The organism is Bacillus cereus group sp. N14, assembly GCF_016483555.1.
Classification (GTDB): Bacteria; Bacillota; Bacilli; order Bacillales; family Bacillaceae_G; genus Bacillus_A; species Bacillus_A wiedmannii.
Genome location: NZ_JAEHBQ010000002.1, coordinates 1 through 461,373, shown reverse-complemented (window position 1 = coordinate 461,373; position 461,373 = coordinate 1). Strand labels below are relative to the sequence as shown.

Below are 461,373 nucleotides of genomic sequence, written 5' to 3'. Positions count from 1 at the left end.
GGTTCTTGCATCTGATCAATTACATACAACCTTTTTTGCGCCGAACTCATTTCATAGTAATTTTTTTCAGGTTGTTTTTTAATCGGTACATGCTGTTCTCGATTTGCATCCCTCTTTACTTCTTCGCTTAGCTTTCGCACTGTACTATTTTCTAAAATTTTTCGTAGAGGAATCCGTGTCCCATACTTTTGTTCAAGCATGTTCACAAGTCTTATCGCTCTTAGAGAATGCCCTCCCAGTTCAAAGAAACTGTCATCAATTCCCACTCGATTTACCCTTAAGATTTCTTGAAATATCCCTGAAATATATCGTTCCGTTTCATCTCTTGGTGCAACATATTTCTCATAAGAAATATGTTTGGGATTTGGTAGGACATTCTTATCCAATTTCCCATTTCTTGTTACCGGCAAACTTTCCATTTGGATAATATATGTTGGAATCATATATTCTGGTAAATTTTTTTCTAATTGAACTTTTACTTTCTTTACATTCATCTTTCTGTCAGCAACTATATAACCACATAAATATTTTTCGCCATCTAGTTCTTTCAGTACAACTGCAGCATTTTGAATACCTTCAATTTCTCTTATTTTTGTTTTTATTTCCCCAAGCTCTATTCGGTATCCCCTTACTTTTACTTGATCATCAATTCTACCTAAGTATTCAATATCTCCACTTTCTAACCAACGACCTAAGTCACCTGTTCTATATACTGTATCTCCAGGTTTAAACGGATTCTCTACAAATTTTTCCGCTGTAAGCTGAGGTTTATTTAAATAACCTCTCGTTACTCCTTCACCACCAATATATATTTCACCAACCATCCCAACACCACAAAGGTGTTCGTTATTCATAATATATATTTGGGTGTTTGCGATAGGCTTTCCTATATGAATTCCTTTTTGTTTCTCATTTATCGGAACCATATGTGAAGTAGCAAATACTGTCGTTTCAGTTGGACCGTATGAATTTACAAGATTTGCGCCAACACAATAGTTTTCATTATATTTATTTGCTAGTTCTATAGGAAGCGCCTCACCTGATAACTGTATTCTTTTTAGTGAAGTCAATTTATTCACATCTGTATAAAAAAGGAATTCCTCTAATACTGATGGTACAAAGGATAATCTCGTAACATTATGCTTCTTGATTTTCTCTGCAATTTTTTGAAAATCTCTCTCATCCTCTTTAGGCAAAAGAAATAATTTTGCACCTCTTATACACCATAAGAACATTTCCCAAATCGATAAATCAAATGCATATGTTGTTTTTTGCATAATCACTTCTGTTTCATTAAAGTCATCTTTAAGCATCCAATAAATTAAATTCATTAAATTCCTGTTTTCGACCATAACCCCTTTAGGATTCCCAGTAGTACCTGATGTATATATGACGTAAGCCAAATGATTTTGTTTTGATATATGTTCTAGATTCGTTGCTATCTCTTCCTTACAACCAATTAAGTCGATAATAGCTACATTGTTAATAATATTATTAATTACATTGTCAGCACCATGCCCTGATAACAAAATATCTGTACCACTATCTTCAAGAATATAATTTATCCTATCAATTGGTTGAGAAGGATCTATAGGTAAATAAGCACCTCCAGCTTTTAAGACTGCAAAAATCCCCAAGATCATTTCAATCGATCTATCTGTTATTATAGCTACAATCTTATCAGGTCCTACCCCCTTCTCTCTCAGTAACTTACCTAAATAGTTAGTTCTAGCGTTGAACTGTTGATAAGTTAGTTCTTGTCCTGCAAATTCTATAGCGATAGCATTAGGGGTTTTATTTACTTGCTCCTCAAACAATTCAATGATCGTTTTATTGTTTGGATATTCAGAATACGTTTCATTATATTTTATTAAAACTTGTTGTTTTTCTAATTCATGTAATATTTCTATATCTTTTAGTAAGATTGCTTGCCTTGACATAACTTGTTTACATATCATTTCTATTCTATTATGTAAAAGCTTTAGCATCATACTACTAATAGAATCTGTATCAAAATTATAAACTATCTTCAGTTTATCCTCTGTTTGCTGCAAACCAATTTCTAATTGAAAGTCCCCTTTGTTGACTGAATTTCTGTTTTTTTCCAACTGGTATAAAACTACACCTGAAAAATCATTATATCCAAAATTCCCAAAATTCAATTCAGTTAATTTTGTAGAAGATTTATCCTTTTTGCTATTAATTAAGTCTATAATTGTTTGCTCCATATTTATCTCATAACTTTTATAATTAAATGAATTCTCAATATCAAAGTTACCTATGGTTACAATATCGTTCCCCATCGACTTACCAGTTTGAAAAGCCCATAATGCAGAAAAAAATTGTAGTAGTTTAACATTATTTTTATCACAAAAATTTACAATTGATTGATACACATGTTCATCAAATAAAAAAGTTTCTATTGCCTTCTCCCTAAAATTACCATCTTTTTGAAATTTGACATCCGCATTATTTTTCAGCATATTCTCCCACCTAAAATTAAATAATATTTGTTTATAAGTACTTAAGTTCCATTAATAACGTATCATTTATTTCTTTTGCCAATTCTTTTATATGAGTATTAATAAAGAAATGATTCCCCTTCATTTTTTTATAATTACAAAATCTTGCAGTATACTTTGCCCATTTAAAAATATTATCATCTACATTATCTTCCTCAGAATAAATAATTGATATGTTAGACAAACATTTTTCTTCTTTTTTAGTGTATTTATATTCTTTATATAGTTTAAAATCAACTTCAAAATTTTTCACACACAAATCTAATAGTTCTTTATCTTCTAACAAAAAATCATAACCATCTAGACTTCTTATATTTTCAACTACTCTATCAGATGACATATTAGATACTTTTAAATTATTATCTTTTTCTTCCGGAGGACCATTTGCTACAAAATAAAGATGAAGTGGCTTTCTCCCTGTACGCTTAAGTATTTCATAGTAAACTTCAAAAGCTACTAAACTTCCCATACTATAACCTAAAATAGAAAACGGATCATCATCCAAATAATCAATTATCTTACTTGCTATATCGTCTACCATATTTTTGAAACTCGCATAATAATTTTCTGAAATACGTTCTCCATGCCCTGAATATTCAATTGGGATTACATCTACTATTTTATGCATATATCCTTTTAGTTGATAATACATAGATGCTGATCCACCTGCATATGGCAGACAAAACAACTTAATTTTTTCCATACTCTCCCCCCTTTTTTCTTTGTTAATTTACAACTCTTATCTCTCCTAAATTTGCTTTTAAATTGAATTGATAAAGTTGCTCTCCTGATAATCTAGCCTTTACTGCACACTTTCTAATCCCACTTTTATTTATTTGTACATTTGCCCTGGGTGGAATCTTAATATAAGCCCCTGCTGCACCAGGTGAACAATTCAAATCCCCACCTACTTCAGCCATCTCTAGTTTAATTTTCCCTGAAATAGACTGTACATTAGTATGTCGAATTTTTCTTAATAATTGAATATCTGCCGGACGACTGCCAACCTTTAAATCTAAAGAATCACATAAGACATCTTTTACATTCAACTTTGCAGCCTTCGTTTTAGCTTCTATTTTTTCACCTCGCAGTCCCTCAAGGGTCAGTTCACCAATATCTTGATTAATAACTAGATAATCGATCATATCCTCTGGAATACCTATGTCTAAATAAACCGATTTAGGAAATCCAACCATAAGAATTGGAGTAAAGCGAACTTTTTGTTTTAAAATTAAACAATTCGATAGTTGATTTATTTCCATTCCCTTACAATGCCGTCCTAACGATCCATTTATAACTAATTTTGTTCCTTTTATTGCATGACAAAAAATAATTCCTCCTTTAATATGAATCTCTATTTTACGTCTCCCATTCAATTCAACTATTTCCTGGTAATTATCCATTAGTTTCCCTCCTCAATTAATCTATTTCCATCCGATTTACTCTCTGCATCAATTCAAGAGCAACTAAGATTCCAATAGCAGCAATTATTACTAATATAATGACACCTAACATAGGCTTATCATAGCCAGATGCCACAGTATTCCCTAAAAGTGCAATTAATCCGAAAGCAGAAATAATTGTAATTGGAACTGATTTTTTAATAAAACCTATTCTCATAGCAATAAGGGCTACCATACTTGTTATAAAAGCAGTAATTACAATCATTAACAATGTAGAAAAAATATCTTGCTGTGAAAGAGTGTCTGGAACAATAGGAGAAATTTTTTCTGTTAAACTAAAAATAATGATAGGTATAGCAGTGCAAATAATCATAGACACCGTAGTAAAACCAAGTACAATAAGTAACTTTGCAAATAAAACTTTCTTTCGATTAATAGGATAAGAAAATAACAATGTCATTTGTTTACCTTTATATTCTTCAATAATAAAGCGAGTATACATTACAGATGATATACATGAAAAAACAATCATCCCCATTAAAGTAGTAAATTTATAGATATTAGTATAGTTCTGAAATTGAACTTCATTCGTTTGTTGTGCAACAAATGCAATAAAATAGATAAAAGCAAGTAAACCAATACTAGAAATAACACTCGCCAAAATAAACGTATTTATTTTATTTTTTCTAATTTCAAGTTGTATTATATTAAACACATACTTTTCCTCCCGACATAATTTTAAAGAAATATTCTTCTAATCCTTTCGGAGATTTTGTCTTTACTTCTTCTAAAAGTGCTTCTTCTACAACCACTCCATTTACAATGACTCCAATTGAATCTACAATATGTTCAAGTTCACTAAGAATATGGCTTGAAATAAGAATGGTCATCCCGTAATTTTTAGATAAATTTTTAAATAACACCCTCATTTCTTGAATTCCAAGTGGATCTAGTCCATTTACTGGCTCATCCAAAATTAAAAGCTTAGGTTTATGAATGAACGAACGTGCTATTGCTAACCTTTGTCGCATTCCTAATGAAAATTTAGAAACTGGTTGGTCGCCCGTTTGAGTAAGGCCTACCATTTCTAAGACTTCAGAAACTCCAAATCCTTCCACATTCATATATGCTAAATGAAATTTTAAATTCTCAGTTGCTGATAAATGCTCATAAAATACTGGGACTTCAATTAAAGTTCCTATATTTTTTAATATCAACTCGCGATTTTTCGTTATATCCATTCCAAAAATTTCAACCTTCCCAGATGTAGGAACCAATAATCCTGATAAAATTTTAAACACTGTTGTTTTCCCTGCACCATTGGCACCTAAGAATCCATATATGGTATTGGCTTTCACCGTCATTGCGCTGCCTTTAATCACCTCTGAACCAGCAAATGTTTTTACCAATTTATCTATTTTTACCGCAAAACTATTCATCTATATCACCATCTTCTACATTCGGATAATTCTCCATAAGTGATTCTATTAATTTGTCACTCACAATATCAACACCTAGTTGCCTCATCATATATTGCATAAAAATCAGCCGCCTAATTGTTTCTGTTTTTTTACGATTAAATAGAACTGGATTCGTCCAAATATTTATCAAAAACATAAAAACTTCTGCACATTCATTAGGATATTCAGTTTCAATTGATCCATCAGCTATCCCTTGTTCTATAATTTCTTTAAAAATTAACGCTTCTTTTGTTACACCTTTTTTTATTCTTTGAATAACAAACTGTGGATTTTTAATTTGGACATTTAGAACACTATCAATCGTATGAATATTCTTGTCTGATATAAGTATCTCTAAGATTTTTATCAGCTTATCCCTACTATTTACTGAATCAACGCTGTTAGCTAATTGCTCCAACATCTCGTAAGTATAATTTAAATGTCGTTCTATAACTGCATCTAATATATCTTCTTTCGACTTAAAATGATGAAAAATAGCACCACGTGACATTCCAATAGAATCAACAATATCTTGTATACTCGTTTTATCAAATCCCTTCTCACTAAACAGCGTTGCTGACACCGTTAATATTTTTTCAATTGTTTGCTTTGAATCTTTAATTTTCATTTACACACCTCTTCTAATCTAAACATACAGGACGTCGGTATGTTTAGATTAGCATTACAATATTTGGATGTCAATAGATTAAGATATGAAACTTTTTAATTTTCCGAAAATATTTTCTTCTTCACTTGAATCAATTTCATAATGATTTCTTTTCCTCAGTTGGATGAGCAGAATGTTAAATGATATCATGGATTCATTGGACCAAAAGTTTAAGGAACTTTACATCAACAATATAGGACTTTATTCAAGTTTATACGATAATACCTACAAGGAACTAATAGGGACAGTTGAATTAGAAGGAATAAACAACTTTGATTGGGTTTTGGGGGATTGGCAGACGCTTTTACAAGCTTATGGGCCTCTTTCGGTTTCCGGTTTTACACAATCCAATCAAGCTTGGTCCTTGAATTCCTTAATTGTAATAGGCATTAACAACGGAGATCCAAATAATCTTAAACAATTCAATTTTTTAACATGTATAAATCCTTCAGACGATTTAATCAAGTATATAAGCAATGCAGCATCGATAAATGTTATTAAGCCACCCGCAGAACCGGTATTGCTATTTAAACCTTGGATTTTCTATTTCCCAAAAAATCATGACAAATTTTTTAAGTATCTTCGGTGTACGTACAGGGCACGAGGAAAACTTAAGTCTTTATAGAATATAATCAAGAATAAGGAATTTTCGAAATGTCACATTAAAGTCCTTCCTTTTTAATATTAGTACACAAAATTTTGTAATTATAAAATAAAAAAGCATGACATAAAATTGTCATGCTTTTTCTTCTCTATCCATATTTCCCCAAACCTTACCTGTTACAAAAGCTTTTATTTGTTGAAATCACTTAATTCTCAAACACAAAATTAATCTTATTTTCTTTCCACTCTAACATCGCATCAAACGTTTTCTCGCCTTTTTTAAAGCCTTTAATTAAATCGGTCTTTTCACCTTTTAAGAGCTTTGTCATATTCTTTTGTGAAATTGTTTTACTTAATATTTTCTTCGAGATGGTAAAATCACATTGCGTTGTGTTGTAGTTAGAACAACCGTAAAACGTTGACTTATCAATCACGTCGCCATCACATTTTTTACAACTACCAACCTTTTTACCAGTTGTAAATTTCGATCCTTTTCGCTCAATCGATTCAACATGTAATCCAGTGAAATCCCACTTCTCCGACATTTCCACTGCATCTTCAATAATTTTCGCTGATAGCTTTTTCGTTTGTTCCATAAATGTAGCTGGTGATGCTGTACCTTCCCCAATTTCCGCAAGGCGCTGCTCCCATTTCGCTGTCATTTCTGGTGAAGCCAGTATTTTATCACCGATTGCGGTAATTAATACTTTCCCTTTATCGGTTGCATACACTTGGTTTTTCTGCACATCTATATATTTACGGTCTTTCAGCATCGTAATAATTCCAGCGCGAGTTGCCTCTGTACCTAAACCTTCTGTTTTCTTTAATACTTTCTCAAGCTCTTCGTTCTCTAAATACTTACCTGCCGTTTTCATTAACGTAATAAGTTGACCTTCTGTATAACGCTTCGGTGGCTGTGTTTTTCCTTCTTTCACTTTCACCTTTACAACTTTTCCTTGTTCACCCTCAGCTACAATTGGAAGAATCGTTTCGTCATCTTTATCGTCTTGGAAAATAACTTTACGCCAACCTTCTTGTATTTGCTGTTTTCCTTTTGAAATGAATTCAGCACGTTCGTCTACAAGAGTTGTAATCGTTGTGTAGTCAAAGATTGCAACTTCATAATGCGCCGCAATCAGTCTTCTTACGATCATATCGTAAATTTTCTTTTCATCACCTGATAGTTTGCTTGGATTTGTAACTTGCTCTGTCGGAATAATGGCATAGTGATCTGTTACTTTCTTTTCATTCACATAACGCTTATTATTCATAATTGATTCAACCGGAGCCGGTAATAAACCTTTATATTCATCAAACTGACTTAACTTCTGTAAAATATCAGGGAACGTCGCTGCCTCTCCTTGTGTAACATAGTTAGAATCCGAACGCGGATAAGAAACTATCCCTTTTTGATATAGTGCTTGTGTTATATCAAGCGTCTTTTTCGGTGAAAATTTAAAAGCTTTATTAGCTGTCGCTTGCAGTGCTGATAAATTAAATAAAAACGGTGGCTGAAACTCTTTACGCTCCGTTTTCATTTCTTTTACTACAGCCGGTTTACCTTGGCAAAATGCTGCAATTTTATTTGCCATATCAGGGTCTTTTAAGCGGGATTCACTATCCTTCTCCCATTTCCCCTCATACTTCTTTCCTTCTATATTAAAGGTTGCGAACACTTCCCAAAACGGCTCCGACTTAAAGTTTTCTATTTCTTTTTCACGCTTTACAATTAATGCGAGTGTCGGTGTTTGTACACGTCCAGCTGAAAATACATCGTTCATTCCTTTTTTCTTTAGCAAAATACTAAAGACACGCGATGCATTCATACCAACGACCCAGTCCGCACATGACCTTGTATACGCCTCATAGTACGTATTGATAGTATCTGATTCATCAAGCAAGTTTTTAAATCCTTGATATATAGCTTGCTTCGTTAAAGATGAAATCCAAAGACGTTTCATCGGCTTTTGTACGTTACAAAGATTAATAATGTTTCGTACAATCAATTCCCCTTCACGCCCGGCATCGCCCGCGTGAATAATTTCTGTTACCTGAGGATTATGTAACAGCTGTTTCACAACGTTAAACTGTTTATACTTCGACTTTGTTACTTCAAATTGAAATCGCTCTGGAATCATCGGTAACGTATTAAGTGACCATTTTTTCCACTCTGCGTGATAATGTTCTGGATTACATAACTGCGTCAAATGACCAATTGCCCATGTACAGTACGCTCCATTTGGAAATAACTCATTCGCTTCCACTTCTAAATATCCATCTTTCCGGCGATATTTAAACTGTGAAACAAGAGCCAAACCTTGATCTGGTTTCTCGGCAATAATTAATTTCATTTTATAACTCCCTATCCGTATTCCAGTGTTACTTTCATTGTCTATCTGTTTAGAGGCGATGATAAAACAACAATCTTATTTATCATTCGCGGGTTACTCCCCATAATGGGATAACTATAATATTATACGCTTATTCTTTATGGCTTCACAATAGAAACTCTTCATTTAACTCTTACATTCACATGCTCATAATTAAAAAGACGTCCAAAAAATCAGGAGCCTTCTTACTCACATTAATTAAATTGTGCAGATAATATGCAGATATAAATAAGCATAAGAACTCTCCATATGAACATATGATGAAATGAATGATAGGACAGGGAGGTATCATAATGTTCGCTTACACAGCAACCACCTTAACACTTTGTTGTATCTCGATTCTTATTACATCTTACATTTCTAAACGTAACGGTACCCTAATGGAGTATATGGTATTTATTATGTCTTTTAGTATGAGTATCGGTTTAAGTATCGGATTTTATTTAGGAATTCTTTTTAAAGGAGAATTACTCTATTCTACTTTGCTTGCTATATTAATTAGTGGTTGTATCGGTTTTTTAGTCGGTCTACGTTTTCACCTATATACTGCTTTAGAAGGGATGTTCTCTGGATTAATGGCAAGTATGATGGGAGCAATGATTACAGAAATGTTAAACGCTCAACAAGCTCATAGTATACTGTTTATTAGCCTTTTACTTACGATAACAATAACTATGTCATGTATAATTCAACTTTTATCAGAAACTTTTTCTGCTTTTATCCAAAGGCGTTTTTTATTATTACTTTCAATTAGTGTGGTAATTATCGTTGCCGTATTCGTGACATTCCCAGATCATACTCCCCCACCTTCCCCCGGGCATGATCAACATATACATTGACTCTTGCACCGAAAATGAATAAGCAGCTATCCATAGGATAACTGCTTCATATTATTCTGGCTTATTAGGAATGTTTGGGTTGGGAACATAGTTAGATTTATAATCTGTATATTTCACTTCTGTTACCATCCCCGCGGAAGCATGGTGTAAATCATGACAGTGGAACATCCAATCACCCGGATTGTCTGCTGCAAAGGCTACTTCATATTCTTCTCCTGGTTTTAAGTTCAATGTATCTTTCACAATTGGAGAGCCTTCTATCGGTTTTCCATCTTTACTCAACACCTGGAAGAAGTGACCGTGTAAATGCATCGGATGATCGTCCATTTTAGAACGATTTACCAATTTCACTTTAACTAAATCGCCCTTTTTCACTGGAATTGGATCAATATCTGGAAATACCTTTCCGTTAATTGTATATACCATTTCATTTCCATTCATTTGCGTATTTAAGTCCATATTATATGTGGCAGTATACTGCTGATTTAACGTGAAACTACCTAGTTTTTTAGCACCATATTTCGTCATATCTAATTTCGATAATTTTTCTTTTTCATCTGCTTTATCTATCATCTCTTTGCTGCCATCATATTCAATAACAGCTTTCATTCCTTTTGCACCTTTATTTGCTGAATGGTCTTCAACATACCATTTCCCAGGATTATTAGCAGTAAATTCAATATCATAACGTTCACCAGGTGCGATTGAAATTACTTGATCCTTTATAACTTTTGGATCGTTTATTGGTTGACCATCTGTTGCAATTACTTTTATCACATGACCGTGAACATGTATATCATGTGATAAATAACCAGCATTAACGAGTCGCAGACGAACTTTATCTCCCTTATTCACTTTCAACGGCGCTACTAAATCACCGCTTTTTCCATTGATTGTGAATAAATCATACATACTCATATCATGACCTTCCATCTTCATATTTCCATGGTCCATTCCTGCCATATTGCCAGGGTCTTTTTTATCACTGTCCATGTTCATACCAGAATGATCCATGCTGTTCTTATCATCATTCTTTTTCGCATTTTCATTATCCTTACTAGATTTATTACCGTCTGCTTTTTCTGTTTTTCCTTTTGTCATTTCTTTTAACTGTTTATTAATCTCTTCTTTATCTGTTATCCATTCATCTAACATTAATGTGTAATCTTTATCATACTTTTCATTTGTATCTTCTACAACGAGAGCACCATATAATCCTCTATCTAATTGATTTACAGAATCTTGATGCGAGTGATACCAGTACGTTCCTGGTACGTTCGCTTCAAATTCATAGGTGAAACTTTTTCCAGGTTCAACCGCATCTTGCGTCACACCTGGAATTCCATCCATGTTATTTGGAACAGGATACCCATGCCAATGAATAGATACCGGTGCAGATAGTTCATTTTTTAATGTCACTTTCACCTTTTCACCTTTTTTCACCCGAATTTCTGGACCAGGAGATGAGCCATTAAATGTCCAGACCGGAACAATAACACCGTTACTTAATTTTTGCTTTTCTTCTTTCGCTATTAAAGTAACTTCTGGTCCCTTAACAATTTCCAATGATTTTGTAGCCGTTTCAGTTCGTTTAGTTTTTTTATCATTCATATTTTTATGATCGTTTGTTGTATTTGTGGCCAAAGAACATGCAGCAATTAAAGATATGACAAAGACTGTAACTGCTGTTAACACAAATCTCTTCATGGAAACCCCTCCTTTTTCTTTTTCAAAATCATTATAAAAAATGATTTTCAAGAAAATATGGAGATATACAATGAGCTAAATAAAAAGACGCCCAAAATTGAGCGCCTCTTCTAATGGTTATTTCGTAACAACTTCATCTTTTTTTACATTTACATTGTTTTCTCTCATAAACGCTTCAATCTCTTCAACTTCTCTAATGATATCTTTTGACAAGTTTTCATGTCCGTCTTTCGTTACAAGAATATCATCTTCAATACGAATGCCGATTGATTCTTCTTCAATATAAAGACCAGGTTCAATTGTTATAACCATGCCTTCTTCTAACACTCTATCTTTGTATGTCCCTACATCATGCGTATCTAAACCAAGGAAATGGCTGACACCATGATAATAATATTTAGACAGTTCCTCATCTTCTTGTATTAAACCAACTGCTTTACACCCTTCTGCAAGTACTTTTTTAGCATGCTCATTTAATGCAGCGAACTTTAAGCCTGGCTTAATAATCTCTGTTGTTTCTTTCAATGCTTTTAATACAATATTATAAATTTGTTTTTGGCGACTAGAGAATGTTCCATTTGCCGGGAATGTATAACTAATATCAGCGTTATAGTAATTTTTTTGAGCGCCTAAATCTAGCAGTACTAAATCGCCATTTTGAATTTGTGCATCATTATCTTCATAATGAAGAACTGTAGCATTTTTCCCACTTGCCAAAATTGTATTGAAAGCATGATGCTTAATGCCAGATGATTTTAGTATGAAATCAAACTGAGCTTCTAATTCATATTCCATCATGTCTGCTTTTGCATGCTTAAGTACGTTGTAAATACCGTCTTTCGTTACAGCAATCGCCTCTTTCATAATTTCAATTTCTTCTTCTTTTTTAAACACTCGTAATTCACAAATATTCGGATATACATTACCAATTGTTACGTGTGGATATTGTTCTCTTACATGTTTAGCAAATGCTAATGTTTTTGTTTTTGTCTCTGTACCATTCCATTCACGACGCTCTAAATCTAAATATAGATGCTTCACATTTTCTGTAAAAAGTATATTTGACATTGTCTTTTCAAAGCTATCTAAATATACAACTTTCTTTATACCCGAAATTTTCTCTGCTTCTTCGTTAGAAACTGTTTTACCGACCCACTTTTCCATTACTGGATCTGACTTTTCAATAAAAAGTGTTTCTTCAACACTATTTCCAACCTTCTTCAACATGAAAATAACATTTGGTTCATCGATTCCTGTTACATAGTAAAAATTCCGATTCGGCACAAATTTATAATGTGCATCCGCTGACATATGAGGTGCTTGTCCCGCAAATAAAATAGTAATAGATTCGTCTGGTAATGTGTTTACTAATCGTTCTCTATTTTGAGCAAAAAATGTTGCTTTCATAATAATCCCCCTAGCGTTCTATGTATGATTAAAAAACTAATTATCTAATCAATTCATTTTATTATTGTTACAATTTTTCGTCAATTAATAGTACTCATAGAAAAAGGAAAATCCCCCTTACTAGTACCCCTCTAATCTACATTATGCATACAACTCCACAATTTCTTGACATTTATTCCATATACTTAAAATCTCATATATAGGAAAGGAGCCACAACTTTGAAACATTATGTAGCAACTGGGTTAGCAATTACTTCCTTATTCATAATTACTGGATGTTCTAGCAATACCGAAACAGCACCCGTGAAGAAAGAAACGGTGCAATCTGAGTCAAAAAATATAGAAACAGCAAATACGAGTCCGCAAGACTTCTATAAAGAAATTACATCTGGAAAAATCGAGCACATTCACGGAATTGGCTATGCAGGAAATATGCCTGGGGTTTCTATCGCCACTCATAGCGGGATAAAAGTTTATCATAATGGAAAATGGCTTGAAACTAAGACTGGATTACATGATTATATGGGATTTCAAGCAACGAAGAACGGATTCTTTGCCAGCGGTCATCCTGAACCAGGAGCAAATTTAAAAAACCCTTTAGGATTAATGAAAAGTTCTGATGGCGGTAATACCCTTGAAAAGCTAGCTTTTTACGGAGAATCTGATTTTCATAACCTTGCTGTCGGATATAATACGGAAGCAATTTATTTATACAATGAGCGTCCAAATTCTAAATTACAACAAGGTTTTTATTTTAGTACGAACAACGGACAAGATTGGAAAAATAGTAAGTTAAAAGGTCTTTCGAGTACGATTCATTCCTTTTCCGTACATCCGGATCAAGCTAGTGTAGTCGCGGTAAGTGCTAAAGACGGTGTTTACTTATCTACAGATTACGGAAATACATTTGAACTATTATCTACATCACTTGAATCGACAGCAGTTACATTAAGTAATGAAGATGTTATTTACGCCCCTATCAATAAACAAATGATAATGAAGAAATCAATTGCTACAAATGAAGAGACAAATATACAAACTCCATCTTTAGATGCTAAAGATGCAATTATGTACATATCACAAAACCCTCAAAATTCAGCTGAAATCGTATTTGCTACACTGAAAGCAAATGTGTTCCTTTCTACAGATGAGGGTAAAACGTGGAAGCAGATTACTAAAGAGGGAGCATTCCAATTTAATTAGAAGGGTGAATATAACTTGTTTTCAACAATTAGTGAATGGAGCTATCAACTCATGTCTCCTTTAATGGATGTCGCGAATGCTACGAAATCAGTACCTCTTTTATTTGCGTTTTTATTAGGCGTAGTAGGTACCCTTGCTCCTTGCCAATTAACAGGAAACATTAGTGCTATTACACTTTATGGCAATCAATCTTTACAAAAGGGACATGCATGGAAACATATACTGTTATTCATTTTAGGAAAAATAATAGCTTTTACGACACTTGGACTATTAGTATGGTTCTTAGGAAAAGAGATTCAGCAAATATTAACTTTGTATTTCCCATGGTTACGAAAAATGATGGGACCCCTATTAATTTTAATGGGGCTACTGTTGTCAGGTATTATAAAAAGAAGATATTTCTTCTCGATTAAATTTATACGAAATCAAAATGAAGTTGGTTCATTTTTACTCGGATTCTTCTTTTCCTTAGCTTTTTGTCCGACTATGTTCGTTCTATTTTTTGGAACGTTAATCCCTTTATCTTTATCATTTAATTACGGGTACTTGTTTCCAACGTTCTTTTCGATAGGAACTGCTCTTCCTATCGTCGTATTAATGTCCTTCATCTCCTATCTGGGATTAAACGGGGCATTACTGAAGAAGAGCAGGAAAATAGGAAATAGCATTCAGCGTATAGCTGGTTTTCTCCTTATTTTAATCGGACTTTATGATACCGCTCTTTATTGGTAATACATACAAAAGATAAGCTCTAGTGAAATGAGCTTATCTTTTGTAATATTATATTCATTTTTTCTTTTGCTGTAGTTGAGCTAATAAATTCTTAACAAACGCGAGAAACAGCGGGTCATTCTCTTTTTTAGGTGACCATTGCATAATAAGTTGTCGTGGAATTGTAATTTCTATCGGCTGTACAATGAAGTCATGAATAATTTGCTTATGTAGTCCTGATAACGGAACGATTGTTATGCCATTAACTTGTATAGTAAGTGCTAATGCTGAACTAATTGATTCTGACTCCATCACTTTATTAACTGTTATTTCATTTTTCATCAAATACGGTTCGAGCACTTCTTTGCAACCAGAAAGCGGCATAATAAAAGGATAATTTTTTATATCATTAATAGTAAGGTTAGGCGGAACTTTTTTTGAAGAAACCATAACATACGGATCTTCACCAATGACATCATAATGAAATCCTTGTATTAAATTTTCTTTTATAGAAATAGAAAAATCTGCACTACCTGATGATAGCCAATCTAACACTTCTTGATAACTTCCTTCTCGAACTGCAAGTACATATTGACTATGATCAATATTCCCTAGTTGAATACACTCCGCCAAACAATATACAGTAACGGAAGGATACGTAGCTAGTACAATTTTATACAAGCTTTTATTCTTCAACTGGAAAGCTGTTTCCTCAAGTTTTTCATACTCCATTAGAAGTCGATTCACACCAACTAAAAATTCTTTGCCATTTTCAGTTAGAATCGTTCCTTGTCTAGAGCGATCAAATAACGTTATAGCATATCGTTTCTCTAATTTGTTTATGATATGAGTTATAGCCGGCTGTGTCATATGTAATTCTTTCGCTGCTAAACTAATGCTGTTCAACCGAGCCACATTTTTAAAAACTTTAAAATCAAAAACGTTCATTCTGTTCTCCTTATATAAAAGATATTTATATCATCTATAAATAACCTTCATTATATTTATCAAACCACTTCCTATACACTAAGTATACACCATCAATATTACGAAAAAATAAGGCATATAAACATTAGAGGAGTGTTGATTAAATGAGTACTTACATTTTAATACATGGAGCATGGCAAGGTGAATGGGCATGGGAATTAGTAAAACCTCAGCTTGAGGCTTTAGGTCACACAGTTATTACACTAGACTTACCTGGAAGCGGGAAAGATATGACTCCCTCCCAAAATATAACGTTGGATTCTTATGTTAATGCAGTAACAGCTACTATAGATCAACAAAATGAAAAAGTTATTCTTGTTGGACATAGTATGGGTGGAATTGTAATCACGCAAACAGCTGAACTTATACCAAATAAAATCGATAAATTAGTATATCTTTGTGCATTCTTACCACAAAACGGAGAAAGTCTTGGTAGTAAATTAGATGGTGAAGCTGGTCCACAATTCTCAATTAATGAGAATGACATGACTGCAGAACTTATACCAGAGTTGACTGAACAAACATTTTTAAATGCTACAGAAAATGAAGCTATTAAAGAATCTTCTTTCAAACAAATGCGTCCTCAACCACTAGGTCCATTCCAGCAAGAGATAAAAATATCTGCAGAGAACTTCGGAACTATAGATCGTATTTATATCGAAACGACTCTAGATAGAGCGATTCCGATTGATTTTCAGCGCCGAATGAATACAGAGACCCCTTGCACGAAAATAATTACTTTGGAAGCTGATCATTCACCATTCTTTTCTAAAGCGGCAGAACTTGTTAATTGTTTAAATGAGTTAAGCTAAACTTCATTTAATGAAAATAGACACCCGCAGGTGTCTATTTTTTATGCTAACTAAGGATTGTATTTCCTTCTCTACATTTGCATACCCTTTTGCTTCATCTCCCACTTTTTATACAGTAGTACTGCACCAAATAAAAATACTCCCGCAACAAATGAAGCTACTGGTAACATCTTTATCATTTCATCTGGAAATACGAGCGGCAATAGTGGAAATGCATACGCTGCTGGAATACGTACTCCAACGATTTTTAATAAAATAAGCATTAATATCATATTTAATAAAGTGACTACAATCCATGAATCAATCGTAAAGTACAATAACGTTCCAACAGTTGCAGATGCAGTTAATACTAATATTTGTTTAAAAGCCATTTTTTCATTGTACATCGGCTTTTGAAGTGATTCATACACAACAACTAATATTGGTGGAATAACTGCTAATTGTTCATAACCAGTTATCCAACATAAACTGATCCATACGAAATTTAGTATTAGAAATACAGTCATATATTTATACTGTATTTGCACTTTTCGCTCAATACCGTTGTTCAATTTAAATATAAGAACACCTATCATTAAAATAAATGTTAAAGCAAATACCGCGATAACAAATGACCATTCCGTCGCATTTGTTACTAATGGTAATAAACCTGTCGCAATTGATGGTGCTAAATTGGATTGAATTACACGTAAAAACAGCATCATGAATACAAGCGTTAAGCTTACTTTCCCTAAATAGGCTATATCCATTTGATTCACCATAAAACCTATCACAGCCGTTATTGACGGTGCAATAAAAATTTTATCAGGTTGTCTTAGCCACCCTGGCTCACGATATGCCCATAAAGCAACTGCCATCGCAGCTATTTCTGGCAAAATGACTTCCGGATCATTTAATAACACACCAGCTGTTACCATAGCTAAAATAAATAAAATAGCAATCGTATATGAGATGATTGTTTCTTTCTTTGAAATTACTGCATTCATTATTACATACTCCTTTTTGCTTATTACTCTCATAAAGTAAAATAATACTTTATATACCCTACTAAGGTATTGTATATTAACATCTTTTCTATTTCAAATATTTGTAGTTTTTTCATTATTTATCACCCCATACACTTACAAAACAAGGAATGTTTATAGGCATTGACACTTATTAAAAGATAGGTTACAATAACTATACATTAGTAAGTAACTAATGTAATTGAATCTAACTAGAGGTGAAACAAATGAAAAACATTTTATTCCGTATTAACGAATTATCAAAAAAAGAAAAAGCATCTGGATTAACAGTTGATGAAAAACAAGAACAACAAATGTTGCGTCAAAACTATACAAAAACATTTCGTGGAAGTTTAGATTCCATTTTATTAAACACAAAAATTGTTGATCAACATGGTCTTAACGTTACACCAGCCGCATTACAAGATGCTCAAATACGTTTAAAATTAAGCAAATGAGTTCCGCGCTAAAGAATTTTAATAAAACATAAAAAGAGCTGGATTTCCTATATAGAAATTCCAGCTCTTTTTATTGTCTTTTCTAATTTAGTATACGAACGATACATCGCAATTCTCCACGATACAATCATCGCAAATGCAAGTAAGAAAAACATTCCGCTTAACTCTGCTAAATCAATTGATTGACTTAAATACGATTTTAACGCTACTCGTACAGCCAATAAGCCTACTAAAATAAAGATGAATGCTTTTGACGGTTTCATATATATATGTTCGTTTCTTATTTCAAACTTAGTTGTTTTAATAAGAAATATAGAGAAAATAAGTCCTATACTAATCGCCTCTACTATTTCTAACGATGTTAATCGAAACTCTGGTAAGAAGTACATCATTGCACCAGTACTCATAAAAATTGGCGGTAATATAATTTTCTTTTTCGTTACCGGTTTTTTCGCTGCTTTAAAGCGAAGAAACATGACCCCAAAAGCCATACAAACTGCTACAATACTTGATAAAAGTGCTATCATACTCTCCCCCACACCTATCTATTTAAAAGACTTTTTGAGCAAAATCATAAACCAAACGAGCCCGATACTTATAATAACATGACCTAATCCAGCCATATGGCTTAAACCATTAAAGTCAGTTCCATTTACTTGTAGAAGCCCTCTCCATAGCATTGTAGCGACAGTAAAAATTACTCCTACATTATAAACAACAAACCACGCATGAAAACTCTTTGTTTCATGGACATGAAATACTTTAAATAGAGCCAAAGCGATTAAAAAGAAGACGAAGCCGAGCACTAATACGTGTGTATGCACTAATTGCAACATTGTGGATCCTTTAATTCCTTGTGCTTTCGAATACTCTCTTGCAAATACTCCTGATAATAAACCGATAATTAAGTAAATGAATGCTGCATTATATAATTTCTTCATTCTGTTCCTCCTGCTGTAAACTTTCTATATTCGCTGCAATCATTTTACGCAAAGTTTATGAACGGAATATGAACAAAATATTACATTCAACTTTTGAAAATAAAAAAGCCATTCCACAATTAATAATTGCGGAATGGCTTTTCAACTTATTTTAAATCTTCTATTGAGAAAGCACCTGGAAGTAATTGCTCAACAGTCACTTCTTTTTCATCGCCTTTTACATTCATTAGTAAAACTGGCATTTTCGGTTCACAGAATTCAGCAATCACTTGTCTACAAGCACCACATGGTGAAATCGGTCCGTCTGTTTCGCCTGTAATAACTAAGTAACTAAAATCGAGCTCACCTTCTGATACTGCTTTAAAGATTGCTGTTCTTTCTGCACAGTTACATAAACCATAAGAAGCATTTTCTATATTACAACCAGTATAGATTTTACCTTCTTTCGTAACTAACGCTGCACCAACAGGAAATTTCGAATACGGAATATATGCTTTTGATAACATCTTATTTGCTTCTTCGATATATTTTTTCTTATCCATATTTTTTCCTCCTCAAAGTAAACGTAATTATGATTAGTCAGTAATAACTGTATGAACTAATTTAGGAGCAACTGCTGTTTCGGCGATAGAAATGTTCTCATAAATTTTAGCTTTTACATCTTCTACATTTTCACGGTTCGCATAGATTGTTACGAATGGCTCGCCTTCTTTTACTGCATCGCCAACTTTTTTACGTAACATTAATCCTACTGCTAAATCAATTTCATCTTCTTTTGTCGCACGGCCAGCACCTAGTAACATAGCTGCGATACCGATTTCATCTGCAACAATGTTAGAAATAACACCTGAAGCTTTTGCTGGTACATCAATTACATACTTCGCCTGTGGCATTTTTTCTGGATTGTCTACAATTGAGCTATCTCCGCCTTGATTGCTTAAGAACTCTTTAAACTTCTCAGTTGCTTTTCCGTTTTTCATAACTTCAATTAGCATTTCACGAGCTTCTTCTAATGTATTTGCTTTTTTCGCAAGTACGACCATTTGGCTACCTAATACAAGTACTAATTCCGTTAAATCTTCTGGACCTTCACCTTTTAACGTATCAATCGCTTCTTTCACTTCTAGAGCGTTACCAATCGCAAAACCAAGCGGTTGTGACATATCTGAAATAACAGCCATAGTTTGACGTCCTACATTATTTCCGATACGTACCATTGCATGTGCTAATTCTTTTGCATCTTCTTCTGTTTTCATAAATGCGCCAGCACCTGTTTTTACATCAAGTACGATTGCGTCAGCACCAGCTGCAATTTTTTTACTCATAATTGAACTCGCGATTAAAGGAATTGAGTTTACTGTTCCTGTTACATCACGTAATGCATAAATCTTTTTATCTGCAGGTGTTAAGTTTCCAGTTTGTCCAATAACAGCTACTTTGTCACGGTTTACAATATCAATGAACTGCTCTTTCGTAATTTCAACGTGGAATCCTTCTACCGCTTCTAATTTATCAATTGTTCCGCCTGTATGTCCTAAACCACGACCAGACATTTTTGCTACTGGTACATCTAAAGCAGCTACTAATGGTCCTAATACTAATGTTGTCGTGTCACCAACACCGCCAGTTGAATGTTTGTCTACTTTAATTCCTTCAATTGCTGATAAATCGATCGTTTCTCCAGACTCAACCATCGCCATCGTTAAATCTGCACGTTCGCGATCTGTCATATCTTTAAAGAAGATTGCCATTGCAAGTGCACTCACTTGATAATCAGGAATACTTCCGTCTGTATATCCATTAATAAAGAATTTGATTTCTTCAGTCGTTAATTCTTTGCCGTCACGTTTTTTCGCAATAATATCTACCATTCTCATTACAATCACCATTCCTTTTTATATGATATGAATCTATTAAAATAATAAGCCTACGATTGTTGCTGATAAGAAACTTACTAATGTTGCACCGAAAAGTAATTTCAAACCAAATCTTGCGACTACATTCCCTTGCTTTTCATTTAAGCTCTTAACTGCCCCTGCAATAATTCCAATTGAAGAGAAGTTTGCAAATGAAACTAAGAATACAGATATAATCGCTGTCGTTCTATCTGAGAAATTAAAGTTTCCTTGTGCTAAATCTGTCATAGCGACAAATTCATTTGATACTAATTTTGTTGCCATAATATTTCCGGCATTAACTGCTTCATGCCAAGGTACACCCATAATAAATGCAAATGGTGCAAATACATAACCAAGAATTTCTTGGAATGAAATACCAATTACACCTTTAAATACTGCATTAATGAATGCGATTAAAGCAACGAAACCGACTAACATAGCTGCTACTGTAATTGCAACTTTAAATCCATCTATAATGTATTCCCCTAATACTTCAAAGAAAGTCTTTTTCTCTTCTTCTTGTACTTCTAACATATCTTCTTCTTCAGTAACTTCATAAGGGTTAATGATAGAAGCGATAATAAAACCACCGAATAAGTTAAGCACTAAAGCGGTTACAACATATTGTGGTTTTAATAACACCATATATGATCCAACGATAGACATTGAAACGGTAGACATTGCAGATGCACATAATGTATACATTCTTTTCTCTGGCAATAATCCTAGTTGTTTCTTAACTGAAATAAACACTTCAGATTGTCCTAAAATCGCAGAAGCAACAGCGTTATATGATTCTAGTTTCCCCATTCCATTTACTTTACTTAATGCTAGACCGATAGATTTCACAATAATAGGTAATACTTTAATGTGTTGCAAAATACCTATTAAAGCTGAAATAAATACGATTGGCATTAATACACTTAAAAAGAACGAAAACTCTTTTTGATTTACTAATCCACCAAATACGAAATTCACACCGTCAGCGGCATATTTTAATAGCTCTCCAAAACCATCTGCTATTCCGCTAATTAATATATTCCCTACACTTGTATTTAATAATAAAAACCCCAAAATGAATTGTAATATAACCATCGTTATGATTGGGCGATATTTGACTTTCTTTCTATCATTACTAGCAAGCCAAGCGATACCTAAAATCAATACGAGGCCTAAAATACCGATTAAATATTTCATAAGCCGTCTCCTCCCATTCGTATCCGCTTACATTTTTTTCAATTGTTAAAACAATAGATACACTTTACTTTGTGTATCTATTGCTTTTGACTTCATTAATGTTTAGTAGTTATCTGTAGCACCTTTTGCATCATTTAATACGATTGCAACACTAGCACTTGCTCCAACGCGAGAAGCTCCAGCAGCTACCATTTTGTCTGCATCTTCACGTGTACGAACGCCACCAGATGCTTTTACACCAACGTTTGGTCCAACTGTTTTGCGCATTAATGCGATGTCTTCAGCAGTTGCTCCGCCAGTTGAGAATCCAGTTGAAGTTTTTACGAAGTCAGCACCAGCTTTTACTGATAATTCACAAGCGCGTACTTTCTCTTCATCTGTTAATAGGCAAGTTTCAATGATTACTTTTACAAGAGCTTTTCCTTTTGCTGCTTGTACTACTTCATAAATATCTTTTTCAACGAACTCGTTATCGCCATCTTTTAAAGCGCCTACGTTGATTACCATGTCAACTTCAGTTGCACCTTTTGCGATAGCATCTTTTGTTTCGAAAGCTTTTGTTTCAGTAGTGCTTGCTCCTAATGGGAAACCGATTACAGTACAAACATCTACATCATGTCCAGCTAATTCTTCAGCAGCTAGCTTCACCCATGTAGGATTAATACAAACAGAAGCGAATTTATATTCCTTTGCTTCTTCGATTACTTTCATAACATCTTCTTTTGTAGTATTAGCTTTTAAAATTGTATGGTCAATTAACTTTGCAATATTCATTATCTTCACTCCTCATATCTTTTAACAACTTCATTCTAACTCTTAGTTGAACAAATGTAAATACACTTTTGAAATTTTGTTCATCCTTTTTCAAAAGTAATTTTCTTGTAGTAAATAAAGCGCATTCTAACTAAGAAACACTTCATATATAAAAACAAAACTTTTATATTAACAATGGTAGTATGTATCTCAATATCCATAATTATTTTTAAAAAGGCAATTTGTATTCAAAAAACACTCCATAATTCATACATAACAAAATAAAAGGCTTTCTCAAAATTAATATCTTGAGAAAGCCTTTTATTTCTAACCTTTTTGATAATGTAACAGTTCTTTAGCTGTATGCTGATCGATAATTAATACATTTGCATACCCGCCACGTAACGCACCATCAATTGCTTTTATTTTTCTATTACCACCTGCAACTAAAATAGAGCGTTTCTTTAATTTCAGTTCCTCTAACTCAATTCCAATTGTACGCTGATTAATCTCTTCGCTACTAATATTTCCGTCTCCATCAAAGAAACGTGAACAAATGTCACCGACCGATTGTTTTTTGAGTAAACTCGTTTCATCCATATCGAAATAACCTAATCGAAATAATAGCGCTTCGTCTCGCACTGTTCCTACAGTGAACACTGCAATATTCGCTTGTTTCCCCATTTCAATAATGTGATGAATATGTCGATCCTGCTCTACTAATTCTTTTGTCACTGCATTATCAAATATAACTGGAAGGGGTAGATTTCTTGGCGTCGTTTGAAAAGCATCTGCAAATAAAGCAATGGTCTCATTCGCATATGTATTTACACTAGAATGACTAATACCACCTTTTAACTGGACAACTTCTACACCTTTTACATGTTGCGGTACGATTTTTCTAGCGATTTCATACATCGTCATTCCCCAGCTTACACCAACGATATCACCAGTTTTAACCGTCTTTTCCATATACTCAGCTGCATATTTACTAATATACTCTGTAATCGTTGCATATTCTGGCACTGGAGAAAATACGACATGTGCCTCTAACAAGTTGTATTTTTCTTTCAGTAAATTTCCAACGTTATCTAAATCAGCAAATGGATCGGCTATGCTAATTTGAACAAATCCTTTTTCTTTCGCGTACTTTAATAATCTAGAGATAGTCGGCCTTGAAATATTTAATTTATTAGCAATTTCCTGCTGACTATAATCTGACTGATAATATAATCTTGCAACTTCAACGCTTAATTGTTGTTTATCTTTATCCATAGTAACTCATTACATATCCTTTCCTGTATTTCCTTTTCGTTACAAGCATTATACAGCTTTATGCAAAAAAATTCGACTACCGAATTTTTATCTAACTGAACTTCTACTACACTTATTATATATAATGAAAACTTATTGTGTAGATTTACAAACTCAATATAGATACGCTTGAAACATGTAAATCAAGTAATATTTAATTCATACTTTTTCTGCAGTAACGATAACAAATCCGTTTAAAATGTACGAATCAAGTTATTTAACATAGAAAAGTTGTATATGAGGCCTAGGATATTAAAGACTGTTTTTTCTCATACCCATGGAATTTCCGTCCGTTTTTCTGTAAGAGATTGAACTGATGAAGCAATAATTTTATTATCTAAAATACAAAAGCTGTACAGAACAAAGAATATAGATTATGTATCCATGGAGATGCAATCCCAATCTTCATTTTTATAATTGATTAACCAAAACAAGCCCCTTCGTCTTTCAATAACAATACTTTCCTGCATACCTGCAGTTGCTTCTCTCTCATTAATTCTATCATGTACACAAGCCCAATGAAGCCGATAAACGAGGTCGGCCTCATCCAAAATCTCTTCTGCACTGCGCAATCTTGTTTGTTGATAAAATTCATTAAAAGAACTACAATCAGAAACAAGTTTAATTGCATAATGACAGTCACAGATTTCTTTCGGAAATTTCAGTGTATTCACGAGACCAATTGACCAAAGTAAAACCCATTGGGCTTCATACTGCCATGCAATCTGTATCGCTTCTTTCACATCAGGTTTCTCTGAATTTAGGAAATTTCTTTCCTGCCTCGTTAATGATTCAATCACATCAAATTTGTTCAGCAGCCCCATGACAAACTCTTTGGAAATTTTCAAATCTCCTTCTTGGGCAACATCACAAGCATATTGTATGACAATCAACAAAGCTACCGCTCTCTTCGTAATCTCTTCTCGATTTCTTAACTGAATACTTGTCAAAGGAGGCAATTGAGGCAATCCTTCGATATATGGAATCCCTTTATCTTGCAGGTAGCTTATCGCTTTCTGTTTTCTTTTCTCCCCATCGGTAGAAGTATTATTCTGTCCCATTATTTTGTTCGTACATGCTTGAGGAGTAAATTCTGAAGGACCAGAGGATCCATCCGGAAATACAATTACTTTTCCATCATTCCCGATGAGAGTTCGATCAGGGATAAAACCAATACCGTTTACCTGATTAAGTAATTTAAGAAACAACTCCACGTATTCATCACTATAATCCTTCTTCGTCTCTATAGCAATTATGGTATTAATTACAGAAATTTGTGCCAAAACCATCCTCTTAAGATGTTCTTCTTGAAATTCAATTTGATCGTACATGTGCATCATTCCAGGAATATTATTGGAAAAATAATCAGGAGTTGATTCTTCAGAATCCACCCGAATAATAATTTTATTTTTGCCAAATAGTCTTTTCGATTGAATGGTATATTCATTTTTATTTCGTTCAACCTTGAATCCATTTTGGAAAACTTGAGTAATGAAACCTTCTACATCACTTGTATCATTCCTTGATGCAAATATCGTAAAAAACCTCAATTTTCTCCCTCCTCTAATTCCTATTTTCTTCTTAGCTATTAAATTTAGAAAAACAAAAGAACATAAACTATTTAATATATTAAACAGCCTTTTATTATGACTTGTTCTTCAACTAAAATCTATTTGATTGTCTTAGTTGTTATTATAAATAATTATACTGTCCAGTTTGGAGTATTGCTAAATGCCCATCAACTTAAAGGAGCTATTTGCTTTTTTTAGTTTGATAGCGATGTGGTGCTACCTCTGTTTTAGTAGGTTGGTAATAGTTATTTTTTAGAATATATGTGAAATCAAAAAGCTTTGAACTGGATTTTTATCATGCATCAAACTTTAGAATTCATAAAATTTTTCTGTAGATAATTTACTTTATAACTCTATACTTAAATCCAGTATAAAACTTTTATATTCTACAGCTACTTAAATTGAGTTCCCTTACTATTACCTCTTTAACTGCATTTTTTGTTGCACTAATTATGGGATAGTCTGTAGATATATCACACTTCCCTACAGTTAGGTTACTTAGATTTTTTTGCTTCTTTGTTTGCTGCATCTATTAACTTAGAAGCTGTCTCTTACCTTGCACTACCTATACCAACTTCCATTTTTTCACCTTTATCTAAACCGCCTTGTATGATTTCCATCCCATCTTTTACATAAATCATCACTTTACCTACATTATATTGTACTGGGAAATCTTTTTGTCCACACTATAACCTACTTATTTTTCCATCAACTCTAAATAAAGTTTAGATAATCCTTTTAACTCTTCTGACTTTTTCTTCATTGACTTACTGAAAATATGATAACATGTATAAAGTTTATAGAAAATGTTTTCCCTCCAGATTCCCCCTTATTTACTCTGTAATATTTAGCGTTTAAGCGATGTTCTACTCCCATAAACGCTCCAATAAAGTAGACCTTGCCGTATTACAAATAAAAAAGGATCTAATATTTATTTCATTTAAAAAATGTTTTAGACTATAGAATAAAGTATTAGACTGTTAAAAAATAGTTGTAGACTGAAAAGTTGTATTTGTGTTTTTAAAATAAATTTACGATATTTTGTCTCTTTCAATTAAAGAATTACTTACACTTCATTTTTTCTTAGTGGACCAACAACACGGATTAATTAAATATCAATAATTAAGATACCAGAACTCTAAAAAAAGGGGTGAGGATTATGATGAATAAAGAAATTCAAAAATTGTTTGATGATCTCAATTTATTTGCCAGACAGATCGCAAAAGTAAGATTATCAAATTTATCATTCGATGTATACGAATTCAAAGATAAACATGTGAAGCAAGTAGACTTAATATTTGCCAGAAAAAATCAATTTGATACTATTCAAGAGGCATTTTCTGCACTATTTAAAAAAGAATTGTTCGATGGAGAGGAATGGGATATTGTTGATGAACCAGACCCTTCAGATAAACAATGGCTAACCGCACTAAAAGATTTCTGGATTAACGCATACTATTCAAGAGTATGTAATAGCTTAGAGTTATTAAACAAAAATGATTTTATAAGTAGATTTAAAAGGGATTTAGCTGATGTGAATGTACCAGAACAAGTTATTAAAGAACTCTTAATTAGATTGAATCATATTGAAACAATACAAGTACAAAAGGGATATGTTTATGATTACATATTCGGACAATCTGATAGCCATTATTTTTTGTTTGAATGGGGAATATATGATTAAAATGATTACAACTATTATAATTATGAAGAAGCGCACTTAAAGTTATGGGGGCGTCAATGAAATAACAGATAACAAAACAATCAAACTTTTTTATAAAATCTTTACACCACTTTTCAAGAAAGAACTCCATTTTAATCATTCCTTTTTCAAAATGGAGTCTTTGTGTTTGTCATAAAATCAAGATACATACAATATTTCGAATCAAAATTAAAATCAAACAGTTAACTTTTTTTCCTCCATAACAGTATCTCTATTCACTATTTTCAAGTAGAAATGCGATACTGTTGTAATGTAGTATGGATAGATCCAAAGAAACGGGATACCAAATGTGAAAAATCCGATGATAACCCCTAAAATAAACCATCCGATAAAACTTAACGATAGTAGGAATAAATCTAATTTATGTCCTTTCATCAGTTCTTGACTCTTTTTAATTGCTTCACTCGCCGTATATTCTGGATGATCTAACAAAATATAGTAAGCCATAGAATAAGAGATAAATTTTATAATACCTGGTACAATTAATAATACACTCCATAAAAGTGTGTATACAGTCATTAAAGTAGTCACCTTTATAGATCTAAACACATTACTTTTTCGAAATCCTTCAAATAACTCACCAATTGTAGTAGATTCTTTTTTCGCTAAACGCAATGTAACTTTAAGATACCCATAATTCATAATGCCTTGTGCACCTATTAAACAAATAAATAGAACAACGAAAACAAGTAAATAAGAAAAAGCACCTGCTGCATTTAACTTTTCGTCTCCTGAAATGGAAAAACTAGAATTCATTATTTCACTTAATAGGATACCAAGAAACAACAGTGGAAATCCTATAATTAGCATACAAACCCTAGAAATAATATGATAAAGAAACGATGACAATACCGCCAATCCCCATTTGTCTGTTAATGAAGATACGGCCGCTTTTTTTAAGCCACTAATCATTTTGATCCTACCTTTCAATTTTTTCCTTTTATATGAATTACTTTTACACAAGGAATAATAGCGTATTTTAACAAAATTTCCATTCTTACATAAACAGTTTTTTAGTTTTTATTCTTGTTCAATATGGTATAGAAAAAGATTAATTATTTACAAGACAAGAAGCTAGGAGATGTTACATATGAAATATTTTGTAATAGAAGATGATGAATTATCAAGCTGTGGTGAAGAGACAATATATGTTTTTGAACATAGCAAAGGAAAAAACAGTTACGACACGATTAAAACCTTGGAAGATTTTGCAGCAACATGCCAATTCATTGAACGAAGAAATACGCATTGGTTTTGGTATAAAGGAAAACACGTTAAAGATATGCCTATTTGGGAATTCGAACAAAAATTTAGAGCTGAACAAGAAGAACTGAAAACAATATCCCAAGAAGAATTCACAGAATTGAGAAACAGATATGCCCCACTTATTAAACCTATCGAGTTCCCTATTAAAGGAATCCGAATTGCTTATGCTTATGAACCAGAATGGAATGATGAATTTTTTGTTATGGAAACGGAAGAAAGTTATTTTTCCGTATATTGGTTTACAACGGCTTAATAATCGTTTTTATAACAAATCAACAGATTTCTTATCCGAAAGGACCTTCAATAAATACTGATTAGGTGTTTAGAAAGTTTCTTCAAAGTCAGGGTGTCTAGGCTTGAGTATTCCTATTACTTGTTCTCCACTGCTAATATGATGAATAAAGCGAAACTGTAATGAGTGGGGGATTCTTCATTCCCCACTCATTATCAGTTGAAACATTCAGACTTTTACGGACAGTTTCTCTCCTACCTATCTTCCTTGCGCTTCTCTAAATCTTGAGGTGGGAATTTTATTGCCCGTTAATACGGGATAAATTAAATTCCTATTCAATCACATCTTTATAAATGTAGCATTTCAGCCTTTACAACTTGAATATATTCCTGCAGCTTGCAAAACGCTTCCGTCAATTTCCCTGTTTCTTCTTTATGAAGAAAGCGGGCCTTGTTTCGTTCTTCCTCTATGACAAATAGCTGCGCGGCTGCATAAGAAAGACCATACTTTTCACATTTTCGTTTTATATCTTGAAAAAAAGAAGGAGGTACCGTCCCTGCTCCTGAGACAAGCATCTCATCTAGAGCTTGTTCCAATTCATCGATTATGCGCACTAACTCTATCATACAATGTTTCCCCTTCATTAAGTGTAATATTTATAATTTCTCCTACTTCTGTATATAAAATAACAGGTGTAACTACGAGCTTTGTTCCTTCCTGATAAGGATGAACTAGCATTCTCTTTACATGTAATGAGTCCAAATATATTTTTACAAGTCGAATCGTCCGCTCATTGTCTCGTTGTTTCATCATTTGCATTTGTAATACTTTCCCCTTTTTATCAATAAGAGGTATAATCCATTTTTGCTCTTGCTTCTGAAACTCCCATTCTTCCATCTCAGCAAATTCGATACAAAAGACTCCTTGTTTACTTGCCTCTAACCTGTTCGCTTTTACTTTTTTTAGTAGTTCTTCCCATGAGGTTATAAAGAGCGATTGCCACTCTGTTACATTTGTTTTTCCGTCTACTTCCCCTACTGTCTGTGAGCTAGATGACAATTGAAAATCGGTGTTAAGCTTTGCATGTTTCAATCCTAGAGATGAACGAGACAGTTCGTATCCCTTCCCTGCAATCCCCCATGGAACTTGCTTTTCATGGAGGTCCTCAGAAGTTGTGTTGCTCCCTTCATAAAACATGGGACGTGACTGTGTGTATGTGATCCACTTTTCCTGTTCTCGATTATAGAAATAATATGTCACACCAACATAACCGGACTTCGTTTGCCAGCCGGATGCGCCAAAGGCATGCAAAGTAAGCGGTGGAACTTCATAATATTCCGAACGAAACGGACTCTCTTGCAGACGGTGACGTTCTAACAACACAATGTATTCATAAATCGCGGACAGCGTTTGCCGATAGGATGCCATTTGAAAAGATGCATGTTTCATTCGGTATAGCCTAATATCAGTCCCTAGCTTACGAAATAAATTTTCTAACTTTGCTAGTTTCAAAGAACGCGCTTTTACAGAAAGTTGTTCTATTTCATAGATTGTTTTTTCTGTAAGACGTGTTAATCCAAAGTGAACAATTTGCTCAATCATCTCTTTGAAAATAGATAGCTTATCCGACTCAATAATAAGAAACTGTACCTGTTTCGTTTCATGCGAAATTCCTCTCTCTTTTTGATACCAATATATTGCTTCCGCCTTATGCCGGCATATTCCCTCTGCTTTACATGTACAAATCGCATCAGCTACCGATTCAGCTGTCAGAAAGCGAACCGTTATATCCTCTTCTGGAAGGGAGGCGATTAAAGCACCCTCTTCTTCCAAAACAAACTTTTGCTGAAATGTTTCGCGGAACATCATTTCAGCCCACATTTTTTCGGAGACAATATTGTGAACGTCCACATTCAAAAGGGCAGAGAAATCAACTTTTATGTTCTCCTCACCTTCGTACATCTTCTTTGCTTCTAATAAAGCCATAATGACATGCTTACAAATCGAGCGTGCTTCACAAGTGCAGGAGTAACTGCGTATATCTCCCGTAAACGTTACAGTAGTTTCATCATCAAGATGTATTTGCGCTGCACCCTCTTCTACGTCCATTTTGATATTTGTTGCAGCAGCCAAATCCTTCATTGCTCTCTTATATGTTCCTTTGTTGGACATGGCAATTAAATATGTTTCATCAATAGAGGAAAGAACATTTAAGAAATGATTGTTGCGATCCACTGTGCCAACCTCCCTGGTGTTAACGCGGCTACATGAGCACCGAGCGCCGCCATTTTTTTAGCTGCCTGTTTATCATAAAAAGGCTGTGCAGTCGGATCAAGAGAAGTAAGCACAATCAGTTTTGCTCCTGATTCTACAATCTTCATCGCTTCTCGGTACATTTCAGCGTAACTGCCACCTTCATATAAATCCGTTACAAGCACGACAATTGTTTTATGAGGCATCTCGATTTTATTCGTTGCGTAGCGCAGCGCCTGAGCAATATATGTTCCTCCACCAAGCTGTACACTCATAAGCGTTTCCACCGGATCATCAATACGATCCGTTAAATCAACAACAGCTGTATCAAAGATGAACAAATCTGTCTTAATCGTCGGTAAGCTTGCGAAAATACCCGCCATAACTGCGCTATGGATAACAGAATCAATCATACTTCCACTCTCGTCTACTGCGAGGATTACACGCCATGTGCTAACATGTTTAGTGGCAGCGTAAAAGTACGGTTTTTCAATATGAATGGCGTTTGTTTCCTTGTCAAAATGCTTTAAGTTCTTTCGAATCGTTTTCTTAAAATCAAAGTTACGCATCGTGCGCACGCGGCTAGAACGATTTCGATCCGGTCTACCGCTTAATGCGTGCTTCACTTCTTGCTCTAAATTACGACGCAACTCCTCAGTGACTTTCGCTACAATACGTTTAGCTGTGTCTAATACATCCGGTTTTACATAATCTTTAAATTGTAAAATGCATTTTAATAAATTCATATTCGGTTCCATTTTTTCAAGCGTTTGCTTATCCTGTAATAGAGCTGTTAATTCATATTTCTCTAACGCATGATTTTCCATAATTTCAATGGTTTCTTTCGGAAATAACTCCCGCACTTTCGAAATCCAAGTCGGCACTGTTAGCTGAGAGGGATCTAAGGATCCACCGCGCTCTTCTCCGCGTTCTCTCTCGTACAAAAAGTCCAGCATCTCGTCCATTTCTCTGTATACAGGTTCTTCTTCCTGAAATGTAATTTGATCATCCGCATGTTTCCCAAGAACAAGACGCCAGCGATTTAAAGAAATGTTATTCTCCATCTTCTAGCCCCCGTCTCATTAAAATCCCCTTCGCTTTCCGATCTAACTGCATTACATACATCAGCATCTCTTCGGAAATTGGTTCTTCTTTTATCGCTTCTTCTGTAGCGCCATATAACTTGGAAATCTGTCTAGCAATCGTATCCACTTCAAGCGGCGTGAATTGACTGAATAAGAGGCGTAAATGTGGCAACACTTGTAGAAATATCTCTTCATCAAGTTCTTCTAGAACATGAGACATTCCGTTAAGCAACGATTCGTTATATAAAAAGATATCTTTGGCGCCAGCAAACAAACCATTCAAAAATATCGGAGCTTGCTTTTGCATATCACCGCTTCCATAAAAATACCCTTCTGCCACTTGCATTACCTCATCGATTTCCCGCTTTCCTAAAGTAGTTAACAGCCCAAATACTGCTCCCTCTACTTGACTTTCTCTTTTTTCCTTTTGCAAATAAAGCTCCAATGCGTCAATAAATTGCTGATCTGTAGGCTTCATTGTATACAAATCGATAAGCTTTTCTGCAATAATTGCTGGTTCGCCCCCATCTAAAACAGAAAATAACGAAAGTGCTTTATTCCTAGCGTAATCCGCTTGCTGATTTGCTTTTTCTATTTGTGATAAATAATAAGCACAATTTGCCATAGAAGCAAAATCTCCATCCTTTTGCACAGCTTCATCTATAAATTGGGTGTACATGGAAAAGTCGGAAAACAAACCACTTAAATAGGCTTCTAGCAATAAAAGGGCCACCTCTCCAGCCCGTCCCTTTGCCTTGTGTAGCTTTGCTCTTAGCATTTCCTGCGCCGCTTCTTTCACCGTTCCGCCATACACAGATATATCTATCAGAGCACTTTCTACTTGTGCTGAAAAACGATATTTCCAAGTTTCACGCATAAGATTAATATTCTGTTTTCTAGCTAAGTTTGGACCGCGTAGCTTCTCGCAAAATGGAACTCCTAAAAAAGCGAGACAATGAAAAAATTGACTTAAGCGCAAGTGCCTTTCTTTCTTGTATATGTCAAGAATCGTCTCCTGCGGTACAGTTGAACGGGCCGGTAGACGAAACGACCGAACGGAAGCACGAAAATCATGCACGAGCGGCGGCACATCTGCTTCTTTTGACAATTCCCCACGCTTTGTCCCTTGCAAACTCTTCTGAAGCAATGCTAAAGGCTTATTGGCCGAGAATATCTCACCTTTCACAAATGTACTGCGCACTGCGTCCATTAATTCATACAATCCGGGTTGCATCTTTCCACGAAGCAGTGCAAGTTCACGTATCATTCGTGCAGCCTCAATCTCATCTGCCATTGATATTCCTTCTACCTTTAGCTGTCTAGCAATTCGTATCATAAATTGCTCAGCTACCGATTCATCGCTGTTCTCCCAAATATGTTGGTAAAAAGCAGGTGCAGGCATTCCGCTCTCATAGCCACGCATCTGATCACTTTCCAAAAAGGAATACGGCATAAGATAGTTTTTAGCATACAATTTAGGTAACGGGCTTTTCGGCAACTTTTTCTTTTTTCCTTCCAATTCAAGAAGCCCTTTCACATGAAAGCCTCCAGTAATAACGAGCACCTTGTCATACACTTTACGCGCTTTTTCAATTTCTTTTGCCATATGTATCTCCCTGGCTTCACAACCGTCTTCTGTCAACATCCCCTGCGTATAGTCCGCGCGTGTATAATAACAATAATGAAATAACTGACGGACAAACTCCTCGCTCGTCATATGAAAGCCTTGCAACTCAAAGTATTTCTCCCAAAACTCATGGAAATTTCGGCACCCGGTTTTTTCCGAAAGCATACGGACATATTGGCTATGCCAGAAATATTGCTCATCATGTTTCCCATTCTCTTCCTCATTTTTTGTTAAAAACACATATTCTTTATAAGGAAGATCAATAAATGAAACAGGAATGTTCTGTGCAGCGCCTTTTCGTAGCGCGACAAGTTCTGGCGAATAGTCGAGAAAGGGATAGTACGCACGGTACTTTCCACTTTCTCCTCTTTCAAGCACATTCGTTTTATCATCATAACTGCAATATATACAAATCGGAGCTTTACTATCTGCACTCACAATATGCGGAATAAGTGGGTTACAGTCTATCGGGCCTTCTATAAGAATTGCATCTGGTTTATAGCATTTAACAATCTTTTGTATATGAAAAGAGCACGCGGGACTATGATGGCGAATTGGCACGTATACGACGTTCCGATCTAAATTGTAAGCTCTTTGAAACAATGCATTTACTTCAGCTGATTGCGAGCTTCGAAAAACGACTTCCATACCTCTCCTCCTATTTGGCCTCGCGCCTTAACGATGCTTGTAAAATAACTGCGTAACTTTTCTAAATCATCCTTGTTTTCTTTCGCAATCGTCCCTGACAAATATCGAACAAGCGCATCCATTTTCACTTCTCCACTTCCATAATAGTACGCATCCATTGCACTTTGATAATATACAGATACCGCTTCTGCAGTACTCATAACAGAAGATGGCTGATCAATTCGTTTTCCTTCAGCAGTTACCCCTTCTCGAAGTTCATGAAAAACAGTCGCTAACAGCTGAACAACCGTTTGATCCACTTTTGGTTTGATGCCTGATGCCCTTAATAACCGCGTTACTTGTGACTCTATTATTTTTGCTTCAAGCTTTACATCTTGAATTGGATGTACCGTTTCAAAATTAAAACGACGTTTCAATGCACTACTCATCTCATTCACACCGCGATCGCGTGTGTTAGCCGTCGCAATAATATTGAAGCCAGGCTTTGCTGTAAGAATTCCTTGTTCTCCAAATTCCGGAATATTGAGCACCTTATCGCTCAGAACGCTGATCAATGAATCTTGCACTTCCTGTGGGCAACGCGTTAACTCTTCAAATCTAGTTAATATCCCTTTTTCCATCCCAACGAAGAGAGGCCCTGGCACAAGCGCCTCCCTTACAGGTCCTTTCGCAAGAAGAAGTGCATAGTTCCACGAATACTTAATTGTATCTTCCATCGTAGCGGCGGTTCCTTGCACAGTGTTACGGCTATTTCTGCATATTGCGGCAGTAAGTAGCTCACTCAGCATCGTCTTTGCAGTCCCAGGCTCCCCAATTAACATAAGTCCGCGATTCCCTGCTAATGTAACAATCGCTCGTTCCACAAGCGCATCATTCCCATAAAACTTACGGCTAATTTCCACTTCTTTTCCTTCCAAAAGAAGCGGTTCTTCTTGTCCGATAATAAACGTACGAACAGCACGCGGTGACAATCGCCAGTTAGGTGGTTTTGGAAACAAATCATTCGCTTCTAACGCATTCAATTCTATTTCATACAATTCTTCCATTAATGGTTTAATAGACTGCATATGTCATTTCCTTTCTTATCGCTTACTGCGCCAGTTTTCATCATGGCCAAGATTCGATTCTGTCGTCCGTTTTATATCATATAAAATTTCGCTAAAAAATCGTTTAGGTACTTGATTTGGCACAATGCGTCTCGCATCATCAACTTCGTCATAGGAGTATGAACCGCGGCTCACTGTGCCTGCTTTATAAAATTGAATTTCAAATAAGCATACATCGTCCTCTTCTTCATATCCAACAGGTGCACCTTCAAATGCAAGCTCCGCCCCTAATCCTGTGCGAGCGTCTTCTTTATAGAAAGAATAATACACACCAGCGTCTTCAACTGATCCGCGATTCCAACCGTACTTCGTTAACTTACCAAACAGCGACCGACCATTGATTTGAATGCCCCCAAACCTTTCCACAGTTACTTTCTCATCTTCCGCCGCCAGAAATACTTCGCGAACAATTTGCGGGAATGGTTGGATAACCTCATAATCTTCTAATTGTTCCTTCCATAATTCCCTTTCCTCTTTGGACAATTCTAGCGGATGGATTAGACCGATAACAGTGTCTGGCGTAAGTTCATGCTCTTCTTCGTCAACCGTATTGAATGTGCCGTCTTCCATATAACGAAAAGTCGCAAGCAACTTTCCTTCCTTATACTCGCCCCAAATAAGTGAGATAGCAAATTGCTGCATAATTGGATTTTCCACAAACAAAGACTTCCATGTATGTTGCGACCAATAACGATTAAGAGAAAGTGCCATTTCAAGACGTTGCGTTTGCATACTAATGATACTTCGAAGCTGTTTCTTTATAGATGATAACTCCATCTTAGCCTCTTCTGCTTTTTCCACATGATCTTTTGCATTTGGTTTCGGAAGCGACTTTATTCGTTTTCCTTCTTCTGTTTTTAACTCGATTTTCAGGTTGGGCGTTAAATAGGCAGTAAACATCCTACTTCCGTAATCAATTGTCTTTTCACCGCGTTTATTAAAACCAAGGTCCGGAACAAGCTGATCCTCTAGTTCTTCTTCTGTTATACCACGTGTTTTAGCAGCGAGACTCAACGCTTCTTTCGCAGCATTACGCACCTGTTTATGTTTATATTTGAATGCTATGGTATTAATCGTCATAAGTGCAAGATGCGACGAAGACAACGCCAACGCCTGAACAGCTGCTGCAGCGATAGCTCCGCGCATGCCAACAGCCCACTCATCAATCTGCTTTTTGAGCAGTAGCGCCATTTCATCATCACTATGAACGCTATACATCGAAAGAATACCGCGCTTTTTCGCCTCCGCTCCTTGAGAAATCCACAGCTGATAGATTGCTTGTATATTTTCTTTCAAATCTTGTTCATTTAAAGCTGCACCTATCACTTCCACCGCTTCCTTTTTCTCAATTACAGACTCCGATACATACTGCTGAAAATAAGCAAGCGGAAGCGTTGCATCCGCAATTACATCGGAATCACGAAGACGAATTTGTGGTTCAAATCCGAGCCACTGCACGAGTGCGTTTCTTTTTTGTGGTGTTAAAATACGTGTACAAAAAGCTTCGATACTTCCTGATACTCCTTCTAGGTCTCCATCGCCAAGCAGCGGAGCAAACTTCTCCATCAAGGAAGCATTTTTCTTTTCTTGCAAAGCTTCTTGCACAAGTTGTGTATATTTTTCAGATTTATAGTTTAAAAGTGTTTGCATTACATTTTCGCGTACGACTTTCTTTCTACTATTCAATTCCTTCGCTACATCATCTGCAGCTTCCACATCTTTTGTAAGAAACTCGACTGCGGCAGTACGTACTTTTTTAGAGGAATCTCCAAGACTTTGAATAAGAAGAGCACGCGTTTTAACCCCATCATACTTTGCTAGCTCATCCAAAATGAAAATCCGTTCATCTACAGGATACTCAGTAAATACTCCTGTCACATATGCCTGTTCTTTTACAAATAAACGAACGAGTGCTTCTTTTGCCTTACTTTCCTCCTCACTGTGCCGAGCAGCTTGTTTAACTGAATAATAAACAAGTTTCTCCTTCGATAAACCGTAGGATAGAAGATCTTCCAACATTCGTTCAAGCGAACCTTCCTTATGAGAATACTGTTGCAGAAGTTCATATAATTTATAATTATAGTCATTTCCAAATTGAAGTTTGAGTGCTGCTTCCCTCTTTACCGCTTCCTCTATATCCCAAAGGAGTGCAATTGCTAAAACAGACATTCCTCGGTAATTATTTTGCTGCTTTGAACTCTCAAGCACTTGCTTCATATCTTCAAATGATAATTTCCCAACTAAATAGTCACGATATGTATCGCGTATGTCAGATGATTCGGACTCAAGGGCAATCGTTAAAAATTCTTCACGTAATCTGTTTCGATTAAATTCGTATCCTTTTTCCGCCAAAAGCATCACCACGAAAAGATAATGACTTTGACTTAAATATTGCAGCGTACGCTGAACAAATTCTGGCTGTTCTTCCACCATACGAAGCAATAATTGATATTCATATACTTTGTCGGAGTTAAAGACGCCTAAATGACGCCATGTAAGACGATATGCGAAAAACCTTTCCTCTGAAACACCGAATTGTTCGCACAAGTTTAGACTGGTTTCATACGCTTGTTTATCAAAACCCCTTGTTCTTACATGATTTCCAAACTGATCAAGAACATGACACACATGATCCGTTGCATAATCCATAAAATTTTTAACAGAACGTTTCGCTAACAAGTCAATATATCGTCTTGCCACATTTGAATGCTGATAAACACGAAATAATAAGTGCCAGGTTACATCAGGTAAAGATGAACCAACAGAAACTTCACTATCAGATTCACCTTGAACGTATCTTTTCGCCAATTCTATCTTCTCTTGTGCCCCATCCAGTTTCAATATAAACTCCGCATGCTCTTGCAGCTCTTCCTCCAATAAAGAACTGTACGTAAGAAATCTCTCATAATCTGCATCTAGCATATGCAGAAGCAAAACCATCTTTGGTCGACCTGTTATAACTTGCAACTTCTCTTCTATGTACTTTGGATTCTCCCTTATTAATTCCCTAAGAAAAACATCCGCTTCATTTACAGAACGGGAAAGATTTGTTAAATACTTACACGCCAATTCTACAAGACTATCAAATGCAAGACCGCTTTTTTCAAAATAAACTTTTATATCTGGAAAACTCATATGTGAAAAGCGTACGAGAAGAACATTCAACAGTTGATCTTCAAGCAAGTAATAAAATAACCGAAAAAAACCTGCGTCTTGCTTATACGTTTCCCTAAAATCACTCATAAACTGCCAAGCAAAATCACTACGTTTATTGTCACGAATTGTCGTTTGTTCTATATGCTTTAAAATTTCTTCATCTCTCGTCTGCAAGTAACGTAACGCTAATTCTTCTTGTTCCCCTGTTATATTAAGATGTTGAAACAACTGATATGTACTGACTGCCATCTTCTCTGCCTCCCTAGTTCTTTTATAAATTCATCGTTATATCATTTATATATGATAATAACCATTCTCTCGTATGTCTGAAATTTCAGATACATAAATACGGAATATATTTACATTATTAGTATATCATATCAACCTAAATAAGAACGTACGTTTCTTTTAAAAACTTCATATTTATTTAAAACAATCATTGAAAATTTGGTTTAGAGATAAACAAAGTAAGTACTGAATGTTTTTATGATATGTATTAGACTTAAGATTTCGGCAAAAAATTCGAGCACTGCATTCAAACGTAATTTAATGAATAAAAAAGACGCCAATTATAGCGTCTTGAACTGTACCCCGGGGATATGCAACGCTATCTTAAATAGATTTTCTGGTTATAATACAGGCCCATAAAGGAGCTGTTTTATCCCACTTTTATTTTTATTTGTAATTCCATGCTATTTCTACTACTTCTTCGGGAGTCAATTCTTCATCATTCCAAAAAATCAAATCACTTGGAGCAGGGTGAGGTACACCAGAGTTATTAAATTGATGAACATAGTTACTGTGTTCATCCTCAGGTAAATCAAGATCATAAATTTTTTTTACAAGCTCAAGCAGTTCTGTTTTCGTCAATTTACATATCAAATTTTTCATCCTTTCATTTAATTTATAACCCTTTGTTCCCGAAATGGTATGCGGGATCTAAAACATTTTGATGTATTTTAGGAGATACAATCATTAGATTATAGACATCTCCATCTTTATCAATAGACAGTTTATGATGCAATATATATTTATTATGGTTACCATAATGTTCCGTTCTTGGTGAGTAAGGAGCCTTACCGTTTTTCATAAGCTTTTTTATATCCATAGGACTAAATTCTCCAGCATAACTTGAATCAGCAAGTGTTTTCCAAAATTCCTCTCTAAAATCATCAAATGATTTAAATTCTTTTCCGACTAATTTGTCTCTAACTTCTTGCGGAATAATACCAATATCACCATCATTATACATTAACTTCTATGATGTATAACCTTCTAATGAATTAAGCTAATTCTCCTGTTTCGGAGGTTTGGGTAAAAATATCCTCCTTGAACATAGGCATTTTTTATTCATGAAGAAATATTACCGCAAAGCTACATTGATAAAACACACGGCAAATTTATTTATCAAATTACAAATCCAACTCTCACAAAAAACAGGATAAAAAAATAAACAGCAGAACTAGTCCACTGTTTACTTCGCCACGCCTTCATGTAATTTTTCTGTATAATCTTTTACATCTTTCCAGCTATCTTTCGCTGTATGTAAATCTTCTTTTATAAACGTAAATTCTTCAGGGCTGATTCCTTTTACGTTTTGCAGTAAATTATTATATTTTGCCCCTACTGTATACCATTGATTTGATATATTTTGCAGTGCTGTAATTGCTGCATCAATTGTTTCAGTCATATTTGTTGTTTTATTTTTTACATCTGTCAATATTGCCACTTCTGCTTGTGCGCCAGAAATTCTATCTTTTAAATTGGAGATTTCTCTTTCTGCATTTGCGATATCTTTTTTCGCAATCGCAATCATCGGTCCGCCAGCAAGACATGTTATTAGTGCTACGCAAAGTACGCCACCAGCAATGACCATATCATTACTCTTTTTGATTGAATCGTTATATGTATTTATTTGTTGCTCTAGAGCTGGAATGCCAGCATTCGTACTTGCTAAAATTGCTGTTAATTGATTTGTATCCTCTTTAAAACTATTTGTGTCTTTCGCCATTCTATCGCGAAAAGCTTTCAAATCCCCTAATAATACATCTACCTCATTTTGATTTTTTACAATATCAGCATACAACTTTTCTAAATCCGCTTTTAATTTTCCACTATCCTTTTGTTCAATCGCTACTAGCATGCTATTATAATACGCTTGAAAAGTATTATTGTAATTAATAATATTTTGATCTGTTTTCATAATTTGAGGCTTCATATAATTTAACCAATACGCTGCGTTAATTTTTGCATCTCTTTGGTGCTGAATCATATTTCCTTTAAACTCACTATTAATGGAACTTATTTTACTCAAATCAGTCTCTTGCTGATTTTGAATTAATTTTGCATATGAATCCATTGCAAATATGCTCGATGTCGTTTGCGCCATAACATCTTGGAATCCAGCTGGCCCTAACGAATAATTTTCCGCACTTTCTTGCAATGTTTTTACGTTTTGTTCTGCTGCAAAAGGATGTAAAGGAAATGCGTTACTTGTTGCCACTCCAGCAATCATTAACGTTAAAAGACATTTTTTATAAAATCGTTTCTGCATACTCTTCACCTATTTTCTTTATAAGGGTATAAAGTGAAACTTTAATCAGTGGGGGTTTTCTTCATCCCCCACTGATTATTAGTTGAACCAATCGGACTTTTATGGGCAGTTGATCCCCCACCTAACTTCTTTGCTTTCGCTGAATTTTGAGGTGGGAGTCTTACTGCCCATTAAAGTGGGATAAAAAGCTCCTGCTCACAACTGAACAGGAGCTTCAAATCACTCATCAATACTTAACGCTCTAACGATTTGTATCCGATTATGCTTTTTTCGTATCTACTACTTTAATATCTTCAGCATAAATCTTTTCTGCATAGTCTTTAATGTTTTTCCAGCTATCTTTCGCAATGTTTAAATCTTCTTTAATGAAAACAAGGTCGTTTGGACTAATTGAATCTACATTTTGAAGTAGAGAATTGTATTTTGATCCCATTGTGTACCATTGATTTGAAATGTTTTGTAACGCTGTAATTGCAGTATCAATTGTATTTGTTAAATACTCCGTTTGTGTTTTGATGTTCGTTAACCCAGCTACTTCTAATTGAGCAGTTGTAACTTGTCCTGTTATTTTTTGAATTTCAGCTTGTGCATTATCAAGCTCTTTCTTCGCTAATACGATTCCAGCTGTACCACCGCCTACAGCTGCTGCACCACCTGCAATTAATGCGACTCCTAACGGCGTTCCTGCACCTGTAGCGATAACTACTGCACCACCGATAATTGCAATTGGGCCTAGTGCTGTCGCAACAGATGAGCCGATAATTATTGCATTATATTTACTAATTGCTTCATTGTACGTTGTAATTTGATTTTGCAGAAGCGGAATTCCAGCATCTTGACTAGCTAAGATAGATGTAATTTGATTTGCATCACCTTTGAAGTTTTGCGTATCGGACGTCATTTTGTTTCGGAATTTCTTCAAGTCTTCTACTAACTGATCTACTTGCGCTTTATTTTCATTAATACTACTTGATAATCTAGTTAAACCTTTCGTAAGAGTCGCTTTATCTTTTGCATCTACCGCAGCAACTAAAGTATCATAATAGTTTTGGAATTTCGTATTGTAATTAATAATATTTTGATTCGTTGAAATAAGCTGTGGTTTTAATACATCTAACCATTGCTTCGCATTTCCTCTAGCTGTATCCTGGTGCTGAATTACTTTCCCTTTTAAAGCCACATCAACAGACGATACATTACCAAAGTTAACATTACCTTGTTTAATAATTGTTAAAGCGTACAGATCCATTACTAAAGCGTTTGAACCTGTTCTTTCCATTGCATCTTTTAGGCCTTCTGGTCCTAATGAGTATTCTTCATAGTCATTATAAGCTTTTGCTACCGCATGAATTGGAGCTTGTTTCACTGTACTTTCAGCTGCATACGTATGAGCTGGCATAATGTTTCCTGCTGCAAATACTGCCATAAGTGCTGATAGAGCCATTACTTTATAAGGTTTTTTTGTCATTTTTCTTCTCTCCCTATATCGTTACTTATTTTTAATGTACTTCAACGTTTGTAACGTAATCTTCAAATTGATTCGTTTGTTTATTCATTTCATCACTTACTTTTTTAATTTGATTGAAATGTTTTTGAAGTAAACTACTATCTGTATACGTGCCTTCTTCAACACTCTTTTGAATTTGGATCATATTATTGTTTAGAACTTTCCAATCCGTTGATAACGTTTCTAAAGTTGAGATTTGACGATCAATTAATTCTGTAAAGCTACTTACTTGATCTTCAACGAATGTAATTTGTGTCGCCTCTGCTTCGGTTTGTGATAACTTTTGAATAAGTGGTAGTAGCTCTTTTTGCTTTTGCTGAATGCGAAGAGCTGCTTCTCTCGTTTGACTATCTGCAGCATTTACAATTTCATTACTTAAAGTACCGATAGAAACGAAATCAATTGTTTTCGTCTGCGCAGTTTGATTCGTAATTGTAAATACTTGTTTACCGATATTAATAGAACCTTTAATAATTTCTTGAGGCCTATTCAAAATAGTCGTTAATTCAGCTTGAATTTCCCCTTGAATTCTTTTAATATCTTCTCTTAATTTCACAATATCTCCACTTGATCCTTGCAGTGTTTTTATTGCTTCATCAGCTTTAATTGATAAGTTGCTACTATCTTTGTCTAATACCGTTTTAAATCGATTTAACTCTAATAAGTCTTGCTCCATACTCTCTTGGATGCTTTGTACTTGCAATTGTAATTTTCCATATGCACTTGTAAAATCTGCTTTTGCTTGTTCATCTTCATTTATGTTTCCTGCTAGTTCATTGAGCTTACTATAATAACTATTAAATCTAGTACTATATCTCATCATCTCTTGATTTAAGTCGATTAGCTTCGGATTATATTCATCAATCCACTCTCGTACATTTGCCTTTGCAAACTTTTGATGATTCGTCAAACTACTCATCGCATTCACCTTAATGTCTGGCTGCTGTAAAATAACTAATCCGTATGCTTGTATAAGTGGTGACTGTGACCCTAACATTCTAATTGAATTGGATAATGTATTTGGAGCAATTACATTTTGTGCATATACTGTTTTCACTTCTGTTTTCCCCTCTTTAGCGTAAGCGCTTACAGGAACAAAACAACTCGTAGATACTGCTGTAACCAATAACCCTGTAATTAAAGTCTTTTTCACTTTAACTCCTCCTATGTATTAGCAACTATTACTATCGCATTTTATTATTCTGTTTTCTTGCATATAGTTTGAGATGGTTAAAATAGAGAACGTTCTCATCGTGACTCACGTATGAACCATCTCTCCCAACTTTTATTGCTACAGTACTTACTTATTGTTATAAAACATTTCATAACTTTTCATATGTGGTTAGTATGAATAAGGTTGTATAATTTTTCTATCTCAACACCATTCCCACATTTGTACAGTGAATATATTACACGGAAATACTATTCATTTTAAAATAATTTTCGTACAGAATTATGAAATTTCGTTTTGTTTTCATGTAAGTTTTGTACTGTAAGGTCATTTAAACACAGCTATTTATCTATCGTAAAGAAGTATTTTCATTCCCTTTATTTTCAAGCTTTCCTGTCCTTATTTCAAAATATAATCCGCTTCACTTTTTCAATTAAAATATCCATATATCACAACAAAAACCTCTACTTATTCATAGACACAAAAATTATATCAATATAATTTTCAGACCCATATGCAATTATGCATAGTGTATACACAAAAAGGATAGCTTCACTTTCGTAAAGCTATCCTTAAAAAACCTTCTTACTTTTTCAAATGATATGGAACTGTCGTAATAACAACATTTCTTTTATAAAGTAAATACGCACGAATGAGTAAACTAGACTGGTTATGAAGAATGTTATGCCAACCTTTTTTCGGTATGAACTGTGGTATAACTACAGTAACTCGGTAATTTGATTCACTCGCTTTATATTGCACTGTATCAATAAACTTTGTTAGTGGCTGAATAATACTTCTATAATGAGAATGTAACGTAACAAGTCTTACTTCAGGTTGCCACTTCTTCCATTTCTCTTCAAATTTCTTTTCCTCTTCTCTGTCAAAAGCAACATATACAGCGATAACTTGATCTGCAGAAAGAGCCTTCGCATAGTTCAATGAATTTTCTACTACATGCGTCATACCAGCTACAGGAACAACAATTACATTTCCCTCAATTGGAACAAGTGGTTCACAAGTTTTTAAACTTAATTGATCCCCCACTGCATCGTAATGCTTCTTAATTCTATGGAACAAGAAGATGATTGCAGGTAAGAAAATAAGGATTGACCAAACTTGTGCGAACTTAGTTAAAAAGAACATACTCATTACAATAAAACTAATGACTGCACCAATTAAATTGACCGTTAATCTCAAAGCCCATCCTTCAGGTTTTTCACGAAGCCATTTTAATACCATACCCGTTTGAGAAAGTGTAAATGGAATAAATACACCTACTGCATATAACGGGATTAAATGTTCTGTTTGCCCTTGGAAAGCTACAATTAAAATAATCGAAGCTATCCCAAGTATAATAATACCGTTTGAGTAACCTAGGCGGTCTCCTCTAATCGTAAACATTCTCGGTATAAATTTGTCTTTTGCAAGGTTAACTGCTAATAGTGGAAATGCAGAATAACCTGTATTAGCAGCAAGAATTAATATTAAAGCAGTTGTACCTTGTATGAAATAGTACATGAAATTACGTCCAAAAGTTTGTTCAGCAATTTGTGAAACAACTGTTACTTCCTTACTTGGATTAATTCCGTAATAATAAGCTAAAAAGACAATTCCTGAAAATAAAACGGCAAGTAATGCACCCATTGCAAGCAATGTTTTCGCTGCATTGTTAGGTGCAGGATCCTTAAAGTTTGGAATTGCGTTAGAGATTGCCTCAACACCTGTTAAAGCCGAACTACCCGATGCAAATGCTCGTAGCAGTAAGAACAAACTAATTCCCGCAACTGGTGTTCCAATCGGTGAATGTAATGTCGGTGAAACTTGACCAGTTATAATATTATAAATACCTACACCAATTAATATAAATAGTGCTAAAACGAATAAATAAACAGGATACGCTAAAACGGAAGCTGATTCCGTTACCCCTCTTAAATTTAAAATAGTAATCAATATAACAAATATAATCGCAATGATTACATTATGTGCATGTAAATTAGGGAAGGCTGATGTAAGCGCATCTGTACCTGCTGATACACTTACTGCAACAGTTAAAATATAATCGACTAATAAAGATCCTCCAGCTATTAACCCTGGATTCATCCCTAAATTTTCTTTTGATACTACGTATGCGCCCCCGCCGTGCGGATAAGCAAAAATAATTTGTCGATAAGATAAAATAAGGGCTGTCAATAATACTAATACCCCAACAGCAATAGGAATAGAATACCAATAAGCTATTGCCCCAAGACCTGCTAATGCAATTAAAATTTGCTCTGGTCCGTATGCAACCGATGACAATGCGTCAGAAGATAAAATGGCTAGCGCCTTCGTTTTATTAAGCTTTTGCTCTCCTAACTCAGTTGATTTTAACGGCCTTCCAATTAAAAACTTTTTGATAGATGAAACCACTGCTGTCCACTCTCCAATAATTTTGTACGAACTTTTCTGCTAGTTACAGCGGATAAACTATTTCTTCAGAAAACAAAAAATGTCTACAAGCCATAACGAAATAGACTTGTAGACATTATATTTTTTGTCGCACAAGCTCCACCTTCCTTCTCAATATAACGCTTACGAGGTTAGCTGTCGGATTCGGGCCTTTGAGTAGCCCTACCTTTTTCAAGGATTCACCCCATTGGATTAAGTATTAATCCACAAAAACGGGTCCCCCGCACCATGCGGTTTCAGCGATTTAGAAAATTGAAACTGTGGATTATATTACTCCTTTATTTTCAAAATGTAAACAAAAATTTTGAAAAAGAAAAAATTTAAAATGATTGCGCATAATCCGCTGGTAAATATACATAATGAATACTAAAAAACGATAAAGGAGACCCATATGTCTAAAGAAAAGAAGCCTATTTTTTCCGATTCCTATTTAGATGCATTAGCAAATGAAATTAATCAATTATACGGTAAACGTGAACAGGAAATAAATTTGACAGATAGAACGAAAAGAAATAAATAAGTTGTCATAAAAAAAGAAAGCAATACACTTATATATTGCTTTCTTTTTTATTTTTTCATACATCCAATTCTATTGCTGATTTGTTAAGGATCATTTCTTCATACACTTTTAAATTTTGATATACCGCACCCAATAATGGTGCTTCCATAGAAAACTGTTCTGCTACATCTAGTAAGTATCCTTGTATGTACTTCCCTTCAATGGACGAACCTTTTTCCATATCACGCTGCATCGATGACTTCATATCATACGAAATTTTATCAATTGTTTTCATATGTTCCTGGTCAATATCTTCCTTAATTGGTGCCCCTATATATCTCATGATTTGCACACATTCTTCAAATAAGTTTTGAATAAAATCACGTCCACCTTCGCTTTCACGAATCGGTCCTATTGGTGCACGCATTAATGTTGTCACACCTGACATTACAGTAATAAATAAATATTTATGCCACATATCTTGCGTAATATTTTCACTTAAAACAAAACTAGATTTCGTACCTGCAAATGCTTTAGCAATATGCTGTATTCTCTCTGAATCTTGAAACTTCATTTCTCCAAACAGAAGTCTGTTGGCAGCGCTAGTTTGTACAATTTCTCCTTGATCGTTTAACGTCGTCTCGATAAAGCATAGACCGCCAATCACTTTCTCTTCACCAAATTCTTTTTGTAATAGTGATACATGAGCAATACCATTTAACAATGGAATGATGACAGTATTTTCACCTACAAACGGCTTCAAATCTTGAATCGCCTCGTTTAAGTGATACGCTTTTGTTGAAAATAAAATGACATCAAATGGAGAAGTTCGATCTTCTTTCGTTATTAATTTCGGTTGGAAGGAAAAATCCCCATTGACACTACGAATAACAAGTCCCCTTTCCTCTAATTGCTGTTTTCTTTTACTACGAACAAGAAACGTAACATCTTCCCCTTTTTCGACTAATCGGCCACCAAAAAATCCTCCGACGCCACCAGCTCCTAATACTAAAATACGCATACAACATCCCCCTTTTCAAAATACAATTTTATAACGTGTAGTATACATAACATTATACATATCCTCTACTAAATAACCTGAATTTTCATTCTTAATCAAGTATAAAACAGTGGTTATTTTCAAATAAATTTGGGCATGTTGTTTTTATAGCATATATGAAAGGAAACAATGTAAATGGAGGCAATACAGACAATCGAGGAAAAAGATGTAGCAACAGCTATATTTCAATTTATATTCCCGTTTTCTTTTAAAACTGGATATGAACAAAATATGTTCCCTTTCTTACAGAAAAATGATTTTCGCCCTTTTCGACTCGATCATCTTGAAAATGAAAATACATACTACGGAAAGTTTCAAGTTTCACATCAAAATATGGAAGCATATTATCTTTCATTTACAAATAAAATTCTATTTCCTCACTCAGAGCATCAAAAAGGATTACAACGCTATTCTAAAGACCTTAACTTAACTGGACATTTAACAACAAATTTGATTTCTGTTCCATTCAAGATTCATTCTATTGATGTAACACTTTGCCCTTATGAGCTTGGCTTCTTAACAATTCGGACAGAAGTAGAAACCGCTCCAAACATGACATTATCAGAAGCAATCGAATTCGCCGCCCGCTTCCGTGTACTTGAAACTAAAAATGATACAAACGAGACTATTTGTATTGAATGTAACGGAAAACAATACTCACAAGTGGAAAAACTTATATTCGGTGATTTATTTCATGGTGTAACAGACTTCTTTGAGAAAAAGAGATTGCGGAGCTCTTACTTTCAAACCTTTCCTTTCTTTGAAGACCAAAGAATGTATGTACAAACTTTATTATCCGTGAATAAAGAGTCAGACCTTCATATAATCGATGTATACCGAACTTCCAGTCTTTCCGGATTAACAGACGATGGCAATCCGTATATTAGCGCAAATAACATCCCTTATATTCAAGATTATTTAACAAAACATTCTTATCAAAGATGGGCTCCTAATCGCTACTTTGTTATGGAAGAACATATTTTTACATGTATAACAAATGAAGGTGAGCAAGCAATCGCTAAACTTGCTAGTCAAATGTACGGGGAGTTTTATTACGCTTTGTTATTAAATCTATTTCATAAAGTTGTTTTATTAAAAATGGCAAACGCTTATGCTGAACTTAACATTGAACAAGATACAAATGAAATAGAGAAATTAATTTATTCAATCAATTCATTTACAGCAAATTACTTCTCTTTAGAGTTAGTATCCCAATCACAGAGTGAAGATATTTTCTTCCGCTTAAGAAATCTATTTAACATTGAAGTACTATACTCGAATGCAAAACAAAATCTTGATAGTTTGTTTAAATATCAAGAAAATGTCGCTTCTAAAAAAGATAGCCTTTTACTATTAGTTTTAACGCTCTACTCTGTAGTAGGCCAAATGTTAGGGTTTACTATGATTGATCTTTTAAGAAACACCGATTCAAACAAAATCTCGTCGCCACTTGAATTTTTCGCGCTTTTAATAGCAATTAGCGGCATAGTCATTTCACTTATTTTAGGCGCGCAAAGTTTATACCAATGGAGTCTACAACATAAACGAAGAAAAGCATGGGTAAAACAAACTGTACTTTCTGCTGTGAAAGAGAAAGATGATAAACATTAAAAAAGATTATTTTCATTTACTGAAATTTTCATCGGTGATTTTTCGAATATATCGACTTACCGACAAAAAACGACAAAAGACAGAACCAGATAATATCAAAAGGGTACTCCAAAATGACGTTTGGAGTACCCTTTTTTATTACACAAGTTCAGCTTACTTCCCTGCTTCGATTTGTTCTAATGCAGCAGCTACTTGTTCTTCAGTTAATTCATGTTGTACTACGTAGCGGTTACGTGGGCTTACACGACATTCATGAGAACATGCACGTAAATATTTCGCTTCGTTTTCTTCAGAACATAAAATTTTCTTATTACATTCTGGATTTGAACAGTTTACATAGCGCTCACAAGGTTCACCTGTAAAGTGATCTTTACCAACAATAACATGTTCTTTTTGGTTTACTGGTACAGCAATACGCTCATCAAACACGTAACATTGTCCATCCCAAAGCTCGCCTTGTACTTCTGGATCTTTTCCGTACGTTACAATTCCGCCGTGAAGCTGACTTACATCTTCATACCCTTCACGAACTAACCAACCAGAAAACTTCTCACAACGAATTCCACCTGTGCAGTACGTTAAAATCTTTTTACCTTCAAGTGTTTCTTTGTTTTCTCTAATCCAATCTGGTAATTCACGGAATGATTCGATATCTGGTTTAATTGCACCTTTGAAGTGTCCTAAATCAAACTCATAATCATTTCGTGCATCAATAATAACTGTATCTTCTTGTTTCATTGCTTCATAAAAATCTTTTGGCTCTAAATACTTTCCAGTTATTTCGTGTGGGTTAATGTCATCTTCTAGACGAAGTGTAACTAACTCTGGACGAGGACGCACGTGCATTTTCTTGAATGCGTGCCCTTCTTCTTCATCTATTTTAAATACGATACCGTCAAAGCGTGGATCGTTGTTCATTGCTTCCATGTATTTTTCTGTTTGTTCTACAGTTCCAGAACAAGTTCCGTTAATCCCTTCTTTAGCTACAAGGATTCTTCCTTTTAATTCAAGTGAATTACAAAATGCTAAATGCTCTGCAGCGAATTCTTCAGGGTTTTCAATTGTTGTGTACATGTAATATAGTAATACTCTGTATGGTTTTGTAGTTGCCAATGTATTTCTACCACCTATCTAATTTTTAAAATCATGTATAAGTTAACGTTCATATCAAAACATATATAATAAGAAAATGTATCCAAAGTTTTATGCATCCCATTTTCTTCTCTTTATACTATTTTCTATAAGTTAACAAAAATAAAAAACAAGATTACACATCAAAACACTATGGTTATGTTGTAATCCCAATATATTATATATCATACAAATCCATTTCCATCAATTAATATACTGTATTATAGGCTTTATGTTCACATAAATTTCAAAAATAGCCCTTTAATTCATTATGTTTCCCCACGTCATCACACCATAAACTCCCAATTTTTCATAACACGACACCATCTATTGCAGCAAGGCATATAATTTGCACTAAGGAAACATTTATGTTCAAATAAAATTATCAACTAATACATTTAAATGTATTGAAATAATGAGCAAGAATAAATACAATAATTTCATCAAGTTAACATTTTAAAGGGGAAAACTACTATGAATAAAGATATATCAAAAGATGAACAAGTCCCTTCTCAAAGTACAACTGTTCAATCAGCGCATTTAGCATTAAGTGGACAAACGAAAGGCTTAAAAAGACTATTACCATTCTTAGGCCCTGCTTTTATCGCTTCAGTCGCTTATATTGATCCTGGCAATTTCGCGACAAATATTGCAGCTGGATCACAATATGGATATTTATTACTCTGGGTAATTCTTGCTTCTAATTTAATGGCGGTATTAATCCAAACTTTATCCGCTAAATTAGGAATTGCTACAGGTAAAAACCTTCCTGAAATCGCTCGGGAAAACTTCCCAAAACCTGTTTCCATCGGTTTATGGATTCAAGGGGAGCTCGTTATTATGGCGACTGATTTAGCTGAATTTATTGGAGCGGCACTCGGATTGTACTTATTGTTCGGGATTCCAATGTTACCAGCCGCTTTAATTACAGCTGCTGGATCATTTATTATTCTTGAATTTCAACGCAGAGGCTTCCGTCCATTAGAAGCTATTATAACAGGAATGATTTTTATCGTTGTTATCGCTTTTGGTGTACAAGTCTTCTACGCAAAACCAGAATTAAGCCCTTTACTTTCAGGACTATTTATTCCAAAATTCCAAGGCGTGGATAGTATCTTATTAGCAGCTGGTATTTTAGGCGCAACAGTTATGCCACATGCAATATATCTACATTCCGCCTTAACGCAGCGCCGCGTAGTCGGAACAAATGATGAACAAAAGAAAAAGATTTTCCGCTTCGAGTTTATTGATATCATTATCGCAATGGTTATCGCTGGAGCAATTAATGCAAGTATGTTAATTGTTGCTGCTGCACTATTCTTTAAAAACGGCTTGCATGTTGAAGATCTTGATGTTGCTTTTAACCAATTTAGTAACTTAGTCGGTCCTGCATCCGCTGCTTTATTTGGAATCGGACTTTTATCAGCAGGTTTATCTAGCTCTTCAGTCGGGACAATGTCTGGTGACATTATTATGCAAGGTTTCATTCGAATGCATATTCCGTTATACTTACGCCGCTTTATTACAATGATTCCACCATTAGTTATTATCGCTTTAGGTGTAAACCCAACTTACGCTCTCGTTATGAGCCAAGTTGTCTTATCATTCGGTATTGCTTTTGCGTTAGTACCGCTTATTATGTTTACAGGCAGTAAAAAAATTATGGGTGCACTCGTTAACCACCGTATAACAACTTTTATCGCTTGGATAATCGCTGCACTCGTTATCATTTTAAATATTTTCTTACTGTATCAAACATTTGTAGGGTAATGAAAAAAGGTATTCCAATAAAAATGGAATACCTTTTTTGGCGAAGTAATTCTCTTCTAATTACCACCTATGTATGTACCTCTTTCTGGCATTATCGCACCTTTTTCAGTTCGAAAGTAAAGTGGTAATCCTTCCGAAAGAAATATACTCACCTTGGATGGATCCTGCCTTTGATGATGAATATGTAAATGGGGCTCACTTGAACTTCCTGAGTTACCGACTTGAGCAAGAACCTCTCCTTCATTTACATGTTGCCCTTCCCTCACATTAATTGATCCTTTCTTTAAATGGGCAAGCATCAAAAATGTCCCTGTTTCATCTAGTCGTAAATAAATATGATTCCCCGCCATTGACTGAAAATCATCCGATCCCGGAACTACATCTTTTTCATCATTATTGATAGATACAACTGTTCCAGAAGCTGGTGCCATTACTTTCGCTCCATATATTCCATAGTCACCTAACTTACTACTTTTCACTTCAGCAGGCGGGATAAGAATATCATATGCCCATCGTTCATTCGGTTTTATAACGTGATAGTTCGTTTCTACCCGATCACCACCCCATCCTACTAGTGCTCGTTCATTTAAGGGAAAACGAACGACTATTTTAGGACTCATAGTCTGTACATCTGCTGGGTAAGCAAGTCCGCCTATGTTAGCAAACCACCCTAAAGGCCAAGCTCCAATTATAGAGAAAAGAACGATGAAGAGTAGTGTTCTATCTATTTGCTTTCTGAAAATAACTTTCCACACAAATAGTAATACTGACCCTATCAAAATAAAGATTGATACTACGCTAAAGGCTTGTATACTCCACCAAACAATGACTGATATAACACCATGGGCTAAATAAACTACACTCCAACTTATAATTAAAAACGCAACTAAAATTACTAATACATATTTCTTCCACATGTTGTATCCCCACCCTCATATCTTTGTTCTACATGATACGAAGTGAACATTACGACATATAAAAGAAATACTTACGACTTTCTTACAATTCTTGATAATGCGGTAAAACGATGGTGAAAACAGTTTCTTTCTCGTTACTGCACACAGTGATATCCCCTTTATGAAGCTCTGCTATACTTCTCGTAATTGCAAGTCCCATTCCTTTTCCACCCGTATGAGAGCTACGTGATTTTTCACCACGATAAAACTTCTCAAAAACGTAAGGAAGGTTCTCATTCGGAATACATTGTCCAAAATTTTTAATTTCTATTTCAACATTCATGTCTCTTTTAGAAATTTGAATCAAAATCTGTTTTCCGTCTTTCCCGTATATAATACTATTACTAATTACATTTTCGAACAGCCTCACCATAAGCGCTACATCCATTTCCACATGTAACTCCTTATCACCATTAATACAAAAGCTCATATCGGCATCATCTAGTTGTGGCACAAAATCAATCATGATTTGTTCAATGAACGCTTTCATATTTACTACACTTTTATGTAATTCAATCCCTCTATAATTTATTTGACAATATTCTAATAAATCATCTACTTGATTTTTTAATTCATAACTTTTTCGCTTTAATATACTTACATACTGTTCACATTCTTCTCTATTTGAATGAAGCTGATTTCCTAACAGGTCCGCGTAACCGATTAGAGATGTTACAGGTGTTCGTAAGTCATGAGAAATATTACTAATCATTTCAGTTTTCATTTCCTGCGATTTTTTTTCATTTTCGATAGACTCTTTTAAACTTTTAGCCATTCTATTAACATTCGCTGCTAATTCACCAATCTCGTCATTTTTCGAAATAGGTATATGTATTTCCAAATTACCATTACTTATTTCTTTCAAGTTCTTATTTATTTCAGATAACCTTTTCATCATTGTTTTTGTCATGAATGCAAAGTATATTGTAGTAAAAATTAAAAAAGCTATTAAATATAAAAGTGAATATTTTTCCTCTAACGCAGTAACATGACTATATATATTTCCAATTACAATTTGAAACGCTATTATACTTACAGTTGCTAACAGAATGCTACATATGAATGCGATAAAAAACTTAGTTCTAATGCCTTGTAATGATTTAATCTTCAATTTTATATCCGACTCCCCAAACATTTTGAATAAACTTCGGCTCTTTTGGATTCTCTTCAATTTTATTTCTTAATCTTGCAATATGAACCATTACTGTATTATTACTTTCATAGGCCCTTTCTTTCCAAACACTCTCATATATTTCTTCAATAGTAAACACACGATTCATTGCAGCTGCCATTAAATACAAAATATCATATTCGGTTCTCGTAAGATTGATTGTTTCTCCATATAACATTACTGTTCTAGACACTTCATCTATTTCTAACCCTCTAATGTTTATTTTCTTTTCTATTTCTTGGACAGCATTTTGATTAAAATATGTATACCTTCTTAATTGAGCTTTCACTCTCGCTATAAATTCAATTGTACTGAAGGGCTTCACAATATAATCATCTGCTCCAGTACTAAATCCTATTACCTTATCTACATCTGATGATTTTGCGCTTAAAAACATAATTGGTAAACTATGTTTCTCTCTAATCCTTCTACACAATTCTATACCATCCATTTGTGGCATCATAATATCCAAAATAGCAAGTTGAATACTGTTATTATTTATTATTTTTAAAGCCTCTTCCCCGTTATGAGCACTAAAAACTTTAAAACCTTCTTGCATTAAATTCACTTGCACAAATCGAACAATATCTTGATCATCATCTACAATTAAAATTGAATTTTTCTCCATATGCAAACCTCTTTTTTGAAATATATTCCACAATCAATTTTATCACAAATCAAAACCATACTTCCCTCTTGAATAATCTTTATTTTCAGATTACATTATATAATAACAACACATTCTAGTTTCAGAAGAAATGGAGTGAAAGCATGTTTCCTATATTAAAAACCGACCGACTCATTTTACGAGAACTTACCGAAGAAGATGCACCGAGTATACTACAATGCTTTTCTAATACTGATGTACTGCGCTATTATGGCCAAAAACCATTACAAAATATTGATCAAGTGAAACAAGTCATTCATAACTTTAAGCTGAGTTACAATGCAAGAAGCGGTATAAAATGGGGTATCGAATTAAAGGACAAGAAAGAGCTCGTTGGAACCATTGGTTTTCACGATTGGTCTTCTGAGCATAAACGAGCCAATATAAGTTATGCCTTTCTCCCTGAACACTGGGGAAATGGATATGCTACTGAGGCAGTTTCTGAAGTTATATCTTACGGCTTCCATACACTTCATTTAAAGCGTATCGGAGCAATTGTCTTCCTTGAAAATGAGGCGTCAAATAAAGTGCTATTAAAATTAGGTTTTGAAAAAGAAGGAGTTCTAAAAAATTATATGTATCAAGATGATATTCCCTATGACACGAATTATTATTCTTTATTAAAATGAGTTTAATAGAAATTATACGTAAAAACTCGTTTCAGCATAATGAATCAAGATAGTGGATTTTTAACGAAAGATAGGAAACCGAGCGTTTTTCATTTCTTAGATCATCATACGACTGATGCGAAGTACAATAAATTATATAATCTAAAAAGGGGCATGAGCATACTCTTACTCATGTCCCTTTTTTTACGTTCTTTTTCTGTTTTCGCAATGCTTTTGGAATGTATAGCTTTCCATGTACTCTCCCGTCATTGCATATGCTTTAGAACGAGATCCTCCACAAACATATCGAAACTCACAAACTAAACTTTTTAAAAGTTTTCAATATCATTACCTCTTTTCTAAAACCATAAAGAACGTACTATCCGGTAGCGCAACCGCATTCCCAGACTCATCTTTAAAATCGATTTTCTCGCTAAGATGTTGTGTATATCCATCCTGTAAATAGTTCATAGCTTGAACGATGTTTACTTTATCTCCAAAGATACCCTTTACGAAATCCTTATAGTCGTTTGGCGTAAAGATTCCAAACTGCTCTTGCACCTCGTGAACGAAGGAATCCTCACCCCATGTATACGTATATAAGAACTCCATCGCATCGTTAACAGGCATTTTGACTGTATTGTCTGCAAGTACCTTATACTGGATTATACGCCCCTTAAATTCACGGACATACTGCTCTAAGAACTTCATTCCGCCTGCATCTTTAAAATGAATCACACGCATTAACATTTTATCTTCAGTCATGATGCCATCACGAATGATAATACGACCTCCTGGCTTTAACACTTCGTAAGCACTCTGTAGTCCCTTTTTAATTACTTCATGATTGAATTTCTTACCTTCATACTCGATATAAGAGAACAGTTCATGAAGGATAGAAGAATATACAATCGTATCAACCGATTCTTTATCAAACGAGCTACCTAAGTTGATTGCATCCCCTTTAATGACGTCCCAAGAACGACCTTCGTCCTGTTTCTTCTTTTTCAACGTATCAATCACGTTTTTGGAAATATCGATACCGTAGATTCGTTTATTTTCGGTCTCTTCTTCAATCATGTCTAGCATAACACCACCACCAGCTCCAACATCTACAACCGTATCTCCCTTTATATAATCAAGAATAATTCGTTTATCATCAGCCGAACTATTCATATGCTCCAGATACACTTCTTCGTTATGGAATCTATCATATGCGTCCTTTCGTAACCCGAAGAAATCAAAGAGCAGTACGTTTGCTCGAGCATGCATCATATCTATCTTTTCTGCCTCTACACAGAAGGTGATTAACGCTTCACCTACAGCAGAAAACTGAAACGACACATATGCAGTCTTCATATCTTCATCGACTTTAGCTTCAAAAGAAACATGCGTTGTATCCGGCTTCTCGTTCTCACGGTACTCCCGTAGATACTTCTCAATAACCCGCTTACGATACACGTTGTCCTTCTTCTCGCCTTTGAAATCATAGTGCAACTGCTGCATCAATTTCTCGAAATGGATATGCTGAACCTTTCTAGTGCCTATCTCGTTCTTTAACATAACAAAAACTGTCCAAATATCCTCGAAGCTAAGAGCATGCATAGACGGTTCTACATACCACAAATCCTTATCAGATAAGAACGTTTGAACGTCACTCTTCTCGCTCCCCATAATTATATCTTTTTCAAATACTGACTCCTTATGTTTTGGCGTGAGTCTATGTATACGAGAAGTAAACGGCTCCACATAACCATCAAATAGCCCATCAATTGTAATCTTCACATCGTTCTTCACTTCACTCCATAAAGCTTTTGATACGCCCTCAATAATACATTGGTTAAGATAGTATAGAATCTCCTTTAACCTAACGTCTCCGTATTCTTCTTTATATGTGTTAATTAAATCAATATGAGAGTCCAAACGAGCCTCCCCGCGGATATACTGCCCGATTAATCCATGTGTTCTAATTAAATCTCGAACAAACAAATACTCAGTAGCGTTTAAGTTTGTCTCTATACGTTCGATAAACTGAATATCACTAAAGATATCAGCAGAACCCTCGTTATGTACCAATAGATTGATCCCGTTTTTCTTCCATTGCTCCCGCTGTTTTAAAGAGCCTACCTTTGCAAGCTCACTATACGTTAGTACCTTTTCAATAATGCGATACGCTTCTTCATCTAACGACAATCCATCTAACACTTGCAGCGTACGGTGCACATAGTACAACACCGCGTCTGTTTTTAATGCACCAAGTACTTGTACATTCTCATAGTTTTGATGTATCTCCTCTGCCTCGATTAGATACTTTAACCACGTAGGGAGAGTATTAGAAAATCCTTCAATGTATGTATTTAGAACCTCAATGTTTTTCAACTTATTTACCCCCATATATAATCAATATCTATAGTAAGGTCTAGGACACCTTCTCCAAAAAGAGCATCACCTTATGTCCCTCCCCCTAAATGCTACTACTTGCTTTTTACCATCTACACCTCTTTCAAATACAAATGCATCAAACCGAGTCTTTTTATTATGTAAAAGAGAGTTATCAATTTCGTTTCTAACATGCCAAGGTTGTAACACATTCTTTTGTTTATCTCTTATTTTATCTTCATTAGGAATTTCGGAGGATCACTTCTCAAATTGATAAACGTATGTTGTAACAGAATCAACTGAAAATTGAAACGGCAAGCGGGTGCACTCCACTTGCCGTTTTTTCATAGCTTAGTATGTACTTGAATTTCTTTTGCTTTCTCTTTTTCACCCTTCACGCGTACAATTAAATCATATGATCCGGATTTTGGCGCTTCAAAAGAAAGCAAGCCTTCTTTTTGAGAAGTGACTTCTTCTTCATAAATAACCTTATCATCTTTTGTAACTTGCAATAAAATCGTACCTTCTTCAACGGCTGCTTCATAAGGGATTTCCACATTTCCTTTTTCAGCTTTTAGCGTTTGTACATCGTAATACCCTTGCAGGGAACCAATTTTCAAAGTCGTTTCGCCATTTTTTTGAACCTTTGTAACTTGTGTTGCTGTATTGCACGCGCTTAACAATACAACAAGAGTGAGGATCATAAATAAACGTAGTGATTTCATAGAAATTCTCCTTTTTTATGTATATGAATTAAAATTCTAACTCTAAATTTTGTACCATCTTATTTCCCACCTCTTAAAATAGCTGTTTTTATAATAAAATAAGTAATAGAAAATAATAAACAAGTACCCATTGTACCAAAAACTGCAACTGAGATGTTACCTGCTAATGTTTCATTTGGATCTAATGCATTAGGTAAAATTGTACCAAAAATTGCAATACAGGCTAATACAAACATAAAATATTTAAATCTTTTTACTTTCTTATTCATACTAATTATCCCCTTTATTCCTTAACATTAACTTCTAAACCAAATCCCTATAAACCTACACCAGGGCCTAATGGTACATGGAATTTGACTCTGCTTTTTCTAGCTTCAAAGGATCCCCCAAGTATTATACATACCAATTCATTCATATAGAAAAAGCCCCGTTCAAATCAAACACTTAAGCCCCCTATTTTTTATAATACTCAAATAATTATACACAAACATCTCTATCAATTCATCTCAATACCTCAATTACCTTTTAAGTATATCAATGACAAAATATATAATCTAATAATATTTTTTTATATAATTAAAAACAAACATAGTTACAACAAGAGAATGTTTGTATGCTGATTTGTACTGTATTCCCTTATTCCATGTACTCTTTAAAAAACCTTACTTTTTAAAAAGTAAGGTTTTTTGTATTTATTCATTAGCGATATAAGCATTCTTATAAGTATAAACACCACCAAATTGATGCTTTTCAATTCCCTTTACGTAATCCTTTTGTACATATGCTGAACCAATATGATACAGCGGTGCTACAGCTGCATCTTCTAATAATACCTGCTCAGCTTCTAGCAATGCTCCCCATCGTTTCTCTGGTTCTAGTACAAAATCAGTTTTCGCTTTCTTTATTAATTCATCGAAACGAGAATTAGAGTAATTCATTTTATTATTCTGATTACCCGTCGTAAATAGCTCTAAGTAACTAATTGGGTCTTTATAGTCAGGTCCCCAATTTGCCATAGTTATATCGTAATCACCTGTTTGTTCTAACTGTAATTTTTGCTTAAATGGCTGTTGTTTAATTTGTATCGTTAATCCATGCAAATTCTTTTCTAAATCACCTTTTATATATTCTGCCATACGTTTTGCATTATCTTGTTCAAACGTTAAAAACTCGAAGTTTATTTGCTCTACTCCAAGCTCTTTTTTCGCTTCTTCCCAAATCTTTTTCGCATTTTGCAAATCATATGAAGAAAGATCTCCGTTTTCTTTTCTAAAATCTTTGCCAGTCTCTTCATTTATATGACCAACTGGTACAAGTCCGCTTGCAGGTTTTGCCCCGTTATTAATAAAGTGAGCAACGAAATCTTCTTTATTTAACGCTAATGAAATAGATTGACGCACTTTCTTATTTGCTAACGCATTATTTTTTTCATTAAAACGTAGCATAGCAATTCCAGGATCGCTCGACATATGTAATTCCTTATTCCCTTTATACTTGTCTACAAATTGAGAATTAATAGGCACCCGGTCCAAATTACCAGCTTCGTATAAATTAACAGCCGTCATTGTATCCTTTACAATTTGAAAGTTTATCTCGTCTAATTTCACTTTCTTTTCATCCCAATATGTAGCATTCTTCTTTAATTGAAACTCTTGTTCATGCTTCCACTTCTCTAATACAAATGGCCCGTTATATATGAGATTACTAGGTTCCAATGCATAATTCTTTCCTTGTTCTTTCAAAAATGATTCATGCTGTGGTAAGTAAATCGGCAATGCTAACAACTGTAAAAAATACGGAATTGGCTGTTCGAGTTCCACTTCTAACTTATAATCATTTATTGCTTTAACTCCAAGGTTATCAAGAGACATTGTTCCTTTATTAATTTCTTTCGCATTTTTCACATGAAAGAGCATGGACGCATATTGAGACGCTGTTTCAGGGGTAATTGCACGTTTCCATGCAAACATAAAATCATTTGCTGTTACATTGTCACCATTTGACCATTTTGCATCTTTACGCAAATCAAATGTATATTTTTTACCATCTTCACTTCTTTTAAACGATTTTGCTACCGCTGGAATAGGCTGATCTTGATCATCTAATACATACAACCCTTCAAATATGTTTTGCATAACGTGCGCTGACGTACCATCCATCGTTTTCGCAGTATCAAGAGAAGGAATTTCTTCTGATACCGTTACATTTAATACTTGTTTTTTTGCCTCTGTTTCGCTTTTATTCGCTTTATTATTACAAGCTGTTAATAATAAAGATGTAACAAGTGCCATTACCATTAAATGGCTCTTCTTTCGCTTCATGAATTGTTCTCCTTAATTATAAAATATTATAAAGCGTTATATATTATAGCAGAAATATGAACAGAAAGATGCGACATTCTTTTGAATATTTATTCGTTCAAGAAAAAAAGCTATCCTTTTAAAAAAGGATAGCTTTTTCAACTACATATAATTATCTATCTTTGCAAACCTCGTTTATATTGACTTGCTTCAAATATAATACGCTCTTCATCTAACGTTTTACATTCGCCATTCCAAACGACACGCTTACCGTTAATAATTACATCGCTTATATCTTTTCCACTAGCAGCATATACAAGGTGTGATAACACTTCATCCGCTGGTTGTAAATGCGGCTTATTAGACGGATCAATCGTAATAAAATCAGCACATTTACCAGCTTCAAGTGTTCCTGTTTGTTTCATCCCAATTACTTCAGCAGCTCCTTTAGTCGCAAGTGAAAGGGCTGTTTCAACCGGTAACGCTGTTGCGTCTTGGTGAATACCTTTTTGTAATAATGTTGCTATGCGCATTTCTTCAAACATATCTAAATTGTTATTAGATGCCACACTATCTGTTGCAATTCCTACTTTCATTCCTGCTTCTAACATCGCTTTTACATTCGCTATACCAGAACCTAGTTTTAAATTACTATTCGGGTTATGAGCTACTCGAACATCGTGTTCTGCTAAAAATGCACGCTCATTTTCATTTAACACTACACCGTGCGCAATGACTGTTGGGCGTTTAAACAGCCCGCAACTTGCTGCATATTCTACTGGGCGTTTTCCATACTGCGCTTCAATATCACGTACTTCACGCTCTGTTTCCGAAAGGTGAATATGAACCATCGTTTGATTTTCTACCGCAATACGAGCACACTCTTCTAACAGTTCTGTGGAACATGTATATGGACTATGCGGTGCAACCATCGTAGTTAACATACCACTTTCGTTATAGTAACGCTTCACATATTTCTCAGCTTCTTCAATTGCTTTCTTTTCATCTTCTTTCGTTCCAAAGCTAAATAAAGTTCTTGAAACAGCAGCTCGCATCCCACTCCTTGATACCGTTTCCATAATTGCATCTTGATCTACTCCAATTGGATTAAACATATCAGAGAATGATGTTGTACCACTTTTCACCATTTCAAGTAATCCTAATTCCGTGCTAGCGACTGCAAGCTCTGGAGTAAACTGACTTTCAAGTGGCCAAATTCTCGTTTCAAGCCATGGTTGTAATAACATATCATCGCCAATACCTCTTAAGAGACTCATTACAACGTGTGTATGTGTATTTACAAGCCCTGGTAAAACCCACTTTCCTTTCATGTCAATTACTTCATCTACTTCAAAATCATTAGCGAATTCTCCGCTCTTCACATCTATAATTTGATCATTTTCTACAATGATATATCCATTTTCTATCACTTCATTTTTTTCATTCATCGTTACGATTGTAGCGTTTACATAAGTTGTTTTCAAAAGTATTTCCCCTTTCAACTCTATGAAGTTCCCTTTAATAAGTTACCACCATTATAGTAACTTATTAAAGATTAAGAGTCAAAAGATAATTTCAATTCTTTCATTTTTCAGCTTCTCCTACTATTAATTGTTTTACACATCATATTGCAAAAGAGGCAGTAAACGATCCTCAAAAACCGTTGATGGTGTCTCTCCTATTAACTTTGCTCCCATCTTCAAGTAAAACCCTTTTGCATTCGGATCACTATCAATTGTAAAACTTTTTATTCCTAGCTCATTTGCTTTTTCTAATACATACTCCCAAAGTATTTTCCCGTACCCTTTTCCTTTGTAACGAGGATGAATGTACAGGAAATCAAGAGCGTTATCATTACGTAAAAATGAGAAAAAACCAATCTTCGTATTATCGTTTTCTAAAACATATACATAATTATTTTTTATGTACTCATCAGTAATTGTTAAATCTTCCTTACAAGCAAGTATGAATGCTTCGCTATAGTTCCACGTTGCTTTTGAATGTAGTGCAAGTTCACTTAATTCATTTGCTTCACTTAATAACGCATTTCTTATCTTCATGATTCTTTCTCCTCACCTTTGATATATAAACTATTAAAATGATTCGAAAAGTAATTAAAAAAACCTCTTATTTCCGTAAATAAGAGATTACTTTTATAATTCCTCATAATAGGTAACAATTTTTCAAAAGAAAAAAACGCCATTCCTGAAAATTGGCGTTCTTTTTCTTTTAACCTTTATGGCATATTATATTAAGAATCATTTTTGCACTTCTAAATAGTTTCTACTACCGCTTCAAGCATTGTTCCATTTTTAGCATAGTTCGTATGCCAAGAAAAAGCTTTTTCTAAAATATGAGGAGTTTGTCCACCTCTTGTTTTTGCTTCCTCGTAATAAGCTCGTAGCTGGTCACGATACATTGGATGTGCGCAGTTCTCAATAATCAGTTCCACTCTTTCTCTTGGCGCCAGTCCTCTTAAATCAGCGTACCCTTGTTCAGTGACAATAACATCTACATCGTGTTCCGTATGGTCTACATGAGAGACGAAAGGAACGATACTTGAAATGTTACCACCTTTCGCAATCGATTTCGTAACAAAGATAGCTAGACGTGCATTTCTCGCAAAATCACCAGAACCACCAATACCATTCATAATTTTTGTACCTAAAACGTGAGTAGAGTTCACATTTCCGTATATATCTAATTCTAAAGCCGTATTAATCGAGATTAATCCGAGGCGGCGAATGATTTCAGGATGATTGGAAATCTCTTGCGGGCGCATCATTAATTTGTCACGATATTTTTCAAAGTTAGAAAATACTTGTTGCATTTTTTCTTCAGAAAGCGTGATGGAGCAGCAGGAAGCAAAATTGACTTTCCCAGCATCCATTAGATCAAAGACCGCATCCTGTAAAACTTCAGAATACACTTCTAAATCTTCAAACTCCGAATCTAGCATGCCGTGCAATACTGCATTAGCAACTGAACCAATTCCAGATTGTAACGGTGCTAAACGATTTGTTAATCGGCCTACTTTAACCTCTTCTCGAAGGAACTCTATTAAATGCTGTGCCATAATAACAGTTTCTTCATCTGGAGGAACAATTGTCGATGGCGAATCCAGTTGATTCGTAAACACAATTCCCTTCACTTTTTCAGCATCAATTGGAATACCGATTGTTCCAATTCGATCATCCGTTTTTACGAGCGGAATAGGGAGTCTTTCCCCTTGTTTACCTGGTTCATATAAATCATGCAGCCCCTCTAATTGCGTAGATTGAGCCAGATTCATTTCAATAATAATGGACTTAGCATTTAAGGAGAATGCTAAGGAATTTCCAATTGAAGTGGTTGGAATAATCATTCCATCTTCAGTAATCGCAACCGCTTCCAAGATAGCGAAATCTATATCCATAACGTCAGCACGAAGTAACTCTGCTGTATGAGATAAGTGCTGATCCACAAATAAAAAGTCTCCGTTATTAATTCCTTTTCGCATAGTTGCATCTGCTTGGAAAGGCAATCTTTTCCCTAAAATTCCTGCCTCAGCAAATAATTTATCTACATCCGAACCTAAGGAAGCCCCTGTATAAACATTTACTTTAAAAGATTTATCATTCTTAACTCGGTTTACAAGTGCAAATGGGACTGCTTTTACATCACCAGCACGTGTAAATCCACTTAATCCTAAAGTCATTCCACTTTCAATCCATGAAGCTGCTTCTTCAGGTGTAACTACGCGATCTTTTAATCGTTGATCCCTAATTCTATCTAAATTATTTTCCATATGTAATCCCTCTCCCAATGAATATTCATAATTATTTTACACATTAACACCATCAAAATAGGGATTTTCTTACACAATGCCGAAAATTCAGATAAAACAGCGAATCTAGGTTCTAAAGTAGAAAATTTTAGAATCCTAGAAGCTTACGAAAATAACTGGCATATGATTGACTTACTGGTACCCTCTCTCCGTTATCCATAGAAAGTAAAAAGGTAGAATGCGTATCAGGATAAATCGCTTTAATATGATTAACATTTACAATAAAGGAACGGTGGCATCTAATAAACGAATCTTTCGGAAGTAAGTATTCGAATTCTTGTAGTGAGTATTTATGTGTTCCTGTTAACTCTTCTGAATTCACATACGTCTTTTTATCTTTAGCCTCTAAATACATGACCTTTGAAAAAGGAACTGGAACCCATCCGTCTGTTGTTTTTAAAGTAACGACTGACTTACCATCCGTTAAAGCGGGATAAATTGCCGTCACACACCCTGCAATCTTGCCATTATTTGAAAATGGTACGGCCATTCCATGATAAGGAATACCGAAAACATCACGGTTAATAAACTCAGAGGCTTTTTGCTTCGTTACCATTGCTTTATGAGCAATCGTTCCTTCCTTAATAGGATCCCCGGCGCTAATCTTTAAATCAATTCGTTTACTTGGCCGATAGTAAATATATTCTTTCGTATTCGAAACGGCGATTGATATTTCATCTGAAAATAATTCCCCAACAACATCTAGTAGTATACCTAATGTTTTATCTTCCATATTATTAACACCTCATTCACTATTATACTACTATTATGATTTGTAAAACCGTTCAACAATTTGAACGGTTTTACAAACAATTTAGTTCACCTTAGCCCCATAACATCTTGCTACTGCAACTGCCTGCGCTATATCTAATTTCACATTTTTCAAATCAAAACTTGTAAAATCAATTCTATCAACTATCGCCCCTTTTAAATTTGCACCGCTAAGTTTCGCCTTACCTAGTTGTACACCTGTTAAATCGGCTTCACGTAAATCTGCTTTTTCTAAATTACATTCATATAGGTCAGCTTCAATTAAACGTATACCCTTTAACATTTGTTTACTTAAGTTCGCGAACCTTAAATTCGTATATGACCAATCGCCCGATATTATAGTTATTCCGTCTAAATTCGCTTCTTCAAAATCAGAGCCAGTCATTTTACATTCTTCAAACTTCGATACGAATAAATTCACACCAATAAACTTACAATTTGCAAATGTAGTTCCTTGATGGATAGAAGCATTAAATAGAGCACCGGTAAAATCACATTCTATAAAATTACAATTTTCAGTAGAAACTTCCGTTGCATCTACCCCTCTAAAACAGCATTTTATGAACGTACAATTTTTCAATTCCTCTTCTTTAATCAAAACATCTTGAAAATCTATTTCTATATACTCTTTATTTACAAATTCACTCATAACTATTCCTCCATTTCCTCAAAGAAACCTCACTTGAAAAAAGTGAGGTTTCTTTTCATACAATATGCCCATCTAACCAAGAAATCAAATCTTGAAATACTTCATCTCTATTTACTTCGTGGAACATTTCATGTCTTCCATTTTCATATAAACGAAGTGTTACATCTTTCACGCCGCATTTTTTATAATTTTCATATACTTCTTTTACACCTTTCCCCATATCCCCAACAGGATCACGATCTCCTGAAAAAATATGTATTGGAAGATTTTTCGGTGTTTTCTTAAACTCTTCTAGTTTATTTACTTCTAATACACCGGAAAACAATTCGCGATAAAAGCTTGTTGTACAAATAAATCCACATAACGGATCCGCAATATATTTATCAACTTGATTATTATCTGAAGATAACCAATCAAATTTCGTACGATTTGGCTTAAAGTGTGAGTTGAAATTTCCGAAAGATAAAAAGTTTAGCATCGGACTTTTCGTTTTTGCCCCGCGTAGTTTCATCTCGATTGTCGCTACTTTATGACCAATGACTCCTAAGAATCCCGGGTTCCCACCAGTTCCTGAAATAAGGAATCCATCATATAATCCACCTTTAAGTTGTACAGCACGTCTTGATAAAAAAGAACCCATACTATGTCCAAGTAAAAACAACGGGCATGTCTGCTCTTTTCTTATCGTTTCTGATACAAAAATAACATCAGACACAGCCTCATTCCAACCTACATTTGGTTCAAAATGACCATAATCTTCTTCTCTTTTCACTGTTTTCCCATGACCTTTATGATCATGCGCATAAACACCATACCCTGCTTCTAATAAAGCAGCAATAAAGTCTGTATAAACACCTGCATGTTCTGTCATACCATGTGCAATTTGAATAATCCCTCGCGGATCTCCTTCTGGTAACCACTTACGCAAATAAATTTCCGATCCATCCAATGCCGTAACGAAACTTTCCTGTACGTTCATTTCGTCAGCCCCCAACTCTATTATGTATATCAAAAAATGAATATCCATTCATTATACTTATTATGTATTATATGCAATTGCCTTCATTATGACAAATGCCCCACTTTTCCAATTAGCTCTTAAACTAATATATTGACGAACAGAAAATAAAATTATATAGTTACTTACATAAAGTAATTATTATATTTTTGGGAGGTTTCTATTATGATGCCATCATTATTTTTAGCACACGGATCACCGATGCTTGCTATTCAAGATACAGACTATACAAGGTTTTTAAAAACACTTGGCGAAACATACAAACCGAAAGCAATTGTTATTTTCACCGCTCACTGGGAAAGCGAAGTATTAACGATTTCTTCATCAGATAACGAATATGAAACAATTTATGATTTTGGAGGTTTTCCTCCTGAGTTATACGAAATCAAATATCGTGCGAAAGGCTCTTCTAACATTGCATCTATGTTAGAAACAAAATTTAAAAACAAAGGTATTCCAGTCCATCATAATATGACGAGAGGTTTAGATCATGGCTCATGGTCACTCTTGCACCGTATGTATCCAGAAGCAACTATTCCTGTCGTCCAAATATCAGTCAATCCATTCCTTCCTGCAAAAGAACAATTTGAAATTGGTGAAGCACTAAAAGGACTTGGACAAGAAGATATTTTAGTAATCGGTAGCGGTGTTACCGTTCATAACTTACGAGCTTTAAAATGGAATCAGACTACACCCGAACAATGGGCAATTGAATTTGATGATTGGATTGTTAAACATATGCAGACTACTGATAAAGATGCATTATTTAATTGGGAGAACAATGCCCCTCATGCACAATTAGCAGTACCAAGAGCAGAGCATTTTGTTCCTTTATTTATCGCTATGGGAAGTGGTGAAAATAACGGTGAAGTCATTCACCGCAGTTACGAGCTTGGTACATTAAGCTATCTTTGTCTCCAATTTTAAAGAAAAGGATGAAGCAATCATTGCTTCATCCTTTTTCTTTTTCATTCACTTAGTTAACTAACTTCCAAATGTCGTTTCTCTGATACTTCTTCGTTCTTATTATGAAAATAAACCCAAATGCACGCAATAAATAATAGTGATGAAGTAGAGAAGAAAACATATTGGAAGCCTGCATGAGCTGCAATTTGTCCACCAAGTACTGGTCCAATCATATTTCCTAAAAACTGAAACGATTGATTATACCCAAATATTCTTCCCGTTACATGGGTTGGTGTATGTTGTTTTAGTAGAGTTTGTACGGAAGGTAATAGTCCTGCTTGTGCGATACCTAATAAAAAGCGAAGAATTAATAGTTGCCAAGCTGAGGTTACAAATGCTTGCGGAATAAAAATAATTCCTGCCGCAAATAATGCCACAACTAACGTTTTTTGAGGTCCAATACGATCTGATAATCTCCCTAACTTAGGAGCTGCCATAATAATAGCTAAACCTGTCGCAGACATGACTGCGCCTGCAATCATTTCAATATGAGCTGTTCCTGGGCCTTCTAAATTCTTTACATACAATGTAATAATAGGTTGAATTGACATGTTCGCAAGTTGAATAATAAATGTTGTTACAAACAAACTAATAATTAAATGCTTTGCTGGAACCATTGTCCATACTTTTTTCGGTTGTACTTTTTTTGCTTGAGCGAAGTGATTCTCTTCATGTAGGAAGAAAAAAACGATGAGAAAAGAAAGGAATAAAAAAGCTCCTGTAACAAGAAAAACATGGCGCATTCCAATTAACTCAGACAAGTATCCTCCAAGTAACGGGCCAAGTAAAGAACCGCTCACGCCCCCAGTTGAAATTGTGGAAATTGCCCAACCTGAATGCTCTTTCGGAGTTTCTGCTGCAATAAATGTCATCGCCGTTGAAAGGAAACCAGATACTGCTCCCATCAAAAATCTTAGTGCGACTAGTTGATACACATCCGTTACAAACCCCATAAGCGTCATAATAATCGCCATACCAAGGCTCGCACGAATAAGCATCAATTTCCGTCCATGTATATCACCAAGCTTTCCCCATATTGGTGATACGATCGCACCCATTAAAAATGTTACACCAAATGCAAGTCCCGACCACTGTGCAATACTAGAAGTGCCAGTCACACCTAATTCCTCAATATAAAAAGATAAAAAAGGAATTACTAAGCTCATACCGGCTGCAGTGGTAAAACAACCTAGCCAACAAATCATCAAATTTCGTTTCCAGCTGGCCATTTTCACACCTTCTTTCTTTAGATACCCATTCTACACCCTTTTATATAAAAAGTTTAGTAATTTGCTTTATTTGTAAGATTTACTACAAAACCCGCTATTTTCTAGTAAAAATCACTACAATCCCACATTTTTTTCATAATAAAACCAACTCCACCTAAATGAAGTTGGTTAATAATCCATTATCGGTATTAAACGCGCATTACAACATCGCTCATAAAACTCAACCGGACCTGCTTGTCCAATAATTGCGTATTCATATCCATCTTGCTTCATACTATGTAAACAGCGATGTAACAATTGCCTCCCTACACCTTTCACACGATTTTGTTTTGCTGTACCCATTGGACCAAACAATCCTTTCTTTCCTCTCACTACATCATAACAAGCAAAACCTACTATCACTTCTTCTCTTTCTGCTATGTAAATAGGTACATTTTCTTTATATGTACGAAATCCATATTCTATTGAACGTAACCAACGTTCACCAAATTCCTCATTAACAAAACTTGCTAATTTTTCAAAATCAGAAAGGTTAGCCTTTCTAATAGTACAAGGTATATCTTCATAAGTAGGAACAAAACATTTTAGATCAACCGCTAAATCTCTTGGCTCAGCTATAATACGTAATATATCTTTTTGTATTTGTGCATTTCCAATAAACGTATCCGCGCGAAATAGTGCATCTATAACATGCCCTTCATTTATTATTACTTGCCGAAAACGCTCCATACGTTTCTTCGCTATTTGTAAAATTTCTAGCACCTTATAAGATACCTTATATTGTCCTATTTTTTCATACTCTTGATCCGTCAAATCATCTTGTTTTCGTAATGAAAGTTTTTCTAAAAAATCCGTACCCACGTTACGAAACAAATACATATGCAACTCGCTACATACTCCCGTACCTTCTTTACACATGCCGATAAACAGATGAGTTGGTTGAATAATGTTACTTTCTGCCTCTTCTGCTGCAATATGCATTATGTTATGAACACGTTTCGTAAATTGAAATTCCTCCATATGTATCTCCACCCCCTATTACTTTACTATTAAACCGTAACCGTAAATAAGTGAAACAATTATACCAACTACCAATATACCTGGCAGTAAATTTGCCACCTTAATTTTAATAATACCAAGTAAATTCAATCCAATAGCGGCTATCATAATACCACCTGTCGCTGTCATTTCCACTATAAATTGATTCATTAATTCTTTCGGGACCAAACTATTAATTTGTGTTGCAAAAACCGCAATACCTCCTTCGTATAAAATAACTGGAATCGCCGAAAATACTACACCAATCCCTAAAGTTGTCGTTAATATAATAGAAATAAACCCATCGATAATCGCCTTTGTAAATAAAATATCATGATTTCCGCGAATACCACTGTCGAGTGCACCAAGTATCCCCATCGCACCAATTGCAAAAATAAGTGTAGCTGTTACAAAACCTTCTGAAATGCTCCCTTTCCCTTTCGATCCAACTTTATTTTCTAGCCAATCTCCTAACAGTTTTAACTTTCCCTCTAGTTGTAGCCACTCCCCAATTACGGTACCAATCACTAAACTTAAAATGACAACAAGAAAATTTTCACTTTTCAATGCCATTTGAAGTCCAAGTACAGTAACTGCTAAACCGATTGCATGCATAATTGTTCCCTTCATACTCTCTGGAATCCTACTAAATAATTTACCTAGTAAAGTACCAAATATAATACAAACCCCATTTACAACTGCTCCTAATATAACCATTTCTTATTCTTCACCCTTCGAATTCTTTATTTCTATATTTTGGTTTATTCATTGATTTACAGGTTACCTATATGTTAACTTAATATTAAGAATATTAACAAATGTTTTCCACTACATAAGCCGCAATTTTTTGTAGCTATACATAAAATGAAACTTTAATTAGCGCGAGTTTTACTGCCCACTAATTGCGGGATAAACTCAAAAGGGAAGGTATTTATGAAAACTTTACTAAAACGATTTCTGTTAATAGCCTTTTGCATTACACCAATTGTTGTATTAATTAACTACTCTTTTACTTCAAAGGCGAAAGACAAACCCGATTTGCAAAATAAATCTAGTAAAACCGCTTCAAAAATTGAAAAGAAAATAGAAGACCCGGAAATTACCCTCACCTTCTCTGGTGATACAATGTTCGATTGGCAATTACGTCCGGTCATTGAAAAAAACGGAGCTGATTATCCATTCCAACATGTAAAAGAAGAAATAACAAAAGCTGATATTTCTTTCGTTAATTTAGAGTCGGCATTTACAACGAGAGAAAAGAAAACTCCTGGACAACTGTTTTGGATTAAAAGTGATCCATCCACGCTTCAAGCCATTAAAAATACTGGATATGACATCGTAAATATCGGGAATAACCATACACTTGATTACGGGCAAGAGGGATTATTAGACACAATCTCTCATGTGGAAAAATTAAAGTTCCCTTACATTGGAGCCGGAAAAAATGCAAAAGATGCATATACCGCACGAGAAATGACCGTAAAAGGGAAAAAGTTCAAATTTCTTTCCTTCGTTCGATTTATGCCTGATACGAATTGGGTAGCTGGTGACAATAAACCTGGTGTTGCGAACGGATATGATTTAAATCTTGTAACAAAAACAATTAAAGAGCAAAAGAAAGATGCAGACTATTTAATCGTCTATATGCATTGGGGCGTTGAAAAATCAAATCGTCCGGTAGAATACCAAAAACAATATGTACCTAAAATGGTTGAAGCAGGAGCTGACGCGATTGTCGGGAGTCACCCGCATTGGTTACAAGGATTTGAGTATTATAATAAAGTTCCTATCGCTTATTCATTAGGTAACTTTTTATTCCCAAGTTATGTGAATGGGAAAAGCGCCGAAACTGGCGTATTAACTTTAACTTTTAAAGGAAAGGATGTCCAAATGTCATTCAACCCTTACATCATTCGCAACAACCAAGTTTCCCCTGTAAATGAGGAAGAAAAGAAAAAAGCTCTACAATATTTACAAACAATTTCAACTGATGTAGAAATTGATGATACAGGGAACATAAAAAACAAACGGAACTAGACAACGCAAGATCTATTTCTCTGTAACATACTTTACAGAATAGGTGATGAACATGCTGAAAGACTTATTAGAAAATGTAAGTTTGTTAGAGAATATTTATAAAATATCTATAGCCGTTCTACTTTTATGTTCATTTTTTTCTGTTAGACTTCTAAAAAAAATAAAACGTGAACGAAAGCTTACTACCTTTGAATTTACTATGTATGTAATCATTCGTATTGCGATACTCTTTTGGTTATCTAGCTTTATCCTTCTTGAATATGGAAAATATATAGTTTAATTATAAAAAGATAGATACAAGCAGCATTTCCGCTGTTTGCATCTATCTTTTTTATTTCTGGTACAACTGTATGTTACCTCTTTCCTTTTATTAAATAAGTAAATCAAACAAAATAGGATTTTTATTAAGCTCCATAAATTGAATATTATTTTCTTTAAAACGAGTAATTAGTTGCTCATAATCCTCTTTATGTTTTAACTCTACTCCGACTAGTGCTGGGCCATTTTCTTTATTATGTTTCTTAATATACTCAAAGCGCGTAATATCATCTTCTGGCCCTAATCCCTTATCAAGAAACTCTCTTAGTGCACCTGAACGCTGCGGGAATTCAATGATAAAATAATGCTTTAACCCTTCGTAAATGAGAGAACGTTCTTTCATCTCTTGCATTCTATCAATATCGTTATTTCCACCACTTAGCGTACATACAACTGTTTTACCTTTTATTTCATCTCTATATAAATCAAGCGCTGCAATAGATAGTGCACCAGCCGGTTCAGCTACAATTGCATTTTTCTTATACAGTTCTAAAATCGTCGTACAAACCTTTCCTTCTGGTACTAAAACAATATCATCAATTACATCTCTACAAGTTTCAAACGTTAACTTCCCTACCTTTTTAACAGCTGCCCCATCCACAAAACTATCAATCTTTTCTAATGCAACATTTTCATTTTGAAGAAAAGCTTCTTTCATAGATGCAGCTCCCATGGGTTCTACACCAATGATCTTTGTAGCAGGACTAACACCTTTAACATATGTACCAACACCTGATGCTAACCCACCACCTCCAATTGCTGTAAAGATATAATCAACTGGTTTCTCCAGATCATGCATAATTTCAACTGCCACTGTTCCTTGACCAGCAATAACATACGGATCATCGAACGGATGAACGAAAGTCATTCTATTTTCCTCACAATAGCGCTGTGCTTCTTGGAACGAGCTATCAAATGTATCACCAACTAATACAATTCCCGCAAAATCACCACCGAAAAATTGTACTTGCGATACTTTTTGTTTAGGTGTCGTTGTTGGCATAAAGATTTTTGACGGAATCTTCAATAAATTACACGTATAAGCAACTCCTTGTGCATGATTACCAGCACTTGCACAAACAACACCGTTTTGTAATTGTTCTTTCGATAAACTTTGAATTAAATTGTACGCACCACGAATTTTGAAAGAGCGAATTAATTGTAAGTCTTCTCGTTTTACATAAACGGCACAATCATATTTCTCAGATAAAACTGTATCACGTTGTAACGGTGTTTTAATAACGATATCTTTCATGCAATTATGTGCCATTAAGATATCTTCAATTTTCACTCTCTCCTTTACCTTTTGCACCATTTCATATCATCCTTATCTCTTTTAAATTGGCTCAATCAAAATCCGGGATTTTTAGAACTGCACCTGTATTCGCCGATGTTACCATCTGCGCATAACGTCCAAGCCAGCCAATTTTCACTTTCGGTTCTGGTCGTTTCCATTCTTTTTTACGCTTATCTAATTCTTCATCACTAACTCTTACTTCTAACAATCTTTCCTCAACATCGATACAAACGATATCCCCTTGCTTGAGAAGTGCAATCGTTCCGCCCGCAGCTGCTTCTGGCGAAATATGCCCTACCGAAATACCACGTGAAGCTCCAGAAAAACGTCCATCCGTTAATAGCGCAACATCTGCACCTAATCCCATACCTGCAATCGCTGAGGTTGGTGCTAACATTTCCGGCATACCAGGGCCACCTCTCGGTCCTTCATAACGAATAACAACTACATCGCCTTTCTTAACTTTCCCAAGCATAATGCCCGCAAGCGCCTCATCTTGTGAATTAAAAATAACGCAAGGTCCTTCAAATCGTTTTACTTCGGTTGCCCCACTTTTAATAACTGCCCCATCTTTCGCAAGATTTCCTTTTAATATACGTAATCCCCCTTCTTCACTATGAGGGTTTTCGAGAGAATGAATAACTTCCTTATCTTTAATCTCTGCATGAGCAATGTTTTCTCTTAATGTTTGCCCAGTAGCAGTAATACGGTCTAAATGAAGCACCCCTTCTTTTCGGCTCATCTCTTTCAAAATTGCACTAATTCCGCCTGCTCGATCAATATCCTCCATATGCCAATTGGAGGCAGGACTTACTTTACATAAATGTGGTACACGTCTTGAAACGGCATCAATGCGGTTCATATCGTAATCTAAACCCGCTTCTTGTGCGAGCGCTAACGTGTGCAACACTGTATTTGTTGAACCGCCCATCGCCATATCAAGCGCGAACGCATCATCAATTGCTTCTTCCGTTACAATGTCTCTTGGTTTAATATCTCTTTCAATTAAAATCTTTAATTTCTCTGCTGCTTGTTTAATTAATTCTTCACGTCTTGGATCAATAGCTAAAATACTTCCGTTACCAGGAAGAGCTAAACCTAATACTTCACATAAACAGTTCATAGAGTTTGCTGTAAACATACCGGAACAAGAACCACAAGATGGACAGCCATGATCTTCAATATCCTTTAATTCTTCTTCTGAAATTTTACCAGATTGATAAGCTCCTACACCTTCGAAAACAGAACTTAAATCGACAACGTCTCCTTTTGACGTTTTTCCAGCCGCCATCGGACCACCTGAAACAAAAACAGTTGGAATGTTAATACGAAGTGCAGCCATCATCATACCAGGTGTAATTTTGTCACAGTTTGGAATACAAATCATGCCATCAAACCAATGTGCATTTACAACTGTTTCCACTGAATCTGCAATGATTTCACGACTCGGAAGCGAATAACGCATACCGATATGCCCCATCGCAATTCCGTCATCTACTCCAATTGTATTAAATTCAAATGGAACCATACCTGCTGCACGCACTGCTTCTTTAACAAGTTTTCCAAACTCATTTAAGTGCTTATGACCTGGAATAATTTCAATAAAAGAATTACAGATAGCTATAAACGGTTTATCAAAATCTTCATCTTTCAAACCAGTTGCTTTTAATAAACTACGGTGCGGCGCTTTATCAAAACCTTTTTTAATCATGTCACTTCTCATCTTGTCAAATCCCCTCTTACGTATTTTTCACTTACAATCTCTTACTCTATTTCTTTACTAATTCTTTCGGTGCATGAACCCAGCTCATCATTTCACGAAGCTCTGCCCCTACTTTTTCTAACTGATGATTTTGCTCTGCTTTTTTCATCGCATTATACGTTGGACGCCCTGCTTGATTTTCTAAAATCCATTTCTTTGCGAATTCACCTTGCTGAATTTCTGTAAGAACACGTTTCATTTCTTTCTTCGTTTCATCTGTAACAATTCTCGATCCTGTTACATAATCTCCGAACTCAGCCGTATCTGAAATAGAATGGCGCATATTTGTTAAACCACCTTCGTACATTAAATCAACAATTAACTTTAATTCATGCAAACATTCAAAGTATGCAATTTCAGGACGATATCCACCTTCTGTTAATGTTTCAAAACCAGCTTTCACAAGTGCAGTTACCCCGCCGCAAAGCACCGCTTGCTCACCAAACAAATCTGTTTCTGTTTCTTCTTGAAATGTCGTTTCAATTACACCTGCACGTGTACAACCGACACCTTTTGCATACGCAAGTGCTGCACTTAATGCTGTGCCTGTTGCATCTTGATGTACTGCGACTAATGCCGGAACACCATTCCCTTCTTGGAATACACGGCGAACGAGATGACCTGGACTTTTTGGCGCAACCATTGCTACATCTACGTAACTTGGCGGATTAATTTGTCCGAAGTGAATATTAAATCCATGTGAGAAAAGTAACATTTGTCCTTCACGGAGATTCTCTTCTACTTCTGCTTTATACACATGTGCTTGCTGTTCATCCGGTAATAGCATTTGTACAACTTGTGCGGTTCGAACCGCTTCTGAAACAGACATTACTTCAAACCCATCTGCTTTTGCTACTTCAAAAGACTTACCAGGTCGAACACCGACTACAACTTCCACACCAGAATCACGTAAATTTTGCGCCTGCGCATGACCTTGAGATCCATAACCAATTACCGCAACTGTTTTCCCTTGTAATAACTCTACATTTGCATCTTTTTCATAATACGTTTTCATATTCCATACACTCCTTATAATTTATTTACTTGCAGTACATCAATTAATTTTTTCAACTGACCAACAAGTAATGTCGCTTCATTTTCAGTACAAACTGCTGTGAGTTTCATTTCAGAAACACCACTAGTATCTCTTTCGTTTAAATGTAAAGAAGAAATATAATAACCACGCCGAGCAAAAATTCCACTTATACGTAATAAGACGCTTGGCTCGTTATGAATAACGAGTGAAAAAGTATGACTCATTCTTCCCACCTCTTCATAATCATTTCGTTATTCCCTTTGTTTGGCGGAACCATCGGAAATACGTTTTCACCTTCTTCTACACAAAAATCAACTACGACAGGACCTTCGTGAGCAAATGCTTCTAACATCACTTGTTTCGCCTCTGTTGAATTTGTTGCCCTTAATCCCTTCACTCCATAAGCTTCTGCCACTTTCACAAAATCTGGCGATCCAATTTTCGACTCTGATAAACGATTTTCATAAAACATCTCTTGCCATTGCCTTACCATCCCTAAAAATTTGTTATTTATAATAAATACTTTTACAGGAATATTATTTTCAGCAATTGTTTGCAGTTCTTGAATGTTCATTTGAAAAGAAGCATCGCCTGCAATACAAATGACGAGTTCTTCTTCTTTTGCAAGCTGAGCACCAACTGCCGCCGGGAAACCAAATCCCATCGTTCCTAGTCCGCCAGATGTGAGAAAAGTCCGTGGATTTTTCGCTTTATAAAAATGCGCAGCCCACATTTGATGCTGTCCTACTTCTGTCGTAACAATTGCTTCACCATTCGTTAATTCACTTACTAGGCTAATAACATGCTGTGGCTTTAGCTCACTTTCTGTTTGATTATAGGAAAGAGGGTATTCTTCTTTCCATTCCTCGATTTTCGTAAGCCATTCTTTCGTTTGTGTATCAATCGGCATATGTAACAACATGTGTAACGCTTTTTTTACATCTCCAACAACCGGATACTCCACAGTTACATTTTTATGAAACTCCGAAGGATCGATATCAATATGTACCTTTTTCGAATGCGGAGAAAAGAGTTCTAATTTTCCAGTTACACGATCATCGAAGCGAACGCCTAACGCAAGTAATAAATCACATTCTGTTACTGCCATATTCGCAGCGTACGTTCCATGCATGCCGAGCATCCCTAAAAATAACGAATCTCCCGGCGGATATGCACCAAGTCCCATTAAAGTGGAAACGACAGGAATACGATTCTCCCTCGCAAACTGAATGAGTTCATCAGATCCACCCGAATGAATGACCCCTCCTCCAATATAAAGAAGTGGGCGTTTAGCTTTTGAAATTTCTTTAGCCACCTCTCTAAGCTTCATACTGTCTGGCATAGGCTCTATTTTGTATCCTGGAATCTCAATTACTTCATTATAAAAACTTGTTACCTTTTCATTTTGAACATCTTTTGGAATATCAATTAATACTGGTCCTGGGCGCCCGCTTTCGGCGATATAAAAAGCTTCTTGTACAATACGTGATAAATGATTCACATCACGAACTTGATAATTATGCTTCGTAACGGGTACTGTAATCCCGACAACATCCGCTTCTTGAAATCCGTCTTTTCCAATGAGAGGTGTTGCAACTTGCCCTGTAATGACAACTAAAGGAATCGAATCCATATAAGCATCTGCTAAACCCGTAACTAAATTTGTCGCCCCTGGTCCAGAGGTAGCAAGGACTACCCCGACCTTTCCAGAAGCTCTCGCATATCCTTCTGCTGCATGAATAGCAGCTTGTTCATGACGAGTTAAAACGTGCTTCAAACCACTTCCGTATAACGCATCGTATACTGGCAAAATTGCTCCGCCTGGATAACCGAAAACAGTCGTTACACCTAATTTTTTCAAGCATTGAATAACGTGTCCGGCACCTGTTACTTCTTCACACTGTAATTTCTCACATGCTGTATACTGCTGCTCCATTTTAATTAACTCCTCTCCCTACCTACAGTAAGCTTTCCGCCAGTCCTGGAACACGTACTCCTCTTTCTCTCGTTAACTTTTGAAATTCCTCTGTCAATTGTTTCGTTATACTTCCTGGCTTCCCATCTCCAATCTCTCTTGAATCAACTTTTACAACTGGAATCAACTCCGCTGCCGTTCCCGTTAAAAACACTTCATCTGCTACATATACGTCATGGCGAGTAAATGGTCTTTCCTCACACCGAATATTAAGTCGCTCACATAGCTCGATAACACTATTTCTCGTAATACCTTCTAGCGCCCCTAAATAAGAAGGAGGTGTTAACACTTTTCCATCTTTCACAATGAAAACATTATCTCCAGATCCTTCACAAACATATCCTTGTTGATTTAACATAAGTGCCTCTAGCACTCCTGCTTGTGCGGCTTCAATTTTTACAAGTACGTTATTTAAGTAGTTCATTGACTTAATACGTGGATCTAATGCATCTGGCGTATTACGTCTCGATGCAACAGATACAACGCTTAGTCCATTATCATAAAATTCCTGTGGGAATAATTTTAATTGTTCTGCAATGATAATAACGCTCGGTTTCACACAACTTCTCGGATCGAGCCCTAAGTCACCTTTTCCTCTTGAAACAATTAATCGAATGTAGGCATCCGCATACTCATTTTTTTGCAACGTTTGTAAAACTGCTTCTTCCATTTCGTCAACTGTAAGCGGGATCGTAAGTAAAATAGATTTTGCCGATTCATATAATCGTTTTACATGTTCTTTTAAACAAAATACATTTCCACCGTAACTACGAATCCCTTCAAATACACCATCTCCGTATAAAAAACCGTGATCATATACTGAAACAACTGCCTTTTCTTTTTCTACAAATTCCCCATTCATATAAATGTACTGGTTTCCCATCTCACATCGCTCCTCTTTTTTCTCTCTATTTTTGCAATCTATTTCTATATCGATTGCTGAGATGAGTAATTTCAACAGAATATTCAGTATATAAACCTTAAAAATATACTCGTCTCAACAATCGATTACATACATACTTGTAGCAATCCATTGCTGAGACGAGGGAATCGTGGTACCACTCAGCTTCCTTATACTTCTCACGAAATATAAGCTCTGCAAGTCCAATTAGACTTTTTGTTTTTCTATCGGAAACAACTCCGCTACTTTTTACTAGTTTTCAAAAGTAGTGCTCCGAGGTGATCTTCAATGATGAAATTGTTACCACCCTCACAGCTTCTGGGCAGCTCTCTGAAACGATTTTCATCATTTACTCTCCTCTTCTACGCATTATCGTATTCTATTTTTAAAATAAAAACTCTCGCCTCAGCAATCAACTACTACAATTTAGTAGCTTTGATTGCTGAGGCGAGAGTTTCGCGGTACCACTCAGCTTCCTTATACTTCTCGCGAAATATAAGCTTTGTAGGTCCAATTAGACCCCCGTCCTTTTACCGGAGACGATGCCGTCGCCCTCTACTCAGTTTCCCTTTCGCAAGCGATGCTCCGAGGTGATCTTCAATGATTCGATTGTTACTACTCTCACAGCCTAGGAGCAGCTCTCTGAAACGATCATAACCATCTACTTTCCTCTTCTTTGCATATGCAACATATAAAGTTAGAAAATTCTTAATTAACTTTTATTTGTTAAACGTATTATAGGACGTTGTTCTTTTCATTGTCAACATGTTTTTCCAAAAAAATAAAATTCAATCAATTCAAGAGAAGTCTATTTATTTTTTCTCAAAACAAAATTGGAATGAACTTCTTACACATACTCATATATTACTTAAGTATGTTCGCATTACTACATAAAGAAAAACAACTTAATAACATATAAAATTTTTTGAGGAGATGAGAAAACTATGTTAAAAGGAAAAGTGGCATTAGTTACAGGAGCAAGCCGAGGAATTGGACGTGCTATTGCAAAACGTTTAGCAAACGACGGTGCATTAGTTGCTATTCATTACGGAAATCGAAAAGAAGATGCTGAAGAAACTGTTTATGAAATTCAATCAAATGGCGGATCTGCTTTTTCTATCGGTGCAAACCTTGAATCTTTACATGGTGTAGAAACCCTTTATAGTTCTTTAGATAGCGAATTACAAAAAAGAACTGGTAGTACTAAATTTGATATTTTAATAAACAACGCTGGAATTGGTCCTGGTGCTTTTATTGAAGAAACGACTGAACAATTTTTTGATAGAATGGTTTCAGTTAATGCAAAAGCACCATTCTTTATCATCCAACAAGCTCTATCTCGTTTACGTGACAATAGCCGAATTATTAATATTTCATCCGCTGCCACTCGTATTTCTTTACCTGATTTCGTTGCATATAGTATGACGAAAGGCGCTATTAATACAATGACTTTCACACTAGCAAAACAGCTCGGAGCACGAGGAATAACAGTGAATGCAATACTTCCTGGATTTATTAAAACAGATATGAATGCGGAACTCTTGAGCGACCCAATGATGAAACAGTACGCTACTACCATTTCCGCTTTTAATCGCTTAGGTGAAGTAGAAGATATTGCCGATACCGCGGCATTTCTCGCTTCTTCAGACAGCCGCTGGGTTACTGGACAATTAATTGATGTTAGCGGAGGATCTTGTTTGTAATTTCTTAATCTACTTACGCAAAAAAAGGCCAGCACTTTTGCTGGCCTTTTTCACTGTGTAAAACGATACCCTACTCCCCAAATTGTCTCGATATATGATTTATCGAATGGATCGAGTTCAATTTTGTGACGAATATTTTTCACATGTACAGCAACCGTTGCTGCATCACCAATTACATCCATCCCCCATACAGTTTCAAAGAGACGATCTTTACTAAATACTTGATTTGGATGTTCTGCCATACAAGTTAATAAATCAAATTCTTTTCCTGTTAACATGACCTCAGTTCCATTTACAAATACACGTCGGGCCGATTTATCAATAAACAATCCTCGAATACGAATTTCATCTTTTATTAGTTCTCGTTTTCCTGTTAAACGATCATAACGAGCTAGATGAGCATTTACACGTGCCACCATTTCACTCGGGCTAAACGGTTTTATAATATAATCATCTGCTCCAAAACCTAACCCTTTAATTTTATCGATTTCCTCTTGTTTTGCGGACACCATAAGTATTGGTATGTCCTTTTCCAATCGAACTTGTTTACAAATTTCATATCCATCTATTCCTGGTAACATTATGTCTAAAATTAACAAGTCATAATCCTCCAGAAGAACTCTTTGTAAACCTTTTTCGCCAGAGTAATCAATATCTACTGTATATCCAGCAACCTCTAAATAATCCTTTTCTAACTCTGCTATAATAGCTTCATCTTCAATAATTAAAATTCTTTTCAAGATGCTCTCCTTTTTCTAATTGATTTTTTGTAATGTAAATGCCAGCGTCGTTCCTTTACCTTTTTTGCTTTCGACCCAAATATCACCACCATGTTGTGTGATAATCTGATGTGCAATTGACAAACCAAGTCCGCTTCCACCTGTTTTAGAATTTCTAGAATGATCTGCACGATAAAACCTTTCAAATATATGAGGCAACGCCTTCTCTTCTATTCCTACCCCATTATCTTTTATGTAAATCGTTACATAATCAATAGATTCAGTCATGCGAATTCCTATATATCCCTTTTCTTTATCCATATACTTCACACTATTCCAAATGATATTTGTAATAACACGACGTAATTTTTCACGATCACCTTTTACCAAAATAGAAGTATCCTTTTGAGCATCCCATCTCACTGCAATTCCCTTATCTTGTAATTCAAGCTGTAGTTCTTCTATGCAATCAGATAAGTATTGATTAATTTCAACCTCTTCAAATTGAAACGGTTCCTCTTTTAAATCAAGTTTTGAAAAGAGAAAAAGCTCGTCAATTAATTGATCCATATCAAACACTTTATGATAAATAATCGTTAAATATTTATCTAATTGTTCTGGAGTTCGAGCGATACCCTCTTTAATTCCTTGTACATAACCTTTAATAGCCGTTATTGGCGTCCGTAAATCATGAGAAATATTTGAAAGCAACTCTTTACGATTTTTTTCATATTGCATTTGCAACTCGACCGATTCCTTCAACCTGCCACGCATCTCTTCAAACGATAAACTTAATTCACCTATTTCATCTTTCGCAAGTGGCTTTACTTGAAAATCTAAATCACCCTTTTGAATTCTTTCCGTTGCCTGCTTTAATGAATGCAATGGTTTAATAATACTCCGTGATATAAAATATGTTAATATTCCATTCGTAATAATTAACCCAAGTATTAAAGAGAATACGAAATACGGGAAAAATTCTCTAATCATTTCTTCTAAAGGATTTACATACTCAAATACAAAAATACTAACCTTATCCTTCTCTTCATCGTAGTAATCAAATTGCTTATAGTAAAAAGAATTACCCTCTATTTTCACATCCATTCCCTTTCTTTGTCCTTCCGTTTCAAATGCGGGTAGGTATTTATCAAACGAAGAGATTTTAAAATATGGGGATGAATATGTAAGCTCATCATTTTTTCGAATTAGTAATCCTGCTTGATTATCGTTTAATTCTTTATCAGTTTCCTTTAAAAAATTTATATCCTCCAATTTATCTGGAGCATACGATGAAAGAATTTTCAACCTACTAAAAATATCATCTTCATCTTCTTTTGTACGAATAGCTCCCTCCTGCTCTTTATCAATGAGAGAATGACTATTTTGATTAAGACCAATAATTGCTTTTGCAATACGAATATCACCAAATAAAGTAACACTAATTAACATAACTGCTATACCGCAAAAAACGATTGGAATAATTACCATCGCAACATACGACAACAGCAATCTAATACGGATTGACATTACAGAACTCCTATGAACATTATAATTTTAGCTTGTTACAGAATTCACCGGAAACGAAACTTGACTCATCCAAATACCAGCTAATAATACGAGTATAGCTAGAACAATTTCTAAGAGCAATAAACGGCGATTAACTGTTCCAATATCGTTACCCCATGTTTTCGTTTGTCTCCATGCTACAATTGTAATTATACATACAGTAAGAATCTTTATATTTAAAAGGTTCGTCCATATTGAATTAAAATTAAAAAGTACCCAATTCCTTGTCTGTAAAAACACAATTAATTCCCCAGAAAGAAATGCTAGAATAAATGAAATACCAGCAATACTACTAAAATGTTTACGGAAACGCTTTTGATCAAATGTAATTTTGTATAACGTTGTCCACGCTATAACAAGAGCTAAATAAATAAGTGCTCCTAGCCACACTGCAATACTCATAACATGGACCATTCTCATTATAACTGCTGCCCAATTTGGATTAGTAATCCATACATGACCTGTGAAAGAAAGACTCGCAACAAGAAATCCCCAAACTAGCGCATACCATTCGTTCCCCATATGCTGTAAAGACATAAGAACTAATAATAGCAGTTGAATCATAATAATAACTGAAAATGGCGAATGAATAAGTAAACTTCCCTTCGGAATAACTGACTTATATACTATTAATTCGGCTATTAATCCTACTACAAGTATAGAGAAGAAAATCTTTTTCATATTCTTCATTCTTTGCAATATGGAAGGTAATCTATATCGTTTTACAAACATATCGAGCCACTTTACTCCTGCTCCAATTAAAATCATTCCCTCTACAATATAGCGTAGTGTTACTATCATAACATCTGAAAATACTGAGCCACTCGCATTTCCCTCTACCACTACATTAGTTTGTAATTCTTCTCCAATTGAAAAGGGATAGCCTCCCTCACTCAGATGTCCGTCTGCAGAAATCATAGACCACCTTACTGTGTAAGTACCATTATTTAAGTTTGGTAATTTCACTTTTATTTTTGTTGGGTTATCTAATATTTCAACCTTTGATACTTGCACTCTCTTTGCACTTGGATCTAGCAGTTCAATATTGACTACATTTCCTGTAACTGGTTCACTAAATTCAAGAATAATCTGTTCCGGTTGTACTGTAAGAACTTCGCCCTCCTTAGGAGTGGCTCCTACAACACTTGTATGAGCAAATACACTACTATGAGAAAATAAAAATATACTTACACTTGTTACAATAAATACTATCATTCTATAAAGCATGAAAACCTCCGTATTATTATTCTGGATGATTACCTGAGTGATCTCCGGTAGAAAATGGAGTGGTTACCCCTTCATAGTTCATCATCGTATGCATTCCTTTTTCCGCATGAACGAGATGATGACAATGAACCATCCATAGTCCACTATTATTTGCCTCTAAAGCAATTTCATATTCTTCTCCCGGAAAAACATTAACTGTATCTAAGTAAATCGGACTTCCCTCCATTGGTTTACCATTTTTAGAAATAACCTGGAATGTATGTCCATGCAAATGCATTGGATGAATTTCTTCTCCCTTATTTTTAAAGCGAATCTTAACTTTATCTCCTTTCTCTACTTTAATGGGTGGAATATCAGGTGATGTCTTTCCATTAATCGTATACACCCATTTTTCTTGTCCATTTACATCTTTCACACCTTCTGCCAAATCCATATCATAGACCTTTGTAAACTTTGAATCTATCGTAAACTTGCCAACTTCTTTTTCTCCATATTTCGTAAAGTCAAACCATGGATAACTCTTTATATCAATAGGTTTTTTCGGCAAAGAACCGTTCCCAATAGTCGCCGTTAACATTCGATTCATTTTCTTAGATGGATCCACATTAATAAGTTTTACACTCGTTGTTTCCGGCATTTTAAAAACAAGGTCATAACGTTGTGCAGCTCCCATCGGAAAAATTGCTTTATCTAGCTCGTCCCCACCTTTTATATCACGACCATCTAATGCGATAATTTGAAATGGCACCCCAACTAATGTCATTAAATGCGTATTATTCCCAGCATTAATTAAGCGAAGGCGTACTGTTTCACCTGGTTTTGCATCCAATCGTAGTCCCTCACTTGTATCATTTAATGTAAATACATCGTAATCATCTCCATCAGATAAATCTTTGAGTTGATCATTACTTGGTATCATAAGCGGTCCTTCTAAAGTTTGTGCCTTTTCATTTCGAATATAATTGCTAGGGTAGCTATCCCAATCTTTATCTTGTTCGCCATTATGCTTACCGGTTTTTATGGCTCCTGTTTTCCATTCATGGATCGCCACTGTATAATCCTTTTCATATTTTACAGCTGGTTTATTCGGTTCAATAACAATTGTTCCAAATAGTCCCCGCTCCGTTTGTTTTGCACTTTTTTGATGTGAATGATACCAATATGTCCCCACCTGATCAGCATTAAATGCGTATGTATATGTTTCACCTGGTTTTATAGCATTTTGCGTAACACCTGGAACACCGTCTACCGCCGCAGGAACATCTAATCCATGCCAATGGATTGTAACAGGTTCTGGCAATTCATTTTTCAAATTTACAACAATACGTTCACCTTGTTTAACTCGAATTTGAGTACCCGGTGATGTTCCATCAAAGGTCCATGCATCTACCTTTTTCCCATCTCCCAAATCTAAACTTGCTACTTTCGCCGTAATATTAAAAGTTTTTGTAACCCTTTTTTTGGCATCTGAATTAGCAATAGATGTAATTGATTCTGAAGTAGATGTTGCATCTGTTAACTTCTTTTTTTCATTTGTACCTGGGTAATTATTTATTAAAAAATATCCAAAAATAACCAAACCTAATAGTAAGCATGCCGCAATCAATATATTTCTTAAATCGCTTTGTATAAATTCCTTTTTCATATTAGTCTCTCTTTCATTTTTTGTTGTAAACTATTAATTTTCATACGTGGATTCATTGCCTATCACCTCACATCTTCACTTCGATTTACATCATAACACTCAGAAAAAAAGAAACTTTGAAGGAATTTTAAAGACTTTATAAAGAAATATATTTCAATTTTTCTTTACTTCTAAATCTTTTTTATTGCGCAATAAAAAAGATTGTATAATACTATATAAAACATATACATTTAGGAGGATTACAACAATGTCCGAAAAAACATACGAACTCGCAACCTTCGCAGGCGGTTGCTTTTGGTGCATGGTAAAGCCATTTGATGAACTTCCTGGTATTCATAAAGTACTTTCTGGCTATGCAGGTGGTCATGTAGAAAACCCAACATATGAACAAGTAAAAGCTGGTACATCTGGTCATTTAGAAGTTGTACAAATTACATTCGATCCTTCTATTTTTCCATATGAAAAATTACTAAATTTATATTGGCCACAAATCGATCCAACTGATGATGGCGGACAATTCTTTGACCGCGGTCCCTCTTATCGCACTGCTATTTTTTATCATAACGAAACGCAAAAAGAGCTTGCTGAAAAATCAAAACAAGCTCTTGCAGAAAGCGGTATGTTTAAAGAGCCAATCGTAACTGAAATTCGCCTGGCTGCACCTTTTTATGAGGCTGAAGAATACCATCAACATTTTTATAAAAAAAATCCGGAGAAATATTCTACTGAGCAAAAAGAATCTGGCCGTGAAGACTTTATAAAAGAAAATTGGCAAAAAAAATAATAAAAGTGCATCGTACCTTTTAAGTACGATGCATTTTTATCTTTGAAAAAAGTACCATGCAATAATGAGAACAACCGCTGTCAATGTCCAAAGTGCGATTTCATTTTTCACTCTACTCTTTTTCTTATTCATTTCCTCTCCTCCTAATAGCAATACAACATATTCAAGATTTCCTCTATTTAATTGTCCACCTTATATACGTAAATACATCCTTACAAATTCTTATAACAAGACCACCAATAATCCCGATTGCAATTGAAATTACTAACGTCTGTCCAAAACTAAAAGTAGTTGTGTATGTTATGTAGAGAACAACGCATACAAGTAAAATATCCGGTAAAGAAAGCAAAAACTTTTTAAGCATTTCTTCAGCTCTCCTATGTCTTATTTATCTCTTCTACTGTAGCTTTGAAATAAAGCTTGTTTAAAAATTCTATTTAGACACTCATTTTACGCAAAAAGAATAAGAACCCCTTTTGAAAAGAGATTCTTATTCATCAAATGCAAATTTGATTATTTTCTACATATCCTTTACTATAATTACTCCTAAAATAGAATAATATTACTAATGATTTGTTGTACATTAACTATTTGCCAGGCAATCGGATGTTGCGCCAACTACCTACATCGCATTGACCGTATGTATTATCACCTACCGCTACCACCGTGCCATCTAATTTAAGACCGACCGTATGCGCACAACCAGCTGCTACCGCTACAATATCGCGCCAATCACTTACATTACATTGACCATACTCATTCCAGCCGACTGCCACCACGGTACCGTCTGATTTAAGTCCGATTGTATGATTCGTACCAGCTGCTATTGCCATAATATCTTTCCAGCTGCCTACATCGCATTGGCCATGTTTATTATTCCCCACTACCATCACTTTGCCATCCGATTTCAAACCAACAGTATGAAGATAACCTGCCGCCAACTCCACAATACCACTCCATTCGCTTACATTGCATTGGCCATATCGATTATTCCCCACTGCCGTCACTGAGCCGTCCAATTTAAGACCGACTGTATGCCAGTCACCCGCCGTGACCGCCACAATATCACGCCAGCTGCTTACATCGCGTTCTCCTTCTTCATTTCGACCCACTGCTATTACTGTGCCATCCGGTTTAAGGCCAATGGTACGACGCCATCCTGCCGCAACCGATACAATATTATGCCAGTCATTCACATCACATTGATCATGCTTATTCCACCCCACCGCTTCCACAGTAGTATCACTTTTCAGAGCGATTGTATGAGCATTACCCGTGTTCGTCGCCATATGAACATTACCCGCTGCGACTGCTTCAATATCACACCAGCTGCTTACATTGCATTCTCCTTCTTTATTTCGCCCCACTGCCACAACTGTGCCATCCGATTTAAGAGCAACTGTATGACCACGACCTGCCGCTATCGTACCTTTAGGCCACCGTTTCACTTTTAATATCTCTTCGTAATTCATGTTTTACCTCCTTGCATATAAGCAACTGTATCCAAATAGATATTTTTATCTAATTTCATTATAAATGACCCGACTTTTTTTATAAATTTACAGCTACAAAAGAAGCCTATTATTACTTCTTCAAAAAATAAAAACCTCCAGTTTCAATACTAGAGGTTTTTTCTTTATTTCTTCAATCGTTCAATAAAATCGTTCAATTTATCAAGTGATTTCATATTCTGATTACAAGCTACACCATCTTTGCAAATATAGTTTCCCTTTTTAACGAAAGTTCCTTGTACATCACCTTTAATTTCAACTAAAAACATCCCTACTTCTTCATGTCCATGACATAATGAACAAATGCTCTTTTTATTTAAACTTTGGAACGTTCCTTGCAGACCAACAAACTTATTTTTATCATTTTTCGCTATAATAAATTTCCTGCTTGACCCTTTATCAATCCAGCTTAAATAAGATAATTCTTTCATGTCCAGTTCTTCCATATCAGGAAGTTTTAACTTTTTCGCTTTAGGAAATAATTTTTTTAATGTTTGCGCTGTAACTTCCTGAAACGGAATGACATACGGATTTATTTTCATTAAAAACGATTCTGCATCTTCTCTATTTTGAACTGTTAATACCGTATCAATTAACTCGTTCTGTTCATCCGTTAAATTCTCAAATACATGTATTATCTTTTCAATCGCTAGTGATTTTAACGCTTGAATTACACCTCTATCATTTGCCGTTGCATGCCCATTTGCTAAAATATAAGCTTGTGACTTTATAAAATTGTATTGATCACTTCTAATAAAAGCTTCCATCTTTATCACTCCATACAAATTGTTGATCTAGTCTTATTGTATACAATGATTCAGCTTTTTGATATGTAAAAGATAACTTAGAAATAAACATTACATACTCTGACTATGTTCTACCTAGGCATTTCCTGACAAAAGAAACCATCATCTGTTTTCCATTCTGCATATAATACATCTTCAAATTTAGTAATCCCTTTTTGCTTTATTTGTTTATAAAGCCATCCTTCATCAAAACCTGCTTCCCTCAAATTATCCTTAACTACTTTCCCATCACTAATTAATGAAATAGGTAAGTAAACAGGCTTATGTTTTAAACTCAAGTCATTTATAGTGGGAGATTCATATTTACTTTTTTTCAATACACTTATGTTTCCGTTAGGTTCCAATATCATATATTCAACTTCTCGAATTGAAAAAATATCTTTTTGTTGCCTAAGCATTTGTTGTAATTGGTTAATATCCAAATGATTCGATTTTAATTGCTCTCTGTCAATATGCCCATTACGAATGATAATAGAAGGGTATCCTTCAAAAAACTTTCTTGTCCTTCTAAATTTTTGTGTTATTACTTCTATTGCGTAAATTAAAAGTACCCATACAAAAACAGCGTATAAAATAGACCATACTCTCACCTCAGGATCATATACAGTGTTTCCAACTAGTTCTCCGATTACAATGGCAGAAATAAAATCAAAAGGTGTTAGCTGCGATATTTGTGTTTTCCCTAATATTTTAGTAGCAATTAATAAAACAAAAAAACCAACAAAAAGTTCTATCGTTATTTGCCCCAGATGATTCATAAACGTTCACCTTTCTGTAATATGTAATATAGCGTTTTTATTTCTATTCACATTTCTATACGATACAATTGTGATTCATTTTTTTCTATTATCATGCCCATTCACACCCTATATATCCAATACATACAAAGCAAAAAGAGTCTAGTTCAAAATAATCTTTGAACTAGACTCTTTTATCTTCATTTAGAGTACACAATCTTTTTAATCGTTTCTCCGGAAAGAAAATGCTCCTCCGCAAGTTGATGAATGGAAATTCCGCTTTTAAACGCTTCTTTAATTGCTTCATTTCTTTCATCTAGTTGTTTTCTTCCTCCAGATCGTGTACCCCATTTATAATGTTTCGTTTCTTGTTTTGGAATGTAAATTGTTTCACCTTGTATATACTTTTGAATTTCAGTAATTAAACTTTCTGGTAAAACCGTCGCAGCTTTAACGTATTTCATTTCTGCTCGCCCCTTATTTTTTATGGTTCATTTCAATAAGGTGCAAAGCCAAATATAAAAAATGATACGAGCTCATTTAGGCGATTGTATATTACTTGTCTACCTCACGCAAAGTATCGCCATTTCCATACTTGGCTTTGCATGAGACGCTGCAGTGTCTGGCAATTGAATTATAATCGCCATATAAACACCTCCTAATATACCTTTTGTATTTTATTATATGATAAATTCCTTCCCCTTGCATCCACATCCTTTTTTAAGCATGAAATTACTTAGTTTGATATAATACTTTTTAGTCCAATCAAAAAGTATAGTGAGGTTGCGTTATGAAGAAAAAAATAATCATTACAATCGTTACATTATTCATTATTACTGTAGCATTATTTGGAACATACAAATTGATGAACGCAAGAAGTTTTCAATTGTTTGGAGATGTAACAAACCGAGTAGAAACAAATGAAAAAGTGATTGCTTTAACTTTTGATGATGGTCCTACTAACAATGTAAAACAAATATTACCACTATTAGATAAGTACAATGCGAAAGCTACTTTCTTTTTAATTGGAAATGAGTTAGAGAAAAATCTATCGTTAGGAGAAGCTATCGTACAATCTGGGCACCAAGTTGGAAACCATACATATTCTCATAATAGAATGGTTTTTAAAACACCTTCTTTTATTAAAGAAGAAATAGAAAAAACGAATTCATTCATCCGCCAAACGGGATTTACAGACACAATTGACTTTAGACCACCTAACGGGAAAAAGCTAATTGGTCTGCCCTATTATTTAAATAAAAACAATATCGAAACAATCACATGGGACCTTGAACCTGATACTTTTTATAAATCTGCTGCTGATAAAATTGAGTATGTTAATAAAAATGTAAAACCAGGTTCTATCATTTTACTGCACTCTATGTACGATGAGTCTAATGAAAATTTACAGACCATTGAAGGTATTTTAGACTCATTATCTAAGAAGGGCTATCAGTTCGTAACAGTAAACGAACTGCAAAAAAGAGCAAAATAAAAAGTAGCGTATCATAGAGCGATACGCTACCTTTCTTTTTAAATAATGCCAAGTACATTTAAGAATACGATAATTATCGCAATTGGTGCGATAAAGCGAAGTAAGAATAACCATAATACGAACAGTTTATAGCCTTTATTTTTACTTACACCAAGTTCTTTCATTAATACATCTTTCTTCATTTTTAAAGGAACAAAGATGGAAACTAATAAAACACCAAGTGGCATTAGTACGTTACTCACTGCATAATCCGCTAAATCAAAGATTGTCTTTCCGAAAATCTTCAGATCACTTAATATACCAAATGATAATGCTGATGGTACTCCAACAACGAAGATTAATAACCCTACGATTAAGGCCGTTTTTTCACGTTTGCCTTTACCTTTTGATGTTAACGACGCAACACTAATTTCTAGCATAGAAATAGCAGATGTAATCGTTGCGAAGAAGAACAGCAATAAGAAAATAACGAAGAACACTTTTCCGAACGCCATTTTACTGAAAATAGCAGGTAATACGATAAATAATAATCCTGGTCCTTGAGATGGTTCTAATCCAAATGCAAATACAACTGGGAAAATTGCAAGTCCGGCAAGTAATGTAATTACTAATGTTAAAGCTACGATAGAAAATGCTGAACGCGGTAAACTTTCTTCCTTCGGTAAGTATGAACTATATGTTACCATTACTGCTACACCGACCGATAATGAGAAGAACGATTGACCCATCGCATATAAAATAACTTCTGATGTTACATGTGAGAAATCAGGTTGTAAGAAGAAACGAACTCCTTCTCCCGCGCCGTCTAATGTAAGAGCACGAACAATTAATACAAAGAATAAAACGAATAGCGCTGGCATGAAATATTTATTTACTTTTTCAACACCGTTTTGTACGCCTTTACTTACGATAAAAATAGTAATAAGAATGAATAATAACTGTGCTCCTACTGCTAAATAAGGATTGGAAATGATTTCACCAAACGTAGCTTCGTATGCGCCATTTCCTTCCCATAGTCTACCTGTAATTGCATTCCATAAGTATAATAAAATCCATCCCCCTACAACACTGTAGAAAGAAAGTAATATGAAACAAGTTACAATCCCTAATTTCCCTAACCATGGCCATAATGTTTTTGGTGCGATTTCTCTATATGCATCAACAGCCTCTTTTTGTGTACTTCTTCCGATAACGAATTCAGCTAATAATAGCGGTAAACCAATTAATAATGTGAAACCGATGAAAATAAGGAAGAACGCCCCGCCTCCTCCGATGCCGGCCATATATGGGAATTTCCAAATCGCCCCAAGGCCAATTGCTGAACCTGCTGCAGCTAATACGAAACCTAATTTCGATGTCCATTGCTGTGAATTCATTTATTATTCTCCTCTCTATCTCTTTTTCTTTGTTACAATTCGATATTTATATTGTTCTATCCATACTCTTTTCTAATACGTTCACTTCCTCCCTACTAATAAAAAACGCCCCTACGTAAATACGTAGGGACGACAAAAATATCGCGGTACCACCCTAGTTATGAAGATACACCAAAGTTAGGACCTAAATAAAAAACGTCCCTACGCAAATACGTAGGGACGATAAATTATCGCGGTACCACCCTAGTTATGAAGCCACACCAAAGTTAGGACCTAAATAAAAAACGTCCCTACGTAAATACGTAGGGACGATAAATATCGCGGTACCACCCTAGTTGTGAAACAATCTTCACCACTTTATTTGATAACGGTATAAACTACCGTCTTTCATTTCCTCATAATGTGAGATTTATGAAAGATGCTCCAGGACGAACTTCATGAATAATCTATATACTGATTCACACCAACCATCAGCTCTCTGAAATAGGGAGATATTCACTACTATACCCTTTCATTGCCCAAATATTATTTTCCGAATTGATTACTATCATTTTTATCATACATTAAAAATAGTGTCAACTTATATTTTGAATTTTTATGTATTACATTCTATTTAAAAATGTAAAATATGACTTTTAAATGAATAATATTAGAATATTTATGTTCCATACTATATTAACTACTCTAACAGGTTTATAGTAGTATACGATGAATGCAAGACAGCACGAGTAGGAGGAAAGAATTTTGTCTACTTCAAAAGTTTTAAAAGGTACTGCTTTATTAAGTGGTGCGACAATGATATCACGTATATTAGGTTTTATATACTTCTTCCCTTTTCAATTATTAGTCGGAACACAAGGGGTCGCTTTATATGGATATGCATACTCTTGGTACGGTATTTTATTAAGCTTCTCAACTGCCGGTATTCCTATTGCCGTTTCTAAATTTGTTGCAAAACATAATGCGCTCGGTGATTATAGTACAAGCAAAAAATTATACAACTCAAGCGTAAAATTAATGCTGTTTATGGGCTTTTTAGGGTTTTTAACTTTATTTATTGGAGCACCGTACATATCACAATTTATTATTCGCTCAAAAACGCCAGATCCACAATTTATCGCTGACGTAACACTTACGATGCGAGCATTAAGTTTCGCACTTATTATCGTACCAGCTATGAGTGTTACACGTGGTTATTTCCAAGGTTTTCAACATATGAAACCAAGTGCCGTTTCTCAAGTCGTAGAACAAATTGCGCGCGTTGTTTTCATTTTAGTTGGTAGTTTTATCGTCTCAAAACTATTAGGAGGTTCAATCGCCTCTTCTGTTGCAGTTGCTACGTTTGGCGCTGTTATCGGGGCACTTGCCAGCGTTTCGATTTTAATGCTGTACTGGAAAAAATATAATAGATTAAAGCCTCCCGAAGGAGAATTAAAGTCAAGAGCATCGAATATCCCATTAAAAAATATTTATATGGAATTACTTCGATATGCAATCCCAATTGTATTTGTCGGCATTGCAATTCCGCTCTATACGTTAGTAGATCAATATACTGTAGCTGATGTCCTTAGAGCTATGGGAGAGCCGTTAGAAACAGCGAATGCAGTGTTCGCTTATATAACGAACTATGCCCAAAAGTTAATTATGATTCCAGCTTCACTTGCAACTGGATTCTCATTAACGATCATTCCAGCAATAACGAAATCTTATACAAGCGGGAAACTAGAAGAATTACAAGAACAAATTTCAAAGATATTTCAAGTCTTATTATTCTTCACTATCCCAGCTGCATTCGGTCTTGCTAGCATCGCTTACGATGCATTCCGCATGGTTTATGTAGACCCTAAAATTGCACTTGATGGATCACAGTATTTAATTTCATTTGCACCTTCTGCTATATTAAGTGCTATTTTCACAGTTTCAGCAGCTATATTACAAGGAATCGATTATCAAAGAAAAACGATGATCGCTTTCTCAGTCGGTATTCTCGTTAAAGTTTTAGTAAATACACCGCTCTTACATTTATTTGGCGGACACGGTGCTGTACTTGGAACAATTCTTGGATACCTCGTTTCCAATGTTATTATGTTGTACTGCATCATTAAGTTTGCGAAATTTAAAATTGGTGAGACAGCAAAAACAGTACTTCTTATTACAATTTACTCCGCTGCAATGTCTGCTGTTGTAATTGCATTAAAAGCGATTTTAAAATGGATGATTCCTGGACAATCCTATATGGAATCACTTCTCATTGTCTTTATATGCGGCGCTGTAGGAGGGATTGTTTATCTTTTATTCGTCCTAACGAGCGGACTTGCTTCACATATTCTCGGTGATAGACTTCACCGATTACCCATACTAGGTAAATTAGTCAAATAAAAAGAAGGGAGGTAACTCATTGTTACATCCCTTCTTTTTTACTTCGCATATTGTATACGTTTTTGTTGTTCAGTAATATGTAATTCTGGAGCATGTTGTTCTACTAAATGTAATAGCTCTTCAATTAACACTTCTAACTCCTGTACACTATACTCCGGTTTCCCTATTAACGTATTTGCCATACGCTCGTATAGATTTTTAGGCTTAATAATCATTCGTTCCACATTATGTGGCATCCATTTAAATGCCGGGTGATGTACATACATTTTATTCAAACCAAATAAGACCCCAAATATATTTCTTTGCACTTCACAAATAACATCATATAACATAAGCCAGTCTTTTCGTTTTAAAAGCGCCTCTCGATTATGCCAGCGATTGCTTAACCAAAGATTTTCTGAAATCATCCGTTTCGCTAGGTCTTCTGGATATGCCACCACTCTATCTTTTAATTCATGTACTTTCTCTTCTCCATACAAACTAACACCATCATGAACGGATGATACGATACATTGTTTTTCATAACTTATATCATATTGATCCACCACATCCGAAATCACTTTCTCTACTGTTTCAGTTAAAAAGTTACTAATCTCTAATTTAATTCCCTCTTTTGTCAAATACGTTTCCGACCATTCTTCTTCCTCGTAAGGATAATATGACAAAATTGTTCCACCAATATGATTAATAGGCTCTTTACGATCCTCGTCCTCTGGTGGCATTGACCATAAAATATGTAATTCTATATCTGAATGTTCATCTTCTAGTTTTCTAGCTACTGAACCCGCTAAAATAATAGTCTCTACTTTCGGATTTCTCCTATAAATCTCCGACATTTCTATTGCTTTCTCTTTTAATCCCACTTCATTTCCCCCTATAATTGCAGTACACAGTTACCTTTTCATTTATCTATTTCGATATTATGCATTGTATTCCCTTTTCAATGTCCCACTAAATCATATTTCTATCCAATAACGCTGAACAATTTCCCCAGTATGAACAGAAACTACTTCATCTTCTAACATACCGCCAACCTTTTGAATCGTTTTAGCCGAAGCGATATTAACTTTATCGCAAGTTATTAACACTTTCTGTAACCCTAACTTTTGTGCTTCATCTAATGCAAGTTGTAGTTGTTTCGTAGCGTAACCTTGACGACGTTTATTTGGATGTACACTATATCCAATATGACCACTTTCCCGCAATAATTCTGAGTTTAGTCGATGTCTAATATTCACAAAACCTATAAGTTCCCCCTTTTCAAAACTTAAAAATTGACTAGACGGTACTCGATTACCTTGTAAGTTTTCTCCTAGTTCCTGTCTACTCACTTTTTCAAACCAATTATCGAGAGAATCAAAATTTTGTAAAGAACTACTACCATGTGGTTTTTCATCCGTATGTAAAAATGCCTCCCGATACTCTATAATTTGTTCGCTATATTCATTTGCTGGTTTTAATAGTTTCATTTTCATTCTCCCCCTCTTTACAACCTAAAACAAACAGCTTAATCGTGACAATTTCACGATTAAGCTGTTTCTATCAATTTCATTCAAATAATCCCATACTCAAATACCGTTCTCCCGTATCAGGTGCAATACATAAAACTTTTTTACCAGCGCCTAATCGTTTTGCTATCATAATCGCTGCGTAAACAGAAGCTCCAGAAGATGGTCCAACTAATAACCCCTCTTGTCTTGCTAAGTTTCTCATTGTCGTTAAAGCCTCTTCGTCTGCAATTTGAATAATTTCGTTATACACTTCTGTATTTAAGTTTTTTGGGATAAATCCTGGACTTGTTCCTACTAGCTTATGAGGACCTGGAACACCGCCTGATAAAACGGGAGATCCTTTCGGTTCTACTACTGCAATATATAAGTTTGGTAGCTTCTCTTTTAACGTTTCCCCAGTCCCTGTAATAGTTCCACCAGTTCCTGCCGTTGCAACAAATGCATCAAGCTCCCCATCCATTTGTTCATAAATTTCAAGTGCAGTCGTATAACGATGAATATTCGGGTTTGCTGGATTTTCAAATTGTTGCGGAATAAAACTATTTGGTATTTGCTTTTGCAGTTCTAACGCCTTCGCAATCGCTCCTGGCATTCTTTGTTCTGCCGGTGTTAAAACTACTTCTGCTCCATATGCTTTCAATAAATTTATACGCTCTTTTGACATATTGTCTGGCATAATTAAAATCGCTTTATACCCTTTCGCAGCTGCATTCATCGCTAAACCTATTCCTGTATTACCACTTGTTGGCTCAATAATTGTATCTCCTGGTTTGATAAGACCATTCTCTTCTGCAACGTGCAGTAAATTATAGGCAGCACGGTCTTTCACACTGCGTGATGGATTAAACATTTCTAGTTTTACATACACATCTGCTGCGTCTTCTGGAATAAATTTAGATAATCGGACGACAGGTGTATCTCCTATTAATTCTGTAACATTTTCACATAATTTCATAGTGCATCCCCTATTCTATCGTTTTCTTATCACTTGGTAATAACCAAGAAGTAAGTCCAATTAATGGTAGACAACTACATAGTAACATAATGAATTGTAGACTATATATGTCAGCCAATTTCCCAAGGACTACAGAACCTAAAGCGCCGAGTCCAAACGCAAGCCCTACAATTAATCCAGATACCATCCCTACTTTTCCAGGAACAAGCTCTTGCGCATAAACAACAATTACACTAAAACTACTTGAACTAATAAAACCAATACATAAAAATAGCGGTACGACCCATACGAGCGAAACGTGAGGTAATAAAAGTGCAAGTGGGGCTGAACCAAGCATTGAAAATACAATAATTGTTTTCTTTCCAAATCGATCTGCTAACGGTCCACCAAAGAAAGTTCCTAATACACCGGCAATCATAAATGCGAATACGAAATACTGGGCATTTTTTATAGATAAACCGTAATGCTCAATTAAGTAAAATTGATAAAAATTCCCAATACCAGCACCGTACCAAGAACGTACAAAAGTAAGAAAAACAAGAAGTATAATAACAAATTTAATATGTGTACTTACTATCGCATTTTCAGCCTCAAGCGCAGCCCTCTTCTTTCTTCTTACAGCACCAGTAGCTAATTCATTCCTATACCAATTTGATACGAAAATTAATAATACAATTCCTACCGCTGCAAAAGCTGTAAAACCTAAAGAGCCAATTTGGCCGAGTGGAACGAAAATTAACGCTGTAAAAATAGGAGCTAGGGAATTCCCTGTATTTCCTCCCACTTGATAAATTGCTTGTGCTAAACCTCGTTTTGCCCCTGCCGCCATATAAGCAACACGAGCACCTTCTGGATGGAAGACTGCGGAACCTAATCCGATAAATAAAACAGAAATAATAACAATAATAAAGTTCGGTGCAAATGCAAGTCCAATCATCCCAAGCATACTCGAAAACATACCGAGCGGTAATAAAAATGGTGACGGCTTCTTATCAGAATACATACCAAAAACCGGCTGCATAATCGATGACGTCATATTTAACGCAAACGCAATCCACCCTACTTGCATATAGGATAAATTCATCGTTTTTTCCAAAATAGGAAACAATGCCGGCACAACTGCTTGCATCGAGTCATTTAAAAAGTGACCGAAACTAATCGCAAATAGTATTCGATATATCGTCGGTGTTTCTATTGTATTTTTTTTCGAAACTGCCTGCATATATGAATCTCTCCTTCCTGTACAAAATATATATTTATTACAGCAGGTGTAATAAAGTAAGACTTTAATCTTGATAAATTCTGACTTTTGAAACATTTCTATTCTATACTGGTTTCATTTCTTTTTCCAGAAATATCACTTCTTAAATAATATATTTTTTCTATACGTTTTATCGGATTTATTTATAGAAATTTTCTATATTTTCTTTTATAATAGGACGGAGATGAATGGAAGGATGACAACTATGAAGAAAAAAACAAAAGGAATCGTTGCACTCTCAATCACATTATCTATGTTTTTAACAGCATGTGGTCAAAAACAAGAGGCAACAACTACCGGAGAAAAGAAAAAAGAATCTTCAAAACAAGTATTAAACATTGTAGAAGCTGGGGAAATTTCTACACTTGATTCATCTATCGCAACTGATGGGTTTTCTTACGCTGCATTAAACAACGTAATGGAGGGATTATATATGCCTGGTCCTGACAATAAACCTGTTCCTGCGGCAGCTGAATCATACAAACTGAGCGAAGACGGAAAAACATATACATTCACATTACACGATTCAAAATGGTCAAATGGTGATCCAGTGACTGCTCATGATTTTGAATACGCATGGAAACGTGCTATAAACCCAGAAACTGCTTCTGAATACGCACATATTATGTTCGATATTAAAAACGCTGAAAAAATAAATAAAAAAGAATTACCAATTGATTCATTTGGTGTAAAGGCGATTGATAATAAAACGCTTGAAGTACAGTTAGAACACCCTGTTCCATACTTTTTAGGGTTAATGGGATTTGCAACATTTTATCCTCAAAACAAAAAAGTTTTAGAAGCGCAAGGGAAAAATTACGGACTTGAAGCTGCAAATGTAGTTTATAACGGGCCGTTTCAATTAAGTGAATGGAAACATGATACAAGTTATAAAATGTCAAAAAACCCGAACTACTGGGATAATAAAAATGTGAAGTTAAGTGAAATTAATGTAAATATCGTAAAAGATACTTCCACAGCCGTTAATTTATTTGAAAGCAAACAAGTAGACCGAATTACGATTAATTCAGAGTTTGTTGATAAATATCAAAAAGATCCGAGCTTAAAGAAAATGGAACGTCCTTCTATGACATTTTTCCGATTTAGCCAAAAGAATCCTTTATTAGCAAACAAGAATGCTCGAAAAGCTATTTCGCTCGCTTTTGATAAACAAGGAATCGCAACAACGATTTTAAATAATGGTTCTATACCTGCGAATGCATTTGTTCCGAAAGGATTCGTAAAAGGACCTGATAATAAAGATTTTCGCAGTACAAGTAATGTAAAAGTAGAAACAAATGTGAAAGAAGCTAAAACACTATGGGAAACTGCAAAAAAAGAAACAAACTTACAAAACGCTTCACTTTCAATCATAACAACTGATGAGTCTAACGATAAAAAAATTAGCGAGTTTTTAAAAGGTGAATTGGAGAAAAACTTACCTGGCTTAAAAATCACATTACAGCCCCTTCCAGTAAAAGCATTTTTAGATCGTGAAGGAAATGGTGACTATGAAATTTCACTTTCTACATGGGGACCAGATTATCCTGATCCTACAACATTCTTAAATATGTTTGTCACTGGCGGACCGTTTAATAAGATGAGCTATTCAAACAAACAATACGACGAATTAATTGAGAAAACGAGCTCTACTTTAGCAACTGATTTACCAACACGTTGGAAAGCGTTCCAAGATGCAGAGAAAATTTTACTGGAAGATGATGCAGCTATCGCTCCAATCTTCCAATCAGGCCTGGTATATTTAGAACGTCCAACAGTAAAAGATGTTGTCATTCGTCCATTTGCAGGAATTTATTCTTATAAGTGGGCCTCTATTACAGAATAAGAAAAAGGCGATCCTAACATATATTAGGATCGCCTTCTTTATTAAATTGCAAAACGCTTATACTTTTCGTAATCACTCGTCTTACATTCTACTTCTAGTTTTGTACCTTCGTTTTCATAACTTGTAGATAAAACGTGCGCATGATTATTGAAATAAGAAACTACCTGCCCTTGATCATACGGAATTAACATTTCACACTTCGTATACTCTTTATAGATGTGTGAGCGAATCATTTCTACAAGTTCTTCAATTCCAACATGTTTCTTCGCTGATAAATAAACGCGGTCTTCTTGCACTTTCGGAATTTCAACATCTACCATATCTGATTTATTATAAGCATAGATTGTTGGAATATTTTCTACTCCAATTTTCTTTAACGTTTCATTTGTAATATCAATTAACTGTTCATAATTTGGATTTGCGTAATCTACAACATGAATAAGTAAGTCTGCTTCCGCTACCTCTTCCAATGTTGAACGGAATGCTTTTACAAGATGATGCGGTAATTTACTTACAAACCCAACAGTATCTGTTAATAAGAATGATTTGTTATCTGGCAAATCAATATTTCGTACAGATGTTTCTAACGTCGCGAATAACATATCTTTTTCAAATACTTGTTTTTCTTCTGTACCATTATAAATTTCAAGCATCGCATTCATCGTCGTTGACTTTCCTGCGTTCGTATAACCTACTAATGCTACAACTGGTACTTCATTTTTCTTACGTTGCTTTCGCTGTGTTTGACGCTGCGCAACAAGTGCTTCTAGATCTTTATTTAAAACTGAAATCTGTTCTTCAATTTTACGACGATCTAACTCTAATTTCTTCTCACCGACACCTTTATTTTTCGTGCCAACTCCGCCGCTCTGTCTCCCTAACGATTCACGAAGACCTATTAAACGAGGCATCATATACTGAAGGTGCGCTACCTCTACTTGCAACTGCGCTTCTTTCGTTTTCGCACGTTGCGCAAAAATATCTAAAATTAATATGGTACGGTCAATTACTTTGCAATCTAAATCCGCTTCTAAATTTCGAATTTGAGAAGGAGATAATTCGTCGTTAAAGATTACCATATTCGCATCTACTTCATTTACATAAGCTGCTACTTCTTCGATTTTTCCTTTTCCAATATAATGGGATGGATTTACTCGTTGTAAATTTTGCGTCACTTGCCCAATTACCTCTACATCACAAGCTTCTGCAAGATTTGTTAGCTCTTCCATTGAATATGCAAAATCATCTTCATTACCTAAATTTACTCCAACTAAAACTGCTCTTTGTAATAATTCTTCCATATATTTATTCCTCCATTTCGATTACGTAAAATAAAAAACACAGGTTACTGCCTGTGTTTTCGTAAACGGATAAGGGTTCACCAAAGAAATAGAAGAAAGTTATACTTTCATCCTATCTCATAGTCAAAAAGTCCCATGATCATATACGCATCCACAATAAGTGTTCACCTATACGATCCCATTCTATTTATAAAGGCAAAACAAAAAGAGGGCGTATTCGTCCCTCCCTCTTTTTCACATATAAGCTTAATAAAGGGTTCCTTTAAAATAGGCAGACCAATCCCGTTCACTCTGCACACAGACAGAGCCTTTGAGCGCTATTCAATTATTTGCACAAAGTATTGAGACGTAATCTGATTAAGATCAAAGGAAGCCCCTCCGTTCATTTTAAGTTACATAAAGTGTAGCATAAGTAATTCGCTTTCACAAGATTAAACCACCTATAGAAACAGAAAGAAAATCCTTATATATTTACTTTAATCGTCATTTTTTGCGCGTTCTTCTTACACTAAAAATCACAAGAGCTACTATTAGTAACAGGCCTATAGAAAGGGTAACAACTTGCCACCAACTGAAACCGCTGACCATCTTCCCTTTTAAATCGACTTTCTTCGTCGGAATAGACTCTTTTGCAATTTGACTTAAAGCCACTTTGTCCGCCCCTGCCTCATCTAATCTCTTCGTTCCACTACAACTATGTGTGTGTAATTGTTTTTCTGATCCTCTTTGAGAATAATATACTAAATACTCTCCTCCTTCTACAAAGTGAAATACACAATCACCACCATTTGTATATACAATAATTTGCGAAAAAGTTGTCCCTTTCCAAATTTTCTTCACTTCAAATAATACTTCAATCCCAACCCCTTCTTTCCTTCCAACCTCAATTACCTTCCCCTCAAATACTACATCGTTTTTTTGAAATGCATCTTCTGCTGATACGTTAATACAATCACAAGCATAAGATTTCCCTGAAAAAATAATAAGAATAAAGCTACAAATAATGACAACAGGCAATATATACAAAATTCTTTTCAAAGAGCCCAACTCTCTTCATTATCAATTTAAAAACTTATCGTATATTATTTTTTACAACACTCACCAAATTCCTTCATAGTAAATTAAGCATTCTAGTTTCAATACAATAAAAGTCTTTATTGACATTTTTATAACCTGATATTAGTATCAAGTTATAAAAATAAGTTAGGAGATGTTCCTATGCATTCTAAATCTCGTATTACTGCAATCGGTACTTATGTTCCAGATCAAATATTGTCTAATAACGATTTAGAAAAAATGATCAATACGAATGATGAATGGATTGTACAAAGAACAGGAATGAAGGAAAGAAGAATCGCTAGCGAAGAAGAATACTCCTCACACTTAGCCATTAAAGCAATCGAAAATTTATGTACAACATTTAAAAAGAACTTAGAAGATATCGACTGTATCATAGTCGCTACAACAACCGCTGACTATGTATTTCCTAGTGTCGCGTGTCAAATACAACAATATTTCAACATACCTCATACAATAGCATTTGATTTAAATGCGACTTGCGCTGGTTTCACATATGGACTACACGTAGCTAATAGCTTAATCACTTCTGGATCACATAAAAAAATACTTGTCGTAGCGTCAGAGACATTATCAAAAGTTACTGATTACACCGATAGAACGACTTGTATTCTGTTCGGTGATGGCGCTGGAGCTATTTTATTAGAAAAAGATGAAAACAAACCAAGCTTTATCGCTTCTCACATGGGAACAAACGGTGACGGCGGCATTCACCTATACAGAACAAACTTATCTACTACTATGAATGACACACCACTGCAAACAAATGAAAAAATCGTGCAAAACGGAAGAGAAGTATATAAATGGGCAACACGCACGGTACCAGCAGGTATAAAAGAACTATTACATACCGCACATATGCAAATAGATGATATAGACTGGTTCGTACCTCACAGTGTTAACTTACGAATGATTGAATCTATTTGTGAGAAAACCGAAATTCCAATTTCAAAAACTTTGATGAGTGTAAAATACATGGGGAATACATCTTCAGCTTCTATTCCACTTGCTCTAGATTTAGCTAGAAAAGAAGGAAAATTAAATAATGGAGACACACTTTTACTGTACGGATTTGGTGGTGGCCTCACACATTTAGGTCTTATTGTGGAGTGGGATTTAAGTTAAAAGTATGAAAAGAGGTTCTAGTCAGTAACTAGAACCTCTCTTTAATTTCTTTCTCCTTTTCGAGACCATATCACAACAGGAATGAGCATAAAAGCTAACACTCCTCCCACTAACGACAATGCCGCATAGCTCGAATTCGCCACTACCATTCCTGACATCGCTCCACCTGAAGCTCCAGCTAGCGCAATAAACACATCGATCTTTCCTTGTGTTTTTGCACGTGTGGAAGGTATAGTTGCATCAACAATTTGAGCAGTACCACTTATTAAACCGAGGTTCCATCCTAATCCAAGTAAAGACAAAGCAACAATTAATAGTATTAAAGAATCACTCGGCGCTATTGCAGCTATAACACCTGCTGCTAGTAAAATTACTCCACCAGCTATACTCATCGTAGTTCTGCCAATTTTATCAATTAACATTCCCGTAACGAGAGATGGAAGATACATTGCACCTACATGAAAACCAATCACAAGTCCTACTGCACTTAATCCATGACCGTGATGCCCCATATGAACTGGAGTCATCGTCATAATTGCAACCATCACGATTTGAGTAAGTATCATTACGATTGCCCCAACTGTAATACCTCGTTTATTTTCTGTCGCTTCTTCTATTACTGCTTGCCCTTTATATGTACGCTCTTGTTTATATGTTTCTATCATATTAGCAATAAGTAACGGATCTGGACGAAGCATAACAAATAGAATAAAACCAGCTAGTATAAATGCTGCTGCCGATAATATGAACGGACCAGCAAGTTCAGGAATTCCAATTGAATGAGCAAACCTTCCCATTACACCTACTAAATTTGGACCTGCGACTGCACCAAAAGTCGTCATTACCATCGTAATACTAATAGCAGTTGCTCTTTGCTTCTTATTCGCTAAATCCGTTCCAGCATAACGCGCTTGTAAATTCGTAGCTGTGCCCGCGCCATATATAAGTAAAGAAACTAGTAAAAGAATAATACTATTTGTTAAAGCTGCCACCACAACTCCAATAGCCCCTAGTCCACCTACAATAAAACCTCCTGCAAGCCCTATGCGGCGACCATGTTTTTGTGATAACTTCCCAACAAAGAAAGCCGCTACCGCAGATCCCATTGTAAACATAGCTGCTGGCAATCCTGCATATGCATCTGTCCCAAGCATTTGCTGCGCAAGAAGTGCACCTACTGTAATGCCAGCAGCTAACCCTGCTCCGCCGAACATTTGTGAGATGCTGACGATTATTAATGTTCGTTTGTATAATTTTTGTTGGTCTTCTGCTGTGTATGTTTGATTACTTATTGAAGCATCTGCTGTATCTATCATTTTCTCACCCTCTCTATAAAACTAATATCTCTTGTTAATGTACTATAGAACAACAATATCCCCAAATTTAAAATGCTGAAATTCATTTATACATGTAAAGAATCCCACGGTTTACATTTTGCCTATTACCGAGGGGTTCCCAAAATAACTATACTAATTTTTTCACAGCTAGCATTCCATCATTTGAATATAACTCACCTTTAGCTTATTTCCCATACACTCCCCCTACAACTCTTTCCCCTCTCTTTTTACTCAAAGCCTTTCCTTCCCAAAATAATAAACTTACTAAAGCAAAAACTAAAATAATTGGCACACTCGCTTTATATAAATCTGTAAAACTCATTGCCATCTGATTTTGAGCATAGTGATTCACATCATTTGAAAATGCAAGTACCTCTTTCTTTATATTTCCCTCTTGTTTTTCAACTTCTTTTGTCACTTGATTCATAACTTCTTCTCTTTTTACATCTCTATATTCTACTGGAACTCCGCTTAATACTTCATCCACCTTTTGGTGAATTAACTCTTCTTTTTTCCCTTTATTTAACCCTAAAAATGTTTCATTTTGTTTCACTTCTGTAATTGTGTCTATACTTTGTTTCTCTATCTTTTCTTTTGTTGCTTGTAATATTTCAGCTTGCTGAGTACGATCCACATGAATATTGCGTACTTTTTCTTCTGCATAACGATATACATTCTCTTTATTTACAGCTAAATTGTACGTTAAATTAGATACAAATATTGCGACCGCTAATACAATTCCAACTTGTCGTAACATCGAGACAACACTTTGAGAAGCGGTTAATAATTCCCCTTCAAACGAAGATGCACTTAAAACTGTAATTGGACCTACTACTAAACCATATCCAACACCTAGTATCATACATGGAATAATTATTTCTATATTTGTTGAATTAACACCAATCATTTGCAACCAATAATAAGATAGACCCATAACAAGAAATCCTGACAAAATAATAGTTACTTTTCCAAGCTTTTGAATTAAAGTTGCTGCAACTGGTGAAACAAAAAATATCATTGCTGAAATAGGTGTCACTAAAAAAGCTGCTTCAATTTCCGTTCGACCCTGTATTTTCGTCAAGAATGTTGGAAGCAATACAGTAACTCCAATTAAAAATAAATTACTCAATATTACAACGATAGATGCCCCGACAAACATTCGATCTTGAAATAACTTTAAATTCACCATTGGATTATGAATCTTTCGTTCTACTAGAACAAATAGAACAAGAGAAATAGCGCTAAGTGCATAACAAAACAAAGCAATATTACTTTGCCATCCCCATGTATTTCCTTTTACTAATATGAGAGTCAAAGAAAAAATTGCTGTGCTACTTAATACTAGTCCTCCCCAATCTATTTTTGAGATAATACGTTCTTCATTTTTTATTTGTAGCATAATGCAGCATAAAATGATTCCAAGAATACAAATTGGAACATTAACAAAGAACACCCATCTCCAACCGAAATTTTGTGTAATAATTCCACCTATTACTGGTCCCATCGCCGCTGACAATCCTTGTGTTACTCCTAAAATTGCAAGTGCAACATGCCTCTTAGCTAATGGCATTGCAGATACACCAATCACCATACTTGTTGGAAATAAAATGGCTGCCCCAATGCTTTGGATAAAACGAGAAAAAATGAGAAAGTCGCCTGTATTAGCAAAAGCGCAAAGTACCGATCCACCACCAAAAACCACCAGGCCAAGAATATACATCTTTGCTTTTCCAAAAATATCAGCTATCCGTCCTAGTGGAATGGCGAGTACTGCAATTGTCATTGTATAAACATTTAATACCCAAGACATCTTCTCTAATGAAGTATTTACACTCCTTTGTATAGCCGGTAAAGCTATATTCATAATTGTCGTATCAATCATACAAAGAAAGATACCTAGACACATTAAAAAGACAATCTTAATACCCTTTGATTGCTCCATTTCCTTCTACCCCTTTATTGTGAACGTGTTTTCATTCTTGCATTTTATTGTGTTCTTTTGCTTCTAATTGCTCTAGTTTTCTTTTCAATGTCTCTACTTGAGCACTATACGATGCGATACCTACATCAAGTGAAATTTCCTCGACAAAAGTCATACCTTCTCTCCACTTTTCATATTTCAAACGAAGATCCGCAATATATGCTTCTTTCCTTTCAATTTCGTCCTCAATCCATTTTTTTATCGCCTTATCATCACTATAATTACCGAAATACATCCTCATTAAAAAATCTGAACGTAAAACATCTTTCTCTACATCTGTTTGCATGTATTGATAAAACTCCTCACGCCCTTCATCTGTAATAAAATACATTTTCTTATTCGGTTTCCCTTCTTGCATAATAACTTCTTTCTTTATTTTCCCCTCTTTTTCCAACTGTCGTAACGTTGGATAAATCATTCCAAAACTCCCATCAAAAAAATGAGTAAATACGTCTTCGAACACAATTTTAATATCATAACCAGATAATTCTTTTTCCATTAGTAAACCTAAAACAACATCTCTTCCCTTCAAAATAAGACCCCCACATAGTATATAATCAATAATCATATTAACATTGTTAATATGATTATTGATTATATACCTTATTCTGTTAATTGTAAAATGTTTCTAAATAAAAAAACACCCTGTAATTTTGTTGTTCAACATTACAGGGTATCTCTACTTTATATTTCATATACAAACCTTATACTATTTTACAACTACATCTTGATTAGCTTCAAAGCCTTCTGTCTTACCTTCTTTCATCTCATAATAATACGAAGGTAATTCTATATTATGTTCTAAGAGATAATCCTCAATTAATGAAATTATCACTTTCAACGTTTTCAATCGAGCGTATAATTTATCATTACTCGCAATAATTTCCCATTTCGCATTTGGCTTATTTGTTTTTTCAAACATGTCTTCCATTGCTTCGACATACTCGTCCCATTTTTCACGGTTACGCCAATCTTCCTCTGTAATTTTCCATCGTTTCAAAGGATTGTTCTCTCTATCTTTAAACCTCTTTAATTGCTCATCTTTACTAATATGATAGAAGAACTTCCCGATTATATAATGATCATCTGTTAGTAGTTTTTCAAAGTCATTAATCTCATCATACGCTCTCGTCCACTCTTCCTCTGTAGCAAAGCCTTCAACACACTCAACTAACACACGGCCGTACCATGAGCGATCAAAAATAGTAATTTGCCCGTACTGAGGTAGTTTCCGCCAGAAACGTTGCAAGTAATGGTACCGTTTTTCATGAGGCGCTGGTGCTCCAATTGGATCTACTTGGAACCCACGCGGATCGAGGTGTTCCGTCACTCGCTTAATCGCTCCCCCTTTTCCAGCCGCATCCCAACCTTCCATAACGAGCATAACTGCAATTTTTTCTTCTTTTACAATTTGCTGCAGTGCTAATAAACGCCTTTGGTATTTTTCAAGTTTCTTATTATACTTAGATTTCGATTCTATTCTTTTCATTAAATCTACTTTAGCAAGATGTCCATTTTCCATAAAACAATTCCCCCTTGTTGTATGACAATATTATCTTAACATACTTTTGGTAATTTTTTCATATTGTAAAAAACTGTGTAGAAAAATCTCTACGCAGCTTTCATAAAGAATATAGCAATTAAAATAATAGTAATAACCGCATCCACAATATAAGTTATATATAGCGAAATATTAAAACCAATTTTTGCATTTAAAATGTAAACTACTGTCATGAGCGTCATAAATATCGCGGGAATTAAGGAAACTACATCCACTTTTCCTTTTATGAATAAATACACTGCTCCAATCCATCACGCAATTGCTACAGTCGATTATTTAGCCCAAGAGAAATCCCTCCATCTTATTCACTAAGAGAGACTATATTTTTTACAATTGAATTATGGTATACCCTCTCATAAAAAGAAGATAATAATAAATAAATCCGTTACAGAATGGGAGTTCTCTAAAGATGAAACGAAAAATATTTTCTCTCTTTGTACTTATCTGTGTAGCACTACCGATGCATGCTAGTGCTTATACATTTCCATCACTACCAATTTCTTCACAGTCTAAACAATGGTATATTGAAATTGATAAATCTCATAACTCAAACAAGCAAGCAATCCAGCCAAAACAAGGTGTATTTGATACGTACAGTTTACTCGTAAAAAACATCGGTCATGATGTATCAAACGTATCTGTAGAAATACTTGATAACAATCCTACCTCTAAAGCTACTGTTAAACCTACGACACCTAATATAAACGTTTCTAAAAGTCAGACAGGCTCTGACTACATGGTATTCCCTTTAGACTTTAACAGCCATAATTTCAAAGTCGTCATTACTTGGGAAGAAAAAAATTTCTCGTATAATGGCCATCCGGTAAATGAGAGTGAAAAAATGAAACAAACATTTGTGTTTAATGAAGAGTAAGCCCTAATTTGATTAGGGCTTACTCTTGCTTTTTAAAACCAGCTTGTATCGCTTCTGTCACTTCTTTTGTGATTTCCATTTTTGTTGCTACCGTACTAATTTTCTTGTCCCAAATATGTACGGTAGGCTTTTCGTTACAAAGATGCTTTATTAATACTAGTTGATTATATGTTAGCTTATTTCCTCTATGGGTAGCGATATAGACTGTGAAATTTTTTGCTTCAAATACCTTTTCTCCTAAAATATATTTACATCCCAACTCATCTACTAGTAAATCATGTAGGTTTTCTATATTCATATACCATATCCCCTTTTAGCTTACATAATCAATCGAACCGACGAATACTTGGTACAGACAATGCTATTCCAATTGTTACAAGTACTAAAATAGCTAGTGCTATAATCGTTATTTCGCCACCTATGACAGTAGCTAACCAGCCTACAACCACATAACCTAGTGGCAATAAAGCAAATGAACCTAACATATCAAGGCTTGCCACTCTTCCAAATGCTTCTTCTGGTACAAGCTCTTGTAAACTTGTTTCCCAAATGAGTCCAAATATCATCATACCGAACCCTTCAATTGCCATTAATCCAATTAAAGATGATGAACATTAAATAACCATGGAATTAATACGACGATAATTCCTGCATAACAAATATTTATGAAAGAAAAGACTAAAATTGTAACCCATAGCCACGGATGACTTTTTAAAACGAAAACACCTTCCATAAACTCTTGTTTGTAATTGACCTTACTCTTTTCAATGGGTCTTACTTTTTTAAACTTTATTTCTCTTAAAAATAATAAACAAAAAAATGATAACAAATACGTTACTGCATCTAGTCCAAATCCTATTCCGGCGGATGCAACTGAAACGATCAATCCTCCAAGAGCCGGTCCAATTAATCGAATACCTTGATTACTCATTTGTGTTAATGCATTAGCTGCGTTTCGAATTTCTGGTACAAATACTTTTGCTCTTACAGCTGAATACGCTGGCTGAAATATGCCTTCCATAAGCCCATATAATGCCACTAGTACGTATAGAAATGGAATTGTTAAAACATCCATAAATATAAGTGTTGCAAGTAATAGCATTAATATACAGCGGATTATATCTGTAAATAACATTAATTTTACTCGGTCAATTCGATCTACAACTAAACCCGCAAACGGTAAAGCAAGAATATTAGGTAGCATGTACATTGCCATTGTCATCCCCATTACAACTGTTGAACCAGTCAATGAATAAACAACGACTGGCAAAATAACCATCGTTATAGAACTCCCTAAAGTCGAAAGTAATTGCCCAATCCACAAAAACTTAAAATGTCGTGACGCTTTAACTGGCAACAATAATTTACCAACATACCCCAAAGCTTTTTCTCTTTGTACTTCCCCTTGCATTTCTCTCTCCTCTTTTCAAATGATTATAGACTTTATAATATTTTACTAAAAATTCCTAATATTCTTTTTCAATTATATAAGAAACCATTATGTTATGGTAAAATTATCAAAATAAATATAAAGGAGAATACATTATTATGCCTCAAAATTCTCATAACATCGAGCACCGCATCTATACAATGTGTATGATCCAGCGAAATAATGAAGTTTTACTTATAAAACGCCCCGATCATCGAGGTTTTCCTGGCTACATCGCTCCTGGCGGAAAAGTAGATTTCCCAGAAAGTATCGTTCAAGCTGCTAAACGAGAAGTAAAAGAAGAAACTGGATTACTTGTTTCAAATTTAACTTTTAAAGGATTAGATGAATACGTAAATCCGAAAGAAAATGTTCGATATATGGTATTTAACTATTGGACAGATTCATTTGAAGGTGAACTCCTTTTGAATCCTCCTGAAGGCGAATTATTATGGGTGCCAATTGATACAGCATTAAATCTTCCTATGCAAGATTGGTTTAAAGAGAGATTCCCATTATTTTTTGAAATAGGTACGTTTGAAATTCAACGTGTTTGGGACCGAGACTTAGATAAACAAGTTGCTATGACAATTACGCATACGTAAAAAAAGCTTGGTATCTCTCCAAGCTTTTTTCACTTTCCTTCTCTTTTCTTAATCTCATAATCAATTTCTAAAAACTTAACTCCAAATATCCACATTCTATGGTTAGCTTCTAATATGTGATTCGTGTTCTCCTTTATAATAAAAGTCTCTGCTAACGGTAAACGAATTGTAAAGAAATGAGTATGTAAATAAATCCCCTCATCTCCTTTACCATTTCTTCTCAGCTTACTAGTAATGATTAAATCATTGCTCTTATTACATAATTTTAAAACCCCCGTCATATTCGAATATGGTAAAGGTAATGCAATATTCATATATGTCTCGCTCTTATATGTGTGCTTTGAGTAAAGAGCTACAAAAATAGATTCTCCTGCTTCATTTTTTCTTAGCCAAGCCCTTACATTCTCCCTTCCATCTTTCTCATCTATTATCCCAACGATAGAGCCATGCATCGTTTCCCACTTACCGCCCATTCCTAAATGTATTTGTCCTACACGCTTACTCATTTTCTCATAGCAAAATGCAACCGGACGAAACCAACGAGCCCACTTAATATGCGATTGTAACTCATACTCTTTTGTATTTTCATAAAAACGAGTAATACTTATAGGAATCTTCGCCATGTCAAATCCCTCACTATGAAAATCGTTCATATTATCAACTAAACCTTTGTATTCCTTGCTATCTATTAAACTTCTGTTATGTAAAAATGCTTCCCCAACTGTCGTATTTCCTCTTAACCTGCTCATTGGTTTCCCGTAATATTTATAATTCGGAGCACTCTTTTCAATCATCCAGCCGACAAATGCGGGTAACGCTACTCCAATTCCATTGGCAACACCGTGAATCCAAACCATTTGAGCAATTGTAATCGTCATTACATGTTTCAAATTCCCATATGAATATATAAGTGAAAACATAATTGTTACCATGAGTGTACTAGACGATATGATTAGAAGAACCTTTGCACTAATAGCATTAAATTTCGTACGCCAAACATAAATCCCATAACTATAAATAGCGCATAAATATAGGAACACTGCAAAAAATTCAAATACTCTTGAGTACGTAATTCCTATTGCAACTGTCATAGGTGAAATGACGATGACAAACATAATAGCATCATATACTTTACTTCTCTTTTCTCTTTTCCTCCCAATTAAACCAGCTGATAACGGCAATAGAAATGCCGAATAATGAAAGTGTGCAGCTGTAAGCAAAACAATGTCGGAACTAAAGTGCATAATGGAAAGCTTTGCTACAGAAGCAAAAAACCAGAAACCACCTAAAAACAAATACATAAACGCACTATCGATAGCTGTCTCCTCTAACGGTTTCCATCCTCTTTCTAGCAATCTACTTATACCAAATAACGCAACAATTCCTGTATATACAAACCAAAGTAACGCAAAGAAATAATGATTTGTTACGAAAGCTAACATTGCACTAATTGCTGCAATTGGATATAACAGCAATACAAATTTATAAAAGAATACATACGATCCATTTCTTGTTTTCTTATCAATGATGCAAAATGACATCGGTATAAATAACAAAATAGATAATAAAATAATTGCTTCCACCGGGTTTATATTTGACCACTCACATATTAGAAAAATATTATAACAAGCAAACCCAACTATTATATTTTTCATATCATTTATTTCCTCTCTACAAATGTTCCCTTATATGAAAATAATGAACCAATTAACGGATTGCTTACTTGTACATGAATTCGAAAGCACTGTAGTGTTTCATCATAACTTTCTACAATATTGGCCTCTCCGTATAAAAACCTAGGTAACGGGACTTTCCTTCCAAACATGTAAAACCATTGTTTCTTTGAACAAATATGCATTGCCCCCACCTCATCAATATGAAAATTCAATGTAGAAACAAGTATTTGCGGTTCACCAAAATAATCTAAAATTTCATTATTCTCTTCATCCATCTGCATAATGGCGTTAAAGTATCTTTTCTTATTATGAAAATAAAAAGTACGATTCCACTGCACAAATTCATTTCCATGTTCATCTCGCTCAGCGGTATTATGTATTGTAAATGGCACTTCCTTCCCCCGCTCAGAGAAAAACATTCTAAACTTCGATGCAATTTTTAATATTAATTTTACGAAAAAAGAACCTCCGTAAATTTCATCCATTTCTCCTTCTCCAGTAAAGCTATTTTCTTCCGTGATCTCATAGCGTTTCTGTAATTTCGGATGAAGTTTTTTATAAGAATCCCCTAATAGTCTTTCATACATATTAGCCATACATTATTCCTTTCTCTTGCAATTTTTTGCGCTCGGTAAATCAGAACCATTTATATAACCGACAATCGATAACCCCATAAGTAGAACGTTTAATGTAATTGGATTAAACGGCTCTGTAAAGCTTACGATATTCGTAAAACCCGCCGCTATCGTTAAGGCTATTAACATAAAAATATGTACGATAAATACTTTTCGTTTTGGAAATGGCAACAGCCATATGACACCAAAAATAATTTCTAATAATCCAATTATTTTAAGTACAAAAATACTATATTCCGTTGAACCAATTATCACAGATAGCATTTTTACTTCTTCTGAATGAGTAAACACTAGTTTCGGCACTATTCCTTGATACATCCATACAAAAGCAAATAAAAAACATACAAGCCAATATGTCATTGTTCTTCTAATTAGTAATCTCGGATGAAGTCCCTTTTCTAACCATAATTTTAAAGCATCAAAACTCCAAGCAGTCGCCCAGCCTAATAACGGACGAAACATATAGAAATCTATTACATTTCCTATACGACCAAACCTCGTATCGTAATCATATTGCGTCTCAAAATGAATGTGTTCTTTACGCGGTGTATACTTCCAATAACCACGCCCTATTTGAATAAGTGATAATTTATTATCTGTCCAAAATTTTAAAGAAGAAATCCGTTCACCCGTTTCTTTTCTTATTTCTCCTATCGATTCCCCTTCACCAGCTATTTCAAGTCCAAATCCAATTTTAGTTTTATATAAAAACTTCTGCGGTTCTCCTTCTTTTTTCTCTAAATACGAAATTTCAGTAAAGCGAGCATCCCATTCTGTATGTATATCTGGTTCCTGTGTATATCCCCATAATTTTTCCATTGTTGTGTTCATTTCTGCCGAAACATAAATAGGCTTTTTCCCCTTCATTCTTCCACCTCCTATGCACTATAAATTTAATGTACATGCTATGAATTTATTTTGCTACAGTTTTCACAAACTCCTTCAAGAAAAGAAAGAATTTTTAAAATTTATACAAAACACTTGATTCCCCGAAAAATTTAAATTATTATAAAACAAATGTTACCAACAACTTCATAAATCAAACACTCTCGCCTAAAACGTGAGATAGAGGTTGCGATACTTATGAGTATTCTAATGGAGACACAGAGATGTCTATGAAATTAGATGAAAGGAAGTATTGCCGAAATCGATACATTTCTCTGCATTTATCGATTGGGGCTGTTTTCGAATAGAAACAGAACTGTCATATGTACAGACGTGTATGTATGAAGAGCTATCTACAAAAAAGAGATATCATTTTTATGGTATTCCTTTTTTGGCGGTTTTTTTATTAGCTCCGTTTTCTGTTTCCCTTTTCCTGTAACAGCACCATCCTCACTTATTTGAGATGGTGTTTTTTGTTTTTCTCTGGTAACTACAGGAATATTGGGATCTATATATGTCCTAATCTATTCTTAAAAATGGATGAAAGAAGGAATTCGTAATGGAAACGATTGTACAAAAATTTGGTGGCACTTCTGTTGGAAGCGTTGAGCGCATTCAACATGTAGCAAATTTAATTATTGAAGAATATGAACGAGGACATAGTATCATCTCTGTCGTTTCAGCAATGGGAAAAAGCACAGATGAACTCGTAGCACTTGCTAACGCGATTTCAGAAAATCCGAGTAAACGCGAAATGGATATGCTTCTATCAACAGGAGAGCAAGTTACTATTTCATTATTAACGATGGCACTACAAGCAAAAGGTTATAACGCGATTTCATTAACAGGATGGCAAGCTGGTATTACGACAGAATCTGTACATAGTAGTGCACGGATTACTGACATTCATACAGATCGAATTCAATCTTATCTTACTGAAGGTACGATTGTTATTGTAGCTGGCTTCCAAGGAGCCAGTGAAGAACATGAAATTACAACGCTTGGACGCGGTGGTTCTGATACAACTGCTGTTGCATTAGCTGCTGCACTGAAAGCAAAAAAATGTGATATTTACACGGATGTGACCGGTGTATATACGACGGACCCACGAGTTGTAAAAGATGCTTATAAATTAGATGAAATTTCTTATGACGAAATGCTAGAACTAGCAAACCTCGGTGCTGGTGTATTACACCCGCGTGCTGTTGAGTTTGCTAAAAATCATAATGTCATGTTAGAAGTTCGCTCAAGTATGGAACAAGAATACGGAACAATTGTAAAAGGAGAATGTAACATGGAACAACAATCAATCGTTAAAGGTATTGCATTTGAAGATAATATTACACGCGTCACAATGAAAGGATTGGAACAAGGTGCACTTTCAACAGTTTTCTCTACATTAGCAACAGCACATATTAATGTAGATATCATCATTCAAAGTATTACAAATGAAGGAACTGTTCACCTCTCCTTCTCAATCCATTCTAATGATTTAAAAGAAACATTAGATGTATTGGAACAAAATCAAGAAACACTTCACTATGAATCTGTAGAATATGAAAATCATTTAGCAAAAGTATCCATTGTAGGATCTGGTATGGTCTCTAATCCAGGAGTTGCTGCGAATATGTTCACTACTTTAAAAGAAGAAAATATTCATATTAAAATGGTAAGTACATCAGAAATTAAAGTGTCTGTCGTTATTGACCGCCTTCATTTAGTAACAGGTGTTGAGGCACTGCATCAATCATTTATGGCGAAAGTTGAGCCTTTGGTGCAGATGAGTTAATTTTATATTTGGATTACAGCTTACAAACTCATATTAATAATCTATTTCCTTCCTATATAAATAGAAAGCTGTTTGCTTTGTATAGAGTGACAAGAAAGTTATTTACAACAATCGAGCCATTTAATAGCGTACAGGATAGGAATATTTTGTGGGAAACTCGAAGTTATTTTATCGAATAGCAACTACATTATTAAATTCTTGAAATGATAGCATTCACGAAATAAAGTTCGCGCATATTTCAATAGTAGAGGGTTTAGGAAGTGTTGTTCGTTAACAAGGTGTTATATACTATACCCGAAAACACTTTGTCACATTTTCCTACACTGTGACAAGGTGTTTTTTGTTTAGAAGAGATTTTAGTATAATTATAAGGATAATTAGATAATAAATTTATACATATAAGGAGATAAAGACTATGACAAACAACAGATTACTACGAATGGACAATGTCAGCATCGTTGTAGAATCCCTTGATAACGCAATCTCTTTCTTCGAGGAGATTGGCTTGAATCTCGAAGGGCGAGCTACTGTTGAAGGTGAATGGGCTGGTCGCGTAACAGGACTCGGTTCCCAGTGCGTAGAGATTGCTATGATGGTTACGCCAGATGGTCACAGCCGAATTGAACTTTCGCGATTTCTCACCCCACCTACTATAGCAGATCACCGGACAGCTCCTGTAAACGCCCTCGGTTATCTGCGTGTCATGTTCACCGTTGAAGACATTGATGAAATGGTATACAGACTTACTAAGCATGGTGCAGAGCTCGTTGGCGAAGTAGTTCAGTATGAGAACTCGTATCGACTCTGCTACATTCGTGGAACCGAAGGAATTTTAATCGGTTTAGCGGAAGAACTCGGTAACAAATAAGTAGGTGATGTTTTATAAAAAACCTTTACTGAAGTGAAAATATTTGAAGAAAATTCTTATTCAATAAAAAGAGCACTATTGTTAAATAAAACTTAGATTTTTAACCCCGTCCTAGCTTTAGAACGGGGTTATGCTTGTTTGCACTTTTAAAATCAAATAACTTTATTATCATTTTACAAATACATTTCGAGACTTTATACAAACAACTTTTCAACACATTATCGATATCTAGAAATATCCATAAAACAATTCAATTATTCATAATACCCTTTCCTAGGAAATATAATGGCCTCTTCTCACTTCTTATCATATACATTTCCTTTAAAAAACGATTTGAACTCAGTCAAAATAACTTTCTTAACATCAGAGTAAAAAACCATCATGAATAGTGCAATTCCTAATAAGATCTCTTGCATTCCTTCATAATCAATGAAAGCACTCAAAATTAGCAAACCACATCCAATATAAAAACCAAATTCATTCCCTTTCTCAAAATCTTCATCAATATGTATTTTCTCTTTAAAGCTTTGATTCTCTTTTATTAACTCATATAGCGTAACGTTATACATTTCACTAAGCAAAATTAAATTATCAATATCCGGACAGCTTTTATCATGTTCCCATTTACCCCGCTTTAACAGGCAGTAAATCTCATCAAAGCTTTTAAGCACAATCAAGGCAGCCAGATGCGATTAACTGCCTATAAAAGCCCGATTGGTTCAACTAATAATCAGTAGGATAAATCGCCCACTGATTAAAGTTTCACTTTATACACCGCTTGCCTTGTCACACCAATTTTCTTAGCAACATCTTCCTGTGAAAACCCTTTTGACTCTCGTAATCTTTTAAGTTGTTGTCCTAAGCTCATAACGTCCCCTCCTTTAACAAATTATTACATAAAAGGATCCAAAAAAGAAAGAAACCATTAGTAAAACCCACTGTAAACCACTCGTTTACACTATAAAAAAGAGAGAATAACTTTTTGAGCTATCCTCTCTCTTCTATTAAAACAGATGAATGTTTTCTTTCTTGCAAGCTTCACGTAAATCGTCAGGCCATACAGAAGATTGAACTTCCCCAATATGTGCTTTTCGTAAGAAGTACATGCACATTCTTGATTGTCCAATACCACCGCCAATTGTTAATGGTAGTACGTCTTCTAAAATACCTTTATGGAAATCATACTCACGTTTGAAGTCTTCACCTGTTTTCGTTAACTGCTCATCAAGTGATTTACTATCAACACGAATTCCCATTGATGATAATTCGAATGAAGATTGTAATACTGGGTGCCAGAATAAAATGTCACCGTTTAATTTCCAATCATCGTAATCAGCTGCGCGTCCGTCATGCTTTTCACCTGAACGAAGTGCATCACCAATCCCTATAATAAAGACTGCACCGTGTTCTTTTGCAATTGCATGTTCACGATCTTTCGGTGTCAATTCTGGATATTTATCTTCTAGTTCTTGGGAAGTGATGAAAACAACTTCTTCTGGTAAATACTTTCCAAGGAACGGATATTTTTCAAACAAGTGATCTTCTAAATCTTTGAATATTCCATAAATTGTTTGTACTGTTTCTTGCAAGTAGTCTACAGTGCGCCATTCTTTTTGAACAATTTTTTCCCAATCCCATTGGTCAACGTAAATGGAATGTGTTGCATCAAGTTCCTCATCACGACGAATTGCGTTCATGTTTGTATATAAACCTTCACCAGCTTCATATCCGTATTCATGTAATGCGAATCTTTTCCACTTCGCTAGTGAATGCACAATTTCTAATTCTTCTCCTGAATGTAACATATCAAATTCAATTGGACGTTCTACACCGTTTAAGTGATCATTTAATCCTGATTTTTTCGTTACGAATAATGGTGCAGATACGCGGAATAGTTCAAGGCGTTTTGCTAATTGATCCTCGAAAAATGTTTTAACTTCCTTAATTGCGATTTGAGTCTCTCTTACTGTCATTAATGATTGATACATGGTGGTTTCCTCCTAAAATGTTTGGATGTTGTGAAAAGAAGCCAACAAAAAAAGCCCTTCTTTCCCAAAAAACTGGGACGAAAGGCTTTGGTTCCGCGGTACCACCCAAATTAGCAACAGAGGTTGCTCACTTATACAGTACGGAGATGAAATATCTCGATACTGTTCTTCTTGTAACGGCGAAGTTCCCGGCTAAGTCTACTTTCCTATAAAGGATTTCGGTTAGCAACTCCAGGAGGTTCTTCATAATAGGCTTCGTATCAGGCTCGCACCACCCCTGACTCGCTTAGACTACATCCTACTACTACTCGTCCTTTCATAGTCGTTTTGTTGTCACATCTCTGAAACATTTTATTAATGATTATTCTATACAAAAAATAAAGAAAGTCAACAAAAAGTTTTAAAATATTTTTCAATTCTTTATTTTACGGCTTTATTGATTGTTTCCAATATACCCTCTTTACTTCTTTTGCCTTGTTAATCCCAAAAATGTTTCACTAACCGAGACTAACATATACACAACAAGTAATGTAATCGTTCGAAATATAGAATCCGCAGTATTTCGTATTATTTTCATTTTCTTTGTAATTCCTTTCAGTTTACTTGCAAATTCATGTTATACTATAGCATTCAAGCAGTTTATTTTTACTTAAAGTAATCATAGTCATTTATAAAGAGTATTTTCTAAATCATTGACTATTATCAAATAAGATTTTTATATAACGGAGTGATCATATGAGTAAAACGAAAGCAAAACCGAAAAAAGGTGTAGGACAAGGTACAGGAAGTAAAGGATGGAATCGTTGGCAATCAAGTGCAAAGAAAAAGGCAGCTGCAAAGCCATACAAAAGTAAAGGTACAAAGAAGTAAAATAAATAGTGTCTTATTTCTTTACTTTGTTCAAAACAAAATATTATTATTACACCAAAAAGCTATGCTCTCATAAATTTGAAAGCATAGCTTTTTCATATTAAATCATTAGAATATCTCGGATTTCTTCCTCCGTAATAGAAGATAATTTCTCTTCTCCCGGCTCAATCACTTCAGCGATTAAATTTTTCTTACTCTCTTGCAGTTCATGCATCTTTTCCTCAATTGTGCCGTGAGCCACTAATTTAATAACTTGTACCGTATTTTTTTGTCCCATTCGATATGCCCTATCTGCTGCTTGTTGTTCAACAGCTGGATTCCACCATAAATCGTATAATATAACCGTATCAGCACCCGTTAAGTTAAGACCAGTACCACCAGCTTTTAAAGAGATGAGAAATAGATCCCCTTCCCCTTCATTAAACCGATCACATAGCTCTACACGTTCTTGCGAAGGGGTATTTCCGTCTAAATAAAAGTATGGAATTGCTTGACGATTTAACTCACGGCCAATAATGGAAAGCATCTTCGTGAATTGAGAAAAGATAAGAATTCTCTTCCCTGTACTTCTACATTCCTCTAAAATCTCTAACAGTTGTTCAAATTTAGCTGAACTGCCCTTATAATCATCAACAAACAAAGCAGGGTGACAACAAATTTGGCGTAATCTTGTTAATCCCGCTAAAACTCTAATTTTATTTTTGCGTAACGTATCTTTGTCTAAATGTTTTAACGTTTCTTCCCTTAATTTCGCTAAATACGCAGCATACAATCTCTTTTGATCTGGTAACAACTCCGATGATTGTAGATGCTCTATTTTATCTGGAAGCTCCTGTAATACGTCCCCTTTTAATCGTCTTAATACGAAAGGTTTTACGCGCTTCGCTATATCTTCGCGCCTTAAATCACCGAATTCTTTTCTTCCTGGTAATAATTCCGGAAATACGACATGGAAGATAGACCATAGCTCTTCTAATGAATTTTCTACAGGCGTTCCCGTTAGCCCGAAACGATATTCAGCTTGAATTGTTTTCACTGCTTTTGCAGTTTGGGTTGTAGGATTTTTAAACGCCTGTGCTTCATCAAGAAACAGTGTATGAAACGGCCTCGCATACGATCTTATATCTCTTCTCAGTAATGGATATGACGTAATTACGACATCAAATTCCACTATGTCTTTTAATATTTTTCGCCGCTCCGTTTGATTTCCATCTGCAATAACCGCTCTAATATGCGGGGCGAATTTTTTCAATTCACTAAACCAATTATAAACAAGAGAGGACGGTGAAACGACTAATATAGGTAGTTTCTTTTCTCGAATTTCAGGCAACACAGAATCTATGTAAGCAATACTTTGCAGCGTTTTTCCAAGTCCCATATCATCTGCTAAAATACCGCCAAAGCGGTAATAGGCGAGTGTTTTCATCCACTCAAATCCGTATACTTGATACTCTCTCATTACAGCATGTAAAGTATTTGGCACTGTAAACTTTAATTTTTTCGGATTTTGAATGCTTTCCACTAAATCTTGAACAGACTCATCTAAACTTAAAACATTACCTTCGTGAAGTCCGTTCATCCATTTTACACTCCGAATAAGCGGAACATTCACTTCTTCCCCGTGTAAAAATTCTTTTCGAATACCTGATTCTTTTACAAACTGATTAATTTCATTAAACTCTTTGCTCTCTAGTGATAATAAAGAACCATTCGCTAATCGGTAATATTTGCGTTTCTCTTCAAGAGCGACTAATACACCTTTAATCTCCGCTTCTGGTATTCCTTTTATATCAAAACGAAATGATAACCAATCAATTCTTTCTTTTCTTCTCACTCTAATAAGTGGTGCTGTATCCCCTTTATGAATACGTAATTTAATTGCTGTCGTCGCATAAATGTCAACCAAGCCTTTTAACGACGGAACGACGTGATATAAAAAGTTATACTCAGCCTCTTCATTATGCATAAAGTAACCACCTTCTGTTTTCGCGAAGGCACTTTCACTCATAATGTCTAAAATCTCTTTTTCCTTTTTCTCATCACGATTAAAAACAGACGGCTGTCCGTCTTCTTCTAACGGATTGATCATGACGTTTCCATAATGAAATTCAAGACCTGCTAACAAACGATTTTTCACTCGATCTAAATACAGCTTTGCTTTTAGCGACGGCGTTTCAACACGATCTGATATTACTTCATCAATGCGTACCGTTCCCAGTTTCATTAATCCTGGCACAACTTTCGCGACGAAATGTTCCATCTTACTTTCAGGAATATAAAACTGATTGCTATTTGAGCGACTCATCATCTTTTGCAATTCAATAAGTCGCATACAATCTTCCATAGGTAAATGATATAATTTCCCATCGTAAAGAGCGTTGTTATACATTTCCATAACTTGAACACGATTTAAGCCGTCTATATGAAGTGTGAATCCACCATTATTTCCTTTCGTAAACTCAAAATGTAATGGCAATAAACCGTTTGAAATTTGTAAGCCATGAAACAGTTGCTCATGTTGTTTCAGCTGTACATACTCAACTTTATAAAGTGAAGAGAGCATATCTTTCCACGAAGCTGGCGGTATGAATATCATACTTTCATCTTGTTTCGCATGTACTTCTAACGCATCTTCATACATTTTTTCATTATGATACATTTTAATAAGCTGCTGAATAACCGCATCTGTTTCCTGCCTGAAGCTATGTACATCTGGTGTGTATGTAAATTCATTAGAACAATGAAAAGTCTCTCTCTTCTCCACTTTAGAAAGAAATTCTCTAATATGCTTTATAAAATATATTTTCGCAAGTTTTAACTGAATTCCAAGAAGGGCCCCACCACTTTTCGTCGCTACTGGTGAACATATAAACGCAACATCTAATATTTCACGTGTATCAAAACGGTGTTGTTTACTTTTTGGCCGCAGTGGTTTGTCTGCAAACAACTGAAACATTCCGCTCGTTAATTGATCATTTCCGCTCATATTTTCGGACATGCCGCCCGTTTGCTGGTTATAATTTATTTGTATTAGTACGGCTGCAACATGTTGACAGTACGTTTGAAAAGACGCTAATGAAGGACAACTACATCTCGCAACTACATCACCTTTTTTAGCTTTTTCTACTGTAACATGAAAATCTTCATTCCCTTTTACCGTCGCCTCACAAATTTCTTTCCTTTCATCATAATGATTCACGATTACTTTATTTGCTTTATAATAAGCTTCGCCTCTTTTATATGAGGTTTCTCCGCACACTTCTTTTATAATCGATTTATTTAATGTAAAACTCATTGTTTTGACACTTCCTTAATGTAAAACCATTTTCTCTTACTTAACATTTTACATGCTCTACGAGAAAATATAAAATATTGATTGAACAAAAAAAGATGCTTATTTATAAGCACCTTCTTCACTCTATCTCCATCAACCGTTTCGCCTCAAAATACAACACTTGAATAAATTTTTTCGTATTAATTCGTATATGGCCAGAAGTTGCTACTTCATCCTTTGTCATTTCTGTCATCCGCTTTCTAACTACAGTGAAATCAAAAAACTTCGGAGCATAACTTTCAAATTTCGGATTTGAAAAGTCTGTTAGTCCAAGGGAAGCTAAATGATTCAAGGATTGATAAATCGCTCTTCTTACACGTTGTTCAGATGCTTTTCTCTCCTTATCTATAGCTGCATCCGAAGTTATATGATCTAATTTTTTTAATGTTATTTGGTGAAAGATATCTTTTAAAGCAGGAAATCCAAATTCAAATGTTTGCACCTTTTCTTGTCCATATAAATATTCCAGTATACTAAGTAAATCTTTACTTCCGTTCTCTCCCGCAATACCGAGTTCTGCTAGTAAGAAGCGTCCTGAATCTGATATCTTTTTTCCTTCTTGCACTGTTTCACTACGCATTTGCGGCTTTTCCCACTGAAACACATTATTTAATGATTTTTGAATGTCATATATAGAACGTTCCAAACGAATACGCTCCATCACTTTTCGTACAACAGATACCACTTCAATTTTGTTTAGTGGTTTCGTAATATAATATTCAACACCAAGTGTATACGCCTCACCAATGAGCTGTTTCGATTCAACTTGGGAAATCATAATAATTTTCCCAGTAAATGAAGATGCTATATGGCGAACTGTTTCAATGCCGTCTCTCATCGGCATTAATAAATCAATAAATAAAATATCTACTTTTTTATAATTTAACTGTTCTGCTTCAATAAACGCTCCATCTTCCGATTCTCCAATTACTTCCCCAAGATCGCCATCCTCAATAATTTGCGAAAGCATCGAACGGAAAACTTCATCATCATCTACGATATAATAAAACAAACCTATTCCCCTTCCCGCTTTAAACTGCACTCCGGTAAACAAACGATAAACTTACACCCTTTTTCAGTTTCATTGTCTTCTAACCTTACTTCTCCGCCAAGCTCTGTTACCATTTCGTGTATGTAAGAAAGTCCAATACCTGTTGACGGTGTTCCTGTTTGATCATACTTGGAAGTAAACCCAGGCTTAAATACTAATTTCTTATACTTTTGTGCAATACCAGGGCCATCGTCAATTACTTCAAAGATTATATGTTGATCTCGTTTATATAACTTAATACGAATGAGACCTCTATCTTCAATTGCTTCCACTGCATTGGTAACTAAGTTATTAAAGATTGATAGCACTGTATACACGTGATATGCAGCGTGTTCACCTTCTATATGTTTTGAAAAACGTATATCTTTCCTTAGCATTTCAGCATATTTCTCATTTATTCTTACAATCATTTCTGTAAGCTCATTTCCTTCTACATACTCAGCCACATTTTTATCTAATAACAGTTTAGATAACCCTGCAAAAATTCTTTGATTATCTTTTTTTATTTCGTGCACTTCTCCTGCTATTTTCAATGCTGTTTTACTACTGGAATCATCATCTGTCTGTAAATTTCGATATAGTTGATATGCTTCTTGTGTAATCAATTCTGCATTTTGTAACGTTTTTTTCAAGTGAACAGATTCTACATATAAATTTGAAAGGTGCATGAACATTTTTTCATTTTCTTTTCGAACTTGTGACTCTTTTAATTTCGTTTCATATAAAATCATCATATTTAAAAAGCCAAGTGCAAAGAAACTACGAAAAATAGCAATAATAATTAATTTATTCACTTCAGAAACTGTTATTGTTGTACCGAGTACTACCATATGATAAATCGCAAGTTCTGACATACTTGCGATAATTTCAATTGTAATTCCAAGGCACCCAATAACGATTGGTTTCTGATGAAACTTATTCACCCTACAAAGTGAAAAAAGACTTCCATAAATAAAATAATAAAAGAACACAGGATAGCGCAAATAAAATGATTCTGTCATATGAAATGAACCTTGCATGATCCAATCAAGGCATACACGGAATAAAACGACACATATACCGACAAGAATACCTGCAGCCGCTGCTGGTATTTTTCTTAAAAATAGTAATAAAAAGAAGAAAAGCGGTGTCCCAAAGCTAACGCGAAACGTATCGTTAAAAGGATGAAAATTAAGTTCTCCAGCAATCGGAACAACAACCATTAATATAATTAAAAGGGATATATCTTTCTTCCATAATTGATTCCAATTCAAAGGTGCCACTTCCTATACTTTTTTCGACAATAAAAGTGAAAGCCCGCTTATTATAATAAACGGGCTTTATTTCTATATTCTAACCTTTTCTACCGCTTTTATTTGGCGATACTCAGGCTCCCAGATTGCTTCTTTCACTGCAATCTTAATATCGTTATCACTTAAATTCTCTCTAGCTACACCTTCTGCAACAGCAACTTTCGCTACTTCAATTGCAACCATTTCCGAGATATTACGTAACTCTTCAACTTCTGGCAAAATAGGTGCTCCTGGCTGACTTGTATCTACCATGCTTGCAACTGCTTCAGCAGCTGCTGCAAACATTCCATCCGTCATGACGCTTGCACGTACGACAATTGTTCCAAGACCAAGACCTGGGAAAATAAGTGCGTTATTTGATTGTCCAATCACATACGTTACACCGTTGTATGTAACTGGTTCAAATGGACTTCCTGTTGCAACTAATGCTCTTCCTTCTGTCCACTTGATTAAATCAGCTGGTTTTGCTTCAGCAAGTGGCGTCGGATTCGACATCGGTAAAATGATTGGTCTTTCTGCGTGAGAAGCCATTTCTTTAATAATCTCTTCTTTAAATGCACCTGCAACAGTTGATGTACCGATTAAAATTGTCGGTTTTACATGTTTCACAACTTCAGCAAGTCCGATCATATCATTTTGCTTCCACTCACTTACTTCCGCTTCTTTTCTTGCATATGAAATTTGGAAATCAAGAAGATCTTCCATATTATCTGTAACTAATCCGTTACGATCAATACACCAGAAACGCTTATATGATTCTTCTTCTGACACACCTACGCGGACCAACGCATCTCTAACTTGATCTGCAATACCGATTCCAGCCGTACCAGCACCAAACACAACAACGCGGTGTTCACTTAGTGGTACACCAGAAGCTTTCACTGCCGATAACACAGCAGCAAGTGAAACTGCACCTGTACCTTGAATATCATCATTAAATGTACAAATATCATGACGATATTTATCTAAAATTTTTCGTGCATTTCGAGAGCTGAAGTCTTCCCAATGTAATAGTGCTTTCGGGAATTGCTTATTTACCGCTTGTACAAACGTATCAATAAACTCATCGTAAACTTCACCAGTTATACGAGGGTGACGATTTCCAATATAAAATGGATTATTTAATAATTCTTCACGATTTGTACCTACATCTAAAATTACCGGTAATACACGGCTAGGATCGATTCCAACTGCGGCCGTATAAACAGCTAATTTCCCAATTGCGATGTTTATACCACCAACACCCCAGTCACCAATTCCAAGTATGCCTTCTCCATCTGTTACAACGACTAAATCAATGTTTTCAGCTGTTGCACCGATATTGGCAAATGCGTCTTCAATACCTGACGGGTCATTAATTGATAAATATACACCTCGTGGTTTACGGTATTCATGACTATACCTTTGAATCGCTACGCCTACTGTTGGTGTATATACGATTGGTAACATTTCACGTAAGTGGTTTGTTAATATACGATAAAATAACACTTCATTTCGATCATGTAACGCTGTTAAGTATACGTTCTTTAATAAATCATCCGGCTGAGAACAAAATTGTTCATATGCTCGGCGTGCTTGTTCTTCTAATGTTAAAACTGCTGGCGGTAAAAGCCCTTTTAAACCTAATTCTTCTCTCTCTTCTTGCGTGAAAGCGACCCCTTTATTTAAAAGTGGTGTTGATAATACTTCTACTCCTCTTAATGTCGTTTCTAATGAACCATTAGAAGCTACTGTAAACTTACTCATAACATCCCTACCTCTATTCATATATAGCATTTCTATATTGTAAACAAAAAAGAGGGGATTGTCCCCCTCTTCTTTTAATTTTTCTTTAAAAGAGTTGCTCCTGCAATCCCTGGGTGTGTCATTTCGAATGGATCTAGAATTAACTCTAAGTCTTCTTGTGACAATACACCATTTTTTACACAAAGTTCTCGAACGGATTGCCCTGTCGCGATTGCTTCTTTCGCAACGCGAGCTGCTGCTTCATAACCGATATGAGGGTTCACGGCTGTAATAATTCCTACACTCTTCTCAACATACTCTTTTAAGCGATCTTCATTCGCTTCAATTCCTTTTAAGCAATTATCTGTAAAGGCACGGAAACCGTTATTCATAATGCTAATAGATTGAAGTAAGTTGAAAACAAGTACTGGCTCCATAACGTTTAGTTCTAATTGTCCTGCTTCTGAAGCAAGGCAAATTGTATGGTCGTTACCAATTACTTGGAACGCAATTTGATTAATTACTTCTGGCATAACAGGGTTTACTTTCCCTGGCATAATAGATGAACCTGGTTGACGAGCAGGTAACATAATTTCCGCTAAGCCAACACGTGGACCTGATGCCATTAAGCGAAGGTCATTCGCAATTTTAGACATATTCATCATACATACTTTAAGTGCTGCAGATACTTCAGTGTATGCATCCGTATTTTGCGTTGCATCTACTAAATCTTCTGCACCAACAAGTGGTAGTTCACTAATTGTAGCTAAATGTTTTACAACTGCTTCAATATATTCTGGATCCGCATTTAAGCCTGTACCAACTGCAGTTGCTCCCATATTTACTTCATATAAGTGTTGACGTGATTGCTGAATTCGTTTCATATCACGTTCAAGTACGCGAGAGTACGCTTTAAATTCTTGTCCAAGACGAATTGGCACAGCGTCTTGTAAATGTGTACGGCCCATTTTAATAACATGATCGAACTGCTCTGCTTTTAATTCAAATACATCGTGCATATAACCCATCGTTTGTAATAAACCTTCTAATGCGTTTAATGTTGCGATATGAATCGCCGTTGGGAATGCATCGTTTGTTGATTGCGCCATGTTTACATGACTATTTGGACTAATATAATGATAGTCTCCCTTTTCCATTCCTAATAATTCAAGAGCACGATTGGCCATGACTTCATTTGCGTTCATATTCATTGAAGTACCTGCTCCGCCTTGAATTGGATCTACGATGAAATGATCATGCCATTTTCCATCAAGAATTTCTTGAGCAGCTTCTGCGATCGCGCCGCCCTTGTTCAATTCCAATCTTCCTACATCTGTATTAGCAAGCGCTGCTGCTTTTTTTACAATTGCAAAAGCTCTAATTAAACCTTCATGGATTTTGTATCCTGTAATCGGGAAGTTTTCAACTGCACGCATTGTTTGTACGCCGTAGTACGCATAGTTTGGTACTTCTTTTTCACCTAAAAAATCTTTTTCAATTCGAACACCATTTTTAACTTCAGTTAATGTTGCCATGATTATTCACTCCTTAACGATTTCTTATGCTGCTTTTGTTTCTTTGACTGTTTCTACATATTGTTTTGCTTTCTCATTATCGAATTCGCCTTCCCACTTCGACATAACAATGGCCGCTAATGCATTTCCTAACACATTGACAGATGAGCGAATCATATCTAAAATGCGGTCAATTCCCGCAATTAACGCGATACCTTCTAGTGGTAACCCCATTGAACCTAACGTTGCTAATACAACAACGAATGATGCACCTGGAACTCCCGCCATACCCTTGGATGTTAACATGAGAACGAATAATAACGTTATTTGCTCTGTCAGTGACATGTGCACACCGTACATTTGTGCAACAAACAATGCCGCTAACGCTTGATAAATAGCCGATCCAGTCAAGTTAAATGTATAACCTGTCGGAATTACGAAAGAGGCAACTGCCTTTGGACAACCGAACTCTTCCATTTTTCTCATTATATTAGGTAAAACAGCTTCTGAACTTGCTGTCGTAAATGAAAGAATAAGTTCTTCTTTTAAAATTTTCATTAATGTAAAAATGTTTACGCCAACCATTCGTGCATTAATACCTAATACAATCACAACGAATAGTATAACAGTTACGTATACAGCTAGCACTAGTTTTCCTAAAGGAAGTAGTGTTGCTACACCAAATTTTGCAACCGTAACTGCAATTAATGCGAATACACCAAATGGTGCAAATTTCATAACTTGATTTGTAACCCAAAACATCGCTTCGAGTACACCTTCAAAGAAGTTAAAAACAGGCTTTCCTTTGTCTCCAATTGCCGCAACTCCTAAACCGAATAATACTGAGAAGAAAATAATCGGTAATAAGTCACCTTGTGCAATCGATTCAAATACGTTTTTCGGTACAATATGAACAATTGTCTCAGCAAAACCTTTCTTCTCTGTAGCATCTGCTGTTTGTTTATAAGAAGAAATATCACTTTGCTGTAAGTTACTCATATCAACGCCAGTACCTGGTTGGAATATATTCGCCGCAAGTAATCCCATTAAAATAGCAATCGTCGTAATAATTTCGAAATAAAGAATTGTCTTACCGCCCAGTTTCCCAAGCTTCTTCATATCTCCTACACCTGCTACCGCAACAATTAATGCTGAAATAACAATTGGTACTACAATCATTTTAATTAAGTGAATAAATATATCCCCAATTGGTGTGATATAAGAAATCGCCGTTTTATTGCCATAAAAGATTGCCCCTACTACAATCCCTAAAACAAGCGCGACAAAAATTTGTGTTGCCAATCCGAATTTTTTCATTTATGTTCATCCCCTTCATGCGAACGCTTTCATTTCGTATTTATAAAAGCTTACTCACACATCTTATAGGCGAACCTACAAAATCATACAAAAACCTACAAGTTCGTCACAAAAAATTCGAAAATTTTTCTTTTCTTTTTCATTGACACCTTTTCATTAAAAAGAAATAAAATATACTTGATAAGTAATCAGATTGTTTCGTATAATCAAAAAGATATACACTTACAACAAATCGAAATGAAAAGGAGTGGATGATATGAAAAATTATGTACAAAAATTCGTCCTATCTTCTTCTTTTCTTTTTCATTTTCTTAAAAAGGAACAAAGGCATTTGCCTTTGTTCCTTTTTTATTGCGATCTATATAGGGGGGAATTGTTATGAGGCCATATAAACGTGTCTTAATTAAATTAAGCGGCGGTGCACTTGCCGATCAAACCGGAAATAGCTTTAACTCCAAAAGATTAGAACATATCGCAAACGAGATTTTATCCATTGTTGATTTAGGTATCGAGGTATCTATTGTCATCGGAGGCGGTAACATTTTCAGAGGCCATTTAGCTGAAGAATGGGGAATTGATCGTGTAGAAGCTGATAATATCGGTACATTAGGTACAATTATCAACAGTCTAATGCTACGCGGCGTTTTAACAAGTAAAACAAATAAAGAAGTACGCGTTATGACTTCCATCCCGTTTAATGCTGTAGCTGAACCATATATCCGCCTACGCGCAGTACATCATTTAGATAATGGTTATATCATTATCTTTGGAGGTGGTAACGGGCAACCATTTGTTACGACAGATTATCCAAGTGTCCAAAGAGCCATTGAAATGAATAGTGATGCTATATTAGTCGCAAAACAAGGAGTAGATGGCGTCTTTACTAGTGATCCAAAACATAATAAATCAGCAAAAATGTACAGAAAACTAAACTATAACGACATTGTTAGGCAAAACATACAAGTAATGGATCAAGCCGCTTTATTACTTGCCCGTGATTATAATTTGCCAGCACACGTCTTTAACTTTGATGAGCCTGGAGTTATGAAAAGAATTTGCTTAGGTGAGCATGTCGGGACATTGATTAATGATGATGCTTCATTGCTTGTGCATGAGAAATAATTATTTCTCATAAAAAAGGGGTGTCTATAAAAGACTCCCTTTTCTTTAAAATTTATAAATAAAAATCCACCAACCCTGCCAATTTCTCCTTACAACGCTCCCAAAAAGATAACTTCTCAAAAAATTCTTTCGTCATTTCTTTTGAATCACGAAAATCCTCTGTTAACACCGTATTAACTTGCCCTACAATAGGGCCACCATGAATATAAAAATTCATTTCATCATTTATATTGAAGCTACGCGAAGTAAAGTTTGTTGTGCCAATAACGGTTAATTCATTATCAATAAGCATTAATTTGCCATGGAACATTCCTTTTTTATACCCATATACAGTAATCCCATTATTAACAGCTTGACGTATGTATGGATACGCCGCTTCTTTTATAAGAGGTAGATCTGGTTTATATGACCAAAGTATTTTTACTGTAACACCACGCTTTTGGGCTGCGATTAAAGCATTCATTGATTCTTTATTTTTCGCTATAAAATACGGCGTTGCAATTACAATTGAGTGCTGAGCTTGTTTTATTAGCTCTATATATTTTTTAGCAACGTAATGTCCATTGTAACTCACCATAGTATGCAATGTATTCCCTTTACTAGCCTTATTCGTACTCCTCTTTATATCTTCTTTCGTATCTCGTTTCCAATCTAAAGCAAATTGTTCCTCTAAATCTTTTGCACCTTCACCTTTTATCCGTACATGATAGTCTCTCCAGTACCCAAAGTGTTTATCTTTCCCTAAATACTCATCCCCTATATTAAAACCACCCGTATAACCAATCTCTCCATCAATCGTTGTAATGCGGCGATGATTACGATGATGAAGGGAATAAAACCCGAATGGTAATTCCTGTTTTCTACTATATGTAAAATGCACACCATTTTCCTGTAATTCTTTTTTCATCTTTCTTTCAAATGATAAATCGTTAAGTAAATCAACAGATAAATATACGTTTACTCCTTCTTTTGCCTTCTCTTTTAATAAGTTTAAAAAAGTATGGCTACTTTTATCATCCGACAAAATAAAAAAATACGTATAAATAGATTGCTTCGCTTCTCTTATATCAGTAAATAACTGTTTATAAAATGACTTCCCTTCAACATATAATTGAAAATCACTATAATGAGGTGCATACTCTGTCGGCATGTTTTTCCCGGCTTCCATTTTCCTTCCTAAAGTAACATCGATATGCATCCAAATTACAATAAAAACAACAATAGCAATAATAATAGAAGTAACTCGCAATATTTTTTTAATCATTTTGATTTCCTTCCGCTCATTTTCTTTCCACTCTTCTATTTTGTCATTCCAATTTACATTTCATGCTTCATACAAAAAAGGATGCGACTTTACGTCACACCCTTTTCATATTAAACAAAGTTCCTCGCATCATTATTTCTTCCAAACTTATAAATAGCAATTAAGAAGAATGCTACCGCAAAGGCAATTAAGATTAAAATATTTAAATACAAATCTGAAATTGGAATTCCTTGTTGTAGTTTTGATACTGTGTCTAATAGCCATCTCTGCGGAAGAAAATCAGCTACTTTTTGCACTGCTTTTGGCATAATGTCATATGGGAAATAACATCCAGCGAGTAAACATGTCGGTACAATGATCATATTTTGCAGTGCATTTGCCGATGCTGAGTTTTTCGAAAATGCGACAAGCACTAACGATATTCCAATCGCTATTAAAGCAAATAGCATGAGTACGCCAAGCATCACTATGAAAGGCATATTGATATTCGTATGAAAAACATTCGTTAGGAATAGGATTGTAATCAAAATTTGTATTGTGAGTATCATCATATTTACCCCGACATTAGATACTATGAATTTCTTCCCATCTATCGGCGTTGATAAGAGTCTAAAATACGTTCTATTTTCTTTTTCTTTTAAAATATAACCTGATAAGTTCGCTGCTGAAAACAGCATAAACATAATAAGATAACCCATCGTTTGGTTTGTCATATCTTTATTTTTTGAAGTATCTTCTAGCGTCTCAGTTTTCATTTTAAATGAACCTTTTTGATATCCTGCGTACATAGTATCAAATGCACTTTGATCTGTTCCTGCTACTTTACTAATAGCTGCTACATTATCAATATAATTGTATAAATATGATTTTATAAATCCTGTTACTTGATCACCTTTAATCGATGAAATTTCAATATGATTTGGTTTCCCTTCTCGAACGCTTTTTGAAAAACCAGAATCTAATGTAATAACTCCATCAAGTTTTTTGGAAGTGAGTTTATCTTCTACTTCAGATTCTTTAATTTTACTTACCTTTACATGATTTAATCCTTCTAAAAATTTCACCGTATCATTTGCTATAGATTGATTTTCTTTATTTATAACCCCGATATTTAACGTCCCTTGCCCCATATTCCCATACATCGAGAAGGAGATTAGTGTTCCGATTATCGGCAAACTAATAATAATGAATAACCCTTTTTTATTTTTCAAAAGTACAGATAACGTTTTTTGTATGAGCCATAAAATATCTTTCATACTATAGCCCCTCCCGTCTACGTAATGCAATAATCGCAATTAATAAAAAGAGTGCTGAGATTCCAAGATTTAAACATATTACCGGTAGTGCTGCTCCTATATCATTTGCATAAATAATTTTCATAACAGCTGTGTTTGCCCACGTTAATGGTGATAAATTCGTAACGAAATTTTCTTCTATTACGAAATATGCACCACCAAAAATAGAGGCTAATTGCACAACTACAAGAATAATTGCTCTCGATGATTCAGCTGTTTTCGTAATATATCCGATCCCTAAACCGAAGCTAATTGCTAGGAAGATTTGTGTTAATAAAATAATAAATATGATTCCAAGATGATCGCCCCAATTCGCTTGAAAGACAAATTTACTAAATAACATGACAAGTAATACGCAAAGGGCATTTGCTACTAGGCTACCAAGTACTTTTCCAATGAATATTTCAGCCTTACTTATAGGTGCAGCAATGAGACGATCTCCTGTTTTACGTATTCTTTCTCCTCGAATTAAAGAACTCGCTCCCATCCCAGCATATAGTGCAATCATCGTCGTCATTACAACCGCATAGTAATCCATAGAACCTGGCTTTTTCGCAGCTTGTAAAGATGTTTCTTTTATATAATCATTATGATTTCCGCTTGAACTAACCGCGCTCACCTTACTAGGATCAACTTTTGCAACTTCGGCCGCTACATTGTACTTATCAATAAATGTTGTAAGCATGCCTTCCACAATACTTCCCTCAATACTACTTTTGTCACTTCCGTAAAATTTCGCACCATCTTTATTTAATTCTACATAAGCAGCATATTTATTTTGCTTCACTTCTTCTTTCCCATCTATACTGCCGGAAGCTTTTTTAAAATGAATACCCGATTTATCGACTTCTTTCGTAAATGCTTCGAACGTTTGAGAAAATGTGCTACTCGCTTCATCTTTGTAGAGCACTTGTATATCTTTAATCGCTTGACTATCGCTATCAAATGCATTCGTTAACGCTGTTCCTAACACAAGCATAAGTACGACCGGAAATGCTAACATAAAAACTAAAGTTCTTACGTCCCTGAAATCTCTTTTAATATGCATAACTGCAATATTGAAGATGTTCAATTGATGAACCTCCCTTTACCTTTTCTTCATTTACCTTTTATTTATCTCGTAAGTTTCTTCCAGTCAACGTAAGGAATACTGTTTCTAAGTTCGGGGCCTGCTCCTCTAACGAACGAATTTCAATGTCATGATTAATGAAATGCTGAATAATTTTATTTAAATTGTTTACTCCTGCATCCGAGTTTACCTTGATTACGTTCTCTTCAACTTGAACAGCTTTCACACCGTTTATCTCTTTTAACTTTTCTACATCTAAATTTTCTACTGACTTCACTTCAACCCAAATGTCTTTCGTATCAGTAATAATCGCTTTTAACTGTTCTTTCGTTCCTTCTGCAATCACTTTACCGTGATCTACAATTGCTATTTTCGAACAAATCTCTTCTACTTCTTCCATGTAGTGACTCGTATAAATAATAGTACTTCCCATTTCATTTAATTTCCGAACAGACTGAAGGATATAGTTTCTTGACTGCGGATCAATTCCAACTGTCGGCTCATCCATAATAATTAACTTCGGTCTATGAGCAATCGCACAAGCAATATTCAGTCTTCGTTTCATCCCGCCAGAAAAGTTTTTCGGGTAACTTTTATGCTTATCACTAAGCCCTACAAATTGAAGTGCTTCCTCTACTCTCGCTTTTAGCTCAGCTCCTCTTAACCCGTACAATCCAGCAAAGAATTTCACATTTTCATAGGCAGTTAACTCTTCATAAATCGCAATATCTTGCGGAACGATACCGATGTTCATTTTGGCAAATCGATTATGTTTCTTTATATTTTTTCCTAGTATGCTAATTTCACCTTCATTACTTCTTAACAATCCAGCAATCATATTTATCGTTGTACTTTTACCAGCACCATTTGATCCTAAAAAGCCAAATATCTCTCCTTCTTTAATAGATAAAGACATATTATCTACCGCGATGAAATCACCAAATTTTTTCGTTAAATTTTTAATTTCTAATGTATTCATCATTTCACCCCTATTTCGGTTTCTCTGCTTTTAGTATAAACAAAAAAAATGAACCTGCTCAGTGCAGAAGTTCATTCTTTTCACATGAGATTATTCACTTTTTTCATATGAGATGATTCCTCCTCATCCCATTCCTTTATATCGGTAACAACATTGTTACTGAAAAACCACTTCTTCCGTCTACAATAATTTTTCCGTTTACTGATGCTGTTCGCTCCTCCATCCCCATAATCCCGAGACCTTTCTTAACGAGAGCTGCACCTTTTCCATTATCCTTCACTTGTACTTTCACCATCTTGTTAAGTACATGAATATCGATTGAAATGACTGTCGCATCAGCATATTTCATCGCATTTGTTAATGCCTCCGTAACATTTTCACCAATAATCTTCCACTGAATCGGCGAAATCATATCTAAATTTCCTTTATATACGAAAGGAATATTTATATCATGTTTACCGGCAAATTCCTCTATGAATAATTTCATACGATGAATACCAATTTGCTCAGTTGGCGGCTTCATATTTTTTAATGTAACCCGAATACTTTCAATCCCATCTTTCGATATATGAATTGCATTTTGTAATAACTCGGCAGATTTTTCTTTATCTATCCCCATTAACCTCTTTGCTGCTTCCATTTGAATTAGCGCCCCTGTCATCGAGTGGCCAATTTTATCATGAATTTCTTGTGACAACCGATTTCTCTCTTCTAACTTAAATGTGTACTCTGATTGCTTTATGTACTCTTTATTTTCATGTAAGCTTTTCGTCAGCCGCTGCATATCTTTGCGCATCTTATCATTTTGTGATTCCAGCTTTAATACACGAGCGATATAACGATCTGCCATAGTTAATACGATAAAAGAAAATGCAACAATTAATCCATATGTCATTCGAATACTTTCTTCTGTAAAGATAATAGGAATCATCATAATGATAAAGAGCTGCCATTTCTTCTCTATATAACGAAATATAATTTCATATAAGTTCAATGGTAAAAACAAAATAAAAAACGGATGAACCTTCCATGCAAATAATATAACTACTCCAATTGACAGAGAAGTTAATATGTTTTTGTGCGTATCTTTTTTAAATATAGAGATTAGCACGTTTACAGAAAGATATAAAAGCAAAGTAAGTATAATCCATGGTAAGTTCACAACATTTAAATAAATGTAACTAAACACAATATATATAAATACAATTAATTTACTTACAATTAACCAAAATTCCATATCTTTAATCTACTTTCCCTGTTAAGTAATAAATCGCAATTTGTGTGCGATGTTCAAGTCCAGTTTTCCCTAAAACTGATGTAATATAATTTGCAATCGTTCCTTCTGATATGAAAAGTTGCTTTGAAATTTCTTTATTCGAGAAACCTTTCGCAATTAATGCGATAATACTAAGTTCTCTTTCTGTAAAAAGACTTGTATCTATTTTGCATTCGTCCTCTTTGCTCTCCATTAAATTACTCTTAATTTTATCAAGCACTACATCTTGCATAACAGTTTGACCGTTATATACTCCTTTTATTGCATCACGAATACGCTCTGGATCATTATTTTTTAATAAATAACCTTTCGCCCCGTTCTTCACTGCGTCCAAAATATATTCATCATCATCGAACGTCGTTAAAATTAGTGGTTTCGTTTCCGTTTCTTCACAAATAAATTTCGTTGCCTCTACCCCGTTCATATTTGGCATGCGAACATCTAAAAGAGCGATATCAACGTCGTTCTTTTTACAATATTCCACTGCTTCTTTCCCATCATTTACTGTATCTACTACTTCGAACTCTTCATATGTATTTAAAATAATTTTCATGCCTTCTCTAATAAAAGAATTATCATCCGCTATTAATATTTTAATTTTCATGTTTGTTAGTATGGACCTTCCCCTACTAACATTCACATCCTTTCTTCACGTAACATTTCCCACTTGCTCATTATATACTTCTTTTTACCATTTTTTCACACCTTTTTTCATATAGCTTCCTTCCTAAAAATATATTATTCTTTTTTTACAACATGTGTAGGGTGACCTATCATTTCTTACGTCTATATAATAGAATGCGTCAAAAAGGAGGGAGAGACCCATTGAGGAAAAACAATTAATTGAAAAAGCACAGCAAGGAAGCGAACATGCTTTTCGTATCCTTGTGCAAACATATCGTCATTATATTTTTCAAGTTATCTTTTCTATTTTAAGACATGAAGAAGATGCGAAAGATGTTACACAAGAAGTATTCTTAAAAATTCACGCCTCTCTCCCAAATTATCAATTTCGCGGATTAAAAACGTGGATGGCACGTATTGCCACTAATCACGCTATTGATTATAAAAGGAAGAAAGCTAGAGAAAATGAAGAACTCTCCTTATGTAAAGACACTGAGGAAAATATAAAATCCTCTCAGAATATTGAGGCTTTATTATTGACGAAAGAGCAAAAATTACTCATTGCTCAAAAACTGAGAGAACTTCCCGAAAATTACCGTGACGTCGTTCTCGCACATTACTTAGAAGAAAAAAGTTATCAAGAAATTTCTTTACAGGAAAACATCGAAGTGAAAACAGTCGAAATGAAACTGTACCGGGCAAGAAAATGGATTAAAAAACATTGGAAGGAGGAAGAGTTTCTATGATGCATTATTCAAAAGAGGATTGGCGCAATTATACTTTAGATTTTATAGAAAGCAATGAACGTGAATCTATGGAAGAACACCTTTATGAATGTGATCATTGTTTAGCACTTTATATGGAAAGTATCGATGAACAACATGAAAACCTTCCAATGATAAATGATGATTCATTTACGAACGAAGTTATGACGCAAATTAATTTTGAAACGCTACAACCTAATGAAAATATAAAAACAAACTCACTAAAGCGCACCATTATTCACTACATAATTGCGACTGCGGCTACAATTATTTTTATGGTAAGTGGTTTATTCCAGTATATTTTCACAGCGACATCAAATTTCGAGAAATCTTCAAAACATAACGAGTCTTCTATCTCACAACAAATTGTAAACAAATCGGTCGACACATCAAAAAAGGACGGAGGTTCAAAACATGAATAAAAATCCCTTTTTAGCACTTGTATTAGGGCTAATTCCCGGGCTTGGACATTTGTATTTAAAGAAATTTGGACGGTTTATTTTATATAGCGGAGGGGCTGTATTTCTATTTATCTTTGCAGCATTTTGTACAATAGCATTAGGTGCGCGTGATATTGCTTTTCTTTCTCTATTTTTACTAGTCGTGTTATGGGCGATCAATTTATTAGACTTGGTTATCACTATTATTAATCAATCGAAAAAACAAGCAACCGGAGAATTTACAGAGTCCTCTAAAGAGAGCGAACGATTTTATATCATTCTTCTATCAATCATCCCTGGACTTGGACATTTTCAATTAGGACTTATGCAACGTGGACTTACATTTTTAGTAGCTTGCACAGGAATCGGAAGTATGATTATTTTCGTTGCACTTTTAACATCGCAAGAAAGTTTCCTTATCTTCCTTATTACATTACCTGTTTTATGGATTTACAATTTCTTCGATGTTGTTCAGCAACTCCAGAAAAAAGAACGTGGCGAGCAACTAGATGATCGTACTATTTTCGAAGAGTTTGAAGAGCATCGTGAACAAGGAAAGAAGAATAAAACATTCGCTTCTATTTTAGCGATGTTCCCCGGAGCAGGACATATGTATTTAGGCTTACAACGCCGCGGCCTTCAGCTTATGGCAGCCTTTTTACTTTCCATATATTTACTCGACTTATTAAGACTTTCAGCGTTTTTATTTTTAGTTCCAATCATTTGGTTCTATAGCTTTTTTGACGCTTTACAGCAAACAGCTAAATACGGAAAAGAACGCGTAACTGACGAACCTATCATTGATTATTTTATCAATCATCAAAGATGGATCGGTATTGGGTTAATTACACTCGGTGGTTATTATTTATTAAATCAAACAGTCCTTCCTATTTTGAATGATTATTTTGTAACTATATTTAATATTCATCTTAGCGAACTATATTATCGCTATTTCCAAACATCTATCGTTGCTCTCCTTTTAATTGGTGGCGGCTTTAAATTGTTACTTGGAAATAAAGAAAACAAAGGTGGGACAAGCGAATGAGGACTTGGCGTGTTGGAACATTCTCAATGGGGCTTTCTATTATATCGTTAGGATGCTTTTTACTATTTTCAGTCATAAAAGGAATTCAAGTATTAGATACACTAACTGCATGGTGGCCAGTTTTACTTATCATACTTGGAGCTGAAGTTTTACTATACCTTCTGTTCTCTAAGAAGGAACAATCATTTATTAAATATGATATTTTTAGTATTTTCTTTATCGGCGTTTTAGGAAGTATTGGAATTGCTTTTTACTGTTTATTATCTACTGGATTACTAGACGAAGTTCGTCATTCTATGAATACAACTAGGCAAACGAGTAATATTCCAGACGGACAACTTGATATACCTGAATCTATCAAAAAAATCGTAGTGGATGCAGGGCATCATCCTCTAACAATAGAGGGTAATGATACAAATCAAATTCACCTTCTTGGAACATATGAAATGACAACGAAAGCTAATGAAAAACTTAATTTAAAACAAGAAGATTTCCTTTCCGTTCAAACAGCTGGGGAAACGATGTATATCACTTTAAAATCATTACCAGTTCAACATACGTTATGGAATTCAGCACCACAGGTCAAACCGACACTTGTTCTTCCGCAAAATAAAAATGTAGAAGTTCGTGCTTCAAATAACGACCTATCCCTTTATCCAGGTCAATTACAAAATAATTGGTTTGTACAAGAAAGTTCAAATGTATCTGTCCATTTAACGAAAGAAAGCGATGTATCTTTAATCGCCGTAACAAACAAAAAAGAAGCACACGGAAACACGCCTTGGGAACAAGTTGAAGATTTAACGAAAAAAGAAGAGAATACTTCAGAAGAAAATAAAGAATTCAACGGCCAAGAACATTGGTATAAAAATTCAATTAAAACAGGCAATGGGACGTACAAGTTAAATATTGAAAAAGCTTATAATATCAATATGAGTATTATTGAAAAATAAAAACCTTCCACAATTGTGGAAGGTTTTTCTCATATAATCGCTTTAATTCCTTCTAACACTAATCCTATCATAAATCCGCAAACAGCCCCGTTTACTCGGATCCACTGTAAATCTTTACCGACGTTATTTTCAATCATTTCGATTAACGTTTTATCATCTAACTTATCAAGATTTTCTTGTACAAGTTTTCCGATTTTCGAATGATTCTTTTCAACAAGTGTAACAACTTGTTTTTGTAACCACTCTTCTATTTTTTGTACAGTCTGTTCATCTTCTTTTATTTTATTCATTTGTGTTTGTAAAAATGGAATAACATACTTATCCGCAAATTCTTCGTTTTTCACAAAAGTAATTGCCCTTTGTTGTACTTGCTCCAGCATTTCTTTAATTTTGTCAGTAGCATCCCAATTGGCAATCCATTTTTCTTTCCAATTTTCTAATTCTTGTAGTAACGCTTCATTTTCTTTTACATTTATAATTTCTTGACGAATTTTCGCTAATATAAGTTGTCTTGTACTATTATCTGCATCTTGTAAGCTGTTAATATTGCTAATAATAAATTTCTGCAAAATACCGCCAATTTTATCTTCATCTACAATATTCATAAACGATTTCAAAGTAAACTGTAAGAATCCATCTACTTTTATATTTTCCATCGCCTTCATACCTAAGCTTCCGAGCTGGTAACGCGCTTCATCTTGCGCTGTCCAATCTTTCACTTTTACTAAAATGTAATCAAGTGTCTTTTCATCATATTCTTGCACAACTAATTGATCAACAAGCACTTGTAAAATGTTACTTGTATTAATTGTATGCAAATATGTTTTTAATTCTTTTTCAATAATAACCGCTAATTTTTCCGTATCTATTGAAACAATCGCTTTCTCCGCGATCGTTACAATCCCCTTTTTCACAGCATAAGACTGCATTTCTCTCTCAGCAATTTGCAGCACCATTTGTGCTAGCTGCATTTCTTTTACTTTATTCGTAATACTTTCTTTCGTTAGCCACTCATTTTCCAACGTATGAATGAGCCCTTTCGTTACTCGTTTACGATTTTTAGGTAATAACGCTGTATGAGGAATTGGAATTCCCATCGGATGACGGAATAAAGCTGTAACTGCGAACCAATCCGCAAGTCCACCAACTAATCCAGCTTCAAATCCCCCTTGAATAATCTCTCCAGCTACCGTTCCTTGAAACGGGATAGAAGCCGCAAAACCTACTCCCATAACCCCAAGCGAAATACCCGCTATATATTTAGTCTGTAATGACATCGTATACACATCCTCTTATTATGTAAAATAAAGCTTTTTTGTTATATGTATTTCATATTCGTTCTTTATATCTATACTATAATGAACTAATGCGAAAATAACAAAGAATTTATAATAATACATATGTCATATAAATAAAAAATGAGGCCACAATTAGCCTCATTTTTCTAATATTGTTAATGACTCACCTGTTTTATAATACCCATTCATCACATCTTCTGGAACCATACTACCACCAGTTCCCCACACAATATGAGTACCTTTCTTCATCTTCTCCATTAATTGTTTCTTTTGTAAATATTCATCTTCTTTACATACTTTCACTGGACCTATCATTCCCGCTAGCGCAGAAGGCTCTAAATAAATATTTTCCGTATCAGCTAGTTCTTTTAACAATCTATATAACTCTTCATCATTTACTGTGTAATTTCCACTCAAAAATGGTTCCATCGTTTTACCGACAAACCCGGATGGTCTTCCTACCGCTAGTCCGTCCGCGTCTGTTACATTATCAATCCCGATATCTTGAACGGCAATTTTATCATGCAGTCCTGTCATTAAACCGAGTAACATACACGGAGAGTGCGTAGGCTCCGCAAAGAAACAGTGTACGTTGTCTTTATACAATAACTTTAAACCAAATGCGACTCCGCCAGGTCCGCCCCCTACTCCGCACGGAAGGTAAACGAATAAAGGGTGCTCTTCATCTACTACAATCTGTAACTCTTTTAATTGCTTTTGTAAACGCGATGCTGCTACTGCGTATCCTAAAAATAAATCATGTGAGTTTTCATCATCTACAAAATAACAGCTAGGATCTGCATCTGCTTGCTGACGCCCCTCTTCTACTGCTTTACTATAATCAGCTTCATATTCAATAACTTCTACACCTTTACTTCTTAATAAATCTTTTTTCCATTCTTTTGCGTCTGCTGACATATGAACAGTTACGTTAAAACCTAGTTTTGCACTCATAATCCCAATGCTTAGTCCTAAATTACCGGTAGAACCTACCGCAATTGAGTATTTTGCAAAAAACTCTCTACATGTATCACTATCTAAAATGGAGTAATCTTCATCCTCTGTTAACATTCCATGCTGCAAAGCTAATTTCTCCGCGTGCTTCAGCACTTCATAAATGCCACCTCTAGCTTTAATGGATCCTGATATCGGAAGCCCGCTATCACATTTTAATAGTAATTCACCTAATATAGGTTTCCCGTAATTTTTCTCTAAAGACTGTTTCATAGTAGGTATCTTCACTAAAGGTGATTCTATAATGCCGCCCGTTTCTTTCGTTTCCGGAAAAACTTTCGCAATGTATGGTGCAAAACGCTTTAACCTCTCTTCCGCATCTTTTACATTCTCTTCATTCAATGGGGAATCTTTTATTGCCGTTTCATACTTTTCCATGTTCGGATTTACCCAAAACACTTCTTCTGTTGCGATTAATTTATTTAATAGTGGATATTCCTCTTTTAATTTCTCTATTCCCTTCATTTCTCTTCCTCCTCATAACCTTGTAGCTTACGATTCAATAAATTATAATTAAATTAATTTTAATATAGTTTAACATAAATTATTCACTTTAGTTAATTTTAATTTAATTTATTTAAATATAATTTAATAATTAGTAAGGAGCCTTTCATTATGGAAAATATAGATATTGGTAAAAAGATTGAAAAGCAAAGAAAAGAAAAAGGTTTAACGAGTAAAGAACTAGCAACGATGGCAGGTATTACACCATCTATGTTAAGTCAAATTGAGCGTGGGTCTGCTAACCCTTCTATTCAAACATTAAAAGTACTCGCTAAAGCTCTTGATGTACCAACATTTAGCTTTTTACTTGAAGATACAAATACAGACGATTTAATTGTGCGTTCTCATAAACGAAAAAAAATGATTATTGATAATTTATCATATGAATTGTTATCACCTGATTTCACAGGAAATTTAGCAACAGCAATTATGACTGTTCCACCGAATACAGCTTCATCAGAAAATGTACTAGAGCATAAAGGTGAAGAGTTAGCATACGTATTAGACGGGAAAATCACATTGTACTTAAACGAAGAAGAATACATATTAGAAGCTGGTGATAGCGTAAAAATACCCGCTTATTTAAAACATAAATGGGTAAATCAATTTGAGAAAAATGCAATTGTTTTATTTTCTGTTACTCCGCCGATTTTTTAATACAAAATAAAAAAATAGCCACGCATGGACACACTCCATATGTGGCTACCTTTTTATTTTTTCGGCATCAACAAAATCCCTAAACTAATAACAAAAAAGCTCATTATTTGCTGTGCTGATAAACCAAATAGAACCGAATTTTGTTCACTAACAAGTGAAATAATGATATGAGCAAACCCCTCAATAATTAGAAAAACACTTATATTCTTTCCATTTCCGAGCCTTTCATTTTTCATCCATAACAAGCCCATTATACAAAGAGTAAGGATGATCTCGTATGCGAAAATAGGGTGATATAAAAATTTAGATTCATATATTTTCACACCCCAAGGCAATGTCGTTTGTACACCTATTTTGTGGTTGAATAGAAAATAAAAAATAATACTCATACATAGTCCAATAGGTAATGCATCAAGTAAAATACGAAGCGAAAATTGTCCCTTTTTACTTTTCCAAACAATGTATATACTCGCAATTACACATCCTGCTATAATATGCTGCATACTTCCCACAGCTAATAGTGCCTGCAATGGCGACCTAAAAGCCCATACTGGATTTATAATTGCCGGTGCAAATTTCCATACAAATACGATGATAAGAAAAGCATTTGTTACTGCATCCATCATTTTTTCATATGGTACACTTTCGTTCTTCATCTTTCGTTTCATCAACATAAACCCAAATAGACTTCCAATTATAATAGATACAGGTTGTAACCTCACGATCCACTCCATCAATACAAAATCCCCTCTTTAACTCTCAATTAATTTCTTAAATTTCTCTTCTAATTGATCTGGAGGTAATACGCCTCGCACTTGCTCTACGATAATTCCATCTTTATTAACAAAAAATGTCGTTGGTAACGAAAATACTTTATAATCTAATCCAGCTACTCCGTCCATATCTAGTAAAACAGGAAACTTAAATCCGTGACGATCTGCAAATGCGCTCGCTTCTTGTACTGGATCTCCGATTGTCGCATTTACCGCAAAAATTTCAACATCCTTTTTATATTTGTCATACATATGAACTAAGTCAGGTGCCTCCATTTCACATGGACCACACCATGATGCCCAAAAATTAATAAGATATGGCTTTCCCTTTGCATCATTTAACGAATACAGCTTCCCGTCTAACCCTTTTAACGTTATGTTTGGCGCTTTAAATCCTACTTGTGGTAATACTTCTGTTTCTTGTAACTCCGCTTGTTTTGCTTTTCTTTCTTTTTCTTCTTTTTTTGTATTATAAAAATTAACTCCGGCCCAAATTAGTGCCCCGGCCAGTATAATCGCAATTAGCTTCTTCACTTTTCTTCCTCCTCATTATTAAAAGCCTGTAAATCCACCGAATAGACGAATAAAGAATGCTGTAATTTTCGTCATTTGATTTGTATACAATAAAATTCCTGTTACAATCATCATTCCGCCACCAATTTTCATCATGACATTGGCATATGTAACAATCCATTTTACCTTCCCAATAAAGAATGCCATCACGAAAAACGGAACCGCAAACCCAAGAGTATACGCTGTAATATAAAGAAGTGCACCTTCAGGATTCGTCGCCCCAAGCATGAGTACAGCTGAAAATATCGGTCCAACACATGGCGTCCAACCCGCTGCATATGTCATACCGACTAAAATTGAGCGAATATATCCAGTCGATTTACTTCTATACTGTACCTTTTTCTCTGCCATAAGCCACTTAGGCTGAAACAAACCTGTCATAAACAGCCCCATCAAAATAATGAAAATCCCACCAATTTGTTGAATCAATTTTTGGTTAGATGAAAATGTTATTCCAATCCAGCTTACCGATAAACCTAACGCATAAAATATTACCGAAAATCCGATCATAAAAAATACGGTATGCATAATCGCTGATTTTTGCATCATTCCACGATTCTCTTTTAAATCTTGAATAGACACACCTGTAATATATGATAAATAAGATGGATATAGCGGTAAAGAACATGGTGATATAAATGACAATACCCCTGCCCCAGCTACAAGCCAAATTGTTAAATCTGCTGCATTCATTTTATTCCCCCTATAGCACTACAATAAGTAGTGTAAATTCTTAAAAAAAGAGGCTATATGCACTCTCCGACAATAAGTACAATCGACATACAGAATAAACCTAATGTTACATATACCGAATTCGTATGTAACGGAATATTGAGCTTAACAACTTTTTCATTTAACAGTTGCTCGATTCGTAAATTTATTGCTGTTTTTGCAAATGAAGCTGTCACACATCGATTTTCCATTGTCTTTATTTTAATTAATTTTAATAACGCACTACCTAATTCGAATGAAGATTTCATCTTTTGCATTGCATATTTATCTGCTGCTAGCTCCTGATACACATGATAGCGCTGCAATAACCCTTTTAATATCGGGATGTACACCATTCCTTCTGCTAATAACGTAAAACAAAATAATTTTAATGGATCTCGATTAGTTTGATGATATTCTTCATGGAAAATAATTGCATCCATTTCTTCATCTGAAAATGTTTGAAGCATGCCTTCTGACATGACAACTTTCGGACGAAATAAACCAATTGTAAATGCCGCAACTTCCATAGTCGGCAATATATATATTTGTTTTCCTTTTCGGATGAAAGGGATAAGTATTTTTTGTAATTTTTTACTATAGAAAAATTGTCGCCAAATTCTTTTGCACACGATTAATACAGTAAGTAATAATAATCCAGCGATTATAATACGAATTAACGATAATTCTTTCATATGTTTTTCTAACTGGAATAAGCAAAAATTTGAAAGAAAGAACATCTTATTTTGAAACAGAAATGGATATGTAACGTAATACACTAACATACTGAAAAAGAGGGTACTAACAATTACTGCTAACAATACGATTTTACGCATTTGCCATTTCATTTCATTAATCCTCTTTTTTTAACTGACTCAATTTGTCTTCTAACTTTTTTATTAAAGTCGGATCAGCTTGCTCTAACTCATCTAGCATATGATTTACAACCAAATCTCCAAATTCCCCCATCAATTCCTGTGTCATTTTCTTCGTTTGATTGGATAAGAATTCTTCCTTTGTTTGTACAGCACGATATATGCCACTTCTTTTTACAGTCTGTTTTTCTAAGTGTAATTTCTCTACTAACCTGTTCATAACTGTCATAACAGTGTTAAAATTCACAGGTGATTCTTCACTTAATTTCTGCTGCACTTCTTTAATCGTAATACCCTCGGTAGACCAGACAATCTCCATAATTTTCGCTTCAAGCGGTCCAAAGAAATGATTTAACCCTTGCTCATTTAACTTATAGTTTTGAGTAAACATAGTATGGCTCCTTTCACACTACGAATTGTAGTATAAATTAAATGAAAGGTCAAACACGAATGATATGCACTAAAATTCACTACCTATAAATCAGTACCCCGTTCTATTCATCGTAAACCTAACTTCTCTCCAAATGTATCAAAGAGATACTGCTCTAATATTTGCACACTAAACTTCTCATTACGCCCAAGTGCAAATAATTCCCGATCTTTCGCTACGATAGTATCTAACGGAATCACAACATTATCCACTATTTTTGTAATTTCAATGATGTTACTTTTTACATTTACCTCTGTTTTAAATTCAACATTTTCTAATACGATATGTGAACGTCTTCCTGATGTAAAAAAAGTAAAATTAGGATTTTTAACAACGCCAATTTCAGCCTCTAACGCATATAAATAGTGAAAAATTATATCTCTATGTCCATCTTTTATTATTTTTTCATCCTTCTCATCATCTAAGTATTCTTTCACCTTCGCTGCAAACTCAAATCGAAAATCCACCTTTTTCACGCTCCCTCTTTGTATTTTTATATTAAATAAATATACTGAAATAATTTTACCATATTGTAATACAAGTTCCTATTAAAAGTAAAAAACGATTTGTGAAATCTCTACTATTTCCGATTCCTTTTTAAAGTATAAACACTAATTCAATTTGAATTAATGCTTCGTTATATCCATTTAAACATATTGTTTCCATATTTTGAAACAATAGTATGAAGTATTATATATCGATAAAGTGAAACTTTAATCAATGGGGTTTTGTTCATCCCCCACTGATTATCAACCCTCACCAATCAGACTTTTACAGGCAGCCCGCAAATAGCGGGGTAAATTGTTTCAAATTCATTTTTCTATATAGTTATCACTACCTTTACTATTCCGATATACTTAAACTATATTTTCTACTTATTCATTACATGAGAGAAGGAATGTAACTCTCTTCTATCGAATTTTTTATATAACAAAAATGATTAGGTGGTGCTTTACTATGAAATTAGCTGTCATTGGTGGCGGTGATTTACAAGATTCAAATCACTTGCCTATTAATGAGCGACTTATAGAATTAACAAATAAACAGTATCCAAAAGTATTATTCATCCCTACAGCTAGTCATGATGATGAAAGCTATATAAAGTTATTTTTAGACACGTTCGAAAAACAATTACACTGTGAAGTACAAATTTTACGTACTATAGCTGATACACCTTCTAAATATGAAATAGACGAAATGATTCAGTCTGCTGATTTAATTTATCTCGGTGGCGGGAACTATATTCACATGCTTACAGAATGGAAAGAACTTAAACTCGATGAAAAATTACTATTGGCTCTTGAGCAAGGAACACTCATTGCAGGCAATAGCGCTGGTGCTATGTGTTGGTTCACATCTAGTATCCGATCAAATTATGAAGGTTCTGGTTATATAGAGTGTAACGGTTGGGGGATTGTTAACAAAAGGTTTTGTCCACATTATAATCAATTAAATAGAATGAACGCCTTCCATTCCTTTTTACAAAATCATCAAGGTAATATAGAAGGAATTGCACTAGAGGATAATTGCGCTTTATATATTACAGAAGAATCTTTTGAAATTATCGGTGAACCTGAAAAAGCGTGGGAGTTTTATATGAGCGATAACAAGCTCATTAGACAACATTTTGATATCACTTTAAAAAGCTATTTGTAAACATACACTTACAAAAAATGTCCCTAAGTATAATAACTTAGGGACATTTGCATGATTTAACTCACTAGTCGTGTAATTCGTTTCTTCTGCCATGAAAGCTTATAATATGCATACTGTAATATTAAGCTAACAATAAATGCTGCTGGGTACCCAATCCATATCCCTTCTATGCCAAGACTTGTATGGTAAGAAAGGTAATACGCTACAGGTACTTCAACAAGCCAAATTGATACAACTCCGATAACAGTTGGCCATAATACTGTACCACTCGCTCGCATTGTCGCACTAATAATTTGCGCATGCCCGAAAATTAAATAACTCCATAACGTAATCATAACTAGGCTATGAGCAATTTCAATTGTAGTTTGACTCGTTAAAAATAGTGATAGAATGTCTCTTGAGAACAAGTAAATAAGAGATATTAGCACACCACCGATGACGTAGTTCATAATAATTCCGGCCTTCACAACTTTTTGCAATCGATCAAATTGATTCGCACCAATTGATTGTGCTGCAAAAATGGAAACTGTAATACCAAGGCTAACTGCTGGCATTTGTACATAACTTGCAACCTGATTCACGACGCCATATGCCGCTGTTGCATCCGAACCGTAACGATTTACAAACGCGATTACCGCAATTTCAGATAATGAAACTAATATCATATTAATACTCGCTGGAATACCGAGTCGTAGCAATAGCTTTAATAACTCCCCATCCATTCGAAGATATTTCCTTACCGTACTATCTAATTGTAGTGGATGATTTTTCTTCTTTAAATACACTAACATGACAATAAACGTAATCACTGTAGATATAACAGAAGCATAGGCTGCTCCATACACATCTAATTTCGGAGCTCCTAACCATCCAAAAATAAGAATTGGTAATAAAATCATATTTAGCGCTGTACTTACAATTAAAAAGTAAAATGGCGTTTTAGAATCTCCTGTACCCCTCATAAATGTTGTGTATGCGAAGTATAAAAATAATACTGGCATCGATATAAATAATATCCGTGCATAATGAACACTTATATCAATAATATTTTCTGGCGTTCCCATAAGGCGCATAATATCCATTGCAAAAATACTGCCTACTATCGCCAACACGACTCCAATAATAAATGTAAATGTCAGCGTCGTACCAACGATAGCTTTTAAACGATCTTCGTTTTTAGCGCCAAACGCCTGACCAATTAAAATAGAACTACCTGAACCAATACCAATTACAAATGAAACGAGTAAGAAAAATAGTGGGAAGAATGCTGATATGGCTGCTAAATCATTCACTCCAAGCCATCTTCCTACTACTACCATACCGAATAATTGTCCAATCGATTGTAATACATTACTTAATAGTAACGGTACTAAAAACATGGACATCGACTTCCAAATCGGTCTACTCTCACTTTCTAACTTATGTGACTCCGCCCCTTCTTTATTATTATCTGTAGGTGGTTTCAAATTTCATTTCTCCTTTTATTAAAAATCTGTTTTTCAACTTCTATCTCTTTGTATAGTTGATATAATAATGTGCCTCTATTCATTTTCTTTTCCATATGATTATAACTTCACCCAATATTGGCTTCCATCAGCTGTTCTATCTAAAAATCCATATTCAATTAAATATCTTCTTAAAGTTACAAAATCCGGATATACACTTTCTATAACAGTATTCACTTCTTTTTCAGTGTACTTTTTATTACTATCAAACTTCGTTACTAAATGGCGTAATATAATTAATTTACGCTTTTGCTTTTTCGGAAATGTAGAAAGCGGTCCATCTAATCCTTCTGTAAAATGTGCTTTTAATACTTCCTCATTTTCTTCTTCCGTAATATTGTAACGATCATCTACCATCGTTGCTGTTCTATGAATGGGTACAAATTTCGTTTGTACTTTTGATTTTTCTTCTGACAGTTCCATTAATGCTAAAAATACTTTCGCTTGCTTCATTTTCTCTCGAAGTGTAAATCGATGATTACGAATGGTTGATGTACTTCCGCCATCCATCTCTTTTACAATCTCTTTATCATTCAGCCCCATATAGAAAAACTGAACCATTTTCTTTTGCAAATCCGTTAAACCAGTATACTTCTTATCAAGGTTTAATAAATAATCAAACATAGACGTATGTTCATTTTGCACATGCAATTGTACAAACTTCTCTGCTTCATACAAAACCTGATTATCTTGATAAATAACCCCCTTAATAAACGCTTCTCCACAAGCTAAACAAATATACTCCTCTGCTTCCGCTTCAAATACATACCCTTTCTTCAATTCTTCTACCGAAGCATCCCAAAACTTCTCTGAAATATCACTCATACTAAACACTCCTTTAAAACGTTTATTTAAAGACCAAACAAATCACATTAACGTTTATCACCACTTCACCATCTTAACATAACATAAATAAACATTTCAACGTTCCGTTTACCCATTTTATAAACTTTTATAAAAAAATCTATTAAAAAACTAAAAAAAGGACTTAAAACAACGAAAAGCGAATGTATTTAATAAATGAATTACGATAGGATGTGAAACAAAACATGACTATTCTGCACGACCCTTGGTTTACTGTTAAACAAATCGCTCAAAATACATATGCAATTAGTGAATATGGACATTGGGAAAAAGTACATTCCTTCTTACTTATAGGCGATACCGCTGCAATTCTTATCGATACAGGACTTGGTATCGATAATATGAAACGTATAACGGACCAACTAACAAACTTACCCATTACAGTTGTCACAACACACGTCCATTGGGATCATATCGGTAGCCACGCACAATATGAAGAAATCTATGTACATGCTTTAGAAGCAGATTGGCTCATTAACGGCATAAAAGGACTTCCTATTACTCAAATTAGGCACGACATCGCTCGTGATATTACTTTACCTACACCTAAAACATTTCAACCTGAAACATTCAAACCCTTTCAAGGAACACCAACAAAATTACTACAAGATGGAGATATGATTGATATCGGAAATAGGAAAATTCAAATTATACATACGCCAGGTCACTCACCGGGGCATATTTGCCTATACGATTATGAAACTGCTTTTTTATTCACAGGAGATTTACTGTATGAAGGCACGATTTTTGCATTTTATCCATCAACAGACCCTGTAGATTTAGTTCAGTCTCTAAATAAAATTACAAGCCTCTTTCCTATTAAACAAATTTTTGGTTCACATCATACCCTCGGCCTTTCACCTGTTATATTGAAAGAAGTGAAATATGCTATTCAATATTTAAATGATAAAGAGCTGATTAAACATGGGACTGGTATTCACATATTCCAAAACTTCAGCCTTCAATTTTAACTACAAAAAAGGTGTTTCCGTATACGAAAACACCTTTTACTCATTATATATTCTATTTACAACCTCTACTAAAGCTTTACTTACCTGTACAAATGTATGCTTTCGGTTTCCATCCTCAATAATTTTATTAGCACAACTACCCATAATTATCATACAAATAATTATGACTAACGCTACCTTTCTATTCTTGTAAGTCACTTCAGGCCACTCCACTATTACAAAACTTCTTTTGAATTTATCCCATCAAGAAATTTTACATGAATAATAAGCCGAAGGAATATGCAATTCTGCATATTTACACGTTTTATCACGATGTTATGATTTAATTTAGTTAAAGAACACGTATACCGGGGTGACTAACTTGAAATTTAAAGCGAAAAAAAATCCATTTCACGTCATTTTTATTTCATTATTTATAATCATTTTTTTCATTTCGTTATTCTTCCAAAATAAAAATTCTATTTTTTTCACTCTCATGATGCTGTTAAATGTCTTAAATCTTTCTTCCTTCTATTTTTCTCATTACCATATAACTGCTTCATCTCTTATTGTAAAACACGGTTTCATATTTCGTACTGAAATTCCATTTGAAGACATTCGTCACGTTACATACGCTGGTAAAAAACTTCATTCAAAAAAATGGACTAGACAGCAATTAGAAATCCATTACAATTTATTTGACTCAGTAACTGTTTTTATCCCCCAAGAAGAAGAAAAGTTCATTTCAGTCTTAAAAGAAAACTGTCCGCATATGAAAGTATTGAATATGTCTGCTAACAAATAATATGTTTTGGCACTTACAGTAATACAAATAGAAAAGATAAATATTAAAAAAGCCAAGATTCTAAACAAAGAATCTCGGCTTTTTTTATTACTCTTTCGGAGCAATCATTTTTTTCGGATCGACAATTTCATTAAATTGTTCTTCTGTTAGTAGTCCAGATTGCAGTGCTGCTTCTTTTAACGTTAACCCTTCTTTATGAGCATGCTTCGCAATTTTCGCTGCATTTTCATATCCGATATGCGGGTTTAATGCTGTAACAAGCATTAATGAACGATTCACATTCTCTTTAATTACTTCTTCATCTGCTTCAATACCAACTGCACAATTATCATTAAATGAAACAATTGCATCCGCTAATAGATGAGCAGATTGTAAGAAGTTATATGCAATAACAGGTTTAAATACATTTAATTCAAAATTACCTTGGCTCGCTGCAAATCCGATTGTTGCGTCATTTCCCATCACTTGCGCTACAACCATCGTTAACGCTTCACTTTGCGTTGGATTTACTTTACCTGGCATAATAGAGCTTCCTGGCTCATTTGCCGGAATAATAATTTCTCCTAGACCACTACGTGGACCACTTGCCAGCCAGCGCACATCGTTAGCAATCTTCATTAAATCAGCTGCTAATGCTTTTAATGCACCATGCGTATATACAACTTCATCATGGCTCGTTAATGCGTGGAACTTATTTGGTGCAGAAATAAATTGCTTACCTGTAAATTGGCTAATTTCCTCTGACACCATCTCACCAAATTTAGGATGAGCATTAATACCTGTTCCAACTGCAGTACCACCAATTGCAAGCTCTTTCATATATGTATTGCTCTCAGCAATCATACGCTCTGTTTTTTCAAGCATACGGTGCCATCCGCTAATTTCTTGTCCTAATGTTAACGGTGTTGCATCTTGTAAGTGTGTACGACCAATTTTTATAATATGTTCAAATGCAGTTACTTTTTCTGCTAGCGTTTCTTTTAATTTCGTAATTGCTGGTAATACGTGATTTTCCACTGCAATTACACATGCTACATGAAGCGCCGTTGGGAATGTATCATTTGAACTTTGAGACATGTTCACATCATCATTCGGATGAATATGTACGTCAGATTCCTTCTCTTTCAAAATTTGATTCCCTCGATTTGCAATTACTTCATTCACATTCATGTTTGACTGTGTACCGCTACCAGTTTGCCATACGACAAGTGGAAAATGTTCATTCCATTTCCCTGCAATCACTTCGTCAGCTGCTGCCACAATTGCTTCTGCTTTTTCTTCTGATAGCTTTCCTAATTTTTGATTACTAAGTGCTGCACTTTTCTTTAAAATGGCAAATGCTTTTACAATTTCAAGCGGCATTTGCTCTGTTCCAATTGGGAAGTTTTCTTTACTACGTTGCGTTTGTGCTGCCCATAATTTATCAGCTGGAACTTTTATTTCTCCTATTGTATCTCTTTCAATTCTGTACTCCATTTTTTCATCCCCTTGAAAATAAAATACCTACATTTCTCATTTTAACAGAATCTCACCCAAATGATAAGAATTCTCACTCGTATATATAAAAAAAATACCTCCTGCCATCGCAGAAGGTATTTTTTTATGATGCTTGCTTTCCTTTTTCAACGTCATCTACATACCAAATGAATTTGCCTGTATATCCGTAAATAACTGCTAAAATTAACGATACGAAGCTTAACCACATAAATGGAACGTATGAGAACGTTGCTACACCTAAAATACCAGCCATAAAAATACCATTATCCGACCACGGAACCATACCAGAAGTTAACGTTCCACCTACTTCTGAGTTACGCGCTAATACACGTCGGTCTATTTTTAATTTATCATAGCTATCTTCCATAATTTTCGGTGTTAAAATTAGTGATACGTACATCGCACAACCAAATATATTAGCTAAGAATGCCACGATTAATGTAGACAATGTTACATTGCCTGCAGAATTTAATTTCTTCTCAAATTTAGATACAATCACTTTTAAAACACCTAGTTTTTCAAGTAATCCACCAAATCCTAAACCGAAAATAATAACGGCCACTGAGCCAAGCATACCGTTAATTCCACCACGGTTTAATAACTTGTCAACAAACTCAACACCAGATTGAATTGAAAATCCGTTATACGCTGTTCCAATCGCCTCTCCAAAGTTCATTCCTTGGAAAAGAGCTGCCCAAATTGCACCAATTAAAGCTCCCATTGCAATTGTCGGCATAGACGGCTTTTTCATCGCTAATAGAACAATAACAATGACCGCCGGAACAAGCATCCATATTTTAATATCAAATTGCTTTAATAAAGCTTCTTTTAAAAACTCTACTCGATTCAAATCTACATTATCGCCGCCATACATCCAACCAGCTATAGTAAACATAATGCTAGTAATAATATAAGCCGGAACATCTAATACGAGCATAGCTCGAACGTGAGCAATAACGTCTACTTTCGCCATAGAAGCTGCAAGAACTGTGCTATCAGAAAGTGGTGATAATTTGTCGCCGAAATAAGCTCCTGAAAGAACTGCACCAGCAACAAGCGGAAGTGGTAAGCCAAGTCCTTCACCAATCGCCATCATAGCAATACCTGCTGTTCCAACTGTTCCCCATGATGTTCCTGTCGCAATAGAAGTTATCGAACAAATAATTAATGTTGCTAATAGGAATATGCTAGGGTGAATAAACTCTAATCCATAATAGATTAATGTTGGTACAACGCCACCAGCAATCCAAGTTCCAATTAAAGCACCTACCGCAACTAAAATCAGTATTGCTTCTAATCCGTTAGAAATCCCTTTCGTAATTGCATCTTGCAATTCTTGATAACGAAATCCTAATCTTAATCCAAGCGCAATTACTAAAAACCATGAAATAAATAGCGCTAATTGAATTGGGAGATCAAAAATCGTTTGGAAGGAAAAGACAACAGCAAGAAATAGTAATAAAAGAACTATGATTTCTAGCATCGATGGTAATCTTACACTTTTCATTTTTTTCTCTCCTTACAAGTCGATAACATGACGTGTGTCGTCTTACATGTATGTAATATACAATTAGCGAAGACAAAACAAAATTTTCATATTATTTCGATTTATTTTTCCAGTATAATATAACACCTTTTCTATTGTAAAAGTAGATGTTACTTTTCGCAATGGAAAATATAAAAAATGTTACATTTTTATATAGAACAATCTAAAAATAACTTTTTTAATATTTGCCACAACAAAACTTTTTACTATTATCCTCCCCTTTTATGGAATACCATTTTTCTCCACAAAAAAGCACACATCATTAAAATGATGCATGCTTCACTTTTATTTATACATATTTTGTATTTCTTCTTTATTTTTAAGTATTTCCACAAACTGATCGCTATAGCCTTTCGGAAATAACACTCCGAGCCCATAGGAATGCTCAAACTGAAAATGAGGGTACTTCGCCTTGACCTCATCCCAAAATTTATACACGCCGAAGTTTCGATTTTTCACCTCAATATCATGAAATAACACAATACCGTTATTCGCAAGTTTCGGTAGCCATGTTTTATAGTCATGAGAAACTGCTTCATACGTATGATAGCCATCAATATGCAACAAATTTATCGTTCCATCTTGAAACTGATCCACGGCCTCATCAAAAGTAGACCGAATTAAATTCCCTATTTGAGGATAACTCGTGCTCACAAATTTACTCACTATTTGAAAAACACCTTCTCCATATGGACCTGTGTGCTCATCTCCTGCCCAAGTATCTACAGCAAAGCATTTTGTAGATAACCCTTCATCTTTTACCCCTTGGCAAAAACTGAAAAAAGAAGCTCCTAAATGTGTACCTAACTCAACTAATATTTCTGGCTTTTCAAATCTTACTAAATCATAAGCGAAGTTTAAATGTCCCACCCAAGCAGAATTCATACGAATATATGGACTGTATTGATCAAATTCAAATGTTGGTTTATGAGTAACCCAGCTCATCACATTTCTCCTTCTACACATATTTTTAACAAACCAAATTACTCTTATCTTTATTTTTTTATCCTCTTGATTATGATTTATTTTTATAATTTTATCTCGCTTTATTTCACCTCCTCACTTGTATCGTAAACATAACTGGAACTACTAAAATTCCCACCTTATAACACAGAAATTTCAGTTTATTTTTTATTCATTTTGTGATATATTGCATATTGTATCCGAAACGAATTTGTAGAAAAGGAGAATAAAAACTATATGGATCCAAATCGTTTAAAAGGAATCATTATGGTTGTAATTGGTGCTTGTTTATGGGGATTGTCCGGAACAGCTGCACAACAACTTTTTCAATATGAAAATGTTTCTACTGAATGGTTAGTTACAATTCGTTTGCTTATATCTGGCATTATCTTGCTCATGATTTCATCATTCGGAACGAGAAAAAAAGAAATATTCGGCATATGGAAACAAAGATCTGATGCTACTAAAATAATATTGTTTGGCCTATTCGGTATGCTTGCTGTACAGTACACGTACTTCGCTTCTATTAAAGAAGGGAATGCTGCCGTCGCAACATTATTGCAATATTTAGCTCCTATATTTATTACTGTATACTTACTTTTCAAATGGAACGTTCGGCCATCAAAAATTGATTTCATTTCCATTACCCTTTCATTAGTAGGCACTTTTCTCTTACTAACAAATGGGTCTGTTCATAACTTGGCTGTTTCTACACCGGCTATTATTTGGGGTATTTTATCTGGGGTATCTCTTGCTTTTTATAGTTTATATTCCAAGGAATTACTAGAAAGCTGGTCTTCCTCTGTTATCGTTGGATGGGGCATGATTATTGGGGGTATTGGCGTTACGATTCTACACTTTATTTCTACAAACGAATTCATTTTATTATCGACTATGAAATATGTAAAACTAAGTACCCTACCGCTCATCACATTTGTCGTCATTTTCGGAACACTGATTGCATTTTATTTATACTTAGACAGCATACGATACCTGACTCCGAAAGAAACGACATTATTCGGTTGTACTGAACCACTCGCAGCTATTATTTCTTCTGTACTTATATTACACGTACCCTTTCAATCTTTTCAGTTATTAGGGGCTTTTTGTGTCATTGTAATGGTGCTCATCTTAAGCCAAAAACCGGATGAAGGGAAACAGGAATTAAAGTTTGTTCATGAGAAAAAAGAAAATATACAATGAAAGGATTGAATTCACTATGCCTATCCCTCAAAATTATAAAAAACAAGGAAGAGTTTCGGCAAAATCACTCGTTTTAAATCAACTACAAGATTGGATTATTGAAGGTGTACTTCAGCCTGATGAAAAAATTAATGATGGGGAGTTGGCTGAAGCACTAGGAGTAAGCAGAACACCTGTAAGAGAAGCACTTCAAATATTGGAGCTTTCTGGATTAGTGGAAATGGTACCTGGGCAAAAAACAAAAATTGCTCCTATTAAGTTAGACGACATTCCTATCATTTATGAAACGATGGCTGGTCTTCACTCTATTATAGGAAAGCAAGCACTTCAAAACATTACAGACGCTGATTTGAAACTACTTTCTGAAATAAATGCTGATTTTCAGCGCTCTATAGAGACGAAAAACGCAAAACAAGCTTTAAAACTAGATATACAATTTCACAATACAATTTCTTCTATTGCTAAAAACCAATATATTGAACCCTTTCTAGAAAATATGCAACTTCACGTTTTACGCCTTGAATATTTGTTTTTCCAAAACTTTGTTCCAGCAAGTCAATCTATTGAAGAACATCACTCTATCATTCAAGCATTGCAAAAGCAGGACGAAAAACAAATGGAACAAATGATGTCTCAAAACTGGCTCCGTCCAATGAAAGAAATATCAAAAATAATGTCTACGAAATAATAATAGAGCTGGTTACACAAAATCGTAACCAGCTCACCTTTTACTAATCTATATAGTTATGCCTGAATATCTGCATATTCTTCCATATCTTCGTACTCTTTTTCCAATTCCTCTAAAGACAGCTCGTATAATTGTCGGTCGCGAATTTTAAACACACCTGCTCCAATTAACTCATCAATTAAATGCCTCTTACGATTTTCAACAGCAAAACGGAGTTGACTACTCATCTTTTAAAAAACTCCTTTCCACGATCATTGAAAATGATAATCTTTATCAATTACCACTTTTGATTATAAAAGATGACTCTTTATAAGTAAAGTAATTTCATGAAATATTTACCTTACAAAGTATTTGTGGCCACATTATATATATGTATGCCGTGCGAAAAATGTTATGACACATTTTCTTATCCTTTTTCTTTCATACTTTGCAAGTTGTCTCACCATGATTAAATTCACCATCTATTTCCACTTGAATGGTGACATGTTCTACATGAAACTTCTCCTTTAATACATCCGTAGCCTCTTTTAATACATTTTGCGTTTCATCACCTTTAATAATCAAATGGCAAGTTAATACTTGAAAATCAGATGTGACAGACCATATGTGCAAATCATGAACTTCTTTTACAACCGTAATATTTAATAATGTACTTTTTACCTCTTCAACATTTATGTGCTGGGGTGCACCTTCCATTAATATATGGACCGTATCACGTGTTACACGCCATCCACTAATAATGACTAAAATAGACACAAGAATACTAGCAATCGCATCTGCAACAGTCCATCCGAAAAATTTAATAAGTAGCGCAGCAATAATCGCTCCAACTGATCCTAATAGATCGCCTAATACGTGTAAGAAAGCACTTCTTAAATTCAAATTCCCCTTCACATCTCCGCCTCTCATTAATATCCAAGCTGATAAAATATTAATAAGCAGACCAAGTACAGCAATAATGAGCATCCCATTACTAGCAATCTCAACTGGCTCTTTAAAACGGCGAATTGCTTCAATAAAAATGTATACTGAAATGATAATAAGAACGACACCGTTACATAATGCCGCTAACATTTCGACTCGCTTATACCCATATGTTTTCGCAGTTGTTGCTGTTTTTTCTCCGAGCTTGAACGCAAGTAAACTTAACGCTAAGGATACTGCATCACTTAACATATGCCCCGCGTCAGATAATAGTGCTAAGCTATTTGTTACAAATCCCCCAATAACTTCAGCAATCATAAAACTTGTCGTTAATACGAAAGCGATTAGTAGCGCTTTTTTATTGTTAGAATGACCATGATCATGTGAATGTCCCATACGAATGCTCCTTTAAGTGCAATATCTGTATGTTAGTATGAAACAAACTCCCCCTCTTTATCCCCCATTAACTGCCCATAAACGTCCGCTTCCTCTACCTACACACTTCGATATTTTTCAAACAAGTCCTTTTTCTCAACAAAAAATAAGACTACTTCTTTTTCAGCTTCATATTGTTTACTAATGAAAGAATTTTTAAGGAGGTTACTAAAATGAAACGTTTATTTCTCTGTATGGAGCGAGAACTTGTTGTAGTGAAAGAACAATATGGTCACTTTGAAACAGCGTGTCACTTACAAAATATGCAACCTACCTGTATCGCTGTTGATCCATTTCAAAAGAATCGTGTATACTGCGGAACATTTGGACGAGGTTTATGGTTAAGCGACGATGGCGGAGATTCGTGGAAACCGATTGGAGATTCATATCGTTACTTTGATTTCCCTAAAGAAGATGGTATTTTACACTCTTCGATAACTTCCATTACGATAAGTCCTAATGAACAAGTTAACGGCTATGGCGTCGTTTATGTCGGCACAGAACCGAGCGCTTTATTCCGTTCTGAAAATGGTGGTGAAACGTGGACTGAACTTAAAAATATGAAATCATTATTATCTTCTTATACGTGGGCTTTCCCGCCTAGACCTTTCACCCATCATGTTCGCTGGATTACAGTTGATCCAAACAATCCAAATACAATCCATGTTTCAATTGAAGCTGGTGCTGTTATTCAAAGTAATGATAGAGGGCATACTTGGATTGATAAAAAATTCGGTGCTCCTATCGATGCGCATCAATTGCTTATGCACCCTGAAGCCCCAAATCGCCTTTATGCATCATGTGGTGATGGTTTTATGGGCGGACCTGATCGCGCATACCTTGAAAGTTATAACAGTGGAAACAGCTGGATCTCATGCAGTGAAGGACTTGAACACCATTATTTATACAGCATGGCTATCGATCCGGCTGATTGTGATACAATTCTCGTTTCTGCCGCACCGAGTGCTGACCTCGCTCATCATCGTATTCCTTATGAATCTTATATTTATCGGAAAACGAAAGATACTCCTTTCCAGCAATTGCAGCAAGGTCTACCATCTGCAATTGGTACAGTCATTTCAATGTTTGCGACAAATCCAGCAGAACCACATACGTTTTACACTTTAAATAACAATGGCGTCTTTCAATCCAATGATAGCGGCGAATCGTGGGAACAACTAAACATTCCGTGGAAAGATGAGTATAAAACGCAGCATCCACATGCATTACTCGTTACTAGTTCTTAACGAAAAAAAGACTGCCTAATGGTTTTAGGCAGTCTCTTTTTTATTTCTTTAAGTCAATTACAATATCATCTAACGCAATACCCTTATTGCCTCCCAATCTTCGAGGCACAAAACGCTCCTTTACTTCTCCTCCAACTATTGTTACCGAGCCATAATTTTCAGGAGTGTGAATTCTTAAATTAACGTAAGGCGTTATTATTAACTTAGTCGCATTCTCATTAAGTTGTTGGAATGTTTCACTCCAATTAAAATTATAAGGATCTTCACCTGAGCCTCCATTTCCTTCTCCATAATACTGATTACCTATATCATCTCTCACTTTTAAATCAACATCCACTCCATCCCATACACCTCTTATTTCTTGAGCTACTTCTTGGTTGTAATATAGAATAAACGACATGGGTGTTATTTCCATTCTCTCCATATTAACTTTTACACCATCTTTTTCTGCACTACCTCTAATCAATTTCTCTTTATTTTCTATTCCTTTTAGATTAATATTAAAATTCCAATCTCCTTTTATCTCTTCTTCTGTTTCTAAAATGTTTATACTTTGTATACTCCATTCAACATTCACTGTAGTTCCTTTATTACTAACTAGATCACTACTTGTTTTTATTAAACCTTTATATTTCCTATCAGCGACCTTAATAATTTCATTGCTTCCTGATTGGGCACCTGCTCCTTTAATAGTTAAAAAATCCAACGTACTTGGATTTTTGCCTAAATTTCTGTTACTTTCTATAGAATAGTTTATTGATACTGTCTTACCATCGAAAATCGCATTATTAATCGTTATCTTAATTCCATTTCTTTCTTTTGTCATATTTAGTACTGTGGCGTATTGTTGATAATTATTATGAAGCCCCGTTTTCTTCTCTGCGTCCGCTTTATAATTTTCATATAACCCTGTTCTACCATTATCTAAAAATCGGAATATATCACCTACAATTGGCAATCCCCCTGCATATGTAGGAAACCCAATACCAAGCGTTGCAACTGATAACCCTACTAAAATAGATGCAACAGCAACACATTTTTTCCAATTTTTCATCTTTTTCTTCGTACGTATCGATTGTTTTACATTACGTTTCACTTTTTCTTTTTCAATTTCAGAAGCCTCAATTTCCTCAAGTTCTTTTTCATCTATATCAATATGATTTAATAGTTCATAAATGTCTTTCATATTGCACTACCTCCAAAACTAATTTTCGCAGCATTTTGTTGTAGTTTCTTTTTCCCCCGGTACACACGATTATCGATCGCTGCCCGAGTTAACCCTAATTTGTCTCCTATTTCTTCTGTCTTCATATCGAGAAGATATTTCATAATGAACACCTTTTGATCTAGCGGTTCTAATTGATTAATAAGCTTCAATAATTCTTCCCTATCTTCCATAACGATTAATTCATCTTCCGCTGACTTTTCCGTACTGATAGGAATCTCATCTGAAATAATTTCTACTTTTCTAGTCGCTTTCCGGTAATAATCAATCGCTTTAAATTTTGCAATTGCCGCTATCCATTTTTTAAAATCACTCGGCTCTCCATGAAATTTATTTGCGTTATTCCAAATGGAAAGAAATATATCGTTTACACATTCCTCTATGAGTCCATCATTTTGAACTGGAAGAAGAACTTTGTGCGTTATTCCTTTTATGAGTGGTAAGTATGTATCGACAACGAATTCTAGCGCATCTTCTTTTTGCCGTTGTAATCTTTTTATAAAATTTTTCTCATTTGATTTCATGTAGCGATTCCCCTTATTTTTTTGTAAAAGCTTTTACACCCTATATAACGTCTTACAAAAAATTTTCTCTCATCTTTTTTTATTTTTTGTATGTTATGGAATACTTTCCCTACGCCATTGTCTCACATAACTATGTATTACAAGAAAATTTTCTCAAGTCTGCAATTTAATTCATGTAGTACACTATTTATATGGTCATCCTTTAACTAGGTGTACATTTTATTTCGTTAATCTACTTTTCAACATTTTAAATTAGGAGATGAGATGTGTATGTGTGGAATTACAGGTTGGGTAGATTGGAAGGAAAACCTTTCAAATCAACATGTTATTTTAAAAAAGATGGCAAATCGTATTCAGCATCGTGGGCCTGACGCTGAAGGGTTTTGGTTTTCACCTCGTGCGGCCTTTGCACACCGGCGTTTAATTGTTATTGATCCAGAAGGCGGGACACAGCCGAAGACATTTCGTGCTGGTGATTATACGTATGCTCTTACTTATAATGGAGAAATTTATAATTTCCGTGAACTGAGAGAGCAACTTCAACAGTGTGGTCATGCATTTGAAACGCATTCAGATACAGAAGTATTACTACATGCATATTTAGAATGGAAAGAAGACTGTGTACAACATTTAAACGGAATTTTCGCTTTCGCCTTATGGGATGATCAGAAGCAACAACTGTTTTTAGCACGTGATCATTTAGGCGTAAAGCCACTCTTTTATACAGAAAGAAATGACAGTATTATTTTCGGATCTGAAATAAAAGCATTATTAGCTCATCCATCTGTTCCTGCTGAAATTGATGCGGATGGCATAAATGAAATATTTGGATTAGGCTTATTTCGAACTCCAGGATGTGGCGTCTTTAAACATATTCAAGAAGTACGTGCTGGACATTCTATAACGTTTACACGTGATAAAAAAGTAGTTAAGAAGTATTGGAATTTAGAAAGTAAGATTCATACAGACTCTACTGAAGATACATCATCACATATTTTATCTATTTTACAAGATACAGTAAAAAGACAATTAATTGCCGATGTTCCTCTCGTCTGTATGTTATCAGGAGGATTAGATTCTAGCGGTATTACTGCACTAGCAGGTAAAGAATTTGCAGCGGAAAATAAAACACTTCATACGTATTCCGTTGACTTTGTAAATAGTGCAAAAGATTTCGAGCTGACATTTGCTCGCACTGGTTTAGACGCTCCTTGGGTAAAACGTGTTTCTGAACATGTAGGGACAGCGCATCATGACATTATTGTGAATGCTGAAGAATTAGCAAATCACTTATTCGTTCCCCTCCGTGCAAAAGATTTACCAAGTGCTGGCGAAATGGAAACTTCACTATATTTACTATTTTGCGAAATGAAAAAAGATGCGACTGTAGCTTTATCTGGAGAATCTGCTGATGAAGTATTTGGTGGGTATCCCTGGTTTCACCAAGAAGAATTACTATATGTCGATAAGTTTCCTTGGCTAACAAATTGGAAAAACACTTCTCCTCTTCTATTAAATGAAGTAAATAACCAATGTAACTTAGAAGACTATATTGATACACGATTCCAAGAAGCAATTCTTGAAGTCCCTACTCTTGAAGGTGAAAGTAAAAAATCCGCAAAACAACGTCAAATGTTTTATTTATTTTTAACGAGATTTCTCCCATTCTTACTTGACCGTAAAGACCGTATGAGTATGGCTGTAGGATTTGAAGTTCGTGTACCGTTTTGCGATTATCGATTAGTTGAATATTTATGGAACGTTCCTTTCGATATAAAAAGCATTGATAATATTGAAAAAGGCATTTTACGTAGAGCACTGCAACCTGCTTTACCTGACGATGTACGCAATAGAAGAAAAAGTGCTTACCCAACTTCACAAGATCCACATTATTTACAAACAATCCGTCATTTATCACTCGACTTGTGCAGTAATAAAAACAATCCTATTTTCTCACTTATTAATCATTCCACATTACTTGCCATTGCCGATGAAAGCAATAAAGAAATTAACAATTTTGAAGCAAGAAGTGCTATGGAATATATGCTACAAGTAAATGAATGGTTGAAAACGTATCATATTCATATTGCTTAACAAAAAGGAGTTCAAGGATAAAAACCTTGAACTCCTTTTATATTAATTAGCACATTGTTTATTTTCAGTGTCAATAGACCACCCAATAATAGTGGCACAATCTCTACCTTTCCACTGCAGTACATTTGTTAATACTGGCTCAATCTGTAAGCAACTTCCGTCGTGCAATATTTCTACTAAAGATTGATCATCATCAAATTTTCGTTTATCACACTCTAAAATACCGTCCGTTGCCATTACAATGTGATTCATTCCTTTTTCTAATCCTCTGACACCTGACGTAAAGCAAGGTGTATTTGCTGCGAAAATATTTTTCCTACCAATATATTCGTAATTCTTCCGTTTATTTAACCGCCCTTTACCATTCTTCGTTTTTTCAGAATGGAATAAATATGCGAAGCAATCACCAACTGATAGCCAATATAAAAATTCGCCTTTTCGCAAACAAATTAAGCATGAAAGTTCCTCATCATCTTGATCACATTTTTCAATAAACAACTCATCTGTAAATAACGCTAATAAGTACATATGTGTATGATGAAAAGCTAAATGTATCGGGTAAGAAAATAACTCTTTTAGTTTCTCTTTTCTTGCTGAAATTGCTTCTATTATATAATCGATATTTTTTGTTTTGTGGTGTGTATCAAAAATCATAACAAATTCAAATTGTAATTTAGGATCCCACCAAGCAAGCACCGCATCTCCTCTTTCATATGCATCACTTTCTTGATTTCCCCCATATACGCCGACTGAAAGAGGACCACATTTTTCAACATGTATTTCATCTACATACATCTGCTCATGACTCATCCATTTAAATGTATTCACAGCTATCATCCTCTCTCTTGCTAAATGTATACCTTTACACATAGATTACCTTATATTTCAATAAAAATAAACTTTTTCAACATTTTTTATCCAAATAAAAGGATTTTATCTCTATACTAACGAATATATCTTATTATACGATATAAAAATAGGGGGATTTATCATTATGAAAGACATCAATCAACATTGGGAAAGTATTTATTATCACTTACGATATGAATATGAAGACAACCTTTCCCACCAAGCCATTCGTATTTTACAAATCGCTTCTCGTGAGAAAGATATAACAATTGGAAAAGTCGCTACTGAGCTTAGTCTCTCTCATAACACAGCGTCTGAACACGTAAAACGCCTTATTCAAAAAGGGTTTATCATGAAAGAAAGAAACAAACAAGATGAAAGAGTTGTGAACCTTACTTTAACGAAAGAAGGCATTGAAGTATTAGAAAAACATACTTTACTCGATAAAGAAAAGATAAAAATATTAGAATCACAGTTATCAAAAGAAGAACAACAATTAATTGAAAAAGCATTTTCGCTATTAGCGAAGGAGGCAAAATATGCATTTCCTCGTTAAAGTAATCGTTTCGGCACTTATTATCGGCGTTATCACTGAAGTCGCTAAACACTACAGTACAATAGGTGGCTTTATTGCTGCCCTTCCTCTCGTGAGTTTACTTGGTCTATTTTGGATTTCATTCGAAGGCGGGAATAAACAAGAATTGAGTCAATTTGCTTTAGGGGTATTATATGGATTCCCCGCATCAGCACTACTATTATTTATTGTCTATATTGGTTTAAAAAATTCATTTACACTTAGTACATCGGTCTTATTCGGTGTAGGTGTTTGGTGTATTGTTTTTGCTTGTCAAAAATTATTTCAAGCTTAGTTAGGAGGGTTTACTATTTATAAATTTGTAGAGGTATTGGAGCAAACTATAGAAGTATATATAAAAGGAAGTAGTAAACAAACGGTAGTTATTCAAACCGGAATGAGTTGCTCATTTTATGATTGGTTTCCTATTATAGAAAAGCTTTCAGAGCACTTTACAGTCGTTTCATACCATCGCCCAGGTTACGGAAAAAGTGATTTAGGCAATCAGCCGCGTACAATAAGGCAAGTTACAAAAGAGCTACATATGTTACTAAACAAACTAGCTATTCAAGAGCCATTTATTCTAATCGGTCATTCCTATGGAGGATTATGTGCACAACATTTTGCGATGTTACATGAAGATAAGCTGCAAGCACTTATTTTAGTTGATTCTACTTCGATGAACTTACACCGTTTAGATGAACTTCATTTACCAATTTCTGATCAAACTGATTCTGATGATGTTTGGTTTCAAAAATATAATATGTATTCAAAAATGGATGTAGACACACTTTATAACGAACTAAAACCTATTCTCACCGATCAATCAAAACAGCAAATTGAATTCTCTACCTCGCCTTCATTATATAAAGTGACCGCTTCTGAACTATCGGCGTGGAAAAACTGTGCTCTCTCAATAAAAGAGCTATGTAAAACATTAGAAATACCATTAATCGTTATTGGTAGAGATCCTCAATATTCTATTACTCAATTGACTAATGGCGGCATGCCAAAAGAGGAAGCGATACAACTTGAAGCAATGTGGCAAGAACTGATTCATGAACAATTACAAATCTCAATAAATAGCCAATATATTCTTGCCGAACATGCTGGTCACGGAATCGAAAATGATCGACCAAATATTATTATTGAAGCAGTTCAATCTCTACGAATAAAAAAAGGAAGCAACTAACGCTGCTTCCTTACTTATCTATTCATAATCTTCTTCATCATCGATTTCTTCATAATACGAATTCCCATTACTTACATATATAGGGCCATTCGCAACGTCAATACGTAATACCCATGCCCATGGCACAGCTAAACGTTTATGTATTGCTCGCCAAAAGCTCATTGATTTTCTTTCGTACTCCTGGAACTCCTGAAGTAACTCTTTGTAGGAGGAACCGTCTAACTGAATATTTGCTTCTAACAAACGAGAATGGGCATAGTACTGCAGCTCTAGTTCAGCAGCAATTTCCATTTCTTCTTCCGTTGCCATACCAATAATTGCTCCATCTGCTGGTACAATTTCAAATACGTTCTGAACTTCAATAAGCCCTTCTTTCTCTTTCTCAAACATGTAAACAGCCTCCTTTAACACATATTTTTTATGTTACAAAGTCATACTTCTACAATAACTTCTCCCTTTCCTCTTTTTTTGATAAACTTTTACAAATTATTTATCTGATAATCTGCAGACTGTATTCTTTCAGCAGAACTGAAACAATTATTATCAAAAGTTAATTTATACACGTCAGGCATATGAAGGGTTTTCCAAAACTGAAAATCATATTTCGAATCAAAATAATTCATTAGTAATACCATAATATTCCCATGAGTACCTATTACAATATTCTTACCTTTATATTTTTTTAATATACTTTGCATACATATTACAGCACGTCTTTGTGCTACATCATTTGATTCTCCACCTTCGTATGCAAAAGTCCAGTCTTCCCATACCTTCTGAAGAGCATCATTAAAATCCTGTACCGGCTCTGTACTTAATAGCCTTTCCCGTAAATCTTCTTCCAGTTGTATTGATAAATTATATGTATTGGCAATTCCTTGCACAGTTTGCATTGCCCTTTTGTACGGACTAGAAATCACAACATCAATATGTTTATCTTTTAATAAGCGTGTTACATGCTGCGTATCTAACAAACCTTTTTCAGATAAAGGCCTTTCCCGTTCTTCTTTTGTATATGTAGAGTGGGCATGGCGAACAAAATATATTGTGGTCATTTTTCAACTTCCCTTCTTATTTTCAATCTATATTCAATGAAGTAAATAAGAAATCCTGTATTATAAAAAGAAAAAGGACGCTTTCTAAAAAGCGCCCTTGTTTACATAATAAAATTATTTCGTTATAAATTCTTTCTAAACTCTTCATCTGTTATAGCCTCTTGAATAAAATAATCTATATTATTTCTCAGCTTTTGGTATGCAACTTGATCTTCTATATCGTTAAACATAATTACAACTTCTACCTTATTCCCCTTCTTATCTGTAGTATACAAACTTTTTGTCAATACGAATGCGGTAGATCCACCTTTTTGACCAGCAAATTCAAACTTGCTATTATCAACTGTTCCTTTGAAAATATTCTCGATTTCTTCTTGCATTGATTTTGGAAAATACTTTCTACTATTTATTTTTTCCATTATACTCATATAATCTTTAGCGTTTGCACCTACTAATCGATCTGACCAAATTCGCTGAAATTCCATATCTACCTTTAATGGGATATCCCGTTTTTTCCATTCTTCTTGATCTTTCATCCATTCATGAATTTGTAACACATGTTTAGTATACTCGCCCTTTGACATGTTACGTATCATTTCTAACGATTGATTTTCTGGCTCGTGAAGCTCTTTTTCTACATACCCTCTCATATATAGTGAAGCAGTATACGAAGAGAACTTGTCATGACTAGTAAGCTCTAATTCTTTTATACTTTCATTCACTCTTTCTATTCCAAGCTTATCTAACAAATATGTTGTATTCGCATTAGAACTATAATGAATCATTCCTTTAGCCACTTCTTCTAAAGCGATCCGTCCATTTTGCACTAACTCTCTCACTTTTGCATCTTCTAACCAGTCAGGATGCGCTCCACCATCAGTGTTTTTAACATAATATTTTTCTAACTCCTGCAATGAAATTTGTTCATTACGGCTTATCTTTCCTTCTGACACTTGCTTAGCAAATTCAACTGCTATGACGATTTTTGCCGTACTCGCTAATGGCAATTTTTCATTTTCATTTATAGATGTTAATACTTCCCCATTTTTTCTAATTAGTACTGAACAAGTTTCATCATCTTTATGTTCTTTTATGTACTTTAATACGTAATCAGGATCTTCTTTTGACAAATAGTACTTCATAATAAAAAAGAAAGCTATAACGGCTACTATAATGACTCCTACAATAATTCCTATAATCTTTAATATGTTCACAATATGCCCCCTCTAGAAATTCCCTTCTATTTAATAATTATAACGAATTGAATTACAAAATTAAACAAAACAGAGCAACTCTTCCTAAAATAGAAAGAATTACTCTATTTCACATGATGTTATGTGTCCATTTAACGTAACGATTATATTTGAATCGTGACTTTCTTTAACGCTATTTAGTCGATTTGAGTTAGGAGGACCAATTACAATTGACTCCTTAATTGGCGAAAGATCCTTTCCTAATTTTTCTGCACTTACACCGTATGCAGCTTGAAATACTTCTGGCGGAGTTAATCTAAGTATGTCTGATCCTTCTGCTGTTTCAAACTGATCGTTATTGAAGAACAAATGTAATTGTACTTCTTCTGTTATCGCTGTAATCCAATGCCACCATCCCATTGGAATAAAGACAGTTTGCCCCGCTTTCACATGATAATTTTGCAATTGATTCGTTTCCGGATTTAAAATGGATGTAACTGCTTCTCCTGATACAACAACATCTAATTCCCACGCATTCGGATGCCAATGTGGTTCCCTCATATGCCCTTTCGTCATAAACAAATCAACAAACGCCCCTCCTATCATCGCTGGTAACTGCGTTGACGTAACTTCATATGCAACGTTTTTCTCATCTCTTTTAAAAAAGACATTTTTTCTTGAATCAAAGAAAAGGTTTGGAGTTCCTGAGCTTTTCTTTAAATTTTTATTATCTGGAACATAACCTGAACTACTCATTTTATCCCTCTTTTCCACTCCGAACATTTCTACTTTCACACTGTATCGTATGGAAAAAATGTATGAATGTGCCTATCATTCACATAACAAAAAAACATGCCTTCATGATGAGAGCATGTTTTGTGATATTTTTCACATTGTTTAGTAAAAAAATAAACGTTTACTTACCATGATGTAACATTAAATCACTAAGTTCTTCTTCAATGTGATTTAATTTCGCAACGCCTTCTTTCCATTTATGAATATAACGCGATACCCCGACAATAAATAAAACAATAATTGTAGAAAGAATAATACCATATACGATTGTTACAGTACTCATAGTTACACTTCCTTATAATTAGTAATGTTGTTATTAGTTATATTTTTATTATAAACCTTTTTCTTTTAAAATACTTCGATTTCAACTTTTTGTAACAAAATTGATTTTTCTAACATTTCGTTCGTGAAAATGGCATATTTTTCACAAATTATACAAAACTTCACCATATGTACTATTACCATATGAGTTATATTATTAAATAGAATAAAGGGGATGATATACTATGACGACTTGGTTTATTGTAATGTTAGTTGTATTTGGGGCATTTAAAATTATCGTTTCTAGCCTTCCTAACACTGTTATTGAATCCATTATTAGCAAGTACGAAACACATCCACAACTTGAAGAAGAGAATTCGACTGTTACAATCAATGGCAATAACGTAGAAGGTGAAAAGAAATCCAAAATTATTCATGATTTTAACGAAGGTTTATTTTTAGATCGCTATTATGCACCACCTCACAATGAGGGCACGCCTTTAATTATCAATGCAAAACGTGGCAAAAAAGATTTTACATTTTATATTTATAGTCATGAAGAGCATGTTGATGTTGTAAAGCAACATAAAAAGAAAGTAGTTGCTTATAGTTTACGCTCTAAAAACCTTCAAAATAATGATATGTTCGTGTCAGCTGATTTAGCTTAATACTCATATATTAGAAAAAGGAATCCATAGAATATGGATTCCTTTTTACTATTCACTGAAAAATAAGCTCTGTCTTCAAACTATCTTTCGGTAACAACCATCCTTTTTGTTCTAAACTCTTCATTAATAATTCTCTTTGTTTTGTTGCAATACTTTCCTCATTTGTTTTAAACGACACTTCTATTACGAAATCATCTTCTATTTTCCCTGTATTACTTAGTGGCCAAACTTCAATATTCGTTTTAATATTTTCAAATTCAGCTGTATACCTTTTCATTAATACAGGGCCATAAATACGAGAATTTTTGAGCATTTCTTCTCCCCAATTCGTATACAACCATTTGTTCATTTTCCCTGGCAACTTTTCTATTAACATGTTTTGAGCAGCTCGTTCTTTTGGTAAATCAAGTACTCCATATCCTTTAGCACTGTAGCTTTTCTTATTTGAAATACTTAACGTTTTCTTCTCAAATCCCCAATCTATTTCTGCCTCATAGTTATCAGTTTTACTATCAAATCCATCCTTTTGAGCCACTTCTAGTGCATCTTGAATTACACCATTTTGAATCGGATATCTTTTTTTATATGTTAGCTCAAAATCTTTACTAAATTCTTTCTTTCGAATTCTCGCAAACCACCCTTCATTACTTAAATTTTTATTTGCCGTATCTAAAAATTGCACTTGTATGCTTTCATAATTTGTACCAGCCTGAAAATATTCTAATATCTCTTGGTTCATTTCTTTGTTGTAACCTAATACTTGTTCTGGCTTTAATAATAACTTCACTTCAAAACTAGGTTTCATTGGACTAGTAGCAAACCCTTCCTGAACGTTATAAAGGAAACAACAAAAGAAAATGCTTACGAATACAAATACTTTTTTCATATACCTATCCCCTTTACATTTTAAATGACTTCTATACGTTCCATAGTTAGTGAATACACATTTTCATATCCTGCTATGCTAAGCTTTTTCTGTAATCGATCCGTATCCTCTTTCAAAGCGTGTACTAACACCGTATGTTCTGGTAATAATGTATTTAACATCTCTTTCACATCTCTTATACTTTGGTGAACTTTATATGGAACTCGCTTCACCCTACATTCTTTACCTACACGTTCTTTCAAAACTTTGTCTGCAAAACTCCCTTTAGCAATATGTCCAGTAAATATAATGGAATTTCGTTCTTCATATCGCAGTTGTTCATAATATAACTGCGCTCGTTTCGTTTGCATATTCGCATCACTCATTACAACTATTCCATAACTATTTTGCGTACCGATGTCATGATCCATAACGATTATGTTTCTTTTTAAACTCTCCAGCACCCGTTCGATTTCTTCATTATTTTTAATCCAATCTTTATATACGAACATCTCCTCAAATCCATCCAAAATTTCTTGATCTACTATAATGGGAAGTTCTTTATATTTTTCATATAAATACAATACGATATCTTGCGCCCTACCAAGCGGTGGCAACGGTAGTAATGCTATTCCTTTATTTTGCGCAACTCGTTCAATTTCTGCACACAGTTCGTTTACTCTTTCATGTTGCGAAACATCCTCAGTATGATAAGCGGCATCTACGATTGCAACTTTTATATCGCCACGCAATTTCTCAGGTAAATTAGCTCGTAGTATGTTAGACTCTGCTGAGTAATCGCCAGAATAAAATACATATGTATGACTCATGTCCACTAAAAACCAAACAGCCCCTAATACATGCCCACTATACCCCCATTGAAAACGCAATGTAGGTGTAATCTGTATCCACTCATTCGGATTACTAATTTCATCAATATATACATAATCTAAATCTTTAACATTTTGGTCGTTATAAGGTACATTCCATCCTTGCGTCAAATTATAGTTTCTCCATTTTTCATAATAAGTGGGAAGTTGCTCCTTCGTATAACGAGTCGTCCAAATTTTTTTCTTATATCCATACTTCGCTAATAAAGGTAAGCCCATCGTGTGATCTTCATGAATATGTGATAAAAATACTGCATCTAAAAACGGTACAACTTCCCTCTCTATTTTTGGATAACTATCCTCATATGATCGATTAATACCACAATCAAATACTATTTTCGTCTCTTTATTTTTTACGAAGTAGCAGGAACGACCGTATTCTCCCGCTCCTCCCCATACTTCTATTCTCATCATGCTACCCCTTTTCGTTTTTGCTCCATATGTTGCAGAAGTAATAAACATATTGTTGTAAGTCCAACTGAAACGACAGCCATTGCCATTCCAATAGATACTTCTCCTTGTTCAAATTGAGCAAAAATAAATGTTGCTGAAGTTTCTACTGATGGAGGCAGTATGAGAAGGGATGCTACTAACTCTCTTATCGAGATTGTAAATGTCATCGCCCATCCAGCAAGAATACCCGGGATAATAAGAGGTAATATTATTTTTCTAAAAATATAAATATAATTTCCAGAAAAAATGGTTCCTGCCTGTACAAGAGAATCATCAATTTGCCCGAGCGATGCTTTTACATACTGCACCGTATAAGGTAAAAAAAGAACAACGTACGTCACGATAACCATGACTGGTGTATTGTAAATTGACATGGGCATATAGGGTGAATTCCAAAATAAAATCAGCCCTACAACCATCACAATTCCTGGTACCATATTCGGTAACATACCGCACATATCAAGCCATTTTTCAGAGGACTTTTTCCCCTTTCGAATCATAAGCGCCAAAAAGACTCCAATCATAACAGCAATAATCGCCGTTATAAGTGAAAATAGAAAACTGTTCCATAAAGCTTCTAATCCTGGAGATCCAATTGTAAATAATGCTTCATAATGGCTTGTTGTAAAGTTGTTTACATGCAAGCCGCCGCCTCTTAATTTTGATAATGAAGCAATCATTATAGAAAAGTATGGGATTCCAATTGATACGATTAATAAACCAATTACATAGCCCCATGCCACAACGCGTGTAAATATAGACAATGTATACCTTTTAGATTTCACACCTTTTCCACTAACCATTGCATATGAATACTTTCGATTTAATACATTTTGCATATACCAAATGAGCATACATGCACTAAGTAATAAAGAAGATAATGCTGTTGCACTACTAAAATCAATCGGCCAACTCGAAATAAATTTATGAATCTCTGATGTTAACACATGAAATCCTATTCTTCGTCCGAATGTAGCTGGTGTTCCAAATTCAGCAATCGTCTTTACGAAAATGAGTAAAGCACCCATTACATAACTTGATACTAATAACGGCAATATTATTTTTCGTAAACGATAGAAAAAGCTTCCGCCATGAACTGCTGCCGCTTCTTCTTTACTACTCCCAATTTGAAGTAACGTGTTTTTCAACATGAAGTATAGGAATGGGAATAAATGCAGACTCATAATTAAAACCATACCTCCTAAACTAAAAAACGAAGATGAAATCGTCTTTAGCATCGGAAAAAACTGTTCAAAATAGCCGTTCGGTTGCATGAACAAAATCCAGCCCATCGATCCAATATATGGCGGTGTCATAAATGGAATCATAAAAATAATATCTAACTTACTATACTTTCCAACATCTGTTTTGCTCATAATAAATGCTAATGGAAATGCAAATATGGTTGCTCCTATTACTACGAGTACACCTAGGAGCATTGAGTTTAGAAAAATCCCAGCTAATCCACCACTCTGCATCACTTCAAAAGGCTTTAAAAAATTCCAACTACTATTTTCATATACACTAGAAAATAAAATGAGAAAAAGCGGAATGACGATTAACATCGCCACAAGTAACAACGCTACCGTCATTCCAACTTGTCTTACTGATACGAATCGATTTACCATGTAATCACCATCTTATTGAAATACTTTCTTAAATTGTTTTCCTATTTCATCTTGTTCTTTCTCAACTGTCTTCCAATCAATATTTAATACGGGAATCTCTTCTACATTCGGTCTATTTTCAGCTTTTATATCTGTTCTGCCTGGTAATAAATACGCTTTAGCAACTTGTTTTTGCACATCATCTGATAATAAATAATCAATAAACTCTTTTGCACCTTCTACATTTTTACTATCCTTCATAATACCTGCTGCACGCGGGCTAATAACTGTTCCGCTTTTTGGATAGACAATATCAACCGGTTCCCCCTTTGCTTTTGCGCTGTACGTCATATAATCAACACCCGCAATTACCATGTCTTTCGCACCTGTTACTACTGGATCTAACGCTTCTTGGTTTGCACCTGCTACTGTAACTTCATTTTTCTTAATCTGTTCAAATAAATTCCATCCATCTTTCCCATTCTTTTTCACATATCCTGTTACAAAGTCTAAAGCTGAACCTGAAAGTGCCGGATCTGGAAGGTTCACTTTCCCTTTCCATTCCCCTTTTGTTATATCACTCCAATCTTCAGGCGCTGTCTTCACATTTTTTGTGTTATACACAATTCCTAACGCTGAAGCACTATAACCGAAATAGTGTCCTTTATCATCCGACCATTCAGAACGAAGCTTATCAGCTTGTTTCGCTTCTTTATAAGCTAACGTTTGCCCATCCTTTTTTAATCCTTCCATCGCTGGTAAAGATGCAAGTACGACAACGTCAACGACTGGATTTTTCTTTTCAGCTTCCATTCTCGCTAAAATCTTACCAGTTGTTCCTTGAAACATTTCTACTTTTATACCCGTTTTCTTTTCAAAGTCCTTTTGAATTTTTTCTGCTAATCCTTTTGGCCCCGCACTATATACAACAATTTTCTTTTCATTCGCATTTTTATTTTTAGCATCTGCACTACCTGTCTTTGAACTACACCCTGTTACTACAGCAGAAAATAATAACGTACATACAAATAAAGACTTAAGCGAACTGAATTTCTTCATACGATTCTCCCCCTATATGATGAATATATTTTTTTGGCACATATAACGATACTGGTTTACCGATGCTTAATTTACTATTGTGATAAGCTGTCCATATTCCAAGTGCACCCATGTTTACTTTCATTTCATACCGTTCTCCTACATATGTAACGTGCTGAATTTCACCTGTATACATTTCACACACTTCATTTTTCGTCCAGCTCACATGCTCTGGACGAATCATTTGTTTACCCTCTACAAGCCAATTTGCCTTACCAACAAATTTTGCAACAAATTCATGAGATGGCTTCACATAAATGTCTTCTGGTGTTCCTTTTTGTAATACTTCTCCTTGTTTCATGACAATAATTTGATCTGACATTGACATTGCTTCTGTTTGATCGTGAGTGACATACAATGCCGTTAAACCGATCGAATGAACGATATCCATAAGCTCTAATCGCATTTCTTCTCTCAAAATTGCATCGAGTGCACTCAGCGGTTCATCAAACAAAATAAAATGCGGTTTTGTTACAATCGCTCTAGCAAATGCGACACGTTGCTGCTGTCCGCCAGAGAGTTCATGTGGATATCTTTTCTCCATCCCTTGCAGGCGAACTCGCTTTATTGCATCTTCTACTTTTTCCCGTAATTGATTCGTTTGCTTTGTAGCCCTTAAACCAAATGCAACATTTTCAAATACATTCATGTGTGGCCATAAAGCGAAATCTTGAAATACCATACCGATATTACGTTCATGAGGAGATGTTTTTATTTTTTTCGCACTAGAATACATGCACGTATCTCCGAAATATATTTCTCCTTTATCTGGTTCTTCAAGTCCTGCAATCATTCTAAGTAAAGTCGTTTTCCCGCATCCCGAAGGTCCTAAAAGTGTGGTAAATTCACCTTGTTTCATGACAATTTGTAACGGCTTTAACGCCTGCGTTTTTCCAAAATTCTTTTCTAATCCACTAATTTTAATGTCCATCGTTTCACCTCTCTCCCCTCACTCTTAACCTGCTTTCATTCTATATGGAAGATTTATACTGAATGTTAATGTACTGTAAAGATTAAATTAAAAAACTTCTAATAAACTATTTATTTCTATAGATTTTTTCTATAGTTAGAAGAAAAAGGGGCAAATTGCCATGAATCTCTTAAAATTAGAAATTGTAGTGCTTATTAAGAAATATAAAAAGCTTACGATTGTTGCAGAAAAACTTGGTATTAAACAACCTACTATTACATTCCATATAAAAAGCTTAGAAGAGGAACTCGGTGTGTCTTTATTTGAATTACGTTCTGGAAGATATTTCTTAACAGAGGCTGGTGAGGCATTGCATCATTATGCTTGTAAAATAGATGCACTTATGAAAGAAGCTAGGCGGGTCACGCAAGAGTTTAAAGATTTTCATAAAGGCGCTATAACAATTGGCGCTAGTTATGTACCAGCGACTTATCTTTTACCAGAAATTATTCACCAATTTCAATGTGAATTTCCAAATATAAAAATAACACTTATGGTAAAAACAGCTCCTGAAATTCGAACAATGCTACAAAATCATGAAATTGATCTCGGGGTAATTTCTGCAGCACCGTTTGATGAATCACTTTTAAAACAGACGATTGTAATGCCTGATACACTTGTTCTTGTTTTCTCCAAAGAACATCCTTTTTCAAAAAAAGAAAATGTATCATTACAAGACATTGAAAAGGAACGTATATTATTGCATCGTAATCCATCTACAACGAGAGATTTACTTACAAAATGGATGTTAGCTCATAACATTACATTCCAATCCGAAATTGAATTAGATTCATTAGAAACGATGAAACAAATTTTAAAATACGGTAATGGTGTCGCTTTTATTTCTAAACTCGCTATTGAACAAGAAGTACAACGAAATGAACTATGCTACATACCTATCCCTGAATTTGAATTTCAGCGTAACATTTATACAATTCATCATGAGGACAGATGGAATTCTAAAATTATTTCTTTTTTACTACATAGCATCACTTCTTATGCAGAAAAAAGTTAAAAGGCTGTCGTTATACACGACAGCCTTTTAAACTACAACTCTATTTATTTTTCTTCGCTTCAATTCTTGCTTGTGCCTCTTCAGCCTTATCTAATGCTTCTGAAAATTTTTTCTCTTTTTCTTTCACGTCATCTATGCTATCGACAGCTTTGATAAGTTTATCAATTCCTTCTTCCTCTACTTTTCTACGCTTTGCCACTCTTTCATTTACTTTCTTTTCCACATCATTTGCTTTTTGAAGCATATTCTCTGCATTTGATGTTACAGCTGTTTCAAGTGCATCGTCCTTTTTCATTTGTAACACTTCATTTGCAATATCTTTCGCTTCTAAATACTTACCGTCTTTTAATGCTGTTGCCCCGTGATCCATTCTCTCAGCAACTTCTTTATATGATTTCGCTTCATTTCCTGATTTCTCTTTTTCTGCTTTTCCAAACCACATCGTTGCATCACTATATTTTTCATCTTTCAATGATTGCATACCTGTTTCAATATATGTGTCATAGTTGCTACATCCAGCCATCACGACTAATAGAAAAAGCATAACAAAACTTAATTTTTTCATGATGTTTTCTCCTTTTCTTTGCTTGCTCACTATACTGTAACATACATGAAAAAGAGTTTCAAAAACTAAAATACTAATTTGGTCATTTTTATAATGATAAGTCAAATTTTTATTATTTTCTTATTTTTAAGCCGACACGTCCACTTGTTTTTTCGCCATATGTTGCTTTACTCCAACTAATACAACTAACAATAAACCTCCGCCTAATGTCATCATAACAATGCTAGTTGGCAACATATCTAATAATAATCCATATACAATCATACCGAGCGGTGCAATTGCAGTAGCAATTGTTTCAAGTAGGCCAAACACACGCCCTAAGTAGCTCGGATCTGTCGTCTTTTGCATATGTACTTGCATCGGAATATTTACAATCATAATTGATATACCCGTTAACATCATAAAAGCAATATAGTAAATAAAACTTGCCACTTTTGGAATGGTAACTAACAACGGGAAGACTGTACATAAACTCAAACCAGCAAACAAAAACAGTCCCGTATAAATAGAACGAAACGGATTATTCACTTCTTTACGCACTGATAAAGCAATCGCCCCCATTAACATCCCGACTGCTAACATTCCCTCTACAACACCGAGTTGCTTTGAAGATAAATGCAATGTATGGACGATAATGTATGGAAGTGCAACGGTTAGCCCACAAGCAAAAAAGTTTACCCACAATGCTATTTTCATTAAGCTATATATTTCATGCTGTCGTTTTACATATGAAAAACCTTCTTTTATACTCGTCAAGAAATGCTCTTTACTCTCAGCCACTTCTTTTTTATATAAATCAAACACAATAAATAATTGCAAAATAACCGCTAAAAAGAATGTAATGCTATTTAACAAAAAGAACGACTTAATTGAAAAGAACCCAAATACAACTCCACCAATGATCGGCCCTAAAATATTTGATAAAGAAGCTGCCGTTTGATTTAAAGCACTCGCTTTTTGAATACGCCCCTCATCCACTAAACTCGGAATAGACGACGTTAATGCAACAGAATAAAAACTTGCGCAAATTGATAATAATGCTGCTGAAATATAAATAAAAAGAAGTGATGGTCCAAATATAGTAGCAAGAATAAACATAATAAGCATCGTTAAACTACTTAATAAATCAGTTCCAATGACAAGCCACTTTCGATTCACACGGTCTGCTACAGCACCTGCAATTGGACCACAGATCATCCTTGGAAGTGATCCGCAAACGAGCGTAATTGCAAACCCCATTCCTGAACCAGTTGTCTTTAGTACGTATAACCCCATTGCGAACGTATAAATACCTGCTCCTAATAAAGACGTCATTTTTCCAATCATCATTAAAATGATATTTCTCGTTGCAATCTTCATTCTTGAATCAGCTTGACCTATACTTACATCTTCCATTATGACACTCTCCCCTTAAAAGTTAAATTGTGTTAAACTTATTATATAATCAACTTTCCAATTATTACAACAAAAAGTTTAATTGTATTTAACTTTTTTAATTATAAAGGAGCTACAATATGGCAACTCTCGGAGAAAAAATTAAGGCATTGCGAAAAGAAAAAAAGCTTACTCAAACAGCACTGGCAGGTTCCGAATTGACAAAAAGCATGCTTAGTCAAATTGAAAATGGAAAAGCTACACCTTCTATGAAAACATTACAATATATTGCAGAAAAACTTGAATGTGAAACGAGTTTTTTATTAGAAGAAGATGATGTAGAAATTGTAGCACTCATTCAAAAAATGGAGCCATTAATAAAAGCAAATAAATGCGATGAAGTATATGAGACTTTACTACCTATCGTTCAAAAAGAACTACCTCTTACTTTAAATACAGCACGTTTATATAAACAGTTCATAACTGGAGCGGCTATTATGAACGATTATAATATTGAATATTACGTTGAAAAAGCTGTTTCTATATTTGAAAAATATACTTTGTATCGCGAAAGTACTGAAACGAAACTACTGTTTTACTATATGCTCTACAAACGGAAAAAATATAAAGAATGTTTACAGTTGATTACCAGAATTCGCGATGAATATAAAACGAAGAATTTAGAAATGGATCTTATTACACATATACAATTATATTTAAAAGAAGCAATTATTTTACTCGCATATGGTAATTATGAAAAATGTGAAAAAGTCATTTTAGATGCACTTGCATTTTCAAAAAAACATCAAGTGTATTATAAAACAGATGAATTTTACCGTATTTTATCTTATCAAAAAATTATTACAACTGATAAAGAAAGATATTTATATTACATAAAAAAATCTGAGCAATTTGCCATTTTTACAGAAGATACTTTATCTGTTGCAAATATAGATATATTAAAAGCTTATTACTACAATACCGTTACGAATGAATATACAATTGCATTAGCACATTTAGAACAATTCCGAGAAAAACTAAAAGATGTACCAATTTTTCAAGACGATGGACTGTATTATCTTGAAAAAGGAAAATCTCTGTATGGTTTAAAACATTACAAGGAAGCTTTAGAAGTATTAGATCGTGCTATCATACCGGATTATATGAGTCATCCACTTGATCAATCGTGGTTATTAACAGCTGGATCTTATCGTGCCCTTTGCTATATAGAACTTCAAGATAAAAAATCGGCCTTGAAAGAAGCAAAAGAAGCAGTTCAAGCAATAGATAGCTATCCTGATTCCATCTTCTCTTCATTTATTAAAGAAACATTACAAATAATACAAAAACTTTAAGAATGTCTCGAAATGGTATATTATTCCTCTTTTTTAGCAAAGATAATAATGATGGGAGGAATATAAATGAATATTCAACGTGCAAAAGAGCTTTCTGTGTCAGCGGAGCAAGCTAATGTTAGTTTTCAAGGCATGCCTGTTACGATTCAACACGTCGACGAAAGCAACGAAACCGCCCGCATATATGAAGTAAAAAATCCAGGACGCGAATTAACGGTTCCAGTTAATAGCTTAGAGGAAATATAAAAAATGCCACTTCATTTTTTGAAGTGGCATTTTCTTTTATTATATATTGCATCACTAGTTTTTCGTTTTTAATAAACCGTACAACCCTATACAAATTACAATGAGACCTACTATGCCAAAAACCAGTTTTTCAAATAAATCTCTTGTTTCATGACTCCTCACATCTGCTATACTTTTGTTTTGTCTTTCAATTTCATTTTGCTCTGCTTCTACTCGCTCCCCATACACTAACAAACGATATTTACTTGATGTATATGGTTCACACGTAAGTAATGTAACTTTATCTTTTCCTTTTATTACATTTAATTTATCAACTTGATTAGGATTAATAATCTCACGGCCAACTACTTTATACTCTTGCTGCTTTCCAAATACCTTTACATAGAATAAGTCTCCATCAGTTAACCAATCAAGATGGCGAAACATCTTTGCCCCATGATAACCTCGATGCCCTGCTAAAACAGCATGTGTATCTTTCCCACCAATTGGTAATGAAGTCCCTTCGATTTGCCCTATCCCTTTACTTAAGTTTTCTTGAGTCGCCCCTAAGTAAATTGGCAACTCCTCATTTATTTTTGGAATAGAAACCGTACCAAATATCTCATCTTTATTTATAAAATTTAACGATTCCTTATTTACTTCAGCATCCTGAACAAATGGATCATTCATTTTGAAAGCAGCTCTTCCTAACAAACTATTATATGTTTCCATCTTCTGAAATTTCTCATTAACATCTTCTACTTTTAAATTATCAACCACTTTTTCGTAACGGATTACTCTCGTTTTATATACATAATTGTTTATATAATTAGCAACCAATGGATATAGAAATAGAGATAAACCTGCAAGGAACAATACTAAACTTATGAATCCCCTTCTCACACACTCACCACACAATACATACTATTTTCGTTTTTTTAAATAGATTATTAGAAGGATGATACAAATCATAACAATAGGAATAACGATCATCCACTCTTCTAAAATGAAAGGTTTTGTAATCATTTCTTTTTCTACAATATCATAGGGAACACGGTGACCTCTCACTAGTAACCTGTGCGTGTTCACTCCATAAGGGGTACACGTAATCAATGTTGCATAATCTTGTCCTTGTACAACTAATAAATCTTCTGTCTCATTTGGTAACACAACTTTTATTTGATCTACCTGATAGGCAAGCACTTTATCTAATGTATGAATATAAAATATATCTTTCTTTTCAATTTTGTCTAAATGAGTAAACATTAGCGCTGAAGGTAAACCGCGATGTCCCGTTAAAACTGTATGCGTATTTTCTCCCCCTATTGGTAATGAGGTTTCATTCAACTGACCAATCCCACGGCTTAACACTTCTTCTGTTGTCCCTTGATAAATTGGAAGGTTTACATCAATTTTTGGGATTTCAATATACCCCATAACATCACCAACATTTAACATATCCACAGTAGAACTTTTACGTTCACCATCCTTTTCCCGAAAAGGATCTGAAAATGTTTGCGTCGTATTTTGTACCTTCTTATTATACTCTCGTGCTTCCGTTTCTTTACGATCAATCTCTTCCTGCTCCAGCCCCTTTATCGCTTCATCATACGTACTTACTTCTGAATAATGTGTTCTTGTTGCAAACCAATTGCTTACAGTTGGATAGAGAAATATACTTAATCCTAGTAAAAAAATACTTCCAAAAATTATATTTCGTTTCATAATAGCCTCTTTCACTACGGATAAAATGTGGAAAAGAGGAAAGCAATATGCCTTTCCTCTTTTCTAAACTCAATTATTATAAACATATAAATTAAGAATTTTTTACAGGTTTTTTTCTAAAGAAAATAAATGTTGCTACCGCCATTAGTATAAGGCCCACTACTGTGAAGAGAATTGTACCCATACCACCTGTTGCTGGAATAATCCAACCGCTCTTATTATTCTCAACTTGTAGCTCTATTTTTTGGTGTTTTTCATCAATTGTAATATCAATTGGATCTCTTAACTTTTGATAGTGTTCGACTGCACCGTCTTTATCTTTATACTTTGGTGCTTCCGTCTCAACAATTTGATATTCACCGTACGGGATTTCATTCCATGTAATAATACCATTTGCATCTGTTATATCATTCATTTCTTTCCCATTAACTTTTATAACATTACCTTTTTTATCTTGTAATTGGAACTTCGCACCTTCTAATTTAAGCGTCTTATCCTTACCATCAACTTTTTCAATTTTAATATTTCCCGTTGTCGGTGTGACCACCACTTCATTAGATGGCTTTCCATCTTTTTCTGATGAAACATCATCTTTGTTTACAAAATCAAGTACTGCTTTGTTTGGAATTTTCACTCCAGATTCAACATCACTTTTAATTTTTGCAGTAATTTGTAAATGAAGCTCTTTTCCATTTATTTTTGAAAAATCTTCAATCGTAGCGGTTACTTTTTGGCCTTCTACAACTACTTTTACACTATCATCTTCAACTTTCTTTCCATCAACCATAACAATTGGTAGGCCTTTTATTTCCAAACGATCATCTAAAATATCTGTTACAACATATTTTTTATATGATTGAATATCTTCAGGAAGTAGTGTTTTAATATCATACGTATAATCTGTCTCTTTATTAATTCCAGCTACTTTTGAACCGTTATTTATACTTTTAGTAATGGTAGGTTCTTTATAGTTCTTTATATCGTCCAGCTTAACTACTTCACCAGATTCCTTAATAGAGAAAGGACGCTCCTCTTTACTAGTTAAATAACCTGTTGGAGCCTTATGCTCAATAAAATAATAATAATCCCCATATTCTAGCGAATCAACACGAACTTTACCATCTTCACCTGTTACTAATGAACTCGGTGTCTTAACTTGTGTACTTGTTCCATCCTTATTCTTTTTAAATAAATGGAACTCTGCATCTTTTAATACTTTACCGGCTTCACCTTTTTTTACGAATTCTACTGAACCACGTTTTGTTTCATTTTTAGGGTAAATATGAACATCGTAATTTAATTCTTTACCGTTTGTACTTGTCATTGGAATATCAACTATAAAAGTAGTCATGTCCAATTCAATATGTTCTGGACCTTTAATAGCTTTTACTTCATAACGTCCTAGTGGAAGATTTGTAAAAACAGCTTCCCCTTTTGCATTTGTTACCTTTGTAATTGCAGCATCTTTGACTGGCTTTGCATCTTCTTTTATAACAGTTCCATCATTTGAAATTTTTTCAAATGACTCAATTCGTTTAATTTCAAAAGTTACACCTTCTAAAGGTTTTGCCCCTTCTGGAACAGTTTGTCCTTCTTTTCCATTACCTTTTGTAGTTGTTTTAAAGTCTTTACTTTGTTCAAACTTATGAATCGTTAAAGTACCTGTACTTTTTGATTCAGCACTAACCGTCATATTCATTAATGCCGAAAAAGCTAATACACATATTAATAATAAGCTAAAAATCCTTTTCATTATTCGTCACTCCCCTATTGTGTCTACCTTTGTTGCAAACTACTAATCTATTTCATAATCTTTCTTTTTCTGAAGAAGAAGAAAGATGTAATAAACATCAATATTCCACCAATTACATAAAAGACAATTGTTCCTATGCCACCTGTTTCAGGGATAATCCACTCATTTTTATGATTTACTATTTTTATTTTTTTGGTAGATACATCGCTAGTCACATGAATTTCAATTGGCTCTTTCATAAGCATATATCCTACTGGCGCTCGCACTTCTTTTAACATATATTTTCCAACTAGCAATGGATTAGAAATAGCTACACCATTTTTATCCGTTGTTAATTCAGATACTACTTTTCCACCTTTATCAATCACTTGAAATATTGCGCCTTCTAATTTGATATTTTCATCGTTCGCATCTACTTTTTCAATCTCAAACTTCCCTAATGTTGGTGGTACTACGAATACTTCATTTGACACAATTTTTTTCTGATCAAACAGTAATTCTGCTTTATTTGGAATAACATCATTCACATTGTATTTCGTTAGTATATCTGCATTTACATTAGCGTTTAGTCTTGACTTAATATGCATTGTATACGATTGATTCGCAAGATAAGTATAATTTCTGTCCTGCTTCGGTAACTCAATACTTACTTTCTTTAATTGTTCATCAATTTGCGGTATAACTTCTATTTCTTCTCCATCGCTGTTTACAAGTCGTACTTGTAGGACAGTTAACACATCTTCTAAGTCATCCTGCAATACCACTTTTTCAAGGTTCATGACATCATTACCAAAATTATAGTTTACATGCCATGTAAACTCTTCACCTACACTTTGTAATGTCGCCTTTTCCACTTCTTTTTCATCTGCATCCGAAACCATCTTTCTTACTTTAGGTTCCTTTGCTTCCACATTCGTTTTTACATTCGGTTTTTGTGGTGGTAAATCTTCATTATCTGGTGTTTTCCCCTCAACAACCGCTATGTTCTCAATTTCTTTCTTTTTTAATGCGTCTTGCGTAACTTTCACTTTAAAAGTTACCGTTCTTTCTTCTGTATCAAGTACATCACCAAAGTTTACTTTGATCGTGTTATCCTCATACGATCCTTCATCTTCGTCAATTGCATCTGTCATTCGCTTCCCATTCAACTTCATACTACCAGCTACATATTCCACTCCTTCAGGCAGTTTATCCATTAGATGCATATCTTTAATTAGCCCATTTTCTACCTTATTTCGAACTTTAATTTGATACTCGAATTCATCATTGACATGAAATTTTTCTTGCCTTTTATCAACAATCTCTTTCTTCGATTCTAGTTGTCCAGACAACGGATCGACTGGTGTTTCAACTTCTGGTTTCTCCTTATCTTTCGAACTATCCGTCTCAACTATTGCTATATTTTTTATTTTCTTATTTGCCATTTCCGGTTTTACAACAACTTCAAACGTTATTGCTTTCTCTCCCTCGCCTTTAAGGTCGCCGAAATGGGCATAAATCGTTCCATCTTTTATATGTACATGATCTTCATCTTCAACATCCGTTTGTTCCTTCCCGTTTATCTTTAACGTATTTGGAACATATTCTACTCCTTCAGGAAGTTTATCCGTAAGTTTAACAGATTTTAAGAGAGAATCTGGCACACTATTTTTAGCATGAATTGTATATTCTAGTTTGTCGCCAACCTTCAGCGTACCACCGTTTATATCCTTAGCTAGTTTAGTAGCTACTAACTTCCCAGGTTTCTCCTCTCGTTCGGGTAATACTTTCACTACTACTTTATTAGAAGAGTTATCCTCAACTTTACTTCCTGTTAACTCATCAATCCCTTGAACAACGGCAGTATTAGGAACTTCAGTTTCTACCTTTTCTCCCTTTAACTTCGCTTTAAATTCAACCGTTGTCTCCGGTGTTTTATCCGTATAGTTTCCACCTTTAGAAGCATTTGCTCCTTCACCAATTCTTATTGTTAACTTTCTTGTCTTTACGTCATAGTCAACCTGTTCTGTTTGATTTCCAGCATTCGGACCAGAAATGATTTTCACCGAATTCGGAACAAATTCTAGACGTGAATCTAAAACATCTTCAATTTTTGTATCAACAGAACTCGAATTCGGTTCAATGTTTTTCACCCGTAAACGATATGTAACTTCATCACCTGGCTCGTATTTTTCTTTTGCATCTACTACTTCCTTATCGATTACCAGCTCTGGCGCTGTTGCATTTACAGCAAAGGCTAATGTGTTTAATACGTAGTCGTCTTTTGTTGTATATGCTTTTAACTTTATTTCTCGTTGACCTGGCTTAATATATCCTGCTGGTAACCTAATTAAATCTGCATCAATTCCTAAATTATTTTTATAATCGGGATTAAAAGTACCTGGATACTTATCTCTCATATGTTCTTCATATTCAGAAATAGTGGAATTAAATATATTACCTATTGGATTCAGCTTATCAGTAACTTCCTTCCAAGTATTATCTGTATGAACAGAAAGTTTATCACCTTGCCAATATCTATCACCTTGGACAGCGAAAACAGAAACTTTTGGATCTAAATCTCCAGTTTTTGAAGCAAGAAAGTTTTTCACAGTAAATTCTTTTTCACCAGACCCAGTAGCTCTTTTCAATCCACCATCATAAACAGTAAATGCTTTTCTTGTTTTTGACTTATCTTTCGTAATAACTAACATGTACCAGCCAGCAAAAGAATAATATCCATAATTATATGCAAGGTTTGTATTTGGATAAGGAATATTTGCTACAGTATAGCTTCCTCCTTTTGAATTAGAGGACTGTAAAGGCTTTGTAACATCTGCATAGTTAGAATAATAAGTACCATCAATACCAAAACCATAAAGCAAGCCACTACCGTAATACGTATTACTTGGTTTTACTTGAAAGCTCTTCCCTACCGGAGTAGTAAACTTTATTGGTGCTACATACTGTTGCTGCGTTAATTCATAACGTGTTGAGCTCCAATATAGCCCAGCCCATTCAATTTCAGCATCTTCTGGAACAGGAATATATGCCTTAGATGAATTTGTAGTTGTTGGATCATCATCTACATCAATGAGTTCACGTGTATAGCCATTCGGTGTTGTCGCGTAAGTATACGTTATATCTGAATACAATGCTGTTTTCTTCTGAGCTTCAGTAGCTTTAATACCTAAATTCACATTCCCAGTAGAATACATATCACCTTTATGAATAGATTGATAAGTAGGGTTATCGAATCCCTCATCATCTGTTACCGCTGCACTCACCTTACCAATCGAACTTAAAAACTGGTATTGAGATAACAGCAAGAATAAACTCATAACAACTATAAATACATTTAATATTTTTTTATTTTCTTTTATCCTACTGTGCAAAGAGGTCACCTCCTTCAATAAATTTTACTAACATATTATATATATATACTTTATATGTATTATTCTAATATAAATCATAAGATTTGTTAACAAAATATGTGATTTATTACTATTTTATACATTTTAATATAGAGATTTTAAGATTAATAATAGTATCTAATAATAATTAAGCTTTGAATATAAATAATATAGAAACTTCTTACTTTAAACCTATTTTATGGTATTCTATATAATGGTAATTACAAAATCTTTATAAACAAATATAAAAGTTTTATAATTCCATACCCTATTAATAAAGGAGGCTTTTCATGAACCTTTCTATATACGAAGGTTTAGGTATTATTTTTTTCATAATCATTATTACTTACGCTCTCGCCCACAAATATTTATGGTCAAAAAAATTACTTATTATTCTATTTCTCGTTAGTAATGCCATTTACCTTATTTGGCGAACTTTTTATTCGTTACCAACTATTAATCTCATAAGTATTATCGCGGGTATTATATTGTTAGTTACAGAGTGGGCTGGTTATTTACAATCTATCGTTTTTAGCATCATTTCATGGAAACCGTATAAACGGAAAGAAGTACCGTTATCTACTTTCGAAACATTACCTACCGTTGATATTTTTATCGCAACCTACAATGAGCCACTCGATTTATTAAAACGAACTGTCGCTGGTTGTACAATGATAACTTATCCGAAAGAGTTGCTCAATATTTACATTTGTGATGATGGTCGACGCGAAAGTGTTAAAAATCTTGCTAGTGAATTTTCTGTCCACTATATTACTCGTACTGAAAACACTCATGCTAAAGCAGGAAACTTAAATCATGCCATGACCCATTCGACAGGTGATATTATCGTTACAATGGATGCTGATATGGTCCCAAGAGCCAACTTTTTAGAGCGAACGATTGGTTATTTTTCTAAAAATAATGTTGTATTTGTTCAAGCACCACAAGTGTTTTATAATGCTGATCCGTTCCAATATAATTTGTTTTTTGAAGATAATATCGCCAATGAACAAGATTTCTTTATGCGTCAATTAGAGGAAGGAAAAGATCGATTTAACGCTACGATGTATGTTGGTAGTAACGCTCTATTTCGCCGTACTGCTCTTGAAGAAATTGGCGGATTTGCAACTGGCGTTATTACTGAAGATATGGCAACTGGTATGCTACTACAAGCGAACAAATGGGAAACTGTATTTGTCAATGAAACACTCGCTGTTGGATTATCCCCAGAAACGTTTAGCGATTTATTAAAACAACGTGATCGCTGGTGTCGAGGGAATATTCAAGTCGTAAAAAAATGGAATCCTTTCACTTTAAAAGGATTATCTTTTATGCAGCGTCTTTTATATGCAGATGGAATCCACTATTGGTTTTTCGGCGTTTATAAAATGATATTTTTACTAGCGCCACTATTATTTTTAGTATTCGATATTTATAGTTTAGAAATTAATTTTATGCAATTATTTATGTTTTGGGCTCCTGCCTTTTTAACGTCACAACTTATTTTCAAAGCTGTTTCGAATAAAAAACGAACGACTACGTGGAGTCACGTATACGAAGTAGCTATGGCACCTTATATGGGATTTGCTATTTTATCTGAAACGTTCTTACGGAAAAAGTTTCAATTTCATGTAACGAGAAAAGGCGTCCAAAATAACACGAGACATTTTTTATGGATTGCAAGTGTCCCTCATCTCGTGCTACTAATATTAACAGTTATTGCACTTATTCGGGCAACACTTATGCTCTTATACCCTGCGCAATATCATATTGAAAGAGAAAGTTTATATATTAATATTTTCTGGGTACTATACAACGGGGTAGCGATTATCACTTCATTATTTGTAGCATTTGAAAGACCGCGTTTCCGAAACTCTGAACGTTTCGTAGTAAATTTACCAGGTACTTTACAAACCGAAGATATGACGATTTCTTGCCACGTCCTTGATATTAGTGAAACTGGTGCACGTTTTGAAGTAGATTCATACATTCCATTTGAAACTTTATCAAGTCTATCTTCCTATACATTATCTTTTGGAGAGGTAGAAAAGATTCATAGTAGAAAAAAATGGATTCGGAGACAAGAAAATTCTGTGCAAATTGGCGTGTCGTTTCATGATGTATCCCATGAGCAATATTGTAAACTCATTCTTCATCTATTTAGTAAACCTGTTAATGACCGGGTGGAAAAGGTGTACGATAAGGCATTTCTTACACTAGCAATTGCATCTTTCATAAAAAACACAAAGAAATCACCAAGGCAATTTCGCAGGCAACATATACGTGAAGAACTTATGACTCCTGGAACATTACATATGAACGGGATGCCAATTGAAGCGACCATTATCGACTATAGTACCGGTGGGTGTCAAATACAAACGAACACCCCACTCGCGATTGACCAAATTATACAAGTTACAATGAATGAGCGTAATATTCAAAAGAAAAAAGCGCAAGTATGTTGGATTCAAAAAAAAGGTCGTAAAATATATGCTGGATTAAAATTTACAGCGTAAAAAAGAAAAGAAGCCCCTTGCTTCTTTTCTTTTTATTTCGTGCTAAAATTCAAACTATGAAATAATTTTCAAGGGGGGATTTGAATGAAGAACACATCGCAAAAAGCGAGTCATTATTATGCAGTTATATTCACTTCTAATTTATCGAATGATACAACAGATTATAGTACCGTTGCCGAAAAAATGGAGGAACTTGCAAAGCAGCAACCTGGATTTCTAGGTGTAGAAAGTGCACGAGATCATTCAGGACTCGGAATCACAATTTCTTATTGGGAATCACTTGAGGCGATTGACAATTGGAAACAGAACGCCTTACATAAAGAAGCAAAAAAAAGAGGTCGTGAGCAATGGTATGAAAACTTCCACCTACGTATCTGCCTTGTTGAGAAAGAATTTAAGTTTCATAGAGATACATTGTAATTATGAAAAAAAAATTAGCTCTCGTTATTGTTCATGAAATATATGGTGTGAACGACCATATGCATCACGTTATCCACCACTTCACTTCATCCCATATAGATGTATTCTGTCCTAATCTTCTACAAACGCAACACGCATTTCATTATAGTGATGAAGAAAAAGCGTATCAACACTTTGTAAATCATATTGGATTTGATGATGGAAAAGACCAAATTGACGAATTCATCCATACTCTTTCAAGCAATTATACACATATTGGACTTATCGGCTTTAGCGTTGGAGCTACCATCTCATGGCTATGTAGTAACAATCCGAAAATAGATTTTATTATCGGATGTTACGGCTCTCGTATACGCGACTATATTCACATGAAGCCTACATGCGCTACATTGCTTATATTCCCTGAAAAAGAAGCTAGTTTTTCAGTATCCTCTTTAATCCAAACATTGCAGCAACAAAAAAATCCTTTATTAGAAATACAACAACTACACGGTGAACATGGTTTTCTAAATCCGTACACTGAAAAATATAACGTGCACTCTACAAAACAAGCATACAATTTAATAGATTCGTTTCTTGTAAAAACACTCTTATAAAGGAGATTTAAATGACGCTTACATTACTCTTACTTATTTTCATATTCATTGCCTTTTTCTCAGCGCTAACTATTATTTTTGTAACCGTAAAAAAGGGGGAGTTTTCAAAACGTCCCTACTTACAATCTATTATCGTTTCCATTTTATTTTTTGCAAATTGGATCTTATATTTAACATCTTTTTATGGTTTACTTCCCGAGGTAGTTAGCGAGTTCATATTCTTACCCATTTGGTTTTTCCTTTGTATTTTAGGATGTATCGTTTTTTGGCACGAATGGAGAAACAATCGTGTGTTCTCAATATGTATTGGTTTTCTTTCCTTTATTAGTTTGCTATTTGGTTTATTGTTGTTAGTTCTTTCGGGGATGTAATAGAAAAAGGAAGAAAAGCAAACTTTCAACTTTTCTTCCTTTTATGTTTACCTTTAGCTTTCATTGTCACTGATTCACAAGGTGTATAATAAATTTGAGGTGTCGCTCTATCAACAAACATCATAAACGTAATGAAGCCGATAATAAAGAAAATAAACAACGTTAACAAAATTGCTCCTATCGTTAAAAGTATCATAACACCACCCCTATATTTTTCATGTTATTACACTTTTCGCTATTATATGAGCGTAATCCTTTTTAGAAAAAGAAACGTAACAAAATAATCACAATCACTCCTGTTAATACTGTACCTAACAAACTACGAGTATATATCGCTACAAGAAATGTTGGAATTGCTGCGATCAAGTAATCCCACTGCATCGTCTCATGCATAAATAATACTTGGGCTAAAAGTGCTGCTAATATCGCAATTGGTATGTAATTTAACCATTTTAAACCCCAGTCTGGAATTTGTAGTTTGCTAAATACGAGTAGAGGTAAAATACGTGGCACGAGTGTGACAGCTCCTGCTGCTAGTAAAAGTAATAGTACGTCCAATCTCATTTCCATTTTTCAATCACAACTCCAATCGTCGCAGCTAGTAATGTTGCGATAATAACCGCTATACTATCTGGCATAAATAAGTGTGAAACGTATGCGATCATAATCGCTACAATTGCAACAGTAAGATGAATTGCTAGTTTCGGTTTACTACTTATGAGCTGAAGGACAAATAATCCGATAAACATTGCTGGTAATGCATAATCCATCCCGTACGTATGTGGATCTGGTATCCACTCACCAAACAGCCCGCCGATAATAGTAGCAAGAATCCAATTTAAATATGCTGTTACATTTAAGCCCATCATCCACCTGTCGCCTACATATCCTTTTTGCGCTGCATGCTGTACTGCAACGCCGAACGTTTCATCTGTAATTTGAGAACCGATAATTACATTTTTTAATAGCGGAAGTTTCGTAAAGTACGGCGCAAGTGCAGCACTCATTAGAAGGTGGCGTAAATTAACAAAAAAGACGGTGAAAATAATTGCTGAAGCAGGAGCACCAGCTGCATACATACCAGCTAATATAAATTGGGCAGAACCTGCATAAATTAAAGTGGACATAAATGCAATTTCAATGATGGAGAAACCTGCTGTTTTTGCAATTACACCAGCTGCTATACCAATGCTCAAATAACCAAATACAGTTGGTAAACAATCTTTTACTCCTTGCTGAAATGTATCATCGCTCTGCAAAGCTACATGTGCCTGAGCTTTACTCATCCTTATCATCCTCCATTCCTTCTAAAGTTCGTTTTCCTGTTACGACATGAACTAAATCTATATTTTCACGCCACAACGTATCTAACTTATCAGCTCCAAACTCCTTCGTAATTTCTTCGACCATAATATCGTGCCGCACATACTCTGTAGCAACGAGAACTAGTGCTGGGTCATACGTTGTAACGGCCCATGAAGTGCTATCATTTGAGAAGTTCGCAATTAATACTTCCTCTCCATCACGCGCAATAACAGTTAAATGACCACCCATTCTCTTTTCAACGACGTAGGGCGTCATATAATTATGGTGAAACGTCGCGCCTATTTTTGTATTTGGAGCGCCAAATAAGATTGAAAATATATGTACACCTTCCTCTTCCTTTTGATGAAGATATGGCTCAATTTCATGCACTTGATCTTCCCATACAGAAATCCATAACTCTTCCTTCGCCCTATTAATTATATTGCATATTTCTTTTACAACACGATCATTTGAGCGAATATGCGAAATTACATCTATTTGTCGCTCTTGTTCTAAACAATTTAATTTCTCATCTAAAAACTCAAAGGACTTCTCAAAGTCTTTTCGCATTCGATTCATTAATTCCGTAGCTGGTACTGGTACATATTTCACCGGTTCTGACGGAACAATATGCACCGCTCCTTTATCCATCAATTTACCGAGTACTTCATAAATCATCGAACGAGGTACCCCTGTTTGTTTACTCACTTCATACCCAGTTACTGGAGAATGTTTTAGTAGTCCAATATACGCTTTACATTCGTACTGAGAAAAACCCAACTTTTGTAATTCCTTTATAATTTCATCCATCGGTAACCCCTCACATTCTATATAACTCTCATCTCAAAACGATGTATGTATATTAGTAGTTATTAGTATACCTACTAATATAAAAAAACAGACCCGTAAAGTCAATTGATAATTCTGAAATTTATACCGAAAATAAAAAGCCTTCTTATGAAAGGCTTTTTATACATATCCTGTTATTTTAACTGCAAAGATTTTGATGTATTTCCCCTTAAATGTTCGCGCAAAGTAGAACCTGTATATTCTTCTCTAAATACACCAACCTTCACAAATAAAGGAATGACTTCACTAAAAAATAGATTTAGTGACTTTGGAGGTCCTCCTGGAATGGCAATAAATCCATCTAACGCTCCGGCCTCAAATCTATCCATAATTTGCTTCGCAACGTCTTGCGGTGTACCAACTGCAACCCAATGTGCGGAGCCAACAACTTCTGGTCGTTCTAGTATTTGTTCAACAGTTGGTTCATTTTTCATAATGAACTTTCGTAATAATTCGGCATGTGTTTTACTGCGAACCGTTTGATCCCGACTTGGCAGCATCTCTTCTGTAACCTTACTTTCCAGCGGAATCCCTCTAGCGTCTAGTCCGAGAACCATTTCAAGTAACGCATATCTCTTCTCTTTTGTGAGATGTTGATGAGCTTGCCTATGCATTTCTAACGCTTCTTCATATGTATCACCGATAAAGAAATATAGTCCAGGTAATACGCGTATATCATCTTGCTTTCGACCATGCTGTTCTGCTCTTTTTCTTAAATCTTGACGCAGTTCCATTCCTGATTCTACATCTGGCGTTGCAGCAAAAATTGCATCAGCAACAGAAGCAGCAAAATTCCGGCCTGACTCTGAAGCGCCAGCTTGGAATAATGGCATTTCCCCTGAAATATGTTGCGGAATATTAAGTGGACCTTTCACCTTAAAGTATTGACCATTATGCTCAATTGGCTTTACCATTTCTCTAATAACATCAGGATTATGTGCTTTCAATACTTCATTAGGGTGACTTCCCCAAAGTTTTCTTACTAACGCTGTACATTCTGCCGCTTTCGCGTATCGTTCCTCAGATGATGGCATCCCTTCCTCACCAAAGTTTTCAGCACCGTCAATGGATGTAACAATATTCCACCCTACTCGGCCGTTACTAATCCAGTGTAAAGATTGTAATTGCCTCGCTAATATATATGGTGGATAAAACGAAGTTGACGCAGTCGTAACGACTCCAATTTTTTCTGTTGCATATGCAATAGCCGTAAACAGTAACGTCGGATCTAAAATGACATTTCCCTTATTACGAGCAATTAAATCTGGGTGCGCCACTAAATAATCGGCTTTAAAAACAAAATCTAACTTCGATTTTTCTGCTTGTTTCGCTAGCTCTACTTGCTCATTGATTCCCGGATCAAATATACAATCTTCTTTCTTTCTAGAAATTAAACATAATCCAATACAAAGTTGTTTTTTTGTAGACATACACACCATCCCCTTATTTTTAATTCACTTAGTTAAACAAATATTACTGTCATGATGAAATTCCATTCTTATGAAAATAGATAAAATGATATTGATAATCATTATCATTTTATGATGTAACTGTAATAAAAGCAATATAAAAAAGACTTCCTCTATGGGAAGTCTCCTATCTCAATATTTCATTTGCTTCTTTTTCATAAATTTTATCAAATGAAGTCATAACGCGTTGTGACGCTGAAATCATTTTTTGATCCGTCATAAGATCTGCCATCTCTTTCGTCATATCTACATTTGAATTTTCTAGCATATGGTTTTTTACTAAGCCTGTTCCGTTCGGTAAATCAGCAATATTCCCTTCTGCTAGTGTAAAGCTTTTGTTCTCTCTTTGCATTAGACGTGCATTTGCTTCTGCATCTACTGTTTTTGTTTGCAACTGTGCAATTACAATTCTCTTAATATCTGGTTTTTGCAAAGTTCCATCGTTCACTTCTCTATAAATTTCTCCATTATTAGATACGAAGAAATCAACATTTTCTGGAATACGAATACGTTCATTATTTACATCCATAACATACGCACCAGATGATGTTTGCAGGTAACGATCACTATTTATTGTAAAACTACCATCTCTCGTTAAAAACGTTTCGTCATTTTTAGATGTAACGAAAAATGATGTAGTACCGTTTGCACCGTCATCTAAAAAGAAATCTGTAGCACTATTTGTCATTTGTATATTTCCTTGTACTAAGTTCACATGCGTTGCGGCTGGTACTACAGCGTAATCAGTCGAACCGATATTTGTCACAGCCCCATCTCCGCGGCGATATGTGTCTTGTACATCAAATACTTTAGAAGTCATATTTTCTGCTTTAAATCCTGTCGTTTGAGCATTTGCAACGTTATTCGAATGAACATTAATGCGCTGCATGTAATTCATCATACCCATAGAACCTATATAAAGACCGTTCATATTCGTTTGAATAAGGCAGTTGCCTTATCCTTCACCTCTTTTCTATGATGTTTGCAACATTTGTTTCGCTAAATGTTCAGCTGTAGCGATATGTATATGTTGCTTCACGTCTTGTCCGTCTGTCATTAATACAATTGGAGCCGATGATACTGCTGGAATTTTCAATAATTCACCACTACTTGCTGTTTCATCAAATTTCGTAAATACGATACCATCAATATGAATATCTTTAAAATTCGTAATGATTTCAATCATGTCTTTACTTTTCATCGAAGCTGATAACGTTAAACAAATGTAATCTGGCTCTACTTGTCCCATCGTTTCAATCATTTCTTCTACTGTTTCTGACGCACGATAATTTTTTCCGGCGGTATCAATTAAAATATAATCGACGTGCGCTTCTTCTTTAAAATACGTAAGTGCTCTTGTCATTGCAGCTTCATCACGTACAGCGATTACTTCAAATCCAATTGTCTTGACGTAATCTTGCAGTTGCTGTACTGTTCCAATGCGCGAATGATCTGTCGTAATAAAACCGACCGTTTTTTTCTTACCGTGAAACTGCCATGCCATTTTCGCAAGTGTCGTCGTTTTTCCAACTCCAGTTGGACCGATTAATGCAATTGTTTGCACTTCTTTTTCAAAAACGTTTTCCGTATTGAAATGGGATCTCATATCTTCCAATATATAGCCGATCACTTCTTCTTCTGTAATCATCGTCGCATTCTCAAACTTCACTTTTAACTTTTCAGCATATGCATGAATGAAATATTGTTCTACATCGTTTTGCTCTAGCATACGAATTACTTTTTGAATAATAAACGGTACAGATTCTTGGTTTTCTTTTTTTACAACCACTTCTTCTTTCTTGACCGGAACAACTTTTTTCACAGTTTTTTGCTTTTTTGTTACTTTCGCTACTTTCGTTTCTTCCGTCTGTTTCACAACGACGATACCTTTTTCAAACAGCTTTAATAGTTTCTCTTTCTTTCTTGTCCATTCTTCACTATTTCCTGTTTGCATCGCCGCATATGACATAGAAGTCGTCACGTTTTCTAAATTGTGCAGTACCGATTGAATTCCGTTCGCCTTTACAATTTGTTCTGAAGAATCATTTACAACATCCATTAGTTGTTCATGAAATTGAGCTGTGCCTTCATTCACTTCTTCCTGTTTATCCTCTGGAAAAGCAACTAACATTTCATAATTCTTTTTCCAAAAAAACGGGATATTTCGTTTTACACTTTCATCGACAACGTAATAATAATCTGTACCATATTGGTCAAATAACTTTCGATACAATTCATTTTTCGAAGCTGCTTTTATTCGCATTAACGCTTCTTTCTTTTCTGTACTTTCCATTACTTCACCCCCTACTATTCAATATAGGCAATTTGATCTACAACAATTTCCGGTGCTAATTCGCTAATACAAAGTACTTGCGCTTCTACTTGATAACGCTCAAGAAGTCTTACAATGGCAAATCTGAAATCTTTTCTACGCGTTAATAATACTGGTTCTCTTCCCATTAAACGAGCTTGTTTAAAGACACGCTGTACTTGTTCAACAACACGTGTTTCTAAATCTAAATCCCAGTTTAATAAGTAACCTTGGTATGAATTATTTACAACATCCGCATCTAACTCTATTGAATCTGAGAAGAGCGCCGCATAAATTTTACCGTCAGGATTTTTTGCATTTTCACAAATCACTTTTGAAATACATTCACGGACGAACGACGTTACACCGTCAACATGATTTTGATAAATTTCTTTTCCGTCAATAATACCTTCGATAATAGTTGGTAAATCACGAATAGAAATACCCTCTTTTAACAGTTGTTTAATAACATTTTGAACGAGTGATAAGTCGATTTCTTTCTTCTTAATCTCTTCTAATAAAACGCCGTTATCATTTTCAAGCGAGTTAATTAAGTCTTTTACATGTTGACGCTGAATTAACTCATGAAGATTACGTCTAACGACAACATCTAAATGCGTAATTAATATGCTAAGTGGCTCTAATACTTGATAGCCTTTCATTTGTGCATCTTGTACCATATGCTCTAAAATCCAATATCCATCTTCACCGAAAATCGGATCTTTCGCTGGTTCTGCATCTAAATCGGCCATTACATTCGGTGTTTTCAATGCTAATAAGTAACCTGATTTTAAAACACCTTCAGCTGCCTTCGCACCTTTAATACGAATAATGTAACGTCCTCGTGGTCTAAAACTCGTATTATCTTTAAAGTTAATGCCAGGAACGTTAATACCAAGGTCGGTAATAATCGACTTCCTCATAAGAACAACTTTATCACGAGCTGTTTCCCCGTTAATCTTCTGCTTTACAAGTGCTGCTAAATCTAAACCGAGTTCTACTATAATTGGATATTTATCTGTAAATACTCCGAATGAATCTTCCACTTGTTGCAGTTGCTCATCTTCGCCTTGAATCATTTCTATTTCTTTTTGAAGCTCATCTTCTTTTTCTTTCTTTATTCGGTTTTTATTACGAATTCCTAAGAAAATAATTGTTCCACCAACAAGAGCAAATGGTAGAAACGGTAGCGGAGTGAAAATACCCATCGCAATAAATAAACCACCAAGCGCATATACAACAACTTCATGCGCTAATAACTCTTTAAAGATACCTTCAGTTACTGTATCAGATGAACCATCAAATACACGCGTTACGATAATCCCAGTTGAAATCGCAAGCATTAACGAACCGATTTGGTTTACGATTCCGTCACCGACAGTTAACTGTGTATAGTGAATAGCTGCATCAGCAAAACTCATTCCCTGCTGCATCATGCCGACAATTAAACCGAAAATAATGTTTACGAATAAAATGACGATCCCGAAAATAACGTCCCCTTTAATGAACTTCCCGGCACCATCCATCGCACCGTAAAACTCTGTTTCCATATTTAACTTTTTTCGTTTTGCCTGTGCATCTTTTTCAGTAATAATACGCTGGTTTAAATCCGCATCGATTGACATTTGTTTCCCGGGTAAAGAATCAAGTGTAAAACGAGCTGCAACTTCAGCTGTACGAGACGCACCGTTTGCAACGATAAACTGGAATATGATTAATACTATGAAAATAACGATACCAATTAATAAGTTCCCGCCAATTACGAACTGGCCAAACTCTTCAATAACATGCCCCGCATTTCCGTCTGTCAAAATCGCTCGCGTCGTCGATACGTTAATCGATACACGGAAAATCCCGATTAATAACAGCATCGTCGGAAATGACTTTAATTCATCCCACTCGTTAATACTTGTTGCTCGCATATAAATAAGCACTGACATACTTAGTAAAAAAACGATAACGATATCAAGTATAAATGGTGGAAGTGGAATTAAGAGCGCCACTACGAATGACGCTGCTAAAAAGATAGAAAAATAGGTTCTTGCAGAATCTATCTTAAACACAAGAGATCTCCTCCAACCGCGCTATTATACTTCAAGTTCATTCGTTTGAATTAAATAGCGCATAACTTCAATTACAGCTACGTATAAATCTTCTGGAATCGTCTCATCTTCCTCGACTTGATAATATAAAGAACGAGCAAGTGGACGGTTTTCCACCATTGGTATTTCTTGTTCGCGGGCGAGCGTTCGTATATATAATGCGAGCTCATCTTCCCCTTTTGCAACGACAATTGGCGCCGAATCAACTTGTTTATTGTACCGAAGTACGACTGAAATATGAGTCGGATTGTTTACAATAAACGTTGCACCATCCATTTTCTTCGCAATTGTCCCTTGCAAGATGGCATGCATAAAGTTTTTTCGTTTTCCCTTTACTTGCGGGTCCCCTTCATTATCTTTATGCTCTTGTTTTACTTCTTCTTTTTTCATCTTAATATCTTGTTCGTACTCCCATTTTTGATAAATAAAATCAATAATAGAAAGAACGATTAATATAATTAAAATAGCTAAAAAGATAAATTTAATTTGCCTAATAATTTCAGTAAGCGACGCAGTCCAGTTAAATCCAATCATACTCACGATCTTCTCTAAATTCTTTTTAAAGAGAACGTAAGCGACGTAACCAATTAACCCCATATAAAATAGTGATTTCAAAATATCTACTAAACTTTTACGACTAAACAATCTCGTAAAATAATTTTTGGGGTTAATACGTGACGCTTTCGGCTTAATGACTTTAGAAGAAAATAAGAAACCGACTTGAATCATATAATTAAATAAATGAAAAGCGTATACGAGTATTAATATTGGCGCTGATACTTTTAGTAATAAAATCCCCATTAAATAAAAATACTCAGTTGAATCTGTATTTTTTCCAATTTGATCAAACAGTACCGCTACAGAGTTTGCAATCTCAAACCCTAACCAATCTCCAAAAAAGTAAACGACAACTGCCAATACAAGTATGGAAAATAAATTATTTAAATCTTTACTCCGGGCAATATTCCCTTCTTCACGCGATTTCTTACGCTTCTGCGGGGTGGCCTTTTCTGTTTTATTATCCTTTGCCATGCGCGTCCCCCTACTTCGTTAAGAAAAAGTTAAATAGTTTCGTATATTCCTCAAGCAATACGTCCGTCATATTTTTAAACACATAACCGAGCATTGGTACACTCATCGCAATAAACAAAATACCACATGTGATTTTAATGACATACGCATTCATAAAAACGTTTAATTGCGGAGCGTTTTTTGCGATTAAAATTAAAACAAAGTTAATGATGAACAAACTTCCCATAAGCGGAAGAGCAATTTCAACCGCTGATGTTATCGCAAATAATAACGTTGCGAGTAGACTATCTAGGAAACTAGTCGTCAGCAATTTTGAAATCGCCTCTGTATATTGAAACGACTTTAAAATCGTGGCAACGAAATAATTAATGCCGCCAAGTGAAATAAAAATAATGAGAAAGAATATATCAAAAATGGTTGATAGTAAAGTAGACTGTGAACCTGCATTTACATCAAACAAACTTGCTTGTGATAAACCGATATCAAAGTCTAAAATATGCCCGGCCATTTTCGGAATGTTCCACAGCATTTCTACAATTTTTGAAAGCGATAATCCAATTACAATTTGCGTACCTGCATAAGCTGCTACGTCCCAAGTTGTCTTTATGTGAGAGACATCAACTTGATCGGCCACCGTAATGGAAAGAGCAAGTCCAAATGTAACTTTCGCCATTGCTGGAATGGATCGACCTGAGAAAAACGGTAAAAAATATAAAAATGAAGTAATGCGACAAAACGCAAAAAACGTCGCCGCCCATAATTCCATATTCATTTCATTCCACCTATCTTAGTACGAACGCAATAGCGATGGGATTTTATCAAATAAATCTAAAATAAGCGTCGTTAACTCTTGAAACATCCACGGACCTAAAATGATAATAACGAGTACAATACTCGCCATTTTCGGTAAAAACGTCAGCGTTTGCTCTTGAATTTGCATCATCGCCATAATGACAGCGATGATAATAACGACAATCATACTTACACCGGCAACCGGCATTAAAATCATAACCCCTTTATAAAAAAAGGTTTGAAAAATATCTATAATTGGTGACGTATTCATTTATATGACTCCTATCACATAGCATCAAACGCTTCAGGCGACCGTTTTAAACATAATGTCGACGATTTTTGTATATCCACCTAAATATACGAAAACGAGTATTTTAAATGGTAAACTTAAAATCATCGGCGGTACCATCATCATTCCGAGGTACATTAAAAGTGTACTAATAATCAAATCTATAAATACAAACGCTAAATAAATGAACATCCCTGTTAACAATCCTTTTTGAATTTGCGTTAACGTAAAGGATGGTACGAGCGTAAATAAAGAAAGATCTTTCAAATCTTTCGGCAACTCTTCACCGCGCACTTTCAGCATCATCTTTAAATCATGCTTATACGTATGCTTTGACATATATTCTTTCATAATCGGAGCTGTCGTCTCCGCAGCTTGACTTACTGTTATTTTCTCTTTCGTCATCGGATCCCACACATCGCTCTTCAGTTGCCCAAGTACAGGCTGCATCGTAAAGAGTGATAAAAATAATGCAAGTCCAACGAGCACTTGGTTCGGTGGTAAATTCATTACCCCAAGTCCTTGACGTGTAATCCCAAGAACGATCATAAAATAAGTAAAATGTGTAAATAATAGAACGATAGAAGAAGATAATGATAAAAGGGTAACGAGCGCAAATAGCTGAACGCTTGAATTACTCGTAAACTCTTTTCCATTTTCAAAATTAATAAAACCGTTTTGGGCCGCATACGCTGGATTTACAAAAATAATTGAAAAAACGATAGAAAATACGAAAATAATGGCTAATAATGATAACTGTTTCTTTATTCTCATGATGGATCCTCTACTTTTTTCGTTTCACTCTTCACCGCATCTTCTAGCGCTTGTTGAAACTGATTTCCTGTTCCTGTTAATTGCACAGACTGCACACCGTTATTACTAATAACCGTGAACACTTGCTTGCCATCCACTTCAAATAAAAAGGCGCTCGTTTGATGATTTAAATACACGCCGTCTTTCACTTGAATATGGCCATTTTCACCTTGTTTAAAAAACTGCTGTTTGCGCGTCTTTTTCGTCATATAGTATGCACCGTAGCCGAGCGCACCAAACAGTAAAACGACTTGAAATAAGGTCGTCATATACGACATATGACTCCTCCTCTACTCTTTATCTTGCATCTGACTTTGCGCTTTCATAAGCGCAGCTTGCTTCTTGTCAGCTTCAATTTCAGAAATGATAATACCGAACTTCTCGTCCATTACGATCGCTTCCCCAATGCCAACTTTCATATTACTTAAATACACATCTACCTTATGTCCTAAGTTTTTCTCTACTTCCAGAACATCGCCCACTTTTAATTGCTTCACATCACCGAGCGTAATAGATGACTTCCCAAGCTTTACACCAAGTTCAATCGAAATATCCGAAACAGTATCAATATGTGCTTTACCTGTCTCATTTCGCTTTCCTGCAAATTCTTCTAATCCCATTAATGACACAGGAGATACTTCATGCTTCATATGGATCCTCCTACTCTACAAAACTTTTAAATAAGAGCGCCTTACGCGTTCCATCTTTTCCAATAAAACAATTAAATTTATGCTTTCCATCTACATAACCAAGCAATTCATCCGAAACTTTCGTATGAAGCGGAATAATATCTCCCTCTTCAATTTGTTCAATGTCACCCATTGTCATCTTCTGTTCACCAATCGCAACGCGAACAGGTTTAAACACTTGATTTACTTTCACTTCTACTTCAGACGTATACTTTTTACGCTTATCCGAAGAATGTTCGACAATATTTTCAGACGTTAACTTATCCATAATTTCTTCAACAGATAAGAACGGAATACCGATACGAACTGTCGTATTCCAAAAATCAGTTTTCATATTTACGTTCAGTAATGAAATGATATCACTCGCTGTCGTAATCTTAAGTGCATTCGGATCTGTCTCTGTCGTTACAAATTTCGGTTTAATCTCTACAACACTTTCAAATGATTGCTCTAAATTTTTGCATAGAAGCGCAAAAATATTATCAAGCGTTAAAAACTCGAACGCCGTCAGTGGTCTACGCATCGTAAAGTTACGCTTACTATCTCCGCCGAGCCAGCACTCATGAATGTAAATAACAAATGCTAAATCAATCTCAATAACAATTTCTCCAAGCTCTGGAAGTCCGAGGTCAATGACGCAATATAAATAGTAATCTTTCGGCATTTTCTCCACATACTCACTCGTAAATGGAACTTGCTCTACTGTCGAAGGCTCTAAGTCAATTGGAATACGCATACGCGCTGACAACGTCTGTGACGTCTGTTTACCAAACGTAGAAGCAATCGCTTGCAAACTACGTAAATGTTCCACACCGAACTTCTCCGGTCTATTAAAATCATACTCTTGAAATTTATCTTGCTTCCCTGCTTCTTGTGCGAAAGCTGGCATTTCCTCGCCTTCATTTACCGCCTTCAGCAGGGCATCAATTTGCTCTTGGCTTAATTTATCGCCGCTCATGAAAATCCCCTTCCCTACCTTTTCAATTCAACGATTTCAACGTACATCTTTCCATTCTTCGTCAAAATCTTTCCGGTTCCAATCTCTTCATTCTCAAGCATAAGACGCACCGTATTTTTCGTTGAATTTTCAAGACGATACAATGTACCTTTCGTAATATGAAGCAGATCTTCAATTTTCTTTTTCGTATTTCCGATTTCAAAATAAATTGTTAACGGAATATCATCTTGTAATTTCAAACTAGCCAACTCCCATATCATGTTCACGAAAATTTCATTTTCTCTCTATATATGAAACTTCTTATTTTGAAACGTCGATATTTAATATTTTTTTAATATATCCTTGCGTTTCTTTAAATGGAGGTACGCCTCCGTACTTTCTCACATTACCAGGACCAGCATTATAAGAAGCAAGCGCCAATACTAAGTCACCGTTATTTTTCTTTAAATAACCGCTTAACTCTTTCACGCCGCCTTCAATACTTTCAGCTGGTGAAAACGGATTTTTTATCCCCATCTCTTTCACATTCGCCGGCATAAGCTGCATAAGTCCCATTGCTCCTGCATGCGACACCGTTTTCGGATTAAAATTAGACTCTACTTCAATCATTTTTTGAATTAACGTTTTCGGAATTCCGTAGGAACGGCTCACACGATCAATAATATCCTCATACTTCCCTTCATTTGAAGAACGTATTTTTTGAATATTATACTTCTTCGTTAATCCCCACGTATCAACAGCCTCATTTTTCGTTTCTGGGAAACGTCGTTCAAACTCTTTTTGTGCAACTTGCACTTCATCTACGTTCTTCGTTTCAGCTTTTTCTTCAGGCTTACTCGCTTCCTCTACTTTATTAATAGATTGTTCCGTTTTATTTACGACCGTTTCTATTTTCGTAGATTGTACCGGCTGACTCATATCCTCTACATTTACCGGTTGCGTAGTACCCTTCGTCTCCTTCGCAGGTTCACTCTGCAACTTCTCTTGAAAACGACTACTAACGAATGCTTGTGGACTACTTAGCTTTTGCTGAATTTGTCCTTTCTTATATGCAAGCACTTCTTTTACTATATTTCCAACTAACATAATATCACCTTTTCGGTAAACAAAGATAATCTAATATTAGAGTTTTTTCGTAAAGTTTGCAATAATCCTTTGCAATTATATTGTAATAAAAAAACGACTAAATTGTTAAACTGTTATTTTTTTATATTTATTAATTCAAATTTTCAGTTGACACCCATTATAGCAAGGCTTACAATAAGTTCGAAATCGATTTTTTCGCATATTACCGTTTTTCAATTTGCAGAAAAGTCAATATAAAAAAATGGGGGTTCTTTTACATGAGAATTAATACAAACATTAATAGCATGCGTACGCAAGAATACATGCGCCAAAACCAAGCTAAAATGAGTAACGCTATGGACCGTTTATCAAGCGGTAAACGTATCAACAACGCTTCTGACGATGCAGCAGGTCTTGCAATCGCAACTCGTATGCGTGCACGTGAAAGCGGATTAGGAGTTGCTGCTAATAACACTCAAGACGGTATGGCAGTAATCCGTACAGCTGACTCAGCAATGAACTCAGTATCTAACATCTTACTTCGTATGCGTGACATTGCTAACCAATCAGCTAACGGTACTAACACAACGAAGAACCAAGTTGCATTACAAAAAGAATTTGGTGAATTACAAAAACAAATTGATTATATTGCTAACAACACACAATTTAACGACAAAAACTTATTAGATGGTTCTAATGACACAATTAACATCCAAACTCTTGACTCTGAAGACGGCTCAAGACAAATCGGTATCAAACTAGGAAATGTATCTACATCTGCATTAGGAATTGATACTCTAAACATTGGTTCTGACAAAATTACTGAAGCAACATTAGATAAAGCTACTGCTGCATTTAACAATCTGACTGCAAATAAAGATGAAAAGGCCGTTGCTGCTGCCAAAGATGCTTACAATCAAATTAAAGGTTCACTATCTAGTGGTGATGTAAAGGCTTTAGATGAAGCATTCGAGGCTTATGCAAATGCTGCTGGTGGTGCTAAAGATAGCGCAGCTACAGCTATCCAACAAGCGTTTAATACTAAATCTGCCCCTCAAATGGCGAAACTTTCTAAGGATGTATATGAAGCGGCTGAAACAGCTATCAAATCTCTGGGTGCAGACTCAAATGCAAAAGATGTCGCTGCTGCACAAGCTGAGTTCGATAAAATCAAAGATTATATGAAATCAGATGCTAGAGCTTTAGTTCAAGGTAAATTTGATGCGTTTGATGGTGTTGATGCTGCTAAAAAAGGTGATTCAATTTCAGGTGCTTTCACAGGACTTGCTGCTGGTAAATTACCTGTTTTAACTACAGATTCTAACGATAGCGCATCTAATCCTTTACAAGCTATCAAAGCAATTGATGCTGCTCTTAAAACAATCGCCGACAATCGCGCAACTCTAGGTGCTACATTAAACCGTCTAGACTTTAACGTAAACAACCTTAAGAGCCAAGCATCTAGCATGGCTTCAGCTGCTTCTCAAATCGAAGACGCTGACATGGCGAAAGAAATGTCTGAAATGACTAAGTTCAAAATCTTGAACGAAGCTGGAATCAGCATGCTTTCTCAAGCAAACCAAACTCCACAAATGGTTTCTAAATTATTACAATAATCCATTTGAGTTAGTTTCATGAATAAACCTCTCTGCTTGCGGAGAGGTTTATTTTTTCTATATAGATAGATTATCCGAAAAAGCTTTCTTTTTTTATGTAGAAGAGAGAATCCGCAATGCATAGATACGGTCAGTGCTTATCTTGATCCCCTCTTATGTTAAAACACAAACAAAAAATGAGCATAAGCCTTTTAATCTTTTCATAGCCGTTTATTAGGTTTAGAACACTAACTATATCAATCTATAAGGAGTGTCTATTATGCGTATTGGTACGAATGTTTTGAGTATAAATGCTAGGCAATCGCTATATGAGAATGAAAAACGTATGAATGTTGCGATGGAGCATTTGGCGACTGGTAAGAAGTTAAATAACGCTTCTGATAATCCTGCTAATATTGCGATTGTGACTCGTATGCATGCGAGAGCAGGTGGTATGCGCGTGGCGATTCGAAATAATGAGGATGCCATATCGATGCTTCGTACTGCGGAAGCTGCACTTCAAACTGTGACGAATGTTTTGCAACGTATGCGTGATGTAGCTGTTCAATCTGCAAATGGTACAAATTCAAATAAAAACCGTGATTCACTAAATAAAGAGTTTCAATCTCTAGCAGAACAAATTGGCTATATTGATGAGATGACTGAGTTTAATGATTTATCCGTATTTAACGGTCAAAACCGGACTGTTACGTTAGATGATATTGGTCATACAGTAAATGTAACGAAACATATTCCCCCTTCCCCTACACAACATGACATCAACATTTCAACAGAACAAGAAGCAAAAGCTGCGATTCGTAAAATTGAAGAAGCTTTACAAAATGTATCACTTCACCGTGCTGATCTTGGCGCTATGATCAACCGTCTGCAATTTAATATCGAAAATTTAAATAGTCAAAGTACAACGTTAACAGATGCTGCCTCTCGAATTGAAGATGCGGATATGGCGCAAGAGATGAGTGATTTTTTAAAGTTTAAATTGGTAACTGAAGTTGCACTTAGTATGGTTTCACAAGCAAATCAAATACCGCAAATGGTTTCTAAGTTACTACAATCTTAAAAAATTATCTTTCTTCTTTGAAACGATTCCATACAAAATAAAAGGGAGATACATATAAACTATGTATCTCCCTTTTATTTTGTACCCAAATTTTATTACTGCGTTACAGTCATAACCTGTCCACTACGATCAACCATAATTTTCATTTTACCGTCTTGTGCGTTATATAACCCTAATTTATGCAAATCTTGTTTACATTCTTTTACGAAGAAAGGTAATGTGCGAATTTGATCGATATCAGAGCTCGTAATGAAATGAATTAAATGATGCGTCATTTCTTTTATATCATGAACAAGTTCTTCCTTTTCTCGCTTTAGCCTTTCATTTTCATCCCGTAATACATGCAATTCGCCTTCGAGTCCACGTGCGTTCTTTTCATCCTTTGAACGCTCTGCAGCCATGCTAGAAAGCTTATAGATTCCTTCCATGAACTGATGTAGTTCACGCTCTTTTCTTTCACTACACTGGCTAATTGTTTCAAAATTATCAACAATACCAGATATAACTGTTACAAGATTTTTTTCGGTCTCTGTATTTGGAACTTCATTTCTTAATTCTTGTTTGTTTTCTTTTTTCATTTCAACGATTGTTTCTTTTACAGGTGTATATTTTCGTTTTCGTCCAGGTTTTTGTTTTTCAATATTTTCAAACGGTATTTCATGTTTTTTTAATTTGTAATACGTATTTTGTAACTGACTTTCTGTTTTCGAAAAAAGATTTAGTTCGTTTTTACTAACATACTTTGAAATATTAATAATGTTTAAACCGTGACGTTGGCAAAATTGATACACTTCATATAGTAACTCTAGTTCAGACTTCAGCCATGTAATCGCTGACTTTTCATATACTCGCATCCCGCCATGTTTTTCTATATCTATTTGAAATAATACCATTCTATTATGTAAATCAACTAGTTCTTCATACTTTACTTGGAATTGTTTTTCTATTTTTTTTAATTCCGCTTCTAGTTGCGTATCGTTCATTTTATTATTTGACATGTTTTGTAAGAGACTTAATACATTGATTGCTGTGTGGTGATACATAATCTGTGCCACTCCCCCTCATCCTTTCACAATTCTCATCTGACTCCCATGTCTTCTCAGAAAATAGCAATTTTTACATATCCATATTATAACATTTCGAAATTGTCTGTCAAATAATAAACATACAAAAACGTATAGAAAATATAGAAATAGAAAAAGATTTTTTCATTAATATGTATAATTGCATATTAACTACTTTTAATTATATTATATGGTATTTAGAATGTAATTTCACCGAAAAAATTTGCGTTACCACGAAAAATTACTAAAATAATCCAAAGCTACGTTTTCTTATATTTTCAAATAAGAAAAGCCTATCACTTATTCATTACACCACTTGAAAACCCCCAAATAAGGACTATACATACAGCTACAAACACTCCAGAAACCTTTTATGTTTTTGCCTGTACAGCGTATAGAATAAGAAAAAGGAACTAACCAATACTACACATGGCTAGTTCCCTTTTCTCCACTAAAAGAATAGAGTTGTAATTAGAGTCTGCAAACCCTCAATCGAAGCCTCACTTCTTCTATTTACCTAAAACTACTCTATATCTCTGGTCTCACATCGCATGGGCCTCTATTAAGCACTGACCGCCACCACGCATAGCTAGAGCTTCCATTAGAAGCAGATCGTACACGTACTCTTCTACAACTATCTCAGTGTCCCACTTATCCCATTTGCCTAAAACCGCTCCATATCTCTGGTCTCACATCGCATAGAGCTCTATTAGGCACTAACCGCCACCACACATGGCTAGAGCTTCTATTCAATCAAAAAAAGCGCTTTTAAAAATCTTTTACAACACTAACTTATCTACTAAACCAATTAATTCTTGAATATCTGGCTTACTTACTTGCGCATTCGCTCCTACCGCTTCGCCTTTATGGAATAATTCATTTGTAATTAAGGAAGAGAAAATAACGATTGGTAAACGATTCGTTACTTCACCATCTTTAATTACTTTCGTTAAATGGTGTCCATCCATTTTCGGCATTTCAATATCTGTAATGAGCAAGTGAATATGTTCAAACATTTTTTCCCCTTGCTCTTTCGCTAGCTTTTCAATTTGTGCTAACGCTTCTGCACCATTGCTAAAGAAATTCATTTTTGTATATCCAGCTGATGATAATGTTTCTTCTAATATTTGACGAAGCATTGCTGAATCTTCCGCAATATAAATAACTTTTTCAGCTCGATCTGTTTTCTGTTCTAACCCTGCAAGTGATTTATTGTCATAACCAGTACCGCTAATTTCGCATACAATTTTTTCATAATCTAATAGTAAGATGATTTTTCCATCTAGTTTTACAATACCAGATGTCGTTTCTTCTAATCCCATAGACAATGAAGCTGGTTCATCGATTTGTTCCCAAGAAATACGTTGAATACGATGTACTTCATCCACACGGAAAATAACTTTCATTTGATTTAATTCTGAAATGATAAATTTCGTTTGATCAAGTGGCTTTGTCGATTTTAAATTAAGAGCTGTCGCTAAGTTAATAACAGGTAAAATTTCACCGCGTACTTGAACAACACCTTCAACTGCATGATGAGATTCTGGCACAGTTGTAACAGGGAATGGATTAATGATTTCACGTACTTTCATTACGTTAATACTAAATAGGTTTTCACCAACAGTATATGTAACAATCTCTAATTCATTTGTTCCGCTTTCTAATAAAATACTTTGTGCTTGTGACATAAAGGTGTCGCTCCCCTTTCATTATTTCCGTATATCTAATTATTAAGCTTTATTAAAACGAAAAAGTCAACTACCTATATGAAAAATATAGATAGTCGAATGATTCATTTCTTTATTTAGAAAAGCAATTACTCTTGTATAAACGAAGCAAGTGCCTCTAATAACACTTCTTGTGCTCCTACAATTTCTGTTGGCATTGCTTCCCATTTTTTTGAAAGCTCTGTTTCTACTCTTATTCTTAATTCTGTATTCATTTCTGCTAGCACATATTCTTTCGTTGCTATATCAACATCCAGTAACGCAAGCGCATATAGTTCCGGATCATTTATTTTTTCAAATAATCGTTTTAATACTGCGGGTGCTATATGTTTTAATTTTTCAATATGAATCTCTTTATCTGAAAATAGTAACTCATATTGAATAAACGTAACATTTTCTTTAATCACTTTAAAATAGCAATTATTTTTTTTATCATTTACAAAATAACCGTTCGGATCAGCAATTATACTCTCTACTTTACGAATTAAATCTGGCAAACTACTCGCCGACATTACAGTCCGCTGCTCAACCTCACTGGGCGAAATGAATGTAACGCGATACTTATTCTGCGCCATCCTCCTCACCTCTCCTCTTATAAAAATCTATCATCACAAACGATCCAAAAGGCACTGGTCTGCCATAAAACGATGAACCATCCCAGTAACCTTCCATAGATCCATTTTGCAACTACACTTCACTTACCTCTTCTTCAACTAACCTAGCAACTCTCCATATCTCTGGTCTTACACAACGGTCGTGCACCTACTAAGCACTGACCGCTCCAAAACACCGCCAGGTCCTCTCTCAAAACCTAAAAAAGGGCTTTTAAAATCTTTTTTAAGATCTTTTCAGTAACTCGATGTTATTGAACCAAAACGCTATCTGCTGATCCGCAATATCCGGCAACGTAACGAAAAACTCACGGCACTTCATCTCATCTTTAAACAGTTGATACTTCCACTCGCCTTCGCTACCAACACTTACGAAATAAAATTCGTGAATACGGCCAATGATTGCTTGTTTTTCACCAAATGAATAGGGAGGCACTTGCTTAATTTCAAATTGATCTGGTAAATATACATGCTCTTCTCGTTCCATTTTTAACACTTGCTCGGCAAGTTCACGTTTATTTTCGAAAAAAGGCAATTGTAAAATTCGCTCTTGTCTTGTCATACGAATAAAAACCCTTTCTACTACATTACAATTTTTCTTTATTATATATTATCGAATTAAGTTTACAACTTCATTTAATACTTCATCTGACACTTTAATTACTTTCGCATTTCCTTGGAATCCGCGTTGGTATAACATTAAGTCAACGAATTCTACAGATAAATCTACGTTTGCACCTTCTTGTGCACCACCGCGTACTTTACCTGCGCCGTTTTGACCAGATGCGCCAAGTGCTAAAATACCTGTTGTATTCGTCGCTGTATAGTTACCATTACCAGTTTTCATTAGTCCGCTTTCGTTTGGGAACATCGCAACAGCTAATTGACCAGCTGACTTCATACTTCCATCAGAGTATTTTACCATTACGTATCCACCGTCAGCAATAAAGCAATCTTTAACAGTTGCTGCTGCTCTACCGTCTACATCTGTTACTGATAATGTTTTATCTGTCGGATGATTTGTTAAATTACTAAAATCTAAATTTATCGTTCCGCCGTTAAACGGGATATTTGCTCCTTGTTGTACCGGATCTGGATTTCCAACATTATCAAATTTCAAAGTACCTGTTGACCCTGCTCCTGTAACCTCTTCAAACTTTGGATCTTTTGCCGAGTCATTACGTCTTTGAACTTTATATGTATACTCGTGTTCACTCGTTTTCGTAAATTCTACACGCATCGTCCATGTATTACCGGCATCATCATAAAATGGTAAATCTTGCGTAATTTTACTTTCATTCACCGGGATATTCCCTTTAATTGTACCCTTCGTTGTTTGAATACCACCAATTGCAGTTCCCATCGGGATTTGTAATGGTCCTGGAATACCAGATAAATCAACTTCACCTGTTGCTGCATTTGCGGGGTATGCAAATACGTATTGACCTTCTGTGTTCGTAATATAGTAATTTGAAGATATTCCAAACGTACCTTTACGAGTAAATTCCATATTTCCGCCTGCTGAATCACCTACTACGAAGAAACCATTACCTTCCATTGCCGCTTGTGTTTTACCACCAGTTAACGTAATTGTTCCGTCGCTATAGTCTGTAACTGTACCGCTCATTTTCACACCGTTACCGATACTTTTCGGATTCGTTCCAGCGTATTTATTGTCACCTTTTGAACCAATTGAGTTGTTATATAGTAAATCATCAAACATAGCTTTTTGTTTTTTATACCCTACTGTTTGTGCATTCGCAATATTATTTGAAGTTACACTTAATGCATTTTGTGTTGCATTCATTCCTGTAATACTTGTATATAACGCTTTAATCATGACGTATGGACACTCCTTATGAATTTGTAGTTTTTACTTCTTCTGTTACTTTTTTCTCGTCTTTCTTCGCATCTTCTGGATTTGTTTCTCCAATTGGTTTATCGGACACTCTCTCAACGAAACGAAGGGATACAACTTTATTATCAATAACGAGCTGTACCTCATTATTTTCTGCGAGGCGAACTGTCTCTACTTGACCAGTGACTTTTTTACCATCACCATCAACACCTCTTACATACTTCCCTAAAAACTTCATTCCACCATCAAGCGCTGTCGAATACATTGTCGTTTTTAAAGAGTCTACTGCTTTTGTCATATTCTGTACTTGTTCCATAAGAGATAATTGCGCTGTTTGGTTCATCATTTGATTCATATCCATCGCATTAAATGGATCTTGATGTTGGAAACTCGCTAAAAACAATTTTAGGAAATCATCTTTCCCCATTACACCAGGCGTCTTTTGTTCTCCTGCTGCTACTCCATTCGTTTGCCCTACTGCCGGTTGTGCACCGTTAACAGATGCGTTCCTATTCTGTGCTCCTGCTTGCAACGGAATATGATTTGTACTCGTTGTATTTAATCCAACTGTTGGCACGCTTTATTCCTCCAATAATCCCGCAAATTCTTTTGATTCTTGTTTCTCATGTTTCGTACTTGCTAATTGTTGCTTTTGCCTTTGCTCTTGTTCTCGCTGCTCTTTACGATTTTCATCTTTATCTGAATAGCTAATTTGAATATTGATTTCTTTTTCTTTTAACTTCAGTCTTAATTCATCAAAAATGATTTCAACACGTTTTTTCGCATCGTGTTTTTCCATTTCTACGTGAACATCAATTTGATCTCCATGTTTTTTCATAAACACTGTTAATGTACCGAGCTTTTCTGGATTTAACTGAAATAAAACACGTTCTTGTTTCACTACAAACTTTTGCAGTGCTTCTACTTGTGCTTCCATTTTCTTCCCTAAGTCAGGCAATGAAACTTTCTCAGCGCCACTATTGGATTTTCCTATTGAATCGGTACTCGTCGCTTTATTTAATAACTCCGCACCCGCAGAATTCGAATCGTTTAATACATCACCTTCTGGCAACTCTATCTTTACATCATTGCCCTCAGCTTTCGGAAGATCTAAATCTAAGTCTTTGGACTCTTCTTGTTTCTTTGCAATATTACAAGTCTCTGTTTCTACAACTTTCAATACTTGCATCATTTGTTCTGGCATCTTCACTTTATCTAATGCCATTTGCATTGTATCTTCTAAACATATAGCATTTTTGATATTCATATTTGAAAGGAGCTCTTGTAACTGTTGTAATTCACCTGCGGGTAATTCGTTAAGTTTTATATTTCCATATTCTTTATATAGCTCTTGTATTTTTTGTATGTATTGATATAACAATTCTGGCTGCACACGTAATTGCTCAATTGCAACCATTTGCTCAGATACAGCTAATAACAACTGTTCTGTCTCTTTTTTTTCTTCTTTCTTTACATTAGGCTCTTCTTTCGTTGCCGATTTTTTAGAAAGAATATGTTCTTTTCTATCTTCTGGTGCATCTTCTCGCTTTGTTTTCTCCGTTTGCGGCTGCTTTTTATTTTCCATTCTCATCGTACGATCGAATGAAGAATCTTCACTTTTAGATTGTACTTCTAGCCCTTTTTCTTTTTGCGGAGGTAAACTTTGTTGCACCGGTAATACAGACTGTATCACTACATTCACCTCATCCATTCATACACATTTTTAAATCAAGAAGCATTTTTTCTTCCTGCTTTTCTCTTACTTTTGCAAGTTTTTTACACTCTTCTTGATACATCTCATCAATGACACGTTCTTTTTCTTTTACTTGTTCTAAAAGGCTTTCATTTTTTTGAATAAAATCTTCTGTTTTTTTAATTTTCCGATTCCATTCTTCTATTCTTTCAGGTGAAAACGTATGTGAGGAAAGCATACCAGCCATAATACGTTGCCCAGTTTGTACGACTTTACTACGCGATTTCACAACATATAAATCATTTTCTTTTTTTCGTTCTATTTTTCTTTTTTCAGCTGTTAATTCATACACTTCTTTCAAGATCTGTTCTTTTTCTTGATTTATTTGCAATTTTATCGTATCGTACTGCTGCTTATCCACCTGTTTTCATAGCCCCTTCCTATTATAACGCTCTCTTTTTCTATTATATAGTTTTTTTCCAAAAAAATCTGTGAAATATTAAAAAACAAAAAAATAAGACCTGCAGGGCGCGAGGTCTTATACTATATGGTGCACTGCTTGAACAATATCATCAAATTGGAAACGATCTGATCGACCTTGTTTTAAAAATGAATTTATACCTTCTACTTTATTTTTACATTCAAAAACATAAGCATTTTCTTCATTTTCTTGAATCGTTCCTAATTTGAAATATAATTCATTTTCTTTATAAATAGATAAAATTTTTCTCATTTCATTTGCAAGTTGCCAATGGGTTGGCGAAACGATTTCTTCCATAATCCTACTTACTGAATCTAGCACTGAAATAGCAGGGTAATGACTAAGCGTTGCAAGCTCACGTTTTAATACAATATGTCCATCTAAAATACCACGTGCTAAATCTGGTACAGGACCGTTTAAATCGTCTCCATCAACAAGTACGGTATAAATACCTGTTATAGATCCCTTTTGCGTTTTCCCAGATCGCTCTAACAGCTTCTTCATATAACTTTCCATTAAGAGTGTTTTACCGCCAATCGGTAACTCTTTAACGGCAATATCAACACTTCTACGTGCATCAGCAAAACGAGTAACAGAGTCCATCATAAGTAGTACGTTATTGCCCTGGTCTCGGAAATGTTCCGCGATAGATGTTGCAAGCTTAGCTGCACGAAGTTGCATAAGATGACTTTCATCTGACGTCGCTACGACAACGACGCTTTTCTTCATGCCTTCCTCGCCTAATTCTTTTCGAATAAAGTCTTTTACTTCCCGGCCACGTTCTCCTACTAAACTAATAACATTTATATCAGCTTTTGCATTTTTAGCAATCATTCCGAGTAAAGTAGATTTACCAACACCTGATCCAGCGAAAATACCAATCTTTTGACCGATACCAATTGTTAGCATAGAATCAATGGATTTAATTCCCGTTTCAAATACATCAGTAATCTCTTCCCGTTCAAATGCATGAATAGGCGGAGCATCTAACTTTATTTTTTGCAATGGAATGTTTTCAGCGTTTTCATTTAGCACTTCGCCATTTGCACTTAACACTTTTCCGAGTAAATGATTACCACGAGGAATAACAACATCTTCAGCAATTAATGTAACTGAATCTCCGTAACATACTTTTTCTGTCTGTTCAAATGGGAGTAACATATTGTTTTCTTTTTCAATCGCAATTACTTCACATAAAACGCTATGTTCTCCAACGAGACAAACATCACCAATTTTCGCCTTTGGCCCTTTCGCTACGAAAAACTGCTCTTGCACACTATGAACTTTACCGACTTTCGTAAAAAACGGCGTTTCAATAAACGTATTCCATTTTTGGTTTTCATTCATTAACAGTCGATTCATACATTTTGCTCCTCAAATAACTTCTCTTCTTCCCATTTCTGGCGAAGTTTCGCAAATATAGGTGCAAATTTAAATTCAAAGAACTCTTTCTCTTCTTCCAGAACAAATTCACCGAACTGTAAGGAGAAATCGTATTTCCATTCTACTAATTGTAGTAACCAATACTCTTTCGTATTTTCCTTCTCTTCTTGAATACGTTCAAATGTTTCAGGATGTACGGTAATGACTAATTTTTCAAACGAAGTAGGCAATGTTTGAACGATACCAGTTAAAATAGGTAGCACATCAAGCAATCGCGCATCAACTGCTTGATTCACAATTTTTTCTGCTAGTTGAAAAGATTGATCCCATAACAATTCCGTCCATTCGTATGCTGTTTCTTGTTGCTCTTTTTGAAACTGCATATGTGCCGATTCTATCTCTTTCATCTGCTGCTGAACGTGCATTTGAAATTGTTCTTGATCATGTAATAATTGCTGGCGCTCTCGTTCTAACATTTGCTGTTCTTGCCTTAGTTGATTCAGTTCAACATGCAATGATTGTTGCTGTGCAAGAAGCTCTTCATGGTCCACTTGTATTTCTTCTTCTACGTGAACTGGTATTGGTTTTGGAAATTGTAATTCATACGTTTCTTCAGAAAAAGAAACAGAATTCTTCGGAATTCTGTTTTTAAATAAGGACATCATCTTCACCTCTTTGAACGATAATTCTTCCTTCTTTCTCTAGCTTTTTCACCGTACCTGTAATTGTTTGCTGTGCTTTCTCAGCATCCGTCATCTTAAGTGGCCCTAAGCCATCTAATTCTTCCAGAATCATCTCTTTACGGTTTGTAGACATACATGTAAATAATTTCTCTTTAATTTCTTCTTTTGCAATTTTAAGCGCTTTTGCAATGACACCGTTATCTGTAATTTCCTCTAGTACACGGCGAAGCGCAAGATCTTCAAGACCAAGTAAGTCTTCAAAGACAAACATATTTTCTTTAATTTTCTCAGATAATGCATAATCAACTTCATCCAGCTTTTGAAAGACTGTTTTTTCAACGCCTCGTGAAACGTTATTTAAAATGTTCACAATTGTTTTCAAGCCATCTGTTTTATTAATTGCACTAAATGCCATATTATTTAATTTCGCTTTTAATAACTCACCAATTTGATTAATTAATTCACCGTCAACTTGTTCTAGTTTCGCAATACCCATTACCGTTTCTACTCGCTTATGATCTGGCAATCTCTCAATTAACTGAGAAGCAAGCTGCGGTTTAATGTAAGAAGCGATAATTGCAATTGTTTGTGGCGATTCATCATTAAGCACTGTAAGAAGTGGCTCTAAATCTGTAAGTGAATTTAAGAATTCAAATGGATTATCTTTGTTATACCAAAGGTCTTCCAATAATTTTTCCAGATCCTCTTCTGGCATATTTTTAAATATGCGACGAATGTACTCTTTATCTGGAGTGACTAAGTTCAATTCTTTTACATTAAGTTCATATAAGAACTCCCCTAGTACATTCTCTAACGTTTCTGGTTTATATACACGAAACTTCGCGATTTCACGCAGTAACACTTCTTTTTCCTCAGCCGTCATATATTCAATGACTTTTGCTGCCACCTCTTCATTTAATGTACGAATGAGGATGGCAGCTTTTTCTTTGGAGGAGATTTCATCTAACATCGTTGTTCCTCCCTTACTGTCCGTTTAACCATTTTTTAATTACTTTTGCAGTACCTTCTACATGTTCTTTCGTAGCATCCTGCACTTGTTCATCTAACGTCGGTTCTTTCGGTTCTTCTGGTTCAGGTTTTGCTTTTGGCTCTGGTACTATTTTCTCTTCAGGAATTTCCATAATACTTTCACTACTTGCAGCAACTTCCTCTTCTGCTAAGTATTCTTCATATTCCTCTTCTTCTTTCTTTCTCTTACGTCGTGCTAAGAAGAACCATATTAGTCCAACAAGCGCTAATAAGCCACCTGTAATTCCACCGATTAACCACCAATTCATACCACTTTCTTCTGGCTCTTTCGGCTTCTCTTCTTTCGGTTGATCAAACTGAACAGTTACAACATTAACTTGACCATTTGTAAAATTGCCATTTGGATCAGCTTGAAGTCCAGCTGCTGTACCAATTGCTTCTTTGAAAGTTGTCATATCAATTCTGCGTTTTACTAACGTATCATTATCTACCCATACAACAACATTTGTTTTCGTTAATTCTGGATGTTTCTTAATCGTTTCAACTGTTTTATCTATTTCATAGTTTTCGATTTTGTTGCCATTTTTATTATCGTAGACAATTTTTCCATTTTGATTATTGTTCGTACCGTAGTTTGGCACTTCGCCATTTGCTGTAATACCAGCACCTTGCTTCGTATCTGCTCCTTCTTGCGCAGTAGAGCTTTCCTCTTGCTCTTGTTTACTACGAAGTACACCTTTATCACCATATTTTTCAGACTGACGTGTAACTTCATCGTAGTTTACAGATACTTTCGTATTCACTTTATATTCATTCGGCTTAAACATCGTCATTAACGTTGCATCGATGTCTTGCTTTAATTTACCTTCAATTTGATGTTGCATCTCTACTTCTTTCTCATAAGAAGAGGAACTACTAGAATGTGCTTCATCTGCTCCTTTTGAGATAACACCTTTTTTGCTATCAATAACACTTACTTCTTCTGCTTTTACACCAGGAACTGCTGCACTAATCATTTGCTGTATACCCGCAACTTGATCAGCTGTTAATAGTTGACCACGTTTCACGCCAACCGTAATCGCTGCTGTTCCTTTTGCTTTCTCTTCATCAAAAATCGTCTCTTTTTCAGGTAATGTAATTTGAACATTTGCCGTTTCTATTGCAGCAAAGTTTCTTACAATATCTTGCTCTAGTTGCTTTTTCGTACCGACAATTTGCTTCATTTTTTTATCTTGCTCACTTGAACCGAGCGAGCTTTCTAATAAAATTTCCTCACCGCTTTTTGAATTAAACGGTAATCCCATTCCATTCATTTCTTTTCGAACCCATGGAGCATCATTCTTTTGCACACGAATCGAACCATCGGCTGCTAATTGGTAATCGACACCTAGCTTCGATAATTCTGCTGTAATCTCTTGCTTGTCTGCATCATTTAAATTTTGATATACAACAACATATTTATCTGGCAAGGTGAAGTATAAAAGTGCTCCTGTTACAATTGCTAAAAGCGCAGCACCAATGACTAACTTATGCCACGTTTTTAACGATTGGAAAACATTTTTTAACTTTTCCATTTAAACACACCCGTCCATTTTCCTAAATTTGCATATTAATTAGTGACTTATAATTTTCAATAAGATTATCACGTACAAGAGCAGCCGTTTTCATTTGAGACTCAGCTTTCTTTTGCTGAATTAAAACGTCATGTGTTTCTCCTACCCCTTTTGTTAGTAAATCATATACTGCTGTTTGCGCATTGTTTTGTGTTTGATTCATATCTTCCAATAAATCGATAAACTTCTTTCCCTCGACTACAGGTGTTTCTGAAGTTTTCGGTGCACCAATTGACTGAATCGCGCCAAATGGCTGTGTATGTAACATTGGTTGGATTTTCATCTTCGCTTATTCCCCCTTTATCCTCGGCCGATTTCTAAATCTTTATCAAGCATTTTTTTATTCGCATTTAATACACTTGTATTTGCTTCGTACATTTTTTGAGCAACCATTACATTCGTCATTTCAGCAGTCACATCAACATTCGGATAACGTACATATCCTTCTTCATTTGCATGCGGATGCGTCGGATCATACACTAAGTTTTCAGTTTTGTCTGCTTCAATACTCTTTATTTTCACCCCGTTAGTTGGTGTCCCGTCTAACATATTCGCAAAACTATTATTTGATTCAAGCACTACACTACGGCGCTCATACAAATCTGCCCCCGGAGCTGCTGTTGTATTTGCATTTACAATATTATTTGAAGTAACTTCCATCCACTTTCTCGCTGTCGTTAGCCCTGATCCACTTGCATTAATTGCCTGAAACATCGTTGTCTCTCCTTCTACTATTAACGTCCGCGTGCTGCTTGGTTAATTGCATATTGTGTATTAATCGCATTAATTGAAACGCCATATAATTGGTTTGCTTTCATTAAATCTAGCATTTCTGTCGTTACATCCACACTATTTCCGTCTTTATTCGTTTGCATTGACTTCGTTTGAATCTTTGCATATGTATTTTTCATATTTACTGTCGGTAAGTGCATTTCATTCGTTTGATATAAATCTGGATTGCTTTTTAAATCCGCAGCATTGCTTTTATATAATGCACTACTCTTATTCATTTGCTCAGCAAATGTAACATCTTGTGCTTTATAGCCAGGTGTATTCGCATTTGCAATATTACTAGAAACCGTATTTCGTTTCGTCACTAAATAATTCATATAATGGCTTACATCAGTCACTAAATCTGGCATACTCCACACCCTTCCTTTTTAACTTACCATTTTGAACATATGATCCGCTGATGGAAGTTTCACTTCATTATTTAATTTCTTATATGTATTTATTAAAATATTAACTATTATGTACCCTTACATATTTTATTCCATTTTTACATTGTTGTCTTTAGAAAAATACAAAAATATAAAAAGAATATAAAAAAACTGTATAAGCGTAGTAATCTATATAACATTTCAATATATTTACGACTAGCTGAATCTTATTTTTATATTATTTAGATTACTCCTGTTTTTTTTACAGCCATAAAATGAAACCTCAACCAGCGGAATTCTTTATTTACACGAAGGAATGGATCCCCTTTTAAAAAGGGGGATCCGTTTCCACACTTTACTATTAATATTTACCGTAAAATGAATTAGCTTTCATGCGCCCATCATTTGTCATAATCATTTCTTCCAAAATCTTTTGCTTATCTCGAATATGCTGCGCCGCCTTAATAATGAATGGGCTTACTTCTGCTGCAACTTGTGCGCGCGTTTCTTCATCCAATGTCATCATCCAACGATTTAACATCTCACTCTTCTCAGCAAACTCTCCATCTGACACTTGCAATTCACCGATTTCATTAAAACAGCCGACAAACGTCCGATAAATATCATTGTTCATTTTCAAGTGCTCCGCGGTAACCGTCTATTAAATCTTGTAACACTTTCACAATCGCATCCATGTCTTTTGCTTCACGCGTTACTTTCATTGTTTGAATTTGAATGCTAATCCAATCGTATAAACCATATAAACTATCATATAAATCTTTCGTAATTTCAGGATTTAATTGAAGCTTTAATTCTTCAAAAATACGTTCTAACTTTTCAAGAAGTGCATCTCCTTCTTGTAGTTTAAAAGTATGTAACAGTTCTTCTAAATTACGAAACTCTACAATACATCTTTCATAAATAAAAATTGTATTTTTAATTGGATTACTCGTCATAATATCATTTTGCATATAACGTTGCCATGCTTGCATACGATCACTTCCTCAACTATCATTAATCATCACTTTTTTGTTTTGTCATTGCTTTAATTGTTTTTAGTTGGCTATCAAGCTCAGCTAGTGTACTTTCTAGCTTTTGATACTTCTTCACAATTTCATCTTGCTTTTGCAAGTTTTGTGCTTCAATATCTTTTATCTTTTTATCTAAATCACTTACACGTGAATCAATGCTTTTTACTCGTTCTCCAACTACACCTTTATCACCAAATAATTTCTCAAGTGGTTCTTCCATCATTTTTCCTAATCCGTTAGAACTAAAGAAAAATTGCTTCGCTGCATCCGGCTTCTCTTTTAACGCTTTCGTTAATACTTCGTCATTAACTTCCATCGTTCCATCTTGCTTTAATTGAATACCAAATGAGAATAAGTAATTACCATCTTGAGAAAATGTTACGACGTTATTCATCGCTTGGCGTACACTTTGCATAATAGCTTGACCTTGGAAAGCCCCGCCTTTCCCAGCAAATATATCTATTGTAGAAACAGCTTTATTATAATCCGCAACCATCTTTTTAATAACATTTGATGCATCCGTTACGTTTGAGTCACTTACTGTAAATTTCAGTTCTATACCTTTTGCTTTCGCCTCTGTTGTCTTTGGATCAACCTCTGTCTTTTCTCCATCGGGTTTTTCTACCGGCTTTTCTTCTACTGTTTGCTCAGTTACTTTTAATAATTCAATTTTCACACCAGGAAGGGCTTCAATTGTATTGGTAGAGCTATCGCCTTTAATACCATTAATCGTATACTCAGCATTTTGCGCTTTATTTATTATATTGCGCGCTGTACCGTCCGTATTAGCTAATCCTATATCTTGAAAGAATTTAGATGTGTTGTCCTTAAAATCAATTTCTCCTTCTGTTCCTTCTTTCTTCGAAGACATAAAAATTTTATTTCCAAGCGTATAAGCTGATACACCATAATCTCCATCATTAATTTTATTAATTAAATCTTTATATGTCATATCAGATGTTACTTTTAATTCTTTACCACCTAGTTTTAATGTTTCATCTCTATTAAGCTTTGCATCTATATTTCCAATATCATCAGAAGCTATTTGATGACGCTGCGCAAGCTGTGTAATCGTCATATTAAAAGTTCCAGCAATCGCACCGCCATCAGCTTTTACATTAATATAACCGTCTTGTGATGTTGTTACCTTTTTCTCATTTCCTTTAAAAGCCGCTAAATTTTTAAATGTTTGCGTGAAAGAACTAAATTCTGATTTTAAACTTGTATATAAAAGTTTATCTTGTGAAAGGCTATTCTTTTCATTTGTATACGGCGTTTTTCTCATATCCAGCGCATTCATTTCTAATTCAACGAAATTAGAAGTATCGATCATGTTATTTCCAAGGTTCCAAATCTGTTGTCTACCGCCAATACCCGTTATCGTTCCTGCCATATTTCTCACTCCTTATTTTTTTACATGTAGTCTAAAATACTCGTTTTGCTCATCGTGCTAACTGCTTTAAGCGTCGCTTCATACGTCGCATTAATATACGCCAAGTCAGAAATTGCTACCGCTAAATCAACATCTTCGATTTCTTTACGATTTTCTTGAAGGGCTAGATTTTGCTCGCTTAAAATTGTCTTAAACGTATCTACAGTGTTCATCGTTGCTCCTACTTCTGTTGTACGATTAATAACACTATCCAAGTTTTTCTTATTTTCCGCTAATAACGGTTGTAACGCTTTTTGATCACCGTTTTGCATCGCGTCTTTCATCTTTACTAACGTTTGAATAACAGGAGTTAGTAAGTCCTCACCTTTACGAAACGCTTTAATTTCATAACCATCATTTAGCTTCCACATTACATCTTTTTCGCCGCCTTGGTATGTCCCATCATCCGCAAATGGAGGCTTCTCTGCACTATCTCCACCAAACAGATAGCGACCTTGCTCTTTCGTATTCGCTAAATATACAACTTGTTTTAAAATTTGATCGATTTCGGCACCGATTGCCTTTAATTCTTTTTCACCATTTGGCCCATTTAATGCTTGCACCGTTAATTGATCCGTTCTCGTTAAAGATTTCACAATACCTGACAATGTATTTTCTGTCTGACTTAGTACATTTTTAGAATCCGCTATATCTTTTTGCATTTGTTCAATATTCGCCAACGAATGTTGAATCGCGAATGATTTACTTGCTGCAAGTGGGTCTTCACTCATAAGAAGATTTTTCTTGCCTGAAGTTACTTGATTTCGATGATATTGCTGTTGCACATTCAAATCCATTAACTGATTCTTTGCCCAATTTGCATTTTGAAATGTAGATACTCTCATTCCTATCTCCTCCTTACTTATTTTCAATCAATTACTATTCCCTATCGGATAATCGAAAACAGACTATCAAACACTTCATTCATCGTAGAAATAGCTTTAGAATTTGCTACGAAGTATTTTTGGAAGGCCATTAAATTTACCATTTCCTCTTCCATATTCACACCTTCGACACTCATCTTTTCTTGCTGAATACCTTCTAATAAATCTCCATGAATTTTTTGATAACCATTCACTTCACTTTTATCAGATGCTACCTTAACGATGAATTGGTCCAATGCTTTTTTATATGAAAGACCTTCTTTATAATTGTCATCTGTAATTCCTGCCAGTTTATTTGCAGTTTCAGCAGATATTTTCATTTTCGAAAAATCATTCACGAATTCTGGATTTAACTTCAACTCTTTCGCATAATCTCCAACGAAGAAATCTTTTCCCATCACTGTATTTACTTGTTTTTTCACTGAACTCATTAAGTCTTCAAGATTTTTTTTATAACTAGCAATCTGCCCTTTCGTATCGACCGCTGATTTTATTGCACCACTAGTTAAAGGGATTTCCGAACCGTATATTTCAACTGACATTGGCTCTTTCGTTTTATTTAATTGGAGCGGATATGTATCTTGTCCATTTACTGTTAAAACACCATTCATTCTAACACTTGCGATATTAGGATTCATAGATTCATAAGATACTTCTATATTGGCGTACTTTGACATTTCTGTAACGATGCGGTCACGTTCGTCTAAAAGTTGATTCGGTACTTGTGTACCAGCCTGCCCAATTTTTTTATTCGCTTCTGCTAAACTAGCAGCAAGACGATTAAATTCATTAACATGTGCTTCAATATCTTCTGTCGTCTGCGCTTCTACTGAATCTAAGTTTTTCGCAAGTTTATTTACCTGACTTGTAAACTTCCCAGTTTCAGAAATTAGCGTATCGTAATAGTTTGATTGATCCGGATTTTTTGCAACTTCTCGAAAAGCATTAAAAAATCCATCCATTAAACTAGATATTGAATTTTTCCCTGTCGTTCCTACCATAGACTCTACTCGTGATAAAACAGAATTCTTATAATTATAGTAAGCGAGTTGAGATAATTGGTCGTTAAACTGTTTCGTCTTCACTTCATCTGTAATACGATCAACACCTAACGTTTGTACACCGTATCCTATTCTTTGTTCCGGCGTATGCCCATTACTTGCTCCAACAGAACCGAAATTCACCGCTTGACGTACATATCCAGGTGTATGAATGTTAGACAAGTTTTGTTTCGTCGTTTGTAATCCCATTTGTGCCGCTAGCATGCCCGATAACGGGGTATTATAATCAGATAATCTCATAATGCTTCACTTCCCCTTTACAATAGTTCGTTCATAAAGATTTGCGAATTATTGTTTCGTTCTAAGTTATATTCAGAAACGGAATCCACAATACTTTCTGTAGTTTTTAATAGTACGTTTAAGTAATATTGATTTTTCAAAAGAATCATTTTTACATTCTCTTCTAATTCAGTTAAGTTTTTTTGTAATTTTTCTATTTTTTCAATTTCTTCATGAGAAAAATACGAAAATAACGCACTTACGCGAAATGATTCCACTCCCTGTTCTTTACAAAACTGAACAACCATTTCTTCAAATGAATTTGATAACTTTTTTAAACCATCAATATACTGCAATTGCTCTATTTGCAGTTTTTGAACCGCATTTACATTTTTATGTTTTAAATTCTCATATATTTGTTCTCCAAGCGCTTGAATATTTTCATATGCTTTTTGAATAATAACGAGCTTTTCATATAATTGTATATACATATAGCTTCCTTCCCTTTTACAAGACTAAATTTACAATTAAACCGTGGATTTCTCCAATTTGATTTAACATTTCTAAATGTCCCGTTTTTGTATTAATTAAATTCATAACATCTTCTAACTCATTCAATCCCATTTCCGCCTGTTTCACAATCGTCATTTTCTGTGAATATCCATAACGTGGATGACGAGACATGACATCTTTATATTGCAATACATTGTCAACGTAAAAATTCAAAAATGATTTTACTGTATTTTTGTATTCCATTACGTTATCAAGTGTTAATTCCATTTCAATTTTCTCTTTAATTTCTCCAATGTTATCGACAAATGCTTCCATTTGTTCTAGCAATTTATCTTTTTTCGGATCTGCATGCAAATTATCCGAAAATGCAAGTCCTGTCCTGACATTTGCTTCTTTCGGCATTTGAGTAGCAGGCGGTATATGCGATAAAATTGGATTATGCGAGATAGAACGCAGCATATATATCACCTTTTTATTTTTTTATTTCTTCCTAAAGTTAATCGTAAAATCTAGTTATTTATAATTATACTCTGAACACTAATATTTTGCAGTTATTTTTTATAGAAGATATGTTACAATTTAGCATGAGGTGGCACAATTCTATGAATATTTTTCTTTGTGGTTCAAATCAATTAACAGCATTAGATCAAGAAGAAATTAAAAAATTTTTAACTGACTATGCTCACAAACATAAAATTTACATATTATGTTATAAATCTATTGAAAATGAGGTACTTCGTTTTTTCGTCGAAAACGAAAGACTCGCTCAAAATTTATGCCTTTACACGCTACAACCGTTTCAAGCAGTAACAGATGAATTTCAAGAAATCGTTGATTATTTAAAAACACACGGAGCCGAGTATGTTGCTTTTGATCATCCTTCCGACTCTATTTACCGATCAGATTATATGTTTTTTGTTAAACAAATTATTGAAGATACCGATTTAGTTCTCTGTTTTTATAACGGAGACAAGCATACATCTGTCATTCCCGTTGATATTGCAAAAGAAGCTGGGATTGATGCTGTTATTTATGATTTACCAGGTTTACATGAAAAACAGATGAAAAAAAACTTTGAACAAAAAATCCGTATGATGTAAAGGGGGAGGCACAATATCGTTATTGTGCCTATTATAAATATGATAATTGAACAAGATTATGATCATTTTATCGCGAGTTTTAAACAACAATTCAATATGGATATCGCTTCATATAAACAAGATAGAATGCGTCGTAGAATCGATGCTTTTATTTCGAGAAAGGGCTTTGAGAACTACACTAGTTTTCTAAGCAATTTACGTACCGATCAAAATTTATTTTTAAGTTTTATTGATTATATTACAATTAACGTTTCAGAATTTTTTAGAAATAAAGAACGTTGGCAAACGTTAGAGACGAAAGCACTACCAAAATTACTTGAACAAAATAACGGAAAATTAAAAGTATGGAGTGCCGCTTGCGCTGCCGGTGAAGAACCGTATACACTCTCTTTAATTTTATCAAAACATCTATCTCCATTTCGCTATGAAATAATAGCAACGGATCTTGATTTTCACATTTTAGAAACTGCAAAACGCGGTCAATATACAGAACGTTCTTTAAAAGAATTACCTATTGATTTGAAAGAACGCCATTTTACAAAAGAGAATGATATATATTCATTACATCAAAATATTAAGCAAAACGTCACGTTCAAACAACACGACCTGTTAATGCAGTCGTTCGATACAAATTACGATTTAATCATTTGTCGCAACGTAATGATATACTTTACTGAAGAAGCAAGGGTAAAACTTTATGAAAAGTTTAGTCGTTCTTTACGAAAAGGCGGCGTACTATTTGTTGGTAGTACCGAACAAATTTTAACACCTGAACGTTATAATCTTCAGAGATTTGATACATTCTTCTACGAAAAAATATAAAAGAGGTCGTCACAATGTAAAGTGACGACCTCTTTATATAACTCGAATTAAAATAATACAAACAACCCATATAAAGAGAAAAAGAAACGTCATTGACCATTTATGTTCTTGCATCGTTTGTTTCAACGCCTGTGATAATTGTGTCATATTCATTTCTGCGAGCGCTCTCCATACACTTACATCCCGCTCTTTAGCAGTGCGATCTGTAACGCTAATTAAAATAGTTTCGTTAGACAATTTCGTTATGTAAGCAGTAATAACCGTTACCATTAAATTTATATTTCCTTCTGATGAATCACTCTCCACGCTAGAAAGGAGTGCACTTACATCTAGCAACGGAATATGTACCTTTCTGTCAAATGATAGTTGTACTTCAGCGAAATCATACGTTCCATCTAACAAAGGAAGTTCTTTTATATGCGCCTGTTTTACAAGCCCTTGCAAGTTTCTCATTATTTGTTCATATACTTTTTCGGTTTGCTTTCCTTCTCCAGATAGCGTGTGTAACTTTTTAAAAAGTTGTAACACTGTATCCATCTCTTTAGAAAGCATTTCTTTCACAATCTTTCCGTCACCTAAACTAGCAAGTAAAATTCCGATTGCATTATTTTTCATAATGATTTTAGAATGTCCAGTAAACACTAGGTTACTACGTTTTCGTTCTTTCTGAATCTCATGTTCTGAAATAGCTGCAGGCTGTTTTAATGGTTGTAGCGTCTTATTTTCAATTGTCGTACGTTTAATTTCCATTTAAGCGCCTCCATTACGATGAAATAATTAGCCCCATTCTTTATTACTCTTTAAAACTAAAAACAATACGAATAAACCTGACATAATAGCAAACACATTAGAAGCTTGTACTCCTTGTTCGCTACTGTCTTCTTTTTTCTTTTGCGGTTCTTCTATTTGTTCTTTCTTTTTCGAAACGACTCCATTGTCATTTCTACTTTTATTCTCTTTTTGAGCCTTTCCATCACTTAATTCCTTATGATTTTCCAACGGCTCTTTTATAAAGTAAGTAATTTCTTCTTTCTCTTTCAGCGGCTCTTTTATAAAATCGTTTATTTTCTCTTCTTGCTTCGGAATTTGAACAACTGGCGGTTTTTCTTCCAGAAGTGGAATCTCTACTTTCGATTCTTCCTGCTCCTCAGTTTCTTTCTTATCTTCTAATTTATCTTCATTCTCTCGTTCTTCTACCTTTTTATCCTCTTCTGTTTGTTGCTCCAAAACAGAAACGATATATTCACTTTCTTCAACCAGTTTATTGCCGGCCGCATCTACTATCTCTACAAGTATTTCGTATGTCCCGATTGGCAACGCATCCGTTATTTCAAATACTTTTTGCCAATCCATGTCGCGCTTATTGTAATCTAATAAAAATGTAATTTCTTTATTTTCTTTCCCTTTTAATGTAACACGAACCTCTTTCACAACTGATTCTCCGTCCGTCGCCTTCACTCGCACACGTATAGAATCGCCTTGTTTCCGTTCAATTAGCTTCTCTTTCGCCTCGTCAACAGTAACTTTATGCAACTTCGGCAGTTCTTTATCTATTGTTGGCGTGTCATTATTTATGCGAATAAATGGGACTTTCACTTCATTTTCTATAAGCTCTTCTTTCTCAGCTTCTTTAGAACTTTGAATGAGCTGAAGATTCCAATCACCTTGCAAATCAAAAGTTTCGACCTTGTAGTTAGCAATCCATCGCTTTGTTTCCTCTTCATATTTAAACGATAGCATTCTTTCTTGTTCATACTGATCGCCGTTTTTTGGCAAGCGCAAAATACCTTTTATACTTTGAACATTTTGCTCTTTCGGCTCTACAATAACTCGCACTTCTTCGCCAACTTTTATTTCCGACTTATTTACTGTAATAACCCCTTGATCCGTCTCTATCTTTTTTTCGACCTCTTGTTCATTTACTACTTCTTGTTGTTGCTCTTTACCTTGATTCACTTCCACTTGCTCTGGCTGCCCATGAACTTCTTTGTTTTCTTCTTGCACATTCATTTCATTTAGTTTTTGATCTGGCTCAATTTGTTCTTCCGCCTGACTTTGCAGAGGGAAGAACAGACACATATTTATGAATAACCAGCTCATTAGAAAAAACTTTACGTTTTTCATCTACTAGCTCAAACTCCTATTTCAACGACTTATAGCGATTTCGTCACTTTTACTCCGAAAAATCCATCTACATTTACAAGTTCACCATACGCCACCAATACATCATTTACATAAATACGAATTGGCTCGTCAATATCCTCATCTAGTACAACCGCTTCATTCTCTTGTAAACTTAAAATATCTTGAATTGTTTTCACTGTGCTTCCAAATACAAATTTCACATTCATTTCTACATTTTGTAAGATGGATGTGTCCATGTATACTGGTTCCATTTGTTTTACTTCTTTAAATTCAATAGGTTGCACAACAGGTTCTACAATTTTTTCTTCTTCAATTTCTTCCGTAACAATCTCTTCTTCCTCTTCCATCATTGGATATAGAAGTCTTCTTACCATTTCTTTCGCTTCTGAAATCGGTAAAATTTGATACATTTTCGATTGAAGCAGGTCGCCAATTTCAAGGTTGAACGTAATTTGGACGAGTTCGTCCACTTTCATTGACTCTCCCAAATATTCCATTTCTTCTTTTAACGTTACGAATTTAACATTTGGTGGTGTCATGTCCATTTTTTCTTGAAACATTTCTGACATCGCCGTTGCAGCGTGCCCCATCATTTGGTTCATGATCTCTTTAATACCGCTCAGTTCTAATTCACTAAGTTCTTTCTCTGGATCAACTTCCCCTGTTCCCATCATCATTAAATCTACCATTGTTAAAGCGACATCTTTCGTAAATACGAATACATTCTCATTCTTTAGTCCTTCAACAAAATCAACATTTAAAATAACAAATGGGACTGGTACTCCGTCATAATGACGAACATTGATTGATTCTACATTGGGCGTACTAATTGTAACTGGCTGATTTAAAAGTGTTGACAATACTGTTGAAGCGGAACCAATTGAAATATTTGCAATTTCCCCAAGGACATCTTTCTCTTCTTGTGTTAAATGCTCTTTTTCAACTTGTTCTTCTACAATCTCAGTTTCCACTACTTCCGCTGGCTCGTCTTTTTCTTCTACTCCACCAGATAATTGCATTAATTTATTTACCATTCGTTTCGCATGTTCAACTGAAACAATTTGCACAAGTTTAGAGTTTACAAGATTATCTATCTTTAAATCAAACGATACTTTAACAATCGTTTGATTCCCATCAATCTCAGAAATTTTCTCCATTTCTTCTGATAACTTTACAACTTTAATTGTCGGCGGAGACATATCTACTGTATCTTGGAAGAATTCAGACATAGATGTAGCTGCGAATCCCATCATTTGATTCATTGCTTCTTGTACAGCACTTAGCTCTAATTCACCAAGTTCTTTTCCGTCTTCTACTTCACCTGTTCCCATCATCATTAAATCAGCAATGGATAATGCAACATCTTGCTTAAGAACAAGAAGGTTTTCCATATCTAATCCTTTTGTAAAATGAATGTTTAATACAACGTGTGGAACTTCGACGTCGCTTGAATCATATAAATTTACCAATTCTATGCGAGGAGCAGTAATGCTTACTTGCCTATTTAAGATTGTTGATAATACAGTCGAAGCTGAACCAAATGATATATTTGCAATTTCGCCAAGAATATCGCATTCTTGAGGCGTTAAATGCTCATTTTCTTTTTCTAGCACAATTGTGCTCGTATCCCCTTTTGTGTGTTGCTCAGGCATTTTCTCTGCCTCCTCATTTCTGTTTTTCTATCAAATGATATAAACTCTCATTTTATTTTAACAAACTTATTATATAAAACGTTACTATGTATTTATTCCCATTTTCAGTTTAGTAACGATTAACCAAAAAGCTCCCCAATTGTATACAAGTGGGGAGCTTTCCTTCATTCCTATTATAAACCTTCTGGGTTTAAAATGAGGACCACTCGTCCATCACCGAGAATTGTCGCACCAGAGAAATAATTAGAACTCTCTGCAAAGAAGTCACCTAATGACTTTAGGACTATTTCTCTTTGACCGATAATTGTGTTTACAATAAGTCCATAGCTGCGATGTGTATTACGAACAATTAACACAGGAACCATTTGACCATCATATGACGCAAACGCCTCATCTACTGTTTTTTCACCAAATACAGTACTTAAATGCTTCACTTCAATAATTTGATTACGGTAATTTAACACATCTTTTCCTTGTAAGGATTGGATGTCTTCTCTCTTAATCCGAATTGCTTCGACAATATTACCAAGAGGGAAAGCATAACGTTTATCATTCGTTTGAACAAGCATAGATTGAATAATGGACAACGTTAATGGCAGTTCAATTCTAAATGTACTACCTTTTCCTTCTTCAGAATCAATAATTAAATGTCCACCTAAACTATGGATCGTATGTTTCACTACATCTAATCCAACGCCACGCCCAGAAAGGTCTGATACAACTTCAGCTGTACTAAATCCTGGTTGGAAGATCAAATCAAATACTTCACGATCCGTTAATTTATTTGCCTCAGATTCTGTTACAACACCATTTTTAATCGCTTTTTCTAATACTTTCCCTTTATGAATTCCATTTCCATCATCCGTAATTTGAATTACGACATGATTTCCACTATGGAACGCTTCTAATTTAATCGTACCTGTCTCATTTTTCCCTGCATCACGACGTTGTTCAACAGTTTCAACACCGTGATCAATTGCATTACGAATTAAATGGACGAGTGGATCACCGATTTCATCAATAACAATTTTATCAACTTCTGTGTCTTCACCTGTAATTTGTAAATCGATTTTCTTCCCTAAATCTTTCGCTAACATACGTACCATACGCGGGAAACGATTGAATACCGTTTCAATTGGTACCATACGCATGTTTAGTAGTACATTTTGAATATCTTTTGAAATATCGCCTAATCGATTTAAATGCTCAATTAATTCCTTATTTTGAATTGCTTGTGCCAATTCATCTATACGACCACGCTCAATTACACTTTCTTCAAACATGTTCATTAATCTTTCAATTTTTTCCAATTGAACACGTATGGAACGATTTTCCACTTTACCATTTTTCGTTTTTGCAGCGCTTTTAGCAGGTGTAGCATTAGCTGATTGCTTCGATACTTCTTTAGTTGATTCCACATGCGTAGCCGCTTGTAAATCTTCCTGCATAGCTTCTTGTGTACCCAATTCTTTCGAGACTACTTCTTTTAATGTATGTCCTTGCTTCACTTCTACTTTCTCAATTTCAGAAACATGAAGCACTACTTGTTTTAATTCTTCTTCACTTTGATCAGTATCCATAAATACTGTGAACTCAAACCCGAAAGCATCCGCTTCAATTTCTTCAATACTTGGAACTGTTTTTTGTACATTACCTACATTTTGCAGTGCTTCAATACACATAATTGCACGTACTGCTTTTAAAATAGCATGTTGCTCAACAGTTATATGCACTTCATGCGAAACTGCATTATCATTATTTATAGGTTCTTGCTCAATATATTCCGCAGGAGTTTCTACATTGCCATTCAATAATGCTTCTAATTTCTGCTTAGTTGTAATTACATCAATATTGCCCATTCCGCCTTGTTGCACATCTGCAACCATCTTCTCTAAATTATCAATGCACTCAAAAATCACATCAATAATCTCTGCATTTACAACTATATTCCCATGACGAATTTCATCTAAAACGTTTTCCATTTTATGCGTTAAATCCGCCATTTCCGTAAATTCCATACTCGCTGACATACCTTTAAATGTATGGGCTGAGCGGAATATTTCTCCCACAACATCCATATCAGTGGGATTTTGTTCTAAAGTTAGCACATTTTCATTTAGCGATTGTAAATGTTCTTCTGATTCTTCAAAAAATATATTTAATAGATCTGTTTGCATTTTCATCCCCTACCTGTCTAACAAACATTTCATTTATGTATAACAATTTAGTGTTTTACAGCAAGAAAAAAGGGGGCCACACGCATATCCGCTATCAATGTTTAGATTCCTTGTGGCACCCCTTCTATATTAGCTGTTTGCTACTTTTGTTAAAGCTTCAATTACTCGATCCGCTTGGAACGGCTTTACAATAAAGTCTTTTGCTCCACCCTTAATTGCATCTAATACCATACCTTGTTGTCCCATTGCAGAACAAATAACAACTTTTGCACTTGAATCAATTTTAATAATTTCTTTTAACGCTTCAAGTCCGTCCATTTCTGGCATAGTAATATCTAATGTTACAATATCCGGTTGAAGTTCTTTAAACTTCTGAATTGCTTCTACTCCATTCTCTGCTTCACCAATAATTTCAAATTCAGAATTACTTTTTAATAAGTTTTTAATCATCGTTCGCATGAACATCGCATCGTCTACAACTAAAATTTTATGTGCCATTCTTTTTAATTCTCTCCTTCTATGTATAAATATATCTTAATATTTCACCTTATCATTCTCACTCATTATACAAAATAAAATGATAAAATTTAATATTTTTTTAAAAGAATTTTCGTATTTTCATTATTTTATTATTAAAATGATAATATACTATTCTTTTATGTAAATGACAACGCGACGGTTTTTCTCCCAATTTTGCGGTGAATCATTTGGTACAACTGGCTTTGTGTCTGCATATCCTACCGCAGCTAACCTTTTATCATCCACATTATACACTTCGATTAAGTGGTGAATCATATTTGCTGCTCTTGCTGAAGACAGCTCCCAGTTAGAAGGGAATTTGTCATTATGAATAGGTCTACTATCTGTATGCCCTTCAACAACAATCGGATTTGGTACTGATTGGAAAAACCCAACTAATTGACTTATTATCTCTTTCGCTTCTGGTTTAACGTTCGCGTCACCCGTATCAAATATTAAATTATCTACTATAACGACGCTTACTCCCGTATCCTCTCGATATACATTCACTTGACTAATACCGTTATTATCTACATATGCTTTTAACTTTTTATATAATTCATCCATTCTTTTTTTCGAGACCATTTTTTCATCATTTTTTTCATGTGAAATATCTGGTATTGTATTTTCCATTACTTTTGCATCTACTTGCTCCACGTCACTAAACTTTTCAAGCATCTTTGACAATTTTACTGCATCCTGCTTTGATGTAGCAACTAGTAATACAAAGAAAGTTAATAATAACATCGTTAAATCTGTAAAAGTCGTCATCCAACGAGGCGATCCCTTTTGCGGTCGTTTCATCATCACCATACCACTCCTTGAAATATTAGGCTGCTCGTTTTACTTTTTTTATCTTTGTTTCGTATACATATGTATCGAGTTTCAACTTTAATTTAGAAGGGATTTGACCGCGATATAATTCTGAAATCGCTTCAATAACAAACTTCTTCTCTGTATATAAATCTTCAATACCACGATACACCTTTTCAGCAAGAGGGATTGCAATCATATTTGCAAGTACTGACCCATACAATGTCGTTAACATCGCAACTGCCATCCCTGTACCAATCTGCGATGTGTCTTGCAAGTTTTGAAGCATAATGATAAGACCGATTAAAGTCCCTATCATGCCCCAAGCTGGAGCGAAATCGCCAATTTTATCTAATAATGCTGCCCCTTTTCTTAACTCATACACTTCCGTTTCAACATCTTTCATTAACACTTCTTTTAATTCCTCTTCATCGTAACCACTTAACATTAATCGAATTCCTTTTTGAATAAAAGGATTGTCTACTTGCTCTCCATCAACTTCTAAAGAAAGCAGGCCGTGTTTTTTAGACTTTTTCGAAAAATCGACAAACAAATCCGTTAACTGTTCTAAATCTTCTTCTTTTCTATGTAAAACAGTAAAAATACTTTTCGTATATTTTTTTATTTCTCCAAATCGATATGCCACAACAATTGTCGCAGTTGTTCCCCCTATTACAATTAAAATAGATGAAACATCTAAAAAGTTTTTAAAAGCTTTTACTCCGCCGCCGCCAATCATAATTGCTGCTATTACAATAGCAAAACCTACTATTATGCCCACTGGGCTAGAAATATCAAACTTCCTTTTTTTTCTTTCTGGTCTAGCAAACACTTGATTTTCGTCTCCCATATTCCGGCCCTTCCCTTTTCATTTTTATAAAACATTTTTTTATTTTAATAATACGTTTTCACATATAATAAGTATTATACGCTCGTCATCTATTTATCGCAATATACTCATAGAATTGACACATTTCATTTCCATATTAGAATTATAGTATGGAAATATGAGGAGGATCACGATGGAACATAACATTTTACAAGTCATTGCACTAGCAGAAAAACTAAAATATGAAATGCGACATAGCTGGCTTTCTAACGGACGTCAAGAAAGCGTTGCTGAACATACGTGGCGCATGTCTCTAATGGCCATTTTAGTCGAGCCTTATTTAGATCAAAAAGTAAATATTGAAAAATTACTTAAAATGGTTATCATTCACGACCTAGTCGAAGCTGAAGCTGGTGATATTCCTGCTTTTGATACAATGAATAGTCATGAATTACAATTACAAAAACAAAAAAATGAGCAAGAAGCCATTTTAAATATTAAACGAACATTAAAAGGTTCTCTCGGTGAGGAATTATATGATTTATGGATGGAGTTTGAAGCGAAAGAAACGTACGAAGCAAAAGTTGCCAACGCACTTGATAAGCTTGAGGTTAAAATTCAGCATAACGAAGCTGATATTGATACGTGGCTACCAATTGAGCATAAAATGACATTCCAAGTGGCAAAGCATACAAACTTTGATTCTTTCCTATCTAAATTACAAAAAATGATTGAACAAGATGGAGAAAAGAAATTACTAGCTGCCGGCATTGACGTGGAAGCTTGCAAACGATAATGAAAAGACACTCAAATTGAGTGTCTTATTTCATTATCGTTGATACAGCCTGCTTGTAAATCAGTTGTTGTTTTCCATCAACTAACATTAAAACGGTAAATTTGTCTATCGCAACAATTTCTCCTACTATTCTAACGCCACTCTTTAAAAAAACTGTAACAATACCTTTTTCTTCTTTTATTTGTTTATATAACTCTTCTTGTAAATGTTCCAAATAATTTCCTCTCCTTTTTCGCAAAATATCCTAATATAAAAAACTACAAATTATTTATGTAATTTATCTTTTACATTCATAAACTTATTAATAAGTATATCTAAATCTCGGCTAAATAACAAAACTTTATCATGATCCAATCCGTGTCTAGCAACAAGTTGGATTAGCTCTTTCTTTTTATTTTCTATTTTATTGTGTAATTTTCCCATCTCCATCTCTTTACTAAAACTCCCTTTTCCCATAATATTACTTGTAAAATTATAGTACAAATCTTCTCATAAAAAAATATAAAAATGGTTTTTTTTACAATTTTTATATTTTTTATGAACAAATTGCAAAATATATAGCGATTCATTCACATATCCCTAGCACAATATACAATCAAAATAACCATACAGGCGTTTGTCTAATTACAAAAGAGACTGGCTCCTTTTCCATACAAAAAACATACTGTATACAGTAGTCCATGAATTATATAGATTAACTTACTCAAAAGGAGGAAAACATATGAGCTATGGTGGAAGTTGCGCTGGTTTCGGCGGTGGATTTGCTTTGCTTATCGTACTATTCATCCTTCTAATCATCATCGGATGTAGCTGCTGGGGTGGCGGCGGATACGGATACTAATATATCCTATCCTTAACAAATGAACGAAAAACTATACGAAAACAGCTCATATTTGAGCTGTTTTTTCATACTTTCGTATGAAGTGATATCCCTCTTTTTTGCGATTTCAACTCATAAAAAGACGTTTACTATGAAATAAGAAATATTTTACTAAGGAGGATTACAATGATTAAAGGTCTTTACGAAGCACATTTACCTGTCCGAAACTTAGAGATATCAATATCTTTTTATGAATCACTTGGACTGAAATTATATAAAAGAGGAGATGATATTGCTTTCTTTTGGATTAAAGAAAACGAAAGTTGGCTCGGTCTTTGGGAAGGCACAGAATATAAAGTTAATTATCATCCCTCTTTACGACATATCGCCTTTCAAGTAAGCTTACATGATTTAGAAAATGCGATACATTGGCTAAACCAAAAAGGCATTTCAGTACGAAAAGATTTCGGAATGGAACCAATTGAACCGATTGTTTTTCCAGAATTGGCGCATGCCGCCGTATACTTTAACGATCCTGACGGAAATAGTTTAGAATTGATTGCACAATTACCTGTTGGACTTCCTACAGAAGAAAAAGTGTATTTAAGCGAATGGAAAAAACAAGTTCAAGCAGCATCATTACATAAGGATTAATCTTTTATGTCAGTTTCTTATAGCACACTTCTGAAAACAAATAATAACTTCAAAAAACTATTTTATGGGCAAACATTAAGTGTACTTGGAGATTGGTTTCATACTGTAGCTTTATTAACATTCGTCTACAGTACAACGAAATCGCCTTTTATGGTCGCCCTTACTTTGATAAGTAAAGGTTTACCACAGCTTCTTCTTAGTCCATTCATAGGTGGAATTGTAGATCGTTTTTCTAAAAAGAATATTATGATTTTTACCGATATTACACGGGGAATTCTAGTCCTTACATACTTACTCGCAAGTTATAATATTGAAATTATTTTCATTACTAATATATGTTTATCTGTACTTTCTTGTTTATTTGAACCAGCTAAACAAGCAACCTTAAAGAATATCGTACACCAAAATCATTTCGTAACTGCTAACTCTCTTTCTAGTACAATGAATAGTTTTATGTCTATTATGGGGGCTTCTTTAGGCGGAATCCTTGCACAATCTTTACATATTGAGTTCGCTTTTTTAATAAATAGCCTGTCATACTTTATTTCAGCCTATTTTATCTATACTATGAGTGTCCCTTTTCATGATACTTGTAACAAGAAAAAACCATTTTTTACTGATATAAAAGATGGTTACACATACATATTACAAACAAAAATCATTTTAACGTTAATTCTTGTCGGCATTTCATGGGGCATGATTGGAGGCGCTTATCAGCTACTTCTAACGATCTATGCCGAAAAGATTTTCTACACCAACATTGGAATTTTATATACGGTTCAAGGGGCTGGGCTTATGATGGGAAGCCTCCTCGTTAATCTTTATATGTCTCATAATAAAGAAAAAATGAAAAAAGCATTTGGTTGAGCCTATTTCCTACAAGGAATTTTCTTTCTCGGATTCATTTTATCCGATCAACTTATTATCGGTATCATTACACTACTCTGTATGCGCATAGCAGGAGGAATCATCGTTCCACTTGATACGACATTACTTCAAACTTACACGAATGAAAATATGATGGGTAAAGTTTTTTCATTCCATTATTGCATTTATGGATCTCTTATTCAGTTATCCATGTTTTTTACAGGAGCGCTTTTAGAAATTCTTTCTCCGCAAATTATTGGTAGCCTATTAGCTATATGCTGTATTTTTGTTAGTTTTATATGGCTTTACCTGTTTTATCGCGGGAAACTGAGTGAAGAATCTACTATCACTTAATAGCATGTTTATAGACATGCTATTTTTATTTATGTCGAAATATAAAGGAAAAAGGCGATTTATTTCCCTTACGTTCTAATTTTTTAGAATGTACAATAAATTTAGATTATAAGAAAGGAGATGTCATAATGTTTGACGATAGACTTACTATTTCAGCTGAGCAGCAGAAGCTCATTTCCAACGCAACTCGCATTCAAATTCTTCACCTTTTAAAAGATGAAGCACTCACTGCAAAACAAGTAGCTACTAAACTAAATAAATCTGCTGGTAGCGTACATTATCACGTTCAAATTTTATATGATGGAGGGTTACTTGAATTAGTAGACACGAAAGAAAAACGAGGAATTATTGAAAAATATTACAAGGCAAAATCTGCTCATTTCTATATTGAAGAAAGCGGCACAGAAGGAACGAATACAGGTAGTCATATTGTATCTCATTTATTTTTAACTCCAGAGGAATTACAACAGCTTACTTGGGAAGTTACACAAGTTTTATTACGCTGGGAAAACAAAACCGCTCGTCAATCAAACTCCGAAGAGGAATACGCTATTTCCTGCAGGATTAAAAAACAATAAAAGAAAGGTCCAACTGCTCATGAAAAATAAATTATTATTATTGTCGGGAACAGGAATTTCTCGTTTAGGTGATTTTATGTATCTCATCGCCCTAAACTTAATGGTGTTAAATAGCACAAACTCCCCTGCTGCTGTAGCAGGATTATGGATTGTAGGTCCAATTGCTACCGTTGTTACAAAAATATGGTCTGGTAGTATAGTAGATCGATTAAACAAACGATCCATTATGCTCATCACAGATATAATTCGAGCAGCTCTCATTGGCTGTATTCCATTATTTGATTCTATTTGGGCCATTTATATTTTTATCTTTTTGACTCGCATCGCTACATCATTTTTCGATCCAGCTTCATTCACTTATAAAACGATGCTCATACGAGCTGAAGAACGCGCTCAATTTAATGCTTGGAATAGCTTATTTACAAACGGGGCTTTTATTATCGGTCCAGCCCTTGCTGGAATACTTCTCACCACGTACTCAGCAGCCTTTGTTATTTACTGCAATTCTCTTTCCTTTCTACTTTCTACTATTCTCATTTACTTCTTGCCAAACATTACATTACAAACAAAGCAAAAAGAAGAGGTTGCAAATACTTTCGTACAAACATTACGAAGTGATTGGAAACAAGTTTTTTCATTCGCTCGAACTGAAACTTACATTATTCTCATATTCGTTTTATTTCAAGCTACTATGCTTGTCTCTATGGCACTCGATTCACAAGAAGTTGTTTTCACAAAACAAGTACTGTTTTTATCCAATATAGAATATAGCATGCTTGTTAGTATAACTGGTGCTGCTTACGTTTTCGGTTCATTTCTTGTTTCTCTCTTTGCTAAACGATTACCAATTCAACATTGTATCGGATTAGGTATGATTTTCACAGCAATAGGCTATGTAATTTTCGCCTTTTCAAATTCATTTATAGTTGCAGCGAGTGGTTTCATTTTACTTGGCATTTCTTCATCATTTGCTGGTACTGGCTTTATAACATTTTATCAAAATAACATCCCTGTACATATGATGGGACGTATTGATAGCGTATTTGATTCCATAAAGAATTTCATCCAAATCTTTTTCGTTTTAGCAATTGGAGCATCCGCACAATTTCTTTCTGTTCAAATTACTGTAATAAGTAGCTCGTTACTCATTCTTTTCCTTTCCTGTTTATTAGCAATCCGGGTAATGACTCCTTCACGTGAAAAGTATTTTAAAGCTACAGGGTCATCATTGGAATATTAAATACGGAAAAAAAGCGGCTATTTAGCCGCTTTTTTTTCCGTATTAAAGGACAGTAAGCCCCCCACTGATTAAAGTATCACTTTATGTTAAAATATGTATTGGATCTAATTATGTAGGAGGGCTATTTTGGAGATTATATTCATTTTCATATGTATTATATTAGTAGCTTCTATTTTACAAACAAGCACAGGTTTTGGCTTTTCTATTATGGCAACACCTTTCTTACTCATGTTATTTCTACCACAAGAAGCTATACAAATAAATATCATTTTATCATTAATTATTTCCATATCACTCATCTGGAAAATAAGAATGGACATTGATTTTATTCTACTGAAAAGATTAATTTTCGGAAGTATAGTTGGTGTTCCTTTTGGTATTTTTATTTTCACTTCTATTAACATCAACACATTTAAATTAGCAATTAGCATCCTACTCTTACTATTAACGTTGATACTATTATGCAACGTTAAGATTAAATCAACACAATCTAGAGATTTCATAGTTGGCGGATTATCTGGGCTATTAACGACAAGTATCGGTATGCCAGGTCCTCCCCTGTTACTTTATTTTACAGGAACTGATACGAAAAAGGAGAAGTTACGAGCAACTACATTGGCTTTTTATCTGTTTATATATTTCATTAGTCTACTAACTCAAATACTCTTTACTGGCACAAGCAAAACGATTTGGGAATCAAGTTTTTATGCTATTCCAATCGTATTTCTAGGTTTGTATATAGGTCAAATTATTTTCAAATGGCTTAATCAACGGATTTTTAAAATATTTACGTACATCCTTTTGAGTTGTACAGGTATGTATCTTCTTATTGAAAGTTTGCATTTATTATAAGTACGTTTTCAAGATAAAAGATGCTTTATATTGTACAAAAACATATAGACTTAAACGATAAAAAGCGGCTATTATGCCGCTTTTTATCTTCACTTAAACTAACGTTTCATTACAAACCTCTGTTACATTTTTAAAGTATTGCAAGTTCTCCTTCACTTCAGCTTCATTAAAAGGCAGACCTGCATGCAGGTCCGCCTTTTTGCTCATTTCTTATTAAATCCTTTTTCACTTAAAAACTCTTTCATATGCATTCTTTTTTCTTTAGCCATAAACGAACTCATTGATTCCGTCCATGTTACGTTTTTCTTGTTTGCTGATCTTTCTTTGTAATACGAGCTCATCGTTTCATCGTATTCGTTTAATAATTCATCATATTTCTTTTCATCATATCCATTTTCATGAAGGATTGCTGCTACTGGTAAACGCGGTTTCACTCCATGATTTTCATCTGGTACGCCAACCGTCATTCCGAATACAGGATATACTTTATCCGGTAAATGAAGCAATTCACTCACTTCTCTCGGATTATTACGAATACCACCAATATAACAAATACCATATCCTAACGACTCTGCTGCTAACGCTAAGTTTTGCGCGAAAAGTGAAGCATCTACCGTTGCAACGATAAAGTCTTCTACTCCTTCATGTTTTATCTCTGTACTATGCTGTTCACACGCTATTTCAAGTCGTTTTAAATCTGCACAACAAACAAAGAATGCTGCGCAGTCTTTCACGTGACGATTTCCGGATAACTCTGCTAGTTTAGCCTTTAGGTCTTGATCTGTTACATATATAACAGAATACGCCTGTACAAAATGTGAGGAAGCGGCATGCTGCGCAGCTTGTACCATTCTTTCTACTACATCTTTCGGAATTGATTCTTCTTTATATTTACGAACTGAAACGTGTTGCTCCATTTTATGTATGATCTCATTCATGAAAAACACTCCTTTTTTCTCTTCATAATGAAAAATTAACATATCTTTTTCAATATTCACAACTTATAAGCACAAAAAGAGCAATTCTTTTTGAATTGCTCTTTCTAAAACGTCTATCAATACGGTAAATGAAATTATATTAACGATAATTTAATTATATCAACGATTTTTCGAATATATCGACTTACCGACAAATAACGACAAACTCACACCAAATTATTTCTTATCTTATTACGCTGTTTTCAAAACTTTAATACCTTTTACGATATTCCAAATGAAGTAATAAATCCCTACAAGAATGAACACCGCATATGTGATCATCATTCCAATTCCAGCACCATCAGATTGATTGGAGCTTAAGCCATATATGCCGGATATTGCTAATCCACCAAATAAAATCGCATACGGGAAAATATGTGACCAAAATGCTTTTTTCGCGTGGTATTTCACTTCATCCTCCGCAACGAAGTACAAGATAATTGGCAGTAAAAATGGTGCAAAAAAGATACTAAAGTAACATAGTGAAGATAATATATTATTTCCTTTCATCCGATTCACCTCTAAATAGTTTTTGTTATCTTCATTATGTCAGGAATCGCTTCTAGAAACTATCGCTTTACCTTTCATGAACATGACATATTTGTAAGATTTTCATCAAAAATAATCCCGACTGGACTTCCAGATGGGATTACTTTTTCTATATTCGATTCATAAACCAATATTGCGTAATAGCTAAATACTCTCGTATATTCGATGGAATGACAATTCGCTTCGGTGTTTCGGCCGGAAGACCTTCTAATTGTAAACCTTGTTTTGCTGCTATTTTTTTCGCTCTAAACATATGGAAATCGTTTGTTACGATCATTCCTTTTTTCATATTGTCTGGAATTAACGGTTTTGAGAATTTAATATTCTCATCTGTACTCGTTGACTTATCTTCCATTATTATGCGGTCTTCTGCAATTTTTAGTTTCATTAATCCATTTTTCATTGCTAATGCTTCTGAAATATCTTCCCCTTTGCCTTTCCCTCCAGATACAATCGCAATTGTTTTTTCATGTGATTGTAAATACTCAGCTGCTTTATCAATACGATATTGCAATGAATAAGATGGTTTCGTCCCATTTACTTTCGAGCCTAGTACAATGATATAATCAGCATCGTCAATTGCTTTCATATGCCCATCCTTATAAATGTTATATTGTAAAAATCCCACATAAACGGCGCAAACCATTATAATTGCTATCATATACGTAATTATTTTCTTCTTTTTCATATCCGTATACTCCTATGTTCTTTACTTCTTTCATCATAATATCCGTTTATTCGTTTGTACACAGACAAATTTCAATTCACCCTAATTTATCCTCTGGAAAGTAATATTTATATTCCTTTCGGGAACAGTAAGTACAACTTTGTACGAAGGAGTGTCCTTATTGCTTCTCTTTTTATGTAACGTATCATTCTTTTTCATCTTATTTTTACTTTCACTTAAGATGCTCGGTAAATCTGCTTTGGCACAACTAACTCCTCATGATTTTGGTGCTATTATCTTTTTATCTTATTTAGCTTTTCAGGCCATACCTGTCTCTGGTGCTTTGCAAGCTTTTCTCGGTATGGTCGTTATTACATGTTTGCATTTGCTTCTTACAAAATTAAGCTTACTAAACAAACTAAATCGTTTTATTCTCGGGCACCCTATCATTTTAATTAAACATGGTGATATTATTTTTGAAAACTTACAAAAAAGTAGATATCCAATCGCTGAACTACTGTCTAACCTTCGCGTCGCAGGATATCCAAGTGTTCACGAAATTGAATATGCTATTTTAGAAGCGAACGGAGCCATTAGCATTTTACCAAAGCGTGAACTTGTACCATTAACTCCAAAAGATTTGAACATAGATGTTACGTATGCTGGATTACCAATTGCCCTTATCGTTGATTCGCAAATTCAATACGATAACTTAAAGTTAATTCATAAGGACGAAAAGTGGTTATATAAAGAATTAAAAGAAAAGGGCATCACTAATATTAAAAGCGTTGCTTTCGCGTCTGTTCAAGAAACAGATGGATCTTTTGCGATTAGTTTAAAAGAGTAAAAAATCCCCTTACTTACTCAAGGGGATTTTCTTCATTATATCGCTTCTTTCTCTCCCGCCATATTTAATGGAACAGGATGTTTCATACGATTCATCGTAAATACAATAATCGCTGTCAATACTTCAGCTACTGGCATAACGAGCCAAATTCCATTTATCCCAAATAATTTTGGCATAATCCATAATAATGGAATAATAAATAATAACCCTCGGCTCATTATAATAAGTACTGATTTTGTCGTTTGTCGCACGGATTGGAAGTACTCTCCATACACAATGTTATAGCCTAAAAATACATATTGGATAAAGAACAAGCTAATACCCGTTAATGTTAACTCCAATAACTCTGGAGATTGGACATCAAATAGACCAATAATATATTTCCCGAAGAATAATCCGACAATTATTGCAATACCACCGAGTACTACCGCAATTTTTACAGCGAACTTTAATCCTTCGCGCAATCTCTCTGATAAATTTGCGCCGTAATGGAAACTAGCGATCGGTTGTAATGCTGCTCCAACACCGAAGAATAGTAGTAATGTCATCGCATGAATACTATTCACCATCGCATAAGAAGCGACTCCAACTTCTCCTGCATATTGAACGAATGCAATATTAAAACCAATCGTTACAATCGCTACTGTACTTTCTGCTGTAAAGCTCGGGAAACCGATTATCATAATTTGTTTAACTGTATCCCACTCAAAATGGAATTTCGTCCATTTTAAAATACTACTTTTCCTAAAGAAATGAGATAATAATACAAGGAAACCAATCGCTGCCGAAAGAATAGTCGCTGAAGCAGCACCTGTTACGCCCCATCCAAAGATGAATATAAAGATATAGTCAAACACTATATTTAATACAGCCGTTACAACTAGACCTGCCATTGCTAAATTAGGATTTCCATCATTTCGTATAAATGTACTTAAAATATTTTCTAACACGTATATCATTCCAAACATTAATAATACGTGTAAATAGTCTAACGCATACGGTAAAATCACTTCATTTGCACCGAATAAGTATGCTAAATCTTCTATTCTCCATAAACAAATCGCAGCTAAAACACCTACGATAATTACTGCTACCGTCATGGATTGCGTAAAAATAGACCTTGCTCTTTCTACTTTATTTTCACCTAGTGCAATGGAGTATAACGTTGCCCCGCCCATTCCAATCCATAATGAAATAGAGAAGAAAATTGAAAAGGCTGGAATAGCCACGTTTACTCCCGCTAATCCGTTTGCTCCAACTCCCCGACTAATCATAACCGCATCAATCACAATATTAACTGACATTAATACCATTCCAAGAACAGCTGGTATTAAATATGAAATAAATAAACTTTTTATCGGTTTTTCTCTTAACTTTTCTGTTGTTTCCATCATATAAATGCTCCTTTTTCAATGCTCTGTTCATAGTTTAAACCTTTAAGTTACTTGAAGGTCAATAGAGAATTAAAAAATAGGTAACTGAATTATTGTGTTTGATGCCAATTTGTAATGATACGGGTCCTATATCTTATTGCTTTATTTTTTCATTATAGGAATTTGAATTTCTGTTACTTGTTCCTCTGGATTGTCTGTGACAGACCAATCAATTAATGCAATCTCAATCGCATCTCCACTTACTTCGTACCCTTCTTGATCAATATATTTCATTAACTTCTTATATGTTTCATCCGTTTCTTCATATGGGCCATGGTGATATACACAGGCAAATATGCCTTCTTTAATTTCATCTGAACTATGTATTTGAAAAGGCATGTAATCCAAAAGAATAAAAACACTGCTATATGCTTGAAACTCATTTTGCATTAATCCTTTTTTTGCCACCGTTACACCGATATCTCCAGAAAATAAGCTATCATCCATTTGCTTCATATTTTTTTGCAACGAATGAATATAGTACTCAAACATATCATCCGTCGTATTCGGGGCAACCGCAATTGCTGTAATGTTTCGCTGCGGGATCTCTTTAATTACCATTTGTTCAGCTTTTGCTTTTGTTGCTTCCTTAATTAAATGAATTCTATGTTCCATTTTCGCCAAAGCATACTCAATTTCTCTTTGTTTTTTCAACATCATTTCTTGTTGTTTTTCCAGTAAATTGAGTGCGTATGCTGGATTTCTTTCATCAATATATTTCTTAATTTCCTTTAATGGAATATTTAATTGGCGTAAAAATTTTATCGTATCTAATAGTGAAAATTGATCGATTGTGTAATAGCGATAATTTGTTTGCGGGTCCACAATGGACGGATGAAAAATCCCCTTTTCATCATAATACCGCAAAGTAGATTCCGCTATATTATGCATTTTTGCCATTTCTCCAATTGTAAAACGTTTATTTAGTAACATCTTTTATTTCCTTCCATTTCTATTTATTTCATTATATGTTCATTCTGTCTTCAAAACAAAAAAGAATTCCCATACGAGAATTCTTTTTATTCATTATTAAACCTCTATTATTATAGGAAGAATCATCGGCTTTCTTTTCGTACTAGTATATATATACTTCCCTAAAGCTTCCCTTACCTCTCTTTTTAAAATACCCCAGCTATTCACATTCTCTTTCTTTAAATTATTAATTGTAATAACAGCTAATTTATTTAATTCCTTCAAAAATTCTTCTGAATCACGAACATAGACAAATCCACGAGAAATAATATCAGGACCTGAAATAATTTCTCCATCCACTTTATTAAAAGTAATAACTATTACGAGCATTCCATCTTCTGAAAGTTGTTTACGATCACGCAATAATGCATTTCCAACATCTCCAATTCCTAATCCATCTACATATATATTTCCTGCCTGTATTTTTCTAGACTGAATTGCCACTTCATTACTTATATCTACAACATCTCCATTACGAACGATAAATATATTTTCTTTTTCGACACCAATTGATTCTGCTAACAAACTATGGTGATGTAGCATTCTAAACTCCCCATGAATTGGGATAAAATATTTTGGCTTCATTAACGTGAGCATTAACTTCAACTCTTCTTGATATGCATGACCGGATACATGGACTCCCGTAGAACTACCTGATCCGTAAATCACTTTTGCTCCTAATGCAAATAAATTATCGATAATTCGCGAAACGTTACGTTCATTTCCTGGAATAGGAGTCGCGGCTATAATAACAGTATCTTCTGGTAAAATATTAACTTGTCTATAGTTTCCACTAGCTAAGCGCGCTAAAGCTGCCATTGGTTCTCCTTGACTTCCTGTACAAAGTATTGCGACCTGCATTGGGTCTAAACTGTTTACCTCATTTGCTTCAATTAACATACCTTCTGGAATATGTAAATAGCCTTTCTCTAGAGCAACTTCTACTACATTTACCATACTTCTACCGAGCAAAGCCAGCTTTCGATTTGTTCTTATACAAGCTTCAACTATTTGCTGAACACGATTCACATTAGAAGCAAACGTAGAAATAATCACTTTTCTATTTGCTTTCATAAATATTTCCTCTATCCGTTCTCCTACCGATCTCTCTGATGGAGTAAAACCTGGTCGTTCTGCATTTGTACTTTCAGATAGTAAAGCTAGCACACCTTCACTACCTATTTTAGCCATTTTATGAATATCAGGATATTGATTGTTTACTGGTGTTAAATCAAATTTAAAATCACCTGTATGTACTACAGTACCTTCTGGTGTATGGAAAGCAATACCGAGACAATCTGGAATACTATGATTCGTTTTAAAAAAGGTCGTCTTAATAGAAGCAAAATCAATTTCTGATTCTGAATGAATAACGATTAATTCTGTATCATTTTGAAGATTATGTTCCTTTAATTTAATTTCAATTAAACCTAACGTTAACTTCGTCGCATATATTGGTACGTTTAGTTGTTTTAAAAAATATGGTATTCCGCCAATATGATCCTCATGCCCATGTGTCACTACTAACCCTCGAATTTTTTCTTTATTCTCTTGCAAGTATGTGACGTCTGGAATTATTAAATCAATTCCTAATAAACTTTCATCTGGAAATTTAGATCCGCAATCAATAACGACAATATCATTTTCATATTGAATAGCATACATATTTTTCCCTATTTCATTTACTCCACCTAAAGCAACAATAGACAAGTTGTTTTTTAATGACTTCAAATGATAAGCCTCCCTTTCACAGTTATAATTCGTGAAATTGTATTTAGGCTTTATTATTTGTAATGAAAATGCACTTCATACTACTTCATGAGTATAAAATACACGCGCTACTCTTTAGCTATAAACCCAATAACAAAGTTTCTCTCTAAAAAAGCTCCCATTTTTCCATTGATTTTTAATAAAATTTATTATATATTAATTACAGGTTCAAATTACGAGTTCAAAAGAACTTGTAATCAGACCCTTTGTTTAATGGGTTTTACATATTTTCATTAGGCAAATTCCGAGAAATCGTATGATAAAAATAAAAATGATGAGGAGAGGATCCGATGGATTTCGAATTTTTCTTTCAAATTGCACTTATTTTATTAAGTACAAAGCTTGCTGGTGATCTTAGTGTTAGATTAGGTCAACCTTCTGTACTAGGTAAATTAATTGTCGGTATCGTTATCGGTCCAGCTATATTAGGTTGGATTGAAAATTCAGAGCTTCTAACACAATTAAGTAATGTTGGGGTTATTCTTTTAATGTTTATGGCTGGTCTTGAAACAGACTTAGAGGAATTAAACGCAAATCGTAATTCTTCTTTAGCAGTTGCACTTGGAGGTATCATTCTTCCATTCGTAGGTGGTTACGTTTCTGGTCTTGTTATGGGAATGGAACAAGGAAATGCTGTATTTTTAGGATTACTTCTATGTGCGACAAGTGTTAGTATTTCCGTACAAACGCTTCGTGATTTAGGAAAGATGAAAACACGTGAAAGTACAACTATGCTGGGCGCGGCTGTATTTGATGACATTCTTGTTGTTATTTTATTAGCATTTGCAATGAGCTTCTTAGGTACAGACGATGTTAACTTAACAATGGTTATCTTGAAGAAAGTTGTATTCTTCGCTTCTATTATTTTAATCGGATGGAAAGGTGTTCCTGCGATCATGCGTTGGTTATCACCACTTCGCGTATCTGAGTCTATCGTGAGCGCGGCTCTTATCATCTGTTTCTCATTCGCATACTTCGGTGAATTATTAGGAATTGCTGGTATTATCGGTGCTTTCGCAGCTGGTATCGCTATTTCTCAAACGAACTACAAACATGAAGTAGAAAAGAAAGTAGAACCAATTGCTTACGCTATGTTCGTTCCAGTGTTCTTCGTAAGTATCGGTATGAATATTACATTTGACGGTATTGGTAATCAAATTTGGTTCATCCTAGCATTAACAGTAATCGCTGTATTAACGAAATTAATCGGTTGTGGATTTGGTGCACGTATGACTGGATTTGACGCTAAGTCTTCTGCCATTATCGGTGCTGGAATGGTTTCCCGTGGTGAAGTTGCACTTATCATCGCAGGCACAGGACTTTCTTCAGGTCTATTAGCACAAGATTACTTTACAGCTATCGTTATTGTCGTTATTTTAACTACAATGATTACACCACCAATGTTAAAATACACTTTTGGTGCTAAAGATAAAGCAATGAAAGCAAGTAAATAAGCTTTCTACAATAAAAAGAGATTACTATCTTATAAGATAGTAATCTCTTTTTTCATTTTATCTTTAAACAATTCCATTCTTTTTTAACCAGTTTTCAAAAATAATTCGCGCTTCTTCATCATCAATATCATTACTAAATGAATACACCATAATGCCGTATTCATCTATATATTCACCTAGTTTCATTTCCTCCACTTTTTTATAAAAGTCGTCTGCCTCATAGTGCGGAATATAAGCATCCCAAACTGGCTCATTTATTCTTTTGTACGCCGTCACTTCTAAATCGTATCCATCTTCATAATACCCGATGTGATAATGTTGACTAGGCTCATATTTCTTCATAAAAAAAACCTCCTACTAAACAAAAGCGAGCTGTAATATACAGCTCGCTTCATTCATTAAATGCGTTCCATCGCTGTCTTCAACGTTCCAACAACAAAAGCAATTTCTTCACTTGAAATAACAAGCGGTGGTGCTAATGTTAAGACGTTATTATATCCTGCTGTTGTCATGCCGTTTCGTCCTATAATTAAGCCTTTTTCTTTACAAGCATTTACAACACTTGCAATTTTGTCGTTATCAATCGGTTCTTTCGTCTCTTTATCATTTACTAGTTCGATTCCAACTAGTAAACCTTTCCCTCTAATATTCCCAACAAGTGGATGCTCTCCAATTTCCTCTTTTAATTGCTCTAATAAAAGCGAGCCCATTTGTGCAGATCGCTCAATTAAATTTTCATTTTCCATAATCTCTAAGTTTTTAAGCGCTAATGCACAAGCCGCAGGATTTCCACCAAATGTATTAATATGACGGAAGAATTCATATTCTCCCTTCCCTTTAAATGCTTCATATATTTCTTTTTTCACAGCTGTCGCTGATAACGGTAAATATGCACTCGTAATCCCTTTTGCCATCGTAATAATATCTGGCTGAACGTCATAATTCATAAATCCAAATGCTTTTCCTGTACGTCCGAAACCGCAAATCACTTCATCGCTAATGAGAAGTGCACCGTGTTTTTGACACGTTTCATGAATAGCTTTCATATAGTCTTGTGGCGGCATTAAAATGCCTCCGCCCGTAATAATTGGTTCCATAATAAAAGCTGCAATCGTTTCACTTAATTCCCATGTCATAACGCGATCTACTTCTTTTACACATTCTACATCATAAATGTTCTCTCTTTCTATTCCAGGCATACGATAACAATCTGGCGGCGTTACATGTAAAAATCCTGAAGCAAATGGCTCATATTGATATCTACGCTGTGCTTGTCCCGTCGCTGCCATCGTTGCCATTGTATTTCCATGATACCCGCGGTAACGCGACATAAATTTATAACGATGCGGTTCACCTTTTTGAGCATAGTATTGCCTTGCTATTTTAAAAGCCGTTTCGTTCGCTTCCGAACCACTATTAGAGAAGAAAATAACATACTCTCCTCCAAGCCACTCATTTAATTTTTCAGCAAGCTTTATAGCCGGTTCATGCGATTGTGACATCGGAAAGTATGATAATGTTTGTAATTGCTTATAAGCCGCCTCTGCGAGCTCTTTTCTGCCATATCCACTATTCACACACCAAAGACCACTCATACCATCTAAATATCGTTTTCCTTGTATATCTTCAACCCAGCACCCTTCTGCTTTTGCCCCTACCATTGTACTATTTGGACTAAAGGGACGCATTCCGTGCCAAACATATTGCTCATCTTTTGCTAATAATTCATCAGTCTGTTTCGTTTTCATCATTTCTTCCACCTTCCATAACAACTTATTTTTCACAAAAGCTGCGCTGGTGCCATGATGATTTAATTTTCTCCCTGCTTATTTTCATTCCACAAAATTAAGACAAAATCCTACTTACAATACAGTAATATTTACAAGAAAAAAAGAGCTTTTCTTATATATCGAAAAGCCCTTCTCTTTTTAATGTGACGACGCATCACTAACACCATGACCTGTATTAGATTTTACAAGAATCTCATCAAATTTCGCAGCATCTTCTTTCTTACTAGATAACACGGTTCCTAAATATGCTGCAAGGAATCCAAGCGGAATTGAAATAATTCCAGGTGTCGTATATGGGAAAATCGCTTCCCCAACAAATATAGCTTTTCCAGCTACAGGGTTCCAAACATTTGGACTTAATGCTACGAGAACAATTGCTGATACAAGACCAACGACCATACCCGAAATAGCACCTGTTGTATTGAAGCGCTTCCAATATATTGTGAATAATATAACTGGTAGATTTGCACTCGCTGCAACTGCAAATGCTAATGAAACTAAAAATGCTACGTTCAATGTTTGAGCAAATAACGCTAGTATAATGGATAATACCGCTACCCCAATAGACGCATAGCGAGCCATTGACACTTGCTCTTTTTCCGTTGATTTCCCCTTGCGAATAATTTCATTATAAAAATCATGTGCAAATGCTGATGCTGCTGTTAATACAAGGCCTGCCACTACAGCTAAAATAGTTGCAAAGGCAATTGCTGAAACGAAAGCAAATAAGAAATCTCCACCTAACGCTTTAGCTAATAAAGGTGCTGCCATATTACCAGCAGGGTTTGCTTTCATAATTGCCTCATTCCCTACAAATGCTGCTGCCCCAAATCCTAAGAAGATTGTCATAATATAAAATGCGCCAATTAACCACGTTGCGTACACAACAGATTGCCGTGCCGTTTTTGCATCACGTACTGTAAAAAAGCGAACAAGAATATGGGGTAATCCGGCAGTACCAAGAACTAGTCCTAAATTTAAAGACAGTGTATCAAGACCATCCTTATACTTTACTCCTGGATTTAAAAACGAATCTTTTAACGGAGTAGCAGTTTTCATTTGCGCGAACATTTCAGTCACACTAAAATTAAATTTTGAGAAAACGATAACAGAAATAATAAATGTACCAGCCATAAGTAGTACAGCCTTAACAATTTGTACCCAACTCGTCGCAGTCATTCCGCCAAAAATAACGTACACTGTCATTAATGTACCAACGATTAAAACTGATGTCGTGTATTCGATCCCTAATAATAATTTAATAAGTGCACCAGCCCCAACTAATTGTGCAATCATATAAAAAATTGAAATCGTCATCGTATTAAGCGCTGCAACGCCGCGAACTTTTTTCGCATCAAAACGTGCCGCAATCATATCCGCTAACGTGTACTTCCCTAAATTTCTAAGCGGTTCTGCAACAAGGTATAGGACAACTAAATAAGCAACTAAAAAGCCGATACTATAAAAGAATCCATCAAATCCAGTTAATGCGATTGCTCCGGCTATACCAAGAAATGACGCAGCAGACATGTAATCTCCCGCAATGGCCAGACCATTTTGCCAACCAGTTAATCCTCCTCCAGCTGTATAAAACTCACTCGCATTTTTCGTTTTCTTCGACGCAAAATAAGTTATGACGAGTGTACCAAGAACGATGATTAAAAATAATGCAAAAGCGGTTATATTCAAAGTCAGCCCCTCCCTTTTTGCATATCTTGTAGAATTTTTTGCGAGATTTCATCAAAGGATTCTGCTTTTTTGCTATAAATCATACATAATGACCACGTCATTATAAATTGCGCAAATGCAAACACCCATGCCCACGTAACATCCCCAAATGCTGGTGTATTGAGCACCTTTGAATACGATGTTAAAATAGGTAATGCAATAAAGAAGCTTAAAAAGAAAATACTCATCGGAACGATAAACTTCTTTTTCGTATTTAATAGCAATTGAAATTCTTCTGACTGAACAACCTCTGTATAATTCACTTCATTTTGTAACTTACGTGCTGACGTATCATCTCTTTTCATTCCCATTCCCCTCTCTTACTGAAAATACAATTCCCCCTTGCATACCTAAAGGCTAAATTTTATAAATATTCAGAAACTTATTTCCATTTTAGACAATCCATACATTCCTGCAAAGATTTTTCGATAGACATTTTTCGGCAATTTCTCCTAAGTTTTTAATATACTTTTTCAACATAAAATTTACGTACTTCAATCTCATACCAGTCAAGATTTGATACCCATTAAAACAGAATAAAAAAGTAGTGCTTATCGCACTACTTCTGTCTTTTTCTCTTTCTCTAAATTACGAGCTGTTTCGCTTAATTCAACGTCCTTTCCATCTTTAAGCGTTCCAAATATGAAATCGAATACGGGATTTGAAACACCAAACCAAAACTTTTCATTTTTATAATGGTGTAATATGTGCTGTTTTTTGAGCCATCGCCCAAACTTAGTGAACGGACGAATTGGCTTATGTGCAATATAATGTTTCCATTCATAAACGAGAAGCATAATAATCATTCCAATTCCGAATGAAAGTGTAATAGTAACACTTTTTGTTATAGCGTATGATATAAGTAAATATATAGTAAAACTAGGTATACTAAACCATACAGGCAAAAATAATAGTTTTAAATCATCTGGATATACGTGATGATCATAATGTAATCTCCTTAACATTTTTAATAAAAATACGTTTTTAGGTGGCTTTAAGTGAAATAAAAACCGATGTGTCATATATTCGTTAAGCGTATAAAAAACAATCCCAAACAAACACGCTAACATACCGATCCATGTGAAAAATTGCATTTTTAAAATAATGATAAAAACAAATAAAATACTATACATAATAACGATATCATGTTGTAAAAAGAACTCTTTCCCCACTCTCTTCATCTTCCTTCCCCCTTTTCCAAAAAAACAGCCGCAACATATCGTTACGACTATTTCTTTTATTTTCTATTCTTATTCTATTCACTTTACAAATTTGCCTGTTGCTCTATTGTCGAGAAAAAATTGTTCGATCCAAATATATTTTGCTTTGGAATAATATGTTCCACCGCAAACACTGTTACTTCTCCTCTTTGTACCTCTCCAATAATAAGCCCAAATATTTCATGATTTACCGCAAACGTCGGTTGCTTTGTTTGTAGTAATCTTGCTGCAGTATGAAATACCGCTTCATATAGTGGATTCCTATCATTAATTTCTTTTCGGATTTTTGGTGCTAACGTAATAATAATTTCTTTTCCGTCAATAGTGGTTCGATACATAAAAATCTCCCCTTCAATCTTATGTGAACAACTGTAAAGCTTTGTATGCAAAATGGATAGAATATCCTACTAAAATAATACCTGCTCCGGCTGTTATATAGCCAAGTGCTTTTTGCTTTAATAAAGTTCTGCCAAAATGGACAGAAAAAGCAATATTTAAATTCCATAAAATAATGCCAACGATAATACAAAGACTGTACAAAAAGGCTTCTTGTTTCGTTACCTTCGTAAGCAATGAGCTAAGTGTACTTCCGTATATACCAAACCAAAAAACAAGATTTAATGGATTGGATATCGCAATTAAAAAACCTGCCATAAACGATTGTTTAAGGCCACCTACCTCTTCCTTTTTATATTCCATATTCGATTGGGAAATTCCTTGTTTTACACTTTGAAATCCTAAATAAAATAATAAGAAAAACCCTGTACAATACATAAAAGCTTGTACATATGTATACATAAACACAGAAGATAAACCGAAATAAATGAGAAGCATAAACAAAATATCTGCAGTCATTCCACCAATTCCAACAACCCATGCATGCCAAAAACCTCGTTCAATTCCTCGTTTTAACATTTCAATATTAATCGGACCTACTGGCGCAGCTAATGAAATACCTAATACAATTTGTTGTATAATCGCTCCAAACATCGCTCTATCCTTTCTACTTCCTTTACTATTAAGTAATGATGTAATGATTAAAAATAGACTAGCTTTCATCAAAATATTTACTACTAAAATACCCTTTTTTATCCAAAATATGCAAAAGAGCCATCTGGATGATGGCTCTTACTTTTCTAACTTATGAAGAAAAGGACATTTTCCTTTTATCGGCTCTACATCGTCTCCTATGAAGTATTGTTTCCATTCGCGATGATCTGGATCACCATAATGACTAATGTTAGGGTGTTTCGGCAGCTGATCCCACTTTTCAACTCGATCTCGGACCGTTTGTCTTGAATATGCTCCTTTAGGGCGATCCCCTTCTAATCCATCAAAGATGGTACGCGGTTGAAATCCAATAACGAGAGAATTTCCTAAATGCCTAGTTTTTCGTTGTTTATAAGCTGGCGCATTTCCAAATGCGAATATCGGTTCACCACCAAATGAAAATTCCCATAAGTAATGGTCTGGGTCTTCAGGAATTTGCTTCGGCCATGTTTGGTCATCGTTTTCATGTAAATATTGTAGTACTTTCCAAAAGTAATCACGATAATATTCCAGTGATTGTTCCTCACATTCCGGTTCCACAAAAAGAAAGAATCCTCTTCTTACAATTGGGCGCTCTTTCATTAACTCTAAAAAAGATAACATTGTATGTGGCAAATGACTCCAATCATTATGAGAGAGAAACGAATAACGAAGTTCATTCTTTTTCAAAGCTGTTAAGCCGAAATAACATGGGAAAGTTGGTTCTAGCACGACACTCGAAAAATTTTGAAATTCTTTTGCAACCCAATTTGGTATGTCAGTTCTCGTTCTCATTCCTTCATTATCTAATAAATAAGACTCATTCATTCTTTCTTTCACCTCATTATGTATAGCATTCAATTAAGAATATTACATACTCGGCCTGTCCTATACCTATTTAAAAATTCGGCTGAAAAATTATTTAAAAATACAAAAAAATAAAATCGCTTACTTGACTAATTTCTACCAATTCGTGTATATTTAAATTAATCATTTAGCAGAATATTCAATATTATAGCATTTTTAGTTTATATTATCTTTCAAATGAATTTCACTAAATGAAAAAAGCAAATGTTTTTAGGAGGAATTGTAACATGCAAGGAAAAGTAAAATGGTTTAACAACGAAAAAGGTTTTGGATTTATCGAAATGGAAGGCGCTGACGATGTATTCGTACATTTCTCTGCTATTCAAGGTGACGGCTACAAAGCTTTAGAAGAAGGTCAAGAAGTATCTTTCGATATCACTGAAGGAAACCGCGGACCTCAAGCTGCTAACGTAGTAAAACTTTAATCCAACATATAACAGGAGGTTACCTTACTTGGTAACCTCCTTTGTTATTCCTTTGTATATTTCCGTTTTACAGAGCAAAAACTATGTGAAATGCGCAATATACAAAGGAGGAAGTAATAATGGGATCAGAAGTAAATGATTTTGAAGAAGTGAAATTCCGTGTAGAAACAGCACAAAAAATGGTAGGGTCAGCGACAATTTCAATGGATCCAGATACATTAGAGCATGCGACTACTGCTGTAGAAGCCGCTCGCTCTCAGCTTGAAATTATGAAATCTGTTGCGACAGATTTAGATGAACCATTTTTAATGAATGAGGAAAAGAAATTAAGTAAATGCGAGCATCAATTAAATGAAGCAAGACACTAAAAAACATCCAGAGAATTTTCTCTGGATGTTTTTCATGATAACTGTTCCCCATACTTTTTCAATGTTTCTCCAACTGTACATTGTCGTATACAAAATGAATGAGCGGAATACTTACTATTTGTCTTTCGATTATGTTCTCGCAAGAAACATCCTTCACAATACGTTTCTAATAAGTCATTTACCTCTGTAATGAGTTGCTTTTTATCCACCTTTGCACCTCTCTATTCGGTTATTTCTTTATGACTATCAATGACTGTTCCTTCTAATGCTTGCGTAGCTAATTGATGCGCTTCTTTATTTTGTTTTCTAGATATCGGCTCACATACAAGTTTTAATTTCATTTGCTTCGCTTTTTGTTCAATTTGATCTAAGTAATGATTTAAATGCTCATCATAACAAGGCCATTCTCCAGCCAATTGCTGCAGTACAACTTGAGAATCGCCGCGAAGTGTAACTGCTTCATACTTAATTCCAAATTCCTCGAGTATATTCATGCCATATAGTAATGATGCATATTCCGCTTCATTATTATCATATATACCTTCTATATATGCATTACGGCGAATTCGGTATTTTGTATTTCCTTTTTTATAGTATACACATATACCTACTCCAGCTTCTTTCGTCTGTACATCATAACCGCCATCAAAATAAACGAGTATTTCTTGGAGCTCTTCCTCCACTTGTTTACTCAGCTTTTTCATTTCCTTTAATGACCATTCTGCATCCATTTCATCATAAAATGATAGTTCTTTCACTCTTCCTGTTTTCTCGAAATCCTCTGCAAATTGCAATACATCTTCTATGTTCATATAATCTGTCGTTAATTCCGTCTGCAATCCGCTCTTTGTTTTATACAACCAATGAATTTTATATTTCATACTAGATTCCCCTTATATAAGACTTCTTATATGTAGTCAGCTAATGAAAGCCTCACTTTATTTTATTATATTGTATCAAGAGTCACAGCATTATATTCAATATGATTACATACAAAAAGAGCTATCCCTATAGGAATAGCTCTTTCATCTATTGCATAAATCTTTCAAATTGTACTCGTTTATTAATCCAGTACATTACAGGCATACCAATTGCCATGACAACAAATTCACCGATGGCACATGTTAACCAAGTCAACATAAATGGTAAATCAAATGCAAGATGAAGCTCAATTGCAATCATAAACATTGTAATTGTAAAAATAACTGTATTAAAAATCATACGAGCCCAAACACCTTTAATAAATCGCATAGAAATAATCGTTGCAACTAATGCAAGTATAGATTGCCCTACTCCAAATACTAAATCGTAAGCGATCATAGGTGAGAAAAAGAGATTTGTTAAAAATACACCTAATACAATTCCGTAAATTGCTTTTTTATTAAATACAACAAGATGATTAAACATCTCTGAAATACGAAACTGTACACTCGTAAAGCCAAATGGCTGAATAAGCATAGAAACAGCAATATATAATGCCGCTAAAATACCATTACCGACTAATGTTCTTATATTCATGACAAAATCTCCTTAGTTTTTTTACGTGGGATGGTTTCGAACCACGTTATTCGTTTTTTAAGCAACAAGAATATATTCTACGCAATACACACTCTCTCGTCAATAGATTCCTATCATTAACTACCTTTTTTCTTTTAGACAACGTATAATAAAACATATGAAAGTTTTAGGAGGTTTCACTTCATGACAGCAACAATTCAAAATGAAAAAGTGGTCGTTTCCATTTCTGACAAAGGTGCAGAATTACAAAGCGTTCGCTTAAAAGAAGATAACACTGAATACTTATGGCAAGGCGATTCTTCTTATTGGGGGCGCCGCGCACCAATTTTATTCCCAATTGTCGGCCGATTAGTAGATAATACATACTACGTAGATGGTAAACCATATTCTTTAACACAACACGGCTTTGCTCGTGATCTTACATTCTCTGTACAAGAACAAAGTGAAACGAAAATCACTTATATTGTAACTAGTAATGAAGAAACATTAAAAAAATACCCATACGAATTCGAATTACTCGTTTCTTATGAGCTAGACGGACAAATCGTTCATGTAACATATGAAGTAAATAACCCTACTTCAAAAGAGATGTTCTTCTCAATCGGAGCACATCCTGGTTTCAACTTCCCCTTATTAGAGGGCGAATCATTTACAGATTATCATTTATCATTTAATGGTTCTGAACGCTTAGAAACAAGCGTATTAGAAGGACCTTACCTTTCAAGTAAAAAACAATTAATCGCTGAAAATACGAATGAATTACCACTTACATACGATTTATTCAAAAATGATGCGCTTATTTTTGAAAATATGAATACGGATGAAATCTCTATTCGTTCTCATAAACATAATAAATTTGTAAAAGTAGAATTTGATGGCTTCCCATTTGTTGGCGTATGGACACCAGGCGAAAACGCACCTTTCTTATGTATTGAACCTTGGTACGGTATTGCTGATGAAGTAAATCCGGCAAAAGATTTCAAGGAAAAAAAAGGAATTCAATCTTTACAAGCGAATGAAACATTTACATGTCGTTATAGTATTACAATCGGCTAAAGTACTCTATCCCCTACTTCAAAGAAACATATAAGTAGGGGATCATCTTATAATTTGGAGGTTTCTCATTTTGATTGAAGTATATATTGATGGTGCATCAAAAGGAAATCCTGGTCCTTCTGGTGCTGGAGTGTTTATTAAAGGGGTGCAACCAGCTGTACAATTATCATTGCCCCTTGGGACAATGTCCAATCATGAAGCAGAATACCACGCCTTACTTGCGGCATTAAAATATTGCACGGAGCATAATTATAACATTGTCTCTTTTCGTACAGATTCGCAACTTGTCGAGCGAGCTGTCGAAAAAGAATACGCAAAAAATAAAATGTTTGCACCACTATTAGAAGAAGCATTACAGTACATAAAAAGTTTCGATCTCTTTTTTATTAAGTGGATTCCAAGTAGTCAAAATAAAGTTGCTGATGAATTAGCTAGAAAAGCTATCTTACAAAATTAACGGGGGTATGAGTGTGAAAAAAGATTGGGTTGCTCCTCTTGCTTTATTATTTGTCTCTTTTATTTGGGGAGCTACATTTGTTGTCGTTCAAAATGCTATGTCTTTCGTTGGTCCATTTACTTTTAATGGTATTCGCTTTTTATTCGCTGGAATTATTTTATTGTTCGTTCAAATGATTTTCTCAAAAAAATCTTCAAAACAAGATATACAACAGAGTAGTCTCGCTGGATTAATCGTTGGATTTTTTTTATGCGTTGGCTATGTATTACAAACATTCGGCTTACTTTATACAACTTCTTCAAAAGCTGGTTTCTTAACAGGGCTTAGTATCGTTATGGTACCCATTTTGTCTTTTATCTTTTTAAAACAAAGAGCTACCATTTTTATCGTAATGGGCATTGCTGTAGCAACGGCTGGTTTATACTTATTAACGGCCGGTGATTCTTTTCAATTGAACATTGGAGATATACTCGTTCTCGGTTGTGCAGTTGCTTTCGCCGCTCATATTCTTGTTAACGGCTTCTTCTCTAAGAAAATATCACCATTATTGTTAAGCACGTCGCAAGTATTAGCTGTCGGTATGTTTTCTTCTATTTGCGCCTTTTTGTTTGAAGATTGGGAAAAATTATTTTCAGTAGCACTATGGACGAATTCTTCCTTTTTATTTGCTCTATTTCTAACTTCCCTATTCGCGACATCCATTGCTTTTTTCATTCAAACATCGGCACAAAAACATACGTCTCCAACGAGAGTAGCAATTATTTTCGCAATGGAGCCCGTTTTTGCTGCATTAACAGGCGTTCTCGTTGCAAACGAACAACTTTCTATTTCTGCTATTATCGGATGCCTATGTATTTTCCTAGGCATGGTTTTTGTTGAATTACCTTCCAAAACAAAAAAAGAAGCGCAGGCTGCGTGAAGTTACGCTTGTAACTTCCGCATAAAAGCCTTAGCGCTTTTTTTATCTGTAATTTCTTCTTCTTTCAAACGTTCTAATAACGCAACAAAATAACTCCCATCAAACTGTAATTGATGTTTAATTGTCGCTTCTATTGCTGCGTTCACAATTCCATCAGATGCACCAGTATATCCTTGTCCGAACATAATAAACCCTTGTGCTTCCTCTGATAGTTTAAATCCTTTCGTATGTAAGAATGAAAGATAATCTTCTACTGTTTGCATGATATTCCCACCTACTCAAAAATTCTCCATCTCCTATCATACATGTTTTTACACGCTATGAGAATGAAATTTCTTTGACAACTTTGTAAATCTATCGTCTACTGCATAGACAATAGAGGATTTCCTTGCAATATGAATGAATATGTATAGTGGAACTTATTTCATATTAAAGGGGAGACACGATGAAACAAGCACTATTAATTATCGATGCGCAGCAAGAATTAATGGATGGAAATGAAAAAGAAAATGAAGTTTTTCGTAAAAAAGATCTATTAGCTACACTAAATACAGCCGTACAGAAAGCACTAGATGCAAATGCCCTTGTTGTTTTCGTAAGAGATATCGATGTTGCTTCTGGTAGCGGAGAAGGATTTGAAGTACATAATGAAATTCAAGTACCTCAGTCTGCAATCCTTATTAATAAAGCAGCAACAAACGCATTCTATGGCACTTCTCTACTTGAACTTTTAAAAGAAGAAAAAATTAATCATATCGTTATCGGTGGATGTAAAACAGAACATTGCATCGACACCGCAGTTAGAACAGCTACTGTACAAGGATTTGATGTTACATTAATTAAAAACGGTCATTCCACAACTGATTCTAACGTGTTATCTGCAGAACAAATTATCGAGCACCATAATAAAGTTCTACACGGTCATTATAATGTGGATCATTTTTCTATGGTGAGAGATATCGAGGAAGACCTCTTCCAACCAACTCACGACCAATATCGTGATTAATAAAAAAGAATCCTTCATTTAGAAGGATTCTTTTTTATCCAAAAATTTGCGCTGCAATACTGTATAGTTCCCCATTTCTTTTCAAAAATTGATCACTATTTCTCATCATAATTGGCGGTGTATTAACCTTTTGAAAACCAGTAATCTCTAATTCTTTCATGAAACCTTTCTTTCCTTCTGGTACATCCATTCTTAATCTCCCATCATGCCCTCTTGCTAAAGCATGTACTATTCTCATTGCCATTGCATCATTTTTAGCAACGATCGGTCCTATTATTTTATTTTCTGGCGATTGTACACTTATACCGTATCCTACTACATTTTCTTTTGTATCCTTTATAACGACACACTGATCACTTTGCATAATTCTTTGTTTTAAAAACTCGTTTCGACTTGTTCCAAATGCGCCTTCATCTATTTTTATTATTTCTTCTAAATCCCCCTCTTTATAATTCATCACATATTCTTCATTTCCTTGACAGTTATAATTCGTATTGTACGAGTTACATATGTATTTAGAAATATAGCTCACTGCCCTAAATCCTAACTTTTCGTATAAAGGCTTCCCCTCATCTGTAGCAATCAGCATAATTGAAGTTCGAGCTGATACGCTATTCATGCAAGAACTCGTTATCGCCTTTCCAATCCCTCTTCCCTTATAATCCGGATGGACAATTACCATTCCTATTGACGCTAACGCCTCTCCGTATAATATAATTGCAGCGCTTGCAATCAGTTCTTTTCTCTCATTCCATACGCCATATACAATACCTGAATTAAAAATCGTTTCAACTTCTTCTCTGTTATAATCCCAACCAATATAAGAAGATAATGCAACAATATCATTTATATTATCTTTTCTAAGACGCTCCACTCTTATTTTCAATCCAATCATTCTCCAACCCCTTATTTAGACATTTAAATCATTATTACTAAATCAACTTGTACATGTTTCCCTTTATTTGTCACACACATATCCTATTTTGACCAAGACTATATTGTAAATGAGGTGACAACATGCCCATTACGAATCGATTTTCTACCACCACAAACGGCGCACTCGCTATTACAGGAAATACTTTAGGCTTAAGTAAAATTAGTAATCAAAACCGTGCTGGTACAATCGGGGCAATTGGTGCATTCGCAACTACGAATACCGCTTTACAAGTACCTACTTTTCCTGCTGGTACAACGTTAAACTATACACAAAATAGTTCTACCGCTATTTTAAATATCCCTGCTGGTAGTACGATTCTTTACGCAGAACTTGTTTGGGGTGGCAACTATTTATCTCGTGATCAAAACATTACGAATGTTTTAGGAAACCCTGTTTCTTTTACAACACCTGTTTCAACATACTCAATTACGCCTTCTGCTGTTACAGCTTCTAATCAAACATTCGTTTCCGGATCCGTCACATTTGGATTCTATACACGTTCTGCAGATGTAACATCTCTCGTTCAAGCTGGAGGATCTGGCTCTTATACAACCGGCTCTGTCCCTGGACTTGTGGACCCTATAGATGCTTCTAACGGAACAATTAATTCGGCTGGATGGACACTTATCGTCGCTTATCAAAACGGAACATTGCCTGCAAGAAACTTGACGATTTATGTAGCAGGTAACCGTGTTTCCGCAGAAACTGGTAGTGCCGATGTATCTGTCTCAGGATTTTTAACACCTTCAGGGGGACCTGTAAGCGGGAGGTTATTTTTAAGTTCTACGGAAGGGGATGCTGATTTAACTGGGGATCAAGCATTATTCGGACCAAATTTCAGTTCATTAAACGCTTTATCTGGGCCAAATAATGCGATAAATAATTTCTTCGGTTCTCAAGTGAATAATGCTGCTGGAAATTTAGATACAACTGGAACATTTGGCACACGAAACCAAAGCGCTTCTACAAGTACAAATATATCTGCAGGAAGACAAGGCTGGGACATTACTTCCATTGATATTTCTCCTTATTTAACAAACTCCCAAGTGTCCGCCGCAATCCGTTTAACAACTAACGGAGATGCATATATGTTAAATACAGTCGGCTTACAAATTAATATAAACTCACCAAATATACAAGCAACGAAAAGCGTAAATAAAAGTGTTGCAGCAATTGGAGATATTCTAACTTATACAGTTACTATCCCTAACACCGGGCTCCTTCCCGCCAATAATGCTATTTTTATAGATAGTCTCCCTAGCGGTACTTCTTTTATACCCGGCAGTGTAACAGTAGATAACGTACCACAAACAAATGCAAATCCTACCGCCGGTATATCTCTTGGAACCATTAATAATAACGCTTCTCGCACAGTAACTTTTCAAGCTACTGTCGTTTCTCTTCCAAGCCAAAACCCTATCTCTAACACTGCTAATATTACATTTCAATATACACCGATCGCCGGAGGAACAACTTTTAATGGTCTTGCCACAAGCAACTCTGCAGGAACACAAATTAACCTCGCAGATATTAATGGCACAAAATCAGTTAACAAAATATTTACCGATATTGGCGAAACGTTAACTTACAGTATTGCCTTAGCTAATGTAGGAAATATCGCTGCAACGAACGTTATATATACGGATCCGATTCCTAGCGGGACTACTTTCATTCCGGGAAGTGTAACTGTTAACGGAGTTACTCAAGCTGGAGCGAATCCCGCTAATGGTATATCCATTGGAACTATTGCTGCTAATTCTACGACTACTGTTTCATTTCAAGTATTCGTTCCTTCTATCCCCCAAACAAATCCAATATTAAATAGTGGCTCAACAACATATCAATACATTCCTGTGCCAAATCAACCGGCAGTAAGCGGGACTGATACGACGAATATTGTCTCCACTCAAGTGAACAATGCTACTGTAACAATGACGAAAGCAGTCGATAAAAATTTTGCAGATATTGGTGATACACTAACGTACACCGTTTCCTTTACAGGTACAGGTAATACGAATGCGAACAACGTTATTTTTACAGATATCATTCCTACCGGAACAACTTTTGTCCTTAACAGTTTAACAATAGATGGCACGACACAAGTGGGCGCAAATCCCACTAACGGTGTGAACATTGGATCGATCACAACTGGCTCAACAAAAAATGTTTCGTTTCAAGTAGTAGTAAACACAATACCCGCGCTAAATGTCGTATCTAATGGATCAAGCGCTTCTTATCAATACACTGTCAATCCAAGCCAATCACCCGTTACAAAAAACATTTCTTCTAATCTCGTTTCCACTCAAATTAACAATGCGAATGTAACATTAACAAAATCAACAAACAAACAATTTGCCACAATTGGCGAAACGATAAGTTATACAATCCTTATTACAAACAGCGGAAATACAGCTGCAACTAACGTGCAACTAACAGATCCACTTCCAAATGGAGCGATATTAACTCCTGGTACTGTAACATTAAATGGAGTTTTGCAAAATGTAGATTCTCTCATTGCCTTACCTATCGGCACAATTCCTGGCGGAGCTACTTTTACCCTTTCTTTCCAAGTAACAGTCATCAATATTACCGCCCAAAATCCTATCATTAATAATGCTTTCGCGTCTTATCTATATACTGTAAATCCGAGTCTACCACCAACTTCAAAAACAGCAAATTCTAATTCTGTTACATCAACAATTAGACTAGCAAACCTTCAAGCTACTAAGTCTGTAGATAAAACATTTGCGGAAGTTGGAGATGTATTAACTTATACCTTTGCTCTTACAAACGATGGAAATGTTGCGGCGAACAATGTATTACTATCCGATTCAATTGCGAATGGTACTGCCTTTGTGCCAGACAGTGTTACGATTAACAATGTTACTCAACCAGGCGTTACACCAGCTAGCATCAATATCGGTAGTATCAATGCTGGTACTACAATTACAGCTTCATTCCAAGTATTAATAACTAGTATTCCAAACCCAAATCCTATTTCGAATAATGCCTCCATTTCCTATAATTTTATCGTTGATCCAAACGCTTCACCTGTAAGTAAGAACACTACTTCAACCACTACATTTACTCAAGTAAACGATGCAAATGTCATTTCAGCAAAAACAGTGGATCGGGCGTTTGCTACTGTTGGGGATGTATTAACTTATACTATTCTTTTAACGAATGCAGGAAGTGTTACTGCTGATAGCCCTACTTTTGTAGATACAAATCCAGACGGTACTACCTTTATTCCAAACACTTTCCTTATTAATGGTGTACTCCAAAATAACGCTGATCCAAACGTCGGTGTTCCGTTACCTTCCATTCCTGCTAACGGTGAAATTACTGTTTCTTATCAAGTAACCGTCACTGCTTTACCTACACAAAATCCAACAACAAATTCATCTAGTACACAGTATAGCTTTATTCTAAATCCAGGCGATCCACCAACTATAGAAACCTCTTTAAGTAACACTGTAAGCACACAAATTAATTTAGCAAATGTAGTTATTGTCAAACAGGTAGATTTAACTATTGCTGATGTTGGGCAACCAATCACATATACAATTGCTTTAGCTAACCCTGGGAATACTCCAGCGAATAATGTAGTCGTTACCGACATACTCCCTCCTGGTACGACTCTTGTACCAAATAGTATTTTTATAGGCGGTGCTTTACAGCTAGGTGCTGATCCAAGTGCTGGTCTTCAAGTTGGGACAATTCCCGCAGATGGAATTACAACCATTGTTTTTCAAATTAGTGCAAATAGTTTACCTTCACCAAATCCAGTTCAAAATAGTGCTGCACTACAATATAGCTTTATCGCAGATCCAAATTTACCTGCTGTTGTTAGAAATGCCACTAGCAATATCGTAACGACACAAATTAACACCGCAAATCTTGTTGCTACAAAACTAACAAGTACAAATTTCGCTGATGTTGGCGATGTCATAATTTATGCAACAATTTTAACGAATAACGGCAATATCCCTGCCACTAATGTAACGTTTACAGATATCATTCCAGATGGTACCATCTTCCTTCCTAATACTGTAACGATTAACGGTGTCCCTATAGCAAATGCAAATCCTGCTAACGGCATTTTGATCGGTACGATTGGGGCAAATTCATCACGTACCGTTTCATTCCAAGTTTTTGTACCAACTATTCCTGCTGTAAATCCAATTACGAATCAATCAGGCACTACATTCCAATACACGTACGATCCATCCAAACCAGCCATCATGCAGATGGTGGCCTCTAACACTGTACAGACAACTATTAATAACGCTACGATTACCGCTGCAAAATCTGCAGATAAACAGTTTGCGAACGTAAATGATATTATTACGTACACGACTACTTTAACGAATAGCGGGAACACACTTGCATCAAATGTAGTATTTACAGATGCCATTCCTAATGGAACGTCATTTATTCCAAATAGTGTAACAGTAAATGGCACTACGCTTCCTAATGTAAATCCAGCAACTGGTGTAACAATTGATCCAATAAATCCAAATGCAAATACAATCATCTCGTTCCAAGTAATCGTAAATTCAATCCCTAGTCCGAATCCAATACCGAACCAAAGCAATACAACGTACCAATATGTCGTAGATCCTAACTTACCTCCAGCATCCGCCAATACGCTAAGTAACGTAATAACAACTCAAATTAATAACGCTACTATTATCGCTACAAAGTCAGTAAATACACCGACAGCTGCAATTGGTGATATTGTTACCTATACGATTGCAATGGCAAATACGGGTAATATCCCTGCTAGTGCAACCGTTTTAACAGACGGACTTGGACCAGGTGCATCCTTCATACCGAATTCCGTTACGATAAATAACGTTTCTCAACCTGGATTAGATCCTTCATTAGGTATTCGTTTAGACGATATTTCACCTGGAGGAACTACTTTTCTTACATTCCAAGTAAAAATTCTTGAGATTCCTCCTAGCGGTACTTTAACGAATAACGCCCTTGTAAATTATGAATATACAGTGAATCCAAACCAAACACCTGCTGTTGGAAGCACTGTAACAAACACGACTGCTACCCCAATTATTGATGCTACTTTAGTTTTAAATAAAAATGCGAGTACAACTTTCGCTACAATTGGAGATACCATTACATTCACCTCAGTTGTTACAAACACAGGAAATACTACTGCTAACAACATTGTATTTACAGATACAATTCCAAATGGTACTACCTTTGTCCCAAATAGTTTTAAAATAAACGGTGTAACCGTTCCGAATGCAAATCCACAAAATGGTATCAATATTGGTAACTTGAATGCAAATGCATCGATTACACTCAGTTTTCAAGTAAACATTGCAACACTTCCAAATCCTAATCCAATTCCTAACAAATCATCGCTTCAATATAGCTTTATTGTTGATATAAATGAACCGCCTGTTTCACGAACAGTTCAATCCAATAAAACTTTTACACAAGTAAATACTGCTTCCGTTATCGCAACAAAAACTGCAAGCAGTGCATTTGCTGCTGTTGGAGATACAATTACGTATACAACTACCCTCACTAATAGCGGAAATACTACCGCAAACACACCTGTTTTTATCGATATATTACCACCTGAACTTTCATTCGTTCCTGATAGTATACAAATTAACTCCATCCCACAACTTGGCTTTAGGCCAGATAGCGGGATTTCTTTAGACTCAATTCCAGTTGGAGGAACGATAATAATTAGCTTTCAAGCTATCGTTGGCTCAATACCAGCTACAAATCCAACATTGAACCAATCTAGCACAACATACTCTATCATTGTTGACCCTACGCAGCCACCGGTGACAGAAACAGCTACAAGTAATCCAACTTTAGTTCAAATTAACGAAGCAATCATTCAAGCAACGAAAAGTGTGGACCGTATCTTTTCTGACATCGCACCTGGAAATTCATTTTTAACGTATACTGTTTTATTAGAAAATATAGGGAACACAACTGCTACTAATATCATTTTTACAGATCCGATTCCAAATAATACAGTATTTATAGAGGATAGCGTTCGAGTAGGTGGGGTTTTATTACCTGGAGTAAATCCAGCGAACGGGATACCAATTGGGGATATTATTGCAGGAGATTTTATAAACGTTACCTTCCGTGTGCAAGTAGTTAGCATCCCAAATCCTATTTTTACAATCGGACCTGGAGGACCAAACTCACCAGTTGTAAACGGCGCTTCCATTGATTATCAATTTATGACAGGACCTAATTTACCACTTGTTTCACGAAATACGACATCTAATTCTGTTTCAACACAAATAAATTCTGGGGAAGTTGTGGCAATCAAATCTGTAGATAAAACTTTCGCAACGATTGGCGATACAATTTCTTATACAATTACATTAAGTAACCCTGGAAATGTCACTTCACAAAATATAATTTTCACAGATATTTTACCTGAAGGAACAACATTTATTTCCGGAACTTTGACAAATGATTCTGGTACACAGCAAATTGGAAATCCAGCTAACGGCATTCAGATTGAAAATATAAACCCAAGTGGAACGGCCGTTATTACTCTTAATGTACTTGTTACAAACATTCCAAGTATAAATCCGATTTCTAATTTTAGTTCTGTACAATTTGCACATGTAGTCGATCCTAGCCAACCATCCGTATCACAAACGAATGTATCTAATACTGTTTCGACAACTATTAATAGTGCTATATTAACTACTACAAAAAGTGCTGATAAATCTATCATTTCTGTTGGAGATACGATTACGTATACAACTACTATTACAAATACAGGAAATACTGCAGCAACGAATATTACTTTCACAAGCACTATTCCAGCTAACACTACATTTATACCAAATTCGGTCACAATAAATGGCATCCAACAGCTTGGTGCACAGCCAGCACTTGGAGTAACTATACCAAATATCGCTCCAGGTGAAACAGTAACTGTTACTTTCCAAGTAAATGTTATTTCTGTTCCCCCTTCAAGCTCGATTATGGGTAACGATACGATTTTATATTCTTATACTGTTGATCCAACCGGAACTCCTGCTACTACTTCTACTTCAACGAATATTGTTACCACCCCTGTATTAGACGCTATGATTACGATGATTAAATCAGTCGATCAAACACTTGTAACACTAGGTGATACCATTACCTATACGACAATTTTAACGAATAGTGGTAATACAAACGCAACTAATATTACGTTCACTGACCTTATACCAGATGGTACAACGTTTATTACTGATAGCGTTACAATAGATGGCATCACACAAATTGGTCTTAATCCTAATACAGGCATAACAATTGGAGCAATTGCTCCTAACAGCTCAATAGCAATAGCATTTCAAGTTACCGCTACTTCTACTCCTGTTCAAAATCCTATTGCCAATTCGGCTAATGCTTCTTACACATTTATCGCTGACCCTAATGCTCCTATTGTTTCAAGGAATGTTACTTCAAACACAGTGTTCACTACAATTAACACAGCTACAATTCTTTCATTAAAACAAGTCGATAAATCCTTTAGTCGTATTGGAGACACACTCACCTATACCGTCACTCTATCAAACAACGGAAATTCCGCCGCACAAAATGTTATATTCACTGATACAATGCCAAGCGGAACTACATTTATTACAAACTCTTTTTCTATTAATGGCATTCCCCAAAGCGGTGCGGACCCATCGAACGGTGTAAATATTGGGACTATAACAGCTGGGACTACAGTAACAGTTTCGTTCCAAGTTACTGTAACGTCATTACCAACCGAAAACCCAATTGTAAATTTTTCATCAACATCGTATCAATTAGTTTCACCGCCTGATGCAGAAACTTCAATTAGCAATCCCGTTTCAACGCAAATTAAAGAAGCTATATTATCCATGACGAAAAATGAAAGTGTCTCCTTTGCAGATATCGGGCAAACTGCTTTTTATACTACTTCTATTTCGAACATAGGTAATACGGATGCAACTAATATTGTATTTACAGATGCATTACCAAGTGGACTCACATTTGTTCCTAACACATTAACTGTTGATGGTGTTTTACAACCTGACGCGAATCCAAATACCGGTGTATTACTTGCAACACTTCCACCGAATGAAATATATAGTATCGTATTTCAAGTTACAGTGAACAGCATCCCACCTATTAATCCTGCACCAAATACATCATCAACGACGTATGAGTTTACTGTTGATCCTGTTAATCCTCCCGTTTCAAGTACAGCTAATTCTAACACGACGCTTCTTCAAATAAACAATGCAACTATTATTAGTACAAAAACAGCAAATCTTACTTTTGCGGATGTTGGTAATACAATAACATTTACACTTAACCTTCCTAATACCGGGAATGTAGCTGCAACTGATGTTACCGTTATCGATATACTTGATAGCAATTTAAGTTTCGTTCCAAACAGTTTCACAGTTAATGGGCAAACCATTCCAAACGCTGATTTATCTACTGGTGTAAATATCGGTTCAATTAATGGTGGAAACACATCAATCGTCACATTTCAAGCCATCGTTTCAACCCTCCCAATCAACAATCCTATTTCTAATTCGGCTCTTACCACTTACCGTTATATTGTTGATCCAGATCAGCCGTTCATTTCAACTTCTAATCAATCTAATACAACGACAACACAAGTTAATAGCGCTATCCTTACGGCACAAAAAAATTCAAATGTGGAAACAGTAGATATTGGGCAAGATATTGTCTACTCAGTTACGATTACAAATAGCGGAAATGTTAGTGCGACGAATGTTATTTTTACCGACCTAATTCCAGACGGAACTTCCTTTGAACCGAATAGTTTTACACTTAACGGAACTACCATCCCAAATGCAGACCTAATTACAGGCGTTCCAATTGGTGATATTGCGCCAAACGAATCTGTCATTGTAACATTTCATATTAGTGCCGATGAAATTCCGCCTATAAATCCAATTACCAATCAAGCTAGTGTTAGTTTCCAACATATCGTCAATCCAGCTAATCCTCCTGTTTCAAAAAACATTACTTCAAATAGTGTTACAACAACAATTGAAAGTGCTATTTTAACTACTACTAAAATCGGAGATAAAGCTTTTGCAACGATTGGTGATACGATTACGTATACAACTACGATTACGAATACAGGAAATATTCCTGCTAATAACGTTATTTTCTCAGACCCGATTCCATCGTGGACACAATTTGTTGCAGGATCAGTTATTGTTGATGGCACACCATTAGCATCTGCTTCTATCATTGACGGTATTGGCATAAATACAATCATTCCAAATCAAACTGTAACAATCATATTCCAAGTTCAAATCATAAGCAACCCAACAACGTTCACACCTGAACTCCAAAACTTAGGATTTGTGAACTTCCAATATAACGTAGGAAATGCATTACAGGCTCAGCCTGGCAATGTGGAAACGAACGTCTTCGTTACTTCTATTAATTCAGCAATACTTTCAGCTGTAAAAACTGCTAGTACAGCCTTTGCGAATATTGGAGACACGATCACTTATACAGTTTTAATTCAAAATAGCGGCAATACAAACGCTACGAATGTAAATTTCTCAGACCTCATTCCAGCGGGAACGACCTTTGTTGAAAATAGTTTTGCTGTAAATGGAAGTACTATTCCAGGTGCAAATCCAAATAACGGAGTTAATATCGGAACCGTTAGCGCGGGTAGTTCCTTAACTGTTACTTTCCAAGTCATAGTTACATCTACTCCACCTTCAAATCCAATTACAAACGTTGCATCTATTCAATTCGCATTCATCGTTGATCCAGCAGCTCCTCCTGTTACAGGCACAGTAACTTCTAATAGTGCTTCTACACAAATTAATAACGCTACTGTTACAACGGTTTTAGAAGCAAATCGATCAATCGTATCTATCGGAGATATCATTACGTATACAGCAACATTAACAAACACTGGAAACTTCCCTGCAAATTCTGTATTACTCATTAACGGCGTTCCTGAAGGGGCATTATTTGTTCCAAATAGCGTCACGCTTAACGGGATCTCACTTCCAGATGCAAGTCCAACTCTCGGTATTCCAGTTGGTATTATCGCACCAGGTGATTCTGCTACTATTACGTTCCAATTTCTTGCAAGTTCTATTCCACCGCAAGGAGCAATTATAAATCAAGCACTTACAAGTTACACGTATATTGTCGACCCAAGTCAACCTCCAGTTACAGCAACATCTTCATCTAATACGGTAAATACAGCTGTCGTTGATGCATCGCTATCTGTAATTAAAAATACAGATTCTCTCGTACAATCTACTGACGGTACAATCACTTACACTGTAGTCGTTCAAAATAACGGAAATACAACTGCAAATACAGTTACTTTAACAGATTTGGTCCCAGAAGGAACTGCATTTATTCCGAATAGCGTAACTATAAATGGCGTTTCAGCCCCAGGTGCTGATCCAAACGTAGGAATCTCCTTAAACGCCATTGCACCTTCAGAAATCGTCACCGTCACATTCCAAGTTATCGTTCAATCCATTCCAAGCGTGAATCCAATTTCTAATATAGCCCGTATTGACTATACTTTTATCGCCGATCCAACTGCTCCTATCATCTCTCGAACAATTACGTCTAATCCAGCTTTCACACAAATTTCGGATGCGAATGTTCTTTCTTTAAAAGCAGTCAATGCACAACAAGCAACAACAGGTGATATTTTGACCTATACGATAACGCTAGAAAATACTGGAAATATTCCAGCTACTAATCTCATATTTTCAGATACGCTTCCAGAAGGGACTACATTCGTAGACAATAGTTTTACACTTAACGGAACAACTATACTTGGTGCAAATCCAAATGTAGGTGTTACTTTGCCTAACCTAGCAGCAAACGCTACTCACCTTATTTCGTTCCAAATTCTTATTAACGATCCATTCTCACAACAATTGATTACAAATCAATCTAATACAACATATACAATTCAACCAGACCCAAGGCAACCGCCTATTACTGAAACATCTACAAGTAATATTGTCATTACAAATTTCGTGCAAGCACAATTGACAGTTACAAAAACGTCCAATCCAATAACTGTAGATATTGGCGGAACTATACTTTATATTTCTGAAGTGAAAAATAACGGAAATGTTGACGCAATAAATATTACTTTTACAGATTCTATTCCAGCTGGGACTACATTCGTTCCAGACAGTGTCACAATTAACGGTGTACTTCAGCCTGATGCAAATCCTGAAAACGGAATACCAATTGGAACGATTCCACCAAATAGTTCCAAAACGATACTATTTCAAGTACAAACAAATAATCCACCTACTGAAACTGAAATTGTAAATCAATCATCTGTAAATTACCAATATGTAAGTATTCCTACAGCTCCACCAGTGAATCGTTCTGCAAATTCTAATATTGTTACAACATCACTTCAAAATGCAAATATTATTTCTGTTAAACAGGCGGATGTTACTTTCGTATCCATCGGGCAAAATATTACCTACACAAATACACTACAAAATATAGGAACTGTTCCAGCTAACAACACGGTGTTCATTGACAACATTCCAGAAGGTACTATATTCATTGAAGATAGCTTATCAATAAATAATGTGATTCAGCCTGGTGTGAACCCTGAAAATGGAGTAACCCTCGGCACGATACAACCAAATGAAACAGTCACTATTTCATTCCAAGTACAACCTACAAATATACCAGAGGGCAACACAGTCATTAACATTTCAGACACTTCATATGAATACCAAATTGACCCTAGTTCTCCGATTATTCAGCGTAGATCATTATCAAATGCAGTAAATACTGAAGTGCGGACGGCAAATATTAGTGCAATTAAATCCGCTAACAGATCTATTACACGCACAGGTCAAATCATCACATATACAGTCGCAGTTACAAACGCTGGTACAGTACCTATTACAAATACTCTCCTAATTGACGCAATTGCTGCTGGCACCACATTCGTTCCAAATAGCATTCTTGTAGATGGCATACCGAGACCTAACGAAGATCCAATTACCGGAATCACCCTTGATATTATCCTTCCAAACAATACAATTATCGTTACATTCCAAGTAAATGTAGTCTCTGCACCTTCTCAAAATAACATTAATAATATCGCCGTCATCCACTATGAGTATCAGCCAGACCCAAGCTTGCCACCAATTTCAGAAACGACATCTTCCAATACTACAAATATACAATTTATTGATGCCATTCTTATCGCTACAAAATCCGCTAATACAGTATTAGCTAATATTGATGAAACCATTGAATATACAGTACTCATTCAAAATAACGGATCCACTACAACTAACTCCATCTTTTTTACAGATACTATAGAGGATGGAACAGTATTTATTCCGGGAAGTGTAACAGTTAACAACACTGTACTCCCTGCAGCAGATCCAAATATTGGATTTTCTATTCCTAATATCGCATCAGGTCAATCAACAACAATAATATTCCAAGCTTCCGTTACGAATTTACCTGCTGTAAACCCAACACCTAATACTGCAAACATCGTCTACGATTTTATTTTCAACCCTGACTTTGCACCTATTCAAAAATCTACTACTTCCAATACTACTTTCGTTCAAATTAATGACGCTGATATCGTTTCACTGAAAACTGTTGATTTGACCTCTGTAGCAATTGGTGACATTTTAACTTATACAACAACTTTAACGAATACAGGAAATACGAATGCTACTTCTGTTGTATTTACAGACAATATCCCTGATGGAACAACCTTTATAGACGGTAGTGTTTTAGTAAATAATATCCCTCAGCTTAACGCGGATCCAAGTACTGGTATACTTGTAGGAACGATTGCTCCTAACTCTTCTATCCCAGTCACGTTTTCCGTTACCGTGGTATCTCTTCCAGCTAGCAGCCGTATCCAAAACCAATCAACTTCTCGTTATACAATTAATGGTGAAGAACAAATATCGACTAGTAATATTACCTTCACTGAAGTTATTTCTGCTAATGTAATCGCAACAAAAACAACACCTATCCAATATGCTGACCTACAAACGATTATCCCTTACACCATTTCCATCACAAACAATGGGAATATACAAGTAGAAAACATTATCGTTACAGATATCATCCCAGCAAATACGAGCTTTATAGAGAATAGTGTTATTGTGAATGGCACCGCTCGTCCAAATGACAATCCACTTAACGGGATACAACTTGATAACATTCCGCCTAATACGACAGCAACTATTCTATTCCAAGTACGGGTTACTTCCATTCCACAAACAAATCCAATCTCTAACACGAGTACAATTGAATACCAATACACGTTACCAGATCGACCACCTATTACCGAAAATATTATTTCATCAGCTGCCGTAACAACAATTAATCATGCGACTTTGAATAGTAATAAAACTGTTGACCGTGCATTTGCAACAGTCGGTGACACGTTAACGTATACGATTACACTCAATCAAACTGGTAATGTTGCAGCAAATGATGTAGTCATTCAAGATATGATTCCTCAAGGTACTACGTTTGTTGAAAATAGCATCATTGTAAACGGGGAAACTCTTCCGGGAGTGAATCCAGTAAGCGGGATACCAATTGGCACTATAATTGTAGGTGGAAATGCTATCGCTTCCTTCCAAGTAACTGTAACTTCTATCCCGACACCAAATGAACTCAACAACAAAGCAATTACTACCTTTAACTATATAGTCAATCCAAATAACGTACCCGTTACGAATACCACTACAACAAATACCGTCACAACAACTGTCCAAAATGATAATGTCTTTGCTATTAAGTCTGTTGATGTAACGAATGCATTACCTGGTCAAACTGTAACGTATACAATCACAATTACGAATAGCGGTAATGTAACGATTGAAGATCTTTTTGTCATAGACACCGTACCAGTAGATACAGCCTTCGTTACGGGCAGCGTTACAATTAACGGAATCAATCAGCCTAATGCAAATCCTGAAATTGGTATTTCATTAGGAAACCTTGTTCCTAATGAATCTGCTATCATTACTTTCCAAGTAACAATATCTTCTTCAACTCTTCAATCTGCAATCAATAACGATGCTTCTGTTTCCTATACTGTTACCATTGATCCGAATGAACCGCCTATTACAATTACAAAGCAAACAAATACCGTTACAACAACAGTAGTTGATCCGATGGTTCGCATTGAAAAGACAGCTGATAAATCTATCGTAACAACAGGAGAGACCATAACTTTCACATTAGAAGTAATAAATCATTCACCAATTCCTACAATCAGTACTTCTATCCTAGATATCATTCCAACTGGTACAACATTTATAGAAAACAGCGTAACCATTAACGGCACTCCTGTTTTAAATGTCCGTCCAGACACTGGTATGAATATCGGTGCTTTACCAGCTGGCTCCGTAGCAAAGATAGCATTTAAAGTTCTCGTCACGTCTATCCCTTCAAACAGCACAATTATCAATTCTGCTTCCGTCACAGCCGCCTTCCAATTGACACCACAGGACCCAATTATTACTTTCATTGACAATTCAAATATCGTTCATATACCAGTTCAATTTATAACTGCAACAGTAGTAAAAGATGCTTCCGTCAGCTCAGCTTATTTAAACCAATATTTTGATTATACGGTGCGTATTACAAATACTTCTGATATTTCACTTTCAAATGTTTCATTACAAGATACCATTCCACTAGGTTTACAATTTATGAACGGCACTGTCTTTATTAACAGCGAACGCTCTCCACTAGCGAATCCAAATATCGGTTTCCTAGTCGCTACTAATTTGGAACCAAACGAAACAATTATTGTATTATTCACAGTACAAGTGATAAGTCCACCTGTTAATAATGAATTCAAAAACACGGCGAATATTTCGTTACAACTTCAAGTCTCGCCTACCGATCCACCAATTACAGTAACCGTTACAAGCAACGAAAACATCGTCTCTTTTATTTCAGAAAATCCAGATGAAACACTTCCAAATTTAAATTGCTTCTTTAACGGTGAACGTTTTATACGCATTACCCCTCGAAATATACGAAATTACTTTTGGACTTGGATTTGGTGGAAGTAATAAAAAAGAAAAAGCTTGTAGTTTGGATACTATCCAAACTACAAGCTTTTTTCATAAGCAAAATTATCAATTGCTAGCACCACTATATGCTACATGTCGTTTCTCAATTCTCTCTTCAATTTCTTTCATATTTTCTTTATTATTTAATAGTGATTGTTTATTTTCAATTAATAATTGTTTAAAAGATTTTCTCACTTTTTTTCTCATTTTCATTGTCCTCCTTGGGGGATGGTTTATATAAAAGATAAGGAATTATCTGTGTGCCCTTATAATAATTGATTGTTGTGAATTCCATTTGAACTTCATATGAAAATTTCATTTATTTTCTGACAACTTTGTGAACATACAAAAATGTGATCATCCTAAAACCATTTTGAAATTGCTTCATTTCATTATCAAAGTTGCTATTGTCATCAACTTCTATCAATATATTTTGTCGAAACATTTATATATTTAAAATTGAGTTCGATATAATTTTATTTACTACGATACTGTTCGTAAAAACCAAAAGAGGGGTGTTATATAAGTCAAAGTTTGACTTATATAACACCCCTCTTTCAAAACTATTTATAGCATATTGATTAATATTTCAGGTCTTCCCCAATTCATTTCTTCACAAACGAATCTAAGTTTTTCTTCATCCATTGTGTGTAATCCTTCTTCTAGTAAACATGAAATTGGAACTTCACAATGAATTTGTGCCAATTGCAATGAAATATTTAAGTTCTCTAAATCACTTTCAATCTTTGTGCGCTGCGCTTTCGTTAATGATGCTACATTTTCTAGTACAGTTGCTACTGTTCCGTGCTCTTGAATCAATTTATACGCTGTTTTTTCCCCGATACCTTTTACACCTGGGTAATTATCGCTCGTATCTCCCATGAATGCTTTCGCATGCACGATTTGCCACGGCTCTACGCCTTTTTCTTCCATGATTTTCTCTGGTGTGTAATATTCGTAATTTCCGATTCCTTTGCGCAAGAGCATTACTGTAACGTTCTTATCAACAAGCTGGAGTAAATCCGTATCACCTGTTAAAATATACACTTCCGCTTCATTACAGTATTGTTTTGCAAGCGTGCCGATACAATCATCCGCTTCATACCCTTTCATACCGATAACTGGAATAGACAATTTCGCAGTCATTTCTTGAACTAAATCAAATTGCGGAATTAATTCTTCAGGCGGCGCTACACGATTCGCTTTATAATTCGAGAACGATTCTGTTCTAAATGTCGTACTACCCATATCCCAGCATGTTACGATATGTGTCGGTTCAATTGCTTGCATAGCTGTTAATAAATGTTTCATATAACCATGAATCCCATTTGTAGGGGTACCATCTTGTCGTTTCATAAATTGTCCGTAGACACTTGTTGCGTAAAAAGCACGAAATAATAGTGCCATACCATCAACTAATAATACTTTTTTCATAATCCCTCTCCTACCAAAAAAATAATAACCCCACGTCATCACGTAAGGTTATATAAATAGATTACCATTCTACGTTTTTTCAACTTTGTCTATTATACATTGTTTTTGTATATTTAGCATCATTTACACATTAAGACGTTCTACTACAACAAGTATGAAGAATTCCTGTATACGTATTTTTCCCAGTCGAAACAACTACAGCCTTTGCATTTCCGCCAACAATATGAGTCCCTTTGAAACATACGTTTTCAAGTTCAAGTGGATTATAGTCTTTCATTCGTTTTAAAGGAATAAATCGTTTACGCTCAAGGTGATAGCAACTTTCAAATTTCTCAATACTTGCATCTTTTCCTGTTAGCACGGATTCATTTACTAATAAATCATTCGCATAAATGATACGTACATCTGCTGGTACTGTATCACCTTCTGAAAGAAAAATCATATCCCCAGGAACAAGCTCTTGTACTGGCACATTCATCATTTTTAATTCACCGTTTAAACCTGTTACACTAGAACATTCTACTCGAGACACAGTAATTTTCTCACATTGTAATCCATCACGCACATGTTGTTTTGAAAAACCTGGAATCATTCCACTTAGCTTCATCATTACTTCCGCAATACGCGCTCTTTTTGAAATTAATTCGTTTCGGCCGTATACTTGAATGCGTTTTTGTGCCTCTTTCATAGATAATCCGTCTCTTGTTGTTTTAAAATACGCAAATACAGATTTTACATCTCTCGTTGCGATTTCAATTAATAAATCTTTATTTTTTTGAAGCATTGTTTGTTCTTTCATTGATTTTTTACTTAATTTATATGACGTGTTACCCACAGTTTTGTTTGCATATAACATATTATCGTCTCCTCCTGTACAACATAGGAAGAAACGCTTTGTTTCTCAATTTATCCACTTTACCGTAACAGTGTTTAGCGCTTGAACATGCATATAAACGCTACATTATGATAAATATAGAGGGAGGAACAAGTCGTTTCCTGCCTACATCATATATTTTTGATTTGAAGTATATGGGTAACGGAACCGAGTCAGAATTTGACATGCTCCTCACCTCCTCGTTTAATTTTATAGTTTATACTATGAAGTTACTCATAGATTTGTAACAAAAAGACCCTTACTCCGAAAAGAGTAAAGGTCATGGCATACACAAATAAACGATTCCTAAACAATTAGAAATCTACGGACCTCTCCCTCGCCGAGTTTTAGCACTGTATAGCATAGGTACATTACCAGCTACGTTAAGAAAAACCTTAATTCGATCATTCCTGTTGACCCATTGGCGTCTCTCGACATTTTTGGGCAGTAGCATTTCTCTATACAGGAGCCTCACCTAACAGAGACTTATTTTTATTACATAGAAAATGTTACTCTTATTTAAAATAGATGTCAACAGTAGCCTACAATTTTTTCGAAAAGTATGGCGAACTAACATATATAAAATAAAAACCTTTACGTCTAAACGTAAAGGTTTTAATAAGTTATACAACCAGCAATTACAATCCCAATGGAAAGCGATAAAAACATAAGAAAAAGACCGACTGCTTGATTATCTTCTTCAAGACTTTTGTTTATATTAAAGCGTGGTGTAAGCCACTCAGCTAAATAAAAGACGATAATTTGAGCCAAAATCCCAACGGCTCCCCATGAAACCATATCAAGAAGTGAAATGGAATTAGCTGCTGTCGAATATAAAACAATAGCTAACCCAAGTAATCGTCCTCCAAGTACATAGCTTACCGCCTTATTTCCTTGGGCCATTAACTTAAATTCTTTTACTTTCGTTGTCACTTCCATGAGGAACAGACCAATGCATAAAAGGCCCAGTGTTACTGCTAAATATAATAAAAAATTAATCATATACTTTCCTCCTTTTTTATACCTACCGGTAAATAGTACGATTCATTCCCTGTAATTTTTTCCCCAGCGCGAATACCGATACTACTCGCTTTTCCAGCAATTAAAAACGAACCAAACACATACGACAGTTTCTCCATCCCTTTCTCTGTTTCCAAAGATACGACTGGAAGTTCTGTATACTTTTGAAATATCGGCAGTGACGCTTTATACGTTTGGTGTGCATTTTGAATCATAATATTTTCGTCCTTATCGCGAACGGTAATTGTGTCTCCTTCTCTACCAAATGAAGGTTTTTGAACGAAAGAGCCTTTTCCTAAAAATAAATCTGGTTCTAAATATGTAGGTAACATATATTCTTTAATCCACTGTTGTTCCTCATTTGTATAAAAGGCCTTTTCTTCTGCTAACCCCCAAATAAGACACTGAATTGATTTTGGCTGAAGCAAAAATGCTGACAAAGGATTTATTATAAAAAGCTTTCCGGCTTTTACAAGTTGCAACAGTTCCACACCTACGAAGTCTCCTGTTTCAGGATCTTGATCCTCAATTAAATCTTCTATCGGATATGTTTGGCGATATAAAATATCAATCTGTACTCCATCCCTATCCACTAAAGCATCTTTTGTAATTCTAAGTTCTGACATTGGCACTACTTTATTTTCAACATGGCATAACTGACTCAAATACATAGTCGTATTCCAATCCTCAATATGTTCATGATGTGCTGTAAAAACAACATTTGGGTTATCTATTCCCTTTGTCGCTTCCATTACGGCCTTTGTAACACCAGAAGATAGTAATCGTTCTTGACCCAAGTTTGGATCATCATAGCCTAGTTTCCCACAAATTTTTCCATTCATTTGAAAGCATTCCATAATAAAAGTTGGTGTATCACTATTAAACTCAAGCATTTTAATTTGGTTATCACTTGTTAAAACGAAATCAAATCGTGAAATAACAGATTCAGGATATAATCCTTTCATTCTAATGAAAGATAAGCTTGCAGGAGGATACCCAAGTTCAAGAAGCTGTTCGTCACTTAAATTCCGCAAAAGTTTAGCAGTCTTAAAAAATATTTTTCCCATTCGTTCAGTTGCTAATTGCAATTGTTTCATAGTCTGATTTGTTATAGAGAAAATATGAAACAAACTATACTCACATTCATATAAATCCGACCAAAAATTCGGATATTTCGAATAAAACTCTTTTCGATCCCTTATGTATTGCGACATATGTTAGCCCCCAAATCCTCCCTTTGAACCGCTTCCAATTCCACCTTTAAATTCCGCAGACGATTGATAAGATTTAAACGCCGATGAATTTTTAAAAGTGGATTTATTTTGATAGTAACTCCCACCATAAAAATAATGCCCACGATAACCTGACCTACTATCATCACACTGCCATACCCCAAGTTCATCATCCCAATCCCAATCTGAACAACTATTATCATTCGGTTTTGGGGGAAGATCTTGTGCGCAGCCAAATAAGGTGCCAGTCATTAAAGACGTTACGACACCACCTACTAGCCATTTCGTTTTTGTCACCTTCGCACTCCCCTTTTTAAATTCTATTCCTATTATATAAGATAACATGATAAAGTAGAAGAAAAAGGAAGAAGAGGGATAAAATGCGCTTAGAATATCGACTTAATGATGAAACGAAAAGGTATCCTGCTTTATGGAACTACGCAAATATTTCTAATTCTGAAATCATCGCACGCATGACGTGTGAATATTTTATAAAGGATAACAAGACATATGTTGTTACTGCTACTTCAGTAGATCCAGACGGAACAGCAGTTATATATATTCAAAAAGAAGAGTTTGCAAATGACCCTTCAGATCCTACATACTCTCACATCGGTTTTGAGGTTAGAGAACTAAGTGAAACGAGTTCAAGCATAATAGATCGGAAAGATGTATGGAACTATGAAGAAATTTTGCCATCTCTTCATTCAGACCTTATATATATTCAGCGCGACGGCATGCATATGGAGTTCGCTTTAGATTCAAGAGAGATTGATGAAGATAGAAAGTGCTATATTTATTATGGAAACTTCACAGGTGAATCCAGATAAAATAGATATATGTATGCAACAAAAAACCTTACGTATAAAACGTAAGGTTTTTATATAGCCCCACATATGCCGTTCTCTCTAGATGTCCATAAACCTGCTCTCACAGGTGGATGCTCTCACAAATGTTTGTAACTTCCTTCTTAAAAAGATGGCATGTTAGCTACATTTAAATATTGAACTTCCATATTAAACTTATTGGTTTAAGACATGCATAAGCTACGTACACCGTAGGAATTTTATATAATGTTAGTTGAAATAAGACCCCCGCACGTGCCGCTCCTCGTAAATGTCCAAAAACCCGCTACTCGCAGGTGGATGCCCTCACAGTTACCGTACATCTTCCTCCACAAGGAAGGCTTGATGATGGTCGCTAAATATTGAGCTTCCGTATAACTAACATCGGTTTTAGACATAAATAAGTTACGTACACCGCAGGATGTATTATTTACTTGTCGTTATATTATCACATTGTTTCCAATGTGTAAAATACAAAGTTTTTCGAGCAATTTCTTGCTTGTGACCTTATTTTAATACAAATTATTTTTGCATGCAAGTGATTAATCTTCTTCTTTTGCAATTTGATTTTCTGGATAAGAAATCCAATCACTCCAGCTACCTGCATACAATTTAACATTTTGGAATCCAGCTAATTTCAATGCAAGGATATTTGGACAGGCTGTAACACCAGAACCACAATATACAATTGTTTCCTTATCTTTCGAAAGATTTCGGAATCTTTCTTGTTGCCCAGCTTCATTCTTAAATTGCCCTGATTGTACAATTCCATCCTTCCAAAAATAGTTTACTGCTGTCGGAATATGTCCTGCTTTTGGATCAACTAGTTCCTCTACACCAGCATAACGTTTTGGCTCTCTAGAATCAATTAACGTAACATCTGCACCTGCATGAATATTCTCTCTCACCGTTTCCATCGTTACAAGCATATGATCTTGTACATTTGCTTTGAATGTTTTTCGTATAGCAACAGGAATTTCCGTTGTTATCGGTAGTCCATTCTCTTTCCAAGCTGGAAATCCACCATCTAATATATATACTTTCTCATGTCCTACATAGTTTAATAACCACCAGAGACGAGAAGCATTTGCACCCGCTTGACTGTCATATGCAATTACTGTCGTATGTTCATCAATACCAGCTTGTGAAAGCTTGTCTGCAAACTCCTCAATATTCGGCAATGGATGGCGACCACCATGTTCTGTTACAGGACTTGATAAATCTAAATTCAAATCAAAATATAATGCATGAAGAATATGTTCTTCCTCATACTTTTCTCTACCCCAATTAGGATTCGCTAAATCAAAACGACAATCGATTATACGGACATTCTCATCTTCTATATGCTCACGTAACCATTCGACTGTAACTATCATCTTTAACGACCTTCTTTCTCTTGCAAACGACTTACATACTCCATAACCATTTCTTCTGTAACATATTTACGCTGCAGTGTAACACCATTTTTTGCAAGATCATTAATTTGCTTTGTTACAACATTAATGACATCAACCGAAAATTCTTTCCCCTTTGATGCAAGAGATACGGCTGCTTCAATAGCTGCTTCACGCTGCGCATCTAATTGTAAACATGCTTTTACACTTTCATTTTGTTTACGAGAATGTGCTGTAATTGCTTTATGTACTTCCATCTTCTCTTCCCCCTAAATAAGTTATACGTTCTTATTCAATTCCATTGCAAGCCGAATCATATCACGACATACAATCCCATTTTCAATAATCTCTTCTTCATAATGCTTTGAAAAGTAATCAAAATCAATAGAAAAAATACGAAATCCACATTTTTGATATAAAGCAAGTTGTGAAACACTAGAATTGCCTGTACCAACTTCAAGTTTTGACATACCATATCCTTTAGCAGTTTCTACGGCATGACTTAATAGCTGCTTTCCAATCCCTTTTCCTTGCAAATGCTCTACAACCGCAATATTCATAATTTCCATCGTCTTCGGCCTTGTTTCCAAAAGAACATATACACCGACAACTCTCTCCTCTTGCTTAGCTACATATGTTAACCCTCTTTGTACATATGCATCAATTTGCCCCTCACTTGGATCAGCAAGCAATAATAAAGGTTTCGGTATAGCTTCTTTTGAAATATACTCTATTACTACACACATAAAAAACTCCCCTTTCTCTATTGTTCTAAACCCTCCTTGTCTACCATAAATAATAGAAAGGAGGGATTCACCATGGACAACAATGAGAAAAAATGCAACGTCATCTCTATTGATGGAAAGAAGAAGAAAAGCGACACGTATTCCTATCCAAAATTAGTAGTAGAAAACAAAACATATGAATTTTCTTCATTCGTCTTATGCGGTGAAACACCAGACGGCAGACGCCTCGTTCTTACTCATATGATTTCTACCGATGAATTTGCTGGGTTTGTCAAATCTTTAGATACAGTATTGCAAAAGAAAATTGAACGAATCTTTTTCTCATAACGACTATATCACATAAATTTCTTTTTCAATCTCTATTAACTGCTTTTGCAATTGTTCTTTACTTTGTTCATATAGTGATACATCAATTGTTTCAGCCAATGCAAATAATACACTTTCATAATAATTCATCACATCTTGCTGCATCACTTTTTGGAATAATTTCCATTTCGAATCCCACTCTTGCTTATAATGATGAACAAATAAATCTTTTTCATCAGCTACATAGTTTGATACGAAAGGCTCTAATACAACTTTAGCCTCTTCTTGCATGAAAGCTTTATCATTTTTTTCAAAAAAGCTTTTTTCATTTTTAAAATGCGCCAGTGCTTTTTTGAAATCTTTTATTTCAACTGAAGGGAACGGTTCTTTATGTGCAATATCTTTATATTCATAATCCACTGTTCCACTCATAGAAATTGATTCATTTTCTACTTTACAGTTCACCACAATTTCATTCTTTGCACGCTTCATCGCTTCATCTATCCATTTCTCAAGGCGTAATGATGTCGCACGCATTTCTTGTAGTAAATCATGCTGAATAAATGCCACTAATTCCATAACGCACTGTTGCAACTGCACTTTCACATTCCCATCCGTTCGCAGCGATGCTGGATTAATAAATTCAGTAAACACATCGTTATAGCGTAGGAATAGACGCTGTTGCACGTAATAAAGCAATTCTTTCACTTCATTTTGCATCGCCTGCTCTTCAGCAAGCACACTATATGATGAAATAATATGAAGTAGCTGATCACGCTCTGCTTCATATTTTTTCGTTTGCTTCTCTTTCTCTTCATTCCCCTGCTTTGCACCGTTTATCATATTTACTAAAAGCTGATCTGCTCCTTGCAATGTACCATATAAAGCATGAACAGATACGAGCATTAAATCTCTCATCATAAAGGATGTAAATGATCCCTCGAACTTAGCAATCCCAGAGTTTTGTAAAATACCGTACTTCTCTTTTTCAATATTCTTTCCTTGCTTCTCTTCAAGTGCACATAAACTTGAAATTGCAAATAAACGCGGATTTCTAATACCGTATTGCAGTAGCTGGTCTGCGATATAACCTTTTACCATTTCAAGTTCTTCTTCAGACTCTGCTAAATCGGCCGCATTAATTAAGAAGAACATTTTATCAAGTGCAAAAGTATCCTTTACACGACCAAGCTGGATTAAGAATTCACGGTCAGCACGAGAGAACACATGATTATAATACGTTACAAATAAAATAGCATCTGCGTTTTTAATATACTGGAACGCAACGTCCGTATGGCGGGCGTTAATAGAATCCGCTCCAGGTGTGTCTACAAGCGCTACTCCTTGCCTTGTTAAAGCACAATCATAATAAAGCTCCATGTACTCAACAAAACATGATTTTTCTTCATTCGCTACATAATCAGAAAACTCTTCTAATGTAACTTGTACTTGCTCCCCTAAATGAGCAGAAACCGTATCATACCCTTTTTGTACCGCTCTTAAAAAGCTAAATGTTGTTTTTTGCTTCCCAGTTGGTGAAGGATATTTCATAACTTTATCAATTTGTGCTAACGCTTCATCTAACGTAGTAATCTCATAATGAAACAACTTATAAACAGCTTTCATATCTTCTAATAGAGCTTGCTTTGATTTGAATTGGACCATTACTGTTCCGTGTGGTTTTTCCTCTGTAACCGGCAAAATTTGATTAATCGTTGCCGTCGTCGGATTTGGTGATACAGGAAGTACATTCCCACCAAGCAATGCATTGGCAAATGATGATTTCCCAGCACTAAAAGCTCCGAATAACGCTACTGTAAATTGTTTCGTTTCCACACGACGCCTTTTTTCTATTACCTCTTGCTGTACATGTTTCAGCGCTGGCAATGGCTCTAATATCGTTTCAGCTTTCTTCACTTTCTCTAATATACGCTGAATATTTAAAGCTGCTGTTCCTTTTATCTCTTCCTCACAAGCCATTACGCTATCGTTTACGCTTTCCTGCTCTTGTAGTGTGAATTTCTCACTAACAATTTGTGTTTTACTTTGCAATATCTCCTCTATTTGCAATCCTTCTGGTGTAGCAACACGCTCGTGCCAAACATTTTGCAAATAACTTTCATATGTCTCTAAATTGTTACTGTATTGCAATTGCGTTTCTTTTGCCGTTTGCAACATCATATATTTTTCAATCTCTTCTTCAATGCGTGCAACTGCTTCCTTCACCTTTTGCTTTAAAACGACTGCACTTTTATCAAAAATTTGCTGCGCTTTTGTAAAATAACGTTTCTTCAGTTCATTCGCTACATCCGCTGTATAAAGAAGTAAGTAATCACCTGTGAAACCTGCACCTTGTTTAATGACTTCAGCTAACATTTCTGATCCGAAAGCAATTTCTAAAGCATATATGTCTTTCCCAATTTCCTCTGTGAACAATCCTTCTTCTTTTAAGAAGGCAACAATAAATTCTTTCACATGAAAATCAAGTTGCGTTTCAACAGTCTTTTGCAAAGCAGAATAAAAAGCATCTAAACGTCTCTGTTTTTCTTGCTCCGTCTTTCCTTTCGCAAACAGCAAACCGACCTTAAATTTAGTTAATTTCGTTTCTAAATACGCATTTGCCAATTCTCTCATTTCAAATGGCATTAAATACGCGTTATCTAATATAGCTTGTAAGCCTTTTATAAATTCGTTTCTCACATGAGATTCTTTACTAGCCTCGCGCTGTTTAGTTTCCGTTAGCTCTTCTTTCTTTTCCACTATCTCTGAAATAGAAAGCGGCGATGCTAGCTCTTCCTCATATTTCAAAAGAGCTTTTTCATTTTCCGAAAGAATAAACGAAAAATGTTCCCCCATTAAATATTCTGTTTCTCGCTCCATTCCATCTCTTACATACTGCACTTTTTCTTTCATAATAGAAGTAATTAATGTTTCTAAGCTCCCAATTTCATTATGTGTATGGTTCATCATTCGTAATGAAGTATAATACACTCCATCTACTTCAATATCCCAGTTAGAGAACGATTGTTTTACACTATCTTTATAATCCTCAAACGATAATTCATTTTCTTTATGTTTATCTATTTGATTTACAACTAGATAAACCGTTTTATTACGTTGTTTCAATTCTTTAACAAATTGCAAATTCACTTCCGATTGGACGTGATTATAATCCATCATATAAAAAATTACGTCTGCTAGATGCAGCGTTGATTCTGTCGCTAATTGATGGGCATCATCTGTTGAATCAATCCCTGGTGTATCAACTAACATAACACCCTCAGGAATTGGCGCATCATTCCGATAAATATGAACACCAATTACCTCATCACCATCTTTACAAATTTGTTTTAATTCTTCAGCTGAATATGCACCGTCATATTCGTACTGTTCACCGGATTTAACTGTTACAACAACACGATCCATTCCTTTTTCAATTTTGACAACGTTAGCGCTTGTCGGAATTGGACTTGTTGGTAACAACTGCGCTTTATATAGATGATTCATCATCGTTGATTTCCCTGCAGAGAAGTGACCGCAGAACGCTATCATAAGCTGCTCTTGTTTATATTTTTGAATCACCTCAAACAACTTTACACTATTCTCTGCATCGCCGTGTTTTTGCCACTCTTCATAAAAACAAACAAGTTTTTTCATACCGTTTGTCTGTACTATGTTTGTCATCCCCTTGTTCCCCTTTATCCAAGATGTATATACTTTTTCTCGCCATTTGCGAGCTCATAATCATCAGGAAATACATCCCCTCATCGATTACAGTTTCACTTTACTATCATACTAAATTTTCAGCATATTCTCATTAAAAATAAAAAATCCCTTTCATTCTTTTTACAAATGAAAGGGATTTTATGTCATATCACTCATTTTGCTGTTCCTACTCCATTTAAAACATACTTTGCAATAACTGCATATACAGCGACTGTACCTGCTACTAATGCATATACCATACTCATGCACCAACCTTTTTTTGATAATGATTATCACTTTTAAATACATTTTATCATTAAAGAGAATCATTATCAATACTTTTCATAAAGAAAGCCCCTTATAGAAAGGAGCTTTACTGCCTGTTTTGAAGAAGGTTAAAACTTGTTGTGCACTCTTATTATATCTCATAATACATATCTTAACAGTTTTAAAAAGTGGAAATTACCTATATACCCTCCTCTTTACATTTTGTATAATAAAAGGGAATTACTTAACAAGGAGGAAAATAATGACACAAAATATTTCACAAGGCGAGAGGATACATTCCATCGATATTATTAGAGGGATAGCTGTACTAGGTATTTTTCTTGTTAACTGGCCTATTATCGCTGGGATTGACTCACGTGATCTTTCAGGAGTTTATGAGGGGCTAGATAGCTATATCCGTCTATTTTACGATATGTTTATTCAAACAAAATTTTATACAATCTTTTCGTTTTTATTCGGCCTAGGCTTTTACATTTTTATGACTCGTGCTGAAGCGAAAACAGATCGCCCAAAAACTTTATTTGTTCGTCGCTTACTTATTTTATTATTATTTGGTTTCTTACATTACGTTCTTTTATGGGACGGGGACATTTTACATAGTTATGCAATCGCTGGATTTTTCTTATTTTTATTTTACAAGAGAGAACCTCGTACCATTTTAATATGGGCAATCGTTTTATTAAGTATTTTTCAGTTTTTCATGCTAATCGGTGGTATCGCTATTGCATTCGTTCCAAAGGAAGAATTAGGATTTTCCTTACCAATCATGCCACTTGAAGACTGGGTGTCACAAATACAAACTCGTTTCCATGCATTTTATGCTGATGGAATTGGACTAAACGCATTCATGTTCCCAGAAACAGTTGGACTATTTTTACTTGGTTTATACGCCGGCAAAAAGGATATCTTCCGCCGCGCGAAAGAGTTAGATCCGAAGCTTAAAAAATGGCAAATTATTATGTTCATTTTAACATTACCAATGTGGTTCTTCATGGTCCGTTATTTCTTATCAAAACCATCTTATGAACCAATCTACATGCAGGTCTTTACAATGTTTAGCGGAAAAACGTTATTCATATTCTACATTTTCACGCTCATGCGTTTATTACAAAAAGAAAAATGGCAAACATTATTACGCCCGTTCCAGTACGTTGGGCGAATGGCATTAACAAACTACATTTCACATACAATTGTTACATTACTTGTATTCGGACTATTGTTCAAAAATGATTATCTTGCTCCATTATGGGTAGGTCCTCTCTTTTGCATTAGTTTCTATACGTTACAAATCTTTATTAGCCGCTGGTGGCTGTCACGTTATCAATACGGGCCACTTGAATATATATGGCGCCTTGGTACGTACGGGAAAATGATGCCACTTAAAAAGAAAAGCAAGGTCTCATAACGAGACCTTGCTTTTTTATGCTTCTCTTACTGCACTTTGCATCGACACTGGCTCTTCTTTTACTTTCACTTTACGCTGCGGCACCATATTAAATACGATATTTAAAAGTACTGCTGACGCACTTCCAAGTACAATTCCGTTATCTGTTAAAATACGAATGTTTTCAGGAAGTTGTGAGAATAATGTCGGAACAACTGTAACCCCAAGCCCAATTCCAACAGAACATGCAACGATTAATAAGTTTTCTTGTTTACCAAAATCAACACTACTTAACATTTTAATACCATATGCCATTACCATACCAAACATCGCTAACATTGCACCGCCAAGTACTGATTTCGGGATAATAGTTGTAATAGCTGCGATTTTTGGAATGAACCCAAGAACGATTAACATACCACCACAAGTATAAATAATAACGCGATTTCTTACTCCAGTTAATTGAACAAGTCCTACGTTTTGAGAGTATGTTGTATATGGGAACGCATTGAAAATACCACCTAACACCATCGCTAATCCTTCTGCTCGATAGCCCTTTGTTAATTCTTTTTCACCGATCTTTTTATTGCAAATATCAGATAATGCGAAATATACACCTGTTGCTTCTACAATCCCTACACAAGCAACTAAAATCATCGTAATAATTGGCGTTAATTCAAATGTTGGTGTACCGAAGTAAAATGGCTGAATACCGTGGAACCAATCCGCTTCTCCAACCGCTTGCAAACTTACTTTCCCCATAAATGCTGCGACAATTGTACCGAACAATAGACCAAGTAAAATAGAGATTGAACGAATAAATCCGTCAAAGAAACGATACATAATGATGATAAATAGTAATACACCAAATGCTAACGCTAAATTTTCAAGACTACCAAAATCCTTACTTCCTACTCCTCCAGCCATATCATTAATTGCTGCTGGAACAAGTGTAACTCCAATTACGGTAACGACAGATCCTGTTACAACAGGTGGAAACAGTTTTACAAGCTTTCCAAATAATTTCGCAAAAATAACAACGAATAACCCGGCAGCAATAATTGCTCCATAAATAGAAGACACGCCGTATTGTTTCCCGATTGCAATCATTGGGCCAACCGCTGTAAATGTACAACCAAGTACGACTGGAAGTCCAATACCGAAAAAGCGATTTGATAATGCTTGTAAAATCGTCGCAACGCCGCACATTAATAAATCAATCGAGACTAAATATGTTAACTCTTTTTGATTTAAACCAAGTCCGCCGCCCACAATAAGCGGAACGATAATTGCGCCAGCATACATCGCAAGCATATGCTGCATACCAAGCGATGCGATTTTAAATGGATGTTGCTTCATCGTTTATTTCACCTCCGCAGTTTCTTGCTGTACAAATGTAACTGTGCCGTTATCAAGTGATGCAATTTCTGCTAGTGACTCAACACGAACTCCTTGTTCACGAAGCTTCTTTCCTCCATCTTGAAATGCTTTTTCGATAACAATACCAATTCCTGCAATACTTGCTCCTGCTTGCTCTACTAAACTCATTAAACCTAAAGCAGCCTGACCATTTGCTAAAAAGTCATCGATAATTAAAACACGATCATTTTCATCGATATGATTTCGAGATAATGAAATTTCATTCGTTTCTTGTTTCGTAAATGAATATACGTTTGCAACGTACATATTATCTTGTAACGTTAACGATTTACGTTTTCTTGCAAAGATTACTTTTACACCAAGCTCTAATGCAGCCATAACTGCTGGTGCGATGCCTGAAGATTCAATCGTCACGATTTTTGTAATGTTCTCTTCTTTAAAACGTTTAGCAAATTCTTTTCCGATCTCTTGCATAAGTACTGGGTCAATTTGATGATTTAAAAATGCATCTACCTTTAATACGTCACCAGATAAAACCTTTCCTTCGTTCAAAATCTTTTCTTGTAATACTTTCATGTTTGTTCCCCCTCTTATGCAATAAAAAACTCCAAAAGCCGCCACCACTCGTTACAAGTGAGAGACGCGCTTTTGGAGTTTCGCAAAAAAGAATGCTAAACAAGCAAATATATTCGTCCTCACTCATAGTCAAAGTATTTACGGTACTTCGGTAGAAACTTGCAGGCCATATCCCCGCGATTATATGAGTGTAGCTAACTATTTATTTTATAGATGGATTATAACGCACTTTTTATACTTTGAAAAGCATTTCTTAATAAAACACGTACAAATTTTATAAAAACATCATTTTCGTTCGAGTTTTGTAAACTCTTACATATTATTTCAAAGTGTCGTTAAAATGATTGGCCCATCTTTTGTAATAGCAATTGTATGCTCATATTGCGCTGATAATTTCCCGTCCATCGTTCTTGCAGCCCATCCATTTAAATCTACTTTCGAATATCGCATACCTACATTGACAATAGGCTCAATTGTAATTACCATTCCTTCTTGTAGTTCAGGCCCTTGTCCTTGTTTCCCAAAATGAAAAATTGCTGGTTCTTCATGAATCTCTTTACCTATTCCATGTCCCGTAAAGTCTCTTGCGACAGAAAAACCTTCATTTGCTACATAACTTTCAATCGCATAGCCAATATCTCCTACATGATTACCGATCATCGCCTGATCAATTCCTTTATACAATGCATTCTCAGCTACTACCAATAACATTTCTGCTTCTTCAGAAACATTTCCAACTCTATACGTCCAAGCAGAATCTGAAAGACCACCATTTAAGTTTACTACCATATCAATTGTTACAATATCACCCTCATTTAAAGGAACATCCGCCGGAAACCCATGACACATTTCATCATTTACAGATGCGCATATCGCATATGGATACCCGTTGTAACCTTTCTGCTGAGATGTTGCACCATGCTTTTCTAAATATGCTTCAACAAACGTATCAATTTCTTTTGTCGTAATACCTGGTTTCATCATTTTGGCAACTTCCCTATGACATGAAGCAAGTAATTTCCCAGATTCATGCATCAAATCTATTTCATTTTTCGTTTTAATTGTAATCATTCTACCTCTCCTTGCTAAACCTGCTATTTGCTACTAAAGTTCAATCATACACATCCTCTGTCAAAATTTCAAAACTCCCAATTACAACAAGTATAAAAATATGTATCCTATACTTCTAAATCAAAATAAAAAAACAGAAGATCCCCTCTGTTTCTTAATCATTTTTACATATATAATTCATTTTCAAAAATTCAAAACAACTACCGTTCGTCTTCTGGATAAACGTTCCAACTGCTTCGAATCCTGCTCTTTTATACACTTTAATTGCTCGCTCATTAAATGTTGCTACTGATAACGTTATATAATTGCATCCGTATTTTTCTTTACTAAAAGCTAGTCCAGCGTTTACGAACTGTAAACCACATCCATTTCCAATTATATCAGGTCTCATTCCAAGACCTATATCAACCGTTCCATCATTTATTTTACAAACAGTAAAAAAACCAATGAGAGTGCCGTTTTCCTTCACAGAAAATGTATGATCTCCTCTACTCTCATCATGTAAAAACTCAGCTAAATCTTCTTCATCTGCCTCTATATCATAAAAAGAATATTCCCCTTCATAATGCCAGTTATATGCAATTTCTTCCGCTTCTTCTTGCGTCATTACTGTATATGTATAAATCATTCTTCTATCCCCTTTAAAAAAAGAGCTGCAATTAAGCAGCTCTTTTTTATAACCCATAGATTTCTTTATACTTCGCTTCTAAATAATCTGCTAAGTAGTTTGCATTTAATCCTTCACCTGTCACATCTTCTAAAATTTCAAGTGGCTTTTTCGTTTTACCGTATTGGTGAATATTTTCTGTTAACCATTCACGAATTGGTGTTACATTTCCTTCTTCTAATAATGCATCAAAGTTCGGAATGTCTTTTAACATTCTTTGCTTAAATTGCGCTGCATACATATAACCAAGCGCATAAGATGGGAAGTATCCAAATGAACCACCAGCCCAGTGAACATCTTGCAATACACCTTGCGCATCGCTTTCCGGACGAATTCCTAAATATGCTTCCATCTTATCATTCCAAGCCGCTGGCAAATCCTTCACTTGTAATGTACCATCAAATAATTCTTTCTCAAGTTCATAACGAACCATGACGTGAAGCGGATATGTAAGCTCATCTGCTTCTATACGAATGAACGATGGCTTCGATTCGTTAATCGCATCATAAAATTCATCTATTGATATATCATTGAATTGACCATCGCTATACTCTTTTAATAAATCATAATTTTTCTTCCAGAATGATTTATTACGACCGATAAAGTTCTCAAAGAATAATGATTGTGACTCATGAATACCCATAGAAGTTCCACTACATAGCGGTGTACCTTCGAATTTCTCTGCAATATTTTGTTCATATACAGCATGGCCACATTCATGAATTGTTCCAAACACTGCCATACGGAAATCTTTTTCATCATAGCGTGTTGTAATACGAACGTCCCCTCTATTTAATGTAATCTCAAATGGATGTACCGTTTCATCAAGACGACCTGCTTCAAAGTCATAATTCAATTGCTTTAATAACTCTAATGTAAAGTTCTTTTGTTTTTCTTTTGAAAAATGTTCTGATAAAGCACTTGTCTTTAATCTCTTTTGTGACTCCGATATTTCTTTTACGAGCGGAACGATACGCTCACGAAGTTGACCAAATACGTGATCTAACACTTCTACTGTAATACCCGGCTCATACATATCTAATAATGTATTATATTTATATGTTTCGTAACCCCAATATGTAATGAATTTCTTTTTAAATTCAACTATTTGTTCTAAATACGGACGGAACATTTCGAAATCAGATTTTTCCCGAGCTTCTTCCCACACACTTTCCGCTTTCGCTTCTAATTTCACATACGCCTCGTATTCCGCTTGTGGAATTTTCTTATTTCTATCATATTCTTTACGACACTCTTCAACCATTTTCTTCGTCGTTTCAGAAAGTTTATCTTCACTTATTAAAGCTTCAAGCTCTGTTAAATAATTTCCCATCTCATCTGAAGTTGACATGACAAACACTTCTGATGAAAGCATACCAATTACTTCTGAACGCTGGTCTACACCTTTTTTAGGCGCACCTGTTCTTAAGTCCCAAAACATTAAGCTTAATGCTTCCCCGTAATTCTGTATCTTCTTCACATATGTTAAAAATTGTTTTTCTACTTCATATGTAGCTACTGTCATCGTATAAAACCTCCCTTTTCTACCTCAAACTTAATTCGACATGGAAATCTAAATTCCTTTTATGATAGAAAAAAAGCTTGGCAAGCGCCAAGCTTTCTCCTTATAATTCTTTACCTTCTACTGGTAGTACGTTTTTCACCGCTTCTATCACTTTCTCATCTTCTGTATCAGATAAGAAGATTGATATAGCACCTTTATCGTCGCTCGTACGAATTAAACGTCCAATCCCTTGACGAAGACGTAAAATCATATACGGTACATCTACATCCCAGAATGGATCATTTACATGTTTACGCTTCGCTTCAAACACAGGATCGTTTGGAGGGAATGGTAATGACCAAATAATAACATGCGATAATGACGAACCAGGAATATCTAAACCTTCCCATAAATGAACAGCACAAAGTACAGTCTCTTCTTCATTTTGGAAACGAGAAACGAGCTGACTAATTTCTTGATCCCCTTCATATAGGAACGGAACGGACATTTGTTCTTTACTTACATATTCTTTAAACGCTGCAAGTTCTTGTGTTGTACGGAATAATACAAGTGTACGTCCATTTGTTTTCTGTATATTTTCAAGTGTATATTGACACTTTCTTTCCCATTCGTTCTCTTTCGTATGCGATAGTAAGTTTACTACCATTTGCTCCTCATAATCAAACGGTGAGGCAACTGAGAATGATAAGTAATCTTTTACCCCTAGGCTATTTGCTGTAAATGCGAATGAATCATTGTTAGATAATGTAGCAGAAGAGAAAATATACGGGATTTTCTTCGAGAATACTTTCTCTTGTAACACTTCTTCAACTGCACGTGGCATAATCACTAACGTGAAGGCTCCATCACCTTCTTCACCCCATGTAATTACATTTTTCTCGTGCATGAACAGACGAAGTGAATGTTCTAATACATCTAAATGTTCATCAACGATATTTAAATCATACGTGTTTACTGTATGCATTTCACTTTCAAATACTAATGCATCACCGACTTCACCAATTTTCGCATAAAGTCTATTCGCTTCAGCTGTTACTTTTTCTGTCACAGTAATTTCTAAACGATCGGAACCGGCGATTTCCTTTTTATTTTCTTGTAACACATCAAAGAATCGCTCTGTTTGCCAAATTGTTTCTTCTACTAAATGTGCAAACTCTTCACGAATATCATTTTGCAACAATCTTGTTAAAAGTTGCTCCATCATCGTTTGCTTTAAACGATATGTTAAAGCTTTTTGAGCTGCATATTCTACAAGATGTCCTTCATCGAATACAACGCAGCTACTTTCAGGTAATAACGGAATTTGCCCTTCACGCTTACGAGCATCGTACGTCCAAATATGATCCATGTAGAAATCTTGAGAACAAATAATTAAATCTGCCGCTTTACGATAATGTTCACGAGAAAGAGTTTGACCACAACGATGACGAGAATCACAAGTGAAGCAATCTTGGAAGTAATCCCAATTTACTTTTGACCATTCCTCATCATTTAAAAGTGGAAATTCTTTTCTGTCGCCGTAGTGAGTAAAGTTTTGCATCGTACCATGATCGAATACAAACTGTGGTAATTCGTAGTATACATCTTCAATTACTTCTGGAGCTCGTCCACTCATAACATCTTCAAGTTTACGTAAACATAAATAATTATCCATTGATTTCGCAAGTCTAACATCAACAGATAGTCCTAATGCTTCAGATAACTTAGCAATGTCTCCTTCTTCTTTCACAAGCTGCTCAATTAACGTTTCATCAGCACAAGCGATAATAGCTGGTTTTCCAGTATAACGCGCATAGCAAATTGCATATAGAAGATATACAATTGTTTTCCCTGTTCCTACACCCGCTTCTGCGAACATTACTTTCTTTTCTTGGAAAGCACGCTCTAATTGAAACGCCATAAAAATTTGTTCATCACGCTCTTCAAAGCCTTTTTCCGGAAGGATATCGTAAAACACATCTCCAATCCATTCATTCAACTTATCATAAAAATTATCTTGTTTTCCTACTTCAAATGGTAATCTCTTCTCAGTAAACATCCTTAGCCTCCAACCAAAAAGTTTTTCTATAAAAAGATATAGCAACTGCTACTCATATGTGTGCAGCCACTTTCCCCTGTTGTCATACATAGAAATACACGAAAAAAAATTTTCCTTTCGAAAAAGGAAAATTTTTTTCTATATTAATGACTTTAAATACCGTTTATCAATCGTTGTTTCGTGTGAAAGAGCTGACAAATATTCTTCTTGTGCTTTTTGTATTTCCTCTACAATCGCACCTTGGCTATCCACTTCTTTCCCGATCTCATCATACGTACGATGAATAGCTTTTTGAATCATAGATAATTGGAAACTATCCATATCACGTCCTCCTTTACGCATTACATAATAGCCAGTATATGCGCGCTGGAGGAGTTTTATACTATGAATTACGCGGTGGACGTTTTCCGAAGTATTGGTAGTAATCTGTACGGATAAATCCATTAAACAGTTTACGTTTCTTCGATGCATCTTTTCCATAACACTTTTCAAATGCTTCGTAGCTTGTTAATACATACGCTGACCATGTATCTAATGGGCGGAATACTTGTCCCATTTCTTTGTACAATTGTTCAACGAGTGCTTTTTCACTTAAACGTTCTCCGTATGGAGGATTCGTTACAACATAGCCATAATCCTCTTTTGTCGTGAAATCTTTTACTTGCATTTGTTTAAATGTAATTAAATCACTTAAGCCCACTTCTTCTGCATTATCTTGAGCAACTCGGATCATACGATGATCAATATCTGATCCAATGATTTGTAGTGGTTGATTATAATTCGCTAAATCTTCAGCTTCTTGACGAGCTTCGCGCCAATTTTGTTTCCCAACCCAGCCCCACTCATCTGATGCGAAGCCACGGTTAAATCCTGGTGCAATATTTTGTCCAATTAATGCTGCTTCAATCGGAATTGTACCTGATCCACAGAAAGGATCTACGAAAGGACGATCCGGCTTCCAGTTTGTTAACTTAATTAAAGACGCAGCCAATGTTTCTTTTAATGGGGCTTCCCCTTGATCCATACGGTATCCACGTTTATGAAGTCCAACACCACTTGCATCAATTGTTAATGTTGCAATATCCTTGAGCATTGCGATCTCGATACGGAATAACGGACCATCTTCTTCAAACCAAGTTGTACGTTTATATGTTGTTTTTAATTTTTCAACGACAGCTTTTTTAACGATACGTTGGCAATCTGAAACACTGAACAACTCAGATTTTAACGATTTACCAATTACAGGGAATTCTCCATTCTCTGGAATATAATCTCCCCAGTTTAATGCTTTCGTTTTTTCAAACAGCTCATCAAATGTTGTCGCTTTGAATTCGCCAACTTTAATTTTCACACGGTCCGCAGTACGTAACCATAAGTTCGTGCGACAAATCGCCTTTTCATCTGCTTCAAATGTTACTTTGCTATTTTCCACTTGGCATTCATAACCAAGATCACGAACTTCTCGGGCAACTAACGCTTCAATACCCATTGCCGCTGTTGCAATTAAAGTAACTTTTCCCATTTGCATTCACCTCTTATGTATAGTTAAACAATAATTAATAGCAATTTGTCCTATTAATCATTACATTTTACGAAGAATTTTCTCATTAACCATTTTAACTCATAATTTATAACTTCATACAAATAAAAAGCCCTCCTCTAACAAAGGAGAGCTGAGTTATTTCATAGTTGGTTCATAACGTTCTGTAAGCCATGTTCTGTTCCTTTGTACTGCAAACGGCCCACGCCTCGTACTCCGGTGGCAATCATCTATCTACAGGTTATACAACCTGTCCTTTCCCATCGTTCATTTCCTTGGAAAAGATTCCCCTACCATTATTTGGGTTTCTCGCTCGTGGGGTTTACCTCGTTCCACTCCTATCATTTCTTCAAGGACTTCGTCACTGTGGCACTTTAAAGGTAGTCAAACCATATCCGAAAGGACTTAGGTTTTTTCCCTGCCGTTAAACCAGCCTTACAGCCAGAATACCCTAGCTTATGAATTGGCTAGGCACGAACACTACAGCCATCTCAGGCCGTGCGAGCATGGACTTTCCTCTACAACGTTGGCGTTGCAGCGATTACCCAAACGTTATGACATCCATTAGTATAGTGGAAACAAAAAGATTTTGCAATGTTTTTTTCTATGTAAAATGCTTTAACCTTTTTACCACTAGAAATTATTCGTATAACTTACTTCCAAATACAGCTTTTTCTAAATTAGATAGACGTTTTAAAATGTCCGTATTCGTGTTGTTATATACAGGTTGTGCAACTGGTGTTTGTACAACTGGTTGTTGTGGTACTTGCGTTGCTACTAATTTTTGTTCCTCTAATTCACGCTTTAAACGAGCATTTTGTTGCTTTAATTGATCAAACTCCTTGTGGAAAGCTTCATAGTCTTTAATGATCATATCAAGAAACTTGTCTACTTCTTCTTGTTGATAGCCTCTCATGCCTGTTTTAAATTCTTTTTCTAAAATATCTTTCGCCGTTAATTTAATTTTATCCGAAATCATTTTCTTCACCTCAAATTTTTGCCAAAACTTTCATTACCTAAATTTTTTCAGAAACAATGCCTTTTGTCAATCATATATACGAGTACTATATTACATATTACTCAGCATTATTCCACTGTTCCTCTTCTATTATATCTTGTAAATCAGAAAAAAGAATAAAATAACTGTGATAATTTTCTATTTCTCCTTTTTTCTTTGCTGCTTCTACAATATATTTGGGACTCCCTGGTTTTTCTTCATCATATACAGCTAAAAGTGCATCACTTTTTTCAATAAAAAATTGATTTTTTAATTTAAATTGTTCCGGGCTTTCGTACTTCCGTTTCGTAATACTATCAATATGGTCTGCTTGAGAGAGAATACATTCGTAATATTCACGGTTATCTTCCTTCCAGCTTTCTTCTTGTTCTAAAAACGGAGTAAATACCGCTAATTTTAGATCTGGATATTCTACTTGAATTTCAAAAACAACTTCAGCAGCCCATAATTCGACTCCTAACTGCCCACTTATTATCACCCATTCCAAACCTTCTTCTACAAAAGTAGTTAATTTTCGATGCAATGCTTTTTTTATACATTCCACCCCTGGATGATCATTTTTAAATATACCAAGTTCAAATGGCTTATATCCCGTTACAGCAATAACTTTCATATCAACACTCCAATTACAAAAAAAGAACTAGCATTTCGCTAGTTCTAACATATCATTTACTTTTTAAATATTCCACCAACGTTTGGTCCAATATTCGGACCTACTGGTGATACATTGTTTGGTAAAAATGGTGATACGTTTGGTCCGAATGGTGATACGTTTGGTCCTGGTCCAAATGGTGATACGTGATGTCCATGATGTCCATGACCACATGGTCCACATCCGCCGCCGAACCCTGGGTCAATCGGGTCTACAACATTTACATTCGAGTTTGTTTGTGGGAAGAAGTTTTGGTTTTTAATTTGTTGATGATGAACATGTGTTGTATGCGTTGGGAAAATGTGTGGCACCACCGTTGTTGAAAAAGAATGTGTTACACACTGTTTCGTCGGATGAATGACAGGAGCAGTTGTACAGATAGGTCCTACAGGCTTATGCCCTCCAAAACAAGGATGACAATGATGCATAGTTTTTTCTCTCCTCTCTCGTTAAAAAAATCTGACTACACTTTACAATATGAGAAAAGAGAGAAAGCCGTTTGTTATATATACCCATTTATTACAAGGAAATTTGTCTAGCCTTCTGCTTTATACGTAATGCTTTTTATAGACAACCCCCAAGATTACTTACCAAAAAAACCTCCAACTTGCTTTACAATACCTGTCACTTGGTTCATCGCATTCATCATTTGTCCAGCTGTATTCATCATTTTATTTACATCATAGTTACCATCTGAGTTTTTAAATTGGGAAACAAAACTAGAAAATTGACTCGGTTGCTGTTGTTGTTTTTGTTTATTCTGCGTCGGGTACGGTTGTTTTGGTGGATAAAACATCGCTTGTTGATTTCCATAGGGAGATGGTGGTGGCATATAGTATTGTGAATTCATATAAGGTTGCTGTTGTTGATCCATATAGGGTTGCTGCTGTTGATTCGTATAGGGTTGCTGCTGTTGATCCATATAGGGCTGCTGTTGTTGTGGTTGATTCATAAACGACACTTCAAATGGCTGGTAATAATTTTGATTTCCATAATTAGGCTCGAAAGGATACATATTATACCGTAAATATGTATCCGTATTATATTGGTACATATTTTGCTGTGCATATGGATTAGATTGCTGATATACGTTAGATTGTTGAAACATGCATTCTCTCCTCCTTCACATAAGTTTCTACATATATAATATGTACTTGTAAAATAATTTGTGTGGCGGAGTCTCTGTCTATTTTTGTCGGAAGTTTAAATTTTTAAAAAATTAAAAAAGAAAACCCTTCCATGCTATGATAGTGAAGAAGAAGATTCTCATGGGGGAGGAATCAACATGGTATTAGGGGATTTAAAACAAGCGTTTTCTCAAAAAAAGGGGTATTACACAGAGAATGTAAATGAATTGTTAGACTTTGCGAGACATTGGTATCTCGAAGGAAGAATATGCATTTCAGATTACCGAACATTAATAAAAGAATTAGAAATAAACGGTGCAACAAAGCCTACAACAATGACAGAAGCATAAAAAAACAAGAGGGTTTCCCCTCTTGTTACTTACATTGCTCAATTATATTTTGCAAAGTATACGAAATGGCTTGATGTGTTTCAAAGAATCGCTTACCTTTACCTTTATTTACAAAACATTGCAAAACATTTGTCTGTAAATTATCGTACACTTGATCAATTTGCTGTACATGTATATACTTCGGTTTTTCTTCCTTAATCCATTTATAAGCTAATTCTTTCCACACTTTTAATTCCTCATCTACCATATCTACAAATGGTTTCATATCCTTATAAAAATCGTACTCAATCATTTCTCTTTTTTTCACATTCGCTTCATTATTATACTGCATGAGTTTTTCTGAAGATTGTATTAATGCTTCATACTTCATTTTATTCCCACCTTATTATGCACTCACTACGACGTTTTGAAATGCCTTCACCCAATTCCCTTTTTCTTCGTGATGCACTAATTTATTTTCCATATGCTCAATATGCATTTCTGTTATTTCTATTTTATTGCATATTTTTTCACTCGTATCCTTCAATGCATGATTCATTCTAATCCCTATATTCATTTCCAGCAAATCGAGAGAACTTAACATTTGATCCATTGTTTTCATTACATCTTCCTTCTGAACCATCGCCATATACAAAACGCCCCCTTCTTTGCTTTTCCTTTGTCATGTAATTTCGCCGAATGACTCCTCACTCCTGCTCACATGACAAAACTAGTTGTTATTCGTCAAAGAAATCATTTTGTATGTCATTTATAGAAATGGTAACAATACAAAAAGGAGGTGTATGAAAATGGCAAAGAACAAAAACGAAAAAAAGAAAAAACAAAACAAACAAAATAAACCCGAGACTGGCAACCCTAAGTTAGATGGTCCAAACTTCCCTGCTACATAAAGTGAAACTTTAATCCGCGGGTTTTTTGTTCATCCCCACTGATTATTAGCCTTCTCAATCGGGCTTTTACGGGCAGTTGATCCACACCTAAATTCTTTGCTTTCACTGAATTTTGAGACGTGGGTCTTACTGCCCGGCAAGTAGCGGGATAAAGTGAGACTTTAGCGCTTTTACAAAAAGCTAATTTCTGAAGCATCCTTAATCTCTTATATTCATTACGTTTTGAGATTAAATTCTTAGCATACACGGCAGGATTACTTCACATTAAGAAGTCCCGTCTTCATTTATGAAGACGGGACTTCTTTTTTATTATATCACGAACTCATCCATCCTTTTAACAAAACGATTTACGATAGAAGCAACATAGATTTGCTCCCTCTTTCTTTTATACCATTCTGTTATATCAACTTCACCCTTATACTCTTCCAGTAGAAACAACTCATTTATTTCCTTATCTCTACAAAACCAATCTCTCATACTTATTTCCTTATGTGCAACGACAGGATAAACCTCTCTAAGGGCTGGCGTACAAGATTTTCTAGCTTCTCTTACATAATATTCATAATCTGCTCTTGATCCTGTGTGTATAGTTTGCAATGCAAACCTATGGAATAAACTTTTATAATTCGGATGAAACAGTAACTCCGCTAATTTCTGCCCTAGTTCTATACGCTTTTGTAACGTTTCAAATTGATAAACTGAAAAACCATACATCCTCCCTTCAACAGTCGGAAAAATAACAGCACTAATATGAAGCATTTCTTGCAATTTAAAAAGTGCAGTATGGAATACATGTTTTTTAAAATATGCATTCTCAATAACTGGTCTTTGAATTTTATTTTGCTCATTTATAATAAGCGCTGTCATGAGCCTATTTATATCTTTTTTTTCCCAAAAATAAATCCATTCTTTTTCCATGAAAATTGATACGTTAAAATATTGTAACAAATAGAATAGTGGTACCTGCCTCCTCTTACTTTCTTCGTATAACAATAGCTGAGGAAATGCATCTAAAAAAATAATCCAATTCGCTTCTTCATAAGTCAGAAACAAATGTTTTTTTACTGTTTGAGGTAAAACAGTAGCATAATACCTCCCTTTTAAATCAGTCATATTCCATCCCGCATTTCTCGAGACCATACTTGCTAAAAAGGCCCACCTAATTTCACTGTTCCTTACATAATATTCTTGATAAGACTGTGTTCGAGAAATGTTGTCCATATTAGCCATTTCTATTTTCCTCTTAATGTTATAAACGATTGTTTTTTCTTCGTCTGTACAAACCATATTTTTACGATATTGTTTAATTTTCTCATAATCATTCCATGTAAACATAAATAAGTCATCATACCTTTCTTCAAAAAGGTCACATCTTTTTTCATTTTTTGATATAATCACCTTTGTAAGTAATTCTTAACAAGTTGGGAGTGGACACACTATGACCATTCGTTACCCAAATGGAAAAAGGTACAATCAAGCTTCACTACCTCCTAAAACACCAATAAAAAAACATACTTATAGTAATAGAGGTATGTCCCTTGAAGAGGAATTGAATGAAACAAATCAATATTACTTAACCCATAATATTGCATGTGTACATAAAAAACCTACACCTCTTCAAATTGTAAAAGTAGATTACCCCGCTCGAAGTGCTGCAGTGGTAAAAGAAGCGTATTTTAAACAACCTTCTACAACGGATTACAACGGTGTATACAAAGGGAAATACATCGATTTTGAAGCGAAGGAAACAAAAAACAAAACTAGTTTCCCACTTCAAAACTTCCACCTTCATCAAATTGAACATATGAAGCAAGTAATTGCTCATAATGGAGTTGCATTTGTTATTATTAAATTTACACTTTTTGATGAATTTTATTTACTCGATGCGAAACATATTATTGCATTTTGGAACCGTCAAAATAATGGTGGGCGTAAGTCAATTACGAAAGAAGAAATAGAAGTGCATGGATCATTGTTATCATGCGGTTATCACCCTCGGATTGATTATATCCGTGTACTAGACACGGTTTATTTTTCGTGATAGAGTCATCACTAAGGCTCTTTTTTCGACTTTTGAGGGAGAGAATGAAAGGTAGGAGAAAGTATAATGTCAGATAATTATCGTTCTCGTACAGAACGAAATCATGCGAAAAATCAAACGGAAGAAACAAATAAAGAAAAAAAACCAAAGAAAAAAGGCTCCTTTTTCAAGAAGTTCCTTATAGGTTGTCTACTTCTTGGTATCGTTGGTCTCGTAGCTGGCGTTTCCGCTTTCTTTGTTATGGTAAAGGACGCTCCAAAATTAGACAAATCAAAACTTGTCAATCCTTTATCAACAAAATTTCTTGATAAGAACGGAGATTTCTTCTATGAATATGGTGCGGAAAAACGAACCCATGTTACTTACGATCAAATTCCAAAAGTAGTTGAAAATGCATTCCTTGCAACTGAGGATTCACGTTTCTATGACCATAATGGAATTGATTTTAAACGAACTACAAAAGCAGTTATGGAAAATGTCACTGGTGGTTTCGGTTCCCAAGGTGGTAGTACGATTACACAACAAGTAGTTAAAAACTATTTTCTAACGATGGAAAAAACCGCAAAACGAAAAGTGCAAGAATGGTACTTATCTTACAAATTAGAGCAACAATACTCTAAACATGAGATTTTAGAAATGTACTTAAATAAGATTAACTTAGGTAACCGTTCGTACGGTATTGCAACAGCAGCCAAAAAATATTATAACAAAGATTTAAAAGACTTGCAGTTACATGAAGCTGCGATGCTCGCTGGTTTACCCCAAGGTCCTAATATTTATGATCCAACAAAAAAAGAAAACGTTGAACGAGCTACACAACGTCGTAACGTCGTATTATCATTAATGAATCGACATGGTTATATAACAAAAGATGAAATGAATAACGCAATGAAAATCTCTGTAACTGAGGGTCTTCAACCGGCTTCAGAAGTAACTGAGATGAAGTATCAAGCATTTTTAGATGCTGTTGTAAAAGAAGTTGAAAAAGAATATCCCGATATAAATATCGGTTCAGATGGTTTAACGATTCATACAACACTTGACCAAGATGCTCAAGATTATGCTGAAAAAATTATGGATGGCAATCTTATTAAGTATCCGAACGATCAATTCCAAGGATCATTCGTATTTATGGATACACAATCTGGGGAAGTTCGAGCAATTGGGGCTGGGCGTAAAGAAAGTAGATCTACTTTCAAAGGTCATAATATGGCAACTGATTTAAAACGCCAAGTTGGTTCAACAATGAAACCAATTTTCGACTACGGTCCAGCATTCGAGAATTTACAATGGTCTACATACCATCAATTAAACGACTCAGAGTATACGTATTCCAATGGAAAGAAAATACGAAATGCAACAAAGAGTTACAAAGGTGACGTTTCACTACGTGAATCTTTGAAAAAATCATTAAACATCCCGGCTTTAAAGACAGCTCAAGCGGTTGGCCTTCCTAAGTCACAAGCGTTTGCTGAAGGCTTAGGTATGACATTTAAAGACGGCAAAACATATGAATCAACAGCAATTGGTAGTAACGATAGTTCTCCATTACAATTAGCAGGTGCATATGCAGCCTTTGGTAATGATGGTAACTACAATAAACCGCACTTCGTAAAAGAAGTCATCTTCCCAGACGGGAAAAAGAAAAATTTTAAACCGAAAGAACAACGTGCGATGCAAGACTACACAGCTTACATGATTACTGACGTTCTTCGCGACGTAGTAAAACCTGGTTCTGGTGGTACAGGTCCAACAGCATACGTTTCTGGTGTTGACGTAGCCGGTAAAACAGGTACGCAGAACTTTGATGAAGACGTTCTTAAAAAATATGGTATTCCAGCTGATGCAAATAGAGATAGCTGGTTCGCTGGATATACACCACAATATACAATGGCTGTTTGGACTGGTTACGAAAAGGATGGTCCAGAAAATTACATTGGTGATCGCTCTACTAGAATTGCACAACAAATGTTCCAAGTAATGATGAGCAAATTCGCTACAGATAAATCCCGTTTCGAGCGTCCTTCTTCTGTACAAGAAATAAACGGAGAGTTATACGTAAAAGGTGCGAAAAAAGATGCAATTAAAGAAATTAAAGTAGATGCACCTAGTGGTCTTAATGTCACTTTCGATGGCGCTAGTACTGTTACACTAAACTGGTCTGGACCAACAGAAGTTGATGCGTATGCAGCAAGCTATAAAGCGACTGACGGTTCAAGTGGTAGCCTATCAATAAGTGGTACGACAGCTTCTCTTGGTGGTATTAAACCTGGCGTTACTTACAGCTTCTCTGTAGTAGCGAAAAAAGGTACTGGAACAAGCCCTGCAATTGGTGCATCCTTCACTGCACCTGGCGGAACTCCAGACCCGAAGAAAGCTGAAGAAGAGGCTGCCAAAAAGAAAGCCGAAGAAGAAGCTAAGAAAAAAGCTGATGAGGAAGTACAGAAAAAAGCTAATGAAGATAAACAAAAACAAGAAGAAGCTAAGAAAAAAGCTGATGAAGAGCAGCGTAAACAACAGCAACAGCAACAACAAGAACAACAACGTAAACAACAAGAAGAAGCTCAGAAAAAGGCTGCTGAAGAAGAAGCTGCTAGAAAGAAAGCCGAAGAAGAAGCTGCTAGAAAGAAAGCGGAAGAAGAGGCTGCTAGAAAAAAAGCTGAAGAAGAGCAACACAAGCAACAAGAACAACAACAAAATACCGGAGGAGATACACCTCACGCAGACGGAAATGTTGTCACAACAGAGTCTTAATACACAAAAAAGAAGTCCTTTCTCTTAACGAGAAAAGGACTTCTTTTTTGTTATCATTTTCTTAACATATAGCTTTTCTATTTCAATATACAACTGCGCTAACTGAATATAGGAATGATAATTATTCGGTTTCTTTATAATGAACGAATATCGCTCCATAAAATTAACTGGTTGTACTTCCAATTTACTCGTATAAGCTTCCATTTCATTTAAACTATGAACAGGTTGCTCATTTAGCCAATATATAATCGATAACAAATGTGCCGCAAAAAGAATCATTGGACCTTCAGCTTCTTGCTTATTTCTGTTTCGGAATAGTGTAGCAATGTCCTCATGCTTACTTTTCCATACATTCAACAGTACAGGAATACTATTTTCAATTTCATTCCACGGCTCATATTGTCTTTCAATATCAAATATAAAGTAAGTATTTTGTATTATTTCTTCAAAAGACTGATCTGTATGATACATAATCGAAGTTACGCTTTCTGTAAAAAATGGTAAGCACCGAAATTCTTTCGGTATTTCTATAACTCGCTCCATCCTTTATTTCCCCTTCATTCGCTTCTTTCCTTCACGACACACTTCTAGTAATCGGCACTCTTCACATTGTGGTCGCTGTGCTTTACAGTGGTAACGCCCAAAGAAAATCATACGATGATGTGTAACGCCCCATTCATCCATCGGAACTTTCTTCATTAATGTCTTTTCTACTTCTAACACCGAATCTTTCCACCTACAAATCGCTAACCGTTTACTCACTCTCTCTACATGCGTATCAACAGCAATCGCTGGAATTCCAAATGCAACCGAAACAACTACATTCGCTGTCTTTCTTCCTACTCCTGGTAATTTCGTCAACTCGTCACGGTCTTCTGGAACTTTCCCGTTATAATCATCTAGCAACATCTGGCACAATTTTTGAATATTTTTCGCCTTATTTCTAAACAATCCAATGGAACGTATATCTTGTTGTAATTCTTCTAAAGACACGCTTAAATAATCTTCCGGTGTTTTATATTTTTGAAATAAATTTTTCGTCACTTTATTTACAAGTGCATCTGTACATTGTGCAGATAACGCCACCGCGATTACTAATTCAAATGGATTATCATGAATTAATTCACAATGTGCTTCTGGATACATATCCGCCATTGTGTCTAAACAATAGCGAATTTGCGTTTTATTTAACATATACTTCCTCCTACATTACTGCTCCAACCAATTATAAAAAGGCACTTTCCCAGTAAATTTCGTCTCTTGTTTTGTCGTTTGCTGCGTTCGTTGTTGATTTGCTCTAAATTTCCGTCCTTGGTTTTGGGCTTGATCTACTGTTTTAATACCATTCTTTTTCCACTCAAATAAAATACGATCAATATATCGGAAATTAAGCTTACCGCTCATTACAGCTTCCCTGAGGGCCGCTTGAATTAAATTCGGATGATGTTGATCTTGATCTTCCCACATACCCAACGTTTCACATTCAAACGGAGAAAGTGGTCTTCCAAATTCTTTTTCAAATACTGTATATAAATTTACTTGCAGTTGTTTTATTTCTTTTTGTTCTTCCTCTATTGATTCGTTCATTAAGAAATGCAATATTTTTTCCCATAGCGGTTGTAAAGAATAACTTTCACACATCATCGCTTCTGATTTTTGTCCACCTTCTAGTGATAAAAAACCTTTTTGAATCAATGTCTGAATTACTTCCATACATTTCATTTCAGTAATCGTCATCCGTTCTGAAATCTCTGACGGAGTCGGAAACGAATTGCCCGATTCTAAAAATGTGTGTACATGAAGTACAACCATAAATTCCATTTCATTTAACCCTAATTTTTTATAATGCATCATAAGTAATTTTGGAATTGCAATGCTTCCCTGCTCAAACCACTGTAACATCATTTTCTTTTTCATCACCAAACACCTCGCTCTCTAGTATAACACACCTTTCGCTATTTCTTTTTGCCACAATTCGTCAAAAAAACCTTCCTATTATGTAGGAAGGTTTTTTGTATTGCGTTAATAAAATATACAATTAAGCTTGCACTTTACTTTTCATAAACGTATGAATGCGTTCTAATGCTTTCTCTACTTGTTCAAGAGATGTCGCATATGATAAACGAACGTTATTTGGAGCACCAAATCCTGTACCTGGTACAAGAGCCACTTTTTCCTCTTCTAATAGAGCTTTTGCCCAATCATCCACAGTTTCGTATCCTGATAAAGCTACAGCTTCTTTTACATTAGGGAATAAGTAAAATGCACCTTGTGGTTTAATGCAAGTAAATCCAGGGATTTGAATTAATTTATCATAAATAATGTTTAATCTTTCTTCAAATGCTTGACGCATTGTTTCTACAGGTTCTTGTGAGCCTGCATATGCTGCAATTGCGCCGTATTGAGCGATTGAAGTAGGGTTTGACGTACTATGACTCGCTAAGTTCGTCATCGCTTTAATAAGCTGCTTATTTCCTGCTGCATATCCAATACGCCATCCTGTCATAGAATGAGATTTAGATACACCATTAATAATAAGTGTTTGTTCTTTTAATGCATTAGAAAGCTGGGCAATCGAAGTATATTCTGCTCCACCATAAATTAATTTTTCATAAATTTCATCTGAAACGATTAAAATATCGTGTTCTAAACATACTTCTCCAAGCTGTTGTAATTCCTCTTTGCTATAAATCATTCCTGTTGGATTGCTCGGTGAATTAATAATAACTGCTTTCGTTTTCTCTGTAATTGCCTCACGCAGCTGCTTCGCTGTAATTTTGTACTCATTGTCTTCCAGGCCTTCTACGTAAACTGGCTTACCTCCAGCAAGCTTTACTTGCTCAGGATAACTTACCCAATAAGGAGTTGGGATGATAACTTCATCTCCTTCATCAAGTAACACTTGGAATAATGTATATAATGCATGCTTTGCACCGTTACATACAATAATTTCAGATGGATCATACGCAATTCCTTGATCACGTGTAAACTTCTTCACAATTTCTTGTTTTAACGCTTGTAATCCACCTGTTGGTGTATACTTCGTATGTCCTTCTAACATCGCTTTATGTGCAGCATCCATAATATGTTCTGGCGTATTAAAGTCAGGTTCTCCTGCCCCTAATCCAATTACATCATGACCTTCTGCTTTTAATGCTTGTGCCTTTGCTGTAATTTCTAAAGTTGCAGATGGTGTTAAAGCAGCTACTCGCTTTGCTAATTTCATTTGTAGTTCCCCCTACATCTATTTTTCAATGCTGTAGTGACCAGCATAAGCCCCATTTTGAAACTCTAAATAATAATACGTATAACGATCTTCCTGATCAATATATGTAATTTCCCACAACGGAATATCGTTTTGAGCACCTAATTTTACTTTTATAATTTCTTTTGGCTTTGGCTTTGGCTCATCACCTTTTCCTGTAGCTTGTTCAGCCAACTTTTGCAAAGCTTCTTTTTCAGGAATACCTTCACTCTTTTTCTTCACAAGGACATTCCCTTTTTTATTAGGCACCCAAACAATAATTTGTTCTCCTTTTTCGTCTACACCTTGTACGACTGTATATGAAGAATTTCCATTATAATAATCAACAGATTTTACTTTTGTAAGCTTTGCCTTTTCTTTTGCAATTTCTACAGATTTTTCCTCTTTATGGATTTTCTTTTCCATTGCTTTATTGTAAACATACGCCCCATATATTCCGCTAGCAACGATTACGATAACGATTGCAAAGATCCACTTTTTCATTGTATCACTACGTTCTGTAAATCGTAAATACAGCTATTTCTTTATCTTTTTCGTCTAATGCTAATCCGAACATGAGGTCCTGTTCTTTTAACGTACGATTCAAACTATCAACAATTTTATACAAGTCAGACGAATATTTAATACGCGTCGTTGATAGGACTTCGATTTTCTTATCCATGAAAAAACTCCTCCGTTACACAAAAATTTCTAATTATAGAAGAACGCAATACGGTTACAATAAGAGTACATTCTTTACAACCCCTGCTTCATCACCCATCTATTATAGCAGGACATGTACTGCAAAAAAAGGTTTCAAGTCGAAAACCAATACATTTTGTATACAAGAAGTAAGAAAAATAAAATTCCTCCTACCCACATTTTTTACGCCTGAAGCTTAAATGTACTTCAGGCGTATTTTTCTTCCAATTTTATTTATTTGGCCATGCCTTTAATTGTTCTAATAATTCTTCTAGAGGGCCTTCATAAAGCGGAACAGTTGGGATTGATTGTAAAAAACGTTTTCCATAAGAAGCGCTTATCAAACGACGGTCTAATACAAATACTGTTCCGGTATCTGTACTTGTTCTAATCAGACGACCAAATCCTTGTTTGAAACGCAAGATTGCTTGCGGGAGTGCTAACTTAGCGAATACGTCCTCTCCTTGATTTTTTAAACACTCTCCTTTTGCTTCCATCATCGGTTGATGAGGAGGCGTAAAGGGAAGCCGTACAATAACAAGACAACTAAGGGCATCTCCAGGTATATCTATCCCTTCCCAAAAACTACTTGTTCCTAACAAAATCGATTTGTCGAACTCTTGAAATTTACGAATGAGACGACTTCGGCTCTTATTATTTACACTTTGCGTTAATAATAAATACCCCTCTAATTCTTCATTATTTTTCAAATTCGTATACGCTTCTTTCAACATTTCATACGAAGTGAATAAAACAAGCATTCTACCTTTTGTAGCTTTCGCTATTTTTGCAATATGTGCCGATACAGATTCAATATATTCTTCATTACTTGCTTGCTTAATAAAAGGCACATCTGTTGAAACCATTAATTTCATCTGTTCTTCAAAACGGAATGGTGATGGAACCTGTAATGTATTGGGAGCAAAATCATGTAAACCTAGCTCCTCTTTTATATAGTCAAATGAATCGTTTACTGTTAACGTTGCTGATGTGAAAATAACACTCTTTTTCTGTGTTAAAAATTCATCCGCAAGCCTTTCACCAATATGAACAGGCTGTGCATATAAAACGGTTGAATGAATTGTTCCCTTCGTTTCAGTCTCCATCCATGTCACGTATGAATTTTTTTCTAAAATGAGTAATTGTAAAGATTGTTCCATCTTTCTCAACAACTCAATTAAATGCATAAATTCACCTGTAACAACATGCATCTCCCATTCTAATTTACTTTGCAATATATCAACTTGCTTCTCAAGTGTAGTCAATAATTTTCTTACATCGTATACAAAACGATTTGTTAACTCGGTAATGCTATCCCATAACTTACCTTTCTCTACTTCCGTGTTATATCGATAAATGAGTGGCATATTGCTTATCCCTTGTTCCTGCTTTGTTTGTTTAAAGATGAAAGCACGTAACATTTGGAATAGCTCATCCGCATCAAATTTCAATTCCTTCAAACTATGACTCACCATACGGAAAGTCGAACGAGAGGCTTGCTCTGATTTTTTCATCATTTTATATACTTTAGAAAGTACATCATCTGTTTCTAGCGTACCAAGACGAGATAAAACTAATTGAAAATACATACAGGAGAACTGTTCACCTAATGTTCTACTCGCCGCTTCCTCGATATGATGAGCTTCATCAAAAATAATATGTTCACATGAAGCAAATAGTGGTTCTTCACTTGAAAAATCTTGAAATAATAACGCATGATTTGTAATAACGATATCTGCAAATAATGCTTTATTCTTTGCTCGTTGATAAAAACAACGGCTATACCAGTTGCTTTGCATCCCGCCTGGACTATGTACATCACTACAAATGCGGTTCCAAAGTAACTTTCCGCCCTCAGGAATATTTAATTCATCACGATCGCCAGTTTCTGTTTGCAATAACCACACTAAAATTTTTGCCTTTGTGAGCGCCATATCATAATTTTTCTCTTCCTCTTGCAAAGCATATTCAAATTTATGTAGACAAAGATAATGCTTTCTTCCTTTCAAAAGAGCTACTTCAAATGAAAATGGCATTATTTTCTGTAATAATGGAATTTCTTTTTCTAATATTTGTTGTTGCAGTTGTACTGTTTGGGTACTTATGATGACAGGTTCTTCTTTTTTCGTTGCAAAATAAATACTTGGAAGTAAATATGCAAGAGTCTTCCCTGTTCCTGTTCCTGCTTCAATTAGTGAAAACCTAGAATCTCTTAGTGCTGTATATATTTCCTTCATCATAATCTGTTGGCTTTCTCTTTTTTCAAACTTTGGCATATTCAATTCCAGGTTATCGATTGCCTTATGCAAGAAAGCATCAAATTTAGACGAACATGTTTCACTGAGATTTAAAGCATAATTCCGTTTTCGAAGCGCAATATTTCGATACACTTCATACCCCTCTGCCGCTTTTCTACCATGCATCATTTTCTTTAAAATATTTTCAGAAAGTACATCCGCTATATCACTTTGAAAAACATCGCTCAATTCATAGAGCGATTGCAAGGTGACAAGTGGTAACTTTTCAATTTCATTTAAAAATTGTAAAAATAATTCCGCTGTTGCAAGAGCATCACTATCCGCACGATGCGGTTGATCGTGCTCTAATTCATGTTGTTTAGCTAAATCACGTAATTTATAACTATCAGCCGTCGGCAAAAGAATTTGCGCCAACTCAACTGTATCAACTTTCGGACAATGTACTTCTGTATATCCAGCCTGCCTTAATTCTTCCGTTAAAAAATTCCAATCAAAGTGAACGTTATGTGCAACGAAAGCTGCACCTTGCAATAGCTCAACAACCATCGGGGCTACATCTTGAAATAACGGGGCTTGCTTAACCATACTCTCATCAATCCCTGTTAATTCTGTAATAAATGGCGGAATCTCTCTCTTCGGATTAATAAAAGATGAAAAAATCTCTAATATCTCTCCATCTTCCACTACAACAGCTGCGATTTGGGTAATTTTATCCTTCCCGTCCTTCCAGGAGTTCCCTGTCGTCTCTAAATCCACAACGACATAACGCTTACTCATATATGTAACACCTCAATTTCTTACCTATCAAACGCAAAATTATATAATGTTACTATACCACGTTTTATCTCATCTTAATGAAAAGATGCACAAAAAAGCTACCTCCGTAATAGAGATAGCCTTCTTACTTATAATATCGTACCCGCTTTTTCAGCGCCTAACATTTGGATAATTTGATTATTATCGTCTAATACTGCAATTTTCGGCTCTTGGTTATGAATATTTTCTTCTGCCACTAAACCGTAGCAAATAATAATAACTTTATCCCCTGGCTGTACAAGCCTTGCAGCTGCACCATTTAAACAAACAACACCGCTACCGCGTTCTCCTTTAATAACATATGTCTCTAAGCGCGCACCATTATTGTTATTTACAATTTGTACTTTTTCATTTTCTACAAGATTTACTGCATCCATTAAATCTTCATCAATTGTAATACTACCTACATAATTTAAATTTGCTTCTGTTACCGTAGCGCGATGTAACTTCGCTCTCATCATTGTGCGAAACATAGATGCTCCCCCTTATTTAACCGTTAATGTTATATTGTCAATTAATCGTACATTCTCAAATTTAACTGCAATTGCTAAAATCATTCGTCCTTCAATTTTATCTATTACTTGTAGTGAAGGATAGGCATATAAATCAGCATAATCTACAGTGCCTTTCGTATACGTCTCAATATACTCTTTCACAAGAGTTGTAATGATTTCTGCATTACGTTCGCCTGCTTCAATTCTTTCTTTCGCTTTACATAGACTGCGGTATAAATGAGGAGCCTCTTCACGCTCTTCTTGTGATAAATACACGTTACGAGAACTTTTCGCTAATCCATCTACTTCCCTTACAATATCCACTGGTACGATCGTAACCGGAATATTAAAATCAGCGACAAATCCTTCAATGACAGCAACTTGCTGTGCATCTTTCATACCGAAATAAGCACGCGTTGGCAATGTAATATTAAATAGTTTCATTAGTACAGTCGCAACTCCAGCGAAATGACCAGGTCTTTGTTTGCCACATAATACATCGGTACGTTTCACAACTGCTACTGTTGTCGTTTGTTCTGCTGGATACATTTCTTCTACGCTCGGATAAAATAAATAATCTACACCGTTTTCTTTTGCTACATTTTCATCTCTATCAATATCACGAGGGTATCGATCTAAATCTTCATTTGGCCCAAACTGTAGTGGATTGACAAACACGCTTAAAACTACAATTTCATTTTCTGCTCTTGCCTTACGTAATAAAGTCGCATGACCTTCATGTAAATAACCCATCGTTGGAACAAAACCAATACTTTTTCCACTTATACGAAGTTCGTTTGTAATTTGCTGCATCTCTTGTACTGTAGTTACGATTTTCATTATTGTTTTCCTCCGTATAACGCTAAGCATTCTTCCTCTTTCATTGTGAATGAATGTTTTTCTTCTGGAAATTGCCCTGTCTTTACTTCAGTAACGTATTGTGAAATCCCTCGCACAATCTCCTCTTGAACAGACGTATATTGCTTTACAAATTTCGGAACACGATTTACGCCGTATGAGATAAGATCATGATAAACAAGTACTTGCCCATCTACTTTTTTCCCTGCTCCAATTCCAATCGTCGGAATTGTTAGTTGCTTCGAAATTAATTCCGCTAACTGCATTGGCACACATTCTAACACAAGCGCTATCGCACCAGCTTCCTCACATCTCTTCGCATCTTCTATTAATTTTTTTGCACTTTCAGCATCTTTTCCTTGTACTTTATACCCACCTAGTACTCCTACAGATTGAGGAGTTAAGCCTAAGTGTGCCACGACAGGAATTCCCGCATTCGTCAAGTAATGAATAGTTGATACCACTTCCCCTGCACCTTCTACCTTCAGTGCATGAGCACCACTCTCTTGAACAATGCGGCGTGCATTCACCATCGTATCTTGAGGCGAAACATGATACGACATAAATGGCATATCAGTTACAATAAACGTCTCTTTCGCTCCTCGGCGTACAGCTTTCGTATGATGAATCATATCCTCTACTGTTACAGGTACTGTTGAATCGTAGCCGAGCACAACCATCCCAAGGGAATCTCCAACTAGAATCATATCAACTTCAGCTTCTTCTGCTAACTTAGCAGACGGATAATCATACGCCGTTAGCATCGTAATCGGCTCACCTTGCTCTTTCATCTTCAAAAAATCTGTTTTTGTTTTCAAAAACTACTCCTCCTTTATACAGGAGAGAGGAGATGGCCGAAATCATATAAAAAACCCCTCTGGCCATAAAAGGGCAGAAGGGTTGTGTGTTAGTCGGCATTATTCATCCCTCTGTCCCAGTCCGTTATTGGATCAAGGCAGAATCCAAGTTATTATTTTTCGTATTGCTTCGAATCATGGTGCAGTTCGCTCTGATACTGCCCACATTCGAACTAATTATAGCAAACTCCAAAAAGGAATTACTACATTTTTTTGAAAAAATAATTTTTTATTTCCATTAAGGTATGTGAAATTTTTTTATAAATAACTCAATCATAGAAAGATAAAGCTTTGTTTAAAATGCCTCGTATAACTCTTAAACTAATGATGCAGGTTAATTGAGAAACGTACTTACAAAAGGAGAATTGCGAATGTTTATGAACAAATGGTTATTTCCATTCACCGGTTTGCTTCTGATGCTTGTAGGGATGATAACTTTTAGCTCCTTCCATGCATTTGCCTCAGTTAACGTCGTAACACAACTTATCGATTCAACGAAAGTAATTGAGGTCGAACTGAATGATGATTACTTTCATCCAAACGTCATCACCATTCCAATTGAAGAGTCAACAACATTGTTATTAAAAAACAAAGGTAAGAATGAACACACCTTTACAGTAAAAAAACTCGGCATTGATGTCATAGTCGAGTCAGGAAAAGAAAAAAACATTACCGTGAAACCTAAAAATACTGGTACATATGAATTAATATGCCGGTACCATCTTCTTAAAGGAATGGAAGGCAAAGTAATAGTCAAATAAAAAGAAGTTCCAAAAAGGAACTTCTTTTACTTAATTTCGATATCCGCAGAATGAATGTGATGTACTTTCCCTTCATGGTCCTCCAGAAGCAATACACCATCCTCTGTAATTCCTTTTGCTACCCCTGTAATTGTCTCTCTCATCGTTCGAGCGGTAATTTCTTTCCCGATGCTCACAGCGTAACTTTCCCAAAGAATTTTAATGACAGAGAAACCATTTTGTAAATACTCTTCATATAATTTTTCTAGTTGTAAAAAGATTTGTTGCATAAGCTCTGCACGAACAATCGGCTCACCGGATTCAATCGCTAAAGAAGTAGCAATATGTTGAATTTCCTCATCAAAATGTTCTTGCTTTTGATTCGCATTAATACCAATGCCCATAATGACAGCATTAATTTTATCAGGATCTGCCTGCATTTCTGTTAATATACCTACAGCCTTTTTACCTTGAATTAAAATATCATTCGGCCATTTTATTCCTACGTTTACACCCGTGCACTTTTCAATTGCTTGTGCAACGCTAACAGCCGCTAATAAAGTAAGTTGTGGTGCATGATGAACCGGGATTGATGGACGTAAAATAATACTCATCCAAATTCCTGTTCCTTTTGGTGAATGCCATTTCCTGCTTAAACGACCTCTGCCGGCTGTTTGTTCTTCTGCCACAACAATCGTTCCTTCTTCTGCACCTTCATAAGCAAGTTTTGCTGCAATATGCTGCGTAGATTCAACAGACTCTTCAAAATATACCGTTCTACCAATATGTTTCGTTTGTAACCCTAACTGAATTTCATTAGCAGTCACTTTGTCTGGCTTACTCGCAATTCGATAACCTAATCGACGCACAGCTTCAAGTTCATATCCCTCATTCCGAAGGTCCTCCATATGTTTCCACACAGCGGTTCTTGAACAACCAAGTTTATCACTAATCGTTTGGCCAGATACAAACGTGCCATCCGCTTCTGAAAAAACTTGCAATAACTGCTTTCTTATAGTAGATTGCATTCTTGCAGCCACTCCCTTATACACTCTTTCTCATTACCTACGTTTCCTTGTACGATTGCTTCTTCAATTTTTTGAATCATTTCAGCAACCCACGGACCAGGCTTTTTATTTGCCCAATTTAATAAATCATTCCCAGTCACATTCATTTCTTGGCGACTCTTTATTGGCAATTTTTCAAACAACGTTTGTACCCGTTTAACAGATGTATTATCATAGCTTTCAATCATCGCTTCATATACTCTTTCTGCCATTTCAGCGATATGAATTCCCGTTTTATAAAGAAGAACTGTATCCCAATCCTTCTCCTTTCTCGTACGGATTGTTAATAAAACTGCAACGATATCTTTTATTTTTTTATTCGAAAACTTCCATTGACGTAAAAAGACAGATGGATGCTCTTCTCCAATACAATATAAGAAAAATGCCCATGCCTCAATATCCGTTTCAAAAGAATCCCAGTTATACTGCGTAGCTTTTAACAATCTCTCTTCTGACATTTGTAAATATGGTAGATGAGAAAATAGCTTCGTTTCTACTAATTCTTGCAAGCCCTTCACGCAATATGTACCAGTTAACAGTTTCTCAAACTCCACTGTAATTCGCTCAATTGCAATATGTTCTAGCAAATGTCCATATGTTTCTATTGCTTGTTTCGTTTTCATTTCTAAAGAAAAACCTAACGTACTTACGAAACGAATACCACGCATCATTCGCAGGGCGTCTTCTTGAAAACGATCCGCAGCATTGCCAACCGTCACAATTTCTCTCTTTTGAATCGCTTGCTGTCCAGCAAATAAATCAACCATTTTGCCTTCTTCTGTCATCGCAATTGCATTCATTGTGAAATCACGACGTTTTAAATCCTCTTCTAATGAACGAACAAATTGAACACTACTAGGTCTTCGAAAATCTTCATATTCGCTCTCTGTTCGAAAAGTGGTTACCTCATAAGGTTCACCATTTTCTACCACAATTACAGTTCCATGCTCAAGACCAACAGGAACATGTCTTGGAAATATAGCCATCACTTCTTCTGGTAAAGCAGATGTCGCAATATCAATATCTCCAATCGGCCTATCGATAATAAGATCTCGTACGCTTCCGCCGACAAAGTAGGCCTCATGTCCTTGTTGCTTTAAAGTCTCAATAATAGAACTAGCTTTTTTAAATCTTTCCATTTTTGTCATCCCTTAGTACATCATAGTAAATCGTTTCATATTGTGAGACGATTTTTTCAGAGCGGAACTGCTCGTAAACACTTGCTCTTGCTCGCTCTCCCATATTACGGTGAAGTTCTTCATCCTTTAATAGCTGAATGGCTTGATTTGCCACTCCTGCTGGATTGCCAACTTCACATAAATATCCTGTTTCACCATGTTGAATGACTTCTGGAATACCTCCAACCCTTGTTCCGATACAAGGCACACCACACGCCATCGCTTCTAATAAAACAAGACCAAAACTCTCCTTCTCTGATAGAAGCAACATTAAATCACTCATTGCAAGTAGCTCTGCAACATTATCTTGCTTCCCTAAGAATAAGACGCGATCTTCAATATGTAAATTTTTCACTAACTGTAAAATCGTGCAAAATTCTGGTCCATCTCCAACAAGAAGCAACTTCGCATCTACTTCTGTAACAACTTTGGCAAATGCCTGAACAACATCTTGCACGCGTTTCACTTTACGGAAATTTGAAATGTGAATTAGTATCTTTTCACTCTCACTTATACCGTATTCTTTCTTTAATTGAGACATATCACGCTTGAAATATACACGCTCGTCTATAAAGTTATATACCGTTTGAATGTTTTTATTTGGTTTTACAAGCTCATGCGTTTCGCTAATCAATGAATGCGAGACAGCCGTCACAACATCAGATTGCTCAATACCAAAACGAATTAAATTATTTAGCGAAGGGTCGGAACCTAACACAGTAATATCTGTTCCATGCAAGGTTGTAACAATTTTAATACGCTCCCCAATCATTTGTTTTGCTAAATAAGCACAAATGGCATGTGGTATTGCGTAATGCACATGTAAAATATCTAGGTTCTCTCTTTGTGCAACCTCTGCCATTTTACTCGCTAACGCTAAATCGTATGGTGGATATTGAAATACAGAGTATTGACTTACCGTCACTTCATGAAAATAAATGTTTGGATACACTTTATTTAATCGGAATGGTAAACCCGATGTAATAAAGTGTATTTCATGCCCGCGTTCCGCTAATTGCTTTCCTAATTCTGTTCCAACAACTCCAGAACCACCTACAGAAGGATAACATGTAATACCTATTTTTAATTTCATTTACATCCCCCTACTAAATCAGCATGTAATAAAACCGGTTTCTTACTCTTAAATCCCTCGGCATATAAGACTCCAACTTCTTTTCCAAACATTTTCTCTCGAGCGACCACAGTTTCAACGTAACCTTCTGTTAACGGCGTTTTCACACCATCACTACCTGTTAAAAACTGACTTTCATATGCTTCTAATGCTTCCACTTTTATAGAAAGGTACTCACTTATATCTATACAAAAATTCGGTTTATGAAAACCATTAATCATATAATAATAAAAAGACTCCACGCGATGTGGCGAAACCTCTGGCATATATTTACGAATTCCCGCTGAAAAAATAGCTTCTTCCACAAGTTTTGCACAATTTGCATGATCTGGATGACGATCTTCATAATACGGCGCAAAAACTAGTTTTGGTTTATATGTACGAATCACCTTTACAATTTCACGTATATACTCTTCTTTCATATACAAACCACGGTCTGGCATCGCTAAATTCAGTCTCGTTTTTACTCCCATTATACGAGCTGCCGCCTTTGCTTCTTCTTTTCTCAATTCTATCGTTCCATTAGAAGAAAGGTCAGCTTCTGTTAAATCACAAATACCTACTTCATACCCTTGCTTCGTATATTTAGCAATGGTACCAGCCATGCCGATTTCAACATCATCGGCATGAGCACCAAACGCTAATATATGTAATCCACTCATAATTGTTCCCCTCATTTTCTAAACTTGCGGTAATCTAAATCTCCTCGCTCTAATGCGTGCATTAACATTTCAGCACTTGCCATATTCGTTGCAAGTGGAATCGCATATACATCACATAAACGAAGCAATGCATTTACATCTGGTTCATGCGGCTGAGCAGTTAGTGGATCTCGGAAAAAAATCACCATATCCATATCGTTTTTTGCAATCATGGCACCAATTTCTTGATCGCCACCAAGAGGACCCGACTGAAATCTTGTTACAACTAAACCAGTTGCCTCCATAATACGAAGTCCTGTCGTCCCTGTTGCAAAAAGTTCATGTTGTTCAAAAATTGGTTTATATGCATACGCAAACGAAACCATATCATTTTTCTTTTTGTCATGTGCGATTAAGGCAATTTTCATCCGTTTTCTCCCCTTTAGTCGATAATATTTTCTAATCCGTACACAAGATGATCAAGGTTCATTACTGTATCAATTGATAGTTTTACACCTGACATAAAGGATGCACGATTGAATGAATCATGACGAACTGTTAACATTTGTCCATCTCCACCAAACATTACTTCTTGGTGTGCAATAAGACCTGGTAAACGTACACTATGAATGTGAATGCCGTCTACATTTGCACCACGAGCACCTTCTAATTGCTCTACTTCATTCGGATGACCTTGCTGCTTTGATTCACGGTTTTGACGAATTAGCTCTACTGTTTTGACAGCTGTACCAGATGGTGCATCTAATTTTTGATCATGATGCAATTCAATTACTTCAACATCTTGGAAGTACTTCGCTGCCATTTGTGAGAATTTCATCATAAGAACTGCACCAATTGCAAAGTTTGGAGCGATAATTGTTCCTACTGCTTTTTCTTTCGCATTCTCTGTTAATTGCTTTAGTTCTTCTTCTGTAAATCCAGTTGTACCAATAACAGAACGAAGTCCACGCTCAACTGCTAGTGTAACGTGTTGTTTCCCAACTTCTGGCGTTGTTAAATCTAACAACACATCAGCTTCTACTTCCTCTAAACAAGTATGTAAATCTGCGTAAATAGGTGCATCTAGCGCAGGCATGCCCGGTAAATCAGAGATTTTCTCTCCCCCATGCTTATAATCCACTGCAGCTACTAAATTAAAATGTTCCGTTCTTTCCATAAGAAGGACTGCTTCATGTCCCATACGTCCTCTTGGTCCAGCGATAATTACTTTAATTTCTTTCATTATTCTTTCTCTCCCTCATCAATACGTGTCCAGCGATCTTTATCGCGAGTATTAAATTTATTCATTACAATGTTATGTGCTGTTTCTAAATCAATATTTAAACTATTTGCCATACAAATCATAACAAATAATACATCTCCAAGCTCTTCTTCAATACTACGTTCTTTTTCAGTTGTTTTCTTCGGTTTCTCACCATAATAATGATTTACCTCTCTCGCAAGCTCCCCCATTTCTTCCGTTAAACGAGCCATCATTGCAAGTGGACTGAAATAACCTTCTTTAAACTGACCAATATATGCATCTACTTCTTTCTGCATATCCTTCATCGTTTTTACTTCCATACAATTCACCTCTAATCCTTCCTCTTTCATGTTAGCCAATTCATCGCGATTTGACAAATATTATTCCCTGCAAAACACCTATTTGCGCCCCCTTTTTAGATAGAATATAATAAAGTGAAACTTTCTTTTGCGGTTTTTGCAAAAGATCAGCCCGAACCAATTGGGTTCCAACGGCTGGTTTGCCCTCCTTCAGAGCTTTATCCCCTACCAGCCGTTGGAACGGGGTAAAGTGAAACTTTCTTTTGCGGTTTTTTATAGCCTTCACTATTTTTACTAAAAGCTAGAAATTACTTATCATTATGTTTTACCGTATCAGCGGAGCAATGCCATTTACATAATTAGGAGGATTTCTATATGACATCAAATTTGAAGATTCGAAATATCATTTTCATTTTAATCGGTTCCGCTATTTTTTCTTTCGGTATTGTGAATATCAATATTGAAAATCACCTTGCAGAAGGTGGATTTACCGGTATTACACTATTATTGTATTTTCTATTTAAGTTTGATCCTTCTTATTCAAACTTAATTTTAAATATCCCTATATTTTTTATCGGTTGGAAGTTACTTGGAAGAACGACATTTATCTATACACTAATCGGCACCTTCAGCGTATCTTTATTTCTATGGATTTTTCAACGTTACGAAGTTCTCAACTTACATTTAAACTTACAAAATGATATGACACTCGCGGCTTTATTCGCCGGGGCATTTATCGGTGTCGGTCTTGGAATAATATTTAAATATGGCGGGACTACTGGCGGTGTAGATATTATCGCGAGACTCGCTCATAAATATGTTGGCTGGAGTATGGGGAAAACGATGTTTATGTTTGATGCTATCGTCATTATCGTCTCTATTCTTACCTATTTATCATACCGCGAGGGCATGTATACGTTAGTTGCTGTTTTTATCGGGGCGAAAGTCATTGATTTTATGCAAGAAGGAGCCTATGCGGCAAAAGGAGCAACTATTATCTCAGATAAAAACGATGAAATTGCTGCCAAAATTTTATCTGATATGGAACGCGGAGCTACTTTTTTAAAAGCTGTTGGATCGTATACAAAAGTGGAACGGAACGTATTATATTGCGTTGTTGCTAAAAATGAAATCGTGAAATTAAAAAATATTATTACTTCTGTAGATCCTCATGCCTTTGTTGCTGTAAGTGATGTACATGATGTAGTTGGTGAAGGTTTTACGTTAGATGAAAATAAAAATCCTTTACATAAATAAACGCAACTAGAAAAGCTCTCTAGCTTTTCTAGTTTTTTATTACATATTTTTTAAGTTTCTCTAAATCCTCATAAATAAACTCCAATAAACTCCTATTATAAAAAATGGAAGCAGGATGAAAAGTCGGGAAAATATGATATTCTTTCTCTGACCATGTAAACTCTGCACTTTGCATATCCTTTAATTTTTGAATGGGCTGTATTAATAATTGTCCGTGCACATCTGTAATTTTTTTATTTTTCCCCGTTAAACGTTGAAGGCCGATATTTCCAAGTGTAACGATAAGCTTCGGGTTTATTTTCTCTAATTCATAATCTAACAAAGGGGCATGGGCAAGTATTTCTCCTTGATTTGGCGTTCTATTATACTTTTTCTGTATGATTTCACCATTTCGTTCTTTTTTCTCTCGCCACTTATATGGTCTACTTCGAACAGCGCTCGTGATATATACTTCTTCCCTTTTAACTTGAATACGCTCTAAAAAATCCATTAGTTGTTTTCCTGCCCTCCCGCTAAACGGAATCCCATTATGAATTTCTGTTTCACCAGGCGCTTCTCCTAACAACATAAATTTCGGATTTTCAGGACCTTGTCCACTTAAGAAACCTTCTAGCTGATAAGGAGCACTTTGTTCTTTCACTTGTTTTACTAAATGGCTTGGATATTTCATTTTCCCCACCGCCTTTCCGTATTACTTCTATTATTTCTATTTGCAATACATTATATAATTCAATCCACAAAACAAAAAAGACTATCAAAATTGATAGTCTTTAGTCGTCGCTACGCTGCATACCAGTATACATTAATACGAGACGTAATAATTCAAATACTGCAACAGCTGCAGCCGCTACATATGTTAATGCTGCCGCATTTAATACTTTACGAGCTTGCCCATATTCATCTGTTGATACGATACCTAACGCTTCAATTTGTTGCATTGCACGCTTTGATGCATCAAACTCAACTGGTAATGTAACGAGTTGGAACACAACACCTGCTGCCATTAAAATAATTCCTAATAACAATAGTTTTGACATTGTCGCAAATATACCAATCATAATAAATACCCATGATATATTCGATCCAAAATTCGCCACAGGCACTAACGAATGACGAATACGCATAAAGTTATAATCTTTTGCATCTTGAATTGCGTGTCCTACTTCGTGCGCTGCTACTGCTGTACCAGCAACTGAATGACCGTAATAGTTATCTGTTGATAATCGAACTGTTTTGGCAGTTGGATCATAATGGTCTGATAAATGACCTGGTGTTTCTTCTACAGCTACGTTGTATAATCCATTTTCATCTAAAATCTTTCGAGCCACTTCCGCTCCTGTCATACCTGATGTTGAATAAACTTGTGAATACTTGCTATAGGCACTACGTACTTTTGACTGTGCATACAACGGTATGATCATTATGATCGCGAAGTAAATTAAATAAAACATCATGAACCTTTGAACCTCCATTGAAGTTTTAATTATAGTACTTCTCATTCTATTTTCTTCTGACATCATTGTCAATGAATAAACCTTACAATCCATATCTTTATTTATTGCATTATCTATTTTTAGAGTGTACATTACTTTTTCTTTTTTCTCTCTCTCCTTTATACTTTCTCCATCCAACATAAGTTAATGTGAATAAAATAAGACCTCCAGTAATTGTCATAAACCAAATGAGAGAGGGTGCAATTTCATCTTTTTTTACTGTGTGAAATATTTTTTGCAAATCCCCTTTAATGATTCCTAATTGCATTTGCCCACCTTTCGTTTTTAACATAACGTTACGAAATTCATCCAAATAAGATAAATGGGCATTTACACGCTGCACTTCGTTTTCTGGCAAAGCAATCATTAAGCTTGGATAAATAATATTAAATTCATGTAAAAATGTGTTTAACGTTTGTTGAAACTGTCCCGTATCTTCTTTTTTCATCGCTTTTTCCATTTGAGAAAAGGCACCCATTACTTTTTTTTCTCTTTCCATCCAAAGTGGTTGATATTTCGACACTTTCGCATCAACAGCGAGCTGTAGGGCTAACACATTATCAATTTTAACTTGTTTACCTAAATCTGTTTCCGCGAGTGATTGTTTCGCCTTGTCGTAAGCTAAAGAAATAACTCTAACTTGATCTGGCGTTACTTCTTGCTTCTTTTCATTCCCCTTTATGACAAACTGCTCCGAGAAATGTTGTAATACTTGTACTGCTTTTTCATCTTCATTACGCTTCACTAATTGTAATGAGTCGTCTAACAACCCTGTTAGTTCACTCCACTCTTCAGCATATATACGTAACGGAAACATTATAATTAGAAATGCTATCAATCCAATTAATGTTCTCTTCATCACGGTCCCCCCTATAACTACTAGTACAAAATATGTTAATTGGGACAAGAATAGAACAGAACTGGACCGAAAAATATATTATCGTTTTACAAACAAAAAAATTCTCTTTAAACAGAGAATTTTTCCTTTGAAATCCTTTTCTTTTTTACGAAATATCTATACAAGCTGTAACAAAGTATGCTGCCACATAAAATAAATAATAAAATTGCACACGCAGCATGCATAAAGAATTCTTCTGGTAACATTAATATAATTGGATCCGTTTCAATATCAAACATCCAATAATCATTACTGAATAACAGCTTATGGAATAATACAAAACTCTTTTCAAAATTAATAGCGATCGGTAACATGAGCGCGATCGGTAAGATAATTGTTAAAATTGATCCGTGCAGTAAAAACTTTTCATTTTTCTTTTTTAATAAATAAATCCCGCCTATTATTGCAATCATAATTGTCGCATACATTACATATTGAATCTTTACTAAAATATTTTTAACATCTACAAAATGAATACGGCCATTTGTAGACATATCTAATGTTGGCAACTGCAATGCTCCATCATAAAACGGCGATAAATATGTAATAAGCACATCATAATTTCTTTTAATATCATCCTTCGTCATATCCGCTAAATCTGGAATGTTTAAAAAATCAATTTCAAAATAATATAGCCATTTTCCGTATACAACCGCCGTTGTTGCGAGTGCAAATATAGAAAATGCTATACTATATGAAACAACTATAGTAATCAATCGATCCAATATTTTTGTACCACTCTTATTTTTCTTCATTTTCTCCCCCTACATGTTCTAACTATCATAAAGAAAACTGTTTTCGGTTCTCACGCAAGCAATAATAATATGTAAGACATAGTGTGACGATGCTTAGCCAAAACGTAAAGTAACCAATTTCTTCTACAAACAAATGCATAATTCCATATCTCGGCATTTGCCAAAATAAATAATCAATTGCATCATTATGTAATGTCCATATAGATGCTACCGCAAAATGCCATTTTTTTATACGGTAAAACGGTGCATATAACAATCCTTGTACTGCCATCGCAAAGTGCGAAAGCATTAACATATACCCCATAAGACCAATAGGACCTTTTACATAGATCATAATTGCATTTACAACAACAGCCCATATACCATATTTCATTAAAGTAACAATCGCTAGCGCCTCTATTAATCCCCAATTTCTCTTTCTTAAAAAAGCAATTAAAACAAAGACAAAAAAGAGACTCGCCATCGGGCTATCGGGTACAAACGGCCAAAATATAGGTGAGGTTTCTTTTAATTGATTTCCATACCATATAAATCCGTATATTGTACCTAATATGTTAACAACTAATAAAAATAATAATATAGAGCGTTGTCTTAACATTGCATACAAATAAACCAAGCTGTATGTCCAACACCTTTCAAACAAAGTCATTCTTTCCTCAAACTCTACTCTATTATATAGTAAACTTTCTTTCATCAAAATAAAAAGCTGACTACAAATTTTGTAGTCAGCTTTTTATTATTTTTTATTATACTTAGCAATGAATTCCGAAAGCTTCTTCAATTCCTCATCCGTACCTTTAAATACGCCTTTAGGCATTGAACCTTTTCCATCTTTCGCAATTTTAGCAATTTCTTCTGGCTTTAAAGTTAAATTTTGCAGTGCCGGTGCTGCTGCCCCGCCTTGTAAATTGTCACCGTGACATGTTAAACAAGTATTTTTTTGCATTAATTTATAGCCGTCATCATTTTTATCAACTGGTGCTGTTTTTACAATTGCTCCTTGTTTTTTTGCAGCTTCCCAGTCGTGGTGTGCTACAGATTCCCAAGTTAAAAAGATAATCGATGCAATTGCTAAAAGCATAAATCCAGTTGCTACAGGACGCTTCAATGGGCGTCTTTCTGGGCCTCGATCAAGAAATGGAGCTAACAGTAATGCGCCAAACGCAATCCCTGGCATAATAAACGCTCCAATTACAGTAAATGAACCAGAAGCATAAGAATACTTTAATAACTGATACAAGAATAAGAAATACCAATCTGGAAGTGGTATATATCCGGCATCAGTTGGATCCGCCATTCTCTCAAGTGGTGACGGATGCGCCACTGTTAAACATAAATAACCGATTAAAAAAACTGCACCAACCATCCATTCTTTTAACAAGAAGTTCGGCCAAAACGCTTCTGTTTTTCCTGGGTATTCAGAATAGTCTTTTGGAATATTTGGTTTCCGAGCTACTGGTACCCGAGAATCTCCTACAAACTTCATCCCTTTGCCTCGATGCATAATCTCCCTCCTTTAGTTCTTTCCCCTTTAATTTAGCAATCTCTTATAGCGGACCGGAAATACCTTGTTTGCGAATCATGATGAAGTGGAAGGCCATTAAACCTAGAAGTGCTGCTGGTAAGAAGAAGACGTGAATAGCAAAGAAGCGAGTTAATGTTTGAGCGCCAACAATTTCGGAATGACCAGCGAGTAATGTTTTAATATAAGGACCAATGAGCGGCGTTTGCTCTGCAATTTGAATCCCTACTTTCGTAGCAAATAATGCTTTCATATCCCACGGTAATAAATATCCGGTAAAACCAAGACCTAACATAACAAAGAAAATAAGAACACCAACAATCCAGTTTAACTCACGAGGCTTTTTATACGCACCCTGGAAGAAAACTCTAAGTGTATGTAAAAACATCATTACAATGACGAGACTAGCGCCCCAGTGGTGCATACCACGAACAATTTGCCCATATGCAACTTCATTTTGTAAATAATAAACCGATTCCCAAGCATTTTTAATATCAGGCACATAATACATCGTCAAAAACATTCCTGATAAAATTTGAATTACAGTAACGAAAAAGGTAAGTCCTCCAAAGCAATAAACGAATGCAGAAAAGTGATGTGCCGGGTTTACATGTTCAGGTACTTCATGATCAGCGATATCACGCCATATTGGTGTAATATCTAACCTTTCATCTACCCAATCATAAATTTTATTTAGCATCTACTTTGCACCCCCTTTTGGCTTCGCTTTGCCTAAATACAGCGTTCCATCTTTTACTTTGGACTCGTATACATCAAGCGGAGCAAGGGGCGGCGTACCTTTGATGTTCATCCCGTCTTTTGTGTAACGGCCCCCGTGACATGGACAAAAGAATTGATTCGGATGTGCTTTGTCCGAATTCCAGTTAACTGTACATCCCAAATGTTTACATACTGGAGAGAACGCAACAATGTCTCCGCTTTCATCTTTATGAACCCAAGCTGATTTTGGCTCTTCGGACTTGTACCAACCATCAACCTGCTTCACCTTAAAATCGAAACGTTTCGGCTCTGTTGTAATATCCTTTACTTGTGCAACAGCAACCATATCCGTTCCCGCTTCTTTTCTTAACACCGGATCAAGCGCAAATCGCGTCATCGGCATTAAAATACCCGCTGCCATAAAGCCTCCTACCCCTGTAAGGGTGTAATTTAAAAACTGTCTTCTTGATACACGATGTTCTTTCTCGCTCACGAAAATTTCCCCCCTCTATCAGAAATTGTCCCCTCGTGATAAATTATATAAAAAATAAAAACTAGGACACTATCATGATATAATACGCTTAGGTACAGGTCAATATCATACTACTCATAATAATAAGAACTTTCTGTTTATTATTACTTTCCCCACTTTTCTTCTAACATCACCATTATATTTTTTATATGTGCATGAATAACTTCTCTTTTCGCTTGATCACTAAATTGTTCTAACGCTAATGAAGGAAACCAAAATAAATCTCCTTGTAACTCTTGCATATCTTCTTTCCATGAAAAATCACTTGTAACATAAGCAATATGCTTAAAACCTTGCTTTTGCAAATGATTTGTCCATTCTTGCAAACGACCTTTTTCATTTTTTTGACTTTCTACTAAATACGTAAATGCAGGTAGTAAAAGTACTCTTCCTTTATATTCTCTTTCCAACTCCATACTCAACAATTCGATAAATTCACCTTGTTCTACTACCATTTTCATTTCTTTTGCTGCCGAAATTGATAAAAGTGGTATAACACCAGTATCTACATACTCTCTTGCTTGCTCAAACTGCTCCACATCTTTTACACTCCATTTCAAATGTCTTCCCTCCCTTCATTTGTAAATAACAGAACTTTCACTTTATATATATTAAACCATACTAAAAGAGGTAAAAAAAGAAAAACTACCTATATTAAGGTAGTTTTTCTCAAAAAGTCTGAAATTTGTAAAATTTTATGAATCCAAATGAATTCTATAACATCTTTAACTCAGCTGTTAACTTATGAAACGCTTCCTTATCTTGCTTATCCAGCGCTTCATCAATTTGTTTCAAAAGACGTTCTCTTCTAAAAGAAAATACACTTTCTTCTAAAAATCTTTCTGCAAGTAAACGATCTTTTTCATTTACTTCAATATGCTTTGGTAAATACGGGTTTTCTTCTAATACAGCTACATAATTGGCATTTTGAAACGATGATTTAAAATTGAGTTGAATATAAATATCTTCATCTCGATTTAAACGAATATCATGAAACGATTTTTCAGCATCTGTTGTCATAACATTTTGTTTAAAAAAGTGAAACGGTGTGTCTTTCACACAATTCGCGGACATCACTAAACCACGTGGACAATATTTTGCATGCTCTACGAAGTGGACTTTATGCATCAATTGGTCATGACTCATTAAATAATTCAAAATCCATACGCATTCACGCTGTTTCAGTTGGTAATTATTCAAAAACCATTTTACAAAATCCTTCTTCTCGTTTACAGAAACAGGGGTATTCATAGCAATTAAGTCCCTCCTCTGTCTTTCTCTTTTCTTTTTAGATTCAAGAAGCGGTATTCAGTTTCCTTCCAACTTATGAAAAATCCTCTAAATTATATAACAATTCTTCAATATGAATTTGTGTCGGGTCTAGTTGTATTAACTGAGTAAATACTTCTTTCGCCTCTTTTCGCATACCTTCTTCCAATAAGAAATAACCGTACTCTTCCAAGAAGTCTGGATGATTCTTAAAAGAAGTATATGCACTTTCATAGTGTTTTAATGCATCCGAATACATTTCTAATTGTTTTTTTGCAAACGCAAGATCCCAAAGTAGTTGTGTATCTGGTTCTCCGCTATCAATCGCACGCTCTACAACTGCAATTAGCTCTTCATACTTTTCTTGTTCTTTTAAGATATACGCATATTTTAATATCGCACCTAAATGTCCTGGATCTAACTCAAGCGCTTTTTGAAGCACTTCCTCTGCTTCCACTATTTTCCCTAATTTCGCCGCAATGTTCGCTAATTCTACGTAAAATGGTACAGAAAGCTCATCTACTTTAATTCCTTCTTGAAGTGTTTCATAGCTTTCTTGAAGCATTCCTTCTTTTTCATAGCTTTTCGCTAAATACATGTAAAGCGATGCATACTCCGGATCTAATTCTTTTAGTTCTTGCCAAGCACCAATTGCTCTTTGGTATTCTTCACCTTGGTATAATGTGAAGGCATATCCAAATAATGAGTGGATATCTTTTTGTTCCTCTAAACCTGCTTCATAGTAAGAGATCGCTTCTTCCCAATTTCCAATCGCACTTAACGTTTCTGCGAGGCGAAGTGCAATGACAACTCCACCCATTACTTTATGTTCTGCTAATAGCGACTCATAATGAGTGATTGCCTTTTGTTCTTCACCTTTACTACTATATAACTCTGCTAATCCAAACGTAATAACAGGTTCGTCAGGCATCATTTCTTTCGCCTTTAATAGTTTTTGTTCTGCTACATCATCGAAACCTTGCATTTGGAATAAATCTGCAACAAGTAATAACGATTGAACATATAAATCATCATTTTCTGGAATATCATGAAGCACTTCAATTGCTTCATCTTCTTTGTCTAGATCAATATATAATTCTGCTAAAAATACAGTGAATTCACTTTCTTCCGGATACAATAAACGCAAGTCTTCTGTAATAGCTAACGCTTCATCCGTAAATCCAAGTGTATGATAGTAACGAGCAATATCATACTTCTCTTCATCATTCGCAATTTTTAATTGTTCTTTTAATAATTGTAATCCTTTTTCCGCTTCACCATTTTCAATATATGAAACAGCTTGTTCAAACTTTTGCATAAACGTCTCCTTTAATTCTAAAAAATATTATTTTCTGTTCATTTATCTCGCTATTTGCGGGCAGTAAGACCCTGATTAGTGAGGGCTGATAATCAGTGGGGATGAACCATCCCCCACTGATTAAAGTTTCACTTTATCATAAGCAACTAAGTGTAAGAACGCAACCTCTAGAATAAGCATACTTCTTCTTGTACTTTCACTGATAACGATTCGAATATGACACCGATACCGCATTACTACTTTCTATTGTACCGTTTTCTTTCATTACCGTGCAAATAACTTCCGATACGATAAACTTAACTAAATCTATACAATTCAATCAAATTCACACAAGTTAGTGCTTCATCGTGTTCTCGCAACCCCAAAGGGACGAGGGGTATAACACTCCACACGAGGCAGTATCGTTACCTCCTATTATCAAGCATTTATTTTACCCATCTTGATAAATTTATCGCAGCATTTAAATCTCTATCATGATGGCTATTGCATGGAACACAACGCCACTCACGTATTTTTAAACTCCACTGTCCTTCTAGTTGAACTGAATGGTCGTATTTCACTCCGCAACATGAGTAAATCTGGCTTGAGGCGAACCATTTATCAGCTTTTACATACTCAATTCCATACTTCTCGCACTTGTATGACAAACATTGAAAGAAGAAGTTTAATTTTTGAAATGAAAATGCTTTCGATAGTTTTTTGTTTTTTAACAGGTTTGAGACAGGTAATTCTTCCACAACAATCCTCATTGGTTTGGTTTTCACCAATTTAGCTGTTGCTTGATGGATATGGTTATTTCGGATATTCATAATTTTCCTAGATAACCGCAGGTGCTCAGTTTTAGCTTTTTCATATCCGGCAGATTGAATTTTCACACCTTTTTTAAATCTCCTAGCCATATCTCTTTGCGCTGACTTTTTCCTTTTCAAAAGTTTTTTAACCTTGGCATCTTTGTTTATATTTCGTTCCTTCATACCATTAGAAGCCACAAACAGCTCTTTTAAACCAACATCCACACCAATCGACTCAGCGGTTAATTCTTGTAATTCAAAGTCTTCTTGGAACCCTACACTAATCCACCAGTGACGCCCATCAAAGGTAACTCTTGGATTTGATGGCTTCTTGTTTCTTGGTAGTTGTTGGCTTGTTTTCACTTCTCCAATAGACTGAATATCAACTACTTTCTTTCCTATAATCAGTCTTTCATAATTGGCATAAAAACTTTGAATTAAATCTTTTTTGGATTTATAAGAAGTGTGATAACCATTTTTGTACTTTTTGAACGAATGTCTCCTCGCCGTATCAAAATCTTTTGAAGCCTGTTTGGGAACTTGTGCGTTGATGTCTTTTAACCACTCATATCTCTTTCGCTTCTTGATCTTTGTAAATCGTTTCTGTAAAGCTAACTGTGAAACAGATTTTCCAAATAGCTTATAGTATCTATCACTCATTCTTTTACAATAGTTATAAGCAAATCTTGCAGCACCAGCATGGTTTCTAAGCACTTTTTCTTGTTCAGGCGTTGGAATCAGTCTGACTTTCTTCGCCAATATCATCAGAATGTAACTCCTTTACTGTGCAATTATTCGGGCACTCACCTTTCAGATAATGAAAGATTGGTTCTTCTGAATCGTAGCGTGTTCCACCAGCATTCTCCTCAGACTACTAGGATACAAGCCTGTTAATTTCGATACTTGACTAACTCGTGAAAATTTCATTATTATTCTCACCTCATCGAGCCTAACATAGCACATACGTTCGATAATTTCAATAAAGTTCGATAAATTCAATAAAATTTATCTTGTTCAACTAAGGGCTCAATTCCTTAGCCAGTTCTCTTATAAATTTCTCATATTTTCACATGAGCGCAGACTATATGTTTATCTACTTAGAGATAGAGGATTTTTCCACCACCATAGGCTTGTGGTGTACTCTCGTCAGTTATACGAGATAGTCGCCTCGAACCATCTTATCCATTTTGACTTAGATGATTCGAGGCGGAAGACCCATTGTTCTAATGTTTAGGATTTAACCTTGCACCATCTGATTGATTTTTTCTGCTTTCGCGACATTCACGCTCGCTATTTCTAGCCACGTTGTAGCTCAATCAGCTTTAGGGATTGCCCGCAGTTCCCCCTCACTACTAGCCAATCACTTGACTAGCAGGGCTTACTGATATATTTAATTAACTTTCGTTATAATTGGTTAAATAAATCGTAACAGTTAGTTACCCTTATTCATTATTGCCTGGCACGGAACCATTTAGATAAAAAGGCCCCTATGATAGGAGCCTTCACAATTTCTTAAGAATATGTTTCTTCTTTCTTTACTTGCTCTTTTACAAGCTCTGTCAATAATTCTATAATTTCATCATTTTCTTCTTTCAAACCGACAGTAATACGAATACCATCATGTATACCAAATGCAGCACCAGAACGAACAATGTAGCCTTTCTTCATTAATCGTTCGAAAGCCTCATTACCAGGAATACCGAGTTTTAAGAAAATGAAATTTGTTTGAGATGGATAATAGAATACGTTATATTCCTTACAAAATGCGTAATATTGATTTAATCCTTCTTCATTCTTTTTCACACATTCTTGTAAAAATGCTTGATCTTCTATTGCAGCGAGTGCTACAGCCTGCGCTACAGTCGATGTATTAAATGGTAACCTTGCTACTTCTAGCTGTCCGATTAAATTCGCGTTACCAACCGCATATCCGATACGGAAAGCAGCTAAGCCATACGCTTTTGAAAACGTGCGTAAAACCATAAGATTTTCATATTTTTCAAGAAGTGGTAATGTTTGCGGATAGTCTTCTGTCCCCACATATTCATAATATGCTTCGTCCATAATAACGAGCGCTGACTTAGGAACTGATTCTAAAAATGAAAGTAAGTTTTGTTTCTCTACATATGTACCTGTCGGATTATTCGGGTTACAAATCCATACAATCTTCGTTTTATCATCTATTTGCTGTAACATCGCATCTAAATCGTGAATGCCATCTTTAAGTGATACTTCACGAACTTCTGCTCCTTCAATAACAGCATGGTGATGGTATTGCGAGAATGTTGGATTCGCCATTACAACATTTGTTCCTTCATGTAGTAATGCACGGCTAATCATTTGAATGACTTCATCTAATCCACTACCAAATAACAGTTGTTCTGCTTTGACACCTAACTGCTCTGCTACTTTTGTCCGAAGTTCAAATGCATATCCATCTGGATAAAGAGCATATTGACTCGCTAAAGAAGTTAATGCTTCTGTTACGCGTGCTGAGCAACCGAATGGATTTTCGTTCGATGCTAATTTCACAATTTTTGATAATCCATATTCCCTTTTTACTTCTTCAATATTTTTCCCAGGTACATATGCTCTCAAAGTTAACAATTGCTCTTTCACTCTCATTTTTCTTCCCCCAGTCGTTTTATTCAATTCAATTACAATAAGGTTGTAATCTCTCACTGCAATCGTTTATCTTAACCGTCACTATTACGAGGATACCTTTAAACAAGCACTTCTTAGCTCTTAAACCATATCCTTTTGAAATGCCTCTAACGCAATATGAACAGTCTCATCTGGAATAGATACGACATTCACTACCCCATATTCCTGCATTAACACCATATGAATTGCTCCAGCGTTCGCTTTCTTATCTTGTTTCATTAATTGAACGAGACGCTCTACATTCAAATCACTTGGCATTTTTGGATATCCGTACTTTAAGAACCACTGCTTCATCTCTTCATAAGAAAGATTAACCTTGTACACTTGCTCACTTAAAAACAAGGCAAATAACATTCCAACCGCTACTCCGTCACCGTGAGTAATATTTCCATATCCTAGTTCTTTTTCAAGAGCATGGCCTAACGTATGTCCAAAGTTCAAATGGGCACGTACACCTTTTTCTGTTTCATCTTGTGATACAATATTTGCCTTTACAGGAATTGCCTTCGTTAATATATGGATTAACTTCTCATCACGAAGATCCGCTAATGTTTGCACTTCTTCTTTTAACCAATGATACAGCTTTACATCACCAATAAGAGCATGTTTTATCACTTCTGCATAACCTGAACGCCACTCTTTTTCAGGAAGTGACTGTAAAAACGGCGTATGATATACAACTGCTTCTGGTTGATGGAATGCACCGATCATATTTTTACCTAACGGATGATTGATCGCTACTTTCCCACCTACTGCGCTATCGTGAGCTAATAAAGTCGTTGGAACTTGAACGAAGCGAATTCCACGCATAAACGACGCAGCAACAAAACCAGCTAAATCTCCAATCATCCCGCCTCCAAGTGCAATAATTAAAGAATTTCTATCTAATTTATTTTCAAGAGCTGACGTATGAGCCGCATAGAAATTTTCAAAAGACTTCTCTTTTTCGCCACTCGGTACAACGAATGAAAATACTGTTTGCTCTATTTGCAACGCGTCTACAACTGTCTGTAAATGTAAAGTTGCAACAGCTTCATCTGAAATGATCATGATGTTTGATACAGATGGCTGCATGTTTTGAATGATTGTTGTCAAATGTGACAACGATTCTTTTCCTACATGTACATCATATTCTTTTGATTTCGTTTGAATATGTATGTTTCCCATTAAAATCCCCTCGCATATTCATTATGTTTCTCAATATTTTCACGAATAAGGTCCATACGATCGAATCCGAATTGTTCTATTAAAGCTGTCGCTAATTCCCAAGCCACAACCGCTTCTGCAACGACACTAGCTGCTGGCACAGCACAACTATCTGAACGTTCAATGCTCGCTGTAAAAGGCTCTTTTGTTTCAATATCTACACTTTGAAGAGGTTTATATAGTGTAGGGATCGGTTTCATCACACCGCGCACAACAATTGGCATTCCAGTCGTCATACCGCCTTCTAATCCACCTGCATTATTTGTTCTTCGTGTATATCCATGTTCCTCATTCCACAGAATTTCATCATGAACTTCACTTCCCGGTCTATGCGCTGCTTCAAAACCAATTCCAATCTCGACGCCTTTAAAAGCATTAATGCTCATAATTGCGGCTGCTAATTTCGCATCCAGTTTTCGATCATAATGCACATAGCTACCGACCCCAATTGGCATTCCTTCCACAATCACTTCGACGATTCCACCGATTGAATCTCCATTTGCTTTCGCATCATCAATTGCTTTCATCATTTGGTTACCTGCTTCTTCATCTAAGCAACGTACAGGTGATGCTTCTGTAATACTTTTTAATTCTTCAATTGAACTATACGTAATTTCCTGAGCCTCAACACCGCCAATTTCAATTACATGGCCCGCTACTGTAATACCAAGTTCTGCTAACACTTTTTTAGCAACCGCACCAGCAGCAACACGCACTGTCGTTTCGCGTGCTGAAGAACGCTCCAGTACATTTCTCATATCTCTATGACCATATTTAATCGCACCATTTAAATCAGCATGTCCAGGTCTTGGTTTTGTTACTTTCCTTTTCATTTCTTTTTCTTCTTGTTCCGTTAAAGGCTCTGCGCCCATAATTTTTGTCCAATGTGCAAAATCACGATTTTCAACAACAAGTGCAATTGGAGAACCTAATGTCTCTCCATGTCTAACACCACTTACAATTTGCACTTGATCTGTTTCAATTTGCATGCGTCTACCACGCCCATGCCCCTTTTGCCTTCTAGCTAACTCTTCATTTATATCATCCGCTACTAAAGGCAGTCCTGCTGGAACACCTTCTATAATCGTTGTAAGTTGTGGACCATGAGATTCACCAGCTGTAATATATCGCATACGTTATTCCTCTTTTCGTATATGTATTTATCTCGCTATATTAAGCAATGATATTATCTTTCCTTACTCTAAAAATATGAAAGAAATTATATATTTGATCAGCCATTCGCTTATTCTCCGATAGGCCTTTTACTTTACATATCAATATATCATAACAGCTCTAACTTCGTAACTAATTGAAATAAAAAAAGTGCAAGAAGAATACCCCTATTCTCCTTGCACTTTCTACTATTATCACAGTGATTAAAGCGTTTACAAATTATTTCAAAATAATTAGTAAATCCATTCATTCATTAATTTTGAGTAGTCAACTAATTCTTCTTCCTTAAAGAAAATAGCAATCTCGCGCTCTGCACTTTCTAACGAATCAGAACCATGGATAATGTTTTTCGCAACAGTTACACCGAAATCTCCACGAATTGTTCCAGGAGCTGCTTCATGTGGTCTTGTTTTACCCATCATGTTACGAGCTGTATCTACTACACCTTCACCTTGCCATACCATTGCGAATACAGGGCCAGATGTAATAAAGTCTACTAATTCACCAAAGAAAGGTTTCTCTGTGTGCTCAGCATAGTGTTGTCCAGCAATTTCCGGAGTGACTTGCATTAATTTTGCACCAACTAATTGAAAGCCTTTTTTCTCAAAACGAGCTACGATTTCCCCAATGAAGGCACGTTGTACACCGTCTGGTTTTACCATTAGAAATGTTTTTTCCATAAAAAATCTCTCCACTTCTGAATTATGTATGTAATTGTATATCCCCACACACATATTAACACCCTTATCACAATTGCGCAATAGTTTTGAAATAGAGAGATTATTTTATTTTTTAGAAAAAACACTAAAATTTTCGTTTCCCAATATACTTTGCTACATTTTGTAATGCATACTTCGCTTGTCCACGCGGAAGTGGTTTTATGATTTCTAATGCTTTATGTAAATAACGTTCACTAAACGCAAATGCTTGATCAATAGCGTCACTATTTTTTACAGCCTCAATAATTTCTTTCATTTCGTCCGCTGTTGTATTTTCATGTACAGATATGATTTTCTTACGAAGGATCGGATCTTCCATAGCGTATAGGGCAGGAAGCGTAATATTCCCTTGTAGTAAATCTCCACCAGCAGGTTTTCCAAGCTTCTCTTCTGTGGAAACGAAGTCTAAAATATCATCAATAATTTGATAAGACATTCCTACAAAATACCCATACCAAAATAGTCGATTTACCGTATCACGATTAGCGCCAGCAGCAATTGCTCCTAGTTGACAACTCGCAGCAATTAATAATGCTGTTTTTCGCTTTATTCTTCTTAAATACGTTCGTAAATTTTGGTCATAATTGTACTTATCTTTAATTTGTTCAATTTCACCTTTACAGACTTCTAAAATGGTATGCGATAGCGCCTGATGCGCCTCTGGAATTTCGATATTTGTTATACATTCAAGAGACTTAGCGAACAAATAATCCCCTGTATACATTGCAATACGATCTCCCCATTTCGCATTCACAGTTGCACTACCACGTCGTAAAAATGCAGCATCAATAACATCATCGTGAACAAGAGAAGCCATATGAATAAGTTCTAACGCAACAGCTACATGTTTAATTGCATCTAACTTATAATCTCCAAATTTTCCCGCAAGCAACACAAATACAGGACGAATTCGCTTCCCACCAGCTTCAATAAGTTGTAATGCCGCCTCTTCTACCAATGGCTGTTCAGAAGCAACTGTCTTTTTTAATTCTTTTTCTATCACATTAATATCCGATCGTAAAAAAGAGTACATAAGTTGTAACTTCATATTGTTCACCTTAACCTAAAACTTCTTTTTTCTTTTTTTCTATTTTGATTCTGGTTTCATACCTAAATGCATCGCTGCTACCCCAAAAGTAAACGGCTTCACTTGTACACGTTCAAGTCCAGCTTCTTCAAACATATGAGCCAATTCTTTCATACCCGGGAATGTACTAGCAGATTCTTGCAGCCATGAATATTCTTTAAAACTTTTCGCAAATAACTTTCCAAATAACGGCATGATATATTTAAAGTATAAAATATATCCTTGTCGAAAACCAATCATTGTTGGTTGAGATGTTTCTAAACAAATTACTTTTCCACCTGGTTTTACTACACGCGTCATTTCTTTTAATACGTGCATATAATCCGGTACGTTACGTAAACCAAATCCAATCGTTACATAATCAAATGTGTTATCTTCAAATGGAAGTTCCATTGCATTCCCGTGTAAAAGTTCTACTTGTTTTAATTGTAACGCCTCTACCTTTTGCTTACCGACAGATAACATATTTTCACTGAAGTCTAAACCAACAACCTGGCCCTGTTCACCTACCGCTCCAGCTAGCGCGATTGTCCAGTCCGCTGTCCCGCAGCATACATCAAGAGCTTTGCTACCTGGTTTTACATCCATAATGCGCATCGTCTCTTTACGCCACGCTTTATGTCTTTGAAAACTAATGACAGAATTCATCACATCGTATTTATCAGAGATTTTCTCAAATACATCATGTACTCTTTCTTCTTTTGATTGTTGCATGCTCGTACCTTCTTCCAATGTAAAATTGCTTATGTCTTCGATTTATCTCTTAACACAGAGTTTATTTCGCTTATATCTGTGTGGTTTTCCAAATATTGATTTTCTTTCTTTCTGAGTGCCATCATCCATCCATGAATAACTGTTTCTACCTCCGCTTTATCCTTCATAATCCCTTGAACTGCTTGAAAAACAGGTGAATGTTGTTTATCAGCGTGCAGTTCACATTCTTTTTGAAGACGGTTTTTTCCTAGTACATACGTTATAAATGGCTTCCAATGCGATACATGAAAATGATCACATGTTTTTTGCAAGAGTGCAGACTCAATCGTTACTACACTTTCCATTATGTCATCCATCGTTTCATGCGCTTTTTGATATAACATTATTTTGTGTTCATTAATTTCTTTAATTCCTTCAGCAAGCGCGCGAATTAAAACAATATCACGATTCATAGACAATAAGTAATAATATAACCCACTATAGTAATCACCAGCAAGTACTGTTAACTGGCGACGTTTATGCGATTCAACCGCTTCTTCCCCTGCTTTATTTGATACTCTTTCATGTGTATCAAGCGCAATTTGCACAAGCATAATCGTTACTACATAATGCTCAATTTGTTCTATATGTAAATTTTCACTTTTTAAAGCACCATATAACAATGCTATTTTTTCTTCATCAATAAATGGTTCTTCAATATAGTTTATAAAATAAGGATGGCGTAATTTCTCCATCAATTTCTCTCTTATACCCGCATACCCTCCGTAGATGTCACACACAAAAATCACCCTTGTTTTCTAATTCATAAAACTTATTATAACACATACATTCTATTTTCTATAACCAAAACTTGGCTACTCTTTCCAAACTTCCACCGAACTAAATAACATCTTCCATTCTTTTTAGTAGTCCTTCTATTCTCACTCTGCCTTGCTAAAACTATATCATTTATTTACATAAAAAAAAAAGAAAAGCAGTTTCCTACTTTTCTTTACTTTGTTTTAATAAAAGATAAAATTTCACTACGTGCCGCTGCATCATTTTCTAACACACCACGTACTGCTGTTGTTACAGTTTTCGCGCCCGGCTTTTTCACACCACGCATCGTCATGCACATATGTTCCGCTTCTACTACTACCATTACACCATGCGGCTCTAGTACTTCCATAATAGAGTTCGCTACTGTTGATGTAATACGTTCTTGCAGTTGTGGACGACGTGCAATTGTATCTACAGTTCGAGCTAATTTACTTAACCCTGTCACTTTTCCGCCTTGTGGAATATATGCAACGTGAGCAACTCCATAGAATGGAACTAAATGATGCTCACACATCGAATAAAACGGTATATCTTTTACTAGTACAAGCTCCTCGTGATCTTCTCCGAACACTTTATGCAAATGTTCTTTCGGATCTTCATGCATACCCGCGAACACTTCTGCGTACATTTTTGCCACACGCTTTGGTGTATCAAGTACTCCCTCACGATTTGGGTCATCTCCGATTGCCTCTAAAATAAGGCGTACTGCATGTTCAATTTGTTCTAAATTAACTTTCGCCATCCGCTAGCCCTCCCGAAAACCTAAAAGTGATACGAACACATTCTAGCATATTTATGTTTTTAAAAGCAAAAAGAAGAGTTCCCAAAAAGGAAACTCTTCTTCCCTGTTAATATGTAAGGATTATTTAACCGCATCTTTTAACGCTTTACCAGGTTTGAATGCAGGTACTTTACTTGCAGCGATTTCAATCTCCTCACCTGTTTGTGGGTTACGACCTTTACGAGCCGCACGCTCACGAACTTCGAAGTTACCGAATCCGATCAGTTGTACTTTATCACCTTGTTTTAAAGCTTCTAAGATAGAATCAAAAACAGCGTCTACTGCTTTTGTTGCGTCCTTTTTAGAAAGGGAACTTGCTTCTGCAACAGCATTGATTAAATCTGTCTTGTTCATGCCATTCACCTCCTCCCAAAGATAAGACTGTATAATGATCATAAAATGAGTCTTACTTTCATTTGTAGGCAATTTTTACAAATTCTATACTACAAAGATGTAGATAAATCATTATCAACGCCTATATTATACGATTCTCCTTTATAATTCAATATTTTTAAGGAAATTGTTACTCTTAAAATGTGAAAATCTGATGAAACTTGACAATTTACAACAATATATTAGATAATGACTGTTTATTTTGCTATTCTATACGCGAAAATCAAAAAAATCCCTCTACGATGAGAGGGATTTTTTTCTTATAATATAATCGCAATTAATCCGCCAGATCCTTCATTAATAATTCTTTCTAGCGTTTCTTTTAATTTATATCTCGCATTTTCTGGCATTAAAGATAGTTTCGCTTGAATGCCTTCTCGAACAATAGAGCTAAGTGAACGTCCGAATATATCAGAATTCCAAATTGATAATGGGTCATCTTCAAAATCCTGCATTAAATAACGAACTAATTCTTCACTTTGCTTTTCAGTACCAATGATTGGCTCAAACGTTGACTCCACATCTACTTTAATCATATGAATAGACGGAGCTACAGCTTTTAATTTCACACCAAACCTTGAACCGTGACGAATAATTTCTGGCTCATCTAAGCTCATGTCAGCTAACGCAGGCGCTGCTACACCATATCCTGTTTGCTTTACCATACGCAGGGCATCCGCCACTTGATCGTATTCTATTTTCGCATGAGATAAATCGAGCATAAGCTTTAATAAATGATCTTTCCCTCGAATTTCTACTCCTACTACTTCTTTTAAAATTTGATCATATAATTCATCTGGTGCATATAAATCAATCTCTGCTACACCTTGCCCCATATCAATGCCAGCTAAGCTCGCTCGATCAATAAATTCATACTGACTAAACTGCCAAACGACACGGTCCACATCACGAAGACGTTTTATATCCTTCACAGTCTCTTGAACAGCTTCTTGATAACTTTGGCGTAACCAATGCCCTTCATTTAACACCATCACCCAGCTCGGAAGGTTAACATTCACTTCTAAAACCGGGAACTCAAATAAAGCCTCTCGAAGCACATTGTACACATCTGTTTCCCTTAAACTTTCTACACTCATCGCAATGACTGGGATATCATATTCTTCAGATAAACTTTGGCGCAATTGCTCTGTATCTGGATGATACGGCTGTACAGTGTTGATGATCATAATGAAAGGTTTTCCGACTTCTTTTAACTCATTTACTACGCGTTCTTCTGCTTCTATATAATCTCTTCTTGGAATTTCACCAATCGTTCCATCTGTTGTAATTACAACACCAATTGTGGAATGTTCTTGAATTACTTTACGTGTTCCGATTTCTGCAGCTTCATGGAATGGAATAGGTTCTTCATACCAAGGAGTATTAATCATGCGCGGGCCATTCTCATCTTCATAGCCTTTTGCTCCTGGAACCGTATATCCAACGCAATCTACCAATCGAATATTCACTTCAAGACCTTCATCTACTTCGATAGAAACCGCTTGGTTTGGAACAAACTTCGGTTCCGTCGTCATGATTGTACGACCAGCAGCACTTTGAGGCAGTTCATCCTGCGCCCTTTGACGGTCAGACTCATTCTCAATATTAGGAATAACTACAAGTTCCATAAATTTTTTAATGAATGTTGATTTCCCTGTTCGAACAGCTCCTACAACTCCAAAATAAATATCACCGCCTGTGCGTTCCGCAATATCTTTAAAAATATCTACCTTTTCCAAGTGATTCCCTCCCTCAATATTTTTGGGAATAATTCCACATTTATAGTCAACTAATACCTTCTCTAACGTTGCCTATAATATCTGATATAATATAATGGTATTCTAGAAGTTCGGACAATATATCATATAATTTTGTCCAATTTCATATGACTATTAAAAAATACCTTTTGTTTGCATCGCAAGTTGTGTAACATAAAAAACCTTTCTTCTAGAACTTATTCACTAAAAGAAAGGTTCATGACTTATGATTTTAAAAAAATTGGTTCTCCATTCTTTACCGTATACGGTAAAGAATACGCAGGTACAAATGGAGAATCTTTCGAAAGTATATTCCGAATATCTTCCCCCTCCTTAAATTGCCCTTCATTTTTTTTCAACGCTTCATATAAGTCGATTCGATAATCAACATAAATTTCTCCCTTTTCATTGATTACAAAAGGAAGCCCTTTACCAGAATACGGACTTGTCACTTGCGGCACATCTTTATATCCTAGTTTTTTGAAATCTAATTCATACACACCATCTGAAATTACCTTTTTAAAAGGCGGATATTGATGTTCATCCCGATACATCCTAAGCTTTAATGATAATTCCTGGATTTGTTCAGCCATCCTAACATCAATTAACTTTACTGTTGGGTTTGTTTCAACGTCTATTAATACGTATTGGTATACTCCTCCGCTTTCATACGCATTTCCTGGCGCTTCTTGTATGTAACGCGGAGCAATCTTTTGAAAATCGATTGGATACTTTTGATAAATAGGCGTACTCATATCCCGCGTCTTAATTGGCAATATCCCCTCATTTTGCTCCTTAAATGTCACTACAGCTTTTTGAACAACCTGTATCTGATCTTCATAAGGAACGGCATTTTGTTTCATATTTTCTTTCGGATACAGACATCCTGTTAAAAGGCTCATACAACAAAATATTAAAATAATATGGACTTTTTTCACTAGCAATCACCTTTTCATACTAATATAACTTGCTCCGTATGTAGCATTTTCGAGACCATTCCCTTTACTGCTGTACAGGTCCACTAAATACAACAAGAAAAATAACAATTCCTGACACAATCATAAGGGTGTACGCTACTAACGCTGTAATCCCTTTCAAAAATTTATTCTTTATTTTGTATCTACTTAGTAAAATAAAACTTACTGCAAAAAACATAAATCCAATTGCTCCTAAAGCAAACCACATTTTTATGAGCCCTTCTGACATATACACACCCCTTTTTATCAATCTATTTTTATACTATTTTAACAAATTAAAATCTTTAAACAAATATAAAAAGAACATTTTACTAAAAATTACGAATATATAACTTTAATCAACAGGTTTTTTCGCATCTTCCACTAATCTAAATAAAAATAAAACCGAAGCGAGTGTATCTCTCGCTTCGGTTGACCAAATATGCCCAAAACAGCTCTATTCCCATACTTTCATGGCTATCATATGCAATCTACAAACTCTTTGTTTCTTATATTTATTTTTTAAACATTTTGCTTAACGAGCCAAAATCAGCGGGCATATTATTGTTAATGATCGCTTTTACAATTTGATCCTCTTGTTCTTTCGGCACTTCACGTCCTGCCATAAGAGCCACTTGATGAATCAATTGACGAAGCACAGTCTCATCACGTAAATTCGCATTCTGTACAGATGATGCTAATTTAAAAATATCTTCTTTATTCACTTTCGCTTCTTTTTCAATGTTATTAAAAATGTTATTATCCATTCTTTTCACCCTCTCCTCAAGTTACTCTTCATCCTATGCAAAATTAAAAAAATGGTGAAAAGACCCATAAAAATAAAAAGCGACAGAAGTACAAATGTACTTCTGTCGCTTTTCTTTAAAGTAAGTCAGGTATAGCTTCCACTTCATGTTTTCGAACACGTCCCATTAATGAGCCTACTGCATCTTTCACATTATTCCCATTGAACAGCACGTCATATAAAGCAGCTGTAATCGGCATTTCAACTTCCATTTTCTCTGCTAATTCGTGAGCAGCTTTCGTTGTTCTTACACCTTCTACAACCATACCCATGCTTTCTAACACCTCTTCTAAAGAGTGTCCTTTTCCAAGCATATTTCCAGCGCGCCAATTTCGGCTATGAACACTTGTACAAGTTACAATTAAGTCGCCCATACCAGTTAGACCAGCAAACGTTAATGGATTTCCGCCCATTTTTCTTCCTAAACGAGCAATCTCCGTTAAACCACGTGTCATTAATGCCGCTTTCGCATTATCACCTAATCCAAGTCCATCAGTTATCCCAGCAGCTAATGCGATAATATTTTTTAACGCACCACCAAGCTCAACCCCAACAATATCCGGATTTGTGTATACACGGAAGTAACTATTCATAAACAAATCTTGTACTTCCTCAGCGGCTTCCATACGCTTTGCTGCAGACGTAACCGTCGTCTCTTGACGTAAACCGACTTCTTCAGCATGACTCGGTCCAGACAGTACAACAACGTCTTTAATCAAGCCCTCTGGAATTTCTTCCTCAATCACTTCCGAAATACGTTTTGACGTACCAGGTTCAATCCCTTTACTTGCATGAATCCAAGTAGTCGGACCCGCTACATATTTCTTCATATCTTGTAATACCTCTCTATACGCTTTCGTTGGTACTACAAGAAGTACTACATTTACATCTACTAATGCTTCTTCTAAAGAAGAGTAGGCTGCGATTGTGCTTGGCAATGTAATTCCTGGAAGGTATCGACTATTCTCATGTTTTGTATTAATCTCATCCATAAGTTCAGAACGATTTCCCCAAATACGTACATCATGTCCATTGTCAGCTAATACCATCGCTAACGCTGTTCCCCAGCTACCTGCTCCAACTACTGTGATTTTTGTCATAAAATCACATCCTCTCCATTAGTCTCTTGCTCTAGCGATAATGTGAATCGGCGTTCCTACAAAACCGAACGCTTCACGTAAACGATTCTTTAAGAAGCGCTCGTATGAAAAGTGCATTAATTCTGTATCGTTTACAAATATAACAAATGTTGGTGGTTTTACCGCAACCTGTGTCGCATAGAAGATTTTCAGACGGCTACCATTATGAGTTGGTGTTGGATTCATCGCTACCGCATCCATAATTACATCATTTAATACGTTCGTTTGAATACGGATACTATGGCTTTCATTTACTTCATTAATAACTGGTAATAATGTTTGTGTACGTTTTTTCGTTTTCGCAGATAAGAATACAATCGGTGCGTACTCTAAAAATTGGAAATGAGCACGGATGTTTTCTTCAAATGCTTTCATTGTTTTTTCATCTTTTTTCACTGCATCCCATTTGTTTACGACGATAATAACAGCACGTCCTGAATCATGAGCATATCCAGCAATTTTTTTATCCTGTTCAATAATTCCTTCTTCTCCGTCTAAAACGACTAAAACAACGTCAGAACGTTCAATCGCTCTAAGCGCACGAAGTACACTATACTTTTCTGTGCTTTCGTATACTTTCCCTTTTTTACGCATACCAGCTGTATCGATGATTACATAATCTTGACCATCTTTACTATATGGTGTATCAACAGCATCACGTGTCGTTCCCGCTATATTACTTACAATTACACGTTCTTGACCAAGAAGTGCATTTACAAGTGATGATTTCCCTACATTTGGACGTCCAATTAAAGAGAAACGGATTGTTTCATCATCATACGCTTCTTCTTCAATCTTTGGAAAATGATTTGCAGCTTCATCTAACAAATCACCAAGTCCTAAACCGTGTGTACCTGAAATCGGGAATGGCTCGCCAAATCCTAATGCATAAAAATCATAAATATCACTACGCATTTCTGGATTATCAACCTTATTTACCGCAAGTACAATTGGTTTTTTAGAACGATATAAAATTTTAGCAACTTCTTCATCTGCTGCAGTTACACCATCGCGACCATTCGTCATAAAAATGATAACATCTGCTTCATCAATCGCTACTTCCGCTTGTTGACGAATTTGTGTCAAGAACGGCTCGTCTCCAATATCAATTCCACCTGTATCAATAATGTTAAATTCATGATTTAACCATTCTCCCGCACTATAAATACGGTCTCGTGTTATACCTGGTATATCTTCTACGATTGAAACTCTTTCTCCAACAATTCTATTGAAAATAGTAGATTTTCCTACGTTCGGGCGGCCTACTATTGCTATTACTGGTTTCGGCATATACTTTCATCCTTTCAACTTGCTTCTGTTTATTATGTAAAAAACCCTTCTTTGTGCAAGAAGGGATTTGCATTCCAGAATATTTCTCAGCGTATCAAAACACCTCACATTATACCACACGTTACTAATGTTTCACAATAATATATACATTCTCTTGTAAGCGATGCGCAATACCATCTAAAATTGCCTCTAAATTATTTGCAACAAATTCTAACTCATCTGTCGATTCACAAGTAAACAAAGGGGCACCACCAGCAAATTTCTCCGGCGTTGTTGTAATAACCGCGAGAATTACACTTTCTAACATCATCTTTTATCTCCCCTTCCTTTCGGGGCTTCCGATGACATATGAACAGCACTTTCTAACGTCGGCACATTCCCTATGACACCTATCGCTTTCTCTGCATCTTGATCTTGTGGCAAGACAAAAATCCCAACCCTACCATCTTCTAAATCACGCTTTGCCAACGGCACAAGCGCTGGCGTACCAGAATCTCTATAAATCCCTAAAGCAACAGAAACATCATGTAAAATAGCTTGTCGTTGTCCTAAGTTTGAGATTGTCACCATCGCATCAATTGTTTTCGGCCTTAAAATAAAGCCCATTCCATATTTCATAATTTCCTCTTGCCTTGCTGGCAATCCAATATTCATAATGTAAATATTATCAATATACAGCCCCGCTCCTTCAAAACGAAGTGGAACATGCTCGATATCAACAAGATCATGTAACCTTCTGCCAGACATTAATTTTTTCGCGATAATAAATGCGATTATAGCCATAATTACTCCAGCAATCCACGAATGGAATCCTATATACGCAAACGTCGTTGCAAACGACGTTAACATCGCCAAATAGTTTCGACTTTCAAAAACTAACGCAATCCCTTCAATATATGTATTTCCACGCGGTACGAGCTCATATCCATCTAATTGTTGAAGGGTATTTCTTTCCATATTACGCACATCACGAAACTGTGTTGCTGCTAATGTAAGAAATGTAATAGCAGAAAAATCTTTTTTCAAAATTGACGGAATCGCAATCGCTCCTAAAGCCGCTGCAATTAACCCCATCGCAACGTGAATAATTTTCCCGTGGAGCCTCGTCGGATATTGACGCGTATCTGTCCGGAGCATTAGCACTCTCGTTACTGTCCCCGCTATTACTCCGCATAAAATGGCCGGTGTATATTCAGTCATGTATTACCCTCGCCTTTCTTTTACGTGCTTTCCTCTTGAACTGTTCCATGTATACTGATGCTTTTGCAATCCAAAACAAAATTGCCATGAAAAATGTAGCAACGGCGACGATATCAAAAAACGCTAAACTTCCGTAATCATAAGGGAATTGTAGTTTTCGAAAAATAAGTGTCACTAACAATTCCCCCTGTAACATTCCTATATAAAGAGAACATAATCGCAATATGCGATCCTCATGCAATAAAACCGATGCATACACAAGAGCACCACTTACCAAAAACAACCTGTCCACCACAATCCAAATCGGATCATATACTTCTAACAAATGAAAACTTGTATATAACATTGCAATAATAAGTGCCGAAAGTAAGCTATATAATTTTTTCCAAATAGAATATAGTGCGATTCCTATAAAAGCAACAATACAAAGCAAAAGTGCATTTACTGATACCGTGAATGAAGCAATCGTTACATGTAACGGAGAGCAAATAATAAAAATCAATATACAAGTGCTTATCTTCCACCGCATAGAGTCCTTTTTCATAAAAAAAGTTACAACAATCCACCCTATCCAAGCTAAAAAATAAAAAGTACTCCCTTCCATCATTTCACCTCCTATGTTTTCCATTATGGGAACTTTTTATGAAAGTTAATCCACTTTCTTCGCGCATAGTTTTTTCATATAACAGCAACACTTTTAATAAGGAGGTGCTATTCATTATGGGTAAAGATCGTCAAGAACGAAAACTAAGAGAATCACGTCGCGTTGAATCTGATCGTGACCAATCACTACAATATCCGGGTGCAACTGGACTGGATACACCAGAGCAAGCCCGAAAACAAAATCAGCACTAATGAACACAAAAAGACGGTTTCGATATTGTACGAAACCGTCTTTTACATAATTATTTTAATGATTTTTACTTATATCAAAATAACATTTAACATCCGAATTTTTCTATGGTTTATTTTTATCTCTACCTATTTTTCCTTTGCGAAATTAAACCCTCCCCAATAATTCAGTAGCAAACTATCTACATTTTCCAGCCTCTTTTTCAGTCGCAACTTGCACAAGATAGTGTTTATATAGGAATAATTTTGTTTTGATAGAATATTAATTCCATTCCTCACCTTATATTACTAAAACGAACAAAAACAAAAAAATCAACCAAACGGTTGATTTTTTTATCTTCTACTATAATGCGTCGTATCAATACCACGCTGTGTTAACCAATGATACGTTTCGCCCTTTACAACAAGAGGTACAGCCTGTAACTCTTCTATCGTCTTTGCACCAAGAGCTGTCATAATAAATTTCAAATCTGTATGTAAAAGATCAATTTCATCCACTAACTTCTCGATACCATCTTGCATTAAAATACGTAAAAAGTATCCAGCAAACGCAGTTGTATTCGCCCCTAATGCGATTGCTTTCGCTACGTCAAGCGCTGTTTGTATACCCCCAGATGCAATAAAAGAGAGGTTATTATTTGTAGAGGTTGCTTCAATAATCGAGGTTGCTGTTCGTATGCCCCAGTTATTAAAATAAGAAAGCATTCGCTGTCTTCTTTCATTTTCAACAGCAGCAAAATTTGTACCACCTTGTCCACCAATATCAATTGCCGTTACACCTATGCTCGCTAACTGTTGTACGGTTTCCTTACTCATCCCAAATCCAACTTCTTTCACAATGACAGGAACTTTACTATTTAATACAATTTTCTCAATGCGCTGAAGTACACCAGTAAAGTCACGGTCTCCTTCTGGCATCGTTAACTCTTGTATGACATTTAAATGAATTTGCAATGCACTCGCTTCAATCATATCAACGGCACGCTCTGCTTGTTCGATAGTTGCCTCACTACCTAAATTAGCAAAGAAAACACCATTTGGGTTTACCTTTCTGATAATCGTATAAGAAGCAGCCTCACTTTCATCTTTTAACGCCGCCATTTGCGACCCTACAGCCATAGCAAGATTATGATGTTTCGCTACATATGCTAATTGCTCATTAATATGTAACGTTTTCTCTCCCCCACCACCAGTCATCGCATTGATAAAAATCGGCGAACTTAGTGAAAGTTCGCCGATTTTTGTTTCACATGTTATTGTGTCATAACTTGAATTTGGCAATCCTTGATGCACAAAATCAATATCATGAAAGCCATGCGTACGAGACTGACCAGTAGAAAGAGCGTATTCAATATGATCTAATTTACGTTTTGCCCTTACCACTTGTACCCCTCTTTATTTCTTTAATTTTTTCAGTTGTTCACCAATAATATCACTTAATTGGAAAGTAGCAGAATCAGCATTTGGTTCATACTGACTGTAATCCTCAATTACATTATTTTCCTCAAGCGTTTCTTTTATACTTAAAGAAATACGTTTCTCTGCAACATGGACTTCAAGCACTTTCACTTTTACTTCTTGTCCCATTTCCAATACTTCATTTGGATTTTTCACGTGACGATTTGCAATTTGAGATACATGCACAAGACCTTCAACGCCAGGTAAAATTTCAACGAATGCACCGAATGTAACAAGACGTTTTACTACTCCCTCACGAATATCTCCAGCTTTTATTTCGCCAGCAACATTCTCCCAAGGTCCTGGCTGTGCTGCTTTAATTGATAAAGAAATACGTTGTGTATCAGCATCAACAGATAATACCTTTACCTTTACCTTTTGACCTTGCTCTAATACTTCAGAAGGTTGCTCTACACGTTCGTGTGAAATTTGTGAAATATGAACTAAACCGTCTACACCACCAACGTTAACGAAAGCACCAAAATCCGTTAATCGTTGCACTGTTCCTTCAACAACGTCTCCCTCTTTTAATGAAGAAATCGCTTCTTTTTTCTTAGAATCTAGTTCTAATTCTACTACTGCTTTATGCGAAAGGATTACACGATTTTTTTCGCGGTCTAATTCAACAATTTTCACGGCTAATGTTTTGCCTTTATAGTCAGTAAAATCTTCTACATAATGTACTTCTACAAGTGAAGCTGGGATAAAACCACGAACACCAAGGTCCACAACTAATCCACCATTCACGATATCTTTTACAGTAACATCAAACACATGACCAGAAGTAAATTTCTCTTGTAATTCTACCCATGCTTTTTCTGCATCAACAGCACGTTTAGATAAGACAAGATCATCTTCTTCTAATTTAATAATTTTTAATTCTAGTATTTGATCTAATTCTACAACATCGCTTGCTTTTTCAATATGAACGTTAGCTAATTCACTAATTGGAATTACGCCATCTGTTTTGTATCCAACATTTACAAGCACTTGTTTCTCTTCAACTTTCGTTACAGAACCTGTAACAACGTCACCAACTTGTAATTCTTTTGAATCCATAACTTCTTCATTCATTTTCTCTACCATGGAAATACCTCCCTACAGAATTGACAAAGCATTTTTTATGTATATACGAAATGAAAACATATGTTTTCATTTGCATGTTTAAGAATTTATCATCACATACTCAGTTTTCATACATTTCACTAGAAAATATATTAAACCTATATAAATAGTATACAGCAAAATCATCTTGAAGAAAGTATGTTTTGAAATATAATAGCGAATATATTCTGAAAGTTTTATCCTTCTTTTACTAACTTCTTACAAATCCAATCATTTGTCAAGGAAAGAGACTCACAATTCACGCATCCTTTACATTTCTATATAAACAAAAAAAGAAAGAGGTTATCCCCTTTCTTTATTTCGCAAACACTCCTGAAACAATACTCATAATTTTTTGGACAACTTCTTCAATTGATAAAGAAGTTGTATCTAATTCCAATGCATCATCAGCTTTCTTTAGAGGAGAAACCTCGCGTTCTGAGTCTAATTTATCACGCTGAGCAATTTCTTTTTTTAACTGCTCTAAATTAGAATCGAAACCTTTATTTATATTTTCTAAATGTCTTCTTTCTGCTCTTTCTTCAACAGAAGCAAGCATAAAGATCTTCACTTCAGCATCTGGTAACACATGCGTACCAATATCACGGCCATCCATTACAACGCCGCCTTTTTCCGCTAACTCTTGTTGACGACGTACCATTTCTTCACGAACAAGGCGATGTTTCGCCACAATAGATACTCGATTCGTCACCTCAGGTGTACGAATTACTTCAGAAACATCTTGTCCATTTAAAAATACAAGTTGTGTATTTTCTCCTTGCTGAAACTCAATATTTACATTCTTTACAACTTCCATTAACTTCTCTTCATTTTCAATGTCCACTTTTTGTTCAAGGGCTGCATATGTAATCGTGCGGTACATTGCGCCTGTATCAATATAAACGTAAGAAAGTTTCTTTGCCACAACTTTTGCAACCGTACTTTTTCCAGCAGCTGCTGGACCATCTATAGCAATTGAAATTCGTTTATCCATTGTAACACCTCATTTTTTCACTTATAAAACAAAACGAAAAGCAGGTATTCTCCTGCTTCTTCTCATTTGCTTCACGTCATTAAATCCTCAATTATTGTAGCATAATCCTCCATAGAAGAAAATGAAAACTACCTATTCACCTGTAAGATTTCTGCTTTGTTTTTTACCATGACACCTTCATAATAAACAATTTTAGATAAATATTTCACTGATGACTTATGTATAAATAACAATTGCACAACAGAAAGACAAATGAATTGTATTACTAATATACGAATAAAAATTTTCTCCATCTTTTTCAATGTAATTGCTCCCTCCTATCCTACATTTACACATTTCGTTTCGTGATTTTATACATCGTATATATAGCAGCTAACTTTATTGTCATTTTCGAGGCATACTTTTATACATTTCCATTGTCGAATTTACTCAAAACATGTTATGTTCTAAATGTATTTTTCAACTTGAAAGGGGTATAAGCATTGAAAAGAATCCTAGTTTTACACACAGGTGGAACAATTGCAATGGAGGAAGATAAAGAAACTGGGGTCGTACAACCAGGTGAAAAAAATCCTCTTTTAAAATTTATTCCTGATTTAGAAGGCGATGTTGATTTAATCGTTGAAGACGTGTTCCATCTACCATCTCCTCATATGACACCGAGCGAAATGTTACAATTACAAGTCATCATTGATGAAAGAGTAAAACAAGACAACATTCATGGCGTAGTCATTACGCATGGTACGGATACATTAGAAGAAACAGCCTATTTCTTAGATTTAACAGTGCAAGCAACTATTCCAATCGTTGTAACAGGTGCAATGCGTTCTAGTAATGAATTAGGTGCTGATGGTCTATATAACTTCTTATCGGCTGTAAAAGTAGCTAGCTGTAGTGAAGCTGCTGAAAAAGGTGTTTTAGTCGTATTAAACGACGAAATCCATTGCGCTACAAATGTAACGAAAACACATACAAGTAACGTGGCAACATTCCAGAGTCCACAGTATGGACCAATTGGTATGGTAACAAAGCGCGGCGTTGTATTCCATCACGCTTTAGTACACCATGAAACATATTCAGTAAATAAGGTTTCTAAAAACGTAGTTGTTCTAAAAGCATACGCTGGTATGGACGATACATTGTTAGCAGCAATTGAAAACCTTCCAGTAGATGGGATTGTTATTGAAGCACTTGGACAAGGTAATTTACCTCCAAGAACACTTCCTAGTCTAGAACGATTAATCGACAAAGGAATTCCTGTCGTATTAGTTTCTCGCTGTTTCAATGGCATCGTGCAAGATGTATATTCATATGAAGGTGGCGGCAAACAATTAAAAGATATGGGTATTGTATTCACATACGGTTTAAATGCTCAAAAAGCACGTATTAAATTATTAGTTGCATTAGAAAATACAAATTCTCATGAAACAATCCAAAATATGTTTATGCACAATTAAAAAGAAGCTGTCGAAGTTTATTTCGACAGCTTCTTTTTATATTTCCCTTGACGCAATGGTTTGCGCAATCGCATCCCCATGAAATCGACCGTTCTCAATAAATATTTCATTTGCATTATTTCCAGCAGCAATTACACCTGCAATGAAAATATTTTCAGCGTTCGTTTCCATTGTATCCTCTGCATAAATCGGACGTCCTGTTTCTTCATCAATCCGAACACCCATCTTCGTTAAGAAACTATGATCAGGATGGTAACCAGTCATCGCAAATACAAAATCATTTTGGATTGTATATGCCTCATCATCGACTGTAAACGTTACTGTATGTTCAGTAATTTCTTTCACGTGAGCCCTGAAATGCATTTGAATTGTGCCGCTTCGTACTAACGCCTCAAACTCCGGCAAAATCCACGGCTTAATGCTTGGTGAATACTCACTTCCGCGATATAAAACCGTTACACGCGCACCGGTTTTAACAAGTTCTAACGCAGCATCTATACTCGAGTTTTTCCCACCTATAACTACTACATCTCGATCAAAATAAGGATGTCCCTCTTTAAAATAGTGAGCTACTTTCTTCAGTTCCTCGCCGGGAACATTCATATAATTTGGATTGTCATAATATCCAGTTGCTACAACAACATATTTCGCTATATATATTTCTTTACTTCCGTCACGCTTTGTTGTCTCAACATGAAAAACTTCTCCATCTTTTTGTACTTTCTCCACTCGCTCAAAAGCATTTACACGTACAGATTTACGCTTTACTACTTCACGATAATACGCAAGCGCTTGATTTCGAACTGGCTTACGATTTTCTGTAATAAAAGCTACATCACCAATTTCTAATTTTTCACTAGAAGAGAAAAATGTTTGATGAGTTGGATAATTATAAATCGCATTTACAATGTTTCCTTTTTCAATTACTAACGGATTTATCCCTACCTTTTGCAACGAAATTGCTGCTGCTAATCCGCACGGACCGCCTCCAATTATGATAGCTGTTTCTTTCTGCATACTCAGCTCACTCCTAGTCTTCTACCAATACGCTATTTATAAAAACAAGAAAAAACCTACTTACAGCAGTAGGCACCTATCTTTATTGTATTCATTTTTCATATATTTGTCATCTAAACGAAACGTACATCCGATAGACATCTGCTAAAAACTGCTGAAATTTAATACCTTGTTTCCCTAATACATTTTCAGGATCAATCTTTCTAGCTGGGTCAAGTGTTTTATGTGATACGATATCTTTCTTCGGATTCAAGCCGAAGTTTTGACATAAATACGCATGATACCACGTAAAACGGGTATATGCTTCCCAAAAGTTAACATCACCGCCATAACAAAGTTCCACTCCAATGGCAGCCTTATTAGCATCATAACCATATAAGTCATTATCTGTCGGCACACCATATCGAACGTGATAGGCAACTTCATTTATAGGAACAATTTCCAATATTGTTTTATCATCTATAAATGTATGTGCCGAAGCTTTCGGTTGTATTTCATTAAAATAATCCCGATTCCCTATCGCATTGCTACCAGGGTTCCCCGTATCATGACTTACAATAAACCTTACTTTAGAAAGAGGAATTCCCGGTCGTGAACTTCCATACCCAATATAGTTACGCTCTATAGGAAACATCGCCATTACTACCAACTCCCGCTTCAGAAGATTACCTTACTTCTTTATATATGTATTCGGTAGCAATGTCCTTATCGCATATTTCTTACGCGAAGAGAAAATCGAAAATATTTGATGTGAACACCATAAATAATAAAATACTTACAGCAACTCCATAAAAACCGTAAAACCAAACACAATCTTCTTTCGTATCTAAACCGAAAAATTTATTTACAGATTGTAATAATGTGCCGCGCTTACTTTGTTTGTTTCTTAATACTTCCACTCGTTCTACAACATCTGCTGGCATCATAAATCTTTGGTCTACTGTCATTTTCATCATTTATCTCTCCTTAAAATCATTTCCGTTTTGTTTATCTAAGGAGAGTATAGCACGTTTGTTCGTGTAGAACAAGCGTTCTTTTTTGTTTTTATTTTATTTTTCAACAATCCAAGTAAGAATTGAGATTACAAAAGCGATAATCGGCCCTACTACAACTGCACCAAATATTAAAAACAGTAGTCCTTCTCCGAACATCCGAACGTTACTTGTTTTTCGGGCTTTCATCGTTCTTGAGAGTTCTCCCTCTAACCTCTTAACCTTTTCTTCTAATTGTTCTACTCGTTCCATCATTTCATTTTCCATATACAACACCTCAAACTAATACTTCAACAAAAAAACGTGATTCCCTCGAAAGGAATCACGTTTTCTCACGATATAATATTATACCCAACCTCTGAAGCGACTTGCTTCAGCCATTTTACGAACACCGACCATATACGCAGCTAAGCGCATGTTCACTTTACGAACTTGTGCTGTTTCATAAATAGAATCAAATGATCTTACCATTACTTTTTCTAAACGTTGTTCTACTTCTTCTTCAGTCCAGTAGTAACCTTGGTTATTTTGTACCCACTCAAAGTAAGATACTGTTACACCGCCAGCACTTGCTAATACGTCTGGAACAAGTAAAATTCCGCGATCTGTTAAAATTTTAGTTGCTTCTAATGTTGTTGGACCATTTGCAGCTTCAACAACGATTTTTGCTTTAATATTATTAGCATTTTCTTCTGTAATTTGGTTCTCAATTGCAGCTGGAACTAAAATGTCGCAATCAAGTTCTAACAATTCTTTGTTTGAAATTGTATTATTAAATAGTTTTGTTACTGTACCGAAGCTATCACGACGGTCTAATAAATAATCAATATCTAATCCGTTTGGATCATGCAATGCACCGTAAGCATCCGAGATTGCAATAACTTTCGCGCCTGCATCATGCATAAATTTAGCTAAGAAGCTACCAGCATTACCGAATCCTTGAACAACAACGCGTGCACCTTTAATATCAATGTCGCGTTTTTTTGCAGCTTCGCGAATACAGATTGTTACACCTTTCGCCGTTGCTGTTTCACGTCCATGTGATCCACCTAATACAAGTGGCTTACCTGTAATAAATCCTGGTGAATTAAATTCATCAATACGGCTATATTCATCCATCATCCATGCCATGATTTGAGAGTTTGTGAATACATCTGGAGCTGGAATATCTTTCGTCGGTCCTACGATTTGGCTAATTGCTCGTACATAACCGCGGCTTAATCTTTCTAACTCACGGAATGACATTTCACGTGGGTCACAGATAATTCCACCTTTACCTCCACCGTATGGTAAATCAACAATACCACATTTTAAACTCATCCAGATTGAAAGTGCCTTCACTTCATTTTCTGTTACATTCGGATGGAAGCGAATTCCACCTTTCGTTGGACCAACAGCATCATTATGTTGTGCACGATATCCTGTAAATATTTTAACAGTCCCGTCATCCATACGAACTGGTATTTTCACTGTCATCATACGAATTGGTTCTTTTAATAATTCATATACTTCGTTTGGATAACCCAATTTTTCTAATGCTTCACTAATAACAATTTGTGTCGAATTCAATAGTTCAAAATGTTGTTCCCTTTGTTGTTGTGTTTTTGTTTGAGTTCCCTTTTCGGCTACCATAGTAAGTAAACCCCCTGTAATTTCACTTGTTTAGTAAACCTTCATTGCCTAGTATACACCGTTAAATTTGGAATGCAATAGAAAACGCTAACAAATATATACAAACTATTTCCTTTTGCAAGCGTTTTCACTATCATTATAGTCCTTTTATTGCTTTTAGAAAAGTAAAATACTTAAATATTTAAATATTTTTTATTTTACTTATATATAACAACTTAAGAAGATATTTTTAAATATAGTAAAGAGCGCCCAAATATTTATGATTCCCGCTATACCATTAATCGTTTTGACATTTTCAGACCAATATTTTATGTTTCTCCAAATAAAAAACAAAACCTTAGCTTTGTTATATTAGCTAAGGTTTTGTTTTTTCACAAAGTAATTGTGTATTTGTTCAATTGCTTGAGAAGCCATTAATTCTTTACCATACTCCATTAGACGATAAATAGTTGCTGTAGACGGATTACCGTATTCTGCTAAAATAGCTATAAAATCTGCCTTCAGTAATTGAACTTGCTCCTCTTCTTCCATCCAAAGATAGAAACGCCCATCCCACGTATATAGTTTTCCGCCAGTTACATCAAGGTTATATAAACGATTCGACAGGTTAATTACGTCATCTAGTGTAGCAAACTCATAAAGTATATGCTCGCTTTCATCTAGAGTCACTTGCATTTCAATAAACTCGTCACGGAACTCATCATCTGTATCCACATCTTGATGTTCTTTCGTTACAATTACGACCATTCCTTGCGCTTGTAGAGAAAATACTTCAACTGCAATCGGACCATCCGCTTCAAACCCTAGTTCCTTATTTGCTTCTTGCATCATATCACGAAATAATTGCTGTACTTTCGGTGCATTTCTCCACAAATCTTCTTTCGTTAATCCTCGTTCAGATAAATCATCAAATGTTAAGAAAATTTTTATCTTATTGTAATTTAATCGTTCCAGCCTCATCTCATACCCTCCCTACGTAACCAATGAATATAATTTTTATTATATGAAATAGAAAATAGATGGTTCTTTTCGAACAACTATTCTAACATTTTTAACCAATCATCCCATTCTTCTTTCGTATCACCAATTAGGCATGTTTGAATGTTCAACTGATCTCGAGCACCTATTTCTCCTATAAACCCAACAGAAAGTTTCTCACTTTTTTCTTGCAACAAATTCATGTCTTTCATCGCGTTCTTAAGTTCTCGTTCCTCATCAAAAGAGACTACTACATATGTAGGTTGTATTTGCTCAACAGCTAAAAAAATACCATCTTCCGCTAAGCTTGACCTAATATATATCACCTCATATCCCTTTAAGCGTAAATAAGTTGAGAAAACAAACCCTTTCAACATATTATTTTCTAACACGACAACTTTGTGTATAGAAGAAAATGATGATGCATTATGATACACCATTCCTAGACGAGTTTGTAAAAATGATACGAAATATTGGAATTGCACCATTGTAACTTCATTATTATTTTTTAACGTTAACAATTTATTTGACATTTGAAGAACAATACTTGCTATGACTTTTTCTGTTGCATAAATACTGAAAGCCTCGTTTAACAATGCAGAAGTTGTAATTTCATCAAATTTTAACAAAGCTTGCAGTAAATCGTCCACTAAAACAACTTCTCTATCGTAATGTATTTCTTTTTGAACATTACTCTGCAAACGATTCCCTTCTAATAATTGAACTGCTTGTCCAATCATCATGCCAGAAGAAACCTTGTCCATTAACCATTTCAAAATTTGAATATGCTCTTCTGTATATAATCGATGCCCCGCATGATTCCGCTTTGGGGCAATAATTTGATATCGTCTTTCCCATGCACGAAGCGTACTCGGCTGAATTCCAATTATATTCGAAACAGCTTTTATGTTATATTTCCCGTTTAGAGTTGGCATCATTTCCCTCCGCATAACGTAATAATATGTGTTTGAGCAGGTGCTCGGAAGCGAAGTGGAATCAACGTTGTTCCATACCCATTACTAACAAAAAGAGTCATATTTGAATGCTTATATACGCCACCTTTTAAATATTTTTTAGATGGGAATAATCGAATCTGTCCTCCATGTGTATGTCCACTTAACACAAGTGAAATTTGTTCTTTTCCAGACATTTTATTTATTATATTAGGGTTATGGCTAATTAATATGCGAAAACCATCTTCTTTGCAATCAGCCAAAGCTAAATCTAAACAATCACGCTTCAAACCAACATCATCTACACCGAGTAAACAAATTTTTTCTCCTAGTTCAGATTCAAATACAACTCTTGTATTATCTAAAACTTTCACATTATTTTCTAATAACAAAGCATCTAATTCATGATATTCAATCTCATAATCATTATTTCCCCACACAAAATATACAGGAGCTATCGCTCTTAACTTTTGTATATTCGCAGAAATTTTCGATAAAGGGACGCCTCTTTCCGCTAAATCACCGCCAATAATTACAAGGTCTACTTTTCCTTTTACTTGTTCAATTAATGAACTTGAAATGACCCTTCTATGAATATCAGAAATAAAAAACACCTTTACTTTTTGAAAACTTTTCGGAAATTCTTCAAAAAGTAAAGTATGTTCTAACACAGTATTACGCATCGCTTCTGTATACATTACAAGAAGAAATATAATACCAATACATATGAGAGCACTTAATAAGATAATCCATATCATATATTTTTCACTCCCTTCCGCAGAAAGATAATCCTCCGTTTTTATAGTAGGTATGTTACTAGCTATCCTGTTTTGCGGACTTATCTTTTATCGGAATTTTTATTTCTTGACCTACATTCACTTCATCTTCTTGTAAATCATTATACTTTTTAATCACTTCAATCCCAGTTTCATCTGAAAAATATTGCTTCGCTATACTTTCTAAAGTTTCTCCTTCTTTTACCGTATGCGTTACTACTTTCTCAGATGTTGCCTCAGACTCAGATTTAGCTGAATCAAAGAAAATGACCTCAAACGCACTTTTCCCAGCGTTATTACCATCACTTTTCACCTGAATATATTTATCTGTATACCATAAAATACTAATTGGTAGTAATATGAATAGAAATGTTAAAACTCGGACGAAAATATGATTCATTTTAAACTTTTCTTTTTTCTCTTTATTTCTATGAATTTCACTACGCGGCGGTAAACTTTCTTTTTCTTCCACTCGCTCAACTTCTAATTCCTCTTCGAAATCAGGAATTCGTTTTCTCATGTTGTTCACCACCACCTTCCATTTATTTTCTTAATTGGAGTCCCATTATAAAATCAACAAGAAAGTGTGCAAAGATTGTTATAAATAAATTTCCTGTCCATTCAAATACATAACCAAAGACAAAACTAATGAAACAGACGAAACAAAACAAAAATGGCTTTGTTATATACCGAATATGTAACACTGCAAATACTAAACTAGCTATTACAATTCCAAAGTGCGTCTGCACTACACCTCTAAATAAAAATTCTTCTGCAAAGCCGATAATGAACGTAATAACGAGTAGGTGCATAACTGACATTCCTTGAAACATCTTATCGTTAATACCACCATCATCAAACCAAGACTCTGGAAATACTCGCATTGCAACATAATCTAATAACACAATACCAATCGCCAACAAGCCACCTATTATAAGTATAGACACCGGTTCCCACTTCCACAGACTATACACCGATTTTATATCTCGGAATAATACATATGCTAGTAAACAACCGATACCGATAATAATGAACTGTGTGATATACAGATTCAGCCTTATTTCTTTCGGACTCATATCTTCAATATTATGCCTTTGAATGTTCATCATTCCCCCATCTTTTCTAGACCGAAAAGCTTTTGTAACTCTGTTTCCCAATTATAGTCGAAATCCGATTGTTGCGCTTGTCTTTTTTTATAATCTGTTTTTGTAATACCACAATAGTCACAGCAATTTTTCAACTCGTTCTCTTTTCTATAACCGAACTGTTGTAACAAATATTCACGCCTACATTCTTTCACTTGTATCCACGATTTCATGTTTTCTAGCTCACTATATTTATTACGTAGCCTTATTTCTACTTCAGCTATTAATCTGTTCATAATTTCATCTGACAAGCCCTCTAATTTTAATTTCCGCTGTTGTATGATTCCAAGCTGTTCAAGATGATAGCGGATGAAGCGCCAATATTGTTCATTAAATCTTGCTGCATTATAACAAATTTCTTCTACCTCTTCTATTGGTAATTCTTTCGTTTGAAACATTCTTTCTTGTAGTAAAGAGAATAAAAATTGTATTTGCGACTGACTTGGCAATTCATCTTCAATTATTGAAATTGGTAAATCGTGATCTAACGGACTACATAGTAAGATAGCTATACTCGGTTCACCATCTCTTCCAGCTCTTCCGATTTCTTGTAAATAGGAAGCTATATTAGTCGGATAATGAAAATGAATAATATAGCTCGTATTCGACTTATTTACTCCCATACCAAAAGCACTTGTACATATTACAAGCTGCAACTGGTCATTCATAAACTGCTGTTGAATTAACATACGCTCTTCATGTTCCATACCACCATGATAAAAAGCAACACCAGTCACGCCTTTTCCTCTTAAATACTCCGTTAAACGTTCTGTCCACGCTCTGCTTGAACAATATACAATCCCTGGCCCTTGTAAATACATCACCTGGTTCAAAAGCGCTTCTTTCTTCTCTTCTATCGTCTCCACAAATTGTACTTCCATCGCAATATTTGGACGATCAATAGAGTATACATGCTGCGTCACTTTCTTCAAATCTAAACTCTCTGCTATATCTCGGAGTACATCTTTTGTCGCTGTTGCCGTTAATGCTAGCACCGTAGGAGACCCGATATTTTCAATGACTACATTTAGTTTTTTATAGTCTGGCCTAAAATCATAACCCCATTGTGAAATACAATGAGCCTCATCCACAACAAATAATGAAATATGAACTTTCTTCAACTCTCTTATTAACACTTCCGACTGCAACATCTCTGGTGAAACAAAAATAAATTTATATGAAGCTAATTTTTTCATCGCTTCTCTTTTTTCATGTAATGTCCGAAAACTATTAAATGCTATTACTCGGTTTTTCACAACATACTTTAATTGTGTAACTTGATCTTCCATCAAAGATAATAATGGTGATACAACAAGCACGGTTCCTTCTTGCATTAGCCCTGGAAGTTGATAGCACATAGACTTCCCCCTTCCAGTCGGGAGCATTGCTATAACATCTTTTCCTTCTAATAAATCTGTAATTACCCCTTTTTGCCCTGTACGAAATTCAGAATATCCAAACCATCTATATAAATATTCCTCAAGCTTCATTTATACCCTCCATCCGCGCCAATACAAGACGAACTTCAAAATAAGAGATACCCTCTCCAACCGCTTGTTTCAACTCACGCAACTTACGTGTTTGTAATGTCTCAATTACTTTTGTTACTTTATCTATTTTGTCTTTTTCCATAAACATCTCGATTGAAAACTCTTTTTCCCGCAAAGCAATTTCAACAAAATGATCTTCTATCGTTGCAACCTTTAAATTTCTAATTGTTGCTATTTCATCTAAAGAGCGTCCTTGTCTCCAAAAATTATATGTTTTTTTCGTTGATAAACTAAATAATTCAGCTCTCTCATTTGGATAAGAGATAATCTCAGCTAATAGCGGAAATTCATTTTCTTTATCGTGAACTTCTTGTATAAAGAAGTGAATTGTACCCCAAAATAAAAAATATACCCGGAATATATCTTGTTTCGTAATTTCCGCTAATTGCTGCAATGTACAACCGATACGTTCATATCCTGTTAATCTATATGTTACAATCGTCGCTTCTACCACATCACCTTTTCCTAAAAGATTATGTATTTCTTTCCATAATCTTTTAGCCAATTCACTTCGCCTATATGGTATACCTGTTAAAAAACGTTTTACCCACATCATTATTTCTGTATCTTGTTGAATGGGAATAAACTTCGTATTATTCTGTTGTAAATTAGATATAGTTTGAATAATTAATGATAATCGTTTCCAAAATGTTTCACCTAATTCACCATAGTGTAAACCATGTAAATGCGCGGGAAAAGCATATACTTCCTCCCATGTATGTAACTGCATTTTACCTTTAGATGTTAACAAATATGTATTTTCATGTATTTCTCGAATCAAATCTGCTTGCAACAACTTTGCAACTTCACGATCATAGTCTGTTCTATTTAACGATTTATATATTCCAAACAAAAATGAAATTCGGAACATATTTCCATCTTGTAACGTTTGCGAAGATCGTTTTCCTTTTAATAAATAATAAATAGAAGAAACGGTCCTTTCACCATTCAATTGTTTTAAACAATACAATAAAGTATATTGTAGTTGCATTACCGCTTCCACCTTTCAATCTAGCTTAATTACTTTTTAGTATGATTGCACCATTCTATGTTACTCATTAAACTTATCATATCGGCACTATGTACTTGTATATAGTATATTGTACCAAACGAAATAACATTTACGTATTTTGAAAATCTTATGACATAATGCAAAAATTAGTTGACACTCTAATTGATAAGGATTATCATTATAATTTTATGTTGAAAAGTTTTAAAAACCGTTTTACAATAAGGTTATAATTTTTATGGCGAGCTTTTCACATACATATTATCAGGAGGGAAAAAAGATGGCAAAATATACAATCGTTGATAAAGATACTTGTATCGCATGTGGTGCTTGCGGCGCTGCTGCACCAGACATTTATGATTATGATGATGAAGGTATTGCATTTGTAACGTTAGACGATAACCAAGGTATCGTTGAAATTCCAGATGTATTAATTGAAGATATGATGGATGCATTCGAAGGTTGTCCAACTGACTCAATTAAAGTTGCTGATGAATCATTTGATGGCGACTCTTTAAAATTCGAATAGTCTTTTATTAACTTCAAAAAATATCCCTCATTCATATGAGGGATATTTTTTGTTTTCTATTTTCATTCTACTTAATAAAAAACCACTAGCAGTTCCATACTACTAATGGTTTTATTTTATATTTTATGCATTTTTCATTTTTGCAAACACCCATACTTTCAGGCGTGAGAATAACGCTACAAATACAATTGTCACAACAATTCCTTTAATTAAATTAAATGGTAAGATTGCCGTTACAACCGTTGTTCTTATAGCCTCGCTAGACATAGCTGGTGAATTTAAAAACCAAGTGTAAGCTGGGAATATAATGATGTAATTTAATACACTCATAATGAGCGCCATTGTAATTGTCCCTAGCATTAATCCTGTCGTTAAACTCTTAACAGTACGATACTTTCTAAATAAGAAAGCTGCCGGTCCAATAAATAAACATCCTGCAATAAAGTTAGCAATTTCTCCAACTGGCACTCCCGTTAAACTCCCTTGAATTCCGTAATGTAAAATATTCTTTATCGCCTCTACAATTATCCCTGCAACTGGCCCGAAAATAATTGCTGCAATTAGAGCTGGTACATCACTAAAATCAATTTTTAAAAATGGCGGAAGCCCTGGAAACGGGAAATCCAACATCATCAGTAAATATGCAATACTACTTAGCATCGCTACACTCACCATCTGCACTACACTGTTTTTTTGTTTCATCTTTCTCTCTCCTTTTCCATCGATCATCTCATGGAAAGTGGAAAGGTTCTGCTATGCCTACTTTTTCATAGAACGAAAAAACCCTCTGTGTTTTACACAAAGGGAGAATTTAAGGCACATCAAACAGACGTTCAAATCCATATCTTTTTTGAACGCTTGAACCTCCATCTTCTCCCATCCAGACTATACTGTCGGCTTTGGAATCACACCAAATCCTGCCTTAACGGCTCGCGGGCTTAGAACAAAATCACATATAGTTCATCACCGCCGGTCGGGATTTTCACCCTGCCCCGAAGATAGACCGATATTCTATTTTCCACTTTATTATACAACAACATAATCGTATTGTGAACAAAAAAAGCGTAACTTATTAAAAATAAGTTATTAATTTTATATAATCAAAACCAATCACTATATTTTACAATACACCCCAGATTTTTTAGTATTCGGCATTTCCCCTATGAATCCCCTAGTCATATATAATGAAAAGTGATAAGATGTTGAATTGTTAAGATAAGAACATTTTCTGGATTATGGAGGAAATGTCATGAAAAAAGAAAAGAGACACTCTATTCGAGAAGCAATGAAAAAAAACTTAAGAAAAGAATACTTTTACTTAAAAAAAGAATTACTTTTCTACTGTCCAATTGATTTAGGCACATTCTCAAGCGAGACATACTATGCTGCTTTCGATGAAGATGGCATCAGTATTTATCAGTATGATAAAAAAAAAGAGAGTAAATTAAAACTGTGTGAGCGTCACCCATGGAAGAGTTGGAATAAAGTGAAGGTGGATCATTATTTGACAACTTCTCAATTTATTTTTCAAGGTGAGCGAAACTGGATATTATCCCTTTTCCAAAAAGGAAAAGAAGCTCAAAAAATAATTGAAGAGCACACATCTTTACAAACTGAAGTTGTTTCCCGCTCTTTCTTAAAAAAACTTCCAGGATTCCGTTCTAATGCACCGTTGAATAAATACATCGGCAGCATTTGCTACACTGCACTTATTGCATTTTTATTAAAATGGATGATTCCATTTCAAGCACCACAAATCGCCCTGTACTCCATTTCAATCGGTTGTATGCTTCTTGGTTTACTTTGTTTGACAATCGGTTTAATTGAACCGACTATTGTACTATTTCGAACGAACGAAAAAACAAGAACGAAAGTATTTTACTTATATAGCTACTTAGCTATTTCTGGATTTATATGTGTCTTTATTTTTTGGTAAAAAAAAGAGCTAGTTTAACTAGCTCTTTTTTTACTTTACGTATAATTGTTGATTTGGATAAATCCGATCTTGCTGCAGTCCATTTTTATCTTTAACTTCCTTAACTGACATACTAAATTTCCGTGCAATACTAACTAAAGTGTCCCCTTTTTGGACGACATATAAGGATGAGGAAACAACTTCATTTCTCTGTTCATTTAGAACAAGCAATGGATTCATCGCATTCTTTTTCGCCATCGTCCATCTTCCTTGATGAACTTCTAAATGTAAGTGTGCACCTCTCGATTCTCCTGTATTTCCTACTTCTCCAATTATTTCTCCTTTTGAAATATAATCCCCTTGAACTACATATCTCTTATTTAAATGCGCATACACGGCCTCATATTCTCCATGTTTAATAAATACAACGTTTCCATAACTACTTGAATAATAAGACTTTGTTACCTTACCTTCTTGAATAGCTGCCACAGGCGTGCCAATCGGTGCCGCTATATCTATACCGTAGTGTTTTCCATGCCTTGTCCCAAAATAATCACTTATCTGCCCTTCAACAGGCCATGTCCATTGATTTCCCTCTGCGTACACATGTAATTGAGATAAAAACAATACCGTCAATAACATGACGCCACATTTTAACACTTTCATATACATCCTCCGTTTTCTGATTAACACCATACCTTCTCTTATTTTGGTATATTACAGAAAAAAGTATACAAAAAAAAAGAAAGTGAATCACTCCACTTCCTTCTCGTTTTTATCACGAAAAACGATTGCACTGCGATTATACTCCACATCTTTTACTTGTAATCGAGCGTTTATTACTCTAGCTACCGCAAACAAATAATCAGATAATCTATTTACATACTTTAGAACAACTTCATTTATTTCCCCTTCTTTTTGCAAGGACACTACACATCGTTCTGCTCGCCTTACAACTGTACGCGCAATATGAATAGCAGCTGCGGCTTCGCTTCCACCTGGTAAAATAAAACGCTCTAACGGCGGTGCTTCTTCTATATACGAATCAATCCTTCTTTCTAAGCTTTCAACCATTTCAACCGTTACTTTATAAGGAATTTTCCCCTCTACTATCGCCAAGTCTCCCCCGCAATCAAATAGTTCATGTTGAATATTTTCAAGTTCATTGTAAATATCTCCAAAAGATCCGCCTTGTAGCTTAGTCATTGCATATCCAATATGAGAATTCGCCTCATCTATCGTGCCATATGCTTCAACTCGGATATTATCTTTATCCACTCTGCCGCCTATTACACTTGTTGTCCCTTTATCTCCTGTTTTCGTATATAATTTCATCGCTTCACGACACCCCTCTTGCTATTCTTCATTCGACTAAGATAGAAAAAAAGTTCTACTGTTATTTATTTAATTGATTTTACAAAAAAATAAAAAACAGTAGAACTTTATTCATTATCAACTTTAAAAACGTATATCTAAATTATACGATTCGGTAAATATACAGAGAATGTAGTTCCCTCTCCAACAACACTTGAAACAGCAATTTTACCATCATGGCCTTGCACAATATTTTTTGCAATCGCAAGCCCGAGCCCCGTTCCACCTTTTTTCCCACGTGTTCTTGCTTTATCAGCTTTGTAGAAACGATCAAATAAAAATGGAATATCTTCTTCTGGAATACCAGCGCCCGAATCTTGTACTTCAAAAGTAAGACCATTATTTTTCGTATTAATTACAAGCGTTACATGTCCGCCTGCATTCGTATGACGAATTGCGTTATCAATTAAATTCGTCAATACTTGTTCCATACGATCTGCATCAAACGGGTATTGTTCAATTGGATTCTGGAAATCAACCGTTAATGCGACTTCTTTATCCTTTGCAATTCCTTGGAATTTACGACCTATTTTTTCAACGAAAGGATGAATATCAACTTCACCTATATGTAACTCTACATTACCACTTTCCATACGCGCTAAATCTAATAGTTCATTTACAAGTTTACCTAAACGAACAGATTCATCATAAATGATTTGAACGAACTCATTAATTTCTTCTTTCGTTTGCACAATATCATCTAAAATCGCTTCACTATACCCTTGAAGCATTACCATCGGTGTACGAAGTTCATGTGATACGTTTGCAATAAAGTCTTGACGCATCTTCTCAAGACGGCGTTCTTCCGTCATATCACGTAATACAGCTACAGCGCCACGAATTTTCGTTTGGTTGTAAAGCGGCGTCATAAGAACTACATAGTTCCCTTTTTGTAAATTAATTTCAACCACTTGTTGTTGTTCACTTTCTACAACGAGATGGAATAGTTCAACAAGTTCAGAAGGTAGTTTTTTACTGAGCTCTACTTCCTTTTCCTCTTGCCAAACTTGTAAGAAATGTTCAGCCGGCGGATTAATTACAACGACTTCACCTTCTTGATTTAACGTAATAACCCCATCTGCCATACTACTTAAAATACTTGCTAACTGTTCTTTTTCTTGCTGCAAGGCATTCATATTAAACTTCAACTGTTTCCCCATTTGATTTAAGGCCGTTGCAAGCTCACCAATCTCGTCCTGAGATACCATAGGAGCTTTCGCATCAAACTTCCCACGCGCGACCTCAAAAGCAACCTCACGCATTTTACGGAGTGGTGCTGTAATTCGAGTAGATAAGAAGAATGCAAAGAACGTTGTTAATATAATCGCAATCCCTGCTGATAAGAATATAAAATCAGTCGTTCTCTCCATACCTTGTATCGGTACTTGTAAAGATTCGTATACGAACACTGCACTTTTATTTTTTGAATGCACTGGTTTTCCGACAATCATAATATCATTTTCAGTGTTTTTATTCTTTCTACTATTAGAGGCTTTTCTAATGTTATTCTTAATTTCTTTTTTGTCTGTAAAAACAGCCGCTAATTCTTTATCTTCTTTCAAATCATCCATTGTAAGAGTGACTAACCCTTCTTGTTTCGGCGAAGAAGATATTTCTTTACCATCTTCTACAATAATGATCCTTGAAAGTGGATCAGAGAATTTGTACGCGATATTCTCAATCGTTTTTACATCGGCACCTTCTTCAATTAACTCTGAAACACTTGTTGCAACTTTTTGAAGCCTAGCTTCACTCATATCAACATAATATGTTCTAAAAAACTGTGAAAGTAAAATCGCAACAAATCCAAGAACAAACGAAACGAGAAGTAATATAGTCATCCATAACTTCCCTACTACACTTCTCCAAAGCATCAGTCGTTCACAACCTCAAATTTGTAACCTACGCCCCAAACGGTAACAATCATCTTCGCAGCATCTGGTGATTTTTTGCTTAACTTCTCACGTAAACGCTTTACATGCGTATCAACTGTACGTAAATCTCCGAAGAATTCATATTGCCATACTTCTTTTAACAATTGCTCACGATCAAATACCTTATCAGGCGCTTTCGCTAAGAATAATAGTAATTCGTACTCTTTCGGTGTTAAGTTTACTTCATTACCATCTGCTGTAACACGGTGTGCATCATTATCAATTGTTAAATGAGGGAACACAGTAACATCTTTTGTCGTTGTATCTTGTGTAAAGAACGTTGTTGGTACAGAACGGCGTAAGACCGCTTTCACACGAAGCACTACTTCACGTGGGCTAAATGGTTTCACAATATAATCATCAGTTCCTACCTCAAACCCTTGTACTCGGTTTACTTCTTCACCCTTCGCTGTCAACATAATAATTGGCGTCGCTTTTTTCTCACGAACCCCTTTACACACTTCAATACCATCTTTACCTGGCATCATAAGATCTAATAGGATTAAATCGTAATCATTTTGCAGTGCCATTTCTAAAGCTGTATCACCATTGTCCGCTTCTTCAATTGTGTATTGTTCTCTTTCTAAATACATTTTCAACAAACGACGAATACGATCCTCATCGTCTACAATTAAAATTCTTGATTCATTTTCCATTTCTACCCGTTGTGTACTTTTACCACAACGGTTTACACCTACCCTTCTACACTAGTATGTTGCGCTATTCTCGTTTATTTAAGCAAGCTTCTAAATGTTTCACTTCCCATATTATGCTTCACAAGAATAATAAAGTTTGTTCAATTTTTTTCCAAAACTATGTATTTTTTTTGAACAGGATATAACGTCCTCGACATCATTTTACAAAATCAACCGCTACTTTGTCATGTTTTTCTCAAAAAAGAAGAAAAATTGACAAAAATAAAATAGGAAAGTGACATTCACTCTCCTATTTTATTTCTCTATGCGTATGAATGTAAACCCGCGATAATTAAGTTTACTACAATAAAGTTAAACATAATGATTGCAAAACCAATTACCGCTAACCACGCTGACTTCTCTCCGTGCCACCCTTTTGATAAGCGTAAATGTAATACCGCCGCATAAAAGAGCCAAGTAATAAGCGCCCAAACCTCTTTTGGATCCCAGCCCCAAAAACGTGTCCACGCTATTTGAGCCCAAATCATGGCGAAAATCAATGCACCTAATGTGAAAACTGGGAATCCAATTGCAATAGAGCGATATCCAATTTCATCTAACAAATCACTATTCGTATTTTTCACTAACGGCTGAAGCGCCGCTGATACTCGTTTACGTAATGCAATCCTTAATACGATATACAGCAATGTTCCGACTAACACAGACCAAATTACTGTATTTAATTTTTTCGCATTTACAATCGCTGGAACTTCAACTGTCGGTTCTAATTTATTTTCTGTCAATAACTTTCCTTCGTGCGGTCCTACTAAAGCCGGAAGATTGTACTTCATTTCCACTTGTTGTTCATTTTTATCAATCCATTGAAACTTCGCTTCATATTTCATACTAGAAAATACCGTTGTCACTCCAATAAAGCCAACTGTACAAACAAGTGTGAACACTACCGTTTCTAACCAAAATGTACGTTTACTTCTCGTTGATTGATCCACATTTTTCAATAAATACATAACGCCCGTAATAAAACTAATTGCTAAAATTGCTTGTCCTGCTGCTGCAGTCGTCACGTGAATATGTAACCAATTACTTTTTAAAGAAGGAATAAGCGGAGATATTTCCCTCGGAAACATACTTGCATAAGCAATTAATAAAAGTGCAACTGGTAATGCAAAGAGTCCGATTATACTTACGCGATACATAAAATACATGACAATAAATGCTCCGACAAGCATCATGCCGAAAAATGTACCGAATTCAAAAAAGTTACTAACTGGTGCATGTCCTGATGCAATCCATCTTGTAACAAAATATACTGTTTGTGCAATAAATCCTAAAATTGTAATCGTTATTCCTGTATTTGCCCATTTATGACCTTTTTCTTTAATTGCTCCCCCGAAAAATAGAGTTGCAATTAAATATAAAATAAATGCGGTAAAGAGAAAGTTACTACTTATTTGCACCATATCGTTTCCCCACCTTAACTAATTTTTTTATCTACTACTTTATCGCTTGGCTGCGGAATTATTGTACCTTCTAGTACTCTTTCAATATCTTTCTTTAAACCGAACCAATTTTTATTCGTATGTCCTGCAATCCACCATTCATCATTAACGCGTTGTATCCAAATACGGCGATGATTCCAATACATCCCTTGAATGACACCAACCATAAATATAAATCCTCCAATACCGAGAATCCAAAGCGTTAAATCTTTCCTTACAGTAAGTGCTGTTGCATTTTGCATTTCCACACCTGCAAACGCCATTTTATATTTATTATTTCCATCGGGTTCTATATTTTGCTGAATACCAACAAAACTCACTTCACCATCTGGTGTTTCAGGCGTAAACATTTTAAACACAAATGCAGGGTTATTTGGTAATTTCGTTTTCGTATTTGGTCTTCCACTCTCATCAAAATAAAAATCAGGGAAATAGCTTAATAGTTCTAAAGAATAACCGTTTCCTAAATCATATTTTTCTGTAGGATTCGTTAAATCAACTTTAATCGGTCCCCACTTTTGATTATTTTCTTTGTTTTGCAAATGGAATGACATGCTTTTAAATTCACTTTCTTTGTAATCCACTTGATAAACAGCAAATTGATCAAATTTCATTGGCTCATTTACTCGAATTTCCGCTTCTTTTACTTTTTCTAATTTGGGTTTTTGTCCTGCTATATTTTCGCCGACTGCTTTATACAATACAGCATTCGTTTGGAAATTTTTCGCAATCATCTTATCACCTACACGATCAATCGCTTCATCAAAAACTTCCTTGTCCTTACTTTTATCATAAACTTCCTTTATAAACTTCTCGTTTTTTAAATAGTATTGCCCATCCGTTCCAGGTATTTCTTTCGTTTCACCATCACGTAACCAAAGCGCTTCATCTACGTACATACTCGGTAAAAAACGGAGCATTGCACCGAATAAAAAGATAATGAGACCGATATGATTCACATATGGACCCCAGCGTGAAAACCGTCCCTTTTCAGCTAAAATGTTACCGTCTTCCACTTTCACATTATAGTTCGTTTTCTTTAAATTTATTTGGACTCTTTCCAAATCACCATCTTGCGGTGTACCAGTGCCGTATAATCTTTGTCTCTTTAAAAAACTAGGGTGTCTTTTCACCCCTTGCTTCTTTAAAGCTTTATAAAGTGGAATGACACGGTCTAAGCTACATATCACAAGTGAAATACCAATTGAAGCAATTAAAATCATATACCACCACGAACCGTATAAATTATTAAATCCTAATTGATAGTATAATTGCCCTAAAAATCCATATTCTTGCTTATAATATTCAGCTGGTGCAATCCCCGGAGTTATGTACATTTCTTGCGGAAAAATAGTTCCAATCGCCGATGCAGCTAAAGTAATTACAATGAGCCATACACCCACTTTTACAGAAGAGAAAAAGCTCCAAATTTTATCGACTATCGTTTTTGTTTGCGTGAGAGATCTCCGAGCACTCCCCTCATAGCGCATATCCAATAGTTTTATATTTTCATTGCTTTCAAATGGTTTCCCACATGCTTCACAAAAAACAGTTCCTATTGGATTAACATGTCCACATTCACACTTAATTTCTTTCAACACTCTCACCGCCCCTGTATTTATATGTACTATTGTATATTCCAACCTCAAGTTACCGCAATACTCAGAATTTTTAAATCAGAGGCGCTATATGAATGCACCTCGTATGTAAAGGCTTTCTTTATTACGGAGTAATTTTCTTTAAATATCCTTCTAACTGTTCTTTCGTTTGTTCACCTATAATCTGCTCCACTACTTTTCCATCTTTATCAATCAAAAAACTTGTCGGTAATGGTCCTACTCCATATGTCCCTATAATTTTTTGTCCTTTGTCAATGGCAACCGGGAATTTTAAACCATATTGGTTCACAAAGTTCTTAACAGCAATATCTGTTTCATCTGCATCTAACGCGATGATTTCAACGCCTTTTTCTTTATACTTTGGATATAATTCATTCATATACGGCATTTCTTTTTCACACGGTTTACACCAAGTGCCCCAAAAGTTTAAAAATACACCTTTTCCCTTTAAATCTTTTAGTTCAATTTTCTTTCCTTCTAAATCTGTCACAACAAAGTTAGGTGCTTCTTTTCCGATTTGCATTTTCTCCTTATCAGCAAAGAACCCTTGATAAAGTGTAAATCCTACAGCACCGCTTAAAATGAGCAGAATAATAACGCGAAATAATAAGCGATTTTTCTTCATATTGTCTCCCCTCTCTTCGACGAGTGATAAATATATGTATGTTTTAATAAATCACCAGCGGAGCATTCCACTGGTGAAAGTTTCACACTATTGATTAGCGTGGCTTTGTAGAAGCCAATGCACGTAATTGTTTCACCTCATGTGGTGACAATTCTCTAGCATCACCAGGGCGCAAGCTACCCACTTCTAAAAAGGCGTAGCGTTCACGCTTTAGTTTCACTACTTTACAATCTAACGCTTCAAACATGCGGCGTACTTGACGATTACGTCCTTCATGAATCGTTAATTGTACAATCGCAGTCTCTTTACGCTTGTCCCAAGAAATAATTTTCACTTGTGCTGGTGCTGTCTTCCCATCTTCTAATGCAACACCTCGTTCTAACATGCGAATTTTCTCGCCTGTTAATGGCCCTTTAATTTTTGCAACATACGTTTTTTCAACTTTATATCTCGGATGCATTAATACATTTGCAAATTCCCCATCATTTGTCATCAATAATACGCCAGACGTATCATAATCTAAGCGTCCGATTGGGAATAAACGTTGTCTAATTTCAGGGAAAAAGTCTGTTACAACGCTTCTTCCTTTATCATCTGATACACTTGAAATTACGCCAGTTGGTTTATATAGTAAAAAATAAACAGGTTCTTCTTTTTCAAGAGGGATGTTATTTACTTCTACTTTATCTTGAGGAGTTACTTTCGTTCCTAACTCCTTCACTATTTTTCCATTCACTTTTACTTTTCCTTGCTGAATTAATTCCTCAGCCTTTCTTCTCGATGCAATACCTGCTTGCGCAATCACTTTTTGTAATCGTTCCATTTCTTTTTTTCACCTCGAATTTATCTTACCTTACATTAGAAAGACTTGGCAACCGCATACGCTTGACGGCTATTCGCTTCATCTTACTTAAACAACATAGCGATGATAATAAACATATAAAGGGCAAATCATGTTTTTACCTTTTATTATTGTCCATATTCTTCATATTGCTCACAATAAAAGTTCATCATTTTGTCAAAAATACCGCATAAAAAAACCACTATTAAGCAACACCTTAATAGTGGTCGTATACGTATTATAAGCGAAATAGCATAAAAAATGAATAGCCGCCTTACTTAAACATTAAAGAAACAAACACAATTGAACAAATAATCCCGATTAAATCGGCAAAAAGTCCTACTTTTAATGCATCTCCCATCTTTCTAATTCCAACAGCTCCGAAGTATACTGTTAAAATATAAAAAGTCGTATCTGTACTCCCTTGCATCGTAGAAGCCAATCTTCCAATAAACGAGTCTGGCCCATATGTGGCAATTAAATCGGTCGTAATACTTAAACCAGCAGAGCCTGAAATAGGGCGTATAAGTGCTAGTGGAACAATTTCTGCTGGGACATGAATTAAATCTAACATCGGCTTCATTACTGATATCATTGCATCTAATGCACCTGAAGCTCGAAATATAGAAATAGATACGAGCATTCCAACCATAAACGGTAAAATGGAGATTGCAATTTGAATTCCTTCTTTTCCTCCCTCAACGAACGATTCATAGGTTGGTACTTTCTTTATCGTGCCATATAAAAGGATAAAACCAATTACACAAGGGATTACCCATAATGAAATTGTATTTACAATGCTCATTTTTTCCGCCCCTTCCTACTCCTTCTTCGGTAAAAATAGCGGTCAATCCAAATCGCTCCGATCATAGAGAGTACTTGTGCAATGAATGTTACCCCAACAATTTCAGTAGGATTCGCTGATTCATACGTCATTCGAATCGAAATGACAGTAGTAGGAATTAAAGTAATCGCTGATGTATTTAACGCGAGAAACGTTACCATAGAACGGCTCGCCGAATCCTTCCCTCCATTTAACTCTTTCAATTGTTCCATTGCTTTAATACCAAGAGGGGTCGCTGCATTCCCTAATCCAAAAAAGTTCGCCATCATATTCGATAAAATAAATCCCATTGACGGATGATCTTTCGGTATTTCTGGAAACAACCTTTTTACTATCGGCATAAAAAGTGACACTAACTTTTTTAACAACCCTGCTTCCTCTGCAATTTTCATTAAACCGAGCCAAAATACTAATACACTAATAAGTCCTATACAAATTGTTACTGCATCTTTTGCCCCGTCAAATACGGCTTTATTTATCGCTTCCATCGTTCCATTTATCATGGCATATACAATCCCTATGACTGCCATCGCTACCCATACAAGATTAACCATCGCTCCCAACACCTATCATATGAGAAAAAATTTCTTTCACATTATTCCAATACAGTCCCGTTGTCGCTACTAACTTTCGTTTACTATAAAATAAATTCCGTTCTCCAACTTTCTCGTTGCCAACATAAATTTCTGTCTTCCCAACTTTTACGCCATCATTAAGTTTTGCACTTTTATCGAGTTCAACTTTTAATAAGACATTCTTTCTTTCCTGCTCAGTTAATGGCACAGCAAAACTATTTTTCGTATATACATGATTGGCATATTTCTTTTCAGTTATTTCAGCAAGAGCTCCTTGTCCTACAACGTTCGTTTGCTTGAAACGTTCAAAACCTTTATCAAATAAATTCATATGATCATCCCAATCGCTAGAAGCGCTCAAAGTTACGACAATTAGATCTAGTCCATCTTTTGATGCTGTTGTAACAAGTGTCCGTCCTGCTTTCTTCGTAAAACCTGTTTTTCCTCCTGTCGCAAATTCATAATAAGATGTCACGAGTTTATGTTTGTTTTTCCACGGATAATCCCACGAATCTGATTTATACGTTTTTGTCCCAAAAATCTTCTTAAAGGTTTCATTCCCCATTGCATACTTTGTTAAAAGTGCCATATCATAGGCTGATGAATAATGGGATCCATCTCCATCCAAACCATGTGGGTTTGAAAAGTGAGTATCTTTCATTCCAATTTGTTTCGCCTTTTCATTCATTAAATATACGAACCCTTCTATACTTCCTCCTACATTTTCAGCAATTACTTGTGCTGCATCATTACCAGATCTAAGCATGAGTCCGTATACTAAATCCTCTAACTTCACTTTCTGTCCAGGTTTTAAATAAATTGCTGATCCTTCTACTCTCACCGCTTCATTACTAACCGATACCATTTCTTTCATTTTTCCTGATTCAGCAGCTAACAAGGCTGTCATAATTTTTGTTATACTAGCAATTTTTTGTGGCTCATGTTCTGCTTTTCCGTATAATACACGACCGGACTGTTGCTCCATTAATACAGCATTTCGAGCACTGACATTACTGTTCATCTTTGCATATGTAGGAATTGGCATAACGCTTGCGTACATAATAAGAAGCGTGATTATTACACAAATTCGTCTCATATTTCCCCCCACGTCCTTTTGGCACTTTTTGTACAAGTGTATGCTTGGCCTTTTAAAATATGAACGAAATCTCTTTCTCCTTCTAATAAAAAAGACGCAGAGAACCTGCGTCTAATACGGTGTCCATTCAATTTGTTTCGCACTTTCAAATCTTTTTTCTACATCAGGCCAATTTACAACATTCCACCAGTTTTTAATATATTCATCTTTTCGATTTTGGTATTGTAAATAATACGCATGTTCCCACACGTCTAGTACGAGGAGCGGTATCGTATCCCATTGTGTAAATAATTGATGAAGTGTACTCTGCAAAATTTCTAATCTTCCAGATCGTGGTACCCAAACGAGAAGCGCCCAGCCTGATCCTTCCACTTTAGAAGCAGCTTCTGTGAAATGTTTTTGAAAACGTAAAAAACTCCCAAAATCTTGTTCAATCTGTTGTGAAAGAGCCCCTCTTGGACTTCCGCCACCATCTTTTTTCATGTTATTCCAAAATATCGTGTGTAAGTAATGACCTGATCCATGAAAAGCCGCTTCTCTTTCCCAATGCTTAATTAAATCAAATTGATTCGTTTTTCTCGCTTCTTCCATCATCTTCTCTGCCTTATTTAATCCTTCCACGTAACTGCGATGATGTTTATCATGGTGTAACATCATAATTTCTCTAGAAATATACGGTTCTAACGCATTATACGGATAAGGTAATGGTGGAAGTGTGTGCCCTCCAATCGGAACAGCTCGTTCACTATCCCCTCTTTCATATAGTTCATATTCCTCTTCTCCCTGCACAAATACTTCCTGCAAATGATGCTGAATATGTTCTACATCATCACTTATTTCATACATAAACTCTGCATCTGTATCATACTCATGCTCTTTCATACGATCTAATAACGTTTGAATTTTATAAGCAAGCATATGGACATCATACACTTCCATTGCACGGCTATCTAATACGTGAAGAACACTTTCACACCAGCTTTCTACTTCATGAAAGTAATCTGTAAATACACCTTGCTGACTCATGTTACACCTCCTTAATGCTATCCCCATAAATATATTCAAAGGAAATCCCTTATATAACTTTACAAAAGGAAAAGAAGCTAAGTCCCCTTAGCTTCTTTTTCGCAATTAATATTTGTGTAACATCTTTGTTTGGTAATCCGTCTCATAATATTCTAGTTCTTCACGCATCAATTGAAATTTTCCTTCTAAACTCTTCATCACTTTCTCTATAGACGCTGGTGGCGTTTGTTGAAAAACGATGGAGTTTTTCCCTGTATAGGCAGACCGACTATTTTCATACCAATAATCACTCTTTGGTGAGAAAAACTCTGCAATTACTTGATGATAAATTTTATATAAAATTTTTTCAGCTGCTGTTTTTCGAAATGGCTGGCTATTTAACAAAACAAAACATGCATCATGTCCTTCTTCACAAAAAACGAGAAGACGTCTTATAGATGCTAATAACCCTTTATAATATTGCTCGTTCCCTGTTGGTGTTTCTTCTAATAAAGCAGGCAACGTATGATAATTTACATAATTGGTTATCAAAGTAATAACATCTTCTAAAAACATAGAAACTTGTTCTGTTTGATTTTCAACCATTAGATTAGACATTTTTTCCCTCTCCTTTGCCATTTCACGCTATTTCTACTCTTTTATTTTTATGTAATTCAGCCAATATTTCTTGTACTTTCACCACTGTTCCCTCATCAAAATATTGTTGGAATGCTTCTATATTATTTAAATATAAACGTTTTTGCATGCGATGCTCATTCTCTTTCAGTAAACAACATAGCGCTACAATATCCCGTAAATATATGTCTTGTTCTTCTACTTTACATACTGGATTTCCTTCAAAAGGAGTAATTTCTTGTAAAACTTCTTCAAAATATCGAACGTATAAAACGGAAAAAGTTCTCTCTTTATTATTTAATATATATGTCACTTCAGATCTATTAAAGAAATCTTCTGATGTATTAGGTTTTGCTTTCTCTAACTCATATCCCGCATAACCTATTATAATCATCTACTTCCCCTCTCTTCCTTCTTTCAATTCATTTTAACTTAATTTTCTGACAAACGAAATACTCTTTTAAATATAACCCTTATAAAAAATAGCTTCCCTATACAGGAATTTACCTTTTTATTTTTCTTGAAGTTTGTCATAATAATATTATTGTCTCAGTTTTCTTATACAAGGAGAGTTGTATTTATGTCGTTTTCATGGAAACGTTTCTTACAAATCGGGAAAATTATCTTCCCATTTGTTGTATTAACAATTGTATTCTTTCAAGCAAAAAAAGAATTAGCAGGCATTTCTTTTTTAGAAGCAATCGATACAATTAAAAACATTCCAACCGGAGGAGTCTTTTTAGCAATTACACTTGGCGCATTTGCCGTATCCACAATGTTCTTTTATGACTATGTTATGCTTCGTTATTTAAAAGCTGATATACCCGTCCAAAAGATTTTCCGCATCTCATGGATTGCTAATACTTTAAATGGATTTATCGGATTTGGTGGTCTCGTTGGAGCTGGTGTACGCACAATGCTTTATCGTCCATACATAAAAGAAAATGGCAAACTTATTAAAAGTATCGCTTGGATGACAACTGCTTTTATTAACGGATTAGCCATTCTTTCATTCCTCGGCCTTATCGGAATATTAGACACAAGTTTTATTTTGCATGAAAAACCGTGGCTATGGCCTGTTCTTATCTTTTTTGCTCTTTTCGTCCCTATATATATAGGCTTTTCTAAACTAAAAAATAGAAAAACAAAGCAAACCGAAGGACTAGAAGAAGGAGAAGAAGAGAAAAACCCAACTGTATTATACTCATTAGTTTCATTAGTCGAGTGGATATCTGCTGGTATTGTTATGTACGTCATATTAATATTATTTGGCATCGATATTGAATTTCAAAAGTTTTTAGGGGTGTATGTAATTGCTGCTTTAGCTGGCGTTGTTAGTCTTGTGCCTGGTGGCCTTGGTTCATTTGATCTTGTCTTTTTAACTGGACTCGGACAGTATGGCATTGATACAGGCGTATTACTACCTGCTATGTTATTATATCGCCTCGTCTATTACATTTTACCTTTCTGCCTTGGTCTTATTTTTGCAGCTTTTGAAATGACAGGCGTGGCCATTAAAAAGTTTGAAGATAAACCTTTTATTGCGCCTGCATTAGAAACAACTGGTGTTATATGGACTTTACAGCGTGACTTTCTAGGAAAACTTGGTTCCTGGGCATCTGCTGCTTTAACAGTATTTGCTGGAATAATGGTTATTTTATCGACCATTCTACCAACAAGTATAAATAGAGCACACGCCTTACATATTCTAGCTCCAAAACATCTTATTCAATTTTCTTTCAGCTTATCACTAACATTTGGTATTCTCCTGCTAATCCTTTCACGGGGGATATATTATGGAACAAAGCGTTCTTACTATATGACGATTATTTCTTTAATCGGAGCAGCCATCTTTAATACGCTAAAAGGAATTGATATTGAAGAAACGTTTATTCTATTAATCGTACTCGCTGTATTATATATGCTTCGTAAAAGGTTCGTGCGCGAGAAAATGGAAGTCTCACTTTCTGATATGGTAAAAGTTTTTATATTCTTACTCATAACTTTATATTTATATAAAAACTTAGGTATTTTATTTGCAGGTGCAAAAGAAGCTTTTAAACCTGATTTTGTCGTTCGTAATATTACGCAAGTGAAACGAAGTGCATTAGCAGCTGCCTTTTTCGTTCCTACATTTTTACTGATTGGCTCACTCATTGCCAATCGTTATCGAAATGAATTTCCCGGGCAACCAGCTAATGATAAAAGGTTGCAAAACTTTTTAGATGAACATGATGGTAATGTACTTAGTCATTTAGGATTTTTAGGAGATAAACAATTTTTCTTCAGTAGTGATGGGAAAGCGCTCCTTCTCTTCTCTATAACTGGAAAACGTCTCGTTGTGCTAGGTGATCCAATTGGGGATCCTTCCTCCTACCGTACTGTGTTACAAGAGTTTTTAGCTGAGGCTGATCGATTTGGATACATTTGTGTATTCTACCAAATAGAAAGTAAATGGATGAGTTTATATCATGATTTTGGTTACAACTTCTTTAAACTTGGTGAAGAAGCTGTCGTTGATTTGAACACATTTACAATAACAGGAAAAAAACGAGCCGGTATGCGAGCGACTTTCAACCGTTTCGAACGAGAAGGCTATACATTCTCTATTCATCAGCCACCATTCTCAAACGAATTATTTGAAGAGTTAAGAAAAGTTTCAGATGCGTGGCTCGGCGGAAAAAAAGAGAAAGGTTTTTCACTCGGATACTTTGATCGTGAATATATTAGCCGAGCACCTATCGCTACATTATGTGATGCTGATGGAAAAATCATTGCATTTACAACCTTTATGCCCGTATATCAAGACGGATCATTGTCTGTTGATTTAATGCGCTATTATCCAGATGCACCTAGCGGCATTATGGATGCAATTTTCATCCACCTATTCCAGTGGGCAAAAGAAAATGAATACCACTCCTTTAATATTGGTATGGCACCACTTTCAAATGTAGGTTTATCGACACAATCTTTTTGGTCCGAACGAGTTGCTGCTGCCATCTTTAATAATGTTCGTTATACGTATAGCTTCAGCGGGCTACGTCATTTTAAAGAAAAATATAAACCAGCATGGAGCGGTAAATATTTAGCATTTAGAAAGAATCATTCTTTACCAATTACAATGCTCTCTGTAACAAAATTAATAGGAAAAAGAAAAAACAGCTAAACATTTAACTGTTTTTTCTTTTTTGAACTTGTACAATAAATTCTTTTTCATATTTCTTACCATTTATATAGAAATCTCCCCATATTTTATACGTTCCTTCTATAGGAAATGTAATACGGTATTGTAATTGCTCATCTGTATCAACAGGTATTGCGTATAAAAAGTTTTCTCTCGTTTCGTCCACGATATAGAGCGCTTCCACTTCTCCTCTCTCTGAATGTAATTTCAATTTCTCACCCTTTTTCGCTTGGAATTGAAATGTTAACGTCGCTGGTTCATTCGGATGCAATGCACCAAATAATAGAGAAACTTCATACTCCCCTATTTTTTTTGTAAGCACACTATCGATTGGGAATTTTACTTTTTTCTTATTTTTCTCCTCTATTTCTCTCCCAAAATCTTTCTTCGCAAATGATTTCACAGACTTGTTTTTGTCTTCATATAAAAATATTGTATATCTTTCATCTTTCGCTATTTTGGAAGATACCTTATATGATCCATTCCCTGCAAATGTAGGTTTCATTTGTTGTACATGTTTTAATTGTCCGTCTACAATAACTGCCCGAATTTGATCATTCACACCACGAACTTCGTTATTTTTATTATTTAGCAATTGAAACAAAATATCTACTTTCTCATTTCCTTTTCCATTTGACACATCCCATTTTACTTCCTGAACATCACCTACAGTCTCTGTAGTTTCCTGATACTTTTTTATGTAAAATCCGCCTACTACAATAAATAGCAAAGCAACAAGTCCAATGACAAGATTTTTCAAAACATCACCTACCATTTTTATTGTCTCTGTTCATACAAAACTTCTTACATATATATTCTAGATTATGATTTATGAAATCCTCCTGCTTTGCACATATTACAAATAATTAAAAGATTTTAATTGAAAGGATTGATAGTGTATAATGCAAATGATATTGATTTCTATCAATACATTATAAGGAGGACTTTTCATGAGTGTACATATTGAAGCAAAACAAGGCGAAATTGCTGAATCTATTCTATTACCTGGTGATCCATTACGTGCAAAATATATAGCTGAAACATTTCTAGAGGACGTTACTTGCTATAATAACGTGCGTGGTATGTTAGGTTTCACTGGAACTTATAAAGGAAAACGCGTATCTGTTCAAGGTACAGGTATGGGTGTTCCTTCTATTTCTATTTATGTAAACGAATTAATCCAAAGCTACGGAGTTAAAAATTTAATTCGCGTTGGAACTTGCGGTGCGATTCAAAAAGACGTAAAAGTACGTGACGTTATTATTGCAATGACAGCTTGTACGGATTCTAATATGAACCGTTTAACATTCCCAGGTTTTGATTTTGCCCCAGCTGCAAACTTTGACCTTTTAAAGAAAGCTTACGATGCTGGAACTGAAAAAGGCTTACACGTTCGTGTTGGTAATGTTTTAACAGCAGATGTATTTTACCGCGAAAGCATGGACATGGTTAAAAAACTTGGAGATTATGGTGTACTAGCAGTAGAAATGGAAACAACTGCTCTTTATACATTAGCAGCGAAATACGGTGTAAATGCGTTATCTGTATTAACAGTAAGCGATCACATTTTCACTGGTGAAGAAACAACATCTGAAGAGCGTCAAACTACATTTAACGAAATGATTGAAATCGCTTTAGATGCAGCAATTCAACAATAATACATTAAAGAACTCGTCATACGTCTGTCGAGTTCTTTTTATGTGACTTTTTATTAAAAACTACTTTCAGAAGAGACAGATTTTCTCCTCTACTTTTTTGTAACGTTTGTTATAATTAAGAAATCATTTACAGTATTTCTCACAAGAGGTGACGCAGTGAAAAACAGAAGTATAGTCTTTAAACTATTTTTATTAACATCAACATTATTTACAATCATATTCCTCCTTTTTTTCTTAGGACAATCTCTATTTTTAGAGAAATTTTACATTAATAAAAAAGTAAAAACAGTTCAAACTGCTTTTGAGAAGTTCGTAAATACTTACGAAGAAAGTGGTAAAACTTATGAGGAAATTCGAAAACTAAAACAAGAATTTCATGATAAAACAAATGCTGAAATGCAGTTTTTAAATACGAACGGCATTATTAAAAGTGACAATAATTTCTACATTGATGTAATTAATCCTAAAAATAATAAAGCATATTCCATTCCACTCAATAATGTTTTAACGCCAGAAGAATATAATAAATTCGAAAACTTAGGATTGAAAAAAGATGGGATGATAAACGTCGTCGGTTTTGTACAAGATTCCACCATAACACCACTAGAATTGACAACAAACTATAATCGATGGCAAAACGAAAATGTCAACTCAGATTTTCAATCCATTAATGGAAACCCTGCTAAAAATAGACTTACAAGCCGATCCAAAACTGTGACTCAAATTGAGTTTACTGGTATCGTATCTAAGTTACAGCTTCCATCCAAAGCAGATGTTCGTCTTGCAAATGATTTTGAAACATTACAAGCCGTTCAATATTTTGCAGAGATTATTAGAAATGGCACTGCTAACTCACACCAATTAAACACTTATATAATAGATGGTGGAGAGAATATAAAAAATAGTATCTTTGTAAAACCTATTGTGGAAAATGGAAAAATTACAGAATACGCTTTTGCGATAGCATCTTTACAACCTGTTAATGAAGCGATGCTCGTTTTAAAGGATTATTATGTTTATGCCTTAATCATCGTATTTCTCGTAATTATTTTATTATCCTTCTACTACTCAAAAATCATTGTGAAACCATTAATTAAAATGAATCGCGTTACAAAAAAAATGGCCAATTTTGATTTTAGTGAAAAATTACCTGTGACAGCAGACGATGAAATTGGCGGGCTTTCCGGTAGTATTAATACGTTATCTGTAAACTTAAAAGACCGAATCGATCGATTAAATGTTGCCAATACAAAATTACAACAAGATATTGAACGTGAACGTCAATTAGAGAAAACGCGAAAAGAATTCATTTCTGGTGTATCACACGAATTAAAAACACCACTTAGTGTAATTAGAAGTTTCGCAGAAGGAATTAAAGATGGCGTTAGTAAAGATACGATGTATTACACAGATGTTATTTTAGAAGAAACAGAAAACATGAACAGACTTATTGTTGAAATGTTAGAATTAGCAAAACTAGAATCTGGTACGTACAAACTAGATATGACGACATTCTCAATCGGTGAATTAATTCAACAAGTCTATACAAAGTTATTATTTAGCATGGAGGAAAAGCATTTACAAGTGAACGTAGATGTAGACTCTTCTATATTCGTTAAAGCGAATCGTAGTCGTATTGAGCAAGTCGTTGTGAACTTACTTAGCAATGCAATTCGCTATACGCCAGATGGAGAAAAAATACATGTCTCCGTTATAGAACTGGAAAATATAGTAAAAGTCGAAATCGAAAACACAGGAAACCCTATCCCTGAAGAAAGTCTTGAAAAAATTTGGGATCGTTTCTACCGTTTAGATGCATCTCGTAGCCGTCATACTGGAGGTACCGGTCTCGGGTTATCTATTGTAAAAAACATTTTAGACCTCCACCATGCCGAGTACGGTGTATATAACACGACTAATAGTGTTGTATTCTACTTTAATTTACAAAAAGTAAAAGAAGTCAAATAATTTGTCTTAATTTCACTAGGAGTTCACATGAAATTCACACTCTCCCTTTATAGTAGGAAACAAGTTAATCCTTTCCTTTACACACATAAAAGAGGAGAGTGCGTGAAATGAAACAAGCAGGACAACCTATTCAAAATGAAAAACAATTAGAAACTATCAAAAATATACTTTTACAATCTTCGAAACGTGATGGCTTATTATTCGTATTAGCTGTAAATTCTGGCTTAAAAGTAAGTGAAATCTTACAATTAAAAGTTAGTGATGTAATCGATGAACATGAAAATGTTCGCCATTCCATTTTATTTTACAATGAAAAAGTAAAGAAACATAAATGGTTTGCTGTAAATGAAGACTTGCAGCACGCGATCGAAGACTACATGAAAGAACGTAAAACTTGGAAACGTAATGAACCATTATTAAAGTCTCAAAAAGGAACAAAATCTATTACGAGACAACATGCATGGTACATTTTAAACAAAGCTGCAAAAGAAGTTGGATTAGAAGGGATTAGCTCACATACACTTCGAAAAACTTGGGGATATTGTGCATACAAATCAGGTGTTGATATCGCATTTTTACAACACTTCTTTGATCATAGTACTCCATCAAAAACTTTAAAGTATATCGGTATTGCTTAATAACTCTTATACATAAAAAAGGTTACCATTTATAAATGGTAACCTTTTTTATGTTTCACATTCTCTTTTCTTGTCTCTCCTATATTGTAGTGGTACTCTAATAGTAAGGGGGAGAAATTATGAACACATTAACAATTGAATTACCGAAAGAAACGGCTGAAAAACTTGATTTATTAAAACAAGCTTATGAAAAGAAAACAGGTGCTTCCATTTCTGAGAGTACTCTTGTTCAAACACTTATCTCAAAAGAGTTTATCCAAGCGATAACTCCTTTTGATTTACAACAATTCGTCACTGGAAAAGAACAGCATTAATTGCTGTTCTTTTTTTTGATATTTTATTAGGAGTTTACTAGCATTCTCCCCCGAAAAACTTCTTTGCTTCAGCCAAACCTTTTATCAAGAATCTTCCTACCCGTTAATGTCTCATAAAAAGTTTATTATTTATTTTTCGGAAAACTATTGACAATGATAATGATAACCATTATCATTTATTACGAAGCCAACAATTGATGAATCAACCAAACGCTCAGTAACATTGTTACCCCTCTTTTTCATATAGAAAGGCACTGTACATTCCCCCTGTTTGTACAGTGCCTTTCTTGTTTATTATCATTCAAACAAATTTAATTGCTCAGGCTTCGGCTCACCATATGTAATGTTCATCATTTTCATAAGCTGTTTCGCATTATCCGCTGCATCTCCGCCCGAATTATTGTTAAATAGTACATATATGTCCTTTGTCTTCTTTTTTAATTGCTCTAGTCTTTCTACCCATTCTTCTAATTCTTTATTGTTGTAGCGATATAAGCAACGAACCGCTCTCCAATTCTCCCCTTTATCAAGCCACCCATGAACATTCCTACCATGAAAACGTATTAACACCATCTCTGCATTCGTTACTTCTAATACGAGCGGTACCGAACCTATCCCGGCCTGCGGCTCATCGCAAATGGTATGAATCCATTTCTCATGTTCTAGAAACTGTATCGTCTTATCTTTCATTTCGGGATAAAACCATGTTTGATTTCGAAATTCTATGGCACACGGTAAACCTTCCATTTTTTCTTTCGTATATCGAAGAAAATCCACATTTTTCTTTTTACAATCAAACCATGGTGGATATTGAAATAAAATCATTTTTAATTTATCAGCTTCTATTAAAGGCAGAATAGATTGTTTGTACACATCAAACATCTCATCAAACGTAGAAAAAGGGATTTCACCTTTCATATGTCCTGTCATTCCTTGATATGCTTTTACTATAAAAGCAAAATCTTTCGGTGTTTCCATTGCCCATTTTGTATAGTTTCGTGCAGGTTGCATCGCATAAAACGAACTATCCACTTCCACTATAGGAAAATACTCACTATATGTTCGTAATTTATTTCTATTTTCATAGGGATCTATATATAAAGAATCATGATCTCCCCACCCTGTCACTCCAATGAAAAGCAAATATATCCCTCCCTTTTTAACTTCACCTTCTATTCATTCTACTCACTTCCCGAACACTTCAGCTAATCAATTTTATTAAGTAGCCCCTTCTTTAAGAGTATCCGTATAAAAATATGATATACTAGATGGAAGAATTTTTAAATTGAGGGGTTATTTATTTATGCTTCCAAACGATGATATTGTATCTCATGAAAAACGAATAGAAGAATTAGAAAATAAAGTACGTTTTTATGAAGAACTTGTGAATCAATTACCACATCATTTCACATACAAAAATCCACATATTGGTTTACAAATAAAGAAAACGAGAACGACTCATTCCATTCAAAACATAAAAAAAGAGAATAAAGAGGCTGATTTTCAACTTACTTGCGATTCATTATTTTTATTTGAGCAACTTGAAACATACTTCATTCATATTTTTGATGCTTTTTCACATCATGTAACCTTTGTTGATGCTAAAGGAAATATCACTTTATGTAACCAAGTTGCAGCAGATGATTTTGGTGTAGTACGAAATGATATAATCGGAAAGCCAATTCAACAATTACTACAATTGCCAGAAGAAAAAATTAAAGCTCTTGAAACATTAAGGACGGGAACAGAAATATATAATGAAGAAGTTTTAGACAAAAACTATGGCATTTTAAATAACCGAATTATTCGTGATTATAACGGAGAGATTTTTAGAGTTATTAGTGTCTTTCATTATTTAAACACAGAACGTGATGCAGAGAAATTTTCTTTAGCAGGGCGAATTGCAGCTGGAATTGCACATGAAGTACGTAATCCTCTTACAACCGTACGAGGTTATTTACAATTTTTACAAGAAACTGTTTCTCCATCTAATAAAGAATTATTTAAAAACTTACTTATTCCCGAATTAGACCGCGCAAATAGTATTATTACAAAATTTTTAGCTATTTCAAAAACACGCGAATTTACAAGAGAACCGTTTCCTATTAATACATTTTTACGTGAGTATATTCAACAGTTACTAGCTAGTGAAGTCTTTTTACATAATATTTCAATTGATTATAATTTTTCTACCGAATTAGATGATGTATTAGTCCATATTGATCGTCATGAACTTGTACAAGTTTTTTTAAACCTATTTCAGAATGCTGTCGATGCTCAAGGTGAAAAAAAACTTTCTATCCAAATTACTAGTTATCGTCTAGATAATTTTGTTCGTATTACTTTCACTGATAATGGAATTGGTATTCCAACAGCCATTCAAGAGTATATCTTTGATCCATTCTTCTCAACAAAAGATTCGGGCACAGGACTGGGCTTGTCAGTAACGAAGAAAATTATTCAAAATCATAACGGTACATTAAAAATGACCAGTAATCAAGATGGTACAACTTTCACTATTTCAATTCCAATTTTACCTAAAACAACCCTTGAAAGATTAAATGACTACAAATGAGGTACTCCTCCACAAACTGCATGCCAATTGTTAAATACCTACAACAATTAGCATGCAGTTTTTTATGTTGAATTTTTCGTCTTTACATTATATAAACTTTCTCTTTATCTTACTTATTTTTGCTAAGAGGGCCGATTTCTTATTTTTTTAGAAATGGTAGTTTGTCCATCACGAATTTAGTATAAATTTCATTTTAATATATAGTAACGACTATTGATTCTATGAAAGAAAGGAATGAAAAGATGAACAATAAAAATAAAGGAAAAGTATTTTATGGTAATGATTGTTGCGAAGTCAGAGCTTGTAGTTATATTAACATCTCTAAGTCCGAACTTACAGAATTCGTTAGACTTCTTCAATCTCTTGGCCAAGCTATTCAAGCTGTCTTTCAAAACCCTTCTCAAAATAATATCGATAACTTGATTGCTGCCCTAAATAACCTACAAAAATTCCTCAATTGCTTAGATTTATCTCCAGCACAAAAACAAATTGGAAATTCTATTATCGCTAATCTATTAACTATTTTAAAAACAAAACCTTTCTCATGCGGAGCATTGTACGTTGAGCTACAAAGCTTGCTTAATTATTTATTGTATATCGCTAAGTTATTCAAAGTAGATTGCTGCACTATCGACAAACTAGTTAAACTCATAACAGAGATCCAAACTATCCTAGTTCAATACGGGTCAGGTTGCCTTGGAGGAGGAGCAACAGGAGCTACTGGGGCTACTGGACCTCAAGGACCGGCTGGCGCTACTGGGGCTACTGGTGCTCAAGGACCTCAAGGTGCTCAGGGACCAGCGGGTGCTCAAGGCGCTACTGGACCTCAGGGTGCTCAAGGTATTCAAGGACCAGCTGGCGCTACTGGTGCTACTGGCGCTCAAGGTGCTACTGGTGCTCAAGGTCCGGCTGGTGCTCAAGGTGCTACTGGTGCTCAAGGACCAGCTGGCGCTCAAGGTCCAGCTGGCGCTCAAGGTGCTACTGGTGCTCAAGGTCCGGCTGGCGCTCAAGGTGCTACTGGTGCTCAAGGTCCGGCTGGCGCTACTGGGGCTACTGGTGCAACAGGTGCCGCGGGTACTCCAATTCCTGTAACTATCGCAGCTATCGGAAACTCAAATCCACAAACTATATCCCCTGGAACAAACATCCAATTCAATCAAGTTTTTGAATTAACCAATATCTCTTTCAACGATACTTCAGATACTTTAACAATTTTAGAAACAGGCGTATATGATATTAGTTTCTCAGCGTCTACAACTTTCCCAGGATCTTCACCATTCGGATTCGGTATTTCATTCAATGGCCAACCACCTAATCGTAACTTCTCAACTAACGTTATCGGTAGTGCTGTTTCTTTCTCTACAATCGTTACTTTACAAGCTGGTACAACGATTGCTGTACAGCCTACAGCAAACACTATTTCTATTCCTAACACAGGCGATACAACTGCAACACTATCCGTATTCCGAATTTACTAATTTTCAATCAATAAGTATATTTATAATAATATGTATCGTTTAACCGTTCATTAAATCTCTCTTTATATAGAAAGGAGCACTTATTTGGGAGGATAAGTGCTCCTTCTTTACGTTTCTTTACCTCAAATTTACTCTATCTTAATCCTCATTTTGTATGATAAATAGTGAAGTCAAAGATATGAAAGAGGGATGAAAATGAGAGTTATGTCACTAATACGCATTTGGTTTGCTCTTATGGTATGCATTATTTTATGTGTAGGATTTTTTTTAACTCTAAAATATTCCACTATATCAAAAGCAGAGAGAAAAACTGTTCCATACAAACTTTTGTATACAAAACAAAGCAACATCCCTTATTCCAATACCACAAAGAATGAAAAAAAGGTTATAAAAGGAATGCTTATTACGAAAGCTTCTAGTTCCGAAGCGTTACTTCAAATTGCTGAAACGATTAAAGATCAGTATACAAATAAAGAAATTGATGAAATCACACTTTCTATCCACAATGAAAATAATGGTAATTACGAAGAAGAATTACTTTACGAGCCTATTAGTAAAGGAAAAATAATCGTCACATACGATTCTCAATCCTTTGGCAGTACAAATGTTACACTTAACGAGTAATACTATTTATCCCAATTGATATGGGCTAACAACTCGTAGAGATAGATACAGCTCCTCCCACCGATTAAAAGTTCACTTAATTTCTCATACGAAAAAGAGGCGAATTTCGTTATTCGCCTCTTTCTTTTACCAAAATGAAGGAATCCATTCTTTCACTTTATCAATCCACTCTTGTTGCTCTTTTTTTCTTTGTTGTTCCTCTTCTTTTCTTCTCTTCTCTTCTTCTTTTCTTCGTTTTTCCTCTTCAATTGTATTCAATTGTTTTTTATAATCAGCCTCAGATATGAGCGATAACTGGAATGCTTTTTGAGCTGGATTGGCATTCGCTTTTTTCATAATATCCCGGAACATTGTCGTCGTAATTTGACTTCCCCCCGGAACATAATGATCACTATCTGTTTTATCATATCCTACCCAAATCGCACCTACTAAATCTGGTGTGTATCCAACAAACCATGAATCCTTTGCACCGGCGCTTGGTCCATTTACAATTTGAGTAGTTCCTGTCTTACCGGCCGTATCAACATTATTAACTTTCGCCTTTTCGCCCGTGCCCTTTTCGACAACACCTTTTAATAAATATGTCATCTTTTGTGCAATTTTCTCGCTCGTCACTCGTGTCTCTTTCTTATACCACTTTCCAATTGTTTCGCCTTCAGCATTTTGTATCTCTCTAATCGCATGAGCTTCCACTTGAACACCGTCATTTGCAAATGTACTGTATGCTTGAGCCATTACAAATGGAGAGGTCCCAACATGCATCCCGCCTAAAGCAATTGGATACGTACGATCTTCTGGCACTAATGGAATACCAAATCGCTCTAAAGATTTCAATCCTTTATCCAATCCAATTTGTTCCAATAGCCAAACAGCCGAAACATTGTACGACTTTGCCACAGCTTCATACATTGTCACATCACCGTGAAAAGTATGATCACTATTTTGCGGTTTATATTCTTTAATATTAAATGGTTCATCTTTTAATATATCGTATACTTCATACCCTTGCTCTAACGCTGGTACATATACAGCCAGAGGCTTTAACGTTGATCCAGGTTGTCTTTTTAATTGGGTTGCATGGTTAAACTGTAAAAACTGATACGGTCCTCTACCTCCAACTAAAGCTGGTACACCACCTGTTTTTGGATTCATAAGAACTACACCCGTTTGCATAAGCTGGTCTGAGCCATTATCTTTGAAATAACTCTCATTATTTACAACGTCTTCTACAGCCTGTTGTTTTTTCGGATCAAGCTCTGTATAAATACGATAACCACCTGCTAAAATTTCATTTTGTGTTAATTCGTACTTGTCCATAGCTTCCCTAACAATATAATCTACATATTGAGAGTATTTCCCCTTGTATTTATCATCCACACCACGTTTTAACACAAGACCGCTCTCTTTTTCTTTATTATACTGTTCGTCAGAAATATATCCTTGCTCTTTCATTAAACTTAATACAACATTACGTCGTTCGATTGACTTATTAAAGTTTTTATAGGGCGAATACGCAGACGGTGCTTTAATCAAGCCAGCAATCGTTGCAGCCTCTGAAACCGTTAAATCTTTTACATCTTTATCAAAATAAGATTTAGCTGCCCTTTTTATACCCCAAGCCCCTTCACCAAAATAAATTTGGTTCATATACATTTCAATAATTTCATCTTTCGTATACGTACGCTCTATTTTTTTTGTTAAAAAATATTCCTTTATTTTTCGAGAGTATGTGCGGTCTTGTGTCAGAAATACATTTTTCGCAAGTTGTTGTGTAATTGTACTTCCCCCTGCTACAACTTCTCCTGCTGTAATATTTTTAAAAACTGCACTTATAATTCCACTATAGTAAATACCGTGATGGTTAAAAAACTCCTTATCTTCTACTGCAACAATTGCCTGAACCATAATGTCAGGAATATCTTTCCTTTTAACACCTTCTGTTTTAGAAGAAGCTAATTTAGTCGCAACTTCATTATTTGCATCATAAATTAAGGTCGGTTGCGGAACAGCTTGTTTTAATTCAGATATGTCTTGAATGGAAATTATTATATTTATAGCAATAAATATAGTAGCGAGTAAACTCCCTAATACAATTAATGAATTACGAAGTTTCTTCCTCTTGTTGAACCACTCCTGCATTTTTTTCAAGTGAGTGTTCTTCAATTTCATTCGTTCACTTCCTTCGTTTGTTTACACTCTTCTTTTCAAAAGGAAGAATATACCTCCTTTTAAATTTATTATAATAACGTAGTCGTTCCTATAGTGTAAAGCTTTTCTTTCACATTCATACTTTTTGCAAGAAAAGGACATTCTACAAGTAAGATATTCACTATTGATTATTAATATTATTAATACAACAATGAGAGTTATGTTAAGTTTTTGTAAACTTTTCGATAAAATGTTTTAAAAAACGACAGTTTTTTGTTAGAATTGACTAGCCAATATATTTTACATATATTACTTTTGTGGGGGTAACTAATAATGGTATTTAAATCAAAAAAAGATAAATTTTCTGAAATGTTAATGAATGTTTCCGAAAATTTAAAAGAAGGCGCGCAGTTTTTCGTGGAGTATAAAATTAAAAATGCTAGCGATTTAAAAGAGTTTTCTATGCGCATGAAAGAGTATGAGTCAAAAGGTGACACATTTATTCACGAAATCATTATGGAGCTAAACAAAGCGTTTATTACTCCAATTGAACGTGAGGACATCCTACAACTTGCAATGAGTATGGATGATGTATTAGATGGATTAGATCATAGTGCTGGTCTATTCGAAATGTATTCTATTACAGAAGCTGATGAATACATGATTAAATTCGTTGAAGCAATTAATCAATGTGCGATTGAGATTGCAAATTCTGTTGAACTACTGTCTAAAAAGAAGTTAGTCGACATTCGTACGAACGCAATTAAGATTAAGGATTACGAATCACAATGTGATGATATTCGCCGTCATGCAATTAAGCACTTATTCTCTCGTGAGAAAGATCCGATTAAGATTATTCAATACAAAGAGATTTACGAAGAGCTTGAAGAAGTAGCGGATAGCTGCCAAAGCGTTGCAAACGTATTAGAAACAATTATTATGAAGAACGCGTAAGGAGTTTGATCATGGATACACTCTTGATACTGACCGTTTTAGTAGTCATTTGCGCTTTAGCTTTTGACTTTATCAATGGATTTCACGATACAGCAAACGCTATTGCAACGGCTGTTTCAACGAAAGCTCTAAAGCCTAGACATGCAATTATTATGGCAGCTATTATGAACTTTTTAGGTGCGATGACATTTACAGGTGTAGCAAAAACGATTACAAAAGATATCGTTGATCCATTTGCCTTGCAAAATGGTTCTCTTGTAATTTTAGCTGCTTTGCTTGCGGCAATAGCTTGGAATTTAATTACTTGGTACTACGGTATTCCAAGTAGTTCTTCGCATGCAATTATCGGCTCAATCGCAGGTGCAGCTATCGCTGCTGCCGGTATTAGCTCATTAAATCTTAAAGGGTTCATAAAAATTCTTGAAGCTTTAATCATTTCACCGATTATCGCTTTTGTTATTGGTTATATCGTATACAGTATTTTTAAAGTGGTCTTTAAAAACTTTAATTTAACGAAAACGAACAAAAACTTCCGTTTATTCCAAATTTTCACTGCAGCATTACAAGCTTATACACATGGTACGAATGATGCACAAAAAGCAATGGGAATCATTACGATGGCTCTTATGGCCAATAACTATCATACTTCTGACGACATCCCGTTCTGGGTACAATTATGTTGTGCAATCGCAATGGGTCTTGGTACTTCTGTTGGCGGATGGAAAATTATTAAAACTGTCGGTGGACAAATTATGAAAATTCGTCCTGTAAATGGTGTAGCTGCTGATTTATCATCATCACTTGTTATTTTCGGCGCAACATTCATTCACTTACCGGTTAGTACAACGCACGTTATCTCTTCTTCTATTTTAGGGGTTGGTGCTTCACATCGTGTGAAAGGTGTAAAATGGGGAACTGCAAAACGTATGTTAATTACATGGGTTATTACACTTCCTATTTCAGCTTCGTTAGCTGCACTATTTTACGCTTTATTACACTTAATCTTTTAATTAAAAGTCGTCTTCCTTATTTTTCTAGGAAGACGACTTTTTTGTGAACAAACCTTTTTCTTATTAAAAAGCGTGTATAATAATTGGTGGATAAGTTATATAGAGGAGTTGGAAATTTTGGAATACATCATGTTACTTTTCATCGGGTTAATCGCCGGGACAGTCGGGAGTCTAGTCGGGCTTGGTGGCGGAATTATTATTGTTCCGTTATTAATCGGATTACACAGTCTATCACCACAACTTGCAGTAGGAACTTCAATGGTAACAGTCGTTTTTACAGGACTATCTTCCACCCTTACTTATATGAAGCATAAAAGAGTAGATTACAAAAGTGGACTTATTTTATTTATCGGGAGTGGCCCTGGTGGTATCATCGGCTCGTGGGCAAACAAATTTTTAAACCAAGATACATTTTCTTTATATTTTGGGATTTTCCTTATTTTTGTCTCCATCCTTCTTATGTTACGAGACAAATTAAACCCCCTTTCTTTATCAAATATGACGGTAATTAAGCGTTCTTTTACAGATAACGAAGGAAACACTGTACACTATCAATTCCCACCGCTTCTCGCTATCTTTATCGCCTTTATAGTTGGTTTTATATCTGGATTATTTGGAATTGGCGGCGGTGCCTTACTTGTTCCAGCAATGATGCTACTTTTTGCATTCCCAGCACATATTGCTGTAGCAACTTCGATGTTTATCGTATTTTTATCAGCAATTGTAAGTTCTGCAACTCACATCTCCCTTGGAAATGTCAGCTGGGTTTACGCATTAATTCTTATTCCTGGTGCATGGATTGGCGGAAAAATCGGGGCTTATATTAATACAAAATTAAGTGGTAATGCCGTAATTAATTTATTACGTATCACATTAATTATTCTCGGAACTAGATTAATCATTACTTCTTTTTTATAACGCGTTCTTTTTAGAATGCGTTTTTCTTATACACATGAATATAAAAATCCTCCTAAGAGAACAAATAAAATTAAACAAACACATAATAACATATAATTGGAAATATGTACTTTCTTCAAGTTGACCACTCCTATAACTGCGACTGTTATCTTTATGATAGCGAAAAAATAATTCACTTGCAGTTACAAAGTGCTAACAATGCAAAATCATTTATTACAAATTTTATCCTTATATTTCATTTCTTTGTATATTCTATCGTTTTAATAAAAAAAGATGTCATATTGACATCTTTTTTAGTGAAGAAGTGACCATCCCATAAAATCCTCATGTACTTGGCACGCCCTCTTATCGTTTCGATCATATAATTCAGCATAACTATCTGTTTCTTCATCATAAGCCATCGTATAAATAATTTGGCCGTCTACTTCAACGGATAACACGACTCCACCTTTCATCTCTTCTACATGAATGATAGCATTCGCCGGAATTCTCATATCCGTCATTTTTATCGCATCTAACAATATACTAAACCCCCTACAGCGTATTCATTGCTAGTACTATTACACACTAAATAGTATACTACTGTAATAGCATATATTTCGTCAATGAAATTGCTGTTTAAAAGCATATTGTCTTTATACATATACGCTAAAATAGAAGAAATAGAAATGTTTAAATGGGGGGCTAACATTGATTCTACACAAAGGAGATGTACTATTCCGTCAAGGCGAGGACGGTCCTTTATATTTTATAAAAACAGGTTTATTAAAAGTAGTACGGATAGAAGAAGATGGAACACCATTTCTATTCAACATTATCGTTCCAGGTGAAACGATACCTCACCATTCTTTAATTTCACCGAAGGAATATCACGGTACAGCAATCGCTTTAATGAAAACAGAAGTTGAACCTATAATTAGTAATGAATGGTACGATCAACTTCAGGCAAATCCTGCATCATATGCAAATATTGCTATGCAACTACAATCAAAATTAAGAATGATGCAACAGCGTATCGATCAATTGACAACCGTCTCTCCGAAAGAACGTCTACATCGTTTACAAGAATGGTTCACACTATATTTAGATGACATTCCTATATATGAAATATTAACACAAACTGAAATCGGTCAACTCATAGGTATACGCCGTGAAACGGTAAATCGGCTGTTACGAGAACAAGTAAAAAACGAGGTAAAATAATACCTCGTTTTTTACTTATTTCAAACTTCATCTATTGTAAGCTTGCTGCTGGACCGAAAAATTCATAATGAATATGCTCTTGTTCCACACCTAAATTAGTTAATGCAGCATTTATATGCTTCATAAATGGTACGGGACCACAGAAATAAAATTCTGCTTCAGTTGTCGGAATAATAGTTTGTAACCATTCAGCTTCAATGAAACCTTCTTTATCAAAGTTCTTCATTTCCAAATCTTTTTCAGTTGGTGCAGAATAGCAAGTGTATGCTTTAACTTGTTCGTATTCATTATCTACTGCCTCAACGTGTTCTTTCATTGCATGTGTATTACTATTTATCGCTGCATGAACAAAACATACATTACGTTTTGAGTTTTGTTCAATTAACGTATTTAGCATACTCATCATTGGTGTAATACCTACTCCACCACTAATTAGCACAACTGGTAATGTTGAATCCATATTTAATACGAAATCTCCTGCTGGTGCACTTACTGGTAACATATCCCCTTCTTCTACATGATCGTGTAAGTAGTTAGATACTTTACCGTCCGTTGTATCTACACCTTTTTCTTTCTTTACACTAATACGATAATATTCTTTTCCAGGAGCATCTGATAAACTATATTGACGATTATGTGTATACGTTTCACCTTCTATATTTATTTGAATCGTTACATATTGTCCTGGGATGAATGAAGAAACTTGCCCTCCATCTTCAGGTTTTAAATAAAATGATGTAATAACGTCGCTTTCCTTCACTTTTTTAACAACCACAAAGTTACGGAAATCTTTCCATCCACCTTCTTTATGCGCCGCTTCTTCATACATCTCTGCTTCAATGCTAATGAATGCATCAGCAATGACACCATAAGCTTCTCCCCATGCATTTAAAACTTCATCAGGTGCACCTGCGACCTCTTTAATTGCACGTAGTAAACATGTACCTACAATCGGGTAATGCTCTGCTTTAATACCTAAACTTCTATGCTTATGACCAATTTGTTTTACAACTGGAATAATAGCTTCTAAATTATCAATATACGTTGCAGCTGCATAAACAGCATTCGCTAGCGCTTGTTGTTGTCTTCCCTTTTTCTGATTTGTATGGTTGAAAATATTCAATAACTCCGGATGTTCCGAAAATAAAATTTGATAAAATCTCGTTGTAATTTCAACGCCTTTTTCTTGTAATAATGGTACTGTTGACTTTACGATTTCAATTGTTTTTGCACTTAACATTGTATCCCACTCCTCTATTTCCTTAACTGTTTTTAGTTTAACTGAATTGTATAGTACATATTGTGATTTTAATCACTATTAACACGGTGTTTTTGTGAATAATATATGAACATTGCACTTACAAAAGAAAATAAGCCAACTAGAATTCTAGCTAGCTTATTATTTGGACTGTATAGCTTGTTCAATTACCCTTATATCTTTTCCATCTCCAAACTCTGTATACCCCCATATGTTCGTTTCACCTCTATATTTATTTACAATAATATCTAAGTCATGGTATACACGATGTGCATAAACTACATACTCAATATTTTGAAGTTCCACACCTTTTTTTACAATTTCATAGCTTCTATTTACATCACGTTTTATTTTTTCATTCTTTATTTCTGTATGTATATTTTTTAAAGACGATTCTTGTTGTTGAAACCATTGTTTAAATTGGTTCCAGTCCCCTTCTGTATAATTCTCTGCTTTACCGTAATTTAAGAAATTATTATAACTTTCATGCGTCATACGAATAAAATCTAGCACTTTTGTCTCTTCTTGCACATCTTCTATTTGAGCTATTGTACTTACCTCAGCAGGCTTATTCGCATAGTGTAATAGCAATTTCATAAGACTATAGCTCGCAATGATCATTACGATAATAATCCCGAATACAATTAACAATTTCTTCATATACAGAACTCCTTCTCTACTAAAGATATTACAATGTATGACTATACTTGTAACATTCTCTCGTAGAAGTATAATTCCTGTATAAATTCTTCCTATCATTTCGACAATATTTTTCTATACATTTCTCGTTGGTAAATGTTCTTGTAAAACAATGTATCCTTCATAAGCTGTGTAACCGAGTATAGCCATTAATCCGATATAACAAGCAAAGACTGTCCATTTCGTTTTCATATCAACTTTATAATAGTTTTCCTGTTGTCTCTTTTCTGTCTCCCATTCCTGTAATTTTCTTTCTGACATTTCAAATGCTTCTCTTATATGAATTGTATGCGTTTCTTTTTCATCTTCATATGGAACGTAATCAAGCGGCTCAAACTTTGGTAAAAGATGCTCTAACACTTCAATCTTTTGAAGTTCTCCTACTTTTAATTCTTTCTCTCTTTCTTTTTGCCTTAATATATTTATTTCATGTTGCATCATATATATATTTCGATGCACCGCACCTGTTTCTTTTAACTCCTCTTCAAGCCTTGCAACATATTCTTTCATTCCATCAATTCTATATCCTAATTCCTTAATTGGCTCATCTCTCTTTATTACTCTATATAATTCCATACAGCCGATAATAAAAATAAATCCTCCCAAAATACTTTTAAAGTAAATGGAATAACCGAGCAATACAATAAGGCCCGCTCCCCAAATCTTTGTACTTACAACTGAGATAATTCGTCCACCATCTAATGGAGAAACCGGAATCAAGTTAAAGAAATTAATCATACTTCCAAGTAAAATAATTAATGCCCAAAATGGCTCTTTCGTCATTATATAAAGTGGAATCGCAGGTAAAAATGACAACAATCCGAAAAGAGGTCCCATGAAGGCAATGTAAGCTTCATCTTTTGCATTTTTCGGCATCTCTTTCATCCCAATAAGAGCGCCCATAAATGGAATAAATATTGCTGGCGATGTTGGTATACCTTTTCTTTTCGCAGCCCATAAATGGCCCATTTCATGAATAAACAATAAATAAATGAGCGCTACCCCAAATTTCCAACCATATATAACCGCGTATGCACCAAGTGATAGAAACATACTAAATACCGTTGAAAACTTTGCTAGTTTAAAAATTGCAAATACCCACTTTAACTTAGAAAGTAAAAATAAACCTATGGCAACTATAATTCCCCATAATCCTTTTTTATTATTTTTCATATTCCTCTCCTTTATCTCTCATTAATGAATCCTATTCATTCATCAAAACTATTCTTTTCTCTATTATGACATATTTTTTTCTATCGTTAGAAATAATGTTTATTTAATCCATTTTCAGCCAAAAATATAAATATAAGGAGGTGTTTGCAAATGAATTTACAATCTCTCATAATAGGCGCTCTATCGTTTTTAGCTTCAACTCTTATTTTTTATACCGTTAGTTACGTATTATTATTAGATTTGTTGCCCAATCACGTATTTATTGCCCTTGTCATCCTTTCCGCTCTTATGATTTCTTTTCTTATTACACGAAAATCAATGAATGAGCCATCTGCAAAAGCAAAATAATAGAGAGGGGGTGTTTTCCCCTCTCTATTATCATTTCCTAGGAAAGGTCATATAGACTTTACATTCATCCCGATCCGTATGGACTAATTAAAGTTTCATTTTATCTTTGTAAATCCATTTTTTCACCATACTCTTTAACAATTTGAATGATATTTTGAAAAACACCTATTTTTTCTTTTTTACTATTTAATATTTTCAAATCATAATTTTCATAATATGTTTCTAATGATTTTAATTGTGATTCTGAAGCATCTTTTACTTGCACAGTAGCATGCAATTCATATTGTTTATACCCTTCCTTTACCTTTTCACCTGAAATTTTTTCACTCTCTTTTGCTCCAATTAATTTTTGAACTTTTTCTGGGAAAACGACTTGTAAATAATATTCTTGTTCCTTCTCTAACTTGTTGTATAATGATTGTGAAATCGTATACCGCACCGTATAATTCACTTTTTGATTGCCTGCTTTAATATGAAACGCAGTAATCTGCAAATCTTTTTTTGTTACTTCCGTTAAAGGACCTACCTGCATCTCATCTTCTTTTTGTTCTGAAACATTTGGAAATATAGCCAAAAGCTTTTCCGTATCTTTTTTATTCAGCATATACATAGCTTCCTTATATTGTACCCATCCTCGTCTGTCTTCTCCTCTTAGCCATGCATAATATGTTTCTTTTTTTCCATCCCTATTAATTTGTATTTCATATTCCGGTTCACCAAAACTACCTGTTACTTCTTGTTTTTCCGCTTTATCTATAATGTCTATTACTAACTTAGCTTCTGATTCCTGTAACTTTTTCTCTTTATGTTTTTTTTGTATAACGGTTACCCCTATTGTTTCTTTCACTTCATTCACCGCCTCTTCCACTTTTTTTGTTTCTTTTTTTTGCTCTACTTGACCACAAGATGCTAGTAACATAGCAAATAACAACAATACATATTTCCTTTTCAACTTAATCCTCCTTTTACAATAAGAAATTCTTATACTCTTCATATAAAAAAACAAAAACGTGACACACTATAAAATACGCTATACTAAGTATTGAAAGGAGGTCTTTTTCATGTCCATTAATTTTCACGATGCAAATAATAAATACACATACGCACAGCGAAACGCCCATATTTCTTGGGGAGAAATGATAAAAAGTATTACAAATATACAAAACAAGCAAATAATTGATATCGGCTGTGGTGGCGGGATTTATACGAAAGAACTTGCTCTTATGGGGGCCAAAAATGTCATTGGACTTGATTTTTCAAAAGAAATATTACAAGCTGCAAAAGAAAATTGTAGCGGATTTACAAATATTTCATTCATTCAAGGTGATGCACATAGCGTCCCATATCCTAATGATACATTTGACATTGTTATTTCGCGCGCAGTGATTCATCATTTACAAGACATTCCTACATTTCTACGTGAAGCTTCTCGTATATTAAAGAAAAACGGTGTACTTATTGTACAAGACCGAACTATTGAAGATTGTACAATTCCTGGAAGCCCCGAACACATTCGTGGATATTTTTTCTCTACCTTTCCAAAACTCATTGAAATAGAATCAAAAAGGCGGCCAAAAACCACCACGATACAGCAAGAATTACAAAAACATTTTCTTCATGTGTTCCCCTCTCAAACACAATGGGAAGTACGAAAAATACATGATTCTGTAGAAGCATTGCTACAAGATTTATCACCTCGAACAGGTCGATCCATTCTATATGAATTAACAGATCATGAACTTTCTCAACTTCTACAACAGTTCCAGACCGCATTACAAAGCATCTCTCCTATTATCGAAAGAGATCGGTGGACAATTTGGAGCGCCATGAAATTGTAAGGAAGGAAGCCTCACAACATAATGTGAGGCTTCCTTCTTTCATAATCTAATTTTGCAACACTCTTGATATCCTCCACTTCTGGCCTGTGCACTTCCACACTTCGGACATACTAAATATCTAGACTGATTTGTCAACAAACTACCTTTTTGAAAGAGTAAAACTTCTGCTTGTTTAAACGAACGCGAATAATATAACCACATAAAACCAATTATAGCAATAATGCCAAATAATACTCCCATCGCAAGCATTCCAGTCACCTCTTTTGGTTTGTTCTTTCCAGCAAGTGGATTGTTGTATTATTCTCTGTAAATTCAAACAATACCTTCTTTATTCCTATAAATATCAACTTTCTCTATAAGTTTTACAATTCTCTACAAATTTTTACTCCCGTTTTTCAATTCACCATTCCCTTTACACCAACGAATATCACATTCGATATTTCTATATATAAATATATCTTTCAAAAAAATGTTGACTTTCAAAAAAAAACATGTGACAATACTGTCAGAATACTTGAATAAAAATTCATTGACGAGAACGAGTACGTTATAGGACTGTCCCCCAGAGAGTTGGCGATTTGCTGAAAGCCAACGTTCAGTGCGTAGCCGAAAATCATCTCCGAGAAGTAGAACCGAATGTTACAGTAAGTTCTTACCGGCTGTCCCCCGTTACAAGGAACACGTATCATGTTGTACGTTGTAAAGCCGTATACATATAGACTCATTTCTACATGTATAAATTAGGGTGGTATCGCGGGTAAATATAACTCGTCCCTTTCTTTAGGGACGAGTTTTTTGTGTTCTTACAAATGAATTTAAAAAAGGAGGAAAAACAATGAACACTGTATCAAAAAAACATATTTTTTTCACGGGTCTTATGCTATTTTCTTTATTTTTTGGGGCAGGTAATTTAATTTTCCCTCCCATGCTTGGACAAAATGCAGGTGAAAACTTTTGGCCGGCAATGATTGGATTTTTACTAACAGGAGTCGGTTTACCATTATTAACTGTTATTGCAATTTCTTTATCAGGAAACGGCATGCAACAACTCGCAAGTCATGTTCACCCATTATTCGGAATTTTCTTTACTGTAGTTGTATACATCGCAATCGGTCCTTCTATGGGAATTCCACGCGTTGCAAATGTCGCTTATGAAATGGGTGTTAGTTCTTTCTTACCGGAAACAATTCGCTCTAGTAACCTAGCTCTATTTTTATACACGGTCATCTTCTTCGCTATCGTATTTTGGCTTAGTTTAAATCCATCTAAACTTGTCGATCGCATCGGAAATATTTTAACACCTATTTTATTACTCTCTATTTTCTTACTATTTGTTAAAAGTGTATTTACACCACTCGGGCAATCAGGACCAGCGATGCAAGAGTATCAAACTTCTCCAATATTCAAAGGCTTTATGGAAGGATACTTAACGATGGATACCATTTCTGCGCTTGCATTTGGAATTATCGTTGTAAATGCCATTCGCTCTAAAGGTGTGAGTGATCGTAAATCCATTGCCATCGCAACAGCGAAAGCAGGACTTATTGCCGCTACTGGTCTCGTACTTGTATATGGTGCACTTGGCTGGCTCGGTGCAACTAGCGTCTCGCTCGGATATGCACAAAATGGCGGACAATTACTTACTGTTATCGTACAGCAATTATTCGGTCCATACGGTTTACTTCTATTATCTCTAATCGTTACACTCGCTTGTCTAACGACTTGTGTTGGACTTGTATCTGCGTGTAGTCAATATTTCTCAACATTATTGACTAAATTTTCATACAAAATGTTCGCGATTATTATTTGTGCGTTAGGATTATTAGTTGCCAACTTAGGTTTAACGAAAATTATTGCCATCTCTGTTCCAATTCTACTTGTTGTATATCCAGTTGCAATTGTACTCGTTCTACTATCGTTACTTCATAAATATTTCGGTGGATATCGATCTGTTTATGTAGGTGCTTTAATTGGAGCAGCAATCGTAAGCGTATTTGACGGATTAAAACAAGGTGGCATTTCAGTTTCATTTATCACACCATATTTTGAATTTATCCCTTTATATAATGAAGGAATTGGCTGGCTAATACCAGCATTAGCCGGGGCTATTATCGGTCTTACAATCGCTAAGTTAAGCGGTGCGAAAAAAGTTCCCTTAATAACCGATTCTCGCGAAGTAAAAGCATCCTAAAAAAACTCCCGCAAGGGAGTTTTTTTACATCTGATAAGCAGTATGATTAAAACTACTTATTTTATACGCTTTCGTATAATAGTCGATATTTGTATCCACTGTTTCTACTTTGACAACATCGTAGCAATCTTCTTGCTTTACTAAAAATAAATAGTACTCTTCTGTCGCCTCAACAATTGCAATTTTATCTGTTTCAACATTATATTGTTCACAAAGCGCTTGTAATGCGTTCACATAATCCCCTAATTTTTTAGACTTATCCATGCCAAATATCGTTTGAACTAACATACACTCTCTCCCCTTTGTATGTACTGTTAACAGTTTAATGATAACGCTTACATTTATTAACGTCAATAAAAAAATTTGGCGTAAACTAATAATCAGTGGGATAGCCCCCCACTGATTAAAGTTTCACTTTATCATTTCGTCAATTGATGTCTAAACGCATAAATAACCGCCTGTGTCCGGTCACTGACATTTAGCTTATTTAAAATATTACTCACATGTGTCTTTACTGTTTTGAGGGCAATAAACAATTCATCTGCAATCTCTTGATTACTTTTCCCCTCTGCAATTAATAACAAAATTTCAGACTCTCTTTCTGTTAACTCCTCGTGCAAAGGTTGTTCTTTCTTCTGACGCATACGAGACATCATTTTACCAGTAACTTTTGGCTCTAATACCGTTTCTCCATCATAAGTAGCCCGTACAGCGTCTGCTATATCACTTGCTCTTGATGTTTTTAATAAATAACTTGTCGCTCCAGCCTCAATAACAGGGTACAATTTCTCATCATCTAAAAAGCTCGTTACAACTACAATTTTCGCTTCTGGCCATTCCTGAATAATAGCACGTGTTGCTTCAACCCCATCCATCTCGTCCATGACAAGATCCATCAAAATAATATCTGGTCTTAATTGCAGTGCTAACTCTGAACCTTTTCTTCCATTTTCAGCTTCTCCAACTACTTCGATATCTGGCTGCGTTGATAAATATGCTGATACACCCATTCGAACCATTTCATGATCATCGACAAGTAACACTTTTATCATGATTCTCCCCCTCTCTCAATCATAATCGGTACTTTTACTTCTATTTGCGTCCCTTTAGCCGGGAAACTAAGTACTTTTAATGTCCCACCAATTTCATGAACACGCTCTTGCATTGATCTTAAACCATATGAACCAGCCTTATTCACTCCGACTTCAAATCCAACGCCATCATCAATAATTTTTAGAATTGCATATTGATCAATTTTCCGAAGACGCACTTCCGTTTTCTTCGCTTTCGCATGTCGTAAAGTATTGGATAAAGCTTCTTGCACAATACGAAATAAATGGTCTTCTACACCTTTTTTCAATTCTATTGGCTCGATTAGCCATTCAATTTTCATATGTTGCTTTCGCGATAATTCCGTTAATAATTCCTCTATACCTTGTGTCAGTTTCTTACCTTCTAATTGTACAGGCCGTAAATGAAGAAGCAATGCTCTCATTTCTGATTGTGCATTTACAACCATATTTTCAACGAGTTGCAACTGCTTTTGCGTCGTTTCTGGAATTTCAGCCACTTGTTCATTAATAGCCGACATCATCATCGACATTGCAAAAAGCTGCTGACTTACAGAATCATGCAGCTCTCTCGCCAATCGATGCCTTTCTTGGGATATCGCTTCTTGTCTCATCTCTTCATTCCAATGAGCTCGTTCATTCGTTACTTTTTGAAAGAGTCCAGCTTGCTCCTCTAATCGACGAGCAAGGCCTATTACTTTTCGTTCTACTTCATGAAATTCATCATCTGCAGTAAACGAAACATCGCTCGGAAAATTCCCTCGCTCTACTTCAAATAGAAAAGTATTTAATCCTTGTATACGCTGCTCTATATAGTAACCGATTGCATATCCTACAATTCCCCCGATAAGTAAACTTGTAGTCATAATAAACAAGCCAATTGGAACAGAAGCGATGGATTCCTTCCATAATAAATCGTACACTTGTTGCTCACTTTTCCATACATATACAATTGTACAAATGAGTGCAATACTAACAGAAGACAACATAGAATAACGAATATACATCCACGAAATATTTTTTTGTTTCTTCATTATACTTTCCTCACTTCCGTATCGCCTACGACAAGCGAAGAAATAATTTTAATACGACGAGGAGCTTCTTTATACTGCTCTGTTCTAAATGTAACATTGCGATTAAATCCTGTCTCTTCATGTCCTGGCAGGAGCACACGTCCGACAATAACAGAATGATTTAAAGACAGTTCAATATCATATGGCACATATAAACGAATATTACCAACTACACCTCGGATAACAATTACCGTTTCTCCTTCTGGAATCATAGCAGTTGTTAAATCTATTTCCACATCACAAGCACCATATTGAACATTAATATCCTCAAGTTCATAAATATGATCCATCATTCGTATATTCCCTACAAACATATTTTTTAAATATGGTTCTGTACGATATATTTGCTTCTCTTCGTCTATAATCCCTTTTTCTTTAATTTCAACCTTCATTGCTTTTTGCTGATGTCCTTGTTGAATCAGTTGATAACCAATTAAAGCTAAACAAGCAAATACGACAAGAACAAATGCTGCTGATGAAAATAAGAAGAATAGAAATACGATACCACCAACAAATAAAAATACATTTCCCCGTACGTAACGATTCTTCTTACGATAATGCCTTCCAAACATAAGCATAATAAATGCAAAAATGAGACCACCTGGTTCAAAATGTCCAAGTATCATATCAAGAAAAAGACCGAATCCAAATATGATGAGGAGCATCCCCATTAATTGTGTTTTTGAAAATTGTTTCTTCATTTCAGCTCCCCCCTTCTTGTTACATATACATAGAAGAAAAGGCATTGCTTTCCAACACCTTTTCTCCTATCACTATATCATAAGCCTGTTTTATAATATACTACTATTATTTTGTTAACTCTTTCGTTAACGATACATCATTCTTCTCTTTCATTTCACGCTCAAGCTTTGCAATTTTCATATCAAATGTGTCACGTTCATGCTCCTCATTTATACGAGATTCTAAGTCGCGAATATGATCGTCAATTTCTTCAAAGCGTAAGAACGGATTATTTTCATCCATTTTATGCATCGCTGTATTCATACGACGATTTGCATGTGCCATATTTTCACGTGCCATTAATTCCATACGTTTTGCGTGCATTTCTTTTAATTTATTTTTCATCTCAGCAAGACGACGCTCTAACTCATCAATTTGCTCTACAACACCTGCATACATTTCTTCTAATCGAGTTACTTGCCCTTCATAATACGCTACTTCTTCTAACGCACGCTCATGTAGTTGTAATTCGCCTGCTTCTTGAGCGACGATCGCTTGCTTTGATCTTTTATTAACGAAATAACGTGCTTGCTCAAGCTCACGAGCGAAATTAGATTTTAATGTTTTGTGGCGCTCAATTAACTTCTCAATTTTTGTTATTTCACGCTCACTATCGCGTAAATATTGGTTTAACATCGCGATTGGATTTTTTCTTTCTTTCTCATCTAACACATTATGAAAATCTGCTAAAATTGCATCGCGTACACGTCCGAATAAAGATTGTTTCATTATAATCTTCCTCTCTTCTACTTTATCAATTTGATTTGGTTTTTATTAATTTTTTATTAATTTTTTATTAGTTTTTCATTAACTTGTTCCACTCATCTTCAAAGTTGCTATATGGTTTAGAACTTTCTGGTGCAGAATCAACAACTACATTTTTTTCTTTTTTCCACTCACGGTATCCGTAGTATAAAACTACTAATGCTGCGATACCGATTAATGCTGGGGAATGAGAAAGGGCGATGGACAAGCCAATCAAACCAACAATACCCCAAGCTAACTTTCCAAAAAATGATTGTGCTCGCACAAATGATTTATAGCTCCAGTACACAACTCCTGCTCCAATTGCGAATCCTATAATACCAGCAAGACTGCCAAGAGCAATTAAAGCTAAAATACCAGCCGCGATAAACGCTAGAAATTGTTTCATCTTGTGCTTGCCTCCCTTCGATTTGATACTCTTATCTTAACTATTTTTTCACTTTTCCATAACGAGCTTAAGAACCGTTTTCAACTCAGACTTAAGACTGAGTTGCATTCAGCCTTTTGTAAAAATATGCGGTAGGGATAGGATGATTCACTCTTTTATCGCACATAAAAAGCCGTACAGAGAACATTCTCTATACGGCTTTCGTTACTATTCATAAACTTCATTTTAAATTATGCTGTTTTGTGATACTCTTTCTTTCCCGCTACTTTAGAAAACTTCGGGAAACCAATTAATATAGAAATAATTCCACATACTCCAACTAAAATCGGATAAAACGCATATGGTAACAATTCAATCGGAGATAACGCCGCAAATCCTGCTGCCGTTAACATTTGCGCACCATACGGAATTAATCCTTGCACACAGCATGAGAAAAGATCTAATACACTCGCTGATTTACGAGGATCAATTTCATATTGATCTGCAATGTTTTTCGCAAGCGGACCTGTAAAGATAATAGAAATCGTATTATTTGCTGTACACATATTCGTCATACTCACTAAGCCAGCGATACCGAACTCTGCTCCTTTTTTTGAACGAATGTTACGCGTTAAAATATTCATTAAATATTGAATGCCACCATTATATTGAATCAGTTCGACCATACCGCCAATTAAAATAGCAAGTAATACTAACTCCATCATACCGCCCATTCCAGCCGTTACACTTTTAAAGAAACTCTCTAATGTGTAACTCCCATCTAAAAGACCGATAACGCCAGATAGTACAGTTCCACCAGTTAACACAATAAGTACATTCCAACCAAGTAATGCTGTAATAAGTACTCCTGCATACGGTAAAATCTTTATCCAGTCAAAGCTATGCGCTTTAATCTGCGTGTCGCTTCCTAAAGTAACGATTACTAATAGTACAATTGTAATAATAGCTGCTGGTAATACAATTAAAAAGTTCGTTTTAAACTTATCTTTCATTTCCGTTCCTTGTGAACGTACAGCTGCGATTGTTGTATCTGAAATAAATGATAAATTATCACCAAACATCGCCCCGCCAACAACAGTAGCCATCGTAAGTGCAATTGAGATATCAGTTTGTCCACTAATACCTACAGCAATTGGTGCTAATGCAGCAATTGTTCCCATTGAAGTTCCCATCGCTAATGAAATAAATGCCCCTATAACAAAAATTCCAGCTACAATAAATCCTTGCGGTAAAATGGATAACGCTAAATTAACTGTAGAATCAACGCCACCCATCCCTTTTGCTGTTTCAGAAAACGCTCCTGCAAGTACAAAAATCAGAACCATAATCATAATATCCGGGTTCCCTGCACCTTTAGCGAATCGTTCTACTTTTACATTAAAACTTTCTTTACGATTCATTGCTAAAGCGACTCCTACAGCAATTGAAATTGCTACAAGTATCGGCAATTTATAGAAATCACCTGTAATAATTCCAGAACCAATAAATAGCGCCAAAAATATCCCAAGTGGTAATAAAGCCAAACCATTTCCTCTCGTTTCTTTCAAAGTACCATCTCTCCCTAGTTTCAACCTTTTTCTAATGAATAACAAAAGACCTCTTCCAATGAGAAGAGGTCTTATACATCTATAAGAAACACTCTTCTCATCTTTCAAGCACATGCTTGCTGGATTTGGCACAGCACTCTGAAATCGAGTCCGCTGCCGAGGCATCGTAGGGCCAGTCCCTCCGCCTCTCTTTATAAGAAGGTTTCATATTTATTTTTTAATAATAATTTCTTCCCTAACTTTACTCGCTTACAAAACAAAAGTCAATTATTTTTTGTATAGATTTTTTTGGTAATTATACAAAAATTTGAATACAACAATCATTTTAACTTTTTGATTTCTTTTTCCAATATTGAAATCCAATAAAATTCACTCTTTTTTATTGCAGCTATTATCCATTTCGTAGTGTACCAAGCTAGCTCATACTCTTCTTTTGTAACATCGCCACTTTTATAAGCATCCTCTAGCTCATCTTCATCCAATACATACATCTTACCATTCGGTAATAACACTACATCTAAATATAAATCATCAAAATACGGTAAACCACGGTCGTCTATTTCATATTCTTTCGCCACATCGATATAATATTGCACTAATTTTTTCTGACCATCTAACATAGCTGTAATCGCAAAGTTTTTCCCGTTTATGAAATATTGAATCCACGTATACTGATCCGCTGCAATACAAAGTTCTTCACCAGCATATTCTTTACAACTAGGTTCTCTCACCTTTTTTATTTCCAGTATTCCTAGCATTCCCTCTTCTACTTGCTTAACCCTATAATTTTTCTCTATTAGTCGCTTCCACGAAGAACCGTCACCATACTTACGTTTCATTACGTCCGCTTCCCTTCTATATAGAAAAGCTCCCACATATTATGTGAGAGCTTGTTCAAATTATAATTAAGCTGCTTGCTTATTAGAAATTTCTTTCAAATAAGCTTGTCCTTTTTCAGCGTCATACTGACCTTCCCACTTAGACATAACTACAGCTGCTAAAGAGTTACCTACAACGTTAACTGCTGTACGAGCCATATCTAAAATACGGTCAATACCAGCGATGAAGGCTAAACCTTCAGGTGGAATACCTACTGTACCAAGTGTCGCTAATAATACAACGAATGATACGCCTGGTACACCTGCGATACCTTTTGATGTAACCATTAATACGAGTAATAATGTAATTTGTTGTGTAATAGATAAATCAATACCGTACATTTGTGCTAAGAAAATAGCCGCAATTGCTTGATATAAAGTTGATCCATCTAAGTTAAATGAATAACCTGTCGGAATAACGAAAGATGTAATTGCTTTCGGACAACCGAACTTCTCCATTTTCTCCATGATTTTCGGTAAAACTGTTTCTGAACTCGCTGTAGAATATGCTAAGATCAGCTCGTCTTTTAAAATCTTAAAGAATTGGAAAATGTTAATTCCAAATATTTTCGCTGTAAGTCCTAAGACAACTACGACGAAGAAGATCATTGCTCCATATACGACAATTAGTAATTTCCCTAATGGAATTAATGAAGCTAGACCGAATGTAGAAACTGTAACACCAATTAGCGCAAACACACCAAATGGTGCAAATTTCATAACCTGGTTCGTTACGTAAAACATTGCATCAGCTACACCTTGGAAAAATTGAAGAACCGGTCTTCCTCTTTCACCAATTGCTGCTACACCTAAACCAAATAATACAGAGAAGAAGATAATAGCAAGCATATCTCCGTCAGCTAATGACTTCATAATGTTCGTTGGAACAATATTTACAAATGTATCTGCAAATGAATGACTTTGCACTTGCTCTGTCGTATGTGTATATTTCGAAATATCTGTCTTTGTTAACTGCTCCATATTTACGCCTTTTCCTGGTTGGAAAATATTCGCAATTAATAGACCGACAATAATTGCAATTGTTGTAATAATTTCAAAATAAAGAATTGTTTTTCCGCCTAGTCGGCCCAGTTTTTTTACATCACCAACACCAGCAACCCCAACAACAATACTTGCTACAACAATTGGTACAACGATCATTTTAATTAATCGGATGAAAATATCACCAATTGGTTGTAAATATTTCACAACCGCTGGATTATCAAAGAAAATCGCCCCAACTGCAATACCAAGCGCAAGTCCTATTAATATTTGCCATGCAAGTCCTATTCTTTTCATATTTGTTGTAACCCCCTCTTCGATGTGTCACTCTATCTCTCATTCTATATCTATAAAACTTGAAATTAAGAGTATTACATATTATTCGACAATTCACTACATTTTGTCCCTGTTAAAAATCATAAATCAAAATTTAAAATCTGACAACAAAATAAGTTTGCCCGAATGCAAATAATTTTCTTGACAAAAACAAAACCCATGTCAGAAAACCTCACATGAGAACGATTCCTTATCAGTGTTTTATTGGATTCCTATCTACTATTTTACTATATAAAACAAATATTATTTCCCTTTATTTTACAATAAAATCCAAAAAATACATCCTTGTTGAACGAATAAAAAAGCGCATCCAACATGACAATTATCATTAAAAAATGATAAATTCCGACAAAACTTAGCAATTTTATAAAATTTTCTTTACATTATGGTTACAACGATAGACACTCTTCTTCTTATGATATATAACATTCATAGGGAAAGGAGCCAGACAACCATGAAAAAGAAATTTGCAGCGTTTAGTGTTTTAGCAGCAGGAACACTTTTTGTTTCTCCGTTACTTTCACCCGTATACGCTGAAACGAATCAAGATAAATTATCTAATATTCAATCTGAATTAGAAGGAAAACAAAATGACTTACAAAATAAATCAGCTGAGAAAGAACAAATAGAAAAAGAAATTCAAGAATTACAAAAGAAAATTGATGACTTAACTACTTCTATTAATAAAAACGAAGCTGAATTAAACGATACAAAAAAAGAAATTAGTAAAACACAACAAATAATTACTGAAAAAAAGAAACATATAGAGCAATTACAAACAAACATAGATACGCGTCAGGAAGTTATTAAACAACGTTTACAATCTATGCAAGAAAAACCTCGTACAAACATCATTACAGAGGTATTAACAAATTCTACAAACATTGCTGATCTTGTTGATAATATGTACTCTGTAAGTTTAATTTTAAACAATGATACAGATATTGTGAAAAAACAAACAAATGACCAAAATGCTGTGGCGAAAGAAAAAGAGGCTGTTGAGAAAAAAGAGCAACAACTGAAAGAATCCGAGCAAAAATTAGAACAAAAACAGCAAGAATTACAAAATAACCAACAACAGCAGCAAACCTTTATTAGCGATCTACATACGAAAGTAGCAAAAGTAGATTCAGAGATTGAAGGATTAGAAGAATCTAAAGGCATTTTAGAAAATCAGCGTCAAGCTGTTCAAAAAGCAATTGAAGAAGAAAAACGTGCCGAAGAGGCTCGTAAAGCTGAAGAAGCTCGCAAGGCGGAAGAAGCTCGTAAACAAGCTACTACATCTGCTCAAACAGCTCAAGCAGCTCCAACACCACACGATACAAATATTGGTGGGTTTATTAAGCCAGCAGCTGGATCAAAAACTTCTGGGTTTGGCGCGCGCTCTATAGATAACCATAAGGGAATCGATATCGCAGCTTCAGGAACCGTTCCAATTATTGCCGCTGCTGATGGCGTTGTTATCCGCTCGGAATTATCATCTAGTTACGGAAACGTTGTGTACTTATCTCACCGTATAAACGGAAAAACATATACGACAGTATATGCTCATATGAGTAGCCGTTCTGTATCAAATGGACAAACCGTAAAACAAGGCACTCAACTTGGATTTATGGGGAACACTGGCCAATCATATGGACAACATTTACACTTCGAACTTCACCTTGGAGAATGGAATGTCGGCAAGACAAATGCAGTTGATCCATCTCCTTATATCGGATTATAAAAAAACTCGGTGCATACCGAGTTTTTTTATTTCCACTTCACACACTATAGGCATTCCACATAGACTACAACTACATGCCTATATTTTATGAGGTGAATCATATGAATACACAATTACAACAAAAAATAGAAGAAGCTAGAGAAACTTACATTGGCCGAATATTTACATTTGGCGGCTCAGCATTATTTTTAATTGGATCATTTATCGCAGTCGTCACAGCCTATAAAGCGTATAATCGTTTATTAAATACACCTACTACATAATAAAACGACGGAGATTTCTCCGTCGTTTTATTATGCAAACATTTTAAATACGCCTATCGCATTTAAAAATACAATAATTACAGTTACTGGAATAACATAACGAAGCAAGAAGAACCAAATATTAAATAATGTTTTCCCTTTCGTTTCCGTAACTTCTAATTCTTTCATTAACATCTCTTTACTCATTTTATTTGGTACGAATAGCGAAATGGCTAGTACTCCGAGCGGCAGTAATACATTACTTACCGAAAAATCGACGAAATCAAAGAATGTCTTACCAAATATTTTCACATCACTCATAATTCCAAACGATAATGCTGACGGGATTCCAACTGCAAAAATAAGAATACCAATTAATAATGATGCTGACGGACGCTTCTTCTCATTACCTTTCGCAACAGATGCTACTACAATTTCAAGCATTGAAATTGCTGATGTTAAAGTCGCAAAGAAGAATAAAATTAAAAACATAACAAAGAAAAATTGTCCAAATGGTATTTTTGCAAATACTGCCGGAAGGACGATAAACAGTAATCCTGGCCCTTCAGTCGGCTTAACGCCTAATGCGAAAATCGCTGGGAAAATTGCTAATCCTGCAAGTACTGTAACAAAAACAGTTAAACTTACAATAGATGTTGCTGATTTCGCTAAATGTTCTTCTTTCTTCAAGTACGAACTATACGTGACCATTACTGAGGCACCTACTGTTAGTGAGAAGAACGATTGTCCCATCGCGTATAAAATCGTATCTGCTGTCAGCTTTGAGAAATCTGGTTTTAAGAAGAACTCTACCCCAGCCATAGCACCATCAAGTGTTAACGCACGAATAATGATAGCAATAAATAAAATGAATAATAGCGGCATCATATACTTACTTGCTTTTTCTATTCCTTTCTCGACACCTTTACTTACAACAAAAATAGTGCAAAGCATGAAGATAAATTGCGCTCCAATCGCGCTTACTGGATTTGAAATCGTTTCACCAAACAATTTCCCGTAATCAACAACACCATTCCAGAAGCTTCCTGTAATACTATAGTATAAATACAGTAAAATCCATCCACCTACAACACTATAAAAAGAGAGTACACTAAAACAAGTTACAACTCCCATACGACCAATCCAAGGATATACTTTACTATTTGGTACTAGTACTTTATAAGCTGTAACCGCCTCTTTTTGAGTGCTACGTCCAATAACAAACTCCGCTAATAGTAAAGGCATACCTATAAATAAAGTTAATAGTAAAAATACAAGGAAGAATGCGCCTCCCCCACCATTACCTGCAACATATGGAAATTTCCATATGGCACCAAGACCTACTGCGGCTCCGGCTGCTGCGAGTACAAAGCCTATTTTCGACGTCCATTGCTGTGTTTCTTTCATCATAAATTCTCCTTTTCTGAATATTAAAACTTTTATTAATTATACACTTTCATTTCATACTCGCACACCTCCTTTAGAAAATAAAAAAGTCCCCTACACGCAAATATGCATGTAGAGGACGATATATGTAATGTAAATACCGTGGTACCACCTCAATTGGATTGATAAATCCCACTTGTTCAAGTACAGGAAAACTCCGATACTCTATCCTTTTAACGGCGGAACCCGGGTTGCCTACTACAATGTTCAACATACCTCTCGCAAGCCCATTCTGTATATTTTATCGTACCGGGCTCCCACCTTACCCCAGCTCTCTGAACGTATCAAATATACATACTCTTCTTGCTCATCGATTTCATTTATTGAAGTTACTTGTGATTATAAATTATATTTTTATAGTTGTAAAGTACAATTTATTCATTATCCTATATGAACTCTTCTCTCTAATTCTTGTAAAAACAATTCTCTTTTTTGTTCATTTTGAACATATATCGACTTTAATACTTCTTGCAACAATGTATTTCTCTCTCTTTTCTCTATTTGTAATTCTTTCACTTTTATTCTAACTTCGTATAAAAAATCAAGATACGATTCATACGCCTCATCATATTTATTTGCGATATCATCACGGATTTTTTTTGCCAGTTTCGGACTTGCTCCTCCAGTAGAAACAGCCACATTCAGTAATCCACGATGAATCGCCGCCGGAAAATGAACATTGCCACTTTCCGGGTTCGTAATAACATTTACTAATTGATTCTCTGTGCTATCTTCAGCAATTTGTTCATTTAATACGGCATCACTACTCGCTGCAACAACTAAAAAAGCACCTTGAATATCATTTTTTTCATACTCCCTTTGATACCAACGAATTTGCTTTTCTTCCACTAGTTTCACTAAATTCGCATCCAATTCAGGACTTATCACAATTATATCCGCACCTTGTTTTAGTAAAGGAATAATTTTAAATCCCGCGACTTTCCCTCCACCAATGACAACAACACGTTTCTTCTCAACTCGCACTGTAAGTGGATACATATTGATCTCCCTTCAATAATTTCTTCGTTTTCTGAATTAACATATATTGAAATGCTTCATTCTTTCCTAAATACGGACTTATTTTTATCTCATCCAACTCATATTGGCGCACTTCTTTTTCAATATGTTTCATAAGTAAACCTGTAAATAATAAGTAAGGCAGTACAACGATATTCTTTTCTTTTCGTTCAACAACTTCCTTTAACTTCTCCTCAAATTTCGGCTCGGCAGCCGCTAAATAACAAACCTCTACTTTTTTAATTTTCTCTTCATGTTGAAATAAAGAAGCAATCCAGTTTATATCTCTTAATACTTCAGGATCACTACTCCCTCTTGCAACGAGAAGTAGCGTCACTTCATTCTTATCTTCCTGTTCAATGCCACTTCCGCTATACACCGATTTCACAAGTGTTTCTGATACACCAAACGGGTTACCGTAGTTCACTTTAACATTCGAAAATTGATTATTTAACTTTTCCAATTCAAACGGTATATCTTTTTTCACATGACCTGCCGCTAATAAAAAAACTGGAATAACAATAATCTCTGTAGCACCACGCTTCACACATGTACGGAACCCTTCATCAATCGTTGGACTCGCTAACTCTAAAAAACAAACTTCTTGAATACTTGCCTCTACACGGTTCATGCATGACGTAATAAATGCAACCGCTTCTTCTTTAGCTGCTTTCAAACGACTTCCATGGCATATATATAAGATGGCTTTCATTTTATAACACTCCACTTACTTGATAGGTACTTTCTGTCTGTTTCTCAAACCAATGGATTTTTTCTCTAAAACGGACCACTTCTCCAATTACAATCATGCTCGGATTTTGAATTTGTTCTTTTTTTGCAACATCCACAATTGTTCCTAACGTCCCAACAACTGTGCGCTGCATTGATGTCGTTCCCCGTTCAATAATAGCAGCAGGTGTACTTTTGTCTTTTCCATGCTTCATCAGTTGTTCACATATGTAGGGTAAATTGCTAACCCCCATATATACAGCTAAAGTCTCTACACCTTTCGCTAAATTTTCCCACTTCACTTCTTCTTCAGCACCTTCTTTCCTATGCCCTGTCACAATAGCAAAACTTGCACTTGCATCACGATGTGTCACTGGAATGCCAGCATAAGCAGGAGCAGCTATTCCAGCTGAAATACCAGGAACGATTTCAAATGGTACACCTTGCTTTGCTAGCGCTTCAGCTTCTTCTCCTCCTCTACCAAATACAAATGGATCGCCGCCCTTAAGTCTCGTTACAACTTTTCCCTTTTTCGCATATTTAATAAGAAACGTGTTAATCGTCTCTTGCTTCATCGTGTGATAATTTGGTAGTTTTCCGCAATAAATTAAATCTGCTTCAGGCTTTGCGTATGAAAGTAACTCTTTATTCACGAGACGGTCGTATAAAATAACGTCTGCCTTCTCAATACATTTCAACCCTTTCACAGTAATTAACTCTGGATCACCAGGACCTGCACCAACGATATAAACCTTCCCCATCATCTCTCCTCATTTCTACTATTAAAGTGAAACTTCCATCCTTATATACGAATGGAAGTTTTCATTATTTCGTATTACCTTTTCCCTACTCATGAATAACAAATGCTGCACCTTTTCGAATCTTCTTTTTTTCAAACAGGGAAATCTCCTTTACTTCTGGTAACGGTAAAAAATGCTTTTCAAGCTCCATCTCCGCAAGCTTAAATGCCTGTTCTTCACTTTGAGCAACGACAACAATCGGAACAATACTATTTACTAACACAGCTTCAAATCGATATAAATCCATATTGTCCCTCCTAAGACGCTATTACTTCTTCTAACACGGTATTTAACGCTATTTGTAATGTCTCTATACCAACACGACCGACAAAATCATAAAACGTTTCAGCTGGTAATTTATTCTCTTTGAAATAACTTATAAATGATGCAAGTACTTCAGGTAGATCCTCGCCATCTATTTTCCCTTTTAACTTTTGATTGTAAGCACCGCCATCTAACAACGTTCCACCTACGTATATTTCAAATGCTTCAACAATTCCTTTTTCCTTCGTTTTCATTTTCACCCCTTGTAATCCAATGTCAGCAATTTGACGTTGCCCACATGAATTCGGGCATCCTACCATATGAATACGAACTGGAACATCGAGTGCAATTTGTGTATCTAAGTACTCTGCGATTTTGCGTAATCTTTCTTTCGTTTCTACTAAAGCAAGATTGCAATATTCAATACCGGTACAGGAAACCGCATGACCAATAAATGATTTCGGACTTGCTGATATCGCTTCAAACAACGGCTCATTTAGTAAACCTTTTACATTTTTTGGCGGAATATTCGGAATAATGAAGTTTTGCGAATTACATGTACGAATCTGTCCATTTCCATACCGCTTAGCAATTCTTGCAATCTCAAACATTTCTTCTGCATGTAGACGTCCTACCGGCACATTAAAACCTACATATTTTAGTCCATCTTGTTTTTGATCTTGAACACCATAAAAGTATCCCGCATTCCATCCTTTGAGAGCACTTTCTCCTTTACTTTGCAAAGGTCCTATATACTCTATTAGTTTCTCTTTAAATTTCTCTGCTCCCCAGTCTGCAACTAGAAATTTCAAACGAGCTAAATGACGTTTTTCACGGTATCCAAAATCACGGAATATCGTAGCAATAGCAATCGCTACCCCCTTCACTTCTTCTGGTAAAACGAATACATCTAATTCATCAGCTAAATATGGACGAGCTGATAATCCACCACCTACTTTTATATGAAAACCAACTTTTTTCTCACCATCTATTTCTTTCGTAGCAGGTGTAAATGCAACACAGTTAATCTCTGCGTTTGCTGAATTATAAATGTTAGAACTAATAGACATTTTAAATTTACGCGGTAAGTTAGAAAACTCTTCATTATGTTGGAAATAATCATATACCTCTTTCACAATACCCGTTGTATCAAACAGTTCATTTGCATCAATACCAGCAAGTGGATTCCCTGTAATATTACGCGTTATATCACCACACGCCCCCGCTGAAGATAACCCAACTCTTGCTAATCTTTTAAAAATATCTGGAATTTGATGAATTTCTAACCAATGAAACTGAATCGCCTGTCTTGTCGTAATATCTATTACGTCACGCCCATAATCCTCAGCGATAGAAGCAAGCACTTCTGCCTGTGCATTCGTAATAATCCCTGAAGGAATATTTACACGCATCATAAAATATCCAGCTTCTTTCGGTCTTTGTAAATATAACCCTGCCCATTTGAATGCGTCCCACTCTTCTTTCGGAATAGATTCGAAGCCATTTTCTGCATAGTAAGGAATATCATTAAAGATTTCCAATCCATCTTTTTTCAATTTATTTTTCTCAGTCTGATTTAATTTTTCATTGTTAGCCCATACTTTTTCATAACTCATTTTTTATCCCCCTATATAAAACTGCGCTCTTGTAAGTACTTCACGATTTGTTCTGCACATTCTTCAATAGAATACTTGTGCGTTTCTACAATTAACTCTGCTTTCTCTGGCTCCTCATACGGTGAATCAACACCAGTAAACTCTTTAATATCACCTTGTCTTGCCTTTTTGTATAACCCTTTTGGATCACGTTTTTCACACTCTTCAATTGGACATTTTACAAACACTTCTATAAACTCATCTGCCGCTAATAGATCTCTAACTTGTTTTCGGTCTACTCGAAACGGTGAAATAAACGCTGTAAGAACAACAGTACCTTGATCTACAAATAGCTTCGCCACTTCACCAATCCGTCTTATATTTTCCATACGATCACTTTCAGAAAAACCTAAGTCTTTATTTAAACCGTGGCGTACATTATCTCCATCTAGTACATAGTTTCCAATATTCTTTTCAAATAGTTTACGAGCAACCGCGTTCGCCACCGTAGATTTACCTGAAGCTGATAGACCAGTAAACCAAACTACAAAACTATGATGCCCATTTCTTACTCTTCTCTCATCTTTTGAAACAGATGCTGTATGCCAAGTAATATTCGTATCCATGTCATTCTCTCCCTATTCGGTTACTACTTCTTTTTTCAAACCTTTAATTAGCACTTCCACTACTTCTTTACGACTAAATGTACTCGGCGGAACCTCACCGTTTCTTAATAGTTCTCTTACTTTCGTACCTGATAAAATGACATGATCCTCTTTTCCGTGTGGGCATGTTTTCGTCGAAGCCATCGCTTCACATTTCGTGCAGTAAAAACTATGTTCAAAAAATAACGGTGTAATCCCTAACTCTTCCACTGTAAAGTTTGTAAAAATTTCTTGTGCTTCATAAGTCCCGTAATAATCTCCTACTCCTGCATGATCGCGCCCTACGATAAAGTGGGTGCATCCAAAATTCTTTCTGACTAATGCATGGAATATCGCTTCCCTCGGTCCTGCGTAACGCATTGCTGCAGGAAATACACCTAAAAAGACACGATCTTTCGGATAATAGTTTTGAAGTAATACTTCATAGCTTTCCATCCTTACATCAGCAGGAATATCGTCCGACTTCGTTTCCCCAACGAGCGGATTTAAAAAGAGACCATCTACAATTTCAAGGGCAGATTTTTGAATGTATTCATGGGCACGATGTACCGGATTTCTCGTTTGAAATCCAACCACTGTTTTCCAACCACGCTTTTTAAATTCTTCTCTCGTTTCAATTGGATCTAAATGATAAGAAGGAAACGGATTATTTTCAAAGCGTTTTGTAAGAATAATAGCTCCCCCGACATAAACGTTCGGTCGTTCATATAATTTTTTCACTCCTGGATGAGCCTCATCCGTCGTTTTATACACAAGTAACGCTTCTTTTTCCTTGTCAGGCACAAAAATATCTTCTATTTGAATGACACCATATACATTTTCAGCGTTAACAAGTTTTACTTCCTCTCCAGCTTTCAGACTCTCTGCTACTTCTTCTGTTACCGGTAATGTAATCGGTATACTCCATACGCTCCCGTTTGCTAAGCGAAGCGTTTCTACGACCGAATCATAATCTTTCTTTCCTAAAAAACCAATAAGCGGGCTATATCCCCCTGTCGCTAATAGCTCTAAATCACTTAACGCAATGTTGTCTAGTTGAATTTCTTTTTCAATTTGTGATACGTCGTATGTCTCGTCTATACGGTTTACTAATTCGTTTCTTATACTCATTTTCTATACCCTCTCTTAGCTTTATTTTCAAATTCACCTTATTGGTAATGAAGACCACATTCTGTTTTCACTTTCCCAGACCACCTACCATCTCTCGAATCGCCACCCTCACCTACAGGTAACGTACATTTCTCACACCCAATACTTGGATATCCAACATCATGTAGCGGGTTATACGGCAAGCTATGTTTGTATACATATCGCCACACTTCTTTCCACGTCCAATGAATAAGTGGACAAACTTTAATAGATTGAAAGCGATGATCTTGATTTATAAACTTTGTATGCTTACGCGTTTCTGATTGTTCCCTCCTTAAGCCCGATATCCACGCTTTTTCCGCTGCTAATGATTTTTCTAACGGTAAAATTTTTCTAATTTTACAACAAAGGTTCGGATTACTTTCCCATAATTTCTCACCATGCAACTTCGCTTGTTCATTAAGCGTAAGTTCCGGCTGTTTTTCTATAATATTTAATAAAGGAAATCGTTTCCGCACTTTTTGAATTAATTCATACGTTTCTTGAAAATGAACATTCGTATCTAAAAATACAACTTTAGCAGATGGATTTACTTGGTTTATAAGATGCAGCAATACCATCCCTTCCACTCCGAAGCTACATGCGTATACAATTTCACTTTTATATTCTTTATAAGCCCAACTTAATACTGATAGCGCGCCTTTCGTTTCATCTTCTTCTGAAAATGAAACATTATTTTCTTCCCACGTTTCATACGTCAACATGTTCTTTCCCCCTGTAAAAGCAAAAAGACGGTTTTAACCTAATATAATAGGTTAAAACCGCCTCTAGTTTTTCTAGTCAGCGCTTTTTACTTTAAACGTACCTTTTCACTTTTCTCTAATTGAATGACTTTCCCATCTTGCACAACAATTGTAATTGAACCATATTTCATATCAGCAAGCATCGCTTGAATTTTCTCAGATACTTCCTCAAAATGTTCCCGTACACTCACGCGAACAGCCCCCCTTTTTATTCATAAAAAAAATCTTTCCCATTTCGAAAAGACTGTTCGGTAATATATTTTACCTTATCTTTCAAAATGGATTCCATTTTGCTGGATTTAGCACCTTGCTTTCTATAAGCAGGTTGCCGAGCTTCTTCGGGCCAGTTCCCTCCGCTTCTCTTGATAAGCTTTGTATTTGTATTTTATCACAATTCTGATTTTTTTCAATCCTAGTTTTCCGATATATTTTAATTATTTTATTTTATAAAAAAGGAATTGCCCATCCGAACAACTCCTTTTCTCTATTTAAACAAGTTCTTTAATACGTATGCGATCGTTCCCAATAATATTTTCATATGTTTCACGTTCTACAACAATTTGTGATGTGCCGCCTTTCGCGAAGACGACAGCTGGTCTACGAATCCGATTATAATTATTCGCCATCGAGTACCCGTATGCCCCTGTACAAGAAATTGCTAGTAAATCGGCAGAAGCAACTTTCGGTAGAGTAATATCCCAAATTAACATATCTCCACTCTCACAGCACTTCCCAGCAATCGAAACAAGTTCCTCATTCTCATCATTCCCTCGATTCGCTAACATCGCTTCATAACGAGCGTTATATAAAGCAGGTCTTAAATTATCAGTCATCCCACCATCCACTGATACATATTTCCGAATACCAGGAATGTCTTTCACAGATCCGACTGTATAAATTGTCGTTCCAGCATCCCCTACAATACTACGGCCTGGTTCAACCCATATTTCTGGCAGGGGATAATTACATACTGTAAATTGTTCCCTCACAGCACTTGTTACAGCTCGCACATATGTCTCAAGAGTTAATGGTGTATCTGACTCTGTGTAGCGTATTCCGAATCCTCCGCCTACATTTAGCACTTTTACTACATAGTTTGTTCGCTCTCTCACTTGTTCTAAAAATTGACGAAGAACTTCAATCGCTCGCACAAAGCCGGCCGTTTCAAATATTTGTGATCCGATATGTGAATGAATTCCTAACACATTATAATTTGATTTTTGTAAAGCAATCTCAATCACTTGCATCGCTTGACCATTTGACACGCCAAATCCAAATTTCGAATCATCTTGGCCTGTTGTAATATATTCATGTGTGTGCGCCTCTACTCCGGGCGTTACACGAATTAATATGTTCACAAATTTCCCATGTTGCACTGCTAAATCATGCAAAATTTCTAATTCCAAGAAATTATCTACGACAAAACAACCAATATTCGCCTGAAGAGCCATCACAATTTCTTCTTCTGTTTTATTATTGCCGTGAAAATGAATGCGTGATGCCGGAAATCCTGCTTGCAGCGCAGTATATAATTCTCCTCCAGAAACAACATCTAATGACATATTCTCTTCACGAGCCACTCGGCACATCTCCATGCACAAGAACGCCTTGCTTGCATATGCTACTTGATAAGAGAAACCACTTTCTTTAAACGCACGATGAAACGCGCGACACTTTCCTCGAATTGACTCTTCATCGTATACATAAAGTGGTGTTCCGTATTGTTTTGCTAGCTGCGTCGTATCGCACCCTCCAATTTCTAAGTGTCCTTGCCCATTGATTCGGCTTGTGCCGTGTAAATACATTTGAATTCCTCCCTTATTTCCTCTAAAACTCATAACCCCAATCTTCTATTCATTGCAGCACGCTTTTAGATAGACAAAAAACGCGCGGAACAATGTTCACACGCGTTTCTTATTAGGAAAAATATATATTGAAAAAATAAACGAGTTGTTATCTCCTCAAAATAAGAAACCGCATCAACATCTCCAAATAGCTCTCCATAAAATAAATATTATGACAGTACTACATTTATTCAATGTAGTCCCAATATATGAATAAGATGGTTATTCTTATATTTCGGCAATAGTCCCTTTCAACCTATGATCACAGATTCCATTAAATCTCCCATAGCTTACTCTTTCCTATCGCGGCCTCTACCTTTGAGAGTAGATGAGGTAAGTCTATTTAATTTTCAAACATCTAATTGTTGCTATTAACAATACCAAAGGACCATTTTATTTGTCAAACAATTTTTTATATTGTTTTTTTACAGTTTAATTTCGTATCATTTGGTAAGCGCTTTACTGAAATCTTTGACACTTCCCATTCGCCTTCTTCATTATTAAATGTAATCGTTACCTTCTCAAATGGTGGAGCAATTTTCCCAGCAACTCGTTCATACTTCGTTACTTCAATACTTGCTTGAAATAAATATGTACCGCTATACACTTTTTTTAAACTAATAATTTTAGGACATTGATAAGGCTTCAAGCTCCCATATTGTTTTTCAATTGCTTTATTTATTTTCGGAAATAAAACAGAATAAAGGGCATCTTCCATAAGAGGTGCATCATATTGGGCTACCGACACACTCGGTGAAGCAAAAAGTATAACACTACTGCATACTATAAAATATAATAATTTTCGCATTATAACCTCCGTATTATTACACGATTCTTTCTGCGCACGATAATTATCATACATAGAAACTCCGTTTTATTGTCTCCCACTGCCCTTTTTCTACTCAATTATTATAAAAAAGCCCACAACTCTCTTTTATTTTCGTATAATGATACTCATAGTATAATAAACATAATAACAAAGGACTGTTCGTATATATAAAATGAGGCGCTAACCAAACCGGCTCACAAGAACTGTCATGCTTTTTAGGAGAGGAGTATATTATGCTACAACGTCTGTTTCCAAAACTGCGATTTGCACTCGTTGCAGTCGTTTTATTATGGATAAAAACATATATTGTGTACAAGCTAGCATTTGATATTAAAATTGATAATTTCTTTGAAGAATTTATGCTTTTTATTAATCCGCTAGCTGCGTTACTTTTATTTTTCGGTTTTGCTTTACTTGCATCTAAGCACCGAAACCGCATTATAATTGGAATCAGTTTTATACTGTCCTTTATTTTATTTGGAAATGCAATGTTTTATGGGTTTTATAACGATTTCGTTACGTTCCCAGTTTTATTCCAAACAAATAATATGGCTGACTTAGGGACAAGTATAAAAGAACTCTTTACGTACAAAACATTACTTTTATTTGCAGATGCGATTATTTTAATGTTTCTTTCGCGTAAATGCCCAGCATTTTGTGACAAGACGCCGCTTTCTCGCACTGAGAAGCGAACTTTCTTTAGCGGTGTAACAGCTTTATTAGCACTACAAATTGTTGTTTCAGTTATTTATAAACCACAAATGTTCTCACGCTCATTTGATCGTCAGACTGTCGTGAAAAATTTAGGTTTATACACATATCATCTATTTGATATTACACTTCAATCTAAATCTTCAGCTGAACGTGTATTTGCAAGTGGTGACGGGTTCTCTGAAATTAAAAACTATACAGACTCAAAAGATAAGCAAGTTGATAAAAACTTATTTGGAGCTGCAAAAGGTAAAAATGTAATTTTGATTTCAATGGAATCTACACAAAGTTTTGTTATTAATAAAAAAATAAATGGAAAAGAAATTACTCCATTTTTAAATGAACTTATTAAAGATAGTTTTTATTTCGATAACTTCTATCACCAAACAGGACAAGGTAAAACTTCTGATGCTGAATTTATCGTTGAAAATTCACTTTATCCGCTAGACCGCGGTTCTGTATTCTTTACTCACGCAACAAATGAATATACAGCTACACCAGAACAATTAAAAAAATACGGATATTCTTCTGCTGTCTTCCATTCCAACGATAAAACGTTTTGGAATCGTGATGTAATGTATCCTGCACTTGGATATGATCGTTACTTTAATTTAAATGATTACGTAGGCACAGAACAAATGTCTGTCGGTTGGGGATTAAAAGATAAAGAGTTCTTTGAACAATCGATTCCAAAGCTAAAATCTTTACCACAACCGTTCTATACAAAATTTATTACTTTAACAAACCATTTTCCATTTCTTCTAAATCCAGAAGATCAATACGTTGATGAGTTTAATTCGGAAAGTGGTGTTGTAAACCGCTACTTCCCAACCGTTCGTTATACGGATGAAGCTCTGAAATTATTTATTAAACAATTAAAAGACGAAGGACTGTATGATAATTCCGTTATTGTCATTTATGGAGATCATTACGGTATTTCTGAAAACCATAACGCAGCTATGGCTCAGTTCCTTGGGAAAGACGCTATTACACCGTTTGATTCTATGCAATTACAACGCGTCCCTCTCATTATTCATGTACCTGGTCAAGAAGGAAAAGTCATTTCTAAAGTATCTGGTCAAATTGATATTAAACCAACGCTACTTCATTTACTTGGTATTAAAACAAATCAATCAGTTGAATTTGGAACTGACCTATTTATTAAAGAAGAAGATCCACTTATGGTAATGCGTGATGGTAGCTTCGTTTCGGAAAACTATGTTTATACAAAAAACATGTGCTATAAACGAAATACAGGTGAAGAAGCGGACATTTCATTATGTCAACCAAATATTGAAAAAGCAAAAACTGAATTGAAACTCTCCGACAAACTCATTTATGGAGACTTATTACGTTTCGACCCTAACAATCGTTATAAAACCGGAACAATGACAACGAAATTTGAATAACACCAGGAGCAACTTTTATAAAAGTTGCTTCTTTTTTTACTTATTTTTCAAATCATTCCGCTATGAAATCTTTCACAAATTGGGAATTTTTTTCGTATGAGGAAGAAATTTATGGTATGATAAAATAAGTAAAATTTCATAAACTAATTAAGAATTTATTACAGAAAGCAAGGGATCAGATTTTGTATAGAGCAGCTATTCCAAACTTATTTACGCTCGGAAATTTATATAGTGGATTCTTATCAATCGGCTATGCATCTTTAGGATATTATAAATCAGCTGCTATTTTAGTACTTATCGGGATGATGTTAGATAGTCTTGATGGACGTGTTGCTCGTTTATTACGTGTTGATTCACAAATGGGAAAAGAGCTTGACTCGCTGGCGGATGTCGTAACATTTGGTGCAGCACCTGCTGTTCTCATGTATTACACATCTTTCTCCAATTACGGAATCATCGGACTATACATAGCGGGACTATTCCCTCTTTTCGGAGCATACCGTTTAGCAAGATTTAATGTAACACCATCTTCTACTTCAATGAAATATTTCACTGGCGTACCGATTACAGCAGCGGGAGGGCTTGTTGCTTTCTTAACATTATTTTCACATACCATTCCAAAAATCGTTCTTATTACAGTATTTGTAACGTTCGCATTTTTAATGGTGAGCCGCATTCGTATCCCAAGTTTAAAAGATGTACCAATTCCACGATATAGTATCATTATTACACTATTTTTAGTTGGAATCATTATAACAATGTACCAAACAGGGTTCGGTAATTTTTCTGTTTTCTTATTCATTGCTATTCCACTATATATTTTGTATATGCTATCTCAATTTCTTAGACAAAGACCGTCTAAAAGAGCAAATAAAGAAAAATAAGAAACCTTCCGATTCCGGAAGGTTTCTTTTTATTTTGTAACTACTACTTTTTGATTTACAGGTGTTACAGGCTCTTCACCGTTTAATACGGCTAAAATATTTCTTACTGCCATTTCAGCCATCGCATCACGAGTTTCGAATGTTGCATTTCCTACGTGAGGAGCAAGTACTACATTCTTTAACCCTTTTAACTCTTCTGTAATTTTCGGTTCAAATTCAAACACGTCAAGAGCTGCTCCTTCAATTTCATTCGTTTTTAATGCATGAGCAAGTGCCGCTTCATTCATAATTGGTCCACGTGAAGCATTTACAATATACGCTGTTTTCTTCATCATTTTAAACTGTTCATCATCAATCATATGATGCAATTTCGGATTATAAGCACAGTTAATTGTAATAAAGTCTGCTGTTTGTAATAATTCTTCCAATGTTACATATGTTGCTTCCAGTTCACTTTCAGCTTCAGGCTTTCGATTTGGACCTGTATATAAAACATTCATTCCAAACGCTTTCGCACGCTTTGCAACTGCCTTTCCGATTTCTCCAAGGCCAATAATTCCAATTGTTTTACCATGTACTTCACGGCCTAAGAAAAATAATGGCGCCCATCCATTAAATCCAGTTGTACGACATAATGTATCGCCTTCAGGAATTCTACGTGCAGCTGCTAAAAGAAGTGCAAATGTTAATTCTGCTGTCGCTTCAGTTGATACTTTCGGTGTATTCGTTACCGCAATCCCTTTTTCTCCGGCATACGAGTAATCAATATTATCGTAACCAGCACCGTAGTTTGCAACAATCTTCAAATTAGGTGCCGCATCAATAACTTCTTTTGTCACCTTTGTAGAAAGTAGACTTAACAATGCATCTTTATCTTTTACACGATCTGTTAATTCATCTAAAGAAATTAACGCATCTTTATCGTACATTTCTACATCATGATCCTTTAATAGTTCTAATCCGATTGCTGGAATTTTCCCTGCTACTAATATTTTTGCCACTACTAACACCTCTTCTATAAAAAATAAGATATCTCTTATCTTTCATTGTAAGAAATCCACCTATAAAAACCAAGGAATTTGATCATAGTTTTGAAAATCGACATTTTTTACCCATAAGAAAAGAGGAGATTCATCTCTCCCCTTTTCTTACGCTTTCTCTTGCGATTCTTGTCCAAGCTTTGCATCGATCGTTCCTTCTGCAACTGTATCGCTAATTTGTTCCTCAATAACTGATTGAGATGTAGCATTCGTTTCAGAAGTATAAGCTTGTTGCTGTGCACCTTGTAAATCTTGTACATTTTGTTTATTTTGTTGTTTCGCCATTTCTTACCCTCCTTTTTATTCTTTCTTATTTTGAACAAAAAGGGTGGTTTTCATCAAAAAATCGTGATCATTTTGAAATTGTTACTTCTTCTTCCAGTAATCTCATCGTTCTTACTCGTTTCGTAAATGTAGCTATGTGAGAAATATCATGATTACGTAACGTCTTTATATTCTCTGCCACATATTTTCCTAAATCATTCGGATAATGAGCATCTGAGGAGAGAGTAACCGGAACGCCATGCTTAGCTAATACTTGTAAATATAGCGGACTCGGACACATTTCGCGTACAGGATAGCGATAGTACAATCCTGCATTTATTTCCGTTGCCGTATTTGTTTCTACTAACACACGCGCAATTTCCTTATAATAATAAAGTTGTTCATTCTCATCTAACCGATAATTAAATACTTTTATGTTATCAAGATGAGCTATAATATCAAATAAATTAGAGCGAACTGCACACTCAACCGTTTTGAAAAACGTATCATATAAAGCATATAAGTCATGTTCCTTAAAATATTCTTTCGTATCTGGATTATCAAATCCCCAGCCATTTAAAAAATGAACAGAACCAATTACATAATCAAAATCTCCTAATGCGAGTAAAGATTGTAATTCTTGTTCACCACCAATAAAATAATCCGCTTCAATTCCAAGTTTAAGCGTAACACCTCTTTTACTCCACCGTTCTTTCGCCTCTTCAATTGCCTTTGTAAAATCATGTAGTGATGTTACCCTTACTTGGTCTAACCATTCCTTCTGTAAACGACCAAGCCTCGAATCACTACTATCGACATATCTTTCATAGTATTCTTTCGCTTCATAAAAACGGTATAAATGATCGACAATACCAACTTCTTTTATACCTTTTCGCAAAGCTTCTTCTAAATATAAATCAATCCATTTCGTTGTAAATGGCCCTTCTTTCACACGTTTTTGCAGGCGTTCTTGTGTTTTCACAAGCCATTCCATAGAATGTTTTTCTTCTTTAAGTGGTTCATAATGTTGCAATGCTTCATTTATTTTAGCTAGCCATCCTATTGAATATGGCCCTTCTTCTAAATGAATGTGATAATCCACCTTCATCTACATTTCCCCCTTATAATGTATCTATTTCACTTCTGTCCCCCACTCGCGAAAGCTTCCCATTTCTTTCTGTCACTTCCTCCATAACATCTTCTAATGATATATTTTTTTCAGCTAATAAAACAAAGCAGTGATACAATACATCAACCATTTCTTTCACTAATTCTTCTTTGTCATTATTTTTAGATGCGATAATTACTTCCGTGCATTCTTCACCAATTTTCTTTAAAATTTTATCTTCTCCTTTTGAAAATAAATAATTTGTATACGATTCAGGAAGTGGATTTCCCTTTCGTTCTTCAATTGTTTCAAATAGTAATTTAAAGGCATTTTCCATATGTATCCCCCTATATAATTTGGTAGTGAAAACATGTTTTTTCTCCTGTATGACAAGCAGGTCCCACTTGCTTTACGACAACAACAATTGAATCTTGATCACAATCTAAATAAAGAGATTGCACATATTGGACATTTCCTGATGTTTCTCCTTTATTCCATAACGATTGTCTTGAACGAGAATAAAACCATGTTCTTTTCGTTTCTAGCGTTTTTTCATATGCTTCTTCATTCATATAAGCTAGCATTAAAACTTCTTTTGTCCCTTCTTCAATTACAACTGCTGGTAATAATCCTTTTGAAAAGTTAGGTTTCATAACCGCACCTCAACATTTGCATTTCTTAATTTTCTCTTTACGTCCTGCACTGTCGCCTCACCATAATGAAAGATGGATGCCGCAAGTGCTGCATCAACTGTTGTCTTTTGAAAAACTTCTATAATGTGATCAACGTGACCACATCCGCCTGACGCGATGACTGGTACGGAAACGCTTTTTGAAATTTCTTCTGTTAAACGAAGATCATACCCGTTTTTCGTTCCATCTGCATCCATACTCGTTAACAAAATTTCGCCTGCCCCTAGCTCGGCAACGCGTTTTGCCCACCCGATTGCATCCATACCCGTATCAACTCTTCCGCCGTTCACATAAACATTCCACTTTTCTTCTGCTACTTTTCTAGCATCAATTGCTACGACAATACATTGTGAGCCAAAGTGTTCTGCCCCTTCTTCAATTAGCTTTGGATTTCGCACTGTCGCTGAGTTGATTGAAACTTTATCCGCTCCAGCTCTTAGTAAATTGTACATATCTTTAACACTTGAAATCCCCCCGCCAACTGTAAGAGGAATAAATACTTTCGAAGCTGTTTTTTCTACAACATCTATAATTGTTTTTCGTCCTTCATGCGTTGCTGTAATATCTAAAAATACAATCTCATCTGCTCCCGCTTCATTATATAAAGCGGCTATTTCAACAGGATCACCGACGTCTTGTAACCCTATAAAATTTACACCCTTTACGACTCGGCCCTCTTTCACATCTAGACATGGAATAATACGTTTCGCTAACATAACTTTGTTACCTCTAACACTTCTTCTAAATCAATCGTTTTCTCATAAAGCGCCTTTCCAATTATGACACCGTATATATTCATATCATTTAATTTTTTCACATCTTGAATAGATGCCACTCCTCCAGAAGCAATAAGACGAATACCAACACTTTTTTGTAGTAACTCTAATTGCTCTAAATTCGGCCCTGCAAGTGTCCCGTCTTTCGAAATGTCTGTAAACACAATCGTTTGAACACCTACATTCTCCATTTGCTTTGCTAAATAAATGTAAGAAATTTCAGACACATCAAGCCAGCCTCTCGTTGCTACGAAACCATTTTTCGCATCAATTCCAACAATGATTTTCTCTTTATATAGAAGAACTGCTTCTTCTAAAAATGCCTTATCATAAAGAGCAGCTGTTCCTAAAATCACTTTATCTACACCTACTGACAATAACTTCTCTACCGCTACAAGTGATCGAATTCCTCCTCCAACTTGCACAGGAATACGTACTGCCTTGCAAATTCTTTCAATAACGAGCAAATTTACTGACTCGCCAGCAATTGCGCCATCTAAATCAACAATGTGCAACTTTTTCGCTCCCAATTTTTCGAATATAATCGCTTGCGCAACCGGATCTTCATTCATTACTGTTTCTTTACTAAACTCTCCTTGATAAAGTCTAACGCATCGCCCCTCTTTTAAATCGATAGCTGGGAAGATTTCCATGCCTCTACCACCCCTTTGAAATTTTTCAACATTTGCATTCCAATGTCACCGCTTTTTTCAGGATGAAACTGTGTGCCGTATATATTTCCTTTTGCTACAAAACCAGGTACTTTCACTCCATATTCACTTATCCCATACACAATTTCATTTGGACAATCTGCATAATAAGAGTGAACATAATATACGAAAGAACCGTCCTCTACTCCATTCCAAAGTGCTATTTCTCCCTCTTTCTTTAACTCATTCCATCCCATATGTGGAATTTTATAAGGAACCTTTAACTTTCGAATAACACCTGGCAATAAACTTAATCCGTTACAGTCTTGTAGTTCCTCACTTTTTTCAAATAAAAGCTGCATCCCTAGGCAAATGCCCAGAAGCGGTTTTCCTGAACGCCCGACTTCTTTTAACACTCGCACTAAATTTTTTTCTTCCAATACATCCATCGCTTTCGGAAATGCACCTACTCCTGGTAAGATTACTCCATCACTTCTAAAAATCTTTTCTTTATCACCCGTTACGATGTACTCTGCTCCAATATATTGTAATGCTTGTTCCACACTGCGAATATTTCCCATTCCATAATCTATAATAGCAATCAATTACAACATCCCTTTCGTGGAATTTACACCAGTAATGCTGGCATTTCTTTCGACTGCTTCTCTAAGCGCTCTACCAAACGCTTTAAATAACGCTTCAACTTTGTGATGTGTATTGCTTCCGTATAAAATGCGAGCGTGTAATGTAATATTGGCAGCATGAGCAACTGCTCTAAAAAATTCTTCTGTTAGTTCTGTATCAAAATCCCCTAGCTTCGGATTCGTTAATTCTCCTTGAAATACAATATATGAGCGCCCGCTAATATCAATTGCGACAAAACCTAAAGATTCATCCATCGGTACATATGCGGAGCCATAACGGTTAATCCCCTCTTTATTTTGCAATGCTTCTTTCAAACAATTTCCGAGTACAATTCCAACATCTTCAACTGTATGATGCGCATCAACGAATACGTCGCCTTCCGCCTCCACTTGTAAACCGAATCTTCCATGCCTTGCAAATAAAGTTAGCATATGATCAAAAAATCCAACTCCCGTTTGTACAGAAACGTTCTTGCCTTCATCAAGCTGCAAACTTAATTTGATTTTTGTTTCTGTCGTCTCACGTATTTGACTGCACTCACGCATTATTCTTCCTCCTCAAATCTTATTTGAATTGCTCTCGCATGCGCATGTAATCCTTCTTTATTGGCAAGTTCTACAATATGATGTTGTACATCTCTTAACGCGTCCTCCGTATAAGACAGAAAGCTTGATTTTTTCACGAAATCATCGACTGATAACGGTGAGAAAAACCTTGCCGTTCCACTTGTCGGTAACACGTGATTCGGTCCTGCTAAATAATCACCGAGCGGTTCCGGTGCATATGGACCAAGAAAGATAGATCCTGCATGTTTCACATAAGCTAGAGCATTCATCGGTTCTTTTATATGTAACTCTAAATGTTCTGGAGCGATTTCATTCGATAATTGTAGCGCCTCATCTAAAGAAGGAACGATAAAGATAGCTCCATTTCTATTTATCGATTCACGTGCAATTTCGCTTCTTGGTAATGTTTCTAACTGTCTTTCTATCTCTCTTTCTACTTCTTTTGCTAACTCTATATTCGTTGTAATACAAATTGCTGTTGCTCTCTCGTCATGTTCTGCTTGCGATAATAAATCAGCAGCGATATATTTTGCATTACCGGTTTCATCAGCAATAACTACAATTTCTGACGGTCCAGCAATCATATCGATATTTACTATTCCGTATACTTCTCGTTTCGCCAGAGCGACGTACAAATTTCCTGGTCCAACTATTTTATCCACTTTTGGAATCGATTCCGTCCCATATGCTAAAGCAGCAATTGCTTGCGCACCACCTATCTTATAAATTTCATCTACTCCTGCAAGGCTTGCAGCAACTAAAATATGTGGATCAATTCCTTCTTCTCTCGGCGGTGTTACCATTACAATCTTTTTCACACCAGCGAGTTTTGCTGGCAATACATTCATTAATACTGATGAAGGATACGAAGCAGTTCCGCCTGGCACATATACTCCTACATTCTCTAACGGCCGAATAATTTGTCCTCTAATGATGCCATTACTCGCGCAATCGAATATGGATTGCCTTTTTTGCTTTTCGTGATATGAAATAATGTTTTTCTTCGCCTCTTGTAACGCTTCTAAAAATGAATTCTCTACAAACATACCCGCTCGTTTTATTTCTTCTTCACTTACACGAAACTCTTTAATCTCCACACCATCAAACTTTTTTGTATAAAAAGATAGAGCCTCATCCCTACTCTCCCTTACATTACGAACAATTTCGCTTACACTTCTTTGAACAGTTTCTTCTATTATATTAGCGTTTTCTCGTAGCAATTTTATTTTCGATAACGCCTTTTGAAAATCTTCACAAACAATCTCCATTACAAGTCCCCCTATTTTCCTGACAAAATTTCTTGCTCCATCATATTTATAATACTGAATATTTCGTCTTTTTTAGTTTTTAATGCAGCCTTATTTACAATCATTCGAGCAGATATAGAACATATTTCCTCAAATACAATGAGCCCATTTTCTTGTAATGTTTTTCCTGTTTCCACAATATCAACAATCGCATCTGCCAATCCAAGAATAGGAGCGATTTCTACAGATCCTTCTATTTTTATAATTTCTACATCCTCCCCTTTATCATGAAAATAGTTAGAAGTAATATGTGGATATTTCGTCGCAATACGTTTCTTCCGGTAGCTCTTCGGGTTATAAGTAGGAATAGAAGCAACACAAAACTTACATACGCCTACTCCTAAATCCAACATTTCATAAATATCTTTCTCATTTTCCATTAAAATATCTTTTCCAACGATCCCAATATCAGCTACTCCATGTTCTACATAAGTAGCAACATCTACTGCTTTCACTAAAATAAATGAGACATCTGTATTTTTACTTTGAAAGACAAGCTTTCGTCCTTTATTTTTGAGCTCTGAACAATCAATTCCAATCTGCTCAAAGAGTGGAATCACATGTTTTTCTAATCTTCCTTTCGTTAACGCAATTTGAATGTTACGCATGAAGTTTCTCCTTCTTTCTGGACTACCCATTTCTCTTTCCATACATATTCCACTAATGATTCGTTCTTTGCCTCTACGACCGTTACTACTTTATTTTTTCTTGCAAATTGAAAGGTGTCATTTATATTAGAGAATAAAGATAGCTCTACTTTTTTTCCGTCCTTTTGAAGTAAATTTCGCAATCTTTCCGCTTCTGCTAATCTATTTAACTTATAATGAATGATAATATCTATTCTCTTTCTTTCATATGGTTCTTGCTGCTCTTGCAGCGCCTTCACAATTTGATTGACTTGCACCGCGAGTCCAACAGCCGGCAGCATCTCTCCAAAATTTCCAATTAACTCATCATATCTTCCGCCACTAACAATTTCTTCTCCAATTTCATATATATACCCTTTGAAAATAACTCCCGTATAGTAATCTAAATGTTGGATCATACCTAAATCAATTGATATGTAAGATCCATAGCCTAGTTTTTCAATTGCTTCATATATTTCTTTCACTCTTGCAATCGCCATTTTCATTTCATTACTTGAGGCGAGTTTTTCTGCTTCCTCAATCACTTCTAAATTCCCAAATAGCCTTGGTAATTTCTCAAGTAATCTTACTGTTTCATCACATCGATCTAATTTCTTTTCTCTAATAAAATTTGATAGAGCCGCATAATTTTTACTTTCAATGTATGTCCTAAGTACTCTCTCTTCTTCCTCATGAATGGAGAGTTTTTTTACAATACATTTATATAACTGCACTTGCCCAATCTCTATTGTAAAAGATTGCACCTTCACCTTTTGAAGTGATTGAATGACGCTTATGACGCATTCAATTTCAGCTCTTACGTTATCAATCCCTATAATTTCAATACCACTTTGTACAATTTCATTATATTTTCCAGTAAGGGACTCATTCGCCCGAAATACATTCCCGCCATACGTCAGTTTAAGCGGCGTATCCCACCTCTGCGTTCCCATCACTCTCGCTAAAGGAATTGTCATATCTGGACGTAACACGATAATCCGTCCCTTTTCATCAAAAAATTTATACATCTTTTCTTCATCTATCGGTCTATTTTGAAAGGCAAAAACATCATAAAATTCAATTGTAGGTGTCCTTATTTCCTCATAACCTCGCCCTAAAAAAGTACGTCTTAATTTTTGCTCCACTTCTTCAATTAACGTACATTCTTCGAATAAATAGTCTCTCGTTCCATTTGGGTTTGCCCGTTTCCATTTTGTCATCTAAATTCTCACACCTTTCCCTTTCTAATGTATGCCCATTTCATTCACCTAAACCGAAAATAAAAAGAGCCTTGTAGACAAAATACCTACAAGGCTCTTTAGTAGAGTGTAGGTACAACGGGAATAACCCTTGTGCCTACACGTTTTCACGCTAGGTTCAAGGGCTTTATGTATGATGATGTAGTTGTGTAAGCATTTTAATAGATTGCATGATATTCATAATACTTACTCCCTTTCTCCTCTGATTTTTACATAGTATATAATACTTCATTCTGAATGTAAATAAATTTTGAACATTCCGTTTTTTTAATATAAAGCTACTTTCCTTTCATACTCTACAATTTCTTGATGATATTGCATCGTAATACTAATTTCGTCTAGACCATTTAATAATTTCTCTTTCCACATTTTCTCGATTGTAAAATGAAACCTGTGCGTACTCGTTGTAATTACTTCATTCTTTAAATCTACTTCTATTTGTTCTCTCGCATCCGTTTTGGCAAGTTGTTCTCGCATTTTTTTATCCATTACAATTGGTAACATACCATTTTTCATACAATTCATATAAAAAATATCTGCAAACCCGCCGGCGATAATAACGCGAAAACCATAATCAGCAAGCGCCCACGGAGCATGTTCTCTTGAAGAACCACAACCAAAATTATCACCTGTAATTAATATACTTGCTCCTTTTCTATCTTGTGCATTAAGCGGAAAATTAGGGTTTTCATGGCGGTTATTATCATAACGCCATTCATCGAATAAATATTTTCCAAATCCCGTCCTTTCAATTCTCTTTAAGTATTGCTTCGGGATAATTTGATCTGTATCAATGTTATCATTCATCAGTACTGCAGCAGTACCTTTATGAATACGAAATGGCTCCATCATAACTCTCCTTTCTAGTATCAACAAAATGACCGTATAACGCAGCTGCTGCTGCCATCGCTGGACTAACTAAATGTGTTCGTGCCCCTTTTCCTTGTCTTCCTTCAAAATTACGATTTGAAGTCGAAGCACAATGTTCTCCTTCAGGTACTTGATCTGGATTCATTCCAAGACACATTGAACATCCAGGTTCTCTCCATTCAAATCCAGCTTCTTCAAATATGTGATGTAGCCCTTTTTGCATCGCAGCTTCTCTTACTCTTTTCGATCCAGGCACAACGAGCGCTCGCACACCTTCTTTTACCTTTCTCCCTTTGACAACAGATGCAGCAATTTCTAAATCAGAAAGCCTGGAATTTGTACAAGATCCAATGAAAACATGCTGAACAGGAATGTCATACGTGCTTTGTCCAGGGCTTAATCCCATATAAGAAAATGCTCTTTCGTCATTTGCATCCTGCTTTTCTGGCAATTTTTCATCAATACGAACACCCATACTCGGATTTGTTCCCCATGTAACGTACGGTGCTAAATCCGTCACATCTATCGAAATATGCAAATCATAAATTGCATCTGAATCTGTATAAAGTTCAGACCATTTCTTCTCGAATGTTTCAAAGTCTTTCGGTGCATATTTACGTCCTTTTACATAAGCAAATGTTTTTTCATCTGGTGCTATAATACCAGCCTTTGCTCCTCCTTCAATTGCCATATTACAAAGCGTCATTCTCTCTTCCATCTCCATAGCCTCAATCGTCTCTCCGTAAAATTCCATTACATACCCAGTTCCAACTGCTACACCGTACTTTGAAAGGAAATGCAAAATAATATCTTTTGCGTAAACACCTTTCTGTAATTTTCCTTTTAACTCAATACCCATCGCTTTCGGCTTTCGTTGCCATAACGTTTGCGTTGCCAATACGTGCTCCACTTCACTCGTACCAATGCCAAATGCTAGCGCGCCAAACGCACCATGCGTTGCTGTATGACTATCACCACAAACAATTGTTTTTCCTGGTTGTGTAAGTCCGAGTTCTGGTCCGATAACATGAACAATCCCTTGCTCTTCATCTCCGATATCCGCTAACGGCACCTGAAATTGTTTACAATTTTCCCGGAGTGTATCTAGTTGCTGCTTCGCAATACGATCTGTAATATTCCAAACATCTTTCGTCGGAATATTATGATCCATCGTTGCGAATGTTAAATCAGATCTGCGAACCGTTCGATTTGTAAGCCGCAAGCCTTCAAAGGCTTGCGGTGACGTTACCTCATGAACAAGATGAAGATCGATATATAATAAATCTAATCCATTTTCGTTTGTCGTAACTACGTGTCTTTCCCAAAGTTTATCTAGCAGCCTTTTTCCCATTATCTCCCTCTCCCTACTAACGCTTGCTCTTCCATCTCTTGTATAACTGCCTTCGTAAATGAAGTTGTCGTTTCAGTTCCCCCGATATCTGCTGTACATTTCCCTAATTTAAGGACTGCTGAAATTGCTTCTTCAATTGCACACCCTTCTCTCGTTAATCCGAACGATTGCCCAAGCATCATTGCAACAGAGCGCATCATTGCAATTGGATTTGCCTTATTTTTCCCCGCAATATCCGGTGCTGATCCGTGAATAGGCTCGTATAATGAAGGTCCCTTTTCCGCATGACTTGCTGATGGAAGCATTCCTAATGATCCCGCTAATACGGAAGCCTCGTCACTCAAAATATCCCCAAATAAATTTTCCGTTACAATTACATCAAACCGTCCTGGATTCCGAATTAACTCCATCGCAGCTGCATCTACTAAAATATGTTCTAGTTCAACGTCTGGATAACGAAGTGCTACTTCGTCCGTAACAGTTCTCCATAGTTTACTAGATTCTAAAACATTCGCCTTATCAATAGATGTTACTTTCTTCTTCCGCTTACTCGCTAATTGAAAGGCATAAGAAACGATCCGTTCAATTTCATGACGATGATACGTAAGTGTATCTGTTGCTACTTCGTCCGTTCGTTCTTTCGGATAAGAAAAATAAATTCCGCCTGTTAATTCACGAACGACAACGAAATCAATTTCATCAGCGTTTTTTAATGGCGATAAATGTGCCGTTGCGCTTTCTACCGTTACAGGGCGAACATTTGCAAATACTCCAAGTCCTTTTCTTAGAGCTAATAATCCTTTCTCCGGTCTTTCTTTCGCGCTATCCCACCTTGGTCCACCAACCGCTCCAAGTAAAACCGCATCACTTGCTAAACAAGCGGCAAGCGTTCGTTGCGGTAATGGTTGCCCATTTAAATCGATAGCACTCCCGCCAAAATACTCATCTTGCAAATGAAAATGATGCCCATATAACCTCTCTACCATATGCAATACTTCCTTCGCACTTTCCATAACTTCCGGGCCAACACCATCACCAGCTAAACAAACGATACGTTTTTCCAATTTCAACACTCCTTTTAACTGAATTTTCAGAACTTTATTTTGATAGGTGAGGAAAGCTTCTCTCACCTATCAAACACTTATTTCACAAGCTGGATAAAAGATTTCAATTTCCCTGCTGCATGGACATATGCTCTCGCCGAAGCTTCCAATACGTCTTGTGCAACACCAAAACCTGATACTTGATGCGTTCCTTCTTTTAATTCAACATGAACATGAGCCAGTGCATCTTGACCTTGTGTAATAGATTGTATGCGATAATCCGCCAATTCACATTCTAATCCTAAAATTCTTTGGATTGCATTATAAATCGCTTCAATACTACCAGAACCAGTGGCTGCATCTTCGTATACATTTCCTTCTTCGTCTTTTAGCACAACTGTCGCGCATTGTGTACTATTTGAGACAAAATGTACTTGTAGTTGCGTAATGTTATATTGCTGAGCCGCAAATGCTGATTCCCCAAGCATAAGTGCACGTAAATCTTCCTCAGTAATTTCCTTCTTACGATCAGCTAATTTTTTAAAGGCTTCAAACACCGCATCTCGTTCTTCCTTTGTAAATTCATAGCCAAGCTCTTTCATTTTTTCTGTAAACGCGTGACGTCCAGAATGTTTTCCAAGTACGAATAGATTTTGAGATTCGCCTATTAGCGCTGGTTCAATAATTTCATATGTTGTCACTTCTTTTAAAACACCATCTTGATGAATTCCGGATTCATGAGCAAATGCATTCGCTCCAACAATCGCTTTATTTTTCGGTACAACCATACCTGTTAATCTGCTTACTAATGTACTCGTCGCTTTAATCTCTTTTAACGTCATAGAAGACTCCGCTTTATAGAGATCTTTTCTAATATGAAGAGCAACTGCGACCTCTTCTAGCGCCGCATTCCCTGCTCTTTCTCCAATTCCATTAATTGTTCCTTCTACTTGCAACGCTCCGCCTTCAACCGCAGCTAATGAATTTGCTACTGCCATCCCAAGATCATCGTGACAATGACAAGAGAAAATTGCTTTTTCATATGAAGGAACGGATTCTTGTAAGTATTTAAAAAGAGAATAATATTCTTCTGGATTCGTATATCCAACTGTATCTGGAATATTAATTACATTCGCTCCTGCACGAATCGCAACTTCAACTGCTTCAGCTAAAAAATCTCTTGCTGTTCTGGTCGCATCTTCTGCAGAAAATTGTACTGTCGGAAATAATGATTTCCCGAGTGTAACCGAGCGGTGAATACTATCTAATACATCTTCTTTTGACATACAAAGTTTATATTTCATATGAATATTACTTGTAGCTAAGAATACGTGTAGACGAGGAGATACAGCACCTTTCACCGCTTCATATGCTCTTCGAATATCACTTTCTTTCGCTCTAGCTAAACTCATAACTGTAGCATTTTGAATGGTATTTGCGATGCGTTTTACCGATTGAAAATCCCCTTCGGAAGCTGCTGCAAAGCCAGCTTCCATGACATGAATACCTAGTCTCTCTAATTGCCTTGCAATTTGCAATTTCTCTTGTTCATTTAAATTTACTCCTGGTGATTGTTCGCCATCACGTAGCGTTGTATCCATGAACAAAATCTGCTTCATATTATTTAACCCCTGCCTTTACTCGCGGCTGTACAAACGGCATCATTTCACGTAATTTACGTCCAACTACTTCGATTTCGTGTTCATTCTCTTTCTCATTTGTCGCATGGAAATTTGGTTTTCCTGCTTTATGCTCTGCAATCCAGCCTCTTGCAAATGTACCATCTTGAATTTCTGCTAGCACTGCACCCATCGCTTTCTTCGTATCTTCCGTTACAACGCGTGGTCCTGATACGAAGTCGCCCCACTGCGCTGTATCTGAAACTGAATATCTCATATTTTCAAGTCCGCCTTCATACATAAGGTCAACGATTAGTTTTAGTTCATGTAAACATTCAAAATATGCAAGTTCCGGTTGATAACCAGCATCAACTAACGTTTCAAAACCAGCTTTTACTAGCGCAGTTACTCCGCCACAAAGTACAGCTTGCTCTCCAAATAAATCTGTTTCTGTTTCTTCTTTAAATGTCGTTTCTAATACACCAGCTCTCGTCGCTCCAATTCCATCGGCATAAGAAAGTGCCTTTTCAGTCGCAACTCCTGTTGCATCTTGGTATACTGCAAATAATGCAGGAACAGCTCCGCCTTCAGCAAATGTACGGCGCACAAGATGACCTGGCCCTTTTGGCGCTACTAGAAATACATCTACATTAGCTGGTGGTTTCACTTGATCAAAGTGAACATTAAATCCGTGTGCAAAAACGAGAGAATTTCCTGCCTTTAAATTTGGCGCAATTTCCGCTTCATATACTTCTGGCTGGAGTTCATCTGGTAGTAGAATCATTACTACATCAGCTTTTTCCGCTGCTTCTGCTACTGTATATACAGAAAACCCATCTTCTTTCGCTTTATCCCAAGACTTCCCTTTTCTTAAACCTACTACTACATCAAATCCGTTATCACGTAAGTTTTGCGCATGCGCATGACCTTGCGAACCATATCCAATGATTGCTACTTTCTTTTCTTTTAATACATTTACCGTTACATCTTTCTCATAATAAACTTTTGTCATTTTCATTTCCCCCTATATTTAAATGATTATTGAATTAACATAACTTGCTTATCTTGTTTTTTCATACTACGCGTAAATGCTGTTACACCTGTTCTAGCAATCTCTTTCAAACCATACGGACGAAGTAATTCAATTAATGCTTCTACTTTCTCCTGCGTACCAGTTACTTGCACAACTATGGAATCCTTCCCAACATCTATTACAGCGGCTCGAAACGGTTCAATTAAACTATATAATTCTGCTCTTGCTACTGATGTTGCTACTTTAATAAGTGCAAGTTCTCTTGCGATCATCGCTTCTTCTGTAATATCTGATACTTTCAGAACATCAATTTGCTTATGAAGTTGTTTAATTAACTGTTCCACTTGCTGTTCATTTTCAACGTGTACAACAATCGTCATCCGCGATATGTCTGATGATTCCGTATGACCTACTGAAATACTTTCAATATTAAAATGTCTTCGTGTCATAACACCCGTAATTCGGTTTAACACACCACTTTGATTTCGAACTGTCGCTGTAACAATTCTCTTCACCTTTTTTCCACTCCCTCCATTTGGTGAACACCTTTCCCTGGCGCAACCATCGGCATTACCTTTTCTGATTGAAGTACACGGCAATCAATTACGACTGGTTCTTGTAATTTAATCGCCTGCTGTATTTGCTTCTTTGCAAGAAGTGGATCATCTATACGAACTCCTTTTATGCCATACGCATTCGCAAGAGCGACGAAATCTGGTTGACACGACAGCAAAGAGTGCGAGTATCTTTGATTATAAAATTCATCTTGCCATTGTCTTACCATTCCTAAAGCTTCATTATTTAAAATAAATACTTTAACAGGCAATGAGTGTTCTTTTAACACACTTAATTCTTGCAAGGTCATTTGAAATCCAGCGTCACCTACAATTGCAATAACTAGTTCCTCAGGCTTTGCAATTTGCGCACCAATTGCTGCTGGAAATCCGAAGCCCATCGTTCCTAACCCTCCTGAAGTTACCCATTTATCAGGAGTTTTGAGCGGATAATATTGGGCTGCCCACATTTGATGTTGCCCAACATCTGTTGTTACAATCGCTTCTCCTTTCGTAATTTCATATAACATATCAATTGCGTATTGAGGCTTAATACTTTCCGAATTTCGTTTATAAGAGAATGGATACTTTTCTTTTCTACTCTTTAGTAAAGAGATCCATTCATGATGATTTTCTTTCTTTCCTTCTGGTTGAAGTAATACTTCCAAAGCTCGCTTAGCACTTGCAACAATAGGAATTTCAGTCGGCACATTTTTTCCGATTTCGGCTGGATCAATATCGATATGCGCAACAGTCGCCTTTTTAGCAAAATAAGCTAAATTCCCAGTAAGACGATCGTCGAATCTTGCACCTATATTAATAAGTAAGTCGCATTCATATAACGCCATATTAGCTGTGTAAGAACCGTGCATTCCTCCCATTCCTAGAAAAAGTTCATCATCTGGCGGAAACCCACCAAGACCAAGTAATGTATGCACAACAGGAATTTCATATTTACGAGCAAAACTTGTTAACTCTTTCGAAGCCTTCGCATGCAATACACCTGCTCCAGCTAAAATTAACGGCTTGTTTGCAGCCTTAATTGCTTGTAATAATTTGTTTATTTGGAGTAAATTCGGTTCATAATTAGGGTTGTATCCTGGTAAATCCATTTGTACGTCATTACATCGTTCTCCTTGCTCTACTACCATATCTTTCGGAAGGTCAATAACGACTGGGCCTGGTCTTCCTGTTCTAGCAATATGAAATGCTTCTTTAATAATTCGAGGTAAATCTGAAGCCTTTCGCACTTGATAGTTATGTTTTGTCACTGGCATCGTAAGCCCCATAATATCCGCTTCTTGGAAAGCATCACTGCCAATTAATGTCGTTGCTACTTGCCCTGTAAATACAACAAGTGGTAATGAATCAATCATCGCATCTGCTAGACCGGTAATAACATTTGTAGCACCTGGCCCACTCGTTGCAATGACAACCCCTGGATTGCCAGTAATTCTGGCATACCCTTCCGCGGCGTGAATAGCTCCTTGCTCATGCCTTGTTAAAATATGCGGAATTTCACAGTCATAGAGTGCATCATAAAGAGGTAAAACAGCACCACCAGGATAACCGAAAATCACTTCTACTCCTTCCTTTTCTAACGCTTCTAACAATAGCTGTGCACCAGTTGCCAGTTTCTCTTCCGTTTTTGAAGACATTGTTCTTATAAGCCCCCTTTTTGAAAACTTTTATCAATAAAAAAAATCCTACGTCCACACTCCAGCTATGTGCTGAAGGGACGAAAGATTTCGCGGTACCACCCTTCTTCGCAAGAATACTCTTGCCTCAGTGACCCATAAATGAGTCTAGCTAATAACGGAGCTACCGTCTAAGCCTAGACAAATGCTTCAGCTTAGCACTCAAGGGCGATGTTCGTCGACGTGAACCATCGGTTTTCAGCAACCACCGACTCTCTGTGAGGCTTCACAATCAACTACTCCTCCCTCTCAACGCTTTCTTATGTTATAAAAAGTTGCTATCCAACTTTATTTTCTTCGTAAATCTTCTCTCCATCTTCTATAACTAACTTTCGGAATTCTTCTAATAAACGATTCGTATGTGGACCTGTTTGCCCTAAACCAATCGTTCTACCATCTACTGTCGTAACAGCAATTACTTCAGCAGCCGTTCCTGTTAAAAATACTTCATCAGCTACATATACATCATGTCTTGTAAATAACTCTTCTCTAACGTCATATCCAAGTTTTTCACCGATTTCTAATATAGCGTTTCGTGTAATGCCTTCTAACGCTCCAGCAGAACTTGGTGGTGTAATTAATTTATTTCCTTTTACAATAAACACGTTATCTCCTGAGCCTTCAGCTACGTATCCTTGATCATTTAACATAAGTGCTTCTTGTACTCCAGCTAATTTCGCTTCAATACGAACTAAAATATTGTTTAAGTAATTTAAAGATTTTACTTGAGGCGACAAAACATCTGGACGGTTTCGGCGCGTTGCAACTGTTACAACCGGAATCCCCTTTTCATAATATTCTTGCGGGAATAAAGATAGTTGTTCTGCAATTACTACTACATTCGGTTTCTTACAAGAATCAGGATCTAATCCAAGATTTCCTGCTCCTCTCGATACAACAAGGCGAATGTATCCATTAGATAATTTATTTTGTCGAATCGTCTCAACAACAATATTCGTTACTTCATCTAAAGAATATGGAATTTCTAACATAATGGATTTTGCTGATTCATATAACCGGACAAGATGCTCTCTCAAACGGAAAACATTACCGCTATAAACTCTAATTCCTTCAAATACTCCATCGCCATATAAATAACCATGATCATATACTGAAACTTTTGCCTCGTCTTTTGGAACAAATTCTCCATTTAAGAAAATCCATTGCTCGTTCACTGGAAAGCGCCTCCTATGTTCTATGAATTTTTTATTGTTTCCTAGTTTACTCTCCTTTCTAAATAAATCAAGTGAATTTTTAGAAAATTTATAATTTTTAATCGTACGTACATCTTTGATTATATTGATTTAACAGCATTGTTAACGTTTACAAAAAGTCAAAAAAATTTTTTCGCCAATTTTCACTAAAAAAAATATTTGTTTAAAAGAAGGATTTTCATCAATTGATACGAATCTATTGTATTCAATAAACGGACGTCCGTTTTTATAAATTCGGGAATATATAACGACTTTTGCTGAAAAAGGGGGAAAATAATAAAAATAACGCTGTCTAAAAATAACATTCATATTTTTCATTTCGTAATCATAATCCTATTTTTAAAAAACAATTTGTCAAAATGAAGGAGGAAAACAATATGGCGTGTGTACAAATTAAAGGAACGAGACAAGAGGTAGTAGAAATGCTTCAACTATTTGATCTAATGGATACGAAAGGTTTTTGTAAATTCGATAATTATGTAGAGGTAGAACCAAATAATAAAGAACATAATAATTTTATTGCTTCAATTGACATTCACTCAAATACTTCTTCCAGCCAAGATACTTTAAACGATCAATTCGTAAGTCAAATGCTTACTGGTGTATATAACGACTAAACAAAGATTTACTTCCTACCGTCTTTTCATAAATATATGCAGTGGACTTGAGCATACTAGCAACTAGATGGTAGGAGGTAAGAATTATGGCTAGAATTGGTGTTGAAAACTCATTAACAGATGTTCAACAAGCTCTTCAGCAACAGGGACATGAAGTTGTTACCCTAGGTTCCGAACATGATGCACAAGGGTGCGATTGTTGTATTGTAACTGGGCAAGATTCTAATATGATGGGTATTGCAGATGCATCAATTAAGGGATCGGTAATTACAGCTCATGGTTTAACAACAGATGAAATTTGTCAGCAAGTTGAGAGCCGCACTTAAATTTAATATACAAAAAGAAAGAGGACTCCTTTTGAAAAGGAGTCCTCTTTTTTATATTCACCTAACGGGAAAGTAACATATACTGGATGAAAGCCCTACCTCTCTCTCATCATTACGGTTCCACTGACCGCTCCTTGATTCACTAGTATACATATAAAGCCTACAATAATAATTTATAGGGTTTGTTCACAAAAGTTGTTGGTAAGACTACCCGATCTTTCGCAAACTTTTCGTATTATATTTATAAGGTTTATTTACTTTACACTAGCTGTAACCGAGACACGAATTAAAATTTTAACACCAATACAATAACTTGTCAACATTTTTTACAAATTAAAAACAGACAGTAACGGTTTGTCTGTTTTAGAATGGAGCTTTTTCTTTTATTACATATACAACAAAACCGCTTACTAACATACATAAGCCAACTACTAAGTTTTTGATATTAATCATAAATTCCTCTCCCTTATTCCACACATCATATATATTTACAGTTCAATTATTCCGATCATCATAAAGCGCACTTTTTCTAATATATCACAATTCCTAAAAAATGCAAGTTCACTTTTGGCGACCATTTACAAATTTATCTACAGTGCTTGGTACAGTATTTAAAGCCTTCTCAATTAAATGTGTACTACTATTGAGGTGTAATACTTGCACACCGTTAGAACCAACTACTAAAAAAGCAACTGGGCTAATGGAAACCCCAGCCCCGCTTCCGCCTCCAAACGGATGGCTTTGCTTGTTCTCTTTATGCTGCCCTTGTCCGTTATTATGCTTTTCGGAAATAAAATCACCTTTAAAGTCACTTCCGCCGGCACCAAAACCAAAAGCCACTTGAGATACTGTTAATACTACATTTCCATCAGCCGTTGAAACTGGACTTCCAACAATCGTATTTACATCTACCATCTCTTTTAAATTTGTCATTGCTGTTTTCATTAAATTTTCAATTGGATGTTCCATTATGTATTGCACCCTTTCCTCATTATTCTTTTTTATACTTTCCAAAATAGAGGAAGTCATACTAACTTTTCCTATTTCAAAAAAACAATTCCACTCTTCTAAATGGAATTACGCCTTGTACTCGCTCGGATAAAGTGAAACTTTAATCAGCAGGGCTTTGTTCATCACCCACTGATTATTAGCCTTCAGCAATCAGGCGTTTGCGGGCCACAAATAGCGGGATAAAAAAAAACAAGAGATGCATACTACTATTGAACCTTGTTATGAAAGGAGTCATGACTTTGACTGAGAAATTTGATGAGTATAAAAAAAGAGATAGAATAGATAGTGATTATAGTGACTACAAAGAAGAATATGCAGCTGAGGTTGCACCACAGCGCATTGATTATGATTACGATGAGAAAGATAATAAAGATGATGTAAGATCGTCCGCCGCTGGATCAACGGCTGGCTTTATCGCTCTTGCCTTATCTATCTTATCACTATTTACCTTCCCAACATTATTTGGTCTTGTTTCTGTATTACTAGGGATCTACGCTTATAATCGCGGAGCTACTGTAACTGGTGGTATCGCTGCGATTGTCGGCGGAATTGCAGCACTCATTGCAATTTTATTCCGAGTAGCGCTTATCGGTTTATTGTTCTCCCTTTTTTAAAAAGAAAAAGGTATCTCGCTTATGCGGGATACCTTATCCTGTAAATACATCTTCCGATGGATATTTAATTTTTTGTTTTGCTGGTCGCGCTAAAGAAAAGACAAGTGTTAACGGTCCGATTAATCCACAAAACATAACAAACATAATAATACATTTTCCAAACGCTGATAACTTTGCAGTAATCCCCATCGTTAACCCTACTGTGCCGAACGCTGAAATTGTTTCAAATAGTAACTGAATAAAGCTGAAGTTTTCTGTAAGCATTAATACAAATACCGCTGCAAAAATGAGTATTTGACTGGCAACAGCAATCGCTAACGCTCTCGTTACTGTCGACATTTTAATTGTGCGCTGAAATAAAACGATTTCCTCTTTTTTTCTAAAGAAAGAAAGGACAGATGTAACTAAAATAACAAACGTTGTTAATTTAATCCCTCCACCCGTTGATACACTTCCTGCACCAATAAACATTAAAACCATCGTAAATAATATAGATGATTCTTCCATTCCCCCGTAGTCAACTGTATTAAATCCAGCAGTACGAGGAGTAATACCTTGGAAGAAAGAAGCCCATAACTTTTCATTTAAAGGTAAATTCCCTAACGTCTTCACATTATTATATTCCAATACAAAAATCACAATCATCGCTATAACATTTAGCGCTACTGTTCCGACAATCATGATTTTGGAATGAAGTGATAATTTTCGAAAGCTACGACTATACCATATATCAATTAATACTGTAAAACCGAGACCTCCTATTACGATTAATGAGCAAATCCCAATATTAATAATAGGATCTCCTACATACCTTGTTAAATTATCCGGCCATAGAGCAAATCCAGCATTATTATAAGATGCAATAACGTGAAAAATGCTATAATATACACCTTTTCCAAAACCAAACTCTGGAATAAAGCGAAACGATAAAAAAATGACTCCAATAAGCTCAATACAAATAGAAAATATAAAGACACGTTTTACTAATTTTACAAGACCACCTATATTTGTCTGATTAAATGCCTCTCCGATTAATAATCGATGGCGTAATCCGATTTTTTTACCTAATACCCAAACAATTAAAATGGCAATTGTCATAAGACCTAAACCACCCGTTTGAATTAAAAACATAATAACAATCTCGCCAAACATCGTAAACGTACTTGCAGTATCTACTACTCCCAATCCCGTTACAGTTGCTGCTGACGTTGCCGTAAAGAAAGCATCTACCCAACTAATATGTACTTTCGTTGCGAATGGTAACTTTAATAACAAACCGCCAACCACAATTAAGCAGAAAAAACCTAATGCTAATATTTGTGGTGGATTTAATCGTATAAAACGATTATACAGCCCTTGTCTTTTTGTTACTTCCATATTCACTAACTCCCTTTTCCCCTCATAACTAAAGGCTTATAAGAAACCTTACATAGCGGGATAAACCTTATATTCTTATAATATAGTTGAGCATAATCCTTTTTTTTAAAGATTTCAACTTTTATTTATACTCGAACTCCACTTCATTTTATGACAAGAAACTTTCTATTATATTTATTCGTACTCTACAACTCTTGCAACAAACATTTTATATGTATCATTTCTCAAATTCTCATACCTTTCACTCTATGTTCACACCAAGGTCACATCCAACTTTTATAGTATATGTATCGAAGTTGTTCCTCCCTAATTTATAAGACATTCCCCAGTGTCTTGAACAACTTCCATCCCTAATTAAATTGACATAAATTGTCCCCTTCCTTGACCATCTCTTATGTGATGGTCTTATTTTTTTGTTTACTCTATCTTCTATTTAAAACTCCCTCTCTCTTTCACTCTATGTTCACACCAAGGTCACATCCAACTTTTATAGTATATGTATCGAAGCTGTTCCTCCCTAATTTATAAGACATTCCCCAGTGTCTTGAATAGCTTCCATCCCTAATTAAATTGACATAAATTGTCCCCTTCCTTGACCATCTCTTATGTGATGGTCTTATTTTTTTGTT

457 protein-coding genes, 3 other RNA genes, 6 pseudogenes, 9 riboswitches and 7 other annotated features (1 of these 482 only partly in view) are annotated in these 461,373 nt (G+C 35.2%); of the genes and pseudogenes, 105 read left to right on the top strand and 361 right to left on the bottom strand.

Annotated elements, in window-relative coordinates; all coding sequences use genetic code 11:
• The 6 genes from JDS82_RS05700 to JDS82_RS05675 all read right to left on the bottom strand — a co-directional run.
• On the bottom strand, window positions 1–2,483 hold part of the coding region annotated (locus JDS82_RS05700; RefSeq protein WP_199712849.1) for a non-ribosomal peptide synthetase (this coding region is incomplete at its 3' end). 4,557 nt of the annotated region lie to the left of the window's left edge; 2,483 of 7,040 annotated nt are visible.
• Between the two features lie 31 nt (window positions 2,484–2,514).
• Window positions 2,515–3,225, bottom strand: coding sequence for a thioesterase II family protein (locus JDS82_RS05695; RefSeq protein ID WP_048566920.1), 711 nt, complete (start codon window positions 3,223–3,225; stop codon window positions 2,515–2,517).
• A gap of 22 nt (window positions 3,226–3,247) precedes the next feature.
• Window positions 3,248–3,925: a DUF4097 family beta strand repeat-containing protein gene (locus JDS82_RS05690; RefSeq protein WP_000371059.1), complete on the bottom strand. Its 678-nt coding sequence runs from the start codon at window positions 3,923–3,925 to the stop codon at window positions 3,248–3,250.
• Between the two features lie 16 nt (window positions 3,926–3,941).
• Complete coding sequence (locus JDS82_RS05685) at window positions 3,942–4,640, bottom strand: ABC transporter permease (RefSeq protein WP_000481846.1); 699 nt, start codon at window positions 4,638–4,640, stop codon at window positions 3,942–3,944.
• Window positions 4,633–5,364: an ATP-binding cassette domain-containing protein gene (locus tag JDS82_RS05680; protein WP_001083811.1), complete on the bottom strand. Its 732-nt coding sequence runs from the start codon at window positions 5,362–5,364 to the stop codon at window positions 4,633–4,635. Before JDS82_RS05680 ends, JDS82_RS05685 begins: the two co-directional genes overlap by 8 nt.
• Window positions 5,357–6,013 carry a TetR/AcrR family transcriptional regulator gene (locus tag JDS82_RS05675; RefSeq protein WP_000692812.1) on the bottom strand — a complete coding sequence of 219 codons (657 nt, stop codon included), beginning with the start codon at window positions 6,011–6,013 and terminating at the stop codon, window positions 5,357–5,359. The genes JDS82_RS05680 and JDS82_RS05675 overlap by 8 nt, the downstream gene beginning before the upstream one ends.
• 172 nt (window positions 6,014–6,185) lie before the next feature.
• Between JDS82_RS05675 and JDS82_RS05670 the strand changes: the two genes are divergently transcribed.
• Window positions 6,186–6,677, top strand: a complete 492-nt coding sequence (locus tag JDS82_RS05670; RefSeq protein WP_000930863.1) for a hypothetical protein — start codon at window positions 6,186–6,188, stop codon at window positions 6,675–6,677.
• Window positions 6,678–6,861: 184 nt separating this feature from the next.
• Here JDS82_RS05670 and topB read toward each other — a convergent pair whose 3' ends face one another.
• Window positions 6,862–9,006, bottom strand: a complete 2,145-nt coding sequence (gene topB, locus JDS82_RS05665) for a DNA topoisomerase III (protein ID WP_000766780.1) — start codon at window positions 9,004–9,006, stop codon at window positions 6,862–6,864.
• Between the two features lie 332 nt (window positions 9,007–9,338).
• Between topB and JDS82_RS05660 the strand changes: the two genes are divergently transcribed.
• A complete protein-coding gene (locus JDS82_RS05660; RefSeq protein ID WP_000458503.1) occupies window positions 9,339–9,884 on the top strand; it encodes a hypothetical protein in 546 nt (181 codons plus the stop codon).
• A gap of 51 nt (window positions 9,885–9,935) precedes the next feature.
• Here the strand turns inward: JDS82_RS05660 and JDS82_RS05655 are convergent, their stop codons facing one another.
• Both JDS82_RS05655 and JDS82_RS05650 read right to left on the bottom strand, forming a co-directional pair.
• Complete coding sequence (locus JDS82_RS05655) at window positions 9,936–11,591, bottom strand: multicopper oxidase family protein (protein WP_199712848.1); 1,656 nt, start codon at window positions 11,589–11,591, stop codon at window positions 9,936–9,938.
• Window positions 11,592–11,708: 117 nt separating this feature from the next.
• A complete protein-coding gene (locus JDS82_RS05650) occupies window positions 11,709–12,998 on the bottom strand; it encodes an aminopeptidase P family protein (protein ID WP_199712847.1) in 1,290 nt (429 codons plus the stop codon).
• A gap of 219 nt (window positions 12,999–13,217) precedes the next feature.
• Here JDS82_RS05650 and JDS82_RS05645 point away from each other — a divergent pair, with 219 nt between their 5' ends.
• Window positions 13,218–14,201 carry a F510_1955 family glycosylhydrolase gene (locus tag JDS82_RS05645; RefSeq protein WP_048566917.1) on the top strand — a complete coding sequence of 328 codons (984 nt, stop codon included), beginning with the start codon at window positions 13,218–13,220 and terminating at the stop codon, window positions 14,199–14,201.
• Window positions 14,202–14,216: 15 nt separating this feature from the next.
• Window positions 14,217–14,933: an urease accessory protein UreH domain-containing protein gene (locus JDS82_RS05640; protein WP_242474879.1), complete on the top strand. Its 717-nt coding sequence runs from the start codon at window positions 14,217–14,219 to the stop codon at window positions 14,931–14,933.
• Window positions 14,934–14,987: 54 nt separating this feature from the next.
• On the opposite strand, the gene JDS82_RS05635 is transcribed toward JDS82_RS05640, so the two are convergent.
• Window positions 14,988–15,860, bottom strand: coding sequence for a LysR family transcriptional regulator (locus tag JDS82_RS05635; RefSeq protein ID WP_199712846.1), 873 nt, complete (start codon window positions 15,858–15,860; stop codon window positions 14,988–14,990).
• Window positions 15,861–16,003: 143 nt separating this feature from the next.
• On the opposite strand from JDS82_RS05635, the gene JDS82_RS05630 reads away from it, so the two are divergent.
• Window positions 16,004–16,711, top strand: a complete 708-nt coding sequence (locus JDS82_RS05630; RefSeq protein WP_199712845.1) for an alpha/beta fold hydrolase — start codon at window positions 16,004–16,006, stop codon at window positions 16,709–16,711.
• 71 nt (window positions 16,712–16,782) lie between these two features.
• Here JDS82_RS05630 and JDS82_RS05625 read toward each other — a convergent pair whose 3' ends face one another.
• On the bottom strand, window positions 16,783–17,697 hold the full coding sequence (locus tag JDS82_RS05625) for an HPP family protein (protein WP_000994729.1): 915 nt from the start codon (window positions 17,695–17,697) through the stop codon (window positions 16,783–16,785).
• Window positions 17,698–17,942: 245 nt separating this feature from the next.
• Here JDS82_RS05625 and JDS82_RS05620 point away from each other — a divergent pair, with 245 nt between their 5' ends.
• Window positions 17,943–18,173, top strand: a complete 231-nt coding sequence (locus tag JDS82_RS05620; RefSeq protein ID WP_000789775.1) for a DUF896 domain-containing protein — start codon at window positions 17,943–17,945, stop codon at window positions 18,171–18,173.
• Between the two features lie 47 nt (window positions 18,174–18,220).
• Here JDS82_RS05620 and JDS82_RS05615 read toward each other — a convergent pair whose 3' ends face one another.
• The 8 genes from JDS82_RS05615 to JDS82_RS05580 form a co-directional block, all read right to left on the bottom strand.
• Window positions 18,221–18,700 (bottom strand): CcdC family protein, encoded by a 480-nt coding sequence (locus tag JDS82_RS05615; RefSeq protein ID WP_048566913.1) that lies wholly within the window; start codon window positions 18,698–18,700, stop codon window positions 18,221–18,223.
• 18 nt (window positions 18,701–18,718) lie between these two features.
• The gene (locus tag JDS82_RS05610; protein ID WP_000737865.1) at window positions 18,719–19,114 is read right to left on the bottom strand and encodes a DUF2871 domain-containing protein; all 396 of its coding nucleotides are present in this window, start codon (window positions 19,112–19,114) and stop codon (window positions 18,719–18,721) included.
• A gap of 146 nt (window positions 19,115–19,260) precedes the next feature.
• The gene (locus tag JDS82_RS05605) at window positions 19,261–19,656 is read right to left on the bottom strand and encodes a cytidine deaminase (RefSeq protein ID WP_199712844.1); all 396 of its coding nucleotides are present in this window, start codon (window positions 19,654–19,656) and stop codon (window positions 19,261–19,263) included.
• 33 nt (window positions 19,657–19,689) lie between these two features.
• Complete coding sequence (locus JDS82_RS05600; protein WP_002108542.1) at window positions 19,690–20,991, bottom strand: pyrimidine-nucleoside phosphorylase; 1,302 nt, start codon at window positions 20,989–20,991, stop codon at window positions 19,690–19,692.
• A gap of 36 nt (window positions 20,992–21,027) precedes the next feature.
• Window positions 21,028–22,209 (bottom strand): NupC/NupG family nucleoside CNT transporter, encoded by a 1,182-nt coding sequence (locus tag JDS82_RS05595; RefSeq protein ID WP_048566912.1) that lies wholly within the window; start codon window positions 22,207–22,209, stop codon window positions 21,028–21,030.
• Window positions 22,210–22,311: 102 nt separating this feature from the next.
• Window positions 22,312–22,983, bottom strand: coding sequence for a deoxyribose-phosphate aldolase (gene deoC / locus JDS82_RS05590; RefSeq protein ID WP_001017444.1), 672 nt, complete (start codon window positions 22,981–22,983; stop codon window positions 22,312–22,314).
• 306 nt (window positions 22,984–23,289) lie between these two features.
• Window positions 23,290–24,237: a sugar-binding transcriptional regulator gene (locus JDS82_RS05585; RefSeq protein ID WP_000356573.1), complete on the bottom strand. Its 948-nt coding sequence runs from the start codon at window positions 24,235–24,237 to the stop codon at window positions 23,290–23,292.
• A gap of 413 nt (window positions 24,238–24,650) precedes the next feature.
• Complete coding sequence (locus JDS82_RS05580; protein WP_061673163.1) at window positions 24,651–25,826, bottom strand: DUF4272 domain-containing protein; 1,176 nt, start codon at window positions 25,824–25,826, stop codon at window positions 24,651–24,653.
• Window positions 25,827–27,009: 1,183 nt separating this feature from the next.
• Between JDS82_RS05580 and JDS82_RS05575 the strand changes: the two genes are divergently transcribed.
• Window positions 27,010–27,531 (top strand): hypothetical protein, encoded by a 522-nt coding sequence (locus JDS82_RS05575; RefSeq protein ID WP_002108545.1) that lies wholly within the window; start codon window positions 27,010–27,012, stop codon window positions 27,529–27,531.
• 213 nt (window positions 27,532–27,744) lie between these two features.
• On the opposite strand, the gene JDS82_RS05570 is transcribed toward JDS82_RS05575, so the two are convergent.
• Window positions 27,745–28,482 carry a DUF975 family protein gene (locus JDS82_RS05570; RefSeq protein WP_000623192.1) on the bottom strand — a complete coding sequence of 246 codons (738 nt, stop codon included), beginning with the start codon at window positions 28,480–28,482 and terminating at the stop codon, window positions 27,745–27,747.
• 178 nt (window positions 28,483–28,660) lie between these two features.
• Between JDS82_RS05570 and JDS82_RS05565 the strand changes: the two genes are divergently transcribed.
• Window positions 28,661–29,089 (top strand): hypothetical protein, encoded by a 429-nt coding sequence (locus JDS82_RS05565; protein WP_000873462.1) that lies wholly within the window; start codon window positions 28,661–28,663, stop codon window positions 29,087–29,089.
• 326 nt (window positions 29,090–29,415) lie between these two features.
• Here the strand turns inward: JDS82_RS05565 and JDS82_RS05560 are convergent, their stop codons facing one another.
• From JDS82_RS05560 to JDS82_RS05505, 12 genes and pseudogenes are all read right to left on the bottom strand, one after another.
• On the bottom strand, window positions 29,416–29,694 hold the full coding sequence (locus tag JDS82_RS05560) for a hypothetical protein (RefSeq protein WP_000571716.1): 279 nt from the start codon (window positions 29,692–29,694) through the stop codon (window positions 29,416–29,418).
• Entirely contained in the window at window positions 29,666–31,303 is a 1,638-nt protein-coding gene (locus tag JDS82_RS05555; protein ID WP_199712843.1) for an SWIM zinc finger family protein, read from the bottom strand. Before JDS82_RS05555 ends, JDS82_RS05560 begins: the two co-directional genes overlap by 29 nt.
• Entirely contained in the window at window positions 31,279–32,385 is a 1,107-nt protein-coding gene (locus JDS82_RS05550) for a VWA domain-containing protein (protein WP_064056709.1), read from the bottom strand. Before JDS82_RS05550 ends, JDS82_RS05555 begins: the two co-directional genes overlap by 25 nt.
• Complete coding sequence (locus tag JDS82_RS05545) at window positions 32,375–34,681, bottom strand: DUF5682 family protein (protein ID WP_064470848.1); 2,307 nt, start codon at window positions 34,679–34,681, stop codon at window positions 32,375–32,377. Before JDS82_RS05545 ends, JDS82_RS05550 begins: the two co-directional genes overlap by 11 nt.
• Window positions 34,642–35,748 carry an ATP-binding protein gene (locus JDS82_RS05540; RefSeq protein ID WP_199712842.1) on the bottom strand — a complete coding sequence of 369 codons (1,107 nt, stop codon included), beginning with the start codon at window positions 35,746–35,748 and terminating at the stop codon, window positions 34,642–34,644. The genes JDS82_RS05545 and JDS82_RS05540 overlap by 40 nt, the downstream gene beginning before the upstream one ends.
• A gap of 15 nt (window positions 35,749–35,763) precedes the next feature.
• A complete protein-coding gene (locus tag JDS82_RS05535) occupies window positions 35,764–39,192 on the bottom strand; it encodes a DUF4132 domain-containing protein (RefSeq protein WP_064449811.1) in 3,429 nt (1,142 codons plus the stop codon).
• Window positions 39,193–39,618: 426 nt separating this feature from the next.
• Complete coding sequence (locus JDS82_RS05530) at window positions 39,619–39,825, bottom strand: bacteriocin immunity protein (protein ID WP_000562892.1); 207 nt, start codon at window positions 39,823–39,825, stop codon at window positions 39,619–39,621.
• A 22-nt stretch (window positions 39,826–39,847) separates the two neighbouring features.
• Window positions 39,848–40,201, bottom strand: a pseudogene (locus JDS82_RS05525) (WXG100 family type VII secretion target); the annotation flags it as partial.
• 216 nt (window positions 40,202–40,417) lie between these two features.
• The gene (nheC, locus tag JDS82_RS05520; RefSeq protein WP_061673168.1) at window positions 40,418–41,497 is read right to left on the bottom strand and encodes a non-hemolytic enterotoxin NHE subunit C; all 1,080 of its coding nucleotides are present in this window, start codon (window positions 41,495–41,497) and stop codon (window positions 40,418–40,420) included.
• 259 nt (window positions 41,498–41,756) lie between these two features.
• Window positions 41,757–42,965 carry a non-hemolytic enterotoxin NHE subunit B gene (gene nheB / locus JDS82_RS05515; RefSeq protein WP_000162963.1) on the bottom strand — a complete coding sequence of 403 codons (1,209 nt, stop codon included), beginning with the start codon at window positions 42,963–42,965 and terminating at the stop codon, window positions 41,757–41,759.
• Between the two features lie 31 nt (window positions 42,966–42,996).
• Window positions 42,997–44,157, bottom strand: a complete 1,161-nt coding sequence (gene nheA, locus JDS82_RS05510) for a non-hemolytic enterotoxin NHE subunit A (protein ID WP_199712841.1) — start codon at window positions 44,155–44,157, stop codon at window positions 42,997–42,999.
• A gap of 603 nt (window positions 44,158–44,760) precedes the next feature.
• A complete protein-coding gene (locus tag JDS82_RS05505) occupies window positions 44,761–46,587 on the bottom strand; it encodes an amino acid permease (protein WP_199712840.1) in 1,827 nt (608 codons plus the stop codon).
• 144 nt (window positions 46,588–46,731) lie between these two features.
• Window positions 46,732–46,878, bottom strand: a riboswitch (cyclic di-AMP (ydaO/yuaA leader).
• A 139-nt stretch (window positions 46,879–47,017) separates the two neighbouring features.
• Between JDS82_RS05505 and JDS82_RS30025 the strand changes: the two genes are divergently transcribed.
• Window positions 47,018–47,146 (top strand): hypothetical protein, encoded by a 129-nt coding sequence (locus JDS82_RS30025; RefSeq protein ID WP_000031869.1) that lies wholly within the window; start codon window positions 47,018–47,020, stop codon window positions 47,144–47,146.
• Between the two features lie 55 nt (window positions 47,147–47,201).
• Here the strand turns inward: JDS82_RS30025 and panE are convergent, their stop codons facing one another.
• Window positions 47,202–48,146 carry a 2-dehydropantoate 2-reductase gene (gene panE / locus JDS82_RS05500; RefSeq protein ID WP_199712839.1) on the bottom strand — a complete coding sequence of 315 codons (945 nt, stop codon included), beginning with the start codon at window positions 48,144–48,146 and terminating at the stop codon, window positions 47,202–47,204.
• A gap of 174 nt (window positions 48,147–48,320) precedes the next feature.
• On the opposite strand from panE, the gene JDS82_RS05495 reads away from it, so the two are divergent.
• Window positions 48,321–49,796 (top strand): hypothetical protein, encoded by a 1,476-nt coding sequence (locus JDS82_RS05495; RefSeq protein ID WP_000387443.1) that lies wholly within the window; start codon window positions 48,321–48,323, stop codon window positions 49,794–49,796.
• A gap of 153 nt (window positions 49,797–49,949) precedes the next feature.
• On the opposite strand, the gene trhO is transcribed toward JDS82_RS05495, so the two are convergent.
• Window positions 49,950–50,909: an oxygen-dependent tRNA uridine(34) hydroxylase TrhO gene (trhO, locus tag JDS82_RS05490; RefSeq protein ID WP_000246226.1), complete on the bottom strand. Its 960-nt coding sequence runs from the start codon at window positions 50,907–50,909 to the stop codon at window positions 49,950–49,952.
• A 492-nt stretch (window positions 50,910–51,401) separates the two neighbouring features.
• On the opposite strand from trhO, the gene JDS82_RS05485 reads away from it, so the two are divergent.
• Entirely contained in the window at window positions 51,402–52,697 is a 1,296-nt protein-coding gene (locus tag JDS82_RS05485) for an Nramp family divalent metal transporter (protein WP_199712838.1), read from the top strand.
• A 56-nt stretch (window positions 52,698–52,753) separates the two neighbouring features.
• Here the strand turns inward: JDS82_RS05485 and JDS82_RS05480 are convergent, their stop codons facing one another.
• The 3 genes from JDS82_RS05480 to JDS82_RS05470 form a co-directional block, all read right to left on the bottom strand.
• The gene (locus tag JDS82_RS05480; RefSeq protein ID WP_098057726.1) at window positions 52,754–53,614 is read right to left on the bottom strand and encodes a M23 family metallopeptidase; all 861 of its coding nucleotides are present in this window, start codon (window positions 53,612–53,614) and stop codon (window positions 52,754–52,756) included.
• 82 nt (window positions 53,615–53,696) lie between these two features.
• On the bottom strand, window positions 53,697–54,764 hold the full coding sequence (locus JDS82_RS05475) for a sensor histidine kinase (RefSeq protein ID WP_199712837.1): 1,068 nt from the start codon (window positions 54,762–54,764) through the stop codon (window positions 53,697–53,699).
• Window positions 54,754–55,452, bottom strand: a complete 699-nt coding sequence (locus JDS82_RS05470) for a response regulator transcription factor (RefSeq protein WP_000414554.1) — start codon at window positions 55,450–55,452, stop codon at window positions 54,754–54,756. Before JDS82_RS05470 ends, JDS82_RS05475 begins: the two co-directional genes overlap by 11 nt.
• 143 nt (window positions 55,453–55,595) lie before the next feature.
• On the opposite strand from JDS82_RS05470, the gene JDS82_RS05465 reads away from it, so the two are divergent.
• Complete coding sequence (locus JDS82_RS05465) at window positions 55,596–56,120, top strand: GNAT family N-acetyltransferase (protein WP_064056715.1); 525 nt, start codon at window positions 55,596–55,598, stop codon at window positions 56,118–56,120.
• A 169-nt stretch (window positions 56,121–56,289) separates the two neighbouring features.
• On the opposite strand, the pseudogene JDS82_RS05460 reads toward JDS82_RS05465, so the two are convergent.
• The 11 genes and pseudogenes from JDS82_RS05460 to JDS82_RS05410 all read right to left on the bottom strand — a co-directional run.
• Window positions 56,290–56,420: pseudogene (locus tag JDS82_RS05460) on the bottom strand (radical SAM/SPASM domain-containing protein); the annotation flags it as partial.
• A gap of 27 nt (window positions 56,421–56,447) precedes the next feature.
• Window positions 56,448–58,493: a class I SAM-dependent methyltransferase gene (locus JDS82_RS05455; RefSeq protein WP_199712836.1), complete on the bottom strand. Its 2,046-nt coding sequence runs from the start codon at window positions 58,491–58,493 to the stop codon at window positions 56,448–56,450.
• A 329-nt stretch (window positions 58,494–58,822) separates the two neighbouring features.
• Entirely contained in the window at window positions 58,823–59,203 is a 381-nt protein-coding gene (locus tag JDS82_RS05450) for a BA_1872 family lipoprotein (RefSeq protein ID WP_000838924.1), read from the bottom strand.
• Window positions 59,204–59,262: 59 nt separating this feature from the next.
• Window positions 59,263–59,472 carry a hypothetical protein gene (locus JDS82_RS05445; RefSeq protein ID WP_061673171.1) on the bottom strand — a complete coding sequence of 70 codons (210 nt, stop codon included), beginning with the start codon at window positions 59,470–59,472 and terminating at the stop codon, window positions 59,263–59,265.
• A 423-nt stretch (window positions 59,473–59,895) separates the two neighbouring features.
• Window positions 59,896–61,524, bottom strand: coding sequence for a peptide ABC transporter substrate-binding protein (locus JDS82_RS05440; protein ID WP_061673172.1), 1,629 nt, complete (start codon window positions 61,522–61,524; stop codon window positions 59,896–59,898).
• 155 nt (window positions 61,525–61,679) lie between these two features.
• A complete protein-coding gene (locus JDS82_RS05435; protein WP_131233557.1) occupies window positions 61,680–63,005 on the bottom strand; it encodes a bifunctional S-methyl-5'-thioadenosine deaminase/S-adenosylhomocysteine deaminase in 1,326 nt (441 codons plus the stop codon).
• 114 nt (window positions 63,006–63,119) lie between these two features.
• Complete coding sequence (locus JDS82_RS05430; RefSeq protein WP_000702360.1) at window positions 63,120–63,563, bottom strand: GNAT family N-acetyltransferase; 444 nt, start codon at window positions 63,561–63,563, stop codon at window positions 63,120–63,122.
• A 212-nt stretch (window positions 63,564–63,775) separates the two neighbouring features.
• Complete coding sequence (locus JDS82_RS05425) at window positions 63,776–65,290, bottom strand: acetyl-CoA hydrolase/transferase family protein (protein WP_199712835.1); 1,515 nt, start codon at window positions 65,288–65,290, stop codon at window positions 63,776–63,778.
• A gap of 127 nt (window positions 65,291–65,417) precedes the next feature.
• Window positions 65,418–66,062, bottom strand: a complete 645-nt coding sequence (locus JDS82_RS05420) for a LytTR family DNA-binding domain-containing protein (RefSeq protein WP_071743286.1) — start codon at window positions 66,060–66,062, stop codon at window positions 65,418–65,420.
• A gap of 81 nt (window positions 66,063–66,143) precedes the next feature.
• Window positions 66,144–66,749, bottom strand: a complete 606-nt coding sequence (locus JDS82_RS05415) for a pentapeptide repeat-containing protein (RefSeq protein ID WP_046959085.1) — start codon at window positions 66,747–66,749, stop codon at window positions 66,144–66,146.
• Window positions 66,750–66,804: 55 nt separating this feature from the next.
• Window positions 66,805–67,728 (bottom strand): alpha/beta hydrolase, encoded by a 924-nt coding sequence (locus JDS82_RS05410; RefSeq protein ID WP_071743289.1) that lies wholly within the window; start codon window positions 67,726–67,728, stop codon window positions 66,805–66,807.
• A 204-nt stretch (window positions 67,729–67,932) separates the two neighbouring features.
• Here JDS82_RS05410 and JDS82_RS05405 point away from each other — a divergent pair, with 204 nt between their 5' ends.
• Window positions 67,933–68,694 (top strand): DODA-type extradiol aromatic ring-opening family dioxygenase, encoded by a 762-nt coding sequence (locus tag JDS82_RS05405; RefSeq protein WP_071743292.1) that lies wholly within the window; start codon window positions 67,933–67,935, stop codon window positions 68,692–68,694.
• Window positions 68,695–68,747: 53 nt separating this feature from the next.
• Here the strand turns inward: JDS82_RS05405 and JDS82_RS05400 are convergent, their stop codons facing one another.
• From JDS82_RS05400 to JDS82_RS05390, 3 genes are all read right to left on the bottom strand, one after another.
• Window positions 68,748–69,962 (bottom strand): multidrug efflux MFS transporter, encoded by a 1,215-nt coding sequence (locus JDS82_RS05400; RefSeq protein WP_071743294.1) that lies wholly within the window; start codon window positions 69,960–69,962, stop codon window positions 68,748–68,750.
• A gap of 168 nt (window positions 69,963–70,130) precedes the next feature.
• Window positions 70,131–70,982: a GNAT family N-acetyltransferase gene (locus JDS82_RS05395; protein ID WP_199712834.1), complete on the bottom strand. Its 852-nt coding sequence runs from the start codon at window positions 70,980–70,982 to the stop codon at window positions 70,131–70,133.
• 18 nt (window positions 70,983–71,000) lie between these two features.
• Window positions 71,001–71,717, bottom strand: a complete 717-nt coding sequence (locus JDS82_RS05390) for a DUF554 domain-containing protein (RefSeq protein ID WP_098057718.1) — start codon at window positions 71,715–71,717, stop codon at window positions 71,001–71,003.
• Window positions 71,718–71,933: 216 nt separating this feature from the next.
• Here JDS82_RS05390 and JDS82_RS05385 point away from each other — a divergent pair, with 216 nt between their 5' ends.
• Together JDS82_RS05385 and JDS82_RS05380 are read left to right on the top strand one after the other, a co-directional pair.
• Complete coding sequence (locus tag JDS82_RS05385; RefSeq protein ID WP_199712833.1) at window positions 71,934–73,037, top strand: CapA family protein; 1,104 nt, start codon at window positions 71,934–71,936, stop codon at window positions 73,035–73,037.
• Window positions 73,038–73,089: 52 nt separating this feature from the next.
• A complete protein-coding gene (locus JDS82_RS05380) occupies window positions 73,090–73,317 on the top strand; it encodes a hypothetical protein (protein ID WP_199712832.1) in 228 nt (75 codons plus the stop codon).
• A gap of 90 nt (window positions 73,318–73,407) precedes the next feature.
• Here JDS82_RS05380 and ilvA read toward each other — a convergent pair whose 3' ends face one another.
• Genes ilvA through ilvE (JDS82_RS05350) form a run of 6 tightly spaced genes read right to left on the bottom strand, consistent with a single transcriptional unit; the run spans window position 73,408 to window position 80,308 of the window.
• Window positions 73,408–74,670: a threonine ammonia-lyase IlvA gene (ilvA, locus tag JDS82_RS05375; protein WP_199712831.1), complete on the bottom strand. Its 1,263-nt coding sequence runs from the start codon at window positions 74,668–74,670 to the stop codon at window positions 73,408–73,410.
• 31 nt (window positions 74,671–74,701) lie between these two features.
• Window positions 74,702–76,375, bottom strand: coding sequence for a dihydroxy-acid dehydratase (ilvD, locus tag JDS82_RS05370; protein ID WP_064056723.1), 1,674 nt, complete (start codon window positions 76,373–76,375; stop codon window positions 74,702–74,704).
• Window positions 76,376–76,421: 46 nt separating this feature from the next.
• A complete protein-coding gene (gene ilvC, locus JDS82_RS05365; RefSeq protein WP_199712830.1) occupies window positions 76,422–77,429 on the bottom strand; it encodes a ketol-acid reductoisomerase in 1,008 nt (335 codons plus the stop codon).
• 14 nt (window positions 77,430–77,443) lie between these two features.
• Window positions 77,444–77,674 carry an ACT domain-containing protein gene (locus tag JDS82_RS05360; RefSeq protein ID WP_000019914.1) on the bottom strand — a complete coding sequence of 77 codons (231 nt, stop codon included), beginning with the start codon at window positions 77,672–77,674 and terminating at the stop codon, window positions 77,444–77,446.
• Window positions 77,671–79,386: an acetolactate synthase large subunit gene (ilvB, locus tag JDS82_RS05355; protein ID WP_199712829.1), complete on the bottom strand. Its 1,716-nt coding sequence runs from the start codon at window positions 79,384–79,386 to the stop codon at window positions 77,671–77,673. Before ilvB (JDS82_RS05355) ends, JDS82_RS05360 begins: the two co-directional genes overlap by 4 nt.
• 22 nt (window positions 79,387–79,408) lie before the next feature.
• A complete protein-coding gene (gene ilvE / locus JDS82_RS05350; protein ID WP_199712828.1) occupies window positions 79,409–80,308 on the bottom strand; it encodes a branched-chain-amino-acid transaminase in 900 nt (299 codons plus the stop codon).
• A gap of 151 nt (window positions 80,309–80,459) precedes the next feature.
• Window positions 80,460–80,700: a binding site (T-box leader), on the bottom strand.
• Window positions 80,701–80,766: 66 nt separating this feature from the next.
• Window positions 80,767–81,012 (bottom strand) — a binding site (T-box leader).
• Window positions 81,013–81,270: 258 nt separating this feature from the next.
• On the opposite strand from ilvE (JDS82_RS05350), the gene JDS82_RS05345 reads away from it, so the two are divergent.
• Window positions 81,271–82,029: an SDR family oxidoreductase gene (locus JDS82_RS05345; protein ID WP_088057882.1), complete on the top strand. Its 759-nt coding sequence runs from the start codon at window positions 81,271–81,273 to the stop codon at window positions 82,027–82,029.
• Window positions 82,030–82,079: 50 nt separating this feature from the next.
• Here JDS82_RS05345 and JDS82_RS05340 read toward each other — a convergent pair whose 3' ends face one another.
• From JDS82_RS05340 to JDS82_RS05325, 4 genes are read right to left on the bottom strand one after another with little or no spacing between them, the layout of a single operon-like run.
• On the bottom strand, window positions 82,080–82,769 hold the full coding sequence (locus JDS82_RS05340; protein WP_000821644.1) for a response regulator transcription factor: 690 nt from the start codon (window positions 82,767–82,769) through the stop codon (window positions 82,080–82,082).
• A gap of 15 nt (window positions 82,770–82,784) precedes the next feature.
• The gene (locus tag JDS82_RS05335; protein ID WP_048561165.1) at window positions 82,785–84,275 is read right to left on the bottom strand and encodes a sensor histidine kinase; all 1,491 of its coding nucleotides are present in this window, start codon (window positions 84,273–84,275) and stop codon (window positions 82,785–82,787) included.
• Between the two features lie 27 nt (window positions 84,276–84,302).
• Window positions 84,303–85,541: a copper resistance CopC/CopD family protein gene (locus JDS82_RS05330; protein ID WP_199712827.1), complete on the bottom strand. Its 1,239-nt coding sequence runs from the start codon at window positions 85,539–85,541 to the stop codon at window positions 84,303–84,305.
• Between the two features lie 16 nt (window positions 85,542–85,557).
• Window positions 85,558–87,186: a multicopper oxidase family protein gene (locus JDS82_RS05325; protein WP_199712826.1), complete on the bottom strand. Its 1,629-nt coding sequence runs from the start codon at window positions 87,184–87,186 to the stop codon at window positions 85,558–85,560.
• Between the two features lie 247 nt (window positions 87,187–87,433).
• Between JDS82_RS05325 and msrA the strand changes: the two genes are divergently transcribed.
• Complete coding sequence (msrA, locus tag JDS82_RS05320; protein WP_199712825.1) at window positions 87,434–87,970, top strand: peptide-methionine (S)-S-oxide reductase MsrA; 537 nt, start codon at window positions 87,434–87,436, stop codon at window positions 87,968–87,970.
• Window positions 87,971–88,145: 175 nt separating this feature from the next.
• Here the strand turns inward: msrA and JDS82_RS05315 are convergent, their stop codons facing one another.
• The 5 genes from JDS82_RS05315 to JDS82_RS05295 all read right to left on the bottom strand — a co-directional run bounded on the left by JDS82_RS05315 (window position 88,146) and on the right by JDS82_RS05295 (window position 91,488).
• Window positions 88,146–88,334, bottom strand: coding sequence for a hypothetical protein (locus JDS82_RS05315; protein WP_199712824.1), 189 nt, complete (start codon window positions 88,332–88,334; stop codon window positions 88,146–88,148).
• A 223-nt stretch (window positions 88,335–88,557) separates the two neighbouring features.
• Window positions 88,558–89,442, bottom strand: coding sequence for an RCC1 domain-containing protein (locus JDS82_RS05310; RefSeq protein ID WP_199712823.1), 885 nt, complete (start codon window positions 89,440–89,442; stop codon window positions 88,558–88,560).
• Between the two features lie 164 nt (window positions 89,443–89,606).
• A complete protein-coding gene (locus tag JDS82_RS05305; RefSeq protein ID WP_048561171.1) occupies window positions 89,607–90,248 on the bottom strand; it encodes a FusB/FusC family EF-G-binding protein in 642 nt (213 codons plus the stop codon).
• Window positions 90,249–90,358: 110 nt separating this feature from the next.
• Entirely contained in the window at window positions 90,359–91,045 is a 687-nt protein-coding gene (locus JDS82_RS05300; protein ID WP_097815276.1) for a DUF421 domain-containing protein, read from the bottom strand.
• 179 nt (window positions 91,046–91,224) lie between these two features.
• Window positions 91,225–91,488 carry a CD3324 family protein gene (locus tag JDS82_RS05295; RefSeq protein WP_097815275.1) on the bottom strand — a complete coding sequence of 88 codons (264 nt, stop codon included), beginning with the start codon at window positions 91,486–91,488 and terminating at the stop codon, window positions 91,225–91,227.
• 326 nt (window positions 91,489–91,814) lie between these two features.
• Here JDS82_RS05295 and JDS82_RS05290 point away from each other — a divergent pair, with 326 nt between their 5' ends.
• Window positions 91,815–92,519, top strand: coding sequence for a polysaccharide deacetylase family protein (locus tag JDS82_RS05290; protein ID WP_199712822.1), 705 nt, complete (start codon window positions 91,815–91,817; stop codon window positions 92,517–92,519).
• 38 nt (window positions 92,520–92,557) lie between these two features.
• Here JDS82_RS05290 and JDS82_RS05285 read toward each other — a convergent pair whose 3' ends face one another.
• The gene (locus JDS82_RS05285; RefSeq protein WP_001088179.1) at window positions 92,558–93,895 is read right to left on the bottom strand and encodes a sodium-dependent transporter; all 1,338 of its coding nucleotides are present in this window, start codon (window positions 93,893–93,895) and stop codon (window positions 92,558–92,560) included.
• A 301-nt stretch (window positions 93,896–94,196) separates the two neighbouring features.
• Window positions 94,197–94,419 (bottom strand) — a binding site (T-box leader).
• A gap of 220 nt (window positions 94,420–94,639) precedes the next feature.
• Here JDS82_RS05285 and JDS82_RS05280 point away from each other — a divergent pair.
• Entirely contained in the window at window positions 94,640–96,274 is a 1,635-nt protein-coding gene (locus JDS82_RS05280) for a putative polysaccharide biosynthesis protein (protein WP_199712821.1), read from the top strand.
• A gap of 38 nt (window positions 96,275–96,312) precedes the next feature.
• Here the strand turns inward: JDS82_RS05280 and JDS82_RS05275 are convergent, their stop codons facing one another.
• From JDS82_RS05275 to JDS82_RS05260, 4 genes are all read right to left on the bottom strand, one after another.
• Window positions 96,313–97,137 carry a DUF4037 domain-containing protein gene (locus JDS82_RS05275; protein ID WP_199712820.1) on the bottom strand — a complete coding sequence of 275 codons (825 nt, stop codon included), beginning with the start codon at window positions 97,135–97,137 and terminating at the stop codon, window positions 96,313–96,315.
• Between the two features lie 93 nt (window positions 97,138–97,230).
• Window positions 97,231–97,743: a GNAT family N-acetyltransferase gene (locus JDS82_RS05270; protein ID WP_000771265.1), complete on the bottom strand. Its 513-nt coding sequence runs from the start codon at window positions 97,741–97,743 to the stop codon at window positions 97,231–97,233.
• A gap of 79 nt (window positions 97,744–97,822) precedes the next feature.
• The gene (cysK, locus tag JDS82_RS05265; RefSeq protein WP_000762271.1) at window positions 97,823–98,740 is read right to left on the bottom strand and encodes a cysteine synthase A; all 918 of its coding nucleotides are present in this window, start codon (window positions 98,738–98,740) and stop codon (window positions 97,823–97,825) included.
• 10 nt (window positions 98,741–98,750) lie between these two features.
• Window positions 98,751–99,962, bottom strand: a complete 1,212-nt coding sequence (locus JDS82_RS05260) for an MFS transporter (protein ID WP_061673186.1) — start codon at window positions 99,960–99,962, stop codon at window positions 98,751–98,753.
• A gap of 244 nt (window positions 99,963–100,206) precedes the next feature.
• Between JDS82_RS05260 and JDS82_RS05255 the strand changes: the two genes are divergently transcribed.
• A complete protein-coding gene (locus JDS82_RS05255; RefSeq protein ID WP_199712819.1) occupies window positions 100,207–101,847 on the top strand; it encodes a peptide ABC transporter substrate-binding protein in 1,641 nt (546 codons plus the stop codon).
• A 41-nt stretch (window positions 101,848–101,888) separates the two neighbouring features.
• Here the strand turns inward: JDS82_RS05255 and hflX are convergent, their stop codons facing one another.
• Both hflX and JDS82_RS05245 read right to left on the bottom strand, forming a co-directional pair.
• Entirely contained in the window at window positions 101,889–103,148 is a 1,260-nt protein-coding gene (gene hflX, locus JDS82_RS05250) for a GTPase HflX (RefSeq protein WP_061673188.1), read from the bottom strand.
• A 483-nt stretch (window positions 103,149–103,631) separates the two neighbouring features.
• Complete coding sequence (locus JDS82_RS05245; protein ID WP_199712818.1) at window positions 103,632–104,186, bottom strand: cobalamin biosynthesis protein CbiN; 555 nt, start codon at window positions 104,184–104,186, stop codon at window positions 103,632–103,634.
• A gap of 180 nt (window positions 104,187–104,366) precedes the next feature.
• On the opposite strand from JDS82_RS05245, the gene JDS82_RS05240 reads away from it, so the two are divergent.
• Complete coding sequence (locus tag JDS82_RS05240) at window positions 104,367–105,350, top strand: ketoacyl-ACP synthase III (protein ID WP_064056731.1); 984 nt, start codon at window positions 104,367–104,369, stop codon at window positions 105,348–105,350.
• A 41-nt stretch (window positions 105,351–105,391) separates the two neighbouring features.
• Here the strand turns inward: JDS82_RS05240 and JDS82_RS05235 are convergent, their stop codons facing one another.
• From JDS82_RS05235 to JDS82_RS29645, 5 genes and pseudogenes are all read right to left on the bottom strand, one after another.
• Window positions 105,392–106,666 (bottom strand): MFS transporter, encoded by a 1,275-nt coding sequence (locus tag JDS82_RS05235; protein ID WP_199712817.1) that lies wholly within the window; start codon window positions 106,664–106,666, stop codon window positions 105,392–105,394.
• 205 nt (window positions 106,667–106,871) lie between these two features.
• Window positions 106,872–108,629, bottom strand: coding sequence for an MFS transporter (locus JDS82_RS05230; protein WP_199712816.1), 1,758 nt, complete (start codon window positions 108,627–108,629; stop codon window positions 106,872–106,874).
• A 31-nt stretch (window positions 108,630–108,660) separates the two neighbouring features.
• Complete coding sequence (locus tag JDS82_RS05225; protein ID WP_016088421.1) at window positions 108,661–109,200, bottom strand: PadR family transcriptional regulator; 540 nt, start codon at window positions 109,198–109,200, stop codon at window positions 108,661–108,663.
• Between the two features lie 177 nt (window positions 109,201–109,377).
• On the bottom strand, window positions 109,378–110,190 hold the full coding sequence (locus JDS82_RS05220) for a polyphosphate kinase 2 family protein (RefSeq protein WP_199712815.1): 813 nt from the start codon (window positions 110,188–110,190) through the stop codon (window positions 109,378–109,380).
• Window positions 110,191–110,279: 89 nt separating this feature from the next.
• A pseudogene (locus JDS82_RS29645) lies at window positions 110,280–110,528 on the bottom strand (carbon starvation CstA family protein); the annotation flags it as partial.
• Window positions 110,529–110,638: 110 nt separating this feature from the next.
• Between JDS82_RS29645 and JDS82_RS05210 the strand changes: the two are divergent.
• Entirely contained in the window at window positions 110,639–111,103 is a 465-nt protein-coding gene (locus JDS82_RS05210) for a hypothetical protein (RefSeq protein ID WP_064449818.1), read from the top strand.
• A 19-nt stretch (window positions 111,104–111,122) separates the two neighbouring features.
• On the opposite strand, the gene JDS82_RS05205 is transcribed toward JDS82_RS05210, so the two are convergent.
• A complete protein-coding gene (locus tag JDS82_RS05205) occupies window positions 111,123–111,401 on the bottom strand; it encodes a hypothetical protein (protein WP_061673193.1) in 279 nt (92 codons plus the stop codon).
• A gap of 28 nt (window positions 111,402–111,429) precedes the next feature.
• Window positions 111,430–112,514 (bottom strand): annotated as a pseudogene (locus JDS82_RS05200) (MFS transporter).
• A 137-nt stretch (window positions 112,515–112,651) separates the two neighbouring features.
• Here JDS82_RS05200 and JDS82_RS05195 point away from each other — a divergent pair.
• Window positions 112,652–113,137 carry an 8-oxo-dGTP diphosphatase gene (locus tag JDS82_RS05195; protein ID WP_061673195.1) on the top strand — a complete coding sequence of 162 codons (486 nt, stop codon included), beginning with the start codon at window positions 112,652–112,654 and terminating at the stop codon, window positions 113,135–113,137.
• 29 nt (window positions 113,138–113,166) lie between these two features.
• Here the strand turns inward: JDS82_RS05195 and JDS82_RS05190 are convergent, their stop codons facing one another.
• From JDS82_RS05190 to JDS82_RS05180, 3 genes are read right to left on the bottom strand one after another with little or no spacing between them, the layout of a single operon-like run.
• The gene (locus tag JDS82_RS05190; RefSeq protein ID WP_199712814.1) at window positions 113,167–114,792 is read right to left on the bottom strand and encodes a YndJ family protein; all 1,626 of its coding nucleotides are present in this window, start codon (window positions 114,790–114,792) and stop codon (window positions 113,167–113,169) included.
• A 5-nt stretch (window positions 114,793–114,797) separates the two neighbouring features.
• Window positions 114,798–115,409 (bottom strand): DUF4166 domain-containing protein, encoded by a 612-nt coding sequence (locus tag JDS82_RS05185; protein ID WP_199712813.1) that lies wholly within the window; start codon window positions 115,407–115,409, stop codon window positions 114,798–114,800.
• 3 nt (window positions 115,410–115,412) lie between these two features.
• Window positions 115,413–116,315, bottom strand: coding sequence for a DoxX-like family protein (locus JDS82_RS05180; protein ID WP_199712812.1), 903 nt, complete (start codon window positions 116,313–116,315; stop codon window positions 115,413–115,415).
• Between the two features lie 191 nt (window positions 116,316–116,506).
• Window positions 116,507–116,693: riboswitch (Lysine riboswitch) on the top strand.
• Between the two features lie 199 nt (window positions 116,694–116,892).
• Here JDS82_RS05180 and JDS82_RS05175 point away from each other — a divergent pair.
• Together JDS82_RS05175 and JDS82_RS05170 are read left to right on the top strand one after the other, a co-directional pair.
• Complete coding sequence (locus JDS82_RS05175; RefSeq protein WP_199712811.1) at window positions 116,893–118,122, top strand: aspartate kinase; 1,230 nt, start codon at window positions 116,893–116,895, stop codon at window positions 118,120–118,122.
• A 415-nt stretch (window positions 118,123–118,537) separates the two neighbouring features.
• On the top strand, window positions 118,538–118,990 hold the full coding sequence (locus JDS82_RS05170) for a VOC family protein (RefSeq protein WP_064470821.1): 453 nt from the start codon (window positions 118,538–118,540) through the stop codon (window positions 118,988–118,990).
• A gap of 296 nt (window positions 118,991–119,286) precedes the next feature.
• Here JDS82_RS05170 and JDS82_RS05165 read toward each other — a convergent pair whose 3' ends face one another.
• The 3 genes from JDS82_RS05165 to asnA form a co-directional block, all read right to left on the bottom strand.
• Entirely contained in the window at window positions 119,287–119,661 is a 375-nt protein-coding gene (locus JDS82_RS05165) for a helix-turn-helix transcriptional regulator (protein ID WP_199712810.1), read from the bottom strand.
• Between the two features lie 83 nt (window positions 119,662–119,744).
• Window positions 119,745–119,858: a helix-turn-helix transcriptional regulator gene (locus tag JDS82_RS05160; protein WP_413782700.1), complete on the bottom strand. Its 114-nt coding sequence runs from the start codon at window positions 119,856–119,858 to the stop codon at window positions 119,745–119,747.
• Window positions 119,859–119,994: 136 nt separating this feature from the next.
• Window positions 119,995–120,978: an aspartate--ammonia ligase gene (asnA, locus tag JDS82_RS05155; protein WP_000284900.1), complete on the bottom strand. Its 984-nt coding sequence runs from the start codon at window positions 120,976–120,978 to the stop codon at window positions 119,995–119,997.
• 70 nt (window positions 120,979–121,048) lie between these two features.
• Window positions 121,049–121,307 (bottom strand) — a binding site (T-box leader).
• 406 nt (window positions 121,308–121,713) lie between these two features.
• On the opposite strand from asnA, the gene JDS82_RS05150 reads away from it, so the two are divergent.
• Window positions 121,714–121,848, top strand: coding sequence for a DUF3934 domain-containing protein (locus JDS82_RS05150; RefSeq protein WP_000047588.1), 135 nt, complete (start codon window positions 121,714–121,716; stop codon window positions 121,846–121,848).
• A 100-nt stretch (window positions 121,849–121,948) separates the two neighbouring features.
• Here JDS82_RS05150 and JDS82_RS05145 read toward each other — a convergent pair whose 3' ends face one another.
• The 6 genes from JDS82_RS05145 to JDS82_RS05120 all read right to left on the bottom strand — a co-directional run bounded on the left by JDS82_RS05145 (window position 121,949) and on the right by JDS82_RS05120 (window position 132,081).
• Window positions 121,949–125,143, bottom strand: coding sequence for a DEAD/DEAH box helicase (locus tag JDS82_RS05145; RefSeq protein ID WP_199712809.1), 3,195 nt, complete (start codon window positions 125,141–125,143; stop codon window positions 121,949–121,951).
• Window positions 125,144–125,261: 118 nt separating this feature from the next.
• Window positions 125,262–126,194 (bottom strand): response regulator, encoded by a 933-nt coding sequence (locus tag JDS82_RS05140; protein WP_199712808.1) that lies wholly within the window; start codon window positions 126,192–126,194, stop codon window positions 125,262–125,264.
• A 2-nt stretch (window positions 126,195–126,196) separates the two neighbouring features.
• Window positions 126,197–127,495, bottom strand: a complete 1,299-nt coding sequence (locus tag JDS82_RS05135; RefSeq protein WP_199712807.1) for a sensor histidine kinase — start codon at window positions 127,493–127,495, stop codon at window positions 126,197–126,199.
• 63 nt (window positions 127,496–127,558) lie between these two features.
• Window positions 127,559–129,271, bottom strand: coding sequence for an oxaloacetate-decarboxylating malate dehydrogenase (gene malS / locus JDS82_RS05130; RefSeq protein WP_199712806.1), 1,713 nt, complete (start codon window positions 129,269–129,271; stop codon window positions 127,559–127,561).
• A gap of 74 nt (window positions 129,272–129,345) precedes the next feature.
• The gene (aspA, locus tag JDS82_RS05125; RefSeq protein WP_048561196.1) at window positions 129,346–130,785 is read right to left on the bottom strand and encodes an aspartate ammonia-lyase; all 1,440 of its coding nucleotides are present in this window, start codon (window positions 130,783–130,785) and stop codon (window positions 129,346–129,348) included.
• A gap of 24 nt (window positions 130,786–130,809) precedes the next feature.
• Window positions 130,810–132,081, bottom strand: coding sequence for a cation:dicarboxylate symporter family transporter (locus JDS82_RS05120; protein ID WP_000713278.1), 1,272 nt, complete (start codon window positions 132,079–132,081; stop codon window positions 130,810–130,812).
• Window positions 132,082–132,459: 378 nt separating this feature from the next.
• Here JDS82_RS05120 and pyrH point away from each other — a divergent pair, with 378 nt between their 5' ends.
• Window positions 132,460–133,203 carry a UMP kinase gene (gene pyrH, locus JDS82_RS05115; RefSeq protein ID WP_088082896.1) on the top strand — a complete coding sequence of 248 codons (744 nt, stop codon included), beginning with the start codon at window positions 132,460–132,462 and terminating at the stop codon, window positions 133,201–133,203.
• Window positions 133,204–133,255: 52 nt separating this feature from the next.
• On the opposite strand, the gene JDS82_RS05110 is transcribed toward pyrH, so the two are convergent.
• The 6 genes from JDS82_RS05110 to JDS82_RS05085 all read right to left on the bottom strand — a co-directional run bounded on the left by JDS82_RS05110 (window position 133,256) and on the right by JDS82_RS05085 (window position 139,690).
• Complete coding sequence (locus tag JDS82_RS05110) at window positions 133,256–134,467, bottom strand: phospholipase D-like domain-containing protein (protein ID WP_199712805.1); 1,212 nt, start codon at window positions 134,465–134,467, stop codon at window positions 133,256–133,258.
• Between the two features lie 110 nt (window positions 134,468–134,577).
• Window positions 134,578–135,723: an ABC transporter permease gene (locus JDS82_RS05105; RefSeq protein WP_075310165.1), complete on the bottom strand. Its 1,146-nt coding sequence runs from the start codon at window positions 135,721–135,723 to the stop codon at window positions 134,578–134,580.
• A 1-nt stretch (window position 135,724) separates the two neighbouring features.
• A complete protein-coding gene (locus JDS82_RS05100) occupies window positions 135,725–136,834 on the bottom strand; it encodes an ABC transporter permease (RefSeq protein ID WP_199712804.1) in 1,110 nt (369 codons plus the stop codon).
• Between the two features lie 37 nt (window positions 136,835–136,871).
• Window positions 136,872–137,810, bottom strand: coding sequence for an ABC transporter ATP-binding protein (locus JDS82_RS05095; RefSeq protein ID WP_001093809.1), 939 nt, complete (start codon window positions 137,808–137,810; stop codon window positions 136,872–136,874).
• 136 nt (window positions 137,811–137,946) lie between these two features.
• Complete coding sequence (locus JDS82_RS05090) at window positions 137,947–139,047, bottom strand: sensor histidine kinase (RefSeq protein WP_075310171.1); 1,101 nt, start codon at window positions 139,045–139,047, stop codon at window positions 137,947–137,949.
• 4 nt (window positions 139,048–139,051) lie between these two features.
• Window positions 139,052–139,690 (bottom strand): response regulator transcription factor, encoded by a 639-nt coding sequence (locus JDS82_RS05085; RefSeq protein WP_000694104.1) that lies wholly within the window; start codon window positions 139,688–139,690, stop codon window positions 139,052–139,054.
• Window positions 139,691–139,973: 283 nt separating this feature from the next.
• On the opposite strand from JDS82_RS05085, the gene JDS82_RS05080 reads away from it, so the two are divergent.
• The 4 genes from JDS82_RS05080 to exsE are packed head-to-tail and all read left to right on the top strand — an operon-like array spanning window position 139,974 to window position 142,912.
• Window positions 139,974–140,456 carry an RNA polymerase sigma factor gene (locus tag JDS82_RS05080; RefSeq protein WP_001195466.1) on the top strand — a complete coding sequence of 161 codons (483 nt, stop codon included), beginning with the start codon at window positions 139,974–139,976 and terminating at the stop codon, window positions 140,454–140,456.
• Entirely contained in the window at window positions 140,453–140,896 is a 444-nt protein-coding gene (locus tag JDS82_RS05075) for a hypothetical protein (protein WP_000972349.1), read from the top strand. The genes JDS82_RS05080 and JDS82_RS05075 overlap by 4 nt, the downstream gene beginning before the upstream one ends.
• A complete protein-coding gene (locus tag JDS82_RS05070) occupies window positions 140,889–141,959 on the top strand; it encodes a hypothetical protein (RefSeq protein WP_199712803.1) in 1,071 nt (356 codons plus the stop codon). The genes JDS82_RS05075 and JDS82_RS05070 overlap by 8 nt, the downstream gene beginning before the upstream one ends.
• Window positions 141,956–142,912 carry an exosporium protein ExsE gene (exsE, locus tag JDS82_RS05065; protein ID WP_199712802.1) on the top strand — a complete coding sequence of 319 codons (957 nt, stop codon included), beginning with the start codon at window positions 141,956–141,958 and terminating at the stop codon, window positions 142,910–142,912. The genes JDS82_RS05070 and exsE overlap by 4 nt, the downstream gene beginning before the upstream one ends.
• Before the next feature lie 29 nt (window positions 142,913–142,941).
• On the opposite strand, the gene JDS82_RS05060 is transcribed toward exsE, so the two are convergent.
• Both JDS82_RS05060 and JDS82_RS05055 read right to left on the bottom strand, forming a co-directional pair.
• Window positions 142,942–144,189 (bottom strand): DUF445 domain-containing protein, encoded by a 1,248-nt coding sequence (locus JDS82_RS05060; protein ID WP_199712801.1) that lies wholly within the window; start codon window positions 144,187–144,189, stop codon window positions 142,942–142,944.
• A gap of 159 nt (window positions 144,190–144,348) precedes the next feature.
• Complete coding sequence (locus JDS82_RS05055; RefSeq protein ID WP_048561205.1) at window positions 144,349–145,689, bottom strand: D-serine ammonia-lyase; 1,341 nt, start codon at window positions 145,687–145,689, stop codon at window positions 144,349–144,351.
• Between the two features lie 150 nt (window positions 145,690–145,839).
• On the opposite strand from JDS82_RS05055, the gene JDS82_RS05050 reads away from it, so the two are divergent.
• Window positions 145,840–146,385, top strand: a complete 546-nt coding sequence (locus tag JDS82_RS05050) for a helix-turn-helix domain-containing protein (protein WP_048561206.1) — start codon at window positions 145,840–145,842, stop codon at window positions 146,383–146,385.
• A gap of 53 nt (window positions 146,386–146,438) precedes the next feature.
• Here JDS82_RS05050 and JDS82_RS05045 read toward each other — a convergent pair whose 3' ends face one another.
• From JDS82_RS05045 to JDS82_RS05020, 6 genes are all read right to left on the bottom strand, one after another.
• Window positions 146,439–147,119 (bottom strand): prolipoprotein diacylglyceryl transferase family protein, encoded by a 681-nt coding sequence (locus tag JDS82_RS05045; RefSeq protein WP_048561207.1) that lies wholly within the window; start codon window positions 147,117–147,119, stop codon window positions 146,439–146,441.
• Between the two features lie 18 nt (window positions 147,120–147,137).
• Complete coding sequence (locus JDS82_RS05040; RefSeq protein WP_048561208.1) at window positions 147,138–147,692, bottom strand: TlpA family protein disulfide reductase; 555 nt, start codon at window positions 147,690–147,692, stop codon at window positions 147,138–147,140.
• 18 nt (window positions 147,693–147,710) lie between these two features.
• Complete coding sequence (gene ccdA, locus JDS82_RS05035) at window positions 147,711–148,424, bottom strand: cytochrome c-type biogenesis protein CcdA (protein WP_075310189.1); 714 nt, start codon at window positions 148,422–148,424, stop codon at window positions 147,711–147,713.
• A gap of 53 nt (window positions 148,425–148,477) precedes the next feature.
• Complete coding sequence (locus JDS82_RS05030) at window positions 148,478–149,290, bottom strand: M56 family metallopeptidase (RefSeq protein ID WP_048561210.1); 813 nt, start codon at window positions 149,288–149,290, stop codon at window positions 148,478–148,480.
• A gap of 4 nt (window positions 149,291–149,294) precedes the next feature.
• Window positions 149,295–149,708, bottom strand: coding sequence for a BlaI/MecI/CopY family transcriptional regulator (locus tag JDS82_RS05025; protein ID WP_048561211.1), 414 nt, complete (start codon window positions 149,706–149,708; stop codon window positions 149,295–149,297).
• Window positions 149,709–149,815: 107 nt separating this feature from the next.
• Window positions 149,816–150,214, bottom strand: coding sequence for a DUF3942 family protein (locus JDS82_RS05020; RefSeq protein WP_140399217.1), 399 nt, complete (start codon window positions 150,212–150,214; stop codon window positions 149,816–149,818).
• A 490-nt stretch (window positions 150,215–150,704) separates the two neighbouring features.
• Between JDS82_RS05020 and JDS82_RS05015 the strand changes: the two genes are divergently transcribed.
• Complete coding sequence (locus JDS82_RS05015) at window positions 150,705–151,403, top strand: peptidase E (protein ID WP_000762124.1); 699 nt, start codon at window positions 150,705–150,707, stop codon at window positions 151,401–151,403.
• Between the two features lie 56 nt (window positions 151,404–151,459).
• On the opposite strand, the gene JDS82_RS05010 is transcribed toward JDS82_RS05015, so the two are convergent.
• Both JDS82_RS05010 and JDS82_RS05005 read right to left on the bottom strand, forming a co-directional pair.
• Window positions 151,460–152,869, bottom strand: a complete 1,410-nt coding sequence (locus JDS82_RS05010) for an MATE family efflux transporter (protein ID WP_199712800.1) — start codon at window positions 152,867–152,869, stop codon at window positions 151,460–151,462.
• A gap of 99 nt (window positions 152,870–152,968) precedes the next feature.
• On the bottom strand, window positions 152,969–153,733 hold the full coding sequence (locus tag JDS82_RS05005; RefSeq protein WP_199712799.1) for a DUF2087 domain-containing protein: 765 nt from the start codon (window positions 153,731–153,733) through the stop codon (window positions 152,969–152,971).
• 224 nt (window positions 153,734–153,957) lie between these two features.
• On the opposite strand from JDS82_RS05005, the gene JDS82_RS05000 reads away from it, so the two are divergent.
• Together JDS82_RS05000 and JDS82_RS04990 are read left to right on the top strand one after the other, a co-directional pair.
• Window positions 153,958–154,743 (top strand): MBL fold metallo-hydrolase, encoded by a 786-nt coding sequence (locus tag JDS82_RS05000; RefSeq protein WP_199712798.1) that lies wholly within the window; start codon window positions 153,958–153,960, stop codon window positions 154,741–154,743.
• Window positions 154,744–155,104: 361 nt separating this feature from the next.
• Window positions 155,105–155,527 (top strand): PH domain-containing protein, encoded by a 423-nt coding sequence (locus JDS82_RS04990; protein WP_199712797.1) that lies wholly within the window; start codon window positions 155,105–155,107, stop codon window positions 155,525–155,527.
• A gap of 87 nt (window positions 155,528–155,614) precedes the next feature.
• Here JDS82_RS04990 and fumC read toward each other — a convergent pair whose 3' ends face one another.
• From fumC to JDS82_RS04975, 3 genes are all read right to left on the bottom strand, one after another.
• Window positions 155,615–157,003, bottom strand: coding sequence for a class II fumarate hydratase (gene fumC, locus JDS82_RS04985; protein WP_046959025.1), 1,389 nt, complete (start codon window positions 157,001–157,003; stop codon window positions 155,615–155,617).
• Window positions 157,004–157,127: 124 nt separating this feature from the next.
• Complete coding sequence (gene nhaC, locus JDS82_RS04980; protein WP_000843979.1) at window positions 157,128–158,531, bottom strand: Na+/H+ antiporter NhaC; 1,404 nt, start codon at window positions 158,529–158,531, stop codon at window positions 157,128–157,130.
• 324 nt (window positions 158,532–158,855) lie between these two features.
• On the bottom strand, window positions 158,856–159,515 hold the full coding sequence (locus JDS82_RS04975; protein ID WP_199712796.1) for a class I SAM-dependent methyltransferase: 660 nt from the start codon (window positions 159,513–159,515) through the stop codon (window positions 158,856–158,858).
• Window positions 159,516–159,770: 255 nt separating this feature from the next.
• Between JDS82_RS04975 and JDS82_RS04970 the strand changes: the two genes are divergently transcribed.
• Together JDS82_RS04970 and JDS82_RS04965 are read left to right on the top strand one after the other, a co-directional pair.
• Window positions 159,771–160,736, top strand: a complete 966-nt coding sequence (locus tag JDS82_RS04970) for a DMT family transporter (RefSeq protein WP_000371448.1) — start codon at window positions 159,771–159,773, stop codon at window positions 160,734–160,736.
• Between the two features lie 16 nt (window positions 160,737–160,752).
• Window positions 160,753–161,424: a GntR family transcriptional regulator gene (locus JDS82_RS04965; RefSeq protein WP_002108598.1), complete on the top strand. Its 672-nt coding sequence runs from the start codon at window positions 160,753–160,755 to the stop codon at window positions 161,422–161,424.
• 56 nt (window positions 161,425–161,480) lie between these two features.
• Here the strand turns inward: JDS82_RS04965 and fbpA are convergent, their stop codons facing one another.
• Both fbpA and JDS82_RS04955 read right to left on the bottom strand, forming a co-directional pair.
• Complete coding sequence (fbpA, locus tag JDS82_RS04960; RefSeq protein ID WP_000098304.1) at window positions 161,481–161,651, bottom strand: Fur-regulated basic protein FbpA; 171 nt, start codon at window positions 161,649–161,651, stop codon at window positions 161,481–161,483.
• 193 nt (window positions 161,652–161,844) lie between these two features.
• Entirely contained in the window at window positions 161,845–162,744 is a 900-nt protein-coding gene (locus tag JDS82_RS04955) for a cation diffusion facilitator family transporter (protein ID WP_199712795.1), read from the bottom strand.
• Between the two features lie 212 nt (window positions 162,745–162,956).
• Between JDS82_RS04955 and JDS82_RS04950 the strand changes: the two genes are divergently transcribed.
• Window positions 162,957–164,030 carry a WD40/YVTN/BNR-like repeat-containing protein gene (locus JDS82_RS04950; protein WP_064449826.1) on the top strand — a complete coding sequence of 358 codons (1,074 nt, stop codon included), beginning with the start codon at window positions 162,957–162,959 and terminating at the stop codon, window positions 164,028–164,030.
• Window positions 164,031–164,070: 40 nt separating this feature from the next.
• On the opposite strand, the gene JDS82_RS04945 is transcribed toward JDS82_RS04950, so the two are convergent.
• Window positions 164,071–165,216 carry a DUF4179 domain-containing protein gene (locus JDS82_RS04945; protein ID WP_199712794.1) on the bottom strand — a complete coding sequence of 382 codons (1,146 nt, stop codon included), beginning with the start codon at window positions 165,214–165,216 and terminating at the stop codon, window positions 164,071–164,073.
• The gene (locus JDS82_RS04940) at window positions 165,213–165,779 is read right to left on the bottom strand and encodes a sigma-70 family RNA polymerase sigma factor (RefSeq protein WP_199712793.1); all 567 of its coding nucleotides are present in this window, start codon (window positions 165,777–165,779) and stop codon (window positions 165,213–165,215) included. The genes JDS82_RS04945 and JDS82_RS04940 overlap by 4 nt, the downstream gene beginning before the upstream one ends.
• 270 nt (window positions 165,780–166,049) lie before the next feature.
• Between JDS82_RS04940 and asnB the strand changes: the two genes are divergently transcribed.
• Window positions 166,050–167,873, top strand: coding sequence for an asparagine synthase (glutamine-hydrolyzing) (asnB, locus tag JDS82_RS04935; protein ID WP_199712792.1), 1,824 nt, complete (start codon window positions 166,050–166,052; stop codon window positions 167,871–167,873).
• A 42-nt stretch (window positions 167,874–167,915) separates the two neighbouring features.
• Here the strand turns inward: asnB and JDS82_RS04930 are convergent, their stop codons facing one another.
• Window positions 167,916–168,743: a PP2C family serine/threonine-protein phosphatase gene (locus JDS82_RS04930; protein WP_199712791.1), complete on the bottom strand. Its 828-nt coding sequence runs from the start codon at window positions 168,741–168,743 to the stop codon at window positions 167,916–167,918.
• A 124-nt stretch (window positions 168,744–168,867) separates the two neighbouring features.
• Here JDS82_RS04930 and JDS82_RS04925 point away from each other — a divergent pair, with 124 nt between their 5' ends.
• From JDS82_RS04925 to JDS82_RS04915, 3 genes are read left to right on the top strand one after another with little or no spacing between them, the layout of a single operon-like run.
• Window positions 168,868–169,278 carry a MarR family winged helix-turn-helix transcriptional regulator gene (locus tag JDS82_RS04925; RefSeq protein ID WP_000651925.1) on the top strand — a complete coding sequence of 137 codons (411 nt, stop codon included), beginning with the start codon at window positions 168,868–168,870 and terminating at the stop codon, window positions 169,276–169,278.
• Entirely contained in the window at window positions 169,262–169,591 is a 330-nt protein-coding gene (locus JDS82_RS04920) for a DUF3147 family protein (protein WP_199712790.1), read from the top strand. The genes JDS82_RS04925 and JDS82_RS04920 overlap by 17 nt, the downstream gene beginning before the upstream one ends.
• 36 nt (window positions 169,592–169,627) lie before the next feature.
• Window positions 169,628–170,488 carry an alpha/beta fold hydrolase gene (locus tag JDS82_RS04915; protein WP_199712789.1) on the top strand — a complete coding sequence of 287 codons (861 nt, stop codon included), beginning with the start codon at window positions 169,628–169,630 and terminating at the stop codon, window positions 170,486–170,488.
• Window positions 170,489–170,506: 18 nt separating this feature from the next.
• Here the strand turns inward: JDS82_RS04915 and JDS82_RS04910 are convergent, their stop codons facing one another.
• The 6 genes from JDS82_RS04910 to JDS82_RS04885 form a co-directional block, all read right to left on the bottom strand.
• Window positions 170,507–170,878, bottom strand: a complete 372-nt coding sequence (locus tag JDS82_RS04910) for a hypothetical protein (RefSeq protein WP_046959012.1) — start codon at window positions 170,876–170,878, stop codon at window positions 170,507–170,509.
• An 89-nt stretch (window positions 170,879–170,967) separates the two neighbouring features.
• Window positions 170,968–171,543, bottom strand: a complete 576-nt coding sequence (locus tag JDS82_RS04905; RefSeq protein WP_071743336.1) for a histidine phosphatase family protein — start codon at window positions 171,541–171,543, stop codon at window positions 170,968–170,970.
• A 122-nt stretch (window positions 171,544–171,665) separates the two neighbouring features.
• Window positions 171,666–172,757, bottom strand: coding sequence for a serine hydrolase (locus tag JDS82_RS04900; RefSeq protein WP_199712788.1), 1,092 nt, complete (start codon window positions 172,755–172,757; stop codon window positions 171,666–171,668).
• Between the two features lie 99 nt (window positions 172,758–172,856).
• Window positions 172,857–173,492, bottom strand: a complete 636-nt coding sequence (locus JDS82_RS04895; protein WP_048561236.1) for a cupin domain-containing protein — start codon at window positions 173,490–173,492, stop codon at window positions 172,857–172,859.
• 160 nt (window positions 173,493–173,652) lie between these two features.
• Window positions 173,653–173,814, bottom strand: coding sequence for a hypothetical protein (locus tag JDS82_RS04890; protein WP_000109008.1), 162 nt, complete (start codon window positions 173,812–173,814; stop codon window positions 173,653–173,655).
• A gap of 65 nt (window positions 173,815–173,879) precedes the next feature.
• Window positions 173,880–173,996: a hypothetical protein gene (locus JDS82_RS04885; protein WP_001987133.1), complete on the bottom strand. Its 117-nt coding sequence runs from the start codon at window positions 173,994–173,996 to the stop codon at window positions 173,880–173,882.
• A 41-nt stretch (window positions 173,997–174,037) separates the two neighbouring features.
• Between JDS82_RS04885 and JDS82_RS04880 the strand changes: the two genes are divergently transcribed.
• A complete protein-coding gene (locus JDS82_RS04880; RefSeq protein ID WP_000214602.1) occupies window positions 174,038–174,460 on the top strand; it encodes a YfmQ family protein in 423 nt (140 codons plus the stop codon).
• A 52-nt stretch (window positions 174,461–174,512) separates the two neighbouring features.
• On the opposite strand, the gene JDS82_RS04875 is transcribed toward JDS82_RS04880, so the two are convergent.
• The 5 genes from JDS82_RS04875 to JDS82_RS04855 are packed head-to-tail and all read right to left on the bottom strand — an operon-like array spanning window position 174,513 to window position 180,304.
• Window positions 174,513–175,346 (bottom strand): hypothetical protein, encoded by an 834-nt coding sequence (locus JDS82_RS04875; protein ID WP_000755336.1) that lies wholly within the window; start codon window positions 175,344–175,346, stop codon window positions 174,513–174,515.
• A gap of 20 nt (window positions 175,347–175,366) precedes the next feature.
• Window positions 175,367–176,629 carry an MBL fold metallo-hydrolase gene (locus JDS82_RS04870; protein WP_048566856.1) on the bottom strand — a complete coding sequence of 421 codons (1,263 nt, stop codon included), beginning with the start codon at window positions 176,627–176,629 and terminating at the stop codon, window positions 175,367–175,369.
• A complete protein-coding gene (locus tag JDS82_RS04865; RefSeq protein ID WP_048566855.1) occupies window positions 176,626–178,296 on the bottom strand; it encodes an ABC transporter permease in 1,671 nt (556 codons plus the stop codon). Before JDS82_RS04865 ends, JDS82_RS04870 begins: the two co-directional genes overlap by 4 nt.
• Window positions 178,297–178,308: 12 nt before the next feature.
• Entirely contained in the window at window positions 178,309–179,334 is a 1,026-nt protein-coding gene (locus JDS82_RS04860) for an ABC transporter substrate-binding protein (protein WP_199712787.1), read from the bottom strand.
• Window positions 179,312–180,304, bottom strand: coding sequence for an ABC transporter ATP-binding protein (locus tag JDS82_RS04855; RefSeq protein ID WP_000351823.1), 993 nt, complete (start codon window positions 180,302–180,304; stop codon window positions 179,312–179,314). Before JDS82_RS04855 ends, JDS82_RS04860 begins: the two co-directional genes overlap by 23 nt.
• A gap of 160 nt (window positions 180,305–180,464) precedes the next feature.
• Here JDS82_RS04855 and JDS82_RS04850 point away from each other — a divergent pair, with 160 nt between their 5' ends.
• Entirely contained in the window at window positions 180,465–181,358 is an 894-nt protein-coding gene (locus JDS82_RS04850; protein WP_001050588.1) for a LysR family transcriptional regulator, read from the top strand.
• A 40-nt stretch (window positions 181,359–181,398) separates the two neighbouring features.
• Here JDS82_RS04850 and JDS82_RS04845 read toward each other — a convergent pair whose 3' ends face one another.
• Window positions 181,399–181,923, bottom strand: a complete 525-nt coding sequence (locus JDS82_RS04845) for a DUF4398 domain-containing protein (RefSeq protein ID WP_000736445.1) — start codon at window positions 181,921–181,923, stop codon at window positions 181,399–181,401.
• 126 nt (window positions 181,924–182,049) lie between these two features.
• Window positions 182,050–183,318 carry an MFS transporter gene (locus JDS82_RS04840; RefSeq protein WP_000390440.1) on the bottom strand — a complete coding sequence of 423 codons (1,269 nt, stop codon included), beginning with the start codon at window positions 183,316–183,318 and terminating at the stop codon, window positions 182,050–182,052.
• Window positions 183,319–183,437: 119 nt separating this feature from the next.
• Here JDS82_RS04840 and JDS82_RS04835 point away from each other — a divergent pair, with 119 nt between their 5' ends.
• Window positions 183,438–184,652, top strand: a complete 1,215-nt coding sequence (locus JDS82_RS04835; RefSeq protein WP_048566853.1) for a helix-turn-helix domain-containing protein — start codon at window positions 183,438–183,440, stop codon at window positions 184,650–184,652.
• A gap of 66 nt (window positions 184,653–184,718) precedes the next feature.
• On the top strand, window positions 184,719–184,898 hold the full coding sequence (locus JDS82_RS04830; RefSeq protein WP_001025744.1) for an H-type small acid-soluble spore protein: 180 nt from the start codon (window positions 184,719–184,721) through the stop codon (window positions 184,896–184,898).
• Between the two features lie 54 nt (window positions 184,899–184,952).
• Here JDS82_RS04830 and JDS82_RS04825 read toward each other — a convergent pair whose 3' ends face one another.
• The 4 genes from JDS82_RS04825 to JDS82_RS04810 all read right to left on the bottom strand — a co-directional run bounded on the left by JDS82_RS04825 (window position 184,953) and on the right by JDS82_RS04810 (window position 191,729).
• Complete coding sequence (locus tag JDS82_RS04825) at window positions 184,953–185,780, bottom strand: class C sortase (protein ID WP_033658776.1); 828 nt, start codon at window positions 185,778–185,780, stop codon at window positions 184,953–184,955.
• Between the two features lie 21 nt (window positions 185,781–185,801).
• Window positions 185,802–186,602, bottom strand: coding sequence for a class C sortase (locus JDS82_RS04820; protein WP_000827787.1), 801 nt, complete (start codon window positions 186,600–186,602; stop codon window positions 185,802–185,804).
• Between the two features lie 91 nt (window positions 186,603–186,693).
• The gene (locus JDS82_RS04815) at window positions 186,694–188,355 is read right to left on the bottom strand and encodes a SpaH/EbpB family LPXTG-anchored major pilin (protein ID WP_199712786.1); all 1,662 of its coding nucleotides are present in this window, start codon (window positions 188,353–188,355) and stop codon (window positions 186,694–186,696) included.
• A 47-nt stretch (window positions 188,356–188,402) separates the two neighbouring features.
• Window positions 188,403–191,729 carry an isopeptide-forming domain-containing fimbrial protein gene (locus JDS82_RS04810; RefSeq protein ID WP_199712785.1) on the bottom strand — a complete coding sequence of 1,109 codons (3,327 nt, stop codon included), beginning with the start codon at window positions 191,727–191,729 and terminating at the stop codon, window positions 188,403–188,405.
• A 308-nt stretch (window positions 191,730–192,037) separates the two neighbouring features.
• On the opposite strand from JDS82_RS04810, the gene JDS82_RS04805 reads away from it, so the two are divergent.
• From JDS82_RS04805 to JDS82_RS04790, 4 genes are all read left to right on the top strand, one after another.
• Entirely contained in the window at window positions 192,038–194,263 is a 2,226-nt protein-coding gene (locus tag JDS82_RS04805; RefSeq protein WP_199712784.1) for a glycosyltransferase, read from the top strand.
• 84 nt (window positions 194,264–194,347) lie between these two features.
• Window positions 194,348–194,683, top strand: coding sequence for an antibiotic biosynthesis monooxygenase family protein (locus JDS82_RS04800; RefSeq protein WP_048566850.1), 336 nt, complete (start codon window positions 194,348–194,350; stop codon window positions 194,681–194,683).
• 2 nt (window positions 194,684–194,685) lie between these two features.
• Window positions 194,686–195,279 (top strand): dienelactone hydrolase family protein, encoded by a 594-nt coding sequence (locus JDS82_RS04795; protein ID WP_000727626.1) that lies wholly within the window; start codon window positions 194,686–194,688, stop codon window positions 195,277–195,279.
• A gap of 11 nt (window positions 195,280–195,290) precedes the next feature.
• Window positions 195,291–195,650 (top strand): hypothetical protein, encoded by a 360-nt coding sequence (locus JDS82_RS04790; protein ID WP_199712781.1) that lies wholly within the window; start codon window positions 195,291–195,293, stop codon window positions 195,648–195,650.
• Between the two features lie 25 nt (window positions 195,651–195,675).
• Here JDS82_RS04790 and JDS82_RS04785 read toward each other — a convergent pair whose 3' ends face one another.
• The 17 genes from JDS82_RS04785 to JDS82_RS04705 all read right to left on the bottom strand — a co-directional run bounded on the left by JDS82_RS04785 (window position 195,676) and on the right by JDS82_RS04705 (window position 209,345).
• Window positions 195,676–195,846 (bottom strand): DUF3951 domain-containing protein, encoded by a 171-nt coding sequence (locus JDS82_RS04785; protein ID WP_000602238.1) that lies wholly within the window; start codon window positions 195,844–195,846, stop codon window positions 195,676–195,678.
• 62 nt (window positions 195,847–195,908) lie between these two features.
• Window positions 195,909–196,220, bottom strand: coding sequence for an AzlD domain-containing protein (locus JDS82_RS04780; protein WP_000425942.1), 312 nt, complete (start codon window positions 196,218–196,220; stop codon window positions 195,909–195,911).
• Window positions 196,211–196,936 (bottom strand): AzlC family ABC transporter permease, encoded by a 726-nt coding sequence (locus tag JDS82_RS04775; protein ID WP_000030495.1) that lies wholly within the window; start codon window positions 196,934–196,936, stop codon window positions 196,211–196,213. The genes JDS82_RS04780 and JDS82_RS04775 overlap by 10 nt, the downstream gene beginning before the upstream one ends.
• The gene (locus JDS82_RS04770; RefSeq protein WP_199712779.1) at window positions 196,929–197,765 is read right to left on the bottom strand and encodes a TrmB family transcriptional regulator; all 837 of its coding nucleotides are present in this window, start codon (window positions 197,763–197,765) and stop codon (window positions 196,929–196,931) included. The genes JDS82_RS04775 and JDS82_RS04770 overlap by 8 nt, the downstream gene beginning before the upstream one ends.
• Before the next feature lie 173 nt (window positions 197,766–197,938).
• On the bottom strand, window positions 197,939–199,234 hold the full coding sequence (locus tag JDS82_RS04765) for an NtaA/DmoA family FMN-dependent monooxygenase (protein ID WP_098057671.1): 1,296 nt from the start codon (window positions 199,232–199,234) through the stop codon (window positions 197,939–197,941).
• A 166-nt stretch (window positions 199,235–199,400) separates the two neighbouring features.
• On the bottom strand, window positions 199,401–200,204 hold the full coding sequence (locus JDS82_RS04760) for a flagellar basal-body rod protein FlgG (RefSeq protein ID WP_199712775.1): 804 nt from the start codon (window positions 200,202–200,204) through the stop codon (window positions 199,401–199,403).
• A gap of 42 nt (window positions 200,205–200,246) precedes the next feature.
• Window positions 200,247–201,566: a flagellar biosynthesis GTPase FlhF gene (gene flhF, locus JDS82_RS04755; RefSeq protein WP_000446201.1), complete on the bottom strand. Its 1,320-nt coding sequence runs from the start codon at window positions 201,564–201,566 to the stop codon at window positions 200,247–200,249.
• Window positions 201,567–201,580: 14 nt separating this feature from the next.
• Window positions 201,581–203,647, bottom strand: coding sequence for a flagellar biosynthesis protein FlhA (gene flhA / locus JDS82_RS04750; protein WP_048566845.1), 2,067 nt, complete (start codon window positions 203,645–203,647; stop codon window positions 201,581–201,583).
• A 24-nt stretch (window positions 203,648–203,671) separates the two neighbouring features.
• On the bottom strand, window positions 203,672–204,718 hold the full coding sequence (gene flhB / locus JDS82_RS04745; protein WP_001030093.1) for a flagellar type III secretion system protein FlhB: 1,047 nt from the start codon (window positions 204,716–204,718) through the stop codon (window positions 203,672–203,674).
• Window positions 204,719–204,728: 10 nt separating this feature from the next.
• Entirely contained in the window at window positions 204,729–205,490 is a 762-nt protein-coding gene (locus tag JDS82_RS04740) for a flagellar biosynthetic protein FliR (protein WP_001055694.1), read from the bottom strand.
• Between the two features lie 15 nt (window positions 205,491–205,505).
• Window positions 205,506–205,781: a flagellar biosynthetic protein FliQ gene (locus JDS82_RS04735; RefSeq protein WP_001098085.1), complete on the bottom strand. Its 276-nt coding sequence runs from the start codon at window positions 205,779–205,781 to the stop codon at window positions 205,506–205,508.
• Between the two features lie 33 nt (window positions 205,782–205,814).
• Window positions 205,815–206,573 (bottom strand): flagellar type III secretion system pore protein FliP, encoded by a 759-nt coding sequence (locus JDS82_RS04730; RefSeq protein ID WP_001220577.1) that lies wholly within the window; start codon window positions 206,571–206,573, stop codon window positions 205,815–205,817.
• Window positions 206,570–206,890, bottom strand: a complete 321-nt coding sequence (locus JDS82_RS04725; RefSeq protein ID WP_000121176.1) for a hypothetical protein — start codon at window positions 206,888–206,890, stop codon at window positions 206,570–206,572. Before JDS82_RS04725 ends, JDS82_RS04730 begins: the two co-directional genes overlap by 4 nt.
• Before the next feature lie 12 nt (window positions 206,891–206,902).
• Window positions 206,903–207,262 (bottom strand): flagellar motor switch protein FliN, encoded by a 360-nt coding sequence (fliN, locus tag JDS82_RS04720; RefSeq protein ID WP_000680026.1) that lies wholly within the window; start codon window positions 207,260–207,262, stop codon window positions 206,903–206,905.
• A gap of 10 nt (window positions 207,263–207,272) precedes the next feature.
• The gene (fliM, locus tag JDS82_RS04715) at window positions 207,273–208,259 is read right to left on the bottom strand and encodes a flagellar motor switch protein FliM (protein ID WP_199712772.1); all 987 of its coding nucleotides are present in this window, start codon (window positions 208,257–208,259) and stop codon (window positions 207,273–207,275) included.
• A 14-nt stretch (window positions 208,260–208,273) separates the two neighbouring features.
• Window positions 208,274–208,498: a flagellar motor switch protein FliN gene (locus JDS82_RS04710; protein ID WP_000775712.1), complete on the bottom strand. Its 225-nt coding sequence runs from the start codon at window positions 208,496–208,498 to the stop codon at window positions 208,274–208,276.
• Between the two features lie 61 nt (window positions 208,499–208,559).
• Window positions 208,560–209,345 (bottom strand): lytic transglycosylase domain-containing protein, encoded by a 786-nt coding sequence (locus tag JDS82_RS04705; RefSeq protein WP_064473667.1) that lies wholly within the window; start codon window positions 209,343–209,345, stop codon window positions 208,560–208,562.
• 257 nt (window positions 209,346–209,602) lie between these two features.
• Between JDS82_RS04705 and JDS82_RS04700 the strand changes: the two genes are divergently transcribed.
• Together JDS82_RS04700 and JDS82_RS04695 are read left to right on the top strand one after the other, a co-directional pair.
• A complete protein-coding gene (locus JDS82_RS04700) occupies window positions 209,603–210,940 on the top strand; it encodes a flagellin N-terminal helical domain-containing protein (protein ID WP_199712771.1) in 1,338 nt (445 codons plus the stop codon).
• Between the two features lie 259 nt (window positions 210,941–211,199).
• Entirely contained in the window at window positions 211,200–212,000 is an 801-nt protein-coding gene (locus JDS82_RS04695) for a flagellin N-terminal helical domain-containing protein (RefSeq protein WP_199712770.1), read from the top strand.
• Between the two features lie 95 nt (window positions 212,001–212,095).
• Here the strand turns inward: JDS82_RS04695 and JDS82_RS04690 are convergent, their stop codons facing one another.
• The 22 genes from JDS82_RS04690 to JDS82_RS04585 all read right to left on the bottom strand — a co-directional run bounded on the left by JDS82_RS04690 (window position 212,096) and on the right by JDS82_RS04585 (window position 230,862).
• Window positions 212,096–213,043, bottom strand: a complete 948-nt coding sequence (locus JDS82_RS04690) for a DNA-binding domain-containing protein (RefSeq protein WP_199712851.1) — start codon at window positions 213,041–213,043, stop codon at window positions 212,096–212,098.
• An 800-nt stretch (window positions 213,044–213,843) separates the two neighbouring features.
• Window positions 213,844–214,752, bottom strand: a complete 909-nt coding sequence (locus JDS82_RS04685) for a chemotaxis protein (protein ID WP_000075948.1) — start codon at window positions 214,750–214,752, stop codon at window positions 213,844–213,846.
• A 128-nt stretch (window positions 214,753–214,880) separates the two neighbouring features.
• On the bottom strand, window positions 214,881–215,366 hold the full coding sequence (locus JDS82_RS04680) for a hypothetical protein (protein WP_000068327.1): 486 nt from the start codon (window positions 215,364–215,366) through the stop codon (window positions 214,881–214,883).
• 262 nt (window positions 215,367–215,628) lie between these two features.
• Complete coding sequence (locus JDS82_RS04675) at window positions 215,629–215,964, bottom strand: DUF3964 family protein (RefSeq protein WP_000198181.1); 336 nt, start codon at window positions 215,962–215,964, stop codon at window positions 215,629–215,631.
• A 48-nt stretch (window positions 215,965–216,012) separates the two neighbouring features.
• Window positions 216,013–217,242: a flagellar hook protein FlgE gene (locus JDS82_RS04670; RefSeq protein ID WP_199712769.1), complete on the bottom strand. Its 1,230-nt coding sequence runs from the start codon at window positions 217,240–217,242 to the stop codon at window positions 216,013–216,015.
• Window positions 217,243–217,258: 16 nt separating this feature from the next.
• On the bottom strand, window positions 217,259–217,837 hold the full coding sequence (locus JDS82_RS04665; RefSeq protein WP_001143472.1) for a flagellar hook assembly protein FlgD: 579 nt from the start codon (window positions 217,835–217,837) through the stop codon (window positions 217,259–217,261).
• A gap of 3 nt (window positions 217,838–217,840) precedes the next feature.
• The gene (locus tag JDS82_RS04660; protein WP_199712768.1) at window positions 217,841–218,953 is read right to left on the bottom strand and encodes a flagellar hook-length control protein FliK; all 1,113 of its coding nucleotides are present in this window, start codon (window positions 218,951–218,953) and stop codon (window positions 217,841–217,843) included.
• A gap of 10 nt (window positions 218,954–218,963) precedes the next feature.
• Window positions 218,964–219,374, bottom strand: coding sequence for a cytoplasmic protein (locus JDS82_RS04655; protein ID WP_199712767.1), 411 nt, complete (start codon window positions 219,372–219,374; stop codon window positions 218,964–218,966).
• A gap of 117 nt (window positions 219,375–219,491) precedes the next feature.
• Entirely contained in the window at window positions 219,492–220,796 is a 1,305-nt protein-coding gene (locus JDS82_RS04650) for a flagellar protein export ATPase FliI (RefSeq protein WP_001080942.1), read from the bottom strand.
• Complete coding sequence (locus tag JDS82_RS04645; protein WP_000051717.1) at window positions 220,793–221,479, bottom strand: FliH/SctL family protein; 687 nt, start codon at window positions 221,477–221,479, stop codon at window positions 220,793–220,795. The genes JDS82_RS04650 and JDS82_RS04645 overlap by 4 nt, the downstream gene beginning before the upstream one ends.
• On the bottom strand, window positions 221,466–222,470 hold the full coding sequence (locus JDS82_RS04640; RefSeq protein WP_000883371.1) for a flagellar motor switch protein FliG: 1,005 nt from the start codon (window positions 222,468–222,470) through the stop codon (window positions 221,466–221,468). Before JDS82_RS04640 ends, JDS82_RS04645 begins: the two co-directional genes overlap by 14 nt.
• Window positions 222,471–222,483: 13 nt before the next feature.
• Window positions 222,484–224,064 carry a flagellar M-ring protein FliF C-terminal domain-containing protein gene (locus JDS82_RS04635; protein WP_000413177.1) on the bottom strand — a complete coding sequence of 527 codons (1,581 nt, stop codon included), beginning with the start codon at window positions 224,062–224,064 and terminating at the stop codon, window positions 222,484–222,486.
• Between the two features lie 22 nt (window positions 224,065–224,086).
• Entirely contained in the window at window positions 224,087–224,386 is a 300-nt protein-coding gene (gene fliE, locus JDS82_RS04630; protein WP_063263686.1) for a flagellar hook-basal body complex protein FliE, read from the bottom strand.
• A gap of 17 nt (window positions 224,387–224,403) precedes the next feature.
• Window positions 224,404–224,817 carry a flagellar basal body rod protein FlgC gene (gene flgC / locus JDS82_RS04625; RefSeq protein ID WP_000484674.1) on the bottom strand — a complete coding sequence of 138 codons (414 nt, stop codon included), beginning with the start codon at window positions 224,815–224,817 and terminating at the stop codon, window positions 224,404–224,406.
• A gap of 20 nt (window positions 224,818–224,837) precedes the next feature.
• Window positions 224,838–225,245: a flagellar basal body rod protein FlgB gene (gene flgB, locus JDS82_RS04620; RefSeq protein WP_001113119.1), complete on the bottom strand. Its 408-nt coding sequence runs from the start codon at window positions 225,243–225,245 to the stop codon at window positions 224,838–224,840.
• A 379-nt stretch (window positions 225,246–225,624) separates the two neighbouring features.
• Window positions 225,625–225,897, bottom strand: coding sequence for a hypothetical protein (locus tag JDS82_RS04615; protein ID WP_001058081.1), 273 nt, complete (start codon window positions 225,895–225,897; stop codon window positions 225,625–225,627).
• A complete protein-coding gene (locus JDS82_RS04610) occupies window positions 225,887–226,255 on the bottom strand; it encodes a flagellar export chaperone FliS (protein WP_001149518.1) in 369 nt (122 codons plus the stop codon). The genes JDS82_RS04615 and JDS82_RS04610 overlap by 11 nt, the downstream gene beginning before the upstream one ends.
• 22 nt (window positions 226,256–226,277) lie before the next feature.
• Window positions 226,278–227,687: a flagellar hook-associated protein 2 gene (locus tag JDS82_RS04605; protein WP_064473677.1), complete on the bottom strand. Its 1,410-nt coding sequence runs from the start codon at window positions 227,685–227,687 to the stop codon at window positions 226,278–226,280.
• Window positions 227,688–227,707: 20 nt separating this feature from the next.
• Window positions 227,708–228,571: a flagellar hook-associated protein 3 gene (locus tag JDS82_RS04600; RefSeq protein WP_001266398.1), complete on the bottom strand. Its 864-nt coding sequence runs from the start codon at window positions 228,569–228,571 to the stop codon at window positions 227,708–227,710.
• Window positions 228,572–228,612: 41 nt separating this feature from the next.
• Window positions 228,613–229,911 (bottom strand): flagellar hook-associated protein FlgK, encoded by a 1,299-nt coding sequence (gene flgK / locus JDS82_RS04595; RefSeq protein ID WP_199712766.1) that lies wholly within the window; start codon window positions 229,909–229,911, stop codon window positions 228,613–228,615.
• 17 nt (window positions 229,912–229,928) lie between these two features.
• A complete protein-coding gene (locus JDS82_RS04590; protein WP_000275870.1) occupies window positions 229,929–230,381 on the bottom strand; it encodes a hypothetical protein in 453 nt (150 codons plus the stop codon).
• Window positions 230,382–230,397: 16 nt separating this feature from the next.
• Entirely contained in the window at window positions 230,398–230,862 is a 465-nt protein-coding gene (locus JDS82_RS04585; protein WP_000946323.1) for a YaaR family protein, read from the bottom strand.
• 143 nt (window positions 230,863–231,005) lie between these two features.
• Here JDS82_RS04585 and JDS82_RS04580 point away from each other — a divergent pair, with 143 nt between their 5' ends.
• Both JDS82_RS04580 and cheR read left to right on the top strand, forming a co-directional pair.
• Entirely contained in the window at window positions 231,006–231,503 is a 498-nt protein-coding gene (locus JDS82_RS04580; RefSeq protein ID WP_001020104.1) for a hypothetical protein, read from the top strand.
• Between the two features lie 39 nt (window positions 231,504–231,542).
• Window positions 231,543–232,325 (top strand): protein-glutamate O-methyltransferase CheR, encoded by a 783-nt coding sequence (cheR, locus tag JDS82_RS04575; protein ID WP_000582891.1) that lies wholly within the window; start codon window positions 231,543–231,545, stop codon window positions 232,323–232,325.
• Between the two features lie 33 nt (window positions 232,326–232,358).
• Here the strand turns inward: cheR and JDS82_RS04570 are convergent, their stop codons facing one another.
• The 7 genes from JDS82_RS04570 to JDS82_RS04540 all read right to left on the bottom strand — a co-directional run bounded on the left by JDS82_RS04570 (window position 232,359) and on the right by JDS82_RS04540 (window position 240,481).
• Complete coding sequence (locus JDS82_RS04570) at window positions 232,359–233,075, bottom strand: hypothetical protein (RefSeq protein WP_199712765.1); 717 nt, start codon at window positions 233,073–233,075, stop codon at window positions 232,359–232,361.
• Between the two features lie 27 nt (window positions 233,076–233,102).
• On the bottom strand, window positions 233,103–234,449 hold the full coding sequence (locus JDS82_RS04565) for a transglycosylase (RefSeq protein ID WP_199712764.1): 1,347 nt from the start codon (window positions 234,447–234,449) through the stop codon (window positions 233,103–233,105).
• Window positions 234,450–234,478: 29 nt separating this feature from the next.
• Window positions 234,479–236,122 (bottom strand): flagellar motor switch protein, encoded by a 1,644-nt coding sequence (locus tag JDS82_RS04560; protein WP_001115030.1) that lies wholly within the window; start codon window positions 236,120–236,122, stop codon window positions 234,479–234,481.
• Window positions 236,123–236,295: 173 nt separating this feature from the next.
• Window positions 236,296–238,299 carry a chemotaxis protein CheA gene (locus tag JDS82_RS04555; protein ID WP_001192600.1) on the bottom strand — a complete coding sequence of 668 codons (2,004 nt, stop codon included), beginning with the start codon at window positions 238,297–238,299 and terminating at the stop codon, window positions 236,296–236,298.
• Window positions 238,300–238,428: 129 nt separating this feature from the next.
• Window positions 238,429–238,797 (bottom strand): response regulator, encoded by a 369-nt coding sequence (locus JDS82_RS04550; RefSeq protein WP_000940570.1) that lies wholly within the window; start codon window positions 238,795–238,797, stop codon window positions 238,429–238,431.
• 150 nt (window positions 238,798–238,947) lie between these two features.
• Entirely contained in the window at window positions 238,948–239,625 is a 678-nt protein-coding gene (locus tag JDS82_RS04545; protein WP_000977943.1) for an OmpA family protein, read from the bottom strand.
• Window positions 239,626–239,647: 22 nt separating this feature from the next.
• Window positions 239,648–240,481, bottom strand: coding sequence for a flagellar motor protein MotP (locus JDS82_RS04540; protein ID WP_199712763.1), 834 nt, complete (start codon window positions 240,479–240,481; stop codon window positions 239,648–239,650).
• Window positions 240,482–240,653: 172 nt separating this feature from the next.
• On the opposite strand from JDS82_RS04540, the gene JDS82_RS04535 reads away from it, so the two are divergent.
• Complete coding sequence (locus JDS82_RS04535) at window positions 240,654–241,256, top strand: HD domain-containing protein (RefSeq protein WP_000400774.1); 603 nt, start codon at window positions 240,654–240,656, stop codon at window positions 241,254–241,256.
• A 25-nt stretch (window positions 241,257–241,281) separates the two neighbouring features.
• Here the strand turns inward: JDS82_RS04535 and hfq are convergent, their stop codons facing one another.
• Complete coding sequence (hfq, locus tag JDS82_RS04530; RefSeq protein WP_000400662.1) at window positions 241,282–241,470, bottom strand: RNA chaperone Hfq; 189 nt, start codon at window positions 241,468–241,470, stop codon at window positions 241,282–241,284.
• 50 nt (window positions 241,471–241,520) lie between these two features.
• A complete protein-coding gene (locus tag JDS82_RS04525) occupies window positions 241,521–241,739 on the bottom strand; it encodes an aspartyl-phosphate phosphatase Spo0E family protein (RefSeq protein WP_002108625.1) in 219 nt (72 codons plus the stop codon).
• Window positions 241,740–241,977: 238 nt separating this feature from the next.
• Here JDS82_RS04525 and JDS82_RS04520 point away from each other — a divergent pair, with 238 nt between their 5' ends.
• From JDS82_RS04520 to JDS82_RS04495, 6 genes and pseudogenes are all read left to right on the top strand, one after another.
• On the top strand, window positions 241,978–242,097 hold the full coding sequence (locus JDS82_RS04520; RefSeq protein WP_000120179.1) for a YjcZ family sporulation protein: 120 nt from the start codon (window positions 241,978–241,980) through the stop codon (window positions 242,095–242,097).
• A gap of 165 nt (window positions 242,098–242,262) precedes the next feature.
• Window positions 242,263–242,730, top strand: coding sequence for a VOC family protein (locus tag JDS82_RS04515; RefSeq protein ID WP_048561281.1), 468 nt, complete (start codon window positions 242,263–242,265; stop codon window positions 242,728–242,730).
• A gap of 6 nt (window positions 242,731–242,736) precedes the next feature.
• Window positions 242,737–243,951, top strand: a pseudogene (locus JDS82_RS04510) (MFS transporter).
• 128 nt (window positions 243,952–244,079) lie between these two features.
• On the top strand, window positions 244,080–244,529 hold the full coding sequence (locus tag JDS82_RS04505; protein ID WP_000459087.1) for an ArsR/SmtB family transcription factor: 450 nt from the start codon (window positions 244,080–244,082) through the stop codon (window positions 244,527–244,529).
• Window positions 244,530–244,548: 19 nt separating this feature from the next.
• On the top strand, window positions 244,549–245,769 hold the full coding sequence (locus JDS82_RS04500; RefSeq protein WP_199712762.1) for an MFS transporter: 1,221 nt from the start codon (window positions 244,549–244,551) through the stop codon (window positions 245,767–245,769).
• 126 nt (window positions 245,770–245,895) lie between these two features.
• Window positions 245,896–246,621, top strand: coding sequence for a sulfite exporter TauE/SafE family protein (locus JDS82_RS04495; protein WP_199712761.1), 726 nt, complete (start codon window positions 245,896–245,898; stop codon window positions 246,619–246,621).
• A gap of 93 nt (window positions 246,622–246,714) precedes the next feature.
• On the opposite strand, the pseudogene JDS82_RS04490 reads toward JDS82_RS04495, so the two are convergent.
• From JDS82_RS04490 to JDS82_RS04475, 4 genes and pseudogenes are all read right to left on the bottom strand, one after another.
• Window positions 246,715–246,792: pseudogene (locus tag JDS82_RS04490) on the bottom strand (glutamine amidotransferase); the annotation flags it as partial.
• A gap of 32 nt (window positions 246,793–246,824) precedes the next feature.
• The gene (gene nfsA / locus JDS82_RS04485; protein WP_001002400.1) at window positions 246,825–247,559 is read right to left on the bottom strand and encodes an oxygen-insensitive NADPH nitroreductase; all 735 of its coding nucleotides are present in this window, start codon (window positions 247,557–247,559) and stop codon (window positions 246,825–246,827) included.
• A 231-nt stretch (window positions 247,560–247,790) separates the two neighbouring features.
• The gene (locus tag JDS82_RS04480; protein ID WP_199712760.1) at window positions 247,791–248,108 is read right to left on the bottom strand and encodes a magnetosome magnetite crystal formation protein family; all 318 of its coding nucleotides are present in this window, start codon (window positions 248,106–248,108) and stop codon (window positions 247,791–247,793) included.
• A gap of 148 nt (window positions 248,109–248,256) precedes the next feature.
• Window positions 248,257–248,808 (bottom strand): YdcF family protein, encoded by a 552-nt coding sequence (locus tag JDS82_RS04475; RefSeq protein ID WP_306339637.1) that lies wholly within the window; start codon window positions 248,806–248,808, stop codon window positions 248,257–248,259.
• 187 nt (window positions 248,809–248,995) lie between these two features.
• Here JDS82_RS04475 and JDS82_RS04470 point away from each other — a divergent pair, with 187 nt between their 5' ends.
• Window positions 248,996–249,661 carry a DUF421 domain-containing protein gene (locus JDS82_RS04470; protein ID WP_000923941.1) on the top strand — a complete coding sequence of 222 codons (666 nt, stop codon included), beginning with the start codon at window positions 248,996–248,998 and terminating at the stop codon, window positions 249,659–249,661.
• A 35-nt stretch (window positions 249,662–249,696) separates the two neighbouring features.
• Here JDS82_RS04470 and JDS82_RS04465 read toward each other — a convergent pair whose 3' ends face one another.
• The 3 genes from JDS82_RS04465 to JDS82_RS04455 form a co-directional block, all read right to left on the bottom strand.
• Window positions 249,697–251,052 carry an MATE family efflux transporter gene (locus JDS82_RS04465; RefSeq protein WP_048566923.1) on the bottom strand — a complete coding sequence of 452 codons (1,356 nt, stop codon included), beginning with the start codon at window positions 251,050–251,052 and terminating at the stop codon, window positions 249,697–249,699.
• Between the two features lie 144 nt (window positions 251,053–251,196).
• A complete protein-coding gene (locus tag JDS82_RS04460; RefSeq protein WP_199712759.1) occupies window positions 251,197–252,027 on the bottom strand; it encodes a MerR family transcriptional regulator in 831 nt (276 codons plus the stop codon).
• A 96-nt stretch (window positions 252,028–252,123) separates the two neighbouring features.
• Window positions 252,124–253,797 carry a ribonuclease J gene (locus tag JDS82_RS04455; protein WP_098057654.1) on the bottom strand — a complete coding sequence of 558 codons (1,674 nt, stop codon included), beginning with the start codon at window positions 253,795–253,797 and terminating at the stop codon, window positions 252,124–252,126.
• Window positions 253,798–254,126: 329 nt separating this feature from the next.
• Here JDS82_RS04455 and JDS82_RS04450 point away from each other — a divergent pair, with 329 nt between their 5' ends.
• Window positions 254,127–255,290: a cation:proton antiporter gene (locus JDS82_RS04450; protein ID WP_048543422.1), complete on the top strand. Its 1,164-nt coding sequence runs from the start codon at window positions 254,127–254,129 to the stop codon at window positions 255,288–255,290.
• 63 nt (window positions 255,291–255,353) lie between these two features.
• On the opposite strand, the gene JDS82_RS04445 is transcribed toward JDS82_RS04450, so the two are convergent.
• From JDS82_RS04445 to JDS82_RS04410, 8 genes are all read right to left on the bottom strand, one after another.
• Entirely contained in the window at window positions 255,354–255,632 is a 279-nt protein-coding gene (locus JDS82_RS04445; RefSeq protein WP_064470769.1) for a DUF3986 family protein, read from the bottom strand.
• A 56-nt stretch (window positions 255,633–255,688) separates the two neighbouring features.
• The gene (locus JDS82_RS04440; protein ID WP_075308845.1) at window positions 255,689–257,038 is read right to left on the bottom strand and encodes an aspartate aminotransferase family protein; all 1,350 of its coding nucleotides are present in this window, start codon (window positions 257,036–257,038) and stop codon (window positions 255,689–255,691) included.
• A 180-nt stretch (window positions 257,039–257,218) separates the two neighbouring features.
• Window positions 257,219–258,769, bottom strand: coding sequence for a solute symporter family protein (locus JDS82_RS04435; RefSeq protein ID WP_001027730.1), 1,551 nt, complete (start codon window positions 258,767–258,769; stop codon window positions 257,219–257,221).
• A 2-nt stretch (window positions 258,770–258,771) separates the two neighbouring features.
• Window positions 258,772–259,113, bottom strand: a complete 342-nt coding sequence (locus JDS82_RS04430) for a DUF485 domain-containing protein (protein ID WP_000817375.1) — start codon at window positions 259,111–259,113, stop codon at window positions 258,772–258,774.
• Between the two features lie 246 nt (window positions 259,114–259,359).
• A complete protein-coding gene (locus JDS82_RS04425; RefSeq protein ID WP_048561294.1) occupies window positions 259,360–259,989 on the bottom strand; it encodes a sterol desaturase family protein in 630 nt (209 codons plus the stop codon).
• An 83-nt stretch (window positions 259,990–260,072) separates the two neighbouring features.
• Window positions 260,073–260,366 carry a hypothetical protein gene (locus JDS82_RS04420; protein WP_048561295.1) on the bottom strand — a complete coding sequence of 98 codons (294 nt, stop codon included), beginning with the start codon at window positions 260,364–260,366 and terminating at the stop codon, window positions 260,073–260,075.
• 19 nt (window positions 260,367–260,385) lie between these two features.
• Window positions 260,386–261,018 (bottom strand): LysE family transporter, encoded by a 633-nt coding sequence (locus JDS82_RS04415; protein ID WP_042515516.1) that lies wholly within the window; start codon window positions 261,016–261,018, stop codon window positions 260,386–260,388.
• Between the two features lie 138 nt (window positions 261,019–261,156).
• On the bottom strand, window positions 261,157–261,885 hold the full coding sequence (locus tag JDS82_RS04410; RefSeq protein WP_001005942.1) for a YqcI/YcgG family protein: 729 nt from the start codon (window positions 261,883–261,885) through the stop codon (window positions 261,157–261,159).
• A gap of 266 nt (window positions 261,886–262,151) precedes the next feature.
• On the opposite strand from JDS82_RS04410, the gene cspB reads away from it, so the two are divergent.
• Entirely contained in the window at window positions 262,152–262,349 is a 198-nt protein-coding gene (gene cspB / locus JDS82_RS04405; RefSeq protein WP_001161731.1) for a cold shock-like protein CspB, read from the top strand.
• 119 nt (window positions 262,350–262,468) lie between these two features.
• A complete protein-coding gene (locus JDS82_RS04400; RefSeq protein WP_000534395.1) occupies window positions 262,469–262,717 on the top strand; it encodes a DUF2564 family protein in 249 nt (82 codons plus the stop codon).
• A 32-nt stretch (window positions 262,718–262,749) separates the two neighbouring features.
• Here the strand turns inward: JDS82_RS04400 and JDS82_RS04395 are convergent, their stop codons facing one another.
• From JDS82_RS04395 to JDS82_RS04385, 3 genes are all read right to left on the bottom strand, one after another.
• Window positions 262,750–262,926, bottom strand: coding sequence for a zinc-finger domain-containing protein (locus tag JDS82_RS04395; protein WP_199712758.1), 177 nt, complete (start codon window positions 262,924–262,926; stop codon window positions 262,750–262,752).
• Between the two features lie 12 nt (window positions 262,927–262,938).
• Window positions 262,939–263,598 carry a ribonuclease H family protein gene (locus JDS82_RS04390; protein WP_048566807.1) on the bottom strand — a complete coding sequence of 220 codons (660 nt, stop codon included), beginning with the start codon at window positions 263,596–263,598 and terminating at the stop codon, window positions 262,939–262,941.
• A gap of 148 nt (window positions 263,599–263,746) precedes the next feature.
• Entirely contained in the window at window positions 263,747–264,235 is a 489-nt protein-coding gene (locus tag JDS82_RS04385) for a QueT transporter family protein (protein WP_001026482.1), read from the bottom strand.
• Between the two features lie 6 nt (window positions 264,236–264,241).
• Window positions 264,242–264,286: riboswitch (PreQ1 riboswitch) on the bottom strand.
• Window positions 264,287–264,418: 132 nt separating this feature from the next.
• On the opposite strand from JDS82_RS04385, the gene JDS82_RS04380 reads away from it, so the two are divergent.
• The 3 genes from JDS82_RS04380 to JDS82_RS04370 all read left to right on the top strand — a co-directional run bounded on the left by JDS82_RS04380 (window position 264,419) and on the right by JDS82_RS04370 (window position 266,667).
• Window positions 264,419–265,291 (top strand): aldose 1-epimerase family protein, encoded by an 873-nt coding sequence (locus tag JDS82_RS04380; RefSeq protein ID WP_000127433.1) that lies wholly within the window; start codon window positions 264,419–264,421, stop codon window positions 265,289–265,291.
• A 70-nt stretch (window positions 265,292–265,361) separates the two neighbouring features.
• Entirely contained in the window at window positions 265,362–265,748 is a 387-nt protein-coding gene (locus JDS82_RS04375) for a reverse transcriptase-like protein (RefSeq protein ID WP_000573873.1), read from the top strand.
• A 13-nt stretch (window positions 265,749–265,761) separates the two neighbouring features.
• Window positions 265,762–266,667 (top strand): DMT family transporter, encoded by a 906-nt coding sequence (locus JDS82_RS04370; protein ID WP_000711192.1) that lies wholly within the window; start codon window positions 265,762–265,764, stop codon window positions 266,665–266,667.
• 2 nt (window positions 266,668–266,669) lie between these two features.
• Here the strand turns inward: JDS82_RS04370 and JDS82_RS04365 are convergent, their stop codons facing one another.
• On the bottom strand, window positions 266,670–266,930 hold the full coding sequence (locus JDS82_RS04365; protein ID WP_001195212.1) for a DUF6123 family protein: 261 nt from the start codon (window positions 266,928–266,930) through the stop codon (window positions 266,670–266,672).
• Between the two features lie 182 nt (window positions 266,931–267,112).
• Here JDS82_RS04365 and JDS82_RS04360 point away from each other — a divergent pair, with 182 nt between their 5' ends.
• Window positions 267,113–267,673 carry a cysteine hydrolase family protein gene (locus JDS82_RS04360; protein ID WP_199712757.1) on the top strand — a complete coding sequence of 187 codons (561 nt, stop codon included), beginning with the start codon at window positions 267,113–267,115 and terminating at the stop codon, window positions 267,671–267,673.
• Between the two features lie 34 nt (window positions 267,674–267,707).
• Here JDS82_RS04360 and JDS82_RS04355 read toward each other — a convergent pair whose 3' ends face one another.
• Window positions 267,708–268,568 carry a GNAT family N-acetyltransferase gene (locus JDS82_RS04355; protein WP_199712756.1) on the bottom strand — a complete coding sequence of 287 codons (861 nt, stop codon included), beginning with the start codon at window positions 268,566–268,568 and terminating at the stop codon, window positions 267,708–267,710.
• Window positions 268,569–268,690: 122 nt separating this feature from the next.
• On the opposite strand from JDS82_RS04355, the gene JDS82_RS04350 reads away from it, so the two are divergent.
• Window positions 268,691–283,723 (top strand): DUF7507 domain-containing protein, encoded by a 15,033-nt coding sequence (locus tag JDS82_RS04350; protein ID WP_199712755.1) that lies wholly within the window; start codon window positions 268,691–268,693, stop codon window positions 283,721–283,723.
• Window positions 283,724–283,789: 66 nt separating this feature from the next.
• Here JDS82_RS04350 and JDS82_RS04345 read toward each other — a convergent pair whose 3' ends face one another.
• From JDS82_RS04345 to JDS82_RS04320, 6 genes are all read right to left on the bottom strand, one after another.
• Window positions 283,790–283,930 carry an FbpB family small basic protein gene (locus JDS82_RS04345; protein ID WP_001228048.1) on the bottom strand — a complete coding sequence of 47 codons (141 nt, stop codon included), beginning with the start codon at window positions 283,928–283,930 and terminating at the stop codon, window positions 283,790–283,792.
• A gap of 360 nt (window positions 283,931–284,290) precedes the next feature.
• Window positions 284,291–285,157, bottom strand: a complete 867-nt coding sequence (locus tag JDS82_RS04340; RefSeq protein WP_000757060.1) for a 5'-3' exonuclease — start codon at window positions 285,155–285,157, stop codon at window positions 284,291–284,293.
• A gap of 130 nt (window positions 285,158–285,287) precedes the next feature.
• A complete protein-coding gene (locus tag JDS82_RS04335) occupies window positions 285,288–286,013 on the bottom strand; it encodes a P-type ATPase actuator domain-containing protein (protein ID WP_000964966.1) in 726 nt (241 codons plus the stop codon).
• A 342-nt stretch (window positions 286,014–286,355) separates the two neighbouring features.
• A riboswitch (M-box (ykoK) riboswitch) is annotated at window positions 286,356–286,521 on the bottom strand.
• A gap of 125 nt (window positions 286,522–286,646) precedes the next feature.
• A complete protein-coding gene (locus tag JDS82_RS04330; RefSeq protein ID WP_000606860.1) occupies window positions 286,647–287,033 on the bottom strand; it encodes a DUF350 domain-containing protein in 387 nt (128 codons plus the stop codon).
• Complete coding sequence (locus tag JDS82_RS04325; RefSeq protein WP_064056755.1) at window positions 287,030–288,265, bottom strand: glutathionylspermidine synthase family protein; 1,236 nt, start codon at window positions 288,263–288,265, stop codon at window positions 287,030–287,032. The genes JDS82_RS04330 and JDS82_RS04325 overlap by 4 nt, the downstream gene beginning before the upstream one ends.
• Before the next feature lie 3 nt (window positions 288,266–288,268).
• The gene (locus tag JDS82_RS04320; RefSeq protein ID WP_000169026.1) at window positions 288,269–288,580 is read right to left on the bottom strand and encodes a hypothetical protein; all 312 of its coding nucleotides are present in this window, start codon (window positions 288,578–288,580) and stop codon (window positions 288,269–288,271) included.
• Window positions 288,581–288,663: 83 nt separating this feature from the next.
• Between JDS82_RS04320 and JDS82_RS04315 the strand changes: the two genes are divergently transcribed.
• A complete protein-coding gene (locus tag JDS82_RS04315; protein WP_001235541.1) occupies window positions 288,664–289,113 on the top strand; it encodes a hypothetical protein in 450 nt (149 codons plus the stop codon).
• Window positions 289,114–289,166: 53 nt separating this feature from the next.
• On the opposite strand, the gene ssrS (JDS82_RS04310) is transcribed toward JDS82_RS04315, so the two are convergent.
• From ssrS (JDS82_RS04310) to JDS82_RS04290, 5 genes are all read right to left on the bottom strand, one after another.
• Window positions 289,167–289,350, bottom strand: a non-coding RNA gene (ssrS, locus tag JDS82_RS04310) — 6S RNA.
• A 21-nt stretch (window positions 289,351–289,371) separates the two neighbouring features.
• Window positions 289,372–289,554, bottom strand: a non-coding RNA gene (gene ssrS, locus JDS82_RS04305) — 6S RNA.
• Window positions 289,555–289,670: 116 nt separating this feature from the next.
• Window positions 289,671–290,504, bottom strand: a complete 834-nt coding sequence (locus JDS82_RS04300) for a sulfurtransferase (protein ID WP_064056757.1) — start codon at window positions 290,502–290,504, stop codon at window positions 289,671–289,673.
• Window positions 290,505–290,506: 2 nt separating this feature from the next.
• Window positions 290,507–290,779 carry a YpbS family protein gene (locus tag JDS82_RS04295; protein ID WP_000451808.1) on the bottom strand — a complete coding sequence of 91 codons (273 nt, stop codon included), beginning with the start codon at window positions 290,777–290,779 and terminating at the stop codon, window positions 290,507–290,509.
• 21 nt (window positions 290,780–290,800) lie between these two features.
• Window positions 290,801–291,268: a GNAT family N-acetyltransferase gene (locus JDS82_RS04290; protein WP_048566797.1), complete on the bottom strand. Its 468-nt coding sequence runs from the start codon at window positions 291,266–291,268 to the stop codon at window positions 290,801–290,803.
• Between the two features lie 72 nt (window positions 291,269–291,340).
• On the opposite strand from JDS82_RS04290, the gene JDS82_RS04285 reads away from it, so the two are divergent.
• Window positions 291,341–291,595 carry a DUF3931 domain-containing protein gene (locus JDS82_RS04285; RefSeq protein WP_000369740.1) on the top strand — a complete coding sequence of 85 codons (255 nt, stop codon included), beginning with the start codon at window positions 291,341–291,343 and terminating at the stop codon, window positions 291,593–291,595.
• Between the two features lie 3 nt (window positions 291,596–291,598).
• Here the strand turns inward: JDS82_RS04285 and JDS82_RS04280 are convergent, their stop codons facing one another.
• Window positions 291,599–295,258, bottom strand: a complete 3,660-nt coding sequence (locus JDS82_RS04280; RefSeq protein WP_199712754.1) for a dynamin family protein — start codon at window positions 295,256–295,258, stop codon at window positions 291,599–291,601.
• Between the two features lie 550 nt (window positions 295,259–295,808).
• On the opposite strand from JDS82_RS04280, the gene JDS82_RS04275 reads away from it, so the two are divergent.
• Window positions 295,809–296,972: a DUF418 domain-containing protein gene (locus tag JDS82_RS04275; RefSeq protein WP_199712753.1), complete on the top strand. Its 1,164-nt coding sequence runs from the start codon at window positions 295,809–295,811 to the stop codon at window positions 296,970–296,972.
• A gap of 15 nt (window positions 296,973–296,987) precedes the next feature.
• Here the strand turns inward: JDS82_RS04275 and pbuX are convergent, their stop codons facing one another.
• The 13 genes from pbuX to JDS82_RS04210 form a co-directional block, all read right to left on the bottom strand.
• Complete coding sequence (gene pbuX / locus JDS82_RS04270; RefSeq protein WP_000809222.1) at window positions 296,988–298,310, bottom strand: xanthine permease PbuX; 1,323 nt, start codon at window positions 298,308–298,310, stop codon at window positions 296,988–296,990.
• Between the two features lie 3 nt (window positions 298,311–298,313).
• Window positions 298,314–298,907: a xanthine phosphoribosyltransferase gene (locus JDS82_RS04265; protein WP_000866483.1), complete on the bottom strand. Its 594-nt coding sequence runs from the start codon at window positions 298,905–298,907 to the stop codon at window positions 298,314–298,316.
• Window positions 298,908–299,013: 106 nt separating this feature from the next.
• A riboswitch (purine riboswitch) is annotated at window positions 299,014–299,115 on the bottom strand.
• Between the two features lie 116 nt (window positions 299,116–299,231).
• Complete coding sequence (locus JDS82_RS04260; RefSeq protein WP_199712752.1) at window positions 299,232–299,978, bottom strand: type I methionyl aminopeptidase; 747 nt, start codon at window positions 299,976–299,978, stop codon at window positions 299,232–299,234.
• Window positions 299,979–300,132: 154 nt separating this feature from the next.
• Window positions 300,133–300,606 (bottom strand): GNAT family N-acetyltransferase, encoded by a 474-nt coding sequence (locus JDS82_RS04255; RefSeq protein WP_048561322.1) that lies wholly within the window; start codon window positions 300,604–300,606, stop codon window positions 300,133–300,135.
• Between the two features lie 46 nt (window positions 300,607–300,652).
• Complete coding sequence (gene ypwA / locus JDS82_RS04250; protein WP_061672437.1) at window positions 300,653–302,170, bottom strand: carboxypeptidase; 1,518 nt, start codon at window positions 302,168–302,170, stop codon at window positions 300,653–300,655.
• A gap of 100 nt (window positions 302,171–302,270) precedes the next feature.
• On the bottom strand, window positions 302,271–304,208 hold the full coding sequence (locus tag JDS82_RS04245) for an ATP-dependent DNA helicase (RefSeq protein WP_199712751.1): 1,938 nt from the start codon (window positions 304,206–304,208) through the stop codon (window positions 302,271–302,273).
• Window positions 304,209–304,346: 138 nt separating this feature from the next.
• Window positions 304,347–304,529 carry a DUF3921 family protein gene (locus JDS82_RS04240; protein ID WP_000376889.1) on the bottom strand — a complete coding sequence of 61 codons (183 nt, stop codon included), beginning with the start codon at window positions 304,527–304,529 and terminating at the stop codon, window positions 304,347–304,349.
• 61 nt (window positions 304,530–304,590) lie between these two features.
• Window positions 304,591–305,730 carry a THUMP domain-containing class I SAM-dependent RNA methyltransferase gene (locus tag JDS82_RS04235; RefSeq protein ID WP_000521230.1) on the bottom strand — a complete coding sequence of 380 codons (1,140 nt, stop codon included), beginning with the start codon at window positions 305,728–305,730 and terminating at the stop codon, window positions 304,591–304,593.
• A 180-nt stretch (window positions 305,731–305,910) separates the two neighbouring features.
• An RNA gene (gene rnpB / locus JDS82_RS04230) (RNase P RNA component class B) lies at window positions 305,911–306,301 on the bottom strand.
• Window positions 306,302–306,388: 87 nt separating this feature from the next.
• Complete coding sequence (gpsB, locus tag JDS82_RS04225) at window positions 306,389–306,727, bottom strand: cell division regulator GpsB (RefSeq protein WP_000622425.1); 339 nt, start codon at window positions 306,725–306,727, stop codon at window positions 306,389–306,391.
• A gap of 97 nt (window positions 306,728–306,824) precedes the next feature.
• Complete coding sequence (locus JDS82_RS04220; protein ID WP_000862919.1) at window positions 306,825–307,379, bottom strand: SLOG family protein; 555 nt, start codon at window positions 307,377–307,379, stop codon at window positions 306,825–306,827.
• A gap of 56 nt (window positions 307,380–307,435) precedes the next feature.
• Window positions 307,436–307,846 (bottom strand): CotD family spore coat protein, encoded by a 411-nt coding sequence (locus JDS82_RS04215; RefSeq protein WP_046955205.1) that lies wholly within the window; start codon window positions 307,844–307,846, stop codon window positions 307,436–307,438.
• 155 nt (window positions 307,847–308,001) lie between these two features.
• Window positions 308,002–308,526, bottom strand: coding sequence for a YppG family protein (locus JDS82_RS04210; RefSeq protein WP_061672435.1), 525 nt, complete (start codon window positions 308,524–308,526; stop codon window positions 308,002–308,004).
• Window positions 308,527–308,703: 177 nt separating this feature from the next.
• Between JDS82_RS04210 and JDS82_RS04205 the strand changes: the two genes are divergently transcribed.
• Window positions 308,704–308,895, top strand: coding sequence for a YppF family protein (locus tag JDS82_RS04205; RefSeq protein WP_199712750.1), 192 nt, complete (start codon window positions 308,704–308,706; stop codon window positions 308,893–308,895).
• A 25-nt stretch (window positions 308,896–308,920) separates the two neighbouring features.
• Here the strand turns inward: JDS82_RS04205 and JDS82_RS04200 are convergent, their stop codons facing one another.
• Window positions 308,921–309,265 carry a YppE family protein gene (locus JDS82_RS04200; RefSeq protein WP_000872967.1) on the bottom strand — a complete coding sequence of 115 codons (345 nt, stop codon included), beginning with the start codon at window positions 309,263–309,265 and terminating at the stop codon, window positions 308,921–308,923.
• 15 nt (window positions 309,266–309,280) lie between these two features.
• Window positions 309,281–309,523, bottom strand: a complete 243-nt coding sequence (locus JDS82_RS04195) for a hypothetical protein (RefSeq protein ID WP_001252042.1) — start codon at window positions 309,521–309,523, stop codon at window positions 309,281–309,283.
• An 85-nt stretch (window positions 309,524–309,608) separates the two neighbouring features.
• On the opposite strand from JDS82_RS04195, the gene JDS82_RS04190 reads away from it, so the two are divergent.
• Complete coding sequence (locus JDS82_RS04190; RefSeq protein WP_001982922.1) at window positions 309,609–309,785, top strand: hypothetical protein; 177 nt, start codon at window positions 309,609–309,611, stop codon at window positions 309,783–309,785.
• Between the two features lie 309 nt (window positions 309,786–310,094).
• Here the strand turns inward: JDS82_RS04190 and JDS82_RS04185 are convergent, their stop codons facing one another.
• Window positions 310,095–311,120, bottom strand: coding sequence for a DUF2515 domain-containing protein (locus JDS82_RS04185; RefSeq protein ID WP_071743578.1), 1,026 nt, complete (start codon window positions 311,118–311,120; stop codon window positions 310,095–310,097).
• Between the two features lie 103 nt (window positions 311,121–311,223).
• Between JDS82_RS04185 and recU the strand changes: the two genes are divergently transcribed.
• A complete protein-coding gene (recU, locus tag JDS82_RS04180) occupies window positions 311,224–311,826 on the top strand; it encodes a Holliday junction resolvase RecU (RefSeq protein ID WP_000155588.1) in 603 nt (200 codons plus the stop codon).
• A 66-nt stretch (window positions 311,827–311,892) separates the two neighbouring features.
• Window positions 311,893–314,580, top strand: coding sequence for a PBP1A family penicillin-binding protein (locus JDS82_RS04175; protein ID WP_199712749.1), 2,688 nt, complete (start codon window positions 311,893–311,895; stop codon window positions 314,578–314,580).
• Between the two features lie 24 nt (window positions 314,581–314,604).
• Here the strand turns inward: JDS82_RS04175 and JDS82_RS04170 are convergent, their stop codons facing one another.
• From JDS82_RS04170 to panB, 10 genes are all read right to left on the bottom strand, one after another.
• The gene (locus JDS82_RS04170; RefSeq protein WP_060489629.1) at window positions 314,605–315,123 is read right to left on the bottom strand and encodes a YpoC family protein; all 519 of its coding nucleotides are present in this window, start codon (window positions 315,121–315,123) and stop codon (window positions 314,605–314,607) included.
• Window positions 315,124–315,126: 3 nt separating this feature from the next.
• On the bottom strand, window positions 315,127–315,774 hold the full coding sequence (nth, locus tag JDS82_RS04165; protein ID WP_046958931.1) for an endonuclease III: 648 nt from the start codon (window positions 315,772–315,774) through the stop codon (window positions 315,127–315,129).
• A gap of 15 nt (window positions 315,775–315,789) precedes the next feature.
• Window positions 315,790–316,497, bottom strand: a complete 708-nt coding sequence (dnaD, locus tag JDS82_RS04160) for a DNA replication protein DnaD (RefSeq protein WP_000728534.1) — start codon at window positions 316,495–316,497, stop codon at window positions 315,790–315,792.
• Between the two features lie 121 nt (window positions 316,498–316,618).
• Window positions 316,619–317,806, bottom strand: coding sequence for an aspartate transaminase AspB (gene aspB / locus JDS82_RS04155; RefSeq protein WP_000761545.1), 1,188 nt, complete (start codon window positions 317,804–317,806; stop codon window positions 316,619–316,621).
• An 18-nt stretch (window positions 317,807–317,824) separates the two neighbouring features.
• Complete coding sequence (locus tag JDS82_RS04150) at window positions 317,825–318,328, bottom strand: cell wall elongation regulator TseB-like domain-containing protein (RefSeq protein ID WP_000758745.1); 504 nt, start codon at window positions 318,326–318,328, stop codon at window positions 317,825–317,827.
• Window positions 318,329–318,335: 7 nt separating this feature from the next.
• Complete coding sequence (locus JDS82_RS04145; RefSeq protein WP_000358351.1) at window positions 318,336–318,506, bottom strand: YpmA family protein; 171 nt, start codon at window positions 318,504–318,506, stop codon at window positions 318,336–318,338.
• Window positions 318,507–318,756: 250 nt separating this feature from the next.
• Entirely contained in the window at window positions 318,757–321,561 is a 2,805-nt protein-coding gene (gene dinG, locus JDS82_RS04140) for an ATP-dependent DNA helicase DinG (protein ID WP_064473270.1), read from the bottom strand.
• A gap of 128 nt (window positions 321,562–321,689) precedes the next feature.
• A complete protein-coding gene (gene panD / locus JDS82_RS04135; RefSeq protein WP_199712748.1) occupies window positions 321,690–322,073 on the bottom strand; it encodes an aspartate 1-decarboxylase in 384 nt (127 codons plus the stop codon).
• Between the two features lie 12 nt (window positions 322,074–322,085).
• Window positions 322,086–322,934 (bottom strand): pantoate--beta-alanine ligase, encoded by an 849-nt coding sequence (panC, locus tag JDS82_RS04130; RefSeq protein ID WP_070168593.1) that lies wholly within the window; start codon window positions 322,932–322,934, stop codon window positions 322,086–322,088.
• Window positions 322,934–323,770 carry a 3-methyl-2-oxobutanoate hydroxymethyltransferase gene (gene panB / locus JDS82_RS04125; protein WP_000853116.1) on the bottom strand — a complete coding sequence of 279 codons (837 nt, stop codon included), beginning with the start codon at window positions 323,768–323,770 and terminating at the stop codon, window positions 322,934–322,936. The genes panC and panB overlap by 1 nt, the downstream gene beginning before the upstream one ends.
• A 410-nt stretch (window positions 323,771–324,180) precedes the next feature.
• Here panB and JDS82_RS04120 point away from each other — a divergent pair, with 410 nt between their 5' ends.
• Complete coding sequence (locus JDS82_RS04120; protein ID WP_061672426.1) at window positions 324,181–324,570, top strand: cupredoxin domain-containing protein; 390 nt, start codon at window positions 324,181–324,183, stop codon at window positions 324,568–324,570.
• 26 nt (window positions 324,571–324,596) lie between these two features.
• Here JDS82_RS04120 and JDS82_RS04115 read toward each other — a convergent pair whose 3' ends face one another.
• From JDS82_RS04115 to JDS82_RS04085, 7 genes are read right to left on the bottom strand one after another with little or no spacing between them, the layout of a single operon-like run.
• On the bottom strand, window positions 324,597–325,577 hold the full coding sequence (locus JDS82_RS04115) for a biotin--[acetyl-CoA-carboxylase] ligase (protein ID WP_064056768.1): 981 nt from the start codon (window positions 325,575–325,577) through the stop codon (window positions 324,597–324,599).
• Window positions 325,562–326,755: a CCA tRNA nucleotidyltransferase gene (locus tag JDS82_RS04110; protein ID WP_064056769.1), complete on the bottom strand. Its 1,194-nt coding sequence runs from the start codon at window positions 326,753–326,755 to the stop codon at window positions 325,562–325,564. Before JDS82_RS04110 ends, JDS82_RS04115 begins: the two co-directional genes overlap by 16 nt.
• Window positions 326,742–327,887, bottom strand: coding sequence for an N-acetyl-alpha-D-glucosaminyl L-malate synthase BshA (gene bshA, locus JDS82_RS04105; protein ID WP_046955215.1), 1,146 nt, complete (start codon window positions 327,885–327,887; stop codon window positions 326,742–326,744). Before bshA ends, JDS82_RS04110 begins: the two co-directional genes overlap by 14 nt.
• Complete coding sequence (gene bshB1, locus JDS82_RS04100; protein ID WP_000015668.1) at window positions 327,884–328,588, bottom strand: bacillithiol biosynthesis deacetylase BshB1; 705 nt, start codon at window positions 328,586–328,588, stop codon at window positions 327,884–327,886. Before bshB1 ends, bshA begins: the two co-directional genes overlap by 4 nt.
• Window positions 328,589–328,599: 11 nt before the next feature.
• Window positions 328,600–328,995 (bottom strand): methylglyoxal synthase, encoded by a 396-nt coding sequence (gene mgsA, locus JDS82_RS04095; protein WP_000684762.1) that lies wholly within the window; start codon window positions 328,993–328,995, stop codon window positions 328,600–328,602.
• 14 nt (window positions 328,996–329,009) lie between these two features.
• A complete protein-coding gene (gene dapB / locus JDS82_RS04090; protein ID WP_000658799.1) occupies window positions 329,010–329,810 on the bottom strand; it encodes a dihydrodipicolinate reductase in 801 nt (266 codons plus the stop codon).
• Window positions 329,810–330,151, bottom strand: coding sequence for a nucleotide pyrophosphohydrolase (locus JDS82_RS04085; protein ID WP_061672450.1), 342 nt, complete (start codon window positions 330,149–330,151; stop codon window positions 329,810–329,812). The genes dapB and JDS82_RS04085 overlap by 1 nt, the downstream gene beginning before the upstream one ends.
• Window positions 330,152–330,505: 354 nt before the next feature.
• Between JDS82_RS04085 and JDS82_RS04080 the strand changes: the two genes are divergently transcribed.
• Complete coding sequence (locus JDS82_RS04080; protein ID WP_000203306.1) at window positions 330,506–331,387, top strand: YitT family protein; 882 nt, start codon at window positions 330,506–330,508, stop codon at window positions 331,385–331,387.
• Window positions 331,388–331,415: 28 nt separating this feature from the next.
• Here the strand turns inward: JDS82_RS04080 and JDS82_RS04075 are convergent, their stop codons facing one another.
• The 30 genes from JDS82_RS04075 to JDS82_RS03930 form a co-directional block, all read right to left on the bottom strand.
• Window positions 331,416–332,057, bottom strand: coding sequence for a uracil-DNA glycosylase (locus JDS82_RS04075; protein WP_046955218.1), 642 nt, complete (start codon window positions 332,055–332,057; stop codon window positions 331,416–331,418).
• Window positions 332,058–332,157: 100 nt separating this feature from the next.
• On the bottom strand, window positions 332,158–332,841 hold the full coding sequence (locus tag JDS82_RS04070) for a zinc metallopeptidase (protein WP_075308939.1): 684 nt from the start codon (window positions 332,839–332,841) through the stop codon (window positions 332,158–332,160).
• Window positions 332,842–332,950: 109 nt separating this feature from the next.
• Window positions 332,951–333,739: a sporulation protein YpjB gene (ypjB, locus tag JDS82_RS04065; RefSeq protein ID WP_000831596.1), complete on the bottom strand. Its 789-nt coding sequence runs from the start codon at window positions 333,737–333,739 to the stop codon at window positions 332,951–332,953.
• 107 nt (window positions 333,740–333,846) lie between these two features.
• On the bottom strand, window positions 333,847–334,533 hold the full coding sequence (gene lit, locus JDS82_RS04060; RefSeq protein ID WP_000739736.1) for a lipoprotein intramolecular transacylase Lit: 687 nt from the start codon (window positions 334,531–334,533) through the stop codon (window positions 333,847–333,849).
• 25 nt (window positions 334,534–334,558) lie between these two features.
• Window positions 334,559–335,149: a lipoprotein heptaprenylglyceryl N-acetyltransferase LhaT gene (gene lhaT / locus JDS82_RS04055; protein WP_000262814.1), complete on the bottom strand. Its 591-nt coding sequence runs from the start codon at window positions 335,147–335,149 to the stop codon at window positions 334,559–334,561.
• A 120-nt stretch (window positions 335,150–335,269) separates the two neighbouring features.
• Window positions 335,270–336,037, bottom strand: coding sequence for a menaquinol-cytochrome c reductase cytochrome b/c subunit (gene qcrC, locus JDS82_RS04050; protein WP_000554600.1), 768 nt, complete (start codon window positions 336,035–336,037; stop codon window positions 335,270–335,272).
• A 43-nt stretch (window positions 336,038–336,080) separates the two neighbouring features.
• Window positions 336,081–336,755 (bottom strand): menaquinol-cytochrome c reductase cytochrome b subunit, encoded by a 675-nt coding sequence (gene qcrB / locus JDS82_RS04045; protein ID WP_000932700.1) that lies wholly within the window; start codon window positions 336,753–336,755, stop codon window positions 336,081–336,083.
• The gene (gene qcrA, locus JDS82_RS04040; protein ID WP_001290419.1) at window positions 336,756–337,268 is read right to left on the bottom strand and encodes a menaquinol-cytochrome c reductase iron-sulfur subunit; all 513 of its coding nucleotides are present in this window, start codon (window positions 337,266–337,268) and stop codon (window positions 336,756–336,758) included.
• Window positions 337,269–337,411: 143 nt separating this feature from the next.
• Complete coding sequence (locus JDS82_RS04035; RefSeq protein ID WP_000872168.1) at window positions 337,412–337,867, bottom strand: YpiF family protein; 456 nt, start codon at window positions 337,865–337,867, stop codon at window positions 337,412–337,414.
• Window positions 337,868–338,021: 154 nt separating this feature from the next.
• On the bottom strand, window positions 338,022–338,558 hold the full coding sequence (locus tag JDS82_RS04030; protein ID WP_001095922.1) for a ReoY family proteolytic degradation factor: 537 nt from the start codon (window positions 338,556–338,558) through the stop codon (window positions 338,022–338,024).
• 73 nt (window positions 338,559–338,631) lie between these two features.
• On the bottom strand, window positions 338,632–339,894 hold the full coding sequence (locus JDS82_RS04025; RefSeq protein WP_199712747.1) for a tetratricopeptide repeat protein: 1,263 nt from the start codon (window positions 339,892–339,894) through the stop codon (window positions 338,632–338,634).
• A gap of 425 nt (window positions 339,895–340,319) precedes the next feature.
• Complete coding sequence (locus JDS82_RS04020) at window positions 340,320–341,450, bottom strand: RNA-guided endonuclease InsQ/TnpB family protein (RefSeq protein ID WP_199712746.1); 1,131 nt, start codon at window positions 341,448–341,450, stop codon at window positions 340,320–340,322.
• 747 nt (window positions 341,451–342,197) lie between these two features.
• Window positions 342,198–343,310, bottom strand: coding sequence for a histidinol-phosphate transaminase (gene hisC, locus JDS82_RS04015; RefSeq protein WP_199712745.1), 1,113 nt, complete (start codon window positions 343,308–343,310; stop codon window positions 342,198–342,200).
• Window positions 343,311–343,430: 120 nt separating this feature from the next.
• Window positions 343,431–344,516, bottom strand: a complete 1,086-nt coding sequence (gene aroB, locus JDS82_RS04010) for a 3-dehydroquinate synthase (RefSeq protein WP_199712744.1) — start codon at window positions 344,514–344,516, stop codon at window positions 343,431–343,433.
• A complete protein-coding gene (gene aroC / locus JDS82_RS04005; RefSeq protein WP_088057699.1) occupies window positions 344,516–345,688 on the bottom strand; it encodes a chorismate synthase in 1,173 nt (390 codons plus the stop codon). The genes aroB and aroC overlap by 1 nt, the downstream gene beginning before the upstream one ends.
• 273 nt (window positions 345,689–345,961) lie before the next feature.
• Window positions 345,962–346,408, bottom strand: coding sequence for a nucleoside-diphosphate kinase (ndk, locus tag JDS82_RS04000; RefSeq protein WP_000415885.1), 447 nt, complete (start codon window positions 346,406–346,408; stop codon window positions 345,962–345,964).
• A gap of 124 nt (window positions 346,409–346,532) precedes the next feature.
• Entirely contained in the window at window positions 346,533–347,495 is a 963-nt protein-coding gene (gene hepT, locus JDS82_RS03995) for a heptaprenyl diphosphate synthase component II (RefSeq protein WP_048561342.1), read from the bottom strand.
• A gap of 39 nt (window positions 347,496–347,534) precedes the next feature.
• The gene (gene menG / locus JDS82_RS03990) at window positions 347,535–348,248 is read right to left on the bottom strand and encodes a 2-heptaprenyl-1,4-naphthoquinone methyltransferase (RefSeq protein ID WP_199712743.1); all 714 of its coding nucleotides are present in this window, start codon (window positions 348,246–348,248) and stop codon (window positions 347,535–347,537) included.
• A 29-nt stretch (window positions 348,249–348,277) separates the two neighbouring features.
• Window positions 348,278–349,027, bottom strand: a complete 750-nt coding sequence (locus JDS82_RS03985; RefSeq protein WP_002108646.1) for a heptaprenyl diphosphate synthase component 1 — start codon at window positions 349,025–349,027, stop codon at window positions 348,278–348,280.
• 212 nt (window positions 349,028–349,239) lie between these two features.
• The gene (folE, locus tag JDS82_RS03980) at window positions 349,240–349,809 is read right to left on the bottom strand and encodes a GTP cyclohydrolase I FolE (protein ID WP_001151478.1); all 570 of its coding nucleotides are present in this window, start codon (window positions 349,807–349,809) and stop codon (window positions 349,240–349,242) included.
• A 120-nt stretch (window positions 349,810–349,929) separates the two neighbouring features.
• Window positions 349,930–350,202 (bottom strand): HU family DNA-binding protein, encoded by a 273-nt coding sequence (locus JDS82_RS03975; protein WP_001043860.1) that lies wholly within the window; start codon window positions 350,200–350,202, stop codon window positions 349,930–349,932.
• Window positions 350,203–350,501: 299 nt separating this feature from the next.
• Window positions 350,502–351,980, bottom strand: coding sequence for a stage IV sporulation protein A (gene spoIVA, locus JDS82_RS03970; protein ID WP_000416519.1), 1,479 nt, complete (start codon window positions 351,978–351,980; stop codon window positions 350,502–350,504).
• A gap of 242 nt (window positions 351,981–352,222) precedes the next feature.
• Window positions 352,223–352,936, bottom strand: coding sequence for a hypothetical protein (locus JDS82_RS03965; RefSeq protein ID WP_000755477.1), 714 nt, complete (start codon window positions 352,934–352,936; stop codon window positions 352,223–352,225).
• Between the two features lie 64 nt (window positions 352,937–353,000).
• Complete coding sequence (locus JDS82_RS03960; RefSeq protein ID WP_001288995.1) at window positions 353,001–353,204, bottom strand: DUF2768 domain-containing protein; 204 nt, start codon at window positions 353,202–353,204, stop codon at window positions 353,001–353,003.
• Between the two features lie 265 nt (window positions 353,205–353,469).
• Window positions 353,470–353,721, bottom strand: coding sequence for a stage VI sporulation protein F (locus tag JDS82_RS03955; RefSeq protein ID WP_000369753.1), 252 nt, complete (start codon window positions 353,719–353,721; stop codon window positions 353,470–353,472).
• Between the two features lie 115 nt (window positions 353,722–353,836).
• A complete protein-coding gene (locus tag JDS82_RS03950; protein WP_000161770.1) occupies window positions 353,837–354,859 on the bottom strand; it encodes an NAD(P)H-dependent glycerol-3-phosphate dehydrogenase in 1,023 nt (340 codons plus the stop codon).
• Between the two features lie 18 nt (window positions 354,860–354,877).
• On the bottom strand, window positions 354,878–356,188 hold the full coding sequence (gene der / locus JDS82_RS03945; RefSeq protein ID WP_001125888.1) for a ribosome biogenesis GTPase Der: 1,311 nt from the start codon (window positions 356,186–356,188) through the stop codon (window positions 354,878–354,880).
• Window positions 356,189–356,312: 124 nt separating this feature from the next.
• A complete protein-coding gene (locus tag JDS82_RS03940) occupies window positions 356,313–356,498 on the bottom strand; it encodes a capping complex subunit for YIEGIA (RefSeq protein ID WP_000979052.1) in 186 nt (61 codons plus the stop codon).
• Window positions 356,495–357,388, bottom strand: a complete 894-nt coding sequence (locus tag JDS82_RS03935; RefSeq protein WP_000141603.1) for a YIEGIA family protein — start codon at window positions 357,386–357,388, stop codon at window positions 356,495–356,497. Before JDS82_RS03935 ends, JDS82_RS03940 begins: the two co-directional genes overlap by 4 nt.
• Window positions 357,381–357,992 (bottom strand): YphA family membrane protein, encoded by a 612-nt coding sequence (locus tag JDS82_RS03930; protein ID WP_199712742.1) that lies wholly within the window; start codon window positions 357,990–357,992, stop codon window positions 357,381–357,383. Before JDS82_RS03930 ends, JDS82_RS03935 begins: the two co-directional genes overlap by 8 nt.
• Before the next feature lie 116 nt (window positions 357,993–358,108).
• Between JDS82_RS03930 and JDS82_RS03925 the strand changes: the two genes are divergently transcribed.
• On the top strand, window positions 358,109–358,243 hold the full coding sequence (locus JDS82_RS03925; protein ID WP_000513900.1) for a YpzI family protein: 135 nt from the start codon (window positions 358,109–358,111) through the stop codon (window positions 358,241–358,243).
• A 330-nt stretch (window positions 358,244–358,573) separates the two neighbouring features.
• On the opposite strand, the gene JDS82_RS03920 is transcribed toward JDS82_RS03925, so the two are convergent.
• The 4 genes from JDS82_RS03920 to JDS82_RS03905 all read right to left on the bottom strand — a co-directional run bounded on the left by JDS82_RS03920 (window position 358,574) and on the right by JDS82_RS03905 (window position 362,098).
• On the bottom strand, window positions 358,574–359,623 hold the full coding sequence (locus tag JDS82_RS03920; RefSeq protein ID WP_000251027.1) for a type 2 isopentenyl-diphosphate Delta-isomerase: 1,050 nt from the start codon (window positions 359,621–359,623) through the stop codon (window positions 358,574–358,576).
• A 12-nt stretch (window positions 359,624–359,635) separates the two neighbouring features.
• Window positions 359,636–360,784 (bottom strand): 30S ribosomal protein S1, encoded by a 1,149-nt coding sequence (rpsA, locus tag JDS82_RS03915; RefSeq protein WP_000229549.1) that lies wholly within the window; start codon window positions 360,782–360,784, stop codon window positions 359,636–359,638.
• Between the two features lie 334 nt (window positions 360,785–361,118).
• The gene (cmk, locus tag JDS82_RS03910; protein ID WP_000361262.1) at window positions 361,119–361,796 is read right to left on the bottom strand and encodes a (d)CMP kinase; all 678 of its coding nucleotides are present in this window, start codon (window positions 361,794–361,796) and stop codon (window positions 361,119–361,121) included.
• 128 nt (window positions 361,797–361,924) lie between these two features.
• Window positions 361,925–362,098, bottom strand: coding sequence for a YpfB family protein (locus tag JDS82_RS03905; RefSeq protein ID WP_000738047.1), 174 nt, complete (start codon window positions 362,096–362,098; stop codon window positions 361,925–361,927).
• Between the two features lie 180 nt (window positions 362,099–362,278).
• On the opposite strand from JDS82_RS03905, the gene ansA reads away from it, so the two are divergent.
• Complete coding sequence (ansA, locus tag JDS82_RS03900; protein ID WP_000822014.1) at window positions 362,279–363,253, top strand: asparaginase; 975 nt, start codon at window positions 362,279–362,281, stop codon at window positions 363,251–363,253.
• A gap of 36 nt (window positions 363,254–363,289) precedes the next feature.
• On the opposite strand, the gene JDS82_RS03895 is transcribed toward ansA, so the two are convergent.
• The 12 genes from JDS82_RS03895 to JDS82_RS03840 form a co-directional block, all read right to left on the bottom strand.
• Entirely contained in the window at window positions 363,290–364,270 is a 981-nt protein-coding gene (locus tag JDS82_RS03895; protein ID WP_001168483.1) for a YpdA family putative bacillithiol disulfide reductase, read from the bottom strand.
• A gap of 109 nt (window positions 364,271–364,379) precedes the next feature.
• On the bottom strand, window positions 364,380–364,910 hold the full coding sequence (locus JDS82_RS03890; protein WP_001240648.1) for a peptidoglycan recognition protein family protein: 531 nt from the start codon (window positions 364,908–364,910) through the stop codon (window positions 364,380–364,382).
• A 79-nt stretch (window positions 364,911–364,989) separates the two neighbouring features.
• Entirely contained in the window at window positions 364,990–365,226 is a 237-nt protein-coding gene (locus JDS82_RS03885; protein ID WP_001983018.1) for a DUF3961 domain-containing protein, read from the bottom strand.
• Window positions 365,227–365,319: 93 nt separating this feature from the next.
• Window positions 365,320–365,529: a hypothetical protein gene (locus JDS82_RS03880; RefSeq protein ID WP_000426773.1), complete on the bottom strand. Its 210-nt coding sequence runs from the start codon at window positions 365,527–365,529 to the stop codon at window positions 365,320–365,322.
• Between the two features lie 78 nt (window positions 365,530–365,607).
• Entirely contained in the window at window positions 365,608–366,894 is a 1,287-nt protein-coding gene (gene gudB, locus JDS82_RS03875) for an NAD-specific glutamate dehydrogenase (RefSeq protein ID WP_000225171.1), read from the bottom strand.
• Between the two features lie 351 nt (window positions 366,895–367,245).
• Window positions 367,246–367,854 carry a genetic competence negative regulator gene (locus JDS82_RS03870; RefSeq protein ID WP_001235391.1) on the bottom strand — a complete coding sequence of 203 codons (609 nt, stop codon included), beginning with the start codon at window positions 367,852–367,854 and terminating at the stop codon, window positions 367,246–367,248.
• A 77-nt stretch (window positions 367,855–367,931) separates the two neighbouring features.
• On the bottom strand, window positions 367,932–368,807 hold the full coding sequence (locus JDS82_RS03865) for a MerR family transcriptional regulator (protein WP_199712741.1): 876 nt from the start codon (window positions 368,805–368,807) through the stop codon (window positions 367,932–367,934).
• A complete protein-coding gene (locus JDS82_RS03860; protein WP_199712740.1) occupies window positions 368,807–369,583 on the bottom strand; it encodes a metallophosphoesterase in 777 nt (258 codons plus the stop codon). Before JDS82_RS03860 ends, JDS82_RS03865 begins: the two co-directional genes overlap by 1 nt.
• A gap of 58 nt (window positions 369,584–369,641) precedes the next feature.
• Window positions 369,642–370,121 (bottom strand): LysM peptidoglycan-binding domain-containing protein, encoded by a 480-nt coding sequence (locus JDS82_RS03855; protein ID WP_001231546.1) that lies wholly within the window; start codon window positions 370,119–370,121, stop codon window positions 369,642–369,644.
• A gap of 22 nt (window positions 370,122–370,143) precedes the next feature.
• Window positions 370,144–370,707 (bottom strand): CPBP family intramembrane glutamic endopeptidase, encoded by a 564-nt coding sequence (locus JDS82_RS03850; protein ID WP_001025770.1) that lies wholly within the window; start codon window positions 370,705–370,707, stop codon window positions 370,144–370,146.
• A complete protein-coding gene (locus JDS82_RS03845; protein WP_046958919.1) occupies window positions 370,707–372,236 on the bottom strand; it encodes a RecQ family ATP-dependent DNA helicase in 1,530 nt (509 codons plus the stop codon). Before JDS82_RS03845 ends, JDS82_RS03850 begins: the two co-directional genes overlap by 1 nt.
• Window positions 372,226–373,287 carry a YpbB family protein gene (locus JDS82_RS03840; protein WP_199712739.1) on the bottom strand — a complete coding sequence of 354 codons (1,062 nt, stop codon included), beginning with the start codon at window positions 373,285–373,287 and terminating at the stop codon, window positions 372,226–372,228. The genes JDS82_RS03845 and JDS82_RS03840 overlap by 11 nt, the downstream gene beginning before the upstream one ends.
• A gap of 298 nt (window positions 373,288–373,585) precedes the next feature.
• Between JDS82_RS03840 and JDS82_RS03835 the strand changes: the two genes are divergently transcribed.
• Entirely contained in the window at window positions 373,586–373,834 is a 249-nt protein-coding gene (locus JDS82_RS03835) for a ferredoxin (RefSeq protein ID WP_001151994.1), read from the top strand.
• Window positions 373,835–373,957: 123 nt separating this feature from the next.
• On the opposite strand, the gene JDS82_RS03830 is transcribed toward JDS82_RS03835, so the two are convergent.
• A complete protein-coding gene (locus tag JDS82_RS03830; protein WP_000810851.1) occupies window positions 373,958–374,536 on the bottom strand; it encodes an ECF transporter S component in 579 nt (192 codons plus the stop codon).
• Between the two features lie 162 nt (window positions 374,537–374,698).
• Window positions 374,699–374,838: riboswitch (FMN riboswitch) on the bottom strand.
• A gap of 245 nt (window positions 374,839–375,083) precedes the next feature.
• On the opposite strand from JDS82_RS03830, the gene JDS82_RS03825 reads away from it, so the two are divergent.
• A complete protein-coding gene (locus JDS82_RS03825) occupies window positions 375,084–375,770 on the top strand; it encodes a hypothetical protein (protein WP_199712738.1) in 687 nt (228 codons plus the stop codon).
• A 30-nt stretch (window positions 375,771–375,800) separates the two neighbouring features.
• Here JDS82_RS03825 and JDS82_RS03820 read toward each other — a convergent pair whose 3' ends face one another.
• The 14 genes from JDS82_RS03820 to JDS82_RS03755 all read right to left on the bottom strand — a co-directional run bounded on the left by JDS82_RS03820 (window position 375,801) and on the right by JDS82_RS03755 (window position 388,847).
• Window positions 375,801–376,415, bottom strand: coding sequence for a peptidoglycan DD-metalloendopeptidase family protein (locus JDS82_RS03820; RefSeq protein WP_000866129.1), 615 nt, complete (start codon window positions 376,413–376,415; stop codon window positions 375,801–375,803).
• A gap of 87 nt (window positions 376,416–376,502) precedes the next feature.
• The gene (locus JDS82_RS03815; protein WP_000781282.1) at window positions 376,503–377,084 is read right to left on the bottom strand and encodes a cob(I)yrinic acid a,c-diamide adenosyltransferase; all 582 of its coding nucleotides are present in this window, start codon (window positions 377,082–377,084) and stop codon (window positions 376,503–376,505) included.
• A 137-nt stretch (window positions 377,085–377,221) separates the two neighbouring features.
• Complete coding sequence (gene resE / locus JDS82_RS03810) at window positions 377,222–378,997, bottom strand: sensor histidine kinase ResE (protein WP_199712737.1); 1,776 nt, start codon at window positions 378,995–378,997, stop codon at window positions 377,222–377,224.
• Complete coding sequence (gene resD, locus JDS82_RS03805) at window positions 378,997–379,713, bottom strand: DNA-binding response regulator ResD (protein WP_000426862.1); 717 nt, start codon at window positions 379,711–379,713, stop codon at window positions 378,997–378,999. Before resD ends, resE begins: the two co-directional genes overlap by 1 nt.
• A gap of 302 nt (window positions 379,714–380,015) precedes the next feature.
• The gene (gene resC, locus JDS82_RS03800) at window positions 380,016–381,173 is read right to left on the bottom strand and encodes a cytochrome c biogenesis protein ResC (RefSeq protein WP_199712736.1); all 1,158 of its coding nucleotides are present in this window, start codon (window positions 381,171–381,173) and stop codon (window positions 380,016–380,018) included.
• Between the two features lie 14 nt (window positions 381,174–381,187).
• Window positions 381,188–382,813 (bottom strand): cytochrome c biogenesis protein ResB, encoded by a 1,626-nt coding sequence (gene resB / locus JDS82_RS03795; RefSeq protein WP_048561355.1) that lies wholly within the window; start codon window positions 382,811–382,813, stop codon window positions 381,188–381,190.
• A 121-nt stretch (window positions 382,814–382,934) separates the two neighbouring features.
• Entirely contained in the window at window positions 382,935–383,456 is a 522-nt protein-coding gene (gene resA, locus JDS82_RS03790) for a thiol-disulfide oxidoreductase ResA (RefSeq protein WP_000742206.1), read from the bottom strand.
• Between the two features lie 94 nt (window positions 383,457–383,550).
• The gene (gene rluB / locus JDS82_RS03785) at window positions 383,551–384,279 is read right to left on the bottom strand and encodes a 23S rRNA pseudouridine(2605) synthase RluB (RefSeq protein ID WP_000440552.1); all 729 of its coding nucleotides are present in this window, start codon (window positions 384,277–384,279) and stop codon (window positions 383,551–383,553) included.
• A 292-nt stretch (window positions 384,280–384,571) separates the two neighbouring features.
• Window positions 384,572–385,102: a spore maturation protein SpmB gene (gene spmB, locus JDS82_RS03780; RefSeq protein WP_000029511.1), complete on the bottom strand. Its 531-nt coding sequence runs from the start codon at window positions 385,100–385,102 to the stop codon at window positions 384,572–384,574.
• On the bottom strand, window positions 385,099–385,695 hold the full coding sequence (gene spmA / locus JDS82_RS03775; protein ID WP_000247806.1) for a spore maturation protein SpmA: 597 nt from the start codon (window positions 385,693–385,695) through the stop codon (window positions 385,099–385,101). Before spmA ends, spmB begins: the two co-directional genes overlap by 4 nt.
• The gene (gene dacB, locus JDS82_RS03770) at window positions 385,688–386,812 is read right to left on the bottom strand and encodes a D-alanyl-D-alanine carboxypeptidase DacB (RefSeq protein ID WP_199712735.1); all 1,125 of its coding nucleotides are present in this window, start codon (window positions 386,810–386,812) and stop codon (window positions 385,688–385,690) included. Before dacB ends, spmA begins: the two co-directional genes overlap by 8 nt.
• Before the next feature lie 111 nt (window positions 386,813–386,923).
• The gene (locus JDS82_RS03765; RefSeq protein WP_000082674.1) at window positions 386,924–387,838 is read right to left on the bottom strand and encodes a superoxide dismutase; all 915 of its coding nucleotides are present in this window, start codon (window positions 387,836–387,838) and stop codon (window positions 386,924–386,926) included.
• A 105-nt stretch (window positions 387,839–387,943) separates the two neighbouring features.
• Window positions 387,944–388,435, bottom strand: a complete 492-nt coding sequence (locus JDS82_RS03760) for a YpuI family protein (protein ID WP_076536286.1) — start codon at window positions 388,433–388,435, stop codon at window positions 387,944–387,946.
• Window positions 388,436–388,457: 22 nt separating this feature from the next.
• The gene (locus JDS82_RS03755; protein ID WP_076536284.1) at window positions 388,458–388,847 is read right to left on the bottom strand and encodes a hypothetical protein; all 390 of its coding nucleotides are present in this window, start codon (window positions 388,845–388,847) and stop codon (window positions 388,458–388,460) included.
• Window positions 388,848–389,033: 186 nt separating this feature from the next.
• Between JDS82_RS03755 and mprF the strand changes: the two genes are divergently transcribed.
• Window positions 389,034–391,619, top strand: coding sequence for a bifunctional lysylphosphatidylglycerol flippase/synthetase MprF (gene mprF, locus JDS82_RS03750; protein WP_199712734.1), 2,586 nt, complete (start codon window positions 389,034–389,036; stop codon window positions 391,617–391,619).
• 4 nt (window positions 391,620–391,623) lie between these two features.
• Here the strand turns inward: mprF and JDS82_RS03745 are convergent, their stop codons facing one another.
• Window positions 391,624–392,412, bottom strand: a complete 789-nt coding sequence (locus JDS82_RS03745; protein ID WP_046958911.1) for a hypothetical protein — start codon at window positions 392,410–392,412, stop codon at window positions 391,624–391,626.
• A 175-nt stretch (window positions 392,413–392,587) separates the two neighbouring features.
• On the opposite strand from JDS82_RS03745, the gene deoD reads away from it, so the two are divergent.
• The 4 genes from deoD to JDS82_RS03725 all read left to right on the top strand — a co-directional run bounded on the left by deoD (window position 392,588) and on the right by JDS82_RS03725 (window position 396,215).
• Complete coding sequence (deoD, locus tag JDS82_RS03740) at window positions 392,588–393,295, top strand: purine-nucleoside phosphorylase (RefSeq protein WP_000110707.1); 708 nt, start codon at window positions 392,588–392,590, stop codon at window positions 393,293–393,295.
• Window positions 393,296–393,451: 156 nt separating this feature from the next.
• Window positions 393,452–395,263, top strand: coding sequence for an ATP-binding protein (locus JDS82_RS03735; protein WP_199712733.1), 1,812 nt, complete (start codon window positions 393,452–393,454; stop codon window positions 395,261–395,263).
• A gap of 107 nt (window positions 395,264–395,370) precedes the next feature.
• On the top strand, window positions 395,371–395,901 hold the full coding sequence (locus tag JDS82_RS03730; RefSeq protein WP_000806231.1) for a tyrosine-type recombinase/integrase: 531 nt from the start codon (window positions 395,371–395,373) through the stop codon (window positions 395,899–395,901).
• 119 nt (window positions 395,902–396,020) lie between these two features.
• Window positions 396,021–396,215, top strand: a complete 195-nt coding sequence (locus JDS82_RS03725) for a DUF3924 domain-containing protein (RefSeq protein WP_001094861.1) — start codon at window positions 396,021–396,023, stop codon at window positions 396,213–396,215.
• A gap of 297 nt (window positions 396,216–396,512) precedes the next feature.
• Here the strand turns inward: JDS82_RS03725 and JDS82_RS03720 are convergent, their stop codons facing one another.
• Window positions 396,513–397,358: a DUF72 domain-containing protein gene (locus JDS82_RS03720; RefSeq protein WP_000897337.1), complete on the bottom strand. Its 846-nt coding sequence runs from the start codon at window positions 397,356–397,358 to the stop codon at window positions 396,513–396,515.
• A 160-nt stretch (window positions 397,359–397,518) separates the two neighbouring features.
• Here JDS82_RS03720 and JDS82_RS03715 point away from each other — a divergent pair, with 160 nt between their 5' ends.
• The 3 genes from JDS82_RS03715 (at window position 397,519) to JDS82_RS03705 (ending at window position 400,892) form a co-directional block, all read left to right on the top strand.
• Complete coding sequence (locus JDS82_RS03715; RefSeq protein WP_061673447.1) at window positions 397,519–398,790, top strand: ATP-binding protein; 1,272 nt, start codon at window positions 397,519–397,521, stop codon at window positions 398,788–398,790.
• A 242-nt stretch (window positions 398,791–399,032) separates the two neighbouring features.
• On the top strand, window positions 399,033–400,268 hold the full coding sequence (locus JDS82_RS03710) for a Gly-Xaa-Xaa repeat protein (protein ID WP_199712732.1): 1,236 nt from the start codon (window positions 399,033–399,035) through the stop codon (window positions 400,266–400,268).
• Window positions 400,269–400,463: 195 nt separating this feature from the next.
• Window positions 400,464–400,892: a hypothetical protein gene (locus JDS82_RS03705; protein WP_048561363.1), complete on the top strand. Its 429-nt coding sequence runs from the start codon at window positions 400,464–400,466 to the stop codon at window positions 400,890–400,892.
• Window positions 400,893–401,018: 126 nt separating this feature from the next.
• Here JDS82_RS03705 and JDS82_RS03700 read toward each other — a convergent pair whose 3' ends face one another.
• Window positions 401,019–403,061, bottom strand: coding sequence for a transglycosylase domain-containing protein (locus JDS82_RS03700; RefSeq protein ID WP_048561364.1), 2,043 nt, complete (start codon window positions 403,059–403,061; stop codon window positions 401,019–401,021).
• 312 nt (window positions 403,062–403,373) lie between these two features.
• On the opposite strand from JDS82_RS03700, the gene JDS82_RS03695 reads away from it, so the two are divergent.
• From JDS82_RS03695 to JDS82_RS03685, 3 genes are all read left to right on the top strand, one after another.
• Entirely contained in the window at window positions 403,374–403,994 is a 621-nt protein-coding gene (locus JDS82_RS03695) for a DUF47 domain-containing protein (protein ID WP_000231452.1), read from the top strand.
• Between the two features lie 11 nt (window positions 403,995–404,005).
• A complete protein-coding gene (locus JDS82_RS03690) occupies window positions 404,006–405,004 on the top strand; it encodes an inorganic phosphate transporter (RefSeq protein ID WP_048544857.1) in 999 nt (332 codons plus the stop codon).
• 117 nt (window positions 405,005–405,121) lie between these two features.
• Window positions 405,122–405,922: a sulfite exporter TauE/SafE family protein gene (locus JDS82_RS03685; RefSeq protein ID WP_000455764.1), complete on the top strand. Its 801-nt coding sequence runs from the start codon at window positions 405,122–405,124 to the stop codon at window positions 405,920–405,922.
• Between the two features lie 293 nt (window positions 405,923–406,215).
• Here JDS82_RS03685 and JDS82_RS03680 read toward each other — a convergent pair whose 3' ends face one another.
• On the bottom strand, window positions 406,216–406,443 hold the full coding sequence (locus tag JDS82_RS03680; RefSeq protein ID WP_000882907.1) for a hypothetical protein: 228 nt from the start codon (window positions 406,441–406,443) through the stop codon (window positions 406,216–406,218).
• 169 nt (window positions 406,444–406,612) lie between these two features.
• On the opposite strand from JDS82_RS03680, the gene JDS82_RS03675 reads away from it, so the two are divergent.
• Complete coding sequence (locus JDS82_RS03675; RefSeq protein WP_199712730.1) at window positions 406,613–407,125, top strand: Crp/Fnr family transcriptional regulator; 513 nt, start codon at window positions 406,613–406,615, stop codon at window positions 407,123–407,125.
• 31 nt (window positions 407,126–407,156) lie between these two features.
• On the opposite strand, the gene hmpA is transcribed toward JDS82_RS03675, so the two are convergent.
• The 3 genes from hmpA to JDS82_RS03660 all read right to left on the bottom strand — a co-directional run bounded on the left by hmpA (window position 407,157) and on the right by JDS82_RS03660 (window position 410,255).
• Window positions 407,157–408,365, bottom strand: a complete 1,209-nt coding sequence (gene hmpA / locus JDS82_RS03670; protein ID WP_048561366.1) for an NO-inducible flavohemoprotein — start codon at window positions 408,363–408,365, stop codon at window positions 407,157–407,159.
• A gap of 159 nt (window positions 408,366–408,524) precedes the next feature.
• Window positions 408,525–409,043 (bottom strand): hypothetical protein, encoded by a 519-nt coding sequence (locus JDS82_RS03665; protein ID WP_000734814.1) that lies wholly within the window; start codon window positions 409,041–409,043, stop codon window positions 408,525–408,527.
• Between the two features lie 114 nt (window positions 409,044–409,157).
• The gene (locus tag JDS82_RS03660) at window positions 409,158–410,255 is read right to left on the bottom strand and encodes a site-2 protease family protein (protein ID WP_048561367.1); all 1,098 of its coding nucleotides are present in this window, start codon (window positions 410,253–410,255) and stop codon (window positions 409,158–409,160) included.
• A 150-nt stretch (window positions 410,256–410,405) separates the two neighbouring features.
• On the opposite strand from JDS82_RS03660, the gene JDS82_RS03655 reads away from it, so the two are divergent.
• Window positions 410,406–410,603: a hypothetical protein gene (locus JDS82_RS03655; protein WP_001053356.1), complete on the top strand. Its 198-nt coding sequence runs from the start codon at window positions 410,406–410,408 to the stop codon at window positions 410,601–410,603.
• Window positions 410,604–410,703: 100 nt separating this feature from the next.
• On the opposite strand, the gene JDS82_RS03650 is transcribed toward JDS82_RS03655, so the two are convergent.
• Window positions 410,704–411,555 (bottom strand): YhfM domain-containing protein, encoded by an 852-nt coding sequence (locus JDS82_RS03650; RefSeq protein WP_098649937.1) that lies wholly within the window; start codon window positions 411,553–411,555, stop codon window positions 410,704–410,706.
• Window positions 411,556–411,664: 109 nt separating this feature from the next.
• Between JDS82_RS03650 and JDS82_RS03645 the strand changes: the two genes are divergently transcribed.
• Entirely contained in the window at window positions 411,665–412,441 is a 777-nt protein-coding gene (locus JDS82_RS03645; RefSeq protein ID WP_199712728.1) for a class I SAM-dependent methyltransferase, read from the top strand.
• Window positions 412,442–412,480: 39 nt separating this feature from the next.
• On the opposite strand, the gene JDS82_RS03640 is transcribed toward JDS82_RS03645, so the two are convergent.
• A complete protein-coding gene (locus JDS82_RS03640) occupies window positions 412,481–412,690 on the bottom strand; it encodes a hypothetical protein (protein ID WP_000880630.1) in 210 nt (69 codons plus the stop codon).
• Between the two features lie 271 nt (window positions 412,691–412,961).
• Window positions 412,962–413,220, top strand: a binding site (T-box leader).
• A 56-nt stretch (window positions 413,221–413,276) separates the two neighbouring features.
• On the opposite strand from JDS82_RS03640, the gene brnQ3 reads away from it, so the two are divergent.
• Window positions 413,277–414,632 carry a branched-chain amino acid transport system II carrier protein BrnQ3 gene (brnQ3, locus tag JDS82_RS03635; protein ID WP_048561370.1) on the top strand — a complete coding sequence of 452 codons (1,356 nt, stop codon included), beginning with the start codon at window positions 413,277–413,279 and terminating at the stop codon, window positions 414,630–414,632.
• Between the two features lie 24 nt (window positions 414,633–414,656).
• On the opposite strand, the gene JDS82_RS03630 is transcribed toward brnQ3, so the two are convergent.
• The 9 genes from JDS82_RS03630 to gltP form a co-directional block, all read right to left on the bottom strand.
• Window positions 414,657–414,995: a DUF3992 domain-containing protein gene (locus JDS82_RS03630; protein ID WP_199712850.1), complete on the bottom strand. Its 339-nt coding sequence runs from the start codon at window positions 414,993–414,995 to the stop codon at window positions 414,657–414,659.
• Window positions 414,996–415,051: 56 nt separating this feature from the next.
• Window positions 415,052–415,684: a response regulator gene (locus tag JDS82_RS03625; RefSeq protein WP_000598709.1), complete on the bottom strand. Its 633-nt coding sequence runs from the start codon at window positions 415,682–415,684 to the stop codon at window positions 415,052–415,054.
• A complete protein-coding gene (locus tag JDS82_RS03620) occupies window positions 415,681–416,736 on the bottom strand; it encodes a sensor histidine kinase (protein WP_000744324.1) in 1,056 nt (351 codons plus the stop codon). The genes JDS82_RS03625 and JDS82_RS03620 overlap by 4 nt, the downstream gene beginning before the upstream one ends.
• Window positions 416,736–417,476 (bottom strand): cell wall-active antibiotics response protein LiaF, encoded by a 741-nt coding sequence (liaF, locus tag JDS82_RS03615; RefSeq protein ID WP_075308724.1) that lies wholly within the window; start codon window positions 417,474–417,476, stop codon window positions 416,736–416,738. Before liaF ends, JDS82_RS03620 begins: the two co-directional genes overlap by 1 nt.
• Before the next feature lie 106 nt (window positions 417,477–417,582).
• Entirely contained in the window at window positions 417,583–418,245 is a 663-nt protein-coding gene (locus JDS82_RS03610; protein ID WP_199712720.1) for a PspA/IM30 family protein, read from the bottom strand.
• A gap of 67 nt (window positions 418,246–418,312) precedes the next feature.
• A complete protein-coding gene (locus tag JDS82_RS03605) occupies window positions 418,313–418,669 on the bottom strand; it encodes a lmo0954 family membrane protein (protein ID WP_000808634.1) in 357 nt (118 codons plus the stop codon).
• Window positions 418,670–418,899: 230 nt separating this feature from the next.
• On the bottom strand, window positions 418,900–420,216 hold the full coding sequence (locus JDS82_RS03600) for a Na+/H+ antiporter NhaC family protein (RefSeq protein WP_000665482.1): 1,317 nt from the start codon (window positions 420,214–420,216) through the stop codon (window positions 418,900–418,902).
• Window positions 420,217–420,310: 94 nt separating this feature from the next.
• A riboswitch (SAM riboswitch) is annotated at window positions 420,311–420,416 on the bottom strand.
• Window positions 420,417–420,536: 120 nt separating this feature from the next.
• The gene (locus JDS82_RS03595) at window positions 420,537–421,055 is read right to left on the bottom strand and encodes a ribonuclease FAU-1 family protein (protein WP_199712718.1); all 519 of its coding nucleotides are present in this window, start codon (window positions 421,053–421,055) and stop codon (window positions 420,537–420,539) included.
• Between the two features lie 66 nt (window positions 421,056–421,121).
• Window positions 421,122–422,393, bottom strand: a complete 1,272-nt coding sequence (gene gltP / locus JDS82_RS03590; RefSeq protein ID WP_199712710.1) for a glutamate/aspartate:proton symporter GltP — start codon at window positions 422,391–422,393, stop codon at window positions 421,122–421,124.
• Between the two features lie 493 nt (window positions 422,394–422,886).
• On the opposite strand from gltP, the gene JDS82_RS03585 reads away from it, so the two are divergent.
• Together JDS82_RS03585 and JDS82_RS03580 are read left to right on the top strand one after the other, a co-directional pair.
• On the top strand, window positions 422,887–424,158 hold the full coding sequence (locus tag JDS82_RS03585; protein WP_098057978.1) for a murein hydrolase activator EnvC family protein: 1,272 nt from the start codon (window positions 422,887–422,889) through the stop codon (window positions 424,156–424,158).
• A gap of 101 nt (window positions 424,159–424,259) precedes the next feature.
• Window positions 424,260–424,421, top strand: a complete 162-nt coding sequence (locus JDS82_RS03580; protein WP_165502242.1) for a hypothetical protein — start codon at window positions 424,260–424,262, stop codon at window positions 424,419–424,421.
• Between the two features lie 30 nt (window positions 424,422–424,451).
• On the opposite strand, the gene JDS82_RS03575 is transcribed toward JDS82_RS03580, so the two are convergent.
• The 12 genes from JDS82_RS03575 to JDS82_RS03520 all read right to left on the bottom strand — a co-directional run bounded on the left by JDS82_RS03575 (window position 424,452) and on the right by JDS82_RS03520 (window position 435,460).
• Window positions 424,452–425,807, bottom strand: a complete 1,356-nt coding sequence (locus JDS82_RS03575; RefSeq protein WP_048561376.1) for a sodium-dependent transporter — start codon at window positions 425,805–425,807, stop codon at window positions 424,452–424,454.
• A gap of 111 nt (window positions 425,808–425,918) precedes the next feature.
• Window positions 425,919–426,166: a binding site (T-box leader), on the bottom strand.
• Window positions 426,167–426,227: 61 nt separating this feature from the next.
• Entirely contained in the window at window positions 426,228–426,845 is a 618-nt protein-coding gene (locus tag JDS82_RS03570; RefSeq protein WP_048561377.1) for an NAD(P)-binding protein, read from the bottom strand.
• Window positions 426,820–427,575 carry a sirohydrochlorin chelatase gene (locus tag JDS82_RS03565; RefSeq protein WP_074651075.1) on the bottom strand — a complete coding sequence of 252 codons (756 nt, stop codon included), beginning with the start codon at window positions 427,573–427,575 and terminating at the stop codon, window positions 426,820–426,822. Before JDS82_RS03565 ends, JDS82_RS03570 begins: the two co-directional genes overlap by 26 nt.
• 1 nt (window position 427,576) lies before the next feature.
• Window positions 427,577–428,353: a uroporphyrinogen-III C-methyltransferase gene (gene cobA / locus JDS82_RS03560; RefSeq protein ID WP_046955250.1), complete on the bottom strand. Its 777-nt coding sequence runs from the start codon at window positions 428,351–428,353 to the stop codon at window positions 427,577–427,579.
• An 85-nt stretch (window positions 428,354–428,438) separates the two neighbouring features.
• On the bottom strand, window positions 428,439–428,639 hold the full coding sequence (locus JDS82_RS03555) for a DUF3906 family protein (RefSeq protein ID WP_000366917.1): 201 nt from the start codon (window positions 428,637–428,639) through the stop codon (window positions 428,439–428,441).
• 10 nt (window positions 428,640–428,649) lie between these two features.
• Window positions 428,650–430,272: a nitrite/sulfite reductase gene (locus JDS82_RS03550; RefSeq protein WP_199712708.1), complete on the bottom strand. Its 1,623-nt coding sequence runs from the start codon at window positions 430,270–430,272 to the stop codon at window positions 428,650–428,652.
• Window positions 430,273–430,283: 11 nt separating this feature from the next.
• Window positions 430,284–430,877 (bottom strand): adenylyl-sulfate kinase, encoded by a 594-nt coding sequence (gene cysC, locus JDS82_RS03545; protein WP_048561381.1) that lies wholly within the window; start codon window positions 430,875–430,877, stop codon window positions 430,284–430,286.
• 12 nt (window positions 430,878–430,889) lie between these two features.
• A complete protein-coding gene (sat, locus tag JDS82_RS03540; RefSeq protein ID WP_048561382.1) occupies window positions 430,890–432,026 on the bottom strand; it encodes a sulfate adenylyltransferase in 1,137 nt (378 codons plus the stop codon).
• A 38-nt stretch (window positions 432,027–432,064) separates the two neighbouring features.
• The gene (locus JDS82_RS03535) at window positions 432,065–432,769 is read right to left on the bottom strand and encodes a phosphoadenylyl-sulfate reductase (RefSeq protein WP_199712706.1); all 705 of its coding nucleotides are present in this window, start codon (window positions 432,767–432,769) and stop codon (window positions 432,065–432,067) included.
• Window positions 432,770–432,855: 86 nt separating this feature from the next.
• A complete protein-coding gene (locus tag JDS82_RS03530) occupies window positions 432,856–432,999 on the bottom strand; it encodes a YezD family protein (protein WP_000116163.1) in 144 nt (47 codons plus the stop codon).
• A gap of 72 nt (window positions 433,000–433,071) precedes the next feature.
• Window positions 433,072–433,180, bottom strand: a riboswitch (SAM riboswitch).
• Between the two features lie 116 nt (window positions 433,181–433,296).
• The gene (gene lysA, locus JDS82_RS03525; protein WP_000280662.1) at window positions 433,297–434,613 is read right to left on the bottom strand and encodes a diaminopimelate decarboxylase; all 1,317 of its coding nucleotides are present in this window, start codon (window positions 434,611–434,613) and stop codon (window positions 433,297–433,299) included.
• Between the two features lie 180 nt (window positions 434,614–434,793).
• Window positions 434,794–434,975: riboswitch (Lysine riboswitch) on the bottom strand.
• Between the two features lie 89 nt (window positions 434,976–435,064).
• Window positions 435,065–435,460 carry a DUF3888 domain-containing protein gene (locus JDS82_RS03520; RefSeq protein ID WP_001228833.1) on the bottom strand — a complete coding sequence of 132 codons (396 nt, stop codon included), beginning with the start codon at window positions 435,458–435,460 and terminating at the stop codon, window positions 435,065–435,067.
• Window positions 435,461–435,714: 254 nt separating this feature from the next.
• Between JDS82_RS03520 and JDS82_RS03515 the strand changes: the two genes are divergently transcribed.
• Both JDS82_RS03515 and pssA read left to right on the top strand, forming a co-directional pair.
• Window positions 435,715–437,601: an LTA synthase family protein gene (locus JDS82_RS03515; RefSeq protein WP_199712704.1), complete on the top strand. Its 1,887-nt coding sequence runs from the start codon at window positions 435,715–435,717 to the stop codon at window positions 437,599–437,601.
• A gap of 182 nt (window positions 437,602–437,783) precedes the next feature.
• Window positions 437,784–438,485, top strand: coding sequence for a CDP-diacylglycerol--serine O-phosphatidyltransferase (gene pssA, locus JDS82_RS03510; RefSeq protein WP_000285422.1), 702 nt, complete (start codon window positions 437,784–437,786; stop codon window positions 438,483–438,485).
• A gap of 29 nt (window positions 438,486–438,514) precedes the next feature.
• Here the strand turns inward: pssA and JDS82_RS03505 are convergent, their stop codons facing one another.
• The 21 genes from JDS82_RS03505 to JDS82_RS30155 form a co-directional block, all read right to left on the bottom strand.
• Window positions 438,515–439,486 carry an NAD(P)-dependent oxidoreductase gene (locus tag JDS82_RS03505; protein WP_001062817.1) on the bottom strand — a complete coding sequence of 324 codons (972 nt, stop codon included), beginning with the start codon at window positions 439,484–439,486 and terminating at the stop codon, window positions 438,515–438,517.
• Window positions 439,487–439,633: 147 nt separating this feature from the next.
• Entirely contained in the window at window positions 439,634–439,810 is a 177-nt protein-coding gene (locus JDS82_RS03500) for a DUF4025 domain-containing protein (RefSeq protein WP_001118876.1), read from the bottom strand.
• 67 nt (window positions 439,811–439,877) lie between these two features.
• Window positions 439,878–440,897, bottom strand: a complete 1,020-nt coding sequence (locus tag JDS82_RS03495; RefSeq protein ID WP_199712702.1) for a histidinol phosphate phosphatase domain-containing protein — start codon at window positions 440,895–440,897, stop codon at window positions 439,878–439,880.
• A gap of 13 nt (window positions 440,898–440,910) precedes the next feature.
• Window positions 440,911–441,234 (bottom strand): phosphoribosyl-ATP pyrophosphatase, encoded by a 324-nt coding sequence (gene hisI / locus JDS82_RS03490; protein WP_000426349.1) that lies wholly within the window; start codon window positions 441,232–441,234, stop codon window positions 440,911–440,913.
• A 10-nt stretch (window positions 441,235–441,244) separates the two neighbouring features.
• Window positions 441,245–441,550, bottom strand: coding sequence for a phosphoribosyl-AMP cyclohydrolase (hisI, locus tag JDS82_RS03485; protein ID WP_048561390.1), 306 nt, complete (start codon window positions 441,548–441,550; stop codon window positions 441,245–441,247).
• A complete protein-coding gene (hisF, locus tag JDS82_RS03480; RefSeq protein WP_000880103.1) occupies window positions 441,547–442,305 on the bottom strand; it encodes an imidazoleglycerol phosphate synthase cyclase subunit in 759 nt (252 codons plus the stop codon). The genes hisI (JDS82_RS03485) and hisF overlap by 4 nt, the downstream gene beginning before the upstream one ends.
• A complete protein-coding gene (gene hisA / locus JDS82_RS03475; RefSeq protein ID WP_199712694.1) occupies window positions 442,299–443,018 on the bottom strand; it encodes a 1-(5-phosphoribosyl)-5-[(5-phosphoribosylamino)methylideneamino]imidazole-4-carboxamide isomerase in 720 nt (239 codons plus the stop codon). Before hisA ends, hisF begins: the two co-directional genes overlap by 7 nt.
• Entirely contained in the window at window positions 442,991–443,620 is a 630-nt protein-coding gene (hisH, locus tag JDS82_RS03470) for an imidazole glycerol phosphate synthase subunit HisH (RefSeq protein WP_199712686.1), read from the bottom strand. Before hisH ends, hisA begins: the two co-directional genes overlap by 28 nt.
• Complete coding sequence (gene hisB, locus JDS82_RS03465) at window positions 443,621–444,205, bottom strand: imidazoleglycerol-phosphate dehydratase HisB (protein ID WP_001206365.1); 585 nt, start codon at window positions 444,203–444,205, stop codon at window positions 443,621–443,623. It abuts the gene before it with no gap.
• Window positions 444,205–445,494: a histidinol dehydrogenase gene (gene hisD, locus JDS82_RS03460; protein ID WP_199712678.1), complete on the bottom strand. Its 1,290-nt coding sequence runs from the start codon at window positions 445,492–445,494 to the stop codon at window positions 444,205–444,207. The genes hisB and hisD overlap by 1 nt, the downstream gene beginning before the upstream one ends.
• Window positions 445,495–445,505: 11 nt before the next feature.
• Window positions 445,506–446,141, bottom strand: a complete 636-nt coding sequence (gene hisG / locus JDS82_RS03455) for an ATP phosphoribosyltransferase (RefSeq protein ID WP_048561395.1) — start codon at window positions 446,139–446,141, stop codon at window positions 445,506–445,508.
• Window positions 446,117–447,379 (bottom strand): ATP phosphoribosyltransferase regulatory subunit, encoded by a 1,263-nt coding sequence (gene hisZ, locus JDS82_RS03450; RefSeq protein ID WP_000170332.1) that lies wholly within the window; start codon window positions 447,377–447,379, stop codon window positions 446,117–446,119. The genes hisG and hisZ overlap by 25 nt, the downstream gene beginning before the upstream one ends.
• 306 nt (window positions 447,380–447,685) lie before the next feature.
• The gene (leuD, locus tag JDS82_RS03445) at window positions 447,686–448,267 is read right to left on the bottom strand and encodes a 3-isopropylmalate dehydratase small subunit (RefSeq protein WP_098096760.1); all 582 of its coding nucleotides are present in this window, start codon (window positions 448,265–448,267) and stop codon (window positions 447,686–447,688) included.
• A complete protein-coding gene (gene leuC / locus JDS82_RS03440) occupies window positions 448,245–449,639 on the bottom strand; it encodes a 3-isopropylmalate dehydratase large subunit (protein ID WP_000520134.1) in 1,395 nt (464 codons plus the stop codon). Before leuC ends, leuD begins: the two co-directional genes overlap by 23 nt.
• Window positions 449,639–450,703, bottom strand: a complete 1,065-nt coding sequence (gene leuB, locus JDS82_RS03435) for a 3-isopropylmalate dehydrogenase (protein WP_048561397.1) — start codon at window positions 450,701–450,703, stop codon at window positions 449,639–449,641. Before leuB ends, leuC begins: the two co-directional genes overlap by 1 nt.
• 77 nt (window positions 450,704–450,780) lie before the next feature.
• Entirely contained in the window at window positions 450,781–452,301 is a 1,521-nt protein-coding gene (gene leuA, locus JDS82_RS03430) for a 2-isopropylmalate synthase (RefSeq protein WP_199712671.1), read from the bottom strand.
• A 1-nt stretch (window position 452,302) separates the two neighbouring features.
• Complete coding sequence (gene ilvC, locus JDS82_RS03425; RefSeq protein WP_095205719.1) at window positions 452,303–453,319, bottom strand: ketol-acid reductoisomerase; 1,017 nt, start codon at window positions 453,317–453,319, stop codon at window positions 452,303–452,305.
• Between the two features lie 20 nt (window positions 453,320–453,339).
• Window positions 453,340–453,849, bottom strand: a complete 510-nt coding sequence (gene ilvN, locus JDS82_RS03420; RefSeq protein WP_000822948.1) for an acetolactate synthase small subunit — start codon at window positions 453,847–453,849, stop codon at window positions 453,340–453,342.
• Window positions 453,846–455,546, bottom strand: coding sequence for an acetolactate synthase large subunit (gene ilvB / locus JDS82_RS03415; RefSeq protein ID WP_199712665.1), 1,701 nt, complete (start codon window positions 455,544–455,546; stop codon window positions 453,846–453,848). The genes ilvN and ilvB (JDS82_RS03415) overlap by 4 nt, the downstream gene beginning before the upstream one ends.
• Before the next feature lie 73 nt (window positions 455,547–455,619).
• Window positions 455,620–455,847: a binding site (T-box leader), on the bottom strand.
• A 16-nt stretch (window positions 455,848–455,863) separates the two neighbouring features.
• Window positions 455,864–456,760 (bottom strand): branched-chain-amino-acid transaminase, encoded by an 897-nt coding sequence (gene ilvE, locus JDS82_RS03410; RefSeq protein WP_001005497.1) that lies wholly within the window; start codon window positions 456,758–456,760, stop codon window positions 455,864–455,866.
• Between the two features lie 141 nt (window positions 456,761–456,901).
• Window positions 456,902–457,117: a hypothetical protein gene (locus JDS82_RS30155; protein WP_098057967.1), complete on the bottom strand. Its 216-nt coding sequence runs from the start codon at window positions 457,115–457,117 to the stop codon at window positions 456,902–456,904.
• A 59-nt stretch (window positions 457,118–457,176) separates the two neighbouring features.
• Here JDS82_RS30155 and JDS82_RS03400 point away from each other — a divergent pair, with 59 nt between their 5' ends.
• Together JDS82_RS03400 and JDS82_RS03395 are read left to right on the top strand one after the other, a co-directional pair.
• The gene (locus JDS82_RS03400) at window positions 457,177–457,416 is read left to right on the top strand and encodes a DUF3911 family protein (RefSeq protein ID WP_000752505.1); all 240 of its coding nucleotides are present in this window, start codon (window positions 457,177–457,179) and stop codon (window positions 457,414–457,416) included.
• 86 nt (window positions 457,417–457,502) lie between these two features.
• On the top strand, window positions 457,503–457,742 hold the full coding sequence (locus JDS82_RS03395; RefSeq protein WP_000101009.1) for a YkuS family protein: 240 nt from the start codon (window positions 457,503–457,505) through the stop codon (window positions 457,740–457,742).
• Window positions 457,743–458,105: 363 nt separating this feature from the next.
• Here JDS82_RS03395 and JDS82_RS03390 read toward each other — a convergent pair whose 3' ends face one another.
• Together JDS82_RS03390 and ytfJ are read right to left on the bottom strand one after the other, a co-directional pair.
• The gene (locus tag JDS82_RS03390; protein ID WP_000608225.1) at window positions 458,106–458,195 is read right to left on the bottom strand and encodes a hypothetical protein; all 90 of its coding nucleotides are present in this window, start codon (window positions 458,193–458,195) and stop codon (window positions 458,106–458,108) included.
• A gap of 108 nt (window positions 458,196–458,303) precedes the next feature.
• The gene (gene ytfJ / locus JDS82_RS03385) at window positions 458,304–458,771 is read right to left on the bottom strand and encodes a GerW family sporulation protein (protein WP_002096773.1); all 468 of its coding nucleotides are present in this window, start codon (window positions 458,769–458,771) and stop codon (window positions 458,304–458,306) included.
• Window positions 458,772–458,974: 203 nt separating this feature from the next.
• Between ytfJ and JDS82_RS03380 the strand changes: the two genes are divergently transcribed.
• Window positions 458,975–459,367 carry an imidazole glycerol phosphate synthase gene (locus JDS82_RS03380; protein ID WP_074651135.1) on the top strand — a complete coding sequence of 131 codons (393 nt, stop codon included), beginning with the start codon at window positions 458,975–458,977 and terminating at the stop codon, window positions 459,365–459,367.
• Window positions 459,368–459,400: 33 nt separating this feature from the next.
• Here the strand turns inward: JDS82_RS03380 and JDS82_RS03375 are convergent, their stop codons facing one another.
• Entirely contained in the window at window positions 459,401–460,744 is a 1,344-nt protein-coding gene (locus JDS82_RS03375; protein ID WP_000454120.1) for a TrkH family potassium uptake protein, read from the bottom strand.
• Window positions 460,745–461,373: the final 629 nt, after the last annotated feature.

Coding starts and splice junctions, on each gene's coding strand:
- JDS82_RS05695 (WP_048566920.1), bottom strand. CDS start 3,225: ATGGAAAAAATTAAGTTGTTTTGTCTGCCATATGCAGGTGGATCAGCA.
- JDS82_RS05690 (WP_000371059.1), bottom strand. CDS start 3,925: ATGGATAATTACCAGGAAATAGTTGAATTGAATGGGAGACGTAAAATA.
- JDS82_RS05680 (WP_001083811.1), bottom strand. CDS start 5,364: ATGAATAGTTTTGCGGTAAAAATAGATAAATTGGTAAAAACATTTGCT.
- JDS82_RS05675 (WP_000692812.1), bottom strand. CDS start 6,013: ATGAAAATTAAAGATTCAAAGCAAACAATTGAAAAAATATTAACGGTG.
- JDS82_RS05670 (WP_000930863.1), top strand. CDS start 6,186: ATGTTAAATGATATCATGGATTCATTGGACCAAAAGTTTAAGGAACTT.
- topB (WP_000766780.1), bottom strand. CDS start 9,006: ATGAAATTAATTATTGCCGAGAAACCAGATCAAGGTTTGGCTCTTGTT.
- JDS82_RS05660 (WP_000458503.1), top strand. CDS start 9,339: ATGTTCGCTTACACAGCAACCACCTTAACACTTTGTTGTATCTCGATT.
- JDS82_RS05655 (WP_199712848.1), bottom strand. CDS start 11,591: ATGAAGAGATTTGTGTTAACAGCAGTTACAGTCTTTGTCATATCTTTA.
- JDS82_RS05650 (WP_199712847.1), bottom strand. CDS start 12,998: ATGAAAGCAACATTTTTTGCTCAAAATAGAGAACGATTAGTAAACACA.
- JDS82_RS05635 (WP_199712846.1), bottom strand. CDS start 15,860: ATGAACGTTTTTGATTTTAAAGTTTTTAAAAATGTGGCTCGGTTGAAC.
- JDS82_RS05630 (WP_199712845.1), top strand. CDS start 16,004: ATGAGTACTTACATTTTAATACATGGAGCATGGCAAGGTGAATGGGCA.
- JDS82_RS05625 (WP_000994729.1), bottom strand. CDS start 17,697: ATGAATGCAGTAATTTCAAAGAAAGAAACAATCATCTCATATACGATT.
- JDS82_RS05620 (WP_000789775.1), top strand. CDS start 17,943: ATGAAAAACATTTTATTCCGTATTAACGAATTATCAAAAAAAGAAAAA.
- JDS82_RS05615 (WP_048566913.1), bottom strand. CDS start 18,700: ATGATAGCACTTTTATCAAGTATTGTAGCAGTTTGTATGGCTTTTGGG.
- JDS82_RS05610 (WP_000737865.1), bottom strand. CDS start 19,114: ATGAAGAAATTATATAATGCAGCATTCATTTACTTAATTATCGGTTTA.
- JDS82_RS05605 (WP_199712844.1), bottom strand. CDS start 19,656: ATGGATAAGAAAAAATATATCGAAGAAGCAAATAAGATGTTATCAAAA.
- JDS82_RS05600 (WP_002108542.1), bottom strand. CDS start 20,991: ATGAGAATGGTAGATATTATTGCGAAAAAACGTGACGGCAAAGAATTA.
- JDS82_RS05595 (WP_048566912.1), bottom strand. CDS start 22,209: ATGAAATATTTAATCGGTATTTTAGGCCTCGTATTGATTTTAGGTATC.
- deoC (WP_001017444.1), bottom strand. CDS start 22,983: ATGAATATTGCAAAGTTAATTGACCATACAATTTTAAAAGCTAATACT.
- JDS82_RS05585 (WP_000356573.1), bottom strand. CDS start 24,237: ATGGATAAAGATAAACAACAATTAAGCGTTGAAGTTGCAAGATTATAT.
- JDS82_RS05575 (WP_002108545.1), top strand. CDS start 27,010: ATGAATAAAGAAATTCAAAAATTGTTTGATGATCTCAATTTATTTGCC.
- JDS82_RS05570 (WP_000623192.1), bottom strand. CDS start 28,482: ATGATTAGTGGCTTAAAAAAAGCGGCCGTATCTTCATTAACAGACAAA.
- JDS82_RS05565 (WP_000873462.1), top strand. CDS start 28,661: ATGAAATATTTTGTAATAGAAGATGATGAATTATCAAGCTGTGGTGAA.
- JDS82_RS05560 (WP_000571716.1), bottom strand. CDS start 29,694: ATGATAGAGTTAGTGCGCATAATCGATGAATTGGAACAAGCTCTAGAT.
- JDS82_RS05550 (WP_064056709.1), bottom strand. CDS start 32,385: ATGGAGAATAACATTTCTTTAAATCGCTGGCGTCTTGTTCTTGGGAAA.
- JDS82_RS05545 (WP_064470848.1), bottom strand. CDS start 34,681: ATGGAAGTCGTTTTTCGAAGCTCGCAATCAGCTGAAGTAAATGCATTG.
- JDS82_RS05540 (WP_199712842.1), bottom strand. CDS start 35,748: ATGCAGTCTATTAAACCATTAATGGAAGAATTGTATGAAATAGAATTG.
- JDS82_RS05535 (WP_064449811.1), bottom strand. CDS start 39,192: ATGGCAGTCAGTACATATCAGTTGTTTCAACATCTTAATATAACAGGG.
- nheC (WP_061673168.1), bottom strand. CDS start 41,497: ATGCAGAAACGATTTTATAAAAAATGTCTTTTAACGTTAATGATTGCT.
- nheB (WP_000162963.1), bottom strand. CDS start 42,965: ATGACAAAAAAACCTTATAAAGTAATGGCTCTATCAGCACTTATGGCA.
- JDS82_RS30025 (WP_000031869.1), top strand. CDS start 47,018: ATGTCTAAAGAAAAGAAGCCTATTTTTTCCGATTCCTATTTAGATGCA.
- panE (WP_199712839.1), bottom strand. CDS start 48,146: ATGCGTATTTTAGTATTAGGAGCTGGTGGCGTCGGAGGATTTTTTGGT.
- JDS82_RS05495 (WP_000387443.1), top strand. CDS start 48,321: ATGGAGGCAATACAGACAATCGAGGAAAAAGATGTAGCAACAGCTATA.
- JDS82_RS05485 (WP_199712838.1), top strand. CDS start 51,402: ATGAATAAAGATATATCAAAAGATGAACAAGTCCCTTCTCAAAGTACA.
- JDS82_RS05480 (WP_098057726.1), bottom strand. CDS start 53,614: ATGTGGAAGAAATATGTATTAGTAATTTTAGTTGCGTTTTTAATTATA.
- JDS82_RS05470 (WP_000414554.1), bottom strand. CDS start 55,452: ATGGAGAAAAATTCAATTTTAATTGTAGATGATGATCAAGATATTGTT.
- JDS82_RS05465 (WP_064056715.1), top strand. CDS start 55,596: ATGTTTCCTATATTAAAAACCGACCGACTCATTTTACGAGAACTTACC.
- JDS82_RS05455 (WP_199712836.1), bottom strand. CDS start 58,493: ATGGGGGTAAATAAGTTGAAAAACATTGAGGTTCTAAATACATACATT.
- JDS82_RS05450 (WP_000838924.1), bottom strand. CDS start 59,203: ATGAAATCACTACGTTTATTTATGATCCTCACTCTTGTTGTATTGTTA.
- JDS82_RS05445 (WP_061673171.1), bottom strand. CDS start 59,472: ATGAATAAGAAAGTAAAAAGATTTAAATATTTTATGTTTGTATTAGCC.
- JDS82_RS05440 (WP_061673172.1), bottom strand. CDS start 61,524: ATGAAGCGAAAGAAGAGCCATTTAATGGTAATGGCACTTGTTACATCT.
- JDS82_RS05430 (WP_000702360.1), bottom strand. CDS start 63,563: ATGAAGATAAGAAATGCGTTATTAAGTGAAGCAAATGAATTAAGTGAA.
- JDS82_RS05425 (WP_199712835.1), bottom strand. CDS start 65,290: ATGGAAAATAATTTAGATAGAATTAGGGATCAACGATTAAAAGATCGC.
- JDS82_RS05420 (WP_071743286.1), bottom strand. CDS start 66,062: ATGGAAGATAAAACATTAGGTATACTACTAGATGTTGTTGGGGAATTA.
- JDS82_RS05415 (WP_046959085.1), bottom strand. CDS start 66,749: ATGAGTGAATTTGTAAATAAAGAGTATATAGAAATAGATTTTCAAGAT.
- JDS82_RS05410 (WP_071743289.1), bottom strand. CDS start 67,728: ATGAACGTACAGGAAAGTTTCGTTACGGCATTGGATGGATCGGAAATT.
- JDS82_RS05405 (WP_071743292.1), top strand. CDS start 67,933: ATGATGCCATCATTATTTTTAGCACACGGATCACCGATGCTTGCTATT.
- JDS82_RS05400 (WP_071743294.1), bottom strand. CDS start 69,962: ATGGCCAGCTGGAAACGAAATTTGATGATTTGTTGGCTAGGTTGTTTT.
- JDS82_RS05395 (WP_199712834.1), bottom strand. CDS start 70,982: ATGGAGGAATTTCAATTTACGAAACGTGTTCATAACATAATGCATATT.
- JDS82_RS05390 (WP_098057718.1), bottom strand. CDS start 71,717: ATGGTTATATTAGGAGCAGTTGTAAATGGGGTTTGTATTATATTTGGT.
- JDS82_RS05385 (WP_199712833.1), top strand. CDS start 71,934: ATGAAAACTTTACTAAAACGATTTCTGTTAATAGCCTTTTGCATTACA.
- JDS82_RS05380 (WP_199712832.1), top strand. CDS start 73,090: ATGCTGAAAGACTTATTAGAAAATGTAAGTTTGTTAGAGAATATTTAT.
- ilvA (WP_199712831.1), bottom strand. CDS start 74,670: ATGGTGCAAAAGGTAAAGGAGAGAGTGAAAATTGAAGATATCTTAATG.
- ilvD (WP_064056723.1), bottom strand. CDS start 76,375: ATGAGAAGTGACATGATTAAAAAAGGTTTTGATAAAGCGCCGCACCGT.
- ilvC (WP_199712830.1), bottom strand. CDS start 77,429: ATGAAAACGTATTATGAAAAAGATGCAAATGTAGAGTTATTACAAGGG.
- JDS82_RS05360 (WP_000019914.1), bottom strand. CDS start 77,674: ATGAGTCATACTTTTTCACTCGTTATTCATAACGAGCCAAGCGTCTTA.
- ilvB (WP_199712829.1), bottom strand. CDS start 79,386: ATGGAGCAGCAGTATACAGCATGTGAGAAATTACAGTGTGAAGAAGTA.
- ilvE (WP_199712828.1), bottom strand. CDS start 80,308: ATGGGAAACCAGTACATTTATATGAATGGGGAATTTGTAGAAAAAGAA.
- JDS82_RS05345 (WP_088057882.1), top strand. CDS start 81,271: ATGTTAAAAGGAAAAGTGGCATTAGTTACAGGAGCAAGCCGAGGAATT.
- JDS82_RS05335 (WP_048561165.1), bottom strand. CDS start 84,275: ATGTCAATCCGTATTAGATTGCTGTTGTCGTATGTTGCGATGGTAATT.
- JDS82_RS05330 (WP_199712827.1), bottom strand. CDS start 85,541: ATGCTTTATAGAATGATAGTATTTATTGTAACAAGTGTAAGTATATTT.
- JDS82_RS05325 (WP_199712826.1), bottom strand. CDS start 87,186: ATGAAAAAGGAATTTATACAAAGCGATTTAAGAAATATATTGATTGCG.
- msrA (WP_199712825.1), top strand. CDS start 87,434: ATGTCCGAAAAAACATACGAACTCGCAACCTTCGCAGGCGGTTGCTTT.
- JDS82_RS05315 (WP_199712824.1), bottom strand. CDS start 88,334: ATGCTTAAAAAGTTTTTGCTTTCTTTACCGGATATTTTACTTGTATGC.
- JDS82_RS05310 (WP_199712823.1), bottom strand. CDS start 89,442: ATGAATTACGAAGAGATATTAAAAGTGAAACGGTGGCCTAAAGGTACG.
- JDS82_RS05305 (WP_048561171.1), bottom strand. CDS start 90,248: ATGGAAGCTTTTATTAGAAGTGATCAATACAATTTTATAAAGTCACAA.
- JDS82_RS05300 (WP_097815276.1), bottom strand. CDS start 91,045: ATGAATCATCTGGGGCAAATAACGATAGAACTTTTTGTTGGTTTTTTT.
- JDS82_RS05295 (WP_097815275.1), bottom strand. CDS start 91,488: ATGAAATACGTTAAAGCTGCGACGGTTTTACCAGAAAGTTTAATTACT.
- JDS82_RS05290 (WP_199712822.1), top strand. CDS start 91,815: ATGAAGAAAAAAATAATCATTACAATCGTTACATTATTCATTATTACT.
- JDS82_RS05285 (WP_001088179.1), bottom strand. CDS start 93,895: ATGAATTCACAGCAATGGACATCGAAATTAGGTTTCGTATTAGCTGCA.
- JDS82_RS05270 (WP_000771265.1), bottom strand. CDS start 97,743: ATGAAACTATTAAAACCAGCAAATGAATATAGCGAACAAATTATAGAG.
- cysK (WP_000762271.1), bottom strand. CDS start 98,740: ATGAAATTATGTGAAAATGTTACAGAATTAATAGGAGATACACCTGTC.
- JDS82_RS05260 (WP_061673186.1), bottom strand. CDS start 99,962: ATGCAGGCAGTTTCGAAAAAAAATACAATAGAAACACCGACGATATAT.
- JDS82_RS05255 (WP_199712819.1), top strand. CDS start 100,207: ATGAAGAAAAAAACAAAAGGAATCGTTGCACTCTCAATCACATTATCT.
- hflX (WP_061673188.1), bottom strand. CDS start 103,148: ATGGAAGAATTATTACAAAGAGCAGTTTTAGTTGGAGTAAATTTAGGT.
- JDS82_RS05240 (WP_064056731.1), top strand. CDS start 104,367: ATGCATTCTAAATCTCGTATTACTGCAATCGGTACTTATGTTCCAGAT.
- JDS82_RS05235 (WP_199712817.1), bottom strand. CDS start 106,666: ATGATAGATACAGCAGATGCTTCAATAAGTAATCAAACATACACAGCA.
- JDS82_RS05230 (WP_199712816.1), bottom strand. CDS start 108,629: ATGGAGCAATCAAAGGGTATTAAGATTGTCTTTTTAATGTGTCTAGGT.
- JDS82_RS05220 (WP_199712815.1), bottom strand. CDS start 110,190: ATGGAAAATGGACATCTTGCTAAAGTAGATTTAATGAAAAGAATAGAA.
- JDS82_RS05210 (WP_064449818.1), top strand. CDS start 110,639: ATGAAACGAAAAATATTTTCTCTCTTTGTACTTATCTGTGTAGCACTA.
- JDS82_RS05205 (WP_061673193.1), bottom strand. CDS start 111,401: ATGAATATAGAAAACCTACATGATTTACTAGTAGATGAGTTGGGATGT.
- JDS82_RS05195 (WP_061673195.1), top strand. CDS start 112,652: ATGCCTCAAAATTCTCATAACATCGAGCACCGCATCTATACAATGTGT.
- JDS82_RS05190 (WP_199712814.1), bottom strand. CDS start 114,792: ATGAAAAATATAATAGTTGGGTTTGCTTGTTATAATATTTTTCTAATA.
- JDS82_RS05185 (WP_199712813.1), bottom strand. CDS start 115,409: ATGGCTAATATGTATGAAAGACTATTAGGGGATTCTTATAAAAAACTT.
- JDS82_RS05180 (WP_199712812.1), bottom strand. CDS start 116,315: ATGAAGGGGAAAAAGCCTATTTATGTTTCGGCAGAAATGAACACAACA.
- JDS82_RS05175 (WP_199712811.1), top strand. CDS start 116,893: ATGGAAACGATTGTACAAAAATTTGGTGGCACTTCTGTTGGAAGCGTT.
- JDS82_RS05170 (WP_064470821.1), top strand. CDS start 118,538: ATGACAAACAACAGATTACTACGAATGGACAATGTCAGCATCGTTGTA.
- JDS82_RS05160 (WP_413782700.1), bottom strand. CDS start 119,858: ATGAGCTTAGGACAACAACTTAAAAGATTACGAGAGTCAAAAGGGTTT.
- asnA (WP_000284900.1), bottom strand. CDS start 120,978: ATGTATCAATCATTAATGACAGTAAGAGAGACTCAAATCGCAATTAAG.
- JDS82_RS05150 (WP_000047588.1), top strand. CDS start 121,714: ATGAGTAAAACGAAAGCAAAACCGAAAAAAGGTGTAGGACAAGGTACA.
- JDS82_RS05145 (WP_199712809.1), bottom strand. CDS start 125,143: ATGAGTTTTACATTAAATAAATCGATTATAAAAGAAGTGTGCGGAGAA.
- malS (WP_199712806.1), bottom strand. CDS start 129,271: ATGAGTAAGTTTACAGTAGCTTCTAATGGTTCATTAGAAACGACATTA.
- aspA (WP_048561196.1), bottom strand. CDS start 130,785: ATGGCAACATTAACTGAAGTTAAAAATGGTGTTCGAATTGAAAAAGAT.
- JDS82_RS05120 (WP_000713278.1), bottom strand. CDS start 132,081: ATGAAAAAATTCGGATTGGCAACACAAATTTTTGTCGCGCTTGTTTTA.
- pyrH (WP_088082896.1), top strand. CDS start 132,460: ATGAGGCCATATAAACGTGTCTTAATTAAATTAAGCGGCGGTGCACTT.
- JDS82_RS05110 (WP_199712805.1), bottom strand. CDS start 134,467: ATGATTAAAAAAATATTGCGAGTTACTTCTATTATTATTGCTATTGTT.
- JDS82_RS05105 (WP_075310165.1), bottom strand. CDS start 135,723: ATGAAAGATATTTTATGGCTCATACAAAAAACGTTATCTGTACTTTTG.
- JDS82_RS05095 (WP_001093809.1), bottom strand. CDS start 137,810: ATGAATACATTAGAAATTAAAAATTTAACGAAAAAATTTGGTGATTTC.
- JDS82_RS05090 (WP_075310171.1), bottom strand. CDS start 139,047: ATGGAATTTTGGTTAATTGTAAGTAAATTAATTGTATTTATATATATT.
- JDS82_RS05085 (WP_000694104.1), bottom strand. CDS start 139,690: ATGAAAATTAAAATATTAATAGCGGATGATAATTCTTTTATTAGAGAA.
- JDS82_RS05075 (WP_000972349.1), top strand. CDS start 140,453: ATGATGCATTATTCAAAAGAGGATTGGCGCAATTATACTTTAGATTTT.
- JDS82_RS05070 (WP_199712803.1), top strand. CDS start 140,889: ATGAATAAAAATCCCTTTTTAGCACTTGTATTAGGGCTAATTCCCGGG.
- exsE (WP_199712802.1), top strand. CDS start 141,956: ATGAGGACTTGGCGTGTTGGAACATTCTCAATGGGGCTTTCTATTATA.
- JDS82_RS05060 (WP_199712801.1), bottom strand. CDS start 144,189: ATGTCATTACAGACTAAATATATAGCGGGTATTTCGCTTGGGGTTATG.
- JDS82_RS05055 (WP_048561205.1), bottom strand. CDS start 145,689: ATGAAGGGAATAGAGAAATTAAAAGAGGAATATCCACTATTAAATAAA.
- JDS82_RS05050 (WP_048561206.1), top strand. CDS start 145,840: ATGGAAAATATAGATATTGGTAAAAAGATTGAAAAGCAAAGAAAAGAA.
- JDS82_RS05045 (WP_048561207.1), bottom strand. CDS start 147,119: ATGGAGTGGATCGTGAGGTTACAACCTGTATCTATTATAATTGGAAGT.
- ccdA (WP_075310189.1), bottom strand. CDS start 148,424: ATGAATGCAGCAGATTTAACAATTTGGCTTGTAGCTGGGGCAGGGGTA.
- JDS82_RS05030 (WP_048561210.1), bottom strand. CDS start 149,290: ATGAAATGGCAAATGCGTAAAATCGTATTGTTAGCAGTAATTGTTAGT.
- JDS82_RS05025 (WP_048561211.1), bottom strand. CDS start 149,708: ATGTTTACTCAAAACTATAAGTTAAATGAGCAAGGGTTAAATCATTTC.
- JDS82_RS05015 (WP_000762124.1), top strand. CDS start 150,705: ATGAAATTAGCTGTCATTGGTGGCGGTGATTTACAAGATTCAAATCAC.
- JDS82_RS05005 (WP_199712799.1), bottom strand. CDS start 153,733: ATGAGTGATATTTCAGAGAAGTTTTGGGATGCTTCGGTAGAAGAATTG.
- JDS82_RS05000 (WP_199712798.1), top strand. CDS start 153,958: ATGACTATTCTGCACGACCCTTGGTTTACTGTTAAACAAATCGCTCAA.
- fumC (WP_046959025.1), bottom strand. CDS start 157,003: ATGGAGTACAGAATTGAAAGAGATACAATAGGAGAAATAAAAGTTCCA.
- nhaC (WP_000843979.1), bottom strand. CDS start 158,531: ATGAAAAGTGTAAGATTACCATCGATGCTAGAAATCATAGTTCTTTTA.
- JDS82_RS04975 (WP_199712796.1), bottom strand. CDS start 159,515: ATGAGCTGGGTTACTCATAAACCAACATTTGAATTTGATCAATACAGT.
- JDS82_RS04970 (WP_000371448.1), top strand. CDS start 159,771: ATGGATCCAAATCGTTTAAAAGGAATCATTATGGTTGTAATTGGTGCT.
- JDS82_RS04965 (WP_002108598.1), top strand. CDS start 160,753: ATGCCTATCCCTCAAAATTATAAAAAACAAGGAAGAGTTTCGGCAAAA.
- fbpA (WP_000098304.1), bottom strand. CDS start 161,651: ATGAGTAGTCAACTCCGTTTTGCTGTTGAAAATCGTAAGAGGCATTTA.
- JDS82_RS04955 (WP_199712795.1), bottom strand. CDS start 162,744: ATGGGACATTCACATGATCATGGTCATTCTAACAATAAAAAAGCGCTA.
- JDS82_RS04950 (WP_064449826.1), top strand. CDS start 162,957: ATGAAACGTTTATTTCTCTGTATGGAGCGAGAACTTGTTGTAGTGAAA.
- JDS82_RS04945 (WP_199712794.1), bottom strand. CDS start 165,216: ATGAAAGACATTTATGAACTATTAAATCATATTGATATAGATGAAAAA.
- JDS82_RS04940 (WP_199712793.1), bottom strand. CDS start 165,779: ATGAAATCAAATGAGAAAAATTTTATAAAAAGATTACAACGGCAAAAA.
- asnB (WP_199712792.1), top strand. CDS start 166,050: ATGTGTGGAATTACAGGTTGGGTAGATTGGAAGGAAAACCTTTCAAAT.
- JDS82_RS04930 (WP_199712791.1), bottom strand. CDS start 168,743: ATGTGTAAAGGTATACATTTAGCAAGAGAGAGGATGATAGCTGTGAAT.
- JDS82_RS04925 (WP_000651925.1), top strand. CDS start 168,868: ATGAAAGACATCAATCAACATTGGGAAAGTATTTATTATCACTTACGA.
- JDS82_RS04920 (WP_199712790.1), top strand. CDS start 169,262: ATGCATTTCCTCGTTAAAGTAATCGTTTCGGCACTTATTATCGGCGTT.
- JDS82_RS04910 (WP_046959012.1), bottom strand. CDS start 170,878: ATGTTTGAGAAAGAGAAAGAAGGGCTTATTGAAGTTCAGAACGTATTT.
- JDS82_RS04905 (WP_071743336.1), bottom strand. CDS start 171,543: ATGACCACAATATATTTTGTTCGCCATGCCCACTCTACATATACAAAA.
- JDS82_RS04895 (WP_048561236.1), bottom strand. CDS start 173,492: ATGAGTAGTTCAGGTTATGTTCCAGATAATAAAAATTTAAAGAAAAGC.
- JDS82_RS04890 (WP_000109008.1), bottom strand. CDS start 173,814: ATGAGTACTGTAACAATCGTATATGGTATTATTCTTTCTACAATTATT.
- JDS82_RS04885 (WP_001987133.1), bottom strand. CDS start 173,996: ATGGTAATAGTACATATGGTGAAGTTTTGTATAATTTGTGAAAAATAT.
- JDS82_RS04880 (WP_000214602.1), top strand. CDS start 174,038: ATGACGACTTGGTTTATTGTAATGTTAGTTGTATTTGGGGCATTTAAA.
- JDS82_RS04875 (WP_000755336.1), bottom strand. CDS start 175,346: ATGAAAAAAGTATTTGTATTCGTAAGCATTTTCTTTTGTTGTTTCCTT.
- JDS82_RS04870 (WP_048566856.1), bottom strand. CDS start 176,629: ATGATGAGAATAGAAGTATGGGGAGGAGCGGGAGAATACGGTCGTTCC.
- JDS82_RS04865 (WP_048566855.1), bottom strand. CDS start 178,296: ATGGTAAATCGATTCGTATCAGTAAGACAAGTTGGAATGACGGTAGCG.
- JDS82_RS04860 (WP_199712787.1), bottom strand. CDS start 179,334: ATGAAGAAATTCAGTTCGCTTAAGTCTTTATTTGTATGTACGTTATTA.
- JDS82_RS04855 (WP_000351823.1), bottom strand. CDS start 180,304: ATGGACATTAAAATTAGTGGATTAGAAAAGAATTTTGGAAAAACGCAG.
- JDS82_RS04850 (WP_001050588.1), top strand. CDS start 180,465: ATGAATCTCTTAAAATTAGAAATTGTAGTGCTTATTAAGAAATATAAA.
- JDS82_RS04845 (WP_000736445.1), bottom strand. CDS start 181,923: ATGAAAAAATTAAGTTTTGTTATGCTTTTTCTATTAGTCGTGATGGCT.
- JDS82_RS04840 (WP_000390440.1), bottom strand. CDS start 183,318: ATGGAAGATGTAAGTATAGGTCAAGCTGATTCAAGAATGAAGATTGCA.
- JDS82_RS04835 (WP_048566853.1), top strand. CDS start 183,438: ATGGCAACTCTCGGAGAAAAAATTAAGGCATTGCGAAAAGAAAAAAAG.
- JDS82_RS04830 (WP_001025744.1), top strand. CDS start 184,719: ATGAATATTCAACGTGCAAAAGAGCTTTCTGTGTCAGCGGAGCAAGCT.
- JDS82_RS04820 (WP_000827787.1), bottom strand. CDS start 186,602: ATGAAACGAAATATAATTTTTGGAAGTATTTTTTTACTAGGATTAAGT.
- JDS82_RS04815 (WP_199712786.1), bottom strand. CDS start 188,355: ATGAAAAGGATTTTTAGCTTATTATTAATATGTGTATTAGCTTTTTCG.
- JDS82_RS04805 (WP_199712784.1), top strand. CDS start 192,038: ATGAACCTTTCTATATACGAAGGTTTAGGTATTATTTTTTTCATAATC.
- JDS82_RS04800 (WP_048566850.1), top strand. CDS start 194,348: ATGAAGAACACATCGCAAAAAGCGAGTCATTATTATGCAGTTATATTC.
- JDS82_RS04795 (WP_000727626.1), top strand. CDS start 194,686: ATGAAAAAAAAATTAGCTCTCGTTATTGTTCATGAAATATATGGTGTG.
- JDS82_RS04790 (WP_199712781.1), top strand. CDS start 195,291: ATGACGCTTACATTACTCTTACTTATTTTCATATTCATTGCCTTTTTC.
- JDS82_RS04785 (WP_000602238.1), bottom strand. CDS start 195,846: ATGATACTTTTAACGATAGGAGCAATTTTGTTAACGTTGTTTATTTTC.
- JDS82_RS04780 (WP_000425942.1), bottom strand. CDS start 196,220: ATGGAAATGAGATTGGACGTACTATTACTTTTACTAGCAGCAGGAGCT.
- JDS82_RS04775 (WP_000030495.1), bottom strand. CDS start 196,936: ATGAGTAAAGCTCAGGCACATGTAGCTTTGCAGAGCGATGATACATTT.
- JDS82_RS04770 (WP_199712779.1), bottom strand. CDS start 197,765: ATGGATGAAATTATAAAGGAATTACAAAAGTTGGGTTTTTCTCAGTAC.
- JDS82_RS04765 (WP_098057671.1), bottom strand. CDS start 199,234: ATGTCTACAAAAAAACAACTTTGTATTGGATTATGTTTAATTTCTAGA.
- JDS82_RS04760 (WP_199712775.1), bottom strand. CDS start 200,204: ATGAACGGTCTTTATATAGGTTCTATGGGTATGATGAATTACATGCAG.
- flhF (WP_000446201.1), bottom strand. CDS start 201,566: ATGGAAAGTACAGAAAAGAAAGAAGCGTTAATGCGAATAAAAGCAGCT.
- flhB (WP_001030093.1), bottom strand. CDS start 204,718: ATGGCAAAGGATAATAAAACAGAAAAGGCCACCCCGCAGAAGCGTAAG.
- JDS82_RS04740 (WP_001055694.1), bottom strand. CDS start 205,490: ATGAATATGGAATTATGGGCGGCGACGTTTTTTGCGTTTTGTCGCATT.
- JDS82_RS04735 (WP_001098085.1), bottom strand. CDS start 205,781: ATGAATACGTCACCAATTATAGATATTTTTCAAACCTTTTTTTATAAA.
- JDS82_RS04730 (WP_001220577.1), bottom strand. CDS start 206,573: ATGAGAATAAAGAAACAGTTATCATTATTAGCCATTATTTTCGTATTT.
- JDS82_RS04725 (WP_000121176.1), bottom strand. CDS start 206,890: ATGTCGTATATGACGACCTTATTTCAAGTCGTTTTACTGTTTGGTGCG.
- fliN (WP_000680026.1), bottom strand. CDS start 207,262: ATGAAGCATGAAGTATCTCCTGTGTCATTAATGGGATTAGAAGAATTT.
- fliM (WP_199712772.1), bottom strand. CDS start 208,259: ATGAGCGGCGATAAATTAAGCCAAGAGCAAATTGATGCCCTGCTGAAG.
- JDS82_RS04705 (WP_064473667.1), bottom strand. CDS start 209,345: ATGTTAGTTGGAAATATAGTAAAAGAAGTGCTTGCATATAAGAAAGGA.
- JDS82_RS04700 (WP_199712771.1), top strand. CDS start 209,603: ATGAGAATTAATACAAACATTAATAGCATGCGTACGCAAGAATACATG.
- JDS82_RS04695 (WP_199712770.1), top strand. CDS start 211,200: ATGCGTATTGGTACGAATGTTTTGAGTATAAATGCTAGGCAATCGCTA.
- JDS82_RS04690 (WP_199712851.1), bottom strand. CDS start 213,043: ATGTATCACCACACAGCAATCAATGTATTAAGTCTCTTACAAAACATG.
- JDS82_RS04685 (WP_000075948.1), bottom strand. CDS start 214,752: ATGTCACAAGCACAAAGTATTTTATTAGAAAGCGGAACAAATGAATTA.
- JDS82_RS04680 (WP_000068327.1), bottom strand. CDS start 215,366: ATGGCGCAGAATAAGTATCGCGTTACATTCATTTCGCCCAGTGAGGTT.
- JDS82_RS04675 (WP_000198181.1), bottom strand. CDS start 215,964: ATGACAAGACAAGAGCGAATTTTACAATTGCCTTTTTTCGAAAATAAA.
- JDS82_RS04670 (WP_199712769.1), bottom strand. CDS start 217,242: ATGATTAAAGCGTTATATACAAGTATTACAGGAATGAATGCAACACAA.
- JDS82_RS04650 (WP_001080942.1), bottom strand. CDS start 220,796: ATGAATCGACTGTTAATGAATGAAAACCAAAAATGGAATACGTTTATT.
- JDS82_RS04645 (WP_000051717.1), bottom strand. CDS start 221,479: ATGTCCTTATTTAAAAACAGAATTCCGAAGAATTCTGTTTCTTTTTCT.
- JDS82_RS04640 (WP_000883371.1), bottom strand. CDS start 222,470: ATGTTAGATGAAATCTCCTCCAAAGAAAAAGCTGCCATCCTCATTCGT.
- JDS82_RS04635 (WP_000413177.1), bottom strand. CDS start 224,064: ATGGAAAAGTTAAAAAATGTTTTCCAATCGTTAAAAACGTGGCATAAG.
- fliE (WP_063263686.1), bottom strand. CDS start 224,386: ATGAAAATCCAACCAATGTTACATACACAGCCATTTGGCGCGATTCAG.
- flgC (WP_000484674.1), bottom strand. CDS start 224,817: ATGTTTCAGGCAATTAATGCAAGTGGATCAGGGCTAACGACAGCGAGA.
- flgB (WP_001113119.1), bottom strand. CDS start 225,245: ATGCCAGATTTAGTGACTGATGTAAGCCATTATATGAATTATTTAGTG.
- JDS82_RS04615 (WP_001058081.1), bottom strand. CDS start 225,897: ATGAACAATGATATTTATCGGACGTTTGTCGGCTGTTTTAATGAAATC.
- JDS82_RS04610 (WP_001149518.1), bottom strand. CDS start 226,255: ATGCAAGCATGGCAACGTTATATGCAAAATGATATTATGACGAGTAAT.
- JDS82_RS04605 (WP_064473677.1), bottom strand. CDS start 227,687: ATGGCAGGAACGATAACGGGTATTGGCGGTAGACAACAGATTTGGAAC.
- JDS82_RS04600 (WP_001266398.1), bottom strand. CDS start 228,571: ATGAGAGTATCTACATTTCAAAATGCAAATTGGGCAAAGAATCAGTTA.
- flgK (WP_199712766.1), bottom strand. CDS start 229,911: ATGAGATTATCTGATTATAATACCCCGTTATCGGGCATGCTAGCGGCA.
- JDS82_RS04590 (WP_000275870.1), bottom strand. CDS start 230,381: ATGTATATACAATTATATGAAAAGCTCGTTATTATTCAAAAAGCATAT.
- JDS82_RS04585 (WP_000946323.1), bottom strand. CDS start 230,862: ATGCTGCGTTCTATCTCGCATAATCCAATTTTATCGCATATACCGCCT.
- JDS82_RS04580 (WP_001020104.1), top strand. CDS start 231,006: ATGAATATTTTTCTTTGTGGTTCAAATCAATTAACAGCATTAGATCAA.
- cheR (WP_000582891.1), top strand. CDS start 231,543: ATGATAATTGAACAAGATTATGATCATTTTATCGCGAGTTTTAAACAA.
- JDS82_RS04570 (WP_199712765.1), bottom strand. CDS start 233,075: ATGGAAATTAAACGTACGACAATTGAAAATAAGACGCTACAACCATTA.
- JDS82_RS04565 (WP_199712764.1), bottom strand. CDS start 234,449: ATGAAAAACGTAAAGTTTTTTCTAATGAGCTGGTTATTCATAAATATG.
- JDS82_RS04560 (WP_001115030.1), bottom strand. CDS start 236,122: ATGCCTGAGCAACACACAAAAGGGGATACGAGCACAATTGTGCTAGAA.
- JDS82_RS04555 (WP_001192600.1), bottom strand. CDS start 238,299: ATGCAAACAGATCTATTAAATATATTTTTTGAAGAATCAGAAGAACAT.
- JDS82_RS04550 (WP_000940570.1), bottom strand. CDS start 238,797: ATGGCACATAAAATTTTAGTTGTAGACGATGCGATGTTCATGCGAACG.
- JDS82_RS04545 (WP_000977943.1), bottom strand. CDS start 239,625: ATGATGAAACGACCGCAAAAGGGATCGCCTCGTTGGATGACGACTTTT.
- JDS82_RS04540 (WP_199712763.1), bottom strand. CDS start 240,481: ATGGGAGACGAAAATCAAGTGTTTGCTAGACCAGAAAGAAAAAAAAGG.
- JDS82_RS04535 (WP_000400774.1), top strand. CDS start 240,654: ATGGAACATAACATTTTACAAGTCATTGCACTAGCAGAAAAACTAAAA.
- JDS82_RS04520 (WP_000120179.1), top strand. CDS start 241,978: ATGAGCTATGGTGGAAGTTGCGCTGGTTTCGGCGGTGGATTTGCTTTG.
- JDS82_RS04515 (WP_048561281.1), top strand. CDS start 242,263: ATGATTAAAGGTCTTTACGAAGCACATTTACCTGTCCGAAACTTAGAG.
- JDS82_RS04505 (WP_000459087.1), top strand. CDS start 244,080: ATGTTTGACGATAGACTTACTATTTCAGCTGAGCAGCAGAAGCTCATT.
- JDS82_RS04500 (WP_199712762.1), top strand. CDS start 244,549: ATGAAAAATAAATTATTATTATTGTCGGGAACAGGAATTTCTCGTTTA.
- nfsA (WP_001002400.1), bottom strand. CDS start 247,559: ATGAATGAGATCATACATAAAATGGAGCAACACGTTTCAGTTCGTAAA.
- JDS82_RS04480 (WP_199712760.1), bottom strand. CDS start 248,108: ATGAAAGGAAATAATATATTATCTTCACTATGTTACTTTAGTATCTTT.
- JDS82_RS04475 (WP_306339637.1), bottom strand. CDS start 248,808: ATGATAGCAATTATAATGGTTTGCGCCGTTTATGTGGGATTTTTACAA.
- JDS82_RS04465 (WP_048566923.1), bottom strand. CDS start 251,052: ATGGAAACAACAGAAAAGTTAAGAGAAAAACCGATAAAAAGTTTATTT.
- JDS82_RS04460 (WP_199712759.1), bottom strand. CDS start 252,027: ATGTTACTAAATAAACGTTTTACAATTGGAGAAATGGCAAAAATGCAT.
- JDS82_RS04450 (WP_048543422.1), top strand. CDS start 254,127: ATGGATTTCGAATTTTTCTTTCAAATTGCACTTATTTTATTAAGTACA.
- JDS82_RS04445 (WP_064470769.1), bottom strand. CDS start 255,632: ATGAAGAAATATGAGCCTAGTCAACATTATCACATCGGGTATTATGAA.
- JDS82_RS04440 (WP_075308845.1), bottom strand. CDS start 257,038: ATGAAAACGAAACAGACTGATGAATTATTAGCAAAAGATGAGCAATAT.
- JDS82_RS04430 (WP_000817375.1), bottom strand. CDS start 259,113: ATGAAAAGAGATGATACGTCAGCACGTAAGTTACAAAATGAAGTGAAT.
- JDS82_RS04425 (WP_048561294.1), bottom strand. CDS start 259,989: ATGAAGAGAGTGGGGAAAGAGTTCTTTTTACAACATGATATCGTTATT.
- JDS82_RS04420 (WP_048561295.1), bottom strand. CDS start 260,366: ATGTATCGAACCACTATTGACGGAAAAGAAATTATTATTACGTTAGCA.
- JDS82_RS04415 (WP_042515516.1), bottom strand. CDS start 261,018: ATGTTTGGAGCGATTATACAACAAATTGTATTAGGTATTTCATTAGCT.
- JDS82_RS04410 (WP_001005942.1), bottom strand. CDS start 261,885: ATGAATGAGTCTTATTTATTAGATAATGAAGGAATGAGAACGAGAACT.
- cspB (WP_001161731.1), top strand. CDS start 262,152: ATGCAAGGAAAAGTAAAATGGTTTAACAACGAAAAAGGTTTTGGATTT.
- JDS82_RS04400 (WP_000534395.1), top strand. CDS start 262,469: ATGGGATCAGAAGTAAATGATTTTGAAGAAGTGAAATTCCGTGTAGAA.
- JDS82_RS04390 (WP_048566807.1), bottom strand. CDS start 263,598: ATGAAATATAAAATTCATTGGTTGTATAAAACAAAGAGCGGATTGCAG.
- JDS82_RS04385 (WP_001026482.1), bottom strand. CDS start 264,235: ATGAATATAAGAACATTAGTCGGTAATGGTATTTTAGCGGCATTATAT.
- JDS82_RS04380 (WP_000127433.1), top strand. CDS start 264,419: ATGACAGCAACAATTCAAAATGAAAAAGTGGTCGTTTCCATTTCTGAC.
- JDS82_RS04365 (WP_001195212.1), bottom strand. CDS start 266,930: ATGCAAACAGTAGAAGATTATCTTTCATTCTTACATACGAAAGGATTT.
- JDS82_RS04360 (WP_199712757.1), top strand. CDS start 267,113: ATGAAACAAGCACTATTAATTATCGATGCGCAGCAAGAATTAATGGAT.
- JDS82_RS04355 (WP_199712756.1), bottom strand. CDS start 268,568: ATGATTGGATTGAAAATAAGAGTGGAGCGTCTTAGAAAAGATAATATA.
- JDS82_RS04350 (WP_199712755.1), top strand. CDS start 268,691: ATGCCCATTACGAATCGATTTTCTACCACCACAAACGGCGCACTCGCT.
- JDS82_RS04345 (WP_001228048.1), bottom strand. CDS start 283,930: ATGAGAAAAAAAGTGAGAAAATCTTTTAAACAATTATTAATTGAAAAT.
- JDS82_RS04340 (WP_000757060.1), bottom strand. CDS start 285,157: ATGAAAAAAGTATTATTAGTTGATGGTATGGCACTATTATTTCGTGCT.
- JDS82_RS04335 (WP_000964966.1), bottom strand. CDS start 286,013: ATGTTATATGCAAACAAAACTGTGGGTAACACGTCATATAAATTAAGT.
- JDS82_RS04330 (WP_000606860.1), bottom strand. CDS start 287,033: ATGATTAATTTTTTATTATATTTAGCAGTAACACTGGGCCTTTTATGC.
- JDS82_RS04325 (WP_064056755.1), bottom strand. CDS start 288,265: ATGTCGCAATACATAAGGGATCGAAAAGAGTTTTATTCGAAATATCCG.
- JDS82_RS04315 (WP_001235541.1), top strand. CDS start 288,664: ATGCGCTTAGAATATCGACTTAATGATGAAACGAAAAGGTATCCTGCT.
- JDS82_RS04300 (WP_064056757.1), bottom strand. CDS start 290,504: ATGATAGTTACAGTCGAATGGTTACGTGAGCATATAGAAGATGAGAAT.
- JDS82_RS04295 (WP_000451808.1), bottom strand. CDS start 290,779: ATGGAAGTACATAAAGCAATTACAGCACATTCTCGTAAACAAAATGAA.
- JDS82_RS04290 (WP_048566797.1), bottom strand. CDS start 291,268: ATGTGTGTAGTAATAGAGTATATTTCAAAAGAAGCTATACCGAAACCT.
- JDS82_RS04285 (WP_000369740.1), top strand. CDS start 291,341: ATGGACAACAATGAGAAAAAATGCAACGTCATCTCTATTGATGGAAAG.
- JDS82_RS04280 (WP_199712754.1), bottom strand. CDS start 295,258: ATGACAAACATAGTACAGACAAACGGTATGAAAAAACTTGTTTGTTTT.
- JDS82_RS04275 (WP_199712753.1), top strand. CDS start 295,809: ATGACACAAAATATTTCACAAGGCGAGAGGATACATTCCATCGATATT.
- pbuX (WP_000809222.1), bottom strand. CDS start 298,310: ATGAAGCAACATCCATTTAAAATCGCATCGCTTGGTATGCAGCATATG.
- JDS82_RS04265 (WP_000866483.1), bottom strand. CDS start 298,907: ATGAAAGTATTACAAGAAAAGATTTTGAACGAAGGAAAGGTTTTATCT.
- JDS82_RS04260 (WP_199712752.1), bottom strand. CDS start 299,978: ATGATTACAATTAAAACGAAAAATGAAATAGATTTGATGCATGAATCT.
- JDS82_RS04255 (WP_048561322.1), bottom strand. CDS start 300,606: ATGATTTATACATATACAGTAATGACGCAAGAAGAAGCGGAAGAAATT.
- ypwA (WP_061672437.1), bottom strand. CDS start 302,170: ATGACAGTAGCTACATATGAAGTAGAAAAACAATTTTTAACATATGTG.
- JDS82_RS04245 (WP_199712751.1), bottom strand. CDS start 304,208: ATGTTTACTGAGAAGAGATTACCATTTGAAGTAGGAAAACAAGATAAT.
- JDS82_RS04240 (WP_000376889.1), bottom strand. CDS start 304,529: ATGGATAGTTTCCAATTATCTATGATTCAAAAAGCTATTCATCGTACG.
- JDS82_RS04235 (WP_000521230.1), bottom strand. CDS start 305,730: ATGGGAAAAGTTACTTTAATTGCAACAGCGGCAATGGGTATTGAAGCG.
- gpsB (WP_000622425.1), bottom strand. CDS start 306,727: ATGATTTCGGATAAAATTAAATTAACGGCGAAAGATATTTTAGAAAAA.
- JDS82_RS04220 (WP_000862919.1), bottom strand. CDS start 307,379: ATGAAAGTTATTGCTGTAACGGGATATAAGCCATTTGAACTTGGTATA.
- JDS82_RS04215 (WP_046955205.1), bottom strand. CDS start 307,846: ATGCATCATTGTCATCCTTGTTTTGGAGGGCATAAGCCTGTAGGACCT.
- JDS82_RS04210 (WP_061672435.1), bottom strand. CDS start 308,526: ATGTTTCAACAATCTAACGTATATCAGCAATCTAATCCATATGCACAG.
- JDS82_RS04205 (WP_199712750.1), top strand. CDS start 308,704: ATGGTATTAGGGGATTTAAAACAAGCGTTTTCTCAAAAAAAGGGGTAT.
- JDS82_RS04200 (WP_000872967.1), bottom strand. CDS start 309,265: ATGAAGTATGAAGCATTAATACAATCTTCAGAAAAACTCATGCAGTAT.
- JDS82_RS04195 (WP_001252042.1), bottom strand. CDS start 309,523: ATGGCGATGGTTCAGAAGGAAGATGTAATGAAAACAATGGATCAAATG.
- JDS82_RS04185 (WP_071743578.1), bottom strand. CDS start 311,120: ATGTTTACATGGAATGATTATGAGAAAATTAAACAATATCGTAAAAAT.
- recU (WP_000155588.1), top strand. CDS start 311,224: ATGACCATTCGTTACCCAAATGGAAAAAGGTACAATCAAGCTTCACTA.
- JDS82_RS04175 (WP_199712749.1), top strand. CDS start 311,893: ATGTCAGATAATTATCGTTCTCGTACAGAACGAAATCATGCGAAAAAT.
- JDS82_RS04170 (WP_060489629.1), bottom strand. CDS start 315,123: ATGGAGCGAGTTATAGAAATACCGAAAGAATTTCGGTGCTTACCATTT.
- nth (WP_046958931.1), bottom strand. CDS start 315,774: ATGTTAAATAAAACGCAAATTCGCTATTGTTTAGACACAATGGCGGAT.
- dnaD (WP_000728534.1), bottom strand. CDS start 316,497: ATGAAAAAGAAAATGATGTTACAGTGGTTTGAGCAGGGAAGCATTGCA.
- aspB (WP_000761545.1), bottom strand. CDS start 317,806: ATGAAATTAGCAAAGCGAGTAGCTGCTTTAACACCATCTGCAACTTTA.
- JDS82_RS04150 (WP_000758745.1), bottom strand. CDS start 318,328: ATGAAAAAGTGGATCTTTGCAATCGTTATCGTAATCGTTGCTAGCGGA.
- JDS82_RS04145 (WP_000358351.1), bottom strand. CDS start 318,506: ATGGATAAGAAAATCGAAGTCCTATCAACGACGCGTATTAAATATTCG.
- dinG (WP_064473270.1), bottom strand. CDS start 321,561: ATGAGTAAGCGTTATGTCGTTGTGGATTTAGAGACGACAGGGAACTCC.
- panD (WP_199712748.1), bottom strand. CDS start 322,073: ATGTTTCGCACAATGATGAGAGCGAAGTTACATCGCGCTACGGTAACA.
- panC (WP_070168593.1), bottom strand. CDS start 322,934: ATGAAAATCGTAACTACAGTACAAGAGATGCAGCAAATTACAAACGAA.
- JDS82_RS04120 (WP_061672426.1), top strand. CDS start 324,181: ATGTTTATGAACAAATGGTTATTTCCATTCACCGGTTTGCTTCTGATG.
- JDS82_RS04115 (WP_064056768.1), bottom strand. CDS start 325,577: ATGCAATCTACTATAAGAAAGCAGTTATTGCAAGTTTTTTCAGAAGCG.
- JDS82_RS04110 (WP_064056769.1), bottom strand. CDS start 326,755: ATGGAAAGATTTAAAAAAGCTAGTTCTATTATTGAGACTTTAAAGCAA.
- bshA (WP_046955215.1), bottom strand. CDS start 327,887: ATGAAATTAAAAATAGGTATTACATGTTATCCTTCTGTAGGTGGTTCT.
- bshB1 (WP_000015668.1), bottom strand. CDS start 328,588: ATGAGTGGATTACATATATTAGCGTTTGGTGCTCATGCCGATGATGTT.
- mgsA (WP_000684762.1), bottom strand. CDS start 328,995: ATGAAAATTGCCTTAATCGCACATGACAAAAAGAAAAATGATATGGTT.
- dapB (WP_000658799.1), bottom strand. CDS start 329,810: ATGAAAGAAATTAAAGTAATTATCGCTGGACCAAGAGGACGTATGGGA.
- JDS82_RS04085 (WP_061672450.1), bottom strand. CDS start 330,151: ATGGAAGTAAAAACGATGAAGGATATGCAGAAAGAAGTAGATGCATAT.
- JDS82_RS04080 (WP_000203306.1), top strand. CDS start 330,506: ATGACATCAAATTTGAAGATTCGAAATATCATTTTCATTTTAATCGGT.
- JDS82_RS04075 (WP_046955218.1), bottom strand. CDS start 332,057: ATGAAATATCCAAGCCATTTAGTAAAACAAGTGAAAGAACAAAGTGCT.
- JDS82_RS04070 (WP_075308939.1), bottom strand. CDS start 332,841: ATGATGTTTTATTTAATTTACTTCGCGATCATAATGATCATACCGTTG.
- ypjB (WP_000831596.1), bottom strand. CDS start 333,739: ATGAAGAGAACATTAATTGGATTGATAGCATTTCTAATTATAATGTTT.
- lit (WP_000739736.1), bottom strand. CDS start 334,533: ATGAAGAAAAATAAGAGTGGTACAAAAATATTGGATCGATTGATTACT.
- qcrC (WP_000554600.1), bottom strand. CDS start 336,037: ATGCATCGAGGCAAAGGGATGAAGTTTGTAGGAGATTCTCGGGTACCA.
- qcrB (WP_000932700.1), bottom strand. CDS start 336,755: ATGCTAAATAAAATTTATGATTGGGTAGATGAAAGGTTAGATATTACA.
- JDS82_RS04030 (WP_001095922.1), bottom strand. CDS start 338,558: ATGAATACCCCTGTTTCTGTAAACGAGAAGAAGGATTTTGTAAAATGG.
- JDS82_RS04025 (WP_199712747.1), bottom strand. CDS start 339,894: ATGCAAAAGTTTGAACAAGCTGTTTCATATATTGAAAATGGTGAAGCG.
- JDS82_RS04020 (WP_199712746.1), bottom strand. CDS start 341,450: ATGATATTGGCGAAGAAAGTCAGACTGATTCCAACGCCTGAACAAGAA.
- hisC (WP_199712745.1), bottom strand. CDS start 343,310: ATGAGAGTGAAAGAGCAATTGTTAACTTTGAGAGCATATGTACCTGGG.
- aroB (WP_199712744.1), bottom strand. CDS start 344,516: ATGGGAAACATACATATTCAAACGAAATCAAAAGAATATGATGTACAT.
- aroC (WP_088057699.1), bottom strand. CDS start 345,688: ATGCGATATATTACAGCTGGTGAATCTCATGGTCCACAACTTACAACG.
- ndk (WP_000415885.1), bottom strand. CDS start 346,408: ATGGAAAAAACATTTCTAATGGTAAAACCAGACGGTGTACAACGTGCC.
- hepT (WP_048561342.1), bottom strand. CDS start 347,495: ATGAAGTTACAACTTATGTACTCTTTTTTACGATCGGATATTAATGTG.
- menG (WP_199712743.1), bottom strand. CDS start 348,248: ATGCAACAATCAAAAGAAGAAAGAGTACATGATGTATTTGAGAAAATC.
- folE (WP_001151478.1), bottom strand. CDS start 349,809: ATGGCGAAAGTTAATTTAGAACAAATTGAACATGCAGTACGCCTTATT.
- JDS82_RS03975 (WP_001043860.1), bottom strand. CDS start 350,202: ATGAACAAGACAGATTTAATCAATGCTGTTGCAGAAGCAAGTTCCCTT.
- JDS82_RS03960 (WP_001288995.1), bottom strand. CDS start 353,204: ATGTCAGAAGGGCTCATAAAAATGTGGTTTGCTTTAGGAGCAATTGGA.
- JDS82_RS03955 (WP_000369753.1), bottom strand. CDS start 353,721: ATGGATAATAACATTTTTAATAACATTGAAAAAGAAGCGAAAGTGAAT.
- JDS82_RS03950 (WP_000161770.1), bottom strand. CDS start 354,859: ATGACAAAAATCACAGTAGTTGGAGCAGGTAGCTGGGGAACAGCGTTA.
- der (WP_001125888.1), bottom strand. CDS start 356,188: ATGCCGAAACCAGTAATAGCAATAGTAGGCCGCCCGAACGTAGGAAAA.
- JDS82_RS03940 (WP_000979052.1), bottom strand. CDS start 356,498: ATGATGTTAGAAAGTGTAATTCTCGCGGTTATTACAACAACGCCGGAG.
- JDS82_RS03935 (WP_000141603.1), bottom strand. CDS start 357,388: ATGACTGAATATACACCGGCCATTTTATGCGGAGTAATAGCGGGGACA.
- JDS82_RS03930 (WP_199712742.1), bottom strand. CDS start 357,992: ATGGAAGGGAGTACTTTTTATTTTTTAGCTTGGATAGGGTGGATTGTT.
- JDS82_RS03925 (WP_000513900.1), top strand. CDS start 358,109: ATGGGTAAAGATCGTCAAGAACGAAAACTAAGAGAATCACGTCGCGTT.
- rpsA (WP_000229549.1), bottom strand. CDS start 360,784: ATGGTAGAGAAAATGAATGAAGAAGTTATGGATTCAAAAGAATTACAA.
- cmk (WP_000361262.1), bottom strand. CDS start 361,796: ATGGATAAACGAATTTCAATTGCTATAGATGGTCCAGCAGCTGCTGGA.
- JDS82_RS03895 (WP_001168483.1), bottom strand. CDS start 364,270: ATGCAGAAAGAAACAGCTATCATAATTGGAGGCGGTCCGTGCGGATTA.
- JDS82_RS03890 (WP_001240648.1), bottom strand. CDS start 364,910: ATGGCGATGTTTCCTATAGAGCGTAACTATATTGGGTATGGAAGTTCA.
- JDS82_RS03885 (WP_001983018.1), bottom strand. CDS start 365,226: ATGATGAAAATGACAGTAGACCAAAGATTTATGATGCCAGCAGATGTT.
- JDS82_RS03880 (WP_000426773.1), bottom strand. CDS start 365,529: ATGGAAAATGAAATGATGGAACGAGTAGAACAATTAGAAGAAAAGGTT.
- gudB (WP_000225171.1), bottom strand. CDS start 366,894: ATGGTAGCCGAAAAGGGAACTCAAACAAAAACACAACAACAAAGGGAA.
- JDS82_RS03870 (WP_001235391.1), bottom strand. CDS start 367,854: ATGAGGCTGGAACGATTAAATTACAATAAGATAAAAATTTTCTTAACA.
- JDS82_RS03865 (WP_199712741.1), bottom strand. CDS start 368,807: ATGCCAACTCTAAACGGGAAATATAACATAAAAGCTGTTTCGAATATA.
- JDS82_RS03860 (WP_199712740.1), bottom strand. CDS start 369,583: ATGATATGGATTATCTTATTAAGTGCTCTCATATGTATTGGTATTATA.
- JDS82_RS03855 (WP_001231546.1), bottom strand. CDS start 370,121: ATGAGAAAACGAATTCCTGATTTCGAAGAGGAATTAGAAGTTGAGCGA.
- JDS82_RS03850 (WP_001025770.1), bottom strand. CDS start 370,707: ATGAACATTCAAAGGCATAATATTGAAGATATGAGTCCGAAAGAAATA.
- JDS82_RS03845 (WP_046958919.1), bottom strand. CDS start 372,236: ATGAAGCTTGAGGAATATTTATATAGATGGTTTGGATATTCTGAATTT.
- JDS82_RS03840 (WP_199712739.1), bottom strand. CDS start 373,287: ATGCAACTACAATATACTTTATTGTATTGTTTAAAACAATTGAATGGT.
- JDS82_RS03835 (WP_001151994.1), top strand. CDS start 373,586: ATGGCAAAATATACAATCGTTGATAAAGATACTTGTATCGCATGTGGT.
- JDS82_RS03830 (WP_000810851.1), bottom strand. CDS start 374,536: ATGAAACAAAAAAACAGTGTAGTGCAGATGGTGAGTGTAGCGATGCTA.
- JDS82_RS03825 (WP_199712738.1), top strand. CDS start 375,084: ATGAAAAAAGAAAAGAGACACTCTATTCGAGAAGCAATGAAAAAAAAC.
- JDS82_RS03820 (WP_000866129.1), bottom strand. CDS start 376,415: ATGAAAGTGTTAAAATGTGGCGTCATGTTATTGACGGTATTGTTTTTA.
- JDS82_RS03815 (WP_000781282.1), bottom strand. CDS start 377,084: ATGAAATTATATACGAAAACAGGAGATAAAGGGACAACAAGTGTAATA.
- resE (WP_199712737.1), bottom strand. CDS start 378,997: ATGCTTTGGAGAAGTGTAGTAGGGAAGTTATGGATGACTATATTACTT.
- resD (WP_000426862.1), bottom strand. CDS start 379,713: ATGGAAAATGAATCAAGAATTTTAATTGTAGACGATGAGGATCGTATT.
- resC (WP_199712736.1), bottom strand. CDS start 381,173: ATGGTGCAAATAAGTAGTAACTTTCTCTTTACCGCATTTATTTTATAT.
- resA (WP_000742206.1), bottom strand. CDS start 383,456: ATGAAGAAAAATCGCTTATTATTTCGCGTTATTATTCTGCTCATTTTA.
- rluB (WP_000440552.1), bottom strand. CDS start 384,279: ATGGAACGATTACAAAAAGTGATTGCGCAAGCAGGTATTGCATCGAGA.
- spmB (WP_000029511.1), bottom strand. CDS start 385,102: ATGAGCATTGTAAATACAATTTCATTATGGGTAATCCCTTGTGTAATT.
- spmA (WP_000247806.1), bottom strand. CDS start 385,695: ATGGTTAATCTTGTATGGGTAGCGATGGCAGTCATAGGGATTGTATAT.
- dacB (WP_199712735.1), bottom strand. CDS start 386,812: ATGAGACGAATTTGTGTAATAATCACGCTTCTTATTATGTACGCAAGC.
- JDS82_RS03765 (WP_000082674.1), bottom strand. CDS start 387,838: ATGAGTCAGCAAGGTGTATTTACAGATTACTTTCATGAAGTAGAAAGC.
- JDS82_RS03760 (WP_076536286.1), bottom strand. CDS start 388,435: ATGTCTAATCTAATGGTTGAAAATCAAACAGAACAAGTTTCTATGTTT.
- JDS82_RS03755 (WP_076536284.1), bottom strand. CDS start 388,847: ATGATTATAATAGGTTATGCGGGATATGAGTTAGAGAAAGCAAAACCT.
- mprF (WP_199712734.1), top strand. CDS start 389,034: ATGTCGTTTTCATGGAAACGTTTCTTACAAATCGGGAAAATTATCTTC.
- JDS82_RS03745 (WP_046958911.1), bottom strand. CDS start 392,412: ATGGTAGGTGATGTTTTGAAAAATCTTGTCATTGGACTTGTTGCTTTG.
- deoD (WP_000110707.1), top strand. CDS start 392,588: ATGAGTGTACATATTGAAGCAAAACAAGGCGAAATTGCTGAATCTATT.
- JDS82_RS03730 (WP_000806231.1), top strand. CDS start 395,371: ATGAAACAAGCAGGACAACCTATTCAAAATGAAAAACAATTAGAAACT.
- JDS82_RS03725 (WP_001094861.1), top strand. CDS start 396,021: ATGAACACATTAACAATTGAATTACCGAAAGAAACGGCTGAAAAACTT.
- JDS82_RS03715 (WP_061673447.1), top strand. CDS start 397,519: ATGCTTCCAAACGATGATATTGTATCTCATGAAAAACGAATAGAAGAA.
- JDS82_RS03710 (WP_199712732.1), top strand. CDS start 399,033: ATGAACAATAAAAATAAAGGAAAAGTATTTTATGGTAATGATTGTTGC.
- JDS82_RS03705 (WP_048561363.1), top strand. CDS start 400,464: ATGAGAGTTATGTCACTAATACGCATTTGGTTTGCTCTTATGGTATGC.
- JDS82_RS03700 (WP_048561364.1), bottom strand. CDS start 403,061: ATGAAATTGAAGAACACTCACTTGAAAAAAATGCAGGAGTGGTTCAAC.
- JDS82_RS03695 (WP_000231452.1), top strand. CDS start 403,374: ATGGTATTTAAATCAAAAAAAGATAAATTTTCTGAAATGTTAATGAAT.
- JDS82_RS03690 (WP_048544857.1), top strand. CDS start 404,006: ATGGATACACTCTTGATACTGACCGTTTTAGTAGTCATTTGCGCTTTA.
- hmpA (WP_048561366.1), bottom strand. CDS start 408,365: ATGTTAAGTGCAAAAACAATTGAAATCGTAAAGTCAACAGTACCATTA.
- JDS82_RS03665 (WP_000734814.1), bottom strand. CDS start 409,043: ATGAAGAAATTGTTAATTGTATTCGGGATTATTATCGTAATGATCATT.
- JDS82_RS03660 (WP_048561367.1), bottom strand. CDS start 410,255: ATGAAAAATAATAAAAAAGGATTATGGGGAATTATAGTTGCCATAGGT.
- JDS82_RS03655 (WP_001053356.1), top strand. CDS start 410,406: ATGAATTTACAATCTCTCATAATAGGCGCTCTATCGTTTTTAGCTTCA.
- JDS82_RS03645 (WP_199712728.1), top strand. CDS start 411,665: ATGTCCATTAATTTTCACGATGCAAATAATAAATACACATACGCACAG.
- JDS82_RS03640 (WP_000880630.1), bottom strand. CDS start 412,690: ATGCTTGCGATGGGAGTATTATTTGGCATTATTGCTATAATTGGTTTT.
- brnQ3 (WP_048561370.1), top strand. CDS start 413,277: ATGAACACTGTATCAAAAAAACATATTTTTTTCACGGGTCTTATGCTA.
- JDS82_RS03625 (WP_000598709.1), bottom strand. CDS start 415,684: ATGATAAAAGTGTTACTTGTCGATGATCATGAAATGGTTCGAATGGGT.
- JDS82_RS03620 (WP_000744324.1), bottom strand. CDS start 416,736: ATGAAGAAACAAAAAAATATTTCGTGGATGTATATTCGTTATTCTATG.
- liaF (WP_075308724.1), bottom strand. CDS start 417,476: ATGAAGAAACAATTTTCAAAAACACAATTAATGGGGATGCTCCTCATC.
- JDS82_RS03610 (WP_199712720.1), bottom strand. CDS start 418,245: ATGAAACAATCTTTATTCGGACGTGTACGCGATGCAATTTTAGCAGAT.
- JDS82_RS03605 (WP_000808634.1), bottom strand. CDS start 418,669: ATGAAACAATTTCTAGCGTTTATCGCGGCTGGTATTTTAGCTTTAATT.
- JDS82_RS03595 (WP_199712718.1), bottom strand. CDS start 421,055: ATGAAACGTAAGTATGGTGACGGTTCTTCGTGGAAGCGACTAATAGAG.
- gltP (WP_199712710.1), bottom strand. CDS start 422,393: ATGAAAAGAATAGGACTTGCATGGCAAATATTAATAGGACTTGCGCTT.
- JDS82_RS03585 (WP_098057978.1), top strand. CDS start 422,887: ATGAAAAAGAAATTTGCAGCGTTTAGTGTTTTAGCAGCAGGAACACTT.
- JDS82_RS03580 (WP_165502242.1), top strand. CDS start 424,260: ATGAATACACAATTACAACAAAAAATAGAAGAAGCTAGAGAAACTTAC.
- JDS82_RS03575 (WP_048561376.1), bottom strand. CDS start 425,807: ATGAAAGAAACACAGCAATGGACGTCGAAAATAGGCTTTGTACTCGCA.
- JDS82_RS03570 (WP_048561377.1), bottom strand. CDS start 426,845: ATGTATCCACTTACAGTGCGAGTTGAGAAGAAACGTGTTGTTGTCATT.
- JDS82_RS03565 (WP_074651075.1), bottom strand. CDS start 427,575: ATGAAAGCCATCTTATATATATGCCATGGAAGTCGTTTGAAAGCAGCT.
- cobA (WP_046955250.1), bottom strand. CDS start 428,353: ATGGGGAAGGTTTATATCGTTGGTGCAGGTCCTGGTGATCCAGAGTTA.
- JDS82_RS03555 (WP_000366917.1), bottom strand. CDS start 428,639: ATGGATTTATATCGATTTGAAGCTGTGTTAGTAAATAGTATTGTTCCG.
- JDS82_RS03550 (WP_199712708.1), bottom strand. CDS start 430,272: ATGAGTTATGAAAAAGTATGGGCTAACAATGAAAAATTAAATCAGACT.
- cysC (WP_048561381.1), bottom strand. CDS start 430,877: ATGGATACGAATATTACTTGGCATACAGCATCTGTTTCAAAAGATGAG.
- sat (WP_048561382.1), bottom strand. CDS start 432,026: ATGAGTATAAGAAACGAATTAGTAAACCGTATAGACGAGACATACGAC.
- JDS82_RS03535 (WP_199712706.1), bottom strand. CDS start 432,769: ATGTTGACGTATGAAACGTGGGAAGAAAATAATGTTTCATTTTCAGAA.
- lysA (WP_000280662.1), bottom strand. CDS start 434,613: ATGTATTTACACGGCACAAGCCGAATCAATGGGCAAGGACACTTAGAA.
- JDS82_RS03520 (WP_001228833.1), bottom strand. CDS start 435,460: ATGCGAAAATTATTATATTTTATAGTATGCAGTAGTGTTATACTTTTT.
- JDS82_RS03515 (WP_199712704.1), top strand. CDS start 435,715: ATGCTACAACGTCTGTTTCCAAAACTGCGATTTGCACTCGTTGCAGTC.
- JDS82_RS03500 (WP_001118876.1), bottom strand. CDS start 439,810: ATGGCGAAACAACAAAATAAACAAAATGTACAAGATTTACAAGGTGCA.
- JDS82_RS03495 (WP_199712702.1), bottom strand. CDS start 440,897: ATGAAGGTGGATTATCACATTCATTTAGAAGAAGGGCCATATTCAATA.
- hisI (WP_000426349.1), bottom strand. CDS start 441,234: ATGGAAAATGCCTTTAAATTACTATTTGAAACAATTGAAGAACGAAAG.
- hisI (WP_048561390.1), bottom strand. CDS start 441,550: ATGAAACCTAACTTTTCAAAAGGATTATTACCAGCAGTTGTAATTGAA.
- hisF (WP_000880103.1), bottom strand. CDS start 442,305: ATGTTAGCGAAACGTATTATTCCATGTCTAGATGTGAAAGAGGGCCGA.
- hisA (WP_199712694.1), bottom strand. CDS start 443,018: ATGGAAATCTTCCCAGCTATCGATTTAAAAGAGGGGCGATGCGTTAGA.
- hisB (WP_001206365.1), bottom strand. CDS start 444,205: ATGCGTGAGTGCAGTCAAATACGTGAGACGACAGAAACAAAAATCAAA.
- hisD (WP_199712678.1), bottom strand. CDS start 445,494: ATGGAGATTGTTTGTGAAGATTTTCAAAAGGCGTTATCGAAAATAAAA.
- hisG (WP_048561395.1), bottom strand. CDS start 446,141: ATGCGTAACATTCAAATTGCGTTAACGAAAGGAAGATTAGAAAAACAT.
- hisZ (WP_000170332.1), bottom strand. CDS start 447,379: ATGACAAAATGGAAACGGGCAAACCCAAATGGAACGAGAGACTATTTA.
- leuD (WP_098096760.1), bottom strand. CDS start 448,267: ATGGAGCCATTTCGTATTCATAAAGGTACTGCTGCAGTACTGATGAAT.
- leuC (WP_000520134.1), bottom strand. CDS start 449,639: ATGGGAAAAAGGCTGCTAGATAAACTTTGGGAAAGACACGTAGTTACG.
- leuA (WP_199712671.1), bottom strand. CDS start 452,301: ATGAAGCAGATTTTGTTCATGGATACAACGCTACGTGATGGCGAACAA.
- ilvC (WP_095205719.1), bottom strand. CDS start 453,319: ATGAAAATGACAAAAGTTTATTATGAGAAAGATGTAACGGTAAATGTA.
- ilvB (WP_199712665.1), bottom strand. CDS start 455,546: ATGTCTTCAAAAACGGAAGAGAAACTGGCAACTGGTGCACAGCTATTG.
- JDS82_RS30155 (WP_098057967.1), bottom strand. CDS start 457,117: ATGAAAAATATGAATGTTATTTTTAGACAGCGTTATTTTTATTATTTT.
- JDS82_RS03400 (WP_000752505.1), top strand. CDS start 457,177: ATGGCGTGTGTACAAATTAAAGGAACGAGACAAGAGGTAGTAGAAATG.
- JDS82_RS03395 (WP_000101009.1), top strand. CDS start 457,503: ATGGCTAGAATTGGTGTTGAAAACTCATTAACAGATGTTCAACAAGCT.
- JDS82_RS03390 (WP_000608225.1), bottom strand. CDS start 458,195: ATGATTAATATCAAAAACTTAGTAGTTGGCTTATGTATGTTAGTAAGC.
- ytfJ (WP_002096773.1), bottom strand. CDS start 458,771: ATGACTTCCTCTATTTTGGAAAGTATAAAAAAGAATAATGAGGAAAGG.
- JDS82_RS03380 (WP_074651135.1), top strand. CDS start 458,975: ATGAAAGGAGTCATGACTTTGACTGAGAAATTTGATGAGTATAAAAAA.
- JDS82_RS03375 (WP_000454120.1), bottom strand. CDS start 460,744: ATGGAAGTAACAAAAAGACAAGGGCTGTATAATCGTTTTATACGATTA.